Raw genomic sequence first — 461,373 nt, forward strand, 5'->3', positions numbered from 1 at the left:
CTAGCCGAGTAATCGACTAGCCTTTTAAACTATCTATTTTTGAGACAGCCTCTTTATTATTAGTCAAGTACGTCTGCGGTATCTACGGGAGCTTGGGACTGATTAAATTTTGCCCTGCTGATACTGTCGAGTTGTGCTCTGTCGTATTCTCCAGTATCAGGTTCTTCTACCTCAAAGTTTACATCTTCAGTATCCTCCTCCAGCTCAACTTCCTCTTTGCAAGTCAAGCATACTAATCCCTGCTCATTAAATGTCCAGATTGCATTTTGGGAAAGATCGTTTGAACTGTAGCCATTTCTATAAATGGTGTTTCTTAGGATTTCGAGAAGCGAGCGTTCCATGATAAATGGTTTATCATAAGGTATCTCCAGAAAGAGATTCAGTTTTTGATCTCTGAACTTATCCAAGTTGGAAACATCGTAACCTTCATCGAAAGTGATCATAGAATCCAATACATCATAATGGTAAGTGATCATTTTGGCATTGTTCATTGCCTCAGCTTTGGTTTTGCCTCTGGCAAAGAAATCCTCGCGAAGTGTGACTGTGCTATCAGAAGTCCCTTCGATTTTCAGGTTTACGTTATTGAATGTAGACTCTTCACCGATTGGGTTTAGTCGCAGAATCATGATTCCTTCAGTGACAGGCACTGTGTTTTCGATTTTATGCCAGTTCTCTTCTTTGAATTGTGCTACGATCAATGGGATTTGGAAAGCACAGATTCCTACACAAAGCAACCATAAGCCAAGTGCTACAAAGCCAAATCGTGAGCCAATTAGATTCTTTTGCATCAAAACGCTAAGTCCTAGCAGAATGATGATGATACCTGGGATGATCAACAGGAACGATGCTCCTACCACTAACCAAATTGGAATCAGATTGGAAAATAGCTCCACTGGGAAATTATCCATTAGTACTCGGTAGTCGTCGTTGGTAAATATGCCCAAGTAAACTGCCAAGCTAAATATAGGTGCGATGGTCAATCCTAATCCGATAAAGAATACAAACAAACCGAAGATCACCCGGATCACATTCAGGAAGAATCTTCCTAATGGTCCCAAAGCTGATCCAATAGCTTCGATGACCTGTCCTATTATTCTAAATGGAGTAAGGAGGATTTGTCTCGTTCTTGACTCTGGTGCTTTTGGGATAGGGTTGATGTTTTCCTTCAAGGTCGAATCAATATTATCCAACGTGATTTCACCACCCTTCATACGAATACGCTCAGTGATCGAACTGGCCACTGGTGTGATAATCCATAGAATCAGATAGATCAGGAATCCTGATCCGCCTGCCAAAATCAAAAAGGCCAATGCCAATCTTGTATAGACCACTTCCACACCGAAGTAAGCTGCCAATCCACTTGCCACACCACCGATTACCTTATCGTCAGGATTTCGGTAAAGTTTCTTGATGTTTTTATCCTCTTCTATTTCATAGGAAACTGGCAGGATAATCCAAAGTACGATGTAGGCGATGGCTGCAAAGATTCCAAAACTTAGGTTCAATCTGAAGTCATCAAATGGCCAGATGTCTAAGAATCCAAAGTTGAAACGCAGATTTCCAGAGAAAAGCAAAAGGATAGCGATCAGTCTCGTCCAAAGTGGATCTATGGTAAAGTAATGAGCCACTCCGGCGCATACACCTCCAAGGATTTTACGGTTTTCAAGGCGCATTAATTTTTTATACCCTTTTCTCTCAGAATCCGGAGGAGTGACATACTTATAGAAATCCTGGTCTTTGGAAGCATTTTCCTCTTCTTGATCAGCTTCTGCTTTTTCCTCATCTACAGAGGCAAAATCCGCTATAGTACCCATCTTCTCGATGAGTTTGTCAACGTTTTCCGCAGAGATTACCTGCTTATTGTTTTTCAGGTTACTGAGAAAGATCTCGGCAATTCGGTTTTCAATATCAGAGATGATCTCGTGATTGTCTTTATAGGAAGAAAAGTGCTGATTGATCGCATCCAGGTATTTTCGGAGCGTGTCGTAGCCGTCTTCCTCGATGTGGAAAAGAATCCCACTGATGTTTATACTTATAGTCTTTTTCATCTGTTTGTCATTAAATTTTTACGGTCAGATGGAATCTCGCCTGTTAGAGAGTTGCTCCACTTTGAGATAGTTGATGTAGGGATAGCTTTCATGATCAATTCTTTGAGGTGATAAGAAGGGTGGAATTGACTAGTGAATCCCAGGTGTTGGAGAGTGTGCCCAGAAAGGATTTTCCTTCTTCCGTGATGGAGTAGTATTTCCTCGGCGGACCGGATTCAGACTCTACCCAGCGATATTCGACCAATGAGGCTGACTTCAGACGATTGAGCAGCGGGTACAGCGTGCCTTCCACTACGATCATTTGAGCTTGGGTCAGCTCTTCGATCAAATCTGAAGTATAAACCTCGCCTCGAGAGATGATATGCAACACGCAAAACTCCAAGAGTCCTTTGCGCATTTGAATCTGTGTGTTGGCGACATTCATTTGTAAGGTGATTATGTGTCAATGTTTCGGGAAATACCTATTTCCGTCCCTTCTTGGTAAAGAAAAATTATACCAATCTTTCCCAAGCTACCTTGTATAACCTATTTCCTTGTGATAAACAGGTAGTAGGTATAGTGATATAGTCAAAAAACCACTCTTAATTCACTCAGATCGATGTTTTAGGTTTTTTGAACGTGGAGGAAAAAAAGTTTTCAAAAAAAATATTGGCTTTCCAACTTTAATAAAATGTTAAATTTCTGAACATATTTATGTACGGGGGCGGACAGGTGAGCTGGGATATGGGAGAAGTAAATTGATTACTGATCGTGCCTTTGGCACTCTTCGCTATTTTAATATGCTGCATTAACCCAGAATTGCATTCTGGGCTTTTACAGGTATTGCCTTTGGCAAACTGTTTATTCAATCTACTTTTTGTGCCCAAGGCACAAATGGTAATAGCTAAGAATACAGCGAAGCGAGATTCAGGGTAATGAGGTTCATTGAGGATACTAAGAGTGCCAACGGCACGATCCGAATTAATGCTTATTTCTGTTTTCCGTCAATCAAAGCCAAATCCAGTTTCCATGTTTTAGGTGTATTTCCGCAATTGTATCAGTAAATGATTAAAATCGACTTATCTATAGGTGAAAACTCGCATTGCGGTAATTTCGCTCACCGGTCTTCCTGCAAAGCAGGAAAAGAAAGTAAGTAAGGTTTCTGGCATTACAAGAGATAATAAAAGCGGCATTATTTCATTATTTTCCGCACCAGTTACAATTGGACTGATTATTTGGTTTATTTTGAAAGGTGAATTTTAGCAGAGCAACTACAGTTTTTTATTCCTTTCTCTTAATCCTCTTAGTGGGAGGGAGTACGCATGTTTTTTCCCAGGATTTAGCTCCCAAATATTCCAATGAATTTCTCAGCATAGGAGTAGGAGCCAGAGCACTTGGGATGGGTGGAGCACAGGTCTCAGCCGTTCGTGATGTGACGGCAGCCTATTGGAATCCCGCGGCCCTGATGGGAGTCCAGCATAAATATGAGTTCAGTCTGATGCACTCGGAATACTTTGCCGGAGTAGCCCAATACGATTACCTAAGTTTCACTACGCCGATCAAAGATCAAAGCCAAGTGGCAGTTTCGCTGATTCGCTTTGGAGTGGACGATATTCCCGATACCCGATTTCTCTATGATGCGAATGGCGCTTTGAATTACAATAATATCCAGTTTTTCAATGCGGCAGATTATGCCATGCTACTCTCCTATGCACGGGATCTATCAGACAAATTCAAAGTGGGAATGAACGCCAAAATTATCCATAGAAATGTAGGCAAATTCGCCCAAGCTTGGGGATTTGGATTGGATGTGGGCGGAATCTATGTGAAAGAGAAGCTGACTCTGGGATTGATGGTTCGTGATATCACGACCACTTTCAATGCCTGGTCGCACAATGCAGAATTGGTGCGGGAGATCTATTCCCAAACAGACAATGAGATTCCTGTTAATTCGGTAGAGCTAACCTTGCCAAGAGCGATTTCCTCTGTGGCTTACACTTTTCAGATTGGAAAGCAGTTCAGTTTGCTTACGACCCTGGACTTGGATATGACCTTTGATGGGGAAAGAAATACCGTGATTAGCACGCCTTTGCTAAGTATAGACCCAAGGTTTGGGCTGGAAGCAGGTTTTCAGAATATTGCTTTCCTACGTGCAGGTGTTGGGAATTTCCAGTACATCAAGGATTTTGACGGATCGGAAAGCTTGAATATGCAGCCGAGTATGGGCATTGGGGTTTTTATCAGTGAGCGATTTCAGATTGATTATGCGCTTTCTGATATTGGAAATGTGTCGGAGACACCCTATTCCCATGTGTTTAGTGTAAAAGTGAGTTTGGAGAAATTGGATCCTGATTTCAGGAAATATAAAAGCTGGACAGACAAATGATGAAAAAACTCACCCTTGTTTTTCTGGCATTGCTAATGCTTTCCAACCTAGCTCTAGCTCAGCAGGCCGTCTGGTATAATTATGACCAAACTTACTATAAAATCCCAACTGGTTCGGATGGAATTCATCGAATTTCCGCCACTTCACTAAACAACTCAGGGATAAACCTGACAGGCTTGGACCCTAGAACTATCCGCATTTATCATAGAGGAAAGGAAGTTGCGATTCATGTAGAAGGAGAAAATGACGGGAAGTTTGATGCGGGCGATTACATAGATTTCTTTGGGCAACGAAACGACGGGACGGTGGATAAGTTGCTTTACACGGACTTTGAAAAGATCCCAAATCCATATTTCAACACCAATTCTGATACCACTGCTTTTTTCCTCACAGTCACCACTGGGCAGAATGGAAAGCGGATGAATCTCCGATCTGCCCCAGAGGGATCCTTGCCAGTAGCGACAAGTTATGCATCAGAGAAATTATTGGCTCTTGGTGAGCAATATTCACTGGGTGTGGGTTATGCATTTGACTTTAGATTATCCAAATTTGATCAGGGGCAAGGGTGGATGTCAGCCGTCATCACAAAAGGAAATACCCGACAGCTAACCTTGAATCAACTCGGAGTAATGGGGACAGGCACCGCCAAGCTCGAAATCGGATTGGTAGGTAGGTCGTATAATCCTCACACCACAAGAATTTTGGCTGGACCTACTGCAGCAAATCAGCGGCTTATAGGCACTATTTCGAGTCTTCAATACGAGTATCCTCAGGTCACCTTAGACCTAGCTATGAGTGACTTCAATTCGGACGGAAGTATAGTCATTGGGGTGAATTCAGCTGGGTCGGAAGCTACCGATAATATATCTGTGGCTTACGCCAAAATCACTTATAGAAATAGTGTCAGTTCTGGTGATTTTGCTTCGAAGTTGTTCATTTCTCCTTCTGGAAATCAGAGAATCCAACTCTCAGGGATTTCAGGTAATTATTCTGCACTAGAAATCTCCGATCGGACTAATCCTCAGAAAGTTCAGCTTAGTAAATCTGGGCAAACCTTGTCTTTCAGGTCTTCTGTCTCAAGTGATTCCAGCAGAGTTTGGATTCAAAACGAGGAGAATATCATCCCGATTGCTACGCTAGAGCCGGTCAAATTCAGGAACTACCTAGCTCAGGCCGCAAATTATATTTTGGTAGGACATTCAGCTTTGGAGCAGCCCACCACCCAATTTGACAATCCCTTAAAATCCTATGCTGAACACAGAGCTTCGCCAGCTGGAGGTGGCTTCGATACGTTGACCCTAAAAATGGAGGATTTGTATAATCAATTTTCCTACGGAGAATATACTCCCGCAGCGATTTATGAGTTTTTGAGAGCGTATTTTCCAGTGCATAAACCTACACATATGCTGCTAGCGGGAAGGGCTTTGGCGATTTATTCTACAGCCAGAGCTGGAGGAGTAACTTATTTCTACCGAAACAACCCAGCCGCGTTTAGCTTTCGGGATCTTGTTCCTGCAGGTGGGTTTCCTTTTTCAGACAATGTCTACACGTTGGGACTTGATCCTTCTAAACCCGATGCTCCAGCATTAGCTGTAGGGAGAATTCCTGCCAGAAATGCCCAAAACCTAGCTGATTACCTAGGCAAAGTTATTGAAAAAGATGCTGTAGGGATTTCTGAGGCCTGGCAAAAGGAGTTGGTGCATCTCAGTGGAGGTGAATCAGAATTTGAGTTGGAGAGGTATTACAACTTTATGAATGGTTTTAAAACCATTGCCGAAGGGCCTTATCTAGGTGGAAATGTGACTACGTATCGAAAACGATCCAACTCTACCATCGAAGTGATCGACATCACGGGGGATCTGAATGAAGGTCGTTCCATGCTTACCTTTTTTGGGCATGGCGCCCCTACAGTGATTGACATTGAAATCGGGTTTGCCTCGGATCCTACCTTGAATTATCAGAACAAAGGCAAGTATCCAATTATGCTTTTTAATGGCTGCGATTACGGAGCTGCTTACGGCAACAGCTATACGCAAGGTGAGGACTGGGTGATCACGCCGGACAAAGGCGCCGTTTCCGTATTGGCGAACTCGGCTATTGGGGTGGATGTGTACCTGCGTCGCTATTCAGATATGTTTTACAGGAAAGCTTTTGCGGATAGCACCTTGATCTATCGCACGATGGGAGAGGTGAAGCGGGAGGCTGAGGAGGCATACATTGATAGCTATGGCACAAGTCCACTGTCCTACTCGCACATGGAGCAGATGATTAATTATGGTGATCCGGGACTCAGAATTTTCCCTGCGGACAAAGCTGATTATGCTGTGAAGGTGGAAGAAGTATCAATAGATAGTTTTGATGAGATTCCCGTATCTGTGCTTTCAGATAGTTTGAAATTAAGTTTTGTGTTGAGAAATATTGGTAGAGTTGATACAGATTCTATCGAATACAAAGTGACTAGAAGGCTACCAGATGGATCTATGGAGACTTTTGATCCGGTGAAAATCCCGTATATCCCCCGTGTTGACTCACTCTTTTTTACCATACCAAATACCGGCCGAAATTCAGCTGGAGAGAACACCTTTACCATTGAAGTGAATTCCGCCAGAGATGTGGATGAAATGACTTTTGTGAATAATACGGTCAACTACACGAAATTTATTTCACTCAGTGGCACACTGAATATTTACCCACTGGATTATGGCATTGTCACTAGTACCACGACTACGCTGGTAGCTCAGGCACCTGGGAAGGTTACGACTGATCGTACCATTATCATTCAACTGGATACCGCAGCTTCCTTTAATTCTGCGTACCGCAAAGAAGTTCGAGTGACCACGAGAGGTTTGGCAGAAATGCCTCTGCCGCTGACTGCTTTTTCGGATAGCACGACTTTCTATTGGAGATCAAAATTTCAGGAAGTCAACCCTGGAGAGACAGACGCCTGGACGAGTTCCAGTTTCTCCTTAATTCCAGCTGGCCCGGAAGGCTGGACTCAGCGAACAAGCTATCAGCTCGATGAGGATCAATTGACCAATCTGGAGATCAAGGAGACGGATAGAACCTGGAAGTACAAGGAGATTCAGGAGAAAATCGAAGTGTTCACTGTTGGAGCTGGAGTGGATACCCTTTCATTCAGAAACACCCAATTCTATCTGGATCAGATCCCGCAGATCATCGATAATGTGAACAATGCCAATAGTCGTCTCTGTCCAAACGGCTCCCTCGGTTTGGTGGCTTTTGAGCAAAAAAGTCTGATGCCATACCTCGCAATTCCTGTTCCGGGCTTTGATATTTTGGATTCTCGGGCTTGTGGTCGCGTGCCGCAAATGATCCAAAGTATCCAGAATTCCTGGATTACCACACCAGGTCAGCGAATGTTGATTGATTATGTGAACAACGTCAAGGTCGGGGATTATGTGGTGGTCTTCACTGTGGGCAATGTGACTTTTGAGGCTTGGCCAGATATTGCTTTTGAAAAACTGAAGGAATTCGGAGCAAGCGAGGCTACACTGAGAGCCTTGAAAACCGGTGAGCCTTATATTCTTTACGGGAGAAAAGGCATGCGTCCGGGCGAGGCGATTGAGATTGTGGGTGACAAAACCATGGAAGTTCCGGCTTCCCAGCAGACACTTTCCTTTGATACTGAGCTTTCGGGTTACATGACTTCTGGGATGATTTTGACCCCTAGAGTTGGTCCCGCGTCCACTTGGGAGCGTTTCTTCCAACACGTGAATGCGAGAAACTGGATCAATGAGGAGGAGAAAACTTACTTTGACATCATCGGAGTGAAGGAAAATGGGGAGGAAGACTTGCTGATTGGGAATACGTTCGATCAGGAAATGGATCTTTCCTTTATCAATTCGGAGACTTATCCTTACTTGAAACTTCGATATAGCATGAACGATGAGGAGTCCACCGCTCCGGCTCAGTTGGATAAGTGGCAGGTAAATTATACCGGAGTGCCAGAAGGTGTGTTGATTCTAAAATCCGCCAAAGAGCAAGTCAATCTTCGGGAAGGGGAGACGGGCTTGCTCGAACTGCAATTCAAGAATATCTCGAAGTACAACTTCCTGGATTCTATTCAGGTGGATTGGAAAATGACCAATCTATCGAGCAAGAAAGTAGAGGAGTTTTCGAAGAAATTCCCTGCGTTGAAGGCTGGAGAGGCTTTTGACTTTACGATTGAGTTTAATTCCATCGGGAAAACAGGGGAGAATAGGCTGGAGATTTTTGCCAATCCTAGAATTCAACGGGAACAAACTTTCCGTAACAATCAGGTGGATATGGGGCCGTACTTCATCGTTGAGGGAGATAATTCCACTGCTTTGCTGGATGTGAACTTTGATGGAATCTACATTATGGATGGGGATATCGTCTCGCCAAATGTGCTAATCACGGCTCTTCTGAAAAATGACCAGACCTTGATTTATAAAAAGGACACCGTCGGTCTGGATCTGTACCTCAAGCAAAACTGCGAATCCTGTGACTTCAAACGGGTAAGTTTCTCCAATCCAAACCTAACTTGGACACCGGCTTCCGAAGATGAGGACTTCAAAGTTTCCCTGATTCCTGGACCTCTGGAAGATGGAATTTATACCCTTCGGGTGGTCAATGAGGATTCCAGCGAACCTTATGAGATTACGTTTGAAGTGATCAATGAATCCCAGATCACGAACTTTTATCCGTATCCAAATCCATTCAGTACCTCGGTTCGCTTTGTCTTTACGGTGACGGGCATGGAAGTGCCCGATGAAATCAAGATTCAGATTATGACTGTGACCGGAAAGGTAGTCAGGGAGATCTTGCAGAATGAATTGGGTCCAATCCGAATCGGGAACAACCTGACCGAGTACGCTTGGGACGGCAAGGATGAGTTTGGAGATCAGCTTGCCAATGGTGTCTATATCTACCGCGTGCTGGTCCGCAAAAACGGGCAGTTTATGGAGCATAGACCTACTGCCGGAGACAAGGCATTTAAAAAGGGATATGGGAAGATGTATTTGTTGAGGTAGTGAGGTAGAGTGGGAAAAAGAATGTTTCGATTTTAGTGGAGACTGGTTCTTTCATTAGTTGTGAAAGAGTTAGAAAATGTTTAGTAGGTATAATTCAAAATCCCGAAAAATGGAAAATATTCTACAGAGTTTCAAAGATGAAATTGAAGAGTTGTTTAAAGCCTATAGAATGGCGCATTTCTCATTGTATAACATGAAAAGCACATATTACAATTTCAAGATTAGTAATCCTGAAATAGAAAATTTTGTTTTGGAAGATGAAGATTTTAATAATCTTGTTCGATTTAATGAAAAGGAAATAAATAAAAACTCTGAGGGAGGTTCATACCAAAGAATAATTGCCGGGAGTACTATTGCCATGTTTTTTAATATTTGGGAAGATAAATACCGGAAGATAATTGCTGAAAAAGTTGGTGTAAAAAAGGATGATATCAAAAGTGATTTTTTTGCCGAATTGCGATTAATAAGACAAAGTGTTACTCATAATAATTTTCAAGCTATAAGGGACTTGAAAAGACTAGATAAATTAAGTTTTGTTGGTGATCCAACTCATCTAAAATTGTCAAGTTTTGAAGTGCAAAAAATTTATGAGGAGCTTGTAAAAGAAATTGATCAGATAGCCTCCCTCTATTCTGCGCATTGAGGCTAGCAGTATTTCATACCCTGCTGAGCGCAGTCTAGGAGTTGCAGTAGATATGTGAGTTTGCAACTATACCTTTCTATCAATTAGAGATTGTAATTTGATTATATTCTAAAAATTAGTTGATCAGAATTAGCAAATTAGGAATTGCTACAAAAAGTAAAACACACCAATCAAATGAATAGAGGAATAAACGACAGAAGTTTGATAATTATTAATTTTATAATTGTGGCTTATTTCATTCTGATTTGGGTTGTCAATTACTTTGAATTAGAATTTGTGCTAATTGGAGTTTTTGTTGAGCTACTCACCATTCCATTTTTGCTTGCCCAACTTGTTTTTTTATTCCTCGGGATAAAATTTGTCTTCCAAAACGAAAAACGTCCTTTGATGATTTTTAGCCTTTTGGCTTTAGCCCTATGCACATTTTTTACAATTGGCAGTTTTTTTTAATCCACACTCCAAAGAAGAATTTGGCTTTAGGAGAAATCCAGATTAGTCAAAACATTTCCACCTCCAAACAGCTTTACAAGTAGTATAGATTGACAATCCATTTCTTAGGAAAAATGGGTTTTAGCAAAAGAATTATACTAATGACAGAGCGGGAAATTGATAGAATTATAGAAATGGCTTGGGAAGATAGAACTCCTTTTGAAGCGATAGAAACGCAATTTGGAGTTGCTGAGGTAGAAGTGATCAAATTGATGCGGAGGGAGTTGAAAGAGAGTTCTTTCAAAATGTGGAGAAAGCGCGTAAACTCTGGAGTAAGCCAGAAACACCTGAAAAAGAGGAGTTCTGATATCGAGCGATTCAAATGCAGCAGGCAAAGAAGTATCTCCAATAATAAGATAACCTAGTGCATACTTTTCCAACGGATTTACCTTCGATAGAAAGTCGGGTTCGAGCCATTGATCCTGTAAGCTATGCAGCGACCCGGAATTACAAAGACGGGGCAGTAACCCATCTGAGCCCATATATTTCCAGAGGTGTGATTTCTACCAAGCAAGTTTTTGAACACATCAAAACCTTGGGTTTGCCTTGGTATAAAGTTGAGAAACTCGTTCAGGAACTGGCCTGGAGAGATTACTGGCAGCAGGTATGGATTGCGAAAGGAGAGGGGATTGAGCGAGATCTCAAACAGGATCAAACCCCAATTTCAAATCATCAGATTCCGTCTGCAATAGTTAATGCTGAGACAGGAATTGAGGAAGTGGATAAGGCGATCATTGAGCTTTACGAGACTGGTTATATGCATAATCATATGCGTATGTACGTGGCATCTATCTGCTGCAATATTGCCAATTCCCATTGGCTTCAGCCTGCAAAATGGTTGTATGGGCACTTACTGGATGGAGATTTAGCGAGCAATCACCTAAGTTGGCAGTGGGTGGCCGGAGCTTTTTCCAGTAAGAAATATTATGCGAACCAATGGAACATCAATACCTACTTTAAGAGTGATCAAAAAGACACTTTTCTTGATTTGCAATACGAGGAGTTTGAGCATTTAGAGATACCGGGCAAATTACTTGATACTGTTCCTTTCGATTTGGAGACATTACTTCCAAGTCATTTACAACCAGAGCTTGTCAAGAATAAAACCACACTCATTTACAATTACTACAATCTCGATCCTTACTGGCATCAAGGAGAAAATGTGCAACGGGTTTTATTGCTGGAGCCATCCTTTTTTATGGAAAACCCAGTGAGCCAAAAATGTATTGACTTTGCATTGGATCTGGCAACTAATATTAAGGGTGTCCAGCTTTTCGTGGGTGAGCTTTCTGATTTGGAAGAGCTAGTCAACTCTGAACATTTTATTTTCAAAGAGCATCCAAAGAATACTCATTATAAAGGCAAAGAAGAGCCTCGGGAATGGATGAGTACTGTAAAAGGTTACTATCCATCTTTTTTCGCCTTTTGGAAAAAGTGTAAAAAGGAAATTCGATACGAATCGGACAAGGAGCAGGAAAAACAATAAATACCACTATGCATCTAAATAAAGAAGAAATAGAAGGACTTGAGCGAAGCTATAAATTGAATTTAATCAACTCGATTTCCGGGATTAAACCTGCAAATCTGATTGGGACTAGGTCATTAGATGGCAAGGATAATGTCGCAATTTTCTCTTCTGTGGTGCATTTGGGGTCAAGCCCTGCTCAACTGGCTTTCATTATGCGCCCGCAAACTGAGATTCCTCGGGATACATATCCCAATATTATGGAAACGGGATTTTACACTATCAATCATGTTTCAGAGGCATTTATAGAAAAAGCGCATTATACCTCAGCTAAATTGGAAAAAGGGGACTGTGAATTTGAAAGGATGAAGTTGAAGCCAGAGTATATTGGAGACTTCCATGCGCCTTTTGTGAAGGAAAGTCCTGTTAAAATAGGGATGAAGCATTCGGAAAGTATTCCCTTGCCTAATGGATGTATTTTCGTAATTGGTTCGGTGGAGATGATCATCTGTCCGGATGATATCATCAATGACCTAGGGCAAATGAATTTAGAAAGTTATGCTGGTATCGGGATTTCAGGTTTGAATACCTATTATGGCTTAACTAAACTGGACTCTTTTCCCTATGTACGGGAAAATGAAATTCCTGAATTCAAGTGAAGAAATCAGACCTGCCAGCAAAAAATTGCCTAGTGTGTAAAAGACCTTTTGCTTGGCGAAAAAAATGGGAAAAGAACTGGGAAGAGGTGAAGTATTGCAGTGAAAGATGTAGGAGGAATAGAGCAGAAAGACTTTGATGAAATCATCAAGCAACTACGAGAATTAAGAGTTGGGGTCTAACCTTGATCATTGACTAGTGCACATACTTCATTTTTTCTTTTTTCTCAGGTAATTATAAATCCCTGCAACGCCGATTACCAATAGAGCAAGTCCAATTCCCCACTGTAAAGGACTATTCATAGATTCTTTGGCAGCTATATAGGAATTGGCAATGACTCCGGCGGCGAAAGCGATGACGGTTCTAGTGAGCATACCAGGAATACCATAAACCAATACTTTCCAAATCTTGATATTCAACGAGGCAAAGAGAAAATTGGATACTGCAAAGGGTACAATCGGAGAGATTCTTACGAAAAAGACCAGGGATCCTTCCTTTTCTTTTCGGGATTCTACTTCTTTCCGGAATTTCGGGTTTTTCTTAAAAAGTAATTCGGTAAAACCCATGTTGGTGATTTTGCCTAACCCATATCCCAAAACCGAGGCCAGAGAATACCCCAAAATCAAGAAGGGTAAGGAAGCCCAACCGAAGTAGAATCCAGACGCTAGCGCGATGAGCGTAGTTGGCAGCAGAGCCAAGCCCATCAGAAGCGCTCCAATTGCTGTATATACGAAGAAATCCAAACCACTTTCAAGATGGTATGCTTCTAGGAGATTATACTTTGTGGCAAAAATCACACTTCCTATGAAGGGCATTGCAGTGACCCAAAGCCAGGCAAAAATTCCTGCAGGGTGACTGCCGAAGTACCTTCGGATAGTTTTGAATATCCTGCCCTTTTTTGTCATATTTGGTCTCTTAACTAGTGGATCTACTGGGAATGTCTGCAAGTTTAACATGCCCTGTTTAAAATAACCCTGAAAATCTTAACTGATTTTAATTTTCCAACGATCCAAAACAACCTAAACCAATTACGAATGAAATTTGGAACAAAAGCCATACATGCCGGAATAGAGCCAGATCCTGCTACTGGAGCGATCATGACTCCCATTTACCAGACTTCCACTTATGTGCAATCGTCGCCTGGGGATCACAAAGGTTATGAGTATTCCCGAACACATAATCCAACTCGAACTGCTTTGCAAAATAACCTTGCAGCGCTGGAAAATGGAAAACATGGAATTTGTTTTTCCTCTGGCTTAGGAGCTATCGATGCGGTAATCAAGTTATTTAATCCAGGTGATGAAATAATCAGCACCAATGATTTATATGGTGGAACTTATCGTCTATTCACCAAGGTCTATGAGCGATATGGCATCAAATTCAAGTTTGTGCCTATGTCAGATCCTACTTCAATAGCTGATCATATTACTGAAAAGACCAGGATGATCTGGGTAGAAACGCCTACTAATCCGATGATGAATATCATCGATATTGCTGCAGTAGCAAAGTTGGGTAAAGGCAATAAAATCATAGTGGCGGTAGATAATACATTTGCATCTCCCTACCTTCAAAATCCACTGGATCTCGGGGCAGATATTGTGATGCACTCTGTGACCAAATACCTAGGCGGGCACTCCGATGTGGTAATGGGAGCTTTAGTTGTGAATGATGATGAGTTAGCGGAAAAACTGGTTTTCATCCAAAATGCATCTGGCGCAACTCCAGGTCCACAGGACTGTTTCTTGGTAATTAGAGGAATCAAAACACTTCACCTAAGAATGGAGCGCCACTCTCAAAACGGGAAAACAATCGCTGCCTATCTTAAGAATCATCCAAAAGTAGATAAGGTTTATTGGCCGGGCTTCGAAGATCATCCAAACCATGCAATTGCCAAAAAGCAAATGCGTGATTACGGTGGAATGATTTCGTTCACTTTGGTTGGAAATAAAGAAGCTGATGCAAGAAAAGTAATGGAGAGCTTTCATTTATTTGCCTTGGCAGAATCTCTCGGTGGAGTAGAATCGCTTTGTGGACACCCAGCTTCTATGACTCATGCGAGTATCCCAAAAGAAGAGCGGGAAAAAGTAGGGTTGGTTGAATCCCTGATTCGATTGAGTGTAGGCGTGGAAGATGCCGAAGATTTGAAGAATGATTTGGCCAATGCATTGGAGAAGATTTAAAGAATAAGAATAGTAATACCGAAGCCGTTCGTTTTTAGCGAACGGCTTTTTGTTTTTTAATCGCAAGCTCCGCGGAGGTTTTCTCAGAGAATCAAATTCATGATATTACCGATCGTGCCGTTGGCACTCTTAGATTTTTCCATTTTGCATTTGAACCCCGAATTTCGCTGCGCTGTATTCGGGGCTGATACGGGTTGTGCCGTTGGCACAATGGTTAATTCAAGCTAAACAATAACCGAATACTTTCTTTTTATTGTGTTTATTTAATTCCTGAACCTTGTAAATCGTAATGTCTAAAAAAGAATCCTTGCCAACGGCAAGGCCTGTAAAAGCCCAGAATCCAATTCTGGGTCATATGGAATTCGATTTTTTAAATTGAGTGCCAACGGCACGATCAGTATTGAAAAGCCCCATCAATTTTTCTCCTTCGCAAATCACCTCCTCTTTGTCACTATTCCACCTCACCTAACTGCGAAATTCCTTAGATCTTTGACTGTCATTTAAAACGTAATAAGATGGATTCTACTAAAAGAGATAAAATCATTTTCTGGACAGCAACGAGCTTTATCTTTCTTTTTGAAGGCGTGATGCCTGCCCTCACTTCTCAGACAGATCTAGCGAAACAAGGTGTTCAACATTTAGGCTACCCCATGTATTTCGGGAATACTTTGGTTGTTTTTAAAGTATGTGGCACGCTCATTTTGATGATCCCTAAGTTTCCAAAACGAGTGAAAGAATGGGCTTATGCGGGATTTACATTCGACTTTATTTTTGCTTGTATTAGCCACTATGCGGTAGATGGATTTGGGTTTAATGCCATATTCCCACTTATCATTTTAGCAATTTTAATGGTCTCTTATGTTTATTTTCACAAATTGAACCCTGAACTCAAAACCTCCTGATTATGTCATTTCAAGCTTACTTGGACAATATTCAAACAAAGACAGGAAAAACTCCCACAGACTTTAAAGAACTAGCCTCTTCAAAGGGCTTTTATCTTGATGGAAAAATCGCTCCAGGGATCAAAGCAACCGAAATTACAAATTGGTTGAAGGAGGATTTTGATTTGGGACATGGTCACGCCATGGCAATTTATGCCTTACTTAAAGGGAAAAAGGAGTAGAAAGTAGTTTGTTTTTAAACTCCGCAAGAATCGGGTTTTGCAATTTCCTTATTCAGGGTACTTTTGAATAACCTAGTATTCAGAATATGAACGAAAGTCAATCCATCAATTTCCATCGTATCGCCGAAGCGATTGCTTATATACAGGCTAATTTCAAAAGCCAACCTTCTTTGGAGGAAATTGCAGAGCAAGTTCATCTGAGTCCGTTTCACTTCCAGCGCATGTTTAGTGAATGGGCAGGAGTGAGCCCAAAGAAATTTATGCAATTCCTGAGCGTGGAATATGCCAAGCAGCTTTTGAAAGGCAAAGAAGCCACGCTTTTTGAAGCTGCTCAGGAAACTGGGCTTTCAAGCACAGGCAGATTACATGATTTATTTGTCAAAATTGAGGGGATGACTCCGGGTGAATTCAAGAATGGAGGAGAAAATCTTCAGATCAATTATAGCTTTGCAGAAAGTCCTTTTGGAGAAATCATTGTGGCTTCCACTTCCAAAGGCATTTGTCACTTGGCCTTTTTCTCAGATCAGGAAGAAGGAGAATCTACGATGAAAGCCCGCTTTCCCAATGCGAATTATCATCAGTTGGTGGATAAAATTCAGCAAGAAGCTTTGTATATTTTTCAGCATGACTGGAACAAACTCAATCAGATCAAGTTGCATTTGCATGGTACTCCTTTTCAATTAAAGGTTTGGGATGCGTTGCTGAAGATTCCAATGGGAAATCTGACTACTTACGGTAGCATAGCTGAAGAAATAGAAAAACCAAAAGCTTCCCGCGCTATTGGAACTGCAATTGGGAGTAATCCTGTTGCTTTCCTGATCCCTTGCCATCGTGTGATTCAATCCAGCGGCAAAATCGGAGGTTATATGTGGGGGAATACAAGAAAGTCAGCAATTATTGGTTGGGAAGCAGCCCAGCTAAATGGAGAAGTTTAAAAAGCTCAAATGGATTTATTCAATCAGGATTCACTAGAAAATGTAAATCTTCTACCCAAAGACGGAGTAGTAAATTACTTTGGAAAGATTATGCCCACAGCCAGTGCTTTGGACTATATGGATTACCTGTTGAACGGGATTCAATGGAAGAATGATGTAGCAGTGATTTTTGGAAAGCGAATAGAAACCAAGCGTAAAGTGGCTTGGTATGCCGAAAAGCCTTTTGAATACACTTATTCTAACAACACAAAAACGGCATTGCCATGGACCAAGGAATTGTTGGAGTTAAAGGAGATTGTAGAAAAGAAATCTGGGGAAACTTTCAATTCCTGCTTGCTGAATTTGTATCATAATGGGAGTGAGGGAATGGCATGGCATAGTGATGGGGAAACGGACTTGAAAAAGGATGGTGCCATTGCTTCGGTAAGTTTTGGAGCCGAACGAAAATTTGCTTTCAAGCATAAGGCAACCAAAGAGACTGTTTCGCAGATTTTAGAAAATGGGAGTTTACTGGTGATGAAAGGAACTACTCAGACGCATTGGGTTCATAGACTACCGCCAACTAAGCTGGTTTCTAAACCTCGAGTCAATTTGACCTTCCGGACGATAGTGAGGTGTTAATGATAGCAGGGTTTTCAGTATTGGCTATATTTCAATAAAGTCACCCAATTTCCTTTCTTCAATTTTTAGAGTTTTTTCAATCAAAGGGTGAAAAAATCCAGATTTTGGAATTCCCAACAGGGATTTTTCAATTTGCACCCTGAATTTTTACCGAGTCTGTATTTTTATTTTTCTTAATCCAAGTATAACAGTACTTTGATAGAAGTATTAACCATTGTTTTAACCCTAAGAATATAAACCAAACACTTTAACCAGTAGATCAAATTGAAATCCAATATGAAAATATCCTACCAATCGTAGAATATGTTGCATAGGAGATTCAATGTGACCTACTACTTGTCAAATTTAAACCATGAAAAGAAGAGATTTTATCCACCTTTCCGGGATGGGGCTAGGAGCCCTCGCCACTTCCGGGTTAGTCATGATGGGAAATCCTGTATCGGCTGAGCAATTGCTTGAGCCAGGTATGGATCCAGCGGCTAAGAAAGTACTTGCAGACATAGCATTGAATGCCGCCAGAACCAAAGGCGCTACTTACACTGATGTTCGTATCGGAAGATACTTGCGTCAAAATGTAAGCACAAGAGAAAAAAACGTTCAAAATATCTCAAACTCTGAGACGTTTGGGGTTGGCATTCGAGTGATAGCAAACGGTACTTGGGGTTTTTCTGCTACTTCAGATGTGACACCAGATGGCATTAAGAGCTGTGCAGAAACCGCCGTGGCTATCGCAAAAGCGAATTCCAAATTGCAAAAGGAACCTGTAGTGCTTGCTCCAGTAAGTGGTCATGGGGAAGTGACTTGGAATACCCCTATTCAGAAGAATGCGATGGAAATCCCTGTTAAGGATAAAATTGACCTACTTCTAAACGTGAATAATTCTGCGATGGACAACGGCGCTGCTTTTGTCAACTCCGCTCTATTTGTAATCAATGAGCAGAAATATTTTGCTTCTACCGATGGTTCTTATATTGATCAGGATATCCATAGGATCTGGCCTACGTTTTCAGTCACCGCTGTGAACAAAGGAGCCGGGGGATTCCGAAGCAGGCAAGCACTAAGTGCTCCTATGGGAATGGGCTATGAATACATGGATGGCCTAGCTAAGGATAAAGTCATGAATCCTGCTGGCTTTAATAGCTATAAAAATTCGTATGACATGGTGGAAGATGCAGTCAACGCTGCGAAACATGCCACCGAGAAAATCTCCGCAAAATCTGTGATTCCGGGCAAATATGACCTAGTACTCGACCCTGATCACTTAGGACTGACGATTCACGAATCTGTAGGACACCCGCTTGAGTTGGACCGTGTACTGGGCTATGAGGCAAATTATGCCGGTACTAGCTTTGCTACACTGGACAAATGGAAATCTGGTGACTTTAAGTATGGTTCTGATAAAGTAAATATTGTTGCAGATAAGATTCAGCCTTATTCCCTGGGAAATACAGGCTATGACGATGAAGGCGTAAAGTGTAAGGAGTGGGATTTGATCAAGGATGGAATTCTTGTGAATTATCAGGCTATCCGTGATCAAGTTCAAATATTAGGAGAAAAGGAATCCAACGGTTGTGCTTTTGCAGATAATTGGAGTTCAGTTCAGTTCCAGCGTATGCCAAATGTTTCTTTGCGTCCTGGTAAAGAAAAGTTGAGTCCAGCTGATATGATTAAGAATGTCGAAAAAGGGATTTACATCCTTGGACGAGGTTCATATTCCATCGATCAGCAGCGTTACAACTTCCAGTTTGGAGGTCAGTTGTTCTACGAAATCAAGGATGGAAAAATCGCAGGAATGCTAGAAGATGTAGCTTATCAGTCCAACACGCAGGAGTTTTGGAATTCTTGCTCCCAGATATGTGATGAAGATGATTACAGGTTCTTTGGGTCATTCAATGACGGCAAAGGTCAACCTTCACAATCATCAGCAGTTTCTCATGGCAGTTCAACTACCCGTTTTGACGGTGTGAACGTGATCAATACGGGAAGAAATATTTAACCTCAACGCGGAAATTATGGCCATATTAACTAAAGAACAAGCAAAGCAAATTATAGATAAAGTACTTTCCTATTCCACAGCAGACGAGATGGAAGTTTCCATTTTCGGGGGAAGAACAGGCAATATTAGATATGCCAGAAACACTGTTAACACCAGTGGTGAGACCAATGAAATTAGACTAAGTGTCAATTCGGTATTTGGCAAAAAAGTAGGGTCATCTTCTACCAACGAGCTGGATGATGCATCGCTCAAAAAAGTAGTAGCGCGTGCAGAGGAAATCGCAAAGTTAGCTCCAGAAAACCCGGAGTATATGCCTATGCTCGGACCACAAACTTATCCAGAAGCTGCTACCTTCAGTTCGGCTACTGATAAAATTGATCCTGAGTTTCGTGCTAAACTTGCAGGAGATAGTATAGAGGTGAGTAGTGGAGGAGATCTGACGGCTGCAGGTTACTTGGAAGACTTCTCAGGATTCGTAGCTAGTGGAAACAGCAAAGGTCTATTCGGTTATAATACCAGCACCTCAGTTGATTTCTCCATTACTGTTAGAACAACAGATGGAACAGGGTCTGGATATGCTACACGTGATTTTAATGATGTAAACCTTCTGAATTCAAAAGAGGTAACAAGCATTGCTATGCAAAAGGCACAAGCATCTGCAAATGCACAAGCTATTGAGCCAGGCAAATACACAGTGATTTTAGAGCCTACAGCAGCCGGAGATTTGATGGGACTACTCACACGAGGTTTTGATGCCAGAAGCGCTGACGAGGGACGAAGCTTTATGAGCAAAAAAGGAGGTGGAACCCGACTTGGAGAAAAGTTATTTGACGAGCGCGTGACCATCACTTCTGATCCTACCAATACCGAAATCCCTATGGCTCCCTGGGATGGCGATGGATTGCCTATGCAAAAAACTACCTGGGTGGAAAACGGAGTGGTAAAAAACCTTGCTTATTCTCGCTTTTGGGCAGAAAAGCAGGGAGTGAAGCCTCTTTCAAGTCCTGGAAGAGGATTTGGAGGAGGTGGGTTTATTTTCGCTGGCGGAAATGAATCCATTGCTGATATGATCAAAAGTACTGAAAGAGGTGTTCTCGTGACTAGATTCTGGTACATCAGAGCTGTAGATCCTCAGACCTTACTTTTCACTGGCTTGACCAGAGATGGTACTTTCTACATCGAAAACGGTCAGATCAAATTCCCTGTGAAAAACTTCCGTTTCAATGAGAGCCCGATTATCATGTTGAATAATATTGAATCTATGGGTGTACCTCAGCGAGTAGGAGGAAGCTTGATTCCAGCCATGAAGATTCGTGACTTTACGTTCACTAGTTTGTCAGACGCAGTTTAAATCAGTTTACAGTGATCAGTTTGCAGTCTCAGTTCGGCTGCTTACTGATCACTAATTATTTATTGAAACTTGTTTTCTATAAACTGAAACAGCGACTGACTACTGTTAATCGTAGCTGCGATGATACTGAATACTATTCACTGAAATGCAACCTTTCTTCTTCACTAGAATAAAATACAATTCCGGCAATTGGGATACAGATCAGCGCATGCCGATCAACCTGCTCAACTCTCTGGTAGAATACACCACTATTCCGGTGGATGAGAAAGAGAAAGTTGTTGAGCTGAGCAGTAAGGAGATTTTCAAAAGTCCCTTCTGCTATATCAGTGGACATAAGTTGGTGGAGTTCTCCTCGGCAGAGCGGCAGAACTTCAAGACTTATGTAGAAAATGGAGGCTTTGTCTTTGCCGATGATTGCAATCACGACATCGATGGGCTTTTCGCAAAATCCTTCGAAGCCGAAATGGCTAAAACCTTTGGAGAAGATGCGCTCCAGAAAATCCCCAATAACCACCCAATTTATTCCTCCTTCTTTGAATTCGAAGATGGCCCTCCGGCTACTTCATTTGAACTCAATGGATGGGGAGATGACCTAATTCATGATTACTTGAAGGCAATTGTTATAAATGGCAGAATAGGAGTCCTTTATAGTAACAAAGATTATGGCTGCGAATGGGATTATGACTTTAGAAACAAGCGATTCCTGAAAGTCGATAACACTAAATTTGGTGTCAACATAGTGGTTTATGCATTAACACAATGAGTTTGGAAAACACAGAATTAACAGCATATAAAGAGTTGGTGGCTAAGATTCCCCAGCTCAAAAAAGAAATAGCTAAAGTCATCGTCGGTCAGGAATCTGTGATCGAAGAGATTATCATTACCCTGTTAGCAGGGGGGCATTGTTTGCTGGAAGGAGTGCCTGGCCTAGCAAAGACATTGATGGTGAATTCTCTTTCGCAAGGGATGGAGCTGAACTTCAAAAGAATTCAATTTACACCCGATTTGATGCCAGGGGATATTCTTGGAACTGAGATCTTGGAAGAAGACCATGAGACAGGGAAGAAGTTCTTTCAGTTCAATAGAGGTCCGATCTTCGCCAATATGGTGCTGGCTGATGAAATCAATAGAACTCCTCCTAAAACTCAGGCAGCGCTATTGGAAGCCATGCAGGAAAAGGTGGTGACCTACGGAGGGCAGCATCATCCGCTACCGGCTCCTTTTTTGATCATAGCGACGCAAAACCCGATTGAGCAAGCCGGAACCTATCCGTTACCAGAAGCGCAGCTAGATCGCTTTCTTTTATACATCAAATTAGGTTATCCTTCCGAGCAGGAGGAGCTGGATGTACTGGAAAAGACTACTGGGACTTACAAAGGCAAACCTGAAGTAGTCTTCACCGGTAGCGATATTCAAAACTTACAGAAGCTGACAAGAGAGGTTCATATAGATTCTCAGCTGTTGATTTACATCAATAAGTTAATTCGAGCTACAAGGCCTGATAATTCACAAATACAGTCAGTTATAGATTATGTAGAGTGGGGTGCAGGCACCCGTGCCGGACAGGCTTTGATCCTTTGTGCCAAAGCTAGAGCCTTGGTGAAAGGTCGCTATTCAGTCACTCCTGAGGATATCAAAACACTCGCATATCCTGTCTTGAGGCATAGGCTTTCCCTTCATTTCCGGGCAGAAGCTGAGAATATCCAGCCAGATGCGGTTATCTCCAAAATCCTCGAAGCGCTCCCGATACATGCAGGCAAGTAATCTGGAAATCATCAAACTAAATAACCTTAAGCTCGCCGCTAAGATCATCAGCGAGCAGCTGAAACATGGCGTACATCTCGGTAAGAGGGTTGGTGTGGGTTCTGAGTTTGAGCAGTACAGGTATTACGAACCAGGTGACGACCCTAAGAGGATCGATTGGAAGTACTTTTCCAGGTCTGGCAAGCATATGATCAAGGAATCCCAAACAGAGAGCCATTTACAGATCCGTATGATGCTTGATTTGTCCGGATCGATGAAATACGAGGAAAATGGGATTAAGCGCTTAGACTACGCTAAAAACCTCCTTGCTTCCCTAGCATACCTAGCACATCAGCAAGGCGATTCATTGAGTTACTTTACCTGTCAGGATGGTAGAGTGGAGCAGAAGGTCTCTGCCTCTCCCAAAGCGTTCCAACGCATGCTGTACTTTTTGGAAGAAGAGACAGCAGCTGGTTCTTGGCCAGTGTCAAAGCAGGTGTTCCCAGTCTTGAAAAGCAGGCAGAAGGAATTGATCATTCTGGTTTCTGATTTTTTGCAAAAGGATAATGAGTGGCTGGACATAGTGGAGCAAATGCGCCACCCCAAAAAAGAGATTGTGCTATTCCAGATTTTAGGAAATCAGGAAATGGCGTTTGATTTAAAGGGCAATTTCACACTTCAGGATTTGGAGTCAGATCGATCAATTATTCTAGATGGAAAGGCGATAGAAAAAACCTATAACGATTCTATAAATAACTATTTATCAGAATTTAAACAATCTTTACTTATACCTCAAGTTCATTTGTTTCAGGTGCGATTGACGGATTCTATCGCCGGTGTGATCAGTGAATTTTTATCACAAAGATCCCTATTCTGATGCAGTTGCTACAGCCCATATTGCTTTGGGGTTTGCTCGGAATTAGCATACCTTTTCTTATCCACCTGTGGCGTGGAAGAAAGGGAAAGGTAATGTCTTGGGCAGCGATGCATTGGCTCCCAACTCAAGAAAGTTCTGTTGCAAAAGGCATACGATTAGAAAATATTTTGGTGCTTTTGCTGCGGATTCTGATGCTTGTGATATTGGTGTTATTGCTCAGTAAGCTATTTGTTCCAAAGCTTAGTAAAGTCTCTGAAGAGCGGATTATTCACCTGGTGCAACCTAGTGAACAGATCACTGAGGAATATAAATTTGAGCTTCAGCAGGCGCTGGAAAAAGGTGAAGAAGTCTATTGGGCAGATGAAGCTTTGACCCCAATTGAATCCATAGAAGATTTGCTTTTTGAGGATATGACTTTAAATCTACAGGCAGCTCTGAATAAGCTTCCTTCTGAAGCTACTGACCTGAATCTGTATTTGAGCAATTCGGAAAACACGTTTGGTTCATCGTTCTTTTTAAGCAATATCGAACCAAACCTGTACTTAGGAAGTGCAGATATTACTACGCCTAAGCCTCAGACCGTTACTTTAGGTGGAGAAAAAACACTGGTAGTAAACGAGCAAGGGTTATTGGATTCTCTTCCAAAAGGGCAACAAGCCGAAGGGGAAAGAGTATTTGAGAAGGAACGATTTGGATACTTGTTAAATGAAGTGTCTTCTTCAGAGCGGACATTTATCCAAGCCGCTCTAGAGGCAATCAATGATGTTTACGGGTTTGAGTTTGAAGAAATGCAGCAGTTGGAAGAGGCAAAGTTGATTTTCGATAGCAAGCTGCCTGCAGAAAGGAAGAGTGATAAGCTTTACTTTGTCTCGGATAATTATTCCTATTCAGAGCAATCAAACTTGCTTACTTTCCCGGATCAGTTGGATTTTGAGGAATCTGAGTTGGTTCAGACAGGAAAGCTTCCGGAAGTGATTTTGGAGGCATTTCTCTCATTTTCTGGAATTGAGCGGCAAGACATAAAGTTGAGTCAGTCTCAGTTTGAGCGCAGGTTTATTGTTGGAGGGAGAAATACCCAGGAAAAGAAAGCCAACCTCGATTTGCTCCTTTTAGGGCTATTGCTGCTTTGTTTTGCAGCCGAGCGATACTTTGCAAACCAGCAAGGGATATGAGCAAAATCGAACGCTATATCGCCAATATTGAGCGTCAACTCTATCTTCAAGTTGGGTTGAAAGCATTGCTCTCAGGGTTTGCTCTGGCTGTATTTTCCATTATTTTCACTTCTTCTATCTTTGCGATTAGCGTAATAGGGTTGAGTGGATTCTTGGTTTTCGGGTATTTTTTGGGTTTGTTCCAACCTAAGCGAACACAGGCTTTACGGCTACTTCATGATAGTTTTCCTGACTTGGAGTTCAGTCTGGAACTCCTTTCCAAACCATCAAAAAACATCGCTGAGCAACTTCAGTGGGAGCGGGTGAATGCTACTTTTCAAGGTGGAGCAATTGAGATTTGGTATAAGAATACCTGGCCCTTCCTGAGTGCGGTACTTCTAATTTTCGCAGTCTATGGTCTATTGCTTTTGAGCTTACCGACGGAAAATTCATCCAAAACTCAGGTTAAGTCGGAAGATAAACTGGAGGTGAATTCAGTGGCAAATTTGCCAGTGGAAATGAGTTCTGTGGAAATTTCTATCGTCCCGCCAGCCTATACCGGCTTGCCAAATACTATTCAATCAGAACTTTCGGTAAAGACAATTATAAACTCTGATATTAAGTGGGTTGTGGAAATGGTGAATACCAAGGATATATCTTTAGAATTGATCAATTCGAATGGGAAAAGCCTGCCTTTTACCCAATCAGAAGAAAAATTTATTCTTCAGGATAAAATGATTGGATCTGGGATTTATGCCCTTCAGGCAAGGAGAGATGAAAAGGTGGTATACGAATCTGATTATTTTCCATTGGAGGCAATTGACGATTTTGCGCCTGTGATTCAGCCTAGTGAAAAGGAGCTTTACAAGTACCACTTCACCAAGGATCCACAGGTCATGCAAGTGAAAGCCAAAGTGTCTGATGATTTCAAAATAAAGGAAGTTTATCTGGTAGCAACATTAGCAAGAGGTTCTGGCGAGAATGTGAAGTTCAGAGAAAATCGAATTTCCATACCGAAACAGAATTTCAAATCTGAAGAGCTAGCAGTCACCCTGGATTTGAAATCATTTGATTTTCAGCCCGGGGATGAATTGTATTACTATTGGGCCGCTATGGATAATAGATTGCCCGAGTCTAATTTTTCCTGCTCTGACACCTACTTCCTCAATTATGTAGATTCCACAGGGGTGGAAGAACAGGACCTGATAGGCATGGCGATCCATGTGATGCCTGAGTATTTCCGTAGCCAGCGGCAAATTATTATTGATACTGAAAATCTAATAGCGACTCAGAAAAGTATGTCTGAGAAAGAATTTAATTCAGCCTCGAACCTAATTGGTAGCGATCAAAAGCTTCTTAGAATGCGCTACGGTCAGTACCTAGGTGAGGAAAATTCAGAAACTAATAATGGCTCTGAGCCTGTGGATTTCCTCGCTGGCCATGACCATGATCATCCTCACGAAGCTGGAGTTGTCAATTTGGTAGCTGAGCATGAAAAAGAAAAATCGGGTAGCGAACCTAAGGAAGTAGAGGCAAACGACCTTGAAGATGGAATGGGAGGGCTTATGAGTGCATTTCTGAATAAAACACAGTCCTCTACACAGGCTAACTTGGATGAAAATTCTTCGATGAGCCTTTTGAAAATGGCTTTAGAGGAGATGTGGGAGTCTGAGCTGCATCTTCGCCTATTTGAACCGGAAAAAGCCCTGCCATTTCAACAAAAAGCACTGGAATACCTGAAAAGCGTACAGCAAAAATCACGAGCTTATGTGAAGAGAACGGGTTTTGATCCGCCTCCAATCAAGGAAGAGGAAAAGCGACTGACAGGTGAATTGGAGGATTTGAAGGATCAAATTGAAATAGAGCAAATTGCTATGGAAAGCCGACTAGCACCTTTGGCGTCTAAGGTTCTAGGCTTGTTGCCAAAGCAGCAGCTTTCTGCCGTCGATAAGGCTTTGGTGCAGAAATTCGGAGAACTCTGGACAGCCCGTATGAACTATTCCGGTTTGCAAGATTGGTCGGTGTTATTGCAGCTTCAGGAATTGAATTCCGGCAAAATAAACGAGGAAGGAAAGAAGGAACTGTTTCAAAAATTATATCCTTTGATCGCCCGCAGAGAAGGTGTGAATGCATCTTTTCTCAAACAAAAAGAATTAGAAAAAGCCTTTTGGAGTAAGTTACAATGATTCAATTTGAACCTCTGATTTCCTGGACTTGGGCTTGGCTATTCGCTTCTGCGATTATCCTTATTTTGGGCGTTCAGCTTTTCTGGATATCTAAATCAGATCTGAATGCCTCCAGAAAGGCAATTAAAATAGCTCTGAACGGGTTGTTTTGTCTTGTACTGATTGCATATGTATTTCAACCGCTTTGGTCCTCACATCGAGCAGAAGAAGCGATTTTATTGCATTCGGCTGAAAGCGCTAAGGATAAAATACGCTATTGGAAGGATAGCCTGAGAGTCAAAAAATCGGTCGCTATCAATAACTACAAAGCAGAAGGGAATCCAGTTTATCTGCTTGGATCTGATTTCTCAGAGGCAGAGTTATTGAAAATTGCAGCCAAGGATATCCTTTGGATTCCTGATTTTGAAGACGGGTCAATTTCGTTTCTCGAATGGAAAGGGTTCCTTAGGGAAAGTGAAATGCAGGCTGTGAAGGGCAAAATAGTGACTCAGGAATCGATGAAGATATCAATTTCCAATCAGGGAGAAACGTTAGCAGAAACTGTCACTGATTCTCTTTCGGGAACTTTTAAGCTTGAATTTCCTGCAACTGTAGTAGGCAGAAATGAGCTTAAATTGATAGCTAATGATAGTTTGCTTGGCTATGTAAATTTCTTTACCCGAAAAGGGAGACCAATTAAATACCACTTGCAATTTGGGTTTCCGGATGCAGAAATCAGGACCTTGACTCAGTTTTTGATCAATTCGGGCAAACAGGTGACTGAGCAGATAGATATTTCGAGAAATTCTATCCTTAGTTCCGGAAATACAGGATCGGATTCCCTTGAGTTTCTAATCATAGATCCTGCACAGCTGTCTAAGAAATCAACGCTGGAAGCAATTGAAAGCGGAGCTTCGGTTCTGGTGATAAACCTGTATGAGGTAGCAAGTGATATTGCTGCGATAAACAAGACATTTGAAACCAATTTTAAGGCGAAGAGAGCTACGAGCGAAGAGCGGAGGGAAATAGCCAATGATTTGGATGCTGAACCGTACGAGTTTGAACCTGCCGTGGCGCAAAAGTTTCTTTTTGATCACGCAGTTGCAATGGAGCAAATCGGAAATGCTAAAGTAGGCGTGAGTTTGCTGGGTAAGACTTTCCCTATTAAACTGGCTGGAGATAGTCTGAGATATCAGGCTGTTTGGAAAGAAATACTTGGAGTGATGATTCCTTCAGAAACTGAAGCAATTGAACTAACTCAGCCCGTTTTTAATGGTTTGGAGTCTGAAATTCAGTTGAATAGAGAAAAGTTTCAAGTAGATTATATTACTATTGAATCCGATTCAGTTTTTTTACAACCATCTCTGGTAAATCCTTTTAGCAAGACTGGGCGCTTCGTCAGCTTGGACTCCGGTTGGGTTTCTCTGGGCGATAGTTTAGAATATTATAGTTATCTGTCAGAAGAGTGGCCAAGTTTGCAATCAGCTAAACTGAGGGCTGATTTCTTAACTATGCAATCGAAGAAGGATACTTCTTCGACAATTGCTAATTCGAAGGAGAAAATTTCTGATTGGCTTTGGTTTGGGATGTTTTTATTGGTTTTGACTTTGATTTGGCTTGAGCCTAAGGTTCTCAATTAAGAGTTCGTAGCGTACTCTTTGGATCGTGAGAATAGTGATCTAGTCTTTTTTGCTCCATTTGTTATTCCAATAGCCCGCTTATTTGCAGTTAACATTCTAAAAATTTGGAGTAACCAAATCAACACTTGACTATGTCAATAGCTTGAAATCAAGCCTTCATTGACATAGCCAAAGTCGATTCTTTTGGATAAGAAATTACATTCTTAAATTTTTCATTTTTAGTATTTGCGGCTGGAATGGTTGCTCATAAAGCCTTTTGCCAGTTGCCTTGTAAAGTGAATTTCCTAACGCTGCAAAAACAGGAGGGAAGAGTGGTTCGCCCAATCCGGTTGGTTCTTCCTTATTATCTACGAAGTGAACCTCAATTTTTTTAGGAGCTTCTGAGTGGCGGATCATTCTATAGGTGTCGAAGTTTCTTTTGGTAGGAGCTCCATTTTCAAATGCCATTTCACCATAGAATGCATTGCCTATCCCATCAATTATCGCTCCTTCACCCATGTTGGCCGCTGCGTCTGGATTTACTACGATTCCGCAATCCACCGCTGCATAGACATTTTCTACCACGGGTTGATTGTCCTTGATACTCACATCCACCACTTCGGCTACATAGGAGTTATGACAGAAATAGGCCGATACGCCTCGGGAAATTCCATTTGGAACATTGGACCAGTTGGACTTATCCCTCACTAATTCCAGCACTCCAGCATATCGCTTAGGATCATAGTCATTGTCTTTGCCCACGGGATTTGTTTCCGCTCTTTTCAGCAATTCCAGTCGGAATTCAATTGGGTCTTTGCCCATTTCCTCTGCCAATTCGTCCAGGAAGCTTTGCTCTGCTCCGGCGATAAAGTTGGATCTAGGCGCTCTGAAAGCACCAATAGTAATATTGGATTCAATTTGCCAGCCTTCTGCCAGGTAATTATCAATTGCTCCAGCAGGGAATCTATTCGCATGAATAGGAGATTCCGGAATCCCACCTGCTTTGACATGCAGCGCGAGTAAATTGTTGTTTTCATCCAAGGCAGCGCGGTAAGTGGCTGAATAGGTAGGTCTGTAAACACCGGCGCTCATATCATCCTCCCGGGTATAGACCATTTTCACTGGAGCCTGAATTTTCTGTGAAATCAAGGCGGCCTCAGTCAAATGATGGCTATAAGCCCTTCGCCCAAATCCACCGCCCATACGGGCAAGGTTGATTTGAATATTTTCTTTAGGTATTCCCAGACTGCTTGAAAGCGTTTGACTGATCTGTTCAGGAGCTTGGGTTGGTCCATAAATGACTGCTTTGTCTCCTTTCACATCCGCAAATGCATTCATAGGCTCCATGGTATTATGTGCCAAAAAAGGAGCTGTATAGGTTCTCTCGAGAACTCTTGCAGCTTTCTTGAAAGCAGCTTTAGGATCACCGTCTTTTCTAAGCACATTTCCAGGTTTAGTGATATACTCGGCCATCTTTTCCTTATGCGTATTGGAGTTCTCCAGCCCACTAGGAACTTTGACGTCAGATATATTTCCACCCCATCCAGCCATTTTGAAATTGCTTTCCGGTGCTTTCTCCCATTCTGCTTTGATGCTTTTCTTGGCCTGTAATACTTCCCAGGTGGAATTGCCGACTATGGCAATGATCTCCGGGAATGTCGTGGTGTCAAAGAAATTACGGCCATAATCATCTTTGAAAATCTTTACTTCAAATGCATCCTGAATTCCAGGCATAGAAGTCACAGAACTTTTATCAAAAGATTTGATTTTCATTCCAAATGCCGGCGGATGAACGATAGCCGCATACTTCATCCCTTCCACCTTATGATCCATAGCAAACATAGGTTTGCCTGTTACGATTTTGGATCCATCTACATTCTTTTTGGAATTGCCAATGATTTTGAAGTCAGAAATATCCTTCAATTTGACTGTCTCAGGATCTGGAGCTTCTAAGGTTCCCGCCAAAGAAGCCAGCTCACCGTACCCAGCTTTTTTGCCGGATCCTTTATGTTCTACCATTCCAGCATAGGTGGTGATTTCTCCTGCAGGCACATTCCAGGTTTGGGCTGCTGCGTTCACAATTAGTTGACGCGCTGTCGCGCCTGCTGTACGCAAAGGAGTCCAACCAGAACGGATTCCCTGGCTCCCTCCTGTAAACTGACGGTCGTAGCGCTCTGGATAAAAATCTGCCTGCTCTACAAATACATTTTTCCAATCCACATCCAGTTCTTCTGCTAGAAGCATAGGAAGGGAAGTCTTTACATTTGAACCAAATTCAGGATTTGGGTTAAAAAGCGTAACTGCCCCATTTTCACCGATTTTGATGTAGCTGTTTATTTCAAACCATTCTTTAGGCATGGTGAGAACCTGCTCAGGAGTAGGCTTGCATCCTGCCAGCCAACTAAAGCTCAGCATCATTCCGCCTCCAGCAAGTGTGGAGACTTTCAGAAAGGACCTTCTATTTAACTTTTTATCTAGTAATGTCATGATCTAGGGATTTAAGCTGATTTAGCGGCAGTTTTGATAGCTGCTTTGATTCTAGTGTAGGTTCCACAGCGGCAGATATTACCGTTCATCGCATTATCGATGTCCTCATCGCTAGGACTGGGATTACTTTTCAAAAGTGCAGTGGCTGACATAATCTGACCTGCTTGGCAGTAGCCACATTGAGGAACATCATGCTCCAGCCAGGCTTTCTGTACAGGATGATCACCTTTTTCGGAGATACCTTCTATGGTAGTTATTTCAGCGTTTTCTGCTGCCGAAACTGGCAATTGGCAAGATCTCACCGCATTGCCATCCAGGTGAATGGTACAGGCTCCGCATTGTGCGATGCCACAGCCAAATTTGGTACCGACCAGATCCAGATGATCTCTCAAAACCCAAAGCATAGGAGTGCTAGGATCTACGTCTACGTTGAGAGATTTACCATTGATAGTTAAGTTGTACTGTGCCATAAGTGTTGTATTTATCTCTAAATTAATTATTTACAAGGAGTGATGCTTACGAAATTCAAACGAAACGCATATTCTGCCACTGATTTGAGTTATTTAAAAAGGATCTAAATTTTTCTAACTATTTAACTGATTGATAAAAGGCTGATCATAGAACCTTTTTCCACTTCCTCTATATAAGGCATTTGCCAAAGCTGCAAAGACAGGAGGGTAGGCAGGTTCGCCGAGCCCAGATGGATCTTCCCCATTTTCCACAAAATAGGTTTCTATAGAATTTGGAGCTTCCTGCATTCTTATCATTCTATAGGTATCGAAATTGGATTTGCTCGCCACACCTTCTTCAAATGTCAGCTCCCCAAACATGGCGGTTCCTATTCCGTCAATGACTGCACCTTCGCAGAGGTTTTTGGCTGCATCCGGATTCACGACCAATCCGCAATCTATCGCATTAATCACCTTGTCGATTTTAACCTGGCCATCCACGATTTTCAAATCCAGGACCTGAGCCGCGTAACTGTTGTGACAGAAGTAAGCAGAAAATCCCCTTGAAATTCCTTCCGTATTTTGACCCCAATTGGATTTTTCTTTGGCGAGTTTAATTACTTCCGCAAATCGATCCGGGTCATAATCATTCCCTTCTCCTACTGGATTAGCTTTGGCTTTTGCCAGTAATTCCAGACGGAAATCAATAGGGTCTTTTCCAGCTGCCTCTGCTACTTCATCCAAAAAAGACTGCTCCACGCAAGCCATAAAATTAGATCTCGGTGCACGGAATGACCCCGTAGTGATATTGGAAGGAACTTCCCAGCCTTCTGCCAGATAATTAGTTACTGCACCTGCAGGAAAACGATCTGCATAAAGAGGGTTCTCAGGAAGTCCACCAGCGTTGACATGAAAAGCAGTCAATTCATTGTTTTCATCCAAAGCTGCTCTATAGGTCGCCTGATATCTCGAGCGGTAAATTCCACCGGTCATCTCATCTTCCCGGGTATAAATCAGCTTGATTGGCGCATTCATTTTTTGGGAAATTACTGCTGCTTCTATCAGCCAATGCGCATAAGATCTTCGCCCATAACCTCCTCCCAAACGCGTCATTTTGATCTCGATGTTTTCTAAAGGAATTTCCAATCGGGAAGAAAGTGCCTGCTCAGTCAACTCCGGTTTCTGCAAGGGGCCGGCACATTCCACTTTTTCCCCTTGTACATGGGCAAAAAAGTTCATTGGCTCCATACAGTTGTGGGCTAAAAATGGCCCTGTATAACTTCTTTCTATGATTTTTGCGGCTTTGGCAAAAGCAGCTTCCGGGTTTCCATCTTTCCGTTGAGTTTGCGGGTTTTTTGCAGCTTCTAACATCACCTGCTCCTGTGTGGCGGAACTTTCCAATCCTTTGGGAACTACTCTGATTCCCTCTCTGCCAAACATATCACGCTTTTCCTCATAGCCTTCCTCTATTTCCCATTCTGCCTCTATAGTTTTCTTTGCCTGCAAAACCTGCCAGGTACTTTCACCCACTATTGCTATTAAATCAGTGAATTGAGCGGTGTCGAAAAATGTCCTTTTGTAATCATCCTGCAAGGATTTGATCTTAAAAACATCCCTGATGCCAGGCATGTTTTTGGCTTTTGAGCCATCGAGAGATTTCAGTTTTTTACCGATTGCCGGTGGATGGACGAGCATGGCGATAAGCATTCCTTCCCGCTTTGTATCTATTCCAAAAAGTGGTTTGCCAGTCACAATATTTTTGGCTTCTACGTTTTTTTTGGAATTTCCGATAATGCCGAAATCCTTGCTGTCTTTCAGTTGCACCTCTTCCGGTACCGGCATCGTAGCAGCCAAGGAGGCAAACTCTCCAAAATGTGCTGATTTTCCAGATTGCTTATGAGTAATTGTTCCCGCTTTTATCGTGATCTCCGATGCGGGTACATTCCAACTTTGGGCTGCTGCTGCGGCCAGCATAGCACGGGCAGTAGCTCCTGCGGTTCTAAGATTAGTATATCCTGAGCGTATCGCCTGACTTCCACCAATGAATTGTCTGGTGAAATATTTAGTATCCAAATCAGCTTGCTCTACGATGACATTTTCCCAAGCCACATCGAGTTCCTCGGCAACAATCATAGGCATGGAAGTCTTCACATTTTGCCCGCCTTCTGGATTGGGGGACTTAATGGTGACCAATCCATTTTCACCGATTTTAATGAATCCATTGAACTGAAACCACTCCTTTGGCATCGCTAGAGTTTCTGCCTGCTTGGGATAGCATGCTGCCAGCCAATTGAGACTAAGCAGCATTCCGCCTCCGGAAAGTGCAGAGACTTTTAGAAATGATCGACGGTTGATTTTGGTGCTTGTAGTTTTCATGAATTGCGTTCAAAGAGTCTGATAACAACTACTTAGGCCTTTAAAATTTACTTTAATTGAGGTTTACAACAAAGGTTTTTTGAATAGAATAGGTCGTTTAGACCTTATTCTAAAGCCAGAAAAGCCAGACCCACATGGACCTGGACTTTCTCTTGTAACCCAATCAATCTATATTTTCAATCGTCGATCTTCGAAATTGTGAGGGATTCATGTCCATTTCCTTTTTAAAGAAGTTGTTGAAATGTGTCACTTCTGTAAAACCCAAGGCATAGGCTATTTCTGATACATTCCAGTCGCTTTGCTTTAGAAGACGCTTGGATTCTGCCAGAATTCTTTCCCTGATAATCACCGATGTTGCCTTATGGAAAATCGATTTGACACTCCTGTTAAGATGATTAACATGGATATTGAGCTTTTGGGCAAAGTCCGAAGCTGATCTTAGTTTAATTGTATTTCGCAGGTCTGTCACAGGAAATTGACTTTCCAACAGTTCCATAAAATCTGCACTGATCCTGTTTGCGGCAGTATTTCCTGACATATCAGTTTTTATTCTTATTGGTGATTTACTTGCTGTCCGAATCATCCTGTTTTTAGTTCTGATTAATTTTTTCTGGCATCAATTTGAGGTTTTAAAAACCCAAGCTGCTCAGCCAGTCATTGACTTCCTTTTTTACTTCAACTTCTTTGGTACCCTCCATGACGAACAGGGTACCATCCCGCTCTATGCCTCCTTTTGTGGAATAACCTTCCAGAACCTTACTATCAGGGCAGAGCTCTTCTACTTTATCAAAGCTGCTACCTAGTCCATAACCTGCATTGGTATTAAATGGAATGACAGTCTTTCCACTCAGGTAATTTTCACTTAGGAAGGTTTTCATAGGTGGTGGCAGTTGCATTCCCCATGTAGGAAAACCTAAAAAGACCACTTCATACTGAGTAAGATTAATTTTAGTCTTTAAGGGAGGCAGAATCCCAGTTTCATTTTCCTGAGCTACCTGTGCGACTATTGCTGCATAATCTTCCGGATAGGGAGTTTCTAATTCCAGACTAACCAACTTTCCACCGACCTTTTCGTGAATCATTTCCGCCACAGATTTCGTGTTTTTGGTGCGTGTGAGGTAAACAATAAGGATTTTTTCCGATGCTACTTCACCCAGCTGCACTTCAGGCTGGGTTTGACTGCTGCAGCTCAGCGAACTAATGAGTAAGATGAACAGGAAGAAATATTTCATGGTTAGTTTGAATAGTTGTGGCTAGTGCGACACTAAATGGGCTGTCGAGCCAAAGTGAGTGTCGCACTCACTTTAACTTACCGATCCCCAGGCCCCATTAGTTTGGTAAATGAGAGCGAGCCGAGTTTCCATCCCTCAGCCTTTTTAATGTATACTTCCGTGACTTCAAATGGATTGGTGACTTCATTACCACCGACTTCGGCGATCAGTGTAATGCGGTTGAGTAGGATGGCGGTATTGTCGATGATCTCTACAGAAACCTCATGGACATCGGTTTTTTTATACCAGATACCACCGCTCCGAATGATGTCAACTTCCCGGTCTTTGCCCCAGGCACCGCCCATGTGTACGAAAACCGATTTGTCATCAAATAGCTCCGCAAGTTTATCAGCATCCTTTTCTGCCATCCATTGCCACTTGGTCTTGGAGAGCTCAATGATTTCCTGTTTGGTAGCTTCCTCCTGCGCGTAGGTGAACTGGATTGCAAAAAGAAGAATTAATACTCCTAGGATTGTCTTTTTCATGGTTGCTTGGTTTTGGGATTAATGTTCTATCTCATGTGTATCACGCACACTACTGAAGGTCAGCGCGAGCATTTTCCATTCTTCGCCCTGCTTTTGATATACCTCTGTCACGGTAAATTCATTTTCCACATCATTTCCTCTCACGTGAGCAGTCAAGGTGATTCTATTCCAAACCAACGCAGTGTTTCCAGAGATCTCAATCGCCGTATCGTGTACATCCGCATTCTTGTACCAAATGCTTCCGGATTCGATGATTTCCAGTTCCCGGTCTTTTTTCCAGCTTCCACTCATGTGAACAAACTTTGCTTTATCATCGAATAACTTTTCCAGTTTGGCTACGTCCTTATCTGCCATCCATTGCCATTTGTCCATGGAAAGCTTTTCGATTTCCTGCTCCGTGGAAGATTGGGCAAAAGTGAAGGAAACGCTGAATAATAAGAGGGTAAAAATAAAGAAGTGTTTTTTCATGGTCATTTTGCTTTTGAAGTGCTAGTTTTCAATGGGTTGTAAATTGGATTAACCCAATTCATCAGTACTAATAGACGAAAAAAAATCCTAGGGTTTGGGGGGAATCAATAGACAGCAAGGTTCTCTCACCCAGTCAACTGATTTGATCTACGAATGAAAAAAGTGCCATTCTAAAAATTGCCTCAAAAGACAGCTTTTGCCATTGGTTGGAGAAATTCTGTCTTCTGTAGAGCGCAACAGTCAGTTGGATGATCGCTGAGATTTGGTGTTATTTAAAATTCTAAATTTCGAAAATGAAGAATACTGTCATATCGCGTCCGGCATTCTATGCGCTGCATGTACTTTTCTGGTTTTGCTATGGAGCCATATTATTTGCTTCACTTAGCAGCTGGATTGATTCTCCGTTGGAAATCTGGAAAATCGTCATTTCGGATGTGTTGACTTCCTCCGCCATCACGTATCTGAATTACTATTTGCTCCTGCCCAGGCTGTATGCTAAAGGCAAGCATCTTTCCTACGTTATCGCTTCACTTGCTTTGGTGATTGTCATTGTGCTTCTGAGGGTCAATATTCTTGGCATGTCACATCAATCTGTAGCTTATACTTATTTCATCAGATCAGTTCCGGCCATTGGTTTCTATTTGGTCACGACGGTTGTCTGGTTCTTTGCCAATCTGATCAAAGCTCAGCGAAATGAAATTGAACTTCGCAATAGTCAATTGGCCTCCGAACTGAAGTTTCTGAAGCTACAGCTCAGCCCACATTTCCTCTTTAATACCCTGAATAACATTTATTCCATGGCTTATTTCAAAGAGAATAATACCGCTCCGGCGATCATGAAACTCTCCGAAATGATGCGGCATATGCTCTATGAAGATCAGGGAAAGTTTGTATCCCTTTCCAGGGAAATCACCTTTATGGAGAATTTTATTGAGCTGTGGCGATTGAAATTGGATGAGAAGCCTAAGATATTTTTCACGTATGAAGGTGTGAAAGATCGGCACAGGATTGCCCATCTGATATTTCTGGTTTTTCTGGAAAATGCCTTTAAACATGGAAATACAATTGATGGTACGATTGATATCAAACTGACTATTGATGCAGATGATAGGTTACATTTCTACAGTAGAAATGATGTGATCGATGCGCGAAAGACAGCAGAGGAAGAAAGTGGAGTGGGGCTTTCTAATGTGAGAAAGAGATTGAATCTGATCTATCCTGGAAAGCATGAGTTGACCTTGGATCAGCATGCGACGTACTTTGAAGTGAAGTTAACCATTGAATTAGGATGAGCTACCATGTTTTAATTGTAGACGACGAGCCGCCAGCAAGGAAGTTGCTTTCCGACTATGTATCTAAAATGGCGAATTTGGAACTCGCTGGGGTGTGCAAAAACGGGGAGGAAGCCTTGGGATTTTTGAAAGAAAATCAGGTTGATATCCTATTGCTCGACATTCGCATGCCGCTGATGACGGGTATGGATTTGCTGAATGAATTGGAGGAAAAGCCACTCACTATTTTTGTGACTGCCTATGAGGAATATGCAGTCAAAGGCTATGAGCTGGATGTGATTGATTACCTGATGAAGCCGGTTTCCTTTGAGCGGTTTACAAAGGCAATCGAAAAGGCAACAGAATACCTTTCGGCGCAGGTGACTACAGAAGAAAACGCTGAGAAACCTGATTATTTTTTTATCAAGACCGATACCCGCATCGTGAAGTTTCTTTTTTCAGAAATCCAGGCGATTGAAGCCCAAAGAGAATATGTGAAATTTATAACACCAAGCCGAAAAGTAATGTCCCTGGTTTCCCTGACCGGGATTGCAAATGCTTTGCCCGGAGAATTTGTGCGTATCCATCGATCTTTTATCATCAATATGCGGCATATCGATGAAGTGCAGGCTAATGAGGTTTTGATAGGAAAGGAGCTTTATCCTATCAGCAGGAATTATCGGGAGGATTTTTTCAGAAAATTGGATGGGATGAAGTTGCTGTGAGACGAATTGAAATCTATTGAGTGTTTATATCTTCTGGAGAAAACATAATCGAACATTGTTTTTCCTGGAAAACAATCTTAAATATTTATCCCAAATCCATGCATCAATACAAGTCTTAGACCGACATAAATGACCAAAACAGCAGTCAGTCCACCAAGGATTCTCAGATTAAATTTTTTGCTAGATAGATAGGAACCTAGGCTTCCTCCCAGCACGACCGCGAGTACAAGTTTCCAGATCAAATCTGGATCAAGTTGAAAAGTGCCTGCAACGGTTAACCCTATTAGTCCGGAAATGGAATTCACAAGTATGAATACGGAAGCAAGTGCAGCTACAATCCTTGGGTTTGCCCAGTTCAATAGATTGAGCGTAGGACTAAGAAAAATTCCTCCTCCAATTCCGGAAACTCCGGCCAGTAACCCTACACTACCACCCAAACTCAATTTTTTGATCAGGCTAAATTCATGTGATTCTAGTTTAGCTTGAAGGTAGCGAAGCATCATTGCCACACCCGAAAGAATCAGGGCAGCCCCTAGAATTAGAAAAAATGCCTGCTGTGAAAGCTTCAGCTGCGCTCCCAAATAGGCCAATGGAATGCTGGAAATCAGAAATGGCCAAAAGAGCTTAAAGTCAAACACTTTGTTGCGCATGAAGATTATCGTCCCGATCGTAACGACGCAGATATTCAGGATCAGGGCGGTGGAGCGTATTTCATAGAAATCGGTAAGAAATAAACTCATGATAGCCAAATAACTAGATCCGCCTCCGAAGCCGACTGAACTGTAAAATAAGGCGATGATGAAAAAGATGAGGGGTAGGTATTCTATAGTGAGCATTTAGAAAGCTAGGTTAGACACAAGAAACTGTTCCTAAATTAATTTCTAAGTATCGAAATAGGTTTGAAAGCTATGAAATTGACGAATTTTTGTTGGTCTTCCAATGAAGTGTAAATTATCAAAGGGTAAGTCACAGAATCATCACAGGTAAAAGTGGCTGACTTTTCTGGGAGAAAAATACGTTTTCCAAACAATAGCATAAGCAAATCAAATTTATTCCCATGTGTTTTGGGGAGTAATTAGTTATTGAAAAATCGGGTTTTCAATCTTCCAGTCCTAAATTTGAAGACTAAACCTACCTATTCGTTTATGTCAATTTTTAATACCCAATTTGTGACGAAGCTGTGCTTTGCCACAGGACTCAGCCTAGTTTCCCAAATTTCTTTTGCCCAAAGCTACGATACTATTCCCGTGACTCAACTTGGTGAAGTGATGGTAACTGCGCAGAAAGAAACTGAAAACCTCCAGAAGGTTCCCATATCTGTGTCGGTAGTGGATGATCGGAAAGTGGAGGAAATGAACCTTTGGCAGACGAAGGATCTCCGTGGATATATTCCAAACTTGTATTCCTCCAATCCGGGAGACAACAGAAACGTGATTTCCATTCGTGGTATCACCACTACTTCCTACGAGCCAGCAGTGGCAACTTATGTGGATGGAGTGAATCAATTCGGGTTAGATACCTATTTTTTCTTACTCAATGACGTGGAGAGAATTGAGGTGCTTCGTGGTCCGCAGGGAACGCTTTATGGCAGAAATGCTATGGGTGGGGTGATGAATATTATCACCAAACCCAAGTCTGACGAGCTCTCCGGATTTATTCGTGCAGATGTAGGCAATTATGGTTTTTCTAGGATTGCTGCCGGTGTGAAGGCCATGGTGCTTCCGCAAAAATTGTATGCTGGCTTTTCTATTTTGTCTGATAAAATAGATGGGTACTACACTAACTTGTATAACGACAGCCATTTTGACAAGCAAAAGAATTTGCTGTTTGCGGGGAATTTGAATTACCTCTTTGCAAAAAACTGGGAAGCTATAGTGAATTTCAAGAGTAATTCAGGAAGAAATAATGGTCCGTTCTCTTTAGCTCCAGATCCTGATTCTGCTGTAGAGAATCCTTTTGAGGTCAATCAAAATGCAACCACTGAAATGGTGGATGACAGCCAAAATGTTTCCTTGGTGATCAAAAATACCGGACCGAAGTTCAACTTCTCTTCCCAGACTTCCTTCCAAAAGAACTACCGCTACTACAAGACTCCGATTGATGGGGATTTTTCACCTATTGATGGAGTATCCATTGTGAATGATTATGGAAAAGATTGGAATACTGTTTCCGTTTGGACTCAGGAATTCAGGTTGGCTTCCGTGAATGCAGGTCAGAAATTGAATTGGCAAGTTGGGTTTTTTGGATTCACCTCTGATGCTCCTACCAAGCAGGGGACTTATTTTGGTGATGATGCAGCGCTGGTAGGTTCTCCTATTTCCAATTTCACTACCATCAATACCAACATTGCTACGGGTTACGGTTACGCATTTTTCGGTCAGGCGACCTACAGCTTAACTGATAAATTGAAACTGACCGCAGGATTACGTTCTGATTATGAAAAGAAAGAGTTGACAGTTTCTCAGGAGTTGGACTTTGGACAAGATGATCCTATGGTCACGCAACCTGATACCACTGGAAAGGTGGACTACAATGCTATTTCTCCTAAAGTTGCTTTGGCATATCAGCTGGCTAATACAAACGAGGTATATGGAAGTTACAGCCGTGGCTTCAGGCCGGGCGGCTTGACACAGATAGGTTCTGATCCTAGCAATCCCCCGTTATTTGCCTATGATCCTGAATTCTCAAACAATTTCGAAATTGGAAGTAAGAATTACTTTTTCAATAGAAGAGTTCGGGCAAATGTCGCGCTATTCTATACCACAATTTCTGATGTACAAATTCCAGGTCTAGTATTGCCGGATGCGATCGTGGTGACCCAAAATGCCGGTGATCTGACCAGCAAGGGAATAGAGTGGGAGATCAACACCATTCCTACCAAAGACTTGAGCATTGATTGGAGCTTCGGATATACCCATGCGACATTTGATAATCTGATGCTTCCGGGAGAATTGGGAGAAGTGGATTACGCTGGAAACAGGCAGATTTTCACCCCGGATTTCACATCTATGGTTGCCGTGCAGTGGACACCTCAGTTTTTCAATTCCAGCACATTGGATTGGATGGTGAGAGGGGAGTGGTTGTATTTCGGCGAGCAGTTCTTCAATCTGGAAAATACCATCAGCCAAGATGCATATCAGATCGCCAATGCAAAGTTCGGGGTGGTTTCCGACATGATGGAACTGACCTTTTGGGCTAAAAATATCTTTGATGAAACCTATATTGACTATGCTTACAACTTTGGTCCTTCGCATTTGGGCAATCCAGCGACCTTTGGGGTTACAGCGATGTATAAGTTTTGAGTAGTTTGAATTTTCAGGTGTCATACTTTTCCAGAAGTTTGACTTGAATTGAAAATAGAAGCCTCTGAAATCATTTGATCTCAGAGGCTTTTTGTATTAAAAAATCATATAGTCTCATAGAAAGACAAAGTAACTTATGAAAACTATTCTTGAAGAAAGTAAAAGAGGTGGGGTGTAGGTCGATTTTGCAATAATTTAAGTACAAGCCTGAAGACTTGCACCATATGTGAATTGGTCCATGTCATGAGAACCAAGCATACTTCTGGATTAATTGACGAACACTAAACTGTGGCCTCTGCGTGTTCTCCGTGTGCTCTGCGGTTAAAAATTATGGTACTGCAAATTTATTAAACCTTCGAGGTCTTTTTTTTGACCTCGAAGATTCTGTAAAATTTTGAGGTAAAAACCTTCGAGGTCTTGAAGACCTCAAAGGTTATATGTTACCTGAAATTCATCGTGAATACGGTCCGCTCATTTGGGATGGAGGTTACCTCCAAACTGCCCTTGTGCAGGTTCATAATTTGCCTTGAAATAGCCAGGCCAATACCACTTCCTGTTTTTTTGGTGGTGTAGAAGGGAACAAAAATTCGCTCCAAGGCCTCAGGGATAATTCCAGGTCCGGAGTCTTCAACCTGAATCATCAATCCTAAATCTCCCTGTCCAATAGAAGATAGCCATATCGTACGGTCTGCTTGATTCTGAAGGGATTCAGATGCGTTTTTTAGTAAATTTATCAAGATCATGGTAATCTGATCGGGATCACAATGAATCTCCAGATCAACCGGGTGGATCTTTGTTTCTATTTTTACATGAGCAGATTTTAGCTCTTCCCGCATCAGATTATGCACATTTTCGAATAGTTCGCTAACGGGCATGGTAACTTTTTTCGGAGTTGGTATATTGGTGTAATCACGGTAGGCATTCACAAAAGTCACCAGCCCTCGGCTACGGTTGGCAATGGTATCCAGCCCTTCCTGCATGTCCATAAAGCCATCCCTTTTGATCAGAAAACCTTCTTGCTGCACGTAGCTGTCCTCATCGAGAATGGTACGAAGCGACTCTACCAAACTTGAAATCGGGGTAATGGAATTCATGATTTCATGTCGGAGTACCTTAGTTAAGTTTTGCCAGGCTTCCAGCTCATTGGACTGAAGTTCTGCGTTGATATTTTGCAGGGAAAGCAAAGTCCAGCTTTGGCCGCCCATCTTCAGGGAAGTTGATTGAATAATAAGGTGGAGTGAAAGATTCACTTTCTTTGAAATACGCTGACCTGGCTTCATTTCCATTACATCTTCCAGAAGTTTTGGAGAGAGTTTGCCCAAATCTGTGATATCCCGAAACTGCGGGATCTGTAGTAAATGCTTTGCAGCGTTATTGATCACGCCAATTTTTCCAGCATCATTGAAGGAAATAATTCCTGTATTGATGTGCTGAATGATGACCTGTAGAAACAACATCTGTTCTTCCTTTTCAGCTCGGGTTTGTTTAAAAACCTCCATTACCTCATTGAAAGAGGTGTTTACCTCCCTGAAGGAATTGCCCATTTTGCTGTCCGAAGTGAAGGAACTCGAAAAATCGGCATATCGTATGGAATCGAGAAATCTAGCGAGCTTATGGTTGATGGAATTGACATAATAAATCAGCTCACCGATCTGAAGTACCGCGATAAGTCCAAGAATTGCCGGAGCAAGCCATAGATCCTGGCTGTAGTATAGCCATAGTGCGAGGTAGATATTCAGGATGATGCCGGTTATCCGAAGTCCAACTCCAAAGGAAAACCGCTTATAAACCATATTTCTCCAGTCTTCGATAGAGTGATGAGCGGGTCAGTCCAAGTTCCTCTGCTGCTCTGGTGATATGTCCATTGTGCTTTTGCAGGGCCTTTCTGATCAAAATTCGCTCAACATCCTCGATGTTCAAATGCTCCAAACTCACGGATTCGTCCTGTCGCTCGGGTTGAGCCATTTTCTGCAAAAACAAATCCTCTGGCTGCAATACATTATGATTTGACATGATCACTGCACGCTCAATGCTGTGCTGAAGCTCACGGATATTACCCGGCCAGTGGTACTTGGTCATGCGCTTCACGAGCGGTTCGGAAGCTTTGCGGATGTCTTTGTTGTACTTTTTAGAATAAAAAGTAATGAAGTGATCTGCCAAAAGTGGAATGTCTTCCACACGCTCACGAAGTGGAGGAAGCTGGATTTCTATGGTATTGATCCTATAAAGCAAATCTTGGCGGAAGCCATTTTCATAAACCATATTATGGATCGGCATATTGGTAGCGGAAATCAAGCGAATATTCACATCCACGGGACGATTTGCGCCGACGCGTGTTACTTGACGGTTTTGAAGTGCTGCCAAAAGCTTGGACTGAAGTGCAAGGGGAAGATTTCCTATTTCATCCAGGAAAAGCGTGCCCTTGTGAGCCTGCTCAAATCTACCTGCCCGGTCTTCCTTGGCATCGGTAAAAGATCCTTTTTTATGTCCAAAAAGCTCTGATTCAAATAGAGTCTGTGTAATAGAACCCAAATCTACTCCTACAAAAGCTTCTCTATTTCTACGGGAATGTCGGTGAATCGCACGGGCTATCAATTCTTTCCCAGTTCCATTTTCTCCTAAAATCAAAACATTCGCATCGGTGACAGCCACGCGCTCTATAGTCTCAAAAACCTTTTGCATGGAATCACTTTGCCCGATGATATCCTTGAACTTATTGTCTATGTCCTGCTGCATGGTCTGCTTCTGATCCCGAAGAAGATCCACTTCCATCTTCTTTTTGCGCAGTTGCAAAGCAGAATTCAGCGTAGCCAGCAATCGCTCATTTTCCCAAGGCTTCAGCACAAAATCTGTTGCACCTTCTTTTATTGCTTTCACCGCAAGATTTACATCTCCATAAGCAGTGATCAAAACTACCACCGCGGATGGGTCAAGCTCGAGAATACGGTCCAGCCAATAGAATCCTTCCTGACCCGAACTCACATCTTTGGTGAAGTTCATGTCGAGAAGAATGACGTCGTAAGATTCGTTGTGCGTGAGGATGGGAAGTAGGTCAGGATTGGTCTCTGTATCCACCTGAGAAAAATGCCGCTTTAGAAAAATCTTTGCTGCCTTTAATAAGTCCTCGTTATCATCTACAATTAGAATTTTGCCTGTTCGTTGCTCGCTCATGGTTTAAAGAATTTGTTCAGAGGCGGAAAAATCTCCGTCGTGTTGCACCCACTTGTTCCAAAAGCATACCGAAAAACCAGTCGGGATAAAATTGCCGCAAAACGTTTGGTTTCGGACAATTTGAGCCTGTTTTTGGTAAATGGGACAGGATTATAAGTTAGGAAAAAAATAGTCGACTTTGAATTCTTTTGTTCGCTCGCGGACGAAAATGTTCGCGAGTCTCGCTCTGTATTTTCTTCAAATCAACGAAACAAGCTTGTAAGGGCGATTTATTGCATGGCATACCATTTGGCATACTGGGGATAGCCCGAAAATAGCATTTACACACAATGGATAGAAAAATAGCTAAGAAAACCTGGACCCCTAGAAGAATCGCCTGGATAGTAGGTGGAGTCGTTTTAGTCGCCGGAATTGTTTATCAAATCGGATTTGCAGATCATAGATCCACTATGAATGTGGAGAAGGATCGATTAAGTATTGCGACAGTTTCGAAAGGTGAGTTTACCGATTATATATTAGTATCTGGACAGATCGAGCCAGCACAGACATTTTTCCTAGATGCGGTCGAAGGAGGGATGGTAGCACAGATCGTTCGTGAATCAGGAGCGGTAGTGGAAGTGGGGGATACGATTTTGATTATGGCTAATTCCAATTTGCAATTGGATGTGATGCAGCGTGAGACCATGCTTTATGAGCAAATCAACAACTTACGTCAAACCCGTCTTTTTCTCGATCAAAACGATTTGAGTCAGCAAGGTCAATTAGCAGAGATAGATTATCAGATCAGCTTGCTGGAGCCTCAGTACAAAAGATTCAAGGAGCTTCATGAGAAGAAACTGGTTTCTGACCGGGAATTTGAAGAGGTAGCCGAGCAATATGAGTATAATCTGAAAAGAAAGGAATTGACTTATAAATCATATAAGAGTGACTCCATCGCCAGATCCTATCAGTTGGCGCAACTTCGTCAGTCTGAGAGTAGGATGAATGCTTCTCTGAATGGAGTAGGCCAGATCTTAGACGGCTTGGTGATTAAAGCACCGATTGCAGGTCAGCTGGCTATGGAGCAAATCGAAGTAGGTCAGGCGATCAACTCAGGTGAGCGATATGGTCAAATCGATGTGCAGGATGAATTCAAAGTTCGGGTGCCGATCGATGAATTGTACCTACCAAGAATCGGTCGTGGACTGAGAGGAAAGTTCACTCTCAGTGGTGTAGATCACGAATTGGAGATCACGAAGATCTACCCTACAATTACAAACGGGCGATTTGAAGTCGATATGAGATTTACCGGGGAAAGCCCACAAGGAATCCGAAGAGGGCAGAGTGTAAGAATCCGATTGCAGCTAAGCGACAGCGAGCAAAGTTTATTGCTACCTACAGGCGGATTCTTCAAGGATACTGGAGGGAACTGGGTGTTTGTGATCAATTCAGATGGAAATGCCGAAAAGCGAAATATCAGACTTGGAAACAAGAATCCTGAATATTACGAGGTACTGGAAGGATTAGTAGAAGGAGAGAAAGTGATTATTTCTGGGTATGAGAATTTTGGCAAGAATGAGATACTGGACCTAAAGTGATGTTGGGTGTCGGATGACCGATGTCGGGTGTTGGATGACCGATGCCGGATGACCGATGTGGGGTGCTTGATGACCAATGCTTGGTGTCCGATGACAGGTATTGAGGGTGGAATGACTAGTGATTTCTTGTTTTAAAATATAGAACTATGGAAGAATATGTGCCTCACTTTAAATTCGAAAAGCTTCAAATATGGCAAAAGGCCATGGATTTTGGAGAAGATATATTCCTTGTGTCCAAAGACTTTCATAAGGACGAGATATATAACTTGATTTCACAAATATGGCGTGCGGCGGATTCCATTGCTTTAAATATTGCTGAAGGATCGATTTCTCAATCTAACCCTGAATACAAGAAGTTCTTAGGCTATGCAATTCGATCTTTAGCTGAAGTTGTCACTTGCATACATAAAGCTGAAAGAAGAAAATATATTGATAAAGAACAGTTTACTAAACTATATGCGGAGTCTTTTCATCTAATGAACATGATGCAATCCTTCAAGTCAAAGATTAATTAGATAGAAATGAATTGCCTTGAAACACAGAGGTTAATAGATATCTTAAAAAAAATCATAAACAATGATTAAGGTTCCCAAAACATCGGGCATCCGACATCGGACATCTAACAATAATAAACATGAACGTAATCAAAACCGTCAATCTCAGAAAAATGTATGCTACCGAGGAGGTAGAGACAACTGCTTTGGATAGCATCCAGATCGAAATCAAAAAAGGGGAATTTGTGGCTATCATGGGCCCTTCAGGTTGTGGTAAATCCACACTCCTGAACATCCTTGGTTTGCTGGACAATCCTGATGATGGAGAGTATCACTTTCTTGAACATGAAGTGGCGAAATTCTCTGAAAGACAGCGCTCTTCATTGAGAAAAGGAAACATTGGATTTGTCTTCCAGAGCTTCAACCTGATCGATGAACTGACTGTATTCGAAAACGTAGAGCTACCATTGCTTTACCTTAAAATCGCAGCCGATGAACGCAAAAAAAGGGTTGAAGAAGTGCTTACCCGCATGAATATCATGCACAGAAGGAATCACTTCCCTCAGCAGCTTTCTGGTGGTCAGCAGCAGCGTGTGGCTATTGCCAGAGCAATTGTAGCTAAGCCTTCAGTGATCCTTGCCGATGAACCTACAGGTAACTTGGACTCTACCAATGGTGAAGAAGTAATGCGTCTTTTGGAAGAATTGAATAACGAGGGAACGACCATTGTCATGGTAACTCACTCTCCGCATGATGCAAACTACGCACACCGAACCATTAACCTATTCGATGGTAAAGTGGTGACTGAGAATATCAGGGAGCAGTTTCATGTTTGATATTGCCCGATGTTAGATGACTGGTGTCGGGTGTTTACATCGGGCACCGGACATCGGACATCAAGCAAATTTAAGCTCGTTTAACTTAAATTAAAACTCCCCCTCCCTATGCTCCGCCATCACTTAATCCTCGCTTTCCGAAGTTTCATGAAGTCCAAGCATATTTTTGCGATCAATCTATTTGGGTTGACTATTGGACTGTGCACTGTGATCCTGATCATGCTTTGGGTGAAGGATGAGCTAAGCATCAATCGCTATCATACGAAGGTAGATCAGATTTATCAGGTGATGACGAATCATGATAATTCCACTGGAATAGTTACGATTGCTTATACACCAGCCGAAATGGCGGAAGCGATGAGTGCTGAGCTCTCTCAAGTGGAAGCTGCAACGGCCTTCTCACCATTGGTGGAAGGAGTATCCTTTGAGCAGGGAGATACTAAAATGAACGGAGATGGCTACTTCGTCGGTCAGGAGTATTTTCAGATATTCGATGTGGATTTCATTGCGGGGAATTCGGAAAATGCCCTGAATGATATCAATGCAATAACCATTTCAGAGACGTTAGCTACCAAACTTTTTGGAAGCCCTCAATTGGCATTAGGAAAATCTTTGGACTGGCAAGTTTTTGATTTTCAGAATCAAGTGGAAGTGACGGGAGTTTACAAGGATTTTGGGAATCTCGATGTGGTGAAACCTGATTTCCTCCTTTCATTTCCATTTTTTAAACAAATGCTAGGCGATGGAGCCCATTGGGATAATTACAATGCTATGGCAACTGTCCTCCTGAAAGAAGGAACTGACGTAGCTGCCTTTAATTCACAGATTTCAGATTTTATTAAGAAAAAGGAGGAGTTCTCGAACGTTTCGGTTTTTGTTCAGCCTTTTGGAGATACCTATTTGTACGGTACTTATGAAGATGGAAAGGTAGCGGGTGGAAGGATCAGCTATGTGAAAATATTTTCTGCAATTGCGGTCTTCATCCTGATTATCGCCTGTATCAATTTCATGAATTTGACCACGGCCAAATCCATGAGCAGGCTGAAAGAAATCGGTGTAAAGAAAACCATGGGAGCAAGTCGTGGTAGGCTTTTCACGCAGTTTATTACCGAATCTCTGGTGCTGACCTTTTTTGCAATGGCGCTGGCAATCTTGGTTACATTCCTGCTGCAATCCTTTTTTAATCAGGTTACATCCAAGAGCTTATCGCTTAGTTTGCAGCCCGATATCGCATTGGTTTTATTCGGCATTTGGTTTTTCACAGGCCTATTCGCTGGAATTTACCCAGCAATCTACCTGTCCAAGTTTAAGCCAGTGGAAGTCATGAAATCCAATCTAAAAGGGAGTTTCGGAGAGCTTTTGGCGAGAAAAGGTCTGGTGGTATTTCAGTTTTCTATTTCGCTTTTATTGATTATTGGTATCACGGTTTTGAGCAAGCAGATGAACTATATCCAAAGCCAAAATCTTGGATATAATCAATCCCAATTACTGGAATTGAGTGCTTCCGGCATACAGCCAACTCAAATGGATGCATTTCTGGATCAGACCAAAAAGGTTCCGGGTGTTTCGAATGCTTCCAGCTTGTCCCACCCCTTGGTAGGATTGGCGAGTTCCACGATAGGCCTGGAATGGGAGGGAAAAAATCCTGAGGAAGAAGTGAAGTTTGAGAACATTTCTGTCAATATGGGATTGATCGAAACTATGGGTTTTGAAATGGTTGGCGGAAGAGCTTTCTCCCCTGAGTTTGGAGAGGAAGAGACTAAAATAATACTGAATGAAGCAGCTGTGCAAACCATCGGTTTCCAAGATGCTGTAGGACAGATTGTCAACCTTTGGGGAGAAGACCGAGAGGTAATCGGAGTGGTAAAAGATTTTCATTTTGAATCTTTGAAAGAAACAGTTAAGCCTGCATTCCTAAAATATAGCCCTGGATTTGCCCAGAAGATAATGGTGAGATTAGAATCAACTGATCAACAAGCCAGTATTGCCGGAATTTCAGATGTGTTTGAACAATTTACAGGTCAGCCATTAAGCTATTCATTTATGGATGAGGATTATCAGTCGCTGTATACTTCCGAGCAGAGAGCATCTGATTTGGCTAAATACTTTGGTACCACTGCTATATTCCTTTCCTGCCTGGGGTTATTCGGATTGGCGGCATTTACTGCCGAGAAGCGCAAGAAAGAAATCGGGGTAAGGAAGGTGATGGGTGCCTCTTTAGTCAGTATTCTGAGCTTAGTTTCCAAAGATTTTATTGCCTTGATTTTGGTGGCTATTCTGATCGCGGTACCGATAGCCTGGTATTTCGCAAATAGCTGGCTGCAATCCTACGCATTCCAAACAGATTTGAGCTGGTGGATATTTGCCGGCTCAGGAGTGCTATTGATTGTGATTTCATTGATTACTGTAGGGTACCAGGCATTTAAAGCAGCTTCGGCTAATCCGGTTGAGTCTCTTCGTTCAGAGTAGCTCGAATTCGGATTTCGGAGGTTTGATTTCGGATTTTGGTCGATACCACGTGAAGAGTACGTCATTGCGAGAAGGAGGTACGACGACGAAGCAATCTCGTTTTAAAAGTGCAGAATTTCTTCCTTCGCCTCAGGCCGTGTCTTTATGGGCCAGGGCAGAGAAGCGTCCTCGATCCCGATGGCTATGCGGGTCTCTCGGACTGAGGTTAGTTTAATCATGTCACAAATCGCCAGTAGATTTGCCCGAAAGCGAACGCTACTGTACGAACATAGATCGATAATAAATTGAAAATGAGCTTTCTGGTATTCAGGAAGGCTTTTTTTAAATGGCATAAATCCTGAATAGCTTTTATACAACTCTTCGCCTCTATACGTGTCTACACGGAATGAAATTGGATGGTTAGTGAAGACCTGCCTAACGGCAAGATATGCACAAACCACGGCAGTGAAAAACAGGGAAGAACGCGTCATTGCGAGGAGGAGGTACAACGACAAAGCAATCTCAATCTAATTGTATAGAGTCGGGATTGCTTCACTCGTTCCTCATTCGCATCCGATAGCTATCGGATGACGAAATACAATGAATCTTTCAATTTTAGAATCTTCCAATTTTTAATTATCAAACCATGCTTAAGAATTACCTCAAAATCGCCCTTAGAAACTTGAAGAAGCATAAGTTCTACACCTTCATCAACATCCTTGGGCTGTCGGTGGGAGTGGCGGTCTGCATGATTATCTCACTTTTTGTCATCAATGAGCTTTCATACGACAAGCACTTCAAAGATGCCGATCAGATCTATAGAATCCATGCAGATATCATTTTTGGAGGGAATCACTGGGATATGATCCAAGCTCCGGCCCCAATGGCTGAGGCACTTCCTGCGGAATTTCCGGAAGTAGAGTATGCTGTCAACTTTAGAACACGAGGATCTTACTTGGTAAAAGAAGTAGATGAAAACATTAAGGAAGATGGTGTAGTCTGGGCTAGCAAAGACTTCTTTCATGTTTTTGGAACACCGATTTTAGAAGGAAATCAGGATGGAGTTTTGGCTGAACCCAATACCATGGCTATAAGCAAAAGCATAGCTGAAAAATATTTTCCGGGAGAAAGTGCCATCGGCAAAACTCTGATTTTGGATAATAGAATGAATTTTAGGATTACGGGTGTCTACGAGGATATTCCCCAAAACAGCCATTTTCACTTTGACTTTTTACTTTCCATGGAAGGCTTGCCGGAGGCAAAATCAACTTCCTGGCTTAGCAATAATTTCCAGACCTATTTGAAAATCCGGGAGGATGCGGATCCTGAGGCCTTAAATCAAAAATTGATGTCTCTTATCGAAAAGAATGTAGAGCCGGAATTGGGGCGATTATTTGGTGAGGGAGCGACTTTGGATGCCATGATGGCTGATGGAGCCAAAATGGAATACGATCTTCAGCCGCTGCTGGACATTCACCTGAAGAGTGACCTGATGGGAGAGTTTGAGCCTAATTTCAACATCACTTATATCTATCTATTTGTAGCAGTGGCACTGTTTATTCTGGTCATTGCCTGTATCAATTTTATGAATTTGTCCACGGCCAGATCTGCCAATCGTGCCAAGGAAGTAGGCATCAGAAAGGTGATGGGTTCATTTCGGACGCATTTAATTCGCCAGTTTCTCATGGAGTCCATTTTGCTCAGTTGTATTTCCTTTGTGATCGCAGTGCCACTGGTTGCTCTGTTACTACCATTTTTCAATGACCTGGCAGGAAGAGAACTTGTCATGCCATTTTCCTATTTCAACTTCTATGGAATACTACTGATTGGAGCGATCGGAACAGGTCTTTTGGCAGGAGTTTATCCAGCATTTTTTCTGTCAGGCTTTAAGCCAATCAGCATTCTGAAAGGAAGTGTATCTATGGGAATGAAATCTGGCATGATTCGAAGTTCCTTGGTGGTGTTCCAATTTGCGATATCAATCATTTTGGTTATTGCTACGATAGCTGTTTTCAATCAGCTGAATTACATTCAGAATAAGAAGATCGGTTTCAATAAAGAGCAGATAATTACGGTGGAAGACGTCTATGCGCTGGGTGATCAGGCTGAGACCTTCAAGCGGGAGATTTTGTCAAATTCCATGATGGAGTCCGGGACGATTACGGGTTATTTACCAGTGTCAGGAACCTGGAGATCTGATACGCCCTGGTGGGTGGAAGGGAAGGATCCCAAGCAAACCGAGAATATGGTCAGCATTCAAAACTGGGAGGTGGACTACGATTATGTGAAGACCATGGGTATGGAAATCGCTGAAGGAAGGGATTTCTCGATGGATTTTCCTTCTGATTCTTCTGCGGTGATCATCAATGAAACGGCCGCTAAGCAATTTAACTTTATAGGCGATCCAATAGGTCAAAAAATCAATAGCATGGCTGGCGATAATGAGACTGCAAACTTGGATAACCTAAGGAGTAAGACGGTAGTAGGAGTGGTGAAAAACTTCAATTTTGAATCCTTGAAAGAGAATATAGGATCGGTAATGATTTTCTTAAGCGAAAGTCCTCAGGGAATTGCTTCGTTCAGGTTCAACTCAGAAAACACCGATGAAGTAGTGAGTTTCATAGAAGCAAAATGGAATGAAATGGCTCCGGGGCAACCTTTCACCTATTCATTTTTGGATGATAGATTTGGTCAGATGTATGCTTCCGAAACCCGTCTAGGTAAAGTATTTGGCATCTTTGCAAGCTTTGCGATAGTGATTGCTTGCTTAGGCTTATTTGCCTTGACGGCATTTACAGCGGAGCAAAGAACCAAGGAAATCGGTATCCGAAAAGTATTGGGCTCCAGCATAGGAAGCATCGTGGTATTACTCTCAAAAGAATTTGCGAAGCTAGTAGTAATTGCATTTTTAATTGCTTCTCCTATTGCTTGGTATGCCATGCAAAAGTGGCTGGAAGACTATCAGTACAAGCAGGAGCTAAGCTGGCAGGTATTTCTGGGAGCAGGGGTTTTTGCGATTGTTATTGCCTTACTTACCACCAGCTACCAGTCGATTAAAGCGGCAACAGCGAATCCAGTGAATTCGTTGAAGAGCGAGTAATTTGTCAGAGTAGCTAGTAGCAAGACATAAGATTCAAGACATAAGATTCAAGAGCCAAATCAGAAAGCTAAATTCAGAAGGCTGAAAAGGTAGGGTACGTCATTGCGAGCGAAGCGCGGCAATCTCAAATCTAAATGCTTAAAAAGCATTATTAACCTTTGAGGTTTTTAAAACCTCGTAGGTTTCCTTGTTTTTACATATCATAAATGTGATTGAATAATGGAGTTACCACAGACAGTTATTCAGATTCCACCCAGCAAAAGGCAGATACTTGAATACGGCATCTTAGATCGACCAACTATTTAACCTTTCGCTCTTGCAGGTTAAAAACTGTTCCTGCAGGATCTTGTATCCAATGCATATTTTCGGGAATTTCTTCTATCTCATCACAGGTTTCCACTCCTTTGGCAAGTAGGTAGTTGGTGGCTTCGGGTACATCAGGTACGGTTAACTGCAGCCAGGTTTCCGAGTGGGTGTAATTATCCACGCAATCCAGCCAGAGGACATTATTTCCGAATGATACTTGGTGTGTTCTGGATATGGTTGGATTTTTTATGTCTATTTCCTCAACTTTTAATCGCAAGATATCCCGATAAAAGGCAACAGTCTTTTCGTATTTACTCTTTGGAATTTTGATTGCAATGTTGATTCCAGCTTCGAAGTTAGGTTCCATGGTGGGTTGTTAGAATTACAAAAAAGCAGATTGACAAGTCTGCTAAGATACCGTGAAAGGAAGGTTTTTAAGTGTTAGACTTTGACTTTTTCTTCTTTACTTTCTTGAAATGAAGCACGGAACCATCTGAAAGGATGATTGTTTTGGTCCCCCGTTTTTTAAGGAAAAAGGGTTGGTATCCTGAATATGGATTAGCAACCTTTTGCTGGGAATTATCCTGAGAGAATAGGATGGAATGGGTTCCGTTTGGATTTACAATGATTTTTGAGTTTCCATTCCCAATAATCTGTGAATGAGTACCATCGGGATTTACTAAGATATTGCTGCTGCCCGAACCCAAATTCACTATTTGACTAGATCTATTATAGGCAATACTCTCAGAATATTTTTCTGCCTAAGATGAGAGAGTCATAAAGTTGAAGAAAAAAAGGAAATGTTAAGAATACAAACCAGATCATGGTATGCCTTGGAAGAACTTGAAACTTAGAATTTAATCCATAAATAGTTGTTGAGAATAAAATACAAAGCAAAGCATGACCAATGTGAATTTGGTCGGGTGAATATCGATCAATATGTTCTTTTTTAGCCTCCATTAATTCGCGGCGATAATTTCCTCCTTTACTTGGTAGAAATGATGAAAGGAGGATATAATTATACATAATATAGATTGCCGAGACACCTAGCAAAAAAAACTGGAGTCCGATATAAAGCCCATTAGAAAGGTATTTTGAACTTTCAATTCCTGGGTTGGAAAAGACTCTAATAATGTTATCTATGGCAAATGCGAATAGGATTAAGGTGCTCCATATGCTTAAGGTTAATCGAATAGATCTTGACAAATGAATATGTGTTAAGGCATTAACTATCGAAAATGCAGTAAGAAGAAATAACATTGTCAAAAGTGTTAATACAAACCAATGACGAATGTTTGTAAATCCATAATCAATAGTCCAATAGATTAATGAAATTGAGAGAAGGAGGGTAATTCCTTCAGTTAGTTTTGTAGTTACTTTATCCTTGAAAAAAATTGCAAAGCCCATTGTGAAAAGGAACAAGAAAGAGTAAGGCCAAGTCTCTATGTGGTTTTCAAAAATATAAATCTGTTCATTCTTGCCAGGTAAAAAATTAAATAAACTTAAAAAATATGATCCTGTAAAGACTAAGAACAGCTTTTTCAAGTTTCGACTAACCCTATAACTTTCGAATAGTAAGCCTCCAAATAATGCTACGAGACTAATTGAGAACAATTTCCTGTCACTTAATGAGGCTCTATAACCAATGTATATTGTAAACAGAAGTCCAATGACTCCCAGAACAATTGCAAAAGTGGTCAAATTTTCCCCTGACGACCTATTTGGTAATTTACTTTTTCTGTTAGATGCCAATGAATTTGTTTCTAGAAGTAGGTTTTATAAATCTCATCTAATTCCAAAAGCGACTGATTAAGCAGACATTAATTATTTACCCAATCCATGAATTTTTTAAATTCCTCCTCATGGTTGTTTAGCCAATCTTCTACTTCCGGACTGCTAGATTGTGAAATGTAATAACTAAAAGGTTTGGTAAGACCGGAATTTGCCAAATCACTGAAAAAAGTAACATAAAAGTCCCACCATAATCCAGTGTTTTCTTCTTTCAGCTCGCCGAGAATCTTGAAAATCAATTCATTTTGTTCACTAAATAATTCCAACTCTGATTTTTCTTCGTTTCCCTCAAGTGAGCCTGAAACAGCTGAAAGACTGACCATAAGTTCTGCTGCATCAAAATCAGAATCACCTCCTTCAGAAATGGCAATATTGATATCAAAATCATTAGAGGAACTTTTGGAAATTCCTTGACTTAGAAATTCCCTTAATTTTTGGTATTCCTTGACTGATCTGTTTGAATTAGGTTCTAGTAGTAAGAAAAAATACAATGGAATAATGGCTTGGATTCTAGATTCCTTCATGGCCATAATTTGACTTAAAAGCAGATGACTACTCCCATGTGAAGGGAAGATGGAGATTCCTGCAAGAAGAGCATCATAAGCTTTATTAATTTCATCAACGTTCATGCAGGTTACTGCATAATTGTAGTTTAATAGATGATTGTCAAATTCTTGCATGGCTATTTCATAGACCTTTATTGCTTTTTGAGGTTTGCCATCCATGTCAAGAGCATTTCCCCAAAGGACGTATGCTTCCATTAAATGGTCTTCATTAAGCTCAATTACTTTTCTGGAATGAGAAATTGAATTCTCATAATCGTTTGCGGCAATGTAAGACAAAGCGATTTCATAATTGGCTAAGCTGGAATTTTCATCAATCTTCAAGGCCTTCTTATAAGTTTCAATAGCCTTTTTGTATTCTCCATAGTCATGAAACTCTATGCCTTGCAAAATGAGTTTTTGGACTTTTTGATTTTGTGCAAAAGTGGAATTGAGGATAAAAATCAGAGAAATACTAAGTAATAATTTAGCGATATTCATCTTAGGTTGTGCATAGGGGAGAAAGTAGACTAAAGGATTATTTTTCATATTCCTTTTGCTAAAGAAAAACGAAAAATTCATTTAACACAATACCCCTTATTGGGTATTTTTTGGCATTTTGGATTATAATAGGCCTAACTCTTGTTTATTTTTGTTAAGGGGGCTAACAAAAGCCCTAATCCCTAGAATGATGAGTCAACGCCGAGACCGGGGAAGAGAACTCTCCGCAAACCAGCCTGTTCCCTAAACAACCCCCAAATAAACAGAATCCGATAAATCCCGCTTTTTTGTCCATGGGTTTTCCTGACTGAAAGCTATCCAGGCATGCCATTGAGTGGAATTATTTGGGGGTAGGAGGGTATGAGTTTCTTTTTCCCTTGTGTTCCCTAGAAATTCCCATTCTGAACCGGTACCATTTTCTTCTGCAGAAAGTAGGAAAACGAACACATTGTCTGTGGGCTTTGCTGCTGCTTGCCAGGAATTGTCTGTCCAAGTGAATTTTATCCCCTCGGGAACCCGCTCTACTGTAGGGTCTTGAGGTCCCAGAAGACTTCCCCGACTGACTTTAACCAAACTGATATCCAGCACTTTTGATGCTGACGTTCCTTCAAATTTGAAGGAGTTTTTCATCGTATAAGAAACTGCCGCATGATACGGCCTGCTAGCTCCATTTTCGAAGTTCTGATAGCCGAAACGTAATATATGTGTGATATTCTTTAGGAATTTTTGCGTCTGGGTGCTGACCGATTGGGAGTTGCGCTTTCTTTCAGATGTTTTCGACTTGGTAGTTTTACTTTGTTTACCGGGTTTCCTGCGTGAATAAGTTTTCCCACCCACTTTGTAGAAAACCAATTCTCCCACGCTTCCAGATAGCCCCTCTAATATTGAGTTAGTGATCCTTGCCATGTCCTTACTGTTTGATTTACAGATGAATATAGATTAAGCGCAGGAGAACTACCTAATAAATTGTAGTAAAAATTTATAAAAAGTAGTTTAAGATTATTAAAAGAGCAATCATATAATGTTCAATAATTGATTCTATATTGTTTTTGTATTGGTCATGGTATGGATTTCCTATAACTGATAATATTATAGTCCTGATTAATAGTGTGTAAGATCAATGGGGGATATGGCTTGCCAAGTGCAAGTAGCGTAAAGGAATGATCAGATCATTAATATTCTTCAAGCACCGACAGATCATCTGGTCGAATATTCTTTTCAAACCAGCGCTTGTACCAGTATTCCACGAACATGTGATTGTTTTTCCAGAATTGCTCCTTGTTTCCATCCTCCATAGCCTCGGTGGTATCACTGAGTTTTCGGAGGGATTTCAACTCGCTAAACATCTTCTTAATGTCTTCTTTAGCAAATGCAGGCTGTCCAAATCCGCTAGCTATAAAGAACTTTTTACCGGCTTTCCGCTGCTTTTCTGTGGCTCCTTCAATCACTGAATAGCTCAGCTTCCACATAAAATCCATCAGCACTCGTTCTGGTTTTATATTCAGAATAGCGCACAGCATACGGAAATTACTTGGGATCAATAGATCCAGCTTGCGCCATTTGGAACTGTACATAGAACCAATTTCGGCGTAATGTTTATAGGGATCTACGGGGATAGTTTTAGCTTTCTTCTTGTTCATAACAAACTTGGTTAGTGTTGCTATGAAGTTGCAGAAGAGATAAGGGATATGGTATTCTAGTGAGGGGTATTTTAGAAGGAGAAATAGTGATTTTACCTAAGAATAGAGGTTTGCTTACAAACTAGGTCTACCATATAGTGATCCTGCTACTCGGTTTCCAACTCAAATTCCTTTAAAAATGAAGTGATAGGAATAGCTGATATTTTCTTTCCATTAAGCAAAAATATGACATCCTTGGTCTTGCCTACAAGCAAGCCAGTTTTGGTTTCGTTATCCGCAAATCTGAGTAATATAGGATTGCTTTCTAACACCTGCTTTTTATAGTATCTTCCATAAGCCTGGGCAGAAAGAACCAGATAGAGAGCAAATAAGCACACAAAGGAGATGAATCTGTACTTGTTAAACCAAGTTTTCTTATCAATGCCAAAATTAAAGCGGGAATAGGCGCGGGGATAATTCCTTTTGGAATAAGTATCTCCAAGTATCAACAAACCCAGTAGGACAGAAGAACCTATGATAAAGTAAAGAATAGCAAAATCAGAGAAGGGGGCAATAAGAAAATCGAGGATATCAGCATAGTCAAAAATATTGATATTGAATTCTTTATACTTATGATAGGTGAAGAGCATCCCTATGGCCACAGAAAAAATGTAGGCAATGGTCAAGATAGTCTGTAATTCTTTGATCAGAGCTTCGTAGGCATCCTTGATTAGACCTTCCTTCATGTAGTATTATTTGTATTTAGAGCTTTCTGAATTTGGTTTGATAGGCTGTTGCAATTCAGGATAAAGGGATATTTTAGAAGTGAAGAATCACTTCCCTTTAATCAATTGCTCCAATCTCGCCATCATCTCATCTTTCTTCTTCAGCATACGCTCGTATAGGGCGATTTTCTCTTCGTGAAGTTTCTTGATTTCTTCTAAGGGATTGATGTTAAAAATTGGTTTTGAATTCCCAACATAGGCATCCTTTTCAATATTAAAAGTATTCGAAATAATATTTACTGCCTGCTCTTCGTCAAAATTCCGGAAGACTTCAACCGGTAGCTTGAGTGCCTCTGCGATCTGGAAAAGAAGGCTAGCTTCGATTTCTTCCTTCTGCTCCAGCAAGGAAATCTTTTTCTGGTTCCAGTCCTCTCCCAACTCATAAGCCAGGGCTTCCTGCTTGATACCTAGCATTTCCCTGAAGCGTTTTACGTTTCTGCCTTGGTGGATTTGTTTGGATGGAGATTCGTTCATGGTTTAAGGTAGTTTTCCGGTTTGTGAAGACCCGCCATAGCGGACAGGTACAAACCGGGGCAGTGGTATAAGACTTATTTCTGTAGTAGATCAAATTTAAGCCTTTTCCGCATTTGGTGCAGGAAATGCAAGGCTAATTCTAAGGTAAAATAGGTATTTGGCAGGGATAATCTATTCCTTTTACTTAAAACAGGGACAAGCTATGTCAGGAAGTTTTAAAATGGACTAAAGAGGCAAGGGTTTTCAAAGCAGCAAGTAGGAAGACACAAGTATCAAGTTAAAAATTGAAAAGTGATTAGCTCCACAGAATGTCTTTTTTGATGAGTCACTATAAAAATTGCCCGTCCCTATGGGACTTTGCTAGCTCATATTTCCATAATATATCCAGGGGTTAAAACCTCTGGCAATAAAATCTATCGTCCCTACGGGACTCGTGAGAAGTTGCATTGGTAGTATGTAATGCCGTAGGCATGCTTCATACTATAGGCAGCCATTGAAATGGCTGGTAAAAATGAGTGAGGAATTTTCAAAATGCCGTAGGCATGGCCGATTTTCGTTAACTCCATTCTTTTACTTCCTCTTTCTTTTTACCTTCTCAAAATGAATTACAGAGCCATCTGACAGGATCACTAGTTTGCCTCCGCGCTTTTTAATGATAATCGGTTGGTTTGCTGAATTTGGATTTGCAGCTGCTTGCTTGGAATTATTCTGTGAGAAAAGGATGGAATGTGTTCCGTTTGGATTTACAATGATTTTCGAGTTTCTATTCCCAATAATCTGTGAATGAGTACCATTTGGATTTATCAAGATATTGCTGGTGCCCAAACCCACGGCAACGGAGTGGGTTCCGTCAGGATTGACTATTACTTTATGGACACCATGATCAATAACCACCGAATGTGTTCCATCTGGATTTACGATTACCGACTGAGCATACAATCCAGAACTCAACATCGCGAAAAATAGGATTATCAAGATCTTCATGTTAGTTTTTACTGGACTGGTTAGAAAAGGTTTAGAAAATTTTGGTGAGGTTATTTACCAATTATAAATTGTTTGTGATATATGGGTGGAATTAGATGGGTGGAATTAGAAATCCCAACCAATCAAGTGTTATTGTTTAACTACAAAGAGAGGGTCAAACTCCCCTAGCTGAACGGTCTGACTACTCAAAGAGGGGGGCATATTTTGAAGTATTTGTATTAGGGCAACTTAGTTTCAGTATGTGCTATTAAGCATTGACTTCTTCATTCATTTACCTAATATTGAAACAGACTAACTTTATATTAAATAGTTTATAAATCAAGCGGAATTTGATTGCTAGGATTGTCTTTGCTTTTTAATTCTTTTAAATATTTAATAATTAAATTGTCATTTAATTCTTGGTATTTGATATATTTCCCTCTGGTTACTATTAACCTATCAAAAGCATTATCACTCTTTTTATCATCTAAGGATCCAACTTTCTTTAATAAATATTTGTATGTATTGATAGTGTATTTGCAATTATACCTATTTTTTATATAAAAAGCTCTAAGTATGTTTGCTTCAGTTGTGGGGTTTAAGTTTTTATATGTAGGGCTATTCTGAAGGATGTCTAATTTTTGTGAATTTATAAATTCATTATAATGTCTGAGGTTATATGAGAAGTTGTGTAAATTAATAACTAATGAGTCAAAGTTGTAAAAACATCCTTTTGCAATACTGTTTAATTTATCTTCTTCATTTAATTTAACTAAATTATTTTTAAATGCCCAGTTATCTTGAATGCTCCAAATATCAATTTGTATTGAAGCAAACTGAATTTTAATTCCTCCATGTCTATTTATTGAATAAGGGTTTCCACATTCGGCTACTATATTTAATAATTTTGAACTTGATATATCGACAATTACATCAACGTCTCTGCTTTTTCTATTATTAAGAAAATCACGAAAAAAACCTCCAACGATATATGCAGATCCGAAAACAAAAATTTCATAAAATAAAATCTTTAATTTTATATCGCTTTTTATCATTTGATTAAAGTGATGGTGGAATGATTTTTTTATATCAATTTTCTCCAATTTTACTATAGTTTAATCCCTTTAAGCTCTTGGTATAAATTAATTGCATAGGTATCTGTCATGCCACTAATAAAATCAACTATAAGTTGTAGTTTTTTATATCTGTCATTTTCATAGTTTTCAATAGTATTATATACAGTTCTGTAACTTGAAGATATTATTTTAAAAATTCTCGATTGGTATGTGTTTCCCTCTGGCTTAAAATTTACACTTTCTGAAGCAGTAACAAAAATTTTCAATAATCCATATATTGCTTCCCACCCTGCGATCTCCTTTTTGACGATGTTTTTTTCATCAAAAACCATGTGTTGCAAATTTTTGTATGCTTTTCTAATGTCTGAAGCGCTAGAGATATCTATAATCTCACTCTCTAAAGTTCCATTCATTATGTCATCATATCTCTCACTAAATGATTCCATTATTCCTTGAATCATAATCCTTTGCGTAAAAATTCTAAATTTTTGAATAATAACAGATTCATCAATTCCTTTGTCGAGATATTTTTCTTTTAAATCGTTTAGTTCGTCAAGTACGATTTTTTTATTCTTGTCAAGGTTTGATTCAAAAATTTTCTTAACATCATTTATATTAATTATACCAAGCTTTACGCCGTCTTCAATGTCAGCTGCACTATATGCTATGTCATCTGCGGCTTCAAGTAAATAAACAACAGGACTTCTTCTTCTATTTAATTCTAAATATTTGTTTATCTCTTCGTATTTATCTTTTTCGGTAACAAAATACCCAAATTTCTTATTTCTTATTTCTTTACTTAGTTTACCTTTGTTTCCTTCTATCGAATTTGAAGGGTATTTAATTATTGATGCTAAACTTGAGTAGGTAAGATTATAGCCAAATTTATCTCCGAAAAAGTATAGTTTCGATAGTATTCTTAAGGTTTGAACGTTACCATCGAAATTTTTGAAATCCTCTATTTCAATTTTACTTAGATCATTTCGATTGTATCCTTCAAAATATTCGTTGAAAAAGTGTTTGACAGCTTCTTCACCAAAATGACCAAATGGAGGATTACCTAAGTCATGTACTAGTCCAGAAACTCTTAGTAATGAACTTAGGAGCCCTTTTTGTTCAATGTTAAGTTCACCTTTTTCCAATAATGATTTCTCAATACTTTGACCAATTGTACTAGCGATATAGGAGACTTCTAATGAATGAGTTAACCGTGTTCTAATAAAATCACTCTGTTCTAATGGGAAAACTTGTGTTTTGTCTTGAAGCCGCCTGATAGGTGCACTAGAAATTAACCTTCCATAATCATTTTCAAATGGATTTCTTCCGTCAGAAGGTATTGAAGGTGTTTTCTCTCTGAACCTCATTTCCCCTAATAATAATTTCCATTTTTCTTTATGGCTCATGTCTGTTTGTTTAAGTGTTAATTATCTCGAATAATTCTATTTTGAGTTGGTTTTAAAGTTGATTCTATTCAAATTTAGTAAATATGGGCTTGTATTCCGTTTTAACTTCATAATTTCGTTATCACTTAACAATTATTAATTCTCAAATCAAAGATCTTAGAGAATATTGTTTTTAGAAATTTTGCTAGGAGGGTTTAAACAAAAGGTTTGGTAATAGTTATACTCACTTTTTTTTATTCTCTGATTACTCTGAATTACCTTTTTTATTTTAGTATAAATTTTAAGTTATAATTATAATTCTATCAAAGTTGTATTAGTAAGTGTTTTTATTTCTAGTTTTTAGTAATTAATAACCTTTTTTATTTTTATAATTATAATTATTTTTTTTATTCTATCCCTAACTCATATCTAACTTTTAGTTGTTTGATACAACCTGAACAAATTCCACATGCTAGATTGGAAATATGACAAGAATGTGCCATAGTAATTAATGTTATAGGGACATTATATTTAGTTACTAACTCGTGACTGTAATTTTCTAGTGTTGGGCAAATTACTTTGATTTCCCCTTCTTGATAGAATAATAAATTATTAAGTAAGTTATAAAATCTTTCAGTCCCATCTTTATGGAAGTTGTCCGATTTGACTGAAGCTAAATATATCTCATTTACGGAGTCTTTTAAAGACTGCATTGAAGCAAGAGTTACTAAAAGTTGATTTCGAAATGGCCACCATTCTTTAGATGGAGAAATATTTGAGCTTTTTGCATCTGCCAATGAGCCAGAACCTAGATGCTTACAATCAACTTTTATTACCTTATGCTCTATATTTAAAATACTGCAAATATATTTTGATACATATATTTCTCGCTCAGCTACAGTTTGGCCGTAATCTATCGTATAAGCAATTTCAGGCTTAATACCATATGCCAGACAAATCGAATCTACACCTCCAGATAACAAAATTGCTTTTTTCATAAACTCCAAATAGTTTGATATAAAGCAGTTGTCAAATTATTATATGAAGTGAAATCACCTGGTTTAAGCATTAATAAGTTTTTTTCGTCGCAAGTGCGATGGTATCCAATTATTGCTTTGCCGCTAGCCATTGAAAAGCCAGATTCTACTAGGGTTCCAGAATCAAGATTGTCGAGAACTGCAAAGATCACATCAGAATTATTAATACCTTCAATATCTTTTTTTGCAATTGCAATTTGTTCTCCTAAACCAATATCGTGGAATGGTGAAAAAACTTTTACCCCAAATGAAAGTAATGCCTTGCGAATTTTATCGACTAGAATTAATTCGGACAAGGCAAAAAATGGTGAGGCTATGTACACTTGTTTTTTCGATAAATCGTTTAATTTAAATTCTTTATATGTAAATGTAAAACTAGTAGTGAAATCAACGTAAGCTTTTTTATCACAGTAAATTGCGGTAGATTTTGATGCTAATAATGCTGATTCTTTAAGTGATAGATTTTTGCTCATCCAATAATATCCAAAACTTGCTGTAAATATATCACCAGAGCCAATTTTATATACATTTTGAGTTATATAACAAGGTATGTTTAGTTCTTCAGATTTAGTGTATAAAGTAGCTCCGTATGGACCGTTTTTAATAATAAAAGCTGTTACATTTTCATCATTAAAAAAATAATTTTTTATCTTTTCAATATCCTCACTTGAAGATATAGAATGAGCTTCAATTCGATTTACAATGTAGACCAGTTCTTCCGCTTTACCTATTTCACAAAATCTTGTTGGTTTTACAGATGTTTGAGGATCATAGACTGCTCTTTTACATTCTATTTTATATTCGGATTCTAGCATTCCGAAAGCAATCAAATCTTCACCCTTAAATTCCCAATTTTTTGTTTTTGAAATATTTAGAGGACTTGGATATATTGAAGGTTCATCTAATGCAAAACTATATTGAAATGTTATTATTTCGTCATATGAATTAACCTCAAAACTTAAATTTGGGTATACTTTCTGGTTTTCTTTAAGGAAATTACTTGCCTCCTTATTTCCACTTGTTATAAGGTTTACTTGACTTTTGTTTTCTAATAAGAATTTGGCGCATCTAAAGCCTGATCCAAAAATCTCCATTGTAACACTATCAAAATCAATTTCTCGATAAGTGCCTCCAATAACATTTATCATATTTATTTTCGAGTAATTTTAACTACACATGTTGGTGTATTTATTCTTTGTATTTCAGCTTCATATTGTGCACCATTTTTAATGCACTCAATTAAATCAGAAATATTAGAATGCAATACTGCACCTAATATTTCACCATCACCATCTTCTAAGAGTATTTGCTCATTTGGCCCAATTGTCACATTCAAAAAAACTCCGACAGTATGTTTTAGTAAAACAGTTAGATTAATAGATGAAACATTGGTGATTATAATACCTGTTTCACAATCAAAGTTATTTCGTTGTGGTGGTACATAGCCACCTCCTCCAGATCCGCTCATGATTTTTAGTTTTTATTGGTTTTAAAATAATTGTCAATCTGTGTAATGCAGCACTCTCAGAGTTAAAATCTCCTTTGTTCAATCAAATAGATATGCCTTACAGGTTGTTGGCATTCAAAAATCGCCTTTGATCCCCTCTAAAAAGCTCTTTAAATTACATTAGTAATTTTAGTTATGCAAGTGAATTAGGTCAAGTGGAGAATAATAGTTTCAACCCTTAAGAATCAAACCTTAAATCAGATGTGCAACCTCTGAAATATGAAAAGAGATTGCTTCTCTCGATTCTCGGGATCGTCTGCCTCCCGGAGAGCAGGAAATGACCTACACCACCTTACTCCCTTCGATTCCAATAAATCTTCAAATTGTTGGTGGCTCGGCCAGAAGCGATTATATCCAATTTTCCATCTCCATTAAGATCAGCGGCAGTCAGACTCTCGGTTGCCATGCCGTTTTGATCGATCCAATGGGCTTTGAATTCGGTGTAGTTCTCGTTTACTGGCTCGTATAGTTTGATTCCTATATCTCCAGCTTCATTTGGTGTACGCCATCCAGCCACGATTTGCACGGTGCCATTTCCCAAGAAATCCCCCGTTATAATCCCATGACCTTCCTTCAGGCTTTTATCCAAGACGACCCGCTGCGTCTGGTTAGATTCCTGTGTAGCTACGTATGCTGCCACTTGATTGCCATGCATGGGCTCCACTCCAGCCAGCAGCATTCCTCGGCCGGGGATCATTGCCAGTGCTAATTCTCCAAAGGATTGATGGCCAGGAGGTGATTCCTGGGTTGGTCCTGCAAACCAGTTGTTATCCTGAATTGAAAAGCTTTTTACTCCTTCTTTTCCCCCTATAAAAATCGTCTCACCTCCGCCCACACCTAGGTCTTTGGAGGTCATATTATGCGTCAGATGCATGGATTCATCGATCAAGGTTGTTTTCCAAGGATCTTTTGGGTTGACGGGTTTTTCATAGGCAATTACCTTTACTCCCGCACCTTCACCTGCTTTATTTCCACGTCCGTGAAGAGGAAGAACGATGAGTTGATAGGAAGCTCTCCCTGTTTTCACCCAATACATGCGATGCACTGTTGGCTCATGGGGAAGTTGCACCGGGGTCCAAAGCTGAGTTGGATCGTCTGGCCGGATCAGGTAATGTACAGAACCGGACTGGGCTTCATCGCTTGTTTCACCTGGATTCCACTGCGCTCCGACGGCTATCTCCACCATTCCATCTCCATCGATATCCCGCGCCGCTATGCAGACATTATCCCGCTCAGTCAGGTTTTCTGTAAGTACAAAGCGCTTCCAATCGCCGTTTCGGTACCACACAAATTGTTTTTTGTCTGCCAAAATCAAATCTGGCTTTCCGTCTCCATCCACATCACCTACGACGATGCCATATCCTATGGAGACATTGTCGTCAATAAGTTGGGATTCAAAGTTTGGGCTGCCTTGGGAAAATAAAAGTGCAAGCCATGGGAGAATAAGGAGGTTCATAGTTCAAAAATTTTGCTGTCTTCTAAAGTTATAAAAATTGAGGGTAATTTATTCGGTAGTTAATACTGGAGTGGCTATCTCTTTTCCTTTCACCTCCGTATGTGCCCTCCACCTCGGTCTGTGTCCCACAGACCGAAACGAGAATTAAAGTGGTCTTAGGGACACAGACCACGGGGACAAAAAAATGGCTTTTGGGACACAGGCGAAGTGTAAATGGAGGGATTAACTGCAACTTTGCCGTATTCAGTTCTGTTTACCTACCATGCATACGCTTGAGCCATATTTTAACTGGAGACATCTTTACATCGCTGCGGAGGATCCACTATCTCCCTTCTTTGAATATCAAAACAGCGAGATTCACTTTACCGATCAGATCTATAATTTTCTGATTCACCCACAGTGGGATAGCATGGAATCTGAAACGCTTTTCCTTAAAGTAATCTATGCAGACTATCACCTTGGTTTTGCTGTGATTGAATTTATTGGTGAGTGGAATGACCTGCTGAACAATGATATTATGACCTTGAAGCGGAATATCATCGAATTGATGATCGCAGAGGGCATCAACAAATACATACTGATTTGTGAGAATGTACTCAACTTCCACGGTGATTTGGAGGCTGATGATTACTACGACGAATGGCAGGATGAATTAGAGGACGGTTGGATAGTCATGCTAAACTTGCAAGATCATGTCTTGTCTGAAATGAGCAGGTTTGGTATAGACCGATACCTGGTCATGGGTGGGAAGTTAAACGATGTGAGTTGGCGAACCCGCCACCCCAAGCAACTTTTTGAAGCAATTGATAAAGTGGTAACCAGGAGGTTGGGGATTTGAAGAAAATTGTATATTTCTGAATTTAAAATTTAGAAAAACATAACTTGTATTGATATGGAGGAAGATATCAGATGGCAGCAGCGTTTTTCCAATTTCAATAAGGCCTTTTTGAAATTGTCCCAAGCTGTGGCTCAGGCAAAAGAGAAAAAACTGTCAGAGCTTGAGACGGAAGGCTTGATTCAGCGATTTGAATACACCTATGAGCTTGCTTGGAAAACACTACAGGACTACATCAAGGATATAGGAATACCCGACATCAATGGTCCGTCCAAAGTTTTGCAGGAAGCCCTCAAAATGAAGTTGATTACTGACTCATCAGGTTGGAGCCAATTGAAAAAAAGTAGAGAGAAAACTTCCCATACCTATGATCCTGAGACTGCTGAGGAAATTAAAGAGTTGATTTTAAACCTCTTCTTTAAGCCTTTTATTGACCTCCAAATCAAACTTGAATCCGAAAGATCAGGAAATCAAGAATTATTAGACTTATGAAATCTAGTATATCGAGGAATAACCAAAAGAGGGATGTATTTGATGCGAGATTCCATGTGACAAACTATAATAAAATAAACACATGAAGCAGACTGGAATAAGTGAAAGTATCCTATCAGAAATAACCTCTGTTTTCTCCAATTTCCCAGAAGTTGAAAAGGCAGTTCTTTTTGGTTCTAGGGCAAAAGGCAACTTTTATGAAGGTTCTGATATAGATATTGCTGTTTTTGGCGAAAAGCTGGATTTTGAAAAAATGTTGAATATTTCTATTGCAATGGATGAAATAGAGTTACTTCAAGCTATTGATCTGGTTCATTTTGAAAAAATTAAGGAACCCGAATTAAAAAAACATATCGAACGAGTTGGGATTCAGATTTATGATTTGGAGCTGTCTTCGAAAAGTTAGATTTTTTTCTTTGTGGAATGAGTTCAGTTAAGCTTAAATAGATTTGATTGTAGATAATCCTGCATATTTGCTACAGATCGTGCCGTTGCCACTCTTGGTTTCAACTATAATTTCACCTACCCTGAATTTCGCTTCGCTGTATTCAGGGCTTTTACTGGACGTGCCGTTGGCACAATAGTAGGTATTTAGACCTATAAAGCTCCTTTGGTTCAAGTTTTCAGATCTACCTGAAGCAGGCAGGCTTGGACCCAAAATATTGCAGTCTCTTGTCTGCTAATAATCCTGATAGCCATTTTCAATAACAGCTACATAAAATTTAAAGTCAAGTTTTGCATACCTTATATTTCTATGAGAAATTAAAATGCAGAGCAGTCTGAAGACTGCATTATAAAAGCACAAGTCATGAGACTTTGCGCCAACTGGGGTTCTTAAAGTCCGAAATACAAAGTGGTCTGTGGGACACAGATCATGGCGGAGGAATTTTATCTTGTTCTAGCCTAAAAATCCCCCTTGCCCCCTTTTGGAAAGGGGGAATTGCCAAATTTGAACCTCTAGCATTAATTCATAGCACATATGTACAGTTAAGTAGATACACATATGTTTTTATCAATAATATGAAAGTGGAGGGCTGAACCCGCCTTTGACTTCACTCTGCCTGACACATTATATAATCTGAATTGCCTAGTTCATCTCAATGACGTATTTTTAAAAATCCTGAAATAAACTTAACCAACCCATGAAATCGATCTCACTTTTTGCGCTGAGCATACTCCTTTGTTTTTGCACCACAAAACTTCCTGCAGAGCAAGCCAAAGGAACCGATCAAGAAATCAAAACCGGAGCGGATCAAACGGAATTGTACCTGCCGCTTTTGAAAGGCAAACGGGTAGCTGTACTGGCCAACCAAACCTCCATCATCGGCAAAACCCATTTGGTGGATAGTCTGCAAACTTTGGGGATTAACATTGTGAAAGTTTTTGGTCCGGAGCATGGATTCAGAGGAAATGCCAGTGCTGGCGCAAAAGTGAGTGATGAGAAAGATGAGCGAACAGGGATTCCTATAATTTCCCTATATGGTAGAAAGAGCAAACCTAGCAAGGAGGACTTGGCAGATGTGGATATACTGATCTATGATCTGCAGGATGTAGGGGTTCGATTTTATACCAATATCAATGCCTTGGCTCGTCTGATGGAGGCTTGTGAAGAAAATGGCAAACGCCTGATTATCCTGGACAGGCCAAATCCAAATGGGTATTTGATCGATGGTCCGGTGCTGGATATGAAGTATAAATCAGGAATCGGGATGTTTCCTATTCCTATGGCTCACGGCCTTACTGTAGGGGAGTTTGCGATGATGGCCAATGGGGAAGGTTGGTTGGCAAACAAGGTAAAAGCTGACATAGAAGTGATTCCTGTTGCAAATTATGCGCATGATATGCCCTACGTTTTGCCGGTTTCTCCTTCGCCAAACTTGAATACTCCGCAGTCGGTCTTGCTTTATCCTAGTCTTTGCATGTTTGAGGGGACGTACATCAATCTTGGACGCGGTACTTATTTTCCATTTACAGTGTTGGGAAGTCCTGCTTACAAAGGAATCTACGAGTTCAGTTTCACTCCAACAGGAATCAAAGGAATGGCAGAAACGCCACTTTTTATGGATCAGGTTTGCTATGGAATTGACCTTCGGGAATACGATACAGAAAAATTAAGAGCTAGTGGACAAATCAATTTTGACTGGATCCGTGAACTTTACAAAGCCAGCCCTGAGAAAGAGAAGTTTTTTGATTCTAAGCTCAGCAACCAGATGAATACCATCGAAATGCAGATAGGTAGGGGGGATTTCAGACAGCAAATCATTGATGGTGTTCCTATGGAAGAGATTAGAGCAGGTTGGGAGCCCGAGCTTTCTGCCTACAAGAAAATGCGAGAGAAGTATTTGCTTTATAAGTGAGAACCATCGCCTCGGTCTGTGTCTCACAGACCGAAATGAATTAAAAGTAAAGTGGTAAAGTGGTAAAGTGGTCTGTGGGACACAGACCACGGAAGGAAGAGCGAATGATTATTCGTTCTTTTATTAGTATTTTTTGACCGATTCCGAACAAAAATGTTCGATTGATTTTTAAGAATAATTACTTTTCCCATCGTAGCGCGTTGGTTTGAAGGTTTTTGGATGGCATAAAAGTGGAGTTAGGCTAGGGAATTAATCTTCCAATCTTCCAATTTTTAAATATTTCAATCCTTTCAAACCATGTGGAAAAACTACCTTAAAATCGGCTGGAGAGTACTGAAGAAAAACAGGCTTTACACCATACTCAACGTAGTCGGACTGACTATGGGTATTTCCGGATTTTTGATGATCATGCTTTTCATTCAGGATGAGGTGAATTACGATCGCTTTTATCCTGATTCCGAGTCAGTTTTCAGAATCACTTCCCACTGGGGAGATTATAGCACCTCCAGTTATGCCACTGCGCCTCCTTCCCTTGGACCAAGGATACAGTCGGATATTCCAGAAGTGGAGGCGGTCACTCGCTTACTGAAATGGAATGATTTCACCATACAGCCAGGCTCCGGACAAAATAAGGATCAGGTATTCCGGGAAGAAAATATCTTTTATGTTGAGCCAAATTTCTTTAAGGTTTTTGACCTGAATATGCTGGCTGGAATTAAGGAAACGGCACTTACGGATTCCAAAAACGTGGTGATTACCGAGAGTTTGGGGCATAAATACTTCGGAGACCTTTCCCCAAATGAGATGGTTGGCAAGACTGTGATGATAGGAAGCAACGATCCCAATCCGAGGCAAATCGCAGGGGTAGTCGAAGATCTGCCTTCCCAAACGCATTTTCAGTTTGACATGCTGGTGTATGAGCCATGGATGAACGCGGAGATTTTTGATATGGAAAGCTGGTCATGGCCTATACTTTATACCTATGCGAAATTTCCACAGGAAAAGCAGGATGTGGTGGCAACAAAGCTTGATAAGATCGTTGCCGATTATGCCATTCCCATGCTGGAGGCTGGCGATGAGAATTCGGATTACAATCTGAAAGTTATGCCCGTACAGGATATTCATCTGAACTCCCATTTGCTAAGGGAGCATGAGGCAAATGGGTACCAGAGCTACATTTACATTTTCTCTTTTGTAGCTGCATTTGTGCTGCTTTTGGCCTGTATCAATTTTATGAATCTGGCTACTGCCAAAGCTGGACTAAGATCCATGGAAGTGGGTGTGAGAAAGGTGATGGGCTCACAGAAATCCCAATTGATTTACCAATTTCTCACCGAAGCATGGATTCTTGTGCTGATTAGTGTGGTCATTTCCCTAGTTACAGTGACCCTTTGTAATGGGGTTTTCAATCAACTTACCGGTAAGGAACTTCAATTTGAGCTTTGGAAGAATCCGATGATCCTGTGGATGATACCATCTCTGGTAATTATCCTCACGCTTCTTTCGGGCTTTTATCCTGCATTTTATCTTTCCTCTTTTAAGCCACTTCAGATTATTAAGCGGCAATTGTCTTTTGGGAAAAACAGCAACAGTCTAAGACATGGGCTGGTAGTATTTCAGTTTGCTACTTCACTAACCCTGATCATTTGCACACTGTTGGTGCAGCGGCAGATGAGTTTTATCCAGAATTCTGATCCGGGATTTGAGCGGGATCAGCTGGTGATCATTCATAATGACGGAGAAATTCAAAACTCCCAGCGGGAGGATTTCAAAGGGAATTTTGCATCAAGTACGAATGTGCAATCACTGAGTTTCTCCACAGGAATTCCCATGTCCGGTCAGTTTCAGATGCGTTCATTTTCGCTTCCAACCAGTGATCAGGAGCAGGGTATGAATTGGTACGAAGCTGATGCGTCCTATCTGGATACTTATCAGTTTAAGCTGATCGAGGGGAGGAATTTTGCAGAGACTGCGGGAGCTGATATTAACAAAATCATCATCAATCAGACGGCAGCCAAGCAATTGGGAATTGAAGGTGATGCGATCGGTCAATTGATAGTAAAGAATGAAGGAGAAAATGACGAGGCTACACAGGAGGTGATCGGAATGGTGGAGGACTTTAATTTCGAATCTTTTCGAAATGAAATCAAACCGCTGGTGATCGAATACATGCACGATTATTACCTGCGGGATTACATTTCGGTGAAAGTCCAAGGTGGAAATATCACTGCAGGAATCGCAGAATTGGAAACTGCTTGGAAGAAGTATGAGCCAAGAGTTCCTATGAATTACAGTTTCCTGGATGAGGATTTCAACAGGGTTTATAGATCCGAATTGAAGATGGCGAATCTACTTCAGGTATTGACGGGCATTTCTATTTTGATAGCCTGTCTAGGTCTGTTTGGTCTGACTGCATATACTACGGAGCGGCGATTTAAAGAGATAGGAATACGCAAAGTCTTTGGAGCGACTATGTCAGAAATATTCCTGATGCTTTCTCTCTCTTACCTAAAATTAATCCTGATTTCCATGCTGATTGCGGTGCCGCTGGCCATGATGTTTATGAATAAGTGGCTGGAAGAATTTGCCTATAAAACAGGAATAGAGATTTGGGTGATCGGAGTGGCTATACTGGCATGCTTTGGACTTGCTTTAGTGACGATCTACTTCCAAACCTATAAGAGTATCCGTGCGAATCCGGTGAAATCGCTGAAGAGCGAGTGATTTAATTGCGGATTTCGGATGTATGATTTCGGATTTAAGCCAATGAGAAGAGGAGCGAATGATAAAGATTAACTATTGAATTCAAGTAGACAAGGAAACTTTACAACCTTCCAACCAATAAACTTTACAACCTTATGTGGAAAAACTATATAATAATCGCTTGGCGTAATATTCAAAGAAGCAAGGTTTTTTCATTTATCAATATTGGTGGACTGGCGCTGGGTCTGGCTTGCTGTATGATGATTTTATTATATGTGAAAGATGAAGCGAGCTTTGATAGATTTCATGAAAACGGGGATAATCTTTACCGGATAAAAGTTACCATGAGCAATGCCGAAGGTTCCAATACCATAGCGAGCACCAACGCTATCCATGGACCTACGTTTCAGGAGGAAATTCCTGAAATCACCAAGGTCATCCGAACCCAAAGTCAGCCCTTTGTGATGAGAAAGGGTGATAAACTTCTAAATACAGATGTTTTATTCGCTGATCCCGAGTTTTTTGAGGTTTTCACACTTCCTCTGCTGTCAGGGGAACCCACTAGTTTGCTTGCTGATATTGGATCTATCGTAATTACTGAGGAAGTAGCAAGAAATTATTTCAATACCACTGATGCGGTTGGAAAAGTAATTGAACTAAAGGTAAATAATGAATTTTTACCTTTCACTGTCTCTGGTGTGGCGAAATCCATTCCTCAAAATTCTTCCCTACAATTCGATTCAGTTATCTCTTTTGCTTTTCAGGAAGTAAATGGATGGACAGATAACGAGTGGCTGGGATTTTACATGAACACATTCGTGCAACTGGATGAGCAGGCAAATATTGAGGAGGTTGCTGGTAAAATGGATATGATCTTTGCTAGCAATGCAGCAAAGGAATTGGAAAACTCTCAAGGCTTTAACAATAAGATTTCTTTTGGTCTACAACCCTTTATGGAGATACATCTGGATACCGAAATCGGTAGTGGCAGAAATGGGATAGATAAGGCAAGCAGCCCTGTTTATTCATACATTCTATCCGGTATTGGACTGTTTTTGCTGATTATAGCCTGTATCAATTTTGTTAACCTGGCGGTAGCAAGGTCACTGAAGCGGGCAAAGGAAATCGGTATCAGAAAAGTAATAGGGGGACATAGAAAGCAATTGATATCCCAATTTCTAACAGAGTCTTATCTAATGACTTTCATCGCCTTTTTGCTGGCCCTTATCCTTACTCAGTTATGTCTTTCTGGATTCAATGAGTTGTCAGATAAGCAGTTGGCTCTTTCCTATTTGCTGGATTTTCAATTAGTATCCGTATTTATCGCCTTGCTACTTGTGACAGGTTTGGTGGCTGGATTTTATCCGGCTTTGGTGCTTTCCGGCTTCAGTCCTACGAAGAGCTTGTATAAGCGGGCGAAGCTTTTGCAGCAGAATTACCTGACCAAAGCTTTGGTAGTATTTCAGTTTACACTTTCTATTTGCTTGGTCGTTGGGACCATCGTAATCTTCAGCCAATTCAATTATCTGACGAAAGTAGATCTGGGATATAATGATGATAATCTGATGAAACTTGGTGGTTTCAGGGGAATAGAAGGTGGGGTTAGCGGAATCAAACAAGAAATTCTTGCGCTTCCAGGAGTAGAATCTGTGGGCGCATTTAATGGGAATTATAATGGAACCAGAGCAAAAGTCGAGGATGTGAGTATAGGTTTTGGTTATATAGGCGTGGACGATGATTTCCTCAGTACGATAGAGGTTGGGTTAGTAGAAGGACGGAATTTCTCTGTGGAGCATAGTACAGATCCCACGGATGCCATTTTGGTGAATGAGGCATTTCTAAGGGAACTGGGGTGGACTTCAGGAGTGGGTAAGGAAGTGGAGTTTGAATGGAAAAACAAAAAGATGAACATCATCGGCGTGGTAGAGAATTACCATTATGCTTCGCTGAAAGAAAAAATTGCACCGCTGGTAATGACACAGGACCCCCAATATGGTCTTCAATCCCTTTTCATCAAACTGAATCCAACTATGACGGTGCAGACGATCAAATCGATTGAGGAGATATTCAAAAAATTTGTTCCTTACATGCCCTTCAGTTACAGCTTTGAAGATCTGAATAATCTCAATCGCTACGAGCGGGAGCTTAAGTGGAAGCAGATCACTACTATTGCGGCCATGCTCTCCATTTTCGTGTCCTGCATAGGATTGTTTGGCTTGGCAGCATTCAATGCCGAATCCAGAGTCAAAGAGGTTGGGGTTAGAAAAGTGATGGGAGCTTCTGTTGGGAGCATAGTTGCTTTGCTATCCTCTGACTTTGTGAAACTCATCCTGATTGCCATAGTAATTGCTTTTCCTATTGCCTACTACGGATCACAAATTTGGCTGGAGGAATTTGCCTATCAAATTCAGCTCCAATGGTGGTTCTTTGCGCTTGCTGGTGTGATGGGAATTAGCATTGCTATGCTGACAGTAGGTATAGAATCCTTTAAAGCAGCATTGATGAATCCGGTGGATAGTTTAAAGAGTGAGTGATTCGATTTTAGATTTCGGATGTATGATTTAGGATTGAGAACTCCGAATTCATCTCTTTATAATATTTCAAAAGGGAGATTTACCTAGTTTCTTTTTAATACACAAATAGATGTATTTTTAAGACGTCAATCTCCCAACCTATGCGCATCAAAGCAATTAAGTTTCCACTGTTTATTACAGTCTTTTTCCTGTCTATTATTCATCTTTTTGGTCAGGAAAGTAACTGCTTTGAAAATGCCTCTGGTGCCTATTGGCCGGTTAGTGTCGGTTTGAAGAAAAACCTTAGCTATGGAAACAATTCCTATGTTTCGACTTTCGCTGGGGATAGCGTAGAGTTTGAGGGCAAATATTTTTTAGTGGAAACTCAATCCTATTCAAATGGTGATGTGAAAACTAAGTACTGGCGTACTGAGGATGAGGCCGTTTTTAGTTTGAATCAGGAGAAAAACAGGCAATCCATGGAGTTGCCTTCTAATCCGGAAGTTGGTACAAAATGGAAAAGCAGCGATCAGGTCTGGGGCTATGAAGTGGTGAGTTTAACTAGCACGTATTCGACTCCATTTTGTGAATTTTCAGACCTCTTGGAAGTGAAAACGGAAAGTTCAGAACGGGAAGGAACAGTCTATAATTTGTTTTACAAAAGAGGTGTAGGAATGATTGGGCTGAATGTGAATGGTCAGCCTTTTTCTTACATCAAACCTGACCGAAAGCCGAATGAACGAGGATTCATAGCATTTGGCTGTGAGGATTCGGGTACGTCTCAGGAGATTGAAAAATGCACCTACGCTAAAATTTCACAGCATATCAGTGAAAACCTCAAAGCTCCGAAGTCGGAGGTAAAAGGCCGGATACTTCTGAATGTGCGTATAGATGAAAATGGAGATGTGAGTAATGTGGAGGTTTTGGAAACGGTTGAAAATGGCGAAGCGCTGGAAGCAGAAGCCATACGGGTGATATGTTCCTTGCCGAAGTTTATCCCTGCCCAAGTTGACGACAATCAGCCGATTGCAACGAATCTAAAAGTTCCATTTAGGTTTTAATGGTGAGTTAGAAGAATCTTTGACCTCTCGTGATTTAGATAGGAATTAGAGACTGAAAAACTTAATGAAGGGAGTTTGGATTTAATCAATTCTCTCCAAAACCAACAACCTAACCTCAATAAATTCCGGGCCTTTTATTTCTGAAGCTTTCATGGTAATAGGATGATGGCCTTTATCCAATTGAATTACTCCGATTTCCAAAGGTTTGTAATCCTTCTCATAGGATTCATCCCGAGGAGAGCGATCATATTCCACGGCTAAATAGTCTGAGTCATGGGCTTCATTGATGGGAGTGCTGACTTCATTTGCTCCCTGTTTCAGTTTTAGCGTAGCACCTACTGCTGAAGGCTTACAGGTATAATAAACAGTTGCTTTGTACTTCCCTGTGGTCAGAATCTCAGTATCCCAAGTGAGGCTATCGGTACTGGATGTCCAATTGGTGAAAAAGGAGGAATTGGGATGAATGCTGGACCGTTCGATGCCTCCATGGGGCATCCCATCTCGGGCTGGTAGAAGTGTGTACTTGCTGTCTTTGTATCCAACTGGAAATATCTCCTGCCTGTCGCGATCAAGCTCTGATAATACAGAATTGATCCACTCTTCTTTTGCCTTGGATAATTCTGTAAAAGCAGCAGATGTAGCCTGAGCAATAGGCTGATTCTGTTCTGGATCTGCTTTTAAGTCATACAACTGATTATCGCTATCCAAGATAAAGTTTTGGTTTCGGACACTGACTCTTCCATTCCAATGGCTATACACATTTCGGGCCTTCCATTCTTCCTGAGACCCCGTTAGTAAAGGCTTCAAACTTACGCCATCAAGAGGCTTATCGAAGGGATTTGTGATTCCTGCCATGTCCATCAGTGAAGGCAAAATATCAATCGTGCTGGCAATCTGGGAGATGATTTGTGGTTTTAGAGTTTCCTTCCAATACATGATAAATGGAGAACGAACCCCTCCTTCGTCAGTGCTTCCTTTGATGCCTTTTAGTCCATCATTCCATCTCCAGCCATTTGGTCCATTGTCAGACATATAGATCACGATCGTGTTTTCCAAAAGCTTCAGACTATCGAGTTTGTCTACAACTCTGCCAACATTCCAATCAAGATTTTCACATAAAGCATAAGCAGCTCGTGTTTTATCCATCTTTTCTTTATCGGCATAGCGATGAGTAGTATCTATAGCTGCATCCTTGTATTTGTCCCACCAGACATCAGGAACCTGCATAGGACTATGTGGAGTATTGTATGCCAAGTAAACAAAGAAAGGTTGATCAGAATTTTTCCCAATGTAGTCCATCGCATGATCCGTGAGATCATCGATAATAAAGCCATTACCTTGGGTTACCTCACCATTGTTCTCAAGCATAGGGCTGAAATAGTTGCCCCAATGCCCGGAGGCAAATCCATAGTACTCTTCAAAGCCTCTGTTATTTGGGTGATAAGGAGGTTGGGAGCCATTGTGCCATTTGCCAAATACAGCTGTATTATACCCATTCGATTGGAAGATATCCGCAATGGTTTTTTCATCCAAATCCAATCGCTCACCACCTCTGGAGGTAGAATAAACTCCGCCACGAGGATGATATCTGCCGGTCAAAATCTCAGCTCGGGTAGGGGAGCAAACTGGGTTTACGTAGAATCTACTGAATTGCACGCCATTTTCAGCTAGCTTGTCAATATTGGGCGTATGTACGTATGGATTTCCATTGATTCCCAAGTCACCCCAACCTTGGTCATCTGACACGATGAGGACGATATTTGGCTTGGTGATTTCTTTGGTTTCTGGCTTGCAGGATTGTAAAAACAGAAGTCCAAATCCAAGGACCAGATGAAAAATAAGTTTTGGATTAAGTACCATGGATCTACGAAGGTTAAGTGGGCTGACTCTAATAAAATCCTACATGCAACTTAAGTAGAATTGTCTTAATCAAAAAAAGCCCGGAGTTGATCCGGGCCTTATAAAATTTGAAGTTTGTTGAAAGTTAGAAAACACCTTTGAATTGCTCTAGCTTCTGATCCACTTGGGTATCTACTTCAAACCATAACATTACATCTGCCCACATAAAGGTTACCGTTGCAACTTTATTGTCTTCAGCAGAGATAAAGTATGCCAGTCTTTCGAAGGTTTCAGGAGCTATAATCGGCGTCACCTTGATCGCAACCGCATCGTCTTTTGCCACGGCTTCCTCGTCGATTTTACCATCTTTCATGTAGGCAAAAACTGCATTGGCTTTTCCATTCAAGTGGACGGTCCAGTCACCAGAAGCTTGTGGTGTGATGAATAGCGAATATTTGCCTGCAGCTAGGTTTTTACCTGCAATGTTTACTCCGGTACTGAATTCAATGATTGTTGGGCCATTTGCGCCAGCTCTCCAGGTAACGCCATATTTTTCAAGCTCACCAAAAACTTTTCTGCCTTTCACAGCAGGAGAGGAGTAGTCAATGCTGATTTTGGTGAAACCAACATTTGCAGACACATAAGCAGCTGGACTAGGTGCTGGTGCTTGTAGCTGCGCAAAAGAGGTAGTTGAAACTGAGAAAAAGAGAATCAAGGCAAATGCCGATAAAAAGAATTTGTTGTTTTTCATAAGTGAGATAATTGGTATTGATTATAGAGCAATCTAAGAAGTATTTCCCATCTCTAAACAGTCATTTATTTTATCTTTGACCATTCATTAAATTTTGATCTTTTATGACGTGTTCTAGTCCTAAGTGTATTCTACTTCTTGTTTTGATTTTATTTGCAAGAAGCGGGGATTTACTTTTTTCACAGCAAGTAGCTACTAATTTTCACTACCGAGTATCAATAGATGATCCGCAGAATCAGAAAGTTCAGGTAAATCTGAATGTATGGGTGGGAGAGAATGACACAGTAACACTCAAAATGCCTAATTGGATGCCAGGCTATTATCAATTGATGAATTATTCTGAGCAGGTTTCCAATGTCATTGCAAAAGGGGAAGATGGTACTGAAATCCCGATTACCGAACTCAATTCCAATACTTGGCAATTGAAGTCAGGCAAAAATTCTGAGATTATGCTGAGCTATGAAGTGAAAGCGGATAAGAAGTTTGTTGCCAATAGTTTGGTTGATTCAACCCATGCGTATTTAATACCGGCAGGTTTGTTTATGTATTTGGAAGGAGAAATCAATAGACCAGTAAGCGTTACTGTTGATGTAGATCGATGGACCGATGTAGCCACTGGACTCAAGCAAATTTCTGATGATAAAAGGACCTATTTCGCTGAGGATTTTGATGTTTTATATGACAGTCCATTCTTGATCGGGGAGTTGGAAGAGTTGCCATCATTCGAAGTTAAAGGAGTGGAACATAGGTTTATTGGCTATGAAATGGGTGAATTTGATCGAGTGGCGTGTATGCAAAATCTCAAAAAGGTGGTAGAATCATCCGTGGAGATTATGCGTGACATACCTTTTGAGGAATATACGTTTATAGCAATAGGTCCAGGAAGAGGAGGTATTGAGCATCTAAATAATACTACAGTCAGCTTCGATGGCAAGCAGATGGAGGATAAGGAAGGTGTGCTCAGAATGATGAATTTTCTCGCACACGAGTATTTTCATCATTACAATGTTAAGCGTATCCGTCCTTTTGAATTGGGACCATTTGACTATGACAAAGGCACTAAGACAAACTTGCTGTGGGTGAGCGAAGGGCTATCTGTTTACTATGAGTATTTGGTGACACTTAGAGGTGGATTGATGAGTGAAAAAGAGCTTTTCGAAAACCTGGAAAGTAATATCAATGAATTTGAAAATGATCCCGGAAAAGTTCATCAATCATTAGTGGAAGCAAGTTTTGCTACTTGGGGCGATGGACCTTTTGGCACGATGGCTAAGGGTCCAGACCGTTCTATTTCTTATTATGCGAAAGGACCTGTGGTGGGTATGCTGCTTGATTTCGCAATCAGAAATGCCTCTGAAAATAAGCTTTCTTTGGATGATGTCATGCGAAGACTTTACACCCATTATTATCAAAATCTAGGCAGGGGATTTACAGATGCAGAGTTTCAGCAAACCTGTGAAGAAATGGCTGGAATTCCCTTGACTGAGATTTTTGAATATGTGTACACCACGAAGGAGCTGGATTACGATACTTTTTTAGGATATGCTGGCCTAGAAATTAAGGCAAATAAGAAAGGAACCGTAGCAGCTAAATTCACTATTTCCAGAATGAATAACCTTGATTCCCTGCAGAGTTCTATTCTAAATTCTTGGCTTGAAGGCAAATAGTAAGGTCGGGATTTTAACTTTTCTACTTCACTTAAAAAGGCCTCTTTGCGCTAATGGGTTTCTGATCTCTAGAATTTTATTTTTGATAGTCTTCATCAGATCTTTTGGATAAGTTCTGTTACCGATGTAGATGTCAGTCATGAAGTTGATGGCGTAATCTCCATATTTTCTCAAGAGCATATTTCGGATGATCCGGTAGCTATAGAACCATTTGGCTGCTGTTTGGGATGTTCTGATCTCAGGAAGCATCTCTTTTTCCAGTTTTTGCTCGTATATCGTGCCTGCTCTTTCTGGATTTAGCTCAGATTCTATAATTGCTTCAGCAGCCAATTCCCCACTCCAAAGCGCATTCGAGATTCCTTCTGCGGTCACTGGATCTGCGAAACCTGCAGCATCTCCAATCAGCAAGATATTTTTTCTGTAAAAACCATCTGTTCTGGGAGTAATTGGGATCTGAAACCCATGTGCTTTTTCGCTGATGACTTCCTTGATCTCCAACAGTTCCAGGTATTTCTTATAATACGCTTTGAGATCAATTCTCTTTCTTCTAGTGGAAGCGATTCCCAGTGAAAGATGATTTTCCTTCGGAAAGCTCCATGCGTATCCATGAGGAACGCTATCCATATCAAAGCGCACTTCTTTGGAGAGCCGCTCGAAATCTGCAGGACTTACTTCAACTTCATATTCTAGCGCAGGGATAAGTTTACGGGTTTCTTCCCAGCCGGCGAGTTTCGCAGTAGGACTGAGCGCTCCATCTGCCCCAATAATCAGCCTAACCTGAATATCACCTTGACTGGTGTGAAGGATGGGGTTTTCACCAAAAGTGATAGAAGTTAGCTTATGATCTTGCTTGAGTGTTGCCCCGGCTTCTTTCGCTTTTTCGATCAGGAAATTATCAAAATTGTCCCGCATCACCATGCTGATCACAGGAACGTCCCGCACTGTGCTAAGTACTTTTGATTCACCTGCCATGTAGACCTTCATTCGGTCATATTCTCGGTCCACCACAGATGAAATATCAAAGGGTAATTTGCGTCTACCTCTGAAAACCAATCCTCCACCACAGGTCTTATACCTGGGTAAGGTTTCTTTCTCTATGATAACTGTGGAAATACCTTTTTCTGCTAAATAATAGGCTGCCATAGCTCCCGAAGGCCCACTGCCTATGACCGCAACCTGATAATCATTCATGTGTGCAATTGAAATCAAAGTAAATTTTCAGCGTAAAGAAAACAGAAAATGAAAAGAAACCGCTGTTTTTTTTGCGTTAGTCTAGGCTCGCACACTTTTCACCTTTTACTTCTTACAAAACTTGCCACATTTTACGAGTTAATCACATTCTGACTAGTTGATGTATCCGCTCTCCCAGCGCTAGTTGCTTTTCTCCAGTTCTCTTTTGATAAAGGCTACACTTAAAGGTATTTGAGTGACTGATCTGGAGCTTTCATCTTCGATCGTTAAGTATTCGGTACCTTGTTTTTTAGCTTCCTTGATGATTCCGGCAATATCGATATCTCCGGTGCCCAAAATCACATTGGTTTCTACATCACCCTGCCCATTTTTGGAGCCAGGAGTTCCTTTTTTGCGATCTTTCAGATGTAGGATTGGGAATTTACCTGGATACTTTTTCATGATTTTCAGAGGATCCCCACCGCCCATTTTCACCCAAAACACGTCCATATTGAAGCCGAAGTTTTTAGCATTATCTAGCATGTAATTGAATCTTACTTTGTTGCGATCTTTAGCAAATTCATATCCATGTGGGTGGTATAGGAAAGTGATTCCTTCTTTTTTCAATTCTGCACCTACGGCATTGAAAAGGGCAGTTGCAATTTTAAGTTCTTCCATGGATATAGGTCCTTCAGCATGAGGGATCCAGTAGCAGGTAGCGTATTTTGCTCCATACTTTTTTGCCTGATCTATAATAGGCTGTATGTTTTTGGTGAGTTGAAGGTATTCAGCCCCCACATTGATGATGCGGAGATCGTTGTCAGCGAGAAGTTTGCCATATTCCTCATCAGACATCCCGTAGCCGCCACCACCTTCCAGTGCTGAGATTCCCCATTCAGAAATTAGTTCATGATACTTTACAGGGTCAATTTTCATCTCATTCCTCAGCGAATAGAGCTGAAGGGCAACCTCCTGAGCTTGAATTTGAACTAGAGGAAATAAAGCAATTAGAAAGAGAATTAATTGTCTATAGTATGTTTTCATCTTGTTTTTGGTTAGGGTTTGACCTAAACTATAGAATATTATTCACTTTTCGTAAGTAATCGTTAAATTCCAGTCATAACCCTTACGTATGAATTCAGATCGAAGAAAGTTTATCCAAAATACCTCCCTGATGGGAATTGCTATGTCTATTTCACCCTCTTTTTCCTTTGCTCAAAACCGTGATTTGGTAATCGGTCATGGCGATTTTAAATACCAAGTTGACACCAAATGGGGCCTTTTGGATCCTGCAAAAGTTCCAGTAAACAATTGTCATGAAATGGTGATGGACCGTAAAGGACGGATGATTATGGTCACTGATGAGCCTAAAAATAACGTCATTATTTACGATCAATCTGGTAAATTTATTAAAGATTGGACACTTGGAATGGATCGGGCACATGGCTTGACTTTGGTCGATGAAGGCGATGCGGAATACCTCTGGATATCTGATAACGCAGGAAGAGTAGTGAAAACTACGCTCGATGGTACCATAGTAGCAGAAATAGCAGCACCTGTAAGCGAAGGGATTTATACTGAGAAAATGTCTTTTGTACCCACAGAGACTACAGTTGCTCCGAACGGCGATCTGTATGTAGCAGATGGCTATGGTTCTCAGTTTTTTCTACACTACGATAAAAACGGAAAGTTCATCCGCAAATTCGGAGGAAGTGGTTCCGGTGATGCCCAGTTTAGTACGGCACATGGAATTACCGTAGATCAGCGTGGGGGCAAGGCACCAACCTTAATTTGTACTTCCCGTGGGCATAATTCCTTTAAACGATTCACCATGGATGGAAAGTATATGGAAACGATTTTCTTGCCGGGTGCTTTTGTTTGCAGACCTGTGATTCATGGGGAAAATCTCTATGCTGGAGTTTGTTGGTCTAGATTAAGATATTTGGAACAAACGCCAGATTCTGGTTTTGTGACTATTCTGGATAAGGACAATAAAGTGGTGTCAAATCCTGGCGGAACTGCCCCTGAGTACCGAAATGGAGAGCTTCAGCTGATGGTTCAGTCTGAGGCTATTTTCAAGCATTGTCACGATGTGTGTATAGATCAAGATGAAAATATCTACGTATGTCAGTGGAATGCTGGCAAAACCTATCCGATCAAGCTTTCACGAATTTAAATTATTGAAGTAACTTACAGCTGCTTTATAAATCTTTGGATTGCTTTCATCTTTAAATTTTAATTTTCTGAATCATGAATAAAGTAACTGTTGGCTGGTTTGAAATACCAGTGAAGGACATGGATCGTGCAATTGATTTTTACCAGAAAGTTTTTGACTGCTCCTTACAAAAAGTGGAAATGGGAGACTTCCAGATGGCAATGTTCCCCGGTGAAGGTGGGGGCAAAGGTGCTGAGGGAAGCTTGGTCATGCACAAGGAATTCTATGAGACAAGTAAGTTGGCTGGGGCTCTAATCTATTTTTCTTCCGATGACGTATCTATTGAGCTTGCAAAAGTAGAGCTGGCTGGAGGAACTGTCCAAATTCCAAAAAGAATGATATCACCTGATTATGGATATATGGGTGTTTTTCTAGATTCTGAAGGAAATAGAATAGCCCTGCATTCAATGAGTTAATTCGAGAAAAACACCTTTGGACTTTTGCCACTAGTTTAGATTAGTCTAGTAGCAGGTTCGAGTTTAAATTTTATAGTTCAAATTAGTTTAGTTTATTTTTATGCTGCTTACCAAAGGCTTAGTGCTTTCTGAGGAGAATGTTACAGATCTAGAGTACATCCAACGCGAAATAGCAAAAATCTTTGCGCTTTTGGCATTTGCCCTACTTCTTTTGCTGGGTGTTACTGATATGTTTCTGGGAATGTCTCCAGTGATAGTTTGGGTTAAAATCGGACTAGCGCTTCCTTTTTTGGCTGCGTATTTTATCATTTCTAAATATGGGAAAATAAAACTAGCGCTGAATGTTTTGCTTTTCCTTGCGCATGTGGTCATCTGTTTTAATTTTCTTTATAATGACGGAAATGACGGTCCCACGATCTATGCTTTTTTCCTGATGCTTGTTGTTTCCTCTCTCTTGATTCAGGGATGGGGCAAAATTGCTTGGTTTCTGGGGTCTCTTGCTATGTTCTTCGTATTGTTCTACGGGGAGTCGGAAGGCTTTATTCAGGTTGAGCATTTCTACGAAGGTGTGCAAAATCAGTTTGTCGACCACACAATCACCTTGCTTTGGATCAGTGCTTTTGTATTTACCGTTTTACACTTTTTTACCAAGAGTTATAGAAACCAATCTCAATTGCTTCATTCAATTAAGCTAAGACAGGATCAAACGCTCGATGAAGTAAGCATGCTAAATGACCAAAAGAACAGGCTAATAGCGATATTATCCCATGATCTGAAAAACCCCATAGGAATGCTACATATGACGCTGGACATGGTAGAAAAAGGGCTTTTTGAACCTGGGGAAATGGAGCAAATTCTCAAAAATCTGAAAGGACAGAGCTTTCATCTGAATAAAGTGCTAAATAATACGCTGGGTTGGGTGATGACAGAGCTGGAGGACAAGCCAATTGAGCTACATCGGATTAGTTTGCTGGAACTGACACAGGAAATGAGAGAGATGATGCTAGTGCAGGCTCAGGAGAAAAATCAACTTATTGAAGTGTCTATAGAGGGAGAGGATCAGTATATTTCTTTGGAAATCAATGAAATAAAGATAATTCTTAAAAATCTTCTCGATAATGCAATCAAGTTTGCTCCCTTGAACACCACTATTAATCTAGACTTGAAGATCAGCCAAGAAAAGTTAGTATGGAAAGTATGTAATCCAGGAGCTACTATTTCTCAAGCTGATCAAATGGAACTTTTTGACTTTCGCGCTAGAACTTCCTACGGTACCAAAAAAGAAAAAGGAACAGGTGTAGGCTTACCTCTCTGCAAAAGAATTGCTGATAAAATCAATTTTGAGTTGAAATATAACAGTTCTAGAGAGGGACACAATTGCTTTGCTCTCTCCAAAAAGCTGGGCTAGAGTATCACAACTCTGAGGCTCATGGCTCCATGTGCGCCTACCACCAGTGACTGCTCAATGTCTGCTGTTTTCGATGGGCCGGCAATAAATACTCCGAAGCCAGAATTGGTGGAACCAATGAGTTCATAGGCTTGGTGCATATTTCCCACTATATTTTCCTTCCTGACCACGATCACCAGATGCGCGGTGATGAATGGGAGTGCTCTGAGGTCTAGGTTACTTTCATCCAGCCAAATTGCGGCATTCTCGGCAGAAGCAAATTGTCCTTCAATAATTGCCAAATCCAAATCAGCGAACTTTGAGGGGTGATTAGGTAAGTCACAATTGGAATAAGATGCAAAGGTGGGTGAGGCGCTGTAGATTTTCGGGAAGCTAGTTTCTGCAAGTAACTGCTTCAGCTCTTCCTTAGTTACCACAGTTCCTTTATTGCCACTTAAAGACTCCGTATAGGTTGCTACTAGGTCGTCTGCTACATCGAAATCAGGGATTTCCGGAAGTGGCTTTTCTTCCATGTTCAATCCTTTGATCGATGCTAATATGGATGCTTTACTGCTCATTATCTATTCTTTTTGTACCAATCCTTGAAAGATTCCTCAGGTAAACCTGGTAGGTTTCTCCCTTTTCCCCAAGCATTCAGCGGATTGTAAATTACGCTATCAGGTAAGGTCTTCAGGGAAGCTCGCATCATTTTGCCGGAGATTTTATAGGCTAGCGGGCTTTTGAAAATACCATTAGCCAATTTCATGGAGAGTCCTTTGAGAGATGATCCCTGAGCCTTAGTGATCTCTTGCCGCCATTCGTAAAGTTGCTCGTGAATGTTGATTTTCACAGGGCACACATCTGAGCAGCTTCCGCAAAGTGTGGAAGCAAAAGGTAAGGTACTGTATTTCTTTAGGTCGATTCCTGGTGAAAGGATAGAACCTATTGGTCCAGGAACGGTACTTCCATAGCTAAAGCCACCACTACGGCGATAGATGGGACAGGTATTCATGCACGCGCCACAGCGTATGCATTTCAACGAATTTCTAAATTTTTCTCTTCCAAGTTGCTTTGTTCTGCCATTGTTCACCAAGATCAAATGGAGTTCCTTTCCAGGAGAAGGGCTTCTAAAATGCGAGTTGTAATTGGTGATAGACTGACCGGTGGCAGATCTTGCCAAGAGTCTAAGGAAAACCCCAAGGTCTTTTCTGCGGGGGATTAGCTTCTCTATGCCCATGCAGGCGATATGCGTATCTGCCAAATGAACACCCATGTCTGCATTCCCTTCATTTGTGCAGACTACGAATTCGCCTGTTTCTGCAACGGCAAAATTGACTCCTGTTATTGCGACTTTTGCCTGAAGAAATTTCTCTCTGAGATGTAATCTTGCAGCATGCGTGAGGTATACAGGATCTATATTTCCTTTTTCTGTTTGTAGCTTTTCGTGGAAAATATCCGAAATATCGGACTTTTTCAAATGAATAGCTGGCATCACGATGTGACTTGGTGGCTGCTTGAGAAACTGAATAATCCGCTCTCCCAAGTCTGTATCTACTACTTCCACTCCTCTTTCTTCCAGGTAAGGATTAAGATGGCATTCCTCCGTCAGAATAGATTTACTCTTGACGATAGCTTTGCAGTTTTTTTCCTCCAGGATTTTTCCAATGATCTGATTATGCTCATCAGCATTCTCAGCCCAGTGAACCTTTATGCCATTTGCGGTAGCATTTTTTTCCAATTCCTTTAGATAGTAGTCGAGTTTGGAAAGTGTGTGATCCTTAATTTGTGATGCGAGTTCTCTGAGTTTTTCCCACTCCGGGATTTGATGGATCGTAGCATCACGCTTTTGACGTACAATCCACAGCGTATCATCATGCCATTTGGCACGTGCTTTATCTTTCAGAAATACCGTGGCGTTCTCCGGATGACTCATGAGATGACTTGGTTTAAGACTTCTGCAAAGTGCATTAATTTAATAGTGTCTTTGTCCCGGGAGACGATTCCCTGCATATGCATGATGCAGGACATGTCTCCACCGACGATGATTTCCACGCCTTTGTCCACATGGTCTGCGATTCGGTCTTTTCCCATTTGGACTGAGATGGCTTCTTCACTTACAGCGAAAGTCCCACCGAATCCACAGCATTCATCTTTTCTGGTTAACTCCACTACCTCCAATCCTTCCAAATCCTTCATCAATTGAAGGGTTTTGTTGAATTTAGGTTCGTTTCGCTCCGAATCACTTGCTAGTCGAAGACCACGAAGCCCGTGACAGGAAGCATGAAAGCCAATTTTATGAGGGAAACTTCCCTTGATCGAATCTACTTTTAGCACGTCAGTGATAAATTCGCTGAGTTCGTAGATATTCGACTGTACGTGTTGTTGGTTTTTTTGAAGTTTATCTATTTTCGGAGAGTGCTCCTTTACGTGAAGGACACAGCTTCCTGAGGGGGCTACGATGTAGTCGAATTGTGCGAAATCACGAATGAACTTTGATGTAGTATCAGTTGTGTTTGCTTCGAAACCTGCATTAGACATGGGTTGTCCACAGCAGGTCTGGGCTAGTGGATACGTGACTTTGCAGCCTAGTTTTTCGAGCAATTCTAAAGTCGCAATTGCTACATTGGGATAAAACTGGTCGATATAGCAGGGGATAAACAGGCCAATATGTGGTGCGTCTTTTTTCATGGGGGATGTAAATTAAGCCATCTATTCCATTGATACCAACATAGCAGCCCCTAATGCGGACCCATTCGGGAAATCACTTGGGATGATGGTCAATTCCGGTAGTTTTTTGCGAAGCATCTCCACAAAGATATCGTTGGCATTGAAGCCGCCGTCGATGAAAAGTCGGCCTACTTGGGCATTGTCGATGACTAGTTTTATTGCGGCTGTTTGCAGCTCTGTGAGCTCATGGATAAAGGTGTAATACGCTTCATTGAACTCCTGAAAAGCTGCAAAATTACTTTCGTTGGCTTGATCTAAGCCATAGTCTTCCGGCTTGAGGTATTGAAAATGTATACGCTTTTCAGTAAAATCTCTAACTTTTTCAAAAAGCATTGCGTTGAATTTCAGTTTCTTATACGTGCCCTGAGGCATCTGAAAATATTCATAGAGCTTTTCTATTTGGTATTTGTGCTCTTCTCCTATGAACAATCGCGAGATTTTAATTGGCTCCCCTTTGATACTCAAAAACTGCAAGCAGTCACTCTTAAGCTCTTTTTTGGTGAGGGTAGTTTTGTTAAATGGATTGATGCAAATCGACCAAGTACCAGTCGAAAGTAAAGCAAAAGGTTTCTCTTCCTGCTTGATGTAAGGAAGTAGGGCCGATGAAGAATCATGGACACCGATGCCACAAGGGATATTTCCGAGTTCTGGTTTCGTCTTCAGAAGCGTGTTTCCAGGTACTATTGGAGGAAGTAGCTTCCTGATTTCTTCCTTGTCTACCCACTCATGGTAATCATTTGCTTCGTAGTCCCAAAGTCCTGTGTGACAGCCTATACTCGTGTAATCCGACACCATCTCTCCAGTAAAGAGGAAACTTAGGTATTGTGGGAAATGGAAGGAATGAGAGATTTTCCTGAAGAAATCCGGCTTGGCGTATTTGATAAAGTATAACTGCAGACCTGAGTTCAGCATCGCCAAAGGAGGCGAGGAAGTCGCTCTGCAGAAGGTCATTTTACCACCATTTTCAGCATAAAATCTTTTTAATAGATCTTCCGGAAATGGTTTCAGGTAATCGTAAAGTGGTGTAGCAGGAAGGCCATTTTCATCTGTATGCACGAATGATGCACCATGACAAGAGAAATTCAAGCGCTTGATCTGATAGTCCGGTGATTTCAATGCTTCCTTAAAGGTCTTCAGCATCCAATCTTCCAGTGGTGCCAGCGGTTCACTTGGGAAATTATCTTCATCAGGAATAGCATCTAGACGTATGTAGGAACTGTGTACTTCGGTTAAATTTTCGTCAAATAGAAAGAATTTCTTGTTCGTCCTGCCGATGTCAAAAACAGCCGTTACTGGAATTTTACTCATAGCTACGCTATCAAAGCGATTTTCGAATGATCATTTTGAATGGACTCTTTAGAGGCATCTTGTCCTCTTCTCCCAAGATTTGATTTGCAATGGTAGTTCCCATTTCGACGAAGTCAGTTGAAATAGTCGTGATACCTTCTGCCAGAATTTCCTTCAATGGAGTCTCGTTATACGAGATGATTCCTATGTCTTTTCCTAGTTGGAAGGCTTGCTCACGGGACTTTTTTACAATATTTGCGAGATCTGTTTCTGCCAATACGATGAAGGAATCTCCTTCGTAAAGTGGCTCATCATCAATACCATCAAGGATAAGGTTATTGAAATTGTGGAAGAAGCAAAAACGCTTAAAGCCATCAATGATCTCAACAGGATACATGTCTCCTTTTGGGAAAACAAGAATCAATCTGGAGTATTTTCTCAAATGTGTAATACCTGACTCCAATGCTTCGAGAATGTCTCTTGCAAAATCCTGATAAACTCCTGGGAATTCATTTTCATGACCTTTTACATCACGATCCATGATCAGGAGTTTATCTTTAGGAATTTGCTGGATGAGGTCGTAGCACGTTTCCGGATGATTCTGCTCATCAAAGAAATGTGGTGCCAAGACGTAGTAATTGTAGTTCCCCAAGTTGCGCTCCAGCAGGTTTTCGAAAATCGTGCGATTGTAATGGTGAATCTGCAGATCCACCGTCGCTTGGTCTCCTAATGTCTCCACTATTGAATAATAGATAATCTTCTTGTAGGAGCTCAGCTTATTGAATATCAATAACACCTTTAATTTGTTAGCCATGTTAGTAGAACTTACATAGAATCCCTTGCCTCTCACTGAAGTGATGATTCCACGATCGCGAAGCTCATTGTAGGCTTTTTCTACCGTGTCACGCGATAGGAGAAAGTCAAAGCTGGTTTCGTTGATAGAAGGTATTCTATCTCCGATTTTGAGCTTGCCACTGTCAAGATCGTCAAGAATAAGATTGACTACTTGCATATACTTAGGAGTTCTAGAATCCGTGTGGATTCTTTCAGATTTGTCAACTAACATAGCATTCTGGGTTATTGTGGGGGAACTAGAGGGAATCGAGGTTTATTAATACATAGGCTATCTTGGGAATGCAGCGGCCAATCCACCATCTACATTCAGCATATTACCTGTTGTTTTGCCAAGCTGACCACTTACGAAGACAAATGCTGCATCTGCAATGTCACTTGTTTTAACACTTTCTTTCAATAGGGTACGATTTGCATAGAATTGTGGCAAGTCTTTTACTTCAATTCCGTAGGCCTTCGCGCGGTTTTCACCCCATCCACCTTCCCAGATGTTTGAGTTTTCGATCACTGCATCTGGATTCACTACATTGACTTTGATTTTGTCTTCCGCCAATTCCGCCGCCATCAATCTTGACATATGTAATTGTGCTGCTTTGGCAGTGCCGTACGCCACATTTTTTGCACCGGCTACCAAGCCATTTTTACTTGCAATGTTTACAATGTCTCCACCATGACCTTGAAGCTTCATGATTTTCACTCCAGCTTTGGAGATATGATATTGACCCATCACCAAGATGTCATTCAGTCTGTCCCAGTCTTGATCTGTGTGATCTTCAAAAGACTTGCTTATAGAAATTCCAGCATTATTCACCATGATATCCACTCCTCCAAACTGAAGACAAGTCGCTTCTATCGCAGCCTCCAAGCTTTCACCATTAGTCACATCCAACTTTACAGTTAAAAACGCATCTCTCCCGTATTTTTTCAATAGGGCTTCACCAGTGGTTTGAAGTCTGTCTCCATCGATGTCAGTCACTACTACACAGGCGCCTTCTTGGATATATTTCTCTGCGATTGCCAAGCCAATTCCTCCTGCACTACCTGTGACCAAAGCCACTTTTCTAGATAGTGGTTGTTCTTTTGGCATTCTTTGAAGTTTTGCTTCTTCTAGCAACCAGTATTCAATATTGAATGCTTCTTGTAGTGGCAATGAAACGTATTCGGATACGGCCTCAGCACCACGCATTACATTGATAGCATTGATATAGAATTCGCTAGCTACACGGCTGGTTTGCTTATTTTTTGCGTAGCTGAACATTCCCACACCTGGCCAGATAAGTATTACCGGGTTAGGGTCACGCATAGCTGGGCTATTTGGATGTTTGTGGTTTTCGTAATAATCAGCATACATTTCGCGGTAAGCTTGAAAAGCTGCTTCCAATTGCTCTTTAATCGCCGCAAGATCAGATAGATCTGCATCTGCAGGGATATCCATTACTAAGGGAGAAATCTTTGTTCTTAAGAAGTGATCTGGACAGCTGGTTCCCATAGGAGCTAGCTTACTCAAATCATGGCTGTTGATGAACTGAAGTACTTCAGGAGCATCGGTAAAGGTTCCAACCATCAGATTCTCAGAGGATGCAAGACCTCTCAATAGAGGAGCAAGTTTTGCTGCTTGGCTTTTTCTCTGCTCAGGAGCAAGAGACTGTACTTTCTCACCTCCGAATACTGGTCGTTTCTTACCGTAATTCTGAGCTAAGTATTCAGAAGCTGTTTCAATCACTTCCAGGCTATTGATATAGCATTCGTAAGCGGTATCACCCCAAGTGAAAAGCCCATGTCCACCGAGCATAATGCCGCGGATTCCCGGGTTATCGTCCAGCGCTTGCTTCAGTTGAAGACCAAGATCGAAACCTGGTTTTTGCCATGGCACCCACGCGATTTGACCATTCCAAAGGTCCTGAGTGATTTGCTCTCCGTCTTTTGCGGCAGCAATAGCAATCGCAGCATCCGGATGTAAGTGATCTATGTGCTTAAAGGGTAAAAATGAGTGTAAAGGCGTGTCAATAGAAGGAGCTTTGGACTTTAAGTCATAGATGCAGTGGTTGAAAAGCTCAACCATTTCGTCCTCAAACTCCAAACCTCTGTAGATTCCTTTTAAGGCACGTAGCTTATCAACGTACAGACCAGCTAAACCAGCTTTAGTCAACGTTCCGATGTCTCCACCCGAACCTTTTACCCACATTACTTCAACCTGCTCATTAGTGAGTGGATCGGCTTCATAGGTTTTGCAGCTGGTATTCCCACCACCATAATTGGTGATTCTCAGATCTGCTCCGAGTATATTAGATCGGTAAATAAGAAGATCAACTTCTTTGCCCTCGAGCTTAGATGCTACGGCATCATTCCAGAGGTAACTTACGTGCTTAAAGTTTTGTGTTGTTATGCTCATTGCGTTTAGCAGATTGTTCTGATAGTGAATATGGGAGAAAAGATTACCTCAGGTATCCTGTGCTGTCTTGAATACTAAAGATTTTTCATCAATGTTAACGATTGATTTTAGTATTTATATTTTGCAAATGGTTACAATAAGGGTTTTTATGTAGTTTAATATCTTTAATTCAAAATATAATTTTGTCTAGAGGTAGCACCTTGGCTTTCTGAAAAAGATAAACTCTTACAAGTTAATTTCTTGAACTATTTCAGAGGAACTCAAATTAAATTTTGGATTCCCAATCTAAAAAGGAATTAGCATTATCCATAAAAATCAGTTAGGAACTGTCTTTACAAAGTATGACGTCGGTAATGCATGAAGTTTTGATTTAGACACTCCATTATTATAATATTAAACTAGCTGCTTTTCTACCAGTAAGGTGGCAAAAGCAATGTAAGATCTGTTAGACTTAAGATTTGAGGCCACTTCAGCCTGTCCCGCCAGTGCGGGAGTCATCCGTCTTTCTATCTGATAAGCAAAGAATTTATGGTGACTTGCGCCATTGTGAATACACATAATATAAAATTCGCTTTACCAATTTTTTAAAATTGAGGGCTTAAGTTGGTTGCCATTTTGTACAGAATTATGAAAAAGTACAGGGAACTGCTCAAGCTGCTTGATTCATAAATTTGGATTAGTCCTGTTTTTTGATAGGTTAAATTGAGGGAGTTTCGTCGGATAATTAAATTTTCTGTTCATGGAAATTCGACTTAGAAATGTGTTTAAGGGGTGTTTTCTGAGCAGTCGGCTAGAAATTAGAGAGTAAAGGGTAATAACAATTGTAATGTGGTCAAGCTGTTTACATCTCCTTTTCAAAGTTCAAAAATCAATCTAAAAAGCAAATTTTAGGCGTTCAAAGGGATCATGAGCTTTTTTGAATTGCCCCTAAATTGACCAAAAAGAGTATTCACACAACAATCGTATTAAGAATGAGAATTTCAGAGGACCAACTTGCATCATTTTCTTCAACTGACTTTCATGTTCGATCTCTAGATCTTTTGCGTGAGCGATTCTCTAAGCAGCCAATGGATTTTGAAGAGATCATACGCAATATTCAAGAATTTCAGATTGCTATTCCAAGTGCTGCTCTAGGCAACGGTCGCGCCAATGCCAAGCGATCTAGGACGGGCGGAGAGCCACGAAATCTAGCAGAGAAATTGGAGGATATTGGGCTTTTGCAGCAGCTCACCTGCAAGACTAACTCAGTGTCGGTTTATATCCCCTGGGATTTGCCAGATGATTTTCAGGAAGTGAAAGATTTGGCCAATGAATTATGTCTAAAATTCGACACTATGAATAGTACGAGTTCCCAAGATGAAAATCAAAAAGCTTATGCCAAATTAGGCTCGTTGGGTAATTCAAATAAAGCAATTAGAGATGAAGCGATTGCTCATAATGAGGATGTAATCTCTATTGGGAAAAAACTAGGGAGCAAGGGCTTGACTGTTTGGATGGCTGACGGGAGTAATTTTCCGGGTCAATCCAAATTCAGGAGCACACTCAGATGGACGGAAGAATCTCTTCGCGAAATCTATGAATTCATGCCATCGGACTGGGATTTGATGCTAGAATATAAGCCATACGAGCCCAATTGTTACCATACAGTAGTTCCGGACTGGGGTACCTCTTCTATGCTTGCCAAAAGATTGGGGTCAAGAGCCAAGGTTTTGGTAGATCTTGGTCAGCATTTACCTAAAACGAATGTAGAGCAGATCGTAGCAACCTTAATGCATCAAAATCTACTTGCTGGCTTTCACTTCAATGATAGCAAATATGGAGATGATGATCTCAATCCAAGTAGTATCAAGCCATATCAGTTATTCCTGATTTTTTGTGAATTGATAAGCGGAGATATGGATAAAGCCCAAGCTTGGGAAAGTATTTCATGGATGATAGATGCGAGTTACAATACGCAAGATCCCTTAGTCGATTTAATACAAGCCTTGGAAACGATCACTATTGCCTATGCGAAGGCGATGCTTGTGGATCGAGAAAGGCTGAATGAATGCCAGCTAAATGGGGAGTGTTCCCAGGCCCAAGAAATCCTTCAAATGGCCTATTTAACAGATGTGAGACCGTTGGTGTGTGAAGCTCGGGTGCGATCCGGCGGTGCTGCCGAACCATTGGAAGCATATAGAATCCTTATGATTCGCAATAAATTGGTTCAGGAAAGAGGGGTTAAATCCTATTCTTCCATTTTTTAGCCAGAAGAAAAACTTATTATCTTCGGCTATGAAACAACCCTATGCAGTACCAGTGAAGCTGATTTTTCTAGCTTTTTCCTTTGCTCTTTCTAGCTGTAGCACTAAAGAGAAAAAGGAAGTAGAACTAGAAAAGAAGACTAATATCGTTTTTATTCTTGCAGATGATCTAGGATATGGGGATCTGGGATTTCTGGGACAGGAATACATAGAAACGCCAAATATTGATCGCCTAGCAAAGGAAGGGATGTTTTTTACCAATCATTATTCTGGAGCTACAGTTTGTGCGCCATCCCGATCGTCTTTTCTGACAGGATTGCATACTGGTCATACGCCGATTAGAGGTAATAGAGAAGTCCAGCCTGAGGGGCAATATCCAATGCCGGATTCTGTTGCTACAGTTGCTAAAGTGCTGGAAAGTGCCGGATATAAAACAGGTGCCTTTGGGAAATGGGGGTTAGGATTTGTGGGGACCACTGGAGATCCAAATCAGCAAGGTTTCGAGCAGTTTTATGGGTACAACTGTCAGCGCTATGCACATCGATATTATCCTGCACACCTTTGGCGCAATAGCGAAAAGAAGGTGCTGGAAGGAAATGGTTGGGTAGAAAAAGCCATCTACGCACCAGATGTGATTCAAAAAGAGACCATCACGTTTATCGAAAACAATAAGGACAATCCATTCTTCTTGTTTATGCCTATTGTCATGCCGCACGCAGAATTGGCCGCGCCTGAAGATGAGCTTATTCAAAAGTACAGAGCTAAGTTTGGGAAAGAGAAGGCCTACCCTACGAGAGAAGGTTCTGAGTATGGTCCTGATTTGAACATCTCTGCTTACCAATCTCATCCTACTCCACATGCTGCCTTTGCAGCGATGGTAGAGAGAATGGACGTATATGTAGGAGAGGTGCTAGCCAAACTGGAGGAGTTAGGTTTATCTGAAAATACTCTAATCATTTTTGCTTCGGACAATGGCGCGCATCAGGAAGGTGGAGCTGATCCTGATTTTTTTGACAGCAATGGGCCATTTAGAGGGCACAAGAGAGATTTGTATGAAGGTGGAGTTCGTACTCCTATGATTGCATGGTGGCCAGGGAAAATCAAGGCGGGTTCTCAGAGTGATCATATTTCAGCATTCTGGGATTTGCTACCCACTTTTTCGGAAGTAGCAGGAGCTGAAGTTCCTAAAAACATCGATGGGATCTCCTTTTTACCTGCGATGCTCGAGCAAAAGAATCAGAAGGAGCATGAATACTTGTATTGGGAGTTTCATGAGCAAGGCGGAAAGCAAGCTGTACGTCAAGGGAAATGGAAAGCTGTGAAACTTCAGGTTTTTGGAAGTGAAAATCCTACCGTTGAATTATATGACCTAAGTGTTGATATAGGCGAAGAGAATAATGTTGCGGCAGAAAATCCTGAAAAAGTAAAGGAATTAGTAGAATTGATGGATTCTTCTCATTCCTCAAATCCAATTTTTGGTTTGCTGCCTGCAGAGAGAAAGTGAGGCAAAAACGTAGAAAGGCGGAAAATTATTTCCGCCTCTCAATACCCAATCTATTTACTGATATAACTATCTATATATTAAAAATAGCCAGACTAACCGATTAGAGTGTCCTTTTGTATCCTGTTTTGGTGAAATTGATTCATATTAGTAGTTACTTGAGTTCTTTTTAATGAAAGATAACATAATGAGAAATACACTAGGATTAGTTTTCATTAGCTCTTTGCTAGCCTGTTCAGCTCCGAAGACTGCTTCTGAAACCGAAGCAGTTACTGTGACTTATAAGACTGTAGGTTCTGTAGAGAGATTGAAATCCCAGCTAACCACGCTGATCCCCGAAGGAGCAGAAATTGAGGTAATTGCTTCTGGATTCGAGTGGTCGGAAGGTCCGCTTTGGTTAGAAGATCAACATGCCCTTATCTTCACCGATGTTCCAACCAATAAAATATGGAAGTGGACGGAGGCAGATAGTCTAAGCCTTTTCCTAGAGCCATCAGGGTATTTGGGGTCTGAGACTAATAAGAAAGAACCTGGAGCCAATGGTTTAGCTTTGGATCAAAATGGCTCTTTAATTCTCTGTCAACATGGTGAAAGAAGGCTTGCGCTGATGAATTCTCCAATTTCTACACCTACTCCGGAGTTTATTCATTTGGTAGGTGATTATGAAAAAAAGAAATTTAATAGTCCTAATGACCTCGTTTTAAATCAGACGGGTCAGATTTTTTTCACGGATCCTCCTTATGGATTGGATGATTGGGATCCCAAAGAGTTAGATTTTCAAGGGGTGTATAGACTGGACAAAGATGGGACACTGAATTTGCTTTTGGATACCCTTTCACGGCCAAATGGTATAGGTCTTAGTCCTGATCAAAAAACGCTTTACATTGCTCAATCTGATCCCCTTAAGGCCAGGTATTATGCTTATGAGCTCAGTGAGGATGCTACTATTGTAAGTGGAGAAGTTCTATTTGATGCTACTTCAGCAATTGGGGCTGAGCGACCTGGATTACCTGATGGAATGGCTATTCATAGTTCGGGAACACTCTTCGCGTCTGGACCTGGAGGGATTTTGGTTATCAGCCCTGAGGGTGAGCATTTGGGGACTATACTGACTGGTCAGGGCACGGCAAACTGTGCTTTCGATAGCGAAGAAAAGTATTTGTACATGACTGCAGATGCCTTCTTGATGCGAATAAAACTCAAGTAAGAAGTTCCTGCCTTTTGATTTTATGAAAAATTCTATTGAAATGTTAACAACAAGTTGACAGCCATGTGTTTAGGGTTGATAACGCTGTTGATTTAGAATATAATTTGGTGCAAAGATGGTGGGGAACTAAGAGGGCAAAAAGTTGTCTTTGGGCGAATTTAAGAAGATATTTATTAAACCAAGTAAGAGATAATAAGACCGGGAATACAATCTCGGATAAGGATTGAAAATTCAACTTGAACTATGAATGGTCAAGGTCCTACGGGACTTTGTCTGAAATGGGAAACCACAGAAGTGTTGATAGAAGCCTTCAAAGTTTAGAAGGGTTAGGTTTGAAAATCATTATTATGAATCCGGGTAACTGGAGGAAACGTCTTAAACAGTAGCTTGGCTCTATTCGATGACTATGGTCATCAATTAGAGAAGGGGAAACGTTCGTAAGAGGGTTTCCCTTTTTGCTTATTTAAGACTTTTTCACCAATCCCAAATCACAATATTCCATTCCTCCACACCATCGTGGAAGGTATGAACTCCTTCAAATCCCACGCGATGATGAGCTCTTAGAGATCGAAGATTAGATGTAGAAATCTCGGTGATGGCAAAATCATATTTTCCCGAGAAAACCTCCCGATAATACCCATAGCAGCTCTCAAAAAGTCCTTTGCCACGATATTCTTTACCTATGCACACTTGCCCTACTGCCAAGTAGTTGTATGAACTCACCTTTTTCCCATTATATACTACTTGGTCAAATTGATTGAACATTGGGATTAGCTGCGGGATATCGGATTTGGAGGCTTTCGTCATCGCTAAAATATAGGCAACGACTTTATCCCCATCTAAGGCTACTACTTGGCTTTCTATAGCATCAAGTTTCTGTAAATCCGCTAAGGAGTGTTGGACAAAAACGAAGCCTTGAGCGTCTTTCTCTTCTACAGTAATTAATGCTTTTAAATTTGCACGTTGGAGCGCTATGATCCCTTGCAAATCATCGGATGATTTGCTCTGAGTAAGAGTTAGCATGTGTGGCTAGGAGGGTAATTGGTCTTCGGATTTATCAGAATTATCATCGGTAGTGTTAGATGGGCTAATTTTTCCTTCTGGTAAATAAGTAGGAGGTATAGTAATCTGATTGCCGTCACGGGCTGCTCGGTAATGGGGAGACATTATCTCTACGCCAGCTTCATTGAACGCATCCTGGATGAAAGCGTGGAGGTCAGAGTAGATGACAGCTGCTTTTTCAGGATTGACAGTGTATGCGTTGATTTGATAGCTGACATAGAAATCATCCAAACTGGTTTGCAGTACAAATGGGGATGGGGCTTTCAAAATCAAGTTTGTATTCAACGCGGAACCTATCAAAAGTTCATGAACTTGTCTCCAAGGTACATCATACCCGATGGTGACAGTAGAATGAAGGATCAGACCAGGTCCATTGGCTTCGACTGAGTAGTTGATCGTTTTGCCAGCGAGGATAGAGGCATTAGGGATGGTTACCTCCTCATTTTTGATGGTTCGAAGTCTTGTGACAAGCATGGTTTTCTCGATCACATCACCTGTAGTATCGCCGATTTTGACCCTGTCACCGAGTTTAAATGCTCTCATGTAGATGATGACTAATCCTGCGATGATATTGCTAATAGCTGAAGATGAGCCCAAAGAAATCAATAATCCAAGAAACACACTTACTCCTTGGAAGGCTGGAGAGTCAGAAAAGGGCAGGTAATTGAAAATGACTATGAAAGAAAAGGCGATAACAATAATCTTAACCAGATTAAATGTTGGTTTTGCCCATTCAGGATAAAAGCCAGGAATAGATAAAGTACCTCTTTCGACTTCAGCAGAGATTAAGTTTATGGCTTTTACAATATAATAGGTAATGAATGTCACCACCAGTATCATGAAAAGCTCATCTAAATAGTCAATAAACCCAAATAATATCGCCTTGAGTGGAGAGGTGATATAGGCTAGTAATGTGGTGGCTATTCCTTTGGTAGCAGGAAAAATACTGAAGATGATCGGTAATGAGAGGTAAAGAAGGATGGTTATCAAAAGAATCTTAGTTCCTCTCATGATCAAAAAGAACAGCTTCTCTTCTCGATGAGCAGATAGAATTTCAAAATCCTTTATTTTGACTCCTTTGAAATAGTTGTGCCATTTCCGAAGGATGAAATCAATGAGGGTATTGAAGCCTTTGTTGATTAATTTCACCAAGAAAAACAGGACTATAAAAATTCCTATCAGGATCCCCGTTCTAATAAGGTTTTTAGTTAAGCTTTTTTCTCCATGATGGGTGTGATAACTTGCTTTGATAGCTTTTATATGCTCTTCGGCTAGCTTTTCCTTGTCCTTACCCGATAGTTTAGCATCAGCTTGGGTGATGGTAGAGATGATTAACTCTCCATGCATGATCTCAACTTCGATCGTGTCATTATACGACTTCAATAGTGTTGTGTCGAGCTCATCATTCTCTGACAGCATCGCCAATTTATTGCTTTGACTAGCAGCTCTTTCGGCAGCACTATACGGGCCAAGATTGGTGCTGATATAATATAGGGTGTCTGTAAATAAGACTACAGGAAACTTCTTCTCTACCACTTCCACCTTAGGGATAGTGTCTAGCTCTGTTTGCGCTGACGATAGAGTAGTGGTAAGAGCGTAAAAGAAACTCAGAAGGAGCAGGGCTTTCCAGGTAATTGCTCTAATTTGAAAGAATTTAAAAATCATACGTGCCCATCGTTTTAACGCTTACTCAAAGATATATAGGATATGATTATACGCAATGATGCCAATCACCTTAGATCCTTTGCTTAGCTGGTCGGAAGACCGATGACTCCCGCACTGGCGGGACAGGCTGAAATGGCCTCAATTTTTGAGATTAACCTATCCTAAATTGTTTTTGCCATCTTTCTGACAGAAAAGCAGATATACCTATAGAATAATTTATAGGATTGAAGTCTACTCAAAGTAAGTAATTTTCTTTGTTTTCTGTAGTTTTGGATAAACCCTTAACTAATATGAAGTTTAATAAAATCTTTTTTGGGCTATGGATATTCATCTTTGCCCTTTTTGCCTTTTGGCAGTTTAATGATCCAGATCCAGAGGTTTGGGTAAGTATTTATGGTGTTGCTATCATATTTTGCATTCTTGGTACACGAGGTATTTTTCCAAAAATCCCATTGACAATACTTGCTATTGCTTGTGTGTTAGGTGCTATTTATTATTGGCAAGGAGATGTGGGCGGATGGGTTTCTGAGGAAGTGCAGCAGCATAATCTTAGTATGAAGACTCAATCCATGGAAGAGTCCAGGGAGACCTTTGGGTTACTCATAATTCTTGTGGTGATGCTCCCTGCGCTTTGGAAAGCATGGAAGAAATAGGCTTTCTATACCGCCATTTGCTACAATTGTGATCAGATAATTACACTTCTCTATAAACTCAGTATCCATGAAAAAACTATTCTTAAGTATGCTTGCAGTACTTTTTGCCTACACTGGTTTTGCTCAGCAACTGAGCGGTAGCAGTTCGACGTATTTTGAAATCAGAAAGTACTATGCCAATGAAGGAAAATTGCCCGATTTGATCAAGAGGTTTGAAGATCACACATTGGCACTTTTTGAAAAGAGTGGAATGGAAAATATCGCTTATTTCTTACCGGTAGATAACACCGATAATTCCTTGACTTATATACTTGGCTACCCTGACGAAAAATCAAGAGATGTGATGTGGGGGAAGTTTATGAATGACCCAGAGTGGAAAAAAGTCTTCGAGGAATCACGCGTAGATGGCGCTTTGGTAAAAAGTGTGGATCAGACATTTATGAAATTGGCACAAGGGCTCAATGATACTCCAAAATCGCAGGCAAGTGGAGTTTTTCAGTTGAGAATTTATACCTGTTTCGATGGGCGATTAGATAATCTTATCAGGAGATTCAATGATCACACACAGGATTTGTTTGCAAAACAGGGCTTACGAAATTACCCATATTGGGTGACGGTGGAGAAGGATGGAAGCCAACCAAAACTGGTGTATTTATTAGCAGATTCGGATCAGGCTTCATTTGAACGGGATTTTCAGAATTTCGCTAAAGACCCTGCATGGGTAAAAGCTAAAGAAGCGTCTGAGGCTGACGGAAAAATCGTGGAGAAAGTAGATGCGGTGTTCTTTAAGACCTTGCCTTTTTCTCCGATGAAGTAGTAGAATAGGTATTGAAAATTCTTAACCTTTTTAGAGTGTATGTAAATCAAAACCCCCATTTTTCTAGTTTGAAAAATGGGGGTTTTAGATTATACATAGTTTTTAGCCCTTAGAATTGTATGGGAGTATATCGCTCAAATTCCTGAGATCCAATACAGTTTTCAAGTGGGCCACAAGGAGGATAAATCCAGATCATCTTGTCTTCAGAGAATTCCACTTTTACTTCCTGTAATTTCATTTCCTCTGTGAATTCATTATTAGTTAATACTAGCTGATTATTTGGCACATAAATCTCATCAGAATCTTGGGGAACTCCATAAATCAGATTATGCATAATAGAAAGTTGGTCGTCTAGCAAGGTGAATTCCCCACTTGATCTACCAGCATAACCCAATGGTTCATCTGTTTCTGCGTTAAAGTAGACGCTTGATGAATTGTATGTTCCATTATCGAAAAAGGTGAAATATTGGGTCAATATCATATTTTCACCGGAATTGATGCTTTTTTCCCAATAGCCTACTATTTGATCAGAGTTATCTATTGGTTTTTCATCTTCTTGGCAGGAGGTCAGTAAAAAGGCTCCAAAAAGGCTAAGTAACAGTAATCGTGGGAAGTTTCTCATCGTTTTTTAAAAGTATGGTTTCGAAGACATAACGGAAATTATAATTTGAGTGCTACAAGATATCCCATATTGTTGGGATTTATTTCTTTCAGATATTCAAAAAAAATCCAACCCCGAAATCGAGGTTGGATTTTCTGATTTATAGTGTTTGGTAGTCTATTTCGCGTTGAAGGTTAAGCCAGCAAGGACAAATGTTCCTGGTTCGCCTCCTTTAATAGTTTTGGAAGTGATATATAACTTGTGAATTTTTCCATCAGCTGTACCAGTCACTGGAATAGTAAATGCTTCATACCCTGGAGCTCCGTCAGGGCCAGTTCTAGTTCCTTGGATATATTCTTTGCTACCTACTACTTGGCCATCAGGACTATCCAGTCGGAGTTCGAATACAAAACCATCCGTCAACTTTGCCATAGCAGCAGTGTTGAAAGTCACAGATTCAATACCTGTTAAATCAACTTTGGAGATGGCGAATGAAGCTTGAGTAGCAGGAACCATTAATAGATTCTGGCCTCCATAAGCCATTTTACTGAAACCTCCCTCAAGTTCGCCGGCTGTTCCAAGATCGACAGTATTGCTCGATAAGAAGTAGGTATCATATCCTGTCAGTGGCTTAATGTTTTCTCCACCTTGATCTGTATAAGAAGCGCTAATCATCAAGATGCCGGCTGGTGTAGCAGCTTTACCCATCGTTGGATCCACTGTTCCTGCGCTAGGAAGACTGGCTTGAGTTTCTTGGTCAAGAGAAAGGATGTAACTAATAAGCGCATTCAATTCTGATTCAGGAAGATCTGGGTTCGCAGGCATGGCCGTTTCTCCCCATACGCCTCCTCCGCCTTTTCTGATTTTGTTTTTCAAGTAAGGGATATCTTTCTCACTGTACTTTTTGGCTACACTAGTATAGTCAGGACCTATGGAAGCTTCAGCCTCTTTATGACAAGTTTTACAAGTAAGTGAAGCGACCAAAGATTTGCCTACCATCGCGTCCGTCATGATCTTGTGACCTTGATTGGCTTCAGCTTGATCCAAACCTTCCAAATAGTCAGCACTCACGATCACATTACCTAAGTCACTTGAGGCATTTGGATGATCTTCATCTGCTACTGCCACGCTATAGGCTACTTTCTTTCCTGGGAAATAGAATGCTTTATTGCCTTCTATCGCTATGGAAACTTCTGGGGCTACGTTACCTGAATATACTGAAACTGGTATGCCTTGCCCTTTCAGCCCACTTGGATCACTTGCAGTGACATTTACTGCATATTCACCGACAGTATTAAATGTATGCGTAAGAGTCGGCTCTTCCGTAGTTGTTGTTTCACCATTTCCAAGATCCCAAGTGTATGTCATTGGATCTCCCTCAGGATCGGATGCTTCAGTTGTGAAAGTGGCAGTAAGTGGATTTGAACCAGAAGTCTTATCTACATTGATTTCACTTACCACAGGAGCTCTATTTCCACCATTGTAGTCGATGCGGAAAAGTCCAGAATCTGGATTTTTGGCAAACCAACCATTTCCATATTCCAATCCATAAATATGCCCGTCAGGTCCCATCTCCATGTCGATGAGCGCATTGAATTTAGTGTTTGGCATAAATGGATCCATCTTGTCATAATCGCCCGCATCAGTCATGCTCACTAATTTGATCCATCCTCTTACCCAGTCATAGATGATCAGTTTACCATCAAAGTAGTCAGGTAATTTATTTTCATCCGTGTACATTTCAGAATAGTAGATAGGACCCACCATGGCATTTCGACCACCTGTGCCTAAAGCTGGGAACTCTGCAGATTCTGCATAAGGATACCAGATAAATGCCGGTTGGGTAGGAGGCAATTGCTTCATTCCAGTGTTATTTGGAGAATCGTTCGTTGGACCGTTTATGTCGTACAATTCACCAGAGGAGCCGTTGGAGTAGTCATATTGGCGATAAGGGAAATTATTACCGATGACGTATGGCCATCCGAAATGACCTGCTTTACGAGCTTGGTTAATTTCATCATACCCACGAGGACCACGAGTCTCTGTGCTGTCATTATTTGCATCTGGCCCTACTTCTCCCCAATACAAGAAGCCAGTTTTCTGATCTACAGCAATTCTGTATGGATTTCTCAGTCCCTGAACATAGATTTCTGGTTTAGTTCCTTCAGTACCTGCAGCATATAAGTTGCCCTGAGGGACATCGTAAGTTCCGTCATCTTTTACTTGAATTCTAAGAATTTTACCTCTTAAGTCATTTGCGTTTCCAGAACTTCTTCTCGCATCAAACTGCTTGTTTCCATCCCTACTATCCAATGGAGCATATCCACTGTTGACGAAAGATGTATTTGATTGATTGAATGGTGTGGAGTTGTCACCTGTGGATAGAAATAAGTCTCCATCAGGTCCAAATGCGATTGAACCGCCCGTGTGGCAGCATATATCTCGTTGGGAATAAAGCTCAAGGATAATTTGCTCCGAAGCCATATCCCAAACCCCATCTTTAAAAGTAAACCTAGAAAGACGATTTACCTCTTTTTCTGTTGGTGCATAATACACATATACCCATTTGTTTTCAGCGTAATTTGGATCTTTCTGTATTCCTAGGACACCTTCTTCAGCATTCACACCACGTACAGAAGTTTTCCAATACACATCTAATTTTGCTACTTCTTCAATCTCTTTAGTTTGACTGTTGTAAAGTAAAATTTCACCTCTTCTTTGTGAAACCAATACATCGAGATTAGGAAGCACAGTTAACTCTGTAGGCTCAGTAAAATATCCAGTGGATAACATTGTCTTTTCAAACCTGTTTTCCTCCGGTACTCTTTTGCTTTTTGCTTTTGAATAATCCAGCTCTTTATTGCCGCCTATTGCATAGTTTATCCCTTCGGATAGATGCTTGAGGTATAATTCCTCAGAATAGGATTCATTGGTATGGCCTCCGCCAGTATACCATGCACGGCCGCCATCGTAGTCATGATACCATGCGATCGGATGCTCACCCATATCAAATCCACCTTTGTAAGAGTCCTCATCTAACGTCAATAATACCTTAACATCCGGATTCATCTTTTGGTAAGAATACCATTCGTCAGTTCTTTCCCATGGAGATGGTAGGAATGAAGTAGAGGCGTTTCCTTTATCTACCACATGTACTTGACCGGCTTGTACATTCGGATTGGGGTCATTGATGCCTGGATGATCTATGAAATATCCACCAACGAGTCTATTATACCAGCCCCAGTGATATTCAGTATCTGCCGCTGCGTGCACGCCTACGAATCCTCCTCCGGATTGAATATATCGCTCAAAATCAGCTTCTTCTATATGATTTAGTACATCTCCAGTGGTACTTAGGAAAATTACTGCAGCATATTGTTTAAGATTATCCTCGTTGAATTTAGAAGATTGAGTAGTGGTGTCTACATCGAAGCCATTTTCAGATCCTAGCTTTTGAATAGCAGCTATTCCAGTAGGTATGGATTCATGATGATACCCTGCTGTTTTGCTGAATACTAGCACTTTTGGTTTTCCAGAGCGGGAATTACAACTCCAGAAAGCTATGCTTGTAATCAGACCAAGTAGCATAAGGCTTCTTAGGTTTTTTAGGAAATTCATAGGTTTTCTGATTTTCGGGTATTTAGGTAAAAGAACTCAATAAAGAGATGAGTGTGCAAAATGAGGATTTTTTTGATAAATATAGTATCTATTGTCTTAATGAAACAATAGGAAGTGTAAATGGTTTGTTAAGCTAAAATTCTGGCACCTTGGGAAAGTGCGACTGGTATGAAATCGGCTTCTATTTGAAATTTAGATTTGAACTTAGTGTAAATCTCTGATTGGAATTTATCCAAGTGAGCATTGGAAATCAGATTGATAGTGCATCCGCCAAAACCTCCACCCATCATTCTGGAACCTAGTACTCCAGGCATTTCCCACGATTGCTCAGCCAGATAATCTAGCTCAACACAGCTTACTTCGAAGTCTTCACTCAAGCTTCTATGAGATTCTTTGAGCAAGGCTCCAAAGGCATTTAGATCATTATTCTTCAGCACATTTGAAGCTAATTTCACTCTGTTAATTTCAGTGATCACATGTTTAGCTTTTGGGAAAAGATCCTCAGGCAAGATTTGCTTCACTTTCTCAAGGTCTTTTACTGGGATGTCTCTAAGTGTAATTGCCTTCGGATAACTTTTCTGAATAAGTCTAACACTTTCTTCGCAAGCTTCCCTTCGTTTGTTATAAGCAGAATCGGCAAGATTGTGCTTTACTTTGGAGTTGACTAGAAGTAGGGAATGATTTGCAAACTCTGCGGCTATTTCTAGATGTGTATTCGAACGGCAATCAAGGAGCAAGGCACGGTTTTTTACACCAAAAGCAGATGCGTAAGGATCCATTATGCCGCATTTCACTCCTGCAAATAAATGTTCGGATTTTTGAGCGTAGAGTACAAGGGACTTTTTGGGAATATTGAGTTGAAACAATGCTGTCAAAGCAGTACCAATTGCCACTGAAAGAGCTGCTGATGAGGATAATCCAGATGCAGGTATGTTTCCACCAAAAGCCAAATCAAAATTTTTCAGGTTGTAACCGGCTTGCTGGAATTGTGAAACCATTCCCATGGTATAGTTTGCCCAGTGGCCTTTTTTGGGAGAGAATGAATTGATGTCAAAAACAAACTCTTCCTCGAAATCAGTTGAGTATAAACGACAGGAAGAAAGTTCGTTTTGCTGAATACCTACCCAGATCCCTTGCTCTATAGCTGCTGGAAATACTAATCCTTCCTGATAATCTGTGTGCTCTCCGATTAAATTGATTCTTCCTGGTGCAAATGCCACAATAGGCCTACTTCCAAAGAGATTGTCAAAGGTTTGGGCAATTTTATCTTTCATTAATTTGAAGTTCTTTGGTCGATTGGCGTGGAAGTAAGGTGGTCTCCAGCACGATGGAAATAGGGTCATCTGACGCTTGACCATCCAATTGGTCGAGAAGATGAGTAACTGCTAATTTGCCCATTTCATAGCCAGGCTGGGCAACTGTAGTAAGTGGGGGCTCTACTACTGCAGAGGACGGGTTGTTTGTAAAACCTGCCAAAGCCATATCCTGAGGAATTTTGATTCCGATAGATTTCCAATACGCTAGAATATCTAACGCTATAGGATCAATCATGCAGAATACGCCATCCGGCCGTGCTTTCATTTCTGCAATGTCCTTTCCTATTTGGATATTTCCCTCAGTAGTGAGATCAGAGATTTTTATCAATTCTGGTTCTGGTTTTATCCCAAATTCATTCAACGCGTGTAAGTATCCTTCTTTCCGCTTTTTGCTGATGTACAATTCTTCTGGACCAGATACATACATCACACGTTTGCAGCCGGTCTCCAGCAAGTGCTTGGTTACTTGATAAGCTCCTCCTTCATCATTAAAAGTGACTCTGGACACCGGGATGTCTTCATTCACGCGGTCAAAAAGTAAAAAAGGAATTTCTCTATTGTATAAATCAAGCAAGTGATCATACGTGTTTGTCTCACGGCTAAGGGAAATGAGTAAGCCATCCACCTGAGAGGCAACCAAGGTTCTGATATTTGTTTTTTCAAGCTCCAGCATTTCATTGGATTGGCAAATCATCACATTATAACCACGCTTATTGGCATAATCTTGAATCCCTGAAATACAAGAAGCAAAGAAGTGGGAAGTGATCTCAGGAACTATGACTCCCAAGGTATTGGTACGGCTTATTCTTAGGCTTTGCGCCAGGAGATTTGGTTGATAATTCATCTCCTTGGCCATTTCCACTATTCGCTTTTTAGTGTCAGGATGAAGCTCTGGAGAATCCTTCAATGCTCTGGAAATAGTCGATACAGAAACGCCTAATTTCTTGGCGATTTCTTTCATCGTAACCTGATGACCTTTCTTCATGGGGCAAAATCATTTAACTATCACTTCAAATCTTCCAAATTGGACGATTCTAAGATGGAAAGATAAGCTTTTACTCTTGGTAAACGGTAAATAAAACAGTTTCTCCTACCGCTTGTAAGGTTCTGCGGTCAATGATCTCCATTGTATCACTATGCTTATGGTGATATTGGGCAAAGCCAAAGTCAGGAGAAAATTCAATGATATCGATCATCGGGATTTTACCAAACTGATTTACAAAAGCATGATCATCCAAAATCTCAGGAGCATCTTTGTAGATGAAGAAATCACCTTGACCGATTCTTGCTGCATTATCCCATACTTTTTTAAGAATTCCTGAGGCGTATTGACGGGAATACCCTTCTCTGTAGAATCGAGCACCTTTTGCTCCGACCATATCTACCAAAATCCCATAATAGGCTGAATAATTCGCCTTATGCTTGTTTTTGGACCAGTGCTGGGATCCTAGACACCACCAGAAATCCTGCTCATTGTTCCTCTGTTCTATACCTTCTGGCTCTCCATCATCCTCACCGTCGAATAAAATAATGTCGATTCCTACATCTGGCTTTAACTCCTGAGTCCCAATCACACGGGCGATTTCAAGTAACAACCCAACACCGCTTGCCCCGTCATTGGCTCCATCGATAGGCTCATCGAGTCTGTCGGTATCCTTATCTGCGATTCTTCTAGTATCCCAGTGAGCTGCAAGAAGTATCCTTTTGGTAGCCTCTGGATTATACGATGCAATAATATTACTTAAGCCCCAAGTAAGAAAATCGTAAGTCTTCGCTTCGAAATCCTGTGTTTCCACTGTAAAGCCAAAACCTTCAAACTTGGTCAAAAGCCAGTTTTTAGTTGCTTCATGAGCTTCAGTTTCTGGAACTCTTGGCCCGAAATCCACTTGTTTTTGCACATAAGCATATGCCGAATCAGCTGAGAAAGTAGGGTAGGGCTTGGCCGGAACCTCTACTGCTGTCTCAGCTTTCTTTTCAGGACTAGAACATGCCCAAGCAAGTGCCATTAGGCTGATTAACCAAAATCTATTCTTCATATGCCCAGTCAATTTTATCTTTCATGTCTTTCACTACAAATCCCAGGGATTTCAGCCCAGCTCTGATTTCATCTACTTTTGCATAGTCTCTGGCGGTTTTTGCCTCAGTATACAAGTGTAAAAGTAAATTCAACATCTCGTTTTGGCTATCTGATTTTTCTTCGATCAGTCCCAAAATGTCTGAGACGAAAGTGCTGAAGGTTTCAATCAATTTATAGAATACTTCCTCTCCAAATACCCCTGGATTTAGTTGACCAGTGTACATGGAATTAATTTTCTTCAGCAAATTGAACAAGTGTCCAATCGCTTGTGCAGTGTTGAAATCATCGTCCATCGCCCGGTAAGCATTAGAGATGATTTGCTCTACTTGCTTGATTTGCTCCTCATCTTGTTCAGCCTCACCTGCCTCATATTTCAATAGCTTAGAAATTCTAAGACCATTGATCAGTTTTTTATAGCCTTTTTGCGCAGCTTGAAGTGCTTCATTGGAAAAATCCAAGGTAGATCGGTAGTGAGCCGTAAGTATGAAATATCGGATCGTCATTGGGCTATATGGCTGATCCAGAAGTTTGTGGTTTCCGGTAAAGAGCTCTTGTAGGTTGATGAAGTTACCCAAAGACTTACCCATCTTTTGTCCATTGATAGTGATCATGTTATTGTGCATCCAATACTTCGCTGGGTCTTTATGATTGCATGCGTTTCCCTGAGCTATTTCACATTCATGGTGAGGAAAAAGAAGATCCATCCCGCCACCATGTATATCGAATTGCTTTCCTAAATATTTGGAACTCATCGCAGTACATTCTAAGTGCCAACCAGGAAAACCAACACCCCAAGGAGAATCCCACTTCATGAGATGCTCAGGGGAAGCATTTTTCCATAATGCAAAATCAACCGAATTTCGCTTTTCATCCTGTCCGTCTAGCGTACGACTTCCGCTTAGCAGGTTTTCCAAGTCACGACCAGAAAGTTTGCCGTAGTTGCTTGTTTCGTTGTATTTCAACACATCGAAATACACAGAACCATTGACTTCATAGGCCAAGCCTTCCTTCAGAATAGCCTCAACCAAAGCGATTTGCTCAGGAATATGTCCTGTCGCACGAGGCTCAATGCTCGGCTTCCAGGTATTGAGAAGCGCCATGTCTCTATGGTAGCTGTCCGTATATTGCTGGGCAACCTCCATCGGCTCCAGCTGCTCTAGCTTAGCTTTCTTCGCGATTTTATCCTCACCTTCATCTGCATCACCTTGTAAGTGACCTACATCTGTGATGTTTCGCACGTATCGAACTCTAAAGCCGAGATGAGTCAGGTATCGATTGACTGTGTCAAAAGTGATAGCGGGCCGACCATGTCCAAGGTGAGCGTCTCCATAAACTGTTGGTCCACAGACGTACATGCCTACAAATGGCGGATTGATTGCTTCGAAGTTCTCTTTCTTGCGGGAAAGAGTGTTGTATAGCTTTAAATTATGCGATTTCATTTATAGAATCAGGATTCAAGGATCAAGAATCAAGAACGGGAAAAGCCCAAAATTGATTCAGGCTGCAAAATAGCAGTTTCAAATGGGGAAATGAAAGTTTGTGAAAAAATGAGATATGTATAAATAATCTCAGTTTATTTTATTGGTTTTAACCTTTTTACTTGAATTGTAAAATTAAGTACAGAAAATCAGTAAACTTTTTTTCTCTCAGGGTTTTGACGATTATCCCAAATCGAAACGATTTCTATTTGATGGTGATTTACTTCGTAAAAAAAATCAAGTAATATTTGAAAGGTAAAATCCTAGTAAACTTATTTGTAGCTAATCTACCCAGCTGCTCATTATCGATCAAAGCACTTACTACTTTTTCAATCTCATCTAAAAGTTTTAAACTATATCTATTGCTACCATTACGAACAGTATAAAAATCTAAAATGCTTGCTAGTTCAGTTGAAGCTAAGTCAGACCAAACTATTTGCTTTCTAGCCATTTTTTCATTTCAGATATTACCTGTTGATGAGGTTTGAATTGACCATTATTAATTTGTTTACGTCCGGTTTCAATAGCTCTCAATTGATCTTCAGTTAAATCTACCACCTCATCACTTTTAGAATCAAAAATAGATTCAATGTCTTTTAAGAGATCGATGTCCTGAGTTTCTTTAATTCTGGAAATCAGATTTTTCTTAATTCGTTCGGATACATCCATAGTAGTTCGATTAGATAGTACAAATTACATTTTAAACTTAAATCAAAACATAGAGGTTTTATAAATTCTCACAAAAACCAAGACTCACTAAGTTTTTGATTTTAAGGCTTAAGCAATACAAAAAGACCTTCTGAAAACTTAATCTCAGAAGGTCTTGAGAACCATCCTTTGAGGTTTATAAACCTCGAAGGATTAAATATGAAAGAAAAACCTTCGGGGTTGGAAAAACCCCAAAGGTTAATAAATCAATGCTTAAAGTGTCTCACTCCGGTCATCACCATTGCAATGCCATTTTCGTCACAATAATCGATGCTCAACTGATCTTTGATAGATCCGCCAGGCTGAACTACCGCTGTGATTCCAGCTTTTCCAGCGATCTCCACACAGTCTGGGAATGGGAAAAAGGCATCAGATGCCATCACTGCGCCATTCAGGTCAAAGCCGAATGCTTTTGCCTTGTCAATTGCCTGAAGTAAGGCATCAACTCTGGAAGTTTGACCCACACCGCTTGAGAACAATTGATCACTGTTAGAAAGGATGATCGTATTTGATTTGGTGTGCTTACAGATTTTTGCTGCGAATACTAAGGCATTTTGCTCAGCTTCTGTTGGAGCTTTTTTAGTAGCCACTGTGAAATCAGCTTTTGTTTCAGTTGCCAAATCTTTATCCTGCTCGATCACTCCGTTAAGAAGGGTTTTGATCATTTTAGTACCAGGAAGATCCATTTTCTGCTTAAGCAAAATTCTATTTTTCTTGCCGGTCAATACTTCCAGCGCTTCGTATGTGAAATCTGGAGCGATCAAGACTTCGAAGAATAAGGAATGCATTTCTTCTGCTGCATCCTTATCTACTGTTTGATTTGTGATCAACACACCGCCGAAAGCAGAAGTTGTGTCAGCCGCAAAAGCTTTCTGATACGCTTCTTTTACAGTTGGAGCTAAGGCAACTCCGCAAGCGTTAGTATGTTTCAAAATTGCAAAAGCTGTTTCCCCTTTGAATTCTGCGATCAAATTCACTGCTGCATCCACATCTACCAAGTTGTTGTAAGAAAGCTCTTTTCCGTTCAACTGATCGAAAAGTGCTTCCATATCTCCATAGAAATGGGCATTCTGATGTGGGTTTTCTCCGTAACGAAGTGCTTTTGCTTTAGTTTCTGACACTTTCAACGCTGGAATGTTTTCAGCTTGGTTGAAGTAATTGAAAATATGGGTGTCGTAGTTGGAAGAAACCTGGAATGCCTGAGCTGCGAAATAACGACGGTCAGCCAAAGTAGTTGCCCCGTCTTGGGTAGTTAGTCTTCCTTCCAGTTCTGTGTATTGATCTTTGGACGCAATGATGGTTACGTCCTTGAAATTCTTCGCTGCAGCACGGATCAAAGAAATACCACCAATATCGATTTTCTCAATAATATCTTGCTCAGAAGCTCCAGACGCCACAGTTTCCTCAAAAGGATACAAATCCACAATGACTAAATCTATTGCAGGAATATTATATTCTGCAGCTTGTGCTAAATCGCCATCATTTTCTCTTCTATATAGAATTCCTCCAAAAACTGTTGGGTGAAGGGTTTTCACTCTTCCTCCGAAGATAGAAGGATAACTTGTCAACTCTTCAACAGGAATTACTTCTGCTCCTTGCTCTTCTATAAATTTCTGAGTACCACCTGTAGAATAGATAGTTACGCCATGTTTTTTCAAAAGGGCGATAATAGGTTCGAGATTGTCTTTGTAAAAGACAGAGATTAGAGCAGATTGAATTTTTTTTGTAGCCATTGGGCAATGGATTTGTTTGATTTTTGGGAAAGGGCAAAGGTAGGAAAAAAGCCTGAAATGGGATTGTAATCCAGGCGTCAGATTTACAAAGTGGTTCTGAAGATTGAAATTATTCTTTCAGACAGGATTTTAACTTTTGTGAAGACCTAGTAAAGGGGTACAGGCCTCACAGTTCAATACTGAACGTAGTGCTTTTGCCAGGCTCGCTTTTAACGGTGATTTTTGCATTTATAGAGTCTGCAAAATCCTTGCATAGCATCAATCCTATTCCATTTCCCTGTTCTCCCTTGGTTCCTGAGGTGGAAGACAGCTTGTTATTGAATAAGCTGTCTTGCTGAGTTTGGGTCATTCCTATACCACTGTCCCTAATCGTAATAGTTGACTGGTGTAGCGGGTCAATTTCTACACTAATCTCTCCTCCATCAGGTGTGAATTTGATTGCATTGAAAAGGATGTTTCGAATAATGAAATTCAGCCTATCCCGATCTGTAGTAATTTTGAAATCAGATGGGATTGTATTATTCAGCTGCAGGTTTTTCTGCTCAAGCTGTTTAGCGAACAGGTTTTTGTTTTCACTGACTAATTCCGATAGCGTAATCGCAGTGTTTTTTACTTTATCCGAACTCATTTGCGTACGCGCCCAGGTGAGTAGATTCGAAAGGAGATTGGAGGCAGCATTTGCATCTAAGGCAATGGATGAAAGCACAAAATCCATTTCTTCCTTGCTGAGATCGCCTGAATCCCAAAGTTCCAGAGAGGTGCTAAGCGAAGAAAATGGTGTCCTTAAATCGTGCGAAATGATTGAGAAAAGTTTATCTCGGAAGTTATTGGCCTGTTTTAGTTCAAGGTTAGTACTATTCAATTCTTCGGATTGCTGTTGAATCTGCTGATACTGGGTTTGTACTTTTGAGTTTATTTCCTTGAGTTCTTTGTGGGCCGCGCGTAGTTTTTGGTTGGTTTTCATTTGGTACCAAGCTAGACCTATTAATAAAAGAGCTACGATGATAAAGATGATCAGTAGTTCATTTTTTCTGGTAATTGCCAATTCTGAAAGTTCCTGCTCTTTTATGAGCCGTTGATTCTCCAGCTCTTTTTTCTCACTCTCATATTGAATTTCAAGTTCAGAGCGGATTTTCTGTCGGGAATCGTTGAATATTGAATCATTGCTGGCTTCATTAATACGCTGAAATTCGTAGGCTTTTTCGAAGTCCTTGTTCAAGGCAGATAAGTGAGCCATTTTACTAGCAGCTATGCTTATCTGATAGTTAGATTTAGTTTGTTGTGCCAATTCATAGGCCTGGGCAGCATAATCCAATGCCTGAGGTAATGAGTTATTATCTCTATGGTAGTCAGAAAGTGTTCCAAGTGCCGAAAGTCTACCTTCTGTATTATTCATTTCTTCAGCGATCTCAAGTGCCTGGATTAGTAATCGAATTCCTTTTTGCTTTTCTCCTGACTCATAATATAATTCTCCCAGCTGAAGTAGGGTATTTGTCAGACTGCGCTTATCGTTTAGCTTTTCCTTGATAGCCTTTGATTTCTCCAGATATTCCTTGGTCTTATTGAAGTCTTCGGCTTCTTTGAAAGATAGCCACCTATCCAAATAAAAGCTTCCAATATTATTATAGAGCAAACTCATAGCCCGCTCATGGTTGATCATCTGTGCAAGTGTTAGAGATTTTTGGTATTGGACCACCGCTTTCTCAGGTTCATGAAGACGGTAGTAAATGTTACCCAGATTCATGGTAGACTCGATGATACCTGTGGTGTCCTGCAAAGTTTCCCGTATACCAAGCGCTTCCAAATGTGTGCTTAGGGAGCTTTCATAATCAGCTTGAATCAAATAGGATACCCCAATAATATTGAGTGCATTTGCTTCTATTTTCTTTAGACCATTTCGGTTTGCTATTGCTATAGCTTCCTTACCATACAGAATAGCTGAATCCTGATCATAAGTGTAATAGAGTTTGCTTAGATTAAATAAACTCGAAGCTTTGACAGAGTCGTCTTGAGTCGTTTCTACAATCTTTTTCAGACTGTCTGTTTGAGTTTGCTGAATCGGGAGGAAAAATGGCAAAATCCAAACCAGGAAGTGAGGAATCATAAATAGGTTTTAGATGCGAGAATTATCCGTGAAGGGAAACAGGATGATTAGGTAAATATGCATCTGCTTGCCTGAAAATCAAATGCCTAAAATAATAATATAGTTTTAATTTTTCGGGAAAAATCGATTTGAGCTCAACTTGTTTCTATTGGTTTTGAGGGATTTCTAAAAAAAGGTTAGTGTTTGATTTCCTGAATTTATCGTCCGTCTACGAACAAAACAGCACTGGCACGGACAGAAGTAAACTGTAAAATACTGTTAAATCGTGTTTATAGGCATTATTCGCCCTTGGCACAATCTCTGAAAAGTAAGTACAGGAATAAAACCACATCCATTATGAACTTATCAAAAATCACTTCACTTGTCCTCTTTCTATTTTTCTTAGGCTTCTCCGCTCAAGCCCAAACAGAAACCCGAACCCCTGGGAAATTTACGGGAGTAAGTTCCGAAGGATCATGGGATGTACTAATAACTATTGGTGATATTGATCAAGTTAAGCTAGTTTCAAAAGGGTTTGATTTGAGCGAGGTAATTACTGAAGTGGAAGACGGGAAACTTGAGATTGAGCTCAAAGACGATGATGATGACAATAGAGACTTTACAGTGTATGTTACCATCAAGAAACTAGAAAGTTTGGGATTGGCTGGCTCAGGAAATATCATGGTTCGATCTGATGTGTATTCTAAAGAATTCGGAATAGGCCAAGCAGGTTCTGGAACGATATCATTGGAATTTCTTGAAACCGACGATTTGAATATATGTATGAGCGGATCAGGTACTGTTTCCATTTCAAGTGGAAGAGCCGGTGATGTCAATATCGGCCAGGTAGGTTCTGGAGATTTCAAAGGTATTGACCTGATGGCTGGTGATGTGAAAATAGGCAAAACAGGTTCTGGAGATGTACATATAGGTGTAGATGGAGATCTTACCGTAGGTTCTATCGGTTCAGGAAATGTGTATTACCGCGGAAATCCAACGGATATTAGCAAAGGTAACTTAGGGTCTACAAAGGTGATAAAGAATTAAGCAGAAAAAAGTCGCAAGTATCTAGAAATTAGAAACAAGAGTCTAGAGCCAAGAATCAAGAGTAGATAAGAAAGACTTTTCAATTTCACTGCTATTCCTGATACGGATCTTACAATATTCCAATCCCATATAATCATGTTAAAAAACTATCTGAAAATTCTCATCCGTAATACCAAGAAAAATCCTTTATACATGTTTATCAATGTGTTTGGGCTTGCGGTAGGTATGGCTGTAAGTATTTTGATTTTTTTGTTTGTACAGCATGAATTGAGTTATGATAAGTATCATGCGAATGCAGACCGGATATACAGAGTTTCCAGAGCATGGTTCAATCCAGATGGAGCAATCAGTTTGCATTTGGGACATGCTGCGCCACCATTTGGTCCTTTGATCCAAGCTGACTACGACGATGAGGTAGAAGCTGTAGGAAGATTCTTCCAATACGATCCTTTGGTGAAATATGGAAACAACGCATTTGAAGAGGAGAATTTCTTTTTTGTTGATCCTGAGGTATTTGATATTTTCTCTTTTAAGATGGTTTCAGGTCAGTCCAAAGAAGCGCTGGCTAATTCTGACGGATTGATCATTACAGAATCCATATCTAAAAAGTACTTCGGCGAGGCTAATCCTATCGGCAAGGAATTGGAAATGAATATTGCAGGTCAAGAAGCGACTTTTCAGGTTCGTGGACTAATGGAGGACATGCCTGATAATTCGCAGTTCCATGCAGATTTTCTGGCCTCTATGGCTCCTGTTGTAGATTTCTACGGTGGCCAGGATGCTTTTATGAGCAACTACGGCGGGAATAATTTCTCTACCTATGTGCTATTGAACGAAGGAGTAGATTATAAATCTTTTGAGGCAAAACTTCCCAACTTGATAGATAAATACATGGGGGAATCCCAAGCTGGCGTGCCGATGTCTAAAGGAACAAAGCTATTCCTGTGGCCTCTGACTGACGTACATTTATATTCAAATCTCGACTCTGAGATGGAGCCAAATAGCAATATTGACTACGTCTACATTTACCTGGCGGTAGCATTATTTATCTTGTTGATCGCCTGTATCAATTTCATGAATCTTTCCACTGCCCGATCATCAATGAGATCTATGGAGGTAGGCTTGCGCAAAGTGATGGGAGCAGATAAAAGCCGTCTGATCAGGCAATTTATGGGAGAATCATTCATGATGACTACGGTTTCTATGGTAGTTGCGCTGGTTTTAGTGTATCTCTTTCTACCGACTTTTTCTAATTTCACTGGAAAAGTGTTGACACTGAATTTCCTGAAAAATCCTGAATATATCGTGGGGCTGGTTGGTTTGGTATTGCTTGTGAGTCTAGTTTCGGGCAGCTATCCTGCGTTATTTCTATCTGGTTTTTCTCCAGCGAAAGTTTTGAAAGGAGCTTTCAAAGCCGGAAAAGGTCATGAGCAATTCCGTTCAGTTCTAGTGGTGGGACAATTCGCAATTTCGGTAGTTTTGATAGTAGCTGTACTGGTGGTTGTTCGCCAGTTGGAATATATGCAAAGCAAGGATTTGGGTTTTGAAAAAGATGACATCATAGTTCTTCCTTCCAGCCCAGCGATTCAGGAAAATTACCTGATATTGAAGGACAGACTTGAAAGACATGCGGGAATCAAATCGGTAAGTATTTCTAGCCGTGTTCCGTCGGGAAGGCTTTTGGATAATCAAGGAAGTACTGCGGAGATTGACGGGGAATTGACGCAACTCAACCTGCGAATTGCAGATGTGCACGTAGCTCATAATTTTCTGGAAACCTATGGGATTCCAGTCGTGGCTGGAAGAGATTTTGATTTCAATCTGGCTTCTGATTCTACTGAAGCATTTATCCTAAACGAAGTTGCGATCAAAGAAATTGGTTGGTCGAGCCCAGAAGAAGCCATCGGACAGCAATTCCTATATGGAGGAAGACGTGGATTTGTGACTGGAGTCATGAAAAATTTCCACTTCGAGTCCTTGCATCAGCCTATTGTACCGATTGTTTTTATGATTTCTCAGGATAGAAATAATCAAGTAAGTCTGAAAATTGACGCTGAAAATCAGGAGCAAACTATGGCTTACATCAAGGAAGAATGGGCTGCCTTGAGACCTGATTTCCCTTTCGAACCAATATATGTGGATGAAGGATTCAATAGACAATACGAATCAGAGGAGCGGGTCAAAACCATTTTCACTTTCTTCTCAGGATTGGCTGTTATCATTTCTATTCTTGGCCTGTTGGGCCTGACCACCTTTGCTACGCAGCAGCGAACCCGCGAAATAGGAATTCGAAAAGTAATGGGGGCAGAGACGGCAAATATCTTGATCTTACTTGGCAAAGACTTTCTCAAACTGGTTTTGATTGGTTTTGTGATAGCCATTCCGGTCTCTTGGTTTGGAATGTCCAGCTGGCTGGAGGACTTTGCTTACAGCATAGGAATTAGCTGGACGGTATTTCTGTGGGCTGGCTTGATCGCTGGAGCTATTGCAGCAATTACAGTGATGTCACAGTCTTTGAAAGCCGCTTGGGCAGATCCGGTGAAAAGTATAAAAAGTGAATGATGAGTACTAAGTACAAAGTATCTAGAGCCAAGAATCTAGAGCCAAGAGTCAAGAGCCAAGAATTAAGAGTCAAGAGCCAAGATTTTACGATCTAGAGAAATGAATAAGATCTGCCGGTGCAACCTTTTCTGAAGCTAGTGCATCTTATAGATGTGAAAAGAATTTAAAACTTTACCACTTAACTACTTTTCAACTACAAAATTTTCCAATGTTTTAATTTTCCAATCTTACAATACAATTACCATGAAACTCTATTCTAAAATTTTAGCCTTTGCATTCACTGCATTCGTAATGGCATCTTGCGTACAGGCACAATCTACAGAAACAAGAACTCCAGGACACTTCACTAAAGTACATTCTGGCGGTAGCTGGGAGGTAATCCTAACTGAAGGGGATACTGAAGAAGTAAGAATCGAAGCGAAAGGTGTTGACTTAAGCAAAGTGAAAACTGAGGTAGACGGCGATGTGCTCAACGTAGGCTTGGTGAAAGGAAGTTATAACAACGTCAAATTGAAATTCTTCATTACCTATAAAGAACTTGAGGGAATTAAATGCTCTGGTTCAGGAAATATCGAAGTGAATTCGCCTGTGATGACGGATTCATTTTACGCTGCACTTTCAGGTTCAGGAGATATTACGATGAAAAGTCTGGAAGCCAAGAAATTGTCAGTTGGCATTTCTGGTTCTGCTGATTTACAAATCAATAATGGTTCTGCAGATCAAGCTGAAATTAAGCAATCTGGTTCGGGCGATTTTGATGCTGAGAAGTTTGCCATTGGTGAATTAGTCGTTGGTAAATCGGGCTCAGGAGACACCAATGTAGGTGACTTGGGTAAATTATCAGTGAGCTCTTCAGGCTCAGGAGATGTGACTTATACAGGTTCCCCACAGTTGGGAAATATTAGAACTTCAGGTTCAAGCAGTATTACAAAGAGATAATAAGGCCTTGCCCTTATTACAATCCCTCAGGCGAAAGTTTGAGGGATTTTTTTTTGCTGTAGATTTTTACCGCAGGGTACGCAGAATTTTTCGAAGTGACCTTATTACATCAAAAACCCATTTTCTGTCTGATATGGAGTTGGAATATTTTCTTCCTCGAGCATTTCCAAAAGATCGATCTCTATAGCTCGGCAAATGGATGAAATAGGCACATCATTGTACCCTCCTTCGAATGGATTCTCAGAGTAATCACCAATTCTATCCACCACGAAGAATGTCCAAATAATAATTGCAGAAAACGGGATGGTCAACCAATAATGTAAGGCAGTACTTTGAGCAAAAATATCCAGTAAACCAAAGGGGATCAATGCGCAAAAAATATAGGTAATCCATAGGCCGGTGGAAGCATATTGTCTGGGGAAAGGAAAGTTCTTGATCCGCTCCGACATGCCCTGATGGGTGTAGAAATTTGCTAGTATCTGATGCATCCAAACTTGTTTATAATCAGAGATAAATCCTCCTTCTTTTAATTTGGCGATTTCCTTGCTTTGGTTTTTTAGTAACTGTGTGGGAATGTTTGAATTGTTCCTCACGCTAGTTAGTTCTTCTTCAGAGAGGTATTTTTCTATTTCTGCAAAAATGCCGTCGTAGTATTCTTTGATAAATCCAGGTATAAAAACCAGTTTCTCCACAGGTAAATTATGCTCCCAGGTTTTTTCCTTACGCATGACATGCTTCAGGGCAAGAAGCCATGCCAGATGTCTGAAAATAATTTTCTTTTTTTCCTCCTGTGGCAAATCAGGATTGGGCAGACTGAGAATAGCCGTGGCAAAAGTTCTGCTTTCATTGACTATAGCACCCCAGATTTTTCTTGCTTCCCAAGTTCGGTCATAGGAGCTGTTATTTTTGAAGCCTAGGAAAAAAGCTACTGCGATACCAATAACTGATATCGGCTGCCAGGGGAGAGAAAATGGTATAGCAGTCAGCTCATATAATACGATGATGACTAAAGAATATAAGATACCATAAATCAAAGAAAATTTGGACCAGCGAATGGTCATCCAAAAACTATAATACCGTTTTACGTACATAAAAATTTTTATTTGGATTAAAATATCAAAAAGATCTCAAAAGTATGCAAAAGTCTACAAGAGATTTTATGTCAATGACTTAGCTATCTTATGAAATCTGGTAAATGAATATGAGAAGTTTACTAGCATCCTAGTATCCTTTTTTTATAAAATTAAGAGGGACTTTAACGAACTAAAAGGCGTGTATCTGCGTCAATGAGTAGAGAAGTTTACTCGTTTTTCATGGAGCTATTTCCTTCAAAAACTAACCGCTTGTTATCCAATGGATGATCTTTTTGCCGCTCGTTCTCAGATGGCTCTTTCTCTGGGATTCCATATCATTTTCGCTTGTATTGGTATGGTGATGCCTTTTTTTATGGCGACGTCCCATTACAAGTATTTGAAAACCAATAATCCACTTTACAAGGATTTGACCAAAGCCTGGAGCAAAGGAGTGGCTATTTTCTTTGTGACAGGCGCAGTATCAGGCACCATGCTTTCATTCGAATTGGGGTTATTGTGGCCAGAGTTTATGCTTCATGCAGGACCGATTTTCGGAATGCCGTTTTCTTTGGAAGGAACGGCGTTTTTCATAGAAGCGATTGCCTTAGGATTCTTTCTTTACGGATGGGATAAATTCAAACCTTGGTTCCACTGGTTTACAGGAGTAGTGGTGGGAGTGAGCGGACTCGCATCTGGGATATTGGTCGTGGCTGCGAATGGCTGGATGAATAGCCCAAGTGGTTTTGATTACGTGGACGGCAAGTTCCTCAATATCGATCCGATCGCTGCTATGTTCAATGATGCCTGGTTTACACAAGCATTACACATGACCTTGGCAGCCTTCACAGCGACAGGTTTTGCGGTTGCCGGAATTCATGCCTATATGATCCTGAAGGGACAGAATAGGGAGTTTCACCGGAAAGCTTTTAGTATCGCTCTAGTTTTTGGTGCTGTTGCGGCTTTGCTTCAGCCTATTTCAGGAGATATTTCTGCTAAGGATATCGCAGTTCGGCAGCCAGCGAAATTAGCGGCTATGGAAGCTCACTTTGAAACTAGCAAAGCCGCTCCTTTAATCATTGGAGGAATTCCTGATGAAGAGGCAAAGGAGGTGAATTTTGCAATTAAAATACCTGGAGCATTGAGTTTCTTGGCCCATGGGGATTTTGATGCGGAAGTGATCGGTTTGGATCAGTTTCCGGAGGAGCATCATCCGCCAGTTGCTGTGGTTCATTATGCTTTTCAAATCATGGTGGGACTAGGAATGCTATTGGTTGGCCTCAGTTTGCTTTATTTTATTTCCCTTTGGAAAAAGAAGGACTGGCAGGTTCAGCGTTGGTTTTTATGGCTTTTTGTGATAGCAACTCCTTTGGGATTTATTGCTTTGGAAGCTGGCTGGACAGTTACCGAAGTGGGACGTCAACCTTGGATTATCTATGAGATTATGCTGACAAAAGATGCTGTGACGCCAATTCCTGGTATTAGGTATTCCTTTTTAATATTTACGGCTATTTATGTCTCTCTCGCTGGGATTGTTTCATTTTTGCTTTATCGACAGATCAAAGCGGTACCTGAGACATTGAAGAATGATACTGAAAAACTGGCTGACTCTTAATCTGTACTTATGCTCTACGTAGTTATCATTTTTCTTCTTGTGTCTATTTTACTCTATGTGATTTTGGGTGGAGCGGATTTTGGGGCTGGGATTTTGGAGATTTTCACTCCTTCAAACTTGCGTGATGAGCTCAGGAATACGACATATAAGACGATAGGGCCGATTTGGGAGGCCAATCACATGTGGTTGATTATTGCAATAGTGATCCTTTTTGTGGGTTTTCCACCCATCTATACCATGCTTTCGGTGCATTTGCATATTCCCCTGGCACTCATGTTAATTGGGATTATTGGTCGGGGAACTGCCTTTGTCTTTAGACATTATGATGCGTATCAAGATGAAATGCAGAAGGTATATAATCTTATTTTTACCTATTCGAGCTTTATCACACCGCTTTTTCTAGGGCTTATCTTCGGGGCTGCTGTCGGTGGGCAAATAGATCCCGAAGCTGTTGGGTTTTACGAAGCTTACATTCATCCTTGGTTCAATTACTTCAGTCTAGCTGTCGGGTTTTTTACCGTGACTATTTGCGGATTTCTAGCTTCTGTTTTTTTAGTTGGAGAGGCCAAAAAGCCCGAAGTAAAGACTGTGGTTGTCGGAAAAGCAAAACTATTCATAGTATTCACAGTGCTGGCAGGCGGATTGGTTTTTGTTGCTTCAATTATTGATGATGTGCCTTTGGTTGGCTTAATTCTTACAGAATGGATTACTACCGGTACGTTGGTCTTGGCCACTTTGGCGATAGTTTTACTTTGGGTGAAACTTGGAGAAGGGAATAAAATTCTCGTTCGCTTTTTAAGTGGGTTTGTGGTGACAGCAATTTTGCTTGCTTTCGGCTATCACTATTTCCCAGACCTCATCATTACTAAATCAGGAGAGAATTTGTCCGTGTTTAATTCTGCCGCTATTGGAAAACCAATCGATGCCTTGGCTTGGGCTCTGCTGATCGGGAGCTTGTTTATTTTACCTTCACTTTTTTACCTGCTGTATAGTTTTCAGGGAAGTAAGGAAGGGGAAGATGTCAAGGAGGTAAGGTGATTTTTTAAACGAATTGATCTCAGATTTTTTCGCATGGAACACAGGTACAGAGTTAACTTCGTCATTAAGGGACAAAAGCTCTAACTTATCTAACTAGACCGGAATTGGTTTTTAATATGAAAATCAAACTAGGTGATCCAAATTAGGAAACATTAACTAATCGATTTTGTGTCCAACAGAATTTATTCCAACCTTATGAACTTAAGGAATAGTATATAAAAAAATTACATGAGGCACACTTTATACTTTTTGTTTGTATTAATTCTATTTGGCTGTCAAGATAAAACAATTAAAAATTTCAAAGTAAGCAGTGCAGAGGTTATTGATGTTAGTTCAAAAATAACTGATCTGGAAACTGAGAATATAATTGCAAACCCGTTGTTAACCATATCGGGAGATTTCCTGGTCGTGACTGATGCCAATGCAAGTTTTGAAAAGGGAATTCACCTGTTTGACAAAAATACGTTGGCTTATTTAGGTAGTACAGGAATAATGGGAGAAGGGCCTGGACAGATTTCAAGATATGGTGAGGTAGCAGTCACTCCAAATGGTAAGGAATTCTGGATGCCTGATTTTGAGAAATTAAAGCTATTTAAGTTTGATATTGATAAGGTACTGAAGGATGAAAATTATCTTCCAACGGTTTCAAAGCCATTTGCATACGATTTCTTTCTTTCAAGAATGAAGTTTATCTCAGACAGTGTCGCCCTTGGTACAGGATTAGAAGTGCTTTCACCCAGTACCTTTCGGACTAGCCTGGGAAGATGGAATATTAATGCGGGAACCATTGAAAAGTTTGGTGATGAGCATCCGCAGTTGATCAATGAAAGAACCAATGCGTTCTTTGATTACTCTTACAAACATAATTTAATGGCGCTCGCGCACATCAATCACGACATATTATCTATTTATAATGCCGATGGTAGCATCAAATTTCACCTTCTGGGTGAGAAGGAGTTTGAGAATGATAATCGGAAACTGAAGTTCTTTGGCGAAGTTCATATAGGAGATGAATGGATAGTTACATCCTATTTAGGGAGTGAAGGTTTTAAATTGGAAGAAAATCAGCAGCCTAAGAGTGTAGGAAGAAGTAAGTTGTTGCTATTTGACCTCGAAGGGAATTTGTCGAAAGTGATTGAAACAGGGTCTGAGATTCGGTATTTTGCAGTGGATGATGAGAATAATCGAGTACTATGTTATTTTCTGGATAGAGAAGTGCCCTTAGGATATTTTTCTTTGGAATAGGAAGAAATGGACTTGACTTTACAGGTGATGCTCTAATTTTTATAATATAATCAAAATTGATTTTTTTGAGGAAACTTGAGTTGGAAGTAATGAAGGCTTAATGCATGAAGAAAATGAGTATTGAAAAAGTAAGCTAGACTTTGTCCACGAGCGAACAAAACTGTCCGAGAAATAGCTGCTATAAATCTAAAAACGCCATTTTAAGCGGGGTTTCTCTATTTTTTTTCATGGCATACAAATGGGAATAAGAGACTTACAGTCAACACTGAATCTTAACCCCATACCCATGAAACTCTTAAAATTCTTCCCGGCATTCTTGTTTTTAGTACTAGTGACTTTGCAATTCTCTGCTTTTGCATCTGACTTCAAAGCAGATCCCTATCTCACCAAACAATTCACTTTAAATGGTACTGGTAATCTCAAAGTAGAAACTTCCGGGGCTTCTGTGGCTGTCACTGGCGCAAGTGGAAACCAGGTAATCGTGGATATGTATGTGAAGTTGAATGGGAAAGAAGTCGAAATGGAAGACGCTGAAGTAGAGAAGGAACTAGACAACTATAATCTGGATATCAGCCAAAGTGGAAATACTATTTCCGTGATCGTCAAAAAGCGAAACAACGGCGGTAGAAGCAAATTGAATATCTCATTCAAAGTTCAAGTACCGACAGAAATGTCATCTAAATTCCAATCCAGCGGAGGATCAATTTCTGTAGATGGATTGACTGGTGATCAGGAAATCGCTACCAGCGGTGGAAGTATCCAAGTGGTAAATAGTGCCGGCTATGTGAATACGCATAGCTCTGGAGGTTCTCTTAGAGTTGAGAATTTCGATGGAAATGTAGATGTACAAAGTAGTGGTGGTTCTGTGAAAGTCAACCAACTCACTGGTAATCTGAATGTAAATACATCTGGAGGTAGTGTAAATCTGGAAGAAATCAATGGAAGTATCTCAGCAAATACTAGTGGAGGTTCTATCAAAGCATTGCTTACAAATGTTGAGAAGGAATTGACGATGAAATCTAGCGGTGGGAGTATTACAGCAATAGTTCCTAATGGCTTGGGTTTAGACCTTGATCTCAGTGGAGGAAGAGTGAATTCAAAGCTTTCCAATTTCAGTGGAGAGGTTAAAAAGGACAGGATTCTAGGAAAAATAAATGGGGGAGGAGTTCCTGTGACTATGCAGAGCTCAGGCGGAAGTATCAATCTGGAGTTTAATTGAATAAGAGTACTTAGTAGTAAGTTATAAGTATCAAGATAACTGAACCAAGAATCAAGAGTCAAGACTTTACAACTTTACACCTTCCAACCTTTCAACTTTCATGTTCAAAAACTACTTTATAATCGCCTGGAGAAGCCTAAAGAAGAATAGGTTGGTTTCGTTTATCAATGTTTTGGGGCTAGCGTTGGGTGTTGCAACTTGTGTGGTGATTAGTCTCTACGTGACCGAGGAGTTTAGCTACGATCGTTTTTTTACTAATTCTGATCGAATCTACAGAGTAACCTTGGATGCCAAAATTGGAGAGCAGACACTTAGTGAAGCGAGTGTGATGGCACCCGTCGCAGAAACTTTTAAGGAGGAAATCCCAGATGTGGAAATTAGTACTCGGGTGTTGAATATTCATTCCAATACAAAAGTTAGGATAGGTGAAAAGGTGATTCGGAAAGGAAATACAGCCTTCGTGGATCCTAATTTCTTTGAGGTTTTTGACCTTCCCTTTATCAGTGGAGATCCTGCAACAGCACTTTCTAAGCCGAACACTGTTGTGCTCACCCAAGAACAGGCAACTGCTGTTTTTGGTAATGAAAACCCAATCAATCAGGCTATAAATCTGGAAGGGATAGGCTATTATACCAGTAAATACATAGACTTTTCTGGTGATTATACGGTAACGGGCGTGATTGAAAATATTCCGGAAAACTCCCATTTTGATTTTGCTATGCTTGCCTCTATGTTGGGTAATCCAGATGCCAAAAATCAAAGTTGGCTATCAGGAAATTACATAACCTATCTGCTGCTGAATGATGGCTCCACAGCTGATCAAGTGGAGGCTAAATTCCCTGCCATAACCAGAAAGTACATGGAGGATCAGATGAAGCAAGGTATGGGCATGGACTTCGATGAGTTTTTTGAAAAAGGAAACCATGTTTTCCTCAAACTTCAGTCACTTACAGATATTCATCTGAATAACCAATTTGCTGGCAAAGGAGATTTTAAAGCCGGTGGAGATTTTCAGACAGTGCTGATTTATTGCGCTATAGCAGTCTTTATGCTGCTGATTGCCTGCATCAATTTCATGAATCTTTCAACTGCCGGAGCTTCGCAGCGTGCTAAGGAAATAGGAGTTAGAAAGGTCATGGGTTCGGGAAGGCAGGATTTAGTATTTCAGTTTTTGTCAGAATCATTGATAGCAGTCTGTATTGCAATGGTTTTGGGTATTCTAATGGCAAAATTAGCGCTTCCATTTTTTAATAATTTTGCGGATAAATCTCTTTCACTTGTATACTTAATCCAGCCAGTAGTACTCATTTCTCTTTTAACACTCGTTGTTTTGGTCACCCTAATGGCGGGAGGTTATCCAGCATTTTTCCTTTCTGCATTTAGACCGATTGAATCCTTAAAGAAAAAGATCAGTAGGAGCAATAGAAGCGGATTTAGAAGTAGTTTGGTCGTATTCCAATTTGCTGTTTCTGTGGTCTTGATCATCGGGACGATCGTGGTTTCCCAGCAGATGAATTACATCCAGAATAAGGATCTTGGTTATGATAAAGAGCAATTGATTGTGCTACGTGATGCAGGACTTTTGGGAGAGCATCTGGATGTATTTAGGGATAAATTAAAGGCTGACCGGCGGATTAAAAATGTTACCAAATCCGCATATATACCATCAGGGCCTACGGATACGAACAGCCAAAACCTGGTCATGGATGAATCTTCTTCTGGAACATTGAGGATGATACAATTTGGAATTGATGAGGAATATATTCCCACCATGGGAATGGATCTAATAGCAGGCAGAAATTTCTCGTTGGATCTCGGCTCAGAAGAGAGTAACATTATCATCAATCAAACTGCCGCTAGAGCATTGGGGATCGAGGATGATCCTATTGGTCAGGTCTTTGAAAAAATGACTGACAATCAGGGGGGAAGGGAAGATGTGAAAGTTGTAGGTGTGGTAAAGGATTTTGTGGCCAGATCCTTAAGAGAGCCTATCAAACCACTGATGATGGTTTATAATCCGTATTACAGTTTGATTTTGAAAGCAGAAAAGTCCGAGTTGGATCCATTGCTCGCAGATATGGAATCTAGCTGGAATAGCTTTAACACAGGCGAGGCTTTTCATTATGCTTTTTTGGACGAATTATACAATGAGACTTACATACAGGAAGCGAAGATGGGGTCATTCCTAACAGTGCTTTCATTGATGACAATTTTTGTTGCTTGTCTCGGATTATTCGGTTTGGTGACTTTCACGGCAGAGCAGCGGATAAAAGAAATCGGAATCCGAAAAGTACTTGGCTCAAGTGTGAATCAAATTGTGGGAATGCTTGCCAAGGACTTTATTAAACTGGTTAGTATTTCCTTGATTATAGCCTTTCCAGCAGGTTATTTCTTTATGGATATGTGGCTTGAGAATTTCGCTTATCATATTGATATAGCATGGTGGATTTATGCCTTGGCTGCTGGAATGACACTTGTAATTGCTTTTGGGACCATCTGTCTTAGAAGTGTGAAAGCTGCTCTAATGAATCCGGTAGATAGTCTGAAAAGTGAGTAATAGAGCGTATTAAGATGTCAGTATCAAGATATATGATTCCAAAGGTTAGAACCAAGAACCAAGAGACAAGAACCAAGAGACAAGAGACAAGAGACAAGAACCAAAAGACAAGAGACAAGAGACAAGAGACAAGAATCAAGATAAGTATAACGCCAGATGGTCACTTGAATAGGAGTGCTTGAGTTTTTGATAATTGCCCACAGGCGAACAAAACTGTCCGAGGTTTAGAATTAGAAATTAACATATATGCCTTTTGTGTATGATTTAAGAGTGTTTTTAGTGGCATAAAAGTGGAAATAGGTAGCTCGTATCAAGTATCAAGAGTCAAGACGTGAGACTTAATATAAGACAAGAGAATAATGATAACGTGAGTATTTATAAAACCTTACAACCATGAAACCTTACCACCTTACAACTTTAACACCTTACCTCTTTCCAACTTTCTGAACCCGAAATCTTCCAATTTTAAAATATTCCAATCTTTCAATCCTGAAAAATGCTCAAAAATTACTTTAAAATCGCCTGGAGAAATATCGTTAGAAGTAAAGGTTACGCTTTCATCAATATCGGAGGATTGGGTGTTGGGATGGCGTCAGCTATTCTGATTTTGCTGTGGATACAGAATGAGGTGAGTATGGATCGGGAGCATCCCAAGTCGGACCGAATCTATCGAATGTATAACAGAGATACGTTTAGCGGCGAACTATGGGCATGGGGTACAACTCCCAAAATAATGGGGCCTACGCTAGAAAAGGACTATCCAGAAGTAGAGCAAGCGGTTCGGATCAATCATGCCAATTTCCTTTTCACAGTTGGAGATAAGAAAATGAACGAATCAGGTTCTTTCATCGATCCGGATTTTTTGGATGTGTTTGATTTTCCTATGCTGCAAGGCAATAGTTCTACTGCTTTGGAAGATCCGTATAACATGGTGGTCACTGAAGATTTTGCCAAAAAATTGTTTGGTTCTGAGATGGCTGTGGGGCAAACAGTCAAGATCGATAGTACAGATATTTTTACTGTGACGGGAGTTCTGGAGAATTTGCCAAATAATACGCGCTTCCAGTCGGATTACTTTCTATCGTGGGCTTACATGAAAAAACTGGGTTGGGATGACGAATGGTGGGGGAATAACTCCGTCGAGAACTATGTGTTGCTCTCAGAAAATGCTTCCCATGAGGCATTCAACGAGAAAGTAATAAACATTACCAAGGAACATACCAACGGGGAGAATACAGCAGATGTATTTAGCTATCCGCTTTCACAGATACACCTTTATGGAAAAAGCGAGAACGGGCAGCTCGTAGGAGGAAGGATTGTGACTGTCCGAATGTTTGGATTTATCGCATTGTTTATTCTGGTCATTGCCTGTATCAACTTTATGAATCTGAGCACTGCTCGAAGTGAAAAGAGAGCCAAGGAAGTAGGTTTGAGAAAAGTAGTAGGTGCTAGAAAAACTTCTCTTATCGCACAGTTTATTGGAGAAAGCACGCTGATCGCGTTGATCGCTGGGGTTTTGGCAATCCTTCTGGTGGAGCTGGCGCTTCCTTCCTTTAATACACTGATTGGTAAGCAGCTATTTCTTCCATACACGGAAGTGATTTTCTGGCTTCAGTTGATCAGCTTTATATTGCTTACTGGCCTTTTAGCAGGAAGTTATCCTGCATTTTTCCTCTCCTCGTTTAGTCCAGTGAATGTGCTTAAAGGAACTTTCCGTTCAGCTGCTTCGGCGGTTAATCCCCGAAAAATACTGGTTGTGATACAGTTTAGCTTTGCTATTATTCTAATCGTCTCTACGATCATTATTCAGCGTCAAATAAGTCACGCTCAAAACCGTGAGCTGGGTTATAATCAGGATAACCTGATTTTTATCAACATGCAGGGTGATATAGAGAAGCACTATAGTGCGATCAAACAAGCGCTTCTAAGCAGCGGATCAAGCCTAGCGATCACAAAATCAATGAGTCCGATTACCCAGCGCTACAGTGATGGCTGGGGGTATTCTTGGGAAGGTAGTACGCCAGAGGATGAAAAGCTTGATTTCATTCGGTTCAGTGCAGATGCCGATTTCATGAAAGTAATGGGCACCAAGTTGGTAGAAGGTAGAGACATAGATATCTATGAATTTGCTAGTGATTCTACAGCGATTTTATTGAATGAAACAGCGATAAGAAAAATGGGGTTGGAAAATCCTTTGGGGCAGATAGTTTCTGATGGAGAAGATAACTATACGGTAGTTGGCATCATTGAGGATTTTATTTTCGAATCCCCTTATGATCCAGTTAACCCCTTAATGGTATTTGGACCATCTTCCTGGTTCAGTTACCTACATATCCGTCTCAATCCCGATCAACCTGTAGCAGATAATCTCGCTAAAATTCAGAGCGTTTTTGAAGAGTTTAACCCAAATTTCCCTTTTGAATACCAATTTGCCGATGAGCAATATGCCAGGAAATTTGATGATACAGCTCGAACGGCAAAGCTTTCCATAGTCTTTACTATTCTGACTATTGTGATTTCATGTTTGGGGTTATTTGGACTTTCCACGTACATGGCTGCCAATCGTCTGAAGGAAATAGGAGTGAGAAAAGTGCTTGGAGCAAGTGTAGGTAGTATATCACTATTGCTTTCTAAGGACTTCCTAAAGCTAGTTGGGATCTCCTTTCTGCTTTCAGTTCCTATTGCCTGGTATATCATGGATCAATGGCTTCAGGATTATCAATACAGCGTGGGAGTAGAATGGTGGGTTTTTGTCGCCACTGGTATGGTCACGATGCTTATCGCATTGCTCACCGTTGGTTTTCAGTCTATCAAAGCAGCACTGACGAATCCAGCAAGGACGCTGAAGAGCGAGTAATGGGGAGTATCAAGTAGCAAGATGTTAGAATCAAGTATTAAGCATCAAGACATAAGATTTTAGAATCAAGAGGCTAGAGCCAAGACTTCGACTTCACGCCACGGCGATGCAAGCTGCTCAGTCTGACACCTATCACAACTTTATCACTTTCCACACCTGAACTCCTAATTTTCAAATCCGCCACGGCGGACAAGTTATTTCAATCTTCCAATTTTTGAATCTCGATAAAATGCTGAAAAACTATATCAAAATTGCGTGGAGAAACTTCATCAATCTAAAGTCCTTTGGGATTATAAATCTGATTGGGTTAACTGCAGGAACAGTCTGTAGTTTGGCGATTCTTCTTTATGTGCAGTCTCAATTCGGGTTTGAGGAGCAGTTTGAGAATTTCGAAAGCCTATATAAGGTCACCACTTTTATCAATAACCGCGGAGAGTTTCCAGATGCAGAATTGATTTCTGCAAGTCCTTCGATTGGTCCAGGTTTGGTTGAGGATTTTGATGAAGTCCTACGCCAGGCAAGGGTAGTTTCTGTGGGAGGCGAATTTCTATTTAAACCAGAGGGTTCTGACCAGTCTTTTTTTGAATCCAATAGTTACCTGGTGGATTCAACTTTTTTCGAATTATTCAATTTCTCTTTAATCGAAGGAAATCTGAAGACCGCTTTAAAAGAGCCACGAAGCTTAGTGCTTTCTTCGAAACTTGCCGAAAAGCTTTTTGGAAAAGGCAATTCTGCTTTGGGAAAACAAATCCAACTGACCAGTGGAGATGATGACCTGTTAGCGAAAGTAACGGCTGTTTTTGATGAAAATCTAGGAAGTACTCATTTGAATCCTAATTTCTTACTCAGCATGTCCAGCACTGGTTTAGGGACATTTGTATTGACAAATAATGGATGGGCAGGCAATAATTTTGTCCATACTTACCTTGAACTTCGACCGAAAACTAATCCAGATGACTTGGTGAAAAAGCTTCCTGATTTCTTGCAAAGACACGGAGCCGAGCAGCTTAAAGCTGGAAATATGGATAAAACATTGGGCCTGTTTCCCATTAAAGATATAAATCTGAAATCCGCAAATTTTAGTCCTGCACTCGGTAAAATCTCAGATATCAAATACCTCTATATTTTAATTGCAATTGGTCTTTTCATCCAGCTGATGGCTTGTATTAATTACATCAATCTGACGACTGCTCAAGGCATACGCAGAGCCAAAGAAATAGGAATTAGGAAGGTGAGCGGTGCATCGAGCAACTCCCTAATGTTTCAATTCATTACAGAATCAATCTTCTTTTCTTTGCTTGCAGTGCTGTTTGCTATTCCGATTTTGAATTTGGCACTTCCTTACTTGAATCAATTATTTGATAGTTCATTGGTTCTCCAGGATGTCCTATCATTTAAAATGCTGATTTCGACCTTTCTGGTGGGCTTAATGACAGGAATTATATCAGGAGCTTATCCGGCATTTTACCTAGGCATGATCAATGTGAATAAAATTTTTAAGGTCAAAAGTCAGTCATCTAGATCTTCCTTTTCTCTTAGGAATGGGCTCGTTGTTTTCCAGTTTGCGATGGTATTTCTGCTCATTTATGCCGTTTCGGTAGTTTCTGAACAGTTAACTCATTTAAGTGAAAAAGATACTGGATTCTCAAAGAATCAGAAATTGGTGATTCCGCTGAAGACCGCTACAGCCAATGCAAATTATGAAACTCTTAAAACTGAGTTTGAAGCATTATCTCAGGTGAATTCTGTTACCGCTTGTGAGTTCTATCCCTCTCAAAATATTTGGTATGACAATAAGATCTTCAAAAAAGGCACTTCGGTAAGTGAAGGGAAAGTAGTTCAATTGAATATGGCTAGAGAGAATTTCTTCGAAACCATGGGAATAGAACTTCTGGAGGGCAGATCAGTTGCTGAAAATGACAGTAATCAAATGGTGGTGAATGAGACTTTTTTGAAAACCTTTGGAATCGCCCAAGAAGAAGCGGTAGGAACTCTTTTTGACCAATGGAACTCGAATGGAGAAGTCAGTACTCCTTGGGAAATAGTGGGGGTGATCGAAGATTACAATTACTTGTCTTTGAAGAGTGAGATTCTTCCTGTAGCCACTTTTTATAACGTCCAACTTTCAAATGCTGTGGTAAGCTTCAATGCAGAGAATTCTATTGAATTGCTTGCAACAATTGAAGAAAACTGGCAGGCTATAAATCCAGGGGTACCTTTTGAATTCTCCTTTTTAGATGAGGAGATGGCCAAAGTGTATGCAGATGAAGTACGCCTTAAAAAGGTAGCCTACACTTTTACAGGCCTTGCAATTTTGATTAGTCTCCTGGGGATATGGGGTCTGGTTTCCTATAGTTTGGATCAGCGAACAAAAGAAATTGGAGTACGCAAGGTACTAGGGGCTTCGGTCTCTGAATTGACACAGTTGCTGTCCAAAGAGTTTATCGTTTTGGTCGGAATTTCAGTGTTGATAGGAGCTCCTTTGGCATATTTCGCCATGGATTCCTGGCTTTCTGGATTTGCCTATAAAATTGACAATACAAGCATCTTATTGATTACTTCGGCTTTGCTTACCCTTTTTGTAAGTCTAGTCACAGTCATCTACAAAACGATTAACGCCGCATATGCGAATCCTATAGATAGTATTATGAAAGAGTGATTTGTAAGACATTATTTCTGCAAAGGGTTCTATTGCCCACTAGCGAACAAAAACGTCCGTGGAATTGGAACTATGAAATAGGGAATAGGCCTTTTTGGGTGTTATGAGATGCTTTTTAATGGCATAAAAGTGGAAATGAGAATCAAGTAGATAGTACCAAGATAGTGAAGTCAAGAGGCTAGAACCGAGAGCTGGGAATCAAGACTTCGACTTCACGCCACGGCGATGCAAGCTGCTTAGTCTGACACCTATTACAACTTTATCACTTTCCACACCTGAACTCCTAATTTTCAAATCCGCCACGGCGGACAAGTTATTTTAATCTTCCAATCAAAAAATTCGGAAACCATGCTCAAAAACTACTTTAAAATCGCCTATAGGAATCTTCTCAAAAAGAAAGTTTATTCCTTTATCAATATTGTTGGTTTGGGGATTGGCATGGCCTGCTGTGTGCTCATTTTCATGTTTGTTCAGGATGAGCTTTCTTATGATAATTACCATGAGAAGGGAGATCATATCTACCGTGTACTTCATGGTGAGACTTCAACGGAAGGGGTTGAGGATGGAAATTCTACGGAGGATTATTGGGTTTGGGGAAATGCACCTATAGGACCAGCACTCCAACTTGATTTTCCTGAGATAGAAAAAGTGGTTCAGTTTTCTGGAAGAGCTGATATACTTTTCACGGTGGGAGATGAGACGCAGCAGGAGGATGGAGTCTTGTTTATGGACTCCACTGTGTTTGATGTGTTCAGCTGGGAATTGCTGGAGGGGAATCCCAAGACTGCTTTAGTCGCTCCCTACAGTGTGGTTCTTACCGAGTCAACAGCCAGGAAATACTTTGGTAGCGAAAGTGCACTAGGAAAAACCATGAAAGGCAGTGAGGCTGCCGGAAGATCAAACCCTGGAGATTATACAGTCACGGGTGTCATGCACGATTTACCCTCAAATTCTCATTTCAAATTCAACACGCTTTTATCGCTTAGCACTTTTAAGCAATCCAGACCCGAAGTGTTCAATGCCTGGGGATATGTGGATACTTATACCTATTTCCTGGCAAAAGAGGAATTTGATAAGGCAAATTTTGAAGCCAAAATACCTGATTTTATCAAAGAGAGGGCAGGAGAGAATAACGGTCCAAATTACACCATTGCAATAGAACCGCTGAAGGATGTGTATCTGAGAACGGAAGCGCAGCGTCAGCCGGGAGATACGGGGTCGCTTTCAAATATCTACGTATTTTCCGTCATAGGCCTGTTTATCTTGGCTATTGCAATGATCAACTTTATGAACCTATCTACGGCTAGATCTATGGAACGAGCCAAGGAAGTGGGAATTAGAAAATCTATTGGAGCTGATAGGAATAGCTTGGTTTTTCAGTTTTTAGGAGAATCGCTGATCATTGTACTTCTTGCTGCTGTTGTCGCTATCATTTTTATCACCTTGGCTTTGCCAATGATGAATGACCTAACAGGAAAAGTGTTGGAAGTCAGCCAAATTCTGAACTGGCAGACTATTCCATTCTTTTTGGGAATTATCTTATTAATTGGACTTTTAGCTGGTTCTTATCCAGCGTTGGTTTTGTCAAGTTTCCGCCCCGTGATGATCCTGAAAGGAATCAATAAATCTGATGCTAGAGGGGTCAATCTCAGAAAAGGGTTGGTTGTGTTCCAATTCAGCCTTTCCATTGCTCTGATCGCAGGGACGATCATCGTGTATTCACAGATGAGTCATTTGTTGGATAAGGACATGGGTTTTGATAAGGAGCAGATGGTTGTGGTGGATTATAATTATGATGAACAGGTGAATTTCGTCTCCTCATCTTTGGAAAGTGAGCTGGAGAAAAACCCTACTATTTTATCAGTTGCTTTTTCAAGAAGCGTCCCGGGAAGTCACTTTCCAAATGCTTACACCACACTGGAGACTTCCGACGGTGAAATGGTAGGGCAGGCACAGCCCATCTTTCAAGTAGGTTTGGATTTTATAGATCATTACGGATTGGAACTGATAGCAGGGAGATCCTATTCCAGAGATTTTCCTTCGGATTCGACTCAGGCATTGGTGATCAACGAGGCTGCAGCCAGGCAATATGGCTATGCAAATCCTGCTGATATAGTTGGGAAAAAGTTTGACCAGTGGGGCAGAGCAGGAAATGTGATTGGCGTAGTGAAAGACTTCAATTACGTCAGTCTACACAATACTGTGGAACCCTTGACTTTGCCTTTTGAAGCCTACGCCAGCCGTTATATGAGCCTCAAAGTGAAAGGTGAAAATTTACCAGCCACACTTGCTCAGATCGAGGGAGTTTGGAAAGAATTGGCTCCACACAGACCATTCATTTACAGCTTTCTCGATGAGGATTTTAATAAACAATACGAATCTGACTTCAGGTTCAGACAGATCTTCACTACGTTTTCTGTTTTGGCGATACTGATTGCCTGTTTGGGCTTGTTAGGCTTGGCAACTTACACCGCAGAGCAGCGAACCAAGGAAATCGGAATCAGAAAGGTATTAGGTGCTAACATCGGAAGTATAGTAGGATTACTATCCAAAGACTTTATCAAACTGGTTTTGATCGCGATAGTAGTCGCTACTCCAGTGGCTTGGTTTTCCATGAACAAGTGGTTGGAAGGCTTCGCTTACCAGGTGCCGGTTCATTGGTGGGTATTCTTGATTTCTGGGGTTCTGGCTGTTATTGTGGCTTTGGTGACGATAAGTTTCCAAGCTGTAAAAGCTGCTATGCTGAATCCTGTGAAGAGCTTGAAGAGCGAATAAAGTAGCTAGTAGTAAGGCATAAGTATCAAGATGTTAGAATCAAGAGTCTAGAGCCAAGATGAGGCAGCTATGACTTTGCAACCCTTCGACTTCACGCCACGGCGATGCAAGCTGCTCAGGGTAACACCTTCAAACTTTGCCACTTTACAACCTTAAAACTTTACAACATTATAACCCTACAACTTTCCAAGTCGAAAATTTTCCAATCCGCCACAGCGGACAAGTTATTTCAATCTTCCAATCTTTCAATCTCAAAAAAAATGTGGAAAAACTACCTTAAAATCGCCTTCAGAAATATCAGGAAGAACAAGCTTTTTTCCTTTCTGAATATTGCCGGACTGTCCATAGGAATGGCGGTTTGTATTCTGATCATGCTTTTTGTGAATTATGAGCGGAATTTTGATAGCATTCACACCAAGAATATCTATCGTTTGGACGAAGTGCAGAATTGGGAAGGTATGGTGGCACCACAGAAAGTAGCCTTGTCCATGTATCCCATGGGTCCGACTTTGCTGGAGGAATTTCCAGAAATCACGAATTTCACAAGAATCAGACGGGGTGGTGAGCTCAGGTTTAAGGTCCAAGGTAAGGAATCCATCCTCTCAGATACCTTTTGGGCTGATTCTTCCTTCTTTCAGATTTTCGATTTTAAACTGAAAGTAGGAAATCCAGCTACTGCATTGTCCGAGCCTTACAGCTTAGTGCTGACGGAGAAAAGTGCAGAGAAGATTTTTGGCGAAGAGTCCCCTGTAGGTAAAACCCTCACACTATCAGAACAAGATACAATCTCATATACTGTGACGGCTGTATTGGAAAATATTCCTGAAAACTCCCATCTCAAATTTGAAGGGTTGACTTCTTTCAGTAGTTATGTAGGTCCTCAGGCCATGGAAAATTGGGGGGGGAATTGGTTGACTACTTACTTGGAATTGAGTGAAGGAGCGGATATTGAAGGAATGGAATCGAAATTCCCTGCTTTTTTGGTTTCCCATATGGGGGAAGAAAGAGCAGGAGGGTACGAACTTTTCCTTCAGCCTCTAAGTGAAGTCCATGCTGGATCTACAGACATTACCCATGATTATATCAATTACCAAAAATTTGACGGAGCCTATACCCGTATATTTTTCTACATCGCATTGATCGTGCTATTTATTGCGGGGATCAATTTTGTCAATTTATCCTCAGCCAAATCAATAAGCCGTGCCATGGAGATCGGTGTGAGGAAAGCTTCAGGCGCATCGAAGTCCCAATTGTACTTACAGTTTATTGGAGAATCAATTATGATAAGTTTGATGGCGATGGTGCTGGCGGCGGTTTTCGTATTTCTGGCATTACCCTTATTAAACCAATTCAGTCAGCGCCAACTTGAATTTCCATTGTTTACTAATCCTTTATTCTTTGGATTTATGCTGCTGGGCGCTGTTTTGGTAGGAATTCTTTCCGGTTTGTATCCTGCGCTTTATTTATCCAGTTTTAACCCTGTAAAAGTATTGAAGGGCTCTCCAGTGACTGGAAAAAGGAAGGCTGATTTCAGAAATGTTTTGGTAGTCGTGCAGTTTAGCTGTGCTATTTTCCTGATTATTTCTACTTTGTTTGCCTCTCGGCAGGTAAGGTTCATGCAGGAAAAGGACCTTGGGTTTTCACATGAACAAGTAATAACAATTCCGTTTGGTCAGCGATACACTGAGCGGTATGAGACATTGAAACAGGCTTTGCTTGGAAGCTCGCAAGTGCAAGATGTCACTGCTTCCGGACAGCGACTTGGCAATAATCTTCACCAGACAGGAATTACATTTCACGGGACAGGACCTGCAGTAAACCTGGCTACGTCGCAGGTTGTAGTAGATCCCAATTTTTTGGATGTGTATGAAATTGAATTGATAGCGGGGAGAAATTTTAACGACAGTGAAGCAGACAATGGAAATACCTATCTGATCAATGAGTCCCTCGCCAAAGAGCTTATTCTGAAAGATGGGGAGGGTAGGGATATCGAGTCACTGATAGGTTCGCAATTTGGATTCAGCGGAATGGACTCGGCAGGTAGGATAGTGGGAGTGGTAAAGGATTTCAACTTTAATTCTCTCCATCATAAAATAGAAACCTTGACCATTTTTAATCAGCGCAATTGGGGTTTTGAGGAATTATCTGTGAAAATAAGCGGCGAGAATGTTCCTGAAGCTCTTGCCCAAATCGAATCCATCTGGAATAACCAGATTCCTGAGCGGGAATTTGAATACCAGTTTTTGGACGATCACTTTAAAGAATTGTATAGAGCTGACCAAACGGTAAATACCATCGTTGGCATGCTGACGGGGCTTTCCATTCTGATTTCCTGTTTGGGGCTTTTTGGACTAGTTTCATTCACTTTGGAGCAGCGCGTTAAGGAAATAGGAATCAGAAAAGTGCTGGGGGCATCAGTGACCACGGTGGTCGCTATACTTTCCAAGGACTTTATCAAACTGGTATTGGTTGCTATCGTCCTTGCTGTTCCGGTTTCCTGGTATGTAGTGAATCAGTGGATTCAGGATTTTGCCTATAGAATCGATATTGAGTGGTGGGTATTTGCAGTTTCAGGTTTGGTAGCGATACTAATAGCCTTAGCAACTGTGAGTTCCCAGGCGTTCAAAGCAGCCTTGATGAATCCAGTGAAGAGTTTGAAGAGTGAGTGAGCTTGGAGTATCAAGTATCTAGACATATGTATCAAGATAGTGGAGCCACGAGTCGAGAATCAAGATGTTAAAAACCAAGGATTAGAGTTAAGACTTTGCTACCATAGAAACTTGCAGCTTAACTTTCAAGCCGCCGTTCGTGTCATCACGAATGGCAAACTTTCCTAGGATTACTTCGGTTTGTGAAGATACAAACCAAGGTGAAGATTTCATTTTAAGCTTTCCTCAGTATCTTTTCCATTTTTCTCCCCTTCGCCAATTCATCTACGATCTTGTCAAGGTAGCGTACTTTCTGAGTAAGCGTATTTTCGATTTCCTGAACTTTATAGCCACAGATGGAGCCAGTGATTAGGCTGGCATTAGGGTTGAGTTTTGCTTCCGCAAAGAATTGCTCAAAAGTTGACTTTACTTCGATTTGGTTTTGAATGCCTTGTTCATCAAAACCAGTTAGCCAAGTTATGACCTCATGCAATTCGGCTTTGGTCCTTCCTTTTCGCTCCACTTTGGTGACATAATGTGGGTAGACCGAAGAGAAAGTCATTTTCGCAATTTTCTCATCGTGGTGACTGGTGCTGCTCATAATTGTTTCGAGTTGATCATGAAATAACAATATACTAGTGCTTAAAATACTTTTCCCAAATGCGGACAAAATTGTTCGGTGTTTACGCTTAAATATAGTGGCTTAATGCCAAATAGAGCCATATTAATGCTTTCTAGATGGCATGGAAGTGGAAGGGATTTGTCTATTGAGGTTGGAAGTTTGAAAAATCTAGAACCAAGAGTCAAGATGCCCAGTGGAGATTTTCAACCTTTCAACATTACAACTTTCTACCACTTTATCTCCAATTCATGAATTAATCCTTACCCAAAACACACAAACACATGAGTCACATCGCCATTCCAATCCCGAATCTACCTGGAAAACAGAATATTGATATTCAGGTAATCATCAACAATGAGGTAAAGTCACTTCACTACAAAGTAGAATTGTTTTACTGGGATGATTGTCTGAATCCTACTGCTCACAGAGCAGATTGTATCTCCGAAATGCTCACCAAACATGATCCAAACTGGACCGTTTATTTTATCGGTGCTCCTACGGATAAGTTTGTGCCGATCACGTTTGTGGATCGGGAAAGTAAAAAGTGGATGCAGGTCAGGTGATAGGTGAAAATATAAATTTGATTTTCGCTTTAATACCTCACTTCACTTGTTAATGATTTTGATGTGTTTATAAGTTGTTATATGTCACAATAACCCTTCAATCACCTCAGGGAAGTGCTTATGCTCCAATGCATGCACTTTTTCGGCGATGGAATCTGGTGTGTCCTCTGAAGTGAGTGGGGTAGAAGCCTGAAACACGATTCTTCCCTCGTCGTAGTTTTCATTGACAAGATGAATGGTGATGCCTGTTTCTGTATCTCCAGCAGCTTTTACAGCTTCGTGGACAAAACTTCCATACATGCCTTTTCCGCCGTATTTTGGCAAAAGAGCTGGATGAATGTTCACCATTCGATCAGGGAAAGCTCTGGTTAACTCAACCGGGATTTTCAGTAAAAAGCCTGCCAGAATCACCCAATCAATATTTTCTTCCTGTAATTTCTCAAGCAAAACACCAGCATCCATTTCTTTTCTGGAAAAAGTAAAAGTAGGAACGTCGAATTTCTTTGCCCGCTCCAACACAAAAGCATCTGACTTATTTGAAGCAACCAGTGCTATTTCTGCAATTTTTGAATTCTGGAAATGCTCCATGATTTTTTCAGCATTACTACCAGATCCTGAAGCTAAGATTGCGAGACGTTTCAAGGGAATATTTGATTTTGATGGGTTGATGCGAAATTAAGGGAAATCTACTGTAGCGCAGGGTAACCTTTGAGGTTTTTTTCTAACCTCGAAGGTTTTCGAGTAGAAGACCTTCGAGGAGATCCCAAACCCTCTGGCGTTTGGGATTACACCTCAAAGGTCATTTCCGGCCAATTTTTCAATCTTTCCATAAAGAAAAGGGAAGGGCTATAAACTCAAAACTGACCACTGAAAACTGCGAACTACTTTCTGACCTGTCCATTTCCTCTCACGATCCACTTATAGCTACAAAGCTCTTTCAGCGCCATAGGTCCACGGGCGTGGAGCTTTTGGGTACTTATGCCGATTTCTGCACCCAAACCAAATTGAGCTCCATCAGTGAAAGCTGTGGAGGCATTTGCATAAACTGCCGCTGCATCCACTTCCAGTAAAAAGCGATCAAGAGTCTCCTGGTTTTCAGCAACTATAGCTTCAGAATGCTTTGAAGAATAGATAGCAATATGATCTAAGGCTTCATCCAGATTTGCCACAGTTTTGATGGCTAATTTCAGCCCTAAGAATTCTGTTCCAAAGTGAGACTCAGTAGCTTTTGAAATCAATTCGTGGGAATCCAGAGCTGCATAAGCCTTTTCATCAGCAAAAACCTGAACCTTGCTTTCCAACATCGGCTGAATCAAATCATTTAAAACGGACAAGTGTGCTTCATGAATTATTAGACAATCCAGAGAATTACAAACGCTCGGTCTTCGGGTTTTGGAGTTGAATGCGATTTCTTTCGCTTTTTCTAAATCAGCAGATTCATCCACATAGGTATGCACGATTCCAGCTCCTGTTTCGATCACAGGCACTTTTGCATTATCTCTGACGAAATTGATCAAGCCCTGAGATCCTCGTGGAATGATCACATCCACAAAACCAACAGCTTCCAAAAGCGCTTTTGTGGCAGCTCGATCAGCAGGTAAAAGTTGAAAGGCCTCCTTCGGCAATTCATTATTTTCCAAGACCTGATGAATCAAACTCATGATTGCCCGGTTGGAGTGATCAGCGTCAGAACCACCTTTCAGTACCAAACCATTTCCTGATTTTAAGGCTAGCGTAAATACATCAAAAGTTACATTTGGCCTGGCTTCATATATGATCCCAACCACACCAAGCGGAACGGTTGTTTTCTCAAGCGAAAGTCCATTTTCAAGGGTTTTACTTTCCAAGATATGGTGTAAAGGACTTGGTAGGGCACTCACCTGAATGATCTCCCCAGCTATATTTTGAATTCGCTCTTCAGAAAGCAACAATCTATCATACATAGGGTTGTCCCGATCCATGAGATCCAGATCCTTTTGGTTTTCCTCCAGAAGAAAGTAAGTGTTTTCCACAGCCAAAATTGCCAGGTTGTGTAAAACTTGGTTAACCTTCTCATTGCTGAGGCCAGTCAGTTTTCTAGAACCTTTTTTTACTCCTTCAAATATATGTTGGTACTCAGTCATGATCGAAAATATAGAGGTAATCGTAATGTATTAGTGCTTTGTGATTCTTTTGGCCAATGCGTTCATTGGCGACTTTGGAAGAATATTCTGCGCGCCCCAAGCCTATTTTGTGACCTGTTTCATCGCGAATTAATAAGATGTCTCCTTTGGAAAACTCTCCTTCCAGTTTAATAATTCCAATTGGCAGGAGACTTCTGATCACCTCTGCTGTGAGTGAGGATTTTGCTCCTTCATTGATGGTAATCTCACCAACATAATAGTGCTCTCCATGGGCCAGCCATTTCTTTGCACCATGTTTTGCTTTTTGAGGTTCAAACCAAGTACATCGCAAGCTTTTGTCAGCAAATTCTCCCAATACATTCTCCCGCTTGCCATTAGCGATTATAACCTGAATGCCCAGATCTGCAGATTTCTTGGCCATGGCATACTTGGTAAGCATTCCACCCCGGCCAAAAGATGACTTGGAAGCTGAGATATAGTTAGAAACTTCAGGCATTTTAGAAGCTACTTTTTCTATGAGTTGAGAATCGGGATCTGAAGGGTTTCCAGTGAAAATCCCATCCACATTCGTAAGCAGCATCATGGTGTCTGCATTGATCATCGCAGCGGTGAGACTAGCCAGTTCATCGTTATCGGTGAACATCAGCTCGGTAATGGTAACCGTGTCATTTTCATTGATAATAGGCAAGATACCCTGTGAGAGCAAGGCTTGCACACAGTTTTTCATGTTCAAGAAATGCTTTCTATCCCGAAAATCCTCCTTGGTCACCAAGATCTGCGCAACGGGCTGCTTATGTTTTTCGAAGAAATTCTGGTATTGATTGATCAGGCGAATTTGACCGGTGGAAGCCCAGATTTGTTTTTTGAAAACTGGGTTGAGTTTCTCGGGAAGAGGAATTGCTTGTCTCCCAAAAGCCACTGCGCCCGAACTTACCAAGACGACTTTCTTACCGAGAGAGGTTAGCGCTTGGATTTGGGCGACAAGCTTTTCCATGCGATCTAAATCAGGAAGTCCGTTTTCCTGAGTCAGTACATTCGACCCGATCTTGATTACCAATAATTTGCTGTCTAGCATGATTGAAAAATTTGGGTGAAAATAGCTAACATGAGCTGGAATAGCTAAAATGAATCTGTGAAGTACCGTTGAGGATCCAAACTTCATCATTCATTATTTAGCATTCATCATTCTGAATTTAATTTTAATAATGAATATCGAATGCTGAATTTCGAATATTGAAGTATGTTACAAAAAGCTCATACTCAGCGTCCCAATCAGCATCAATACCTTAGCAATAGTACTTAATTGAGTAAAATGGTCCTTGCGGTCAGCCACATAGATTCGGTACATGAAATACATAAAAAAGATGCCCAGACCACCGAAATAGGCAAAAATAATGGGTCGGTCAAGTTTGAACATTACAATCAAAATCGCACAGATAAATACTGCCGCAATCAAGAAAATAACTGCTTTTGTTTTGCGAAAGCCAAGTACAATTGGCAATGTTCTGCATCCGTGTTTTCTATCTCCCTGTCTATCTTCTATGTCTTTAATAATCTCACGAATGAGATTAAGGAAGAAAGCGAATATGGCATAGGTCAGAACCAGTAACTCAGCTTTCTGGTAATGAATAGCAATGATATAAATAGAAAGTCCAGTGAGAAATGCAACGGTCACATTACCGATAAAAGGTTCTCTTTTAAGCTGATTGCTGTAAATCCAAAGTAAAAATGCCGCTACAAAATTGATGAAAGCAATTTTTGGACTGACGAGATAACCCAGCCCAATCGCAGTGAAATTTAGAAATGAGTGAAGCAGAATAATGACTCTTCTTTTGATTCCTTTCCCCACTACAACCTCATTTGGTCTATTGACGTAGTCGATTTTGACATCGTAATAGTCATTGATCATGTAGCCAGCAGCAGTGATCAATAAGGTGGAGAAAATGATCAAGTACAGTTTGTAATCCTGAAGAACAGGCAAGCCGGCATTGGTAGTGCCTACCAAAAAATAAGCGGTCATGAACTGTGCGAATCCCACCATCAACAGATTAATTGGTCTGCTGATCCGAAAAAGTCCCCGGATGGATATGGTTCTTTCTACAGTCATGGTATTCATCTGTTAATAATTACTTTTTTATGGTCAGATGGAATCTCGCATGGTTAGATCTTGCCAGTGTGTGACTTTTTTAGTCATACTCGATTTCATACGTCAAAAATAGATTCAATTCCCGTCACATCTAGGGAAATGTCTCGGTATGTGGAAATTAAAAGGTTTTTTAACCGCGGAGGACACTAAGGTTGTGCGGAGGGCACAAATAAGAAGTAATGATGAATAACTTAAAAGGGCTGGTAAAAGTAAAAGCTATAAAATAGGGGAAGAGGGTTTTTGTTAATTTGAATTATTTGAGCGATATGATTTTGCTATTTAATAATCTCATCAATTTGATTTATTGTAATTGCTTGTAATTCGCTAAATAGAAGCCCTTTTTTTCCTATTTGATCAATATCATTTTTCAAATTTTTTTCAGTTATAAAGATGTCAACGTATGGCAGTGCAGATACTATAGAAATATCAAAAACATCCGATTTTTTTGGTCTCCTATCTATCAATAGATAAAATTTCCAAAAGGTAATTAGCAATTGAGAATGTAGTGATTGAAATTTCGAAAAGTCGAAAGTTTTTATTTCAATATTTCTTTTTGCCCATTTAGGATTAAAAGAGACTAGTTGCTGGATTATTACTCTTTCGATAAACTCAATGATATTAGAATTGGAGTATTTACCATTTGAATTTGGAGGAAAATTTTGCTTAAGATTTAAGATTGAATGCAAAGTATTTTCTTTTTCGCTTTCTATGTATTTAACAGCATCTTGAAATCCTTTCGCATTGTCTAGGTGATCTAGAAGGTGGCGGTTGTTAAAAAGGAAGTAGAACAAGAATTTTTCTTTGTTAAAATTCGGATAGGAATTGACTTCATCCGTTAACAATAAATTGGCTGGTTTAATTAAAAAGGTAGGTAGTTTCGTGAATTCATTTTTAAACCATTCATATCTTTCAGTAAGTATTTTTAATTCTAATATTGTTGAGATAGAAATTGCAATCACAAAATTTCTCTTGATTTGTATTGCTAAAAAATTTTGAAATACTATTGGGTTTTCCAAAAAGTCACTAATTATACAAGTGTCTAATAGGCAAACTTCATAGTCTTGATTGTTTAATTTTAACATTTGAATTTTTGATCTATTGCGTTCTCTGCGGAAAACTCTGCGTCCTCCGCGGTTATACAAACTTCACACTCGTCTGCCTCTCTCTATTCACACTCAACTGAAGCACATCAGGTCTAGAGTAATGTCCAACGGGATCAAAGTTCTGGCGCTCTTCCAGAACCCGATTAAAATCCAAGGTCTCAATCAAAAGTCCTTCTTTGTTTGCCACAGGCTCCAAGATCCATTTGCCATCTGGACCTGCAATGCAGGACCCGCCATCCGCTAAAATTTCGGGAGCGTTTTCAAGAATCAAATCTAGGTGTGGTGTATCAGCTGGAAAGTCAGTTTTCCGCATCAGGCTGGAAACAGAAATAACGAAGGATCTACTTTCCTGAGCAATCAACCGGGTAATATTTTCTGTGTTTCTGACAGCTCCTGGCCAAACTGCGATATGGAGATTTTCTCCCAAACCATACAAGGCCGTTCTTGCCAAAGGCATCCAGTTTTCCCAGCAATTGAGCCCTCCGACAGTAAATTCCTTTAACGTATGAACTTGTAGCCCATTTCCATCGCCAGGAGCCCAAGTGAGCCGTTCTTCGTAGGTAGGTTGAAGTTTGCGATGAACGGATTTAATATCACCATCAGTGTTAATATACACCAGCGAGCAATAGATACTGTGGCCACCTCTATCTATGGGTCTTTCGATAATTCCCAAGTAAATGGCAATTTTCAAACTTTTAGCTAGCTCTTGAATCTCCAGCAAATCTCCTTTTTCAATCTGAACTGAATTTCTTAAATAATGTGCATGAATTTCCTTTTGCACTTTATCATCCCAAGCGGATCCATTGGTAATTGACAGCCAAAAAGGATAACCAGGTACCAGCCCCTCTCCAAATACAACTAACTCACAACCTTGAGCCGCAGCTTCTTTGATAGAAATTTTTACTTTCTCAAGTGTGGCAAATTTGTCTAGCCAAACGGGTGAAATTTGAGCTAGCGCTACTTTCAGAAGATTGGAGGATGTCATGATAGGGGATTTTGATCGGAAATTACAGGATTGTGATCTTCGATCAAAGTGAAGTGAGCCTGTAAAAAGTAATCCCCCTAGCCAACTATGGATAGGGGGATTAACTGATCGTAAAAGTATATCTACTTTTCTATTTAGCAATGTTTGGACCTTCAAAGCCCAGCTTTTTCAATCCTTCCTGAACTTCAGGTGCTCCCATAAATAATTTCCAGCCTAGTCCAGTTCTATAGTTTTCTATCATAGCGACCATCGGGCCCTGATCGATCGCAAGGTATCGCTCAGGATAATAATCATGCTCAGGACTCATAGCATCATAGAAACCATATCTTCCAAGCACCTTTTTACCATAATTGTAATAGAGGTTTTTGATCACTTTCATGGACTCTTCCGGAGTGTAAGGAATAGAAGATATCGCAGCAGTTGGCGAAATTACTCCTGTATCATTTCTAGGAAAATGCGCATTATAGCCGTTGATAGAGTAGGAAGCAGTCAGTCCCCAGAGATCTTCTCCGTAGCCGGCAAATCCATTTGGATTTTCAACTACGTGCGCTCGGTTGATAAGCGTATGGTTAGTATTTAGCTTTTGATAGTCTGCATATTTATCTTTCAATCCCATAGGATTTAAGCCCAAATAGGAATAATGGGCCCAGAAAAGGGGTCCGCCCTTTTCTTCAGCTCCATTATGCTTTAAAATCAATTCATAGCCAAAAGCTTCCTTATCGGATTTGATTCCTCCGCTTCTTGCCCATCCCTTGTGGTAAGCCGCTGGATCAATCGTGTGAGTAGGAGAGGAAGCTGCGAGTACATAGGTGATAAGACATTCGTTGTATCCTTCCAGAGGGAAGTTCATGTCCCAAGCATACTCCGGTGACCAGTGCCAATACAACACATCCTGCCCGTCTCGGGTATACCAAGTCCAGTCCATTTCTTTCCAAAGTGTATCTATTCTTTGGGCAACAGCCTTTTCTCTTTCATCTCCATCTTTGAAATATTCCCGAACGGCGATAAGGCTTTGCATCAGGAAGGCAGACTCTACCAAATCACCTCCATTGTCTTTTTGCCCGAAAGGCTGAACTTTTCCTGTTTGTCCATTTATCCAGTGCGGCCAAACTCCCTTGAATCGGTCGGCTTTTTCCAGAAACGCCACGATTTTTTCAAATCGAGCTACACCTTGTTCTTTTCTGATCCAGCCTCTTTCCATCCCTGCGATCAGACCGAAGATGCCCATTCCAGAACCTCCCGTTGTTACGACGTGGGCATCGTTTTGAGGATATTCTCCGTCAATGTGAATTCGCTCTGGAGCGAGACCGGAATTAGGTTCAGCTCCATCCCAGAAGTATCGGAAGGTGTAGAACTCCACCATATCCAGAAGTTCTTCATCCGTCATTTTATGAGTTTTGGTGGCTGCTCTTCCAACAATGGTAGAATCCTCACCGGAATAAGCTCTGACCTCGTAGTTCAGATCCAGTTCCATCCCCAGATCATTCACGAAATCCAAGTAAATCGTGTCCTCTAGCACAGCCCGTCTGGTATAGTGATCATCATCCATACTTACCCAAACCCCATAAGAATCTGCTTCAGGGGACTTTTCCCACGCAAGTTCTACATGGATGTCATAGGGGGTGGCCTGGATGGTACTGGTTTTTTCTTCTGCTTTTTGGCAGGCAAAAGAGAGTGCGGCTATCGCGATAAATTGGAGAGAGTAGTATTTCATAGCTTAAAAATTGGGTGAATATAGAAATAAAGAAGACTCCCGCCACAGCAAGTAAACGGGAGTCTGAGGGGATTAATACCCCGGGTTTTGGGTGATAGAACCTCCGCTGATGTCTATTTCTGATTGTGGAACAGGATAAACTTCATGTTTGCCGGGAGTCCAAGTGATACCCAGTTCTGCAAAAACTTCCTGAGCTCTTCCTTGTCTCACCAAATCAAAATATCTATGTTGTTCCATGGCAAGTTCTACTCTTCGTTCTTGATAGATGGCCATTCTCAGATCTGCCTGATCGGTAGTAGTCACATCCGGCAAAATATCTTCATTGCCTTGACGGGCACGCTCTCTTACCATATTTATATATTCAAGCGCTTGGCTAGGATTTCCGATTTCGTTAGCCGCCTCTGCTGCGATCAAAAGCAAATCAGCATATCTGAATAAGCGGATATTTGCCCCACTGTTACCAAAGCCAGAGGGTGGTCTTTCCGGCAACCAAGCTTTTCTACTAAAACGGGCATTAGCACCCATATTTGGATCTGGCATCACAATCTCGCCTGAAGGCAAAGTATCACCTTCGTTAATTATGGTCGCTGCAAGTCTTGGATCATTCTCTTCATAAGCAGCCATCAAATCATCCGATGGTCCATTGAAGCCCCAGCCGTTATTTGGATTGCCACGGATTCCCTGCACCTCGTTAAACTGAGATCCGCCTCCACCAGCTTCTAGCGCAACGGTGGACACTTCGAAAATACTTTCTGAAGAATGCTCACCTTCTCTACGGAAAATACCTTCATAATCGGGATAAAGCTCATATTCACCACTGGCGATCACTTCCTGAGCCATATCATAGGCTTCCTGAAATTCATTTTGAAAAAGGTGCACTTTAGCCAGAAATGACTTGGCTGCTCCAGCTGTAGCTCTACCTAGTTCGGATGCTGGATATTCAGACTTCTCTGGCAGATTTGCTGCCGCAAATGCCAAATCTTCCTCTATGAATGCATAAATCGTTTCTTTGGATACACGTGATTGTTGATACTCATCAGGGTTTAACGGGGTTTCGATCAAAGGCAGATCTCCATAAGTTCTCACTAAAAAGAAGTAGAAATAGGCTCTTAGGAACCTAGCTTCACCCACGAGGCGAGTTTTAAGTTCCTCGTCCATTTCGATCTCTGGCACATTCAAAATCACTTGGTTTGCCCTAAAAATGCCCTGAAAATAACCTGACCATATTCCGTTGACGGCAGAATTATTTGCGTCAAAGGTGAAGTCATTGATGTCCTGCAAGAATCCTGCATCGCCTGGAACAGAACCTTTGTCTGCATCATCTGAAGCGATGTCAGTAACACCTATATAGGAAAATACATGCACATTGAAACTTCTTAGGTGCGAGTAAATCGCATTTACCGCTTGAGTTGCCTGAGTTGCATCTTTGAAGAAATTCTCGGAAGTGAGTTGACCTAATGGTGCTTTCTCCAAGTAATCTTCGCAGGATACTATCCCAACACTCATCAGAATGCCGAGACCTAGCACTCCTATTTTATGATTTATCTTATTTTTCATTTGTTTTTGGGTTTAGAAGCTGGCTGAAACACCTACGTTAAACGTTCTTGCTACTGGGTATAGACCGCTGTCATATCCAGTTCCTAGTACATTTCCACCGCCGATTTCTGGCGTGTATCCTGAGTATTTTGTCCATGTCAAGACATTTGTACCGGATAGGTAAACTCGGAAGTTTTGAAGCTTTACCTTACTTAAAACAACCTCAGAGAAGTTGTAGCCAACTTGGATGTTTCTCAATCTCAAGAAAGAACCGTCTTCTACAAATCTGTCTGAGACTTCGTAGTTGTGTCCGCCATTTGTTACTCTAGGTTCAGAGTTGCTGGTTCCCTCACCAGTCCATCTGTCCAGGTAAGTTGTTTCAAAATTGTAGGTGTTGAAGCGGGTTTGCTTCTTCGCATTGTAGATTTCGTTTCCGAGTGTACCGTTGAAATCTGCACGTAGATCAAAGCCTTTGTAGTCAAAGCCGAAGTTGAAACCATAAACCAGGTCAGGAATAGGGCTTCCAAGAATTACACGGTCATTGTTGTTCACAACTCCGTCTCCATTGGTGTCTTCATAGATTAAGTCACCAGCTACTTCTGGTCCTCGCTTTGGAATGGAAGAAAGGTCAGCTTCGTTTTGGAAAACTCCTGCTGTCTTGTAGCCATAGTAATGACCGATTGATTCACCTACGATCGTTCTGGATCCTAGGTAGCCTGAGATTCCTACGGCTCCGCCGAAAATAGCCTCATTGCCATCTCCCAAATCCAATACTTCGTTATTTACAGTGGAAGCGACGATTCCAAAATTGTAGGAAAAGTCACCTTTTTGATCTCTCCAATTTAACGTAAGGTCAATCCCTGAATTCTTCACATTTGCTGCATTGACTACAGGATTGTTGGAAGCACCTACATAAGATGGAATCGGAACTGCTACCAGGATGTCGTTAGTGGTCCTAGTGTAATAGTCCAACTCACCTGTCAGTTTCTCATTAAAAAAGCCAAACTCGAAACCAATATTTGAGGTAACTGTTTCTTCCCATTGAATAAATGGATTAGAAAGTCTGGTTATTGTCGCACCGTAAACCAGCTCTTCATTTTCACCGAATACGGCGTTTTGATTTCCATTTACTACAGGACGGCCTTCATATACATAGATCTTGTCGTTACCGATTTTTCCCCAGCTACCGCGTATTTTCAGATTGGAAAGAAAATTTTGGTTTTGAAGAAATCCTTCTTCGATGATGTTATACCCAAGTGCAAGGGAAGGGAAATTTCCATATCTTCTCTCTTCCCCAAATCGGCTAGATCCATCTCTTCTAAATGTACCTGTAAAGAGAAACTTGTTTTTGAACGTATAATTTGCTCTGAAAAGGTAGGAAAGCATAGCCCAGGACTCTCCTGTATTTGAATTTGTTTGGGAGGTCAGTTCACCGGCATTCAAATACCAAAGTGAGGGATCTTCACCTGGAAGATTTCTTCTTCCTCCACCTAGGGATTCTGTATAGAAATCTTGTGTTGTAATACCGCCTAGTAAGTTAATTCGATGGTCTTCCCACTCTTTACTGTAGTTCAGCGTATTCTCCCAGAGAATATTTGTATTTCTCATATTGGAAACATTAACAGAATTCTCGGGATTCTGCTGGGTAGGAGAGACAAAGTAAACAGGAGTAAAGCTTTTAGAATCCTGAAAAGCTAGGTCCAAACCTACATTACTTCGGAAGGTGAAGTTCTTAAGGAATTTCACATCCATGAAGAAGTTACCCACTCCACGGTAGTTGTTGGTGCGGTTATTTGAGTTGTACTCAAACTGTGCAGCGGGATTTCCTACTGGAGCTGTGTTGGTATAGCTTCCATCAGGCTGAGTAGGATCGAAAATCGGATAGGCACGATACGCATTTCCAATTACTCCAGGCTCATTTTGCTGATTGTAATAGATGAAAGAAAGGTTGTGACCAAACGTCACTGCTTCGCTCATTTTGTACTGGTTGTTCAACCGTATGGTTAATCGCTCGTATTCTGATTCTTTGACTACACCTTGTTGATTGAAGTAGTTTGCACTTAGGTTGAAGTTTGTTTTCGCTGAACCTCCATTTGCGCCAATGCTAATGTTATTGATTGGAGCATTTCTGAAGATGTAATCTTGCCAATCTGTTCCTTCCTGGTAATCATTTACATTATAAATTGGCTGATTCCCTACATTTTGTTCGAGTTCATTTGCTAGCTGCGCAAATTCACGGGCGTTTACTAGGTTGATTTTATTAGCTACTTGCTGCACACCTGTGTAAGCATCCACAGTGACTCGCGTATCTGTGTCAAATGAACCTTGTTTGGTAGTGACGATGATTACCCCATTTGCACCTCTCGATCCGTAAATAGCCGTGGCAGAGGCATCTTTCAACACCTCCATGGATTCCACATCATTTGGGTTCAGGAAATTGATATCGTCTAGCAACATCCCATCGACTACATACAGAGGATTTGAATTGTTCAATGTGCCGACACCACGAATCCTAACTGTAGAGCCCGCTCCTGGAGCACCGGAATTTTGGGTAATCTGAACACCAGAGACTCTACCTTGAAGGGATTGGGTCACATCGGAAACAGGAAGTCTACTGATGTCTTCAGATTTGACACTGGATATCGCACCTGTCAGATCGCTTTTACGCTGAATACCATATCCGACAACTACAAATTCATCGAGATCAGCTAGATCTTCTCCAAGTGTTGCGTTTATGGTAGACCTTCCATTTACAGGCTCCTCTACCGTTTGAAATCCCACGAAGGTGAATACCAAAACTGCGTCTTCTGGGACTTCCAAAGAATAGTTACCATCAAGGTCTGTGACGGTTCCGTTGGTGGTTCCTTTGATGACCACATTTACTCCTGGAAGTGGGAATCCAGTGTCATCGACTACAGTGCCGCTGACCGGAACATTTTGTCCAAACGAATCATGGACAGTAAAGAATGAGAATAGGAGAAGGGTTAAAATTAAATACTTGTTCAGTTGCCAAGTATTTCCCCGCTCAGGTAGCAATTTTTCCATTTGGCGTATTGGGTTTGGTTTAGTTAATCGCTAGAGGAGGTTAGGCGCTCTAGTCGTAATTGAAACTAGCACCAGGGGAAGTTTTTAAGGAAAAATAACTTCAAAATCGAATGAAAAAGTGTTTAAAAACTAACGGTTTCTAGATGCCTATTCCTGCTTTGTTTTCATTGAAAAAACGTCTATTTAAGTAATTAAGGTACTTTTTTGAAATTCATTCACGCTTTATTATCAGGATTTGAATAAGCATGAAAAATACTTGAAATCAGTTGAGTTCATGCGATCTCTCCAGCACGATGTCCTCCCACTCAGGCTGATGAATTCCCTTCATTTCAAGTTGTAATTTGACCTTTACCCGGAAGCTACTGATGGCATTTACTCTGAGATCCAGCAACTGGGAAAGCTCTTCCAGCGTGAGTTTGCTATGCTCGGAAATGACAGTATAGGATAGGTAAAATGCTTTCTCGATAGGGAGTCTGATTCCATGGAAAATAGTCCCGGCAGTAGCTGATTCTATATGGCCACAGCGTGAGCATCGGCGGTGAAAAACCTTTGAGCTCTTCGAGAATTTAGTATGCTCACAAGCTTTGCATGAGAATCCATTGTCCCATTTGACTTGCTCCAAGTAGCGGAGGCAAGCGGTAGAATCTGGGAATATTTTGTTGAAATCTTCATAGCTCATCCGTTTATTGGTGATTCTCGCCTGTAGGTTCTCTTTGATCTGAGACTTGAGTTTCCAGATGTCCTTATCCAAAATGGAGTTAATACGCTTGATTTCCTCGTCCTTTTCTAAGATCTGCTGATTGTATTCCAGTAATAGTTGGTTCTTTTTGGCCAATTCCTGTGTTCTTTCAACTACTCTTTGTTCCAGTTCGCGATTGACTTTCTCTTTCAACTGGGCATTATCCTCTGCTTGTCTTAGGGACCTGAGCAAGGCACGATCACGGTTATCCTTTAGTATTTTTACACGATCTCCCAGTGCCAGTGTAAGCAGCAACATCTCCAGCAGGAAGGCGATATGCAAGCTGTAATAGAGCACGGTGCTGTGTGGAATAATGGCCGTATGAACCAAGGCTTTCAGTGCTACTCCCAGAAATAGAATTCCATAGGCAATCACAAATAGCCGTGCTACGCTGTAGCCTTTAATCAAAACATAAATACTGGAAAATAGAATGAGAAAGAAGGGAATGATATCGTAAATCTGAATTTCCAGCAGTGTTGGGAAAAATGCTATTCCAGCAGTAAATAGGATTGTTTTAGCCAGAAGCATGACCTGAAAACATCGATACATGCTGGGGAATCTTCGCTTCAAATTGAGGAAGTGAGTGGAGAAAAGCAACGCAAAAACTATAATCAAAAAGCTGGAGAGGCCCGATATAGGCTGGTTCCATTCGGGATGATTAGGCCATAAATACTGGAATGCGATCCCATCTACACACGCTGCAAATATGCCTACACTCAACAAATAAAAGACGTAATACAGGTATTTTACCTCTTTGATCGCTAGATATATCAGGCCGTTATAAAGGGATATAATCAGAATCATCCCATAGAAAATGCCATATAGGAAATACTCATTTAGTGCATAATAGATGAAGCGATTGTAGGATCTGAAGGCAATTCGGATGTCTGCTTTCTGCGAAGATTTGATTTTGAAATAATAGATGGCTATACCTGGAGATTCATTTGCTACTGGAATTTGAAAGTTTTTGTGAGCAAAGATCCTGTCTCCAAAAGCTGTTTTATCGCCGAGCTTTAATTCTTTGTATCCGCTTTCTGAGGGTATATAGGCCGTTATTTGATCTATTGTCTGGTCGTAAAACTCCAGCAGCCACTGCTTATTACTTTGAGGAGTCTTTTTGATAGCCACCTTCACCCAATAGGTGTTTTCTGTTAAAAATTTATTCTTGTTGAAGTCTGGATTGATCTTGAGTTTGCCGTTAACTGGACTGGAAAGTATATCGCTCAGCTCAAGCTCGTTGCTCTCGTCTTCATAGAATGTCAGTCGGTCTATCGCATAGATTCTTTCATCAAGCTGATCGTTGATTTGAAAAGTGTACTGGGATGATTGGCCAAGTGCGGATGAAGACAACAAACTGCCCACCGCACTGAGAAGTACAAATATTCTTCGATAAAACTTGTCCATAAAACATTGGGTCTATTCCTGTAGAAGGAACAAAAACGAGACCCTATGCTTTTGGTTTGTTAAATAGAAGGGTTTATTTGAAAATAGTCAGTAGTCGAAGCGCTGTGATTACTTCCTTTCCTCAATAAGTTTAAATAATAACTCAGGTTCATCGGTAGTGATGAAATCCGGATTCTGATCAAGAAACCAGTTCAAATCTTCCGCAGAATTCACTGTCCAAGCATTAACTGTAAGTCCCAGATCTTGGGCTTCTTTGATCCATTGTGGATTCTTTTTCAGCAGATTGATATTGTAATCAAAGCCGAAAAATCCAGCCTCTTTCAATTCTGCTGGAGTCTTGTCTCCCGTGAGGTAAGCCACATTTGCATTGGGATCCATTTCGATGGCTTTCAGTCCACCTTCGTAGCTGAATGTGATGTAGTCCACCCATTTTTGAGCGTTCATTTTCTTCACCGCTAGAACGGACTTTTCTGCCACTTCCACGCTTCGTTCTACAGAGATTTTGGATGGCTTGATTTCAAAAATCAACTTGGTGCCTTTCTGTTTTTTGCCAGCTATAAGGTATTCTTCTACTGTAGAAAGCTTCTCGCCATTTTCATGCTTTTTGGTCAAAAGTTCCTTGTAGGTGGAAGTTTCGATTTCCATTCCTTCGAAGTCCGCATCGTGATTTACTACCAAGACTCCATCTGCAGTCATCCACACATCAAACTCAGAACCTTCGCAACCCAATTTCACAGCTTCTTTAAGGGATGCTATTGAGTTTTGCGGATGGGATTGTGCTTTCCATGCTCCGCGATGAGCGATGACCATATTTTTGTGAAATGATTTCTGGGCAAAAGAAGCTGTGCTGGCTGCCAAAAAAGTGAGAAGAGTGAAAAGTGCGAAACGCATAGGTGTAAGGTTTTAGTAAATACGAACTCTTCAAAAGTAAAAAATCGGGTGATACTAATCGTTCCAGTTGTCAGAATTCACGAAAACTTAATCAGCTGGTATATTTTGACCACCAGGACTCCAAAAAAAACACAAAGGTCTCAGCAGATTCTATGAATGCTTTATCGTTGAATTTGATCTTTGAAAATTTATCATTAAACGCTATCCGAGGAGGATATCACATAGCTAGAGCAGAGCAGATTTAGTTCTATATATTCCAGCTCTTTTAAAAGGCTATTTAGCATATGGGTAAGTAACTAGTGTGGAATATTTCGGAAGTCTTGAAGCAATCTTTTTTTAATTCTTAGGGTAATATTGGACCACACTTTGGGATGTATAAGTTTTAAGCTTGGGGTACTCTACAAATTGATCAAAAATAAACTCATCATATGAATACGAGTTTTTATTTATCGCGATTGATTCCAACTGCATTTTATCAAGGTTAGAAAGAAGAGGATAGGTGTTTTTTATTTCTTCAGGCAGCTCCAAACTAAAGGTTGGTGAATTACCATATACGAACCATCTCACATTTTTAATAGGGTCTGGATATTCCCAAATATTTGGGTAATCGAAAGTCACCACATATTCCGTAGCCTCAGGGAAGAGCGTGAAATTGAAATCTGTGATCTGATTCTTTAGAACATTTATTTCAGGAATAGTAAGCAGAGTTATTTTTTCAGGGATTTCACCAAGCTGGTAGTAGAAAGATTGTGTCTTTGCTCCTGGAGGTGTTGATGCCGACACCAACGTGGAGTATGTTTTATATTCATTAAGGTAACCTAGCTCTACTGAAGATCTATTTGAGGTATTGCGACTCACTGCATACCCATAGTGATAAAATCCATTAAGCTCAGTCATTGCATTTACTGAATAGGTAATACTCGTGGCAGCAGGGTTTTCTATTTTCACCAACCTGTCATAGGACTTCAGCGATTCAAAATCAAAGCTGTAAGTTTTGTCATTTTCGGGATTTGAGATGTAAGTATATCCGATTCTTCCTTCATTATTTACTCCGGCGACAAGGTATTTTTTTTCATTAGGGTATATTGGAGTAGTCATGTGTAGGTCATAGTCAAGCCAATAGGATCCCGAGTTAGTGGTATTAAATGAGGAAGAGGTGTAGCCGAAATTTCCATAATCATTGAATTTGATTATCGCTTCAAAATTGCCGGTTGGTTCTGGGATATTTCGCCCTGTTCTTGATAAGCCAAAGGTTATATTCCGAGTAGCTTTTATGTTGGTATAAGTTTGGATCGTATTGATATCCATTCCTTGCAATGTGTTTCGATAGTACAAACTTAAATGGTATCTACCTGATCTATCCACATCAAATTCTGCTTTACCGCCTGTGCCAACTTCAGCGTAATCTATAGGTTTGCCATCCAGATCATGAAGTATTAGCCAAACTTCATCTATTCCATACGGGTAACCTTCTAAGAGATCCACTGTAAATACACCTTCTGATATAACTTCAGGTTCTTCTATAATTGGATCCGAATCATCTGTGTCACAGGAAACAAGGGATAAAAATAGAAGGGCAACTAGTAGCTCTTTTCTCATATAGGATAGATTGAATTTTGATTCAAATGTATGATTCAGTTTAAATAAAAAGTTAATTTGAATTGAAAAAATTATATTCTCTTTTACCCCTTAAAATGAGTTAGAAAATCAGTTTTCATTCCTGAAATTCTTTATAAAAGAATAATATGGATTCAAATTAATCTTTTGCCAAATCGTTGATTTTCGGGGTTTTAATTCATTCTGTTTTTCTACCTACTAATCGTTCCTACGCAACTGTAATGCTGTGATTATTCATCTGATTTATTGCCGGTTTTCAATGTCCTATCCCAGCTGTGTAGTAATCTGGATGATACACTGATGGAAGCAGGCTCGGAAATCATGATACCATCAACCGCCTATTCCAAGTCGGCGCAGATGGCGGTCAAGCTTGGAGTGCTAAGTGCCAAGCTTGTGGTGGCGGATTTGATGGTGCGCTGGGAGCGTAAACCAAAAAAATCTCCACCAAAAGAGTGAAGAACCTGATTAAGACTTAGTGAGGAGAAGTTGCTTATCACTTCTCCAGGCCGGATTCGAGAGGATCTGGCTTTTTTTGTTTGAGGAGTGACTCCTCAAGCTTCAGGTAAATTGCCTGAACATTCAGTATAAAAGGTTGAAGTTTTAGGTTAATTACCTGAAACTTCAGGATAATAGGGTGAACATTCAGGTAAATAGCTTAAAATTTCAGGATAATAGGTTGAAATTTTATACTCAGAACCTGAAGATTGAGGATAATAGGTTGAACGTTTATACTCAGAACCTGAACATTGAGGATATTAGGTTGAAAGTTTATACTCAGCCATTCAAACTTCGAGGTAAAAGGGTGAAGGTTGATGCTTTTATGTTCAACCCTTTCAGGGTTGCGATTTCAATTTATTATTTCACTTTACCACGGGTTGCACCCGCGGTTATTGAAAGGTTTGACCACTTTGTGGTCGATGTCAAGGTCTATTTGATAATGAAAAGATCCTGAAATGTCTGTCCCGATTTTTTTCGGGAGATCTAACTTTTCAATAGCCATGGGTGGAACCCATGGTTTGACGAGCAACCAAAAGAATGTACGACCCAGAGGGCCTGCTTAATGGGCAATTCCAGGGTACTGCAGTTAAATCAAAAAAAACACCTTGAAATCTTAAAATCCCAAGGTGTTTTGATATTCATATTGACACGCAACTACTTATTTCTGCTGCTGCAAATAAGTCACCAATGACGCTAATTCCTCATAAGAAAGTGAATTAGCAAGCCCTGGAGGCATCATGGAGGTTTCCATCACCTTACGGGTTTTGATAGTGCTTTTGTCAAGTTTGGTTGCTGTTCCAGTAATGTCCTGAATTACCACCTCGTCAGCTGTCTCTGCAGTCACAAAACCCATGTAGGATTTGTCATCGTTGGTATCGATCAGCACGGAGGCAAAACCTTGGGAGATGGAAGCATTTGGCTTCAGGATAGATTCCGTGATCTGAGAGCGGTTCATGATCGAGCCGATCTGCCCCATGAATGGACCTTTCAGCGGCTGCCCTTTCTCAATGCTATGGCAAGCCACGCAACCTTGGCTGGTGAAAAGCGCTTTTCCTTTGATAGGATCGCCTTTGAGATCTTGCACAGCGATCATCACATCTTCGATAGATGTGGCACCTACCTGACCTTTTTTACTTTTTATTTTTTCCAGATCCACTTCAGTTTCCTGGATCACCAAGTTGGATTGCTCTTCTCCAAATTCCTCGATATCCATTCTATTACGCTCGTTTAACTCAGCGAAGAATTGTCTTTTCGTTGGGTCATCTTGCGCATTGCGTTCACCTACCAAGAAGTCTTTGATTTTGTCTGAAGATTCCCAAGTGATGGCTTTGTAATACGGACCATGCGTGTCCGGACGCGTTCCCCACCACCATGAACCGTCATAAGGAGCTTCTTTTTTGTACAATCTAGAAAGTGTACCCAAGATCTCTGCTTTCAACTCCATGTCATCTGTATCACCATAGGCTTTGATCAAGCCATCCACAGCTTTTGGGTCATGCATGTAGCGCAAAGTCCAAAGTGCGATTTTTGAATTCTCCGTACCAATAGCATCTACTGCAGCATCAACTGCATTCAATTTAACTAGTGATTTTACTGCAATATGTGGAAGGATAATTGCAGAATTAGGAGTAGCGTGAGGGCCTTCAGTTCCTTTTTCAGGCTGCTTGAAAGAATCTGGAACTTGCACTTTTAATAATTCCTCAGCAGCTTCTGGATTGCCTATTCTTCCCAAAGCAACAATCGCTGCAGATTTCACCCGGTCGTTTGGATCAGTTACTCCTTCGATAAATGGATCAAGCGGAACTCCCTGAAGACAGGTTTTTCGATCTGCCAAAGCCCGAAGTGCGAATTCTCTAATTTTCTCTTCTTGGCTCAATTTTACCAATTCCCCATTTCCATTTTCACAAGTAGCCTGGGCATACGTGTAAATACCTGCAACTCTGGCTTCCAGCGGTAAAGTTTTGTCAGTGGCAATAGAAAGTGCAGCAGCGCCTGCTTCCTCAGGGAAGCGAGCGAGCATTTCACGCTGAGCATGAAAACGTGCAACGGAATTGCTTGCCTTAAGTAAAGAAGTTAATTCTTCAAGTGATGCGGCCTTCAAGTCTGGAAAGGCTTCGTAGGTCCAATCCTTTGGTACCAATCTTACTACATATCCTTTTTCTTCGCTTCCAAAATATCCTGCACCATCCCATGCAGCGAGAAACATACGTCCAGAAGCATCCACATCAAGATCTGAAATCTGAGGAAGTTTGATGAATTCTTCAGCCTGCTGAGTAAAGCCTGGGCCATCCATTGTCACACGATGAATGTACAATTGGCTTCTACCCCAATCCGCCATCATAGGGACATGATTGTATTTGGCTGGCCAGCGATCGTCATCCATAAAATAACTTCCGGTACCTGATCCACCACCTAGATCAACTAGTGCCGGGATAATTTCTTCAGTGAAATTCTTGAAAAAGTTAGGGTAGCCATACTCACCTGACTGCGTGTAATGAATGAAACGAATGTTCCAGCCACCGCCATCATTGGTATTGCCACGGGTATAGATATTCATAAATGGATCAATCGCCACATCGTAGATGTTTCTTGTTCCGTGGATATATTCTTCCATTTCGGTACCATCAGGACGAACGCGGACAATCCCTCCACCAAGCATGGTCATATGGGTGCCGTCTCTATCTACGGCATCAGGGAAACCGAAATCACCAACGGCGATGTAAATCCATCCATCGATACCCATTCGGATGCCATTTGTAGAGTGGTCAGTCCCACGAGAACGGATGGATTCAGGAGAAGAGATTCCTTCAATTAGCATTTTAGCTGCACCGTCAGCGACACCATCGTTATCCTTATCTTCGTAAACGACCAAGTTCATTCCGGTAGCTTTTCCAGTCTCTTCGGAAAACTGTGTATGGAGTACAAATACTTGATCTCTTACAGCAATAATTCCACGTGGATTATCCACTTTGACAAATTCAGTGTGTGAATCTAGCTCACCGTCATTGTTACTATCCACCAAGCGAACGATTGCTCCTTTTCCAGCTTCTTTGCCTAAAGAACCCATCATATCTACGCCAACAAACACTTTTCCGTCAGGAGATACTGCCAATGCTGCAGGTGAAGGAACGATATCCGGTCCAGCAAAATTGGTCATGATCAGCTCGGTACTGTCTGCACCATGCTTGGCTGTGTCTAGGGGGTACTGTGGGTAATAATTGGTGAGTTCTTCTAAGTCAGCTTTTCTGGTGTCGGGTTTGGAGCATCCGAAGGCTAGAAAGATGCCTATAATAGCAATTATAGGGAGGGAAATTTTAGACATGCTAAAAATATTATTAGAGGGTTATTATTTCGGAATATGCGATTTGCACCCTCAAATATATCAGGTTCGATGATAAAAGGTAAGCTATTATCAATAGAGGCTCAGTTCCAGTGAATTTTGGCGCAAAAGGTATACTTAGCGGTTAAATGTGTATTTGTAGGCACAGTTAAAGAATCCACTACGGTTACCAATTGAAGGTTAAACTGATTCCCTGTTTTACTTCAGTTGATTTTCAAACAGAAAAATCCCGTTCTTATTTGCAATAACGATGTCGGGTTTTCCATCCTTATTCATGTCTTCGACTGCAATATTTAGTCCGGCACCAGAATCATTATCGATGATGTGCTCACGGAAAAACGGGCCTATCATCGGGGTGAATTCGAAATATAGCAAGTAGGGGGTGTCATCGTCTCCTGCATCATTTCCATTATGTGCCAAGTACCTCTTTCCAGTGATCATTTCTAGCTCTCCGTCTCCGTTCAGATCAGCCATTAGTGTGGAATGGGTTTGGGCAGTTATGTTACTCATGAGGTGAGTTTTGAAAGTTGAATCATTCTTATACTCATGCCACCATATACCCATAGAATGCGCAGAGGAACTGACCACGTCATTATCCATGTCTCCGTTGACATCGAGAACCTGCATGTGGGAAGCTGGATCACTTATGAGCACCGGATGGAAAATCCAGTCTCCTGAGTTCAGATCGGCTTTACCTTCAAACCAACCTTCCGAGATGAGTACATCCTTGATCTTGTCCCCATTAATATCCCCAAAACCCAGCCCATGGGAGAAGCGATCAGTTCCTGGGACATTTTCCGCAGAAAGATTATGCCGTTTCCATTCTGTTTCTCCGGGTTTGGTAGGCGCCTGTAGCCAGATGATTTGTCGTTTGGCATAGTCACCACAAAGGATATCCAGTCGCCCATCCCCATCGATATCGATAAAGCCAGGAGATTCATTGGAGATGCCCACGGAGTCAGCGATGATATGCTTTTGCCAATTGTTACTTTCTGTTTTTGGGTTTTCAAACCAATATGCAGGAGTACCTGGATAATCAATAATCACTACATCATCCCAGCCATCGAGATTTACATCCATCCCTAGATTCAAGAAGGAATTGCTGTACTCTTTTCTAGGGTCAAATAGTTTAGAAGGTGAAATCTCGTGTCGGGTCCACTCAGGCGCTTCAAACCAATAGTATCCTGCGATTATATCCAGCTGACCATCTTTATTCATATCGCCCACAGCCGCTCCTTCGGAGAGAAAATCACGCGTGATCACAGTTTTGGTAAATTCAGGCTCAGCAGAATTTTGGCAAAATGCCGAGCTGGTGATTAATGAAAAAGCTAGAATTCCAGTGAATCCTAACACTATACTTTTAAAAAATCCATTTTTCATATTTCTTGATTTTAGGAGGATGGTTCTTAAGGCTCTAAGTTCAAGTTAGACAATTGCATGATCAATTCATGACTGCTATGAGTATTTGATTCTTCAAGAGAGTCTTTGAGTTTTAGTAAAGCTGTGACAGCTTCTGGGGTGTTTAGCTCTCCAAGTTTCTGAACGGTGTATTTTAAGATCATCGGATTCGAAGCTTTTTGGGACAAGGTCAAAGCTCTATCAGCATCCAGACTGGCCAAAGGTTCTATAGCATACCAAAGCATAAGGGGCATATTATGATCCTCCAGATCTTCTGTATGTTGTACCAACGCCTCCATGACCTCCCAACTTTTTTCCGGTTCTAATCGAAGCATGGCCGACACTAAATAAAGTCTAACCAATGCGGATGGATCGCTTTCAGCTATTCTAACAAATTGAGCTAACATCTCATCAGACACAGTTTTACCTTCAGCGGCAAGTTGAATCGCCCAACTTCTGATGTATTCATCTTCGTCTGACAACAACTTCATTAAATCAGCATCTTTCAATCCATTTGTTACCAGCAATGTCCAAAGAGCACGAAGTCTATTCGATGTTTCAGAATCATTAGCCAAGATTTCTTTGAGCACTTGTTTGGCTTCTGGCGTTGCTCCCCGTTCTTGTAGGATTGTCCTTGCTTGGCGAGCATACCATTCGTTTTTATGCGTCTGGTAGTTGGCAAGTGCTACGCTGCTTTCCTTGGACAAATCCACTTTTACCCAGATATCATTTTCATGGGAAATCTTAAAGATCCTTCCAAGCGACTTGTCATGTACGTCTGGATTGGGACTGTGACATTGGTTTTGATCGTACCAGTCGATTGCAAAGACGGAACCCTCAGGTCCATATTTGAAATTGAGCCATTGGGACCAAGAATCGTTCATGGCCATAAAGTCATTTTGATGCGTTGCAACATAACCTGAACCCGATCTATTCAATTGGTCAATATTCAAGCGTGAACCATTGATGTTATTCATAAATATGTTGTTTCGGTAGTTTTCTGGCCAGGTATCTCCACCCAGATAAATCATCGCCCCTGCATGTGCATGTCCACCCCCAGCGGAAGCCGAACGGAAGTTGCCAGCATGCGGTCCTCGATTCCCCACCCAATGCACATGATCCGCAATGGTCTTGATGTCATCGTAAGTATACGAATTGAAGTGGTTGCCTGCTTGTCTCTGGTAGCGCGCGCCTTGAATGACATGATACATATGAGGAATGACACAAACCGTAATGAATGGATGACCATAGCTATTGAAATCAATTCCCCAAGGATTGCTGCTGCCTTCGGCAAAAACTTCAAACTCATGTCTCGTAGGATGGTAGCGCCAAACTCCTGCATTGATTTTTGTGCGTTCCGCGTCTGAGGAACCAGGTTTGCCCACATTGGAATGGGTGAACACCCCATGCGTACCGTAAAGCCAGCCATCCGGGCCCCATCTTAGATTGTTCAGCACTTCGTGGGTATCATCTGTTCCCCAGCCATCCAAGAGTTTTACAGGAGGACCGGATGGTTTATCATTTTCAAAATCTGCAGGGATAAATAGGAGGTAAGGAGCCGCTCCCAGCCAAACTCCACCCATTCCGACTTCGATTCCACTGACCAAATTGAGTCCTTCGGTAAAGACTTTTCTGGAATCCAGCGTGCCATCTCCATCCGTATCTTCAAAAATTAGAATTCTGTCTTTTCCTTCACCTTCGGGCGCCGGAGTAGGGTAGGTGTGGCCTTCCACAACCCAAAGTCTTCCTTTTGGATCAAGGGTAAAACTAATCGGTCGGATAATGTCAGGCTCAGCTGCTGCAAGCGTAATTGTAAAACCATCAGGGGGAGTCATCGCATTGGCCGCATCAATACCCGAAAGTCCTGAATTTAAAACTGGATCAAGTGGAGGCAAGATGATGATATCTTCCTGCTTCAGTTCGTTTGGAAAGCTGGGACGACTAGCATAAAACTCGAAATCATCGAAATTGATATGTGCCCATTTGTCATCAGAGATGTAAGGGATTTGGGAGATGCCAGTTTCGTTGTCGAAGATGCGAATGAAAATTAGCCTTTCTAAGTATTCACTTAAATCCACTACCACGGGCTGTAGGGTTGCACGACCCTGACCGGTTGATGAAAATATGACCTGATCAGATTCTGCCAAAACCAACTCCACCCGCGTATCTGCCAATGCTCCACCAGAAACCAAAAAGCTCGCAAAAGGCTGAGTAACTTCAAATGGAACTGAGGTAAGTGTTCCTGTTAAGTTGTAGTTCTTAGTTCCTCCACTGCTTAGGAAATCTTTCCCCTCGAAGTTTATTTTATCTTCCTCACCATGAACTGGAGAGGGGTCAGCACTGAAAATTGGATTTGCAAATGCATCGCCAGAAGCTGTCCAATCTTTGAGCGTGCCGGTTTCGAAGTTTAGATTCAGCGGTTTTCCATCCTTCTTTGGGGTAATCCCGGTTATTTTGGTTTTGACTTCATCACCCTCAAGTAATTCAAATTTCCCAACCATTCCCGCCGCGCGATGACCAGGAATTGAGCAGTAATAGGTGTCATCGCTAACAGCTACGAAAGTGATGCTTGTGGTAGCCCCTTTGTCCAAAATTGTAGGGCTTTTGATCCCGAGCTTTTCCATGGCTACATCGTGCGTCATGATCTCGCCATTGGTGATGGTAATGGTGATTTGATCACCTTTCTTGGCTCTTAGAGTAGGGTTTCTCGTTCCGTCAGGAGCAAAATATCCAAGAATGGTTGCTTGCAGTTTGAACTCTATTTCATTTGGGAGATCGCTTGGATTTAGGGCTGAGCCGAAGGAAGAAAAAGAATTAGCGCAGAGCGTCAGGCAAAAAACGACTGCTATCCAGTTTTTGATCATGGCTTTTGGGTTGAGTGGTAATCTGTAGATACTGAATCAACCTATAATCTATTCTTTTTGAGGCAGTTCTTCAATAAAAATATCCTTAAATGCTACTTGAGCTTTTCCGCCCCCATGAATTTGTAATCCTATTAAACCTGACTGTGGAATAGTTTGGTCTGGTTCTGTATAATCAACTGTCTGATGACCATTTATGAATAGCTGGATTCGGCCATTTTCAGCGTGGACTTTATAGTCATTCCAATCATTGATGTTGATCCAAGACAGTACCTGGGCTGAATCTGGGGCGATCAGAGTTACATTTCTGCGAGATTCATCATACAAACTTGCCCAATAGCCATTTCCCCAATCAGCTTGATAGCCTTCCATTTCATAAGCTGGATTGCTCAGTCGCTTGCTGTGAAATTGGACTCCAGAATTGATAAACCCTTCCGTGCCTGTCAGTTTGATTTTTAGGGTCAGAATAAAATTCTCATAGTTTCGGTCAGTTACCAGGAACTCATTATTTGGGACAGTTTTTTCCAATGAACCTCCCACAATCATTCCATCTTCCACTCGCCAGGTATTCTCCCTATCTCCTTCCCAACCCGCTAAAGTCTCTCCGTCAAAGAGCGATTTTCTAGATTCACTGCAACTAATAAGGGCGATAAATAGAACCGAAAAAACTAAGAGAGTTGATTTCATGCAAAAACTGTTTCATAAAAAGACACTGATTAAAACAGTTATAATTTATTCCATTCAATCTAGAATTCCGAATGATGAATTATAAATGCTGAAGACTACAAACCAGCCATATCCCACTTGTTGATCACCTCCTGAATAAAGCCTGAAACCTTTGCATTTACTTTTTGGAAGTATTCATCTGCCTGAGCCTGATCAAAGTTCGGATATCCCTGCCCAGGCTTATATAATCCTATAGAGGATGGGAATGGAGTGGCGGACCAGGTTCCCGCTTCAGGATAGGCAGTTGCCAAATCGGCTCTGTATCTTTCTTTATGAACTAGGGTAGGGTCGATTGCCTGAATGTAGGCAGTCTCGTTCAGCCCGGCATGGCCGCCATCTTCTTTGAATACTTCCATAGTAACATCGGAAGCGAATGACCACCAATTGATCACCAAAGTTCTAATTCCGAGTTCGTTCGCTAGTTCTCCGGCTACCTCTTGCAAAACCTTGGTTTGCCCTCCGCCATGGCCATTCAAAATGATGATGTTTTTAAATCCGTTTTTGGAAAGACCTTTTAGTATATCTCTAATGAAAGGGCGATACGCTTCTTCAGTGATTTGAAAGGCTCCCGGGAATGCGGCCATGCTACCAGTAATCCCATAATTAAGAGTCGGTGCGATCAATGCATTGAGGTTGTCCGCTATGTCCATTGCCATCGCAAAGGGAGCTGTATTATCTGCTCCGTTATTGATCACACCATGAGGCTCAAGTGTTCCAGTTGGTAGAAGAACGGTGGTGATTTTCGTAGGAACAAACTCTGCAAATTCCATCCAGTTGATCCTATCCATTTCACGAGTTGAAGGAGAATTCTGGGCTAAAAGTGCACTTGAGATAAAGGTTAATAATAGAGTGGAAAGGTAATTTTTCATTGTAAAAAGTATTAGCTATTAAAGTACTTGTTCCGGTACAATTTAAAGCAAGATTGTCAAACACATCACTTTCTGCATGTCTTATTCGAAATATTCTGCTGCGGATTAATTGCAGAATCCTTAATTAGAATGAGGCGACGTCATTTTGCATAAACTATTCCAATCGCAAAGGCTTAAAGGACGCTCGCTCAATAGTTAGCCAAAAGACTAATTTGCTCCATTTTCATGCTAGTTCTGTGGCTTGGTTTATTTGAATTCCTTCGGCGAATTGTGGTGTATGCCTACAAGTTGGAGAATTAAGTGGGGTATTAATTGCCCGATATTTTTTCGAAGTGGAAATTAAATACTCGAAATTAAATTTCGGGAAATATTCAAAGATTAGATATTTTGTTCTGGATTTAATTTTTTTTCAAAAAAATTTTAGTGTTTTTCCTGTGTTTTTTTAATCCTAGATGAACGACGCTAATGTGTTGAAGTCTAGTTGATTGTGGGTGGTTGTTGTGTCTTGTATTTTGCTAGATAGCAGCTTTTTTTAAAGGGAGATCTTTGACAAATATCAAAAATCTTTCAAATCTGAGTGATCCAATTAGTTCTGGGGCTTCGTAATTGACACCAAACAACCAATCGATTTTATTCAATCTGTTGAAATTAAATCTTTTAGGAAACCATAACCATATTATTAACCTAAACACTCAGGAAATGAAAAATGAATTAATTAAGCCCCAAGGACTTGTCAAAAATGCAAACCGCCGACAGTTTCTTAAAGCGGGCTCACTATCAGTAGCCGCAGCAGGCTTGATCATGGTCGGCTGTGATGATGTAGGGGATGTAGACCCTATGCCAATGGGAGACGGAGTAAAGCTAGGCTCAGGCGATATTGGTATTTTGAATTATGCCTATGCGCTGGAGCAATTGGAAGCGGCATTTTATGCTGCTGTAATGCAAGGAGGATATTTCAATAATGCCAGTGCAGAGGAGAAGACTATCATGGGAGATCTAGAGAAGCATGAAAGAGCACACAAGCTGTTCTTCAAAGCTGCCTTGGGAGATGCTGCGATTGCGGATCTTGAGGTTGATTTTAGCTCAATTGATTTCAATAGTAGAACATCCGTTTTGGGAGCCGCTAAGACTTTTGAAGATCTGGGAGTTGCAGCTTATAATGGTGCTGGACAGTTTATCCAGAATGTTGATTACTTATTGATTGCAGGCAAAATAGTATCTGTAGAAGCAAGACATGCTGCTGCTATTAGAGATTTGATTAATCCTGGTTCTGCTGATTTTGCAGGAGATGATTTGATCGATGCAAATGGACTTGAGCGTACACTGAACTTCACGCAAGTTTTGACTGCTGCTAGCACTTATGTGACTACTCCGATTGACTTCAGCCAGTTACCAACATCCTAATCCACCACTTTAAAATAACAACGACATGAACTTATTGAATTTATTAGATAAAATGTGCCCGGATACGAATAGTAATTCGGAAGAAAAAGAAATATTCTTCTCACGAAGAGATGCTTTCCGCCAGTTCGGAGATATGAGTAAGAAAGTAGCTATGGCTGCTGTACCACTTGGAATTCTATCCGCTTTGCCAAAGGTAGCAAAGGCAGATACTGCAAGTTTGATCGGGGTGTTGAATTACGCCTTAACCTTGGAGCATTTGGAGTATAGATATTATCAAATGGGTATTGAGTCAGGAGTAATTGAAGGAGCTGATCTTGCGATTTTCACCAAAATCAGAGATCACGAATTGGCTCACGTAAACTTCCTTACAGAGGTGATCACAAATGTATTAAAAGGGGAGGCTGTGTCTGAACCAGGATTTGATTTCACAGCAGGTGGCAATTTCATGCCATTCTCAGATTATCCTACATTTTTGGCGCTTTCTCAAGCATTTGAAGATACAGGAGTAAGAGCTTACAAAGGACAAGCAGGTAATGTAATGGAAAATGACGTAGTCTTGACAGCGGCACTTTCTATACATTCTGTAGAGGCAAGACATGCATCTATGGTCAGAAGATTAAGAACCAAAAAAGGTCAGGATACAGTCAAAGGCTGGATAACTAACGATTCTAGAGGAAGTCTACCAGCTCCAACTCAAGCAATCTACGATGGAGAGAACAACGTCTCGCATGGGGGTGTAAACGTCGTTGATCTAACAGGAATAGATGCTGGAGCCGTATCCGAGGGATGGGACGAGCCACTTGGCAAAGATGCCGTGTTGGGAATCGCCTCCCTTTTCCTAGCCTCCTAAAATAATTAGTTGGGGTTAAGTGGTTAGATGTCACCTCCGTTTCGGGGTGGCATCTTTTTTTATCTTCCGTTCTTGATAGCTCCTGCAAAGTCACAGAATTATTTTTTTCATTCACTAGGTACCCAGGTGAAATCTAAGTTCAAGCCATTATAGTCTTGCTGTTATTGTTGTCCTGCTTCTCCTGAAGCTGGATTTAGTTTTAATCAAGAGTATTTTCTTTGAATTCGGTGAGATAAGTTTGTGTTTTGACTTTTCGTTAAGCCAATAAGGAATTGATTTAGGGACGCTAAAGCTCAATCCTATACAAACTACAAGGCTGCAATCTTGGGTATTTCAATAAGTCAGGGTGTTCAAAGTCATACTCATAGCTCATACCGATTTTTTGCATTACTCTAATGGAGGCTGAATTTTTCGAAGAGGCTAGGGAATAGACTTTCTTAATTCCTAATTCCTTTGCGAATTCAAGGCATCTTGCTGCACCTTCTGTGGCTAAACCCTGTTTCCAGAACTTTTTTCTGATCCGCCAGCCAATATCTATGCAAGGCGTGAAGGGAGCTTTGAAGGATTTGGTTCCCAAACCTATCATTCCTAAGAATTCACCACTATCTAGGAGGTCAACTGCAAAGTAACAATGACCGCGCTCGGTAAAGAGTTTTGTCATTCTATCCATCATAGCTTGTGATTCCTGCGCAGAGAGTGGGTGCTGAAAGAAATGCATAGTTTCTTCATCGGAATTCATTGCGGTAAAAGCTTCCAAGTCTGAACTCATCCACATACGAAACCCTATTCGCTTGCTTTGGAAGAGATATGGTTGAATAGATTCCGGAGCTTGTTTTTCCATTTCGTTGAGGGGAAGAAATCCATAATACTAGGAGGTAAATATATGGACTAACTAGTGAATTCTAAGTTGCGGGAGGTATTGCTCATTAGGCAGTTGGTTGAAATTTAATTAGTTATATGATACATGGATTTAATTAGATTTTATAGGTTTAGTACAGATTAAAAACCTATCCAATGTGAAAATTTTTATTGATTCTAATGATGGTTTGTGGTGCAGGGATGTATGCACAAGCCCAAGTGCTGAAGCCTGGGGTAGGTCTGAATTTTACAGACTTCACTACTTATTCTAGTGATGCCAGTGCGAAGGCCGGTTGGCAGATTGGTGCAAGTATGGAGTTTGGTGACAAGTTGTATTTTGAAACTGGACTGTACTACGGATGCAAATCATTGGAATACTCAGATCCAAACAATGCTACTCAGGATGATTTCAATTCATCATCTTATAGAGTATTTGCTGGAGCAGGTGTAGATTTCTCTATTCTTTTTGTGGAGGCAGCCTATGAATGGTCAGTTACTGATTTGTCGGACGTGAGTACTATTGATGTTGGGAAGACAAGAGGGCTATTTGCTACTGCTGGATTGAGATTTAGGCTTTAGAGAAATCTCGACAAATCTATAAATTCAGGAGGATGGAAACATGCTCCTCTTTTTTGGAGGAAAATTTTGCTGAATCGATTGTTTCTTATAAACTATGGAAATTGGATAATGTTACTGCTGAAATAGGGGGATTGACTTTACAAGTAGATTTTGATTATCAGCAATGATGTCAGTCTCATTAGATTCTTTTCTTATCTGGTCGTCAGACCTATGACCAAGAATCGAAGCGGCCTCAATTCTTAAGTTTAGAATTTCCTACATTGCCTTTGCTACCTTAAGGGAGGTAAAGCGGATAAACATATGGATTATTTAGACTTTACCAGCTTTTTCCTCACATACCTTTTATTTCGTATCAACTTTAGTGTTCTCCTAAACGGGCGTTGAGAAGGGTATTTTCGATACGAAGTAATATTGTTGAAAATCAGTGCCACTACGAGCAAAATCAAAGAACCTGTCAGCACGGGTGAGATGACATACATATATCCTAAGGCCTTCACTTTCTCAGATCCAATGACTGCGATCAAGGCCGTGGCGCCACCAGGAGGATGTAAGGTCAGTGTCATTTGCATTGCGACAATTGATAATGCCACTGCAAGTGGTGCTGCTATCCAGAGGGTAGTTGGGAAAATTAGATTCACCGTGACTCCAACTATGGCTGATACCACATGCCCTCCGACGAGATTTCTGGGTTGAGCCAGTGGACTTCCAATCAAACCATACACCAGCACGCTGGATGCTCCAAATGAGCCAATCAGGAAAAGGTTTTCATACTCATTTAGGGTATTACTATGAAAAAGTGTAATTAATCCAATTCCCACAAAAGCCCCTAAGAAAGACCAAAAATGCTCCTTGGCATCTATTAAGGTTTCTTTGTAAAAAACGTATCGGGAAACTCGGATTCCCCGCTGGATATGCTTCTTCATGTGGATGAATTTCTAAAAATTGGTTTTCGGTAAAATTCGCCAAATCCACGCCAAATATCTCATAATCGTAAGATTTTGATAGGATTTTTGGCGAAAGTACTGTGAAAATGCTTTTGAACTTGTAGTTTTTACGGAATTTTTGTCGATTCTTTGATTTTCAGAAATTTCTAATTTTGGGATAATGCTTCATATTAAGAGGTGAAAAGCACAGATAACTTTTTGAATCGATGAGTCCGAATAGTTTTTTCTTTTTAAATTTATGGACACCATTAATTTTTAGTATATGAAGATATTTAGAGTTTTTACCTTAGTCTTTATGTTAGCTGCATTCTTTGCCATCAATGATGCTGAAGCGCAGCGAAGAGTTGCACCAAGAGCAGGAAATGCAGGTTCTTGGAGATTGTTGGGTTCAAAATCAGCGTCGCATTCAGCAGATCATGATGTAATTGTAGTTTCAGGTCCTGCTGATTACTACCGGAAATTGAAGTTCAAAGTGACCAATTCTCCGGTAAATATGAGCAGAATAATTGTTCGTTACGATGACGGAGGAAGGCCAGAAGAATTGCAGACTCGCTATGAAATTCCTAAAGACGGGGAAAGTAGGGTGATAGATCTAAAAGGTGGAAAAAGAAAATTGAAATCAGTGGAATTTTGGTATGACACCAAAGGTATCTTAAATGGCAAAGCTGAAGTGACGCTATTTGGGATGAAATAAGACGCCATGGCGGGACAGGCTGAAGCGGGCTCAATTCTTAAGTTTAACATATCCTACATTGCTTCGCCGCCATACTGGTAGTAAAGCGGCTATACATATAAGTAAACTAGAACGGGAAAGAATAGACATCTTTCCCGTTTTAGTTTGTAAGATTATTTTTCAAGCTCCACAATCACCTCGATCTCTACAGCCATGTTATTTGGCAGGGCGGCGACACCTACTGCAGAGCGCGCATGTTTTCCTTTTTCTCCAAAGATCTCAACCATAAGATCAGAAAAGCCATTAATTACTGCCGGTTGTTTATCGAATTTTGGGTCGGAATTGACCATTCCCAGAACTTTCACTAGTTGCTTCACCTTACCTAAGTCCCCTGTTGCAGCTTTTATCATCGCTATCACTTCCAAGCCAGTTTCCCGGGCTGCTTGATACCCTTCTTCAGTAGTGAGCTCTGCGCCCACTTTGCCAAAGACATCCGGGCCTGTTCCTGACAGGTACAAGAGATTACCTACTTGTTTCCATTTTACATAGTTTGCAATCGGAACTCCTACTTCAGGTAAGGTTAACCCGAGTTTTTGCAGATTTTGTTCTGGAGTTTGCGCATTTGCAAAATAGGCAAGAAAAATCAGTGGGGAGGCGAGGATAAATTTTCTGGTAATCATATGCGTTAAGTGTGGTTTTTGTGTTTCTAAGCTAAGTGATTCTTTTTACTTTTGGCTCGGCCAGCAAAAGATATGTCCATGCAAAAGATTGAAATTTTACCCTTCTCAACAGATTTAAGTCCATTTTTCAAATCTATCAACCAAGTATGGGTTGAGGAACTTTTTTCTATTGAGGCCTTCGATCAGGCTCAATTTGATTCTCCTGAGGAGACGATCATCAAGCCAGGAGGAACGATAATTTATGCTAAGCTAGGTGAAGAAATTGTGGGTACGGTAGGCTTATATAAGATCTCTGACGAGGAATTTGAATTGGTTAAAATGGGAGTGACTGCTTCTTCTCAGGGCAAAGGAGTAGGAATGATCCTTGGGCAGGCTATTTTAGAAAAAGCCAGGGAAATGGGAGCAAATAAAGTGGTGCTTTATACCCATTCCAAGCTTGCCCCTGCTCTAAGAATTTACGAGAAATTGGGTTTTAAAGAAGCACAACTTGAGCCGGGTAAATACTGCCGCTGCAACCTCAAAATGGAATTGGATCTAGAAACATCAAATTCCTAATCTCAAATTTGAAATTCAGGATTACCAGAATCTGAAAGCTTTTTCATTCACTCTGTTTCTGAAAAACAAGTTGTCCCAGATATCAGGTGAAAGGTAGATTTCAAGGCCAACATTCACCATCATATAACCATCGTATCTGTGTGTAAGTCCTGATCCACGACGGATTCTTCCATTGTTTCGTAGGATTTTGTCCACATCCGGAAGCCCGTTATCATCTAGGAAACTTGGGTTTCGAACAGCTAGTCTCAATCGGTCAGGATTATTCCCTGTGACATAATCATCCACCAAATCCAAATAAAACTCACTGATATTATAGGCGGAAATATCGTCCATGTAATCAGTCAGGGTGAATCTATAATTTCCTTCAACTATCAAATCCACATACACATTGAGCTTGTACTTAAGACCCAGACCCATGGGGAAAACGATGACATTCTGGTTGTAAGGATTATTTTCTAGCTGAAGTGGTCTGAGGTCTATCCATTCTCCGTCAAGCTCAGCTTCCGGATTATTAGTTGACATGCCTACACCTGCAAAAATGTATGGATTCCATAGACTTCTATGGATGTTAGGCACTTTAACTGGAAATAAGTAGTATTCCAGAATTCCAGTCATTTCTAAATTTGTCGTACGGAAACTTAGGTTTCTGGGAGTTCTATAAGCTCGAGGATCAGAAGGTGGATCTGAACCAGACATCTTATAATAGGTGAATTCTCCTCTAGCTCTGAGGTTAGTACCAAAGGTATAATGAAAAGCAATGTTTGCATTCCAATCAGGTTGAACTCCTTCGTTATATTTCCAAAATGAGTACAACTCTCCGAAATACTGAGTTACACCAGCACTTGCAGAAATAGAAAAAGGCTCTTCAAAACGGAATCGATAAAAACTCTGGGAGTAGGCCAGTGATGAGGTAAGAAAAAGTAAGATGAATAGTAATTTTTTCATAGATGGCCTTCCATGATTTCGTTCAAAACGCTATCACCGGTGAAAATTAGCCTAATTTTCTAACTTATCAAATCCAGATTTGAGATGAAGATCACGCTGAGGGAAAGGGATCTCTACACCTTGCTCACCAAATTTTTTGAAGATCGCATAATATAATTGGCTTTTCAGAACTTTTGGGCGATTGATATATTCAGAAGACCATACGCGAAGTGTAAAGTTGATGCTATTATCTCCATAGCTGTCAAAAAGTACGTCAGGAGCAGGAGTATTTAGAACCCCAACATTTTCTTTAGCGGCTTCGATAAGGATGCTTTTTATTTTTTCAGGGTCTTCTTTATAAGACACACCTACAGGGAAGTTGAACCGAATATTTCGATCATTGTGCGACCAGTTAATAACTGGGCTGTCAATAAACTGACTGTTTGGGACAATGATCGTAATGTTGTCATTTGTCACAATGGTGGTGGATCGAGCAGAAATTCTAATTACATCTCCCGTCACATCACCTACCTCGATGCGATCTCCCACTTTTATGGGTTGTTCAAAAAGGATGATTAGTCCAGAGATAAAGTTGTTGGTGATGTTTTGCAGACCAAAACCAATACCCACACCAAGTGCACCAGCTAGGATTCCAAAAGCACTTAAATCTACGCCGTTGGTTTGAAGAATAGAAAACACGCCAGCTAGCACAAGTACATATTTGACTATCATTCCGATAGATGCGCGAGTGCCGGAGTCGATTTGGTATCTGGTTAAGATTTTGTTTACCAGAAGTCTACGTATCCATTCGGTGATTATGAATAAAACAATGAACGATACGATCAAGGTGAGGACTAACCCTACTGTGAGCTTAGAATCTCCAAGGTTTACTAAGCTGTAGCTGAAAATATCCTGTATCCACTCAATAAATCCCTGAGCCTTCTCTTCCGCTACTTGTTTTATTTCATGTTGCATTTAGTTCTTCTTACTTTTCTGAATTTCTGATGCTAAAACTATTAAGATTTCTCTTTTAAGGTAGTACAATTCTTTTAAAACAAGGTATTCTATGGATTGTTCGGTTTCTTTTTGCTAGGGCAAACTCTGTGGGAATTTTTAATTGATTTTGGCTAATTTTGGATCATGAGTAAACAAAAAGAAGAATTAGAGCACCGTCTCAAATTAAGAAACATAAAACTCTCGGACTATGAGGATATCCGGGAAATAATGGTTTCCATATATAAAAACCAGGGTGGCGCTTGGACAAAAGAAGAACTCAAGAACCAACTCAAAGCCTTCCCAGAAGGGCAGATTGCGATAGAAGATAATGGCAAAGTAGTAGCCGCAGCGATGAGTCTGGTGGTCGACTACAATAAATTTGGGGACAATCACACCTACGATCAAATCACAGGTTTTGGGAAATTCGATACGCATGACATGGATGGCGACACCCTTTACGGAACTGACGTGTTTGTACATACAGATTATAGAGGTATGCGCCTTGGACGCCGACTGTATGATGTGCGGAAGGAGCTTTGCGAAAATCTAAACCTTCGATCGATTATTGCGGGAGGAAGAATCCCAGGCTATACCAATTATGCCGAGGAAATGACGCCTAGGAAATACATAGATCTGGTGAAAAATAAGGAGATTTTTGACTCAGTCTTGTCTTTCCAGCTGGCTAATGAATTTCACGTAAGAAAAGTTATTACCAAATATTTACCATCAGACACTGATTCGAGAGCCTATGCCACGCTTCTTGAATGGATTAATATTTACTACGAAAAAGACGAGAAGTTAATTGGTAACAAGAAGTCAATTGTACGACTTGGTTTGGTTCAATGGAAGATGCGTCGCTTCTCCAATGTGGACGATTTGATGCAGCAAGTAGAGTTTTTTGTGGATACTGTATCTGGGTACAAGTCCGATTTCTGCTTACTTCCGGAATTTTTTAATGCACCGCTATTGGCAGAATTCAATGATATGGATGCTTCTGAAGCGATCCGTAATTTGGCTGACTATACAGATGAGATTGTAAGTCGAATGAGTGATTTAGCCGTTTCTTATAATGTGAATATCGTTGCGGGTTCCATGCCAGAGTACGATGGCAAAAAGCTAAGAAACGTAAGTTACCTCTGTCGTAGAGATGGTACGCAGGATAAGCAATACAAGCTGCACATTACGCCTGATGAGGCTTCCTACTGGGGTCTTCAAGGTGGGAACGGAATCAATGTTTTTGATACCGATGCAGGTAGAATCGGGATTTTGATCTGCTATGATGTGGAATTCCCAGAATTGGGAAGAATCCTCGCTGAACAGGAAATGGACATTATGTTTGTTCCTTTTTGGACAGATACCAAGAATGCTTTCCTTCGGGTAAATACCTGCGCGAAGTCACGAGCCATAGAAAATGAATGTTATGTTGCTATCACAGGATCTGTGGGGAATCTACCAAAAGTAGAAAACATGGATATTCAATATTCACAGGCTGCGATTTATTCTCCTTCAGACTTTTCCTTTCCTCATGATGCGGTAGTGGCTATGGCCTCCGAAAATGAGGAAACGATTATTGTGGCGGATGTGGATTTGGATTTATTGACAAAGCAGCGGAAAGCGGGAAGTGTACGAAACCTAGAGCAGAGAAGGCTCGATCTTTATTCAATTCAATGGAAACAGAAAAAATAGTAGCTGCATACTTCGCTCACATTTCTGATGAAGTGTGGGAGAGAGCAGCCAAAATAAAATTAATCATCACGGACATCGATGGAGTGATGACAGACGGCGGAATTATCTACGATGATAATAAGCTGGAGTTTAAAAAGTTCAATGTAAAGGATGGCTTGATCGTCTATCATCTGCGGAAAAGCGGCCTGATGGTAGGTGCTATCACGGGCAGAGAATCTTACGTAGTGCAAAACCGCTGTGAAGAGCTTAAGTTTGACTTTCACTACCACGGTGTCAAGAATAAGGGCAAGAAGTTCAACGAGGTCTTGGAAACACTTGAGCTGCAGGCTGAGGAAGTCGCTTTCATAGGTGACGACCTGATTGATTTACCAATTTTATCTCGTGTAGGCTTGGCGGTAGTTTCTAGCGATGCAATGGAATACGTGAAGCCTATTGCGCACTATGTTTCTAGATTTAAAGGAGGAGAGGGCGTTTTTAGAGAAGTAGGAGATTTGCTTCTTCATGCCAACGAGCAACTAGTTCCATTAATTGATACTTTATCCCAAACTGAAAATGATAAGAAATAACCAACCTATGCGCATCACTGATTCGGTGATATTAGGTGAAGAAAAACCTGTTTTATTTGCTGGGCCTTGTGCTGTAGAAAGCTTCGATATTTGTCTGGAAATAGGAACAAAAGTAAAAGAATGGGCCGAGCAGCACGGATTCTCTTATGTGTTTAAAGCTTCATTTGACAAAGCAAATAGAACTTCATCTGGATCATTTCGAAGTATAGGGATGGATAAGTCGCTGGAGGTTTTACAACGAGTTGGGAATGCCTTAAACGTCCCTTTGGTGACAGATATCCATGAAAGCTATCAGGTGAAGGATGTGGCTGAAGTAGTGGATGTGCTTCAGATTCCAGCATTTCTTTGTCGGCAGACAGATTTGCTTTTGGCCGCAGGCGAAAGTGGGAAAGCGGTCAAAATCAAGCGTGGCCAATTTATGGCTCCTGAGGATATGCAGTATGCGGTGACCAAAGTGCGGTCAACTGGAAACGAGAATGTATGCCTCACCGAGAGAGGTTTTTCCCTAGGCTACCATAATTTGGTTGTGGACATGCGCGGACTTCCGATCATGCGTCAGTTTGCTCCGGTGGTTTTTGACATCACGCATTCCGTACAGCAGCCTGGAGGGCAGGGCGGAAGTAGCGGAGGACAGCGGGAATTTGCGCCGATTTTGGCGCGGGCTGCAGCGGCGACGGGTATAGATGGGTTTTTTATAGAAACTCACCCTGATCCGTCCAAAGCACTCAGCGATGGGCCAAATTTGATTCCCCTTCACAAAATGGGAGGCTTTCTGGAAATGCTGAAGGAAGCATGGACACTTGGTCGAAAGTATCAGGATTTTGAAGTTGAATAATCTTTCAAGCTATATGATCAAGAGATTTATACTCTTTTTGCTCCTGAGTACTACTCTGGGGCTTTTTTGTTTTGGGCAAAGCACGGATCTGCAGGATAACATACGAATCCGACTGGAGCTAGATCAGCCCGACGTTCCGCTTAATGTTCGTCAGCATGAGCTTTTTGCCAAAGGCGAAATTTATCAGTTCTACACCAATCGGTTGTTTAACCCTGTTTGGACAGAAAAAGGGGTGCTTACAGAGTTGGCTTATGAACTGCGCTTTGAAATTAATCAAAGCAAGTTTGATGGACTGAATCCACAGGATTATCACTTGGATTTGATAAATCAATTCTTTTTTCAATTTGAGACCAACAAAAAACAAGCTATCTCTAATGCCTTGGATGACTTAGCAGATGTTGATTTGCTGCTTTCTGACGCTTTTTTCCATTTGGCAGCACATCTGGAAGTAGGGAAAGTAGATCCAAAGAAGTTAGCTGGTGATTGGGAAATCACCACAAAGACTTCAAAAGTATCCTATCCTGACTTGCTGAAAGTAGCTGTGGAAAAGAAGCAAATCCGACAAGCCTTAGAGACGCTATATCCTACGATCACGGTATATAAAAAGGGGAGGGAAGTGATCCGGGCGATGGATGAAATCCGAAAGCAAGATACACTGAACTGGAAGTCGGTGAAAGTATCAAAAACCATCAAGGTAGGTGAAACTAATGGAGGGATTCCAAATTTGAGAGAGCGGCTTGCCTTTTGGAAGTACCTTGGTGTCTATTCATTTGAAGACGAAAAAGAATATGATTCGACCATGTTTGTGGCGGTTCAAAAATTCCAACAGAGAAATGGATTAGAGCCTGATGGAGCCTTGGGTAAAAATACAATTAATGCTCTCAATCAATCTCCAGCAGATTTGATAGATAAAGCGGCTGTGAATATGGAGCGATTGCGCTGGTTGCCGGATACGCTGCGTGGTGCAGAGATGATCTTGGTGAATATTGCTAACTATCAGTTGGATTACCTGAGCAACCGGGATACGCTATTTTCTACACGGGTGATCGTAGGTAAAAAATACCATGAGTCTCCAATTTTTTCATCGGCGATGAGTTACATCGTGTTTAGTCCTTATTGGAATCTTCCAACTTCCATTGTGCGAAATGAAGTGATGCCTGCTGTGCGCAAAAACCCGAATTACCTTACTCAGAAAAATATGGAAGTAGTCACCTTTTCAGGCAAAGCTGTAGATCCTGCAACTGTGAATTGGAATGGGAAATCTATTCCTTACATGGTAAGGCAGAAGCCAGGTGCTACTAATTCCTTGGGACTAGTGAAATTTATGTTTCCAAATGAGCACAGTGTTTACATTCACGATACGCCTGCCAGAAGTCTTTTTACAAGAGAAGATCGCGCCCTAAGTCATGGTTGCATTCGATTACAAGATCCCGCATCTTTTGCGGCGTTATTGCTAAAAGGAGATAAGACGTGGACGCCAGAAAAGATCAATACAGCGATGCATCAAAATCACGAACAGATTGTTACTCTTGACAGAAAGATCCCTGTGGTTTTGCTTTACCTGACGTTCTGGGCTGATTCTAAGGGTCAAGGTCATTTCCGACAGGATATCTACGACCGGGATGCTGAGGTTTTGGAAGCACTTCGAAATTAATTCAGGTGATTTGCCCCAACTTGGGTAATAACAGTCTCAGTGATCAGTCTCCTTAGATTTGACTTCATAGTTTGAAATTTTCTTAAAGGTTTGAAAATGAATTAGAAAGGTTTAAATCTGGGGCTATTATCGGTTGAGATATTTAAGCGTACGAACTTTGACTAATAAGAGGCTGTACAATACGCCTTTTATGAACAAGAAAATATTTATCCCCATCGCTGCAGTTGTTTTCCTTGCTGTAGGTCTCGTCTGGTTTTTTAACCAAAGAAGATCTGATATCACTGACGAGCTTGAGCAGTATTTTACATCTGGAGAAGCTGGAGTTTTAGCTGAATCAGATTATGCGGTTTCCATTGAAGAGTTTTATACTGATCGAGAATATATGGAAGTATGGCTCTTCAACGGTTCCCTTTCAAAAAACGGAGAAGAGTTATTAGAGCAAATAGAGGATTCCAAGTACGATGGCTTGCAACCTGAAGATTACCATCTAGAACGGATTTATGCGTTATCATCCAATCCTGAAAAGGAGAATAAGAAATTCAGAAATTTATCTTCAGGTGAGAAAATTAGCCTTGAATTATTACTTACCGATGCCTTTTTTCGCCTAGCTCATGATTTGGAAAATGGGAAAGTAAATCCTTCCTCACTTGATCCAAACTGGAAGTTTGAGGAGAAGGAGACGGAAAATAGCTACTTAGAAATGCTTAAGGAAGTAGCTGGAGGAAGTTCTGTGGAGAAGACTTTTGAAAGACTTTACCCAAATTCAGAATTATATGCGCTGGGAAAGGAAGCAATCAAGGATCTTTATAAGATCAGAAATAATGATACTTTGGCTTGGGAGTTTCAACCTGTGGAGGGAGCTGTAGAAGTAGGGGAGCAGCATTCAGCTATTCCAACTCTGAGGAAAAGATTGATCTTTTGGGGTTTTTTGGAGCCATACGAAACAGAGGATGCTACCCTGTTTGACTCTACTATGTTTGCGGGTCTGCAGAAGTATCAGAAATCTAATGGGATGAATCCTGATGGTGTGATTGGTTCCCTAGTCGCAGAATCATTAAACAACAGTCCCCAAAATCTAATAGACATTGCTTCTATTAACATGGAGCGTCTGCGCTGGATGCCTAAAATGGATTGGGATCAGGAGATGGTACTAGTGAATATTGCCAACTATCAGTTGGACTATATGAAAAAACAGGATACGGCTTTTACGGCAAAAGTGATTGTTGGAAAAGAGTACAATGAGTCACCAACTTTCACAGCACCGATGAGTTACATCGTTTTTAGCCCATATTGGAATATCCCGGAGTCTATTACCAATGACGAGATTATACCGTCTGTAAAGAAGAATCCGAATTACCTATCTCAGAAAAATATGGAAGTAGTAGACGGAAATGGCGCTGTAGTGAAAGCTTCCCAAGTCAACTTGGCCAAAGAAACGGGATATAGAGTGAGACAAAAGCCAGGAGGAGACAATTCCTTAGGTTTGGTGAAATTTATGTTTCCTAACGATTACAATATTTACATCCACGATACGCCTGCGAGAAGCCTTTTTGAAAGAGAAACAAGAGCCTTAAGTCATGGATGTATTCGAATTCAGAATCCGGACCAATTCGCAAAAATCTTATTGAATGACAACTCTTGGGATGATGAAAAAATCCAAGCTGCCATGCATCAGGAAACGGAGGAAGTAGTGAAATTGGAAAGAGAAATCCCAGTCGTGCTAGTCTATATGACTTTCTGGGCGGATAAAGATGGGAAAGCTAATTTCAGATCTGACGTCTACGAAAGAGATCAGGCGCTTTTGAAAGCATTGAGGAATACGAAAAAATCAAGCCTTGATCAGGCTTGATTTTGATAAGTAATTGTCGTCTTTTCCGAAGATAAAAAGTAGAGAACCGTCTTTGATCAGATCAATTGCTTGTGTAGAAAGTTCGCTTGGAAGTGCTGGACAACCTAAACTTCTACCTAATCTACCGACAGATTTAGCGAATTCTTCTTTGGCATAATCAGCACCATGAATGACAATTGCGCGGTTCCGTGCTTGATCATTGAACCCTTTTTCCAAGCCATCCAAACGAAGTGAATAGCCATGTTTGCCAGAATAGGTTTCTGCAGTTTTATAAAAACCCAAACTGCTTTTGAATGATTCAGGCACATTTGAGAAGGTTTTTGCCATCAAGTCTCCAGAATTTCTTCCGTGAGAAACTACAGAATTCAGTAGAATTTCTCCGTTTTCAGGATCAATAATCCACATTCGCTTTTCGGTGGATGGAAGGCTAAAATCAATAACCGTAAGGACTTTTGACTTTAAATTGTCCTTCATTTTGTTCCAACCTTGGATAGCTAAATTGAAAACTTCTTTGGAAGGTAAAACTCCATTTTTTGCCTGTAGTGCATCGTAAGTCACAGAGACTGGATCGATGGAGGTTAGGATGTTTGATGAGTTTTCTTTGAAATCTGGATTGGGGAAAATTCCTATGAATAATAGGAAGGTAATCGCAAGAGTTTGTGAAAGCATAAGCATTTGGGTGATTTTGCAAATTTAGGAGGATATCCTGTGAGTTCAAACGAACTTGAAGTCAGTCTCTTATGATTTAGGTCATAAAAGTTGTGAAATTTCTCCGGGAACCACTGGGTGACTTTCTCGGTTCTTGGGGTGATGAGAAGGGAGTCTGATTTTGGTACAAATTATTATTCTGTAATTTTGCGTTCCCAAAATTATTTCACTGTCATTCAGGATACTCCAAGTATACTAACAGACATAACGAAAAATAATTCAAACAAAACCAGAAAAGCGGCTGTTTCAACATTCCATGAAAGTATCAGTATTTAGAAAAGAACATTTCAACGCGGCACATCGCCTTCACAATCCTGAGTGGTCAGATGAACAAAATCAAGCCGTGTTTGGAAAGTGTAATAATCCCCATTTTCATGGTCACAATTATGAATTGGTCGTAAAACTAAGAGGGGAAATCGACCCCAGAACTGGTTACGTATATGATATGAAAGTGCTTAGCGACCTGATAAAGGAGCATGTGCTGAGAAAATTAGATCACAAAAATTTAAATCTTGATACCGATGAATTCAAAGAACTTAACCCTACCGCTGAAAACATTGCAGTGGTTATTTGGAATATTTTAAGGGAAAAAATTGATCGAAAATTCGAGTTAACGATTCGACTTTATGAAACAGAAAGAAACTTTGTTGAATACGATGGGAATTAATATAACCCGTGCATCTGCTGAAGATATAGGAGATGAGCATGTAGGAACTTCCCTAGAAACTCCTCTTCGTGAGGATGCTTTCGAAATGGATGATGAGCTGAAAATTGAGTTGATTGAGAAACATTTCAGGGAGATTATGCATATCATGGGGCTTGACCTTACTGACGATAGCCTTAAGGGCACCCCGCATCGTGTGGCAAAAATGTATGTAAAGGAGGTATTCTCTGGGTTGAATCCTGCCAACAAGCCTGTCGCAAAGCTTTTTGAAAATAAATACAAGTACAATGAGATGTTGGTAGAAAAGAATATCACTTTCTTTTCTCACTGCGAACACCACTTTGTGCCGATCCATGGCAAAGCCCACGTCGCTTACATTTCTAATGGTTCAGTGATCGGATTATCAAAAATCAATCGAATAGTTCAATATTTCTCACAGCGCCCGCAGGTTCAGGAGCGCCTGACTATGCAGATTGGGAATGAGTTGGTAGAAGCTTTAGGGACGGACGATGTAGCGGTAATCATGGACGCAGATCACATGTGCGTAAGCTCAAGAGGGGTGAAAGACACAACAAGTTCTACACTTACCTCGTTCTACTCAGGTAAGTTTGAAAAAGACGAACAAACTCGAAATGAATTTCTGAAGTATATCAGTTTAGAGAGATAATTTTGAAATACTAAACCAACATTGAAACCGGGCTGAGAGGCTCGGTTTTTTTATGTCTCTTTTCGTGTCACAAGAATGGAGTTGAAGGATTTTAACTACTAAGGACACTCAGGGAGACGCAGAGATCGCGGAGTATGTTATTATACTTCTTTAAAAGGTGGATTGCGTTTGATTTAAATGGTGTTTTATGAGTGTTCCTCAGCAAACTTTGCTTGAAATATCCTGCTTTTATTGAGCCATCTCAAGATTTTGATGTCCGTGACTCACCCGTTTAAATGAGTTAATCAACATATAGTAGTAAATAATACTAGAGGCAACCATCAGAATCAAATCGAAAAGACCCTCAGAATAGGGGGTTGAGTTTGGGTTGAAGCCTAAAGCTCCAAAAGTGACGCCAATTGGAATTGCGATAATGAGGCAAAAAACAAATAGCCGAATACCTGTCACAAAGGACAGCGCGAGAAATCTTTTGAAAAAATCCTTACTATCTCCTGATTCATTCATATCAAAGGCTTTTTTAGAGCCAATCACCGTTATTGTGATCGTGAATAAAACCTGAAATAAAATCATCGCAATGGTTGAGGAATCATTGCCCGCCATAAAGGGTACGATTGAATACAGAACCAAGTTCCCAAGTAAATAATTGAAGATTACCTTATCTGAGATCTCCCCATTTCTAAGGCCTCGTTCTAATTCATGGATGTCAAACCAAATCATAACATAAAATTTAAAGTGATCATTTGTCTCTTTTAAAAAGCAGTAATAATCTGTGTGGCAGCTATTAACTTTCACTAAATTAATACTTTCGTCAAAATGAACTAGTGAATTGGGATGTTTTATTAGCCATTTCAATAAATTAAGGTTTCCAAATTCACTTTTCTACTTTGAACCTCCGGATCTCATACCTATCTTATTAGGAAATTGAAAATCATGAAGAACTTTAAATTCGCACTTCTTTTCGTTGGCTTGATAGCATGCGGTGAAAAAACGGATGAAACACAATCAGATGCCTATATTCCCGAGCTGGTGATTACCGATAGTTTGGTGATTGATAACCTCACCCAACTGGCTTTTATAGATGTCAAAGAGGATCATTCTGAATATTTATTCTATGATTTTAAGACTAGTGAGTTTTTTAGAATAGGAAAATCTGGAGAAATAATCCTTAAGGCTAATCGAAGTGAAGATGGAAAGGATAGTTTCAGGTCAAGGTATTTCACCACTGCTCATTATATGAAAAATAACCGAATTTTAGTGTTGACACACGCTCTGGCATCCATTTATGATCTTGATTTTAACCTGATAGAATCAAAAAAAGTTGATTTTGAACTAGTAACTAGAAATATTGGTGGAAGTCGAGCGGCCCTTACTTCCAATGAATATCTGTACACTTTCTCCCTTGATACCAATGGTGATGTTCAAGCAATATTTGGATCTGAAGAATTCAGTATTGCTTATCCTTTTATGACCGTTCGGGATATAAATTCACTGGATACACTACACAGCAGTTTTATACCAAAAGAAACTCAAATGGCAGCAAATCCTGGACTATACAATAATTTAGACCCTATAGTTAAAATAGTGGAGGACGAGATGTATGTTCTTTTCCCAAATTCACCTGAAATGTATGTGTATGATTTTCCTGAATTGCAGTTGAAAACTTCGTGGGATTTGAATCCTGGAGACTCTTACAAGCAAATAGTCCCCAACCATGATCCATCCTCTCTTGATGGGTTTTTTAACTCCCTAGGGAGTTCAGAATACAAAAGCTTTAGCTTTTCAAATGGCTACCTTTTAACAGTTTTTGAAGGAGCAGCCCCTCAGGATGAAATAGACGCACTGCCAAATAGGACCGTAGGAAGTCCTGAGTTCAATGAATTAAGTGATAAATACAAGTCAAAATACCATTACCAGATTTTCAAGGGTCAAGACAAGCTTTGGCAAGGAGACTTGAATGTCAACCTTTGGTCAGTTCGTGATGTGCTTTATTCCAGTGCCAAGCCTGGTGAAGATCCCGATGAAGTGGAAAAGGACGTACAGACCATTTATTTTTATGAGTTGAGATAAGTAGCTTTAAGAATGAAAAAGGTCTTAATCTACTCTTTGCTAATCATCTTTTCCAGTGTTTCTTGTTCTAGCCCTGAGTCAAAATCATTTTATATCAATTCCGTCTCTGGCTCAATTCCCATCGATTCCATGGGTTTGACTTTAATACATGAGCATATGCTGGTGGATTTTATAGGAGCTGATTCTGTGTCTAAGGAACGATATGATCAAGATGAGGTCATTGCCAAAGTTTTGCCATTTTTGATGGAGGTGAAAAAGTATGGAGTAAAAACGATTTTTGACTGTACGCCTTCCTATCTGGCCAAAGACCCAGTCTTACTGAAAAAGCTCAGTGAGCAATCTGGTATTCAACTCATCACAAATACTGGACTTTATGGAACACAAAAGGGAAAGTTTTTGCCTGATTATGCTTTCAAAGAAACAGCTGAAGAGTTGTCAGAGAGATGGATTACAGAATACGAGAATGGGATAGAAGGAACTGGCATCAAGCCTGGATTTATTAAAATCTCTGTTAACGAGGATAATCCTTTGGGTGAAATGGATGCAAAGCTGGTCAGAGCAGCTGGCCTGACTTATGAGAAAACCGGTTTGAAAATCTATTCCCACACTGGGACTTGGAAAACAGCAAAGCAGGAAGTTGAGATTCTTCAGAAAATGGCTGTTGAGCCTTCAGCTTTTGTTTGGGTACATGCGCAGGCGGAGCAGAATTTTCAGAACTATCTAGAAGCAGCCAAACTTGGAGTTTGGATCAGTTTGGATGGAATAGGTTGGAGTGTGGATGAATATGTGGATCGTTTATTTTTCGCAAAGGAAAATGGTTTTTTGGTAAATGTCCTGATTTCCCATGACGCAGGTTGGTACGATCCCGCCAAGCCAAATGGGGGAGATTTTGTGCCTTTTACTAATATCTTCGAAAAGCTAATGCCAGCGTTGAATGACAAAGGCTTCGATGAAACAGATTGGAAAATGCTTTTGGAAGAAAATCCGCAACGTGCCCTTGGAAATGGTCAATGATCAATGATCAATTGTCAAATTCAAGGATCAACAAACAAATCCATTAAACTAGAACAAAAGAGAGTCTAGTGCATTTAGAAGATGAAACAAGAAGCGTTGCGACGCTGCGTCGCCGCGTGCCTCTACTACAGCTGTGGAACATGCGCTTTGATTCCTTCTTTTGCCAGTACTATTCTTCTCAAAGTTTTTTCATCATCTGCAGGAACTAGGTCCTTGATAGAATCCAAAGCCTTCGCATAATAATCCGCCCAGGTGTCGAGGATTTTTTGTTCATCTTCTTTGGGCCCACCTTCAGCAATAGCTTTTTTGCTAAGCTGAACTTCTGTCATTATTCGTATTTGCGCTTTTGCTGCGATCATAGCTATCATATGATCTACAGTTTTCGCATCTGCATTCAATAAGGTATAAGCCGACACCAATGCCGCTGTACCTACATTGACCATGGTTTTTTGGGAGACTTTATCCAAGCGATCATTGTCTGTGTGGTAAAATTGATCTGTAAAATGCCAAAGCAACAGCCCAGGAATATCTGCCTGAAGGAAAGGAGTATGGTCAGATCCGCCTTCGAAAGGATTGGTTTTTACTACCCAATCAGCATATTCACCTTGAGCTTCGAAGTTGGTCAGGATAAAGTCATTCAAATAATGAGGTTTCATGTCTTCGACTTTCAATGGTCTGCCACCCCATTCGCTGTGTTTATCCTCTCCACGAGTCCAAATGGCACTTGGGTCAGGCATTTTCTCGATTAGGAAAGTTCCGCCAGTGACGTCTGTATTTTCTCCCACCATATCCAAGGAAATTCCCCAGTTGATCTCAGCATCCCTTTTATCTTTTTCTTCAATATATCTTCTCGTCGAAATTATCTCATCTCCCCACAGAAAAGTCAAGGTACGCTTCAGGTCAAGCTTTCCTTTTTGAATCAAATCTGCAGTAATTTTTGCCATTTCCAGTTGAGTTCCCACTCCGGTGGCATTATCATTTGCTCCAGGCTCTTGGATGTGTGCGGAGAAAACCAGGCTTTCTAAAGGGAATTCAGATCCTTTTACATTAGCCACAACGGTGAGTTCTTTCGATTCATAAATCTTCGTTTCTGCTTTCACCAGCACTTCGACTATGCCTTTTGCCAACTCAGATTTCAGTTTTTCTTTGGCTTCGAAAGAAAGTGCGATCGCCCAAGCGGGGTTTTTCTCATCGTATCTTAATCCTCGAAATTGGATGGAAGTAGTGTTTTTCTCAGGTTGCAAATAACCAGGCATATCATAAGTCAATACCCCTAGTGCTCCTTTCTCAGTCAGAGAAGACTGCATGGTTCTGTAGCTAACCTGATCTGAAAAGAGGATTTTTCCTTCTACTTCAAGAGTAGCAAGTGCTTCCTTGCTTTCAACATAAATCACTTCTCCGGTAATCCCTTCCACAGGAGTGGAGGAGGAGTACATATAAATCATGTTTCGGTTGGTCTCCGAGGAAAGTAAGGTTTCGTTGGAATCAACTATTTTCAAGGAAGCAGAAACTGGCTCCCAAGTTGGCTGACGCATCTCCCTGGTTTCTATTCTGTAGGTAAAACGATCTGAGTCCTTCGCTTTTTCCTCCAAAACATATCCAGACGCTTCGAGATTCTCAGCAATTCGATTTACCGTATTGTTAAAACCGGTATTTCCTGCTACTCTCCAATATTGCTCCACGAAGGCAACGGTCTCATAAGCTAAGTCGCCTTTGAATTCTGGTCTTACCAACTTAAAGTAAGGATCGGTAACTTTCTGAAGCGGAGCGTTTTGAGCAAAAGAACTTATGCTTAGAACGATGAGAAGAAGGGAAAAGGAAGTTTTTAGATACATATTGGAAAGTTGAATTCGATCGCTTGAAGGTCGCAAGATAGCCGTTTAGAGTTATTTCTTCCCGACTTTAAATCTCATTTTATATGTAGCATTAAGGTACCAGGGAATAGAGTTGTCCGCTCCAAACGCAGAGATGCTGACCGCATTTTTTCGGTTAGGGTTCTTAGAGTTCCACTCAGCTTCTAATTCTATTATTAAGCCAATTCTCTGGTATTTGTTGACTATGTAGTTTGAGACCGGTTGCCCCGAATAAAAAGAACGGATAAAGGATCCTCCTCCAAGCTGTAAGGAAGGGCCAGCTGAAAAAGCCAAATTGAATCCAGAAGGTCTTTGAATAATATCGTATTTGAGAGATGGGGTAATGAAAATTCCGGAAGATTGCTCATTGTTCTTGCCGTTTGAGTATTCAGGCAGTATTTTTTCATTGTAACTGCCCAGTGATTGATAAAATGAGAGACCAGCATTGAATGATGTTCTTTTGCCAAGCCTTACATTGAGTTCATTGGAGAAGTTAATCCCATAAAGATCATTCATCCCGTCAATGGATGAACCTAAACCAACTGTGTATTGAAGTTTGGGCTTAACCTGTGCATGAGAAATTATAGGTGCGAGAGCGAAGATTAAAAGGATCAGAAGCAGTCGATGTGTTTTCATGTGTTTAGAATTTATGTTTTAAAGGTTTTAATAGTTGATTTATCGAATTACTACTAATCTTTTTTAATACTAAACTTACTTTAGTTTAATTAACTAAAAGGTTGTTAAAAATCTATATATCAGTATTATGGAGGCTCAAAAACAATGAATGTCCAACCCTGAATTTTGAATAATGAAGTGGGTTCACTTTCCAACTTTCTAACCTTCCAACCTTACCACTTTCCAACATCTAACCCAAATCTTCCAATTTTCCAATTTTCAAATCCCTTCCAGCCAAACATTATTCTGTAAATTTTACAAGAACACTTCCTCAATTTAACTGACCTGCTTACCTTTGCGCATGGCAGAACAAATCTTGATCCTCGATTTCGGTTCTCAGTACACACAACTCATCGCCCGAAGAGTTAGAGAGCTGAATGTTTATTGCGAAATCCACCCTTATAACAATGTTCCAGAAATCACATCCGACATAAAGGGAGTGATACTTTCAGGTTCTCCTTGCTCGGTAAGAGATGAGGGATCTCCTGATTTGGACTTAGATATTTTGAGAGGCAAACTTCCTCTATTGGGCGTATGTTACGGTTCACAGCTTTTGGCTCAGAAATATGGGGGAGAAGTACTTCCATCTGAGATCAGAGAGTATGGCCGAGCAAACTTGAGTCACATCGATACGCATTATGACCTGCTCAAGGAAATGAGCCATGGATCGCAAGTTTGGATGTCTCATGGAGATACGATCAAGAATTTGCCTGATACTTTTGATGTAATCGCAAGCACAGATTCGGTTCGTGTGGCTGCATTCAAAATTCAAAATGAAGAAACTTACGGAATCCAGTTTCACCCTGAAGTAACTCATTCTACCGAAGGGAAGAATCTACTTAGAAATTTCGTTGTAGGAATTTGTGGATGTTCTCAGGACTGGACTTCTGATGTCTTTATCGATGCGAGCATTGCTGATTTGAAGGCAAAGATCGGTTCAGATAAAGTGGTAATGGGTCTTTCGGGAGGCGTTGATTCTTCTGTAGCTGCTACCTTGATTCACCGTGCGATTGGCGATCAGCTGATTTGCGTTTTTGTAGACAATGGCTTGCTTCGCAAAAATGAATTCGAAGAGGTTTTGGATTCATACAAGCACATGGGATTGAATGTGATTGGCGTAGATGCTAAGCAAAAGTTCTATGATGCACTTGCTGGCGTAACTGATCCAGAAGCAAAGAGAAAGGCGATCGGAAATGCATTCATCGAGGTTTTCGACGAAGAATCAAATAAATTGGAAGGCGTAAAATGGCTTGGGCAAGGAACGATCTATCCGGACGTGATAGAGTCGATTTCTGTCAAAGGACCTTCTGCTACTATCAAATCTCACCATAATGTGGGAGGTTTGCCGGATTTCATGAAGTTGTCCGTTGTTGAACCTTTAAATACACTTTTCAAAGATGAGGTTCGTGAAGTTGGACGTGCGCTGGAGATTGTGGAAACTATCATTGGGCGTCATCCTTTCCCGGGACCGGGGCTTGGAATCCGTATTTTGGGAGATGTGACTGCTGAGAAGGTAAAGACCCTTCAGGAAGTTGATCATATTTTTATCAAAGGATTGAAAGATCACGGGCTTTATGATAATGTTTGGCAGGCTGGCGCAATGTTGCTACCTATTCAGTCAGTGGGCGTGATGGGAGATGAGCGAACGTATGAGAAAGTTGTGGCGCTCAGAGCTGTGGGTTCTGTGGATGGCATGACCGCCGATTGGATCCATCTTCCTTACGAGTTTTTAGGCAAGATTTCCAATGACATCATCAATAAAGTTAAAGGTGTAAACAGAGTTGTTTACGATATATCTTCCAAGCCACCTGCAACTATTGAGTGGGAATAGGAGGTAGAAATTTAGATTTCAAATTTGAAATTGTAAAAACCCGGAGCATTGTCTTCGGGTTTTTACTTTTCAAGGCTTTTCGGCCTGAACTTTGGGTTTGAAAATAATGGGTTAAATTTGCAACCCATGTTTTGATGTTTGATTCACCTCAATAAAATGAAAAAATTTCTTTTAGTAATTCCGGTATTTTTCATCCTGAGCTTAGCATTTGCTCAAATCCCTACACCGGATGCTTATCGCAAGGCCCAGTCCGAACTTGCAGCCAAAAATTACTGGGAAGCTATCCCTCTTTTCAAACAGTTCACAGATCCCAAAGAATACGGAAATCTGGCAAATTATGCCGCATTTCACCTTGGCGAAGCGGCATTAGGAGCGAATCAACCTGCACAGGCAGTAGCAGCTCTGGAGCCTGTAGTGTCTGGAAATTGGGCAAAATCAGAAGAAGCAAAATACCTACTATCCGTAGCTTATTTTAAAAATCAGCAGAATATAGAGGCCTTGCAGCTGATCAAAAAGATCAAAGACGATCAGATCGTGAAGATGGCTGAGAATGCTACTTTTGAGAACCTCAAGCAAGTCAGTGCAAGTTTTATGATTGCACATCTTTCAGAATTTAAGGAGAATAAAGGCTATGGGGAAGCTCTCAAGCGGGTTTTGGAAAGTCAAAGCATTCTTTCAGCTACGGAGCGAAATGCTTATTATGAATTGCAGGGGAAAGCAAATGAGAGCACAAATGTGGTGAAGGATCAGGTATTGGATATTGTAGTGATATTACCTTTCACCAATTCTTCCCGCACCAATTTATCGAGCATTCCGCAAAACGATTTTGTTTTTGAATTATACCAAGGATTGGAATATGGAGTCGAGCAATTAAAGCTAAAGGGTACTCAGGTCAATATGTTGACTTTTGACTCAAAAAGGGATGTTGCTCATCTGCAAAACTTACTCGCTGATCCGGCTATTGCGTCAGCAGATATTATTATCGGTCCCATTTATCAGGAAGAAGCAGATTTGGTAAGCAGTTTTGCTGAAACTTCCAGGATACCTTTTGTTCATCCTTTGTCAAATCTGGGTGAGAGATTTGAAGAATTGAACTTCAGTTATTTATTCCGTCCTTCCGTGAGTTCCATCGCTGATGGGATTGTTGAAGGTTTGAGAAAGCAGAATTGGGGCAAAAGAGTTGCAGTGGGATACAGCGGTAGTTCCCGTGATGAGATGCTTGCGAAAATGTTGCAAAATCAACTAGGTAGAGCTGGCTTCCAATTGGTGAAATTTGAACAAATCAATTCAAGAAATACAAGTGATTTTTTGCAGTCACTGGGAATCCGTGGAGGGCAGTCGACAATGTCAGTGGATCAGGTGATTTTGCTTTCTGATGATCCTTCCATCGCTCAACCGGCATTTTCGTTGATGGAATCCATCACCGCATCTATCCCCACCTTGGTGATGGATTCCTGGTTGGGTTTCAACTTTGCAAATTACGAGATGTTGGAATTCCCAAATTTCTATTTCATAGGTAATAATACGCTGAATTTCTATAGTGAACCTATGCAGCAATTCCGCAATAAATTTTATAATAAGTACCTGAATTTCCCGAGTATGAACACCGCTATCGGCGCCGAGCTGATCAACTGGGTGTCATCCAATCTATCTGATAGCAAAGGTTTTGATTTGAGAAGAAATTTGGATCAGAATGCCTTCCAAGCTGGTAGGTTGACTTGGGGATATAATTTCCAGGGAAGTCATAATAATCAATATGTGCCTCTGTTTAAATTGGAAGCAGGCGAATTGAAACCTTTAGATTAAGCAATGAATATTTCTAAGAGTAAAGAGCTTTTTGCAAAAGCCCAAAATTTCATTCCAGGTGGTGTGAACTCACCAGTACGTGCATTTAGAGCTGTAGGTGGAGATCCACTTTTTATCAAAAAAGCTGATGGAGCGTACTTGTACGATGAGGATGGAAATAAATTTATAGAACTGATCAATAGCTGGGGGCCTATGCTCCTCGGGCATAATCATCCTAAGGTCAAAGACGCTGTAATCAGAGCAATGGAAGACGGTACCTCCTTCGGTGCTCCCACAGCTCGCGAAGTGGAGATTGCCGAGTTGATCGTAAGTATGGTTCCCTCCATCGAGAAAGTTCGCATGGTGAACTCCGGAACAGAAGCGACCATGTCCGCGATCCGAGTGGCTAGAGGTTTTACAGGTCGTGATAAGTTTATCAAAATGGAAGGGCACTACCATGGACATGGGGATTCATTTTTGATCGCAGCCGGCTCAGGGGCAATGACTATGGGCGATCCTGATTCTCCAGGAGTGACCAAAGGAACTGCCAAGGATACTTTAATTGCTCCTTATAATAATCTAGAAGCAATTGAAGAGTTGGTAGCTGCTAATCCAGGTGAAATTGCTGCCTTAATACTAGAACCTGTTCCTGGAAATATGGGCCTGTGTCTCCCGAAGGAAGGTTATCTGCAAGGTCTTCGAGATATCTGTACTAGAGAAGGAATAGTGTTGATTTTCGATGAGGTGATGACAGGATTTCGCTTAGCAAAAGGTGGGGCACAGGAAGTTTTTGGAGTAACTCCTGATATGACGACCTTGGGTAAAATCATCGGTGGAGGAATGCCAGTGGGAGCTTACGGAGGAAAGAGAGAAATCATGGAGTTTGTTTCTCCTGCTGGACCTGTTTACCAAGCTGGTACGCTTTCGGGTAATCCAATTGCCATGGCGGCAGGTTTGACGATGCTAAATCATCTGAATACAGATCCAACTGTCTATGCGGAGTTAACTCACATCGGAGAGAGATTGACCGCAGGCATTAAAAGTATCAATAATGAATTAGGCTTGAACTACACTGTGAACAGCTTTGGAAGTATGTATAGCTTGTTTTTCACAGATTCTCCAGTGGTTGACTTTGAAACGGCAAAGGCTTCTGATACGGCTTTATTCGGGAAATATTTCCAGGCTATGCTTAAGCGTGGAGTATATTTGGCACCAAGTCAATTTGAGAGTTTGTTCTTATCCACTGCTTTGAAAGATGATGTGATCGACCAGATCTTGAGTGCTCATAAGGAAGCAATGGTGGAGATATTGGGGTTATAGATTTTGTATTTATTCAGAGCAAAAGGGCAAGCTAAGCATATTGTAGCTTACCTTTTGGTTCTGGTATTTTCATCCCATCCTCTTTGGCAATTTTTAGCCAAAGTTCTATTGCTTGCTGAGCATTTTCCAATGCCTCTGTTTGATTGTCACCATGTGCTTTGATAGAGGGTAATTCTGGTACTTCAGATACAAAGCACTCGTCTTGATCACTCCAGTAAACGAAGATTCCGTATTTGCTCATTGTTTTGAAAGTTTAAATTGGATGATGATTTCTCTGATTTGTTTTACTTGATAGGGTTTTGCTTGGCCATCTTTGGTTGTTTGAATATTTATCATTTCAGGGATATCCTCTTTTTTATAAATCGTATGACTACCAGCACCGCCTCTTTCTTTAAAGCCTAGCTGAATAATTAACGTTTTCAAATCCGATATGGATAGATTTTTATCCGATTTACCAGAGAGAACCTTTAATAAAAGCTTTTCAAATTTACTCATTAGGTAGGATTGTTTTGAAATAACCTTCTAATTGCCTTTTCATAATTATGGATCTCCATCCAATATAATCACTAAGCTTTAAATTTCTTGATTGGATTGACGGCTATTTTTTAAAGGTTAAAAGTTGATTTTCGGACTATTTTGGATCAAATTCGTTTTAATAAAAGAACAAATAAAATATGTCCATCAAAGTTTACGGAATTAAGAATTGCAATACGATGAAGAAGACCTTCGATTTCTTGGCGGAAAAAGGAGTGGAGTATGACTTTATCGATTATAAAAAGCAGAAGCCAGATGCTGCGCTTTTAGAAGGTTTTTTGGAGAAAACGGATCTTGCTTCTCTTGTGAATAAGAAGGGGACCACTTACCGAAAAATGTCTGATGAGCAAAAATCAGCTTTAGAAAATGAGGAAACCGCGATCCCGATTCTAGAAGAAAATTCAAGTATGATCAAGCGTCCGGTGATTGTTTACAAAGATGGAAGCTTGAGTTTAGGGTTTGATGCGGAAGTGATTGAGGGGCATTTGAAATAGAGTTTCTCGCAACGGCGCGGCGGCGCGACGTAGAAAGTCGGCATAATTTCTAGGCTTCAAAACTTCGGTTGAATTCTTTCATTTACTTCTTTAGTGTTTTCTGGAAAATTGAAGACTTTAGGGAATGATTCTGGACCTACAATTCCAGAGTAGCTTTGATCAAAAACGTTGCGCCGCCGCGCCGCTGCGAGAAATAAATTAGTAAACGATTGTATCCGTCGGTATGGGCGGTAAGGTGAGATTGCCTGTTTCCAGGTGAAAACTGAATTGCGAATTATCCCCAGAACCTGCTGCCGGTGTATCGTAGACAAACACTTTTTCAAGCGCTGGATGACCCTGAAGTTTGTCTAGCTTGTCCATTGCTACTTTGGTCTCATTAAGATAGAGCAACTTTAGATTTTTGTTGCTGTTTAGCTTGTCTAGTTGCGTGCCGTCAATTGAAGTTTTATTTAGCTTCAAAACTGTCAAATTGGGAAGATTGGAAATTGACTCAAAAATCGCATCAGTTATGGCTGTACCGGTAAGGTCTAGATATACAATCTGCTCTTGGGCCGAGGTTAACAAATTCCAGTCTGTATCGGTAAATGCAGGAAAATTAATGCAGCTGATGTTTAGAAAGGAAGACCCTTCTTTAATTACCTCCGCAAAAAAACCTCGGTCTTTTAGTTTGGAAATGGAATCCTGAGGAACTTTCCCAACTTCCACCTCAGGATAGAAAGGATTTTCAATTTTCTTGAAAAACGGTTCTATCAATTCTTCCGAAATGTTGGATTCACCAAGTTTCCTGCTTTCAGATGCTCCTGATTCAATCCAGGCTTTGATCAATTCGATTTCTTCCTTTCTTGGCTGACGCTTGTCCTTTGGAGGCATGTGGTCGTCATGGTCCTCCGGCAAAATCATTCGCGTGAAAAGGGAACTCTCTTCAGCAACTTTTGAGGTAAGCACCGAACCATCTTCTCCACCTTTTTGAATTCCTTTGAAGGAACTGAGGTCTAATTCACCCTTTAGTTTTTTAGGATTATGGCAACTTTTACAATTTTGATCCAAAATCGGCTGGATGGCTCCCGTGAAAAACTCTACTTCTTCCCAATTATCCGAGGGCAGTTCAAGAGGTTCATTGTTACTCGTTTCACCGCCCAGTAGCGATTGCAACTCTGGAGGCAATACTTCTGTGAAGTAATCATCCCCATGCGTAATATTGCCTCCTAGGTGGCCGGTAAGTGTCAATATCACCATCAAACTTGCTCCTTTGATCTTCAGCTGCCTAGGTGTTGCCACTACCTTTTTCAAATGATACCACAAGCCAATAGAAAGAAGGGTCGTAAGTATGCCTAAGATGAGGTGAAACTTCACAGTGTCCCAGCCATATCCCTCATTCTGATATTGCAAAAATCCGCTGATACTAGCCAGACCAGCGGAAATCCCACCCAGTAAAAAAGCCAACTGGATAATAGGAGCATATAGAGCATACTTTTTCCCTGCCCAGAAAATCAAAATCACACCAAATACCAGAAAACCAATAGGCAAGTGAACCAAGATCGGGTGAAACCGCCCGAACAATGGCAAGATAAAATCAATCATTTGCGAAGCGTTCTTTAATGGCTTTCATGATAAACACATTGGCTTCCCATTGATCAGCGATAGGTACGTTAGAAAAGGGGACTGTAGGCAAGTAAGGCGGAGGACCGAATTCTGTCGTGATCGTATATACTTCCTGACCAGAATTACGGATGATATGCTCCCAAATATCCAAGTGGGTTTTAAGAGCAGACGCCCATTCTGGCGCGGCGGGATTGTTTACTTGCGGGCCTTCGGCAAAACCGACCCTAGCATGTATATGATCTACATACGGAAGGATTTGCTGTAGCAATGGATCATTCATACCGATTAATCGCTCATGAACAACCATCCAATGAGAGATGTCAAGGTTTAGTCGTAATTCCGGCGCTAGCTTGACCATTTCCACGGTAAGTGGGACATTGAAAGAAAATCTACTGCGGTGAGTTTCATGAACAATGCTAATACCAGAGGCTTTGCTTGCTTTGGTGGTTACATCGATAAAGGCTTTGTTTTCCTCCAAAGTCCAATAATCCGATCCTGTATGGGAGTTGATTTTTACTGGGTTCCATGCAATTATCTTTTGAAGATTTTCTTCATAGACTTTCAACGATTCGGCAAATGGAAGTCCCTTGTTTGTACCATGAAGGAAAATCACTTTTAGATCATGTTTTTCCAACCCGGCTTTTAACTCTTTTTGTTTAGCTTCATCATATGGAAACCATGTTTCAATCCCATCATATCCATCATTTTTTACACGTTCCAGAAACTCGTCAGTGGAAAATTGATTCCCCCAATCTGTCTGGAAGAATTGGATCTTTTGTTGGGAAAAAACTGGAGAAAGAAAAAAGATAAATAGTAAAGCAAGGAGGGTAATTCTTGTGCGCATGCAGGATTAAGCTAATATTTTATTAATTAATTCACCTTCAACGTCCGTTAGTCGGAAAGGGCGGCCTTGGAAATCATAAGTGAATTTCTCATGATCAAAACCCATCAAATGAAGGATTGTAGCGTGAATATCATGGACAGAAACCTTGTCTTCAACTCCAGAAAATCCAAAATCGTCAGTCTTACCATAAATTACGCCGGGTTTGATGCCACCACCTGCCATCCACATGGTAAAGGCATCTACGTGATGATCTCTACCCAAAAATCCCTGAGTTTTTCCACCACGATTTTCCTGCATAGGAGTTCTTCCAAATTCACCTCCCCAGACTACCAAGGTGTCTTCGAGCATCCCTCTTTGCTTCAAGTCAAGAAGTAAAGCTGAAATTGGTCTGTCTATTTCTCGGCATTTGTTGCGAAGCCCCATATCAATAGAACCATCGTGGTCTGTACCGTGAGTATCCCAACCCCAATCATAAAGCTGTACAAACCGCACACCTTTTTCTACCATTTTTCTAGCTAATAGGCAGTTGTTGGCGAAGGATTCAGCACCTGGCTTTGTCCCGTAGAGCTCATGTATGGACTCGGGTTCATCGTTGATGTCCATTACCTCCGGAACTTCTATTTGCATTCTGTAGGCCATCTCATACTGATTGATTCTAGCTAGAATCTCAGGGTCACCATAGGTGTTGAATTCCTCCTGATTTACCTTATTGATAGCATCAATGACGTTTTTCTTCAGATTTCTACTCATTCCCTCAGGATCATCCAGATATAATACTGGATCGCCTTTGGATCGACACTGCACACCCTGATAGACAGATGGCAAAAATCCTGAGCCCCAAACACTTTTGCCGGCATCAGGAGTTTTTCCCCCTGAAGTAAGCACGACAAACCCAGGTAGATTCTGGTTTTCTGTACCCAATCCATAAGTTACCCAGCTTCCCAAACTTGGTCTTCCAAGTCTAGCACTTCCCGTCTGCATAAAAAGCTGAGCAGGGCCATGGTTGAACTGATCGGTGTGTACTGCTTTTATGAATGAAACGTCATCAGCAAGTTTGGAAAAGTGAGGCAGGTAATCTGAGATCCAGGCGCCTGATTGTCCATGCTGGGAGAAATTGGCTTGGGGACCTAAGATGTTTGGTGTGCCTTGGATGAATGCGAATTTTCTGCCTTCCAGCAGTGACTGAGGGCAAGGCTGGTTATGATATTTTACTAATTCAGGTTTGAAATCAAATAGCTCCAACTGAGAAGGAGCGCCAGCCATATGAAGATAAATAATAGATTTTGCCTTAGCTCCATAAGGTGGAGGCAAAGGAGAAAGGGGATTCAGGTCTCTTTCACTAAGATTTAACCCCTTAGAAGAAGCAGAAGAACCTGTGTCACAGCCAAACATTAATGGCGCCATTGCCAGTCCACCAACTTTGGAGACACAGTCCATTAGGAAATGTCTTCTAGTTTGCTTTGCCAGCTTTTGCTGCGCAAACTCAACGAGCATTTTATCTAAGCTTTTCATTTTAAGGTTTGGTTATAAATTCATCCAAATTCAGCATGGCATTCGCCACAACTGTCATGGCGGCTTGCTCAGAGTTTACCTTTTGGTCTTTCCAGCCAAAGAAGGAATCAAGTTCTGATGGATTCTTTGAATACTGGGCTATTGCTTCTTCATGTAATTTTTCCAAGGCAGTTAGTTTCTGTTCCGAAATAGGAGTCAAAATCATTTTCTCATAACCATAGCTAATCGCTTTCTCAGGATCTGAATCGCCATGTGCCAGCATATCCTCAGAAAGATGGTAGGCTGCTTCCAAATAAACAGGATCGTTCAGCGTCACTAAGGCCTGCAATGGAGTGTTGGTTACTAATCGTCTACTCAAGCAGACTTCACGACTTCCTGCATCAAAGGACAGGAAAGACGGATAGGGACTTGTTCTTTTTAAGAAGGTATAAATACCCCGTCGGTGGGCATCTTCTCCTTTACTTTCTGTCCAGGTCCCTCCATTATAAACTGTTTGCCAGATGCCATCGGGCTGGGCAGGCATTACCCCAGGCCCATACATTTTTTTACTTAACAGACCGGAGACTGCAAGCGCCTGATCGCGTACTTGTTCTGCACTTAACCGGAACCGTGGTCCTCGTGCGTAATATTTGTTTTGAGGATCTTTAGTGAAAAGTTCTGGAGAAACTACTGAAGATTGCTTATAGGTTTTGGAGGTAACTATTTCACGAATAAGGCTTTTAATACTCCATTGGTAATCATTCATGGTTTTCCAAGCTAGATAATCCAATAACTCTGGATGTGAAGGTGGGTCTGATTGAGTTCCCATGTCTTCCAAAGTGCTGACGATTCCTCTTCCCATGATTTGATCCCACACGCGGTTTACCAGGGTTCTGGAGGTTAATGGATTTTCTTTATCCGTAAGCCAATAAGCAAATCCGAGTCGATTTGCAGGCCATTCTTCCTTCCAAGGATTTAACTCTTTAGGTGTTTCAGGTTTTACCTTGTCCCCCAAAATCATCCAGTTTCCCCGTTCAAAAACCCGGGTATCCCTGGCCATGTAGTCTGGGTTTTCGATCAAAATCGGGAGCTTGGTTCCATTGAAATTGAGAATATCTTCCCAACTTTTCTGCATAGCAGAATAGCCAGGTTTTTCTTCACCTTTCAATTTTGGCACAAAAGCAAACCAGATAAATCTAGCTGCAGTTTGGTCAGGTTTTGAATTAGGATTTTTGATTTCTAAAAATAAATCAATAGTTCCTTCAACTGACTTAAATGGAATAGGACGGATAATTTGCCCGGTTTTATTGATAGGGAATGAAGCTAAAAGCTCGCCCTCAGGTCCATCTTTTCTAATGTTCATTGTGCTACCATCCAGCCCTGCAGAATATTCCATCAGAAGTTGGTCTGATCCCTGTGTATTGATGTTTTTTAAATAAGCGGAACCGTTTCCCTCGATGCCTAACCACTTACTGTCCAGTAAAGTCGCATTTACAAAGTCAACTGCACTATGGGATGGGTATTTCGGCTCAAGATAGGTGAGGAACTCTTTCTTGGCTTCTGCAGCTTTTACGCCTTCGTTTTCCTTCACCCATTGGGTAATGCTTTCGATTTTAGTTTTTTCCTCGGGTGAATAGAACCTGAGTCTTGGTTCCTCGTCATGGGTGTCCTCATCACGGGTATTGTTGAAAAATGCAGCAGACTGATAAAACTCTTCATGCCTAATCGGGTCATAGGTATGGCTGTGACATTGCACACATGCCATCGTGGTGCTTTGCCATACTTCGTAGGTGGTGCTCACTCTATCCAACACGGCTGCAACCCTAAATTCCTCATCCTGTGTGCCTCCCTCATCATTGTTCATGGTATTACGGTGGAAAGCCGTGGCGGTCAGTTGATCTTCTGTTGGATTTGGAAGTAAATCTCCTGCTAATTGATTAATTGTGAATTCATCGTAAGGCATATCAGCATTGAATGCCCTGATTACCCAATCGCGATAAGGCCACATCGTTCGGTTTACATCGCGCTCATAGCCCTTAGTATCTGCATATCTGGCCATGTCAAGCCACCAGGTAGCCCATTTTTCCCCATAGCTTGTGCTAGCCAGCATTTGATCTACAGCCTCTACATAGGTGATTTTTTTAGAAGAAAAGGCTTCCTTGATCTCGGGAGTAGGAGGGAGCCCAGTAATATCCAATGCAGCTCTTCGGAGTAATTTCAAGTTGTTTTCCTCTGGAGAAAATTCAAGTTCCTGCTCCTCCAGCTTTTTGGCTATATAAAAATCAATGGAATTGGAAGATTCAGAGTTCTCGTCAGCGTAAAGACCGGCTGCAAGTTTGTTGTCTATTTCTTTAGGTTTTTGCACTGTTTGATATGCCCAGTGCTTACCCCATTTCGCTCCCTGCTTGATCCAGGTTTTGAGTAGTTCTATTTCATCTTTAGAAAGAGGTTCTTTTTCATAGGGCATTCTCAATTCAGGATCAGAAGAAGTAAGTCGTTTGATCAATTCACTCCCATTGGGATCTCCCGGGATAATTGCAGCATGGCCAGATTCCGTGATAGCGAAGGCTTCCTCTTCAAAAAGTACTGAGAAACCACCACTTTTCTTTACGCCTCCATGGCAGGTAATGCAATTTTTATTTAGGATGGGTTTGATCTCTGTGCTGTAGTCAATTTCTCTTTCCGTTCCAAAAAAGAAAAAGCCAGCAATTGCTACCAACACTGCAATTGTAAGAAATATTGTGATTTTGAGCTTATTCATTTAGACAGTAATGAAGCCTTAAAGTAAGGAATAATTGATTGTTTAAAAAGATACCAATAAGTTTTAGTGCGTGAGGACTAAATATGAATAAAAAAGTGTGTGTGGCTATGTATTAAAAAAAAGTTTTTCTCTATATGTTATGAATTTTCAGAGGTAGAAGGGGGGCATTATAGTGTGGCCTCTGAACCATCTAAACTCTGCACACAAAGTGGTTATAAAAAAATACCCTGCTTTTTGAGAAGCAGGGTGTTGATATTAAAATTTGAAGTTTGGAAGATTCTCCAAAATGTCCTTGGTCATAGCGTCCAGGTCATAGTCGTGTTGCCAGCCCCAATCTTTTCTGGCGCAGGAATCGTCAATACTATCCGGCCAGCTATCGGCGATTGCTTGACGGAAATCAGGGTTATATTCAATTTTGAAGTCTGGAATATGTTTAAGAATACTCTCGTAGCTCTCTTTAGGAGTAAAATTCATCGCAGCCAGGTTATAGCTAGAGCGGATTTTTACGGATTCACGGGGAGCATTCATTAGATCCAGTGTTGCCTTGATCGCATCTGGCATATACATCATCGGTAAAGAACTGTCTGCTCGCAGGAAGCAATCGAATTTCTCACCTGCCAAAGCTTTATGATAGATGTCAACTGCGTAATCCGTAGTACCACCTCCCGGAAGAGATTTATAGCCAATCAAACCTGGATAGCGTAGGCTGCGCACGTCCACATTAAACTTCTGAAAGTAGTATTCACACCATCTTTCCCCAGCTTGCTTAGAAATACCATACACAGTGTTTGGCTCTTTTACGCAGTATTGAGGCGTGTTGATTTTTGGAGTATTCGGTCCAAAGACTGCAATAGACGATGGCCAATAAACTTTATTAAGCTTGAATTCTTTGGCAAGTTCAAGAACATGTAGCAAACTTTCCATGTTCAGTTCCCAGGCGAAAAGGGGTTTTTTCTCACCAACGGCTGAAAGAACTGCTGCCAAATGATAAATCTGAGTAATTTTTTCATTCTTGACCAGATTTCTCAAACCTTCCTTGTCCATCACATCGAGAACCTGAAAGCGGCAAAAATCAAATTTAACTTTTGCTGATTCATTGAGGTCTGTAGCGATTACCTTTTCTGCACCAAACTGATCTGCCAGAGAACGAGTGAGTTCTGAACCCAACTGTCCTGCGGCGCCTATTACAAGGATTTTTTCCATTAATCTTTCTTTGAAAATCAACCTAAGAGGAGCTCTAGGTTTTTGTTTATATTTGGGTTTGCGACTGCAAAACTAAGAAAAAACTGCTTCCTGAGCAGGATTTTTGACCAAAGGAATCAGACGTTTTTGAATAACATAAAATCAACTAGCTATCATGTACGATCAGTTCAGACCCAAATTGCAAGAGGAACTTAAGGGATTAGAGGAAGCAGGTCTTTTCAAAAAAGAGCGTGTCATCACCTCTCCACAATCTGCAGAAATCACTATCGCTGGAGGTCAGAAAGTTTTGAACTTCTGTGCTAACAATTATCTGGGACTTTCTTCTCATCCCAAAGTGATCGAAGCGGCAAAGGCTGCGATTGATTCACACGGTTTTGGAATGTCATCCGTGCGATTCATTTGCGGTACACAGGATATTCACAAGGAGCTGGAAAAGAAGATTTCAGAATTCTTGGGCACGGAGGATACCATTCTGTATGCCGCTGCTTTTGATGCAAATGGGGGAGTATTCGAGCCGATATTGGGCCCTGAAGATGCAATTATTTCTGATGCTTTGAACCATGCTTCGATCATCGATGGGGTTCGTCTATGCAAGGCCATGCGATTCCGATATCAGCATAACGATATGGCGGATCTGGAAGCTCAGCTGAAGGACGCTGTTGCAAAGGGAGCTAAGCAGAAAATCATAGTTACTGATGGAGTTTTCTCTATGGATGGCACTATTGCCCAGTTGGACAAGATCGTGGAGTTGGCTGAAAAGTATGAGGCTTTGGTGATGACGGATGAATGTCATTCCACAGGTTTTATGGGTAAAACTGGCCGTGGTGTGCATGAGCATTGCGGAGTGATGGGCAAAATTGATATCATCACCGGTACGTTAGGAAAAGCTTTGGGTGGCGCTTCTGGAGGATTTACTTCAGGAAGGAAGGAGATTGTGGAACTGCTACGTCAGCGATCCAGACCATATTTGTTTTCCAATACCCTGGCGCCATCTATCACAGGTGCTTCAATAGCAGTTTTTGACCTACTTTCTGAGACCACTGAATTGAGAGATAAACTGGAAGAGAATACGAAGTACTTCCGTGAGAAAATGACTGCTGCTGGATTTGATATCAAACCAGGTGAGCATGCTATCGTGCCGATTATGCTTTACGATGCTGTTCTTTCGCAAAAAATGGCCGAAAAAGTCTTGGAGAAGGGGATTTATGTCATTGGTTTTTACTACCCGGTAGTTCCTAAGGGACAGGCTAGGATCCGTGTCCAAATATCTGCAGGACATGACAAAGCGCATTTGGATCAGGCGATTGCAGCATTTACGGAAGTTGGAAAAGAATTAGGTGTAATAGAGTAAGTTTTTGCCTGATAATGCAGGTAGGAGGTAAGTATACCTCAGAAATATCAAAGCCGGGATTCAATAGAGGTTCCCGGCTTTTTTGATGATTTTTTCTGACCAAAAGTAAAATTGGGTTTGGCCTTCCTTCTTTAGTCTAGAATCAGTTATCTCACGGTCACGTGGTAACAGCTCTGTTTTCTTTCTTTTATAAAAAGAATTTTGCCTGCGTCCTGAAATTCATTTAGGATCTTCTCAAGCTTTTTCTGTTTGCTTCTATTCCAATTTTTCTTTCCGTTAAATCTAATGTAGGAGATGTCAAAAGAGACTCCATAAGAATGAGAGCTCTCGCCGGAAGTTGCATTTGAATTTCTTCTTCTGAGGCTTTTTTGCTGTTCCGGAGTACGCGTTACCGATGTGAGTGTGAAGGTACTTTCCTTATCTGTCAATGTTTGAAAAGCTATTCCGAGTTCTTCCAGAACTACCTTTGAATATGGGGTAATGTAAGGATGGCTATGGGTAAGTTTCATTACTTCGTATCCATTCCCTTCATTTATTAGTATGAGTTTTCCCTCTTCGATGAGTTTATTGAAGTGACTTTCATTTTCTATTACACCAAAGCCATTGTTTTCTCCAGCGAAGAGATGTTTGTCATATTCCTTGGTGATAATGCCTTCTGGTATGGGAGGAATAATCCTTGGTAGAGGCAATTCAACTTCTATTGGCTCGGGATTTTCAGCCGGTTTTTTTGGTTTAGGAGTGCTAGTTAAGGTTGAATAGGTTTCTTTAAGTTGCTGTTTTAATTCTGGCATATAGGCTTGCGTTGCCCAAGCGCCTGCTGAAAAAAGTATAAATAAGGAAGCAATTTGGAAGAAAGGGATTTTTTTCATTGGTAAATGTGGTGCTTGATATTTTCAGATCTTGCTTATTAACTTAGTCTCGAGCGAAGCAAAGATTAATCCATAGTTAATTCGGGGTGAAAACTTATTTTGATATAGTTTTGAGAAAAGTGATTTTGACTCTCATTTATTAGAAACGATAACTTGACTTTTTTATGAAATAAATCCCAGAATTAATTTTTTTGAGGACTTTTGGATTTATGAACGGTAGCTTAAGAAGCTTCTAGGTGGTATGACACAAATGACGTAAGAATGACGTATCCTAGTCGCTAGTATTGTGAAGCCACAAAACTACATTTGAATTCTACTAAATGAACAAGAAAATGGATAGTAAAGCTCTTGGCGTAAAATTGAAAACTCTTCGGTTAAAGAATGGATATTCACAAGATGAACTGGCAGAATCTGCCGGAGTTAGTTTGCGAACAGTTCAAAGAATGGAGAATGCTGAGGCAGTACCTAGGATGGACACTGTGAAACGATTATTTCAAATTTTTGGATTGAGTCCTGATGAGGTAATGGATTGGACTCAGACAGAGGATAAGGGATATTTGCTAGGAATGAATTTGTCAGGTTTGATTTTTATAGTCCTACCACTTCTTGGTGTTGTTTTGCCACTAATACTCTGGATGAGTCGGAAGGATAAAATTGCTGGTGTCAGTGAATTGGGACGAAGCTTGGTGAATTTCCAGCTTACTTGGGCTTTAGTCTATTACTTATGGACTACCTTTTGTAGTTGGTTAATGGGGTTTTTTAACTTTTCTGGAAATGGTGATGTAAGCCCTGCTCTAGTCTATAATTATTTATATGTCAGAGTTGGCGGCATCTTTTTTATATACTTACTTGAAATCTTTATGATCTCTCTGAATACTTACAGAATCAACAAGGGTTTAAAAGTAAAGTATCTCCCCAAAATCAACTTCTTAAAATGAGAGAAGTTAGTTTTTGCTATGATGCTGATTTACTAGTCATTGCGAGCTTTCTTCGCTTTTTCAATTCATATTCCTCGATATCTTCAAAGCGGGAATCTACATCCAGATTATTCAGGTAATCATTGATTGTCTCCCTGATTTCCTGGAAAGACATGTTATGCAGGATTTTTCCATTTTTTGACATGGATAACTGACCAGTTTCTTCTGAGACAATTAAAACAATCGCATCAGTGGTCTCGGACATGCCTATAGCCGCGCGGTGGCGAAGCCCAAATTGTGCTGGAACTTCACGCTCTGTAACGGGCAGGATGCAGCGAGCGGCTTTGATTTTACCGTTGTGGATGATTACAGCCCCATCATGAAGAGGACTGTATTTGTTGAAAATTGAGATCAAAAGTCTTTTTGATAATTCTGCGTCTAGAATATCTCCACTTTCAGCGTAGAACTTCAGTTCAGTACTTTTCGAGATTACCATCAGTGCACCGGTATTGCTACCCGCAAGAGTTTTGGAAGCATCAATGATAGGACTGATATTAAATAGAGAATTGTCTTTTTTTCTCCAGAAAAAAAGCATTTCCTTCCAAACATTATCATCTGAGAGGAGTGAGGATCTACCAATCAACAAGAGAAATTTTCTGATTTCCGGAGCGAAAATAATGATAGCAGCGATTACACCAACTCCCATGAATTGCCCTAAAATGGCAGACAAGAGCTCCATTCTAAGCGCCCTGACCAAAAGGTAAATTAAATAGATAGATAGGAATCCTAGAAAAATCTTAATTGCAACACTTCCTTTAAGCAGTTTATACACTTGATACAATAGGGCGGCCACCAACGCAATATCAATGATATTAACGATGGAAATATCTAAAAATCCTATTTTGAAAAGTAAAGTCAAGGGTATAAAGTGTTGAATAATTTTAATGTTTCGTTAGCTTCTTTAACGTCATGTACTCTTAGTATGTTTGCGCCATGACATAACGCAAACATATTTAATGCGGTGGTACCATTCAATGCTTCATTTGGTTCTACACTCAAGGCTTTTGAAATCATCGATTTTCTCGAAATACCTACCAGTAGAGGTGAAGCAAGTGATTGAAACTGCTGAAGGTTACGCAGTAAGAAATAATTTTGATCGATGGTTTTAGCAAATCCAAACCCAGGATCAATTATTACATCTTTGATGCCAAACTTTCTGAATTGTTCCAGTTTTTCAGCGAAATAATACAATAATTCTCCTAAAATATCTGAATAATTCGTTTTTTTCTGCATGTTTTGAGGATTTCCTCGCATATGCATAGCGATGTAGGGTACTTGTAACTCTGCCACGGTTCGAATCATCTCCTCATCCAAGACACCTGCCGAAATATCATTTACGATATGAGCTCCTGACTTTATTGCCTTTTCAGCTACTTTTGCCCGAAAAGTATCAACTGAAATTAAAATGTCAGGATAATTGGATGAAATCCATTTTACCGCCGGAATCACTCTATCAAGTTCTTCCTGAAGGCTTACTTCCGCAGCGCCTGGTCTCGAGCTATAGCCCCCAAGATCCAGAATACTAGCGCCATAAGAAATATGTGATCTGACTAATTTAGCTACTTTATCGAGAGATTTTTCTGCTCTGCTTCCTTCAAAAAACGAATCAGGGGTCAGATTGACTATGCCCATCAGCTGTGGTCTTTCCCAACTGATTAGCCGACCATCTATTTGAAGGGTGTTTTTTTGGGGAAATGATTTATCTTCGATTTTGGAAGACTTGCCCGGTATAGGAAACATTAAACTAAGAGACTTTGGAGACGCAAACGAGTAACGAATATAAGGAAGTTATCAGCCGTTGTAAAGAACTATTTCGTAAGAAGACTATAGATTATGGTACAGCTTGGAGAATTTTTCGCTTATCATCTATCACAGATCAGATTTTTATAAAAGCTCAAAGAATTCGTTCAATTCAAGAAAAGGGAAGTCAAAAGGTAAATGATCCGATTGAAGATGATTTCGTAGGGATAATTAATTATTGCCTGATTGCCTTGCTTCAAATTAGCTACGTTAAAGACGAGCGAATGGAAATTCCTTTCGAGGAATTGGAGCCTGCCTACGACCATTGGGTAAGTGAAACACGTGGTCTTTTGGAGAATAAAAATCACGATTACGGTGAGGCTTGGCGCGAAATGCGTGTAAGTTCTATGACCGATATAATTTTAATGAAACTACTTCGAACCAAACAGATAGAGGATAATCAGGGTCAAACGTTGGTGTCTGAGGGTATTGAGGCTAACTATCAAGATATGATCAATTATGCTGTATTTTGTTTAATTAAATTGGACTATCATGTTTAAGCAAGGGTTTTTATGGGTGATTCGATTCATTGTCGGAAGCCTTTTCGTTTTTTCTGGGTTGATTAAAGTAAATGATCCTGTAGGTACCGCGATCAAATTGGAGGAGTATTTCGATGTATTTTCCAATGATATAGCAGGTTTTTTTGAATATCTAAAGCCTATTGCTTTGGAATTGGGGATTTTTTTAGTGGTGGTAGAAGTGGTTTTAGGAATCATGCTGATCCTTGGTGTTCGAAGCAAATTCACCGTTTGGGCCCTGACATTGATGATTTTATTTTTCACATTTCTTACGTTTTACTCCGCGTATTTCAATAGAGTAACTGACTGTGGGTGTTTTGGAGACGCAATCAAATTGACACCATGGCAATCATTTTACAAGGATTTAATTCTAGTTGTACTGATCGGGATTTTGTTTTTGTTCAAGGATGATTTGCCAAGAAACTCTCCAAAGTGGGCAAAAATAGTGGTGCAGGTCTCACTTATATTATCCTTTGTTCTAGCGATAGTAGCAGTTAGAAATCTCCCTTTCATTGATTTCAGAGCCTATAAAGTGGGAGTAAGTATCCCCACCAATATGCAACCATCTGCTCCATTGCAGTATACCTATGTCATGAAGAAGGATGGAGAATTGATGACTTTTGACCAATATCCTTCAGACGAAAGTTTGGAATTTGTAGAAATGAATTTGAAGAATCCAGATGCTCTTCCAAAAATTTCTGACTTCGCAGTCTGGAACGATGAAGGAGATTTCTCAGAAGAAGTTTTTACTGGAAATAAGGTATTAATTCTGGTTAGTAATATGGCTAAAATGAGTGATTCAAACCAAGATCAACTTGATCAATTAGTGAAATCACTTTCAGGATCACCGGTTCAGCCAGTTTTTGTAGCAGCAGCATCTCAAGAAGAAATTCAGAAATTCACACAGTCCAGAGGATGGGACGTCCTTTCATTGCAGGCAGATGCGACCGTGGTGAAAACTATGATTCGATCCAATCCAGGGATATTAGTGATAAAGGATGGAACTGTGCTTGCTAAATACCATCATAACAATACCCCAGAAGCTGTCGAAGTTTTGGATTTATTCATGAAATAGGAGATGGGGAAAGAATTGAAAATAGTGTTAGTAGGTTTGCCAGGTTCTGGAAAAAGCACCTTTGGAAGGCAGTTGGCCACTGTTCTTGAGTTCCCGTTCTACGACCTAGATCAGCTAATTGAAGAGCGCTTTCAATTGAAAATCCCTGCTATTTTCACAAAATATGGAGAAGGGAAATTTCGGGAATGGGAAACTGAAGTGTTACAAGATTTTTTAAACCGTAATGATTCTTTTGTCCTCGCCTCAGGTGGTGGTTGTCCCTGCTTCAATGATAATATGGATCTGATCAATGATAAGGCTGTTTCTGTATACCTTGATGTTCCTCTGGAAGAGATATCAATGAGATTGGGTTTGGCCAAAGTACATAATAGGCCGATGTTTTCAGGACTAGATCAAGGAGAAATTACCTTGAAATTAAAAAGCTTGCTGGTCGACAGGGATTACTTCTATCGACAGGCAAAAATAAAGCTCAGCGGAGAAGACTTCTCTGCTGAGCTTTTGGTTTCTGAATTGATACGTTTGATTAAAAGCTAAGGCCTAAAGTTAATACGCCATTGATCTGGTTGTTTTTTACTTCAGTGACAGGACCTACATTGTTATTTTGGTTATCCAGTACTTGATAGCTGCTGTAAAGTGTATTGAATTTTGAGTTTACCAGAGCAAAGTCCACAGATAATTTTTTGATTTTGACTCCTAGACCACCGCTGATTTGTTGTGTGCTTCTGTCAAAATCTGAATTCGCAATTGGGTCTCCATAATAGCCATATCCGCCTCTAATCCTGAACATGTTAAATTTATATTCAGCTCCAAAACGGAAGTTGATTGTACTTGTATAGAGATTTTTGATTTCCAAATTATCAGGTCCTTCATCAAAATCTCGCGATTTGATACTTGCTGCACTATAATCTAACCAATCTACATCAGCAGAAATAAATCCGTTTTTCCCTAAAAATACGGTTGCTCCACCGCCAATTTTTAATGGTGTGTTCAAGTTGTATGAACTCAGGAAAATATCTGTGAATTCTTGATATTCTCCCAAAACCTCTTCAATGTCATCTGTGGGGTTATAGACATATCCACTGTAATTAGCGTACATATCTGCAGAGTATTCGTCATTCAAGGTATACCAGGTAGGTGTCTCAAGCGTAAACCCTAGGTTTAAGTAATCTACTGGCTTATATATTAGACCTATGTTGAGGTTTACTCCTCCTCCATTTACCCGTAAAGTCTCTCCTAATGAAGAATTTTTTAAAGGAGCAGAGGTATTAAACTCTTCTTGATAAAGTTTGAATGAGGCGAAGTTCAATGTACGTACACCTACAGAACCTCCCACGAAAAACTTATAGTTGAAATTGGCTCCGTAAGCAAAGGTGATTTGGTTAGATGTACCTTCTTGAGTTATGTTTTCGTCTTGAAATGGCGCGTATTCTAAACCATTGATTGGTAAATACTGACCTTGGATTTCTTGTCCGTTAGAATTGTATGCGGGATTGATTTGATAAGTGTAATATGCAAGATTTGTAAGACCTGAAAGCTGTTCTATAGGGAAGCCAGTCGCATCTTGTACATAGAAATCCATAATGGATGTTTCTCCTTCTATATCAGAGAAATAACCATATTCAGTGTTGAAATTAGCAATTCTCTGAATACTAATACCAAATGATCCGCCCTTGAAAGCTCCCCTGTCAAATTCACTTTTTGGGTTTGCCATTACAAAGCTCGCGTTAGGTAAGGAGAAATTTGTGGTGTTATAACTTTTACTTTGCCCCAAATAACTTGTTTCTACTCCCCAATCTGTATAACCAATGGTTACACTAGCTTCTGAAGATCTAAAAAAGCCTAGGCCTGCAGGATTGCCAGCAATATTAGATACATCACCACCTAAAGACCATTGGGTCCCTCCGACGCCCATTATTCGAGCTGAGCCAGCTTGGCGAACTTGACTGAATCGGTAAGCATCTTCATAATATCCGCTCTGTGCAAATAGGGAGGATGCTGAAATTAAACATAGTGATAAAACCAGAATGGATATTCTCATTTAGATTTGATTTGAGTGTAGTTTATAAACGTGAAGTTGGGATAGAATTGTTACTAATTTTTGTTTTCTTCTACTAAAAATTCTCAATTAAAAGAATCTCTTAACCTAGCTACAGTAGTCAGAAATAAATAAGGCAGTGATTCCACTGCCTTATTTCTAAATATTTTGAATCAAAAATTAATTTCCTCTCCCGCCTCTTGATGAAGTACCCGAGCTAGTTCTTGTGGCTCCTCCAGTAGAACCACCAGAACTTCTACTCGGTGAGCTCATAGTCGGCATAGTGCTTCTAGTTGGTGTAGTAGTTCTAGTAGGTGCAACAGTCCTTGTATTTGTATTACTTCTGTTATAGGATGGAGAAGAAGTTCTTGAAGGAACATTACTTCTATTATAAGAAGGACTTGATGATCTTGTATTGGTTGGGTAAGATGATCTTACCGATCCACTTCGCCCTGTATTGATTGATCTTGTATTCGTAGAATTGACACTTGGTCTAGCTGATGGCATAGCACTTCTCGTTCTAGAAACAGGTCTATCCATGGCCGCAGAATTAACATTTCTAGCACTGCTTGTTCTACTTCTAGAATTATAATAGTCATTCTGTGAAGAACTAAAGTCTCTAGCTGAAACTCTAGAATTGTCAGAATTTGATATCGATCTCCTTGAAGGAGCTGAATTATTATTTAGTACATCTCTTCTAGCTTGTGCTCTAGCTGTACTTGGCTGAAGTGCTACGTTAGAAGCATTTCTACCCATAGTAGAAGCTGCAAGAGATGATCCTCTTGTTGGTCTTGCTCCTCTCACTACTCTACGATCTCCATATTCACCACCTGGAAGAATATATATTGGATTACTAGGGTATAATGGAGGATAATATCCAGGATATCCGTAGCCATAACCATATCCACCCATTCCATACATAGGTCTGAAAGGATCATAAAAACCTCCATATCCATACATTGGAGAATAGAAAGGATTTCCAAAACCGAAACCGAAGCCAATGCTTAGGTTAAAACCTGGTCTGAAGCCATATCCCATGCCCATGTAAGGATTATAAAATCCTCCCATACCCCATGGGCTCATTCCGTACATCATTCCCATATTGAAAGCCATGGAAGATGAAAAATTGGAGTTTATTCCTGAGTTCCCTACACTATAGTTATTGTATGCATCAATATCTACATTGCTTTCTTCTCCTGTAGCTTCATCAAAGTATACAATATCATCTTGTTCTGTGTTTTCTTCCGCCTGATATCTTGCGATGTAGTCAGGGTTTACGTTTCTAGAACTGAAACTTTCCTGAGGAACAGTTTCAGAAGTAGATAGTGTTTGGAATTGTCCTGAAGTATTGTTTTGCACAGCATATTCGGTTGCTACTTTAGCATCCGACGCCATGAAATACAAATTGTCTGAAGTATCTGTAGTAGCTAATTTGTTTGTGCTACAAGATGCCAGAACAGCTGCTCCGAGGATAAATGATGATGTTTTGATTAAGGAATTCTTCATAGTAGAAGTTTAATTGTTACTTTCTTATACGAGCACCTGGGTGAAGGGTTATACTTTTTACTTTATATTTGCCCCGCATAAGTTAAGCAAAATTAACTATAATCTGTATCTCAACCAACCACAATGAGTAAAGGACTACCTAAGAGAAGCGAGGATTATTCGCTTTGGTACAATGAATTAGTGAAAAAAGCCGATTTGGCGGAAAATTCAGCTGTAAGAGGCTGCATGGTGATCAAACCTTATGGCTATTCTATTTGGGAGAAAATGCAAGCTGAGCTTGATCGTATGTTCAAGGAAACTGGCCATTCAAACGCTTATTTCCCACTTTTTATCCCAAAATCTTACTTGAGCAAGGAAGCCAGCCATGTTGAAGGTTTTGCTAAGGAATGTGCTGTAGTTACGCATTATAGACTCAAAAATGCCGAGGATGGTAGTGGGGTAATTGTAGATCCTGAGGCTAAGTTGGAAGAAGAGTTAATCGTTCGTCCTACTTCAGAAACTGTCATATGGAGTACGTACAAAAACTGGATTCAATCTTACAGAGATCTTCCTCTTCTTGTGAATCAATGGGCTAATGTCGTTCGTTGGGAAATGAGAACAAGACTTTTTCTTCGCACTACAGAATTTCTTTGGCAGGAAGGGCATACTGCTCATGCTACCAAAAAGGAAGCTGAAGCAGAGACATTTCAAATGATGAACGTCTACGCTCAGTTTGCGGAAGACTTTATGGCGTTGCCAGTAGTGAGAGGGCGGAAAACTGAGAGTGAGCGTTTTGCAGGTGCAGATGATACCTTATGTATTGAAGCATTGATGCAGGACGGAAAGGCTCTTCAGGCAGGTACGTCTCATTTTCTAGGGCAAAATTTCGCCAAAGCTTTTGATGTCAAATTCGCTTCCAAAGAAGGCGGTCTGGAATATGTATGGGGTACTTCTTGGGGTGTCAGCACACGATTGATGGGAGCCTTGATCATGGCTCACTCAGATGATAATGGATTGGTGCTACCTCCAAAACTTGCTCCGATCCAAGTGGTAATTATTCCTATTTACAGAAAAGACGAAGAATTTGACGCGATTAGCGAGAAGGCAAATGATATCATGGCTGAGCTGCGCAAAGTTGGAGTTTCGGTGAAATATGATAAACGAGATACATATAAGCCAGGGTTCAAATTTGCAGAGCATGAATTGAAAGGTGTTCCTTTGAGAATTGCTATCGGTCCTAGAGATTTGGAAAATGGCACTATTGAAATTGCCAGAAGAGATACACTAACAAAAGAGCAATTTGAATTAGCATCTCAGCCAATCTCGGAAAAGGTCACATCCATGCTTGATGAAATTCAATCAAGTATTTATTCCAAAGCGTTTGAATTCAGAGCTCAGAAGACAACTGAAGTTAATTCATGGGAAGAATTCAAGGAAGTTTTAAATGGGAAAACAGGGTTCTTGTCTGCTCATTGGGACGGCACTGCTGAGACGGAAGAGAAAATCAAGGATCTCACTAAAGCAACTATCAGGTGTATTCCTTTGGATAGGCAAGAAGAGGAGGGAGTCTGTGTCTTTTCGGGCAAACCTTCCAAAGGAAGAGTCCTCTTTGCAAAAGCATATTGATTTACGAGCCCGGAATTATCCGGGCTTTTTTTGTTTTATTTAGTTAAGGGTAACAAGGAAACTTGTATTTTAGACATCTATTCTTTTCAATAAAGTTTATGACCGTACTAGTTCTTTCAAGTCTTTTAATTATTGGCCTTATACTTTTATTAGCTGAGGTGCTTTTTGTGCCTGGGACAACCGTGGTTGGGATTTTTGGACTTGCTGTTAGTTTGGCAGGAGTTGCCTATGCATTCTTGAGTTTTGAACCAGCTATTGCATGGTGGATTACTGCCGTCGCAGTTATTTTGAACCTTGTGGCCATCGTGTATGGTTTTAGTTCAGGAGTTTGGGATCGCTTTTCTCTTAAGTCTGCAATTACAGGAGGAGCATTTGACGGACGAACAGATAGCTTACAAGTAGGGATGCCAGGTAAAACCACTTCAGATCTAAAACCAATAGGGAAAGCTAGCTTTGGAGATGTGGTGTATGAGGTGAAGTCCGAAAATGGTTTTATTCCCGTGGAAACAACTGTGACAATTATGAAAATCGAAAACAATACAATTTTAGTTAAATAATATGGAGGCACTAGACCCATCAAGTTCAATGTTTATTCTTGTCGCTGCAGTGGCGGGAATCGTCTTACTTTTCATCTTCTTATATTTTGTACCTGTAAATCTTTGGATTACAGCTCAATTTTCGAATGTAAGAGTAGGAATAGGGGAGTTAATAGGGATGAGAATCCGAAAAGTACCACCTAGTATTATCGTAAATTCTCTGATCACCGCAACTAAAGCGGGGTTACAATTGACAACAAATGATCTGGAGACACACTACATGGCTGGAGGTAATATCCCTAATGTCATAAGAGCACTGATCTCAGCGGATAAAGCAAATATCAACTTGACTTTCAAACAAGCTACAGCGATTGATTTGGCAGGTAGAGATGTGTTTGAAGCAGTTCAAATTTCTGTTAATCCAAAAGTGATCAATACACCTAATGTTGCTGCTGTAGCTGCAGATGGTATTCAGTTGATCGCCAAAGCAAGAGTTACCGTACGTGCAAACATCGCGCAATTGGTCGGTGGTGCTGGAGAAGAAACTATTCTTGCTAGAGTAGGTGAGGGCATCGTTACTTCCATCGGTTCGGCTGCTACTCATAAGAGCGTACTGGAAAATCCTGATAAAATTTCTAAGCTAGTACTTCAAAGAGGTTTGGACGCTGGAACGGCATTTGAAATCCTGTCAATTGATATCGCAGATATCGACGTGGGAACAAACATCGGTGCGAAACTTCAAATCGATCAGGCTTCTGCTGATTTGAAAGTAGCTGAAGCAAGAGCAGAAGAAAGACGTGCGATGGCTGTAGCACTTGAACAAGAGATGAAAGCTAGAAATGTGGAAATGAGAGCGAAAGTAGTAGAAGCTGAAGCTGAAGTTCCGAAAGCCTTGGCAGAGGCGTTCCGATCTGGGAGACTTGGCGTGATGGATTACTACAAAATGGAAAATATACAATCAGATACCTCCATGCGGGAATCGATAGCTAATTCTGATACGGATTCAAAAGATTCTTCCAAAGGGAAAAATGAGAAAAAATAAAAAAAGGGGCTTAGGCCCCTTTTTTATTTTTCTTACTAGTCTCTTCAACGGTTTGAATCACCGTGGGAACAAATTTGCTTTTTGTGAAAATCTGCCCATTAGCAAAATCAACTAATATCTCTTCGTAAGCCAATGGCAGGATGATTTTACCAGCTTCATCTATGATACCCGTAAGTCCATCTTTTTGAGCTACAATGAAATTCTTTCGCTCTCTTCGTAGTGCTTCAAACTCTGCAGGAATGACAACTGTACCTTCGCTGTCGAGAAGCCCAGTTTTACCTGCCTGCTCTATCATGTAATATCCGTCATTCGTTCGGTAAATATCGTCAAAGCCATTAGTATTCACTGGAGAGCCGAAAGTGTTCAAAAGGAAATATTTGCTATTTGCTTTTGCTATCGCAAATCCTTTCTGAAAAGGCTTGATCTCTTCCCATGTCGGGTCGGATATTAGCTCGCCGGTGGAATTGATCAATCCCCAGTTTAAGCTTGATTTATATGCCGCAATATTCTCCGAGAATACTGTTGTTTCTACATACTGAGGTTTGATGACCCAAGTTCCGGTGGAATTCACGAAACCATATGCACCGTTAGATTTTGCCGCAAAGAGACCTTCATTGCCCAGCTTAATTTCTTCTACCTCAAGCATTGGCTGCACCAACCAGCCCTTTTTTCCAAGTAAACCCATTTTGTTGTCACGAAAATAGACGTTGTACAAGTCTTTGCCGATTTTCTCTACTTTCGTCATTCCCACATCATCAAGCAAAATCCCATCATCCTCCATCACTCGACGAAGTTTGCCATGAATGTATTCCAGCATGATGTCATTTTCGAATGTGATTTTGTGAAATGAATTGTATCGGATGTTGGACTTGATGTCATTTCCTTCGATTAACAAATACTGCGATTCATCAAAACCGTAATAAAAATTACCATGGGTGTGCTCTAGTGTGTCAATTACTGGATCTAATACATAATCACCTTCTCTATTGATCAAGCCAAACCCACTTTCCTCTTTAGCTAAAACAAATTCTCCATCATTTGCTTTGAGAAGTTCGAAGGCCTTGTCAGGGTTTGATGATAAGGGCAAAGAGTACTCGTTACCTTTGCGTGTGATAATTAAGCCGGTTTTGGTGATTATTGCCTCATCCAATTCCCCTAAATAAGTGGTTCTGTTGTTTCCTCGCTCAAACAACCAATACTCATTTCCTTTGCTTGCTAAAAGCATGTTGAAATAGGTCTGGATTTTTTCATACTCCAATGGCAAAACTTGCTGTCCATATTCATGGAATGCTCCGATTCCTTTTGGCCCTTTGACAAGAATCCAAGGCTCTAAATATTGATATACTTCAGTTCCTACTAAAGAAACGGCAGGCCTCAAATCATTGGAAAGCAAAGAAAGTTCGCTCCCTTTTTTGCCAATTTTCACAGTCTCACTTAGCAGTTCTATCTCATCATAAATCAAGCGTGACTGAAGTTGAATATTGGTGTTATAAACCTCCCAGGATTGAGAATGAGCTGCCTCAGAAATAAAAAATGTGGAAAGTAAACATACGAGTAGCGTAAAATTTTTATGCATTTAGGTATCGGTTATTCGGAATGGTCCTAAAGTTAAAATGACCAAAGGTTTGATTCAATCCTTTGGTCATTTTTATTAGTGATTGTAGTGCAAGCTACTCAGTTTTAATTTTTTCTAGATCAAACAGATCGGATAAGATTTGAATCATTTCCTCAGCTTGATCACGCTGGCAAGCTGCACGAAGTTGTACCACTGGCACTTTAAGGACCTTCTGCATCATGCTTTTTGTGATTTTGTCAATCACCGCATATTCCTTTTTATCCGCATTTTTCATAAATCTCGCCATTTCCTCCTGACGGATTTGCTCCAATGACTGCTTGAGCTTATTGATAGTAGGAGAAGCGATCATTTCTTTTTTCCAATCAAAAAACTCCTTAATTGTTTCTTCAATGATCTCTTCCACCTTAGGAACAGAGGCAAGTCGTTTCTCAAGTGTTTCCGAAGCTTTGCTTCTGATGTTATCTACATTATATAGTATTACGCCAGGAACGTCCTCAACGGATGTTTCTATACTTCTCGGTACAGATAGGTCTACGAATAATTTGTAGCTATTGATCTGGAATTTCTTCACCAATTCCTTAGTGATAAATGGCTCAGAACGTTGAATAGATGAAACGATCACGTCAGCTTCTTCCATTGCTTCCAAACAATTCTCAAAAGGAACGACTTCGAAGCCCATTTCTGCAGCAATAGGTTCTGCTTTGGATAAAGTCCTATTGGTAATTTTGATTTTTGCAGATGGGAGATGAACCATGTTTTTGGCTACATCTTCACCGATTTCGCCGACACCGATCAAAAGAATTCTTGGCTCGAAGGTATTTGAGGTCAAGCTTTCTATGAGTTCAATTGCAGCATAGGACAAAGAAGCAGCTCCATCTCTGAAGGCAGTTTCTTGGACGATTCGCTTATTGGTGAAAAAGACCGTATGCATCAACCTATGCAAGAAAGGACCAGTCATATTCAGATCAGCAGAAGCCTGATAAGCTCTTTTGACCTGGTTGGAAATCTGAATGTCACCTACTACCTGTGCCTCCAGACCCATTGAAACTCTAAACAAATGCCGGATAGCGGCTTTGTCATCATTGATGATCTCAAAGTACTCGAGGTAATTAACGATGTCAACTAGTCCTTTTTCCAGGCCAATCAATTTAATTATCTCGATGCTAATGTCTTGATCATGGGTGTAATAAACTTCTGTCCTATTGCAGGTAGAAAGTATCAATGCGTCATTTAGGTTGAAAAAGTCTTTGATTTTCAGTAAGATACCATGTACTGCCTTTTCGTCCAAAGAAATGATTTCTCTGATCTGAACAGGGGCATTTTTGTGGGATAAACTGAGTGCTCTAAAATTGACTTGCATCATTGGTAAGCTTGGACTGCAAATTTAACAGACAAAGCCACGAGAAGTGCCATTTTGGGCAAGGATCTCTTAATTTGGAATTTGTCTAAATAGTATTTTCAATCTGACAGTGCAATGGTAGCAGGTATTGATTTACTAATCAAATACTATTAACTTATGTCTTATTGATAGCGTCTATCATTTTTTTTGAAATACCTATGAGAGCTAGATTTTTTTATTGGCTGAAAATATACTTGGGCTTTTCCCGACAGGAATCCAAAGGTTTCGTTTTGCTCATCCCTTTTTTGCTTCTTTTGGTAGGGGCAAAAGTTGTAGTAAAAGAAGTAAGAAAATCAAAAGCCGAGAACTTTCATGTTCAGTATTTGGCGACTATTGATAGCCTCGAGAGTGCTGGAGTGTTCCTAGTTAGTTCGCATTTTGCTGTTTTCAATCCTCAGGATACAATTATTAAGAGGTCAAATGAGAAGCAGCTCGAAAACCTCAATCGTATCCCTTTTGCAGAAGCTGACTCGGTATTATTGCAGATAGTGCCAGGCATTGGGCAAAGCACAGCGAGTAGGATAGTGAAGTTCAGGGAAAATCTGGGTGGACTTCATAGTAAAAATCAGCTATTAGAAGTGTATGGACTAAAGCCAGAAACAATCGATGCCATCTGGGAATATTTTGATTTCACTCCTACTATTTTTAGAAAAGTCAAAATCAATCAAGTGGAAGTGGAGGAACTAGCAAAGCATCCGTATGTAAGCTATTCCGAAGCAAAGGTTTTGATAGCCTACAAAAAGCAACATGGAAGCTATCAAAGTTCTGATGATTTTTTGAAAATCAGAATTTTCAAGCAGGAATGGATAGATAAATTTTCTCCTTATCTGGATTTTGAATAGATCTTTAATTCTCCTTTTCCCAACTGAGCGATTTTCCCCATCTTTGATCCATGGATTCTAATCTGGATCAAGTCCAATTACCCCAACTAAATCTTCCCCATTTCGAACCCCAACTTCTAGAGAAGGAAGGTCGTCTTTGGATATTTGATTCGCTTCGCAAAAAGCATTTGGTATTGACTCCCGAAGAATGGGTTCGCCAGCATTGGATCAATTTCCTAATCAACCAATTGAAATTCCCCAAAGGGCTTTTGGCTCTTGAAAAAGGATTGCTTTACAATAAGCTAATCAAAAGAACTGATTTGGTCGTCTGGGATAAAAATGGGAATCCTTATTTGCTGATTGAGTGCAAAGCTCCTAAAGTGAAGTTGACTCAAAAAACGATAGAGCAGGCCTGCATGTATCATAAGGAATTGAAAACCCCTTTTTTGGTCATTACTAATGGGCTGCAACACATTTGTCTTAGCTTTGACTCGGTTCGGGAGAAGTTTACTCAGGAGAAAAGTTTTCCCGAACCTCCCGTTTAAATCGGATGTTGTAAATTTGACTCTGAGATTTTCTCGATTTCACAGGTTATCACCCTCATTCATTATGTCCAAGACTTCTTCCTCTCTTCCTTGTGATCTCTGTGCCAGCCGGAAATTCTCCATGTTTTCCGAACTAACGGAGGAGCAAGCCTGCACTATTTCTGACAATAAAAACATGATTTCTCATCGGAAGGGGCAAGTTCTTTATTACGAAGGAGCCAAGCCGCTTGGGGTTTATTGTGTGAATTCCGGCGTGATCAAGGTTTTTAAGACTGCTTCAAATGGAAAGGAACAGATTATTAGTTTGGTGAAGAAAGGCGGCCTTTTGGGCTACACGGCCTTGCTTGGGGAAGTAAATTACACGAATTCTGCGACTGTAATTGAAGATGCTAAAATCTGTTTTATCCCAAAGGAATCGTTTCTAAAAACCATTCTGAGCAGTGGGCCTTTTTTTAAAAGACTGACGAAAGCCCTCAGTCATGAGATTGGTGTGATGGAGGAGAAATTGGTGGATGCTTCGCAAAAGAGTATTCGTGAGCGACTGGCTTACCTGCTTTTACAACTTGCCAATTCCTATGGGTTGGATGGAGAAGAACATCAGAAAATAGATTTGGTGTTGAGCAGGGAGGAGATTGCGAGTTTAATTGGTACGGCGACAGAGTCTGTGATTAGATTGCTCTCCGAATTCAAGAAGGATAAACTTATTGAGTTGAAAGGAAAGAAGATCATTATTTTGGATAAGGATGGCTTGGTAAAGCTTTCGGATTTTTATGCTTAGGTTGAACATGTCAAGGGACTTTAGGGTTGAACAAGTATGAATCCCACTCTCTCTAGAAATGTATTTTCTCTGATCATTGCGTTGATGCTGGTGCATCTTTCGTCCGATGCAAATGCCCAATCAGTTGCTTATAAAACCCTTCTTTCTACACTTTATGATTCTGATTTTCCAGTTTTAAAACCAGATCAGGTAACTGACTTGACAAAGTATCAAGTCCTCGATACCCGAGAAAAGGTAGAATTTGCTGTTAGTCATCTGAAGGGTGCAAACTGGGTTGGGTATGATACTTTTACGATGAAAAATGTGGCCAAACTGGATAAAAATAAGCCGGTTTTGGTCTATTGCACGGTGGGTGCGCGATCACAGGAAATAGGTAAAAAGCTAAAAGAAGCAGGTTTTAAACAGGTTTATAATCTTTATGGAGGATTGATCGAATGGGCAAATGAAGAAAAACCAATTTTCCACGAAGGATCTCCGACAAATCAAGTGCATACCTATTCCAAATCCTGGGGAATCTGGCTGAATAAGGGTGAAAAGGTTTATTAATTACCATTTTTGGTCTTGTATACGACCAATTCCAAGTTCATTACATCTTTATTTTGACTAGGATCGTAAATCATCCTAAACACAACCCGATGAAAAATAGCAGACTAAATCTCATTCTTTTCCTTTCAATTTTCCTCCTAAGTTGCCAAAGTTCAGTTCCAGGAATGGCAGCAACCACACCTCCGAGCCACAAAACTTGGAATGAATTACTAAAGGCAAATGTCAGCGCTGATGGAACAGTAAATTACAAAGGGTTCATTAAAGAAAAAGCCAAGCTAGAGGCCTATTTGAAAAGCCTAAGTGAAAATGCTCCGGATCGTAAAACATGGTCAAAAAATGAGCAATTGGCTTATTGGATCAATGCATACAATGGCTTTACTGTGAAGTTGATCGTGGATAATTATCCTGTGGCAAGTATAAAAGACCTTGGTCCAGCATTGAAAATCCCGCTGATCAAAGATGTATGGCACTACAAGTTTTTCAAAATAGGAGGTCAGGAATCCAGCTTGGACGAGATTGAGCATTCTATTTTGAGAAAGGAATTTGAAGAACCTCGAATCCATTTTGCGATTAATTGCGCGTCAGTTTCCTGTCCGCCTTTGTTAAATGAAGCGTTCGAAGCCGAGACCATCGATGCCCAATTGGATAAGGTGGCAAAAGGTTTTATTAATGACTCCTCCAGAAATAAAATCACCCCAAATTCCATTCAGATTTCTTCAATTTTCTCTTGGTTCAAAGGCGATTTCACGAAGAATGGAAGCCTAATTGACTTTTTGAATAAGTATAGTAAAGTCAAAATTAAGCCAGATGCAAAAGTGTCACATTTGGATTATGATTGGAATCTGAACGAATAGAACCAAGTTTTTGGTAAATTTCAAATTGAGTCTTATTTCAACCCCCACCCAATGAGTTCAAATCGCCATGTGGTCATCATAGGCAATGGAATAGCAGGAATTACCTGTGCTCGCCAGCTAAGGAAGCTCGATGATTCGGTCAGGATTACCGTGATTTCAGGTGAATCGAAGTACTTTTTCTCAAGAACTGCCTTGATGTATGTGTATATGGGACACATGAAATTTGAGCACACTCAGCCATACGAGAATTGGTTTTGGGAGAAAAATAGGATTGAGCTAAAAGAAGCTTGGGTGAAATCAATAGACTTCTCTGCTAAGAATCTACATTTCAAATCTGGTGAAAACCTGAATTATGATGAGCTTGTGATTGCTACAGGTTCTAAACCTAACAAATTTGGCTGGCCGGGTGAGGATCTTCAGGGAGTGCAGGGTTTGTATTCCAAGCAGGATTTGGAGCTGATGGAAGAAAACACCCAATCTGGTGTTGAACGCGCGGTAATCGTAGGAGGTGGATTGATCGGTATTGAAATGGCAGAAATGCTGGCTTACAAGAAAATACCAGTGACTTTTCTGGTGCGAGAAGCTTCCTTTTGGAATAACATACTTCCAAAGGAGGAAGCTGAATTGGTTGGGCGGCATATTCGGGAGCATCATATTGATCTTAGACTAAATGAGGAATTAGACGAGATTATCTCTGATCCAAATGCCCGGGTGAAAGCAATCAGAACCAAATCAGGAGAAGAAATCCAATGTCAGTTTGTTGGATTGACTGCCGGTGTCACTCCAAGTATTGACTTTCTTAGAAATACAGAACTGGAAGTGAATCGAGGAGTGAAAGTCGATTTTGGCTTTCAAACCAACATTCCAAATGTGTATTCCATCGGTGATTGCGCAGAGTTCCATGAAGCTCCGGCTGCAGACCGCAAGCCTGTGGAGCAGGTTTGGTACACGGGCAGAATGCATGGAGAAACATTGGGCTACATTTTGGCAGGTGAAAAAGTCACATACCAGCCTGGAATTTGGTTTAATTCAGCCAAATTTCTGGATATAGAATACCAGACCTACGGCACAGTCCCTGCGAAATGGGATTCCGAAAATGTAAAATCTTTTTATTGGGAGCACGCAGGAGGGAAGGTTTCTTTCAGAATGCTAATGGATTTGGATGGGAAGATATTGGGAGTAAATAATTTCGGTTTTAGACTTAGACATGAGTTTTTTGATCAGGCTATTAGAGAAAAGTGGGATGGAGATAAGGTGATTTCCAAACTTGATAAAGCCAATTTCGATCCTGAGTTTTTCGCGCCTCATTATATAGAAATTCAAAAGGTTTTTAAAGACAAATTCGGAGGAAATGTCAAAGTTTCCAAAAAGTCATTTATTCAAAAACTATTCGGAGCAAGCGTATGAAGGTGATTCAAAGTTTAGGTGTTCTATTGTTTTTGGTAGGCTTGGCGTTCTTTACTGTGATGCCTTTTTTGGGAGATTACACACTCACTGAAGATCAAGTTTTAGGCAATACAAAGGATATTCATCAGAAGAAAATGGCTGAGATTCTTTCGCCTATGTATAGTGAGACTTATTCATCCAATTTCTCATTTCTTTCTGCCTACAATGAAAATTTTAATGAATATAATGAAGCTCTAAAAGCTGAATCCAAGTGGGATGAAGTGATCTGGGACGATTATAGTTTGCCTCTAGCGCAAAGTTCTTTAAGTAGCCCTGTGAGGGATAATCCATGGCTTTTCTTAGGATTATCAATCGGACTTGCGGTTTTAGGTGGCTTGATGTACAATTTACCAAAGTATCAAGGAGAACCATCAGGAATCAAAAACAACGGGATTTTCCATTCTTCCATGAAAAACCGTGGCTGGATGGGAAAGATTACTGGCGCTTATTTGATTCTTTTCTATATCATATTGTATTGGTTTCCAGCTTATATAGTAAACCAAGTTTGGATGGTAACCCCACTCAGCATGATCCTAAGTGGTAATCCCGCCAGCCAATGGTTTCTTTACGGCACGATTTATACGCTGGCAATCATTGTGATGGGAGTGCGGATGTTCCGCAAGTATCGAGGCAATAAATATCAACAACTACGCACTGCTTCAGTGATGTTCTTTCAGACTGCCTTTGCTTTTCTAATCCCAGAAATCCTCGTTTTACTCAATCAACCCTATTTCGATTTCAAAAATATCTGGCCGCTTGATTACGATTTTTTCTACGATTATCAGATTGATACTTTTTTGAGTTCTGGCGGAGTAGGGATGTTTATGTTGATTTGGGGAATTTTACTCATTGTAATTGGCGTACCAACTTTCACTTATTTCTTTGGTAAAAGATGGTATTGCTCCTGGGTTTGCGGCTGTGGAGGATTAGCAGAAACTGTGGGCGATCCTTATCGTCAGCTTTCCGATAAATCTCTAAAAGCATGGAAATATGAGCGGGTAATAATCCACAGTGTGTTGGTTTTGGCGGTGGTAATGACTGCTTTGACCATTGCTAATTACTTTTCTGGGTTTGCCCTATTGGGGAACGCTACGAACCAATTACATTCGTTTTATGGTTTCGCGATTGGTTCAGTCTTCGCCGGGGTAGTTGGTACAGGGTTTTATCCATTCATGGGTAACCGTGTTTGGTGTAGATTTGGATGTCCTCTGGCTGCCTATTTAGGCTTGGTTCAACGTTTCAAATCCAGATTCAGAATCACTACCAATGGTGGTCAGTGTATATCCTGCGGAAATTGCTCAACGCATTGCGAAATGGGAATTGATGTCCGCTGGTATGCGCAGCGTGGACAGGAAATCGTGAGATCCAGTTGTGTAGGATGCGGGGTTTGTTCTTCAGTTTGCCCGCGTGGAGTGCTGAAGTTAGAGAACGGTCCGGAAGAAAATAGAATCAACGAAATGCCAATAATCATTGGAAATGATTCCATCAAGATAAATGCGTAAATGATCTTCTTATATATTTTGATTGGGATTTATGCCCTGGGAATGCTGTTTGTTTTCCTTTACAGCCTTGCTCAAGGGCATTTGCTTTTGAGCTTCCTTCGCTCAAAAAAGTATATGGGGAACGTGTCTCATCCTGTCCCTGTATCTTGGCCAAAAGTCACCATCCAACTTCCTGTTTACAACGAATTATATGTTGTGGAACGTTTGATAGAGGCAGTTGCAAAAATGAATTACCCTTCAAAGTTGCTTGAGATTCAAGTGTTGGATGACAGCACGGATCAGACAGCAGAGTTAATTCAGAAGAAAATACTCGAGTTTCCAGAACTCGATTTCAAATACATCCATCGAACTGATCGAACCGGCTTTAAAGCGGGAGCTTTGAAGGAAGGTCTCGCCAAAGCAAGCGGTGAGTTTATCGCGATTTTTGATGCGGATTTCGTTCCTGACCCCGATTTTTTGTTGAAAACTATTCCTTATTTCTCTTCAGATAAAGTTGGTATGGTGCAGACGCGCTGGACACATTTGAATAAAAATTATTCTCTATTAACGCGCTTGCAGGCATTTGCTTTGGACGCTCATTTTCTAATTGAGCAGATAGGGAGAAATAGCCAACATGCCTTTATCAATTTTAATGGTACTGGAGGTGTTTGGCGGAAGTCCTGTATCATCGATGCAGGAGACTGGCAAGACGATACACTGACAGAAGATTTAGATTTGAGTTATCGCGCGCAGCGCAAAGGCTGGGAGTTTGTGTACCGACCAGAAATCGAATCTCCTGCCGAGCTTCCTCCGATTATGTCGGCCGTTAAGTCTCAGCAGTTCCGCTGGACCAAAGGAGGAGCTGAGTGTGCTTCAAAGCATGCAAAGGCAGTTTTGAGTCAAGATTTTCCAGTTGGAATCAAGATTCATGCAATGGCTCATTTGTTTAATAGCAGTATTTTCATTGCTATTCTTCTGGTCAGCTTGAGTAGTATTGGTGTGTGGTGGGCTGGAATGCTGGGAATGATTTCCGCCAATCTATTTAGACTTGCGGGTATATTCATGATAGGTTTTGTGATTATTGCTGGAGTTTATTTGGTTTCTTATTTCTATGAAAAACGTAGCTTTTGGAGAAGCCTGATTCAAGCCATTTACATGTTGCCATTATTTCTTTCAGTTTCTATGGGCTTGGCTTTGCACAATGCGCAGGCAGTTTGGGAAGGTCTTACCGGAAAAAAATCACCCTTTATCCGCACACCAAAATTCAATCTCGAAAGTGGTTCTGGCTTAGCAACTAATCGCTATATCAAGTTTAAAATTCCCGCAACTACCTGGATGGAAGGAATCTTAATGCTGGTCTTCTCAGTAATGGTTGGTCTCCATATTTATTGGGGCACGTTTGAGATGTTGCCTTTTCACCTGATGCTCTCGGTAGGCTATGGTCTAGTTTTCTTTTCTTCTTTCAAAGCCTACGGTTTTGGCAAATAATAGCTGATGCATAATCCTCCAATTATTGATGTAATCATTCCTGCCTACAATGAGGAAAAGTCTATTCCCAAGGTAATTGCTGAGATTCCATCCTTGGTGAGGAATATTGTAGTAGCAAATAATAACTCTACTGACAGAACTGGAGAAGTGGCTGAATCTGCTGGCGCAAAGGTGGTTTTCGAACCTCAGAAAGGCTATGGAAAAGCTTGTCTGACTGCGATGGATTGGATAAAAAAACAGGAGATTCAACCTGATATTGTCGTCTTTCTGGACGGGGATTACAGCGATTATCCCGAAGAGCTATTGGATTTGATTCAGCCGATTTTAGATCAAAAAGCAGATATGGTTATAGGTTCCAGAGCCCTAGGAGAGCGGGAATCAGGCTCAATGACTTTTCCGCAGGTATTTGGAAACTGGCTGGCTACGACAATGATGAAGTACATGCAAGGTGCAAAATTCTCGGATCTGGGGCCATTTCGGGCGATTGTTTGGTCCAAGTTACTGGACCTTAATATGATCGATCAAAACTTTGGTTGGACGATAGAAATGCAGATCAAAGCCCACAAAGCTGGGCTTCTTTACACAGAAGTGCCCGTAAATTACCGTAAGCGAATTGGGATATCTAAAGTTAGCGGAACGGTAAAAGGGGTGTTTGGAGCTGGGTATAAGATTATTTATACGATTTTTAAGTATTGGTGAGGTTAGACTATAGTAGCAAGACATAAGTATCAAGACTAGAGACTTGGTTATTAAGGCTTCAACTGGATTTTAGTAATTTTAGGAATATGAAAAATTTATTCATTCTTGGATTGGCTTTACTACTTTTCTCCTCCTGTAATTCCACAGGAAGAAAAGCGATAGATGAGGAGCAATTTGCTTCACATTGGTATCAGGGAAAGGCAGAGATAAATGTCTTTGACTTGACGCAAATGCGATATGGTGAAGAGCGGGATGGCAATGCGGTAATGATCTTTGTGACTGAGGACTTTTCCAAACGCAAGCAAGTGAAGGTGGATGATCCTTCTGCTGCAGGAAAGGGAGCTATAAAGGTGATGAAGCTAAATATGACCCGTGATTTTGTGACTGGAGTATATCCTTATCAAACCATGTTGTCCGTTTTTACGCCAGTTTATGATGATTTGAACTCTCCTAAAATAACGGCTTCCGTGACTGAATGGTGCGGACAGTCCTTTGCTCAGCTCAACTGGAAAAACAATAAGTATAACATAAATTTATTCTCCTACTTCGAATCAGAGGGAGATCAGGAATTATCAATCAGCGCGATGGCGGAGGATGAGATTTTTAATTTGATCAGACTAAATCCCGACTTGGTGCCTACAGGACATAGGAAATTAATCCCAAGTTTGATTTTTAACCGCTTTACGCATATTCCTCTTGATGCCGAAAGCGCCGTAATCTCTAAGAGAAAAACGGGTGAGAATCAAGCTGAGGTCGAAGTGATCTATGAGGAAATTGGAAGAAGATTGGTGATCAACTATGTGGATACTTTTCCATACGAAATCATGTCCTGGAAGGAAACTTACACTAAAAAAGATGGCACTGAAGAAGTAACTACCGCAGTTCGGAAAAGTGTGCAAATGCTTGACTATTGGCGTAAAAATGGTCTTCAGGATGAATCGCTTCGCAAAGGTTTAGGACTTTGAACAAGCAGCTTAACAAGCGATTAATCCCATCGATTTGGCTGTCAATTACAGTCGGGTTTTTCTATTTGGCTTACTACATTCCAAGAGAAAATTTCTGGTTGACTTTCTCTTTTTACAGCTTCCTTTTCGGAGGAATGCTTGTTCTCTATTTTTTGAGCGCACAGCTGAAGTGGCAATGGATTTTTGTAGGGGGATTACTCATTCGCCTTTCCTTACTACTTGCCATTCCCAAGTGGTCTGATGATTATCCAAGATTTCTTTGGGATGGGGAATTGGTGAAGACGAGTCAAAATCCCTATTTGGAAACTCCTGAAACCTGGCTTCAAAATCATACAGAAGGTGCAAATCCTTATTTGGCTGATCTTTTTGAAGCGATGAATTCACCACAGTATTTTTCGGTTTATCCGCCTTTGAATCAGGCTGTATTTTATATCGCTGCTTGGGGCGCAAATTTTGATACAAAAACAGGAATTCTGATTTTAAGGGTAATCCTGATTTTAGGCGAGATTGGAGTTTTCTTTGGTTTACTCAAGCTGTTCGATCATTTTCAGCTTGTAGGAAAAAGGTTGATTCTTTATTGGCTAAATCCTTTGGTGATTATGGAAATCACAGGAAATCTTCATTTTGAAGGCTTGGTTCTTCTTCTTTTATTGGCCTCTGTTTATATGCTTCGAAAGAATAGAAATGCGCTTTCTGGAGGATATTGGGGCCTTTCGATTGGAATGAAGTTACTCCCGTTTATGTTGGTTCCTACTTTTTTCTCTTTTGAGAAAACCAGAAAGTCCAAGGCTTTTTGGGTGGGTTCAGCTATTGCGATTGTAGCCAGCTTTGCATGGCTATTAATCGATAATTCCTGGGTCCATTTTCTGCAAAGCTTGAAACTTTATCAAGGTAAATTTGAATTCAATGCCTCGATCTACTACCTGCTCCGGGAAGTTGGCTATTGGGTGAAAGGGTATAATGTCATCGGGGAACTGACACCGATTCTAAGTGGGATTACCTTAGTCGGAATTCTATACTTTTCTTGGAAAAGGAGACCTCAAGACCTTTTACAGCTTGTGGACCTTTGGGTATTGATATATTTGTTCTACCTGATTCTTCAGCCCGTAGTTCACCCTTGGTATCTCATTCCAGCTTTTGGTTTGAGTTTATTTACTGGTAAAAAAGCCTTTATGATTTGGACTTTCGCTGTGATATTTTCATACCAAGCCTATGGCGATCCCAACTACTTAGAAAGCCCAGTTTTTCTTTTCATAGAATATTCAATGCTAGCTCTGGCTATTTATTGGGATTATTTCAAAACAAACTCAAAATCGCTTTTACCTACATGAACTATAAATCTCTTCTCTCTCTACTCTTCTCTCTCTTCTTTTTCTCCTGCACCCAAAGCCCTGAAAAGCAGGCTCAGGAACTGGTAGAAAAGTCAATCGCAGCCCACCAACTTTCAAAGAATTGGGAGAATATTTCAAGCATTAAGTTTAAAAAAATGACTCGCTTGCTGGATGAATCAGGAACTGTGGAAAGTGAATCTGAACAGTGGGTAGAATTTCGCTTGAAGCCTTATTTTGAAGCCAAACTGACGTGGACAAAAGATAGTATACTTCATGTAGTCAATTTCAATGGAAGTAAGACAAGCTATCAAATGGGAGAAAATACCATTGAAAATGAGGGGTTTTTGAAAGCGAAAAGAGCTGAAATAGATGCGGCTTATTTTGCTTTTGCGCAGCCATGGACGCTCCTAGAGGAGAATACTAACCTCAGCTATGAAGGCCGGAAGACGTTGAAAGGCGGCAATTCCGTAGAGTCAATTCGGATGTCTTTTATGTCTGGATTAGATGAAAACTGGATTTATATTGATTCAGTCTCTGCAAATGTTGTTGCTCTAGAACAGCACACTGCCGGTAAAAAGAGGCTAATAGAAACAATTTCTTACGACGAGTCAACAGGTTTGCTATTGGCTAAGCAACAAAAAAACTATATGATAGATGAAGAAGGGAAAACTCAGTTTTTAGAAGCGGAGTATTTATATTCCGACTATCAGGTAACTTTTGAATAATTAAATCTTGCCCTATAAAAACTTTAGAAATATGAAATTGCATCACCTCTTTTTATTCCTGTGTGGTTTGACTCTGTTCTCTGCATGTGACTCCAGAACCGAAGCTCAGAAAATCGTGGACAAAGCGATTGAAGCGCATGGTGGAGAGTCTTATTGGAATTCAAAAGTGGAATTTGATTTTCGTAACATTCATTACACTATCCTAAAAACTCCAGATCGATTTGAATACATCCGAGAATTTTCTGATTCTACTGGGAATGTCAAAGATCTCCTGAATAATGATGGTTTTGTGAGAACTGTGAATGGTGCCAAAATAGATACGCTTTCTGAGGAATGGATAGGAAAATATTCCCGCTCAGTTAACTCCGTGGCATACTTCGCATACTTACCTTATGGGTTAAATGATCCTTCTGTATTTAAAACCTCATTGGGAGAAACAGAAATAAATGGGGAAAAGTATAATCTAATCAAAGTGACTTTTGCCGAAGAAGGTGGCGGAGAGGATTTTGACGATGAATTTTTATATTGGATTGGTACTGAAGATTCCATTGTGGATTACATGGCTTATAGCTATCATACTGATGGAGGAGGGGTGAGAATGAGAGAAGTAAGTGGGGTAAATGAAGTAGGTGGAATCCGTTTTCAAAACTACCTTAATCTTAAGCCAGCGGATGAATCTGTATCTGTAGAAAAGATGCAGGAGCTTTACGAATCTGGAGATTTAGAGTTACTTTCAGAAATCAACCTTGAGAATATTAGCGTTGAACCGCTCGAGAATTAGACTAACATGAATCCAAAACGACTGACATTTACAAACAGAAAAGGCCTCCAGTTGGCAGCTCATTTGTATTTGCCCGTCAACCAAAAACCGAGATTTTTCGCGCTTTTCGCCCATTGCTTTACCTGCTCTAAAAACTTCTCAGCCGTTACCCGTATTTGTACCGCTTTGTCCCAAAATGGTATTGCCACATTGAGCTTTGATTTCACGGGACTGGGTATGAGTGAAGGTGAATTCGCTGAGTCTACTTTCAGTGGGAATGTGAGCGATTTGATGGATGCTGCAAAATTTCTTGCTAAAGAATATCAAGCTCCAAAAATGCTCATTGGCCATTCGCTTGGAGGAGCCGCGGTGTTATATGCTGCTTCAAATATAAACGAAGTAAAAGCCGTGGTCACAATTGGTGCCCCAGCTTTCCCCGGTCATGTGCGTAAGTTGTTTATAGATAGCATTGAGGAGATAGAAGAAAATGGAAGTGCTAAAGTTAATATCGGTGGACGCCCATTTAAGATCAACAAGAGTTTTGTTGATGATCTGGAGCAAAAACCACTTGCTACTTTTTTGAAAAAGCTTAAGAAATCGCTTTTAATAATGCATTCCCCTCAAGACGAAATAGTCGAAATCAGCAATGCGGCCGAGATTTATAATGCTGCTTTTCACCCTAAAAGCTTTATTTCCCTTGATGGTGCGACTCATTTGGTGTCCAATCCAAAAGATTCTGAATATATAGCCGATGTGATTGGGAGCTGGAGTCAGCGATATGTGATAGTTGAAGAGGTAAAGGAACCGAATGATACACGAGGAAATCAGGTTTTCGTGCGAATTTCAGGTGCGAAATATACGACCGAGGTGATGACGCCTAACCATCATTTGATAGCAGATGAGCCTATAGATGTGGGTGGATCGGATTTGGGTCCAAATCCTTACGACCTGCTGATGGCATCACTTGGAAGCTGTACTGCAATGACTTTGAAAATGTATGCCGAACGCAAAAAGTGGCCTTTGGAGCAAGTATCGGTTTTTCTAAATCATGAGAAAGTTCATCTTTCGGATGGACGTAATCCTGAGGAATCTTCTGCAAAAGTGAGTCAGTTTACGCGAATTATAGAAATAGAAGGTGATTTGGACTCAGAGCAGAGACAAAAATTGCTGGAAATTTCTAACAAGTGTCCAGTACATCGCACACTTCAAGAGGAGATTATCATCCAAACTATGTTGGCAAAATGAGGAAGGGCTGGTCAAGGAATTACTTAATGAGTTCGGTTCTGGTGGTTCTAGGTCTAGGCCTGTGGGCTATTTTCCCTCTTCAAGCAGATTTAATTACTGTTGCCGAAAAATGGAAGGGCGTATGTTGGGTAGGAAGTAGGTCACCGCTCCAAGGACCAGAATTGGAAGCCTTAAAATCAACCGGAGCGGATGCACTTTCCCAAACTCCGTTTGGTTGGCAAAGTGAAAAAAACACGCCGGAAATTCGCTGGGACACGCATAATGAGAACAAATGGTGGGGTGAATCTTCTAAAGGTATAAAAGCAACTTTTGACTCTTCTGCACGGCATGGAATCATGAATATGCTCAAGCCACACCTTTGGGTTCGCGGAAGCTGGCCGGGAGAGATTGAGATGAAGAATGAGGAGCATTGGAAGACTTGGTTTAACAATTATCAGGATTTTATTGTTGACTATGCGCTGATGGCTGAGGCACATGAAATCCCTATGCTTTGCGTAGGAACTGAGCTGGAAATAACTTCGGAGCGTGAGGCTGACTGGAGAAAGGTGATTGCGGAAGTCCGAAAAGTATATTCGGGAAAACTAATCTATGCAGCCAATTTTACTGAGTTCGAACATGTGAAGTTTTGGGATGCATTGGATTACATAGGCATTCAAGCCTATTTTCCACTTTCTACCAAAACAAATCCTGATTTATCCGATCTCAAATCAGGATGGAATAAGAGTTTACCTAAAATCGAGAAAGTCGTTCGGAAATACCAAAAGCCTGTCATGTTCACAGAGATTGGCTATTGCAATACTGTGGATGCGGCAAAAGAGCCTTGGGTTTGGCCAAATGAACGCAGGGAAACAGAGCTATCTGAAGAAATGCAAGCGCTTTGTTATGAAGCATTTTTCCAAACTGCCTGGAAAGAAAAATGGATGGCTGGAGTATTCTTTTGGAAATGGTATCCCGACGGGAGGCATCGTAACCCTGACTTTACGCCTCAAGGGAAATTGGCGGAGCAGGTTATGCAAAAATATTTTTTAGCTGACTGACCCTTAGTGTATTATTTGATCTATGTCATTTTTTATCAAAAGTGATACCTGTAATTTTGCACCCGAAGAATCCAAACAGTCCTTCTTTTAAAAGTTTGCTGAAAAGTGCAAATCACTCTTATTTTTTCAACTTACGCTTTCCTTAAAACCAGTAAATGGTCAGGTATCCCAAGATTGTTTTTTCATGTTAGCTCAGATTTCATCAGTTTTCGCTAAAAATGAAAAAACGATGGCGCCTCCTCTCGACTGTGGTTTTTCCGATCCTATTGTTTTTTAGTTAATTGGATCTATTTTGGGTCTACTTGTCAGGCCTTACTTAACGCGTATTAGGCTTGTTAAATAAAGTAAACTTGTGGTGACCTTCAGTCGGTCAATGGAGGCATCATCGCTTGTCAATGTTTATTAATCTTGAGATTTTATTTTACCACTTTCGTCAAAAATGATGGTTTTGGTAGTCTCATTCGGAAGTATAAAATCTACTTCATAATAAGTGATACTATTCTCAGTGAATTTCAGTGTGCTTTTGATATTATCTGCTGATAGCGCATCGTCATTTTCGATCACTTCAAGAACTTCTTCGGGAAGATTTACGGCATTATGCTGATCTATTGCGCCGTCCAGTAGCGTGCCATCGCGTTTGACCATATTGGTGTCATTCTCATGAATAGCACCACTCATTTCATTTTGAGCATCGATACTATCTTCGTAAGCAGAATCTTTTGATTCGCCACATGAAATGCACAGTAGCGCAATCATGGCAGGATATATTACAAATTGAGTTTTCATAGTTGTGTAGTTTTCAAATGATCCAAATAATAGAATCTTCAGAAACTCTCTTTCAAAATTTCGCCCAAATTGATTTTTTCTGATTTTTTAAGAGCCAAAGCATTTGCGTAACTCGATTGAATTAAAGAATAAAATTTCGACTTATTACTTTTTATAAATACCCGAGAGTGGGAATCTGAATTTTTATTGAAAATTCATTTAAAAAGTATTGTTCTTTCAGAAAACAAACCAATAATAATTTCACTCAGAATAGTGAATCCTGCTGATCTATTTGTATCTGTAAAGTACTCATTTTGATGGGTTTACTGCCCAATCTGTGGATCGTTTAAGTGTTGAGTTTCATTTCTCAATTCGAGGAAATTCTCACGCAAAATAGACCGCTAGATGATCTCATTTTTTACTAGTGTCTTATCAGAATTTTGTGAATTTAGTCTTTTTCAACCTCCATTGGGCCCAAGTCGCATTGACAGGTATTTAACACTACATATTTTTTTTCGGGGTATGGTCTTTGGCTTTTTTCTGTAAGAACTAAACCAGACTGTCATGAATACTAAGAATTCTGAAAAATTTAACGCTGAAAGATTAACTAGGGTGATAGGAGAGTATCCTACTGATGGGATGTATTCAAGGCCAGGACCGTTTTTATTAGCTAGTGCTGGTATTCATGGTAATGAGCCAAGTGGAATACTTGCACTTCGAAGGGTGTTTGAAAAGCTTATAACCAATAAACCTTTTTTAAAAGGGAAACTCATAGGAGTGACAGGCAATATGGCCGCTCTCAAGCAAGGGGTTAGATTGATTGATAAGGACTTGAATAGGGTGTGTACACCTGAGTTTGCTGATAGGTTAATTGCAGGAGAAATTGCAGGATTCCAGGAAGGCTCCGAATTTCATGATCTTGCGACGATCGTGGAATCACTTGAAAACAATAAGAAGCAAGAGGAATTCCTATTTATGGATTTGCATACTACCTCTTCGATGACGCCACCTTACATCAGTGTAAATAGGAAAAAAGAGAATTTTGATTTTGCCAAAAAAATGCCCTTGCCAGTGGTGAAGGGGATTGAAAAATTCATCCCTGGGCATTTTGATCATTTTTTGACTTTAAAGGGGCACACTGGATTTACGATGGAAGCCGGGCAACATGATGATCCCAAATCAGTGGATTTTCATGAAGCTGCTATTTGGGTGGTGTTAGTAGATAATGGCATGCTGGATAAGAGTGTGATCGACTATTCGTATTATTATAACCTGCTCAAAGATTCCTCGCCTACACAGGATAACTTTGAAGTCACGTATCGCTTAAATCTTGAGGAAGGTAGTGAGTTTGTGATGGAGGCTGGTTTTGAAAATTTCTCTGAAGTGAAAAAAGGCCAATTACTGGCAAAACTAGATGGTGAAAATATTCTCGCAGATTCAGACTCCAGAGTATTTTTGCCACTTTATCAAAAGCAGGGTTCCGATGGTTTCTTCATCGTTATGCCTGCAGATTGATTGGATTTCAAACGAAAAACAGGGAAAACTACTAAACGTTTTCCCTGTAATTTTACTTGAAGGAACTCTGATTTACAGATCCAAAGTTGCCAAGTAGGCATTGGGCAGATTGCCATCGTAATAGTTTTGATATTCTACTTTTCGCTCTAGCGCCGCAATCATTTCCGAACAGAAATCTACTCCTTCCAGCCTGTGCATGGCGTTTATTCCTCCAGGACTATCCAGATTAAGTTCCATGATTTTATCTCCGACGATATCGATGCCAGCCAGAAACATTCCATCCCGGACTAATTTTGGACCAACTATTTTACACAGTCTTCTGATATCGTCCGTGATCTCAGCATGAATCGCTTTCCCGCCTGTGTGCAGATTGCTTCGGATATCGTTGCTGTTGACTCGATTGATAGCAGCAACTTTTCCTTTTACCTGTAGGATTTTTCCATTCATCATGATCACTCTGATATCACCATTTTTTGCAGCAGGTAAATACTCCTGAGCGATCACAAAGCCATACCTATTAATAGTTTCCACGATCTGATTCATATTTTTGTCAGAGTCAACGAGAAACACATCTTTACCTCCTGAGCCTTGTAGCGGCTTTAATATGATCTTTTTCTTTTGCTTTTTATAAAATTCTTTAATCTCATCTGAATCCCGGCTGATGATCGTCTTCGGACGTACTTCCTCAGGGAAATGCTGAAAATACATTTTGTTGAACGAAGACATCAGAGAATAAGGGTCATTTACTACCAAAACCCCATTGGCCATTGCTATTTGACCGAAGATCATCCCGGCGGTCTGTGCCCAGGCTCGCTCGCCAAATTCCTCACAAGGATTGTTTCGAAGAAATAATACATCCAAATCGGCTGATGAAATAGTCACTTTTTCGGCTTCAGAACTATGGATAGCTTCCATGTATTTCTCCAGACTCCTAAATTTTGTTTTAGGAGCCTTAATAGCAATCGCACCCATATGACCATTTTCAAGATAGCTGAGCTGACCTACAGAGATAAGGTAAACTTCATGCTCGCGATGCACGGCTGCCGATGAGATCATGGTGGTGCTGTATGCAGCCGTTTCGGTCTCGATTTGATTTACTACGATTCCAATTTTCATATAATTATAGTTAGTGGTTTAGTTAATTGACAAGTTCAGGTAGGTCCATTCCAGCTTTGAGTTTTTCTAATCTTTCTTTAGCAAACTGTGTCTTCAAATAGGAGGGAAAAAGCGGGGAAGGCTTGATGATTCCTCTTATCCTCAATTCATTAATTAATGGGATGTGTTTGAAACCGATTTTGCCTACATAAAGGGGCTCGAGCTCTCCGTTATTTTGCAGGTAATCTAATAGCTTAATGAGACCTCTGAGGTAGATGATATCTTTGGTGCAACCACCGCCCTGATAGGTTCTTGCGGTAATCTGAAATGCTTGCTCAGGCGACATAGCATAATCTGCCGTCAGTGTTCTATAGGTTTCTTCGAAAGTCTGGCCTTCAGTTAAGGTTCTACCTGCAATAACGCGTGCTGCCAGAATCCTTAATCGATTGTTTGTCAGCCCTCCAACTAGGTATTCTGCCAATACAGCCAGACCTTCCTGAAGCTCGTCGTAGTCTGCAAATCCGCTACTCATCTGCCCAAATGGTTGCATTTTTCCATTATAGAAGGTGAGCACATGTGTACTTACTTCGTGATGTACTAGTGCCTGAACACGATGCTCAGGAACTTTAAAACTTTCGCCTATGTACAGTTGTCCTCTGGAAACTAGCATTCCGACTATGTCATGTTTCACCTCAACTTTAGCGTCTAGTTCGGGATATATTTTGCGGTATTTCTCGATTTCTTCTACACAGATTTTTGCGAGATCATAACAGTCTATCCATTTGACATCCTCGTAGCTATCTGGTGGAAGAGTCTTTAGAAGATATTTGGCTGTTTCATAAAGATCCACTCCAGGTGAACTGAAAAGCCGGATACTGCTGTATATGAAATTCTTTGTACCTCGCTCTTTCAGCATGGTGATTTGCTTTTCCAATTCTTCCCGCTTTTCTGTATATAAAAATGCAAGTGTAGGATCCTCTATATCTTTCAAATTGATAGAGAAAAGCTCTTCCTTCAGTCGGTCAGGGTCTACAGGGAGATTTCTGTAAAGGAATTTAGGGTTGATTTTATGTCGTTTAGCTATAAATTCTTCCTTAGCCTGAAGCGTATTTGTAGGAGAGATAAGCATGAGAAACTGATATTTTGCCTCAATTGCTGAAAGCTTATTATCCACTTCCCAAACAGCTTGATCAATGGCAGTGCTCCCTAGTTTCTGATAATTTTCTATGTCAAAGGAAGTTTGCACTCTGAGGAATTCGAAAATAGATTTTCTAAGAATTCCGGAAAAAGCCCTTTTAAAATCTTTAAAAACGAGGTAATAAAATTCATCTGAAAGTTCGTTTTGAAAAAAGGGAGGAATTTCCAGCCCCATGAGGTAGATGCCTGACTCCTGACATTGTTTAAGCGTTAGGAAATCAGAAATGCCTTCAGGATGTCTGATGGTGGTTTCTTCCACTTTCACATCCAGTTCAGGACGAAGCTCCGTGTATTTTATCAATCCATCCTGAAATGCTTTTACTGTATTAGGTGCCTTATCTTTCGCGGCTTTGATCACAAAGGATTTGCTGTTAGCTTTTCCAAGCCAAACTTCCAAAATCATCACGCTACCGTAATCGTCTGCTATTTCCTTTGCTAGGTCTTTCACCAAAATCGCAATTTCACTGTTATTGTCAGTGGAAGCGTCTGCAATAAGAAAGGAGCTTTCTGCAGACACCAAATCTGAAATAGGCGATTTCTCATTGTCTCTATACCTGTAAATCAATAAAAAAGGCAATCTCCGCTCTATTTTAAAACGGTTTTGCTTACCCAAACGCATGTTGAGTGTATTTCCCGTTTTTAGAGCTTTACCTATCGCCTCTTTAGTTTTTTTATTGATCATCTCTATTTCTCCTCATCTTCATTGCTCTGGCTATAAGAATTATTTTCTTCGTCCTCAGAACCTATTTTTTCCTGCTCATCATCTAGCTCACTTCCTGGCACATCCAAGCCTTCGCCAGCGAAGTCCACTTTTTCTTTTCTATGAAGCAACTGCTCATCGTCCCCTCCATCGTCACTAAGATTTGCACTTTTTGGCCCTAGGGCTTCCAGGTCGTCTTTGGTGACTCTGGCTTCTGCGGCGAGTTGTTCAGTTGTTTTTTCTGTGGTATTGTTCGGGTTTTTAGATTTATTCATGGTCGTAGTTTTTTGGTTTTAGTGTATAACTAAAAGAGGCAATCTGAATGCCTATAAACCCATGGTGTGTTTTAAAAAGTTAAATCAGGCTTTAAATGCTTATCAGCTGCTTTATTTACCTATTAGGAAACGTTTCGGGAAGTTGGAAAAGCATCTATTAAATCCTTCTGTGAATATTAATTCCCAGTTTGGGTACTCCTGAAGCGGCTTAAAGTCAGTGTATTTACTTTATTTTCTGCTCCAATTAAACCAGCCTCTGTTTCATTCTCAAGAGCTCAAGATTTTTAAGTTCGCGATGATTAATTAAAATATATGTATATCCGCTTTTCTGCCAGTAAAGAGACTTTAACATTATAGGATTTGGGCAACACTAGCATTTAGGCCACTTCGGTCATCTGTCATCGGTCATCTAGCCAGTAAAACAAGGGGAATATGGTTACTGGCATCTTTACGGATAATCATATTAAAATATACTTTAATGAAGGATTTTATCAATTTTTAAGAATCTTCAACTTATGCTGGGTCAAGGAGACTTTCACTTCCGGAATGCCTTCATATAAGGTGTTATGGTGGAAAAATTCATCGTCTACATGGAAAGGTAAATGCGACTGGATTTTGATTTTTTTTGATTTGATAGTTTTAAAAGGACTAGGAATTAAATCTTTTTTATGACTTTTCAAGAAACTTTTTAATTCAGATTTTTGGCTTTTATCTACGAGCATTACATCGAGGTACTCGTCACTGTGATCAGCGTCGGGAGCTAGTTCCAGCTGTGGGCCGAGTCTTCTTGTGTTCATAATTTCCACCCAGAGATATTCTCCGGAGTAGTCTTTATCGTCCAATTCAATTTTGTAGTCATTTATTGGAAGCTCATCTGGAAGCTTTCTTAGGTTTTTAATTCCAAATTCTACTTTTGATGAGGCATCATCTATTACTTTCTCTTTCCGTTCTATTTGAAGCAAAAGAGCAGTGAATATTCCCCAGCCGACCCCTTCGATAAACCAGCCTTTTTCTTCGGGGGTTTCGAATTTGCCAATACTTAGTTGATGAAATTTTTTGTCATTGAATATCTGTACAAGGTTTTTGTAGTCTGCTTTCAGACCTAAACTTCCAGCAATGTTGTTGGCGTTGCCATACGGGAGTATTGCGATGGGGATATCCGTGTCCCGCAATTCAAGCAATATCTTCTCTACGGTACCATCCCCACCTGCGATGATGATCAAATCGAAAATCAGATCGAATACCTTTTCGAATTTTTCTTCTTTTGTATTTTGGGCTAAGACACGTGCACCTTGCTCTTCAAGAGAGTTTACTATTTTTTCGAGCGGAAAATTTTCGTATCCCGCGGTTGGATTATAAAGTAGGATAATTTTCATAGGGTTATTGGTCTAAAAGTCCTGCGTGTTATTTGCATACAAAAAGATGACTAATCTGAAAGACTATGAAAATTTTAATCACTAACGACGATGGGGTATATAGCCCAGGGATTTTAGAATTGGCACAAGTGGCGTCTGAGTTTGGAGATGTTCGGATTGTGGCTCCTGATGTGGAACAGTCTTCTATGGGACATGCGGTGACTGCTACCAGACCTCTTTCCTATAAGAAAACCCAAATTGGTGAGTTCGATGCTTTTCGAGTAAATGGAACTCCGGCAGATTGTGTATCGCTGGGAAGCTTTCACTGGGACAAAGTAGATGTGGTACTCTCCGGAATCAACCTAGGGCCAAATCTTGGAAATTCCATGTGGCATTCTGGAACCCTTGCAGGCGCAAAACAGGCTGCTTTGCTCGGTATTAAAGGTATAGCCCTCAGTACTCCCACACAATCTGAGGAGTATGATTTCTCTAAAATGCGGCCTTATATCAGAGAAGTTTTAGAGTATTTGATCAGCGAGAAAGGGCCAAAACTAGTGAATGTGAATTTCCCTTATGCTCCGGTAGGTATTGCTTGGACAAGGCAGTCTGTCCGTCAATACGACGGACTGGTAAAACCTTCTGAAGATCCCATGGGTAGGAAGCATTACTGGTTTACCGTGGTGCCATTGGAGAATCCGGACAAAGGGACTGATAGGTATGCTATGGGTGAAAATTTAGTGTCTATGACTCCACTTAGATTAGATTTAACTGATGAGAAACAACTGAAAAATTTATCGGAAATGAATATTTTTGGCTAATGCGTTAAAAATTATTTAATACGTTTTGGGGTGGAAATTTCCTTCTTTATGGAAGAAGTGCTACAGGGTTTCGTGGTGTTTTTTTAATCGGGTTTGTAGATGTATAATAAATAGTAAAGGAAAAAGCTGACTTGCTTTTTCCTTTTTTAATGAGTTAAATTTTAAACTAATTATCCGCCTACGATTTCGCCACCATTCACGTGAATAAATTGTCCAGTAATGTACGAACTATCTTCGCTCGCAAGGAAGACATACGCTGGAGCTACTTCACTTGGCTGGCCCGCTCGTCCCAAAGCTGTGTCCTGCCCAAACTTTTTGACATCATCGAAAGTCGCTGGAATCAACGGCGTCCAAATCGGTCCAGGAGCGACTCCGTTTACCCTTATTTTATCCTTAGCCACCATTAGTGCGAGTGATCTGGTAAAACCGACTATTGCCCCTTTAGTGCTTGCGTAATCTACCAAATGTTCGCTTCCTCTGTAAGTCGTGACAGAGCTAGTATTGATGATCGTGTCTCCTGGAGAAAAATGATCTATAGCTAGTTTTGATAGGTAGAAAAAGGAATAGATGTTCGTTTCAAAGGTTTCCTTCAATTGATTGCTAGTGATCAGTTGAAGAGAATCCTGAGGAAATTGGATAGCAGCATTATTCACTAGGATATTCAATCCGCCAAGTTTTTTTACACAGGATTCAACTGCTTTTTTGCAGAAAGTTTCTGATTTAATGTCTCCTTGCAGAAGTAGACATTTTTGTCCTTCCTTCTCCACCATTTTCTTTGTCTCTTTCGCGTCTTTATCCTCACTGATATACACTATTGCTACGTCTGCTCCTTCTCTTGCGAAGTAAACGGCAACGCTTCTGCCGATACCGCTGTCTCCACCTGTGATTAATGCTACTTTACCTTTTAGCTTATCCGAGCCTTTATATCCTTTCCGTATCACTTCCGGTTTGGGGATCATTTTACTTTGCTGTCCTGGTAAGGATTGTTTCTGGTCTTTAAATTCCGTTGGTTTTGTCATGGGTTGAGTGGTTTAGTTTTAGTAGAAAGCCAGACACCGAATAAGTAGATGTCTGGCATTAATAGTTAAGAATTTCGCAATGCATTGATCAGTTCATCTTTGCTCATTTTGCTTCTGCCTTCGATTCCGACTTCTTTGGCTTTATTATATAGATCTTGCTTATTTCTGTCTTCGTATTTCTCCGCCTTGCCACCTTTTTTACCCGAGTTGGGGTCATTTGCTATTCGGGCAGCTTTCTGCTTACTCATTCCTTCTTTTCGTAGTGCCTCATACTTTTCATCGTTTTTGATGCTTGGGCCATGGTCCTTTGTCATGATAGATTGGTTTTAGGGTTAAATAATTGGTTTCTAGTTCCATCAATGAATTCATGAATTGCTTTATCCATTGGAAACAGGTATAGTAATTCCAAAAAAAGCACCGAGATTTATTTACTTACACTAGGAATAACATTTGAGTAAGCTATTAGCTAGCTAGAATTGTTATCAGGAAAAAATTGAAAGGGAGCATGAAAATCAAATTAATTCAAGAGTTTAAAGAGTTTGCTGTCAAAGGCAATATGATAGATATTGCAATAGGGGTGATCATCGGATCGGCATTCAATAATGTGGTGGATGTGTTGGTAAAAGAGATTTTTCTGCCACCACTATCATTTCTCACAAATGGAATTAATTGGGAAAATAAGAAGATAGTCCTACGCGAAGCTATTACCTTAGATGGAGTCACGCATCCTGAAGAAATAGCGATAGGTTATGGGAAGTTATTTGAAGCTTCAGTAGATTTTCTGATTATTGGATTTACCGTGTTCTTGGTGGTAAAGCTTATGAATTCCATACGTAAGAAAGCGGAAGATCCTAAAAATGAAACAGTCACTACTCCTAAAAATATCGAGTTGCTAAGCCAAATTACGGAACTGATGCAAAAGCAACTGGATATACTGGAGGGAAATCAAGCTAAGTGGAAAAATGACAGGAATAATCAGTAATTCTTCTTTTTAAAGTAGTTTGCTTTTGCCTTAATACTAGTGGTGTGTTAAGTTGTTATTTGGTTATGCACCTTTTCAGGTATCCATCTCTTGAGGGTTTTACTGAAGAAGTAATGGCATAGGATAGTAGTATCGGATAATCATTTTTATAAGTCGCTAATTAACGGATCGATTAAAAGCTTTCGTTTTTTTTATTTGTAAGGTGTCTATACTTCCTTTATTTTTTTATTAATTAGCCATTTCAATAGAGCATACCCTTTAAAAATCAAGCATGTTCCAATTTGCCCATGTTAGTATTGGGTAAGTGAGATTTCTCCAGTTATTATTGGGAAGACACGAGAATAACATTCTTTAGAATATGGAATCTAGCATCTAGAAAACAACACACAGAAGACTGATTATTCTCTATGCGAGATTCCTACGGGCTTTATATGTAAAATTAAAAAAATATGAAAAATAACCAGAGAAGAGAGTTTTTGAAGTCTACCGGTTTGGTTGGTTTAGGACTTTTTGGGGCAGGGACTACCCTTGCCAATGATTTTGAAGCCCTACCTACACAGGCTCAAAAGGGAGTAAATAGAATCCAATCATTCAATATGAGCGGTTTTGCTGCTCCAAAAATTGACACTGTCCGAATCGGTATTGTTGGACTTGGTATGAGAGGGCCTGGAGCTGTGGATAGATTGAGTAAAATCGAGAATGTAGAGATCAAAGCACTTTGTGATTTACTTCCAGAGCGGGTAGAAAAGGCGAAAGCTCAATTGAAAGATACTCCGCACAATCCCGAAGGATACTCTGGAAACGCTTATTCTTGGAAAGAAATGATGGATCGAGATGATCTGGATCTGATTTATATCGCTACTCCGTGGGAATGGCATACTCCAATGGCTGTTTATGCCATGGAGGCTGGAAAGCATGCTGCCTGTGAAGTGCCAATCGCAAGAACATTGGATGAGTGCTGGCAGTTAGTGGAAACCTCAGAGCGCACGAAAAAGCACTGTATGCAACTGGAGAATTGTTGCTATGATTTCTTCGAGTTGATGACATTGAAAATGAAACGCGAAGGGTATTTTGGAGATGTGTTGCACGTCGAAGGAGCATACATTCATGACTTACTTTCCTTGAATTTCAAGAAAGATGGTGGTTATCAGGACATGTGGAGGTTGAAAGAGAACTATCGCAATGGTAATCTTTATGCTACTCATGGTCTTGGCCCGATTTGCCAAATTTTGGATATCAACAGAGGAGATCAGATGGACTTTTTGACTTCGACTTCTTCTAATGATTTCTCCATGCATGCCGAAGCTGTGAAATTGGCGGAGCAGGATAATTTCTTCGCTTCTTACGCTGAGAAAAAATTCCGTGGAAATATGAATACTACCATGGTCAAAACTAAACACGGTAAAACGATCATGATTCAGCATGATGTGTCTTCTCCACGCCCTTATTCCAGACTTCATGTAGTGAGTGGAACTGAAGGATATGCTCAGAAATATCCTCAACCAAAAGTTGCAAAAGGACATGGTTGGTTAAAGGACGAAGAATTCAAAGATCTAGAAACCAAATACACGCCTGAGATCATCCAGAAAGTGGGAGAGTTGGCCAAGAAAGTTGGCGGTCACGGAGGAATGGACTTTATGATGGATTGGAGATTGATCGATTGTCTAAGAAACGGCCTTCCACTGGATCAGGATGTATATGATGCGGCACTTTGGAGTTCAGTATCGCCTTTGAGTGAGTGGTCAGTAGCCAATAGATCTAACTCTATTGATGTGCCTGACTTTACTGGCGGAAATTGGAAAACAAATGCGCCGGTGAATATTACGCTTGATGGTGGTGGGACTACCGGAGTGAGAGTTTAGTATGTAATAGGAAAGTGCCCCATGTAGCAAAGTAACAGCTATAAGTCAAATCCCAGAAAAAATAAAGCCCGCTAATCATCCGATTAGCGGGCTTTTGTATGGTTTAGGGTTTTGATTAGTTGTGCGTTGGCTTATCAGTTAGCCCTTCATTGACTACCTGATCCAATTTTTTCTGATCACCCAAATAAGCAGTTAGATCGATTAGACGTACGGTTCTGAAGTCAATTGGATGACTTTCACTTTGCAGGGAAATCCATCCGCCACTTAGCATCTGACCATCCACCTTTACTTTGGGATCGACAGGATTAACATTTCCTCCTCCGATTTGAGATTTGGTGTAGCTCAAGACAGTGTCCTGACCCACTAGATGGTGAACATCACCATTTCCTAACACAATAAAATTGGCAGTGACCCACTGGTCACCATGATATGTATCTGAAGTGGAGTTCACACAATGTGCGGTGATAAGTTTGTCTTCCATTACCACATTGGTGCCTGGAGTACACAGGTTACAGGTACTTCTTTTGTCTGTCCCGTTTCCTCCCAGAAATTGCGCCTCAATAGACATAGGGAAATCCTGATCTTTTAACATAGTTTTAGGATCCTGACAATGCAGCATGGCGCCGCTATTTCTGGTTGCCCAGCCTTCGCCACCAGTTGCCTGTTCTCCCACAAATCTATATTCCACTTGAAGTAGGTAATTGGAAAAGGGTTCATTGTAGAAAATATGTCCGTATTGCTGATCAAACTGATCATAGCCATCGTAGCGTACTTTCATCAGCCCATCTTCCACACGGAAGGTGTTGGCAAAATTATCGTTTAGCTCATGCGTTCGAATTTTGATTGACCAATCATCAATGTCTTTCCCGTTGAAAAGTGTTTGCCATTTTGGTTTTTTGGCTTCCTCAGTAAGAAGCTGAAAAGAAAAGAATCCTACTGAAAGTAGTAGAAGGAAAAGTAATGCTGATTTTTTCATTATTTATAGGGTTTAATTAGTCTAAGAGTCACCAACACTGGGTAGTGGTCAGAAAAAGGAACATCAATCACCTGATACTTTACGAGTTCAAAATGTTCAGAGTCAAACCAGACATAGTCAATACGTTTGCCTTCTGGTGAGTTGAAAGTGGGAGTATCATCGTTCGCTATATATCCCGCATCGCTCCATTTTGAATTGATACTTTGATATGCTTCAGAAGAAGGGTCAAAATTTAAATCTCCTACGAAAAATGCAGGATTTGGAAGTGAATCGGCATACTGTGTTATGGCTTCAATTTGAGCCAGCCGATTTTCCGGAAATTCATGGCAAAGATGAGTAGCGCCAAAATAAAGTTCTTTTCTACTTTTTAATTCAATTTTAACCCAAGCAGCGGCTCGAGATTCACCACCCGCAGGAGTCGGAAGCTGCTGAGTTTTGTAGCTTAACGATTTCTTCACCAAGACGCCCTCTCCGTATCCACCTTCTGCAAAATCCATTGCTTTGGCAAAGTAACTTCTGTATCCAGTCTTTTTTCCAAGCTCCGCTACCCAATCTATTTTTTTACCATAAATGCTTTCCAACCGAGTAGTCATGCTATCTACTTCCTGAAGAGCCACCACTTCTGGTTGTAGGAGAATTATCAGATTCGCAATGTTATCCAGATTTGGGACGCCGAGTGAATCTGGGTTTTCTCCATGGTAAATGTTATAAGTTAAAATCTTGAATTCGGAGAAAGTTTCCTGAGCCATAACGCTACAAGACAAGCCGAGCAAAAAAGATAAGATTACTAAAGCTGTTTTTTTCATATTGGATTTATTTCCTCGTACTTCCTTTTACTAAATCAAAATTAGCTCTTGAACACGGTAAAGATAAGTCAATGAGAATGGAAGATAATGATTTTCATGTTTCTTGAGAGTTAAAATGAGTTTGGTGCTTTCTCTTGTTATTTTTATGGTTGATTTATGCGATTGTTGGATTTGCGGGTTCCTGATAAATGAAAAATTATTTAGTTACGATTTATTTGTATCTTTTTGAGATTTTACTCCTTTACATCACCCTAAGGGAGTTGGAGCGTATTACTCAACAATTTTAATAATTACCTGTTTGAAAAAGATTCTCTGGGCTATAGGAATAGTTATTCTTTTGGGCTTTGTCGCGATATTTTTTGTTGAAAAATGGCTCGTAGATACTTTGCCAGCTCGAATAAATGCAAAAGAGGATAGGGCCTACGATATTCTGTTTGAAGAGGTAGATGTCCAGTTATTTAGGGGAAGTATTGAGTTGCGTGAAATATCCCTTCATCCGTTGAAGGATAGCATGGCTACTTCTATCACCGGGACAATGAACTCTGTGAGACTTGGAGGGATAAATATGCTGGGATTCATTTTTGGAGATGTTCTGGACATCGGGGAATTGAATTTGAATGTCCCCAAATTTATTTTGATCAGAAATGATTCTATTTCTCAAAAGCCTGCAGATGTTTCAATGGCATTTCAGGATTTTTTCGGGGATATAGTCTCTAGGGGTGTCATCCATAACTTTAATCTCCGTGAAGGTTCCGGGGAGTTTTACAACCAATCGGATTCTTTAAGAAAATTCGGGAGTTTCGATAGTTTTAATATTTCTGCTACTAATCTGGAAACTGATTCAGTTCGATTGAATTATGCCATTCCATTTAAACTGGAAAGCATAGAAACACGCCTGAAAAATTTGCAGATCAATATAAGTGAAGAACAGTCTTTTACGTTGGGCGAACTTAACTACGATTCCAGAGAAGATGCTCTCGATTTTTTTGATTTGAAATTGGCCTACGAAGATTCCAATCTAGAAGTAGCGAAAAGATCGTCCGTGCAAAAGGATTACATAGAGATCAGCTTAAAGCATCTTAAAATTGAGAAAATCAATGCGCGAAGCAGCATATACGGTAATTGGTCTATAGTAGCAGGCTTGATTACTGTGGATAGTCTTATTCTTCATGATCTGAGGAATAAAAATAAACCAAGACCCATCGACGAGCCTGAAAAACCTATGTTTGAAGGAATGGTAGAATTGATTCCGTTTCCTCTGGAAGTGGACACGGTGAAGGTCTTGAATTCCAAGATTACCTATTCGCAGATAAGTGAAGGAAAATCTGCTGTGGGAAGCCTTAATTTTGAGAAGCTTTCTGCACTGATCACGCATGTAGTTTCATTGGATTCACTCCAATCGGGTGAGATGAATATTCATGGTGAAGCTGTGCTCAATGGATTTGCTCCCATGCGAATGGACGTAACTGTGCCTTATGGATTAGATGGTGATGAGGAAAGTTTTCATCTTGAAGCTAGCGTAGATCCATTCAGTTTAGCGTCACTTAATGGCATTCTTGGTGATTTGGTATCTGTGAATATCAATTCTGGAACTTTGCAAAAGCTGGCAATAACCATGGAGGCAAATCCTAGATATGCTACCAATTACATGAAGTTTGACTACAAAGATTTGAAACTGGAATTGAGAGATGAGGAGCAACAAAAGAAAAAGTTGATGTCTACACTTGCAAATATTCTAATGTCGAGTAACAACCTTCCTGACAACAACAATTACAAAACTGCGAGCTTTCAAACTGAACGAAACAAATACCGGGGCACATTTAATCTTATCTGGGAATCGTTGAGAGAAGGAATGATGGAAATAGTCCCAGGTGATTTGGCACAATTACTATTAAAAGAACAAGATCCTTCCGACGGAGGAAAAAGAAGATAATATGATTGTCCGCAAAGATGCCAGTCAACTTAGAATCTTTACTTATCTGGTCGGGAGACCGATGACTCCCGCACTGGCGGGACAGGCTGAAGCGGCCTCAATTCTTAGGTTTAACATATCCTTTTTTGCTTTTGACTCCATACTGGCACAAAAGCGGATATATAAATAATTTTAAATGAAAAATCATCAGTTAAATTTGAAGAGACTGCAGGGTGCACTCTAAGCGACCTAGTGAAAACTTTTCAACTTATTCACGGTGTTTTTTGATATAAAAAAAGCTCTCCAACTAATGGAGAGCTATGCAGAATCAGAACGCCACGCCTATTCAATTAGCGCTCTTCTTCTGTCAAATCCATAATATGTATGGACATCATTGATGAATTCATGTTGAGGACCTACAGGCCAGTTGTCGTCATCAAACCCTGGCGCATTTTCCAACTTTTCCTTTTCGACATTCACTAGGATTACATCACGTTGGTGACCGTGAAAATCAAATGCTGCCCAAGGAAGAGCTAGAAGTTTGCTGCCAAGATTTAGAAATCCAGTATCAACTGAAAGGACTACATAGGCTACCTCACCGGTCTCGGTGTCCAGCATGATATCCTTAATAGTTCCTACGGATTCATCTCTTATTGTTTTTACAGTGCAATTTGCGGCTGTTGAACTGCTTATTGGAAAATGATATTGGGTATTCATGGTTAAGTTGGTTTAGTGAATATTACTGTTGTAATTACTATAAACCAACCTCATGCCATGCCGTAAAAATGCCCTTATGAGGGGGTTAGCTCATTTTTTTAAGAAATTTTATGTGTGGCTGAAGGGCGAATTGGGAAATGAAATTCGCAGATAGATTCATAGAAAATTACTGCCCCGGAATTAATGGTTTTCACTTTGGTTAAAAATAAGTGATCTTACAAATTCTCAATTCTCTGCCTTCTCATTTCCTCTGCCACTTCCTTATCCATAGGGTAATTACTCTCTTCCAAATTCTTCACAATATTCTGGTGATTAAATTCATCCCGGTTTTGGGAGAGTTTTCTACTTCCGTGTACTTCAGTAATTTCTATTTCAAATCCAACTAGTGCTTTTATCTGCTTTGCTACGAAATCAGGATTCATTGTCTCCACACTTACTCGATTTGGACGTCCTTCTTCAAAGGTGTCCACCAGTTTTGACAGATGATCCATTAGCTTTTCTCCCTGGATAAGCCGAATTTTTCCATATACATGAACGGCCAAGTAATTCCAGGTAGGTACGTTTTCGTGATTATACCAAGAAGAAGAAATATAGGCATGAGGTCCTTGGAAAATGACCAGTACATCTTGATCTTCAGTGAGGTTTTTCCATTGTGGATTTGCTTTGGCAATATGCCCAGTAAGGATCGCTTTTCCATTTTCGTTTTTATCTAAGACAAAAGGCAAATGCGTCGCCCATGACTTGCTGTCAATTTGGGAGACAAGCGTGGCAAACGCATTCTTTTTTATAAAAGCTAGCACTTCAGAATCGTCTTTCCAGCGGTTTAGAGGATGGATATACATGAGAATTAGTTTGAGAATTTTCAGTAAAAGATTGAAATTAGGAATTGGAATAGGAAGTTTAAGATTCCAAACTCCATTTTATTCATTTTTAAAAATAGTAGTTTCGCCAAATGGAAAATCAAAGTACTGACAAACTTGAGCTGGCTGCGAAGTTTGTTAACAATACCGGAGCACCGATTTTTTTGACTGGAAAAGCAGGAACTGGGAAGACGACTTTTCTGAAAAATCTAGCCTTGCAGACGCATAAAAACCATGTTATCGTTGCGCCTACGGGTATTGCTGCCCTGAATGCCGGAGGAGTGACCATACATTCTCAGTTTTTATTCCCACTTGGATTTTTCCTTCCTGTGAACGAACCTGAGGGGAATTTCTCAGAGCAATACGGTTGCTTTACTCAGCATACCTTGATCAGAAAACACCCGCTAAACGCTCTCCGGAAAAATGTACTGAAATCCATAGAACTGCTAGTTATAGATGAAGTCAGCATGCTTCGAGCTGATGTGCTGGATGCGATAGATTACAGGCTCAGAAGTGTCAAGCGTAATTACAATACACCTTTTGGCGGTGTTCAGATCTTGATGATTGGGGATCTATTTCAGCTTCCTCCCATTGTCCGGGATAATGAGTGGCAGGTGCTTAGCAAGTTTTACCCGAGCATGCATTTTTTCGAAGCCAGAGTTTTGCAGGATTCTGGTTTGGTTTACCTAGAGTTGGATAAGATTTTTCGGCAACAAGACGAAGACTTTATTCAAGTGCTCAATCATTTACGAGAGAATACGGTCACTGATCAGGATATCGCTCTTTTGAATAAGCATTATAAAACTCAGGATGAGATCGCTGAAGTAAAAGATTGCATCACCATCACTACGCATAACTATAAAGCTGACCAAATCAATCGTGATCGATTGATGGCGTTAAAAAGTGAATCAAAGTTTTATGAAGCTGATATCGAGAATGACTTCCCGGAGAACATTTACCCACTTCCAAAATCACTCGAACTTCGGGTAGGAGCACAGGTGATGTTTATCAAAAATGACTCCTCAGGAAATCAGGATTACTTCAATGGTAAGCTAGCCACCGTGGAGGAATTGGGAGATGATTCCATCAAAGTTATGCTGGAAGGAAAACGTATGGTGTACCAATTGCGGAAGGAAATCTGGGAAAATAAGAAGTATGTGATCAATCCGGATACCAAGGAATTGGAGGAGGAAGTGATTGGTACGTTTAGCCAATATCCTATTAAAACTGCATGGGCTGTCACAGTTCATAAAAGCCAAGGTTTGACCTTCGATCAGGCGATTATAGATGTGGGAAATGCATTTGCTCCAGGGCAAGTCTATGTAGCCTTGAGTCGCCTGAGGAGTTTGGAGGGTTTGATTCTTAGGACTAGGATTCAGAACAATGCATTGCAGTCAGATTCTCAGGTACAGACTTTTGTCGAAAGCGCTAAGAAAAATTCCAAACTTGATGAACTGTTGGGGGCTTATCAGCAGCGATATCTTTCGCTTTTGTCTGGGGATACCTTCGATTTGCAAGGGTTGATCCACGAAATTAACAGCTTTCAGCGCAAGAATGATAGCTCGCTTGAGTTTGAAGATCCTGAAATGCAAAAGGCAGTCAGTGAGATCGCTGCTTTAATTAAAAATGAGGTGGTGACTGCAGGGAAATTCAGTAATCAACTTCGCTTTCTTTTACAGCAAAATGAAAAGGAGAAGTTGATGGAACGGCTTGATAAGGGCTCCTCTTATTTCCAGGGTTTTTTGAAAACGGCTTTGGAGAAAATCCTCATTCACCGTGCTGAAGTGGAGCGATTTTCCAGAACCAAAACTTATGCGAATAGTTTGGAAGAGCTGGAAGTCAGTTTACTGAGAAAGTATGGAGAGATCAGCAAAGTGAGTCAGCTGATCTCCTCAATCATGGAAGGCAAGATTCCCGGAAAGATGAACGATCTGGAGCAGGATAAAATAAATTTGAGACTTCGATTGGCTGAGGCAGCCAAACAAGCTGCTGCTGACAATCCTAAATTTGCCAGTAACAAAACCGGTAGGAAAAAGACTGGGAAAGCAAACCTGAAAAGGAAAGTAGGAGAGACTTACGAGATTACTTTTGGGATGATCAATGACGGTAAAAGCATTGGAGATATCGTCGTAGCACGTGGTTTAGCCGAATCGACTATCAAAGGTCACTTGGCTAAAGGGATTCAAGAAGGAAGAGTGGAATTGGAAGATTGCTTGCCAATTGAAGTGATTTCTGAGATCAATTCTCAAGTTGAAAACATCAAAAATCTTCAGGCATTAAGACTTCATTTCGAAGGAAAATACGATTACAATACGATTAAAATGGTTGTAGCAGCTAGAGAGGATTAGATAGCTTTCTGCCGTCTGTTAATACGGAAAATAGATTGATAGGCACTACCTAGCAAAACTACCAAATTTCTAATTAATCAAAAAAAGAGAGACTATGTAGCCTCTCTTTTTTGTTTCGATTAGATAGATTGGGTTAGTTAATGTTTCCGTACGATTTGTCATGAAAGCGGTACCGTGCATCCTCGGTAGCTTTCACAAGCTTGCTTTCAGTATCGATCACCATTACTGACGGAGCTGTATCTGAGCCATTCATCGCATTCCAATCAGGTTGATCGTCTCCATTTGGATTCCCGGTTTTGATGAAATTTGCAAAGTAATTCATCATGGTTTTGGAGACTTTGTAATCTTCCGGAGTCCAAGCGAAAACATCTACTAAGGGTAGATTTCCCATGGCATATTCTATTTCACAGGCATGAGGAGCTCCGATGGCTTCAGGGGCCTTTGGACCACCTTCTACCACGCCGCCAGCAAGTCCAGTGGTCAGGTTTGCGTCTTTCAATGCTGGTCTCAGCTTACTGTATAAATACCTGTAAACGTGCTGATCGGAGTTTTTAGCATGGAGATCCAGCCACTTCCATGTGGAATAAGCTATAAATCTATCCGCTGCCAAATTAGTTGCAGAGCGCTCTACCTCCTTTGCGTCAGCATGTGGATGAAGGCTTAATACTTCTTCAAAATCATTCGGATAGGTTTCCTTTACCTTAGCAATGAAAGCTTCTGGAGTGTAAGGCTGACCTTGCATAAATGCCATCCCTGGGATTTCGGCTGAGTTCCAACCAGCTAGTAAAGGAACCATCGCTTGCTCCTTGGCTTCAAAGATTTCAGGAAGTGTTTTTGGAATAAAATACCCATCCAAGACTACAGGAAATCCAAAACGCTTAGATTCTGTGTAGATGTCATATAGATCCTTTGTGGCAAGTGCTCTAAGTTCTTTGATGCTAGGAAACCCAGCTTTGGAAGCGAATTCTGACCCTATTTTCTCAGCTTCACCTAGTGGTGTAGGTGCCAACGTTGGATTGATCCCCGCGCCGCTTTCACCGATTGCACCGGCTATCAGATCTTTGGAAAGGGGAGAAGCCATTTGGTAGCTTACTGAAATGGAACCGGCTGATTCCCCCGCGATCGTTACTTTCTTTGGATTCCCACCGAATGCTGCTATGTTTTCCTTCACCCATTTCAATGAAGCCATTTGATCCATTAGTCCGTAATTTCCAGAAGCTTTATAGGGAGCTTCAGCACTGAGTTCAGGATGAGCAAAAAAACCAAAAATATTTAATCTGTAATTCACCGTCACCACGACTATTCCTTTCTGTGCCATGGCTTCGCCGTTATATCTAGGCTCAGATCCGTCTCCAGCGACAAAACCTCCTCCATAGAAATAGACCAAAACTGGTAAATCTTTCATGTTCCTATCTGCCGGAGTCCACACATTCAAGTAAAGACAATCTTCACTGATACCGTCAGATTTAAAGTCCATATCTCCAAAAACGGGAGCCTGAACAGCTCTAGGGCCAAATTTCTTTGTGACTTTCACGCCAGTCCAGTTGTCCATTGGTTGTGGTGCTTTCCATCTCAAATCTCCCACAGGTGGCTTTGCAAAGGGAATTCCGAAAAACTTTTGAATACCAGTTTTGGTATCGTATGATCCAGCTATTATTCCATTTTTGATTTTAGTTTGCACTTCGATGGAATTGTTATTTTGGGCTTTTAGAGATGAACTTACACCGAATAAGATGATCAGTATAAGTATCTGAGCCGGTTTAAAACTTGCTTTCATGGGTAGGACTTTAATGTTTCTTTGCGAAACAATAGTAATTCCTTATTTTTGGATTTCCTAGTTCCTAAACTACTATTTCCTAGTTTTACACATGCCTCTACCAAAAGAAGAATATATCCCAAACCTGTCTTATGATTCAGTTATTTTTGGATTTTCTGGAGAAAAGCTTAAGATATTAGTTTTAGAATATCATAACATGAAAACCTTCGCTTTGCCTGGAGGATTTGTGAAGGTGGATGAACCATTAGATGATGCTGTAAAACGTGGTCTTTCGGAGCGAACTGGATTGGATGAGATTTACTTAGAGCAGTTTCATACGTTCGGGTCTATGGAGCGATTTAGCCCGGCAGTGATGAAGAAAATATTGGAAGAGCAGGGGGAATTTGAAGAGAACCACTGGATCTTGGGTAGATTCATTACTGTGGCTTATTATGCCTTGATTAATTACGATAACGTAATTCCTAAGCCTGATGATTTGTCAGATTCTATCGAATGGTATGACTATGAACAGCTTCCTAAAATGATGATGGATCACAATGAAATCGTCGAAAAGGCACTTGAGCATCTACGTACTAATTTGGATCAAAAACTTCTGAGTTTTAATCTTCTGCCTGAGCGTTTCACGATGAAAGACCTGAAAATGGTATATGATGCTATCCTAGGCGAAACTCAAAACCGTGCTAATTTTCAGCGTAAGATGCTCGGCCTTAATATTTTGGAACGACATGAGAAATTATATTCTGGTGGTTCTCACAAAGCCCCATTTTTATATAGCTTCAAAAAAAGAAACTGAAAATGAGGCTCCTAATTGGTATCAACCAACCTTGATTCCATAGTTACCCAGCAACCCAGGTAAGCCTTCAATGTCAAAACGCGCTCCTTTTATCCTATTTCTTTCGGGATCGATTATGTAATGGAGTGCATTCCTGAAATCAACTTTTTCTGCAGTAGTTTGGTCAAAGGTAGTTCCGCTTAAGTCAGAACCTTGAAAATCAGATCCAGTCAAATCTGCCTGTGTGAAGTCAGTTTCCAAGAGCCTACAATTGATGAATTTTGATTTTTTGATCTTCAGATTGTAAAAGCTACAATAGTCAAGTTGACATCCGTTGAAGATAAATTCCAATAGAAATGGATTGCTTGCATGAAAGTGAATGCCTAGCATTTTACAATGTTCGAATCTTACCTGCTGAAAAGACACATCTGGAACTTTTGTGTTGCTTAGGTCACAATTTTTGAAAGTACAGTTCTCAAAATTATTACCTCTCAAATCAAGCCCTGAAAAATTGCACTGTTCAAAAGTGCACTGTTCATATTCTGAAGGAGAAAGTGGTACTTGGGTGTAGTCCAGACTTTTAAAGGTCTGCTCTGCGAAAAGAGGCATTTAAGGGAAATTTATTTGTCGAGTATAAATCAAAAGTAAAATCATTCTTTTAATTAATTGCCCTTCAATCTGAGAACTTCACTTAATCCCTCGGAGGAGTGATCATGATATGTGCCCGGTGCGTACCCGGATCCATGATCCAAGGCATACCTGGTGCACTAGGTTTCAGTGGAAGACCAGTTGTCTCTGCAGTAGCCCAAGGCAGGTAAACAACATATCTTAAATAGGTATCAGACACTTCCCCAGAAGATGTGTTGTAATCTTCATCTTCGGCACTGAGTACGAAAAGAGTAGCGCCTTCGTTGGGCATTTTTAACTTACCACTTTTGGCTTCAACTTCTCTAGTGTCAAAGATTTCCTGAAATGACTTTCCTTCTTTTTTCAATTCTCGACCTCTGATCATGAATGGCTCCAAATCTGACGCATAGCAGGAAACACTAAATCCCTTGCCATTCGGGTCATCTGAGATGCAAATCATCTCATTAGTGCCTTTTTTCAATTCTACAAGTTCTCCATTTTCATGGTACCCCAATACGGTTGCATCTGCTTGTTTTTCTTCTGGAGCAGCCATTACTGCTGTTTTGATTTGAACTTCCTTAGAAGGGATCATAGCAGTTTGGGAAAAAGCCGGAAAAATAGCTAGGCATACTAGCGCGAGACTGAGAGATTTTTTCATCATTTTGGGGTTAAGTGATGTAGTAATTTACACTTTATCAGCTTGCGGGGCAACATCTACTGCTATTGATAATTGTTAGTTTCGACCTAGGAAAATTATGGCATTACGAATTTCTTCCAGTAAGCAAACTAAATTTCTTGGGCACTTCGACAAGCTAGGTATCCGAATAGCTATAATCCGAATTAAGCCAGAGGCCCGTCCTTTCGAGACTATTTGATGTAATAAATACTACTTGTATCCTCTGGAGTTAAAACTCCACTTCGAAGCTTTGTCCTCTTTCAAGATCTATATCCATTTCTGATCCGTCATAAAACACCAAAATTCTACCGCTCTTTCCGGCATGAATTCTACAGGTTTTTAGTTCTCCAGCCTCCCAAGTCATATCTATTGTATAATCGCCTCTGGTTTTTAGTCCATTCACACTGCCATTCTCCCAAGCTTTAGGGAGTGCCGGTAGCAAGCGGATGAGGCCTGTTTCATGGGACTGCACAAGCATCTCAGCGACTCCGGCGGTATAACCGAAATTCCCGTCGATCTGAAAGGGTGGGTGACCATCAAATAAATTAGGGTAGAGTGATTGTGAGAGCAGCTTTTGAATATGCTCATGAGCCATTTCTCCGTCTAATAATCTTGCAGAAAAATTAATCAACCAAGCGCGTGACCAACCTGTTCCAGCTCCACCATTAGCTAATCTATATTCTAGTGTTTTACGAACAGCGGCAAAAGCTTCAGGAGTTTCACTTGATGTGATGGCATCTCCAGGGTGGAAAGCATACAAATGTGACATATGTCTGTGCCCTTTTTCATTTTCTTCATAAGGCTGATCCCATTCCAAAATTCTTCCGTCCTCCGCTATTTGAACGCCAGGCCGAAGATTTGCCAGTTGATTTTTCACCTTTTCACGAAGTGGAGTCTCCTTTCCCAAGAGCTCTGATGCCTTCAAATAGTTGTTGAAAACATCTGCGATAATCTGCTGATCCATAGCTGCTCCCATGGTGGAAGCCACTACTTCTCCATTTGCATTGACAAACTGGTTCTCTGGAGACGTGGAAGGAGAGGAAACCAAAGTACCATCTGAAGGATAGGTTACCAGCCAGTCTGAATAGAAAGCTGAGATTGTCTCTAATGCTGGAAATGCCCGCTCTTCGAGAAATTTCTTGTCTTGAGTAAATAAATAATGATCCCAATAATGTCTTCCGATCCAACCTCCAGCACCGATCCAACTTCCCCAATAAGCTGTAGCAGCACGTAAAAAGGCCACTTGCCAAAGATCTGTCGTATGAGGAACCATCGATCCAGCCATATCGAAGTTTTCCCGGGCTGCCTTCTTTCCATTTTCTATTACACCGTCAATAAAATCAAAAAGTGGCTGGTTTAATGCACTCAGATTTGTGACATCGGCTGGCCAATAATTCATTTGCAAATTGATATTCACATGGTAATCTGCATTCCAAGGTGCAGCGATATGCTTGTTCCAGAGTCCTTGCAAGTTCGCCGGATTGGTTCCGGGTCTACTGGAAGAAATTAGGAGGTACCTACCATAGTCGAAAAGCAATTTTTCAAGATGTAAGTCCAACTCTCCATTTTTGACTCGCTCAATTCTTTGATCTGTGGCGATTTTATCCGGCTCTTCATTTCCAAGCTGCAGGCTCATGCGCTCAAACCAAGAAGCGTATTCTTTCTCATGTACATGAAGTAATTCCCCCCAGCTTTTTAACTGGATTTTTTCTAATTGGCGATCCGCTTCTGCTTCAAAATCTTCGTGGTAAAATGACGTCTCAGAAACCAATTTTAGCATAAATTCTTTGGCTCCAGATATGACTAAACTGGAATCGCTGCTTGATATTTCACCAGACTGATTTTGAGCGAAAAGTAGGGTACGGAATTTCACTCCATTCAAAATTTCTACTGGTTTGGAATCAAGCTGTCCACCGCGCTGAGTGATCATTCCAGATAGCTCAAGCTCCCTTTCATTTAGGGCTACTGTTGTAGCTGTCGCAAAGCCCTTGTCTTCTGGTCGACTCATGGTGATTTTGCCGTTGAAGCCTTTAGGATGATTGGTTTTGAATCTAATGACTAGCGCATCGTCCGGCGCAGAGGCAATAACTTCCTGGCTGAATTCAAAGCCCTCACTTATAAATTGAGTAAGTACAGTAGCAGTTTCTAGATTTAAGCTTCGACGGTAGTTTTCAGCTTCCACATAGCCAAAGTCAAACCATAAATCTCCCATTGTTTGATGAGAACGAGTCACTCCTTTTCTGGAAAACTTCAATACTAATAATGAGTCTGCTTTTTTGTTTTCCCCTGCAATTAGGTAGGCTCTAATTTGATCTAAATCAGCCCGTTTTCCTTCTGCCAATCCCCAGTCTTCATATCCTCCTGGCCAGAGAGAATCCTCGTTAAGCTGAAGGTGTTCTTGTCCAGGTAAACCCATAACTATTGCTCCAAGTCTGCCATTTCCAACTGGCAGCCCCTCTTCCCATTCTACAGCTGGCTGGTTGTACCAAAGAACCGAGGAAGTTTGGGCAAAATTGTAATTGTACAGGCAAAAGATGAGCACTGTGCTCAACAAGAACTTTATCATAGGTTATTGGGTCAGAAAATAAGAATACGATAATTCTTCGAAGTCGCCAACGATAACTTTTCAAAATTGACTTGAAGGAGGTTTTCTGTAGGTATAGGAACTGGTTTTTACGATTTGGAGTCCGGATTTTCGAGTACGCTAGGTGCTTTCCACTTTACGGATCCCACAGCTCTGCTATTCGCTTGATCGATTGCTTGCGACGATCTTTTCTTTTCATAGATCATCGCAAAAGTCATAATTAAGCTGGTGCCGATGATGACGAAAAGTAAAATTCCTGGCTCGAAACTATCCACCTGAGCTTCCTTCGGAATCCCATAGAAAAGCAAAACAGTGATCAATCCTCTAGGAGCTATGAATACTTGAGGAATAATGTCTTTGCCCTCAAAAATCAGTAATAGAACAATTCGAATTCCATAGATTGAGCCGATCAGGAGACAGCTGATTAAAGCTACTTGCAGATCAAAAAGTGAGGTAATGGTAATAGTTAATCCAAAAATCACAAAGAAAAGCGTTCGAACCACAAAGGCTGTTTCTGCAGTGATTGTGTGCAATTCATGATAAATCTGATGTGCTTTGGCATAGTCCAATAAACGGGAAAGTTTGCCTTTGAAAAATAGCTTCATGTTTGCGATCACCAACCCGAAAATCAGAATGATAATCAGAGAAGAAAGATGCATTTTTTTGCCTAATGCATAGAGAAGCAATAAAACAGCGATCAACAGGAAAAGCTTCACATTGCTTTTGATTTTCTGAAAAATCAAAATAATTGCATAGCTAGCTATCAACGAAATAGCGACAGTCAACAAGAAATTCCCTCCAAAACCTACCAAACCAGAATCCTCAGCAGGATTTAATTTTCCGGTGAGGAAGTAGAAAAGCATAATTCCCAGGATGTCTGAAAATGTACTTTCATAGATGTGGAATTCCCTTTTTTTGCTTTTCAACCCTGCCACGCTTGGGATAATAATAGCACTCGAAAGGATGGAAAGCGGTGTAGCATAAAGCCATGCGGACTGCATGGTCATCTCAGGTATGTAATAATATAGAATACTTGCTGCCGCCCAGGTCGAGAGCATCAGACCGATCAATGCTATTGCCAGAGATTTTAAAATAGGGATAAGTTTTTCACGCTTGAGCTCTAGCTCTAGTGCTGCTTCCAATACGATCATAATAAGGCCTACGATTCCTAGAACCTCCAAAATCGGGAAAAAGTCAATTGTGTCTGTGGTGAAATAGCCAAGGATGTATTGGAGTATCAGACCCAGAGCGATCAGCATCAACACGGCAGGAATGTTCGTTTTCTTTGATAGACCGTTGAATAGAAAGGATAAAATAATTATCACCGAAAACTCAATGATCAAGTTATAAGAGGATATAAGTTCCATTAGGAGTTGAATTTTTCAGTGGAATTTGTTTGGATATCGTGATCATTCAGGTAGTTGGTGAGATCTTCTTGCTGCGCACCTTTCACCAAAGTATAGTGGAGCAAGTACATGTTTTCAGCATTAAGTGATTTCAGATTGGATGGCTTACCCAAAGCCAAAATCGGATGATCGAAAATCAAATTCTGTAACTTTTCCTTCGAATGTTCTGATTTGAGATAAAGAGAGCGTTGTTGCTCATTTGTTTGGTTGGAAATCAAGGTGAAACCCGCTCGATCGAAGGAATTAAACCAGACCCATTGTTCGCCTTGATCAGTTCCAAGTACCATTCCTAAGCTTCCGATTTTATTCACTCTGCCACGGATTTTCCCAGCTTTCACCAGCGTATGAATAGCGAGCAGGGGACTAGATCTGAGGAAAAGTCCGCTGATATAATTTCCTAAATGTTTGTAGCCTACACCTAAGATTAACAAAATCATGAAACCATGAGTAATCGGGTCTAAAGCAATGAAACCACCAATAACCACTGCCCAAGCCGTTGGTTTATAAAAGAGCCGAAATTTATTAATCAGAATTAAATATTTTTCACTTATCCTCCTTTTTCGGACATAGCGGGTAAGGCCGAAGAAGCATAGCGATAGTACTAGGTAAATCGCTGATACGATGAGAATTAATACGAGGAGATCATTCCAATGATTCATAGTAAAATTGGTTGATTAGGCGAGTAATTCTCTGTATTTCAAAATAGAATAAAGGTCTTGTCTCACTGTGTTTTTCACGATTAAGTAGCCATTGGCATCCCGGTCTAAAACTCCAATATTCAGCAGTTTTCTTACGGCAGGTTTGTACTCACTTTCGTATCTATCGGTAAACAAGTTTTTGAGTTCCAGATCACTGGAATAGCCAAAAAGTAAGCAGTTTTTCAAAATGAGAAGCTCTGCAATGGATAAGAAATCATTGAGATGCGTCTCTTTTTCTGAAAAACGTATTGACCCATCTTCCTGAACATCTGTGCAAAAGATCCATGCTTGCAATACAGCGCCTATATTAAAGTCAAACTTTTTGGTAAGCCAGCCAATTTTCTTTTGAAGCTGGATTTCGTTCATTTTAACGCCTTCCTTTTCAAAGATCGATCGATGGGAAGCACCATGTCGAAGCATTACTGCCTTATAAATTTCATCTGAAGTGGAGGTATTTGCATCCAATAAATTAGTGAAACCCTGAGAGAATTTCATTCTGGTATCTAAGTGAACCCGAAGTGCATTCGTCATTCCTACTATGACCAATACTTTGGATGAAATTGAGCTGATGAAATCAATTAAAACTTCAGCATTTGAGAGTAAAGAAGAGTTTGAATCCCGCCAAAGATGCAAGTCATCAAGTACTACAAGAGGTTTAGAATTGCTAACTGACCTTTTAACAAAGTTCAATACCTCTTCCAAATTTTTTCCCACTTTGAGTTTTCTGCCTTCTATGCTGATATCCGCTCCAGGAGTGAGATGATGTACTTCGTTTGATTTGAATTGATGTGTCACATACTCCAAAATTGCTGATTTACCGCAGAGGGGATCTCCCAAAACTGCTAATGACCTGTTTTGACCTTTTTTCCAATAGCTTATAATTTTCTCAATCTCTTTTTCCTGTTCGCTTCGCCTGACCAAAAATAGGTCTCCGATAAAGTTTTTGTTTAGAAATAAAGAATGGTAATGGTCAGGTGTTTCCTTTTCATTTCTTGTTTCAAGAATTTGAAGTGCAATTTCCAAGCGTTGATGCGGCGTTTTTTCTTTGGCATCTTTCACTTGTTTACCAAGGTTTTTGAAAACATGAGCCATTTTTTGCCAGTAAGAATTGAAGGCTCCTTCTTTGTTGGAAGTTAACCTCGAGAAGTTAGTTTGGAAAGGGACTTTGAGGTATTCATCTGAGGTATAGAGCTCAGTCACTTTGTAGCTTTGAGAAAGAACGTCTTCAATATGCCTGATTAGATCCTTACTCTGTTTGATAGCATTTTTTTGTTGTTCGGTGATCGCATTTAGCGAGCTGATTTCAGCGTCAAAACTTGTAGTCTGTTGTGTTTTCTTTGCTACAAGCAAACTGCTTTTGATTTGCGTAGCAATATTAAGCAGCGGAGAAAAAGTAGCCTCTTGGAGATCCCAAAGATCAGTGAGGTAGGGAAGGATTTCGTAGTCAAGCCATTTCTCTGACGTTTTTCGGAAATCTATTTTTTTTACTACTAAATACCCGCCTTCAGAATCAACAGGCACTGAAAGCGCGGTAAGTTTATTTACTGAATCTTCCAGATTTCGTAAGGTGGTTTCCGACCGGATTTCCATTCCAACACCTAAATTAATCAGATCCTCTAAAGACTTTAATGTAGAGTTGAGTTGCTCAATTTCGCTGATTGTTTTAAGTTCTGTTAGGCAAGAAAGAGCCTTGTTTTCAAAAAGGGAATTTTTGTTGAGAACGTCTGTTCTCAATTGGAGAATCAACTCATGAATCAGACTGTATTGGTCAATGGTTTGATTTAGCCTGGTATCGTTAAGATTTATTTCATCAAACTGGCCAGAGATGGTCTGAAATTGGGAATGGAATGTTTTCCAAGGATTAGCGAAATGTTTGACTGATTCCAATTTTCTTCTGAGTACTTCAGGTTTACCCAAAATAGCTTTACGTTCAAGCTGAAAATAATGTAGGTATTTTTCTAATTCAGTAGTGAGCAGCGCTTGAGACTCCTCAAAATGCTCTTGAATCTTAGCTTCCGAGACCAAGCCTTCAGAACGCCGAAGTCGAGCGATGCTAAGCTGAAGAAGTACATCTCTTACTAGCAAAAAGCTGGATTTGATCCTGTCTGGATAAGAAAAGTGAATTAGGTAATGGTCAGGATCTGTGATTTCGACATTATCTTCTACAGAGTCTAGCCAAGCTTCGCCCGCTTCGCAATAGTGTGCTAGCAAGCTGCTTCCATTTTTGAATAGATAGGTGTAGAGTTCTTCTGAGTCAACTTGATCAGCAATACCCTTTGTGAACTTCTGAAATTCTTCCAATACAGCATCTATCAGCCTGCTTTTGTCTATTTCTGGCTCTTGCTGAGAAGTGATGGTTTCGTTCATAAATGCTGAAAATGGGAATCAAATAAACTCAAAATTGAGTTTACAAAAGCAACGTAACTCTAAAATTAATTCTTTTCAATAAAGTAAATTCCGTTCCAATTGTTCTGGGTAATTACACTAGGGAAATGGATAAATTATAAAAATCCTGATGGATAGTCCTTACTTTTCGCACAAATTCCTGCTTTTAATTACCCTAATGACGAGACTATTTTCCTTGAGGCTTAGTTTGTCCCAATAAAAAGTCACGAAATTCATCGGTGTTAAAATTGCTCATCCCTTCCTGATAAAAAACGATCTTTCCTGCTGGATTTACGACCAAAGTAGTTGGGATCGACTGGCTTTGTAAGCTTTGATTTAGCCCAAAGCTAGCATGAGCCGTTGGGAATGTCCAGCTTTTTCCATCTAAGAAATCACGGCTTTTCTCTATGTCGTTATCAATTCCTATCATAAGAAACTCCAAGCCGGGCTCTTGCTGAACTGATTTATATAATTCAGAAATATGGGGCATTTCTGCTCGACAAGGTCCACACCATGATGCCCAAAGATTTATGAATAAGGTTTTGCCTCGGTAGCTTTCCAAATCAATTTGCTGCCCATCAAACGTGAGGAATTTACCTCGATAGTCGAATTGCTTATCGGTGAGGTCTGGAATTTCCAGTTTTGGTTTGATCAAGCCTGTAGAAAGAATAACAGATTGAATTCCGCCTATTACTACTGGCAAAAGCCCCGTGAAATATAAAAATGCAATGAGGCTGAGCATAATCCCCCAGCTCTTGATTTCTTTTTTCCAATCCATTTTTTGAGTCCAAAGTCCAATGTACCAAGTCCAAAGAGGAGGCACATTTAACTCTTTTATGTTTTAATTAAGAATGATTTTGCGAAGTACGAAATACCATTTACGGTTGAACCACTTGATTTGACGAAATTTTTCAATTTTAAAATCTTCCAATTTTACAATCTTAAAATCAGACTCTTAGTGACAACCCTCACATTACACACTTTTTGTCTCCAAAAGGAGGCTTAACTTGCAGCACAAATTAAGATTAGAATTTCCATTCACATATGAATTACGAAGTACAGATTGCCGCAGAACTCCAAATCAAACCACATCAAGTAAATGCCACGGTGCAGTTACTGGACGAAGGCGGAACGGTTCCATTTATTTCCCGATATAGAAAAGAAGCAACTGGTGAGCTGGATGAGGTGCAAGTAGCTGCTATTCGTGACCGGGTATTACAGTTGAGAGAGCTGGCAAAGCGAAAAGAGGCTGTGCTCAAGTCGATTGAAGAGCAAGGAAAATTGACTGATGAGTTGAAATGTAAAGTGGAGGCAGCGGAGACTATGTCAAAGCTCGAAGACATTTATTTGCCATATAAGCCTAAGCGTAGAACAAAGGCAACCATTGCCAGAGAAAAGGGCTTGGAGCCACTTGCTGAGCAGATTTTTGAGCAAAAATCTATTGATCTGGATGCTGAAGCAGAGAAGTTTGTGGATGCAGCCAAAGAAGTGAATTCTACCGAAGAAGCCCTACAAGGTGCTCGGGATATTATAGCTGAATGGATTAATGAGAAGGCTGAATTGAGGGAGAGAATGCGTAAGCTGTTTTTGGAAGAGGGAGTTTTCTCTTCGAAGGTTTTGCCAGGAAAAGAGCAGGAAGCCATAAAATATAAGGACTACTTCGAATGGTCTGAACCTATCAAATCGGCTCCATCTCACCGCGTTTTGGCGATGAGAAGAGGAGAGAAAGAATTGTTTTTAATGTTGGATTCTGTTCCTGAAGAGGCTTCGGCTATCTATCAGATGGAAAAGATGATTTTGGAGGACGCTTCAAATTCTTCTGTGGATCAAGTAAAGCTAGCGATCAAAGATTGCTACAGAAGATTGCTTAAGCCAAGCATGGAAACTGAAGTTCGATTGCTTACCAAACGTAAAGCCGATGAGGAAGCAATCAAGGTATTTACTGAGAATCTTCGTCAGCTGCTTCTAGGAGCACCTTTGGGCGAAAAGTCAGTGATGGCAATTGACCCGGGTTTCCGAACAGGCTGCAAATTGGTATGCCTAGGACCACAAGGCCAATTCTTACACTATGAAGCTATTTTTCCTCATGAAGCTAATCGCAGAAGTCAGGAAGCTGCGATGAATGTAAAAGGTTTGGTGGAAAAATATGGGATAGAAGCAATTGCTATAGGTAATGGAACTGCTGGGCGCGAGACGGAAGCTTTTATAAAAGGGCTGGGTCTTCCAAAATCTGTGATCGTAACGATGGTGAACGAATCAGGAGCATCCATTTACTCTGCTTCAGATGTAGCGCGTGAGGAATTTCCAGATCTGGATTTGACTGTTAGAGGAGCAGTTTCAATCGGTAGGCGATTGATGGATCCGCTAGCTGAACTGGTGAAGATCGATCCGAAGTCAATTGGAGTAGGTCAATACCAGCATGATGTAGATCAGAATGCATTGAAGAATGCCTTGGATGATACTGTGATGTCTGCTGTAAACGGAGTAGGAGTGGAAGTGAATCTTGCTTCCAAACAACTCTTGACCTACGTTTCTGGCTTGGGGCCAACTTTGGCTCAGAATATTGTTGAATTCAGAAATGAGAATGGGCCATTCAAAAGTCGCGCACAACTGAAGAAAGTGCCAAGATTGGGAGAGAAAGCATTTGAGCAGGCAGCTGGATTCTTGAGAATTAGCAAGGCAAAGCATCCGCTGGATTCTTCCGCAGTACACCCAGAGCGCTATGCTTTGGTGGAGCAAATGGCTAAAGATGTGAATGCCTCAGTGTCAGATTTGATGAGTTCGGAGGATTTGAGAAATCGGATTTCCCTAAAGAATTATGTGTCTGAAACGGTTGGTCTGCCTACGCTTCAGGATATTTTGGAGGAACTTGCAAAGCCAGGAAGAGATCCTCGTGAGACCTTCGAAGTTTTTGCTTTTGAGGAATCAGTGAACAGCATGTCTGACCTGAAAGTAGGAATGAAGCTTCCAGGCGTGGTGACAAATATTACGGCTTTTGGGGCTTTTGTGGATGTGGGAGTTCATCAGGATGGATTGGTTCATTTGAGTCATCTGGCTGATCGCTTTGTGAAAGACCCGAATGAGATTGTTTCTGTGAATCAAAAAGTGCAGGTGACTGTGATGGAAGTTGATATACCTCGTAAGCGAGTTGCGCTGAGTATGAAGTCAGATCCATTTGCGGAGCGAGGTAAAAAGAAGGAGAAAAGACCAGTGTCTAAACCAGAGAGAAAAGAACCTGAAGGATCAATGGCTGATAAATTGGCTGCATTGAAAGGTAAGTTTGGAGGTTGATATTTTAATAGCCACGAAGAGAACTGAGGTAGCGCAGAGAAGGCGCTGAAGGATTTTTAAAACAAAACCCAAAGAGTTAATTCTTTGGGTTTTTTTCGAATATAGAAGGCAAAATCAGAAGATACCTGTCGATTCTGTTCGACAGTTTCTCTTACAATGTAGATTCACCTTCGCCCGAAAGCGAACAAAATTGTTCGGGTAAATACGCATGATATTTCAAAATCCTTGTTTGGAGCCTTTTGAGCTACTTTTTTTCTGATTTAATCTTCGCTCAAGGAATTCTAACTATTCTTATATGACGTGAGTGAGGACACTCACGTCGGCTGATGGGGAAACCAATCCTGCAACTGCAACTGTTCAATACATCATCCCAAAAAGCCACAGTGGTATTTTTTTGCCAAAGCCATGCTCAATTTCATCAGCGGAGATTAGGTAGGTTTGAAGGTGGCTGACTTGACTCGCGTCTTTGTTTTTACCGCCAACTTCTATTACCGTGTCATTGACCAAGAAGTCCCCTGATTTTGGAAGCCTGACTTCTAGTTGGAGATTTTTGAGTTGGTTTAGAAGGAAAGTCTCCCGTATAGAGCCAATGTCGGGAGTTGATTTTAAAGCATAAGAAAGATTTGTATTCTCCAAATAAACCTTGTCTGGCTTTTGTAAAAGAGAAACTCCCTTTCCCTCTGCGATCAGAAAATTAAGCAATCTGGCTTTTTCTAGTTGGGTAAGCCATTCATACACCGAATCCCGGCTGGTTTCTACTTTTCGGGCAATCGATGATACATTGGGCTTGAAGGGAACCGAATCTGCCAAAACGCCAAGAAGCTTTTTCACTTTATAGGCTGTTCCAGCATTGTAATCAGCGATAAATGCCAAATCAGATTCCACCACGGTATTAATAATCTGTTGTAGGAAAACCGGAATAGTTTCAGGGTTTGACTCTGTGATGATTGGGAGATATCCTCTTTTGAGATATTCCTTGAATGCCGGTAGAGGTTGGAGTTTGGAGGTAATCTCAGGCGTTATTTGTGAATGAACTGTTTGGATTTCTGCCAAAGAAACTGGATGAATATTGTGTTCCTGAGTCAAGTTCAGGTATTCCCGAAATGACATTCCTGGCAATTCATAAGTGATAACCCGTCGGCTCAAGTCGGATTCACCTCTATAAATATCAAGTGCAGAAGATGACGAGAATACCACTTTCAGATCAGGATATGAATCATAAATATTCTTGAGCTCCCGAGACCAATTTGGGTATTTGTGAACCTCATCTATAAACAAAAACCGCCCACCATTTTGATAAAAAGTATTGGCAGTCTCCACTAGATTGTGAGTGTAAAACCAGTAGTGATCGGCAGAAAAGTATAAAGATTCGTTAGCTTGAGGTTTTATTCCATACTTGATTCTTTGAAGCATCAAAGTAGTCTTTCCAGAACCCCGAGGCCCTTTTATGGCAATCATTCGCTGGTTCCAGTCTATTTTATCAAAGAGGTACCTGAAGAACTTATTTTCAGCTTGATTGAGTAGGTTTTGGGAATTAGAGAATAGTATTTCCATAATTTGTCGAATACATTCTACAAATATACAAGTTTATTGTAGATTTAAAACTACAATATTACTATTAAAGTGTCGTTTTTAATCGATATTTTTAGTCCAAAGAATTTCAATAAATTTTTTGATGTCCAATTTCATTAAACAAGTCTTCGCCCGAAAGCGAACAAAATTGTTCGGGGTATTTGGACGGGATATTTCAAAATCATTGTTTAGAGCCTTTTGAGCTACTTTTTTTCTGGTTTAATCTTCGCTCAAGGAATTCTAACTATTCTTATATGACGTGAGTGAGGACACTCACGTCGGCGGATAGTTGATTCTCCTGCTTTTTCAGAATTTATAACATTTAAACTATGTGGAAAATTTACTCTAAAATCGCTTGGCGTAATCTTGTAAAAGGTAAGCGTGTGACCTTGATCAATATCTTTGGACTGACGCTGGGAATTACAGCTGCTTTTTTGCTTTTCACTGTCGTTAGCTACGAACTCAGCTATGATGATTTCCAAACCAACTCGGATAGCATCTATAGAGTGGTGACTCAGGATGAATATTCGGATGGTATGAGCTATACTCCGGGAGTTTCGCCGCCAATGCCTGAGGCATTGAAAGCTGACTTGACAGGAGTTGAGGCGGTAGTTCCTGTTGTGAATTCATCGGTATTTGTAACCCTAGATGAAGCAGTGACTGGCTCAGGGGAAAACAATTTTTTAGTCGAAGATGCTTTCTTTACCACCGCTGATTATCCTTCATTATTTGATGTGGAGGTATTGGCAGGAAACCTAAATTCACTCAATGATCCTGGGCAGGTGGTACTTTCTAAGTCCGAAGCTATGAAGCTTTTTGGCACTTGGGAGAATGCGTTTGGGAAATCACTGTTGTTGTCTAAACGAATAGAAGCTTCTGTAGCAGCAATCGTTGAGGACGTTCCTGACAACAGTAATTTCAAGTTCGAAATGTTGGCCTCTTATAAAACGATGGAGAGCAATGAGGAAATCTTTGATACCTATTTTGACGAATGGGGGAGTTTTGGAAGTAATTTTCAGGTGTATTTGAAGCTCCCTGAAGTTGAAAATCCAGAACAGATCAACCAGCAATTAATAGCTTTCGCCGAAAAGAACTATAAAGATCGAGGAACTTCAAAGAAGCGCTTTTTTCTTCAGGCAATGCCTGATATTCACTTCGACAATCGCTTTGATCCAATTAGTGGAGACATGATCAGAAAGGCTACCATTTACACCTTAGCGTTGATTGGCGTTTTCATCCTTATTATGGCCTCAATCAACTTTGTCAACCTCTCTACCGCTCAGGCAATAGGGAAAAGTAAGGAGATTGGAATCAGAAAAGTGATGGGAGGAAGTCGACTTCAGGTGATTGGGCAATCGTTCGGAGAAACATTTATGGTGGTTTTTATCTCAGCGATTATTTCAACTCTGGCAGCTACTATTTTGCTTCCTTATCTGAGCAAAGTAGCTGAAGTCCCTGATTCTATTCAATTGATTACACCTACATTTCTAATGTTCTCCTCAGCAATAGTTCTAGGAGTGACTTTGCTGTCTGGCCTTTATCCTGCGATGATCCTTTCGGGCTTTCAGCCAATTCAAGCTTTGAAAAATAAGATTCAAGTAGCACAAATCGGTGGAGTTTCATTACGAAGAAGTTTGGTTGTGATGCAATTTGTGATCGCGCAAGTTCTGATGATTGCTACAGTAATTGCAGTCAAGCAAATGACAGAGATTCAGGAAGCAGATTTGGGTTTCTCCAAAGAAGCAGTTTACTACTTTGACCTCCCATCTGATGAGTCTAGAGACAGCAAATTGGATGTACTCAAGCAGCGTCTTGAATCAAATTCTCAGATCAAAAGTGTCAGCATTTCCAGCGATGTACCTTCTTCAGATAACAATTGGAGTTCGAATTTTTGGTTTGATGACAAAAGAGAAGATGTTCAATTCATGACATCATTGAAGTATGGAGATGCGGATTATTTTGAAATTTACGGTTTGGAGTTCGCCGCTGGAACTGGCTTTTCTGAAAGTGATACGCTCAAAGAAGCTGTGATAAATGAAACGATGGCTAAGAAGCTCAACCTAGCGAATCCTGAAGATGCAATTGGAAAGCATATCACTATTGGTGGCGGTGAACCGTGGATGACGATCACCGGCGTGGTGAAGGACTTTGCTCAAAACTCACTTAGAGAGGAAATAAAGCCTTTCATCATTGCTACTGAAAGAGAGTCTTACTATGTGGTAGGAATGAAATTGGATGCCTCTGCTGGTCAGCAAACACTGGCAAGTATAGAAGAAGAATTCAAAAATATCTATCCTGATGCCATTTATTCTGCACAGTTTATGGACGAGACGATAGCTAATTTCTACCGGAGAGAAAATCAGTTGGCGCTGGTTTATAAAATCTTTGCTGTGCTTTCGATAGTTATATCTTCGATCGGATTATATGGTTTGATTTCTTTTTTGGTTGGGCAAAAGCTCAAAGAAATAGGAATCCGAAAGGTACTTGGAGCATCAATACCACAGATCACTTTCTTGCTTTCTAAAGAATTTATCTATCTGGTCTTGATAGCATTCGTTATTGCTGTACCGCTCGGGTATTATCTCACGGATCAATGGCTGCAAAACTTCTCCTATAAGACTTCTGTGCCAATCGGTTTGTACGTTCTGGTGATTACTGTTTCACTTTTAATTACAGCAGCGACAGTAGGTTATAGGTCAGTGAAAGCGGCTTTGGGCAATCCTGTGGATAGCTTGGCGGATGAATAATAGAAGAGCTGAAAGACCGAAGACCGGTGACCGAAGTAGCCATGACCATTCAGAGTTGACATTTCATTACACTAGTGAAATCCAATTGGCGAAAAAATAAAATAAAAAGGACTGAGGATTAGTTCACTCCTCAGTCCTTTAGTTTAACCCAGCACCTCAGCTGTAATCTCCAGAGATCTCAGTCGTTTCTCTGGATCGTAGATATTTGTAGACACCATCAGTTCATCTACTTCTACCTGCTTGAAAAAGCTTTCAAATTGAGGTTTTAGTGACTCTTTTGTTCCAATGAACGTACAGGCCATCATATTCTGAATGGCAGCAGCTTCTGGCTCTGACCAGACTCCTTCCATGCTTTTTACGGGCTTTTTCATCGGATATGATTTTCCCCGAATAATTCCCAAAGCAGTTTGATAAAATGAAGTCGCTAAGTAGTGTGCTTCTTCGTCTGTATCAGCTGCGATGACATTCACACAAGAAATGAAATAGGGCTTTTGAGAATGCTCAGAGGGCTGGAAGTTTTCTCTATAGTATTTCGAAGCATTGATTAGGTAGCCTGGTGCGAAGTGGCTGGCAAATGCGTAGGGTAATCCTTTTTGCGAAGCTAATACTGCACTGCTCATACTTGAGCCCAAGAGATAAATTGGGACATCCAATCCTTCGGCTGGGAAAGCGCGAACTTTCGAATCGATATTTTCCTCGGAGAAATAACGCTGCAAATCATCCAGGTCGCTTGGAAATTCCTGTACAGACTCATGTCTTCCTCTTCGGAGTGCGGTAGCTGTAGTCTGGTCGGTTCCGGGAGCTCTTCCAAGCCCCAGATCAATACGGTTTGGATAAAGCGTCGCTAGCGTTCCAAATTGCTCGGCAATAATCAGAGGACTGTGGTTGGGAAGCATAATTCCTCCGGATCCTAGACGGATTTTGGAGGTTCCGTTGGCTAAGTAGCCAATTAAAATCTGAGGGGAAGAACTGCCGACGTTTGCCATGTTATGATGCTCGGCCAGCCAAAGTCTGGTAAAGCCAAGTTCCTCTGCTTTCTGAGCCACTTGTAAACTTCTTTCGTAGGCATCTTTGGCATCGTAATCCTCACGAATGATCGCCAGGTCAAGTATAGAATAGGGGAGGTTCATTTTCAAAATAGGTGATTGCTTGTAGTTAGTAAGCAAATTGAAAATCATTCAGGAAAGTTTCTTCTCGGGGTTAATAACTTGGGTTTTTATGTGCTAGCTATCCACAAGATGAGACAGAAATTACTCATATTTAATTGGAGGACAGGTGGTTTAGGTTTTCTAACTAGTGTTATTGGCCATTTGATGTAGTAATGGCTGGTGGCCTCGTTTTTGACAGTTATAAGAATGAAACTTAGAATTATTACCTAACGCTAAAGTTTAATTTGCTTCTATTTGATGATAGAAATGGAGGTATTCCACTAAATGAAATAACTATGAATACTGTAAACAAAATCACCAGCAGCCTTATCGAATCTTGCGAACTATGCATAGATGCATGTGTCAGATGTATTGATTCCTGTAAAGGCAAGCCAGGAATGGCTGATTGCATCAAGTACTGTGAGCGATGTGTAGATTCATGTAAAGACTGCATCGCTGCAAATGAAAGTAGTTCTTTGGATCGGGCAGTAGCTATGCAACACTGTGTGGATGCATGTTATAATTGTGCGAAAGAATGCGAAAAGCATGAGCACGATGCGTGTATTAAATGCGCAGAGGCTTGCAGAGCATGCATAGCAGAATGCGAAATGATGCTCGCTTAAGAGCAAACAAAAACGGCTGATTGTAAATCCATCAGCCGTTTTTGTTTAATTGTTATAAATTTCGTTGTAGTCATCCATATTCGTTCCTTTATTGAAATGACGGATATTGTACGAGAATGAAAGCATAAAGTATCGCTGCATTACATTGTTTTGACCATCTTCGACAAAGGCATCTGAGACGTTTCTATATACACTCCTATTTTGCCCTAGTAAATCGTACACATTCAATGAAATTTCTCCTCGTTGATTTCCGAAAACTTTTTTCCCTATACTCATATTCATCAGAACTACATTGGCATCGTATCCTTCCGAAAGTCCAGAGTTTAGCTGATGATTTACATCTAATCTGTAGATGAAACCTTCCCAAATAATCCAACTTAAATTCAGCCTTGAGCGCTGATTGAAATAGTTGTTGTTCAGGTTAGCGTTTAGTGTGTTTTCCACATCATTGAACGAAACACGAGTAGAGATATTAAAGTCTATCTGATCGGAAATATTACTCGTAAGCGAGATACCTGTGCTGACTCTTGTGGAATTATTGAAACTCAATTGATTATTTACCTGACCTGGTCTTTTGGTACTGCTAAATCCTCCATTCAAATTGAAGTTGGATCTCAGAAATTCAAGCGGAATACCATAACTCACCCATGATCTAAAGTCTTTGTAACCATCTAAATTAACAGGTCTGAAAAGTTGCGAACCTTTTTCCAATAGTATTCCACCAGGCAATTCTGTCGCTTCCTCTGCTGTGAAGGTACTGTTAGAAACAGCATCTTTCACGAGGTTATACTGCGCAAAAACAAACCAGGAACGGTCATTTTCAGGATTATTACTTCGAAAACGAAGTCTCAATCTATTGGAGTAGGACTGCTCTAGATTGGGATTACCAGTCTTCAGTTGCAGCGGATTAGAATTATCTATTACATTTTGTAGATCGCCGACTGAAGGCGCATCCACATCTGTATCATAATCAAACTCAAAATTAGTGTTGTCAGATAGGTCATAGTCAATTCGAACCGTAGGCATGAAACTTTTAAACGTCCGGTCAATACTTCCTTCTGCTGGGAAAAATTGTTCGTTTTTAAGCGTGGCATTTTGGTATTGAATTTCTGCCTGGAATTTCAATTTCTCCAGTTTGTATTGATAGCCAAGTTCCACTTCATTTCGCAGGTATTTGCTTTCAAAGGAATTACTAAGGGCGGTATCCAGCGAAAGTTCAGGATTATTGATATCCTCATTTAGTATATCAAAAGTCAACTGATCTGAGTCGTTATATCTATTTCCGATTTCATACTCCAGTTCTAATTGTCCATTTTTTCCTAGAGGCTCTGTATAGGAAATACCCGTCTCCCAATCATTCCCAGACCTGTCCCGAGTGATGTTCTGGTTGATTATTTCTGTTCGCTCGTCGGGTTGGTAGTATATATTCGTAGCAGTACGGTAAGCGTCATCTTTATTGCCATGACTTCCTGTATTTGCGCTGAGCGTTAGACTTCTGCCAGGTTTGCTGAATTTGTGACTATAAAATAAGCGATGGAACATGTCATAATCTTCGTTGTCAGCAGTCCTGATGTTCTCTGTTTGGTTCAGTGGCCCCAGATCATTTACACTTTGCCCAAAGAATCCTGAGTTTTCAGTTTCGAAACTGGCAGATACTCTTGGTCTATAGAGGATTCGATTGTTTTCGTTGATATTGTATTCCAATCTCATATCAAAACGATGATCCTGACTGGTGCGTGTTTCTCTACTGTCTTCTGTGTAGATTTGATCAGATTCCGAGCCCGTCACATACTCTCTGATTAGGCTGGATTGATTGGTGTTTTTACGCTGATTGTATTGGTAGCTTCCACTTATTTTTATTTTCTCTCCCCAATTATCAGAATAATTAATGCCTAGAATATTGGTGTTGACAATTCCGTTTTGAGGACGGTTATTACTTTGAGTGTTAGCTTCACTGGAATAATCCAACACGTTAATATTGTTGCTTAGGCCAGTGAAAGTTATACGCTGGTCTTCGTTGAATGCGTTGATACTCGCCCCGGCTAAGTAGCGATCATCGGTTCCATAGCCAGCAGTTGCTTTACCAAATTGTCCCTTCCTTTTATCTGGTTTAGTAATGATATTGATGGTTTTCATACGTTCACCATCATCAAATCCACTAAGGAGAGCTTTGTCACTTTTTTGATCAAAGATCTCAATTCCCTGAATTACTTCGGCAGGCAGATTCTGGAGAGCCGTATTGACATCTCCCCCAAAGAACGGCTTGCCATCTACCAAAACCTGTGTAATGGCTTCACCTTGTGCTTGTAATGAACCATCTTGCGATATTACTCCGGGAAGTTTTTGGATTAGAGTTTGCGCACTTGCATCTCTCATCGTCTTGAAAGCATCTGCATTGTAAAGTGTCGTGTCACCTTTCTGCTCACCTTGTGCCCTTCTAGCACTAATAGTCACCTCATCCAAATCGGTAGCGGACTCCTTGAGACTTAAAACTCCCAAATCAAGATCTTGGGTCACATTGATGGATTTATACAAATCTTCGTATCCTAGGTATTGAATTTTCAAAAGGTATTCTCCACTCTTAACATCAGTAATTTCAAATTCCCCGTCGAAATCAGAAATCATTCCATTTATTTGAATAGAATCGGGCAGATTCTGAAGCAAAACGGTAGCATTTGGAATTGTAACTTCCTTCCCAGCCTCTTTTACTCTTCCCTTAATAGAATGAGTTTGGGCAGACACTTCGGTGAGAGTGACTAATAAAAATAATACTAGGTAGAGGTAAGATTTCATTGGTATAGGTTAGTTGGATGCTTTATAAAAGCTGATCTCTCATTCATAGAGAGAATATTTTGGTGGTTTGGTTTTAGTCAACCATGAGGCAAAGGAAGGAAGTATTGTTCAGGATAGGGAGGTATAATTAGCTAAGCGGTCAAATGCTCTATTGAGTAGCAAATAAGGAGTTTACTTAACTAATTTTTTGAAGAAAGTATAGTGCTATATCAAGCTGGCACCACTCTTTCAACACACTTTATTCTTCTTTGACAGTTGGTGTCATGTAAAAATGTTTATTTTTTGATCATCTATATGTTTATAAAAGCAACATTTATATCTTAGCTGATGTTAAAAGAATCAGTTATGGAAAATCAAGAAAAGATCAGTATCACCACAAAGACGTTGGCTTCAGGAAATTGCCAAGTGAAATTTTTTATAGAAGACGAGGCTAAACCGCAATACGGCTACTTGCTTGTGAATGGTCCGAAGCCTGTCGGGGAAATCATCGATGAGATCAAACAGCGCATGGAACGCAGAAGAAGTGCCGCGATGAACATGAATCCATTTTTCCCGATTCCGGCAAGTCCAGAAGATCATAACTTTTATTTGTACTCAGCATGAAAAACCTTGCTTCCAACCTCAGGTTTTTGCGCAAGCAAAAAGGCATTACTCAAAATGATCTGGCAGATCAATTGGATGTGCAGCGTACTATGATCTCAGCCTATGAAGATGGGAGATCTGAACCAAAATTATTGACGCTTGGAAAGCTGTGTGACATCTTGGAGGTGGGAATGGAAGAGCTGCTAAGTCATGATATTGAGAGTCTGGGGAGAAAGGCAATACAGAAGCGAGGAATCAATATTTTGACGATAGCATGTGACGAAGACGAAAAAGAGAATATCACGCTGGTAGGGCAGAAGGCAACAGCTGGGTATCTAAATGGATTTGCCGATACGGAATACATGGAGAGTTTACCGCAGTTTCAGATTCCTACGCTATCTAAGCAGGCAACCTACCGTGCGTTTGAATTGGCTGGAGACTCGATGCTTCCTTTGACTTCAGGCACCATAGTTATCGGTGCTTATGTTGACCAGTTGAAAGAAATTAAAAGTGGCAAGACCTATGTGCTCGTGACAGATACCGAAGGTGTAGTCTATAAGCGTGTGTTCAATTACCTGAGCGATAATGGCAAACTGTTCTTGGTTTCTGACAATGAGCAGTACAAACCCTACGAAGTGAAAGGTGAGGATGTAGTTGAAGTTTGGGAAGCCAAAGCCTTTATCAGTACTGATTTTCCAAATCCTGGTGACAAGAAAAAGCCATTAAGTTTGGAAGACCTTGGAGAAATGATCTCAGATATTCGTGCAGACTTGAGGACTTTGAAAGGTTAGTCTTTTATCAACTCAGCCGAGGCTGGAGAGTTATTCTTGTAATTCTGCCCATACCAGCTGATTCCACCATTATTTGATCCAAATTTAAACCCATAACTATTGTTGTCTCCATATATTCTAAAGACCGTAGAATAAATGTAGGTACCATCGAATTCTCCGCTTCCTTCTCCAGTTTTTTGATCAAAATAATAATAGTCAAAAGTGAAGTAATAACCATTTTGTTTGATAAAAATGTAACCCATGCGCACGCCTTCTTGCCATACCCACCATTTTCCGGAATAGTCAAAAACTGCCGCCTCATATTGAGGAGAAGCGGGTTCGTCTTCTAGCTCTAAACTATTGTAAATTTCGTTTCCAGTAGGTTTTTCTTCTCTCAGCGTATTGATTTCATCCTTACTAAGTTGATCGTCGACTTGCACATCCTCAGCCTCATAACTATTTTCTGAATTTGTAAGTCCATCTTGATACCCTTGTTGAAACTCATCACTACTGATCATTACTATCATCAGCACTACAAAAATCCCAAGTACCCACAGGTAGTTTCTTCCCCACCAACTTTTCTGTGGCTTAGGAATAGGTACCGGCCTTGGGCGAGGACTAGGTTCTGGCTCGGTTTTCTTTTTTCTAGGGATAAGTTTCGCAAGTGCTTCCACTAGCACTCCCAGATCATATTTCCACCGGGTGATTGATATTTCAAAAGTTTGTAAGTCTGCAAGTTCTTTTAGTTCATCAGGCAACTGATCCGCAGTAGGCCTAGAAGCACCCTTCAGCAACAAAGGAATCACTCGGGTATCAGGTTTCGCAAGTGCAGCACTAACTTCTCTTCTGACCCAGTCTTTTTCTTGAAAAAGTCTGGTAACTCCATTTTCGTCAGGATCACCAAACCAGTCTGGGCCTATGGCCACCAAGACGACTTTGCTTTCCTTTAGTGCTTTATCTATCGCGTCGGCGAAGCGAATTCCAGGCTCAAGATTTTCTATATCTAAGAAAACAGCATCTTCACCAAATTCTTGTTCTAGCGTTTCTCTGATTCGATGACAATCACTTTGTGTGTCTGAATGTCTGTGGCTGAGAAAAATTTTATTCTTTTCCATAAAAAAACCTGATTCTGTTTAGCTAAAGTTAAACGAATCAGGCTTTTAAATGCAATTTGCAGAATGTTTTTATTCCTCTATCAGGTTTTCAAATCCATCTTTTATTCTTCCAACAGCATCAAATGAGTTGTCAATGTTGATAACCCCTTTTCCTAACTCATGCCAATAACCATCTCCGCATTCGATGTATTCACCTCGTTTTGTACCTGCAGTTTCTTTTGCTATCTCATAGTTGTAATCTGGAGAAAAAACCAGTTTCAGTAATTGAACTGCATATTCCCAGTTGATTGTTCTGGATTCATTTTTCAGCGTGAAAACTGCCTCACGAGTGGAGAAATTCATGGTAATTGAGCAATCATTACTTCCTTCGTTGGTCACTTGACGGTAATTCACTGTCAAAGGAGCTTCCTTCTTAGAAGTCTCGTAAATAGCCTGAATCACATCCTGAGCAAGCATTTGCCAGGCTTCCTGCTCAACAGGAGCTTTTGATGGGCCAGGTTTACCGTTTTCTAATGCTGAAAGAACGATCCCGCCTTCTTCTAGATGTCTTCCGCTCCACTTAGTTTTTTCGAATTCTATTGAAACTACTTTTTTCCAGACATAATCAAGTTTGCCCTTGAAGCTGAAATCATCGTTAGCAGTAAATCCTTCGTCTAAAATTTCATCTTCGGTCAGGTCTTCTCTATCAGTATAGTGTAGTTCTAATTCTGCGATCAGCTCAGCACTACTCCAGTCTAGAGAAAGTCTATATACATGACTGTACGGCGGTGGAATTACTCCTGAATCGAATTCAATTACGATTCCGCTAGTGTGGTCGATACTCTTTTTCATGTGTTTATAATTTGATTTTTACAGGCCATTTAGCCTGTCCCGACTTGTTTCGGGTGAATCTCGCAAGATTGTCAAGTCTACCTGACTGCGATGTTCTTCGTAATGCTCGATTTCATCACTGCAAAAGTAGGTCTTTTAGATTAAAAAAGATTTAGCGTAGATCAATTTCGAACCGGGTGGTTTTACTTGCCGTAACTTTCTGATTACATTTTTCAAAAGAAGGAACTCCAAAAAGCAAGCTTGGATTGTTCGAAAAGCCGAAAGGGTCTATGGGGTAGCCGATCTTGTTTTTCCTGATTTGCCCATCTTCGTCATGGTCATGAAAAACTGTTATCGCATAGTTTCCAGCGGGTACATTAGGGATAGTTTGCTTAGCTGTTCCGTTCTTGAGTTGAAGAGTCACTATTTTCCAGGCATCATCCAAAGACTCTGGCCAGCCTTTTTCTTTGTTAAAAATGAGTAGCTGAATAACGCCTTCGTCACTGGACGTTTCAGAGATTACCAACTCAATCGTACCATATTCTTCTTGGCTTGGATTGAAATTGAAAAGAAATAAAAGGCTTAGAATTGCCAGCTTCATAAATTTTCTATGGTTTTAGGTCTGTTTATTTTCCCTGTGTTCGTTCTAGAAAACGAGGAGATGACAAAAGTGTTTTTCGGGATTTCATATTTGTTCATGACTTTCTTTAGCGCTTTTAGAAGTTGCTGACTTACTTCCTTGTTGATATTAGTTGACTCTATTGCCAAACATAATTTTTCACCTAGTCTTGCATCTTTCATTCCAAAAAAGAAAAAAGAAACAGTTGGATAGAATTGAAGAATGGTACTTTCTGCTTTAGACTCCAATAGTTCTGGATGAAGCTTGACTCCGCCTGAGTTGATGACAAAGTCAGCTCTCCCTAGCCATTTAAAAGAGTTTTGGTGGATCAGTTCGACCAAATCATTTGTCTTGACTAATTCATTATTACTCGAAGCCGATTTTACCCATAGGGCATTTCTTTCATCTACTCCAAATTCAACTCCTGGAAGAACGCGATAAATCAAATCTACTTCTTCGATTTTCGCTACAGCGATGTGAGATACGGTTTCCGTCATACCATAGCTTTGGTAAGCTTCAATGCCGTTTTTAACCAGTTCATCTTTCAAAGAAAAACCAACAGGAGCGCCGCCAATTAGTAAGTTTTTTACAGCTCTAAGCTTCTCAAGCGAAGATTTTTCTCGAAGGCATGCTTCAACTTGAAGGGGAACCATCGCAACAAAATCTGGTATAGCTACAATTCCCGAAAGAGGATTTGACTTAGGTTCAGTTAACTCAATTTGACAACCCCAGACCATAGCACGAACGAGCATCATCTTACCAGCGATATAGGCTGAATCTAGGCAGCAAAGGAGTTTGGTGCTCTGATTTGTCTGAAAGAAAGCTTGCGTCCCTTTTGCACTTGCAATCATCTGAGCTCTTGTAATCTCAATTTTCTTTGGAATTCCAGTTGACCCTGAAGTCTGCTGTACAAAGCTTTCATTCTCCGAAAACCAGTCATTACAGAATTTCAATGCACCTATCGCAAAGTCAGGTAAATCAGTAAATTCTTGGTCGAAATCCTCTTTTTTCTGATAAGTATGACTGCCGAAAGTAAGTTGAAACATGTGAGATTATAGTGGTTTTTCCGAAGGTAGTAATCCTGGCTTCAAAATTCAGGGAAGCCTGTTATCTTGCAAAAGAATTAGATTTTTACCCAAATCGAAAGATATGAACTGGATCACAGCAAAAGAATACGAAGATATTACCTATAAAAAATGCGATGGCGTGGCCAGAATCGCTTTCAATCGCCCGGAAGTGAGAAATGCATTTCGCCCGAAAACTACTGCTGAATTATATGATGCATTTTACGATGCACAGGAAGACACCTCGATTGGAGTAGTTTTACTGAGTGGAGAAGGTCCTTCAGCAAAAGACGGAGGTTGGGCATTTTGCTCTGGCGGTGATCAGAAAGCTAGAGGAAAGCAAGGCTATGTCGGTGAAGATGGTTACCATCGATTGAATATTTTGGAGGTACAGCGTTTGATTCGTTTTATGCCGAAGGTTGTGATCGCCGTAGTTCCAGGATGGGCAGTAGGTGGTGGACATTCTCTCCATGTAGTTTGTGATCTAACTTTGGCAAGTAAGGAACATGCGATCTTTAAGCAAACTGATGCTGATGTGACCAGCTTTGATGGAGGCTATGGTTCGGCATATCTGGCAAAAATGGTGGGGCAGAAGAAAGCACGTGAGATCTTCTTTTTAGGTAGAAACTATTCTGCTCAGGAAGCCTACGAAATGGGCATGGTGAATGCCGTAATTCCTCACGCTGAACTAGAGTCAACGGCTTATGAATGGGCTCAGGAGATATTAGCGAAGTCACCAACTTCCATTAAGATGCTGAAGTTTGCGATGAACCTGACTGATGACGGAATGGTTGGTCAGCAGGTTTTTGCTGGAGAAGCGACACGTTTGGCCTACGGAACAGAGGAAGCTAAGGAAGGTAGAAATGCTTTTTTGGAGAAGAGAAAGCCTGATTTTGGGAAGAATAAGTGGATACCGTAAAAAGTCTAAAGTGAAAAATCTAAAGTCTAAAGTCGGAGAATCAAGACATGAGAGCCAAGAATCGAGACCTGATTGGTTTTGATTCTTGGCTTTTTTATATCTAGTAGAATTTTAGGAAATCAATTCACTTATCAATAAGTCTTCATCTAGATCTTCCCAGTGAATTCCCTCACCATCTCCGATAAACCGCCAGTTGTTGAGTTCAGAAATAGAGGCATTTCTAAGTGAAGGAAACCATTCTAGCGGAATACTGATCTCACGACCATCTTCCATTGAGATTTTCATTTTGTCATTAGAGAATGAAAGGTTGGAGGCCTGATTAGATTTGAATTTAGTTAAAGTACTCATCCCATTTTTCATCTAATAGTTGGACATTTAGTTCGATTAATGTACGGATTTCTGAAAACCTGACTTTTCCACATGAGTATGTTTCGGCAAATGTTCATTGCTGTAGAAGAAAAATCGATATCCATTTTCTCTAAGAACAGTAGGCATAGTGTGACAAATTACTTAATAATTGAATTCGTTACATATGAAATAGAATGAAAAAGCCCTTTCTGGATAATCCTGAAAGGGCTTATGATTTTTATGAGTAGTAAAGCATCGGACATCCGACACCAAACATATTATCAAATCTCAATCTTTGCACCCAATACTTTTAGGAACTCCCTAATCCAAGCTGGATGACCTGGCCAAGCTGGAGAAGTTACCAAGTTGCCATCTACGTAAGCATCTGTGGCTGGAATATCCTGAAACTCTCCACCAGCGATAGTTACCTCAGGACCTACAGCTGGATATGCAGTCAGCTTTCTACCTTTTACAACTCCCGCCGCAGTTAAAATCTGGATACCATGACAAACAGCTGCTACTGGTTTGTTGGTGTCAAAGAAGTGCTTCACGATCTCAAGAAGTTTCTTGTTCAATCTCAAGTATTCCGGTGCGCGTCCACCTGCGATTGCCAAGCCTACATAGTCATCTACGTCAACTTGATCAAAAGAATAGCTCAGCATAAAGTTGTGGCCTGGCTTTTCAGTATAAGTTAGATCTCCTTCAAAGTCATGAATCGCCGTTTTGATGGTTTCGCCTTTTTTCTTTCCGGGACAAACAGAATGAACTTCATAGCCTACCATTTCCAGCATTTGTACTGGAACCATAGTTTCATAATCTTCAGCAAAATCCCCAGTCAGGAATAATATCTTTTTCATCGTTTTGAAATTTTGTTGGTTTGAAAAATAGGTAGAGAATCTACCTTTTAATAGTTAGCTCAATTTAAGAAAATGATATTGCATTGAGATTAATCTTTAGTTAAGTTTTGCTAATCATATCCAGGGTTTTGGGACAGGAAATGAAAGCGATTTTTTAGCTCTCGATTTTCTGTGCAACTTATCAATCCAACCCTTATATTACTTTCATGAAACATCTCGAAACTACCTACAAAACCCATGATGGCATAGAACTTTATCTCCAGGCTTGGATGGTAGACGTTCCCAAGGCTTCCTTATTGCTAGTTCATGGTTTAGGAGAGCATAGTTCGAGGTATTTGCATCTAGTGGAAAAACTGAATGCGTCAGGTGTTTCGGTTTTTACTTTTGATGGAAGAGGGCATGGAAAATCTGTGAAAGGTGATCCCACAGCCTTTTTTGAATCTTATGAAGATTATTTGAAAGACATAGATTCCCTTTTTGGAAAGGTGAAAAGCTACGTACCTGGGGTTCCTGCCTTCATTTATGGGCATAGTATGGGCGGAGGATTGGTGGCAGCTTATGTCCTAAAATACAATCCAGATACAAAAGGAGTAATATTGAGTTCCCCTGCGATAAAAGTGGCAGAGGGCACCTCTAAAATCCTGATTGCTACGTCTAGTGTGATCAGCAAGTACTTTCCCAAATTGAAAGCGCTGAAACTCGACGCCCAAAAAATTTCCAGAATTCCTGCGGAAGTAGAAAAGTATTTGAACGATCCATTGGTTTACACAGATGCTGTACCAGCGAGAACTGGATATGAACTGCTTCAAATGATGCGTTTTATACAAGCAAACGCCTCAAAATTCAAATTGCCAGTTTTACTAATCCACGGTTCTGATGATGGGCTTACTAATCCAAAGGGATCAGAATTGCTCTATGAAAAAGCTACTTCAGCAGATAAAACGCTAAAAGTTTTTCCAGGAGGATTTCATGAATTGATTAATGATTTGGATAGGGAGGAAGTCATTAAGCTGATCGTAGCTTGGATTGGGAGTCGTTTTATTGACCCTTATTCAAAGGGTTAGATTTCGGCTAGTAATCCGTTAATATCCAATTGTCTGGTATACATCATGATACTTCCATCTGGATTCATTGGCCATTCTTCTTTTGGTCTGTCCCAATACAATTCCACACCATTTTCATCTGGATCATCCAGATATAAAGCTTCAGAAACTCCATGATCCGCAGCACCAGTAAGCGGGTAATTGGCATCCACTAGCCTTTTCAAAAGAACCGCAAGGTCGCGTCTGGTTGGTAAAACTATGGCAGTATGGAAAAGGCCAGCAGTGTTTTTTGGCGCTGGTTTTCCGCCCTTACTTTGCCAGGTATTCAGTCCAATATGATGATGATATCCTCCAGCAGAAATAAATGCTGCATCCTGTCCGTACATGGTGACCAATTCAAAGCCTAGCAAATCCTGATAGAAATCAAGAGAACGTTGAAGATCGGAAACCTTAAGATGAATATGACCTATGCGGGTGGCGGCGGGTATGGTGTAATCATTCATAAATTTGAAGTTTGAGATTTGAAATTAACCGAACTAGTTAACGATTAGTGCCTATTTCCAAGGAAATTTCAAATCTCAAATCAATAATCTCAAATTCTATATGCCTGGCGCATTTGGAAATTGAAGACTTTTGTAATACTCCAAATCTCCTTCTGGTTGCTCAATATCAGCCGGGAATGGTTTTTTAGAGAAAGTCTGAAAGTATAGTAAGCAGGCATTTCTCCACCATTCTGCCTCTTCCTCCTGAATTTCCAAAAGTTGGCGAACGTGATCAAACTCAGCAGGATCAATTTCCGATTCCAAACTCGCCCAAGTTTTTTGCATTTTCCTTACTTCTTTCACTCCTCTATCGTAGTGATAGGCTATTCCTTCCCAAAGGGTGTTTCCATCTTTTAGCTCAAAATCCCAAGGCACATGGTGGAACCACAGCAAGTATTTCTCAGGGATCTGATGCGGATCTGACCATGCTTTAGCGACTTCAGGAGCGTATTGTTCCAGAGCTCCACTTCCCTTGCTAGTTCTGTCAAAGCCGATTCCCAGACTATCCGCCTGATGGTAATAAGGTGCAGTCCAATCAGCTCTGCCGCCCATCACCCAAGGTCCAGGACCATAATGATGGCTTCTGCCCATAATATGGTGCAAACCAAGAGGAGTCATATAATCCACAGCTGCTTCATGCGAATCGAGCATGATTTCTTCGATTTTGCTCAGTACTTCAGGATTAGTTCCGAAAGTAAGTTTGATCCATTCATCTGCGATTTGCTTGGATTCCAGATTTGGATCCCACGCCTGTCGCCCAAAAGCAAACCAATTTGACTGTCCAAATAAATGACCAGTCCAGTTTCGATCTGTTCCAATATTTGAAACTCCAGCGATTAAGGTTAGTTTCTGACCACTTTCTTTTCCTTCCAATATACTTGCAATTGTCGAGTTAGGAGTTGGGCGAAAGGTTTTCGTTTTGAGCACTTCTTCCCACATAGGAGCGAGGTACACAAGATTGGTAGCTTGACCCAAGTATTCCTGAGTGATCTGGAATTCCATGCCTACATTGGTTTTGTTAATCGCACCATAAAGTGGGTGAACAGGCTCTCGCGGTTGGAAATCTATCGCTCCGTTTTTGATTTGAATGATCACATTGTCTTTGAATTTTCCATCCAAAGGCTCAAACTCATTATTTGCCTGCATGTGTCTGTCCACATCATCTTCGTGTGAATAGACAAAAGCTCTCCATATTAAAACTCCTCCGTGTGGCGCTAGTGCATCAGCCAGCATATTTGCTCCTTCGGCATGATTTCTTCCATATTCATGCGGACCGGGTTGTCCTTCGGAATTTGCTTTAACAAGAAATCCTCCGAAATCTGGAATAAAAGAATAGATCTCATCGGTCTTCTTTTTCCAGAAAGCAATCACTTCTGGATCCAATGGATCAGCTGTCTTCAGACCATCGAGTTGAATCGGTGCGGAGAATCGGGCGGTAAGAAAAACTTTGATGCCATATGGTCTGAAAATATCTGCCAACACCTTCACTTTTTTCATGAAATCGGTGGTCAAAATCAAGGCATTTGCATTCACATTGGTCAGCGAAACTGCATTGATTCCAATGGAAGCATTTGCCCGGGCGTAGTCAGTATAGCGTGGATCAACGTAGCCTGGAAGCTTATGCCAATCCCAAATAGAAAATCCTGCATAGCCTCTTTCTACGGTGCGATCCAAGTTGTCCCAATGGTTTAACATTCTAAGTTTAATCTTCGGACTGTCAGTTATTTCTATGGACTTATCGAAAGTTGTACTTTGAATAGAATTTAGCCAATTATAGACTCCGTAAAGTGCTCCGATAGGTTGGTTTCCCACGATGGCATAAAAGGATTTTCCATCTAGTTCTATTTGGCCTCTCCAGTATCCTTCGCTTCCTAATTCCTTGATTTGGGTTTGTTGATCAAGAGATAAGACCTGTGAAAGTTGCTCTCGTGTACCTATCCAAAGCTTTGTGTTTTGCAATCGCTCTTTAGTGTAAATCGGACTTTTGCCAAGCATACTTTTGGAAGCTAGATTCAGCTCATTTCGTATGGCTTCGTAGGTCGGATTTTCCCCGAAAAAGTAGACTCCAGAGAGCAAAGGTTCGACTTGAGATTTTAATTGGGAATCGCTGATAGGCTGATAATCTAGCCAGAGTTTGTAGCCGTCGTTGGCTAGGGAAGAAACTGTAAAGCAGATCCAAAGTATGGCTGACAGATAAATAGGTTTGTACATAGGTTTTGGGTTTGAGGCTAAAAGATCGAAAATTCATCGCTAAATCCAAGGGTTTGATTTTGAATGATGTACTTAACTACTTGATTTTTATCCTGACAATTTTCGTCAAATCCAATTTACAATTGCCTTTAAACTCACGCCTTTCCTTATCTTAGTTCCATTACTTTTTCCCTTATGGATCAAAAACCTTTCATCATTTACAAGTCCTCCGCCGGCTCGGGTAAAACCTACACGCTGACGCTGGAATATCTAAAACTTGCACTGCAAAGTCCTCATGCCTTTAAGCAAATCCTTGCGGTGACTTTTACAAATAAAGCTACGCAGGAGATGAAGGAGAGGATCGTTGAGGAACTAAAACGACTGCGGAATCATGTAAATCCTGATGAAAAGATGGATTCTGAATTGTTGAGCTCCTTGAAAGTTGATGAAGCCGGCCTAAAACTATTGGCTCAGCAGACGCTCACTGCGATTCTTCATGATTATGGAAGATTCTCTGTGAGTACCATCGATAGTTTCTTCCAAAAAGTGGTGCGAGCCTTTGCCCGGGAGATTGACCTAAATGCCAAATTTGATGTGGAATTGGATCAAACTGCAGTTTTGGAGCGCGTGGTGGATCGGGTAGTAATGCTTGTAATGGAGGATGAATTTCTGCACAAGTGGTTGGTGGACTATGCCTACGAGCAAATCCAAAATGGAAAATCCTGGGACATTAGACGAAATATCCGGGGCTTAGGTCAGCAGATTTTTCAGGAAGATTTTAAAAAATATGCTCCTGAAATCAAGGAGTTTCTGAAGGATAAAGAAAATATCACTTTACTACAGTCTTTTGTAAGGGAGCGTAAAAATGAGATTGTCAACTTATCAAAGGAGTTAGGCAAACAAGCAGAGGCTATTCGCATTACAAATGGATTGGAATGGACGGATTTTGCCGGAGGCTCTAGATCTTTTGCGAAACTGTTTGAGAAATTCGGAGATAGAAATCAGCCGCTACCAATTCTTTCGGATTCTCAACAAGGAAAAATTGATAACCCAGATTCTTGGTTTTCGAAGTCAAGTAAACAGATTGATGCTATTCTATCAGCCTACGATCAAGGCTTAAATCAGATTCTACATCAAATTTTGGTTCTTACAGGCAAGTGGAATACACTTCAGGCCATTGCAAAGAACAGCTATGTCTATGGGGTTTTTAGGAATCTTCTAGACGAACTTACGCTAATCAAAGACGAGGAAAATATTCTACTTATTTCCGATGCAAATGAATTTCTAAAGGAAATCACCAAAGGAAATGATACGCCTTTCATCTATGAGAAAGTCGGCAATCAGTACAAGAACTACCTGATTGATGAATTTCAGGATACCTCAGGTTTTCAATGGGATAGTTTCAAACCATTGTTAGAAAATTCCCTTGGGCAAGGCCACACCAATTTATTGGTAGGAGATGTAAAGCAATCGATCTATCGCTGGCGAGGTGGTGAGATGAAATTATTGCTTTCACAGGTGGAGGATGAAATTGGAAAGGAAAGCATACAATTGGAGAATCTGGACACGAATTTCCGCAGCCTTCCTAATATCATCAACTTCAATAATGCGGTTTTTAAGGCCTTGCCACAGGCAATGGAGCAGGTTTTGGGTTCAAGTTATGGAGTTGAAAATGCACAAATTCTTTCGCAAGCTTATGCCGATTCCTTTCAGAAAATTTCTCCTAAAAAAGAAAAGTCAGCTTTTAAGGGAAAGGTTAAACTGGAATTTATCGATCCCAAGGATGAAGAAGAGGTGGGTAAGTTCGATGAGATCGTTCTAGGAAAATTGCCTGAGCAGGTCATGGAGTTGCAGGATCATGGATATGAACTGGAGGATATCGCTTTTCTGGTGAGAACAAGATCAGAGGGTGAAGCCATCGCGGATTGCATGATGAACTATGCTGCGGAGCATCCAGACACCGCATACAGCTTCGATGTACTTTCCGATGAGTCTATGTATCTAAATAAGTCGGCTTCGGTGAAAGCACTTGTTTCTGGCTTCAATTACTTGCATAATCCTGCCGATAAAGTTCAGTACAAAACCATGTGGTATTATCTGGCGGTGCTAATGGACGCTCCCGTAGACCACGAATTGTTTGCTTTGGATAAGATGCCAGTCTTTCTGGAAAAGCAGGTTAAGCAATTCCAGGAAAAGGAAATTTTGATGCTTCAGCTGCCTCTAATGGAAGCTCTGGAGGAGTTGATCAAAGTGCTTGGATTGATGGAGTTGGGCCTGGAAAAGGCTTATATCTCAGGATTTAAAGAGGCTGTCTATGACTTCACAGCCAATAATAGGGCGGATTTGAGCGGTTTCTTGGAATGGTGGGAAATCAATCAGACTAAGCGCACCGTCAAAATCCCTGATGGTCATAATGCGATGCGAATTCTCACAATTCATAAGTCAAAGGGTCTTCAATTTAAGGTAGTCATGATGCCCTTCCTGAAGTGGACAATCTTTGATATTACGAAGGGCAATGTGGTGTGGTCACCATTTGAGGATAGAGAGAAAGGGCTCTCTGCTATTATTCCGTTGACATTAAGTGGGGATTTAGCGAATTCTGACTTCAGCGCTACTTACGCTGATGAAGCTACGATGGCCTATTTGGACAGCTTAAATATGCTATATGTGGCGCTGACACGAGCAGAGGATGTCTTTTTTGGTTTTATACCATACAAGGAGAAAATCGGTTCGCCGAATTCAATCGAAGTCCAGCTTCAGCAATTGGTTCAATCCCATACCGATCCAGAGTCTAATTTAAGTTTGATTTCTTATTATGACTCAGAGTCAAAAGTATTTGAGTTAGGCGAATGGCCTGTAAATCAAGTGAAATCAATACTTCCTGGAAAATCTCCAGAACTTCGCTGGGCCTATAAAAACTGGGCTGAAGTGCTTACGCTAAAGAAATATGCGGTTGACTTTTCGATGGAAGGAATTGAGCAGCGGAAGAAGCAGAAGTTTGGCTTAATAGTTCATGAAATCCTTGAATTATCTGCTGACAAGGCTTCAGCATTACAGAATTTGCAGTCATTCTATTTTGAAGGAAGATTGAACGAGGAGGAAAAACAGCTAGTCGAGCAGCAATTAGAGCATTTATTTATGGATTCACTTTTTGCTTCCTGGTTTGGCACCAAAGGTATTTTATTGGCAGAACAGGGGATTCTTTTACCAGGAGGAAAGCAGAAAAGGCCAGATCGAATTATCCTAAATGAAAATGAAGCTGTGATCGTGGATTTTAAAACGGGTGAGGCTCAAAGTCGCTATGCCAATCAAGTGAGAGAATACATGGAATTGGTGTCAAAGCTATCACAGAAGCCAACTAAGGGCTATTTATGTTATTTAGAAACAGGGGTAATCGAGGAAGTCAATGCATAGTTTTTTAAGAAATACCGCTAAAGAAATCCTCGAAAGTGGAGTTGATCTGCAAAAGCTCACCGTCGTACTGCCTAATAGGCGAGCAGGATTATTTTTCACTCAACACCTTGGGAGTTTGATCAGCGAACCTACTTGGATGCCTGAAGTGAAGACTATCGAAGAGATATTCTATGATCTGGCAGGAAACAGACCTGCTGATGATTTGACCTTGATATTTGAATTGTATCGAGTCTACCAGGATCTTAATCCAGAAGCCGAAACTTTCGATCGATTTTATTTCTGGGGAGAAATGATCCTTAAGGATTTCAATGATGTGGATCAGTTCATGGCGGATGCTGGTAAACTCTACCATCATTTGTCTGAAATCAAGGAATTAGAGTCGGATTTGAGTTTTCTGACCGAGAGTCAGCTTGCTTTGATTCGGCAATTTTGGGCATCATTTGTAAATCAGGATAGGGATCATCAAGAAAAGTTTTTGAAGTTCTGGCAATTGCTAAGTCCGCTTTACACTAGTTTTCAGGCTTCACTTGCAGTATCCGGTTTGGCTTATTCTGGGATGTTGTATAGAAAAGTTGCGGAGGGTTTGGAGAGCATTCCTCGACCTGAGAAAGTACATCATTTTGTGGGGTTTAATGCCTTCACAGGAACTGAAGAAGTCTTGATCAAACATTATATCACTGAATTTGAGGCAAAGATTTACTGGGATATTGATGCCTATTATTTAGAGGATAAAGTCCAAGAAGCAGGTTTGTTTTTCCGTGATTATCAAAAGGACAAGATCTTTGGCCCCACTTTTCCGGAACACATTCCTACTCAGATTGATGATAGGAAGGCAAGGATCAAGACCTACGCAACTCCTTTAAAGACCAATCAGGCGAATTTGGTTGGTGCAATCCTAGAGAAGATTCCAGCTGGGGAAGCATGGGAAGAAACCGTGGTAATTTTGCCAGACGAGCAAATGCTCTTTCCTGTATTGCATACACTTCCTGTGCAAGTCGATAAGGTGAACGTGACCATGGGGTATCCTGTGAAAAATGCGCCGGTTTATTCCTTTTTGGAGGCTGTGCTGGAGATGCAGCGTTTCATCAAAGAAGAGGATGGGAAAGTATTGTTTTATCATACTGCAGTAAAAAATCTTTTAAGCTCCATCTATCTCAAAAGTACCAATCCAGGATTTGCTGAGAACTTGATGGAAGAAATGCAGCTTCTAAACCAGATTCATGTTTCGGCAGAAAAGCTTCACAAAGGAGGAGAGTTATATCAGTTGATATTCCAAAAGTTGGAGAATGATTCTCTTTTTCCCTATCTAGCTAAGCTAATGGAAGCCTTGGCTGAGCGATTGAAAGATGAGCCTTTGCAGCGTTCTTATTTGTATCAATGCTTCAAGCAACTAACGAGATTACGAGAGATTTTTGCAGGACAGGATATTCTTTCCATTAATAGAGAATTCTTTATTCGCCTTTTTCGTCAGGTTTTTCGGGAGGTCAAATTGCCTTTTGAAGGTGAGCCACTTCAAGGTTTACAAATCATGGGCGTTTTGGAATCAAGAAATCTTGACTTCAAGCGAGTGATCATTTGCAATATGAATGAGGATAGCTTTCCGCCTTCTGCAGGTCTGAATTCCATGATTCCTTTTAATATTCGCAAAGCCTTTGGCTTGCCAGTGCAGGAGCAGAATGACTCGATTTATGCTTATACTTTCTATAGATTATTGCATAGTGCGGAGGAAGTTCATATGATTTATACTACAGCTTCGGATCAGGGAAAAGCAGGAGAAAAGAGCCGTTACATGCAGCAAATGGGAGTTGAGCTTGGAAGAGAGATGGAGGAAGAGGTTGTTTTCATACCCATCGATCAGAAATCTCCGGAAGCGATTACGATCCAAAAGGATTCAGAAGTTTTAAGCTTGTTGGACAAGTATCTGATCGATGAGTATGGGCAATCCAAGACTTCATTTTCACCATCTGCGCTAAGCGTATTTCTGGATTGTAGGCTGAAATTCTACCTTCAATATCTGGCAAATATTCAGGAAAAGCAGGAGGTAAGTGAGGAGATCGACGCTGCTGTTTTTGGAAATCTGGCTCACCTGAGCATGGAGATTTTGTATCAGGATTTTGCAAAGCGAAAGAATAGAACTTTGCTGGAAAAGACAGATTTCGATGAGCTGAATAAGAATTGGGTGTTTCCGGCAATTGAAAAAGCCATACGCCAATTCTACCATTTAGAAGATGAAGTAGATACAAAACTGAATGGGCAAATGGCAATTGCGCGTGATGTGCTGCAGAAATATTTGCATCAGATATTGAAAATCGATGAGGATTCTGCGCCATTTAGATTGATTTCTCTTGAGAAAGAGAAAAAATATACTGCAGGCCTGCCTATTGAAACCACAGCTGGAGCTCAAACTGTGTCTCTAAAAGGAATCATTGACCGCGTGGATGAGCATAATGGTTCTGTGAGGCTGATCGATTACAAATCTGGTCAGGACAATAAGACTTTCCCTGATGTGGAGTCACTTTTTGATCGTGAGCATAAGTCCCGAAATAAAGCAGCGATGCAAACGATGTTTTATGGATTGATTTATCAGGCTACAAATCCAAGCAATACCCTGCCTCTTAAACCTGCTATTTTCAATCTAAGGGAAATGTTTGGGGATGATTTCAATCCCTATTTACAGGTAAAATTGCCTAGAAAAGATGGAGTTGAAGTAAATGATTACAGGCAGTTTGAGGAGGAATATAAGACTGGATTGAAATCACTTTTGGAGGATATCTACAATCCTGAAGTTCCTTTTGACCAAACGGATGATTTGAAAAAATGTGGTTATTGTCCTTACAAGGAGATTTGTGGGAGGTGATTTTGAATAGTGATAATTTTCGCTCGAAAAAGAGAAGTAAATAGTTCAATACATAATCCCGATTCTGAAAACTATACTTCTATATAAATTTTCAGTTTGGTTCAAGGAGCTGAATCCAGGAGGTAGTTGATCCGATGCGATGGTCTGTGTACCTAAATTGGCTAAGCTTCCTTGGAAATAGGTAATGTCCTGCCGCTTATATGCCACGCTAAGTGAAAGGGCAGAATTGCCATTTCGGGCTGGAAAGCTGCATCCTACCGAAGGGCTAAACATTAATCCTCCTCTATACCAGCTTTTGCTCCACTCAGTTTCTTCCCTTTTTTCCAGCATAGCCGAACCATAACCCAAATCTAACCCTCCAAAAATTTTCGGTTTACCTTCTTTTCCCAAAAAACCACGATAACCAAAGGCAATTGGTATAATAGAAATATCCTCGTATTGATCTAAGCCAACTGAAAAACCTACCACATGATTTTTAAAGATTTGTGCGCCATGAAAGCTCATGAGCGTGAAATCTGTACGTCTTTCAGTATTTCCGTCCCATTGTTCTGGGCTGCGTCCGGTGAGCAACCCGATTTCAGTCTGGCCAAAATATACCTTATTCTGAGCCATCCCATCTAAATTGATCAATAGAAGACTCGCGAAGACAAGTGTTAAAGTTTTGCGCATTAGGATCAATAAAATTTGACTGGGTTTTTGACCTGGATACAGCTTAGTTTTTCGAGTTTACTTGGATTGCTATAATCAAACTGACATACTCCATCCGGACCTATCACGATAAGAGACTTTGGTCCAGGAATAAGATCAACTGACCTTTGACTAGTCAAAAACTCCAATTGATTTTGGTCAATTGCCATGACATCGTTGACTTTGAAGCTCTTTAAACCATGATTTCCTTCAGCAACATATAGAAAATCTTCTGCCAAACCCAGCCCATGTGGATTGAGCATGGGATAAGCCATTATAAGTTTTGGGCTGTACAAATTTTTGATGTCAATTACCTGAAGTTCATTGGATCCATTTCTGCACGTATTCCCATTTCTCAGTGTCACAAAAGCATAATCAGAATTTACTACAACAGGATCACAGGCCTGTAAGTGCTCATAAACGGCCATTCTGGTAGGTGATCTTGGAGTGCTGGCATCGTAGATGTGCATTCCACTATTTGACCCAATAAATAATTTATCCTCAAATGGGAAAATAGTTTCAATTCCCCAGCCTAGATCAATCGGCTTCACAAAAGTGGGATCAGACGGATTTTCTACATCAAATACGCGCATGGTAGATTCATCCACCGCATATAAGTGTTGATTTGAAAGAGTGAATCTTGCCATAGATCCACCAGTGCCATAGCTTTGAGAAGCTGCGGCAAAATTTGCTGTGAAACCCATTCTGGAATCCATCACCCAGCCACCTTCATACACCCCATTTTCAGTTGTGATTACGGTATCTCTGAAAGTGATAATCTGGCCCGTCTCATGAGTGTACATGTGGGTAAATACATCTTCTACGCGTTTGATGAGTTTGATATCATCTAAGTTGCTGATATCAAAAGCCAATAAATCCACATAATTATCAGCATATAAGATGTTATCATTTATAGCAAGATCTACATTTCCCTGAATAGGGATGAATTTTAGATTGATAGGATCGGAAGGATTGGTATTGTCCAGAATGTGAATCCCTTCAGTGGGTTCATTGATAAACAGATAATCTTCATAAATGTATATTTTACCTGGATTGTCCAAAGGTTGGGCAGGTTCGGTAGAAATCATTCTAGCCCTCACATCGCTCATTTCCAGGTAAACTGGCAACATAGTATGATAAGTATAGGATGTTGTGATTTCATCCTGACAAGAGGATAATATCAAAACTGAAAGAAAGAAAATCGTGGAGTAGTAGAAGGATTTCATTTGGCTTTAGTTTAGAGTTATAAAAGTATGTATCTGCTAGACGAAGCCAAAGAATAATATGCTACAGGAAGAGATGAGAAAATATGATATTTTTTAAATCCTTTTTTTCGGGAGCATAGTTTGAAATTCAATGAGTCTATTCCCTGTCCATATTCTACCAATATTTTTAAATAAACATTAGCACCTTAAATCGGTTTTTTTAAGGATGAAAGGCTCTCTTGTCTTCATTTCAAACCTTTAATCATATTCTTGTCGCGTGTTTTTCAGTTTTCTATACCTTCACGCCAAGATAAAATTTGAATAAGCCCTATGAGAAATTGTCTGCTTCTTTTTGCAGTTTGTAGTTTGAGTTTTTGGAGTTGTGACAAAAAGCAAGAAGATCCATTTGCCACCGTAAAACCTGATGAATCGAGGTTCACAAAAATCCCTTTAGCGGGTAATTTCAATGAACCAATGGAAATTGAAGTGCTGGACAATGGAGATGTGCTGATCATCGAAAGGCATGGCTTGCTTAAGCTTTATCAAGAAGAAACAGGAGAAACTAGTGTAGTTGGAGAATTGGATGTTTTTCCAGAGCGGGAAGATGGCTTGATGGGAATGGCAAAGGATCCGAATTTTGCAGAGAATCACTGGTTATATCTCTATTATGCTCCAGCAAATGAAGCTGCTTTGAATAGAATTTCTCGATTTGACTTTGTGGACAATAAGTTGGATTTGAGCTCTGAAGTGAAAATTTTAGATATAGATCTTTTCAGAGGATGCTGCCACTCCGGAGGAGGATTGGAATTTGATTCCAATGGAAATCTTTACTTGGGAATCGGAGATGATTCTACTCCTTTTGAATCCAGTAATTTCAATCCTATTGACGAGCGTCAAGATCAGCCAAAGAATGTAGATGCCCAGCGAAGTTCAGGAAATACGAATGATTTGCGTGGTGCGATCCTTCGAATCAAGCCAAACCCTGAGGGAGGTTATTCTATTCCGGAAGGAAATTTATTTCCGGTTGGAACACCTAAGACCCGCCCTGAAATCTATGTGAAAGGCAATAGAAACCCATTTAGATTTTCAATAGATAGTCATAACGGTAATTTGTTTTGGGGAGAAGTGGGTCCAGATGGCGCCGAAGACAAGGAAGGTCGAGGACCTAGAGGATACGATGAAATCAACATAGCGACTGGCCCAGGATATTACGGCTGGCCATATTTTGTAGGAAATAACTATGCCTATTGGAAATACGATTTTGCTACAGGAGAAAGCCTGTTTCAATTCGATCCGAAAGCTCCACAAAATACCTCTCCAAATAATACTGGAATGGAGATTTTACCAGCTGCCAAACCTGCATTGATTTATTACCCTTATGCTGAGTCTGAAGAATTTCCTATGCTTGGTCAAGGAGGTAGAAATGCCATGGCTGGTCAGGTATATTATCGAGAAGATTATGAAGATTCTGAAGTTAGATTTCCTGGATATTACAATGAAAAGTTGTTCATCTATGACTGGATGAGAAACTGGATTTTCACAGTTAGCTTGACGGAGAATTTTGAATACGATACCATGGAGCGTTTCATGCCAGAAACTCATTTTGAAAAGCCTATGGACATGCAGTTCGCCAAAGATGGTTCTCTGTATGTATTGGAATACGGGACTTTTTGGCGGGCAAATAATGATGATTCGGGTTTGTATAGAATCGTTTTTTCCGAAGGAAATAGAAAGCCAGAAGCAAAAATAGCCGCCGATAAAACCTCAGGATCAGCCCCATTAACAGTGAATTTTTCCTCTGCAGGAACTCAGGATCCTGATACGGACGACCAGGTGAGTTTGGAATGGATTTTTGGTGAAAGTGGAACTACTTCAACAGAAGAAAACCCAACACATACCTTCAGCGAGCCGGGAATTTATAAAGTGCAGTTAAAAGCAACTGATCTTAAAGGTGAGACTTCAAATACCTTTTTGGATATAAAAGTCGGTAATGAAGCACCCACTGTTTCCATAGATTGGGAAGCAAATCGGAGTTTCTATTTCGATAAAGAAGTTGTCAATTATGAAGTGACGGCAAATGATACCGAGGATGGGGAAATAGATCCATCACAAATCAATGTAACTGTTGACTACTTAGAAGGTGGCTACGACCTGATAGAAATGGGACATCAAGAAGAAGTGCTGAGCATAGGCGAGACGTACATCAATGAAGCTGGGTGCAAAGCTTGTCACGGAATAAACAATGAGTCTGTTGGCCCGGATTATACTTCTGTTTCTGAGAAATATAAAAATGACCCAGAAGCTAAATCATACCTAATTAATAAAGTTAGAAATGGCGGTTCTGGAGTATGGGGAGAGCAGATTATGCCTGCCCATAGTCATATCGATGAGAAGAGAGTTAGCCAGATGGTAGATTTTATATTGAGTATAGCTAATCCAAATGCATTGTCAGGTTTGCCTGCTTCTGGGAAGTATTCGATAGAAAATACGGATGATCCCGAAGGATTTTATCTTGTCCAGGCATCTTATGAAGACAGGGGCGCGAATGGAATTGAGCCTATTAAGACAACCAGTCAATTGAAATTGAGAAACACCAAAGTGTCTGCCTACAATGCCGATGGAATTGAAAATGTGGCTAGGGCAAATCCTGAGGATGAACATTATGTGCAATTCACAGCAAATAATTCCTGGTTGCTGTTTAGAGATATTGATCTCAATCAGATTAAGAAAATCACGCTTTCAATTATGCCAGGAAATACGGTAGGGAAACTTCAGGTAAGAGCAGGATCACCGGATGGAGAGCTTTTGGCAGAATCTGGAATGCTTACCAAAGACTCCCGACCTGCAACCGGTCCAAAAGAGGGATGGTTTGAAGTTCCTTTTAGCGTTCCAAATACCGATTATTATGGAGATCTGTATTTCGTTTATGTGACTGAATCGCCTATTTCCATTTGGGGTACATTCAATCTGAATACGTTGAAATTTGAGAAGTAAGAAAAGTTTAACCGATTAGTTTGAATGCTGATTTTTCAAACTAATCGGTTAAATTGTGTCAAACTTTTTAGTATATGGCACTAGAGAAAAAATACTGTTTAAACTGTAATGCGGTGATTCAAGGCAGAATCGATAAGAAGTTCTGTGATGATCAATGCCGTAATTCCTACAACAATCAGCAAAATGCCTTTTCGACCAATTACATCCGAAGAGTAAATCACAGCTTGAAAAAGAATCGGAATATTTTGGAATCAATCATTCCTGAAGGTGAGGAGATGGCAAAAACAACACGGGAAAGACTTCTACGTGATGGTTTTCAATTCAAATATTTCACACATCTCTACGAAACCAAAAAGGGTAATATCTATCATTATTGCTACGATTATGGCTTTCTGGCATTAGAAGGTGACTGGTATTTGGTCGTGAAAGGAAAGGAAGTTTAACGCCAAGGAAGTATTTGAACGCTTACCTCGCAGTAAATTGGTACTTTTGGGGGTGTCAGAAAAACAACAAGATTCCACCACCCAGTATCTCAATAGCCTTTCGATTGAAAGCCTCAACGAAATGCAAACTGAGTTCATCTCCAGAGCTGCCAAAAATCCCCATCTCGTACTTTTATCTCCAACTGGTTCTGGAAAGACAGTTGCCTTTCTAATTCCACTTTTGAATTCCCTGAAAGAAAATGTGCGTGAAGTACAGGCCTTGATTATCGTGCCTTCCAGGGAATTGGCGATCCAGATCGAGCAGGTTTTCAAAGGCATGAGAACTCCATTCAGAGTGAGTACCGTTTACGGAGGCCACTCATCCAAATTGGAATCAAATAGCTTGGCTGAATCACCGGATGTAATTATAGGTACGCCAGGAAGACTTGCTGACCATATAGAAAGAGAATCTTTTGATCCTAAAACCATCCAAACAGTGGTTTTGGATGAGTTTGATAAATCACTTCAAATGGGCTTTCATGAGCAACTGAAGGTAATTTTTGCAGCGCTAAATGGACAACAAAGACATTTACTTACTTCGGCAACTGTGTTGAAAAGACTTCCAGACTTTCTTCCATTCGTAGACCATCGCACAATTAATTTTTTAAAGGATGTGGTTGAGTCTAAGCTAGAGTTAAAAGTTGTCCATAGTTCAAGCAAGGAAAAAGGGGAAACGCTGATGCGTTTGGTAGCAGGATTTCAGAATGAATCCTGTATCGTTTTTTGTAATCACCGGGATGCAGTGGATAGACTTAGCACCCTGCTAAAGGATTACGACTACTACCACTCGGTTTTGCACGGTGGCTTGGACCAGATAGACAGAGAAAAGAATTTGATCAGATTTCGAAGCAAAGTCACCAATCTGTTGATTGCAACTGATTTGGCATCAAGGGGATTGGATATACCGGAGATCAAGCATGTGGTTCACTATCAATTGCCTCCTAAGGAAGATGCGTTTATTCACAGGAATGGAAGAACAGCGAGAATGCATGCAGAGGGTTTGTCTTATCTGATTTTGGCAAATGATGAGTCAAGACCAGATTATATAGATGAATTCATTGAGGAATTTAAAGTAGGGGAGAAGTTGGTGCCGCCAGTTACTCAGGAATGGACTTGTCTCTATGTGAGTGCCGGCAAAAAAGATAAAGTAAGCAAAGGAGATATCGTAGGAATGCTGACTAAAAAAGGTGGGCTGAGCAGTGCTGAGATCGGATTGATTACCATCATGGACTTTGCATCTTATGTTGCCGTGAAAAGTAACTTGGTGCAGAAACTTTTACCCAAACTGAAAAATGAGCGGGTCAAGAAGGTGAAGGTGAAGATTGAGGAGGCGAATTAGAATGCAGTGGGCAGTCTCAGAGATCAGTTTTCAGTACTAATATTTGCACATAGTTATTCTTGAACTTCCATTGCCTGTTTTTTGGATTGCGAATATCCTTATCTTGATAAATCAAAACAATCAAGAAATCAAATGAAAAAACGAGTCACAGGTATCGGTGGGATATTTTTCAAAGTAAAAGACCCTGCTAAAACTAAGGATTGGTATCAAGAGCATTTAGGCCTAAATACAGATGCCTATGGAGCTACTTTTGAATGGCGAAGTGCTGAAGATCCAAATCAAAAAGGTTTTACCCAATGGTCCCCGATGAAGGATGATACTACTTATTTCAAACCTTCAGAAAAGGAATTTATGATCAATTACCGTGTAGAAAATCTCGTGGAACTGGTGAAAGAATTAAAGGCAGAAGGAGTTACTATTTTGGATGAGATCGATGATACAGAATATGGGAAGTTTGTGCATGTACTAGATCCGGATGGACACAGCATTGAGCTATGGGAGGCAGTAGACGAAGTTTACGATGAAATGACTGAAGGAAAAACTACGAGCTAAACTATGAGTGAAATAAAAATCGAACATGAAACTGATGGGAGAAGAGGTTCTTTTTTCATCCAAGAAGGAGCTAAGCGATTTGCTGAAATGGTTTATGTGATGGCCGGTGCAAAAAAGATGATTATAGAGCACACCGAAGTAGATGATAGCCTTCAAGGTCAAGGAATAGGATTAAAACTTTTGAAGGAGCTGGTAGAATACGTTCGGAAAGAAGAGATCAAAGTCATTCCGCTTTGCCCATTTGCAAAGGCGATGTTTCAGAAAAAGGAAGAACTGAGAGATGTGCTTAGCTAGCGAGTTTAAAAAAAGGCAACCCAAATAATCCAGGCTAGTACTAAAATCACTATTGTGGTGAAAAAATAGCCACTTTTGGAGTTTGAAGAATATCTGTTGTTTCTGTATTTGATGCTTTCATCAATACTTTTAACATCAGCTTTATCCATGTTTTTTTCGCGCGAAACCCCATCAGAAACTGTTGATTTAGGTCTAATTTTACCCAGATTTCGATTCTCCTTAGAAGATTTGTTTGCTGAAGAAATAAAGCCGGCTCCTCCTGTCATTGTTCTCTGATTTTTCTCTAAGATACTGATTTTCTACGTAGCAGTAGAGACATGGGGTCTATTACCTGTGAGTAAGAGTCTGGTGAGGCCATTTGAATAAATATTTTCTACTGGCAAAGTAGCTTTTAATCACATTGTTTTAAACCATGATTCAATTCATCAATCTAAATTGTACTAAAATTTTCACCTTGATTTTTGGAATCGTATGCATTTTCAAGTAACTAGAATCACCTTAAGAGTACTTTTTATAGTGTACTTGACATGTTTGATTTATTCCTGTGCAGAGGCACAAAAACCTACTTCAACTCCTTCCAATCTTTATTTTCCTTCAACTGAATCTTCCATTTGGGAAAAACAGCCTATAGCAGAATTAGGCTGGGATGGGGTGAAATTTGCTGAATTCTTAGCCTGGCTCCCGACCCAAGATACTAGGGCATTTATCATCTTGAAAGATGGGAAGATTGTCGTGGAAGAATATTGGGGTGATAAGCTGACTGGGGTGGGGAAGATGGATGAAAATTCGTATTGGTATTGGGCTTCTGCTGGAAAAACCCTCACTGCTACATTGGTGGGTATTGCTGAGAATAAAAAGTTGCTCAAAACAAATGACCGAACTCAAAAATATCTTGGAGAAGGTTGGACTTCCTTACCTAATAATCAGGAACGTGATATTCGGTTAATTCATCAGCTTACCATGACAACTGGACTGGATGATGGAGTAGCAAATCCAGATGTAACCAAGCCTTCTTCACTAGTGTTTTTAGCTGAGCCGGGAAAAAGATGGGCATACCACAATGCTCCTTATACCTTGTTAGAGCAGGTTGTTCAAAATGCCTCTGGCCAAAGCTTTCAATATTTCTTCACTGAGAATTTGGGAGGAAAGATTGGTATGAAAGGTTTTTGGCAGAAAACAGGTGAAAATAATGTGTTCTACTCTGATGCCCGCTCATTTGCCAGATTTGGTCTTTTATTGCTAGCAAAGGGGAATTGGGATGGTACTCAGATTTGGTCAGGGGATTATTTTGATGAGTTATCTAAATCTTCTCAAAGCCTGAATCGAAGCTATGGATACCTCGTTTGGCTGAATGGGCAGAGTTCTTATATGATACCTCAGTCTCAAACAGTATTTCCCGGAATGCTGGTGCCAAATGCTCCGGCAGATATGTATCAAGCCATGGGCAAGAATGGACAATTTTTGATGGTAGTGCCATCAGAAGGATTGGTTATCGTAAGAATGGGCGGAGCTCCGGGAGATTTACCAGTTCCTTTTTTATTGATGAAGGATCTTTGGGATAGATTGAATCCTGTTATTGAATAGGATACGACTTATTCTTGCTCGTATTTCTCCATTTGAAGTTTTATTTTATCTAGGGTCAAGGGTTTCTCTAAAAACCCGGTCACAACCTTATACCCTTGAGCTTTGAATCGATCTTGATAGTCAATTGAGCTTGATAGAATGATTATTTTATCAGTCCTATTTGGGTGAAGAAGTTGGTATTTGTCCAGAAATTCCCAACCATTCAATACAGGCATATTAATATCCAGAAAAATTAATAGCCTGTGATGTTCATCAAAATCTTTGAGTTTGATTAGGGCCTCTTCTCCTTCGAGAAATTCTATAATGTTCTCAGCAATATTGACTTTTCCAAGTAGCCTTTTATTTATAAGGTTATTAATGGGGTCATCATCCACTAGAAAAATGGTGTCAAATTGGATCATTTATAGAATTACGATAGAAAAAGGTCTTTATGGTAAAGCCAAAATACAATTAATACTGATCCAAGAAAAAGGTTTAACTACCTTTTTTAATTTAATTCTTCTCATCTCCTAATATTCAGGCAATAAAAAAGGAGGTTCCAAGGAACCTCCTTTATAAGTATCCCAGGGGATGATTACATCATTCCACCCATTCCTCCGCCACCCATTGGAGGCATTGCAGGAGACTCTTCTTTCATATCAGCTACTACGCACTCTGTTGTCAAAAGAAGTGCTGCAATAGATGCTGCATTCTCAAGAGCTAAACGAGTTACTTTAGTAGGATCGATTACACCTGCTTTGAACAAGTCTTCGTAGACGTCAGTTCTTGCATTGTAGCCATAGTTACCTTTGTTTTCTCTGATCTTATTGATCACTACAGAAGGCTCACCACCCGCATTGGAAACGATAGTTCTCAATGGAGATTCGATAGCCTGTCTGATGATGTTGATACCAGTATCTTCATCTTCGTTAAGACCTTTTAGGTTGTTAAGTGCTTCAGCAGCTCTTACAAGCGCTACACCACCACCTACTACAACGCCTTCTTGTACGGCAGCTCTAGTTGCGTGAAGTGCATCATCAACACGGTCTTTCTTTTCTTTCATTTCTACTTCAGTAGCAGCACCGATGTAAAGGATAGCTACACCACCAGAAAGTTTAGCAAGTCTTTCCTGCAATTTCTCTCTGTCGTAATCAGAAGTAGTTTTGTCAATCTGTGCCTTGATTTCAGCGATTCTGCCTTTGATAGCAGCTGCATCACCAGCACCATTCACAAGAGTAGTATTGTCCTTGTCAATGTTGATTTTCTCAGCTCTACCAAGCATGTCGATAGTAGCATTTTCCAATTTGAAACCTCTTTCTTCAGAGATAACTGTTCCGCCAGTAAGGATAGCGATGTCTTCCAACATTGCTTTTCTTCTGTCACCGAAACCTGGAGCTTTCACAGCTGCAACTTTCAAGGCACCTCTGATTTTGTTTACTACAAGAGTAGCAAGAGCTTCTCCGTCTACATCTTCAGAGATGATTACTAGACCTTTTCCCGACTGAGCTACTGGCTCAAGTACTGGAAGCAATTCTTTCATCGAAGAGATCTTCTTGTCGTAGATCAAGATGTAAGGCTGCTCCAATTCAACTTCCATTTTCTCCGTGTTAGTCACGAAGTAAGGAGAAAGGTAACCTCTGTCAAACTGCATACCTTCTACAGTTTTCACTTCAGTTTCAGTACCTTTTGCTTCTTCTACAGTGATCACACCGTCTTTACCTACTTTGTCCATTGCGTTAGAAATCATTGTTCCGATTTCTTCGTCATTGTTAGCAGATACAGTCGCTACTTGAGCGATTTCTTTAGAAGTAGAGATTTGCTTAGAATCAGCCTGAAGTTGCTTAACAACAGCAGAAACTGCTTTGTCAATACCTCTTTTAAGATCCATTGGGTTAGCTCCGGCAGCTACGTTTTTGATACCTACACCGAAGATAGATTGAGCTAGTACAGTTGCAGTAGTAGTACCGTCACCTGCATTATCAGCAGTTTTGGAAGCTACTTCTTTTACCAACTGAGCGCCCATGTTTTCGATTGGCTCAGCCAATTCGATTTCTTTTGCTACAGACACACCATCTTTAGTGATAGTAGGTGCACCGAATTTTTTGTCAATAATCACATTACGACCTTTTGGTCCCAATGTCACTTTTACTGCGTCAGCAAGTGCATCAACGCCTTTCTTCAGTTGATCTCTTGCACTTGTGTTGAAAAATAATTGCTTAGACATATTGTTACTATTTTGAGTTAACGATTAAGGATGATTTATTAAAGGATTGCAAAGATGTCAGACTCTCTCATAATAAGATAATCGCTGCCTTCTACACTTAGCTCAGTACCGGAATATTTACCGTACAAAACAGTATCGCCAACTTTTACAGTTAAAGGCTCATCTTTTTTACCATTTCCTACTGCCACAACAGTACCTTTCTGTGGCTTTTCCTTAGCTGTATCTGGGATATAAAGACCAGAAGCTGTTTTCTCTTCAGCTGCAGCAGGTTGTACCAAAACTCTGTCTGCAAGAGGTTTGATGTTTACTTTTGACATAATATAAATTGTTTAAGGTTAGATTAAAATGTAACTCCCTAATAGCACTTCCTGTGCCAAGGAAGGATTAGGGAGAAAGGCTGACAAATAGGCTGTCATTCGTGGGGAATTAGGGCGCGGATTGGGATTTTTTTGGCAGAAAGGACTGCCATTTTTGCTAAAGACCTTTCAAACTTGTCAGAAATTTGTAATTTATTACCAAACCTATTTCCTATGACAACCCTGCCAAAAAATTGGATTACGGAAGGCTTGATTGATTTTGAGTATAAAAAGTACCAATTGCTAGCCTATCTGCAGGAAACAAACAAGCATTTCAATCAGATGAAAATTTATCCTGTTCTCAGCGACCTGATAGATCATTACCGTGATTTGAATGAATTGAAATCAAACAGTTCTGAGCTGAATGAGCTTTTTCCAAAGCGACTGGATTCCATAGATTTTATTGAAGGAAAACTGAATTACCAATCAAAAGTGGGAGAGGACGGAGTGATGAAGGAGCTATCGATGATTACTGAATTTGCTTTGCCAAAAATCGTATCACAGATCGAGGAAGGAAAGAAGATCTACGATTATGTGGAAGATCAACTGGAATTTGAGCCAGTTGGTATCGTCCCAATTTACAATAAAGAAGGTTACATTTTGATGTCCCGGGACAAAAAACAGGATATTCATGCATATCGCTACAAATCCAGTTTGCTGCATTTTGCCGGGGAAAAGTTCAGAAGTATCAGTATGTGGCTGATTGGCGTTTTTCAGCGAAGCTTGGTGAATACCCTTGAAAGGATTAAAATGGATTTGATCCGAGAGATCAAGGAGCTGCCCAATCCTGCGACTTGGAGGATACACAGCCAACAGGAATTTCCACTCGAAGAAACACTGGTGCCTATCAGCAAGCGGCTTTTACTCAAGTCTGTTTCAATGTAAATAGGCCGTAAACAAGAAAAGTCTGCCCTTGGAAGAGCAGACTTGAACTATCTTAGAACTTTACTTCTTAGTTTCCTGAAGTAGTATCAGGCTCAGTTGCAGTTTCTTCAGTAGCTGCAGGAAGTAAGCTTTGGTCTTCACCAAAAGTAGGAGCTACCACTTGCTGTTTAGCATTCTCAATGTTTGGAGAAGAGAATTGGTTAGATTGTGCTCCTGAGTAGAAAGCAGAAGATGCCAATGAAAGCACAAGAATGGAAACCGCTAATACCCAAGTTGCTTTTTCAAGCACATTTCCGGTACGGGTTACACCCATGATTTGAGAAGCACCGCCGCCGAAAGCCGCACCAACTCCACCTTTAGAATTCTGGCCAAGGATAACTAGGATTAGCAATACAGCTAGAATTAGGATAATAGTAATCAATAAAGTAAACATATAATGTGGGTGTTAATCTTTCAGTTTTTCAATCAAGTCCGCAAAGTAAGTCCTTTTATCCGGAAACTTCAATACCAACTTCTCATAAATTTCTATTGCCAATTGCTTCTTTCCTTGGTTCGCAAGAATCTTTGCATAAGACTCTGAGATCAAGTTGTCGTTGATCTTGGTGCTGGCAGCTGCCAGATTTTCCGTGTTTTGGTTTGCTTCGATCTCCTTGATAGTGGCCATTTTGATTGATTTTTTACTGAATGCTTTAATCAAATCAATCTGCTGCTTCTTTTTCTCATCAAGAATCTCCTTCTTCTCCTTTCTTTTAATCGTCTCCATCAGATCATCTTTTGGAGGCTTTCTTCTTCGAGGTTTTGGTTTGACTGGCTCAGGTGTGGCTATATCCTCCGAAGTATTTACTGGACTTTGGACTTCTTCTTTGATTGGAATAGGCGCCTCTTCTTTGGTTTTGACTTCCGGGGTCGATACAACTTCTTGCAATTCTTCCAGTGTTTCGCCAGGCTTTTCAACCAATGTTTTCAACCAAATTCTATCAGGACTAGTGATCGCGGCATATCCCATTGCTGGAGTTAATACTGTACCATCTTTTTGATATTCATAGCGTGCGATGAGTACATGAGGGATTTGAAAGTAAGGGAAATTCTCCTGCACTTTTTGTAGCTGAAGAATTTGACCTCGATCTAACGAATTTGAATTATGGAGTATTTCTAAAAATTGGGATGCGTTCACGTGATAGGTTCTTTTGGCTTGAATATAAGTAAAATCATTACTAGAGACAGTCGAAGTGAAAATATCTTGGATGATAATGGCGATCTCGGCTATCAACTTACTTTCCATATCAGAAAATGAAGTTGTTAGGGGATCGTAATCTTTGAAAAACGTATAAGGTCTTTTTAAAGTATCATTTGCATTGGAAGTATTGATATATTCTACCTCAATTACAATAGTTAAGCGCATGGTGGCAGCGCTTAAGTTGTAAATAATCGGCCTGCTACCTGCGCCTTGGTTTTTAATATTTTGGTTTGCTTCGATCTCTTTGATCGATTCCAGTTTGACTTCTTTTTTGCTAATAGCCTTTATGAGGTCTATTGCCTTGTTCCCTTGTGCAACTTCTTCCTTTTTCTCTTCCTCAGGCAAGATTTCTTTTGCTCTTTTCCTTTCGATCTGAGTTTTCATCCAAACTCTATCAGGACTTGTGATCGCTGCATAGGCTAGGGCGGATGATTTTTCGCTTATTTCATTCTGAAATTCATAGCGTGCTTCAAGGATATATGGAATCTGAAAATATGGAAAATTTTTCTGAACCTTCTGTACCTGTACTATCTCACTACCATCTAAAGAATTTGTTTTTTGGATGATTTCTAAAAACTGGGCAGCGTTCAAGTGTAAAGTTCTTTGGGCTTGAATATAGACAAATTACCAGTTTGCGACCGTCGCAGTGAAGATATCCTGAATAATATTCGTGAAAATTTCGTCTACAAGTTCATTCTCTACATCCAATAAAGTAGTAGTCCTTGGGTCGTAATCTTTGAAGAAGGAAAATGGTCTCTTGAGATTTTCCTCCTCATTGGTGGTGTTGATATATTCCACTTCTATGCTTATCGTCAGGCGCATGGTTCCAGCACGATCAGGAAGATTCGGGTCACTGCTAGATACTGCGGCCTGTGGAGTCGAAGTATATCGTGTAATTGCCCCCATAAACTGCAAGTTGCCATTTGATCTCACCAGCTCCAGTTGGGTGTTTCTTTGATAGTACTCCTTCAGTGCTTCGGTGAATTTTTGCTCTACGTTTGCAGGCCCTCCTCCTGAGTCGTTAAAGAAGTTTTCTACCGTAAATGTCTTTACCTGGTCATAATCTATATTTGTTCCCGTAAAGCTGTATTTGACGGAGCAGCTTTGGAATAAGAAAAAGACTAACCCAAAGGCAAATAGAGGGAGCTTATTGGTCAATTTCATATTGTTTTATCTTTCTATAAAGGGTGCGCTCGGATATTCCTAGATCACTTGCTGCGTATTTTCGCTTATTATTATGCTTACGCAAAGCTCTCAAAATCATCTCCTTTTCTTTTTTTTCAAGCGAAAGTGAGTTGTCATCTTCCTCATGGATAATGTCTTCAATGGCATCATCCTCATAGTCATCCTCATTGGACGAATTCGCCTTCTGGGAATCTATCACTAAAGGAACGAAACTGGAACTCGATTCTGTACTTTCCTTTGAGCCAAATCCGCTATCCATATCTTCAAAAAGTCCTTGATGCTTTTGAATGATAGTTTGGTTTAATCCACCATTTTGATACGACTCCAGGACGAGTTTCTTCAATTCATTCATATCCTTTTTCATATCAAAAAGCACCTTGTACAGTAAATCCCGCTCTGAGAAATCGGATGAATCACTGTTTTTTGACATGTTGGGAAGTGCCATCGGAAGACGAGAATTATCTGACGGGAGGTACTTCGCAAGTGTAGCTGCATCTACTTCCTTTTCGCTTTCCAGAAGAGAGATTTGCTCCGCAATGTTCTTTAACTGACGAATATTTCCCGGGAATGAATAACGCATCAAAGCAGCTTGAGCTTCTATATCCAGAGAAATTGGCTTTACATGATATTTCTCTGAAAAGTCCGAGGTGAATTTTCTGAAAAGTAAAACTACATCCTCCCCACGTTCTCTCAACGGTGGGACAAAAATCGGAACAGTGTTTAGTCTGTAATAAAGGTCCTCCCGGAACTTCCCTTTTTCTACTGCTTTCAAAAGTTTGACATTGGTAGCAGTGATCACTCGGACATTCGTTTTCAAGACTTTGGAAGAACCCACCTTGATGAATTCGCCATTTTCTAACACTCTCAGAAGCCTTGCCTGAGTTCCCAATGGCATTTCTCCAATTTCATCAAGGAATATAGAGCCGCCATCAGTGACCTCAAAGTATCCTTTTCTAGCTTCATGAGCTCCTGTGAAGGAGCCTTTTTCATGTCCAAAAAGTTCTGAGTCTATCGTTCCTTCTGGAATTGCACCACAGTTAATGGCAATGAATTTACCATGCTTTCTTACGCTTAGTGAGTGAATTATCTTCGAGAAACTTTCCTTTCCACTGCCACTTTCTCCTGTGATCAACACAGTCATATCGGTGGGAGCTGCTTGCATTGCTACCTGAATCGCGTGATTCAACAAAGGGCTATTTCCGATGATTCCGAAGCGTTGTTTTACACTTTGTATTTCCGGATTTGTAATCATTTAGTAGTCGGGTTTATTTCAATCACCTCACCAAAAAGCGTTGCAGGAGTGCAATCGGTGATTTTTACCTTTAAGTAATCGCCTTTGGAGAAGTTTCCAGCTGGGACGATTACGACTTTATTTGCGGAATTTCTTCCTTTGAATTCATCAGCTGATTTTTTAGATGCCCCTTCGACAAGTATTATTTGCTCTTTGCCTAAATCAAGCTTATTTCTTTCTAGGGAAGATGAACTTTGTTTTTTAATGACCTCAGATAAACGTCTCTTTTTTACTTCCATTGGAATATCATCGACATACTTCTTTGCTGCCAAAGTTCCTGGTCTTTCAGAATAAAAGAACATGTAGGAAAAATCGAATTTGACGATGTCCATCAAGGAAAGTGTATCCTGATGCTCTTCTTCAGTTTCTGTGCAAAACCCAGTGATCATATCGGATGAGATACCACATTCTTCTCCCAAGATCTCCTTGATTTTGGAAACTCGCTCCAAATACCATTCGCGATCGTAGGTTCTATTCATCATTTCCAATACGCGGGAATTCCCGCTTTGCGCTGGTAAATGGATGTATTTGCAGATGTTATCGTACTTCTTCATTGTGTATAAGACTTCATCTGTTATGTCCTTTGGATGAGAAGTGGAGAATCTAATTCTTAGAGATGGATCTACCAATGCTACCATTTCCAATAAATTGGCAAAATTGACAACGGTACTTACTTCTTCTTCTTTTTTGTTCAGTCTTGCCTTATTGTTCTCCTCAGGAGACCATTTGTAGCTATCGACATTTTGGCCAAGTAAGGTCACTTCCTTGTATCCTTTAGAGAAAAGGTCTAGAGCTTCAGCCACTATGGAATGTGGATCGCGACTTCTTTCTCTACCTCGAGTAAACGGTACTACGCAAAAGGAACACATATTATCACATCCACGCATAATAGATATGAATGCTGTGATTCCATTGGAATTCAGTCGAACAGGAGAGATGTCAGCGTAAGTTTCCTCACGAGAAAGAAATGTATTTACTGCTTTTTGACCCTCTTCAGCAACTGAAAGTAGGTTTGGTAAGTCGCGATAAGCATCAGGACCAACCACAATATCCACCAGTTTTTCTTCCTCAAGCAATTTTTCTTTTAATCGCTCAGCCATGCAGCCCAAAACTCCGATTGTGAGTGAAGGTTTAGCTCTTTTGGCTCTTTGAAAATCTGTGAGTCGCTTTCTTACGGTCTGCTCAGCTTTTTCACGGATGGAGCAAGTATTAAGGAAAATAGCATCGGCTTGATAAAAATCAGAAGTGGTGTCGAATCCTCCCTCTTTCATGATCGAAGCTACCACTTCGGAATCGGCGAAGTTCATCGCACATCCGTAGCTTTCAATGTAGAGTTTTTTGGTTTTTCCGGTGTTCTCATCTATAGTGGTTTTGAAGTCACATGCTTGTGCTTCTTCCCCTGAGATGATATCAATGTCTGCAATCAAATTATTCATGTACTTCTTCTTTCCTTCTTTGGGATGGCGAAATTACGAAAATGCGGACAAAATGGCAGGATGTCTGATTCTTTTATTTTGTTAATTCCTGTATCGGTAATAGCTAGCCTAGTTTGCTTGAATAAAGTTCTGGACTGAGTAGAAGCTTATCCTTCAAAAGGAATCCTCAACTGTTCACCAAAATGCTGGTGCTCTTCTATAATGTTGAGGTTGGATATGCCTAATCCGAGTAAGCGAATTGAATTGGTGAAAGGTTCTTGAATTAAAAGCTCCTGAGCGATTTCCCAGATATGATCTTCGTCAGGATATTGCTCCTGGGTTTTACTTCGGGTTTGTTGAGTGAAGTCGGAATATTTGATTTTTAAGGTGACCGTTCTCCCTTTAATCCCGGATTTTTTGATTCGTTTGATAAGCTCAGCGCAGATTTTTTTCAATTCTTCAGATAGTTCCTCTATATCTGAAAGATCCTTTTCAAAGGTGTTTTCTGCACTGAGTGATTTACGAATTCGATGTGGCTGAACTTCAGAAAGATGAATGCCCCGAACGATATTGAAATAGTGTATGCCTGATTTACCAAACTTCTTTGTGAGGTATTGAAGTGAAAATTGCTTGAGGTCTTTACCGTTGTGAATCCCAAATCCACTCATTTTCTCGGCTGTCACTTTTCCTATTCCAAAAAATTTCTTGATAGGGAGCTTTTCCAAAAAATCCTCGGCTTCCTCAGGAAGAATCACAGCTTGACCATTGGGTTTGTTTAGATCGGATGCAATCTTGGCCAAGAACTTATTGTAAGAAACACCAGCTGAGGCATTCAATCCTGTTCGTTCTTTGATCTTTTGCCTGATTTGCTTGGCAATTAAAATGGCAGATTTTAATCCCTTCTTATTTTCCGTGACGTCCATAAATACCTCATCCAGAGAAAGAGGCTCAACTAGGTCGGTGTATTCATAGAAAACTTCTCTAATCTGAATGGAAATCTCCTTATAGCGATCAAATCTCGCAGGAGCGAAAATAAGCTGTGGGCATTTTCGAGCGGCTAAAACCGAAGGCATGGCTGAATAAACGCCGTATTTCCGAGCTTCATAACTCGCGGCAGCGATTACGCCTCTAGCTGCATTTCCGCCTACGACAAGTGGCTTTCCGCGCCATTCAGGATGATCAAGTTGCTCTACCGACGCATAAAATGCATCCATGTCCACGTGGATTATTTTCCTGATCGGATTCGGATATATATCTTTTTCATTTTTCACGAAGCACCTCTAGAATTGCTTGAGCTTTGAGACTACATTCCTCATATTCTTGATTAGGATTGGCGTCATAAGTGATTGCACTGCCGACTCCAAAATAGAGTTTTTTCACTTCCAAATCGGCGATGATGCTGCGAATGACTACTGAAAAATCAAAATCTCCGTTTTCTTCAATCACTCCAAACGCACCGGAAAACCAACCTCTCTTAAAACTTTCAAGTTTTTCTATGATTTCCATCGTTCGGATCTTGGGTGCACCAGTCATACTTCCCATCGGGAAGGAGGCCTGAATGATATCGGAGAAGCGTATTTCACTTTGCAAATCAGATACTATTGTACTGATCATCTGAAACACCCTCGGCAAAGGATAGATGCCGAAAAGTTCTGTGACGGAAACAGATCCGGTCTTGGAAACCTTTGAAAGATCGTTTCGCATCAAGTCCGTGATCATCAAGTTTTCAGCTTGTTCCTTTTCACTGCCGGCTAATGTTTGTCTGTTGACCATGTCTTCTTTCTCTGATTTGCCTCGTTTGATCGTACCTTTTATGGGTTGAGCAATGATTTTACTTCCCGTTCTTTTCAGATATCGCTCTGGAGAAGCTGAAACGAGCCATTTTTCATTTGCCTTGAATAATGCTGAAAAAGGCATAGGGGAAAGTTCTTTCAACTCAAAGTAAGCTGCGATTGGGTCCCACTTTTCAAAATTACCAGAGAACGCTTGGCAAAAGTTGCACTCGTAGGTATTGCCTTCGACTATGTGGTTTTGAATCGTTTTTACCTTCTCCAGGTATTTTTCTTTAGAGATTTGTGGAGAAACTGAGCAAGCTGTATTGGATGAATATGGGACTTTTGTGTTTTCTATTTCTTCCCAGAATTCCTCTGTGAGTTCAATATCGGAATGAATAGTTTCAGATTGAAATTCAAGTGTAAAAGTAGGCTGGAAAAAGCAAATCTCCGGAAGATCGAAAAAGGATTCATTTTCACTTGAGAGTTTTTCTAATTGATTTTTATAATCATACCCTATGATCCCCACCCTTAAGAATGTGGAAGTATTGCTCCAGACTTCTTTTTCAGCTAGTTGATTATTTCCTGCAAAAAACCTCAAAGCAAAGGGGCCTTCAGGATAGTTATGCCCATTCCCATTTGTAAACGCAAAAAAGTCGAATTTAGAGTCTGCCCAACGACACAACTTTTCGATCAAATGTGGATCAGAGATAGGGTATATGAAGGAAGTGCTTTTCATTGATAGCACAAAAAAAGAGGAATCCTGTTAGAATTCCTCTTTCAAATGAGTTTGTTATGATTAATTGGCTTTTACATCCAAAACCACACCAACGTTGTTGTAAACGAATTTGTCTTTTGCCTTGTCAGCCACAGATGCTTCGTCACCGTAAGCAAGCCCCCAATCGGTTCTGTCTATGTTGAAACCAGCTTTAGCAGTCACAGTTCCATCAGTTACATTGATAGTTGCAGGGAATTTGATGTTTTTAGTCGTGCCTCTCATAGTCAAGTTACCGCTTACCCAATAATTTGGAGCTTCAGGAGCTAATTCGCTGTTTGCTTTAGGAGTATTGTCAGAAACAAACTGCTCTTCGTCAGTTACAACATCATCTGCTGAGAAAGGCTCAACAGCAGTTATCTCGAAAGTTGCAGTTGGGTGGTTAGCTGCATCGAAGAAATCGTCTGACTGTAAGTGCGTGCTTAGTTTGCCATGCATTTCAGTTCCTGCTTCCATGTCATGGATCTCAAGTGCAGTAATATCGAAAGTAAATGACCCGCCAGTTACTTCTGTTCCATCAACAGTTACTGTTCCTGAAGTAGCAGGAATGATTCCATTATGCTGGCCAGTTGGTTTGTAACCCATCCAAGCAATTTTAGATGCTTCTGGATTCAATGTAAGCGTAGTTCCTTCAGATTGTGCTACTTCCTGTGCTTCAGTTGCTTCTACCGTATCGGCAGGTTTGCTACAAGCGAATGTCATCAGTGCGGCCGCTAGAACAAGGCCAGTTTGTTTGATAGTTTTCATGGTAATAGTTTGGTTTCAAATTAAATGTATATACATGTAAACTCAAAATTTGCTAAAAAGTTCGATACAGAAAAGAAAAAGTGAAACTTTGTTTATGATATTTTAATAATCGAAACATTAGAGATAGCACAGATATGGCTTTAATTCTGGAAGTACAAGGGAAAACTCCTGCCTTTGGTGAGAATTGTTGGTTAGCTCCAAATTCTACCATTGTGGGTGACGTGGCAATGGGTGAAAATTGCACGGTTTGGTTTAATGCCGTCATCCGCGGTGATGTAAATGAGATTAAAATCGGTAACGATACAAATATCCAAGATGGGGCAGTAATTCACTGTACTTACCAAAAATCAGGAACTTATATAGGGAATCAGGTATCTATTGCTCATAATGCTGTTGTGCATGGATGCATTATTCATGACCGGGTTTTGATAGGAATGGGAGCTATCGTAATGGATGGAGCAGTAATTCATTCGGGTGCAGTGATCGCAGCCGGTGCTGTAGTTTTGGCGAATACAATTGTTGAGGCAAACAGTATTTATGCGGGAATGCCTGCCAAAAAAGTAAAAGATACTGGAGAAGCTATGGATGCAGTGATCACCAGAACTGCTAAGAACTACCCGATGTATGCAAGTTGGTTCCAAGGTAAAATATAAGGTACCAATAGGTTTAAGGGATCCTAATCTTTCACTAGTTAAATTGAAATAGTTTAACTTTGATCATATTCTTTTTTCAAAAATTATTTTTTCTAGACTCAATGGACTCTTTTTTCAAAAAACTCGGAAAGCAGAATTACCTTCTCGTATTATTCATCCTTTTTATTCTGTTCAACTTCCTTCTTAATCGATTTATGCCTCAGGGTTTGGCATTGGATATCCGCTTTGCCTATTCGGCAAGCGAAGCATATCATCTATTGGAAATGATGGGGGAGGAAACCCGAGAAAAATATTTGATGGTCATCTGGGCGTTGGACACTCCGTACATGATGATCTATTTTTTATTACTAGTTGGGCTTTTCAGCAAAACATGGAAGCGAAGAAAATTTCTCTTTTTACCAGTTGCCATTGTTGCATTGGATTTCCTTGAAAACGTCATTGTTTCCACCCTCATAGTGACATTCCCAACTGAGAATTACATACTAGGATATTTTGCCTCTTTTTTTACTACTGCAAAATGGGTTTGTGTTTTAGGTTGTGTATTGTTTCTAATTGTAGGTTTGGTTAGGAATTATGTTTTAAGAAATCAGCCTGATCTAGATGTCAAGGGTTGAAATGCAATAATTTTTTCTTGATAAGCTAATACCAGTTTCTTTTCTTTTTAGGAAATTTTGACTAGTATTTGAAAGGAAGAGAAAACCTCTACTTTTTGAATAACTATTGAAATTTTATCTATGAAGGAAGAATATTTGAAATGGTTTTCTCCGCATCTACATCGGGATGTAGAAATGTTGGTTTTTGGGCATGCTGGGTATCCAGTTGTTCTTTTCCCTACTTCAAAAGGCTCTTTTCATGAAAACCGGGACATGGGTTTAGTGAAATCGGCTCAGTGGTATATTGAGCAGGGACTTATCAAAATCTATTGTCCCATAAGTAATGATGCTGATAGTTTTTATAACAAGAATATTCATCCTCATCAACGGATCCAACACCATGTGGCCTATGACAAAATGATTTGTCATGAAATAGTAGAACGAATCCGACTGAATACATCAGTTGCCAAAGTGGTAATGGCAGGCTGTAGTTTTGGAGGCTATCATGCTGCCAATTTTGCTTTTAGACATCCAGGATATGTAAGTCACATGTTTAGCATGTCTGGGGCATTTGACATTCGCAGCTTTATGGATGGCTATCAACACGATGATATCTTTTACAATAATCCTCTGGAATATCTTCCAGGACTTCATGATCAGGAATTATGGAAAATGGATATTGTATTGGGAACGTCAAACTGGGATATCTGCTATGATGCTAACATCAAGCTACACCATACGCTGCAAGCAAAAAACGTAAACCATTGGTTCGATGTGCGTCAAAACCGTCAGCATGATTGGGATGTTTGGAAGGAAATGTTTCCTCATTACCTCAGCCGAATTAAGTTTAACTAGATCAGCTAATTATAAATCTTTGATATGAAAAAAATAGGAATACTTTTCGGAATGGAGGACACTTTTCCTCAAGCTTTTATTGATAGAGTAAATCAAAAAGCTGAAAAAGGAATCATTGCAGAAGCAGTGAAAATTGATAAAGTGATTCAGAATCACCTATCAGAATACGCTGTCATCATAGATAGAATCTCTCAGGATGTGCCATTCTACAGAGCATATTTGAAAAATGCCGCTTTGACTGGTACGGCTGTCATCAACAATCCATTTTGGTGGAGTGCGGATGATAAGTTTTTCAATAATGCGCTAGCAGATCAGCTGGGAGTGCCACTTCCAAAGACTGTAATTTTGCCTTCGGCAAAGCATCCCGATGATACTACAGGCAAATCATTTAGGAATCTGGTAGCTCCTTTAGATTGGGAAGGAATCTTTGACTATGTGGGTTTTCCAGCGTATATGAAGCCTTATGCAGGTGGTGGATGGAAGAATGTGTATCGCTTGGAGGATAAGGGAGAGTTTTTCAGAACTCACCCAGAAACGGGACAACTCGTCATGATGCTTCAAGAGGAAATAGTCTTTGAAGAATATTTCAGAGTCTATTGCTTGGGTGGAAAAGCAGTGAAAATCATGCCTTATGAGCCAAGAAATCCACATCATTTGCGCTATGTCGTAGATGGGCCACCCGCTTCAAAGAAATTATTGGCGACAGTGAAAGATTACACCATTCGTCTTTGCAAAGGACTTGGTTACGATTTCAATACCGTTGAATTCGCCGTGAAAGACGGAATTCCTTATGCAATAGACTTTGGAAACCCGGCTCCAGATGCAGATGTGAATTCTGTAGGTCAGGAGAATTTTGACTGGGTGGTAGAAGAAGCTGCAAAAATGGCAATTGCCTATGCTAAAGCACAAATGCCAGGCAAGATGAACCTGACTTGGGGCACATTCATGAAAGATGCTGTAGCAAGTAGTACACGGTTTTAATTTTTAGAATAACGACCCATCATGGCATTATCCCCAAAAAAGCTCCCAAAGTTCACCTTAGGAGTAGAAGAAGAATACCAAATCATCGATCCCGAAACCAGGGATCTGCGATCACACATGTCAAAAATAGTGGAGGGAGGAAAAATCACCCTCAAGGAGCAAGTGAAAGCGGAGATGCATCAATCTGTGGTGGAGGTTGGGACAAACGTCTGTGAGAATGTAGCTCAGGCTCGAGCTGAAGTTTCTTCTCTTCGAAATAAAATTTCCGAACTAGCATCAAATCAAGACTTGGTAGTTGGGGCCGCGAGTACGCATCCTTTTGCTAGATGGCAAGATCAGGAGATCACAGACGATCCTAGATATCACACCATCGTAGATGAGTTGAAAGATATCGCTAGGTCCAATCTGATCTTTGGACTTCATGTCCATGTGGGAATTGATAATCGGGAAATAGCGATTCAACTCATGAATCAAGCCTGCTATTTCCTTCCTCATATTTATGCTTTGACTACCAATTCTCCTTTTTGGGAAGGTAGAAATACAGGTTTTAAAGCGTTTAGAGCAAAGATTTTTGCCAAATTCCCTAGAACTGGATTGCCGGAGTATTTTGACTCAGTTCAGTCTTATGATAATTATCTAGAGACACTGGTGAAAACCAATTGTATAGATAATCCAAAGAAAATATGGTGGGATCTTAGAATCCATCCATTTTTCAGCACGATTGAATTCCGGATTTGCGACATGTGTCTCACAGTCGATGAGACGATTTGTATTGTCTCGATAATTCAAGCAGTAGTAGCCAAATTGTATAAGTTATTGCTGAGCAATACCAGTTTCAACATCTACCGAATTGCCCTGATTCGTGAAAATAAATTCAGAGCAGCCAGAAATGGGATAGAAGGTAAACTGATAGATTTCGGTAGGAAAATAGAGGTTCCAACTTCTGAATTGATCATGGAACTGCTTGATTTCATTGATGATGTCGTAGATGAGCTAGATAGCAGAGAAGAAATCAACTATGTGCACCAAATTCTCAAAAGTGGAACTGGAGCTGACCAGCAATTGGCTGTTTTTGACCAGACTCAAGATTTGAAGAAAGTTGTAGATATGATCACTTCAAAGTTTACAGAGGGGATTTAAGTGCTTTGATTACCTTTGCGGGCGAAAATTAATATAAAGGCAACGTGGGAAAGAAAAAATTGAACTTGGCGATCTTAGATATGTACGATGGCGAGCCAAATCAGGGGATGCGTTGTATCAAGGAGATCGTAGCTAGATTTGATAGCCAAGTCACTTGTAAAATATTTGATGTGAGAGGGAAGGCTGAGATTCCCGAGATAAGAGATTACGATCTCTTTATATCGACTGGCGGACCGGGAAATCCAATGGATGGAGATGGAAATTGGGATTTAAAGTACTTCGATTTCTTAGATCAGATTTGGATTTGGAATCAGAATCATAGCCATAAAAAGCACATTCTCTTCATTTGCCATTCTTTCCAAATGGCTTGTAGGCATTTTGGACTAGGTACAATTACAAAGAGAAGGTCCACTTCGTTTGGAGTGATGTCAGTGCACAAGACTGCTGATGGGCAGAAGGATTCTTTGCTGAATAATCTAAATAATCCATTCTGGGCTGTTGATTCGAGAGATTATCAAGTAGTACAACCAGACTTGAAGAAATTTAAATTACTTGGATCAAAGATTATCGCTCTGGAAAAAATCCGTGATCATGTCCAATATGAGAGAGCTATTATGGCAATTCGATTTTCAGATGAGATGGTAGGGACGCAATTTCACCCAGAGGCTGATCCAGTGAGTTTTTTAGCTCATTTGAAAAAAGCTGAAGTCAAAGAGAAAATCATTGCAACTATAGGTAAAATCAAGTTTAGAAAAATGCTTGAGCACATGATCGATGAGGATAAAATCTACAAGACCAATGAGACGCTGATCCCCAATTTTCTGGAATTGTCCATCAAAAAAGTAAGAGCTTCAAAATCGCTTACCTTAATTTAATGCACTATGATTGAATCCCGCAGAGATCAATTCAATAAGGAGTTTTCTAACGAAAAGTATCGAAAACTTCTTGATGACCTAGCTGAGGATTTCAATTATGCACCTACTTTCAGAATTGCGGAAACTCCTTTTTTTATCCCTAATGAAGTGAGGACTCAATTGGAGGAAGCCTGTAGAGAAGTTTGTGATTTTGTAAGAAGGCCAGATTTCAAAAAGATTACCCAGCGATCCATTGACTTGACTACCTCGGTGCCGAATGAAGATGCGCATACGCAGTTTATGGCGATAGATTTCGGGATATGTGAAGAAAACGGCAAGATCGTTCCAAAACTGATAGAGGTTCAGGGCTTTCCATCGGTTTTCAATTTTCAATTCAATCTATTTCGCAAGTTTCAGAATCATTACCCTTTCATTGCTGAATTGACTCCTTATCTGTCCGGCATGGATGAAGAGGCATATTTGAAAAAATTAAAAGAAGTTGTCCTGAGTGGTTACGACAAATCGGAGGTCGTACTTCTTGAAATTGAGCCCGAGAAACAGAACACAAAGATTGATTTCTACTATTGTCATAGAGATTTGGGGATTCCTATTATCTGTGTGACTGATGTGATAAAGGAAGGAAAGCAGCTTTTTTATAAAAATGAAGCTGATGAAAAAACGAAAATCAAACGGGTTTATAACCGCGTGATTTTTGACGAGCTGGACCTTCGAAAAGATTTAGTACTGCAATTTAGTTTTGAAGAGGAATTGGATGTGGAATGGGCTGGTCACCCGAATTGGTACACTAGAATTTCCAAGTTTATCCTCCCTTTTTTGAAGGGGAAATATTTTATAGAAACCAAGCTTCTGAGCGAACTGCAAGAAATTCCGGAGGATTTGGAAAATTATGTATTGAAGCCACTATTCTCGTTTTCAGGATCAGGCGTGGTTTTCAACGTTAAGAAATCTGATATCGAAAATGTGAAGGATAAGGATCTTTACATTTTGCAGAAAAAAGTCACTTATGCGGCGGTTATCCAAGCGCCAGAAGGGAAGGTGAAAGTGGAGGTCAGGATATTGGCACTGTGGCCGGAGGCTGACACCAAACCTACGCTAGTAGGTAATCTTTCAAGACTAAGTCGCGGAGAGATGATCGGTGTGAAATTCAATAAGGACAAAGATTGGGTAGGGGGATCGATCGGGCTTTTTGAGCGATAGTTCCTATTTGGATTAAACAAACAAAGGCAGTGATTTCTCACTGCCTTTGTTTGTTTTATTTTATTGTTTCCAGCTCGCTGGATCTTTTCTCCATTCCGAAAGAGATTCAAGCGTATCGTTTGCGATGTATTTTCTCTCTACAGCTCTCGGCAGCATTGCTTCGTAATGACTAAGGCATACAAGCTTTACACCAGCTTTTTCAAAGTTTTGCTTAGCAACTTCAAATCCATAACTGAAAATGGCAACCATGCCAAGTACTTCAAATCCAGCATCCAATAAATCTTGAGTAGCTTTCAATGAACTTCCGCCAGTAGAAACCAAGTCTTCTACGACGACTACTTTTTGACCTGGAACTACCTTTCCTTCGATCATATTTTCCATTCCATGCCCCTTAGCTTTTGATCGGACATAGATGAAAGGCAAGTCTAGGTCATTGGCTAATAAAGCTCCTTGAGGGATGCCAGCAGTTGCCACGCCTGCGATTGCTTCTACATTTGGAAAATAATGCTGAATACTTCTGACCAGTTGGTCTTTGATCATCTTTCTAACCTTTGGAAAAGAAAGAGAAAGTCTGTTGTCACAGTAAATTGGTGATTTCCAGCCAGAAGCCCAGGTAAAAGGCTTTTCGGGTTGAAGTCTAATCGCTTGAATTTCCAGTAATTTATCAGCTACTTCAGCAGCTACATTCTTGTCTAAAATTTCCATGGCTCAAAAATAAGAGATTAACTCTGGCTAAGGTTGTAGCAAGTCAAAAAAATATGCACTTTTGATTAATCCCAACTCTGCCAAACCCCTGATTCGACCATGAGAATCTTCGTGAATGACAAACCATTTGACCTGATTAGCTACGAGGAACTGAATCCTAATAAAACGTATGAATCAGTCTATCACCAGCAAGAGGACTTGCCTTCGCATTTACCTTGGAAAGATGACATCCTATTTCATGAGCCTTCTCATGACTTGATTATTAGATTGCTGTATACGTTAAGAACTAGGAAATTAAAGGATCTGGATTCTATTACGTTGGTTAGTAAGGATAAGGACGCTTTAAAGAAGTTCGTGAAAAGCCGATTTTCGATTATCAAAGCGGCTGGGGGTATTGTGTCCAAAAAGGACAAAATGCTCTTGATTTTTAGGCTAGGAAAATGGGATTTCCCGAAGGGGAAATTCGAGAAAGGAGAAACTCCTAAACAATGTGCTGTTCGTGAAGTAGAAGAGGAGTGCGCCGTAAAAGTGAAAGCAAGCAAACGTATCTGCAATACTTGGCATACCTATACGCAAGACCGGAAAAGTATTCTAAAGAAGACGTATTGGTATGAGATGGACTGCCTGAATGACGCACAGATGACGCCGCAAAAAGAAGAGGGAATAGATGATATTCGTTGGTTTTATGAAGGCGATGCAAAAATCGCTCTTATTAATTCATATCCTTCGATGCGCTACCTTTTCAAGCAATACATCAAGAATCATTTGAAGCCTCAGACGTTGTAAGGAAGAAACTCTGCGACATCTCCACCGAATCGATGTACTTCTCGAATGATAGTAGAGCTAATAGCTGCATATCGCGGTGAAGTAATTAGAAATACAGTCTCCAGATCGGCATTGAGGTATCTGTTCATCTGGCTGATTGTATTTTCATATTCAAAATCAGTAGTGTTTCTCAATCCACGAATAAGGAACTGCGCATTGTGAGTTTTAGCGAGGGTAGAAGTAAGTTCGTTGTACACGATGACTTTCACTCCAGGGATGTTTTCATACACGCTTTCCACTTTTTTCACCATGTCTTCGATCTCAAAGTACCTGGATTTCTTGGTAGAATTGTATCCGATTCCTATGATCACCTCGTCAAATAAATTAAGGCTTCTCATCACGATATCGTGATGTCCAAGTGTGTATGGGTCAAATGAGCCTGGGAAAATGGCAGTTTTTTTCATGCGCTTAATTTATTTTCTATGTCAGGTACCTTGGTGAAAAACAAAATCATGCTCTAGACTAAGGCATTCTTTAACTTTATTACCTCTATCTCGTGCTTTAATTAAATTGCCAATTCGTTTCAAACAAGTTGACTGATTTCAGGTGTTTGAAACCGTGAGTGAAGTTTTGGTTGGCATGCGGACTCAAAAGACGGAAATTGTAAAAGTACTGCTTCCCCCAATCTTCGGTGATTTCATTCTCGCTGGTAGCACCGAATAGGCTTACTCGTACGTGATTTCGATCAAATTTCAGTTGTTCTATAAGAATTAAGGCATATTTTAAAATATCCTCTTTTGAATCAATCGAGAAGATATTGAAAGCTGAAAGTTCCTGATTAGAAAATGCTGCAGCATAGATTTGATTTTCAAATACACTGATCAAAATCTCCTGACCGATCAGGTTGAATCTTTCTTTGAACAAATAGGAGAGGAATGAAACAGAACCATGATGAAAAGTCAATTCTGAAAATCTAGCCTCTAGCGTTTTCTTGAGCTTCGTAGACACTCCTGATACGACTTGAAGGTTATTGCTGTCGAGAGGTGTATTAAAATAGCTTGTATTACTTTTTAGATCTCCCGCAAACTCCATGTAAGTAGCTTCTTCGCCTGGCTGGAATAAAACTCCCGGTACGAGACTGAACGCTGGCTTATGGAGATATACCATTGCTGGAATATCGTTTTTAAGTAAGTGATCCGAAATCACCAATTGTTCCAATGAATTCCATTCGAAATTCATGTACTCATGGATGCAAATATTTGACTGGTTCTTATCCTTAGCAAAAATGAATAAGGAGTCAGGATACAAAAAAAGTGATAGGCTTGCTGCGTCTTCCACATCAAACCTATCACTTTTAAATACTTTAAGGTTACTTTCCAAAATAGGAGGTTTTATTTCCAGTTACCTTCAGTTGAGGCATCTGTTCTTGAACCTACTTTCAAGGCTTTTTCATTGTTGTTCATTCTTCTTTTTGGATTAATAGGAGCTGGATCTCTAATCTCAAAAACAGAGATTTCGTAAGAGTTTCTCTCTACTTTATCAGCGAAGAATTCAAATTGCTTTCCTCCAGATCCAGGAACTACTGCAAGAGTTTCAAGATTGAAATCAGGATATTTTCTTTCGTTGAACAAAGAATCAATTACTGGAACAGAACCTAGGGTGTCAAATTCAACAGTGATTTCTTCTTTTCCGTATTCAAGAAGTTTCGTGGTTTCAGTTCTTTGAATCAACCAAATCCGACCTGTTTGGATGAACATTTTAAGAGAATCCCAGCTGCTTGCGTATTTTCCGTTAGAAGCTTGGTAAGCTAATTCAGCATCTCTGAGCATTTGTAGTTTCTCAATGATTGCAGCCTCCGTTAGAGCTATTTTTTTCTCTTCTTCTACTACGTCATCAACACCTTTCCAGAGAAGGTAGCCAAGACCAATTGCCACTACTAAGAAGACCAAGGATAGTACTTTTGATAAATTCATTTGCTAAAATTTTAAGAATCTGGGTAAGGTTGAAGGTTATAAATCGTGCTATTTTAGAGAATTATTTCCAAAATTAAAATATCCTCGCAACAATACTAAGTCCTCGAGAGATTTAATTCCCCAAAAGATTTGATGAAGGGCTTGATTAGGCAATGATCGGATTTCATTTATACTCATCCATCGGACTTCTTCGATAATTTGAGAATCTGGATAGAGTTCAGGATCCGAACCAATTACTAATTTCCCCCCTTTTTTTTCCACATGAAAGAAATGTTCCATCGCGTGAAGTGGTGTTGCAAGGTATTCGTGAACGAAAAGATAGGCTTTTACTTCTACATTTAGGCCAGTTTCCTCATAAAACTCTCGTTTTAAATTTTCCGAAGCACTGCTTCCAAAATGCATTCCACCGCCAGGAACGGACCATAAAAACTTGCCATTTCCCATTAAATGTTTGATCATCAGGATTTTTTCATCGTCTATGAGAATGCCATTTACGCGTGATCTGAGATGATTTCCGAACTTTGATTCGATTTCCTTGCTGATTTTGTCTTTTGACATTTACATTCGTTTGTATGAGTAAAGATAATGAGTCACTGCTGAGGCCTTCAGCTTTGCTAAGAAAATATTTCCCTTTTGAGCCTACCTCTGGTCAGGGTTCATTTTTCTCAAAAATGGACCGCTTTCTACTAATGGAGCCTGAGAAAAAACCAACTTTTGTATTGCGTGGGTATGCAGGTACGGGGAAGACATCGGTGATATCGGCATTAGTCAAATCCTTACCCAAACTATCCATGCGCTCATTGCTACTCGCGCCAACTGGTAGAGCGGCTAAAGTAATGAGTAATTACAGTGGTCGAGCTGCTTATACTATTCACAAGATAATTTACAAGCCAAAAGCTGAAGATGGAAGTCTGGGGGGTGGCTTTATCCTTCAAAAGAATTATTATAAGGACACGGTTTTTATCATAGATGAGTCGTCCATGCTCGCTGATGATGGAGGGATGTCTGGGAATTTACTAGGAGACTTGATCAGTTTTGTTTTTCATGGACAAAACAACCGACTCATTTTAGTCGGAGATACCGCTCAGCTACCTCCGGTAGGGAGTGAGTTTAGTCCAGCATTGGAAGTAGATTACTTGTTAAGGCATTACCGGCTGGATGCTGACTTTATAGAACTTACAGAAGTGATGCGTCAGCGTCTGGAATCGGGTATTCTCTACAATGCGACCAATCTAAGGCATCAATTACTTCAGGAAAAGCAGGAGATCCAGATCAGTACTATTCAATTCAAAGACACTTTCAAAATGACTGGAGAGCGACTGGAGGATGGGTTGAGATATGCTTATGACAAGTTTGAGACGGAAAATACCACCATCATTACCCGCTCAAATAAGGCTGCGGTGCAGTACAATTTATACATCAGGCGTATTATACACTTTTTCGAGGATGAGATTAGCTCGGGTGATTTGCTGATGATAGTGAAGAATAATTATACGTATATGGCAGAGTCGGAAAAGGTCAATTTCCTGGCAAATGGGGATATGGCAGAAGTCATGAAGATTCGTTCTTTTGAGGAGTTTTACGGGCTTCGCTTTGCTACACTTGAACTTAGACTTCTGGATTATCCCGATGAGCCACACTTCGAGGCTAAAGTGATTCTTGATACACTTTATTCTCCCAGCCCATCCCTTACCAGAGATCAATATAGAAGTCTTTATCAGCAGGTTTCGGAAGATTATGCAGATGTGGCGAGCAAGGTGGAGCGAAAGGAACTGATCCGTAAAGATCCCTATTTAAATGCGCTGCAAATCAAGTTTGCGTATGCTTTGACATGCCATAAAGCTCAAGGGGGGCAATGGAAGGCTGTTTTTGTTGATCAAGGTTATCTACCCGAAAATCAGGTGGATAAGGATTTTACAAGATGGCTCTATACTGCGGTGACCCGAGCTACGGATGAATTGTACTTGGTAAACTTTGCACCTACTTTTTTTGTCAAACCAAAGGAGGTAGAAGACTCTGATTTTTAAAGGAAAACAAAAATTTGTCGTTCATTTAGCTTTTTTTGGCAAGGTATTTTCACTTTATGACATCCAAAAGCTACAAAATCCGTTATTTTGAAGTTGACGTGAAAAATTGAATATTTGACAATCAAATAAATAAAACCAAGCCATGAAAAAATTAGGATTACTATTTACCTTCTTTGCTTTGGTATTTGCATTTAATGCCAATGCTCAAGAACAAAGTGGTGCTGCAATCACATTCAAAGAGAAATCAATTGATTTCGGTGATATCACCCAAGGTGATAAAGTTGAACATACCTTCGAGTTGACTAATACTGGATCTGCTCCGCTGGTAATTTCCAATGTGGCTGTGACCTGTGGATGTACAGCTACTAGCTGGCCAAAGGAGCCAATCGCTCCGGGTAAATCTTCTGAGATCAAAGTTTCTTTTAATTCAGCCGGTAAAATGGGTAAGCAGAACTCAGTAGTGAGAATCTACTCCAATGCTTCTGAGCCAATCGAAAAAGTATCGTTGATATCTAACGTATTGCCGAAAACGAAATAAAAGTCAATTCTTATAAAAAGTGGAGCCTTCTGAATTATTCAGGAGGCTTTTTTATTATAATGCAACGGTCATGACCTTAAGTTAGTGTTTACAATTTTCAACTAAGTTTGATTCAATTTGACACTATTCATATCCGAGGTTGAGGTCTTTCTGATCTATTTTTTTCCATCGAATAACCGACAATATTTAGTGGGAAGCCTATAAATGCTAGCACACCAGCTATTAGATATGCTCTGTTAGAATCAGGATAACTTAGGATGAGCAGTATTGAAGCTGCAATTAGGAGTAACCCACACGCGTAAATTAAATTATTGATTTTCATAATTCCGTTATTTGAATGTTACTGTTAGTTTGATGGGTGTTTTTACCGAAAACCATCATGACCGTTTAGAAGAACCTATCTATAATCGGGTTCGGACAGATTTTAATATAATGACTTGAAACTCTTTCCTTAGTGTGGGAATATAGTTTAAAAAAACTACGGTTCCAATAAGTATAACTTCCTATCAGCTGGCAAATTACCCTATCGAAAAAGTATCGTTGACATCTATGAAATAGTCAAAGACAAAATAAGAGTCAGCAACATTAAAAACTGAAGCATTCTAAACATATCGGGAGGATTTTTTTAGTGTTCGTCCTCCCGTTTTTCTTTGCCCATCAAGCTGTATATTTCTTCCGCAACGAATTTGGCACCCTTAGGAGACCAATGCGTGTCGTCATAATAATAGACATCACGTTCTTCGGTGATTTTGCCTGATAGCACGCGATAGGTATCAACGTTCTTGTATTTTTTTTCAGCGTGTTCATAAGTAGAAAAGAAAGTGGGCTTCATGAAATTCGACTTTTCTTTTATGTAGGAATAATACAAATCGAACTTATCGGGGCTTATGAGTACAATTAATTCTATGTTTTTTTGAGAAAGTAAACTCGCTAATTCATTTAAGACTTTTATGCTATTAAGAGTCCTCAATGAATCGTTTTTGGCTTCTAATTTCCGAAGGTCATTTTTATAGAACAGTAGGTTTCCTGGATCATTTGTGAATAAATCCTTACGGGTAGCTTCTACCTTATAAGTATTGGAAGTTAGAGGTTTGTCCAAAAATAAATATTGCAAAAAATTCAATGGCATTTTCAATGTAGCATCTGAGAAAAATTGCAAATTAGTAGTTTGGATATTATTTTCATTAGCTGTGTCATCCACGGAAATTTCTTCTGAAGTAGTTGGCTTATAAAAATCAATGCTTTCTAATCTTGCATCAAAGTCAATACTTTGGGTCCGGGAATTAATATCTCTTTCTATGGATTGTACTACTACAAAATCAGGTTTTACAAACTCAAATAAATCGGAATTCATCAAGGATACCAGTGTCTGAATGGGGTTTCTTCCGGATATGGTCCTATCGACATGTATTACCGAGGGTCCCATATTCGCAAGGAAATTCTTATATCCTAAGCTCTCTTGCTCCGAAAAGGAGTCGCCTATAGTCATTACATCAACTTTTACCTTAGAAGACGGTTTGATTTCTGATAAGAGTGTATACTGTTTTGGTAGATTATATTGGTTATTAATTAAGCTTGACGGGGAAGGATTAGAGTAGAAATATCCCATGCGTGCTAAATCACCTTCTGCTCCTCTTTGATCAAAATTAAAGACATTGATCGTATATAAAATAAGAAAAGGGACAACGAAAATAGAGGTATTCAGAATGAACTTTTTCATATATTAAAATTGAAAGTAAATAAACTGCTGTTTATTTTGACCAAGCCAAAAGAGTAAAATAATAATTGAAAAATACATGCTATACCTTAAAGGTCGCTTCCATTTTAATCCCAGCTTTTCTATCGCAAATTGATTTCCTCGTCCTTGCCATTCTATAGTCATAAATGCAATAACAAGCAGAAATAACCTGAAAGCAGGGCCTATTCCGGGGAACTTGGGAACTGTAAAGAGGGATGCTGAGAATATTTCAGAAATGTAGCTTAAGGCATGATTTATACTCTCAGCCCTGAAAAATATCCACGCAAATACAGTAAGCATAAAAGTTACAAACATCGCACTGAACTCCTTGATGCTAGGCAAGCTTTTGCCTTTTGCAATTACCTCTAAATTGTTTCTATTCTTATTTGTAAGCAGGAGCGGTAAGAAATAAATTGCATTTAACGCTCCCCAAGCAATGAATGTCCAATTAGCTCCATGCCAAAATCCGCTGACAATAAAAATAATAAAGGTATTTCGGATTTTGGACCAAGTTCCACCACGACTTCCACCTAGGGGGATATATAGGTAATCTTTGAACCAGGTGGATAAGGAAATATGCCATCGGCGCCAAAATTCGGCTACATCTCGTGAGAAATAAGGGAAAGCAAAGTTTTGCTTCAAGTTAAATCCAAATAGGCGAGAGGTTCCTATCGCTATATCTGAGTAGCCGGTAAAGTCCCCGTAAATCTGGAAGGTGAAAAATATGGCCCCGAATATCAACGTGCTACCTGAATATTCGGATGAATTATTGAAAATCTGATTTGCAAATTCCGCGCAATTGTCAGCTATTACTATCTTCTTGAACAAGCCCCAAAGTATTTGACGCATTCCGTTGACGGCTTTTGAGTAGTCGAAGTCACGCTTTTTATAAAATTGCGGTAAAAGATTTGTAGCCCGTTCTATAGGTCCTGCTACCAGCTGAGGAAAGAAGCTTACAAAAGCTGAGAATGCTATTAAATCTTTGGTAGGTTCTAATTTTCTTTTGTACACATCTATCGTATAGCTCAATGTCTGAAATGTGTAGAAGCTGATCCCTACCGGTAGGATAATATTCAGGGAATTTGGTTTTATCTCTGTGCCGAAAAAGGAAAATGCAGCCGTGAAATTTTCAATAAAAAAGTTGTGATATTTGAAAAAGCCGAGAAAGCCTAGATTTACTAGAATACTGGTCCAGAGTAAAACCTTTCTTTTGGATAGACTATCTTCTGTGCTGAGTAGGCGACCGATGGTATAATCTACAAGTGTACTGAAAATGATTAGTGATAGAAATCGCCAATCCCACCATCCGTAAAATAATAAACTAGATGCTACCACTAGTAAATTTTGGGATTTTAAATTTCTATTAACGACAAACCAATAAAGTATAAAAACGATAGGTAAGAATATCGCAAAGTCTAATGAATTAAAAAGCATCTATTTTGTAATCATGAATTAAAGGATGTCGATTTTTGGTCATGGAATCTTGTGAGATTTAAAGTGGAAAGTATGTTATAAAAGTCCTTTTGATTAATTATTTAGTCAGGGTCGTCTGGTATTACGATGCTTTTGCAAATTTCACACGAACTTTGGTTTCAATTAATTGGCCGTTTCCAAAGTCAACAGCAAAATTAGTTATTTTCAGTATTATTCGCCACAATGGATTAATTATTTAGTCCCTACTTCGAACCCGCAAAGATCCAGATTATTTGCGAATTAACTTCAACCCCTTTTGGAACTGTGATGCCCATATTGGGGTTTTTCAGGCTTAACAAACTATTTCATGGCGAAGAAAGCAGAGCGCAAAGTGACCATGGGTCAGGTCTTTAAGACGATCATTTGGCCCAGAAGAAAGCATTTATTTTTAGGTCTATTTTTGATTATCATTTCCCGTCTGGCAAGCCTTGTTTTGCCTGGAGCGAGTAAAATCTTGATAGATGATGTGATTCCCTCCAATGATATGACCATGCTTAAGTGGTTGATCGGTGGTGTTGTTTTGGCGATAGTAGTACAGTCAACTACTTCCTATGCTTTGACACAAATACTAAGTGTCGAGGCCCAAAACCTTATTTCTAAACTCAGATCTCAGGTTCAAGCGCATATCATTAAACTTCCGATCCGATTTTTTGACAATGCGAAAACTGGTGAGCTGGTTTCCAGAATTATGACTGATGTGGAAGGAGTTCGAAACCTGGTCGGAACAGGCTTTGCTCAAATGATCGGAGGGATATTGACTGCAGTCATTTCACTTTTTCTATTGATTAGCATAAGCCCGATGATGACGCTTTACGTGTTGCTTCCCGTGGTGGTTTTTGGTTTGGTATCCCTCAAGGCTTTCGGCAGAATACGCCCTATTTTCCGCGAACGCGGCAAAATCAATGCGCAGGTGACTGGAAGGTTGACTGAAACTTTAGGGGGAATTCGTGTGATTAAAGGCTTTAATGCGGAGCAGCAGGAGATAAATACGTTTGCCAAAGGCGTGGATGAGCTCTTTCAAAATGTAAAGGCAAGTTTAACTGCGACGAGCTTTGTGACTTCTGCTGGCGCTCTGCTTTTGGGCTTAGCATCTGCAGGAATTATGGGAATGGGTGGCTATATGATCATGGAAGGGGATATGACCTTTGGTGACTTTTTAGCTTTCACACTTTATTTAGGCTTTATGATTGCTCCAATTGTTCAGATGTCAAATATAGGATCTCAACTTACAGAGGCTTTTGCGGGTCTTGATCGTACAGAAGAGATTATGAATACTCCACTCGAGGCTGATGACCGCACCAGAACTTTAGCATTGAAGGAGTTTAGAGGAGATATTAAGTTTGAAAATGTGTCCTTTGCCTATGAGGAAGATAAGGAAGTGATCAAGGGCGTAAGCTTCCATGCACCGGCAGGCTCAGTAACTGCTTTGGTGGGAACTTCCGGGTCTGGAAAAACTACTATTGCAGGTCTAGCTGCAACTTTTTTAAACCCAGATTCTGGTCAAATCACCTTGGATGGAAATGATCTGCAGACCGTGACTCTAGAGTCTTTTCGCTCCCGGCTAGGTGTCGTTTTGCAGGATGATTTTTTGTTTGAAGGTACCATCAGGGAAAACATACTTTTCCCTAGGCCAAATGCCAGTGAAGAGGACTTGCACAAAGCAGTGGTGGCTGCTCACGTGCAGGAGTTCACAGATCGTTTTGAGGATGGTTTAGATACTTTAATCGGAGAAAGAGGAGTAAAGCTCTCAGGTGGGCAAAGACAGCGTATAGCGATTGCCAGAGCGATTTTGGCCGATCCTAGGATTTTGATTCTTGATGAGGCTACCTCCAATTTGGATACAGAATCAGAAACGCTGATTCAGGCTAGTTTGAAGGAATTGATGAAAGGCAGGACGACTTTTGTGATTGCTCACCGATTGAGCACGATTCGTCAGGCCGATCAGATCTTGGTAGTAGAAAAAGGTAATATCGTGGAGCGAGGCAAGCATGATGAGCTGATTGCTTTGGAAGGAAGATATTATCAGCTTTATACGTATCAGTCGAGGATTTAGCAGGATTTCGGATGAGGGTAGCCTAAGACCCTAAACCCGAAATCAAAAATTCAAAATCCTCACATCCCTTTGATCATCTCCACCACCTGGGCGATATGCTCGGCTTGATAGAAATTGTCATGTTCGACTTCGTGCTCGATTCGCTCGTGCTCCCAAGTGATGTGATAGGGGATATGGATGGCATGTCCGCCAAGTTCCAATACCGGTAGGACATCGGATTTCAAGCTATTTCCCATCATCAGAAATTCCTCTGGATTTACATCGAGATGTCTTACCAGTTTTGCAAAATCAGCCACCTTCTTTTCGCTCATGATTTCAATATGATGGAAATAATGATCCAAGCCTGACTTCTTTAGCTTTTTCTCCTGATCCACCAGATCTCCTTTGGTTGCCATTACCAGACGATAGTCATCCTGCAATTCAGCTAAAACTTCCTCAACACCAGGAAGAATTTCAACTGGCTTTTGCATCATTTCATATCCGATCTCCAAGATTTTGTCAATGGCTTTAACTGGAATTTTGTGTTCTGAAATCCGTAATGCTGTTTGGATCATCGAAAGCATAAAACCTTTGATCCCGTAGCCGTAAAGACCTAGGTTTTTGATTTCTGTAAGGTAAAGCTCTTTGATACTGCTGTGCCTAGGCATAAACCCTTCCATCAAGCTGGCAAATTCCTCCTCAGCTTCACGGAAAAATGGCTCATTCACCCAAAGTGTATCATCAGCATCAAAGGCTATAACTTTTATCATTTATTCAGATTGTAAGATTAATGAACAGTAAGGTTCAGAAGTTAGAATGTGGTAAAGTGAAGTAGTTGGAAGTAGGATGTTGTCTTCCTGAGCGGAGTCGAAGGGTAATTAAGAAGCTATTTTGATAGGACTTAGACTCCACTCAGTCTGGACCAGACCAACTTTACAACTTTACCACTTTCCCACTATTTTATTTCAAATCCTTCATCCAATCCAACAACACATCTCTCCAGCCGTCAACAGGTCCTTTTCCTAAGCCAAACCCGAAACCGTGACCGCCTTTTGGATAGATATGCAGCGAAGCAGGTACTTTTTGAGCATGGAGAGCTTTGTAGTACAGAAAACTGTTTTCGATTGGTACTCCGCCATCGTCTTGCGCATGAACCAAGAAAGTTGGTGGTGTTTCAGCAGTTACATTCAATTCACCCGAAAAACGATCGATCAATTCTTGGCTTGCATTTTCCCCGATTAGATTTCTTCTGGAACCAGAATGAGCGCTTGCGTCACGGAATGATATTACTGGATACGCTAGGATAGAAAAGTCAGGGCGGGCAGAAAGTCCATCAATCGCATCTTTTGGTCTGTCTACTTCATGTTCATACTGAGTGCTAACGGTAGAAGCCAAGTGTCCACCAGCGGAAAATCCCATTACACCAACTTTGGCTGGATCGATCATCCATTCTTCGGCGTGATGTCTAGCTAAGCGAACTGCCCGCTGAGCATCAAGTAGCGGAACTTCTTTCGCATCTGTGAGAGATTTGGAGTCTGGAAGTCTGTATTTTACTACGATTCCTACAATTCCCTGCGTATTAAGCCACTTGGCAAAGTCTCTTCCTTCCCAATCGTAAGCCAAAATATGGTAGCCACCCCCAGGGAAAATGACCACAGCTTGGCCAGTTCGCATTTGCTTGCTCGGCAGGAAAACTTCGATCTGTGGGTTCTGCACATTTTCGATTCGGATGATTCCCTCTTCGACTGCTTTTTCTTCCAAGCCCATGTCATTTTGAAGAGGAGGAGTTCCTTCCCAAAGCGGAAGTATAATTTCTTGGGCATTTACGATCATGCTTATCATGATTAGGCTGAATACTAAAAAGGACTTTTGCATAGGTTTTATTTTAGGCGTGAAAATCAAAAACTTTATCCATGGGTGCCCATCTCCAGTTCTCTGGTGTTCCAGGCAAATTGGTTTGGTAGTTACTTAGGAACTTTTCCCATTCCTGCACATGTGGGTTGGCCAAATCCATTTTCGCCTTCTTTTCAAATGAGAATTCCTCATCTGCCACTAATATCATCGTAAGTCTGTTCTCCCAGCGATAAATGGTCATTTGTAATACTCCGGCCTCCCGGATACTTTCAATGATTTCAGGTGCGACAGCCTTGTGGCATTCGTCATAGCCTAACTTAGCTTCCTCAGTGTCTTTGAGATCACAGATTAAAATATAGGTTTGGGTTTTCATGTTTACTATAGATTTACTCAGAATAATTAACCGTTATATTTTGTCGATGGATTACAGGTTACTGCCGATATTTACCAAGACAAGATTCTTTAATACAGACAGGATAATCTTCAAATTTTCTAATTTTAGAATCCTTCAATTACTACAACTTTACCACCTTTTTTACCCGAATACTAAATAGCAACACCATTACAAAGCAGGCAAGAGGAAGGATGAAGGAGAAATTAACTTCTGGGACGCCCAGAATCAATGTATCGTCATATCCAACTCCACCAATATCCATAATCATTCCTTGCAGTGTAGGCATAATCGCACCACCCACGATAGCCATCACAAGATATGCGGCCGCAAATTTGGAGTCTTCACCCAAACCATCCAATGCAATCCCGTAGATAGTAGGAAACATCAGGGACATGGCAAAAGAAATGGCTACCAAGGAATAAAGCCCAGGCATTCCAGGAAGGAAAATCGCTCCAGCAGTGAATATAATTGCCAGCACAGAAAAGATGCTGAGCAACTTAGTAGGAGAGATGTAGCGAAGCAAAAAGGTACAAACCCAACGTCCTACCAAGAAGATCACTAACGCAGCATAACCATAATTTACAGCATCGGCATTCGATATTCCCAGGACTTCTGCGTATTGGTAGATGTAAGTCCAAACCATGATTTGAGCTCCTACATAGAACATTTGAGCGAGTGTACCTTCTACGAAGTTTCTGTTTTTCAGCAAGCGACCCATTGTAGCTTTGAATTCAACTTTGCCTGTCTCTTTGCTTTCTGGCATTTTGACCATCGCAATGATCACTAAAATGGCGATAACCACTAAGCCCAGCATCACATATGGATTTCTAATCACCATTAGATCGGCGGTTCGAATTACTGCTTTGGATGCTTCATCAAGCGAGGAAAATATGATGTTGCCGTCCGCATCAGTTGCATTCGATTGAAGTGCATTCAATATAAATTGCTTCGCAACAAACAAACCAGCTAAAGCTCCCATCGGGTTAAATGCCTGAGCTAAATTTAATCGCTGAGTTGCAGTCGCCTCAGGTCCCATTGATAAGATATAGGGGTTGGCAGTGGTTTCGAGAAAAGCTAAGCCAAAGGTCAAAATGTACAGGGAAGCAAGGAAAAAGCCATAACTCTCCCAAGCTGCTGCTGGATAAAATAGCAATGCTCCAAAGCCGTAAAGGCCTAGACCGAGTAAGATTCCAGTTTTATAAGAATACTTTTTGATAAAGAAGGCAGCTGGCAAAGCCATAGTGAAATAGCCTCCATAAAAAGCCATTTGCACCCAAGAAGCTTGGGTGTTATTCAGTTCGAGTACTCGCTTGAATGCCGCCACCATCGGATTGGTGATGTCATTTGCGAAGCCCCAAAGGGCAAAAAGAGATGTGATTAAGATAAAGGGTAGGATAAGCTCCTTTGGGACTAATGCAGGTTTTTGGGTCATGGGTAGGATTATAAAGAACGGTCAAGATGGGTGTAGCCACCATCCACAAAGAGATGCTGGCCAGTGATATGTCTGGCTTTGTCGGAGAATAAGAAAATCGCCATGTCAGCAATTTCCTCAGGAGTTGTCATGCGTTTTCCCAAAGGAATTTTTGCGGTGATCTCAGCTAGTCTTTCTTTTGGGTTTGGGAATGAATTGATCCAGTTTTCATAAAGGGGTGTGAAAACCTCTGCTGGGATGATGGCATTTACTGTGATTTCATACGGAAGAAGTTCCACTGCCCATTCCCGAGTCAGGGATAATTGAGCTCCTTTGGCAGCTGTATAGCCAGAAGTTCCTCCTTGGCCAGTTACAGCTGTTTTACTACTGATGTTCACGATGCTTCCCTTTGCTTTTTTCAAATGAGGAAGTGCAAAATGAGCCAAATGATAGTAGTGATTAAGGTTTTTCGCCACTGATTTTTCAAATGCTTCAGGGCTTCCGTTTTCTAAACCAACACTGTCATTTGCTCCTGCATTATTCACAAGTCCATCAATTCTACCATATTTCTCTAGCGTAAGGTTGACAGCTTTTTCGGCATCAGCAGCTTCTAAAAGTCGGATTGGAATCTGAAGCGCTTCTCCCAAGGCGAGGATTTCTGCACCTTCTTTTTCCGAAGGATCAATCATCACGGGAATTGCACCTTCGGCGATCAATCCTCTAGATATAGCCCCGCCAATTCCTTTGGCTCCGCCAGAAATCAGGATGACTTTATTGGTTAGGTTTAGGTTCATTTTATAATAATTTCTTATGTTCTATTCTTGCTTTGGCTTCTATTAATACTTGATGCAATTTTGCTTCTAGTTCACTTTTAGGCGGTAATTCTGTCCAGTATTCGGCTACCATTATTCCGTCTTTTCCCATTTCAAGCAATTCTATTTGCTCATTACTTTTTTCGGCACATAGTATCAATCCTATCGGAGGGTTTTCACCTTCTTGTTTTTCGTATTTATTGAGCCATTTTAGATAGAGCTCCATTTGTCCTTTGTAGGCAGGCTTAAATTTGTTGAGTTTTAACTCAATAGCTACGAGACGCTTCAGTTTTCTATGAAAAAATAACAAGTCAATATAAAAATCTACACCATCCAGTATAATTCGTTTTTGTCTTTCTACAAAAGCAAACCCCTTACCTAGCTCTAATATGAAATGCTCTAATTCCTTCAGAATTGCTCCTTCTAAATCATTCTCCAAATAACCTTCTTTTAAGCCTAGAAAATCCAAAAAATAGGGGTCTTTAAAACTTGTTTGTATTTCTAAATCAGTCTCCGAAAATTGGATTTGTGCGATTTCTTTTCGCTCAAAGGCCTTTCTTTCTATTTGATTTCTTAATTGTCTAATGCTCCACTTTTCTTCTGATATTTTTTTTATATAAAAATCTATAGCCGATGGGCTTTTTAAGGGAATTAGTGCTATAAAATGTGACCAGCTCAATTGTCGTGACACTGTCACGACAATCTGAAAATTCGGAAAGGTTTCCGCAAACTGCATCATTCTGCGAAGGTTTTTTTCCTGAAAAGACTTCCCGTATGCATTTGCTAATTGACCAGCTACTTTAAGGATCATCTCCTTGCCATATTCTGCTCGCTTATTTTCTAGAATATAGGTGTTTATTTTAAATCCAACTTGCCAGTAAACAAGGGTAAGTGTGCTGTTAACTTGAGCAGTGATTTCTCTTTTACCATTTTCAATAATGTCTGCCAAATCCTGAAACAGCAGCATTTCCTTGTCTTTCATAATATAGCTTCAGACTGTGTATAACTAGATTAGCATAATAAATATGGTCAAACATTAGTAGAACCAGTGTCACGAAAATTTGATAATTTGAAAAAAACTACGGCAAAACGAATCAGAATGTGAAGCTATTTCTTTTTCAAATAATTAAAATTACTCTTCCGGCTTTGGCATAGCAGAAATCCCATAAAACTCAGCAGCAGTATTTCCCATAATTGCTTCTTTCTCGGTCTTGTAAAGTTTATCGGTGAATCTCTCGATGACTTCCAGAACCTGCTCATATTCTCCTGCAATCTTACAAACTGGCCAATCACTTCCAAACATCAGGCGCTTTGGACCAAATAGTTCGAGGACTACATCCAGATAAACTTGAAGTTCAGAAGCTGTCCACTTTTTCCAATCAGCTTCGGTGACCATGCCAGATACTTTACAGAAAATATAATCCCGCTCCGCAAGTGGAGTCATTTCCTTTTTCCACTCTCTCCAAATACCCAATTTGATATTTGGCTTGGCGATGTGGTCGATAACGAAAGGCTGTTCCGGCGCTTTTTTCACAAACTGCAATGCAGCTTCCAATTGATTGTGAAAAATCAGGATATCGTAAGTATAACCCCGCTTTCCAATTTTTTCAATACCACGGATAAACTCCTTTCGAAGCATGTATTCCACTGGTTTTGACTGGAGGACTTCCCGGTAGCCCTTTAGCTTTTTTTGCGAAGCAAACTGATCCAAATCCTTATCTACATCATCAGAACCCAAGTCTACCCACCCCACGACAGCTTTGATTTGTTCATATTCTTCTGCCAAATCACATAGAAAGGCAGTTTCTCTGAAACTTTCATCTGCCTGTACAGCGACGCAACCGTCAATCTTATGCTCTGCTAAAATCGGGAATAGGTCATTAGGAAGAAAGTCACGCTGGATCACCTTCATGTCGTCGGTGATCCAGGAGTGCTTTTGGGGATTGTATTTCCAGAAATGCTGGTGGGAATCCAGTCTCATGCTTCTGGGTCGTTGATTGCTATTTGCTTGGCTTCACCAAGCCCTTCGATGCCTAGTTCTACTACATCACCTTCTTTCAGGTAAGTAGGAGGGGTCAATCCAAGGCCAACGCCAGCTGGAGTTCCTGTAGAAATCACGTCTCCAGGTAATAATGTCATGTACTGACTCAGGTGCTCGATCAATTCAGGAATATCAAAAACCAAATCTGACGTGTTGCTGTCCTGAAGCATTTTCCCGTTCAGTTTCAACCAAAGTCTCAAGTTATGCGGATCTTCAATCTCAGTTTTGGTGACCAAAACTGGCCCAAGAGGAGCGAAGTTATCAGCACTCTTTCCTTTCACCCACTGTCCTCCATGATGTAATTGGAAATCACGCTCTGAGACATCATTGTGAACACAGTATCCTGCCACGTATTCCATTGCATTTTCTTTGCTTACATATTTCGCCCGCTTGCCGATCACCACAGCCAATTCCACTTCCCAGTCAGTTTTTACCGAATTCTTCGGAATCAAAATATTATCAAAAGGACCACAAAGTGAAGAAGTAGCTTTCATAAAAATGATAGGAACTTCAGGAACTGCCATGCCAGATTCGATTGCATGCTTACGATAGTTTAGGCCTATGCAAATAATTTTAGAAGGTCTGGCGATTGGCGAGCCTAAGCGGGAACCAGCAGGGATTTCATTTAAATTCTTCTGATTCGCGTCCAACCATTCTTCAAGTCTTGCAATTCCGTTGTTCGTGAAAAAATCTTCGTTCCAGTCTTCATTGAACCCTGAGCAGTCCAAATATTTACCATTTTCGTCTTGTATGCCTGGTTGTTCTTTGCCGGCTTCGCCGAATCGTATAAGTTTCATATTAGTATCAAGTATTTAGATTTTAGTATTAAGTATTTAGATTCAAGATGCTAGAGTCAAGAATCAAGAAATTAAAGTATAGGATCGAAATGAGGTATTAAGATAGCTTTTTAGTTTTATCTCTACTCGTCAATTGAATTCCGATCAAGCATCCGACATCCAGCATCGGACATCGGGCTTTTTACATTTTCAATCCTAAGAAACCTCCATCAATTGGAATATTTGTTCCTGTGATGAAGCTTCCAGTTTCTGAACTCACAAAATAGGCAAGTTCTGCGATTTCTGAAGGTGTAGCCATTCTTCCTATCGGCTGAGTAGCTGCAAGTTTTTCAAACATTTCCTTCTCCTGACCTGGATAGTTTTTTGCCAAAAATCCATCCACAAACGGCGTATGTACACGTCCCGGAGAAAGACAATTGCAACGAATCCCATCAGCAACGTAGTCTCTTGCCACACTTAATGTCATGGAAAGTGCCGCGCCTTTGGTCATGCTATATGCAAAACGATCAGGAATACCTATCGTAGCAGCCACTGAAGCCATGTTCAAAATTGATCCACCGCCGTTTTCTTTAAGCTTTGGAAGAGCTGCCTTGATGCAGTTAAACATGCCTTTCACATTTACCTGAAAAACTCTGTCGAAGTCTTCAGGAGATGTGGTCTCTACTTTGCCAATGTGCGATACACCAGCATTATTAATCAAGGTATCAATCTTACCTGGAATTGATTGAATTAGATTTTCAGTTTCTGCAGGATCTGCTACGCTGCCGCACAGAAAGGTGACATCAAGACCCTTTTCTCGCTCTTCCTGAGCTACTTTTTCTCCGATCTCCGGATTAATGTCTATAAAGTAAACTTTGGTTTTTTTGGCTGCAAAAAGCTGAACCATGGCGAGTCCGATTCCGGATGCACCGCCTGTAATAAGTACTGTTTTATTTTCCATAATTAAAGCAAAACGGAAATTAGGGTCTTTGACCTAGACTCCCAAAATATTTTCCATAGATTATAATTTAACTGTTTCGCCGGTTTTGACTGATTCATCGCAGGCGAACGCTATTTTTAGACTGTTGAGTGCATCTTCCAAGTGATCATCTAAAGAATTGTTTTCCAGAATTGCTTTGAGGAAAAAGCGCTGCTCTCGGTTGCAGAGTTCTTGATGATCTGGTTCATCTTTCATGTCTATCCACTCATCTGGCCTAATAAATTTATTTTCAGAATCAATTGCCGCATGATGAACCCGGATAGATTCTGTTTTAGTGTGGGAATCTACATTGTCTGATTGACCACTAGCTCCGGCATCTTTTGCAGTAATGGAGACAGCGCCATTTGGACCAAAAACGTCCTTCACAAAGAAGGCTGTCTCGCTCACCATCGGTCCCCAGCCAGCTTCGTACCAACCTACAGAACCATCTTCGAAGCGAATCTGGAGTTGGCCGTAGTTGTAATTATCTTTCGAAATGTCGTCTGTGAGTCTTGCGCCGATGGCGGATACAGATATGGGTTTTGATCGAGTCATCTGACACATCACATCGATGTAGTGCACTCCGCAATCCACGATAGGACTGAGGCTTTTCATTAGATTTCGATGCACATCCCACATGTAGCCTTGACTTTGCTGATTGAGATTCATCCGGATTACAAGCGGCTTTCCAAGCATTTTAGCTTCGTCAATGAACCTAATCCAAGATGGGTGATGTCTCAAAATATAACCCACGACTACTTTTTTGTCCACTTCCTTAGCTTTTGCAATAATCCGCTCGCAGCCTTCGATAGTATCAGCAAGTGGTTTTTCAATGAAAACATGACATCCAGCTTCCAAAGATTTTATAGCAAAGTCTTCATGCGTATCGGGATAAGTAGAAATGCAAACTGCATCAGGTTTGGACTGTGATAGGGCTTCGTCGAAATCTGGAAAAAGTGGGTAATTAGCTTGAAGTTTCTCGTTGAGTTTGTTTTTGGAACTGCCGCGGGAAACAAGACCGCAAATTTCGAATTCAGAAAAATTGTGGTATGCAGAAGCGTGAGCTATCCCCATATTTCCGCAGCCAACTACTAGTATTCGTAATGGTGTTTTTGTACTCATTTATTTTGGGTCTTACTTTTATTATTGATTTACTTTTTCGTCTATAACCTCTTCCAATTCATCTTCTTTGGAAACTTTTCCCACCTGCATGTTATAGTCCTCAGCATTTCCGGTGATTTTGATTGGTATTCCAAAAATCCCAAGAGGAGGTAATCCGAGCCGGAATCCTATACTCATGTCGCCATCCAAACTAACTTGCCCTTCAAACCGAGGACGGAACCCGGCGATTCTCATTTTGGTGCGAGGAATTGTCATTAAGTTATTAGCAATACTTGTATAGATTTCAACATCATTCAGGTCAGGATCTTCGAGCTCATTATTTTCAGTTTCTTTGGCTATAGAATTCATAAGCTTGAACCCCTTCAGTTTGATGGCTTTCAGCCCTAAAGTCCCCTCTCCTGTAATCGAAGGAAGCACGGGTTCCATATTTGCATCAAGCCTGCCAGCCAACTCATAATTCAGAGAAGCCTGGCCACTGGCATATTCTGCGAAAGAAGCCATTTCTCTGAAAAGTGGAATTTCCTCATATGCGCGATGGATATCAAATTCTTTTGCATTAATCTGATAATCAAAATTTGCGGAATAGGGAGTGGAGGCCATATATGTTCCTGTCATTTCCACTGTAGCACCAATGATCTCAAATCTAGTTTTGTTTAAGGTGAGCTGACCTGGTTTTGTATTTATTTCTCCATCAAAATTGTGAAGCCTAAGCTCTCCAAATTTCATAGAATCTACTTTTGCTTTTACGGTGACATCCATATTCAAAGGAGGGACGATGACTCCGGAAACTTCCCCAAGGCTGTCAATTTCCACTTCATTACTTTCCCCGAAAAAAGCGAAATCGTCCAGGTTGATAAATGAAGAAGTGAATTCAAGATTTCCTTTTAAAAGCTGATCAGGACTAGTCAGATAACCCATATAATTACTCAAGTATCCGTCAGCTTTTATTTCATTTTTTTCATAGCCAAAAAGGAAATTCTCAAAGCTTATTTTGTCTTGGTTAAATTCTAGATTTCCCTTTTCCAATCGTAATGGCTGAGGAAGGAGTTGGGTACGGACTGAGATTTTTTCTACTTCTATAGTCCCTTGATTTTGAAGGTTTTGTATTCTTCCATTCATCGCATCGCTTTGTAATCCTTTGAGAGTCACATCAGTAATCAAATACCCATCAACAGACATGTCTGTAGGTCCGAACACTTGATATAATTCCCCTAATTCAAGCCGTCCTTTTGAATTTAAATCATATCGGATATCGTCAAGATTTTCAAGATTTGCAGTGAGCGTAAATGGATTGTTTGCAAAGTTGAATTGAATGGGTTCCACCTCAAATTTCAGATCAGAGTAAGAAGTGCTACTGCTTTTCATGGTCAGAACCATTGAAAGATCTTTGATAGCTTCGGGGTGATATGGAGTTTGAATGTAGCCATCCTTTAGACTGAAATTAGCGTCAATAATCGGTATGGTTTTTTGGCTTTCATCAAAGTTTCCTTTCGCCATAAGATCCATGTTGATGATCCCTCTAAGTTGATAGCCTGAGTCAAGGGGATAGAATTTAGGGATATCGGCAAGGTTGAAGGCGCTTTTGATTTTGCCGTCAACTGCTTGGTCGAGATTTAAATTATAGGCTAAATAGCCATCTGTCACCTGATCCAAAACCTGAAAATGAATCTTTTTGAAATCAACTCCTATATGCTCTGGCAAACTGTCGGGAGTTGAAATTGAGAGGTCAATCGAGATGTCCTTAATGGCTTCAGGAAGTTCTGCCCATTTGAAATATCCATCAGAAAGTCCTGCTGATAAAGAAAAAACCGGGATGCTACTCGTGATGTATTTAGGTTCTCGTAGACTTTTTGGGTCTTTCGAAGTAATATAGAAACCTCTTGATTTCAGATTGAGGTCTAGAATTCCGCGGAAGTCAACCGACGCTGTCCCTAGCGCTTCGTTCAATAATCCTAGATCCAATTTGGCTTCTAGGTCAGAATTCAACTTCATTCGATTGAATTCTGCTAGGTGCATATTTCCTTTTAAAAAGCCTTCCCCAAGTGAAAATCCTATGCTGTCAACGTCAATTCGTGTGAGATCAGGATCCAGTTTTGGTACCATCACATTCAGGCTCAGACGCAGGTTTTCGATGGGAGTGGAGGCAGACTTATGTTCCAAATATCCATCTCGAACCTGCAGATTCATAACGAGCGCCGGCATTTGCTTTTCATCAGGTAGATAGAGACCTTGAAATGAGCCGACAATATCTCCTTTCCCTCGGATCTCAGTTTTCCCATAGTCGGGCATCAGATCTGGCGGAATCACCGAAAGCATGTCTTTCAAATTGGCATCGAATGATTCCAACACAAAATTCATGTCATAACCACCTTCCAGAAATTCAAGTTTTCCTACGAAATTAACGGGTAATTCATTGATTTTTAGTTCGTTTCTGACGAAAGTTAATTCTGTAGATTCTGTGTTGATTAGTGTCTGAAGACTGGCTGATACCCGATTTCTATCAAAAATTGCGAAGTGTTCATAGATTAATCTGAACTCTTGAATTTCTAAATCACTGCCTAGTGAAAGAATATCATCAGCAAGGTCACCACCGCCTTTATAGTCAATACCCCTAGCTTCACAGATCATGTCCAGCGACGTGTCTTGATAGAGGAAATGACTGTTTTTCAGGAAGAAACCTTCTATCTCCAACTCCAGATTACCGGAAGAAGTGTCTGCCGCTGTACTGTCCGAAGATGGGGTTAGGATATCAAAATTGGATAAACCTTTATTATCTCTCAAAATCTTAATAACAGCCTCATTTAAGTATAGCTCGTCAACTTTATAATTGTCCGAAAAAAGCGAGGGAATATTCACACCAAGGTCTAGCTGCTTGGTATAGAGCAACGTGTCCTGCTCAAAAGGTGCCGATCCTGCTATGAATAGTTCATCCATAGTGATCGTCAATGAGGGGAAATGACTAAAGAACGTTACACCAACTTCAGAGAAATGAACCTCAGTTTGCAACTGCTCATCCAGCAATTTCTGAAGTTCCAGCTGAAGCTTATCTTTGAAAAGTAGGGGAAAAGTGAGTAGAAAAATGAGTAGCAACCCTAGAAAACCTAAGATGAACTTGACTGCTTTCCTTTTATAAAAAGGCTCTTTCATTTAAAATCTAAGGATTAGGTGGCAGGTTTAGAAACTAATTTACTTGATGCCTTTCAATTTTTTTCAACTTCAGCTCTACCCAATTCGATAATTTTCACAGATAAGGTTACATGGTTGATCGGCTCGTCAGTACTATCCCGCTTGACACGGACGATTTGTTCAATCACACTCATCCCCTTGATCACATGTCCAAAAATAGTGTAGTCTCCATCCAATCTATGTAGTCCTTCGGGATTTTGGACTATATAGAATTGACACCTTGCCGATAATTTCCCGGGATTATCATCCCGTCCAGCACCTACAGCTCCATAAACATGGGTTAGTTCTGGGACAAACTCAGGCTCTAAAAGATATTCGGGATCCGTAAATCCTTCCTCGGTATCTGGGCATCCTCCTTGAGCTACAAAATTCGGAATGACACGATTAAAAGTTAGAGAATCCCAGTAGCCTGCATTCGCCAACTCAATGAAGCTTTCCTTGTGATTTGGTGTGCGGTCATCAAGCCGAATTAAGATCTCTCCATAAGGTGTAAGTATTTGGCCGATAGGTACAGTTTCTGTATTTTCTTGTGCAAAAGTCTGAATGGATGGGATTATAAAAAGACTGATTGATAGAAAGATAAGTGCTGTGAGAGATCTCGATTTTGAGTTTTCGCGTATGTAGGTCAAAATTTTAAAAGTAATTGCCATTTCGTTTGGATAGGAAAATGAAATAAGGATTTTTTGTATCAGGAGAATTAAAACTAGTGAAATGAATCAAATATCCTCAGTACATGAGAATGAATTAGATAGATTATTGGCATTAAGCAATCTTGGGATTGACTATTATCAGCCTAAGCAAGGCTTGGATTTTCTCACTGAACTTGCTGCCAAAATTTCAGGTACTGAGATATCTCTTGTTAACTTAATAGACTCTTTTACTCAGTGGAGTGTATCTTCCTATGGCATAGAAATTACTCAAATGCCTCGTGAAGATTCTGTTTGTCAATTTACTATCAGTTCTAATCCCGATACAGGGTTTGAAGTAGAGGATTTGACCTTAGATGATAGATTTAAGAATAAATTCTACGTAAAAGGCTCGCCCAATTTACGATACTATATGGGAGTGCCACTTACTTCTCCTGAAGGCTATAATCTTGGTGCGCTGTGTGTGATGGATAGCCAATTGAAGCATCTTTCTGCTGATGCCAAAGAAGTGCTGAAATTGATAGCTAGGCAGATTGTAGATAGGTTGAGAGTTAATAATCTAGTATCGAACCTGAAAAACAAACTTAAAGAATCAGAATTGAGTCAAAAGAAATTGGCACATGATATTCGTGGCCCAATTGGAGGAATAATTGGGCTTTCAGAATTAATTTTGGATGATGAAAATGAAGTCACTCGAGAAGAAGTTTTAGAATACACTGAAATGATCAAGCATAGTAGCGAATCCTTGCTTGATCTTTCAAAAGACATTCTAACCAATGATTTTGATGCCAATTCTAATCGAACTCGAGAATTGAAAGAAGGAGAAACTAATCTTGTTAAACTAAAAGAAACCATCGAGCGACTTCTTGCTCCTCAGGTGAAAGTAAAGCAAATTGGTCTTCAAGTCAGAGTTGATAAGACAAATCAATTTGAGTCTTTTTCAAAGCTATATGTGTTGCAGATTTTAGGGAATTTACTTTCCAATTCAATCAAATTCACAAAATCGGGAGGAGAAATTTTGGTAATTATGAGGTTGAAAAGAAATGAGTTGGATCTAGTGCTGGAGTTGATAGTAGAGGATAATGGCATGGGGATGACAGCTTCCAAAGTCTCTGAAATCCTAGAAGATGGGACATCTACTAATCATGGGACCAGAGGGGAGATTGGATATGGATTAGGGCTAAACCTCGTGAAGCAGCTCGTAAATCAACAGGATGGATCCATGGACATTGACTCTGAATTGGGTCAAGGAACTAAATTTAAGATTTCGATGAAGGTGAATTGACAGTTAAGGCTGCCTTCTGATTGTTGACAGGATTGGCATACATTGCCAAAAAGCTTTTTACGAGAAACTCATTCTTCATATTCACTTTTTCATTCATTCGCCTTTCAAAGGAACTTTTCTCCTCTTTAGAGTAGAAATCCACATATTCATTGTCACCATAAAGTAAATCATGGGCGATATAATTGCTAGGCCAAAGCTTATATCCTGCCCAGATTTTTTGATCTACAGTTTCAGCCAGTCTACTGAGTTTGTCAGGCTGACTAATTTCCATTTTCGCGATTTCCTGAATTTCCTTATCCAGAAGGCCATTCACTTGAAGATGGATGCGTTTTTTGGTACCCATGATTCCACGAAGCAAGTTCATGAAATCCTCATTCGCACTTTTGATGTATTTTTCATCTCGGGATTTGGCAAGCCATTCTGGCATTTTCAGGACATCGGTAGGATCGTACTCGTATGAAATAGAAATTGGTACCACCTTGATTTTCTCAAAATACCCAAAAGGATTTGCACCTTCTTCTGAAAGTGTTAGCATTTTCAGAACCCCACGATGTGTCGCATCATTGCCATCTTTCGTTCTTCCTTCCCGCTGAGCAGTCCAGACTGATCTATTTTCAGTCAATAAAGATTTTTTTATGTAGGCAGAGGCCATTTGCGAACTTTCAAGCAACGCTCTTCCTTGGAGCCCGCGCTTGATAGCAAAGTTTCTGTTTAGTCTAGAAAGTGTATGTAAAAAGGGCTTTTGGATCAAATTATCACCAATGGCAGAAGTCGTGAGAATTAGACTGTTTTCGTAGAGACAGGAGTTTAAAAGTGAAGTATCTAAAATGATGTCTCTGTGATTAGAGATAAACAGGTAAGCGGTATTAGGTTGCAATTGCTCAAAACCGCCCGTACTTAACCCGTCAGAGCTTTTCTCTATAACTTTTTGAACCCCAGGGTAAATAAAATTCACCTGAAAGTCACGTAAGGAATGGGTATGCACCATTAAGTCTTTCCAATGTTCTTTTGTATCATTTGGAAAAGTGAAACTCATCATGGCTTCCAGCATAGGATCGTCTACAATCTTGCGGATTGCAGCATTGGCTTCTACGTCATAAAATGGCCTGATCGAATCAAATTGAGACATAATTATCGTTTGGGTGGTCTGCAAAGAGCAAATTTTAGCTCAGAATTCTAAGCTAATTTACATAGATCAACGTTAATAAATGCTTAAACTAACGAACGAGATGCTTATCTACAAAGAGTAAATGGAAGGGTAGAGCATCTGTCCAATACTCCCAAGTATGTGCTCCAGGTCTCTCAGTATAGTCATGAGGTGTTCCGTTTTCTAAGAGTAATTGGTGCATTTGTCTGTTGGTTTCCAGTAAGAAATCATCCACTCCAGTATCGATTAATAGTGCGATTCCATTTGCTTTCATCTTATCTACCAAACCTACCGCTGTGTATGTACTAAAAGGCGAATCATAGCTTAAATCTTGCCCCAACATTTCCTTTTGCTGACCCTCTCGAAGTTTGCTGAATTCGGCAGGAACTTTCCATAAGCGGGTATCGATGTTCATCACTCCACTCATGCTTGTAGCTGCGATGAACAATTCTGGGTGCTTTGCGCTAAGCATAATTGCGCCATGTCCACCCATCGAAAGACCAGTGATGGCTCTTGATTCTTTCTTGGCCAAAGTCAGGTAGGTTTTGTCGATATGAGGGATTAATTCAGCCGTGATGTAAGTCTCGTATTGGACTGAATCCATTATCGGACTATCGAAGTAATAGCTAGAAGGCCCGACTCCTGGTGTGACTATTATCACGTTATACTGTTCTGCCATACGATTGACCAGTCCTGGCTCAGTTACCTTCTGATGCCAATCACTGAAAGCTCCACTTCCCCCATGCAATAAATACAAAGTAGGAAATCGACTGCTACCATCATAAGTAGATGGTGTCGTTACCGCAGCTTTAAGCATTTTGTCCATGACTTTGCTGTGGACTTCGATGGTATCTACCTTAGCTTGAGCAAATGCAAAGCATGGTAATAGGCATAATAGGATAAGAAATTTTCTCATAAGAAAAGGTGATTTGGGTGTTGCGAGATCACAAAATAGGAATTCTTGTATAGAATATCATTGCAATTAGCAAAGGGTAAAAATTAAAAAACCTCCCAGATAATTCTGAGAGGTTTTAGTGCGGATAGAGGGACTCGAACCCCCATGCCTCGCGGCGCTAGATCCTAAGTCTAGTGCGTCTACCAATTTCGCCACATCCGCAGCTGTTTGCTATTGGGATGCAATGTTAGTGAATCTTGGATTAAATAAGGACTTCTCAAGTAACAAAAAGTAGAAAAGTGATAGAAAGCATTCATTTTCAATGGATTTAATTTCGAGGAACTTCAAGAATTGTAGCCTTTCTTAAAATTTCTAAATTTTTTTCATGAAGGCTGGAACTTTTGAATCAGCTTTGTGATTGAACGTTCATTCAGTCCGAAGATCCATGCATAGTTTATTAGATAAAAAGAAATGTATTATTCAAAGTGCCCTCGATTTGATCCAAGAACACGGCTTCCATGGTTGCCCTGTGAGTATGGTCGCTAAGAATGCGGGAGTAGCTGCTGGCACGATCTATACTTATTTTGAAAATAAGGATTCACTGATAATTGGAATATACGAGTACGTAGCCGAAGAGATCAAAAAATATGTGGCGGAGCGTGATGATGCTTCTCTGACATTTAAAGACAGATTTTATAATTATTGGAAAAATTTAACCGATTTTTATGAGCTAAACCCTTCTGCTTATGGATTTTATGATCAGTTTTTAAATTCTCCATTCAATTCAGAAGAGATACAACATAAACCCAATGCATGGCTTGATTTCGCTTATGCTTTTTTCGAAGAAGGAATAAAGCTGGGAGAAATTAAGGAATTAAACCCTATCGTACTTTCTATTTTGGTGAATACAAACGTGAATTCTATAGTACGTATCAAGAAGAATTTTAAAAAGAAGCTTGCCAGAAACAACATGGAGCTGGATGAAATATCCCACTTAATCTGGGATGGTATCAAGACTTAGTAACCCAAAGACCTTTTTTCAATCTAAACCAATTAATTTATTACACACATGTTCAAAAAACGTTTACTGTTGGTCGGACTGAGTATTTTACTCTTGTCAAAATCCGCCTTCAGTCAGGAAGAAAGTGAAGTGCCTCAAGGTACGTTGACTTTGGATCAAGTGGTCGAATATGCCCTTGTTCAGAGTCCGATTATCCGACAGGCACAGATTGATCAGGAAATAGGAGATCAGGATATCAAGACAAATTTGGCAAATTGGTATCCTCAGATCACTGCCTCTGCGGCCGGTGCTTATAATATTAAGCTTCAGCAGCAAATTATCGGTGATCAGTTGATCACTTTTGGTCAGAAGTATAACTCGAATGTTTTGCTTCAGGCAGATCAGACGCTGTTCAATAGAGACCAGTTATTCGCTTCCAAATCATCAAAATACTACCGCCAGCAACTTGCTCAAGTCATAGAAGATGCCAAGATCAATACGGTAGTGGACGTAAGTAAAGCTTTTTATTCTATTCTTCTATCTGAGGAGCAGATTAAAATCCTGGATCAAAACCTAGACCGTCTGGAGAAGCAATACAAAGATGCCTATAGCAGATTTGACGCTGGTTTGGTGGATAAGACAGATTACCAGCGAGCTTCAATCGCTTTGACAAACGTGAAAAGCGATCGAAATAGAGTGGCGAATTCATTTGAAGCCAAGTACGATTACTTGAAGCAATTGATGGGCTATCCGGATAGCTTAGAATTCACCATTGAATTTGATATGCAGAATGCTGCAGGCTCCATAGTCGAAGAAGCAGCTGATCCACTCATCCTTGAGAATCGAATAGAGTATCAACTTTTGCAGACTCAGCAGACGCTGAATGAGATTCAGACGAGCTATGAAAAGTGGAATTACCTACCTGAATTGTCCGCGTACTATAGATACAACTGGAATTATTTCAATTCGAATTTCTCAGACCTGTATGCTGCTGCTTACCCGATTTCATCTGTAGGAGTGAATTTGGCAATTCCTATTTTCCAAGGAGGCAAAAGACGTCATCAAGTAAAGTCCGCTGAACTTCAGGTTGAGCGTGGAATTGTTGAAATAGAAAATCTTAGCAATCAGATCAAGACAGAGTATTCCACAGCGCTGGCTGATTATAACAGTAGTGTCTACGAATGGCAGTTGATTCGGGAAAATATGGTGATGGCAGAGGAAGTTTATGACATCATCAAAATGCAATACGATGAAGGTATCAAAGCTTACGTCGAACTAGTCGTGGCAGAAACCGATCTTCAAACAGCCCAGATTAATCACATCAATGCATTTTATCAGGTTTTAGAAGACAAGCTTGATCTGGAAAAAGCATTAGGAACTCTCAACTAATTAGAATCCCCTTTAAAATTTTATATCAAATGAACTTATCATACAAACTTGTAGCTTTTTCGGCCTTGATTTTAGCAGGATTCTCTTGCGGTCAAAAGCAACAGCAGGCGGCACAGCAAGCTCCACCTCCGACTGCAGTCACTACTTATACTTTGGTGAAAAAGTCCGTGACAGGACTGGATGAATATCCATCCACACTTGTACCCCTGAACGAAGTGGAGATCCGTCCGCAAATCGGTGGGTATATCACGAACATCTACGTGCAGGATGGACAAGAAGTGAAAAAGGGTCAGAGACTATACGAAATCGATCGAAGCAAATACGCAGCTTCAAGACAACAGGCACAGGCATTAGTAGAAAGCGCTGAAGCAAATCTGGCTAGATTGGAAAAAGATTATGATCGATACAAAAGACTGGATGAGCAGGATGCTATCGCAAAGCAAACATTGGATCATGCTCAAACTGAAGTCCTAAATGGCAAGGCCCAATTGAGTTCTGCTAAAGCTCAGCTGGAATCGGCCTCGACAGATTTTGGATATTCTGTATTGACAGCCCCATTTGACGGTACGGTTGGGATTTCCCAAGTGAGATTGGGTACACAGGTTTCCCCAGGAGCACCTTTGCTCAATACCCTTTCTTCCAATGATCCTATGTCTTTGAATTTTGTAATAAACGAACGTGAGATTCCAAGATTCAATAAAATGTTAAAGGCAGAAGAAAAACCTGATTCTTTATTTAGAATTAAGTTCTCTGATGGATCTATTTACCCATATAATGGCAAGTTTACTACCATTGACAGAGCAGTAGGAAGACAGTCTGGTACGATCAATCTACGTGTACAATTCCCAAATCCTGACCGTGATCTGATCGCTGGGATGACGGTGAATTTGATGGTGCTCAATGAAGATATCGGAGAGCAAGTTGTGATTCCTTACAAAGCTGTCACTGAGCAGATGGGTGAGTACTTTGTCTATGTAGTCCAGCCTGATAATACGGTGAAGCAGCAAAATGTACAGTTAGGGTCACAAATAGGAGAGAGTGTCGTGGTGAGAAGCGGTGTGCAGGAAGGTGCCAAAATCGTGGTTACTGGCATTCAAAAACTTCGTGAAGGAGCTCAGGTCACCGAACAAACTGCAGCCCAATAAATCGTTTTTTAATAAGACTTGATTAATTACTAATGATATCAGACGTATTTATAAAACGGCCAGTAACCGCAATGGTGATTTCGATCGTCATCGTGCTGGTCGGTGTTTTAGCTATATTAAATCTCCCCGTTACACAGTATCCTGACATAACGCCTCCGGTAGTATCGGTGTCAGCCAACTACACGGGTGCAGATGCAAAGACGGTGGAGCAGACTGTAGCTACTCCCATAGAAACCCAAGTGAATGGTACTCCTGGGATGGCTTATATTTCCTCGAATAACACCAGTACGGGACAGATGCAGATGAACGTCACCTTTGAAGTAGGGACAGACATTAACATCGCGACACTGGATGTACAGAATAGAGTGTCCATCGCCGAACCCTCTCTTCCGGAGGCTGTGCGTCGATTGGGGGTAACGGTTAGAAAGAGGAATCCATCCATTATGATGGTATTGAGTATTACTTCACCAGAAGGAACTCATGATTCTAAGTTTCTCTCCAATTACGCTAACATCTTTATCAAAGATGCACTTCTTCGTGTAAACGGTGTAGGTGATATTACAGCGATCGGTCAGGATTTCAGTATGCGTGTTTGGCTGAAGCCTGATAAACTCGCTCAATACGGAATCACTGCTCGCGAGGTGACTGCAGCCATTCAAGAACAAAACTTACAAGTAGCAGCAGGTACAGTGGGAAGTATGCCTCAATACGATACACAGGCATTTGAATATCCGATTACTGTAAATGGTCGTCTGGAAAGAGCTGAGGAATTTGACGACATCGTATTAAGAACTAATCCTCAGGACGGTTCTTTGGTGTATTTGAAAGATGTAGCTAGAATCGAACTGGGACAGTTTGACTACGGTAGATATTCTACCCTGGATGGGGAAGAAGCAGCGATTTTGCTTGTTTATCAGGCTCCGGGAAGTAACGCCTTAGAAACGGCTGAAGGTGTATACGCAGCATTGGATGAGTTGCAAAAGAGTTTCCCTACAGATATGAAGTACACAGTTCCGTTTGAATCGGTATCTGTAGTGGAAGTGTCTATCAATGAGGTGATGCACACGTTTGTGGAGGCATTGATTCTCGTGATTATTGTAGTGTTCCTTTTCTTGCAGAGTTGGAGAGCTACTTTGGTTCCGGTATTGGCAATTCCTGTTTCCATCATTGGTACGTTTATTTTCTTCCCTTTGCTCGGATTTACGATCAATACGCTGACGCTATTTGGTTTCGTATTGGCAATCGGTATTGTGGTGGATGATGCTATTGTGGTTGTGGAGGCTGTGCAGCATTACATAGATTCTAAGAAGATTTCTGCGAAAGAAGCTACACGTCTTGCAATGAAAGATATCACAGCTCCGGTTATTGCGATTGCATTGATTTTGGCGGCTGTATTTATTCCGGTAGGTTTTATCCCAGGTATTGTAGGTAGAATGTACCAGCAGTTTGCTATCACAATTGCGATCTCTGTTTTGCTATCAGCATTTGTAGCCTTGAGTTTGACTCCAGCTTTATGTGTTCTCCTCCTTAAACCTTCTGAAGTTAATGAAAATGGTAAAGGACTAAATAAGTTCTTCTACAAGTTCAACTTGTGGTTTGAGCGTACGACTGGAAGCTATACCAATGGGGTGAGAGCTAGTATCAAAAGAGCTCCGCTGGTATTAATTTTACTCGTTTGTATTTTCGCTGGTACTTTTGGGCTTTTCCAAACCAAACCAACCGGTTTCTTGCCTACTGAGGATGAAGGAAGACTTTATGTGACTCTTCAGCTTCCTGAAGGTGCTGCGAGTAACAGAACTCAGGCAGTTATGCAAAAAATGAATGCCATTCTGGAGGAAACTGAGGGTATCAACCACGTGACAGGTATAGGTGGGTTGAACGTGATTAACTTCTCATTCAAGCCAAATGCCGCAACTTTCTTTGTGCAGATGGATCCTTGGGATGATAGAAAAGATCCTTCCCTACAGCTTGGAGGGATGTTGGCAACCTTGAACAAAAAGTTTGCTGCTATTACCGAAGGAAGCATTGTGGTAGTTCCGCCACCCGCGATTCCAGGTTTGGGTAGTACAGGTGGTTTTAGCTTTATGCTGGAGCAGCGTTCTGCTATTGGAGATATCAAGGAGTTTGAAGGAGCACTTGGGCAGTTCCTTGCAGCAGCCAATCAGCGTCCGGAAATTGCAATGGCATATAGCTTCTTTACCGCAAAGACTCCTGGATACCATGTGACTGTGGATAGAGAGAAAGCTAAGAAATTGGGCGTTCCACTTACAGAGATCTTTACGACTATGTCGAATTACATGGGAAGTTCCTATGTGAATGACTTCACCAGATACGGGCGTAATTTCCGGGTGGTGGCTCAGGCAGATACTGCTTATAGAGCTGGAATAAACAATTTAGAACAGTATTATGTAAAAAGTGCTGGAGGAGAATCGGTGCCATTGAGTGCGTTGATTAGCTATGAGGTGGTGGAAAATGCTCCGGTGATTTCTCACTACAACTTATTCCGCTCTGCAGAAGTCAATGGTAATGCAGCACCTGGCTATAGTTCAGGACAAGCACTGGCAGCTTTGGAAGAAGTGGCAGCGCAAACCTTGCCTGCAGGTTATGGCTATGATTTCTCTGGATTAAGTAGAGAGGAACTTTCCTCTGGAAGTAGTACTATTCTGATTTTTGCCTTGGCGATTGTGTTGGTTTCCTTGCTATTGGCAGCCTTGTATGAAAGCTGGTCCGTACCATTCTCAGTTCTATTGGCTTTGCCACTGGGTGCTTTTGGTGCGATCATCGCCCTTCACTTCTTGCCGAAGTTGGATAATAATATTTATGCACAGATTGGTTTGATTACACTGATTGGTTTGGCGGCGAAAAATGCCATCTTGATTGTGGAGTTTGCCAAGGAACGTGTTGACGTAGGAATGCCACTACTCCAGGCAACTTTGGAAGCGGTGAAATTGAGACTTCGTCCGATTATTATGACTTCCTTAGCTTTTATTTTGGGGGTTGTTCCTTTGGCTATTTCCAATGGAGCAGGTGCTGTGGCAAGACAGACAATTGGTTTTACAGTGATCGGAGGGATGCTTGCAGCTACCTTCTTGGCGATCTTCTTTGTGCCAGTCCTGTATGTGGTTATTACTAAAATTGCTTACGGTAAAAAAGGCTTGGCAGAGCTTGAGGCTAATTATGATCCAAGCAAACATGAGCATCATTAAGTAGTACGGTAGGTTTCTTAATTCAAATGCCCCCAGAAAGTGATGAGCTTGATGGGGGCATTTTTCTTGATTAACCGCAGAGAGAACGGAGGTTTTCGTGGAGAGCGCAAATTTGGTTATCCTGCTTCTCCAAAAGCTGGATATTTAAGTATTATTTTTTAATGCCGAATCCAAATGGAGCTTTTAATAAACCTGAATCATACATGTTTATGTAGATGGACACTGTATCTTTTGAATTCGCCCAAGTGACTCTATAATTGTCCAACATCGCGGTTCCCATTAGGCCGTTTTCACTTTTAACAGGGCAGCAACTTCCTTGTCGATAATAGTAGATTTTTTCTCCATTTGGGCCTGTCAATGCATTTAAGTAACGTCTCTCGTTTAAAGGGCCTTCAGAGTCTTTAGCTCCTCCCACTTCTACAGGATTTTTAGGAGAAAGTCCATAGGATTTGTCGGTCGAAATTTCATTCACAACAAATGTATCATTATCCTTTAGCTGTTGCTTTACGTTCTTGGAGAGTGGCTGAGTGGATGAGCATGAGATTAGGAAAAATATGGCCCCAATAAAAGTTAATTGTCTCTTCATTTTAAGTGATTAGTTAATTTATAAACGTATGGAAAAGTTGATTCTAAATTAAGAATTTCGTCATGTTTACCTAGATTTAATTGCAATAAATAAAATGAAATTTTCAGCTTTCCAGAATTCCCTTTATTGAGTCAGCACATCCAAATAATTTTCTCGATTAACAACTCGAAACTCAGTTTCTGGATATGCCTCTTCAAAACCCAGAGGCAATTTGGCCCTTCGCTCTGGATTCCATTTCGCCTCAAAAGCAAATAACTTGCCTTCACGCTCTTCCAGCCAGTCCAGTTCTTTTCCTGTCGTTGTCCTCCAAAAATAAACGTTAGAATGAATGCGATTGTAGCTCAGGTATTTCATTCGCTCACTGATTATGAAATTCTCCCAAAGCGCTCCTTTGTCATTTCGTAAATCCAGGGAGTTGAAATTATTGATAATGGCATTTCGCACGCCATTGTCCCAAAAGTAGATCTTTCTGCTTTTTTTGAGCTCTCGACGCATATTCCTGCTAAACGAGTTCAGACGAAAAATCACAAATGCCTTTTCTAGCAAGTCTAGATACTTTTCTGCTGTTTCCTTATCTATCCCAATTGTATTTCCCAGGTCATTGAATGTAACCTCTGAACCGACCTGAAGTGCCAAAGCCAGTAATAACTTCTGTAAAACTGTAGGCATACGAACATCTGCCAAACTCAAAATATCTTTGTAGAGATAGCTGCTGGTAATTTCCTGAAGTGCTTCTTGTGCTTCGCTTGGATGGTTGATTACTTCAGGATAAAAGCCAAAGATCATCCGCCGCTCCAAAAGCCGTTTCTCTTCCCTAGGAGAAGTATGCAAGCAAAGTTCTTCTATAGAAATTGGGTGAAGTTGAAACTCTCGTATGCGACCTGTCAAAGGCTCTTTAATTGAGTTGGCTAAGTCTAATGCTGATGAACCTGATGCTATGACTTGAACTTCGGGAAATTCGTCTGCCAATATTTTCAACGTAAGACCAATATTTGGTACACGTTGAGCTTCGTCAATTACTACCAATTTATAACCTCCGATAAGGGACTTTAGGGCTGAAGTTGTAACTTCAAAAAGGCTCTGGCGATCATCTGGGTTATCACAATTCAGCCATAAAACTTTCTCATTAGGAAAATCCAAGACCTGCTTCATGAGCGTAGTTTTCCCTACCTGTCTAGGCCCGATGATTACCAAAAGCTTTCCTTGATGAATCCTTTTTCGCAGCTCAGATTCTTTTTGACGAGTTATCATGAGTTGAAAATATGTAAATTCTCGATCGTAACCGAAAATTAACATGTGAATTCTCGGTTACGATCGAAAGATTTCATGTTTTCGCTTGTTTGTAGGCTGGAGATTGCAAATCCAGAGGGGCTAATTTTACTTTCGCTAGTCTCTAAAGTAAAAATGGCTCTTGCTAAAAGGCAGATAGGCCAGTCCTTTTAAATAGTTGGATTTATTTACTTTTCTGATTTCTATCAGGTTTTCAAAAGCAACCAGTCTTTTTTTTGTGTTCAGTCTAAATAAAGGATTTCGTTAAGAGCAGCTACAGGAGAGGAGGGAGTAGTTTCATACTTAAAAAAACAATTTGTGTTGCCTGGCTTTTCCAGATGTAGGATGAAGGTTGATTTTGTTATGGTTATTCTAGAATTCTTGTCTTCCTATTATTCGGATTATTTCCGGTATTTCATCGGTAGTTAGTTTGAAATAGATTGTATCTGATCCACAAACACAATAATGATAAGATTTTCGAATATGTGATGCTTGCGGGAATTGATATGGATTTTCACCAATTCGTTCAAAACAGTTGAAAAGTGCCTCGAAATATTTATCAGCCTGCGCTTCCCCAAAGTTCATAAAGCCGAATCTGTATATTCGAACAATGTCATCTTCTGCTTCTTGACTGAGCAGGTAAGTCATTTCAGACCGTTTTTTGCTAAGGCTAAAATCTCGTCTTTAGTTTTCTTGGAGTAGCCACTTTCTTCACCTTTTATCAATTCTAGTCGAAGCAAGGCTATACTTTCCTGCCGTTTTCGTTCTTGTCGAATCAGGTCATTTACCAACTCACTTTTGCTAGCATATTCCTTAGCAGCTACTTTCTCTTGTAGCCAATTGTCATTTGGATCGGTTAATGAAATGCTCTGTCTTCCCATGATTAACTAGTTTGGTGTAAATATACACCAATTATGCAAATGTTTACTAGAGAGGTATTGCTGAGTAAGAATTAGACATTCAACGGATAAGCTTCGAGATTACAAATCTCGAAGAGCTGGAAGAGCTGGTTGTTCGTGCTTTGCACGCAACGAAAACCTAGTTTTTAGCTGCATCACTTCAGTGCACGGTAGCCACAATACTTTTCTCTGGGTCGTCCAAGTCGAAATGTATTTCGAAAGTGTCGGTCGTTTTTCTTTCCAGTATCCTCGTTAATAAATTCTCATTCTTGGGAATAAGTTGAATAAAGTCTGTTTTTTCAAAACTTTGTCCATTGACAGTATAAGTGTATCGGATCTTATAACTGTCGGTATAAATCTCGGTCCCTTTCCACTTTGTTTGTTTATTCCTTACAATTGGTTCAATTGAAATAATTTCTCCTGTAGTGTGTCCTTTGAAAGTTTCTAAGTCCGTCTGTCGGAATCGATCTCGGATGTCAGAAAAGTAGTAAAGTCCGTAAAGGCAAATTGAAATAAAAATCACTGTCCCGAAGAATGATTTTAAGTCCCAGTAGTCCAGTCGTTCTTTAATCCACTTTTTCATGTCCGTGTATTGCATCTAACGCCTGTTGTAGCACGTTTTTATTCGCAGTTTTTGTAAAATGTTTGAGGGTCAATTTCTGGTACTTTCGGCATTTTATCCAGCAAGTCTTTTTCCAATTTTGCTTTTAGTTGCTCAAATGTAAATCCATAAACTTCCTTAAATTTTCCAAATCCGCCTTTCCAAACTCGCTCAAATTGTTCAATACTATAATTTTTCAAAAGATACTCGACAATGTAACCTGATTGGTGGTAAGCGAAAATTTCAGGTTGCTTGTAAAAATCCTCTGTAAGTAAGTCAATTGAAATCAGTTGGTCTGTTTCGAGAAAATATCTGTAAATCTGTGCAACATTCCAACCGCTACAGTTGTTTTCTGCAAATGTGCCAAGTCCTTCGTTCATCCAATTTGAAGATGGTGGTGGTTGATTCCATTCCAGCATTGAAATCAGATGCATAAGTTCGTGTTTGATTGGTGGTCGCGTGTTGTCATTTGCAACAACGTAAAGGGTATTAATATGCGGATAAGCACTTCCACTTGGCGTGTGTCCAGTTAGTGGTATCATTGCTTTTCTGCTTGGTAAAACCCTTATGAAAATCGTATCGTTGAATTCTTCAAACTCTATTAGTTCGCTATTATATTTCATCGCCTCGAAACATTCGCTTACGAGTTTTTCTTTGTTGTCGTGTGCAAATCCATTTTCTGGAAACGTGAATATGACGTTATCGATTTGTTTTTCGATTTGGCTTACTTTTTTCCATTCGTCATTTTCATTCGGTTGTTCATTTACTATTGATTCGTTGCAACCATTTATAATCAGCAAAAGGCTTAAAAAGGGCGAAAATTTCAAAACATTTCCCATAGTTTTTTGGTTTGAACTAAATGTGTTACAACACCCCTATTCACTCCCTCTTATTGTGTCTATTTCCTAATTCCCCCAACCCTCAGGAGATCTCTAATACTAACTTACTAATTACGCTTTAATGAAGGTGTGCTAAACTCAATTTTTATCTTTTACAAAAGGGACGATCTCGGAGCCAATAAGCTCGATTGCTTTCATCAATTTTTGATGGTCTTTAACGGCATCCATTTGGAAGGTTAATCTTACCAGTCCGCCTAAGGATTCACTGTGTCTCAAGATTTTATCCACGATCTCTTTTGGTTCTCCTACTAGTAAAGCGCCGGTTTCGGTATTCTGAGCATCAAATCCAGCTTTTGTTACCGGACCAAATCCTCTTTCCCTTCCTATTTTATCAAACATTTCCTTATAGCTAGGATAGAAGTCTGCGATGGCTTCCTGTCTGGTTTTGCCAACAAATCCTATAGAATGCAATCCTACTTTTAGGTCACTTTCGGCAAATCCTGATCTTTCTCCTGCTCTTCGGTATAAGTCTACCAAAGGCGCAAAACGATGAGTCTCTCCACCAATTACCGCCACCATCAAAGGCAAGCCTAGTTTGCCGGCTCTTTCAAAAGAGGAGGGCGTACCACCCACCCCAATCCAGATAGGCAACTTTTCCTGTTTAGGACGAGGATAGATCGCTTGGTTCCGAAGTGCCGGTCTAAATTTCCCAGACCAGGTGATAACCTCATTATCTCTGATTTTTAAAAGCAGATTCAGTTTCTCTTCGAATAGCTCATTATAGTCCTGAAGATTTAAACCAAATAGGGGGAATGCATCGGTAAAAGAACCTCTCCCGGCTACTATTTCTGCACGTCCTTCGGAAATTAGGTCTAGCGTAGCATAGTTTTGAAATACACGAACGGGATCGGAAGCACTCAGAACCGTGACAGCACTTCCAAGTCGGATGTTTTTGGTTCTGGCAGCAGCTGCGGCCAAAATCATAGAGGGAGCGGAGTCCAAAAAGTCCTTGCGATGATGCTCTCCAATGCCGAAATAACTCAAACCCGCTTGGTCTGCCAATTCTATTCTCTCCAACAGCTCCCTTAGTGATTTAGAACCATCCAACTGATTGTCGGGAGAAGCTGCGAAACTATCAATTCCTATTTCCATATAGCTGTATTATCTTGTTAAACTCAGTTGATTTCTCTAACTGATGTTTGGGCCGAAAAGGTTCTTTTTAGGACTTGATCAAGCTATGGATATAGAACTTTTACCTAAAGAAATATTCTAGATTAAGGTTTCGATCTTCATTCTGGCGTGTTCATTATCAGGATTGAGTTCCAGAGATTTTGTATAGTTTTCGATTGCTTTTTCATTTTCCCCTATAGATTCATAACCCTCACCTAAGCTATCAAAGGCATTAAATGAATTGGGATAGTTTTCTGTATTCAGAATAAAAAAATCCAATGCCTTAGCTTTATCAGCTTCATTTTTACTTTGCATCATCTGGTAGGCAAGTTGGTTTACCAGATACTCAGGAGGGCTAAAATCATAGGATAGTCGATTGGAAATAGTTTGGAAATGTTCATTCAATTGTTCTATGCTTTCTACTTCCCGGTAAGTAATGCCATACCCTTCAAAAATTGCCGAAATGCCATTGTGAAATGCGATAGGAGGTACTGAGCCATGGTTTTCATTCTCGAAATATTCAAGTTTTGCCCGAAACTCGCCTTCACTTTTGCTATGCATGGCTTCGTAAAACCGTACATGGCGATCCCGATTGGTGAAGTTTCTTTTGCCCCAATTCGCTGTGGCTAGGTAGATATATCTATCAAAAGACTTTTTGGAAACTGCTTCTAGTTTTTTGTCCATGGTTTCAGCATCCCAAGTCCCAAAACTTGGGTCAACTGCTATGAATGAGTTAAAAAGCGTGTTCTCTTTCATATAGGCATGGGTGGCAAGTAATCCGCCCAAGGAGTGGCCAAAAAGAATTCTATAGGGTTCTGTTCTAAAGTTTTGATCAATGACAGGTATTAATTCCTCTTCGAGAAAGCTTAAAAAACGCTCGCCACCACCGGAATTATTTTCTCTGACGGTAATGATTTTGTCTGGAGTAAAGTCTCGTCTTCTATCCACATTTTGAATGGCGACTACAATCATTTCGGGGATTTTCCTGTTGCCGCTGGCTCCAGAACTCATGTAATTGACCATCCCTGTGATGTGTCTGAAATGTGCACTTCCATCCAAAATAAAAAGCACTGGATATTTTTTATATGCAGTCCCATCTTCGCTGTATGAATCTGGAAGACTTACCCAGTATTCCCGGTCTTCATTTAAAATGTTGGAGTGAATATGATGTGTTGAGCCGATAGCAATTTGTTCGACATCTTGTGATTTTACTTGGGAAAACCCGAAAAAAAGAAATAGTACTACGATGATTTTTTTACTCATTCTGCATTTGATTTGTAATAGGCAATACCCCTCAACCTTCGCATCCCAAAGTAATAATTTCATCTAAGAGGCATGATATTGTTTGAGTTTTTTAACTCTAGTGTATTACTATGAGATTGCAAATTCCTCAATACACAATCGGATTTCTGTTCGAGATCTTGTTCTGGATTAGTAGAAATGAAAGTAAGATCCCCTTATTTCCTCCTCAAATTGTATCTCACATGTGTAGTCAAGTCAGAAGGCATTACCTCTGCAATTTGAAAATCGTATTTGTCCTTGTCCATTCCATCAAACAATCGGACGCCAGTTCCTAAAAAAACAGGGGCGATATGAATGAAAAATTCGTCAATAAGCCCTGCGTTGAGGTATTGCTGTATAGTATTAGCTCCACCCTGAATTCTGATGTCTTTTCCTTTGGCCGATTCTCTTGCTTTTTCTAAGGCGCTTTGTAATCCGTCGTTGATGAAATAGAAGGTGGTTGATCCTTTTTGAATCCAAGGATCCCTCTTTTCATGTGTCATAACAAATACATCTGCCTTGAATAAATCTTCAGGCCAAAGCGCTTCCCCTTCTTCAAACATTCGTTTTCCCATGATGTAGGCACCGGTTCTTGCAATGGTCTCTCTAATGTATTTGCCATCAGGTCCATCTTCCTTGCCTCCATCTATCCCCAAGTGCTCCCAAAATGCTTTTTGCACAAACATCCATTGATGGATTAGTCCTGAAACTCCACCCATTGGATTGCTTGGACTTCTGTTATCTCCTGCGAAATAGCCATCTAAGGAGATTGCACAATCAAAAATAATTTTGCTCATTTTATTCTAAGATTGAATATTTAATATGTGAAGTCAGACTATGCGTAAGCCTATGACCCCTAATTTATAACAGGAAATAAACAGCTACTGAATTGTATTCTAAATTAAGAATTATGTCTAGGTAGTGTTTGGTTGATAAGATTTTAATTCTCAGGGGTATTGAGTGATTTTTTATTCTAGGATAGAGCTTTAGTTATGCATTTAGCAAATTATCTTAACTCGAAGAATAAAGGATTAAAAATTAACACTCCCAATAAGATTAGGCTTATTGAGAGCATACTATTGGTACTGATTTAGGTGATTACAACTTAGACTTTTCCTTTGTGTCTTGGGTCAAAATCCACCATCCATTCAATCCCGTATTTGTCACGGAACATCCCAAAATAAGAGCCCCAAGGACTTTCATCTAGAGGGACTTCGATAGTGCCTCCGACAGTAAGTTCATTAAAAATGCGTTCAGCTTCTTCCTTGCTTTCTGCGGCAATGGATATTTTAGACCTGTGTTCATTTTCATTTACCTTACCCATTCTTTCAGGGACGTCGTTGCCCATCAGGATATTTGGACCGATGGGCAAGGCAATGTGCATGATCTTTTCTTTTTCATACTCTGCTATTGGATTTCCAGGGATATCCATGTCTTTGAAGCGTGTGATATTTGCGAATTCTCCGCCAAAGACAGATTTGTAAAAATTGAATGCTTCCTCTGCATTCCCGTTAAAGTTGATGTATGGATTAATCAGTGCCATAGTTATTTTGAATTTGTAGTGTCTTTGATTTTTATCTATTCAAATCTACTGATTAGGTACAAAATAGGTGAGGTCTAAAAACGTCAAAGACTGGGAGGTATGCGTCAGTAAAATTGGGTAACACCTGTAAATTCGCTAACCTTTTTATTCTGGTTTTGGACCTTTTGAAACAATTGTTCTCGCCAAGCTAGGAAACCAACCTTGCAGCCATACCAAAATCCTTCCGTGGGCTGTGAAAATATAATTTCGCTTCCGCTTAATAATAGCCTTTACCATAACTTTCGCGGCTTTATCTGTAGGCCACATTAAATTTGAAGGACGCGGGTCGTTTCGTTCAGGATGCCAAACTCCATCATTATCAATTCTCGCAATTTCCGATTCCACAAAGCCTGGATGAATGGTTGTACAACTCACACCGGTACCCATTAATTCTACCTGCAGGGTCAGACCAATGGAATGAACTGCTGCTTTTGATGCGCCATAAGCCCCGACATTCGGATTAGGAAGATAGGCTCCAACACTACCTACCAATCCAATGCGACCTTGGTTTTGCTTCAAATGTGGCAGCGCATATTTTACAGTCAGGGCTAAACCTGTGACATTTCCGTTCAATTGCCTATTCCAATCTTTTGCAGTCAACTTATCTATGCTTCCGAAAACACCAAACCCAGCATTGGCAACAGCAACATCTAATCGTCCCCAGGTGTCAATAATGCTTTGAACGGCATTTTCTATGGATTTCTCTTCCAAAATATCAACAGGAACAACCAATGTTTCGCCACCGGAATTCTTAATCTCAAGAGCAATCTCTTCTAAAAGTTCTTTGCGTCTTGCTGATAGCACCACTTTGTATCCTAAGCTTGCCCATTCAAAAGCCATAGCTTTGCCAATCCCGGACGAAGCACCTGTTATCCAGACTACCTTTTCTTTTGCGTTTGCCATTTTAAGTCATGTTAAAAAAACAATTAGATATTCGAGCTCAAGCACAACGACCAGTATAAACGCAATTCGCAACTTTCTTTTTTGCAGTTGCTTACATCAGGTATTTGAGGTTTCTCTTAGACTAAAATAAGGATTTCATTCAGATAAATTAGTCTGAATTGAGGTAGGATTAGAAATCAGAAATAAGGCATAGGCTTCCATGGTATTTATGAGTTTACGCAGAGGAAGTATTCAAAAAATAGAAGGCTTTAAACTCTCAATTTGTAGAGTTTAAAGGCATTAATCCCAAAGCCCATTTGCCACAGTCAAAATAATTGGAGCCTCATCAGTGATTAAAATAGTCTGTTCGTGTTGCGTGACAAATCCGCCTCTATTCCCTACGAGTGTCCAGCCGTCATTCTGCTCTACGGCATAGGTAGAATTGGTGGAGATGAAAGTTTCAATTGCGACAGTAGTGTTTTTCTTAAACCGCTCCCTGTTGCTTTTGACTCTATAGTTCAAAATATCGGAAGGCTCCTCATGTAAACTTCTCCCTACGCCGTGACCAGCTAAGTTCTTAATCACTTTGAAGCCTGATTTTCTTGCTTCAGTTTCTATCAAATGCCCGATGTCGGCGATTTTTACTCCACCCTTTATGGCATTTATTGCTTTGTGAAGAATGTTTTTAGAAGCATCCACTAGAGGCTGATGATTATAAATGTCTTCCCCAAGGACAAACGAACCTCCATTGTCAGACCAAAAACCATTGAGTTCGGCAGAGACGTCAATATTAATCAGGTCACCTTCTTTTAATATGATTTTTTCCGAAGGAATGCCGTGGGCAGCAACTTGATTTACGCTGATACAGGTGTATCCGGGGAATTTATAGGTTTCATATGGCGCAGATTTGGCACCGTAGCTTTTCAAGATTCCCCCTCCGTATTCGTCAAGTTCCTTAGTGGACATGCCAACTTTGGCGAATTCTGTCATAAGTCTGAGCGTGGTTCCCACTACTTCAGAGATTTTTTTCATTCCGATAAGTTCGGATTCTTTAGTGATTGACATGTAGATCTTATTTTAGTTCATATAACAGGTTTTCCAAAGAATGGTGCCTCAATTGGCTAATTAATTTTGTTCCACTTTCTTTTTCCAATCTGGATATTCTTTCAAAAGTTTTTCCGGTGCATTGGTGTACCAGCTGTAGCCATTGCGACGTTCGTAACCGATTTCAGCAAGGGAGTTTTTCTTGATTCCATCTCGGTCGCAGAAGAAAGGTTTTCCAGTTTCCAGATCATAGAATCGAGCCCACAGCGCTTCTGCATTCGGATCAGAAACTACAATTCTATTCTTTTTGCCTTCTGTATTAATTTCCGTCTCTAGCTTGATGTCCTCTATTTTGTGGTTTTCAAACCAGTTAATTGCTCCATCTACTGCGTTGATTACTTCCTGTGAAGGATTTTCGAGTTCCATTAGCAGTTGTACGATCCGGACGGATTCAGAACCGCTAAAGGAGGGAAGTTCGTAGGAGCGGGCCTTTGCTGGAGCTAGCGTTTTTTCATCATGTTGAGCACACCAGACAGTAGGGGATCCTTTCACGAGGATTTGAGTTTTGAGAATGCAATCAATCCCAGAATTAAATGATTTCTGAGCTTGAGCTATCAAGTTCTGATCTAGTTTCAACGCAGAATAGGCTTGGTTTCCTGAGTAAATCTCTCTGAGAAACTTCAGCGTATTTACCATTGCATCATCGTTGTAGGTGATTCGCATAGAATAATCTCCTTTTCCACCTCGAATGGGAAAAAACTGAGGCCAACCGCCATTGTCATATTGGGAAACGAAGATGTAATTCAAGCCCTTTTCAAAAGCCTCTTTGTAGCGAGAATCTGGATTATGTCCATAAACTTTCGCTAAAAACCTTAATTCGGTAATCGTTGCTCCATTGTCGAAAGTTGCTCCGACGGCTGCTTTATTGGATTTGATTTCAGCTTTTTCTGAGTCGGATAAGGGTTGGTGATATTCTTTGTTTTTCTCCCAGCCTCCAATTTCCTTCTGATTTAACAATACATTCTCGCCAACAGCTTTTGCTTCCTCTGTACCGTACCAAGCTTCAGGCATTTTGGTAGCCACATCTTTCCATCGCATACTGAGATATTTTGTGCTTTGCGCATGAGAGATGCTAAACACAAGTGCAAAAATGAAGGTGAACAAGAGGTTAGTTTTCATGGGATTAAATTGTCGATAATCTATTGATTATTTCACCTCAACGATGATTCTTCTATAGCTGGTCAGATTAGGTGAACTATTATCAGTCACTTCGCAGATGATATGAATGGTCTTGCCGGAGGAATCGCTAGGCAGAGTTAATTTGATGCTGTCCGATTCGCTGTTTGGTATGTTGACTTCGCCTGAATAAGTGCCTGCTTCAGGGACAATCCACCAGTTGAAGCTCAGTTCATCGTCTTCAAGATCGTAAGACTTCGAAGCATCAAGAAGGATGTTTTCTCGCTTTTTTGCCTTCACGCGAAGTAGCTCTATTCCTTCGTTTTTATTGATTACTACAATAGGGTTGCGATTACCTTTTCCTTCATTTGCCCAATCCATTCTGGCAGCGAAATTATTGTAGGTGGCAGGGTAGAAGTAGGCTGAATATTCTCTTGACTTATCATAGACAGGCGCTTCGAAGTTCGTGAATGATTCTGTTTCCTGATCTTCACTTATCCCTTTTTCGAAATATCCTCCCCAACCCACTTGGGAAGGAACCATCGGGTCATTTAGACCATTTGGCATCAGGTGAAAAAAAGCAGGCGTATCGCCTTCTACACCGTATTTATATTTGGGATAGACTTTGCCTAGATTGCCATGAGTCTGGATATCGGCAGCATATTTTTCCCAATTACTTTTCCCAGTTCCATTCTGATATTTCCAGGCCGATTCATCCCAGATAAAGAGTAAATCATCGGAAAACTCCCTTCTCATCCATTGGTGTGAGCTGATAGCAAAATCAGTTTTTTGATCTCTATCCTGATCGGTGATTGTATAGGTTGGGATTTTGTGAAGAAATGTCTTCAAATCTGCTTCAGATCTTGTTTGTTGAACTTGCCAAATTGCCTGTGCTAAGGTATTTCCGCCTCCCCAAACGGTAATCCAAAGCGGTCGCTTGTCCGCTTCATCTGCCAGTTTGATAATTAATTCACTTCCTGCGGAATTATTGTCCGCTCCAATAAATTGCTGTCCTCGGTTTTTGCTACCAAATACAGTGATGCTTCGCAAATAATCCGGGCTTGGCCAGTAACCTATGCTTTGATTGGATTCATCGGACAAAAATCCTTGCTGATTGGATCGCTTCATTAAGTTTGGAAGGTCCTTCTCATAAGCGTCTATTGCATCATGAATCAAGTCCATGAAATCATCCCGGGTTTTATCCAGACTCCAACCTGTGGTGAAAATCAAGCCTTCGATTTCATACAAATCTGCATGTACAAGGAGCCTGACCAATGATTCACTATCATCGGTTTCCCAAGTGGAAACGTCTGTTAAGACTACGATTCGAGGTTTTGGAGTAGCTTTCTTTTGATTTTGCTGCGCAAAAAGGGTAGTGGATGCGACGAAAAGTAAAATTGTGAGCCAAGTTTTCATAGAGGGTTTCTAGGTCAAATAAGGGTTTACTTCAATTAAACGTAAATCTATTCTCGTATTAGCGGAAAAACTACTTGCATTTTTAGATAAACCTATCAAAATCCCAGAAGTAAATAGTTTTTGATGAAAGTCATAACTAGTTTAAATCTTAAAGCTTGTCTTGCGAAATTTGGTCTCCTTAGCGAAAGTTGATTAACTGTGGATTCAATGCTATCAGTCGCTTTAATGCAGCTTTCCTAAAAATAAATGGCTGTACGCCTAGAGAGTATAGGAAGAGGTATCAGTAGATCGGAAGGGTTATTTCCGAGCTGCTCTTGATGTTTGAATAGGTAACCTGAAGTTTGATTAGGAGTCAGGAGAATTAATGCCAGCGATATTCAGTTTTCGCTAAAGGATCAATTTCTTTAAACATATCAAAGTCTTTGTTCTTGTTGCTTTCCCACCAGTCAGAGTAGGATTCAGCTACAGCTGCATGAACCGCATCACTTTGTTCTATCCATTCAAAATCAACTTTATTTTCTACCACTGGATTTTGCGATGGGAAGGTGCGAAACAGGTATTTGGAGTTTATCGCACGTGCTCGAATAGATTCTATAGTCCATAGAACAAACATTCCTAATCGGCATTCCGAAGTCAAAGAGGATGAAAGTGTATTAACAGGAAAGTCTTTAATTGACTGATTTTCATTGCTATAAGCTAATAGTGCAGGTATGTCATGAGAAGAAAACTCTGGCAACTGGTCAGCATCATATTCCCCTTTTTTTAATAACTCCACGTACCTTTCCACAGTGATAGTTGAGGGGTCAGAATCATCCTGGCATCCTAATAAACAGATTAGGAAAAAGTAGGCGATAATTCTCACTTGTCTTTTAGTGTTAATATTCATATCTGTTAAATGTATAGTGTCCAATATTTTGCCTAAGCAATTCTATTACAAAATACCAATTCTGTTACTAATAGCTCAAAAAAAGCCGACAATTTAGTTTGTCGGCTTTAAAATTTGGTTTACCCAGCCCCTTTAGTGTGAGCTTTGATATCTAGGGCTTTAAGCCGTATTTAAAATTTATCAATACAAATTTGCGGGAAAGTAAAGTATAGCACTGCGCCCTCTGCGTTGTCCTTTGTGGTCTCCGCGGTAAAACTATTTTAAGTAAACACTCGCTATTTAAAACTACTTCCAGAAATCTGCATTATCAATCCCCGCATCCTTCGCAATGAATACAGGATCTTTGCCTTCTTTCTTCTGACGCTGATAATCTTTCAATGCTTTGAAAGCTGGCTTACGAAGTAGGATAATTGCTATGATATTCAACCATGCCATCAGTCCTACGCCGATATCTCCCATAGTCCAGGCCATCTCAGCAGTTTTGATCGTTCCGTAGAAAGTAGCACCCAAAATAGCAAGTCTCAATACCCATATACCCCATTTGTTGTGTGTCTTTCTGATTAGATAACTCAAGTTGGTCTCTGCGATATAGTAATAGGCCATGATGGTAGTAAAGGCAAAAAACAACAACGATACTGCTACAAATCCAGCACCAAGTGAAGGGAATTGGGATGCTACGGCAAACTGGGTGTACTCAGGGCCAAATGCTACTCCAGGAAGGTTCTCTACGATAAAACCTCCGTCTGGATTGACTACATTGAATTGGCCAGTAAAGAGAATCATCAAGGCTGTCGCCGTACAAACGAAAAGTGTATCTACATAAACTGAAAAAGACTGTACCAAGCCTTGTTTTACCGGGTGACTTACTTCTGCTGCAGCTGCTGCATGAGGAGCAGTTCCTTGCCCGGCTTCATTGGAATAAATCCCTCGTTTCACACCCCAAGCGATGGCCATACCAAATACACCACTAAATGCAGCTTCTATGTTGAATGCAGACTTGAAGATCAATGCGAATACTGCAGGAACTTCTGTGATATTGATTGAAATGATGACTACAGCCATCAGAATATAGGCTCCCGCCATAAATGGAATAACCACTTCAGCTACTTTACTGATTCTTTTTACTCCTCCCAAAATGATCAAAGCCATCAATGCAGTGATTATAATTCCTGTCCACATCACAGGAATATCAAATGCATTGTTCATACTTAGGGCTATACTATTACTTTGTACGCCTGGCATAAAGACAGCTGTAGCCAAAATAGTAGCGAAAGCAAAGAGCATTGCATACCATCTTTTACCTATTCCTTTTTCTATATAATAGGCAGGTCCACCACGGTATTCGCCATTATTGACTTCTTTATAGATTTGACCAAGAGTAGATTCTACGAAAGCCGAAGAAGCTCCCAGAAATGCAATCACCCACATCCAAAAGATAGCGCCAGGTCCTCCCATGGCTATTGCGGTTGCTACACCGGCGATATTTCCTGTTCCTACTCTTCCTGATATGGCTATTGCAAATGCCTGAAAGGATGAAACCCCTTCTTTTGATGACTCTCCTTTAAATAAGAGCTGAACCATTTCTTTCAGGTAAGTGACCTGAAGAAATTTGGTGGCAAAGGAGAAATAAACTCCGGCTGCCAAGCAAAGAAAAATCAGCGCATTACTCCAAACAACTGCATTAATAGCTTCTACTATCTCTTTCATATATGATTTTAAAACTTAGAATTCCTGTAATTAAGTATGATTCGGGTTTATTTAGAACTCGAATAAAGGAAAAAATCAGCGATTATAGCAGAAGAATCATTTTAAATGGGCTTAATTCCTGATCGATTGCCTTTGAAAATTAGGCAATATTGGATAAAGCTTACTTTTTGTTCAGATTATTAAATTCCTGATTTTGGGATTATATCTACAGTTGCTTCTAATAATGTGAATTTTCAGGAAATATATTCAATTAACTCAAATCTATTTCCCCAGGGGTCTCTGAAGAAGCAACGATCACGGCCCTTTATAACCGATGAGTAGCTGATTTCAACATTGTTTTGGATCAGAAAGTCTTTGGCTGCTTTGAGATTCTTTACGACAAAGGCTGCATGTCGTGCTGAATTTCTTTGATGCCCTTCTTCTTCTCGAATATGTAGTTCAATATTTCCCAATTTGATCCAAATAGCACCATGAGGATGATCTCCTGGTATTTCATTCAGGCGCAAAGTTTCTGCGTAAAATCTTCGTGCATCCTCAATAGTACCTGTTGGAATGGTGATAAGGAAATGGTCAAGGTGTTTAATTTCAAGCATTAGAATTCATTTAAAAACACAAAATCACCCTTACGTTTGTAAAGGTGATTTAAGTATTGTTTGTTGATACTACTTATTGAACTGTCAGAGGAACAGCTACAAACTCTGGTAGCTTGGCTTCAAAAAGCGCTGTAAATTCTTCGCTGGTAAGAATTTTACCTTGTTTTTTGGCCGAATTCGCAATTTCATAACCCCATTCTGCAGCAGCCATTCTTTGTAGAGGTGTACCATGGTGACCATTGCTTGCAAATCCACAATCTCCAATATTAAAGAAGACTTCTAAGAATTTCTGAACTCTTTTCCATTGCATAGTCGCTCCACGGGAATGAGAAAGATAATAAGCCGAATAAGCATCTGCCATTAACTCTGTTCGTCGAGTGCCTTCTGGAGTACGGACTGCAGGAAATAATCCAAGCTGGAATTGAATGTGATGCCCAAATTCATGAGCAAGAATAGCCTGTGGAGCCACATCTTCAAAACCTAAAGCACTGTAAGCTTCCAATATTCCATCCCCCATGATTATTTTAGAAGGAATTACACCTACAGGTGGAAAAAAGAAACTACTCTGTGCAAAGGCATTAAAAGTGAAGAGAGGATGATCTCCATTTCTATATTCCGGAAAAGCCTCTAAAAGAAGCTGTACTAAGTCAGCATAATCTTCAGCATCTGCTTGGGGAATATTATATACCGCAGATGTATATAACCTGATTATTTTATCTCGGTCTAATAACATGTCCCCGTGCATCGCTGCTAGAACAATATTAGTTGATTCAATATTCCAGAAGCGTTTTAGATCTTTGAAAGCTTTGGTTAAACTTTGTGTGTACTCACCATTTTTGCCAAACTGCTGGTTATCAGAGCTGTTTTCGAAGATTAAAGCATCATATGTAGGAAGATTTAACATGTCTACGAAATCAGCATAGAAAAATGAATTAGAAGTCCAGTCTGAAAGTTCGCTATCAATCCAATAGTCTATTTCAGTATTGGAGCATTCTGAAGCTTCCACTGCATTAATTGCTCTTCGCACCAACTCTTTATACTCAGATTCTGTACGCAATTCTAATTCGATTTGCCTTCCTGTTTCTGATTTGAAGTTAAAGTCTGGTACTAATTTATCTCCAAGATCCTGTTGATTTGGTAATTGACTAGAAAGCAACTCTGATTCATTGGGAGTAATAGAATCATCAGGTTGAACCTCACAGGCTGTGAGAAGCAAGAATGGAATAGCAAAAAGTGCTAATAACTGTTGGTTGATTTTTTTAGTGTTTGTCATACTTTTTAAATAATGTGGTAACAATGTGAAAAATGAGACTGCAATAAAAAATGCTGAGAATTAAGATTTGAACATATTAAACGCAACTCATTTTTCAAGATAAAAAATAAAATAAAACGTCCCAATAAATGTATTTGATTAATACGCTTTCACTTTTTTAGTAGTAAGAAAAATTACGATTGATGTTGTTTTTTATAAGCAAAAGGAGTCATTCCAGTTACCTTATTGAAGTGCCTATAAAAGTTGGAAAGTGTGTTGAATCCACACTCATAGCAAATCATCTGTGTGGACTGCTTGTTTTCTTTCAAGGCTCTACAGGCATTTGAAATCCTTATTTCAATTACAAATTCAAAAAATGTTTTATTAGTCATGGTTTTGAAATAGCGACAAAAAGCAGATGGACTGAGGTTCGCTAGATCGGCGATATCCGCAAGATTGATCTCGCTCCCATAGTTTGCCAAGACATAGGAGTAAATTTTTTCCAGTCTGTGCATTTCTGACAAATTGGACAAATGGCTATATGCATATCCTGGTGAAATAGTGTCATAGTCTTCAGTTTCTGATAGAGTTTTAATTATCTCAAGAAGGAGGATTAGCCGTTTTATACTGACTGCTTGTTCCAATTCTTGAAGCAGTTCGGCGATTTTTGATTTAGTATCTCCATTGATTACCAAGCCTTGTTTTGCTTTTTCAAATAAAGCGGGGATACTATGCGCCTCTGGGAGATTTAAGAATTCCGGACCAAAACATGTTGGGTGGAATTGAAGGACATAGGTTGCCGTTTGCAAGGTGGAGTCTTTATCAAAATACTCTTCCTTACAACGCCATGCGTGAGGGAGATTTTGACCTAAGAAAACCATTTGGCCATCAGAAAAATTGCTCACATTGTCTCCTATGTATTGAGTGCCTTCGCCTTTAATGATGTAGTGTAGTTCCAGCTCAGGATGATAATGCCATAAGTCCCCCGTAAGTGGTTTGGGATCGAAGCGAATAATGAAGGATTTTGCTGGTTCGATTGGTACTTTATGGAAATGGGCTTTCATAGTGGGCTATAAAAAGAGCGTGATTTTTCACTTGCCAATTTGACTGGTTAAATTGAAATGTGAAGGATTTCAAATCTACTCAATAATATGATTTTGATATACATCCTAGGGATACATCCTATAGTTATGTTAATATAATGGAATATATGAGTAAGAATGAATAGAGAACGTATGGGATTTCAAGTGATCTTTATCAACGTAAAACCCAAAATAAATTAAAGCATGAGTCCACTTTTGCAAATGAATAGCTTGGTGAGATTTTTCGTCATTTTTTGTCTGACAATTACCTCTTTTCTCAAGGTAAGTTGCGCTCAGCAAGTTGCCCATGACTTTGAAATTGTTAAATACAACAACCCCGGCACTACATCATACCTTGGAGTTGGACTTTGGGCTTGGCCTCTTCCAATGGACTACGATGGAGATGGTGATATGGACATGCTTGTTTCTTGTCCAGATAAGCCATTTAATGGTCTTTATTTTTTTGAAAATACTTCTGGAGATGTTTTTCCTGATTTTGCTGCGCCAGTACGATTAGGCGATGCGATCAAGAACGTTCAAATCTCCCATATTTCTGAAGGTGTAAAAATCAATGTGCCAGGAGCTGAATTGCTTGATTTTAGGACAAAATTGGCTAGTGAAGAACGCACATTATTTGATGCTGAGGTTCTAAAGGAGGGATTTGAAAAAGTGAGATTCAATCAGTGGAAAATGGTGGATTATGAGGGCGATGGAGACCTGGATGTAGTCGTTGGAATAGATGATTGGGCAGATTATGGCTGGGACAATGCCTTCAATGATCAAGGAGAATGGACAAATGGCCCACTTCATGGCTTTGTTTTTTTACTTGAAAATAAGGATGGAACCTATGTGAATCAGGGCAGGATAGAAGCTGGAGGAAAGATACTTGACGTTTATGGAGCTCCCTCTCCAAATTTTGCTGATTTCGATGGAGATGGTGATCTGGATTTGATTTGTGGAGAGTTTCTGGATCGAATGACTTACTTCGAAAATATTGGCAGCAGACAAGAGCCAACTTATAAAGAAGGAGTGTTTCTTAGTAATCAAACCGGACTCATCAAAATGGACTTAGAGATGATCATTCCTGTAGCAGTTGATTGGGATCAAGATGGCCGCATAGACTTGGTGGTGGGAGATGAGGATGGGAGAGTCGCCTTAGTAAGCAACACTGGAATCTTAATAAACAACGTACCTCAGTTTGAATCGCCCAAGTATTTCCGTCAGCAATCGGACAACTTGAAGTTTGGTGCTTTAGCAACACCTGTCAGCGTGGATTGGGACAATGACGGAGACGAGGATATCATTACAGGAAATTCCGCAGGTTATTTTGCTTTTATAGAGAATTTGAGTGGCGGAGAAAACCCGGTCTGGAAAGAACCAAAATTACTGGAAGTGGAAGGAGAACCCATCCGGATTCAAGCGGGTGAAAATGGATCGATTCAAGGTCCTGCTGAAGCAAAATGGGGCTACACCACCTTATCTGTCGCCGACTGGGATGGCAACGGAACTAAGGATATTATTTTTAACTCTATCTGGGGAAAGGTGGAATGGATTAAAAATACAGGCACAAAATTACTAGCTCCAGAACCTATCTCCGTTATTCGGGGCGATGAACTTGCGACTTCTCCTGCTTGGAACTGGTGGAAATCTGCTCAAGATGAATTGGTCACAGAGTGGCGAACTACCCCTTTTGCTATAGATTGGGATAAAGATGGCCTGACGGATTTAGTGATGTTAGATTATGAAGGATATCTCTCCTTTTTCAAAGGAGTTAGCGAAAATGGTCGACCCGCTATTCTTCCTGGAAAGCGAATTTTTTACGGAGATAAAGCTTCAGTTTATACCAACCGTGATAAAGCAGAAAATGATGTAGCTGGACCGCTTCGTCTGAATAATGCCGAGGCTGGAGGAAGTGGAAGGAGAAAGATAAGTTTGGTGGATTGGGATAATGACGGTGATTTAGATCTTCTTGTCAACAGCGTAAACGTCACTTTATTTGAAAACATCAGCCAAAATCCAGACAAAGTGATTTTCAGTTGGAAAGGGCCTCTTTCAGAAAAAATATTGGCTGGGCATACTACCAGTCCCACGTTTGTGGATTGGAATAAAGACGGTGAATGGGAAATACTAGTCGGTGCTGAGGATGGTCATTTCTATCATTTCAGTAGATGAGAATTTTTTGCAAGAGACACTTTTCAAACCCTTCTGCCTTTGGCAGAATTCTACTAATACCACTACTTTTCACTTTGGTAAAATGCAAAGACAAAAATGAAACAATGAATCAAACTACTTCCGAAGCGCAGGAAATTCAAATAACCACAGGCCCATCTGGTCATATGCTAAATCAGCGGCAGGCTTTCTCTCCCGATGATCGTTTGTTGGCATTTGATGGTAGAAACGATGACACAAAAATCGGAGAAAACGCTTCGATAGGAGTAGTGAATATTGCTACTCAGGAAATTCAGACTATTTACCAGCTTGATAACCAAACTGTGTTTGGACCGGGAACTGGAGCGGTAAGCTTTCATCCTTCTCGAAACGAAGTTGTATTTATTCATGGGTTGAAGAATGCTTCGGAAGAGGTTCCTTATGGCTTTAACAGAAGATTTGCCATGCAAGTTGATTTGGAAAATGACAATCAATCAGAGCCCATGGAAGCTCGGGATGTGCAATTTCCCTTTAGCATAGGGGCTTTGCGTGGAGGTTCACATGCTTATTTATACAGTGCAGATGGTCAATTGGTTAGCTTTACGTATAATGACGAAATTCTAGAACAAACTTCCATAGAAAACCCAACTGTTTCAGACCTCAGAACTGTGGGCGCTTTTCTGGTAGGGGAGAAAGTGGAAGTTGCTGATGAGAAGAGTGATCAGAATTTTGATGGGACTAGTTTTGCAATTTTACTTGCCGAAGTGACTAGCAATCCAGCCCCAGGTTCGGATCAAGTCAGCAAAGCTTACGAAGAATGTTGGGTAGGAAATGAGGGGTATTTCAAGTCTGAAGGCACTAGACAAAAGCGCGCTTTGGCATTTTTAGGAGATGTGGTTTCCGGTTCTGGCGATAAAGTAACAGAGGTTTTTATCGCGGATATTCCTGATGATAATTCAATTCTCATGAGTTCAGTGAATGCGGGGAGTTTGACAAAGCTGCCTTCTATTCCTGAAGGGTTCAGTCAACGTAGATTAACCTTTACTACTGGAAATGTAAATCCAGGAGTCCAGGGACCTCGACAATGGTTGAGAAGTTCACCAGATGGCAATGCCATCTATTTCTATCAAAAGGACGATTCAGGTATTGCTCAGATTTATGCAGTCTCTCCTAATAGAGGTTCGATCAAGGCAATCACTGCAAATGACTTTTCTCCAGATACTTCGTTCGCGCTAAGTGCCGATGGAAAATACCTAGCGTATGGAGCAAATGAGGCCATTTATGTCACCACCGTCGAAACTGGAGAGACCGTTCTGGCTTTGCCTGCGCCTGAAAAAGCATTCACTCATCTCAGCAATATCAACTGGTCAAACAAAGGCCATACTATCGCTTACAATAGGAAGGTGACTCTCAATGGAGAAGCCTTTTACCAGATTTTTATCTTAGACCTCAACACCTTTTTATAAAAAAACTATGTCACGTTTAACTATAATAAATTCCCCACTGAGAGGGATTGTCCCGCCGATGATTACACCACTGAATTCAGATGGGTCGCTTGATGCGGTAAGTGTTCAGAAATTGATTGAGCACCTGATAGACGGGGGAGTTCACGGTATTTTCATCCATGGGACTACGGGAGAATTTTCCGGTTTGAGCTATTCTATTCGAAGAGAATTGATCAGTCTAACCTGTGAGCAGGTAGCTGGAAGAGTGCCTGTTTTGGTAGGGATAACGGATGTTTCGATTGAGGAAAGTATCGCTTTGGCAGACTATGCCAAAGAAGCTGGAGCAGATGCTGTGGTGGCTGCACCGCCTTTTTACATTACTATTGATCAATCAGAAATGTATTCTTATTTCAAGCAATTGGCGGACGGAATCTCTATTCCAATGTTTCTTTACAATATGCCCTCTCATACCAAACTCATCATCGAGATGGATACGGTAGTCAAACTTTCCTCACATGAGCGGATTATTGGCTTGAAGGACAGCTCTGCACATGGTGTGTATTTTCAGTCGCTATGCCATGCCTTTAGAGATCAGCCTGATTTTGTGCTGATGGTAGGACCGGAAGAAATGATGGCCGAAACGGTATTGATGGGAAGTCATGGTGGAGTTTGTGGAGGAGCAAATCTATTTCCAGAAGTGTATGTCGCGCTTTATAAAGCTGCTGTGAAAAGGGATTTTGATAAAATAAAAGAATACCAAGCTGTGGTGATGGAAATCAGTACTAAGATTTATCAAGTGGGAGGCTATAAGTCAAGCTATATGAAAGGACTGAAAACTGCGATGTCATTTAAAGGACTTTGCCAAGCACAATTTGCCTCACCATTGTATCCATTCTCAGAAGAAGAAGTAGAAGAACTCCGAAAAAGATTAATTGAGATTTCTAATCAGCTAGAACTCAAGAAAGTTTGACTGGTTTGAATCCTATAATTAGCGTTACTTAATTTTCTCTTCCCAAAAAGCCCCAGAACATATGGATTTACCTTTAATAGATTTACTAGTTTTTCTTGTTTACATGGCTGCTATTGTTGGGTTTGGAATCTCCTTTTCATTTCGTAAACGGACGGCTTTGGAATACACAACTGGCGGTGGCCGGCTTCCAAGTTGGGCGATTGGAATGTCAATATTCGCCACGTTTGTGAGCAGTATAAGTTTCTTGGCACTTCCCGGGAATGCTTTTTTATCCAATTGGAATGGCTTTGTATTTAGCCTTTCTATTCCTTTCGCAGCTTGGATAGCGGTCAAGTATTTTGTCCCCCTTTATAGAAATCTCCAAAGCGAATCCGCTTATTATTACCTAGAAACGCGTTTTGGTTCCTGGGCTAGAGTTTATGCTTCCATTTGTTACTTATTGACTCAGCTGGCAAGAATGGGAGCAATCATGTACTTGCTGGCTTTGCCGATGAATGCTTTATTCGGATGGAGCATCCCTATTATTATCATCTGTACAGGAATTAGCGTGATGGTTTATGCCATGCTAGGTGGGATCGAAGCAGTGATCTGGACAGATGCTATTCAAGGGATAGTCTTGATTGGAGGCGCTTTGCTGTGTCTTGTAGTGATCTTGTTTTCTATGCCAAATGGACCTGGAGAAGTGATTACTATCGCTGCCGAAGCAAATAAATTCAGTTTGGGAAGCTTCAAATTCAATTTCGTAGAATCAACGTTTTGGATGATTTTGATCTATGGGCTCTTTATTAACCTGCAGAATTTTGGGATAGATCAAAGTTACATTCAGCGCTATATCAGCGCCAAATCAGAGAAGGAAGCAGTGAAATCCACTTGGTTGGGAAGCTTACTTTATGTGCCAGTTTCCTTGTTGTTTTTCTTTATTGGAACTGCTCTTTTTTCCTATTACCAAGCTTTTCCAGAGCTTCTGCCAGCGGAGTTGAAGCTGGCTGAGAATGCCGATAAGGTATTTCCATATTTCATTGTATCGGGGCTTCCGACGGGGGTGACAGGCATATTGATTGCTTCGATTTTTGCAGCAGGTATGAGCACTGTTTCTACGAGTATCAATAGCTCAGCGACGGTCTTTCTTTCAGATCATTATCGCAAATACATTTACAAAAACGCCACTGAGAAGCAATCCATGCGCGTGCTTTTAGTCAGCTCATTCGTGATGGGTGGTCTCAGTATCGTGGTTGCTTTAGCGTTTAATGGAGTGACAAGTGCCTTAGAAGCTTGGTGGGCGCTTTCGTCGATTTTTAGTGGTGGGATTTTAGGCTTGTTTTTACTGGGTTTTGTAGTAAAAAAGGCCTCTAGCAAAGCAGCAGCAATCGGCGTGTTGTGCGGTGTTTTGGTTATTGGATGGATGAGTCTTTCAGGGATTTTATTCAAAGGAACTAGTTTGGAAGGCTTTGAAAATACCCTTCATACTAATCTGACAATTGTAATGGGGACACTAACTATTTTTATTCTTGGATTTCTGCTTACTGGTTTTTTTGCAAAACAAGAAGATAGTTTATGATGGGTTTGCCTATTGAAAGCACATGCAATTTCTCCACAAATTGAGTAAAATTAGTCACTGATTTTTGCAGTGAGATTTATGTGAAGCCATTTCCTGACGTAGAAGGTAGCTTTTTGATTTGGTAACTTTTTTGAATAAGTAATTAGTAGGAGCAGTCCTTTCTATGGTCAGCTCTGAAAATTCTTAATCCCAAAATTTTGCTCCAATGAAAATCAATTCAATTCCAAAACAAGATGGTTATTATCTAGAGCCTGTAGCTAATGAGATCATTTGGTTCACTGCAAGAAATAGAAGAGAAGTAAATCTCGAAATAGAGAAGCTGAAGTCTTACGGGTTTGAGACTTTAAGAATAGGGATAGACTGTGCAGAATTTAACACAAAAAAGGGGAGTAAATGGTACGATTGGCTAATCCCTACTTTAGCACAAAGTTTTGAACTTGAGCTTTGTTTTGACAACTTTTCAAAAACCGACGGAATGTCTATCTGCCCGAAACAGGCCTTGCCCGAAATAGTTGAGCATTTTATCCTGAAGCATGGCAAGTACTTCTCAGTGGTTGAATTATGGAGAAACCCTTCCGATCGTAAAAAACAAGATTCTGTAGAGAATATATTTTCCGACGATGTGGTTTTTACAACTACCTGGGCAAAATACTTAGGCAAAAAGGTAAAACTGGGAAAGATTAGACCGATAGATTTTGAATGGATTACTAAACTGATTTCCTCCCAGTTTCTTAAGAATATTGAGTGCTTAGAGATCGATAAGGAAGAAGGGAATTTGTGGGAAACAAATACCAAATTTTATGAAAGAACTTTGAGAAGTCTCTTTCATGCAAAAGGTGTGAGTGCCGAGATTTTTCCTAATGAAAACTCAACTACTTTAAATCAATTGTCAAAGGGAATTGCCTGATTAGAAGTAGCTTTATCAGTTCTTCAATGTGTTGAATTTCAAAGAAGAACTGAATGTTTTTAACTTGAAAAAAAAGGATGTTATGAAATATGAAATAAACACAGTTGCAACAGGACTTAGAAGAATTACTCATTTTTCTGAAGGTTTAACCTCATTTATTGCAGGTTCCTATGTTCTGTCACTTGCACTGACAAATCGAAATGTGGCGCTTAGGGTAGCTCTAGGAATAACTGGAGGTTACCTGATATTGAGAAGTGGCAGCAAGTTCAACGCTGGGAGCTTTGATGATGAGGTGGTGGTTGAAAAGCGATTGGCAAAACCTAAGATTTGATTTATTAAGCAGGTTTTTTGATTCAAAACCAATTGTCTACAGAAAAAATTGGATTAAGAGAGTTCTGTAAAAATGCAAAGTAATGTAACTACGGACAATCTCACTTTTTTATCCTAATAGACTTTTTGAATTGTAGTAGATCATTTGTGTCTAATTTTATAATCGACAAAAAAGGCTAGATTGAGTTAATTCAGTCTAGCCTTTTTTACTATTTGCAGGTTTAGTTTCTTTTTACTTCTCCCACCAAACTTTACTATTGATGTTATCTCCCCCCATTCTGCTGGCGGCATCTTGGTAGTTGGAGTTATTGACTGCCTGCTCTGATTCTGGATACAAATACCTTACAGGGTACTTGTCATCATTTAGATTGTCTGGACCTGGAGTCAAAGCCGGGATCCCCGTTCTTCTGATGTTGAACCAAGCTTCATGACCATTATTGATCAGTGAAAGCCATTTTTGAGTGAGAATCTTAGTCAGGTCATCCGATCCGTCCAAAACAATAGTTGGTCTGCTGAAATAGTCTGCCGGGAGGGAAGTCTTAAAATACTCAAAACTGGCACTGATTCCTTTTTTGTAATAAGCGGAAGCTTCTCCAGAAATATATCCTCGGCTGGCCGCTTCTGCCAAAGCAAACTGGAGCTCCGCATATTGCATAAACTGACCGTCAACACCATTTGGTACATCTCGGAATATTGACCCGAACAGAGAAATATCATTCAGATTGATGCCTTGCTCATTGATAGTTTCCCTGTTCAATCCATTTTGTAAGCCTTTGAATTGCGGGTTTCCAGCAGTGACGCTTTGTTGAGTTGGTTTGTAGAGTGTCATTTGGCGCGGATCATTCCAAGCCTTCAACACGGAGTCCACCGTATACGTCATTCTATGCTCTTGATATAAGCCTAAGGCCGCCTGCGACATGGGCCACTGATTAGGAGCTGAAGCCAAATAAGTCACTACTGCATTGTCCAAATTACTTAGCATCAAGTCATTTTCGGATACCAGAGCCTGCAGTTCTGAGAAGTCAGTGATTCTTTTTGAGATTCTGAGGATGTATCGTACCCGCAAGGAATTCGCAAACCTTCGCCATTTCTCCAAGTTGTTGCCAAACATCATGTCGCCTTGGATACTGGAACTGGTGTTTTTAAGCGTAGCAGATGATTTTCTAAGCAAAGCCAAAATTCCAATTTCAGGATCTAGATAAATCTTTTCCTGAGTATCATAGGCGGGATTATATACTCCAGCTTTGGCTCCTAAAGCTTCAGAATAGGGCACATCTCCCCACATATCTGTCAGCTGCGAAAAAAGATAGGCTTTCATAATATCCGCAACTGCATTGTAGGCTTCGTTGCTAGCAGCATTGGTTTGGATAGATTCTATATCATTCAAGAGTCTGTAGGTTCCATTCCAATATTGTGCGTTGCTACCCATTTCGTAGCGATCAATTCGCTCAAATTCCACACTTGCTGCAAACTGGGTGAGGTAATTTGATAGCCTAAATCCCTGCGTGTAGGTGTTTTCATTCGCAGCCACTGAGATCACATTGGACAAAAGAAACTGCGGTCCAATGGATTCTGGGGAATTAGGATTTGTATTGATTTCCTCAAAACCTTCAGTACATCCAAAAGTAAAAAGTAGCGTTAGGACAGCCGCAGCGGTATATAATTTAGTTAGCTTCCTCATGATTAAAATTCTGTTTTGATGCTAAAGCCAAAGCTTCTGGTAGATGGATAGGACATATCTTCAACACCATAAGTGATGTTTCTGCCTTGCAAGGCATTTAATTCTGGATCGAAATGAGGATTTTCTGTGAAGAGTAAAAGGTTGGATCCTACAAATCCGATTCGTGCGTTTTGGAAGCCAATTTGATTCACCCACTGAAATGGCAAATCATAATAAATACTCAGCTGCCTTAATTTTAAGTATGAAGCATCATATAAAGCACTTGCCTCATTTCCTCTGTCGTAGAAGTTGTTGTAGAAAGTGCTGGCGGGTACCGAAGTGGTGTTGGTGACATACTGAGGATTTTCAGCAGTTCCTACATTCATAAGTCCTTCACCGACCACACCATTTTCTCGTCCGTTCAAGGTCTCTTTCAGCACACCGGAAGTACTTCCCAAAGCTTTTGTTCTCGAAACTACTGTTCCGCCTTGTCTCCAGTCAAATACAAAACTCAGTTCTACACCTTTATATCTAAACTGATTGCTCAATCCCATGAAAAAATCAGGATTATAGTTTCCCAATAATCTCAACTGCCCATCTTGGATAGGTAAACCATTTGCACCATAAATGATTTGACCTTCAAATTCCTTAAATCCAGAGCCATACATGTCTCCAATTCTTCCGCCTTTTTTCGCGATGTAAAAAACAGAATTGGAACCACCCGAACCTGCAAAAACGCTAGCTTCACCAGTTACGTATTGATCTACTCCCTCAGGAAGTTGGGTTACTTTGGAGATATATTTTGTAAAATTCAATCCTATGTTCCAGCTAAAATTTCCTTTTTGAATCATCAGAGATTTCAGACTTGCTTCCAATCCTCTTGTTTGAACTTCACCACCGTTCTCGATGATATTGCTAAATCCTGAAGAAGTAGAAATCGGTCTTCCGATGATCTGGTCAATGCTAGTGTTTTGATAAACTGAAACATCTGCAAGTACTCTGTCTTTCCATAATCCAATCTCAAATCCGGCTTCCAATGAGGTAAGCCTTTCGGGTTTGAGGTCCGGGTTATTCAATACCGTTCCATTGGTCACGCGGGTAAATGATCCATAGTTTTGGTTAAACTGAAAACTGTTGTTCAGCTGATATGGATCAGTGTCATTCCCCACGCTGGCGACGTTGAATCGAAGAATTGCGCTGGATATTGTTTCTGAGAGTTTGAGACTATTTGAGAAAGCATAACTGAAACCAGCTGAATAGTATGCAAAGGAATTATTGCCTTCTGGTAAGGTGCTGCTCCAGTCATTTCTCAGCGTCAAATCCAAAAATAGGGAGGAGTTCAAACTGATATTTCCAAAAGCATAAACTGAATTGATTCGCTTTTCGAAGATCTGGCTGCTTCCTCGTAACGGCACTCTGGAGTTTTCAAGTGTATAGATTCCTGGGAGGGCCAGTTGATAAGCTTCTGTGTAGGAGTAATTTATTTTTTGGTCCAAACGATTTGCGCCAGCTGAAACAGAGTAGGAAACTCTTGAATTCACTGCGTCAGCATAGGTCAAAAGGATGTCAGTATTCCGCTCGGAGAATTTCACCTGATCTTCTCTATATCCTCCATAGACTCTTCTATTGGTACTAAATGCGCGCTTAAACTTCCTAAGATCGCCGTAAGTATCCATCCCAGATCGTACTCTCAAACTCAACTTGTCTGTAAAATCATAAGTCAGTGCGAGATTCCCCAAAACCCTATTTTTGTTGAAACTATTAGTGTTTTCAAAGAGCGTCAGGTAAGGATTGGTCAGCCAGAGGTAATTGAAATCATAATGCTGGATGCCTTTTTGACCAGCTTGCCAATAGTCCCTAAGGGAGGCTATGTTGGTTTGTCTTCCAGTCCAGTTGAAACCATATTGTACGTTTTCATAACCGTATCCCAGATTTGGGCGGTTATTACTTCTTGAGTTCACATAGTTTGCAAAGAGGTCAACCCGTAGTTTGTCAACCAACTGCTGATTCAGACTGATCGCAAGACCATCCCGCTTCAAATCTGTATTGGGAAGAATACCTTCATTTCTCAGATTGCTGTAGGAAAGTCTAGCTCCACCTTTTTCATTTCCCGCATTGATGGAAATGTTGTTTTGAGAAGTGACGCCTGTTCGGTAGAAATCACGCACATTATCTGGGTTTGAAACCCAAGGAGTAGGGGTGATCTCAGTGAAAGTTCCGTTTGGAAAAGTTCTGCTAATCACGTCTCCACCACGTACTGGATTGCCATTGATATCCACAGAAGGAGAGTCAAACTGGGCAATCAATTCTCCCTGGTCCAATTTGGGACCATAGCTGGAAATCCCGCCATCATTCACACCCGCACCGATTCCATTTTGGAAACTGTATTTTCCATTTGATCCCCCGCCATAAACATTTTGATAATCAGGAAGCGTAAGCAATCCATCAAAAGTCAATAAGCTACTGGTAGATACTCCAATCCCCGGTTTCATTGTTCCTTTTTTAGTAGTGATAAGCACCACCCCATTTGCTGCTCTAGCTCCATAAAGTGCTGCTGAACCGGGTCCTTTCAAAATGGTCACAGACTCAATGTCATCTGGATTGAGATCTGCAGCGCCATTTCCAAAATCAACTTCCTGAATATTCGCTCCATCGTTGAACAAGGCTGATGTGATTTGCTCATTGCTGATAGGAACGCCATCGACTACAACCAAAGCTTGGTTATTTCCAGAGATTGAATTCTCTCCACGGATCACAATTCTAGATGAAGAGCCAACACCAGAGGATCCATTTGTGACTTGAACACCTGCGATTTGACCCGAAAGGGCATTGATTAAATTAGTCTGAGGCACGTCGCTTAATTCTCTGCTGCCAATTGTGGTGACGGCAGAAGAAAGGGATTGCTTTTCACGACTGATTCCCAAAGCAGTAACTACAAATTCACTCAGGTCTTCTGTGGAATCTTCGAGGATGATCTTGCTGTTGAACTGACCATTGATGATCTCGACAGTTGTGGTTTGAAAGCCTACAAAACTAATTCTCAGGCTTAGATTTTTGGCCTCAGAACTGATCCTGAACTTGCCATCTACATCAGAGATAGCTACGTTTTTGGTTCCGAGTTCTGCGATAGTTGCACCGGGAATTGCCAATCCATTTTGATCTTGGATGGTTCCTTGGTAGACATTGTTCTGCCCGTAAGAGAGAAAGCAGACAAAGAGTAATAGTGTGGTATAGATGAATTTCATTTAATGATTGTTCAAAATAAATCCGCTCGACAAGCATTTATCCGATGAAAAACATCGGTGTGCTGTCGATAAAAGAAAAGTAAAAGCAGAAAGTAGAGCTAGGTGATTAGCTGAGAAAAGCGGGCGGTGCCCTCAGTGGGTTGTCTTTTGAGATGAAAACCTCTTTGAAAAATGTCTTTTTAGCTTGTGAATAAGCTAAAATAGATCTGATAAGCTGAAGTATAAATTGAGTGAAATCTGTGGATTCCGAATATTCTTTGAACCTAGCAAGCGAATCAAAATCATCGATATCAATCAGGTATTCTAATTGGGAAACATGGTCATTTTTAGCGCAAGACCAAGATTTCAGGGCATGATGTAAGCTGTCACTATTCCAAGGTAGATCGGCAAATGAATTCTTGTCAAAGCCTTTTCGTGAAAGTGCAATCAAATAATTGCCTCCATCTTCTGCAGGTCCTAGAATAGTTTCAGAATTTAGGAATTCTTCCTTCGCTCGTAAAATGTGCGAAGAATCCAATCCTGGGATATCATTTCCTATTGAAATTACTTGATCAAATCCTTCTTTGAAAAGCGAATCAAATGCTTTTGCATAGCGCTCACCAAACGTCTTTCCCTCTTGCTCATGATCGAAAATCCAGAAAGTAGGCAATCCGGACTGAGCTGCAATTTCTTCGGTGTTCTCCTGGAGTCTTGCAAAAAGTTCCAGTGATTTTCTGAAATGAGCTTTTCCAAATACAGCTTTTTTTCCTGCCTGAATTTTCGGACAGATGGCATAAACCATCAGGGCTGTTTTGGATGAGTGTTGCATCTGTTCTTAATTAACTATTACTCTTTGAAGACTAATATCTGCTAAAATGGTTTTGATGGTTTTCTAACTTATTCGACAAAGCTTGCAATCAATTTCTGATGGAATTCAGGTACTACTTGATAACAGTATTTGATAGGATATCCCTCTCCCTTATCACAAATAAGGTATTGCTTGAAAGTATCTTTTTCGTTTCCCTTAATGGTGTCATCAATGTGAATTTCTAGTCTGGCATTCAAAGGTTCGGAAATGATGTCTTCTGGACTGATCATATAATGACTCGCCAAAACATCGAAAGGATTGAATCCATCTGCACCCTGACTAATCCACTGCGCTAACCATGGACGGGAATTTTCAGCGAGCCACTGAGATCCTTTATCTGCTTTAGCCAGTGCATTTAAGTCCTGTTCCTTTACCCAAACTAGATTTGAGATTTCAAAAGGACAAAGCGTAACCGGAACCTTATTTTCAAACATGATTCGAAATGCATCATTGTCCAAATCAAAATTCAGATCCTTTGCCTGATTCCCTTGGTTTCCTATAGAGAAGTAGTCTGTGTGCTTTCTTCTACCAGCTACCAGCACAACTTCCTCGATTTGGGAGCTAAGTTCTGGATAAAGCAAAAGTAAAAGTCCCACATTTGTTGCAGGACCTACAGCCATAATCCTCATTTTTTGCTTTCTGAGTGCAACTGCCAAAGCTTCTACCGCTTCGTTCGTTTCAATTTTGCTTAGGTTAATAGCTTCTCCAGCGCCTTTATATACCGGGATTTTGCTTGAAGCAAATTCCTCATTCATGTAATTACTAATTCGATAGGCATCATCGATTCGTGTATTTCCAAAAACAGCGCTGATCCCTACGATTTCTACTTTGTCGGATTTCATCAGTTGCAAGACAGCATATCCATCGTCCACATCAGAGAACCCCGGTCGGGAATACCTTTTCATTCCCACTGCCAAATCAGTATCTATCCAGATAGGTCGTTTGACAGCTTCCTCAACTTCAGTAGCACTCGTTGTTGCAGAGACTGATTCAAGTGGAGTTTTTTCTCTTGTCTCAGTCATCTTAGTCAATGAACTGAGGATCAGAAATATAAAAAGGAGGGAATAACTGAAGGTTAATCGCATGATGTGTAATTCAAGGTGGGGTCAGGTATAAAAGCTGTGAAACAAATATTCTATGAGCTTATTTATCCTGATTTACGAGTTTAGAAATACTTTGGATTAGTAAGTGAAATTAAAATTGCTTTCTGTCTTTGAGATGACATTTAGAACTGGGTGAGAAAAGCTTTTACGAAGCTACTCATAGAACTTGATGCATCAATGGTGTTTTAATTTAAATGATTTCTGTAGCGAAGAATGTAAAGAATCTAGTGAGTTTTAAGATTTTCTTTAAATAATAGTTGTAAATCTTTTATCTCCGCTATTTTTATAAGTATGCTATAATTTACTCTACTAAAGCTACTTTTTTAATGGCAAAGATTGTTTTCGGGTGTTTCCTTTCATTTGTTTTTTCTATCAATTTTGCGAATGCCCAATATTCTCGATTGCTTCATAAATCACACTGGGAGCAGACAGAAGCTTTAAGTGATCTTTACGATGATATCATAGAGGCAAAAGTAGCCAGGCCAATCTTTGAGGATACACTGGCAGGAATGAAAAAGCTTGCTATTCTGGAAAAGGATGAGGTTCTGCAGATGGAAGCGGACTTTTTGGAGCTGAGCTATGAGCTATTGGTGGAATATCGAAATGCGGACCGCATGATTGCTTTTCAAAAGGAACAGGAGAAAAATGGCAATATCTACTTCGCCTGTAGGGCTGCCGAAGCTATTTCCAAATCCTATTGGTATGCCAAAGACTATGAAAAGACGCTTTTCTGGCACCTTCATTTGGATGAATTGATGAAGGAAGTGTCCATTGACGAGTTTCCCGAGAAAGCGATTTTTCTTACAGGAATAGGAAGTGATTACCGTTATTTTGGAGATTATAAGAAAGCAATTTCCTATTTCAAGCGTGTCACTGATTTCCCGGTAAAGGATATTTATATTAATGCATGGCGACATTCCATGAATAATATGGGGTATAGCTACAGGCAGCTCGGTCAGTTGGATAGCTCCGATATTGCATTCAATAGATTATTGGTTCATGCTGCGGAAACTTCCGAACAATGGGTTGGAATAGCTTCGGGAAATATTGGCTATAATCATTACCTGAAAGGGGAGTTTGATGAGGCCATACCTTTTTTGATGAGCGATGTAGAGATTGCTGAAACCTACAAAGATTTTGGTTTGGCTGCCCAATCCTGCATTCCTCTAGCTGACATTTATATACAAAAAGACCAACTTAAATTGGCTAAGGAGTTTATAGACAAGTCTACTGACTATATAGAACTAACTGGCCAGACAGATAGATTTCGACACTTATACCCCGTGATGAGCAAATGGGAAACGGCGATGAGTAACGCTCAAAAAGCTCAGGAATATCTGGATTCTTCGCTTGTTTTCAATAAAAGATACAATGAGAAATTCAGTGCTCTCCAATTGATGCGAGCAGATCAAACTATCAAAGCGAGTCAAAAGGAGCAGGCAATACAGAAATTAAGTGATGAAGCTAGAAGAAACAGGATCGTAAGAAATTCTATCATTGGAGGTTTGCTGCTGGTGGTGATAGCTGGCTTAATCATCAATCATTCTCAGCAACAAAAGAACCAGGTGCAGAGGAATCTGAATGAAATGAAGCTGAAGCAGGCCCAACAGGATTTGGATAATGCCAAAAATCTCCTGAAAAGCTATACCAATAAGATTCATAGCAATTCCAAAATAATTAGCTCGATAGAAGACTCGGAGCCTTCTGATGAGCAAACGGAAATTCTTTTAAATCTGAAAGCAAGTACGATCCTAACCGAAGAGGATTGGGGAAATTTCCAGATTCAATTCAATAAAATTTTCCCTGGCTTGATTGAAAATTTGCAATCCTTAAGTTTCAACATTTCTCCTGCAGAAATGAGATACCTGCTTTTGCTCAAATTAAAATTGCAGAACATTGAGATAGCTCATGCCTTGGGCATTTCACCTTCTTCACTTAGAGTGACCTGGCATAGGTTGCGCAAGAAGCTGGAATTGGACAAAGATTTTCAACCAAGTCAAATTCATAATGAGCTCTTTTCAGAGCTGTAAGACCACTTTTTGGACGATGTAACGCTTTTGTAACGCTTTACAACCCCCTTTTTAGCAGCCTCAAGCTATGTTTGACATAGATTTTTCACTATGAGGCAAATTTCGAAACGTACCATTTTCTTTTGGGGAGCAATTTTTTTATTGCTGTCTGCCGTGGCTTTGGTCTTTCGTTTTTATGAGCTGAAAGAGGAGAAAATTCAAGAAGAAATACAAACACTTGAATCGCAACATAGATAAAGATCATGAAATCGAGGATGTCGGAGGAGACATACAGAGGGATGATTATTCACGCTGCGAGATTTCATGTGACCACTAAAAAACAATCTAAACACATGAAACAATTCAATTTTTTTCTAGCTGCTTTTTTACTGATTCTGTCAAATTCCTTCCTGACAATCGCTCAGGATTATCAGCCATCTCATTCCAATAAATCAGTTTCGGAGGTTGAATTATCTGGGCAAAAGGAAAAGATTTTAGAAACTGATAATTACGCGATCGGTTCTAAGCTTTCCTATATCATTAATCAGGGGCAGTGGGATGGGGAAGTGCTTTTCATGGCAAATGGTGCGGGATTCCGACTTTGGGTAACTCAGAAGTCATTGGTGTATGAATTTATGGCTTCCAGTGCAAGTGATAGTACGATGTTAGGACATGTAGTCAAAATGAATTTTGACCTAGCCCAAGCAGGTTACATTTCTGCAGGTAAGGAAAGCTCAGGTGTAGTAAATTTTTTTAATGGCAGCGATCGTAGTAAATGGATTGAAAAGGTGCCCCAGTTTGGAGAAATCACGCTCTCAGAGTTGTACGACGGTATTTCCCTGCGATTGTATGGGGAAAATGGTATGCCTAGATATGACCTCATCGTGGAGCCTGGAGCAGATTTATCACAGATTAAATTCTCGCTGGACGGAGCGGAAAATGTTTTGCTAAATCAAGCAGGAGATTTGAGTTATTTGACTTCACTCGGAGAAATAAGGCAAACGGATTTATTCACCTATCAGGTGGTAGATGGGGTGAAGCAGGAAGTTGCTTCTGCTTTTTCCGTCAAGGAAAATGGTCAGGTGGGCTTTGAAATAGGAAGTTATGATAACCAATTGCCGCTGATTATTGATCCGTTGATTTACAGTACGTTCATCGGGACTCCTTCAACAACGATTCCGGGTGCTTCAAGTGGAGTTTTGAAAGTGGAAGATGGTTTCGTTTACTTATCAGGTATTACTTCCTCTACTACTTATCCTACCACAGCGGGGGCTTATCGTACCGATTTGTCGGAAGGCAGCTCTGCTCTTTATGTTACCAAGTTGAATAAAACTGGTACTGATTTAATCTACTCCACTTTTTTGGGAGAAGGGGCGGTTTTTATGTTGGGGGATATGGCCGTGGAAAATGGGTTTGTTTACTTATCCGGTACAGCGTATGATGAATTCCCAACCACTGCCAATGCCTATCAGGAGAGTTTTTCAGATGGAGGTAAAATTTTTCTATTCAATGATCCAGAAACTGACGAGCCATTTGAGGATTTTGATCCACCTATTTTAAGTGATTTAAGTAACCCCACAGATGCATTTGTGACCAAGTTGGCACTGGATGGAGGAAGTTTAGTGTATAGTACCTATTTGGGGGGTGCAGGCGTAGATTATGGCAATGCGATCACAGTTGAAAATGGGGTTGTTTTTGTGACAGGTGGATCAGGACCGCAGAAGGAAACACAAGTTCCATTTCCAACTACTGCCAATGTTTATCAGCGTGAAAATGGTTTTGGGTTTTTAAGGTCGGGCAGTGAAGTTGAGGATTACTTTTTCAACCTAACCGCCCAATATTTTACTGATGTTTTTGTCAGTAAGTTGTCGCAGGATGGTTCCCAACTTCTGTACAGCACATTGATCGGTAACGAAGGAGCAGAAATGGCGTATGACCTAACTGTCAAAGATGGAAGTCCCATTTTATCAGGTACTTCAAATTTAAATTTCCCCACTACTCCGGATGCTTTTATGCCAGATTCCCGGGGAGGAAATGATCTTTTTCTACTCCGAATGAATGAATCTGCTACCGAATTGGAGTATAGCACCCTCATAGGGACTTCAGGTGAGGAGATGCTGACTAAAATGGAACGGGATGAAGATGATTTATACTTGTTGGGCACAACAGATCTAGCTGCAGATTTTCCCAATACGCCCGGATCTTACCAAGATTCCAAAGCCGACTTCAGAGTGCCTTATTTGATGAAATTTTCTAATCTGGGCGAAAATTTGGTCTTCAGCACCTTTGTGGGATCCTTGGTGAATGGGGCAGATGAGTTTACAGATCTAAAGGTAGAAAATAGAATTCCTTATTTGGCAGGGCAAACTACCCATCCTGGCTTTTTTACCACACCCGGAGCCTACCAAGAGACCTATATTGAGGGAGCACTTTCCCAAGCATTTGTGATGCAGGTCAATCCTACGGGGGAAAATTTAACTTATAGCACACTGTTTGGTGGAGGCGCTACTTATGCCAATTCGGTTGGAGTAGAAAACGGTATCATTTATTTAAAAGGGTATTCGCTTACGTTGGGTTTTCCTGTTACAGATGGGGCATACAACGAAGCCTTGGATGTTCCTGTGGGTACCTTTGCGATATTGGACTATGTTACTGCCTTTGATTTTGGTATTGGGCAACATGAACTTGGCGCTCCTTCCTTAATTTCTCCGGCCAATCTAGCGTCTAAAATCCCTATTAGGCCTTCTTTCAGTTGGGAGCCAGCGAGCAATGCTACTAGTTCTGCCACTCCAGATTACCATGATTTTCAAGTTTCGACTACGGAAGATTTCTCTTCAGAGGTAATTCCGAGAATAGCTTCTGCTGAAGGGACACTTAATTTGAACGTTGATCTGGGTTTTGGTACTAAATATTATTGGAGAGTCCGGGGAGTAAGTGCCCTAAGTACAAGCGAATGGTCTGAGACATTTTCATTTGTTACCGCTCCTTCCAAAGTTGGAGACGGTACCGAAGCAAACCCATGGGAGATTGCAACTCCAGAGCAGTTGCATGCAGTGAGAAGTTACCTGTCAGACCATTTCAAAGTCGTCGCAGATATTGACTTGTCGGAAGTTACCCGGGAAGGGGGAAAGTATTGGAACGACGGAGTAGGTTGGTCGCCTATAGGAGATGGAAGTGCTCCGTTTACTGGCAGTATCTCTGGCGGAGGATTCGCTTTGGATGGAGCATATATCAATAATTCAACAGCTAATAATGTCGGGATTTTTGGAGTGATTAAAAATGGTTCTGTCAACAGACTTGCAATCCTGAATCCTGAGATTAGCGGAGGAACTGTCGTTGGAGCTTTGGCGGGATTAGTGGTTGGAGGAACAATTCAGGAGTGCTACGCTTTTGAAGGATCTATGTCTGGAGACTTTTTCGTAGGTGGTTTGATTGGGGTTTTGCAGAACTCGGCTTCCCTTCTGGAGAATTCCTACAGCTACCTTGAAGTGAGACAGAAAATTGACCCGATCCCATCTGGAGGCGGTTTGGTAGGAAACACTCAAGCAGGCATTATCAGAAATGTTTACTCTTTATCAACAGTTGCTGGAGAACCTGTAAACAATGGGGCGGTTTTAGGTACAGGAAGCCCAGCTGTTGTTCAATCGTATTTCAACTCAGAGCTAGCTGGTCCGGATAATGAAAAGGGTATAGGGCTTACTTCTGCTGCCATGAGAGAGCAATCTTCCTTTGAAAACTGGGATTTTGCGGACGTCTGGAAGATTGAAGAGGATCGCTCTTTCCCTGTATTGATCCATAACGAACAAATTCCTGCGCCAGGTCTTTTGGATGGAATGCCTGATCTCAACAACATACTCTATGTGGATCAGTCGGTAGTCGGTGGCCTAGAGAATGGAAATTCTTGGGAGAATGCTTTCCTCAATCTTCAATCGGCGTTGAATTATGCAGCCATTTTTTGGGAGGGAAAAGAAGAAGTGTTGAAAATTTATGTGGCGAAGGGAGCCTATTTCCCGACTGATGATTCGGATGCTTCTATTACTTTTCAGTTGATCAATAATGTCTCCGTCTATGGAGGGTTTCCCTCTGGAGGAGGGAATTTCGAAGCTCGGGATTGGGAGGCGAATCAGACTATTCTTAGTGGTGATATTATCAATAGGACCACTATAATTAGTGATAATGCTTATACTATTCCAACTGGAAATTCTCTCCACGTAGTGACTGGGTCAGGCACAGATCAAACAGCTAGTTTGGATGGTTTCTTTATCACTGCTGGCTATGCGATTGGAGATGGAAGCTTGAGCGATGGAGCTGGGATGCTCAATGAAAACGGAAGTCCAAGTCTATCTAATCTGATTTTCATCGGCAACCGATCCAGCAGATATGGTGGAGGGATGGCAAATTTGGAAAACAGTTCGCCGGCGCTTACCAATGTAATATTCGAGTCCAATGTAGCCACTAACGCTGGTGGAGCAGTTTACAACAATTTGAGCAGTCCGGATTTTACTCAGGTAAGGTTTATCAAAAATCTGTCTTCCATCAATGGGGGTGGAATGTACAATCAAAGTTCCAGTGCACCGCGAATGACAAACGTGGATTTTATAGGCAATGAAGCAAGAGGAGGAGTGGGTACAGGCATCGTTGGTGGTGGAGCCCTTTACAATTCTTCGGATGGCGTCATGATTTTGACGAATGTAAGATTCAGTGGAAACAAAGCAACCAACAGCAACGGCAGAGGGGGAGCTATCCTAAACAATGGAGCAAGTCCGATTTTGACCAATGTCTCCATCAGCGGAAATGCTGCTTATTCTGGAGGAGGTGTCTATAATACTTCGCTGGCTTCGCAACCAAAAATCAGGAACTCGATCATTTGGAACAACAAAACAAATGCAGGTGTAGAAACGGCAACTTCGAGTTTGTATGATTTCAATAACTCAAGTTCTGAAGTGAGCTATAGCTTGATTCAGGGGGTAAACCCAGCGGGAGAAGGCAATCTAGATGGGACGGATGCTGCAAATGATCCCTTGTTCATAGAGGCAATTACGGATTTTAATACGCTGACCTCGGTTACTGGAGACTTCAGAGTGGAAACCAATTCTCCAATTAAGAATAAAGGGAGTAATCAATATTTTGATGCCAGTCAATCGCCGGATTTAAGTGAGGTGACTACCGATCTGGATCTTGGAAAAAGAATTATAGGCAACGTGGACTTGGGCGCTTATGAGTTTCAAGAAGAGCTGATTGAATTGACAATCACAGTTGCCTCAGGTCAATCCAAAACGTTTGGCGAGGCTGATCCTGATTTCTTATATGAATCAAGCTTACCAGAAGTTTTACTAACTGGAAATCTCGATAGAGTTCCCGGTGAAGCTCCTGGTGCCTATCAAGTTACACAGGGAAGTCTTAGAGCTCCGGATGCTTATCAAGTGGTTTTTGTGGGTGCAGAGTTTGAGATATCAAAAATGGTTTTGATAGGAATTGAATTGAATGACCAGAGTTTTGCATTTGATGGCTCAGAGAAATCTTTGACAGTTGGAGGTTTATTGCCAGAGGGAGCTATTATTGATTTTATTAACAACTCTCGGACAATTGTGGGAATTCAGGAAGTGACTGCTACGATCAGTGGTGATAGCTTCATTACCTTAGTGTTGAAAGCGAATCTTGAAATTTCTCCTGGAGAAATCGAAGGTATCACTTTGGACAATAAGAGTTTTCCATTCGATGGTTCTCCAAAATCACTGGAATTAACAGGCGCTCTTCCTGAAGGCACCTCTGTTGAATTCACTAATAACTCAAGAACAGAAGAAGGAACGCAAGAAGTCACTGCTACCATCACTGGAAGTAATTATATCACCAAGGTTTTAAGGGCAGATTTGACAATTTCAGAATCGAGAGCCCTGGAAGTTACAGTAGAAAAAGAGAATCCTTCTGCATACGGAGCGATGGATGGAGCAATCACATTACTTATTGAAGGAGGTGTGCAGCCTTATACTGTTACATGGATTCAACCTGTCGGACCTGGACCAGTTTTAACTGGCCTTGGTGCAGGGCTCTATGAATATTTGGTGGTGGATATACAGGGATTGGAATTCAGATCTTCAGTAGAGTTAATCCATCCTAAATCCACAACTATGCAAAGTGAATTTATTGCGGACCCTTCTACCAATTCATGCGAACTTCCTTTTACAGTCAATTTTACAGACCGTTCTAGTCTGCCTGAATGGTGGAAATGGGACTTTGGTGATGGTACAATACTAGGATCCGGTGATGATCCTTATCTAAAAAATCCAACCCACACCTACACTGATTTTGGGGATTATACTGTCAAATTAGCGATCCAAGACACTAATAGTGGTGAATGGTTTATCAGTAGTAAAATCATACGAGTTCTAGGGGTTGCGGCGGAATTTAATTCTGATATTGATCATGGCTGCGGGCCTCTTTCTGTGCAGTTTACCGATCAGTCCAAGGGTGCAGTTAGTTGGCTTTGGGATTTTGGTGATGGAAATACATCCTCCGACCAAAACCCTGCGCATACCTATGACCTTCCAGGGAGATATTCGGTCAAATTAACAACTACCTCCGAAAATGGTTGCATTGATACGGAGATTAAGTCAGACTTTATTCAAGTAATTGGGCCAAAAGTTGATTTCTTGAGCAATGTGACAGCTGGTTGCGGACCTCTTACTGTTGCATTTACCGATAACACATACAGTGGCTCACCAATTGTAAGCTATTTATGGAATTTTGGTGACGGGACTTCTTCAAGGTCTGCAAACCCTTCTCACACCTATACTCAGGTAGGTAGCTATACTGTTTCTTTACAAGTTTCTGTTCTTGATGGTTGTTCCAATACACTCATAAAAAGTGAATTGGTTAGAGTGGGAGGTCCTAAAATCTCCATAGCTAAAACTGATGTGTCTTGTAATGAAGGTGCTGATGGAACTGCAACTGTTTCAATAGAGGAAGGAACTGGGCCGTTTACTTATGAATGGACTCCTTATGGTGGTTCCGAAGCAAGTGCTACTGGACTCAGCGCAGGAAATTATGAAGTACAGGTTACCGATGGAAATGGATGTGTTTCTATTGAAAATGTTACTATTGACCAACCTGATCCATCAGAAGTGACAACGGTTTCGGCTTCAGCAGTTACGTTCTCTAGTGCGATTCTTGGTGGTTCGATAATTAGTTATGGAGTCGATTGTGAATCGGAAATAGGTGTGGTTTATTCTATGGATAAATTGCCGGAATTGACAGATTCGAAGGTCCTGATGTCGGTGAATTCCGGAGCATTCAGTGCAGAAATCACGGGCTTGAGTATTAATACTACGTATTACGTCAGAGCTTTTTTTACTAATGTAAATGGTGAAGCGACTTATGGTAACGAGATAGAATTCACTACTGCGAAGAAGGAACTTGTAATTACACCGGATGAAAATCAGAGTAAAAGTTTTGGCGACGCCGATCCGGAGTTCACCTATTCTGCAACAGGATTTGCCGGGGACGATGAGGCAGAAGATGTAATGGAAGGTTCTCTTTCTAGAGCCACTGGAGAATCGGTTGGAACTTATGAAATCGAACCTGGATCGCTGAACGCTGGAGCCAATTACACGATATCTTTTGGATCAGGAACTCTGTTTACTATAACTCCAGCCAAAATTGAAGAGATAACATTCTCGGAAGCCAGCTTCACTTACGACGGCACAGAACAAAGCCTTGAGATCACAGGCGACTTGCCAGACGGAACCTCGGTAGAATACACCAACAACGGCAGAACAGGTGCCGGAACCCATGAAGTAACAGCGACGATCACAGGATCGAACTTCACCACGCTAGAACTGAAAGCAGACCTGACGATCACTCCGGCGACGGTGACAGTAAGGGTAGATTCTGGTCAAAGCAAAGTCTTTGGCGAAGCTGATCCGGAATTGACTTACACGAATTCCACGTTGGTGGAAGGGAATACAATTGAAGGTTCTCTTTCTAGAGCCGCAGGAGAATCGGTTGGAACTTATGAAATCGAACTTGGATCGCTGACTGCAGGAGCCAATTACACGATATCTTTTGCATCAGAAACTCTGTTTACTATAACTCCAGCCGAAGTTGAGGAGATCACATTCTCGGCAGCCAGCTTCACCTACGACGGCACAGAACAAAGCCTTGAGATCACAGGCGACTTGCCAGACGGAACATCGGTGGAATACACCAACAACGGCAGAACAGGTGCTGGAACCCAGGAAGTAACGGCGACCATCACAGGATCGAACTTCACGACGCTAGAACTGAAAGCAGATCTGACGATCACTCCGGCGACGGTGACAGTAAGGGTAGATTCTGGTCAAAGCAAAGTCTTTGGCGAAGCTGATCCGGAATTGACTTACACGAATTCCACGTTGGTGGAAGGGAATACAATTGAAGGTTCTCTTTCTAGAGCCGCAGGAGAATCGGTTGGAACTTATGAAATCGAACTTGGATCGCTGACTGCAGGAGCCAATTACACGATATCTTTTGCATCAGAAACTCTGTTTACTATAACTCCAGCCGAAGTTGAGGAGATCACATTCTCGGCAGCCAGCTTCACTTACGATGGCACAGAACAAAGCATTGAGATCACAGGCGATCTGCCAGACGGAACCTCGGTGGAATACACGGGCAATGGCCGAACCAATGCCGGAACGCAGGAAGTAACGGCGACGATCACAGGATCGAACTTCACGACGCTGGAACTGAAAGCAGAACTGACGATCACTCCGGCGACGGTGACAGTAACGGTAGATTCTGGTCAAAGCAAGGTCTTTGGCGGAGCTGATCCGGAATTGACTTACACGAATTCCACATTGGTGGAAGGGAATACAATTGAAGGTTCTCTTTCTAGAGCCGCAGGAGAATCGGTTGGAACCTATGAAGTCGAACTTGGATCACTCAACGCTGGAGCCAATTACACGATCTCTTTTGCGTCAGGAACTCTGTTTACTATAACTCCAGCCGAAGTTGAGGAAATCACATTCTCGGCAGCCAGCTTCACTTACGACGGCACAGAACAAAGCATTGAGATCACAGGCGATCTGCCAGACGGAACCTCGGTGGAATACACGGGCAATGGCCGAACCAATGCCGGAACGCAGGAAGTAACAGCGACGATCACAGGATCGAACTTCACGACACTAGAACTGAAAGCAGACCTGACGATCACTCCGGCGACGGTGACAGTAACAGCAGATTCTGGTCAAAGCAAAGTCTTTGGCGAAGCTGATCCGGAATTGACTTACACGAATTCCACGTTGGTAGAAGGGAATACAATTGAAGGTTCTCTTTCAAGAGCCACTGGAGAATCGGTTGGAACCTATGAAATCGAACTTGGATCGCTGACTGCGGGAGATAACTACACGATCAACTATATCGGAGCTGATTTTGAGATCACGAAAGCGACGCTAAATATCACAGCAGATGCAGGTCAGACGAAGATCTATGGAGAAGCGGATCCTACCTTCACATATTCAGCTATCGGATTCCAAAACGAAGATGATGAGTTTACCTTGACAGGAGGGTTGAGTAGAGTTATGGGTGAAAATGTAGGTGATTATGCCATAAACCTAGGTACAATGAATGCCGGTGGAAACTATTTGATCAACTTTACTTCAGCGGAATTTGTGATTACACCTCGAACACTCAATGTAATGGCAAGTCCAAATCAGGCTAAAGTTTATGGCTTTTCTGATCCCGAACTTGCGTACACAGCCAGTAATTTTGGTGCCGGAGATACTGCAGCAACACTGACAGGTGTTCTTTCCAGAAATTCCGGCGAAAACGTTGGACTGTATCCAATCAATTTAGGGAGTTTAAGTGCAGGACTAAACTACACCATCGACTTTACTTCTGCTGAATTTGAAATTGCCACCAAAGTATTGAACGTAACTGCTGAAGCGGGCCAGAGTAAGGTGTTTGGGACTTCAGATCCTGACTTTACGTACAGGGTGAATGGTTTTGAAAATAGAGATAATAATTCGATACTCACTGGGACACTAGCGAGAGCCGCAGGTGAAAATGTAGGAAGCTTTGCAATCAACCTGGGTACATTGAGTGCTGGTGCAAACTATGCCATCAATTACCTTGGTGCTGACTTTATGATCACTAAGGCAAAGATCTCAGGTATTATCTTCGAAGATCAAACGTTCACTTACGATGGTACTTCCAAGTCACTTGCGATCTCAGGAACGCTTCCTACAGGAACTAGTGTGGCGTACAGCAACAACGGCAGAACGGATGTTGGCACACAGGAAGTTATGGCTACGATCAGTGGATCGAACTATACTACATTGGTATTGACTGCAGACCTGACTGTAATTCCTGCAGCAATCGGAGGAGGTATTACCTTTGAAGATCAAACCTTCACTTACGATGGTACTTCCAAATCACTTGCGATCTCCGGAACGCTTCCGTTAGGAACTAGTGTGGCGTACAGCAACAACGGCAGACCCGATGTTGGCACACAGGAAGTTACGGCTACGATCAGTGGATCGAACTATACTACATTGGTATTGACAGCAGACCTGACTGTGATTCCTGCAGCAATCGGAGGTATTACCTTTGAAGATCAAACCTTCATTTACGATGGTACTTCCAAGTCTCTTGCGATCTCCGGAACGCTTCCGTCAGGGGCAAGTGTAGCGTACAGCAACAACAGCAGAACTGAAGTTGGTACACAGGAAGTCACTGCGATGATCAGTGGAGCGAACTTCACCGAAGTAACCTTAATTGCTGATCTGACTATCAATCCGGCCACTTTGATGGTGATGGCGGACGAAGGACAAGGCAAAGAGTTCGGAATGGAAGATCCAGCATTGACTTATCAGGTTTCAGGACTTCAAGGTGCTGATATCGAATCAATCGTGACCGGAACCTTGTCCAGAGCATCCGGCGAGGAAGTTGGTAGCTATGCGATCATCATTGGGACTTTAGATGCAGGAGCCAATTACACGATTGACTTTATCGGAGCTGACTTTGTAATTACAGAGGAGCCAAATGTCGATAGCGACGGCGATGGAGTTCCTGACAAAGTGGAAGAAGAGCAAGGTACAGACCCTCATGACCCGACGGATTACCCGGATGCCGATAATGACGGAGTCCCGGACTATGTGGAAGAGCAACATGGTACCGATCCGACTAACCCTTCAGACTACCTCGACACTGACGAAGATGGAGTGCCTGACTACGTGGAAACTCAACAAGGAACCGATCCAACAGACGTCTCGGACTTCGAAGATGAAGATGACGACGGAATCCCGGATTATGTCCATCAAAGATCCATTTCTGAGTTTGTAGGTGAAAGCATCGAAGTACGTTGGCGTACGGAAGCTGAGGAACTGAAAGTTCCTACCCAAGTGGTGGCAATGACTCAAATGGGAGCCTTCATCAACGTGCCGGTGATCTGGGATCTGGAAGGTTATGATCCGCTGATGTCAGGTGTTACCCAGTACTTGGGCAGCATTGAACTTCCTGCCGGACTGTTCAATCCACAGGGATTACAGCCTAAACTGGAAATCACGGTACTGGCCAAGCCGGCACCGCAGGATGTGACGCTGAGTGCAAACAGTTTCATCGGTATCCCGGACCAGTACTTCCAGGAAATCGGGGCCTTCACAGTGATCGATCCTACGGATAATATCCATACGCTAAGTCTACCAGAAGGAACACAAGACAATAACTACTTCGAAGTACTTGACGGCATTCTATTCTGGAGCACAGCAGAGCAGGCTGGAGGCAGAACGGAATTCACAATCCTACTTAGCGTGTCAGACCGGGCCGGTAATGTACTGGAGAAGAGCTTCCAGATCACACGTCAGCGCACGCCGCTGGAACAGCTGGGTGTACCGAACACCTTCACACCGAATGCTGATGGAGTGAACGATACCTGGGGAGTTTTGGCACTGAGATACTATACAGGAGTGAAAATCTCGGTGATGGATCTTGGTGGAGACAGAGTCTTCTACACCGAAAACCCGGATGTGCAGTGGGACGGAACGTTCAACGGCAAGGAGATGCCGGTAGGTTCTTACCTGTTTGTGATCGAAGTACGGGAAACAGGCGAGATAAGAAGAGGTATGTTGAATCTGTTGAGGCAGTAAGTTAGACTCAAGACTTTAGATTCAAGACTTTAGACTTTAGACATAAGACTTTAGAATCAAGAGCCAAGAGCCAAGAGCCAAGAGACTAGACTTAAGACTTTAGAATCAAGAGCCAAGAGACTGGATAAAAGAATCAGGACACTTGAAGCTAGAATAGGAATAAGAATAAAGGAGGCTGAATCTACTTGTTAACTCAGCCTCCAAATTTTCCAATATTGATATGAAATCGAGCAGGACTAAAAAGTCACACACTGGGATGATTAGAGTGTATGCGAGATTCCATATGACCATAGAAAACAATTATAAACAGATGAAACATCACATTAAATACCTAGGCGCATTTATTTTTATCGTTGTATTTGTGGTGGACAGCAATGCCCAATCCCGCAAATACATCTCCAGCTTTGATTTTTTTCAGAGCTATTACAATCCAGGCTTGACAGGCTACGAAGGCTCGACGCTGAGGGGTTTTGTCCGCAACCAATGGTCAGGGGTTGACGGAGCACCGAAGACCTATTTCTTCAGTACCGAACTGGACTTTGGAGAACTTGCCGGCGAAGAGGACCCGGCATTGATGGGTAAAAACGCAGTTTCAGTAAACCTACTCTATGATACCTACGGAGCTTTTCGCGAGACTGAACTGACGGTAGGCTATGCGAGTAGGATCAGGCTTTCGGAGAAACTGAATCTGCGGCTGGGTGCTGGACTGAACTACCAGAGCATCCGGCTGGATGGCAATGCGCTGACTACCGAGGAGCAAAATGACCCAACCCTTGGGCAATACATTGGTCAGTTTTCAAATATGAATGTGGTGGACTTTAACCTGGGGATGGCATTGACGCATGCAAACTACTACCTGTCCTACGGGATCCACCGGGTGAATGGGGGCAAGATCACGAGTGGTGATGAATTTATGGATACCTATCCTGCAAGTTCCATTTTTCAGGCAGGCTACCGCAATGCGGTGAGTGATAAGTTGGCGGTGATTGTAAACGGGATGTACAGCATTCAGAAAAATCAGGATGACAACATCGAGTTCAACTTCAAGGCACTGCTGATGGACAGACTTTGGCTGGGGCTAGGTCATCGGATCGACTATGCTACCAACGCCCAGCTGGGCGTGATCACCAACAGACTTCGAATAGGATATGTTTATGAATTCCCGAATGCAACCAGCTACAACCTGCCAGGCAATACCCATGAGTTTACTGCAGTTTTCAACCTGTTTCGGGATAATGTGAGAACGGACTCCCGGCAGGTGGTGATGTGGTAAGGGAAAAGTAAGCGTGTTGGTTTAAATAATTTCATCAAGGTGAAGGATTGTTGATTTATAGGATTGAGAGTTTTGTTTATCCGCTTTTGTGCTAGTATGGAGTCAAAAGCAAAAAAGGATATGTTAAACTTAAGAATTGAGGCCGCTTCAGCCTGTCCCGCCAAGGCAGGAGTCTCCTGTCTCCCGAGCTAATAGGAGGTCTTCAGATCAGGTTAGTAGATCTAAGGTTACTGGCATCCTTGAGGATAATTATAAAACCCTTTCATCCTTCTTCCTAAAACCCTATTTTAAACCCATGAACCGCAGACCTTTCCTTCAAAAAATCAGCCTTATCGGCACATCCTTCCTAACCATGCCTTTTATGCTTTATGGGAAAATGGATTTCCCTAAATCAACCCGACTCAAATTCATCACCGCTTCAGATGGGCACTGGGGACAGCCTGATACAGATTACGAAACTTCCCATGGCAACTTGATCGAGGCCATCCACAGGGAAAAGGATGTGGATTTTGTGGTTTTTAATGGGGATCTGATTCACGATTACCCCACACTTTTACCACAGGTCAAGGAAGTGTATAACCGCCTGCAAGTACCTCACTATGTCACCCGAGGCAACCACGATAGGGTAAGTGTGGCGGACTTTGAGAAAATCATGGGACAGACGACCAACTTTTCCTTCCAAGCCAAGGACTCCGGCATCCTGCTGCTTGACTGTTCCAATGAAAAAGGAGAATACCTCTGCGCCAACCTAGACTTCGCCAACAGCATTTTGGATCAATTCGCCTCCCTTCCTCAGGTTTTTGTCTTTGTTCACATCTCCCAAAACGACTGGACCCGGCATGGAGTACCTTGCACGGACTTCCTAAACCTGATCACTTCCTACCCAAATGTGCGGGCAACTTTCCATGGACATGATCATGACGTAGATGGACAGATGATTTACCGTAATAAACCCTTTCTATGGTCAGGACACTTCGGCGGAAGCTGGGGTAATCCATTTCCTTCCTATCGGGTATGCGAAGTGGGGGAAGACGGTAAGGTCATCAGCTACCTAAAGACCGTAAAAGATGGAACTATCCTGAATGGACATACGCTCTAAAAATCTCAGAACTATCATCCTAAAAATAAATTCCAACCCATGCTCAAAACCCTCTGACGAAATCCTTATTTTGTACTCAGCAGAACCCCTAAGACCTGTGGACATTAGCGATATAGAGGTGATAGGGAAGGGGAGTTGCGTATATAAAACCGTTGTAGGGAATTAAAAGAATAAGCCATGGAGCTAATAACTATAAAGACATTTGATAACTCGATTCAGGCTCACTTGATGAAATCTAAGCTCGAAAGCGAGAATATAATGTGCTTTTTATTTGACGAAAATATAGTTGGACTTAATCCTCTTTATAACATAACTGTTGGAGGAATAAAATTGAAGATTGGTGAATCAGACATCGATAAGGCCATATTAATAATTGAGGATACCGAAAAAGCCACCTTAACTAATGAACATGGAGAAGTTATCAAATGCCCAAGTTGCCAATCAGAACAAGTTTACAGCGGATTCAAATCAATGGCAGGAACGAAAGGGATAATTTCAGCAATTACCTCAATCTTATTTATGGTTTATCCGATTTATTATAAGACAGTTTACAAATGCAAAAAATGCGGAAATGAATTTAAATATAAACACACAACAACGGCGATTAAAGTACCTGATTAAGACTTAGCGCAGAGTTGTTACTTATCACTTCTCCAGGCCGGATTCGAGAGGATCCGGCTTTTTTGTTTGAGGAGTTACTACTCAAGCTTCAGGTAAAAAGCCTGAAGATTCAGTATAAAAGAGTGAGCATTCAGGATAATAGCTTAAAACTTCAGGATAATAGGGTGAACATTAAGGTTAATAGCTTAAAATTTCAGGATAATAGGTTGAAATTTTACACTCAGAACCTGAACATTGAGGATAATAGGTTGAAAATTCATACTCAGAACCTGAACATTCAGGATAAAAGGCTGAAAGGACATAATACTATCCTGAATTCTCTTCCAATCCTTTTAAATGCATTACCCATAAAAAAAAATCAGCTCCTGCACAATTCCCCTCGACGAAATCCTTAATTTGGAGGCAGCAGAATCCCAAAGACCTGTGGGAAATCACGATATTGACGAAGTGTGGAAGCTGAGCATATTAAGCGTTGTGCACAATAAGACTAAATGAAAAGAATATTATTTATAGTTATTTTTTTATTGAACCTCAATTTTGCCTTTAGTCAAAAGGTGCTGAACGACATTGTCATTTCAAAAATAGATTCAATATCAGCACAATTTGACTCAATTGCTAAAACTTTGAATTCTTTGCAACACGAACAACTTAGCAATAGAGATGATTTTGGGAAGTTAAAGGACAAATTGTCAAATATTGAGAAATCCATAACTGATGTAAAGCAGGAAATAGAGGAATCAAAGCGTGGGGTTTTTCAAGAGTTTATTTACCCAATCATTCTCTCAATAATTGCAGCTATTATCTTTTGGATTGCTTTTTCATATTTACCCGAACGAAGTAGAAAAAGAAAAATTAGATATAAAATTGAGCATGAAATCTATCAAGTATATACAAAATTGTTTTCCCTATTCGATACGATAATGAGTTTTAATAATCATTCACCTTCAGACTATCAGTCAGAGATAAGAGGGAATAAATTAAAACCAAGAGATATTGAAATCGGCCTACAAAATAAATGCCTGAATGAACATTATTTCTATGATAAAGCTATCAAAGGAAAACTTTTGCCAATTGGAAAAACACTAGCAAATAATACTAAGAAAATTGACGATTCAATTGGTAGAATTTTTGATTTTAATATTTATCTAACTTCTGATGAAATTCTTCATTTGGAGGAAATTAGAAAAAAGCTACATGTTTATGATTTAGAAAACTACAATAAGGAAGCAGTATCTAAGATTGGTTCGGTTGAATTCTATCCTGTAAATCCAAGCATTTCTTACATGAAGATTAATTTTTGGGAAATATATGAACTCTACAAAACGCTACAAGATACAGTATTCAAGTATTCGCTTGAGAATAGAGAAATTCAAATCTATTTGATACAACATTTTTACTATACAGGAGAGTATGAGAAAGCTATTAAGGCAATTGAAGTCGTAAGATCGAAATATCCTAAGGACAAAAATCTATTTACTTCCTATGAGATTAACGCCCTATTCAAATTGAACAAAAAGGAATCTGCATATAATAAGATTGAAAAAATGTTTGAAACTAAACCGCATTTGGTATCTAATCGAACTTTTATAAGTGAGTTGCTTACAGATAGAGAAATATTAGAATTATTAAATAAATACTTTTTGGATAGTGAAATTCAAGAATTACAAGCTGTACTTAAAAGAGAAAAATTACAGAAAGAAGCATTTGTAAAAAACGCTAAGGAATTAGAAAATTACTACAAAAAGAAATCAAAAAGTGTGCATAACATTGGCTAAGAAATTAAAGCTGCCTTGCGGGCAAGTAAAGTGAATTTTGCAAGCCAATCTTGAAGTTTAACTCATTAGTAAACCGAATTCAAAAAAACGAACGAATAATAATATGAACGAATTGATTTCACCAAAATATCAAATGAAACTTGCTGCAGATGTTGAAAAAGCAGTTTGGGATGAATTTGGTTCATATAAGAATGTTAGAAATTATATTGAAAAATGGTACGAACATGATGAGCAAAATTATAATTGGGAGAACTTTAGAGTAGTAATAAGGGATGACAAGAATATTGACTTAAATGCCACAATTCACTCCATGCCGGGAGAGATTTTACTAAAAGTCGCGATTGATTTAGGAGTTGACACTCCTGACTTTATTCCTTCAATCCCAACATTCAAAAATGAGATAAAGTCAGAATACAAAACAGCTTATGACACTTTTACTAAAGCATACAAGCAAATAGAATCTGATCCAAGTACAGCTATTGGACTAGCAAATTCTGCGCTTGAAAGTATAATTAAGGAAATACTGAAGGACAAAAGATTAAAATCGAAAATAAAAGGAAATGAAACTCTTTATCAACTTAGTAGTGCAATACTTAAAGAATTTAACTTTTCAAGTACTGAACATCCAAAGGAAATTAAAACAATTGGGAATTCCCTTCTGACGGCAAATCAAGCCATAGAGAAATTAAGAAGTGAAAAGACTAATTTTCATGGTAAAACAAACGAAGATTTTTTAATTGAAGATGCACTTTACGCCCACTTTATAGTTAATTCAGTCGCCACAGTAGGATTATTTTTGAATAAGTTTTATAAAACTAAATACCCGAAATCTGAACCAGAAATTGAAGAAGATGATATATTACCATTCTGAGTAGGAAGGTGAACAGATTAAAAAAACAAAATAGTGGTAAATTCTAGGCTTTTGGCTGCTATCAAACTTTATGCTTAAACAAAGTTTTTGCATTGAAATCGCTTATCTTTCTTATACTTACCTTACCTTTTACCCCTTCCCACCCCATTTCTCAATTCCCAACCCCATTAATCCTCACCTCTCCAGCCCCTTACAAGACCCCCTAATAACTAACCTAGTTTCCAGATTTTTAATCTCTAATCCGATTTCAGGATTATTGATTTTATTCAATAGGTAATTGGCTCCAAATGCACCCATTTCAAATGGCTGCTGATTTACGGTACTTAGGGTAGGGTTGATGTAGGTGGAGATAGGTTCATCTGCATAGCCTATTACTGACAATTGCTCAGGAATCGGGATATTAAGTTCGCTTGCTACTTTATAAATTTCAAATGCCAGGTAATCACTGTAAGTAAATGCGCCATCCACTTGATGATTTGTCAGGCAAAACCTGATTTTTTCCAGCAGATTGGTATCAGAACTTTCCAATACTAACTCCTCATTCAAGTCGATTTCATGCTTTCGAAGCGCTTCTTTGTAACCCATAAAGCGATTGAAAGTAGTAGAGAGGTTATCAGGTCCTTTGATATGCAGGATATTTCTGCATCCGATTTGGCATAAGTAATCCACCGCAGAAAATGCGCCCTTGAAATCATCCGAGATCACGTAGGGAGTTTCAATTTCCTCAGAAAAACGATCCACCAGCACCAGTGGTGTCCCGCTGTCCATTACCTCCTGTATATGCTCAAACTTGTCATTCATTTTGGAGATCGTGGCTAGAATCCCATCTACACGGGCATCCAAAAGAGTTTGTGTGGATTTTATTTCCTGGGCCTGGTTTTCATTGGAGGTGCAAATCAGGAGTTGGTAACCTGCCTCTGAGGTGACGCTCTCTATGCCGGCAAGCATGCGGCTGTAAAAATGATGCGTGAATTCCGGGATAATCAGCCCAATGGTATTTGTCCTGTTTTCCAGAAGACTTTTAGCAATGGGATTGGGTCTATAGCCAAGTTCCTTTGCCAAAGCCAAAATCTCATTTCTTTTTTTCTCAGAAACTTTTCCACCTCCATTCAGCGCTCGGGAAACCGTGGACGGGGTTACATTGAGTGCATTGGCTATATCGGTGATGTTGATTCTCTTCTTTTTCATTCTGGGCTGCTTGGCACACCTAATTTAGAACAAAAGCTCGAAAGCTGAATGGGTTTTAGTGGGAGCTTCAGGATATTAGGTCAAACGTTTGACCAATATACTATTGGTCATTTTTATCATATTGGTTTATTGTTTTGATAAACTTGATTTGTGCCGAACAAAAGTTTGAATCGTTTACTGGCAGAATCATTACTAAATAGAATGGAATTAGGAAAAACAGGCATACAAGTACCTTCAATGATCTTCGGGACGAGTTCTCTAGGCAATCTCTATGAAGCTTATTCCTATGAACAAAAACTGGAATTGATAGCTGCAGCCTTGGAGCGTTTTCCAGAAGGAATAGTGTTCGATTCGGCAGGGAAATATGGAGCAGGTTTGGCGTTGGAAACTTTGGGACATGCCCTGAATGACCTCCAAGTGCCAAAAGACAAAGTTTTGATCAGCAATAAGCTGGGATGGCAGCGCACACATTTACATGGAGAGCCTACTTTCGAGAAAGATGTCTGGAAGAATCTTAGTCATGATGCTATTCAGAACATCAGTTATGAAGGAGTCATCAATTGTTTTGATGAGGGAAATTCCTTGCTCAAGGGATATGAAAGTCTCTTGGTTTCCATCCACGATCCCGATGAATATTTGGATATGGCATTTTCGCCAGAAGATTATGAAGAGCGATTTGCACATATTCTGGAAGGCTATGCAGCTTTGGAAGAGCTAAAACAAGCCGGAAGAGTGAAAGCAATAGGCGTGGGGTCTAAAAACTGGAAAGTAATCCAAAAGATTTACGCTGAGGTTAAACTCGATTGGGTGATGATAGCTAATAGCATGACTATATATAATCATCCGGAGGCCCTTTTTCACTTTATGAGGCAACTGGAAAAAGAAGGGGTGGGTATCATTAATTCGGCAGTTTTTCAGTCTGGGTTTCTGGTGGGAGGCGATCATTATGATTACAAAATAATGGAGGAATCCGATCCAAACTATCAGCCAAGGCATACTTGGAGAGATCAGTTTTTCCAGCTTTGCAAAGCTCAGGAAATTGATCCAGCCCATGCATGCATACAATTTGGACTTCAGCTGCCGGGAGTTAATTCCATAGCACTGAATTCTACTTCTCCGGCTAGGATTCATGCAAATGCTGAGTTTTGCGCTACTAAACTTCCGGATTCTTTCTGGGAAGTAATGAAGGAAAAGGGGTTGATCGCTGACTATTTATCAGAATTTAATTTGAATCAATCATTATGAATCTATTATCCTGCATATCGCCGGGAGAATTTGAATATAAAGAGGGCGTAATGCCCGTGCTTTCTGAAGGAAGGGCCATCGTCAAAATCAAGAGAATTGGCATCTGCGGAACGGATCTTCATGCATTTGAAGGTACTCAGCCCTTTTTCTCTTACCCTAGAATTTTGGGGCATGAGCTTGCTGGTGAAGTGGTGGAAATTGGAGCTAATGAGGAAATCAAGAAAGGTGATCTAGTCACAGTGATTCCCTATTTCAATTGCGGGACTTGTGTAGCCTGTAGAAATGGCAAACCCAATTGCTGTCAGAAAATCAGCGTATTTGGGGTTCACGAGGATGGCGGAATGCAGGAATATGTCTCCTTGCCGATTACTTCTTTGGTCAAAAAAGAAGGGCTGAGCTTGGAGCAGCTTGCATTGGCCGAGCCATTCGCCATCGGCGCTCATGGCGTGCGCAGGGCAGGAGTGAAGCCCGGGCAATTTGTCTTGGTGATCGGAGCTGGTCCCATTGGATTGGGAGTGATGGAATTCGCTAGGATTGCTGGAGCTACTGTGATCGCGATGGATATCAACGAGAAGCGACTTGAGTTTTGTAAGGATGAGTGGAATATACCACATGAAGTGAAAGCTGGCGCATCTGCTTATGAAGTGATTCAGGAAATCACCGATGGGGATTTCTGTGATGTTGTGATCGATGCCACTGGGAGTTTGGCTGCGATCAACTCAGGTTTTCAATATATCGCCCATGGAGGATCCTATGTCTTAGTTGGATTACAAAAAGGTGAAATTGCTATTTCCCATCCTGAGTTTCATAAGCGGGAAGCGACGCTGATGAGTAGTAGAAATGCAACCAGGGAAGACTTCGATCAGGTCTTGGAAGCGATGGCATCTGGAAAACTTTCAGTTGAAAAGTACATTACTCATAAAGTGAAATTTGATCAGGTGAAGAATGATTTTCAGTCTTGGTTGAATCCAGAAACGGGAGTGATCAAAGCGGTGGTGGAAATGTAGGGAAGACAGAAGACGGAAGACAGAAGACGGGAGACGGGAGACGGAAGACGGGAGACGGAAGATGGAAGACGGGAGACGGAAGACAGAAGATTGGAGATTTGAGACCGAAGAAGGTGGAGAGAAATGAAATTTTAGTATCTGGAAAGATTGCGGAAAATTATATGAATAGTAATAAAATACCCAAAATGCATACGAGTAAATATTGTTTAAGAACTTTTTTTGCCGTGCTTTTTCTGGCTTTTTCCCTACAGGTAAAAGCTCAGGAAAGCTCTGATCTCACGCTTTGGTACAAGCAACCAGCTGCTGATGTATGGACGGATGCCTTGCCGATAGGAAATGGCAGGTTGGGAGCAATGATCTATGGAAATGTAGAAAAGGAGCTGATTCAGCTTAACGAGCATACCGTTTGGTCCGGTGGTCCAAATAGAAATGATAACCCGGATGCTTTGGCATCTCTGCCTGAAGTCAGAAGATTGATTTTTGAAGGGAAACAAAAAGAAGCGGAGCAGTTGGCTGCCAAAACCATCCAAAGCAAGAAGTCACATGGGCAAAAGTTTCAGCCTGTGGGAGACCTGAACATTGCTTTTGAAGGACATTCTACTTTTACAGATTATAGAAGGGAATTGGATATTTCTCAGGCGATTTCCAAAGTAAGTTATGTGGTGGATGGTGTGACCTATACTCGTGAAGCCATTGCTTCCTTCGCTGAAAATGTCATTGCAATTCACCTGACAGCCAGTAAGCCCGGTAAAATCTCTTTCACCGCTTCCATGGCTACCCCTCAGCCAAATGCAACGGTTGCCCTCAATTCAGAGAAGGAATTAACTATTTCCGGTACCACAACGGATCATGAAGGTGTGGAAGGCAAGGTGAAATTTAAAAGCCTAACTAAAATCAAAAATCAAGGTGGAACGCTTTCTTCCACTGACAATTCCATCACGGTAAAAAATGCAGATGAAGCGACGATTTATATTGCAATTGCTACCAATTTCAACAATTACTTAGATCTCAGTGGAGATGAAAATGGCAGAGCAGCCGCATTTATGGCAAAAGCTGCTACCAAATCTTTTGATGATTTACTGAAGACGAATTTGGTGGATTATCAAAAGTACTTCAATCGTGTAAGCCTGAATTTGGGTGAGACAGAAGCCTCCAAACTCCCAACGGATGAGCGTATCAAAGGCTTTAAAGAAGGAGATGATCCGCAGCTGGTTACGCTGTATTATCAGTATGGGAGGTATTTGTTGATTTCTTCTTCTCAGCCGGGAGGGCAACCAGCAAACCTGCAGGGAATTTGGAACAAAGAAATGTCTCCGCCATGGGACAGTAAATACACCATCAATATCAATGCGCAGATGAACTATTGGCCGGCTGAGAAAACCAACTTGGCAGAGCTTCATGAGCCTTTCCTGAAAATGGTTTCCGAGATGGCTGAAGCAGGTGAGGAAACGGCAAAAGTAATGTACGGCGCGCGAGGTTGGATGGTACATCATAATACGGACATCTGGAGAATTACCGGCCCGGTCGATGCGATATTCTGGGGGATTTGGAGTGGTGGTGGAGCATGGACGAGTCAGCATCTTTGGGATCACTTCCAATACAATGGAGATATGGATTATCTGAAATCTATCTATCCTATTCTAAAAGGTGCAGCGATGTTCTATGTGGACTTCTTGGTGGAGCATCCTGAAAATAAGTGGCTGGTTGTCAATCCGGGAACATCTCCCGAAAATGCACCTGCTGCACACGAAGGATCCTCTTTGGATGCTGGAACTACGATGGATAATCAACTGGTTTTTGATGCCTTCAGCGCAGTGATTCAAGCTTCGGAGATGCTTGGTAAAGATCAAGCTTTTGCAGATTCACTGAAAGCCATGAGAGATCGATTACCTCCTATGCACATAGGAAAACACGGTCAATTGCAGGAATGGCTGGATGATATTGACGATCCTAATGATCATCACCGTCATATTTCCCATTTGTACGGACTTTTTCCTTCAAATCAGATTTCCCCGCTGCGTACCCCAGAACTGTATTCTGCTTCCAAAAACACATTAATCCAGCGAGGAGATGTATCCACTGGTTGGAGTATGGGTTGGAAAGTGAACTGGTGGGCAAGAATGCTGGACGGCAATCATGCTTACAAACTCATCCAGAATCAGCTTTCTCCTGTCGGCGCTAAGCGTGGCGAAGGAGGTGGGTCTTACAACAACCTTTTTGATGCGCATCCACCTTTCCAGATTGATGGCAACTTCGGTTGTACGTCGGGAATCACAGAAATGCTAGTACAAAGTGCCAATGGTGAAATCCATCTATTACCAGCCTTGCCGGATGTTTGGCAAGAGGGAAGCATCACCGGAATCAGAGCTAAAGGTGGCTTTGAAATAGTGGAATTGAAATGGAAAGATGGAAAGATTGAAAAAGCAGTGATTAAATCGACAATTGGAGGAAATCTAAGATTGAGAGTACCAAACACTTTGGATCTGGAAAAGGGTAAGGATCTTATGAAAGCGAGTGGTGAAAACCCGAATCCCTTCTATCAAGTACCAGTCACTGCCGATCCAATTGTTTCTCCAGCTGCTCAAATCGACTTTCCTGATCTTGGTGAAACCAGTGTTTATGATTTAAAAACAGAAGCTGGAGCTACTTATGAATTGAAATCTAAAAACCTATAAAACCTGAATACCTAGTAAGCTCTCAAACCTAACCTATACCCAAAATGAAAAAACCTTTACTCTCTTTAACACTTCTGGTACTGATGTATTTTACATCAATGAGTGTTTTTGCCCAAGACCCTAATTTTTACATTTTCCTCAGCTTTGGACAGTCCAATATGGAAGGTCATTCCAAGCCTGAGCCTCAGGACACCGTGGCAAACGATCGATTTAAGGTGTTGCAGGCAGTGGATTGTCCGGATTTAAACCGGAAAAGAGGTAATTGGTATACAGCTGTTCCACCATTAAGTAGATGCAATACCGGACTTACGCCAGGAGATTATTTTGGAAAAACTTTGGCTGAAAGCCTGCCTGATAGCATCAAAATAGGCATTATCAATGTATCTGTGGGAGGCTGCAAAATCGAGCTTTTCGAGAAAGATACTTATGAATCCTATGTGGAAACGGCTCCAGGATGGATGAAAGGTATGATCGCTCAATACGATGGAAATCCTTATGGAAGATTATTGGAGTTAGCAAAGATTGCCCAAAAGGATGGGGTGATCAAAGGAATATTACTGCATCAAGGAGAGTCCAACACAGGGGACAAATCTTGGCCAGATAAAGTGGAAGGAGTGTATGATAATTTGTTAGTGGATCTTGGTTTGGCGCCTGATTCTGTACCGCTTTTGGCGGGGGAATTGGTGAGTGCCGAGCAGGGAGGCAAGTGCGCAAGTATGAACCCAATCATTGCGACGCTGCCTTCTGTAGTTCCCAATTCCTACGTAATCTCTTCAGCTGATTGCGAAGCTATTGCAGATGGTCTACACTTCTCCGCTTCTGGCTATAGATTATTAGGATCCCGATATGGTGAGAAAATGGCCGAGATTCTAAGAAATGAATGATAGAGAGCTTTTTGACCCAACTAATTTACCCTAAGAATTAACCTATAAACCTATATGAACCGCTCGAAAAACCTATTACTCCTATTGTTTCTATTTGTTGGGCAACTTCACGCCCAGCAGCTAGAAAAAGAAGCTCCACCAGGATTTGATCAGGCTAGAGATGGGATTTCCCACGGGAAAATTGACACCATCACCTATACTTCAAAAACTGTTGGCAATGACCGAAAGGCCCTAGTTTATACTCCTCCGGGCTTTTCCAAAAATGAAACATATCCAGTGCTCTACCTGCTTCACGGAATAGGCGGAGATGAAAAGGAATGGCTGAAGGGAGGGCATCCTGAGATAATTTTGGATAATCTCTATGCTGATGGAAAGCTAGCGCCTATGATAGTTGTGATGCCAAATGGCAGAGCTATGAAAGATGATAGTGCTAGTGGAAATGTGATGGCTCCTGATAAAGTTGCAGCCTTTGCTACGTTTGAGCAGGATTTGCTAAATGACTTGATTCCCCATATTGAAAAAAACTATCCAGTTCTTACCGATAGAGAAAACCGTGCAATTGCTGGTCTATCAATGGGAGGGGGACAATCACTGAATTTTGGCTTAGGCAATTTGGATAAGTTTGCTTGGGTAGGAGGTTTTTCCTCTGCTCCAAATACTAAGGAGCCACAAGTCTTGGTTCCAGACCCTGAGAAAGCCAAGGAAATGTTAAAAGTGCTTTGGATATCCTGTGGAGATGCAGATGGATTGCTGAGATTCAGTTCTCGAACTCATGAGTATTTAGCAGAAAATGAGGTGCCTCATATCTATTACTTGGAGACTGGCGGGCATGATTTCAAGGTTTGGAAAAATGGACTTTACATGTTCTCGCAGTTGCTGTTTAAACCTGTCGATGAATCTAAATTCGATCAATATAGTCCACTCGATATCACAGCGGTTAAATAAATTAACTCATTTTAAACCAGTTTATAAGGGGGACTAATCATTGGAGAAATTGATTTAAAACTAAATCCGCGTTTCAACTTGTAAAGAGATTAAAGAATCCTAGGATTTGGTTAATACTAGTATTTAGGCCACTCCCGTCTCCTGTCTTCGGTCTTCTGACCTGATGAGAAAAGAAATTACTATTACTGGCAAGATTAAGGATGGTCATATAAATTCCTTTTCTCCACCTAATTGCAATTAACAAAACCCATAATACCATGAACCTATTAAAAACCTCAATTCTGGCGTCATGCCTCTTAATCGCTTCCTCTGCTATTGCACAGGATGGCACCATTTATCCACTGGAAACACCAGCTGAACCTAATGCAATTTTGCTGGGAACAGGTGGAGTTGAAAACCAACCTGCTTCCGAAACTTGGTTTAAGCAATGGGGAGATCCCATGGCTCGAAATATCACCACTGCTACACTTACTCCATTTTTACCTGAACCAGGCAAGGCTACAGGAGCAGCGGTGCTCGTCGCTCCAGGTGGCGGCTTCAGATGGCTTTCTTTGAAAAATGAAGGATGGGAAGTTGCACAGGCACTTGCTGATCAGGGTATAGCTGCGTTCGTTCTGAAATACAGACTTCGTCCAACCCCTGAGTCTTTGGATGGCTTCAAAGAGTCTATGAACCAGACTTTATCACCGCCACCTGCCCCGTCGGAATCCTCAGCTCCAGCACGTCCAGCTCCAGCACCCTTTGATCTTTCGGATCAATTGGAAGATGCAGAGGCTGCCTATGCGATGATTAAGGATAGAGCAGAAGAGTGGGGTGTTGATATGGATAGGTTAGGAATGATCGGCTTTTCTGCCGGTGCAGGATTGACCATGCACAGTACGTTGAATTCCAAGACAATGAAATTGGCCTTTATCGGTCCGATCTATGGCGGCATGGGACCAGTTAAAGTTCCTGAAGATGCACCTCCTATGTTCAATGTCATTGCCACAGATGATTTTCTTTTTAGAGGACAGTTCGGTGTAATCGATTCCTGGTACAAAGCAGGCATTCCTGTTGAGTTTCACTTGTATCAAAATGGCGGTCATGGCTTTGGCCTTGGTAATCCGGGAAGAACCAGTAACCGCTGGTTTGATGCCTTCATTCACTGGTTGGATGTCAATGAGTTTCTTAAGTCAAATTAAACCTGATCTGGGATTGTCCCATTTATTGACCAGCTAGAGTTGGACAGGAGCTTTTAATCTAGAGGCCTTCGATTCCTTTGCAGGTGCCGTCCTCTAACGTTTGATGAAGGTTCCTCATACTCTTTGATAAAAACTTGGTCTACTATAAAAGGAACAGGATAGAGGTGAAAGGAGAGCAACTGTAAAGTTGGCCTTTCCTTTCTCCTTATCTCGTCATGCTTATTGACTAGAATATTTCTCATCATTTAATCTAAGGAATAATGGAATGGACATTTGAAAACACAATTAGTTCGGAAAATGAACTACGTGAACTAATAGGGTATCCTAGTGAGATAGTTTCTAAGAAAACAATTGATCATATTGATCACCACAGCAGAAGTTTTATAGAACAATCTCCCTTTATAACAATTGCCACCTCAGACTCCCAAGGGAATTTTGATGTTTCCCCGAAAGGCGATCCGGCGGGTTTTGTAAAAATTTTGAATGAAAAGTTGCTTGCTATTCCTGATAGGCCAGGAAATCGTAAAGCAGATACGCTAAGAAATATCATTCAAAACCCGAATTTAGGTTTGATCTTTTTAATTCCGGGCATCAAGGAAACCTTACGAGTGAACGGAACAGCTAGAATAGTCACTGATCCAAAAGTATTGGAATTACTTTCCTGTGAGGGTAAAATTCCTTCTTTAGCCATTATCGTCTACGTCAAGGAGGTTTTTATGCATTGTGCAAAATGTATAATTCGATCAAAACTCTGGTCTGTTGCTGATAATTCTACGCAGGCTAGTATTCCATCCTTAGGAAAAGTATTAGTAGATCATGGGAAACTAGATATTTCATTTGAGGAATTAGATGAAAGTATCAAGAACGATGAGCAAACTAATTTGTACTAAACCACCGCATTCCTTCAGGTCACTTCAGCTAGTAATTGCTTAGAATCAAGCAGTTGATTCTGCTTTTGTCAAGTGTAAAAACTAGTAGAAAGTTTACTGTTAATCCATAGAATTAGGTTCAGAATATTATTCTGTAAACTAGTTCAATTGTGTGTATTAATTAGTGTATTGCGTGTTCAGATAGTCTTTTATGGCTATGAATAAAAATAAAATAAAATTTTGAGGTTGTTTGACCTCTAAAAACACTCTTTATAAGTGAAGAGTGGAGATACCTTCCTGTTCAAATGAAAAAAACCCAGAATAAACCTATTGAAACCTCAGAAACATCCGCTATGCTATATATGCAGCATAGTCAAGTGATGGTGGTATATACTGAAAAATCAGACCGTGAGGTCTGGACATCTTTCAAAAGTGGAGATGAAGCCGCCTTTAACTATATCTATCGAAAGCATGTAGCAGACCTATTTAATTATGGGATGCAGATCTGCAAGCAAGAAGAATTAATCAGGGATTGTCTTCAGAAAATGTTTGTAGATCTACGGAAGAACCAAGCTAAATTAGGTGATGTACAGCGAATTAAAGGTTATCTGTTTACCGTTTTTCACAGAGAACTTTTCAAGTTTCTCAAAAAAGAGAGAAAGCTAAATGCTGATTTGACATCTCTTGAAAATGAGGAAAATATTTTTCACATCGAGACCTCGCATGAGACCAAATTGATAGATGAAGAATTTGCCTTGGAGCAGAAGTTGGAAATCGCCAATGCGCTGAACAAACTGCCTACCAGACAAAGACAAGCGATTATCATGCTCTATCAAGAAGAGCTATCCTATAAAGAAATAGCTGAAGTGATGAATTTCAGTGAAGTCAAAACAGCCAGAACCTTGGTCTATCGAGCCATGGAGAAGCTTAAAGAAATATTTGAAGTTAAGAAAGCCTAACCAGCGCACTTCCTGCCACTACAATGGACGAAAAAATAAAATACATAGATTTTGAGATCGAGGACTTTTTGAACGATGAATTTTTTATTCAGTGGGTGAAAAATCCTGGAGAAGAAACTAATCACTTTTGGCTGAAGTGGATTGAGAATAATCCTGATAGACGGCCTATTCTTCAAAAGGCCAGAGAAATCATAGCTATGATTGATTACAAGGAGCGTTATGTATTATCTGATCAGGTTTACATGGATCTCTACGAAAATATTGTAGAGAAGAGCCACCAGACAAGACCAGATGGAAGATACTTCCAATGGAGTGGTTGGCATAAAGCTGCAGCCATCTTGTTCTTAGTTTTTTCTACTGTTTACGGAATAGATGTTCTCAATAAAAGGAATAAGGAGGAATCCGAAAATCAGCAAGTAACTACTTGGTTGACCGTAGACAATCCTGCAGGTCAGAAATATAAATTTCAATTGCCGGATGGAACACGTGTTCACCTCAATGCAGCTAGTAGCATAGCGTATCCCCAGAATTTCGATGGGGAAAAAAGAACCGTCCGGATGCAGGGAGAAGCATTTTTTGATGTGACGAAAGATCCTAATCGTCCATTTGTAATCCAAATAGACAACAATCAGGTGACCGTTTTAGGTACTTCATTTAACTTAAAAAACGGAGAAGACTTTGAACTGGCGCTGGTAGAAGGCAAGGTAGAAGTTGCTGATTCCACTGGTGGAGTAATCACTCTCCTTCCCAATGAAATGCTAATCAAACGGAAGAATGGTGAAGTGACTAAAACCGAATTTGATCCCCTTGAAATATTTGGCTGGAAAGATCAATACCTCATTTTTAAGGACGACAGCTACCCTGAAGTTATCCGAAAAATGGAAACTTGGTTTGGAGTCACAATCAATAGCACGTTGAAGGTAGATAAAGGATGGGCATACTCTGGCAGCTACCATAATAAACCACTGAACCAAGTCTTAGATGGTATCAGTATTTCCTCTGAATTTGACTATAAAATCAAAGATAAAACAGTAACAATTTCAAACCCATAACCTACTAACCTATGAAAGCCCCCTTCACAAACACCAGCTGAAAATGAAAAAAGCAGGAAAACCGAAGCTTTCCTGCCCATAGCCTTTGCCTCAATCGTCAAATTAATCAAAGGCTAAAATTTCAAGTAATACACACTTAAAATCATATCAAAAGTATGGAAAAATCAATACTTAGGAAAATCATTATGCTTTCCAAATATTTTGTGTGTGCTTTCATCTTTCAGCTGTTTTTCACAGCAGTCCTTATGGCAAGTAGTGGACATGCTCAGTTAAAAGGACTTGATGATATTACCGTAACGGTCAATTTCAATGAAAGTACACTAAACAAAGTTATCCCTGAACTAGAGAAACAGAGCGGATTTATGTTCACTTATAATAAAGTGAAGGTTCCAGTTGATGAGCTAACCGTAAATCTGGCTATGAACAAAGTACCGCTCTCCGAGGTGCTTTATGAGATTTCCAGTCAGACAAATCTAAAATTTGTGCAGCTGGATGATAATATTCACATCACAAGAGGACCGAAAAAGGAAGTATCTCAGCCAAAGGAAATAATCCCTGCAGTAGTAGAGATCACAGGTCAAGTGCTTGATCCTACAGGCTTGGCTCTTCCAGGTGTTACAGTTCGTATTAAAAACACGACCAAAGGAACTACTACAGATCTGGATGGTAATTACTCCATTTCCGTGAATGAGGGAGAGACATTGGTCTTTTCCTTTATGGGATTCAATGAAAAAGAAGTTACCATAGGTAATCAAGCGGTAGTCAATATAATTCTCGAAGAGAACCTACAATCGCTGGAAGAGGTGATCGTGGTAGGCTACGCAGAGCAAAAGAAAGAGACCATTGTGGGTGCAGTAGCTCAGACCAATGGCGAAGTTCTAAAACGTACAGGTGGTGTTTCGAACGTCGGATCAGCTCTAACGGGGAATCTACCTGGTGTAATCACCTCAGCAAGTACAGGCGTGCCAGGTGGGGAAAGTCCTCAGATCGTTATTCGTGGCCAAAATAGCTGGAATGGTAATTCTCCGCTCATTCTTGTAGATGGAGTAGAACGGCCTGAGTTTTTCAACACGATGGACATTGCTTCTGTAGAAACGATCTCAGTTTTGAAAGATGCGTCTGCCACGGCAGTTTTCGGATCCAGAGGTGCAAATGGCGTAATCATCGTGACTACCAAAAGAGGTAGAGAAGGAAAGGCTCAAATCACAGCCAACTTCAGCTCTACCATGAAGGTAGTATCTAAGCTGCCTGGGAAATACGATGCTTACGATGCAATAGGAGTTAGGAACAGTGCTATAGAAAACGAACTTTCTGCGAATGGTGCAGGCTGGGCAGATTACATTCCGTATTCGATTCGAGATAAATATAGAAATCCTGCCAATCTGGAAGAGTCAGAACGCTATCCAAATATTGACTGGCAGGAAACGCTTTTCAAAGACTATGCAATGGCTTACAATGCCAATGTGGGAATTAGAGGCGGTACGAAGTTTACCCAGTATTTTGCAAGTATAGATTTTCAGAATGAAGGTGATCTTTTTAGGGATTTCGACAACAATCGCGGCTACGATCCAGGATACAATTACAACCGATTAAACTTTCGTAGTAATCTTGATTTTCAGTTGACCTCCAGTACCCAATTACAAGTGAATCTTGGTGGCTCATATGGTACAAGAAAAACGCCTTGGGGTGGTGGAAACTCAAGCAGTTTTTGGAGTGCAGCATATGGCAATCCGCCTGATGCTTTCTTGCCAGTCTATTCAGATGGAGCTTGGGGAGTCTATACGCCTGATGACGTGGCGGCAGAAAACTCAGTGCGAATCCTGGCAGTAAGTGGACTTCAATACTTAACTACCACGCAGCTTTCTACCAATTTTGTATTGAACCAAGATCTGGGAATGATCATCAAGGGATTGAATTTCCGTGGTACTCTTGCTATTGATAATTCTTTCACTGAAATAAACAGAGGGGTAAATGACCTTTACAATACCCCGTTTCAAAAATGGATTGATCCTGCTACAGGCTTACATCTTTACGATGATGTAGTAGACGCCAACAGTAGATTTGACTTTAGAGAAGCGGTGACTTGGGGAACTGCTAGCGGCACTGTGAATGGTGCTCAACGCAGACTATACTATCAAGGTCAGTTGAATTATTCAACCAAAATAGGCACAAATCATAATTTGACTCTGATGGGCTTGATGAGCCGTCAGCAGGATGCGACAGGTAGTATGATTCCTTCCTATCGTGAAGATTGGGTTTTCCGTGCAAACTACGACTACAAGAACAAGTATCTACTGGATTATAGTGGAGCTTATAATGGCTCAGAGAAATTTGCTCCAGAATACCGCTATGCATTTTTCTCCTCCGGAGGAATCGGATGGGTAATCTCGGAAGAGAGTTTTATGAAATCTATTTCTGTCATTGACTTCCTAAAAATAAGAGCCAGCTACGGTGAAGTAGGGGATGATAACATCGGTGGACGATTCCTATTCATGGATCAGTGGAGCTATGGCAACAGCTCTCAGTTGGGCATAGTGGGTGAAGGAGGAGAGTATAGCCCTTATACGTGGTACCGCCAATCTTCCGTGGGTAACCCTGAGGTGCATTGGGAAACTGTTTACAAAACTAACATTGGTCTTGAATTCGATATTCTCAACGGAATGATCAACGGTAATTTTGAATATTTCAAAGATGACCGTAAGGATATTCTGATGTCAGGAGACCGATCAATCCCTAGTTATTATGGTACTACGGCCCCTGCAGCAAACCTGGGTCGAGTGATCACAAATGGGTTTGAATTTACGCTGGGTTTAAATCACACCTTCGAAAATCAAATCCGAGTATGGGCTGACTTTACCATGACTCATGCCGAAAATGTGGTCAAGGAAAGAGATGATCCAGAATTGCAAGTAGCTTATCAGAAGGATCAAGGATATCAGCTCGGACAATACCGTACCCACATTAGCAATGGCTACTACAGTTCATGGGATGAAGTCTATGGCAGCACGCAGAACAACTCCAATGATCAATTCAAACTTCCTGGTGGAATGCAAATCCTTGATTTCAACGGTGACGGTATAATTGATTCCTTCGATGCTGCTCCTTATGGATTTGCCAGCGTACCTGAAAATACTTACAGCACAAACATAGGAGTGGAATGGAAGGGGCTCAGTCTCTACGTTCAGTTCTACGGTGTAAACAACGTCACAAGAGATGTTCCATTGAGCAGTTTGAACAACCGACTGAACAGAGTATATGAGGAAGGAAGCTATTGGTCTGAAGATAATATGGATCCGGATTCTCCAATGCCACGATGGGGCGCATTGATGCCAGGCTATAGCAATGGTGAGCGCTACCTCTACGATGGCTCCTATTTACGTCTGAAAAATGCAGAAATCGCCTACCTCTTCAATTCCAATTGGGTGAGAAATTTAGGTGTTGAGACATTTAGAATATATCTGAATGGAAACAACCTGCTGCTTTGGACGGACATGCCAGATGACCGGGAATCTAACTTCTCCTCTGCAGGCTATGCTGGAGCTTACCCGACGGTAAGAAGAATCAATCTGGGTGTAAATGTTTCATTCTAAATCAGTCATTCAAATGAACAACTATATAAAGAATTTTATAAAAGGAGGTTTTATGATGGCTATTTTGCTATCTGCTAGCTCCTGTGAAGATTACTTAGAGCGCTCTCCAGATTCAATTATTTCGGAAGAAACTGCTTTCCAGAATTTCACCAATTTTCAGGGATTCACTGAAGAGCTTTACCACTCGGTACCAAATTTCACACTTGCATATTGGGTGAGTGCATGGAACTTCGGAGAAGATGAGATAGAATCCACTGCAGGCACTTTCACAGTGTCCTATAATTTCGATAGAGGGAATTTCTGGGCCTGGCAAGCTGAACTAGGTGGCGGTGTAGGGTGGTTTGACAAAGGAAACGCATCCACTACTGGTGGTCATCATCAAAAAGCCCTTTGGCCTTTAGCTTGGCAAGGAATCCGTAAAGCAAATTTAGGACTTGAAAACCTAGATAGACTTACAGATGCGACAGACGAAGAAAGAAGATTGATTGAAGGTCAGCTCTTATTTTTCAGAGGATGGTTTCACTTTCAGTTGATTCAGTATTTCGGCGGAATGCCGTACATAGATACCGTATTACCAAGTGATGAAAAGCTTAGACTTCCAAGATTGACTTATCGTCAAAGTGCGGATAGAGTGGCTGAGGATCTTCGTAGAGCTGCTGACTTGCTTCCATTAAATTGGGATAATACCACTGCAGGGAAAAGAACGCTGGGAAAAAACACCATGCGGATCAACAAGGCGATGGCTTTAGGGTATCTGGGTAAGAATTTGCTTTGGGCAGCTAGTCCATTGATGAACTACACAGACAACGGAAGTAAATCCTACGATGCTGCCTACAGCAAAAAGGCTGCGGATGTATTCGGAGAGCTTCTCACGCTGATAGAAGCAGGCGAGACCTTGTATTCCTTGATACCTTTTGCGCAGAAGTCCAATCTCTTCTATACCACGGGTCAAAACTGGGCTATGCCTGGAGGATCTGAGGCAATGTTCAGAGCTCCTACTACAGGTGCCAACGGAAGTAATTATCAGATTTCAAAGCAATTCATGCCTTTGCTGATCAGTCAGGGAGATGCGACGATGTTTATGCCAACTGCTAATTATGTCCATGAAAATTATGGAATGGCTAATGGTCTCCCTCTTCCAGACGATATCTCCAAAGCTGATCCGGAATCAGGCTATGATCCTAATTATCCATGGAAAGACCGTGACCCAAGATTTTACAGTGACATCACTTATGATGGTGTCAAGGTGATCCAGGGGTCTATACCTGATCAAAGTCAGGAGGTAAATCGATATGCAAATCTATTCAGTGGAGGAAGCTATAGAAACTTGAGCAACGGAAGCCGCACAGGTTACATGAGCAGAAAGTTTGTGCCGCTTAAAGCCAATAAATATGATAACGCATACGATTGGGGAACTTCACTCCACATCAATGTGCCTTACATGAGAGTGGCGGACATTTATCTGATGTACGCTGAGGCTACTTTGATGGGGTACAATTCACCTAGTACGCCTAGTGCTACTTTTGGTAAGTCTGCTGTAGATGCATTAAATGTGCTTAGAGACCGTGCTGGAATGGCTTCGATCCATTCCAAGTTTGTGGGATCTGTGGATGCATTGTTGCCTGAATTGCGAAGAGAGCGAGCGGTAGAGCTAGCATTCGAAAGGCACCGTTTTACAGACCTTCGCCGCTGGATGCTACTGATCGAAGAACCATACACCATCAAATCATCAGTGGAGATGGACCGAGCGGGTGATTTTAATGCAGATGATCCTACACAAAACCGTGTGGTAAACATCCGAGAGGAAGTGATACTGGAGCGTCCGTTTACGGAAAAGCACTACTGGCTACCTCTGAAAGTATCTGATGTGTCTTTGTACCCAGAGATGACGCAGAACCCTGGCTGGTAAGAGAAGCGATGTTAAACTTTTCAGTTCTAAACGGAAAATCATAATGAAATATATAAAAATAGTGATGGTATGGTGTGTCGCTGCGGTCGTGTTTCCGTATCAGCTGCTGGCACAAAGTACCCTAAAAATAACAATTAACCCTGTGGTAACAACCAGTGCCGGTAACCCGATACAAGGCGCTATTATTACCAGCGAAGATGATGACTACTCTGCTGTCTCAGATAGTTTAGGAGTAGTGAAACTGGTCGTTTCGTCCAACGCTTATCTTGCAGTAGAAGCTCCAGGATATGAGACTAAGCTAATTGTAGCTTCAACAGACTTAGAAAAAATCATGTTGTTTGAATATCTGGAAGGTCAAGATGTAAAAGTCGCTTTCCAGACTAAGGACAAAAGAGACCTGATGGGTGGGATTTCTTATGTCAACATGCCCGAAATTCTGAAGGATAACTACATCACCTATCCGCTGGATCGCATGGAAGCATACGTAGGCGGTTTCAACGGCAACATGTGGGGAAACTCAAGCTCACTTGTTTTAGTGGACGGAGTTCCTCGTGATGTGGACAGTGTTCACCCGACTGAGATTGCACAGATTAGTTTTCTGAAAGGAGTCACAGCAGTAGCGCTTTACGGAAGTAGAGCGGCCAAAGGCGTTATCATGATCACCACCAAAAGAGGTGTGGCTAATGATCAAAATATTACTTTACGAACAAATGCCGGGGTAAATACGCCAAAAAGTTATCCTGAATATTTGGGGTCAGGCGAATACATGACATTGTATAATGAGGCAAGAACCAATGATGGGCTTTCTCCACTTTATTCTGAAAATGACATCTATAACCACGCTTCAGGATCCAATATCTACCGATATCCAAATGTCGATTATTACTCTCCTGAATACCTTCAGAAAGCTTATGCCAAATACGACGGTAATCTAGAGATATCCGGTGGAAATGAAACAGCAAGGTATTATACCAACGTGGGTTTCATGACCGAAGGAACAGTGATGGACTTTGGTCAGGCAGCAGAAAATGCAAACGAAAGATTCAATGTGCGAGGTAATATAGACCTTAACCTGAACGATTACATATCTGCCAAAGTAGATGCTTCAGCTATATTTTATAATAGCAATGGTGTGAATACAGATTATTGGGCTAATTCAACAACCTTAAGGCCTAATCGCTTTTCTCCACTTATTCCTATAGAATATATTGAGGCAGGTGATGAAGCTTCGGCCGAATTGGTAGAAACAAGTGATCACGTGATAGACGGGAAATACCTGCTCGGCGGTACTCAGCTCGATCAGACCAATCCTATTGCAGGCGTTTACGCTGGTGGTTCAAATCAATATACAAGCCGTCAGTTTCAATTCAATGCGGGTGTGGATGCAGATCTAAGAAATGTAATTGAAGGTTTATCCTTCAGTTCTTTGTTTGGTTTGAATTACAACACCTCATACACCTTGTCATTTAATAACGAGTATGCAGTTTACGAGCCTAAATGGACGAATTATAATGGGGTAGACCAAATTCAGAGTTTGACAAAGTACGGCCAAGATGCGAGTTCGAGAACTCAAAACATCAACGACAACTGGTTCCGTCAAACGGTATCTTTTTCAGCACAATTAAACTACAAGCGAACATTTCAGGAGAAACACAATTTCTCAGCAATGCTCATTGGGAATGGATACCAGATCGCTGAATCAGCCATTTATCACAAAGTCAGCAATGCGAATTTAGGTTTGTATTTAGCATACAACTTTAAGCAGAAATACTACGCTGAGTTCAGTGGAGCGATGGTGCACTCTGCAAAGCTTCCTGAGAATGGAAGAAATGCATTTTCGCCTACGATGTCTTTGGGATGGAGAATGAGTGAAGAGGGATTCATGTCTTCTTCATCAGTAATTGATGATTTGAGACTATCAGTTTCTGCAGGTATTCTAAACACAGATCTAGACATAGAAAACTTCTACTTATACGAAGCCATCTATACAGATGAAGGCTCTTGGTACGAGTGGAAAGATGGACTCAACAACACAGGAACTGATGTAAGACGTGGTGAAAACATGAACCTTACCTTCCCTAAAAGAGAAGAGATAAGTTTGGAATTGGATGCTTCTTTATTTGATCAATTACTGACATTCAACGGATCTGTTTTTACCAGTAAAATGACTGGGTTGTTCGTTCAGAACAGTATTCTATATCCAAGTTATTTCGTCACAGGATGGCCACAATCTTCTTGGATTCCCTATGTAAACTATAATGGAGATACTAGAAATGGAGTTGATTTCCAGCTTAACCTGAATAAGAAAATCGGGGAGACTGTCTGGACGCTAGGTGTTTCAGGTCTTTACTATGACACCAAAGCTTCCAAGAGATCTGAGAATTATGAAGATAGCTACCAAAATAGACAAGGAATGCCGCTAGATGCAATCTGGGGACTGGAAAGTATGGGCTTCTTCAGCGGTATGGATGATATAGAAAACTCTCCTAGTCAGGCTTTCGGTGAAGTCAAGCCCGGCGATATCAAATACAAAGACCAGAACAACGATGGAATTGTGAATGCTCAGGATGAAGTTTATCTGGGTAGAGGAGGATGGTCAGGAGCACCATTGACGATGGGTTTCAATCTTTCTGCTAAGTACAGAAACTTTACATTCTTCGCTTTGGGAACGATGAGAAGTGGTGCGTATGCCATGAAGAACAGCAATTACTTCTGGGTGAATGCGGACGATAAATATTCTGCGGTAGTAAGAGACAGATGGACGGAAGAAACGCAAAATACAGCGACTTTCCCACGATTGACCACGCTTAATGGGGCTAATAACTTCAGAAATTCAGATTTCTGGTTGTATAGCACAAACAGGTTTGATCTTGCCAAAGTGCAGGTTTCCTACTCTTTTCCAAGGTCCATCTTAGGAAATGGTTTTATCAAAGAGCTCGGCACATATGTGAGTGGGGCAAATCTCCTGACAGTAGGTCCGAATAGCGATATTCTGGAACTGAATATCGGAAGCACTCCACAGACGCGTTTCTACAACTTCGGTATCCGAGCTAAGTTTTAACTAGACCCAAAATTGAAAAACATGAATACTAAAATATTATATTTCTTTGGTGTCCTCTTATTCCTTTCCAGCTGTCAGGATTTGATCGATCCGGCGATTGAGAATATCCAAGGTCGGGAAGACATGCTAGAGAGACCGAGATTAGCGCAGGGCTTATTGATCAATGCCTACCTGAGAATCCCTACCAACGGCTGGACATTCAGCGAGATGGCCACAGATGATGCTGTGAGTAGCAATCCAACCAATGGATTTCTAAACATAGCTACAGGCCAATGGGCATCAAATAATAATCCAGTCAACCAATGGTCAGGTGCGCAGTCTGCAATTCAATACCTGAACGTGATGTTGGAGGATGTGGATAGTGTGAATTTCGCCGTAGATCCTATCGTAAATCAGATGTTTGTAGATCGTCTCAAAGGAGAGTCTTACGGTCTGAGAGCATTATTTATGTACTACTTGCTACAAGCGCATGGTGGGATGGCTGACGGGCAATTGCTCGGAGCTCCAATTCTTACAGCTTCTCAGAATGTAGAATCAGAGTTCAATATTCCTAGAAATACATTTGAAGAATGTATGAATCAGTTGTACGCTGATGCAGACAAGGCATTGGCTTTACTTCCAATGGACTTAGGGAATATTACAGACCCCTACTTAATTCCTAGCAAATATGAAGGAGCAGAGACTGGGCAATACAACAGGGTGTTTGGTGATGACGCCATTCAGTTGGTTTCTGGTAGAATTGTTCGTGCGGTGATGGCTCAGGCTGCATTGCTAGCTGCTAGCCCTGCTTTCAATCCTGGGGGCGATGTAGAGAAGTGGAAAACTGCAGCGTCAAATGCAGCAGAAATTCTCAATACAATCGGAGGTGTCAGCGGTTTGTCTCCAACTGGTGGAACTTGGTTTGCCAATAACGAAGAGCTTAACGCTATCGGTGGAGGTATGAACCCTGCTGAGATTTTGTGGAGAACATCCATCGGTCCGAGCAATAACTTAGAAGCGGATAATTACCCGCCAACACTATACGGAAGAGGACTGATCAATCCTACACAAAACTTCGTGGATGCCTTTCCTATGGCAAATGGCTACCCTATCAGTGCAGCAAATAGCGGATATGATGCTCAAAATCCTTATTCTGCCCGTGACCCTAGATTAAATCAATCTGTGGTATTGAATGGCAGTGCTTCAGGGCCAAGTAATACTACTATTATTACTGCAGCTGATGGAGAAACTAATGATGCGCTAAATCGGGTAGAGACTTCTACACGTACTGGCTATTACCTGAGAAAACTGTTGCGTCAGGATGTAAATCTAAATCCTAATTCGACTAATCAGCAGGTTCATATGAAGCCCCGCATCAGGTACACAGAGATATTCCTAATCTATGCTGAAGCTGCAAATGAAGCTTATGGTCCTACAGGAATGGGTAGTGCTAGCTATTCAGCTTATGATGTAATAAAAGCAATCCGCCAGAGAGCAGGAATTGGAACTGAAAATGGCGATGAATACCTAGAGTCTATCAAGGGTGATCAAGCTGCAATGCGTCAGTTAATTCGTAATGAGCGAAGATTGGAGCTAAGTTTTGAAGGCTTCAGATTTTGGGATTTGCGCAGATGGAATGTCAATCTCAATGAAACTGCCAAAGGAATGACCATAGAGGATGACAGCTATGAGGTCATGAATGTAGAAAACAGGGTATTCAGTGATTACATGATTTATGGTCCAGTGCCATATAGTGAAACGCTGAAGTTTACAGAGCTAAAGCAAAACACAGGATGGTAATATTCACAAGAACACAACCTAACGTGAATCCAATAGACCATAAACTCACTGAAAAATGAAAAATACAGTTTATATACTAGTTGCACTTTCTCTGGTCCTCACTTCATGTAAGAATGATGATTGGGAATTCCCTGACTTCGACTACCAGACAGTTTATTTTGCTTATCAATATCCGGTAAGAACGATCACTTTGGGAGATGACATCTTCGATACATCCATGGATAATGAGGGTAAATTCAAAATCATCGCCACCACTGGAGGCGTCTATTCATCTCCGCAGGATGTGTTGGTAAATGTGGCAGTGGATAATTCACTGGCCGAGGATCTTCTATTTGAAGCCGATGGAGATGAAGTAATGGTACTTCCTTCAGAATATTACCAGCTTTCTGCACAATCCATTATGATCCCGAAAGGTGAAGTGACCGGCGGTGTGGAGATCCAACTTAATAGTGGGTTCTTTAATGATCCTCAAGCTATTAAAAACACCTATGTGTTGCCGTTGAGGATCACTGAAATAGCTAATGCTGACTCAGTCCTATCCGGTGTGGGTTTGGTGGCAAATCCGCAGAGAAATAACCCTGCGGATTGGTCGGTGATCCCAAAAGACTTCGTCTTATATGCATTGAAATATGTGAATCCTTGGCATGGAAACTACTTAAGAAGAGGGCAGGATGTCATCAAAGGAACCAACGGAAACACTGCTTTGGATGAGACGGTGATCAGGCATGCAGAGTTTGTGGTAAAAGATGAGGTGAACTTTTTGGAAACAAGGTCATTGAATCAAGTCGAGTTTCCATTATCCTACCCTGGAGAGGATGGGACTAATATCCCAGCAGACATTGTATTGACTTTTGACGAAAGTGGAAACTGTACAGTTTCAGCATTGGGAGACGGATATACGGCTAGTGGAGCTGGGAAATTTGTATCGAAGGGGGAGGTGAAAAGCTGGGGCGATAAGGACAGAGATGTGATTTACCTACAGTATGAAATCAATCTTCCCGAAATGACAATTTCAGCTACTGACACGCTTGTGGTTCGCGACAGAGCGGTTGGCATGGAGACATTTTCTCCTGTAGTGAAAAACAACAATTAACTAGACCCAAGAAAACATGAAGCAATTATATATTAAATGTTTTGGTATTCTGGCTGTTGCTATCGGAACTTCCTCATGTGCTGACTATATCGCAAATGATGAGTTTCAGGTAGAAAAGCCGATGAATATTGCCGAACAAGAGGTACTCAATGGCTACGGGGTACTTAGGAGTTACATAGACACCGTAGCCTATCCTGATTTTAAGCTAGGTGGTGCTGTTACCATGTCCCAATACGATGACAGAGGAGTAATGTATCGTCTGATCAATAGTAATTTCGATGAAATCACTGCTGGATATGGCATGAAGCACGGAGCTATAGTTCAGGCAAATGGAAATCTGAATTTTGATGGGGTTAACGCAACTTTGGAAGCTGCATCAGCTGCAGGAACATCTGTCTTTGGTCATACACTGGCATGGCATGCAAATCAAAATGCTACTTACCTAAATAGCCTGCTTGAACCTCTAGTAGTGAATTCACCTGCATTTGCCAATGAATTGGATCTTTCCTCACCGATGGAAGGAACTATGGATGGCTGGTCAAAAAATGGGGATGTTATGATCGCTGGAGACAAAGGAATGGGAGAAGGAACTTCTGCTTTTGTTTTAAAATCAGGCTCAGGAACTGATCCTGAGAGCGTGCAACTTACTACTCCAGCTATTCCGGTAATTCAGGGAAAAGAATATGAAGTAGTCGTCTATATCAAATCCGATCAACCTGGTCAAGGAGGAATTACTTTTGAAGGTCTTTCTGAGAACATGCCAGCAATAGATTGGATGGGCACTGGTGTTGATAGCACTGCATTTGAGACAAGTATTTCATGGCAAGAGATCCGATTCCAAATCAGTGATTTTGAAGGAGATTCTTTCAAAATGAATTTTAACATGGGCTACATGCCTGGCGTTTCTTATTCCATCGACATCAGCAATCTTTATGTATATGATCCTGATGGAGAACCTGCTATTAATAACCTAATTGCCGATGGTGATTTCGAAAATGGAAATGGCTGGGGAGGCTGGGGAAATGGCTCTTCTCGTGGTGTTACAGCGGATGGAATGGGCTTCGGCGGTTCTGGCAAAGCTTTTTACGTCACTAACCCTTCTACCACAGGTGGTTTTTGGGAAGTACAGACTTCTTATGAATTAGCTGAACCACTTAAAAATGGAGAAGAGTACAAGCTTACTTTCTGGGTGAAAGGAGACGCTGAAGGAATTATAAGACCAGAACTTCAAAGTCCAAACTACTCATCCAATGGCTTTGGCCAGGTAGGTGTCACTAAAGAATGGAAGCAAGTTTCACTGACTACAGTCGCTAGCGCAGATGATCGTATTCGATTTGTGATCAGTTATGGGGAATTCGCAGGAACAGTCTATCTGGATAATGTAGTCTTGAGCAGTGCTTCACTTTCAGGAGGGAGCACTACACTGGTGAAGAAGACCGAGGAAGAGAAGTTATCAATCATTTCGGGAGAGTTTGAAAGATGGATCGCTGGAATGGTTACTAATTCTAAAGAGCATATCAAGGCCTGGGATGTAGTAAATGAACCTATGGACGATGCGAATCCTTCAGAATTGAAAACCGGAGTTGGCCGGCCAAGTATCGCTGCTGACGAATTCTTCTGGCAAGATTACTTAGGTAAAGACTACGCTGTAAAAGCTTTTGAACTTACTGAGCAATACGGGAATCCGGACGACATTCTTTTCATCAATGACTATAATCTCGAATATAGCCTGGAGAAAACCCAGGGTCTGATCGATTATGTAGCATATATAGAAAGCAAAGGAGTAACGGTGGATGGAATCGGTACTCAGATGCACATTGCTATAGATTCAGACAAGGATAAAATTGTCTCTATGTTCAAAATGCTAGCTGCTACGGGCAAACTTGTCAAGGTTTCAGAGCTGGATGTACGTGTAAATTCTACCAATCCTACTCCTGAAATGATGCAGCTGCAGCGTGAGATGTATAAGTTCGTAGCAGAGATGTATATGGAGCATGTGCCTGCTACACAGCGCTACGGTATCACCATTTGGGGTGTGACTGATAGTGCTGAGAATTCCAATTGGCTTCCAGGAGAAAAGCAGGGACTTTGGGATCTTAATCTGAATCGTAAACCTGCTTATGCTGGGTTCGCTGAAGGATTAGAAGGAATGTAAAAAACTATCCACTAACCTAAGTCATAGTTCTTTTCTGGAAGCATGGCTTAGGTTAGTTTTTTTTGACCCAATAAACAGGTTTATTATAGGATGTTTTTCAATCACCATAACCTGTTTTTTATAACGAAACTAATAGAAATCCAGCGCTTTGGGATGTGTTCAATTATCTGAAAATCTTGCGAAAACCAATCGAAACCTATGAAAAATAACTTGGAGAATCTCGAAAGATTAGGTACTTTATTACAAAGCGGTGTGATCACTGAGGAAGAGTTCAATAGCCAGAAAAGTAAACTTTTAAGAACTTCCTCCATGAGCCTATCCAACAATCTTTTTGGCCTAAATGAAAACACCTATTGCTTTCTGATTCATAGTTCAGTGCTGTTGGGATTTGTACATGTATTACTTGGATTGATAGTGCCTATCATACTTTGGACGTTGAATAGGGAAAATAACCCAAGCATAGATCAGCATGGAAGAAATGTGCTAAACTGGATTTTGAGTTTTGCCATCTATCTTCTGCTCAGCCTCATCATTGTTTTCCCGATGAACAACTTCATGCAATTTCCCTTGAGTCAATCATTTAATTTGAATGTGCTACCATCCTTGTTTACCGGGTTTTTCCCTATTACAATTCTGATGATCCTGAATATTATTTTCATACTCATAGGTGCGTTGAAAGCCAGCACTGGTCAGCTATGGAAATATCCACTCAGCATCCGGTTTTTCAAAAAAACTAGCTCGATCGAAGCCATGCCTAAGAACTAAGATCGAAAAGGTTTTCGTAATCTTTGACCGACGTTAATACGCAATAGACTTATAGAATGTAGCATTTGTAACCCAGCATATCAACCAGTAATTTATTCGTATTTTCAATAACCATAAACCTAAAAAACCATGAAGCAGTATTCACTTATTTTTGTATTCCTTTGGACATTCAGCAGCACATTCTGCTTTTCTCAGACCGAAAGTTCTTCAATCAAAGAAGATTTTAAACCTTCAATTACAAATCAGCCGGGCAAGGAATTTCCCCAAGTCAATTCTCAAGGCTATGCCAGATTTCGTATAGAAGCCCCGCAAGCAGACAGCGTGAGAGTAAGTCTTGGTCTTGGAGGCAGAGGAGGTACCAAACTCACCAAAAACGAAGATGGAGTTTGGACTGGTACCACGGAAGGCCCGATGGATGAAGGCTTTCATTACTATCACCTGACAGTAGATGGTGGCACATTCAACGATCCAGGTTCCAAAAATTATTATGGTTCTACCCGTTGGGAAAGTGGCATAGAGATTCCAGCTCACGATCAGGATTTCTATGCGTTGAAGAACGTACCTCATGGTCATGTGCAGCAGGTTCTTTTTCCTTCTCCAAGTACAGGTACCTCCCGGAGAGCTTTCGTCTATACTCCTCCTGGATATGGAAAAGATGCTTCCAAGCGATATCCTGTTCTTTATCTTCAACATGGTTGGGGAGAAGATGAGACAGCTTGGAGCAATCAGGGCCATGCAAATTTGATCATGGACAACTTGATCGCTGAAGGGAAAGTTGAGCCCTTTATTATCGTGATGACTTATGGAATGACTAATGAAGTGAAATTTGGAGGTTTACGGGATTTTAAGGTAGATGCTTTCCAGACAGTTTTGGTAGATGAGCTGGTGCCTTATGTAGATGAAAATTTCAGGACTTTGGCAGATCAAAAACACCGGGCGATGGGCGGACTTTCCATGGGAGGAATGGAAACACATTCCATTACACTCAATAAACCTGAAGTGTTCTCTCGCTATGCACTTTTAAGTGGAGGAATCTATACTCCGGAGGAGCTGAAGGATTCTACCAAGCCAGATCTGATTTTCATCAGTGCAGGAAGCAAGGAGAATCCTGATCGGGTGACAAAAGCGGTGTCAGCATTGAAAGAGGCAGGGTTTAATGCGGTTTCTTACGTTTCAGAAGGGACAGCACATGAGTTTCAGACTTGGAGAAGAAGCTTGTATGAACTTGCCCCGATTTTGTTTTCAAACAAATAGGGTGGAAACGACTTCGTTAATTCATTTTTCCCCAATTACAGAAAAAGATATTGCGTATTAACCTACAATTAACCTATTAATTACCTATTCTATGATATTCAAAAAAGCCTTAACCTTTGCTTCATTGACTCTGCTGTTTTCAGCCCAAAGTCCGGATAGTGAGCGTCTCAAAGATATTTTTGCAGATAGTTACCACATTGGAGTTGCCGTCAATGCTTGGCAAGTAAACAGCTCTGATGAGAAAGTAAGCTCTCTGATTGCAAACCAGTTCAACAGTCTTAGTCCGGAAAACGGTCTTAAATGGGAGCGGGTGCATCCTGAACTTGATCGCTATGATTTCAAATTTGGAGACGAGTATGTCGCTCTGGGTGAAAAAATAGGAGCTTTTACGATAGGCCATTGCCTAGTTTGGCACCAGCAAGTTCCGCGTTGGGTCTTTCAGGATGAAAACAATGAGCCTCTGGATAAAGATGCCTTAATAGCAAGAATGGAGGACCACATCGAGACCGTTGCTGGACGGTACAAAGGAAAAATCCATGGATGGGATGTGGTCAATGAAGCATTCAACGAAGATGGCTCGTTTCGCGAATCCACCTGGTATAAAGTCACCGGAACTGAGTTTATGAAAGCTGCTTTTCGCAAAGCTCATGAAGTAGATCCTGAGGCAGAATTGTATTACAATGACTACAATGTCTGGAATGCAGCTAAGCGTAAAGGTATTCTTGATTTTGCAAAGGAAATGGTGTCTGAAGGAATCAAAGTGGATGCAATAGGTATGCAAGGGCATTATCAGCTTGATACGCCTACACTGGAGCAGATCGAGCAGGGAATTATTGATATCCACGAAGCTGGATTTAAAGTAATGGTGACCGAGCTTGATGTAGATGTGTTGCCTAGACCGCGTCGTGCTGTCGGAGCTGATTTGAATATGAACTTTGCCAATTCAGATGAATATAATCCTTATAAAGATGGCATTACGCCTGAAGGAGAAGAAAAGCTAGCTCAGCGATATGCTGATATTTTTAAGATATATGAAAAGCATAAAGACAAAATTACCCGAGTGACATTTTGGGGTTTGGGTGATGGTACGAGTTGGTTGAATAACTTTCCCGTGAGAGGCAGAACAAACTATCCTTTGCTATTCGACAGAGATCTGCAACCAAAGACAGAGGTAATCGATAAAATTGCCAGCGTGGTGAAATAACCAAAAGTCAAACAGTAGAAAAAGGGCAAATTCAACTAGATGAATTTGCCCTTTTTTTAATTACATTTTATTCTTTAAAAAGGGGTGGCAGAACTTTCTGCCACCTTTTTTAATCTTGTAACCCAATCTATTTTACTGTTTTTGATGTTTATAAAATTATTAGTTATCCAAGCAACTGTTGTGTAAGTAAAGCGTTGGCTGAATAGATAACAGATCGAACTCTTTACTTTAAACCCAAAATATAACTTACCATATCCTTTGCGTCTTCTTCACTCAATGTGGTATGCGGTGGCATGACTGTTTCACCCCATATACCAGATCCACCTTTTATAACTTTCTCAGCAAGCATGGCGATGTTTTCTTCATTATTAGCATACTCTGCAGCTATGTCAAGGAAAGCAGGTCCAACTATTTGTTTGTCCATATAATGGCAAGACAAGCAGTCTGAGTTAGCCACTTTGTCTTCACCTGACATTTTTTTTGAAGCACTTCCATTTACTACTTCTTCCTCAGGCTCAGTTTCCTTTTGAGGAGCTGATTCCACTGGAGGTGTAGGTTCAGGAGTTTTGGCGACGGCCACAGTTTCCTCTTTGGCTGATTTCTCAGCGGTACTTTCTCCTCCTCCGCATGCGAAAAAAAGAACAGCTATAAGGACCGTAGCTGACTTTGATAGAATTGTAATTTTCATTCGTTTATACTAGTTGTATTCAAGGTCTAAATTTGAATAAATGCTTTTCCTATTACGGATTAGATTTTGGTTTAGTTAAATCAGAGTTAAATCAGGAGGTTGGGTATTTAACCCAACTTCCTTCTTCGAATTGAACTTAGCTGTTCAGCGTGAATTCAGGCAAGTGCTTTATTTTGCCACCCTCCATTGCTGATTCGTGAGCTAAAATACCTACACAGGTAATGTTTGCAGATTCCTTGGCATTTGGATAAGGAGCTCGTTCTTCACTTAGTGCATTCAAGAATTCATTTACCAAGTGTGGATGAGATCCACCATGGCCTGAACCTTGAATGAATGACAAGTGCTGGTTGTCATCACCGTCATATACTCCGGCAGTGGTGAAAGGGGCAATTTCCTCAGGAAGTAAATGTCCATAATCAGGAATTTTCACTTTCTCTGGGCTTTCGCCTGTATGAATCACTGAGTCTTCATGCTCAATCAAAGTCCACTCAAATGATTTCTTAGAACCATATACGTCAAAGCTCTCACGGTATTGTCTTGCTGTATTGAACAGTGACCTAGTCACCTCTGCCGCCAAATCTGAATCCTTGAATTTGATATGACAAGTTTCAATAGCGAAAGGTGATCCGTATTTTGGAATCAACTCCTCATCAATTCGTCCTGAACCTAGGCACGAGACATATTCAGCCTGAGCCTTTGGCAATGCCAATACAGGTCCCACGCAATGGGTAGCATAATGCATAGGAGGTAGGCCTTCCCAATAGCCAGGCCAGCCCGCCATTTCTTGTTGGTGGGATGCACGTAGGAACTGGATTTTACCTAGCTCGCCTTTCTCGTACATTTCCTTTACGAAAAGAAATTCACGGCTATAGATCACAGTCTCCATCATCATATAGGTCAATCCAGTTCGCTGAACTTCCTCTACGATTTTCTTACAATCTTCTACAGAGGTTGCCATGGGAACGGTGCATGCGACATGCTTTCCAGCTCTTAAAGCTTTCAGCGATTGCTCAGCATGATTTTGAATTGGCGTATTGATATGAACAGCATCTATGTTTGGATCTTTCAGCATCTCGTCGTAATCCGTATAGACATTATCAATTCCGAATGCTTTACCGATTTCGGTTGCCTTTTCTTTACTTCTCTGGCAGATAGCATACATATTTGCCAGTGTATGTTTCTGATAAATTGGAATGAATTCAGCGCCAAAACCAAGTCCGACGATCGCGATATTAAAGGGTCTTTTACTCATTGTTTTTTTAATAGGTTACAGATAAGGTAACAAGTGGTTTAAGGTTAATAGGTAATAGGTTTGAGAGTAATGGGTTCTAATTTTATAACTAACTAGATGAAATAGGTTTTAGGTATTCTGATATTTTACTAGTGATCTGAATGTGTAATTCAGAATTTTCAATCAGGTATCACTTTGCCGCCCAGCTTTTAAGAAACTGTAGTCCTTCTTTGGCAAAGCCATCCTGAGAAGGTACCAAAGGCTTCCATATACAAACAGCGCCAGCTAGCTCTTTCACATCGGGAGTGAAGCTTTCGATCGAGACGACACCTGTGTAATTAATCGCCTCCAATCCCCGCTTATAGGCATCCCATGGCGTAATACCTGTGCCAGGGGTGCCTCGGTAATTCTCTGAAACCTGGAAGTGAATCAATTTATCCCCAGCCAGTTTGATGGCTGCTTCGGGGTTTGGTTCCTCGATGTTCATATGAAACCCATCCAAAATCACCTTTGCTTCAGGTTCATTGATGTCCGTGATCAGGCGCATCAGTTCTTCGCAGGTATTGATCAAATCAGTTTCGAAGCGATTGAGGGTTTCCAATGCGATATCCAATCCGAATTTTCTTGCGCTTTCACACACAATTCGAAGATTGGTCACGGCGCGATCCCATTCGATTTTCTTCTGCTCAGGAGATACCAATCTTGCTTTTCCCACAGCTGAATACATGGGGCCGGCTACGAATTTTGAGCCAAGTCCAGCAGCGATTTCGAAGCAATCATTCAGATAATCAAAACTGGTTTGGTGAAAGCTGGGATCTTCATTGGTGAAGTCCCGGCTAGTCCCAAACGCTCCGCAGATGACAGCTTCTAAGCCGTTGTCTGCAAGAGCCTGTTTTACTTCTTTGATATCAATCAAGGCAGGATCCTCCACAGGAATCTCCACTACATCGTATCCGAATGCCTTGATTTTTGGGAAAAGACTAAGTGTTTCTTTCGAAAAAGGAGAAGTCCATAACCAGGTGCTAACTCCGAATTTTACTTCTAATGCCATCCTTAAATTACTTTCATTATGCCGTTCATTTGCTTCCAATGATTTGGAAGCGTGCAAACGAATGGATAATCACCTTTTTGAGAAGGCACTGTCATGAGGATGGATTCTGTAGAATTAGGGAATACTAGCAGCGTAGAAGCTAGGACCTCGGGAATGCTAGGAACGAAGCTTTTATCCATTCCAGTCAGATCCTGAGCCATTTGGTCCGCAGTCTGACCGATTTTTTCCAAAGATCCAATTGTACCTATTACCAAATTGTGCTGTACAAAGTCAGGGTTATTGAAGTCTAATACCAGCTTGGTTCCTGCGTTTACTATGATCGTAGATATGTCAAATTTCATTTCGTGAGGGACAGCAGTTAAAGTAAACTGCCCATCCTTCACTACCTTGATTGAGGCCACTCCTTTATTGGCGTCTCCCGAAGCTGGCTTTTTCAAATCCAAGTTTGAATCATTACCGATCCTTCCTGAGAATCTCCAGTTTCCTTCGTAATCGCCTGGATTATTGTTAGAGTCAAACTGACCTACCCGCACATTCTCTGGTGACAAAGGAGCAGTAAATAATCCTTTTGCTTTTCCTTTATCTACTTCATTGCCGTCAATTTTCAGACTCATGCTTCCATCTTCTTTCAAAGAAGCGGTGACCACAAATTTTTCAGATGGCAAATTCTTACGAGACTTAATGATTTTCATATCACCATCTTGTACGATAGCAAAATTCATTGCGTCCTTATAGACATATAAACTATACCCGTTCGTGCTGTTTCCTTGAGATACTAAAATACCGTCTAATGCCTCTCTGCCTGGCGAAACTTCCATTTCTATGGTCATTTCCTTTCCAGTAAGATCAGGTGGGAAGAGGAGTGCATTTCGTTGACTAAGTGTGTATACTTCTGAAACCAAACTTTTGGAGATTCTGTCTGCAACTCCCATTAAGGAATCTGGTTGGGAAGCAGGTGCTGCTTCTCTGTTTTCAAACGCAGATGGGTGAGTCAATGCGGCTGCGAAAATCGCTTGTGGCAAGTACTCATCTTTTGCATTATCCTGATTTTCAGAAATGGCCAACAATTTTTTGGAAACATCAGCAGAAGCTGGCAATTCAGACACAACCAATATAGCCTGCTTTCTGGTTTGAAGATTGGCATCATCCATCAAATTAGCCGCTAGGATAGCATCCAGCGCTGCTTGATTTCTAGGGATAACTCTTACTGCGTTCTTTCTCACACCAGCAGAAGGATGACTCAAAGCCTTCTCAACTACCTCTTGAGCTTTTGCATTATTGCCTTCCAATTCTCCCAAACCTTTCAAAGTCCAAAGTGCATTGACAGCCGGACCATTAAGCCCTGCCTCATCCACTTCAGTAGAATTGATTATTTCATACAAACCATCCACAACTTCTTTATTCTGAGTTTCCACGATCAATCGCTGAGCAGTAAGTCTCCAGAACATGTTGTCGCTTTTCATAGCATCAAGCAATTCGCTCGCACTAGCATCTTTCAGATCGAAGGTTTTAGAAGATTCGTTTCCTTTGTAAGTAAGACGATAGATTCTACCATGCTGTCTATCGCGCAATGGGTTGATGTATGCATTACCTTCACCATTGTCAAAACCACGAGGAGTAGGGTTGTGTTGGATAATGAAGTTGTACCAATCAGCTACCCAAAGTGATCCATCAGGACCAACTTCTGCATGTACTGGGCTAAACCATTCGTCCGAACTAGCCAAAATATTAAATGCATTTTTCTCTCTATATCCAGATCCTTCTTCAATCAATCGAGCATTGTGAAGCACTCGTCCAGTTGGCTCCGCTACGAAAGCCATTTTGTTCCAATACTCTTGAGGGAAATTTCTAGCTGTATACAAGTTGTGTCCAGCAGCAGCTGTATAGCTTCCAAACCAATCCACCTGTCTCAGAAACGGTGTGAGGTGTGGCATGTCGTAGTGCGAGTCAATTCCTGTAGCAGTATTTGGAGTTCCTTTATAAACAGTTCTTTTAGCATATTTCGTATCCATTGCTAGATATACGGAGTGCTGACCGTTTGCTGTAGAAATAAACGTTTCGAAGTCTTCTGAGAAGCCTAGTCCCCATGTATTGTTACTGGTACGGCCTAGGAATTCCAAATTCTCCCAATTCGGATCAAATCTATAGGCTCCTTGGCTGAAATTGAAAGACTTGCCGCTTACAGTACCATTGAAGCCTGAGTAACCTAAAACTCCCCAGATTTTATTGTCGAAACCGTATTTCAAATTTGATGGACCGGCATGCGTATCGTACTTACCCCATCCTGTCATTACCACTTCTTTCACATCGGCTACATCATCACCGTCTGTATCTTTTAAGAACACAAAATCAGGTGCCATGGAAATCAACATCCCTCCATTGACAGCCATGATAGAAGTAGGGATATTTAGGCCTTCGGCAAAAACAGTTACTTTATCTGCTTTGCCGTCACCATCTGTATCTTCTAGAATCTTGATTTTATCGTCACCGCCTTCTTTGCGAATTTCGTTAGGGTAATCGGTTGTTTCTATTACAAATAATCTTCCTCTTTCATCCCAGGCAAAAGCGATAGGGTTGATAATCATAGGCTCTGAAGCAAAAAGTTCTAGTTCGAAACCTACAGGAACCTGAACCAATTTCATTGATTCTTCCGGAGATAGAGGCAACTGATAACGCGGTGCTGGATCTCTTTTTTCGTAGTTTGGTATATCTGCTTCTTCGAATTGTGGGGTAGGAATATTGTATTCTGTCAAAAGTTTGTTGACATCATCGCCTACAGCCCATAGGATACCATTTGCTACGAGGTTTTGGAAATCTTTTTTCTCCCAAGTCTTCTCATTGTGGCCGTAAGCGGTGTAGAAAACTCTGCCTTTTCCTTCTTCAAGAGTCCAGGTGTATGGCTCGCTACCTGTGTCGTCCTTGCGCTCCATTAATACATGCATGTCAGGATTGAGTTGACTGTGAACGTAAGTTTCATCCCAAGTTTCGAACTCACTGATTCCATTCATAATAGGAGAATCCTTATCCACAATAGTGGCTGTGAAGTCGCCTGTACCATGTGATTTGAACTGACCGCCTACTGTTTCTATGTACCAAGGAGAGTTTTGAAAGCAAAATGAAGCCGAGTGAATCGGAATCAGTGCTTTCCCGCCTTGAATATATGATTTCAAGGCTTCCTCTTGTTCTGGGCTGATCTTGTCATGGTTTGCATAGATCATCAAGCCATCGTAGTTGTTCAGCTTGGTTGAATTTAGATCATTTGGATCAGTGGTGTAGGTTAGATTGATTCCTTTTTGAAATAAAGGAGTCTCTAGGTACATCATCAGCTTTTCAGAGTTGTGATGCTCACTTTCATGTCCTAAAACCAGAATTTCCACTCGTCTGGGTTCGGTAGATGAAAGGAAGTTTTTGTTGCCATTTCCTCCGCATCCCGTGAGAAAAGCAATCATTAAAATCACCAAACCAAAATAAGGTGAATTAGGTACTTTTGGGGTTTTGAAAATCATATCAGTTTTATAAGTATTTATAGCCTACTAAATTCATGTATTAATTTGAGTGGTTCTCCCTGTTTAAGCCTAAAAAATGACTGAATTATGATTAATTATTACTTCTAACTCAAGAATTACTAGAAAAAACAGATATTAGTAGCCGCTAGTTTACCTATATAGGCTTTTGCAAAATGAGGTAAGATTTTTAACGTCAGCGAATTAGATGAGCGCATTCTTGATGTTTAGCTAGATTTGTACTGATTCACTCTCTAAATTGACTTTTTAATGACTTGAAATCTTGCCAAACTTGTTGATTTTCGCGGTTATTTAGAGATGCTTTGATTGATTTGCCCTGATAGTCATCAGGAGTGACTTCTGGTAGTTTGGCAGGTGTTATTTTAATTTAAAAAGGGAGATTTCCCTAAAAAACCTGCTTTAATTATACTTTAGGCTTTGCTGGGAGGCGTTAGTTGATTGATCCAACTTCAAAAAAAATCGCAATTGATTTAAAAGTAAATCCAAAATCAGTAGTGGATAATATCTTCATACTGAGTTTATTCATTCGCAGATTTTGTGGGATTTTGATGCTCTTTTCTAAATCGCTCTGTGAAAAGTGGTTGTTATTCTGGAGGAGACTTGCTGCTACATATGAAATTTGCCAAAGTGGTTTCTTTCTACCTACTTAAGAAAAGGAGAGCATTAGGAAAAAGATCGGAGAAAGCTTATGGCACATTCTCCGATCTTTTCTTTTAACTCTTATTTTTTTATCCCTGGGTACAGTGTGCTTTCAGGAAGCTCGATGGACAAATCCAGTAAGTATTTAATTACCGAAGCCACATCCACTAATCCCATTTCCTGTATTTCTACATTTTCACGAATTCCAGCTCCCCAGGCAATAAAGCCCGTTTCGATTTCGTCGAATTCAGGAAAATAGCCATGTGTACCACCTTTAGCAGGTTTTAAAATAGCTCCATTGCTGGATCCAGAAATTGATATTCCCTGGATAGGAGCAAGGGCCAATACTGCATTGGGATCTGCGCCGATTTTATCCAACTCTTCTCTATCCACTACTCTGAATAGTTTTTTGATAGAATCAGGTAGTTCAGCGAGAATTTCTTTTACTTTTTCTGCTGACTCCTGATCATTTTTGTCTTTCAGATGAAGGAATGCCGAAGCACCACTGGAATGAAAAGTAGCCTTCCAGTTTCCTCTATCCGGTTTATCTTCCATTAGCCCAGCTTTGACCAGCCAAACGTTAGGACTCAATGCGCTGTGAATATTCACAAAACCATGATCTCCTGTGATTATAAAGGTTGTTTTATCCAATATTCCAGCTCGTTCTGCCGCTTCTATGATTTTACCGATTGCTCGATCTGTGGCAGCTACAGCTTTACTAACCATAGGTCCGTTTCTTCCTTCACTGTGCTGAAAATGATCTGTTGCTATTAAATGAAGGGTGATCAGGTTTGGCTTGTAGGTTTCCAGTACATACCCTGCCATGTCTCCGATTCTGTCTTCCCGGTTTAAATAGTCCCCGTTAAACGTTTTTTCATTTAGTTTTCCTAGAACATTTAGCTCCATCTCTGCCATTAGACCCTTTGGAGTCTCCATAGCTCTCATAGGTTCTATTCTGCCTCCATTTTCCAGACTCCAAAATTCAGGAATGTTATAATCGATAGGTGCGTTGACAGAAACTGGCCAAAGAAAACTAGCGCTAGTCATACCATCCTTGCGGACTGCGTGCCATAGGGTAGGTACTTGAATTAATTCATTCTCCCAGTACCATCTTCCCGTCTGGCCAGTTGGTTCAAAGGGTGCATTGTAATACACGCCATGTTTAGCAGGAGGAAACCCTGTGATGACAGTGGTATGGGAAGGGTAGGTAACGGAAGGGAAAACGCCAGTCACACCCAATGAACGGGCTCCTTCTTTTGCCATAGTTTGAAGATTAGGTGCAGGCCATTTTTCCTCCAAATAAAAGTTTGGGCGGAAACCATCTATAGAAATCAAAACTACGTGGTCTGAAGGTCTTGGGGATTGTGCCGAAGCGAAGTACTGTATTCCTGCAGTGAACAACAGGATTAGAGTTATCTTCATCTTGGATAAGCTGGTGATTTTTATCATTTTGTTTTTGATATAAGCAGTCCGCTGCCTATAATTTTTGACAGCGGACTTTTAGATGATTTAGAAAAATATTTTACCGGAAATCTGCATCTGATATGGAGTTCCTCCGGGAGTAGTAACCCCTACATTTGGATTTACTTCATATACATAAGCTTTCTCAACTGGATCAAAATTCCTGATGGTAAGCAGGTTTTGGTTCCCTAAAGTCTTGGAGGTTCCCCAATCTTTATTTAGCAAATTGGCTACGTTGAAAATATCAAGCCCCAGTTCGATTCCTGATTTTTTCTCTCCAGAAAAATAGATTTTCTTGGCAGCACGGATATCCCAGTTGCCAAAATATCCATTCTCACCACCATTTCTGACGGCGACTTTTCCTAGGCTTTGGCGGATGTAGTCTTTGGCTAGATTTTCCGAATTTGCTAGGACAGTATTCATCCCATTGATAATACTTTCTGAGAGGCCAGGAGTCGATGGATCAAAAACGAAAGCAAGATCATTGGAATTGACAAAGTCACCATTCACGTTTCCGTTTACACGTAGCGAATATCGAGTTCCGCCTATACCTGAATATCGAACACCAACGACAAAGCCTTTCCAAGTAGGTAGAGTGCCATAAAGTACTACCTTGGTTCTATACTGTCCATTGGAATAGCTCATCCTAGAAAGATCTCTGGGATCGTCCACTACCATCTGGCTGAGTGTTGCACTGTTTGCAACATTTCCATTGTAGGAAGTATTGTCTTTGCTGTCATTCCAAGTGTAACTGGCAGTGATTTGGCCGTCTTTGAAATAGCGGTATGTACCATCAATAACAAAGGTATAGGTATTGTTTCTCCCTTCGCTATTCAGTTCCAAAACCCGACCGATTTGCTCAGTTTTTCTGCCTTTAGTCCAGTCTGCATTTCCATTGGAAGTACTTATTGTTTCTGCAGGTACATATACTCCGCGACCTGCTTCGTCATCTAAGGTGAAATAAGGCTGATCTACCATATTTCTATCTACATACATGTAGTTATTTCTGGCGATAGAAGCGATAAAGTTAACTCCCAGTCTTAATCTATTGTTGAAAACGCGATTATACATCACATTACCTTTGTAAACAGTAGGTACCTTAAGATCCTCGCTGTTCATATTGATGGTGGTGACAGGTGTAATGCCCGGTTGATTGAGTAGATCCACGCCTGGAGCAGTTGTAGGGTCGTTTCTATAGGATACAAAATCCGGTGTTGGAACATTTTCTCCTGTGATATCCACTGCGAAGATCTTTGTACCGTCAAACTGTAAGTTGTTTACATCTGAGTAGTTGTTTAAAGCAGAGCCAAAAATACCTCCTCCAATTCTCAGAACATCCTGTTGCTTTTCATTGATGTCCCATGTGAACTGTATTCTTGGCTGGATCTGAAAGCCACCAGTTTTGACATTGGTTCTCAATCCTAATTCATCATAGACCGTTTGATTGAACGTAGGGCTGTTTTTATATCCAGTGTAATCCCCTCTCAATCCCAATGTTAGGTTCATTCCTCTGCCTAGTTCTGTTTCGGATTGAGCGTAGATACCTCCTCCGAAAATGCTCTGCTCTACAGTTGGGTCTTCTGTTGCTACTTCACGAGCATAGCGGTATGGTTTCTTGTTTTCAAAATTGTCCAATCCTGTAAAATAGAATCTTCCGTTAAATTCACTGGTAGCAAGAGAGGTGAGGTCGTTAAGGAGTAAATCCATACCAAAGGTGAAATTGGTTTTTCCTTTGTTGTAGTACAGGTTATTGACCAATTGATATACATTGGATTCAAATCGCTCCGGAAGATAGCGCTGGCCACCCAGTTGAATAGTTGTATTCACATTGCTTCCGTCTACCGTAGACTCCACACGTTGCACAATTGCCCTAGGGATGTTGCTACTGGGTAGTTGCTCATTTGGCCTTCCGTCATCTAATGTGTAGAGGTATTGAAGCTTAAGCTCATTGGTCAATCGGTTGTTTATTTCTGTTCTTAATGATGCCATCAAGCTGTTTGCTGTAGAAAGATGATCTCCATATACTTCATACAGGTTAATTGAACTATTGTCAGAAACACCTTGACTGTTTAGGTCACGGGAAAAGTTGTTTCGAATAGTAAGCAAATTGGACTTGTTAATTTGGTAATCAATCCTTGCAAAGGCAGTATGCGAGTATCTTTTTTTATCAAAACTTCCTGTCTGGGGAGTTGATGCTACACCATATTCCCCGCGTGCGATCTGTAGGTAACGATCCAAAGATTCCTGGGATAGATTATATCTGTTTTCATCAGCTGGTGTTCTAATATCCGCGATGTAAAGAGGCCTTGCATCGTGCTGACCATCATAGGCTAGAAAGAAATGAAGTTTATCCTTGATTATCGGGCCTCCAAGCGTAAACCCATACTGTTGGATTGCAAATTCATCTTCTCGCTTATTTCCACGCGTGTCGTATTTACTGGATAACCAATCTGCTCTGTTATAAAGGAAAGCTGATCCGTGTACAGTGTTTGTACCTGTTTTAGTCACCGCACTGATAATTCCTCCCCCACTTCTTCCGTTAGTTACATCGTAATCGTTGGTTGACACTTCAAATTCCCGAATAGCCTCCATTGAAATAGAGAAAGGTCCTCGATTGGTGGCGCCACTGGACAACGGACTTTTATTTGTCATCCCATCGATGGTATAATTTGTAGAGGAGTAAAGTTGACCTAATAGATTACTTCCATTGGAAACAGGCGAGAGATCAACCAGGGAGTTGAAATTCCTGCCATTTACAGGCAAAGTTGCCATATCCTTTGCAGTGACAGCAGTAGAACTTCCGAAGCGGTCTATGCTATTGCTCAGCGAATTGGCAACTACACTGACTTCATTAAGTGCTTGTGCTTCTTCACTCAGTTCGATGTCAAGCTTGATGTGATCGCCTTGACTGACATCGTAGCCAGTGAAGACTTTTGTGCCGTAGCCCATATAGGTACAGGTAACCGAATAGTCAGTTGCCAGCGGAAGTTGGTTTACTGTGAAGTTACCTGTGAGATTTGTGATAGCTGAAGCTGTAAACCCTGTCAATTCATTTTTGATAAGCAAGGCAGCGCCGATGAGGGGCTCTCCATTTTTATCAGTTACCTTACCTGAAATAGAGGCATTGGTAGCTTGTGAAAAGGCTTGAACTTCAAGCCCCAGAAACAGGAAAAGGAGAAGGATTCCTGTTCGGAATTGGGTAGAATTTCTTGAACTCATAGTGTTTGGATAATGGTTTAATTTTATCCAAAACTAGATTTGGGCAGCCTCCTTAAATGTTAAAAATTAACAAAGGGTAAAGCTTTAACAATAATATAAAACAGGAAATATTGGGCTAATATTAAATCCCTAGATACCGTTAGTGGGAGTTTACTTTGGTTTGGGTCTTGAGGTATTGGCTACTGTTTGTCTGGTCACTCCGATTAAATCACCAAGGTCTTTTTGAGTGAGTAGCTCTATAATGGCAAATTCTGCCCCATGAGCGTCCGATACTTTGTGGTCGAAGAACGAACTGAGAAATGCCAGCTTTCCCTGTGCTTTTTTCTCATGAAGTTTTTTGAGTTTCTTCTCAGCACTGCACCAACGTTTGACTAGGTAGGAGATAAACCATTCGGATACTTCAGGACTCTGAACTACCATTTGTTTAAAAAAATCCCGGCTGTAAACCCTTAATTTTGTATCAATTAGAGCCTTTGAGAACTCAAAAAACTGATTATTTAGGTATTTTAGATCGCCAAAAAAGTCATCTTTAATAAGAACATCAAAGGTGAACTCCTCTCCATCTTCGGTATAACTGCCAAGTTTCACCGCTCCTTCGATTATCTCATACATGTAGAGGTGGTCAGAAGAAGGGTTGTATATGTATTCATTCTTTTTCACAATAATCTCCCTGACGTTGCCAAAGGATCGATTGGGATTTAACGAGGTGATGTGTTCGAAGAAATTAAAGCTACGATAAGACTCATTGTTAGGACGTACAGGTATAGCCATGCGATTCTTGAATTATTGACTTTCAAAGATACCTCTACACTGTTAGTACAACATTAATCCTGAATTAAGTTTGTGAGCTTAAACTGGTTCTTTACATGGCCTTGATCAATTATTATTTCAAAATTCTAATTGTATAAGTCCTCATTTATAAGCTGATAAATTTCCTAAATCAACGGGGTTTTTTGATTTAGGAACTCCTATTTTTAGTGACTAGTTGACTGATAGTTTCCAGTGTATTGGTTTTAGATCCATTCTTCAAAATCGATAAAAATAGATGATTATATCAGTGCGTTTTACTTAGAAGGATTTTTTTGATGTCCGTAACTTTTTAAACCAATCTTAAAAATATGACCAGTGAATTTATTGATTGTTACTTGCTGTAGTTTGTATAAAAATAGTCGCCCAATAAGACACATTTTCTTTGCTATCTATGGATATAAACTAAACGCTAAAAAACAGAAAAAACAGAAAATCTTGTAAATCTACTGATATATAAGCTTTTGATTTTCCTTGAAACTGGTTTCATCGGGCTGGTAGTCCCGATGCTTATCGGGAGAATTTACGACTTTAAGTTTGATTTTAGAATTGAATATAAAAAAGCTCTTAGAACTAAATCTAGGAGCTTTTAAGTCCGGGTGGCAGGATTCGAAGCATGGCTTGTAATCTTATGAAATACATTGTCTTATGTATTATTTTATTCTCTAGGTCACCGAATAGGGCAAAATTATTTTTAAGTAATGTAACTAGTTAATAATTATAAAGTTAGTGAAATATTTATTTTCTTTCAATAGTATACTAGAAATTAGTTTACATAAGAGTATTAGTTGTTTTATTGATTGATTTTGAAATTTATATTTCAAATATCTTTAAGTTTTGTTTTATGATACCCTGTTGTTTCATTTGATGACGCAGTTGTAGAAAATTGAGAGATTCTAATTTTACTCGTAAAATATTTTATTTCATAAGTGTTTGAGTGGCTTTATATATCTACTAGGCGATTTATGCATTGAGCTTTTTGTCTTTGTTCCGACTGTCATTTTTAGGTGCCCTATCTTTTTTTAACAATTATGGATGCTGTCGAGGTTTAACTATGTCAAAAAATATTACTACAAAAATCAACAATTAATCCATAAGAGAGGCAAGATCTTTATTGGTATCACTCCATAGCGTTTCAAATATATTACTGCGCCTTGGGGTTTTTCCATCACTGCTTTTTCAGTTGGACTTGCTGCCAAATTCTCCTTGGTATGGTTTTTTTTCTTCACCCTATTTCCTAAATACAAGAATTGCTGCAATGATCACTATTTTTTTTCCTTTCATAGACACCCAGGAAGAAAAAACCACAAAATAGAGTTGTTAATAAGAATAGTCCGCTACCGCTCATTTTTATCCATTTGCGAACGCGATGTTTCCATATAATGCTCTTCAAATAGTTAGAAACACTGTTTCAGAAGTGGCACGACTATTATTCCTACATTTAGATAATATGTAATTATCGATGAAGGCAGGTCTTCCACGAGTTGTTACCAGCGGAATGAAAATGTAGATGTAAGGTTCCTTCTATCCAAAAAACAATATTAAATAGATGAAAGACTATCAACTGGGGGAGTTTGAAGAGATCGTAATCTTGACGGTGGGGATCTTAAATAATGCTGCCTATAGTGTGGCAATTAAGGATGAGATTGAGTCCCGATTAAAAAGGACTGTCAGTATGGGAGCATTGCATACCGCATTGAATAGGATGGAGGATAAGGGGTATCTGAAATCATTTTCCGGTGAAGCGACAGAAGAACGTGCAGGGCGACCAAGGCGATATTTTGAAATGACTGCTCTTGGTAAGAAAGCCATACAATATGCCAAAGATACTCGGGATGAACTGTGGGCAGCCATTCCAAAGACCATTTGGCAGTCAAATCTTTCAGGAATTTAAGCGATGAAAAAGCAACATCCTTTTCCTCCAAAATATTTCCTCAGGTTCTTTCGCTGGTTCTGCCATCCTAGGATGCTTGACTATATCGAGGGTGACTTAATAGAAGTGTATGACAGGAATTTCAAAAAATTGGGCAAGCGCAAAGCTGACTGGAAATTTATTCTCGATGTACTGTTGCTCTTCCGCCCAGGCATTATTCGGCCCAGAAAACCAATTCCAAACTTAACCACTTATGGTATGTATAAAAGTTATTTTAAAATCGGCTGGAGAACTCTAATCCGTAACAAGGAATATGCACTAATCAATATTGCTGGACTGGCATTGAGTGTGACATGTTGTATTTTAATTTTTGTGTTGGTAAAGCATCACCTGAGTTTTGACGATTTCCATCAAAACAAAGATAGAATCTATCGAGTAGTCACTGAGCAACACAGGGAATCGGTCTCTTATGTGAACAGTGTTCCTTCGCCATTAGGTCTGGTTTTGAGGGAGAATCATACCTATGGAGAAAAGGTGGCAAGAATGTTTCATGACAGTAACTCTGTTATCACTTTTGAGCGCAATGGAGAAATGCAGATGATTAAGGAACCTGATGGTTTTGCTTTTACGGAGCCTGAATTTTTCGAGATATTTGATTTTCCCCTCGTACAGGGATCAATTGTAACAGCCCTGAATGAACCAAATTCAGCTATCCTTACCGAAAGACTAGCCAAGAAATATTTTGCTGAACAAAATCCAATTGGTCAGGTGATTACCTATGATAATCAGGTATCTTTTACCATCACTGGAATCTTGAAGGATCTTCCAATTACCACCGATATCCGCCCAGAGATATTTGTATCCTATTCTAGCCTTAAGGAATACAATCCTTGGCTAGCCTCGGACAATGCCTGGGGAGGAATCAGCTCAGGAATGTATTGCTACACGTTGCTCCGGGCAGGAGTAAGTCCGGAAGAGGTGGAGGAAGCATTGAAGCCTTATGTAAAGCAGAATAGGCCTGAAAGTAAGAATGTTCACCATTATAAATTGCAACCTCTTTCAGATATTCACCTGAATGGGAGGTATGGAGGAGTTTTGGAGATGTCAGACATAGGAATTCTCATAGCGATCGGGATCTTTTTGCTGCTTACTGCATGTGTGAACTTTGTGAATCTAGCGACTGCCCAAGCTTTGAAAAGATCCAAGGAAGTGGGGGTTAGGAAAGTTTTGGGAAGTTTCCGAGCTCAGCTCTTCTGGCAGTTTATTTTCGAAACAGCCATCATTGCTACGATTAGTATTCTGATAGCAATCGCGGCAGCTTTTGCCTTAGTTCCTTATGTGAATGACTTTTTCCAAACCCAGATTCCAGTGAATTTTCTTTCTGATGGCATCTTAGTTTTGTTTATCGTAGGGCTGGATGTATTGGTCACGCTTTTAGCAGGATGCTACCCAGCTTTTATTCTGACAGATTTCAAACCCGTAGCTGCACTTAAAGGAAAGCTCTCTATGCAGCAGCTGGGAGGTTTCAATACTAGACGCTCTCTGATTGTCATGCAGTTTGTTATTTCCCAGGTACTGATCATCGGCGTCATCGTGATCATGAATCAGATGCGTTTTGCCAAGGAAGCAGATCTAGGCTTTGATAAGGAATCAATTGTAATGGTGAAGTTGGGAACTGATTCGGTTAATTCTATGCATGTCCTGAAAAATGAGTTTTTACGTCTTCCAGGAGTAAATAAAGTTTCCCTTTGCTACGCAGCACCAGCTTCATCCGACAGTTGGGGTAATTCTATCCGATTTGGCAATGACAGTGAGGAGGTAAACTTCCGGACTAATATGAAATTGGCCGATGCAGACTACATTTCCACTTTTGATTTGGAGTTATTAATTGGTAGGAACATTACACCAGCAGATACTGTGAGGGAAATGCTGGTGAATGAGGCTCTGCTCCAGCATCTCGGAATAACTAACTATGAAGATGCTATAGGACAAGTAATCTATGCAAACGGCGGGTCGATGAAAGGTCCAATAGTGGGAGTAGTTCGTGATTTCCATGACAACTCATTTCATGCCGGGATATCTCCTGCATTGATCGCCAGTGCCAGTAGTATGTATTCCAATTATGCCATAAAAATCAATGGGAACTCTGTGAAAGAAACTTTGGAAGAAATTCAGCAATTGTGGGAAGAGCAATACACAGGTAAAATGTTCGAATATTCATTTGTGGATGAGGATATAGCTCAATTTTACGAATCTGAGGATACGTTGCTAAAGGGGATTCAGTTTTTTTCATTTATCGCTATTTTCATTGGCTGCTTGGGACTATATGGTTTGATTTCATTTATGATTTCGCAGAAGACCAAAGAAGTTGGCATACGAAAAGTGATGGGAGGGGGAGTAGCTCATATCATCTGGCTATTCGGTCAGGAGTTTGTAAGACTGATTTTAATTGCCTTTCTGATAGCTGCCCCGATCGGCTGGTGGTTTATGAATCAATGGCTCCAGGATTTTGAATTTAAAATTAAGCTAGATGTGTGGACCTTTGTCTTGGCGGCGGGCAGTACATTGGTTATTGCTGCCTTTACAGTTGGATATCAGGTACTAAGAGTTGCTTATGTCAATCCTGTATTGAGCTTGAAATCTGAATAAGGAGGGTGTGTGGCTGCTTGATTGGAGGATAGAAGTATTAAAGAGTTAACTCCTTATTGGTTTTTTCGAAGAAACTTTGAAAATCAATAAAATCATTAGATTTGGGATTCAATGAACCCAATAAAATTAAGACACCTACTTTCTCGAATAGTTGAGAAAAATGACGAAAAAGCATTTTCGGAATTTTTTGACCATTATCATACAAGGCTAATAAATCTCTCTTTGCTCTTTTTGCCAAGGTATGATCTGGCTGAAGACGTGGTTTCGGAAGTGCTACTGAAGCTTCTTCAGAAAAAAGAAAGCCTGCTTGAAATCAGAAATTTTGAGGGTTACCTTTTTAAGATGGTTAAGAACAAATCTCTTAATCATTTAAAATCCAAAGCTGAGGAGCTTGGGAATATTCAAATTGATGACATCAATGATTACTTGCTTCCTGAACGGAATGATCCGGAAAAAACTTTAATCAATACCAATTTGGGTCAATTGCTTGACCGTGTCATTCAGGCTTTACCTCCTAAGAGGAGACTTGTGTTCAAGATGGTTAAGGATGAGAATATGTCCCATAAAGAGGTTGCTGAGATTCTAGAAATTTCTGAACGCACCGTTGAAGTTCATTTGAAACTTGCTATTAAAGACCTTCGGGTTTCTTTGAAGGAATACTATGAGGAACACAGGGATTATATCTCTATATCCAAACAAAGGTTCTTATCTATTTTTATATAAATCCTATATTTTAGAAATGTATTTTTGAATTTATTGATCTGACTATCAATGAAATGAGTTGTTCCCCTTAATTTTTTTTAAAAACTCCAGAAATCCATTACGGGATTTTTTTGATTCTACTGTCTTTACTTCTACAAGCATGACACATTTCCTTCATGGACGAAGAATTAGACATAAATCAACTTATTACCCGCTACCTAAACGGACAAGCTAGCCTTTCTGAGAAAAAGCAGGTTTTTGCCTGGGTGAAAGAATCTCCTTTAAATCAATATCAATTTGATAAGTTGAAAGACTATTGGGAGAAAGATACTGCAGATCCTAAGCTGATCAATCATGAGTTTCAGAAGCAGAAGTTATGGAAGCAATACCTTGATTCTTCGGATTCAGCGTCGGAACTGCTTTCAGCCAAACAAAAATCCGGTAGAATAAGATGGATAAGCATTGCGGCTTCCATTTCCTTGCTACTTACTGTCACTGCAATATTTAGTATAAGAGAAAGGTTATCAGCTCCTCAGACCATAGAAATAGAAGTAGCGACAATAGAAAAACATAACCCTATTGGTCAGAAATCCCAAGCTCAACTTCCAGATGGTTCCAAAGTCTGGCTAAATGCCGATAGTAAAATATCCTATCCGGAGAAGTTTTCTGATTCTGTTCGTCTTGTCCAGTTGGAGGGAGAGGCATTTTTTGATGTGCAGCATGACAGTGATCGACCATTTATTGTCATCGCAGATAATGTGAGTGTGCGTGTACTTGGTACCAAATTCAATGTAAACGCCTTTCCAAATCAACAGGATATAAATATTTCACTTTTGGAAGGTTCGATCAATGTCACTGCAGATTCGAACATGGATGGCTTGCTTGTAGAGCCTTCCAATGGAGTTTCCTACTCAAAACAACTTGCTGTATTCCGTGAATTTTCGAAGGAAAGTAATCCGGCAATGTTCGACAAGGCCATTTCTTGGAAGAATGGAAAATTAATATTCGACGGTGACGATCTGGAGGATTTTGTAACAGAAATAAACCGCTGGTATGGAGTCACGGTGAAAATAGTTGGGGTGCCTCAAAACGATTGGAGATTGATGGGAACTTTTGAAAATGAGTACCTCACAAATGTGTTGGATGCTATTGCTTACAACAAGGGATTCACATACGATTTAAAGGAAAAAGAATTGACACTAATATTTAACTAAAACCCCTAAAAAATAATGACAAAAAAAACCGTACTGATCTGCCAATCAATACGGTCTACTACGATTCATTGCGCTAATAAGTAAACAATAAACCTACCGAAATTATGAAAAAACGAGTACTAAAACTACTACTCATGGGATTAACCTACTCAATATGTGGGCTGATTTTGCAAATTTTCTTTATAAATGTTCTTGCTGCATCGGAGATAAATGCCCAGAATATAAAAAGTGTGAAAGATGTAAAGGTCAGCGTCGGCTTTGCTAATGAAAAGCTTAGTCAACTATTTAGCAAACTGGAGGAGGAAACTCCCTTTGTGTTTGTTTACGACAACAAAGATTCCTTTTTGGAACAACGGTTTTCTTTGAACAAACAAAGCCTTACACTGGAAGATCTTTTGCTGAGAATAGCGAGAGAAAACAAAGTCAAATTCAAACAGATTAATAATACAATCAGTGTCAGCTCAACTTCTACATTGGGCAATTCTGTTGAAGTTTCGATCCGGGAAATGACAATTTCCGGAGTTGTAACTTCCGCCACAGATGGGGTGACAATTCCTGGTGCTACAGTAATCCTTAAGGGAACTACAGTAGGTACTGTTACAAATATAGATGGTGAATTTACACTGGAAGTACCTGAGCAGGGAGCTGTTTTGATAGTTTCATTCATCGGCTATGAAAACCAGGAAGTGCCTGTAACTAATAGCACCCGTCTCGAAATCCGGATGCAGGAAGACCTCAAAAGTTTAGATGAGGTAGTCGTAGTAGGGTATGGTGTGGTGAAAAAAGAGGATCTCACGGGATCAGTAGCTCAGGTGGAAATGGAAGAAGTTCAGGATATTCCTGCCAATTCCGTGGAAAGAGTCCTACAGGGTAGAGCGGCCGGCTTGCAAATCATCAATCCATCCCAGGATCCTGGTGCGGGTTCTACAGTAAGGATTCGTGGCGGAAGCTCCTTAAGAGGATCGAATTCCCCTTTAGTTGTTGTGAATGGTTTTCCATTAGGCGATGCGGGCGAATTGAAACAGATCAATCCAGCTGATATTGAATCGGTCGAAGTGTTGAAGGATGCTTCTGCTTCTGCGATATACGGCTCAAGAGGTGCGAATGGTGTAATTATGATCACCACCAAAAAGGCTAAGCAGGGTCAAACCAATTTCAGTGTTCGTCAGCAGCTTACTATTTCAGAATTTACCTCTGAACTTAATCTCTGGAGAGACCCCGCTTTGATGGCTCAGCTGAATAATGAAAGTAGGGTAAATGGTGGATTTGAACCGGTTTTTATCGGGGAGGTTTCTCCATCAGGGATTTACTATCCTTCAGTGGAAGAACTTTCTAATGGAGACTGGCCCAACAATACACGATGGGATCAGATAGTTTTTAGAGATGCACCCATTTCAAACAACACAACCTTAACCATCGCAAGCAGCAACGAAAAGACGAGTTTTAACCTTAGCGCTGCATATTTTACTGACAAAGGGATACAGATTGAAGATGATTACTCGAAAATCAACACAAATTTCAGTATCAGTCATCGGGTTCTTGATAATCTTAAAATCACTTTTTCAAATATTCTTACAAAAGGGAAGCGGAATGCCAATGGTGGTTTAGCCTACTGGAGAAGTCCTGTCTGGCCTGTATATGATGAGTCTGGAGATTACTATATGCTGAACAGCAATGATTTCAGTCATCCAGTAGCAATAACTGAGAATCGTAAGAATGAGTCCAAAACGCTCGATTTACTGTCCTTTTTGGACGTAGAGTGGGAGGTAATTCCTTCACTTACAATTAATTCTAGATTGAACTTCAAGTTTGGTACCAGTATCAATGATGTGTATCAGCCAAAGCGCTATACAGAAGCTGGACAGTTTAATAATGGCGCGGCATATATCAACAATTGGCAGGGAAGTACAGTCGTGAGTGAGACTTTTGCCAACTATAGAAAGGTATTTGGAAAGCATGACTTTGGAGCTACCCTTGGCTATTCATATCAAAATGATGAATCGAGAACTTCTAACCTAGGTGCATTTGATTTTGTGAATGAAACGCTAAACAATGAGAATTTGGGAGCTGGGAATTTGGAACTTAACAGAGTAAGTAATGGATTGGTAGCTTCTGAATTGGTTTCTGGGATCTTTAGATTCAATTATACTTTTGACGAGAAGTACCTTTTCACCTTCACTTCCAGAGCAGATGGTTCTTCCAAATTTGGGGAGAACAATAAGTGGGCATTTTTCCCTTCAGGAGCATTGAGCTGGAAAGCTCATGAAGAAGAATTCATAAAACAAATGAATGTTTTCGACCAGCTGAAGTTTAGGTTAAGTTATGGTATTTCGGGAAATCAAGGAATCTCACCATATCAAACACTCAGCAGATATGGAGTGAGTAATTACTTCAATAACGGGAACTGGATAACTGCAATCGGTCCTGGTATCGAAGTTGGAAGAACTGGACAATCAGGAATAGAAGTGCTATGGGGAGGGATACCAAATCCGGATCTGAAATGGGAGACTACAGCCCAGTTTGATGCGGGAGTTGACTTCTCTCTTTTTGACAGTAAGTTGAACGTGACTTTTGATTACTATCAGAAGAATACGGACAACCTTCTTCAGGAGAGAATTTTGCCACTTTCATCAGGGTATGATCGAATGTGGATCAATAACGGTTCTATCACTAACAGAGGAATTGAACTTACGGTAGGTGGTGATTTGATCCAAACTAAGGATTTGAATCTGAATGCTACTCTGATCTATTTCCAAAACAGAAATGAGGTTACCAGTCTAGGAGATCCGGAGGAATCCGGTTTGATCACCGATCCAAATACAGGTATGCAGTTCCAGTATTCGGGCAACAGTATTGAGCAGTTCAGGGGATTTCCTAATCTCCTTGCAGTAGGCCAGCCGGTAAATGTCTTTTATGGTTACAAAGCAGATGGTATCGTTCAGACATTGGAAGAAGGAGTGCTCGCAGGTCTGGAAGGCGACCTTGCTCAGCCAGGTGAATATAAATACGTGGATATCAATGGAGATGGCAGTGTGGATGAAAATGACCGTACTATCATCGGAAATCCAAACCCTGATTTCCTAGCTAGTTTAAACCTTGCACTGACCTATAAGAAGTTTGATATAAGCATTTTTCTAAATGGGGTGTTTGGTAACGATGTGCTAAATACTCAGGCATTTAACCAGCCAAGCATGACTCCATTCCGCTGGACTCCTGATAATCCTACGAATGAATATCCAAGTCTAAAAGACGGCAGACAGGTTAAGTTTTCTGACTGGTGGATTGAAGACGGATCTTTTGTAAGAATTCAAAACCTGAACATGGGTTACAATTTTGATTTGCCAAAGGCGATGCGTTTACGCTTGTCTATGAATGCTGCCAATCTGTTCACGTTTTCCAAATTCAACGGATATGATCCTGAAGTTGGGACAGATGGTAGATACTGGGGTGGATATCCGCGATTGAGACAATGGACTGCTGGTTTGAATCTGACATTTTAACTGAACACAAACATGAAATTTCAAAAATATATACTGATAATAGTTGGTCTGTTTACGATTAACGCGTGTGACCTAAGTGAGGAGCCATATGGTTTCTATTCAGAAGATAATTTCTACAATTCGGTAGCCGATGCCGAAGCAGCAATTAGTTATGCCTATGATGCGTTAACTTTTTTGGAATATTCCAGAACGGTATTTATGCTAGGGGATATGCCCTCGGATGAGTGCAACCCAAAAGCTGATGAAGGGGCAGACGCTCAGGATCTGAATAACTGGAAAGTAGCTAATTTTTCAACTAACGGGAGTTTGGTTAATTTCTTCAAGTATGCCTACATCGCTATCAATAGAACAAATGCAATTCTTGATGTGATTCCAAATTCAGCCATTGAAGAATCAGCCAAAGCCAAATACCTGGGTGAAGCACATTTCTTGAGAGCTTGGAGTTATTTCAATTTGGCTAGGAACTTTGGCAGAGTGCCTATGCATAGATCTTTTGTAGGAACTCTGGACCAGACTTCATCTCCGCTAGCTACCGATTTGGATGAAGTTTATGATCTGATCCTAGCGGACTGTAAGCAAGCTATCGAACTTCTGGATATCAATAGAGCCACTGGAAGGGCAGATAAAGTTGCTGCTCAAGCTTTGGCAGCAAAGGTTTACCTGCATATAGCTTCTTCAAAAGATCACAACGTGCCACAATACACAAGCAGTAGAAGAGAGGTGTCATCC

365 protein-coding genes, 1 tRNA gene and 1 pseudogene (1 of these 367 only partly in view) are annotated in these 461,373 nt (G+C 40.7%); 177 read left to right on the plus strand and 190 right to left on the minus strand.

Features of this window, described 5'->3' with window-relative positions; genetic code table 11:
- Positions 1–59: 59 nt before the first annotated feature.
- Complete coding sequence (locus AACZ87_RS00005) at positions 60–2,048, minus strand: PspC domain-containing protein (protein ID WP_339863642.1); 1,989 nt, start codon at positions 2,046–2,048, stop codon at positions 60–62.
- A gap of 94 nt (positions 2,049–2,142) precedes the next feature.
- A complete protein-coding gene (locus tag AACZ87_RS00010; protein ID WP_339863644.1) occupies positions 2,143–2,472 on the minus strand; it encodes a PadR family transcriptional regulator in 330 nt (109 codons plus the stop codon).
- A 644-nt stretch (positions 2,473–3,116) separates the two neighbouring features.
- Here AACZ87_RS00010 and AACZ87_RS00015 point away from each other — a divergent pair.
- From AACZ87_RS00015 to AACZ87_RS00055, 9 genes are all read left to right on the plus strand, one after another.
- A complete protein-coding gene (locus tag AACZ87_RS00015) occupies positions 3,117–3,290 on the plus strand; it encodes a hypothetical protein (protein ID WP_339863646.1) in 174 nt (57 codons plus the stop codon).
- A 43-nt stretch (positions 3,291–3,333) separates the two neighbouring features.
- On the plus strand, positions 3,334–4,413 hold the full coding sequence (locus AACZ87_RS00020; RefSeq protein ID WP_339864515.1) for a PorV/PorQ family protein: 1,080 nt from the start codon (positions 3,334–3,336) through the stop codon (positions 4,411–4,413).
- The gene (locus tag AACZ87_RS00025) at positions 4,410–9,428 is read left to right on the plus strand and encodes a C25 family cysteine peptidase (RefSeq protein WP_339863648.1); all 5,019 of its coding nucleotides are present in this window, start codon (positions 4,410–4,412) and stop codon (positions 9,426–9,428) included. The genes AACZ87_RS00020 and AACZ87_RS00025 overlap by 4 nt, the downstream gene beginning before the upstream one ends.
- Positions 9,429–9,537: 109 nt before the next feature.
- A complete protein-coding gene (locus AACZ87_RS00030) occupies positions 9,538–10,071 on the plus strand; it encodes a hypothetical protein (protein ID WP_339863650.1) in 534 nt (177 codons plus the stop codon).
- Between the two features lie 174 nt (positions 10,072–10,245).
- A complete protein-coding gene (locus AACZ87_RS00035; protein ID WP_339863652.1) occupies positions 10,246–10,521 on the plus strand; it encodes a hypothetical protein in 276 nt (91 codons plus the stop codon).
- A gap of 140 nt (positions 10,522–10,661) precedes the next feature.
- Positions 10,662–10,925, plus strand: a complete 264-nt coding sequence (locus tag AACZ87_RS00040; protein ID WP_339863654.1) for a TIGR03643 family protein — start codon at positions 10,662–10,664, stop codon at positions 10,923–10,925.
- Positions 10,925–12,046: an FAD-binding domain-containing protein gene (locus AACZ87_RS00045; protein ID WP_339863656.1), complete on the plus strand. Its 1,122-nt coding sequence runs from the start codon at positions 10,925–10,927 to the stop codon at positions 12,044–12,046. The genes AACZ87_RS00040 and AACZ87_RS00045 overlap by 1 nt, the downstream gene beginning before the upstream one ends.
- 8 nt (positions 12,047–12,054) lie before the next feature.
- A complete protein-coding gene (locus tag AACZ87_RS00050; RefSeq protein WP_339863658.1) occupies positions 12,055–12,684 on the plus strand; it encodes a flavin reductase in 630 nt (209 codons plus the stop codon).
- Entirely contained in the window at positions 12,681–12,821 is a 141-nt protein-coding gene (locus AACZ87_RS00055) for a DUF2256 domain-containing protein (RefSeq protein ID WP_339863659.1), read from the plus strand. Before AACZ87_RS00050 ends, AACZ87_RS00055 begins: the two co-directional genes overlap by 4 nt.
- Before the next feature lie 70 nt (positions 12,822–12,891).
- Here the strand turns inward: AACZ87_RS00055 and AACZ87_RS00060 are convergent, their stop codons facing one another.
- Positions 12,892–13,587: a VTT domain-containing protein gene (locus AACZ87_RS00060; RefSeq protein WP_339863660.1), complete on the minus strand. Its 696-nt coding sequence runs from the start codon at positions 13,585–13,587 to the stop codon at positions 12,892–12,894.
- A 102-nt stretch (positions 13,588–13,689) separates the two neighbouring features.
- Here AACZ87_RS00060 and AACZ87_RS00065 point away from each other — a divergent pair, with 102 nt between their 5' ends.
- The 13 genes from AACZ87_RS00065 to AACZ87_RS00125 all read left to right on the plus strand — a co-directional run bounded on the left by AACZ87_RS00065 (position 13,690) and on the right by AACZ87_RS00125 (position 28,464).
- Entirely contained in the window at positions 13,690–14,862 is a 1,173-nt protein-coding gene (locus AACZ87_RS00065; RefSeq protein WP_339864517.1) for a cystathionine gamma-synthase, read from the plus strand.
- 515 nt (positions 14,863–15,377) lie between these two features.
- On the plus strand, positions 15,378–15,764 hold the full coding sequence (locus AACZ87_RS00070) for a DoxX family protein (RefSeq protein ID WP_339863661.1): 387 nt from the start codon (positions 15,378–15,380) through the stop codon (positions 15,762–15,764).
- Between the two features lie 2 nt (positions 15,765–15,766).
- Positions 15,767–15,985 carry a DUF4287 domain-containing protein gene (locus AACZ87_RS00075; RefSeq protein ID WP_339863663.1) on the plus strand — a complete coding sequence of 73 codons (219 nt, stop codon included), beginning with the start codon at positions 15,767–15,769 and terminating at the stop codon, positions 15,983–15,985.
- 86 nt (positions 15,986–16,071) lie between these two features.
- On the plus strand, positions 16,072–16,920 hold the full coding sequence (locus AACZ87_RS00080; protein ID WP_339863665.1) for a methylated-DNA--[protein]-cysteine S-methyltransferase: 849 nt from the start codon (positions 16,072–16,074) through the stop codon (positions 16,918–16,920).
- Positions 16,921–16,929: 9 nt separating this feature from the next.
- Positions 16,930–17,541: an alpha-ketoglutarate-dependent dioxygenase AlkB gene (locus AACZ87_RS00085; RefSeq protein ID WP_339863667.1), complete on the plus strand. Its 612-nt coding sequence runs from the start codon at positions 16,930–16,932 to the stop codon at positions 17,539–17,541.
- 352 nt (positions 17,542–17,893) lie between these two features.
- The gene (locus AACZ87_RS00090) at positions 17,894–19,537 is read left to right on the plus strand and encodes a TldD/PmbA family protein (RefSeq protein WP_339863669.1); all 1,644 of its coding nucleotides are present in this window, start codon (positions 17,894–17,896) and stop codon (positions 19,535–19,537) included.
- Between the two features lie 16 nt (positions 19,538–19,553).
- Positions 19,554–20,888, plus strand: coding sequence for a TldD/PmbA family protein (locus tag AACZ87_RS00095; protein ID WP_339863671.1), 1,335 nt, complete (start codon positions 19,554–19,556; stop codon positions 20,886–20,888).
- A gap of 145 nt (positions 20,889–21,033) precedes the next feature.
- Entirely contained in the window at positions 21,034–21,651 is a 618-nt protein-coding gene (locus tag AACZ87_RS00100) for a DUF4159 domain-containing protein (protein WP_339863673.1), read from the plus strand.
- Positions 21,652–21,653: 2 nt separating this feature from the next.
- On the plus strand, positions 21,654–22,652 hold the full coding sequence (locus tag AACZ87_RS00105) for a MoxR family ATPase (RefSeq protein WP_339864519.1): 999 nt from the start codon (positions 21,654–21,656) through the stop codon (positions 22,650–22,652).
- The gene (locus AACZ87_RS00110; RefSeq protein WP_339863675.1) at positions 22,639–23,508 is read left to right on the plus strand and encodes a DUF58 domain-containing protein; all 870 of its coding nucleotides are present in this window, start codon (positions 22,639–22,641) and stop codon (positions 23,506–23,508) included. Before AACZ87_RS00105 ends, AACZ87_RS00110 begins: the two co-directional genes overlap by 14 nt.
- Positions 23,508–24,680 (plus strand): BatA domain-containing protein, encoded by a 1,173-nt coding sequence (locus AACZ87_RS00115; protein ID WP_339863676.1) that lies wholly within the window; start codon positions 23,508–23,510, stop codon positions 24,678–24,680. The genes AACZ87_RS00110 and AACZ87_RS00115 overlap by 1 nt, the downstream gene beginning before the upstream one ends.
- Positions 24,677–26,845: a hypothetical protein gene (locus AACZ87_RS00120; protein ID WP_339863677.1), complete on the plus strand. Its 2,169-nt coding sequence runs from the start codon at positions 24,677–24,679 to the stop codon at positions 26,843–26,845. The genes AACZ87_RS00115 and AACZ87_RS00120 overlap by 4 nt, the downstream gene beginning before the upstream one ends.
- Positions 26,842–28,464 (plus strand): hypothetical protein, encoded by a 1,623-nt coding sequence (locus AACZ87_RS00125; protein ID WP_339863678.1) that lies wholly within the window; start codon positions 26,842–26,844, stop codon positions 28,462–28,464. Before AACZ87_RS00120 ends, AACZ87_RS00125 begins: the two co-directional genes overlap by 4 nt.
- Positions 28,465–28,659: 195 nt before the next feature.
- On the opposite strand, the gene AACZ87_RS00130 is transcribed toward AACZ87_RS00125, so the two are convergent.
- The 7 genes from AACZ87_RS00130 to AACZ87_RS00160 all read right to left on the minus strand — a co-directional run bounded on the left by AACZ87_RS00130 (position 28,660) and on the right by AACZ87_RS00160 (position 35,979).
- The gene (locus AACZ87_RS00130; RefSeq protein ID WP_339863680.1) at positions 28,660–30,930 is read right to left on the minus strand and encodes a molybdopterin cofactor-binding domain-containing protein; all 2,271 of its coding nucleotides are present in this window, start codon (positions 30,928–30,930) and stop codon (positions 28,660–28,662) included.
- An 11-nt stretch (positions 30,931–30,941) separates the two neighbouring features.
- On the minus strand, positions 30,942–31,400 hold the full coding sequence (locus tag AACZ87_RS00135; protein WP_092895145.1) for a (2Fe-2S)-binding protein: 459 nt from the start codon (positions 31,398–31,400) through the stop codon (positions 30,942–30,944).
- Between the two features lie 114 nt (positions 31,401–31,514).
- Positions 31,515–33,755 carry a molybdopterin cofactor-binding domain-containing protein gene (locus tag AACZ87_RS00140; protein WP_339863682.1) on the minus strand — a complete coding sequence of 747 codons (2,241 nt, stop codon included), beginning with the start codon at positions 33,753–33,755 and terminating at the stop codon, positions 31,515–31,517.
- A 163-nt stretch (positions 33,756–33,918) separates the two neighbouring features.
- Positions 33,919–34,293, minus strand: a complete 375-nt coding sequence (locus AACZ87_RS00145) for a helix-turn-helix domain-containing protein (protein ID WP_283411593.1) — start codon at positions 34,291–34,293, stop codon at positions 33,919–33,921.
- Positions 34,294–34,384: 91 nt separating this feature from the next.
- A complete protein-coding gene (locus AACZ87_RS00150; RefSeq protein ID WP_339863686.1) occupies positions 34,385–34,987 on the minus strand; it encodes a flavodoxin in 603 nt (200 codons plus the stop codon).
- 77 nt (positions 34,988–35,064) lie between these two features.
- Complete coding sequence (locus AACZ87_RS00155; RefSeq protein ID WP_283411591.1) at positions 35,065–35,511, minus strand: nuclear transport factor 2 family protein; 447 nt, start codon at positions 35,509–35,511, stop codon at positions 35,065–35,067.
- Between the two features lie 18 nt (positions 35,512–35,529).
- The gene (locus tag AACZ87_RS00160; protein WP_339863688.1) at positions 35,530–35,979 is read right to left on the minus strand and encodes a nuclear transport factor 2 family protein; all 450 of its coding nucleotides are present in this window, start codon (positions 35,977–35,979) and stop codon (positions 35,530–35,532) included.
- A 293-nt stretch (positions 35,980–36,272) separates the two neighbouring features.
- Here AACZ87_RS00160 and AACZ87_RS00165 point away from each other — a divergent pair, with 293 nt between their 5' ends.
- Both AACZ87_RS00165 and AACZ87_RS00170 read left to right on the plus strand, forming a co-directional pair.
- Positions 36,273–37,271 (plus strand): sensor histidine kinase, encoded by a 999-nt coding sequence (locus tag AACZ87_RS00165; RefSeq protein WP_339863690.1) that lies wholly within the window; start codon positions 36,273–36,275, stop codon positions 37,269–37,271.
- On the plus strand, positions 37,268–37,975 hold the full coding sequence (locus tag AACZ87_RS00170) for a response regulator transcription factor (protein WP_339863692.1): 708 nt from the start codon (positions 37,268–37,270) through the stop codon (positions 37,973–37,975). The genes AACZ87_RS00165 and AACZ87_RS00170 overlap by 4 nt, the downstream gene beginning before the upstream one ends.
- Before the next feature lie 77 nt (positions 37,976–38,052).
- Here the strand turns inward: AACZ87_RS00170 and AACZ87_RS00175 are convergent, their stop codons facing one another.
- A complete protein-coding gene (locus AACZ87_RS00175; protein ID WP_339863694.1) occupies positions 38,053–38,811 on the minus strand; it encodes a sulfite exporter TauE/SafE family protein in 759 nt (252 codons plus the stop codon).
- Between the two features lie 309 nt (positions 38,812–39,120).
- Between AACZ87_RS00175 and AACZ87_RS00180 the strand changes: the two genes are divergently transcribed.
- Positions 39,121–41,277 carry a TonB-dependent receptor gene (locus AACZ87_RS00180; protein ID WP_339863696.1) on the plus strand — a complete coding sequence of 719 codons (2,157 nt, stop codon included), beginning with the start codon at positions 39,121–39,123 and terminating at the stop codon, positions 41,275–41,277.
- Positions 41,278–41,717: 440 nt separating this feature from the next.
- On the opposite strand, the gene AACZ87_RS00185 is transcribed toward AACZ87_RS00180, so the two are convergent.
- Together AACZ87_RS00185 and AACZ87_RS00190 are read right to left on the minus strand one after the other, a co-directional pair.
- Entirely contained in the window at positions 41,718–43,070 is a 1,353-nt protein-coding gene (locus AACZ87_RS00185) for an ATP-binding protein (RefSeq protein ID WP_339863698.1), read from the minus strand.
- Positions 43,060–44,448, minus strand: a complete 1,389-nt coding sequence (locus tag AACZ87_RS00190; protein WP_339863700.1) for a sigma-54 dependent transcriptional regulator — start codon at positions 44,446–44,448, stop codon at positions 43,060–43,062. The genes AACZ87_RS00185 and AACZ87_RS00190 overlap by 11 nt, the downstream gene beginning before the upstream one ends.
- Before the next feature lie 329 nt (positions 44,449–44,777).
- Between AACZ87_RS00190 and AACZ87_RS00195 the strand changes: the two genes are divergently transcribed.
- The 4 genes from AACZ87_RS00195 (at position 44,778) to AACZ87_RS00210 (ending at position 49,824) form a co-directional block, all read left to right on the plus strand.
- A complete protein-coding gene (locus tag AACZ87_RS00195) occupies positions 44,778–46,025 on the plus strand; it encodes an efflux RND transporter periplasmic adaptor subunit (protein WP_339863702.1) in 1,248 nt (415 codons plus the stop codon).
- 146 nt (positions 46,026–46,171) lie between these two features.
- Entirely contained in the window at positions 46,172–46,540 is a 369-nt protein-coding gene (locus AACZ87_RS00200; protein ID WP_339863704.1) for a four helix bundle protein, read from the plus strand.
- Between the two features lie 119 nt (positions 46,541–46,659).
- The gene (locus AACZ87_RS00205; protein WP_339863706.1) at positions 46,660–47,355 is read left to right on the plus strand and encodes an ABC transporter ATP-binding protein; all 696 of its coding nucleotides are present in this window, start codon (positions 46,660–46,662) and stop codon (positions 47,353–47,355) included.
- A 108-nt stretch (positions 47,356–47,463) separates the two neighbouring features.
- Positions 47,464–49,824 (plus strand): FtsX-like permease family protein, encoded by a 2,361-nt coding sequence (locus AACZ87_RS00210; protein WP_339863708.1) that lies wholly within the window; start codon positions 47,464–47,466, stop codon positions 49,822–49,824.
- Between the two features lie 101 nt (positions 49,825–49,925).
- Here the strand turns inward: AACZ87_RS00210 and AACZ87_RS00215 are convergent, their stop codons facing one another.
- On the minus strand, positions 49,926–50,294 hold the full coding sequence (locus AACZ87_RS00215) for a hypothetical protein (protein ID WP_339863710.1): 369 nt from the start codon (positions 50,292–50,294) through the stop codon (positions 49,926–49,928).
- Between the two features lie 155 nt (positions 50,295–50,449).
- Between AACZ87_RS00215 and AACZ87_RS00220 the strand changes: the two genes are divergently transcribed.
- On the plus strand, positions 50,450–52,903 hold the full coding sequence (locus AACZ87_RS00220) for an ABC transporter permease (protein ID WP_339863712.1): 2,454 nt from the start codon (positions 50,450–50,452) through the stop codon (positions 52,901–52,903).
- A 298-nt stretch (positions 52,904–53,201) separates the two neighbouring features.
- Here the strand turns inward: AACZ87_RS00220 and AACZ87_RS00225 are convergent, their stop codons facing one another.
- The 14 genes from AACZ87_RS00225 to AACZ87_RS00290 all read right to left on the minus strand — a co-directional run bounded on the left by AACZ87_RS00225 (position 53,202) and on the right by AACZ87_RS00290 (position 66,342).
- Positions 53,202–53,576: a hypothetical protein gene (locus AACZ87_RS00225; protein WP_339863714.1), complete on the minus strand. Its 375-nt coding sequence runs from the start codon at positions 53,574–53,576 to the stop codon at positions 53,202–53,204.
- 377 nt (positions 53,577–53,953) lie between these two features.
- Complete coding sequence (locus AACZ87_RS00230) at positions 53,954–54,754, minus strand: hypothetical protein (protein ID WP_339863716.1); 801 nt, start codon at positions 54,752–54,754, stop codon at positions 53,954–53,956.
- A 275-nt stretch (positions 54,755–55,029) separates the two neighbouring features.
- Positions 55,030–56,091 carry a tetratricopeptide repeat protein gene (locus tag AACZ87_RS00235; protein WP_339863718.1) on the minus strand — a complete coding sequence of 354 codons (1,062 nt, stop codon included), beginning with the start codon at positions 56,089–56,091 and terminating at the stop codon, positions 55,030–55,032.
- Positions 56,092–56,286: 195 nt separating this feature from the next.
- Entirely contained in the window at positions 56,287–56,949 is a 663-nt protein-coding gene (locus AACZ87_RS00240; RefSeq protein ID WP_339863720.1) for a DUF6266 family protein, read from the minus strand.
- Between the two features lie 266 nt (positions 56,950–57,215).
- Positions 57,216–57,683 carry a hypothetical protein gene (locus AACZ87_RS00245; protein ID WP_339863722.1) on the minus strand — a complete coding sequence of 156 codons (468 nt, stop codon included), beginning with the start codon at positions 57,681–57,683 and terminating at the stop codon, positions 57,216–57,218.
- A 146-nt stretch (positions 57,684–57,829) separates the two neighbouring features.
- Positions 57,830–58,408: a hypothetical protein gene (locus AACZ87_RS00250; RefSeq protein WP_339863724.1), complete on the minus strand. Its 579-nt coding sequence runs from the start codon at positions 58,406–58,408 to the stop codon at positions 57,830–57,832.
- Positions 58,409–58,495: 87 nt separating this feature from the next.
- Positions 58,496–58,921 (minus strand): helix-turn-helix transcriptional regulator, encoded by a 426-nt coding sequence (locus AACZ87_RS00255; RefSeq protein ID WP_339863725.1) that lies wholly within the window; start codon positions 58,919–58,921, stop codon positions 58,496–58,498.
- A 570-nt stretch (positions 58,922–59,491) separates the two neighbouring features.
- A complete protein-coding gene (locus AACZ87_RS00260; protein WP_339863727.1) occupies positions 59,492–59,905 on the minus strand; it encodes a hypothetical protein in 414 nt (137 codons plus the stop codon).
- Between the two features lie 311 nt (positions 59,906–60,216).
- On the minus strand, positions 60,217–60,987 hold the full coding sequence (locus AACZ87_RS00265) for a hypothetical protein (RefSeq protein WP_339863729.1): 771 nt from the start codon (positions 60,985–60,987) through the stop codon (positions 60,217–60,219).
- A gap of 5 nt (positions 60,988–60,992) precedes the next feature.
- A complete protein-coding gene (gene dgt / locus AACZ87_RS00270) occupies positions 60,993–62,363 on the minus strand; it encodes a dGTP triphosphohydrolase (protein ID WP_339863731.1) in 1,371 nt (456 codons plus the stop codon).
- A gap of 386 nt (positions 62,364–62,749) precedes the next feature.
- A complete protein-coding gene (locus AACZ87_RS00275) occupies positions 62,750–63,340 on the minus strand; it encodes a 7-cyano-7-deazaguanine synthase (RefSeq protein ID WP_339863734.1) in 591 nt (196 codons plus the stop codon).
- A complete protein-coding gene (locus tag AACZ87_RS00280; protein ID WP_339863736.1) occupies positions 63,337–64,527 on the minus strand; it encodes a PfkB family carbohydrate kinase in 1,191 nt (396 codons plus the stop codon). Before AACZ87_RS00280 ends, AACZ87_RS00275 begins: the two co-directional genes overlap by 4 nt.
- 2 nt (positions 64,528–64,529) lie before the next feature.
- Positions 64,530–64,847: a hypothetical protein gene (locus tag AACZ87_RS00285; RefSeq protein ID WP_339863738.1), complete on the minus strand. Its 318-nt coding sequence runs from the start codon at positions 64,845–64,847 to the stop codon at positions 64,530–64,532.
- Positions 64,848–65,178: 331 nt separating this feature from the next.
- Positions 65,179–66,342 (minus strand): VCBS repeat-containing protein, encoded by a 1,164-nt coding sequence (locus tag AACZ87_RS00290; protein WP_339863739.1) that lies wholly within the window; start codon positions 66,340–66,342, stop codon positions 65,179–65,181.
- A gap of 262 nt (positions 66,343–66,604) precedes the next feature.
- Between AACZ87_RS00290 and AACZ87_RS00295 the strand changes: the two genes are divergently transcribed.
- From AACZ87_RS00295 to AACZ87_RS00325, 7 genes are all read left to right on the plus strand, one after another.
- A complete protein-coding gene (locus AACZ87_RS00295) occupies positions 66,605–67,180 on the plus strand; it encodes a hypothetical protein (protein ID WP_339863741.1) in 576 nt (191 codons plus the stop codon).
- Between the two features lie 54 nt (positions 67,181–67,234).
- Positions 67,235–67,669 (plus strand): nucleotidyltransferase substrate binding protein, encoded by a 435-nt coding sequence (locus AACZ87_RS00300; RefSeq protein WP_339863743.1) that lies wholly within the window; start codon positions 67,235–67,237, stop codon positions 67,667–67,669.
- Between the two features lie 82 nt (positions 67,670–67,751).
- The gene (locus tag AACZ87_RS00305; RefSeq protein WP_339863745.1) at positions 67,752–68,075 is read left to right on the plus strand and encodes a nucleotidyltransferase domain-containing protein; all 324 of its coding nucleotides are present in this window, start codon (positions 67,752–67,754) and stop codon (positions 68,073–68,075) included.
- A 736-nt stretch (positions 68,076–68,811) separates the two neighbouring features.
- The gene (locus AACZ87_RS00310) at positions 68,812–70,026 is read left to right on the plus strand and encodes a DUF1343 domain-containing protein (protein ID WP_339863747.1); all 1,215 of its coding nucleotides are present in this window, start codon (positions 68,812–68,814) and stop codon (positions 70,024–70,026) included.
- 297 nt (positions 70,027–70,323) lie between these two features.
- The gene (locus AACZ87_RS00315) at positions 70,324–72,750 is read left to right on the plus strand and encodes an ABC transporter permease (protein WP_339863749.1); all 2,427 of its coding nucleotides are present in this window, start codon (positions 70,324–70,326) and stop codon (positions 72,748–72,750) included.
- A 134-nt stretch (positions 72,751–72,884) separates the two neighbouring features.
- Positions 72,885–75,263, plus strand: coding sequence for an ABC transporter permease (locus AACZ87_RS00320; protein ID WP_339863750.1), 2,379 nt, complete (start codon positions 72,885–72,887; stop codon positions 75,261–75,263).
- A 140-nt stretch (positions 75,264–75,403) separates the two neighbouring features.
- Positions 75,404–76,303, plus strand: coding sequence for an energy transducer TonB (locus tag AACZ87_RS00325; RefSeq protein ID WP_339863751.1), 900 nt, complete (start codon positions 75,404–75,406; stop codon positions 76,301–76,303).
- An 81-nt stretch (positions 76,304–76,384) separates the two neighbouring features.
- Here the strand turns inward: AACZ87_RS00325 and AACZ87_RS00330 are convergent, their stop codons facing one another.
- Positions 76,385–78,163, minus strand: coding sequence for an arylsulfatase (locus tag AACZ87_RS00330; protein WP_339863752.1), 1,779 nt, complete (start codon positions 78,161–78,163; stop codon positions 76,385–76,387).
- Positions 78,164–78,287: 124 nt separating this feature from the next.
- The gene (locus AACZ87_RS00335; RefSeq protein ID WP_339863753.1) at positions 78,288–78,893 is read right to left on the minus strand and encodes a DUF2911 domain-containing protein; all 606 of its coding nucleotides are present in this window, start codon (positions 78,891–78,893) and stop codon (positions 78,288–78,290) included.
- Positions 78,894–78,997: 104 nt separating this feature from the next.
- Here AACZ87_RS00335 and AACZ87_RS00340 point away from each other — a divergent pair, with 104 nt between their 5' ends.
- Positions 78,998–80,560, plus strand: coding sequence for a M61 family peptidase (locus AACZ87_RS00340; RefSeq protein ID WP_339863754.1), 1,563 nt, complete (start codon positions 78,998–79,000; stop codon positions 80,558–80,560).
- A 27-nt stretch (positions 80,561–80,587) separates the two neighbouring features.
- Here the strand turns inward: AACZ87_RS00340 and AACZ87_RS00345 are convergent, their stop codons facing one another.
- Both AACZ87_RS00345 and AACZ87_RS00350 read right to left on the minus strand, forming a co-directional pair.
- Positions 80,588–81,751, minus strand: a complete 1,164-nt coding sequence (locus AACZ87_RS00345) for a geranylgeranyl reductase family protein (protein ID WP_339863755.1) — start codon at positions 81,749–81,751, stop codon at positions 80,588–80,590.
- A 180-nt stretch (positions 81,752–81,931) separates the two neighbouring features.
- Entirely contained in the window at positions 81,932–82,774 is an 843-nt protein-coding gene (locus AACZ87_RS00350; protein ID WP_339863756.1) for a sugar phosphate isomerase/epimerase, read from the minus strand.
- Between the two features lie 88 nt (positions 82,775–82,862).
- Here AACZ87_RS00350 and AACZ87_RS00355 point away from each other — a divergent pair, with 88 nt between their 5' ends.
- From AACZ87_RS00355 to AACZ87_RS00365, 3 genes are all read left to right on the plus strand, one after another.
- A complete protein-coding gene (locus AACZ87_RS00355) occupies positions 82,863–83,906 on the plus strand; it encodes a 6-bladed beta-propeller (RefSeq protein ID WP_339863757.1) in 1,044 nt (347 codons plus the stop codon).
- A 74-nt stretch (positions 83,907–83,980) separates the two neighbouring features.
- Positions 83,981–84,361 carry a VOC family protein gene (locus AACZ87_RS00360; RefSeq protein WP_339863758.1) on the plus strand — a complete coding sequence of 127 codons (381 nt, stop codon included), beginning with the start codon at positions 83,981–83,983 and terminating at the stop codon, positions 84,359–84,361.
- Between the two features lie 100 nt (positions 84,362–84,461).
- On the plus strand, positions 84,462–85,769 hold the full coding sequence (locus AACZ87_RS00365; RefSeq protein WP_339863759.1) for a HAMP domain-containing sensor histidine kinase: 1,308 nt from the start codon (positions 84,462–84,464) through the stop codon (positions 85,767–85,769).
- Here the strand turns inward: AACZ87_RS00365 and AACZ87_RS00370 are convergent.
- The 7 genes from AACZ87_RS00370 to AACZ87_RS00400 form a co-directional block, all read right to left on the minus strand.
- Entirely contained in the window at positions 85,766–86,326 is a 561-nt protein-coding gene (locus AACZ87_RS00370) for an LUD domain-containing protein (RefSeq protein WP_339863760.1), read from the minus strand. The two genes, AACZ87_RS00365 and AACZ87_RS00370, sit on opposite strands and share 4 nt — an antisense overlap.
- Positions 86,326–87,681: a lactate utilization protein B gene (locus AACZ87_RS00375; RefSeq protein WP_339863761.1), complete on the minus strand. Its 1,356-nt coding sequence runs from the start codon at positions 87,679–87,681 to the stop codon at positions 86,326–86,328. The genes AACZ87_RS00370 and AACZ87_RS00375 overlap by 1 nt, the downstream gene beginning before the upstream one ends.
- Positions 87,678–88,436, minus strand: coding sequence for a (Fe-S)-binding protein (locus AACZ87_RS00380; protein WP_339863762.1), 759 nt, complete (start codon positions 88,434–88,436; stop codon positions 87,678–87,680). The genes AACZ87_RS00375 and AACZ87_RS00380 overlap by 4 nt, the downstream gene beginning before the upstream one ends.
- A 21-nt stretch (positions 88,437–88,457) precedes the next feature.
- Positions 88,458–89,783: an FGGY family carbohydrate kinase gene (locus tag AACZ87_RS00385; RefSeq protein ID WP_339863763.1), complete on the minus strand. Its 1,326-nt coding sequence runs from the start codon at positions 89,781–89,783 to the stop codon at positions 88,458–88,460.
- Positions 89,784–89,793: 10 nt separating this feature from the next.
- A complete protein-coding gene (locus AACZ87_RS00390; RefSeq protein WP_339863765.1) occupies positions 89,794–90,828 on the minus strand; it encodes a GntR family transcriptional regulator in 1,035 nt (344 codons plus the stop codon).
- 57 nt (positions 90,829–90,885) lie between these two features.
- On the minus strand, positions 90,886–93,006 hold the full coding sequence (locus tag AACZ87_RS00395) for a bifunctional aldolase/short-chain dehydrogenase (protein WP_339863767.1): 2,121 nt from the start codon (positions 93,004–93,006) through the stop codon (positions 90,886–90,888).
- A 393-nt stretch (positions 93,007–93,399) separates the two neighbouring features.
- Positions 93,400–93,564, minus strand: a complete 165-nt coding sequence (locus AACZ87_RS00400) for a hypothetical protein (RefSeq protein WP_339863768.1) — start codon at positions 93,562–93,564, stop codon at positions 93,400–93,402.
- A gap of 413 nt (positions 93,565–93,977) precedes the next feature.
- Here AACZ87_RS00400 and AACZ87_RS00405 point away from each other — a divergent pair, with 413 nt between their 5' ends.
- From AACZ87_RS00405 to AACZ87_RS00415, 3 genes are all read left to right on the plus strand, one after another.
- On the plus strand, positions 93,978–95,252 hold the full coding sequence (locus AACZ87_RS00405; protein WP_339863769.1) for a sugar isomerase: 1,275 nt from the start codon (positions 93,978–93,980) through the stop codon (positions 95,250–95,252).
- 28 nt (positions 95,253–95,280) lie between these two features.
- Complete coding sequence (locus tag AACZ87_RS00410) at positions 95,281–96,753, plus strand: arylsulfatase (RefSeq protein ID WP_339863771.1); 1,473 nt, start codon at positions 95,281–95,283, stop codon at positions 96,751–96,753.
- A 184-nt stretch (positions 96,754–96,937) separates the two neighbouring features.
- Positions 96,938–97,957, plus strand: coding sequence for an SMP-30/gluconolactonase/LRE family protein (locus AACZ87_RS00415; protein ID WP_339863772.1), 1,020 nt, complete (start codon positions 96,938–96,940; stop codon positions 97,955–97,957).
- Between the two features lie 474 nt (positions 97,958–98,431).
- On the opposite strand, the gene AACZ87_RS00420 is transcribed toward AACZ87_RS00415, so the two are convergent.
- On the minus strand, positions 98,432–98,980 hold the full coding sequence (locus tag AACZ87_RS00420) for a GNAT family N-acetyltransferase (protein ID WP_339863774.1): 549 nt from the start codon (positions 98,978–98,980) through the stop codon (positions 98,432–98,434).
- 6 nt (positions 98,981–98,986) lie between these two features.
- Positions 98,987–100,684 (minus strand): mechanosensitive ion channel family protein, encoded by a 1,698-nt coding sequence (locus tag AACZ87_RS00425; protein ID WP_339863776.1) that lies wholly within the window; start codon positions 100,682–100,684, stop codon positions 98,987–98,989.
- Positions 100,685–100,974: 290 nt separating this feature from the next.
- Here AACZ87_RS00425 and AACZ87_RS00430 point away from each other — a divergent pair, with 290 nt between their 5' ends.
- Positions 100,975–101,337, plus strand: a complete 363-nt coding sequence (locus AACZ87_RS00430) for a transmembrane 220 family protein (RefSeq protein ID WP_339863777.1) — start codon at positions 100,975–100,977, stop codon at positions 101,335–101,337.
- A gap of 67 nt (positions 101,338–101,404) precedes the next feature.
- A complete protein-coding gene (locus tag AACZ87_RS00435; protein ID WP_339863779.1) occupies positions 101,405–102,154 on the plus strand; it encodes an NIPSNAP family protein in 750 nt (249 codons plus the stop codon).
- Positions 102,155–102,263: 109 nt separating this feature from the next.
- On the opposite strand, the gene AACZ87_RS00440 is transcribed toward AACZ87_RS00435, so the two are convergent.
- The 9 genes from AACZ87_RS00440 to AACZ87_RS00480 all read right to left on the minus strand — a co-directional run bounded on the left by AACZ87_RS00440 (position 102,264) and on the right by AACZ87_RS00480 (position 115,789).
- Complete coding sequence (locus tag AACZ87_RS00440) at positions 102,264–102,776, minus strand: hypothetical protein (protein ID WP_339863781.1); 513 nt, start codon at positions 102,774–102,776, stop codon at positions 102,264–102,266.
- A 156-nt stretch (positions 102,777–102,932) separates the two neighbouring features.
- Entirely contained in the window at positions 102,933–106,373 is a 3,441-nt protein-coding gene (locus AACZ87_RS00445) for a ThuA domain-containing protein (protein ID WP_339863783.1), read from the minus strand.
- Positions 106,374–106,501: 128 nt separating this feature from the next.
- Positions 106,502–107,647, minus strand: a complete 1,146-nt coding sequence (gene galK, locus AACZ87_RS00450; RefSeq protein WP_339863785.1) for a galactokinase — start codon at positions 107,645–107,647, stop codon at positions 106,502–106,504.
- Entirely contained in the window at positions 107,637–108,674 is a 1,038-nt protein-coding gene (locus tag AACZ87_RS00455) for a LacI family DNA-binding transcriptional regulator (protein ID WP_339863786.1), read from the minus strand. The genes galK and AACZ87_RS00455 overlap by 11 nt, the downstream gene beginning before the upstream one ends.
- A 70-nt stretch (positions 108,675–108,744) precedes the next feature.
- A complete protein-coding gene (locus AACZ87_RS00460) occupies positions 108,745–109,725 on the minus strand; it encodes a M28 family peptidase (protein WP_339863788.1) in 981 nt (326 codons plus the stop codon).
- Positions 109,715–111,205 carry a cysteine--tRNA ligase gene (gene cysS, locus AACZ87_RS00465; RefSeq protein WP_339863790.1) on the minus strand — a complete coding sequence of 497 codons (1,491 nt, stop codon included), beginning with the start codon at positions 111,203–111,205 and terminating at the stop codon, positions 109,715–109,717. Before cysS ends, AACZ87_RS00460 begins: the two co-directional genes overlap by 11 nt.
- Before the next feature lie 471 nt (positions 111,206–111,676).
- Positions 111,677–111,913: a hypothetical protein gene (locus tag AACZ87_RS00470; RefSeq protein WP_339863792.1), complete on the minus strand. Its 237-nt coding sequence runs from the start codon at positions 111,911–111,913 to the stop codon at positions 111,677–111,679.
- Positions 111,914–112,158: 245 nt separating this feature from the next.
- On the minus strand, positions 112,159–113,685 hold the full coding sequence (gene purH, locus AACZ87_RS00475; protein ID WP_339863794.1) for a bifunctional phosphoribosylaminoimidazolecarboxamide formyltransferase/IMP cyclohydrolase: 1,527 nt from the start codon (positions 113,683–113,685) through the stop codon (positions 112,159–112,161).
- Between the two features lie 166 nt (positions 113,686–113,851).
- Entirely contained in the window at positions 113,852–115,789 is a 1,938-nt protein-coding gene (locus AACZ87_RS00480; protein WP_339863796.1) for a tetratricopeptide repeat-containing sensor histidine kinase, read from the minus strand.
- Between the two features lie 336 nt (positions 115,790–116,125).
- Between AACZ87_RS00480 and AACZ87_RS00485 the strand changes: the two genes are divergently transcribed.
- The 3 genes from AACZ87_RS00485 (at position 116,126) to AACZ87_RS00495 (ending at position 120,316) form a co-directional block, all read left to right on the plus strand.
- Complete coding sequence (locus AACZ87_RS00485; protein WP_339863798.1) at positions 116,126–116,815, plus strand: head GIN domain-containing protein; 690 nt, start codon at positions 116,126–116,128, stop codon at positions 116,813–116,815.
- A 135-nt stretch (positions 116,816–116,950) separates the two neighbouring features.
- Entirely contained in the window at positions 116,951–119,377 is a 2,427-nt protein-coding gene (locus AACZ87_RS00490) for an ABC transporter permease (protein WP_339863800.1), read from the plus strand.
- A 243-nt stretch (positions 119,378–119,620) separates the two neighbouring features.
- A complete protein-coding gene (locus AACZ87_RS00495; protein ID WP_339863802.1) occupies positions 119,621–120,316 on the plus strand; it encodes a head GIN domain-containing protein in 696 nt (231 codons plus the stop codon).
- Positions 120,317–120,420: 104 nt separating this feature from the next.
- Here AACZ87_RS00495 and AACZ87_RS00500 read toward each other — a convergent pair whose 3' ends face one another.
- Positions 120,421–121,407 (minus strand): bestrophin family ion channel, encoded by a 987-nt coding sequence (locus AACZ87_RS00500; RefSeq protein ID WP_339863804.1) that lies wholly within the window; start codon positions 121,405–121,407, stop codon positions 120,421–120,423.
- Positions 121,408–121,669: 262 nt separating this feature from the next.
- Here AACZ87_RS00500 and AACZ87_RS00505 point away from each other — a divergent pair, with 262 nt between their 5' ends.
- The 9 genes from AACZ87_RS00505 to AACZ87_RS00545 all read left to right on the plus strand — a co-directional run bounded on the left by AACZ87_RS00505 (position 121,670) and on the right by AACZ87_RS00545 (position 140,020).
- The gene (locus tag AACZ87_RS00505; protein ID WP_339863806.1) at positions 121,670–123,001 is read left to right on the plus strand and encodes a cytochrome ubiquinol oxidase subunit I; all 1,332 of its coding nucleotides are present in this window, start codon (positions 121,670–121,672) and stop codon (positions 122,999–123,001) included.
- 9 nt (positions 123,002–123,010) lie between these two features.
- The gene (locus AACZ87_RS00510; protein ID WP_339863808.1) at positions 123,011–124,039 is read left to right on the plus strand and encodes a cytochrome d ubiquinol oxidase subunit II; all 1,029 of its coding nucleotides are present in this window, start codon (positions 123,011–123,013) and stop codon (positions 124,037–124,039) included.
- Positions 124,040–124,267: 228 nt separating this feature from the next.
- Entirely contained in the window at positions 124,268–125,284 is a 1,017-nt protein-coding gene (locus tag AACZ87_RS00515; protein ID WP_339863810.1) for a BF3164 family lipoprotein, read from the plus strand.
- 286 nt (positions 125,285–125,570) lie between these two features.
- Positions 125,571–126,503: a hypothetical protein gene (locus AACZ87_RS00520; RefSeq protein ID WP_339863812.1), complete on the plus strand. Its 933-nt coding sequence runs from the start codon at positions 125,571–125,573 to the stop codon at positions 126,501–126,503.
- 100 nt (positions 126,504–126,603) lie between these two features.
- The gene (locus AACZ87_RS00525) at positions 126,604–129,060 is read left to right on the plus strand and encodes an ABC transporter permease (RefSeq protein ID WP_339863814.1); all 2,457 of its coding nucleotides are present in this window, start codon (positions 126,604–126,606) and stop codon (positions 129,058–129,060) included.
- 496 nt (positions 129,061–129,556) lie between these two features.
- On the plus strand, positions 129,557–131,917 hold the full coding sequence (locus AACZ87_RS00530) for an ABC transporter permease (RefSeq protein ID WP_339863816.1): 2,361 nt from the start codon (positions 129,557–129,559) through the stop codon (positions 131,915–131,917).
- 214 nt (positions 131,918–132,131) lie between these two features.
- Positions 132,132–134,576: an FtsX-like permease family protein gene (locus AACZ87_RS00535; RefSeq protein ID WP_339863818.1), complete on the plus strand. Its 2,445-nt coding sequence runs from the start codon at positions 132,132–132,134 to the stop codon at positions 134,574–134,576.
- Between the two features lie 348 nt (positions 134,577–134,924).
- Positions 134,925–137,351, plus strand: a complete 2,427-nt coding sequence (locus AACZ87_RS00540) for an ABC transporter permease (RefSeq protein WP_339863820.1) — start codon at positions 134,925–134,927, stop codon at positions 137,349–137,351.
- A 260-nt stretch (positions 137,352–137,611) separates the two neighbouring features.
- The gene (locus AACZ87_RS00545) at positions 137,612–140,020 is read left to right on the plus strand and encodes an ABC transporter permease (RefSeq protein WP_339863822.1); all 2,409 of its coding nucleotides are present in this window, start codon (positions 137,612–137,614) and stop codon (positions 140,018–140,020) included.
- A gap of 214 nt (positions 140,021–140,234) precedes the next feature.
- On the opposite strand, the gene AACZ87_RS00550 is transcribed toward AACZ87_RS00545, so the two are convergent.
- Complete coding sequence (locus AACZ87_RS00550; protein ID WP_283411529.1) at positions 140,235–140,600, minus strand: DUF2200 domain-containing protein; 366 nt, start codon at positions 140,598–140,600, stop codon at positions 140,235–140,237.
- A 302-nt stretch (positions 140,601–140,902) separates the two neighbouring features.
- Between AACZ87_RS00550 and AACZ87_RS00555 the strand changes: the two genes are divergently transcribed.
- Complete coding sequence (locus AACZ87_RS00555) at positions 140,903–141,184, plus strand: hypothetical protein (protein ID WP_283411525.1); 282 nt, start codon at positions 140,903–140,905, stop codon at positions 141,182–141,184.
- Between the two features lie 84 nt (positions 141,185–141,268).
- On the opposite strand, the gene purN is transcribed toward AACZ87_RS00555, so the two are convergent.
- The 12 genes from purN to AACZ87_RS00615 all read right to left on the minus strand — a co-directional run bounded on the left by purN (position 141,269) and on the right by AACZ87_RS00615 (position 158,469).
- On the minus strand, positions 141,269–141,826 hold the full coding sequence (gene purN, locus AACZ87_RS00560) for a phosphoribosylglycinamide formyltransferase (protein ID WP_339863824.1): 558 nt from the start codon (positions 141,824–141,826) through the stop codon (positions 141,269–141,271).
- 239 nt (positions 141,827–142,065) lie between these two features.
- A complete protein-coding gene (locus tag AACZ87_RS00565) occupies positions 142,066–143,307 on the minus strand; it encodes a glutamate-5-semialdehyde dehydrogenase (RefSeq protein WP_339863826.1) in 1,242 nt (413 codons plus the stop codon).
- The gene (gene proB, locus AACZ87_RS00570; RefSeq protein ID WP_339863828.1) at positions 143,300–144,382 is read right to left on the minus strand and encodes a glutamate 5-kinase; all 1,083 of its coding nucleotides are present in this window, start codon (positions 144,380–144,382) and stop codon (positions 143,300–143,302) included. Before proB ends, AACZ87_RS00565 begins: the two co-directional genes overlap by 8 nt.
- Before the next feature lie 168 nt (positions 144,383–144,550).
- Complete coding sequence (locus AACZ87_RS00575) at positions 144,551–145,423, minus strand: geranylgeranylglycerol-phosphate geranylgeranyltransferase (protein WP_339863830.1); 873 nt, start codon at positions 145,421–145,423, stop codon at positions 144,551–144,553.
- A gap of 305 nt (positions 145,424–145,728) precedes the next feature.
- On the minus strand, positions 145,729–146,535 hold the full coding sequence (locus AACZ87_RS00580; protein WP_339863832.1) for a hypothetical protein: 807 nt from the start codon (positions 146,533–146,535) through the stop codon (positions 145,729–145,731).
- 52 nt (positions 146,536–146,587) lie between these two features.
- On the minus strand, positions 146,588–147,541 hold the full coding sequence (locus AACZ87_RS00585; protein ID WP_339863834.1) for a carbon-nitrogen hydrolase family protein: 954 nt from the start codon (positions 147,539–147,541) through the stop codon (positions 146,588–146,590).
- Between the two features lie 130 nt (positions 147,542–147,671).
- A complete protein-coding gene (locus AACZ87_RS00590; protein ID WP_339863836.1) occupies positions 147,672–149,255 on the minus strand; it encodes a glucoamylase family protein in 1,584 nt (527 codons plus the stop codon).
- A gap of 72 nt (positions 149,256–149,327) precedes the next feature.
- A complete protein-coding gene (locus AACZ87_RS00595; protein WP_339863838.1) occupies positions 149,328–150,812 on the minus strand; it encodes a RagB/SusD family nutrient uptake outer membrane protein in 1,485 nt (494 codons plus the stop codon).
- 12 nt (positions 150,813–150,824) lie between these two features.
- Positions 150,825–153,836, minus strand: coding sequence for a TonB-dependent receptor (locus tag AACZ87_RS00600; RefSeq protein WP_339863840.1), 3,012 nt, complete (start codon positions 153,834–153,836; stop codon positions 150,825–150,827).
- A 262-nt stretch (positions 153,837–154,098) separates the two neighbouring features.
- Entirely contained in the window at positions 154,099–155,979 is a 1,881-nt protein-coding gene (locus AACZ87_RS00605; protein WP_339863842.1) for a 7TM diverse intracellular signaling domain-containing protein, read from the minus strand.
- Positions 155,980–156,087: 108 nt separating this feature from the next.
- Positions 156,088–156,870, minus strand: coding sequence for a glycerophosphodiester phosphodiesterase family protein (locus tag AACZ87_RS00610; protein ID WP_339863844.1), 783 nt, complete (start codon positions 156,868–156,870; stop codon positions 156,088–156,090).
- A 336-nt stretch (positions 156,871–157,206) separates the two neighbouring features.
- A complete protein-coding gene (locus AACZ87_RS00615; RefSeq protein ID WP_339863846.1) occupies positions 157,207–158,469 on the minus strand; it encodes a hypothetical protein in 1,263 nt (420 codons plus the stop codon).
- A 318-nt stretch (positions 158,470–158,787) separates the two neighbouring features.
- Between AACZ87_RS00615 and AACZ87_RS00620 the strand changes: the two genes are divergently transcribed.
- Positions 158,788–158,943 (plus strand): hypothetical protein, encoded by a 156-nt coding sequence (locus tag AACZ87_RS00620; protein ID WP_339863848.1) that lies wholly within the window; start codon positions 158,788–158,790, stop codon positions 158,941–158,943.
- Positions 158,944–159,643: 700 nt separating this feature from the next.
- Here the strand turns inward: AACZ87_RS00620 and AACZ87_RS00625 are convergent.
- From AACZ87_RS00625 to AACZ87_RS00645, 5 genes are all read right to left on the minus strand, one after another.
- Positions 159,644–162,307, minus strand: a complete 2,664-nt coding sequence (locus AACZ87_RS00625) for a HEAT repeat domain-containing protein (protein WP_339863850.1) — start codon at positions 162,305–162,307, stop codon at positions 159,644–159,646.
- A gap of 216 nt (positions 162,308–162,523) precedes the next feature.
- Positions 162,524–163,705, minus strand: a complete 1,182-nt coding sequence (locus AACZ87_RS00630) for a VCBS repeat-containing protein (RefSeq protein ID WP_339863852.1) — start codon at positions 163,703–163,705, stop codon at positions 162,524–162,526.
- Between the two features lie 26 nt (positions 163,706–163,731).
- Positions 163,732–166,587: a PVC-type heme-binding CxxCH protein gene (locus AACZ87_RS00635; RefSeq protein WP_339863854.1), complete on the minus strand. Its 2,856-nt coding sequence runs from the start codon at positions 166,585–166,587 to the stop codon at positions 163,732–163,734.
- A 48-nt stretch (positions 166,588–166,635) separates the two neighbouring features.
- Positions 166,636–167,271 carry a DUF1080 domain-containing protein gene (locus AACZ87_RS00640; RefSeq protein ID WP_339863856.1) on the minus strand — a complete coding sequence of 212 codons (636 nt, stop codon included), beginning with the start codon at positions 167,269–167,271 and terminating at the stop codon, positions 166,636–166,638.
- A 95-nt stretch (positions 167,272–167,366) separates the two neighbouring features.
- Positions 167,367–168,179, minus strand: coding sequence for a creatininase family protein (locus tag AACZ87_RS00645; RefSeq protein WP_339863858.1), 813 nt, complete (start codon positions 168,177–168,179; stop codon positions 167,367–167,369).
- A 699-nt stretch (positions 168,180–168,878) separates the two neighbouring features.
- On the opposite strand from AACZ87_RS00645, the gene AACZ87_RS00650 reads away from it, so the two are divergent.
- A complete protein-coding gene (locus AACZ87_RS00650) occupies positions 168,879–169,583 on the plus strand; it encodes a ferritin-like domain-containing protein (RefSeq protein ID WP_339863860.1) in 705 nt (234 codons plus the stop codon).
- A 25-nt stretch (positions 169,584–169,608) separates the two neighbouring features.
- Positions 169,609–170,433: a ferritin-like domain-containing protein gene (locus AACZ87_RS00655; RefSeq protein WP_339863862.1), complete on the plus strand. Its 825-nt coding sequence runs from the start codon at positions 169,609–169,611 to the stop codon at positions 170,431–170,433.
- A gap of 286 nt (positions 170,434–170,719) precedes the next feature.
- Here AACZ87_RS00655 and AACZ87_RS00660 read toward each other — a convergent pair whose 3' ends face one another.
- Positions 170,720–171,274 (minus strand): GNAT family N-acetyltransferase, encoded by a 555-nt coding sequence (locus tag AACZ87_RS00660; RefSeq protein WP_339863864.1) that lies wholly within the window; start codon positions 171,272–171,274, stop codon positions 170,720–170,722.
- A 188-nt stretch (positions 171,275–171,462) separates the two neighbouring features.
- Here AACZ87_RS00660 and AACZ87_RS00665 point away from each other — a divergent pair, with 188 nt between their 5' ends.
- A complete protein-coding gene (locus AACZ87_RS00665) occupies positions 171,463–171,870 on the plus strand; it encodes a hypothetical protein (protein ID WP_339863866.1) in 408 nt (135 codons plus the stop codon).
- A 305-nt stretch (positions 171,871–172,175) separates the two neighbouring features.
- On the opposite strand, the gene AACZ87_RS00670 is transcribed toward AACZ87_RS00665, so the two are convergent.
- A complete protein-coding gene (locus AACZ87_RS00670) occupies positions 172,176–172,793 on the minus strand; it encodes an HPP family protein (protein WP_339863868.1) in 618 nt (205 codons plus the stop codon).
- Between the two features lie 283 nt (positions 172,794–173,076).
- Between AACZ87_RS00670 and AACZ87_RS00675 the strand changes: the two genes are divergently transcribed.
- Positions 173,077–173,508: a hypothetical protein gene (locus AACZ87_RS00675; protein WP_339863870.1), complete on the plus strand. Its 432-nt coding sequence runs from the start codon at positions 173,077–173,079 to the stop codon at positions 173,506–173,508.
- A 152-nt stretch (positions 173,509–173,660) separates the two neighbouring features.
- On the opposite strand, the gene AACZ87_RS00680 is transcribed toward AACZ87_RS00675, so the two are convergent.
- Positions 173,661–174,167 (minus strand): RidA family protein, encoded by a 507-nt coding sequence (locus tag AACZ87_RS00680; RefSeq protein WP_339863871.1) that lies wholly within the window; start codon positions 174,165–174,167, stop codon positions 173,661–173,663.
- Between the two features lie 78 nt (positions 174,168–174,245).
- On the opposite strand from AACZ87_RS00680, the gene AACZ87_RS00685 reads away from it, so the two are divergent.
- Positions 174,246–174,722: a GNAT family N-acetyltransferase gene (locus AACZ87_RS00685; protein WP_339863873.1), complete on the plus strand. Its 477-nt coding sequence runs from the start codon at positions 174,246–174,248 to the stop codon at positions 174,720–174,722.
- Positions 174,723–174,743: 21 nt separating this feature from the next.
- Here AACZ87_RS00685 and AACZ87_RS00690 read toward each other — a convergent pair whose 3' ends face one another.
- Together AACZ87_RS00690 and AACZ87_RS00695 are read right to left on the minus strand one after the other, a co-directional pair.
- Positions 174,744–175,667, minus strand: a complete 924-nt coding sequence (locus AACZ87_RS00690; RefSeq protein WP_339863875.1) for a DUF6089 family protein — start codon at positions 175,665–175,667, stop codon at positions 174,744–174,746.
- A gap of 51 nt (positions 175,668–175,718) precedes the next feature.
- Positions 175,719–176,621, minus strand: a complete 903-nt coding sequence (locus AACZ87_RS00695) for a mechanosensitive ion channel domain-containing protein (RefSeq protein ID WP_339863877.1) — start codon at positions 176,619–176,621, stop codon at positions 175,719–175,721.
- Positions 176,622–176,786: 165 nt separating this feature from the next.
- On the opposite strand from AACZ87_RS00695, the gene AACZ87_RS00700 reads away from it, so the two are divergent.
- The 5 genes from AACZ87_RS00700 (at position 176,787) to AACZ87_RS00720 (ending at position 183,232) form a co-directional block, all read left to right on the plus strand.
- A complete protein-coding gene (locus AACZ87_RS00700; RefSeq protein ID WP_339863879.1) occupies positions 176,787–178,328 on the plus strand; it encodes a bifunctional GNAT family N-acetyltransferase/carbon-nitrogen hydrolase family protein in 1,542 nt (513 codons plus the stop codon).
- Positions 178,310–178,894, plus strand: a complete 585-nt coding sequence (locus tag AACZ87_RS00705; protein WP_339863881.1) for an HAD-IIIA family hydrolase — start codon at positions 178,310–178,312, stop codon at positions 178,892–178,894. Before AACZ87_RS00700 ends, AACZ87_RS00705 begins: the two co-directional genes overlap by 19 nt.
- On the plus strand, positions 178,881–179,729 hold the full coding sequence (gene kdsA / locus AACZ87_RS00710) for a 3-deoxy-8-phosphooctulonate synthase (RefSeq protein ID WP_339863882.1): 849 nt from the start codon (positions 178,881–178,883) through the stop codon (positions 179,727–179,729). The genes AACZ87_RS00705 and kdsA overlap by 14 nt, the downstream gene beginning before the upstream one ends.
- A gap of 13 nt (positions 179,730–179,742) precedes the next feature.
- Positions 179,743–181,383 (plus strand): L,D-transpeptidase family protein, encoded by a 1,641-nt coding sequence (locus AACZ87_RS00715; protein ID WP_339863884.1) that lies wholly within the window; start codon positions 179,743–179,745, stop codon positions 181,381–181,383.
- Positions 181,384–181,573: 190 nt separating this feature from the next.
- Positions 181,574–183,232 (plus strand): L,D-transpeptidase family protein, encoded by a 1,659-nt coding sequence (locus AACZ87_RS00720; RefSeq protein ID WP_339863886.1) that lies wholly within the window; start codon positions 181,574–181,576, stop codon positions 183,230–183,232.
- Here AACZ87_RS00720 and AACZ87_RS00725 read toward each other — a convergent pair.
- Positions 183,212–183,901 (minus strand): murein L,D-transpeptidase catalytic domain family protein, encoded by a 690-nt coding sequence (locus AACZ87_RS00725; protein ID WP_339863887.1) that lies wholly within the window; start codon positions 183,899–183,901, stop codon positions 183,212–183,214. The two genes, AACZ87_RS00720 and AACZ87_RS00725, sit on opposite strands and share 21 nt — an antisense overlap.
- Positions 183,902–184,196: 295 nt before the next feature.
- On the opposite strand from AACZ87_RS00725, the gene AACZ87_RS00730 reads away from it, so the two are divergent.
- Together AACZ87_RS00730 and folE are read left to right on the plus strand one after the other, a co-directional pair.
- The gene (locus AACZ87_RS00730) at positions 184,197–184,607 is read left to right on the plus strand and encodes a 6-carboxytetrahydropterin synthase (RefSeq protein ID WP_339863888.1); all 411 of its coding nucleotides are present in this window, start codon (positions 184,197–184,199) and stop codon (positions 184,605–184,607) included.
- Complete coding sequence (folE, locus tag AACZ87_RS00735; RefSeq protein ID WP_339863890.1) at positions 184,567–185,271, plus strand: GTP cyclohydrolase I FolE; 705 nt, start codon at positions 184,567–184,569, stop codon at positions 185,269–185,271. The genes AACZ87_RS00730 and folE overlap by 41 nt, the downstream gene beginning before the upstream one ends.
- 228 nt (positions 185,272–185,499) lie before the next feature.
- Here folE and AACZ87_RS00740 read toward each other — a convergent pair whose 3' ends face one another.
- The gene (locus tag AACZ87_RS00740; RefSeq protein WP_339863892.1) at positions 185,500–185,988 is read right to left on the minus strand and encodes a hypothetical protein; all 489 of its coding nucleotides are present in this window, start codon (positions 185,986–185,988) and stop codon (positions 185,500–185,502) included.
- A 213-nt stretch (positions 185,989–186,201) separates the two neighbouring features.
- Here AACZ87_RS00740 and AACZ87_RS00745 point away from each other — a divergent pair, with 213 nt between their 5' ends.
- On the plus strand, positions 186,202–187,338 hold the full coding sequence (locus AACZ87_RS00745) for a hypothetical protein (protein ID WP_339863894.1): 1,137 nt from the start codon (positions 186,202–186,204) through the stop codon (positions 187,336–187,338).
- Positions 187,339–187,350: 12 nt separating this feature from the next.
- Entirely contained in the window at positions 187,351–188,352 is a 1,002-nt protein-coding gene (locus AACZ87_RS00750) for a phosphotriesterase (protein ID WP_339863896.1), read from the plus strand.
- A 125-nt stretch (positions 188,353–188,477) separates the two neighbouring features.
- Here AACZ87_RS00750 and AACZ87_RS00755 read toward each other — a convergent pair whose 3' ends face one another.
- Both AACZ87_RS00755 and AACZ87_RS00760 read right to left on the minus strand, forming a co-directional pair.
- The gene (locus AACZ87_RS00755) at positions 188,478–190,187 is read right to left on the minus strand and encodes a M28 family peptidase (RefSeq protein ID WP_339863898.1); all 1,710 of its coding nucleotides are present in this window, start codon (positions 190,185–190,187) and stop codon (positions 188,478–188,480) included.
- Positions 190,188–190,238: 51 nt separating this feature from the next.
- The gene (locus tag AACZ87_RS00760; RefSeq protein ID WP_339863900.1) at positions 190,239–190,841 is read right to left on the minus strand and encodes a hypothetical protein; all 603 of its coding nucleotides are present in this window, start codon (positions 190,839–190,841) and stop codon (positions 190,239–190,241) included.
- A 340-nt stretch (positions 190,842–191,181) separates the two neighbouring features.
- On the opposite strand from AACZ87_RS00760, the gene guaA reads away from it, so the two are divergent.
- The 3 genes from guaA (at position 191,182) to hemL (ending at position 195,816) form a co-directional block, all read left to right on the plus strand.
- Positions 191,182–192,711 carry a glutamine-hydrolyzing GMP synthase gene (gene guaA / locus AACZ87_RS00765; RefSeq protein ID WP_339863902.1) on the plus strand — a complete coding sequence of 510 codons (1,530 nt, stop codon included), beginning with the start codon at positions 191,182–191,184 and terminating at the stop codon, positions 192,709–192,711.
- A gap of 156 nt (positions 192,712–192,867) precedes the next feature.
- Entirely contained in the window at positions 192,868–194,517 is a 1,650-nt protein-coding gene (locus AACZ87_RS00770) for an amino acid ABC transporter substrate-binding protein (protein WP_339863904.1), read from the plus strand.
- A gap of 3 nt (positions 194,518–194,520) precedes the next feature.
- Positions 194,521–195,816 carry a glutamate-1-semialdehyde 2,1-aminomutase gene (hemL, locus tag AACZ87_RS00775; RefSeq protein WP_339863905.1) on the plus strand — a complete coding sequence of 432 codons (1,296 nt, stop codon included), beginning with the start codon at positions 194,521–194,523 and terminating at the stop codon, positions 195,814–195,816.
- Positions 195,817–195,847: 31 nt separating this feature from the next.
- On the opposite strand, the gene AACZ87_RS00780 is transcribed toward hemL, so the two are convergent.
- Entirely contained in the window at positions 195,848–196,057 is a 210-nt protein-coding gene (locus AACZ87_RS00780; protein WP_339863907.1) for a type II toxin-antitoxin system HicB family antitoxin, read from the minus strand.
- Positions 196,054–196,311 carry a type II toxin-antitoxin system HicA family toxin gene (locus tag AACZ87_RS00785; RefSeq protein ID WP_339863909.1) on the minus strand — a complete coding sequence of 86 codons (258 nt, stop codon included), beginning with the start codon at positions 196,309–196,311 and terminating at the stop codon, positions 196,054–196,056. The genes AACZ87_RS00780 and AACZ87_RS00785 overlap by 4 nt, the downstream gene beginning before the upstream one ends.
- Positions 196,312–196,490: 179 nt before the next feature.
- Between AACZ87_RS00785 and AACZ87_RS00790 the strand changes: the two genes are divergently transcribed.
- Positions 196,491–196,844, plus strand: a complete 354-nt coding sequence (locus tag AACZ87_RS00790; RefSeq protein ID WP_339863910.1) for a Spx/MgsR family RNA polymerase-binding regulatory protein — start codon at positions 196,491–196,493, stop codon at positions 196,842–196,844.
- A 198-nt stretch (positions 196,845–197,042) separates the two neighbouring features.
- Here AACZ87_RS00790 and AACZ87_RS00795 read toward each other — a convergent pair whose 3' ends face one another.
- From AACZ87_RS00795 to AACZ87_RS00815, 5 genes are all read right to left on the minus strand, one after another.
- On the minus strand, positions 197,043–198,425 hold the full coding sequence (locus AACZ87_RS00795; protein WP_339863912.1) for a c-type cytochrome domain-containing protein: 1,383 nt from the start codon (positions 198,423–198,425) through the stop codon (positions 197,043–197,045).
- A complete protein-coding gene (locus tag AACZ87_RS00800) occupies positions 198,418–199,290 on the minus strand; it encodes a TIM barrel protein (RefSeq protein WP_339863914.1) in 873 nt (290 codons plus the stop codon). The genes AACZ87_RS00795 and AACZ87_RS00800 overlap by 8 nt, the downstream gene beginning before the upstream one ends.
- 6 nt (positions 199,291–199,296) lie before the next feature.
- Positions 199,297–200,802 carry a DUF1501 domain-containing protein gene (locus tag AACZ87_RS00805; protein ID WP_339863916.1) on the minus strand — a complete coding sequence of 502 codons (1,506 nt, stop codon included), beginning with the start codon at positions 200,800–200,802 and terminating at the stop codon, positions 199,297–199,299.
- A 1-nt stretch (position 200,803) separates the two neighbouring features.
- Entirely contained in the window at positions 200,804–203,542 is a 2,739-nt protein-coding gene (locus AACZ87_RS00810) for a DUF1553 domain-containing protein (RefSeq protein ID WP_339863917.1), read from the minus strand.
- Positions 203,543–203,797: 255 nt separating this feature from the next.
- Positions 203,798–204,745, minus strand: coding sequence for an NAD-dependent epimerase/dehydratase family protein (locus AACZ87_RS00815; RefSeq protein ID WP_339863919.1), 948 nt, complete (start codon positions 204,743–204,745; stop codon positions 203,798–203,800).
- Between the two features lie 154 nt (positions 204,746–204,899).
- Here AACZ87_RS00815 and kbl point away from each other — a divergent pair, with 154 nt between their 5' ends.
- Positions 204,900–206,096: a glycine C-acetyltransferase gene (gene kbl, locus AACZ87_RS00820; protein WP_339863921.1), complete on the plus strand. Its 1,197-nt coding sequence runs from the start codon at positions 204,900–204,902 to the stop codon at positions 206,094–206,096.
- 146 nt (positions 206,097–206,242) lie between these two features.
- Here the strand turns inward: kbl and AACZ87_RS00825 are convergent, their stop codons facing one another.
- On the minus strand, positions 206,243–206,965 hold the full coding sequence (locus tag AACZ87_RS00825; protein ID WP_339863923.1) for a DUF5715 family protein: 723 nt from the start codon (positions 206,963–206,965) through the stop codon (positions 206,243–206,245).
- Between the two features lie 332 nt (positions 206,966–207,297).
- Here AACZ87_RS00825 and AACZ87_RS00830 point away from each other — a divergent pair, with 332 nt between their 5' ends.
- Complete coding sequence (locus AACZ87_RS00830; RefSeq protein ID WP_339863924.1) at positions 207,298–207,903, plus strand: helix-turn-helix domain-containing protein; 606 nt, start codon at positions 207,298–207,300, stop codon at positions 207,901–207,903.
- 16 nt (positions 207,904–207,919) lie between these two features.
- Here the strand turns inward: AACZ87_RS00830 and cdaA are convergent, their stop codons facing one another.
- Positions 207,920–208,801, minus strand: coding sequence for a diadenylate cyclase CdaA (gene cdaA, locus AACZ87_RS00835; protein ID WP_339863926.1), 882 nt, complete (start codon positions 208,799–208,801; stop codon positions 207,920–207,922).
- Positions 208,798–209,682 carry a dihydropteroate synthase gene (gene folP, locus AACZ87_RS00840; RefSeq protein WP_339863928.1) on the minus strand — a complete coding sequence of 295 codons (885 nt, stop codon included), beginning with the start codon at positions 209,680–209,682 and terminating at the stop codon, positions 208,798–208,800. The genes cdaA and folP overlap by 4 nt, the downstream gene beginning before the upstream one ends.
- Positions 209,683–209,696: 14 nt before the next feature.
- On the opposite strand from folP, the gene AACZ87_RS00845 reads away from it, so the two are divergent.
- From AACZ87_RS00845 to AACZ87_RS00855, 3 genes are read left to right on the plus strand one after another with little or no spacing between them, the layout of a single operon-like run.
- Positions 209,697–210,242 (plus strand): DUF1599 domain-containing protein, encoded by a 546-nt coding sequence (locus AACZ87_RS00845; RefSeq protein WP_339863930.1) that lies wholly within the window; start codon positions 209,697–209,699, stop codon positions 210,240–210,242.
- The gene (locus AACZ87_RS00850; RefSeq protein ID WP_339863932.1) at positions 210,235–211,335 is read left to right on the plus strand and encodes a BT_3928 family protein; all 1,101 of its coding nucleotides are present in this window, start codon (positions 210,235–210,237) and stop codon (positions 211,333–211,335) included. The genes AACZ87_RS00845 and AACZ87_RS00850 overlap by 8 nt, the downstream gene beginning before the upstream one ends.
- 3 nt (positions 211,336–211,338) lie before the next feature.
- A complete protein-coding gene (locus AACZ87_RS00855) occupies positions 211,339–211,869 on the plus strand; it encodes a shikimate kinase (protein ID WP_339863934.1) in 531 nt (176 codons plus the stop codon).
- On the opposite strand, the gene AACZ87_RS00860 is transcribed toward AACZ87_RS00855, so the two are convergent.
- Together AACZ87_RS00860 and AACZ87_RS00865 are read right to left on the minus strand one after the other, a co-directional pair.
- Positions 211,859–213,373, minus strand: coding sequence for a long-chain fatty acid transporter (locus AACZ87_RS00860; RefSeq protein WP_339863936.1), 1,515 nt, complete (start codon positions 213,371–213,373; stop codon positions 211,859–211,861). The genes AACZ87_RS00855 and AACZ87_RS00860 overlap by 11 nt on opposite strands.
- Before the next feature lie 177 nt (positions 213,374–213,550).
- A complete protein-coding gene (locus tag AACZ87_RS00865) occupies positions 213,551–214,876 on the minus strand; it encodes a hypothetical protein (protein WP_339863938.1) in 1,326 nt (441 codons plus the stop codon).
- 123 nt (positions 214,877–214,999) lie between these two features.
- Here AACZ87_RS00865 and proS point away from each other — a divergent pair, with 123 nt between their 5' ends.
- The 3 genes from proS (at position 215,000) to floA (ending at position 218,059) form a co-directional block, all read left to right on the plus strand.
- Positions 215,000–216,481, plus strand: coding sequence for a proline--tRNA ligase (proS, locus tag AACZ87_RS00870; RefSeq protein WP_339863940.1), 1,482 nt, complete (start codon positions 215,000–215,002; stop codon positions 216,479–216,481).
- A gap of 98 nt (positions 216,482–216,579) precedes the next feature.
- Complete coding sequence (locus AACZ87_RS00875; protein WP_339863942.1) at positions 216,580–217,038, plus strand: NfeD family protein; 459 nt, start codon at positions 216,580–216,582, stop codon at positions 217,036–217,038.
- A 1-nt stretch (position 217,039) separates the two neighbouring features.
- On the plus strand, positions 217,040–218,059 hold the full coding sequence (gene floA, locus AACZ87_RS00880; RefSeq protein WP_339863944.1) for a flotillin-like protein FloA: 1,020 nt from the start codon (positions 217,040–217,042) through the stop codon (positions 218,057–218,059).
- Positions 218,060–218,069: 10 nt separating this feature from the next.
- Here the strand turns inward: floA and AACZ87_RS00885 are convergent, their stop codons facing one another.
- Both AACZ87_RS00885 and hemA read right to left on the minus strand, forming a co-directional pair.
- Entirely contained in the window at positions 218,070–219,635 is a 1,566-nt protein-coding gene (locus AACZ87_RS00885) for a WG repeat-containing protein (protein ID WP_339863946.1), read from the minus strand.
- A 94-nt stretch (positions 219,636–219,729) separates the two neighbouring features.
- The gene (hemA, locus tag AACZ87_RS00890) at positions 219,730–220,995 is read right to left on the minus strand and encodes a glutamyl-tRNA reductase (RefSeq protein ID WP_339864521.1); all 1,266 of its coding nucleotides are present in this window, start codon (positions 220,993–220,995) and stop codon (positions 219,730–219,732) included.
- 197 nt (positions 220,996–221,192) lie between these two features.
- Here hemA and AACZ87_RS00895 point away from each other — a divergent pair, with 197 nt between their 5' ends.
- From AACZ87_RS00895 to AACZ87_RS00965, 15 genes are all read left to right on the plus strand, one after another.
- Positions 221,193–221,876 carry a helix-hairpin-helix domain-containing protein gene (locus AACZ87_RS00895; RefSeq protein WP_339863948.1) on the plus strand — a complete coding sequence of 228 codons (684 nt, stop codon included), beginning with the start codon at positions 221,193–221,195 and terminating at the stop codon, positions 221,874–221,876.
- A 50-nt stretch (positions 221,877–221,926) separates the two neighbouring features.
- A complete protein-coding gene (locus AACZ87_RS00900) occupies positions 221,927–222,400 on the plus strand; it encodes a type I restriction enzyme HsdR N-terminal domain-containing protein (protein WP_339863950.1) in 474 nt (157 codons plus the stop codon).
- A 64-nt stretch (positions 222,401–222,464) separates the two neighbouring features.
- The gene (locus tag AACZ87_RS00905; RefSeq protein WP_339863952.1) at positions 222,465–223,178 is read left to right on the plus strand and encodes a Crp/Fnr family transcriptional regulator; all 714 of its coding nucleotides are present in this window, start codon (positions 222,465–222,467) and stop codon (positions 223,176–223,178) included.
- 36 nt (positions 223,179–223,214) lie between these two features.
- Positions 223,215–223,724 (plus strand): rhodanese-like domain-containing protein, encoded by a 510-nt coding sequence (locus AACZ87_RS00910; protein ID WP_339863954.1) that lies wholly within the window; start codon positions 223,215–223,217, stop codon positions 223,722–223,724.
- 89 nt (positions 223,725–223,813) lie between these two features.
- Positions 223,814–224,578, plus strand: a complete 765-nt coding sequence (locus AACZ87_RS00915; RefSeq protein WP_339863956.1) for a DUF547 domain-containing protein — start codon at positions 223,814–223,816, stop codon at positions 224,576–224,578.
- A gap of 51 nt (positions 224,579–224,629) precedes the next feature.
- Complete coding sequence (locus AACZ87_RS00920) at positions 224,630–225,985, plus strand: FAD/NAD(P)-binding oxidoreductase (protein WP_339863957.1); 1,356 nt, start codon at positions 224,630–224,632, stop codon at positions 225,983–225,985.
- Entirely contained in the window at positions 225,982–227,526 is a 1,545-nt protein-coding gene (locus AACZ87_RS00925) for a 4Fe-4S binding protein (protein WP_339863959.1), read from the plus strand. Before AACZ87_RS00920 ends, AACZ87_RS00925 begins: the two co-directional genes overlap by 4 nt.
- Positions 227,527–228,993 (plus strand): cellulose synthase family protein, encoded by a 1,467-nt coding sequence (locus AACZ87_RS00930; protein WP_339863961.1) that lies wholly within the window; start codon positions 227,527–227,529, stop codon positions 228,991–228,993.
- A 6-nt stretch (positions 228,994–228,999) separates the two neighbouring features.
- A complete protein-coding gene (locus AACZ87_RS00935; RefSeq protein WP_339863963.1) occupies positions 229,000–229,692 on the plus strand; it encodes a glycosyltransferase family 2 protein in 693 nt (230 codons plus the stop codon).
- 86 nt (positions 229,693–229,778) lie between these two features.
- A complete protein-coding gene (locus tag AACZ87_RS00940; protein ID WP_339863965.1) occupies positions 229,779–230,657 on the plus strand; it encodes a hypothetical protein in 879 nt (292 codons plus the stop codon).
- Positions 230,654–231,988: a glycosyltransferase 87 family protein gene (locus AACZ87_RS00945; protein WP_339863967.1), complete on the plus strand. Its 1,335-nt coding sequence runs from the start codon at positions 230,654–230,656 to the stop codon at positions 231,986–231,988. The genes AACZ87_RS00940 and AACZ87_RS00945 overlap by 4 nt, the downstream gene beginning before the upstream one ends.
- Positions 231,985–232,713 (plus strand): hypothetical protein, encoded by a 729-nt coding sequence (locus AACZ87_RS00950; protein ID WP_339863969.1) that lies wholly within the window; start codon positions 231,985–231,987, stop codon positions 232,711–232,713. The genes AACZ87_RS00945 and AACZ87_RS00950 overlap by 4 nt, the downstream gene beginning before the upstream one ends.
- 31 nt (positions 232,714–232,744) lie before the next feature.
- Complete coding sequence (locus AACZ87_RS00955) at positions 232,745–233,494, plus strand: DUF6503 family protein (RefSeq protein ID WP_339863971.1); 750 nt, start codon at positions 232,745–232,747, stop codon at positions 233,492–233,494.
- Between the two features lie 6 nt (positions 233,495–233,500).
- A complete protein-coding gene (locus tag AACZ87_RS00960; protein WP_339863973.1) occupies positions 233,501–234,718 on the plus strand; it encodes an alpha/beta fold hydrolase in 1,218 nt (405 codons plus the stop codon).
- Positions 234,715–235,755 (plus strand): hypothetical protein, encoded by a 1,041-nt coding sequence (locus AACZ87_RS00965; RefSeq protein ID WP_339863975.1) that lies wholly within the window; start codon positions 234,715–234,717, stop codon positions 235,753–235,755. The genes AACZ87_RS00960 and AACZ87_RS00965 overlap by 4 nt, the downstream gene beginning before the upstream one ends.
- A gap of 402 nt (positions 235,756–236,157) precedes the next feature.
- Here the strand turns inward: AACZ87_RS00965 and AACZ87_RS00970 are convergent, their stop codons facing one another.
- Positions 236,158–236,541 (minus strand): hypothetical protein, encoded by a 384-nt coding sequence (locus tag AACZ87_RS00970; protein ID WP_339863977.1) that lies wholly within the window; start codon positions 236,539–236,541, stop codon positions 236,158–236,160.
- Between the two features lie 543 nt (positions 236,542–237,084).
- Here AACZ87_RS00970 and AACZ87_RS00975 point away from each other — a divergent pair.
- Complete coding sequence (locus tag AACZ87_RS00975; RefSeq protein WP_339863978.1) at positions 237,085–238,035, plus strand: succinylglutamate desuccinylase/aspartoacylase family protein; 951 nt, start codon at positions 237,085–237,087, stop codon at positions 238,033–238,035.
- Positions 238,036–238,107: 72 nt separating this feature from the next.
- Here AACZ87_RS00975 and AACZ87_RS00980 read toward each other — a convergent pair whose 3' ends face one another.
- The 4 genes from AACZ87_RS00980 to AACZ87_RS00995 form a co-directional block, all read right to left on the minus strand.
- On the minus strand, positions 238,108–239,151 hold the full coding sequence (locus tag AACZ87_RS00980) for a glutathione synthetase (RefSeq protein ID WP_339863980.1): 1,044 nt from the start codon (positions 239,149–239,151) through the stop codon (positions 238,108–238,110).
- Between the two features lie 22 nt (positions 239,152–239,173).
- Positions 239,174–241,009 carry a tyrosine/phenylalanine carboxypeptidase domain-containing protein gene (locus tag AACZ87_RS00985; protein ID WP_339863981.1) on the minus strand — a complete coding sequence of 612 codons (1,836 nt, stop codon included), beginning with the start codon at positions 241,007–241,009 and terminating at the stop codon, positions 239,174–239,176.
- Between the two features lie 2 nt (positions 241,010–241,011).
- Positions 241,012–241,302, minus strand: coding sequence for a hypothetical protein (locus tag AACZ87_RS00990; RefSeq protein ID WP_339863983.1), 291 nt, complete (start codon positions 241,300–241,302; stop codon positions 241,012–241,014).
- A gap of 491 nt (positions 241,303–241,793) precedes the next feature.
- Positions 241,794–242,678, minus strand: a complete 885-nt coding sequence (locus tag AACZ87_RS00995; RefSeq protein ID WP_339863984.1) for a diacylglycerol kinase family protein — start codon at positions 242,676–242,678, stop codon at positions 241,794–241,796.
- 65 nt (positions 242,679–242,743) lie between these two features.
- On the opposite strand from AACZ87_RS00995, the gene surE reads away from it, so the two are divergent.
- Positions 242,744–243,475 carry a 5'/3'-nucleotidase SurE gene (gene surE, locus AACZ87_RS01000; protein WP_339863985.1) on the plus strand — a complete coding sequence of 244 codons (732 nt, stop codon included), beginning with the start codon at positions 242,744–242,746 and terminating at the stop codon, positions 243,473–243,475.
- 170 nt (positions 243,476–243,645) lie between these two features.
- Here surE and AACZ87_RS01005 read toward each other — a convergent pair whose 3' ends face one another.
- Both AACZ87_RS01005 and AACZ87_RS01010 read right to left on the minus strand, forming a co-directional pair.
- Positions 243,646–244,494, minus strand: a complete 849-nt coding sequence (locus tag AACZ87_RS01005) for an SDR family oxidoreductase (protein ID WP_339863986.1) — start codon at positions 244,492–244,494, stop codon at positions 243,646–243,648.
- A 65-nt stretch (positions 244,495–244,559) separates the two neighbouring features.
- Positions 244,560–244,808, minus strand: a complete 249-nt coding sequence (locus AACZ87_RS01010; RefSeq protein WP_339863987.1) for a Rho termination factor N-terminal domain-containing protein — start codon at positions 244,806–244,808, stop codon at positions 244,560–244,562.
- Between the two features lie 191 nt (positions 244,809–244,999).
- On the opposite strand from AACZ87_RS01010, the gene mscL reads away from it, so the two are divergent.
- Together mscL and AACZ87_RS01020 are read left to right on the plus strand one after the other, a co-directional pair.
- The gene (gene mscL / locus AACZ87_RS01015) at positions 245,000–245,476 is read left to right on the plus strand and encodes a large conductance mechanosensitive channel protein MscL (RefSeq protein WP_339863988.1); all 477 of its coding nucleotides are present in this window, start codon (positions 245,000–245,002) and stop codon (positions 245,474–245,476) included.
- A 449-nt stretch (positions 245,477–245,925) separates the two neighbouring features.
- Positions 245,926–247,338: a Gfo/Idh/MocA family oxidoreductase gene (locus AACZ87_RS01020; protein WP_339863989.1), complete on the plus strand. Its 1,413-nt coding sequence runs from the start codon at positions 245,926–245,928 to the stop codon at positions 247,336–247,338.
- Positions 247,339–247,453: 115 nt separating this feature from the next.
- On the opposite strand, the gene AACZ87_RS01025 is transcribed toward AACZ87_RS01020, so the two are convergent.
- Positions 247,454–248,314, minus strand: coding sequence for a DUF1080 domain-containing protein (locus tag AACZ87_RS01025; protein WP_339863991.1), 861 nt, complete (start codon positions 248,312–248,314; stop codon positions 247,454–247,456).
- Positions 248,314–249,120, minus strand: coding sequence for an endonuclease/exonuclease/phosphatase family protein (locus AACZ87_RS01030; protein ID WP_339863993.1), 807 nt, complete (start codon positions 249,118–249,120; stop codon positions 248,314–248,316). Before AACZ87_RS01030 ends, AACZ87_RS01025 begins: the two co-directional genes overlap by 1 nt.
- A gap of 298 nt (positions 249,121–249,418) precedes the next feature.
- Here AACZ87_RS01030 and AACZ87_RS01035 point away from each other — a divergent pair, with 298 nt between their 5' ends.
- Entirely contained in the window at positions 249,419–251,053 is a 1,635-nt protein-coding gene (locus AACZ87_RS01035) for a hypothetical protein (protein WP_339863995.1), read from the plus strand.
- 321 nt (positions 251,054–251,374) lie between these two features.
- On the opposite strand, the gene AACZ87_RS01040 is transcribed toward AACZ87_RS01035, so the two are convergent.
- Together AACZ87_RS01040 and AACZ87_RS01045 are read right to left on the minus strand one after the other, a co-directional pair.
- On the minus strand, positions 251,375–251,749 hold the full coding sequence (locus AACZ87_RS01040; RefSeq protein ID WP_339863996.1) for a PRC-barrel domain-containing protein: 375 nt from the start codon (positions 251,747–251,749) through the stop codon (positions 251,375–251,377).
- Positions 251,750–251,964: 215 nt separating this feature from the next.
- The gene (locus AACZ87_RS01045; protein WP_339863998.1) at positions 251,965–252,591 is read right to left on the minus strand and encodes an FMN-binding negative transcriptional regulator; all 627 of its coding nucleotides are present in this window, start codon (positions 252,589–252,591) and stop codon (positions 251,965–251,967) included.
- Between the two features lie 110 nt (positions 252,592–252,701).
- On the opposite strand from AACZ87_RS01045, the gene AACZ87_RS01050 reads away from it, so the two are divergent.
- Positions 252,702–254,957: a helix-turn-helix domain-containing protein gene (locus AACZ87_RS01050; RefSeq protein ID WP_339864000.1), complete on the plus strand. Its 2,256-nt coding sequence runs from the start codon at positions 252,702–252,704 to the stop codon at positions 254,955–254,957.
- Positions 254,958–255,090: 133 nt separating this feature from the next.
- Here the strand turns inward: AACZ87_RS01050 and AACZ87_RS01055 are convergent, their stop codons facing one another.
- Complete coding sequence (locus AACZ87_RS01055) at positions 255,091–256,734, minus strand: carboxylesterase family protein (RefSeq protein ID WP_339864002.1); 1,644 nt, start codon at positions 256,732–256,734, stop codon at positions 255,091–255,093.
- A 91-nt stretch (positions 256,735–256,825) separates the two neighbouring features.
- On the opposite strand from AACZ87_RS01055, the gene AACZ87_RS01060 reads away from it, so the two are divergent.
- Entirely contained in the window at positions 256,826–257,527 is a 702-nt protein-coding gene (locus tag AACZ87_RS01060; protein ID WP_339864004.1) for an NUDIX domain-containing protein, read from the plus strand.
- Positions 257,528–257,548: 21 nt separating this feature from the next.
- Here AACZ87_RS01060 and AACZ87_RS01065 read toward each other — a convergent pair whose 3' ends face one another.
- The 7 genes from AACZ87_RS01065 to AACZ87_RS01095 form a co-directional block, all read right to left on the minus strand.
- The gene (locus AACZ87_RS01065) at positions 257,549–258,115 is read right to left on the minus strand and encodes a pentapeptide repeat-containing protein (RefSeq protein ID WP_339864006.1); all 567 of its coding nucleotides are present in this window, start codon (positions 258,113–258,115) and stop codon (positions 257,549–257,551) included.
- Between the two features lie 82 nt (positions 258,116–258,197).
- Positions 258,198–258,791 carry a hypothetical protein gene (locus AACZ87_RS01070; protein WP_339864008.1) on the minus strand — a complete coding sequence of 198 codons (594 nt, stop codon included), beginning with the start codon at positions 258,789–258,791 and terminating at the stop codon, positions 258,198–258,200.
- A gap of 247 nt (positions 258,792–259,038) precedes the next feature.
- The gene (locus AACZ87_RS01075) at positions 259,039–261,375 is read right to left on the minus strand and encodes a glycoside hydrolase family 95 protein (RefSeq protein ID WP_339864009.1); all 2,337 of its coding nucleotides are present in this window, start codon (positions 261,373–261,375) and stop codon (positions 259,039–259,041) included.
- A 107-nt stretch (positions 261,376–261,482) separates the two neighbouring features.
- Complete coding sequence (locus tag AACZ87_RS01080; protein WP_339864010.1) at positions 261,483–262,760, minus strand: cation:proton antiporter; 1,278 nt, start codon at positions 262,758–262,760, stop codon at positions 261,483–261,485.
- Positions 262,760–263,458 carry a hypothetical protein gene (locus tag AACZ87_RS01085; protein WP_339864012.1) on the minus strand — a complete coding sequence of 233 codons (699 nt, stop codon included), beginning with the start codon at positions 263,456–263,458 and terminating at the stop codon, positions 262,760–262,762. Before AACZ87_RS01085 ends, AACZ87_RS01080 begins: the two co-directional genes overlap by 1 nt.
- A 15-nt stretch (positions 263,459–263,473) precedes the next feature.
- A complete protein-coding gene (locus tag AACZ87_RS01090; RefSeq protein ID WP_339864014.1) occupies positions 263,474–265,864 on the minus strand; it encodes a hypothetical protein in 2,391 nt (796 codons plus the stop codon).
- Between the two features lie 205 nt (positions 265,865–266,069).
- Entirely contained in the window at positions 266,070–266,660 is a 591-nt protein-coding gene (locus AACZ87_RS01095) for a TlpA disulfide reductase family protein (RefSeq protein ID WP_339864015.1), read from the minus strand.
- 266 nt (positions 266,661–266,926) lie between these two features.
- On the opposite strand from AACZ87_RS01095, the gene AACZ87_RS01100 reads away from it, so the two are divergent.
- Positions 266,927–269,173 carry a Tex family protein gene (locus tag AACZ87_RS01100; protein ID WP_339864017.1) on the plus strand — a complete coding sequence of 749 codons (2,247 nt, stop codon included), beginning with the start codon at positions 266,927–266,929 and terminating at the stop codon, positions 269,171–269,173.
- Between the two features lie 357 nt (positions 269,174–269,530).
- Here AACZ87_RS01100 and AACZ87_RS01105 read toward each other — a convergent pair whose 3' ends face one another.
- On the minus strand, positions 269,531–270,727 hold the full coding sequence (locus tag AACZ87_RS01105) for an AAA family ATPase (protein WP_339864019.1): 1,197 nt from the start codon (positions 270,725–270,727) through the stop codon (positions 269,531–269,533).
- A gap of 347 nt (positions 270,728–271,074) precedes the next feature.
- Between AACZ87_RS01105 and AACZ87_RS01110 the strand changes: the two genes are divergently transcribed.
- Positions 271,075–273,492, plus strand: coding sequence for an ABC transporter permease (locus AACZ87_RS01110; protein WP_339864020.1), 2,418 nt, complete (start codon positions 271,075–271,077; stop codon positions 273,490–273,492).
- A gap of 143 nt (positions 273,493–273,635) precedes the next feature.
- On the opposite strand, the gene AACZ87_RS01115 is transcribed toward AACZ87_RS01110, so the two are convergent.
- Positions 273,636–274,622, minus strand: a complete 987-nt coding sequence (locus AACZ87_RS01115) for an LLM class flavin-dependent oxidoreductase (RefSeq protein WP_339864523.1) — start codon at positions 274,620–274,622, stop codon at positions 273,636–273,638.
- 314 nt (positions 274,623–274,936) lie between these two features.
- Here AACZ87_RS01115 and AACZ87_RS01120 point away from each other — a divergent pair, with 314 nt between their 5' ends.
- A complete protein-coding gene (locus AACZ87_RS01120; RefSeq protein WP_339864022.1) occupies positions 274,937–275,263 on the plus strand; it encodes a four-helix bundle copper-binding protein in 327 nt (108 codons plus the stop codon).
- Between the two features lie 45 nt (positions 275,264–275,308).
- Here AACZ87_RS01120 and AACZ87_RS01125 read toward each other — a convergent pair whose 3' ends face one another.
- Positions 275,309–278,056: an outer membrane beta-barrel protein gene (locus tag AACZ87_RS01125; RefSeq protein WP_339864024.1), complete on the minus strand. Its 2,748-nt coding sequence runs from the start codon at positions 278,054–278,056 to the stop codon at positions 275,309–275,311.
- 345 nt (positions 278,057–278,401) lie between these two features.
- Here AACZ87_RS01125 and AACZ87_RS01130 point away from each other — a divergent pair, with 345 nt between their 5' ends.
- Both AACZ87_RS01130 and AACZ87_RS01135 read left to right on the plus strand, forming a co-directional pair.
- Positions 278,402–278,659, plus strand: coding sequence for a hypothetical protein (locus AACZ87_RS01130; RefSeq protein WP_339864026.1), 258 nt, complete (start codon positions 278,402–278,404; stop codon positions 278,657–278,659).
- Positions 278,656–279,429, plus strand: a complete 774-nt coding sequence (locus AACZ87_RS01135; protein ID WP_339864028.1) for a LexA family transcriptional regulator — start codon at positions 278,656–278,658, stop codon at positions 279,427–279,429. Before AACZ87_RS01130 ends, AACZ87_RS01135 begins: the two co-directional genes overlap by 4 nt.
- Here the strand turns inward: AACZ87_RS01135 and AACZ87_RS01140 are convergent.
- The 4 genes from AACZ87_RS01140 to AACZ87_RS01155 form a co-directional block, all read right to left on the minus strand.
- Positions 279,426–280,523, minus strand: a complete 1,098-nt coding sequence (locus AACZ87_RS01140; RefSeq protein ID WP_339864030.1) for a toll/interleukin-1 receptor domain-containing protein — start codon at positions 280,521–280,523, stop codon at positions 279,426–279,428. The genes AACZ87_RS01135 and AACZ87_RS01140 overlap by 4 nt on opposite strands.
- Positions 280,524–280,592: 69 nt before the next feature.
- Positions 280,593–281,354 carry a hypothetical protein gene (locus tag AACZ87_RS01145; protein WP_339864032.1) on the minus strand — a complete coding sequence of 254 codons (762 nt, stop codon included), beginning with the start codon at positions 281,352–281,354 and terminating at the stop codon, positions 280,593–280,595.
- A 151-nt stretch (positions 281,355–281,505) separates the two neighbouring features.
- Positions 281,506–281,934, minus strand: coding sequence for a DUF2141 domain-containing protein (locus tag AACZ87_RS01150; RefSeq protein WP_339864034.1), 429 nt, complete (start codon positions 281,932–281,934; stop codon positions 281,506–281,508).
- A complete protein-coding gene (locus AACZ87_RS01155) occupies positions 281,931–282,998 on the minus strand; it encodes an AMP-binding protein (RefSeq protein ID WP_339864036.1) in 1,068 nt (355 codons plus the stop codon). Before AACZ87_RS01155 ends, AACZ87_RS01150 begins: the two co-directional genes overlap by 4 nt.
- Positions 282,999–283,101: 103 nt before the next feature.
- Between AACZ87_RS01155 and AACZ87_RS01160 the strand changes: the two genes are divergently transcribed.
- Positions 283,102–283,935, plus strand: a complete 834-nt coding sequence (locus tag AACZ87_RS01160; RefSeq protein WP_339864038.1) for a 1,4-dihydroxy-2-naphthoyl-CoA synthase — start codon at positions 283,102–283,104, stop codon at positions 283,933–283,935.
- Between the two features lie 111 nt (positions 283,936–284,046).
- Here the strand turns inward: AACZ87_RS01160 and AACZ87_RS01165 are convergent, their stop codons facing one another.
- From AACZ87_RS01165 to AACZ87_RS01175, 3 genes are all read right to left on the minus strand, one after another.
- Positions 284,047–284,283: a DUF2442 domain-containing protein gene (locus AACZ87_RS01165; protein WP_339864040.1), complete on the minus strand. Its 237-nt coding sequence runs from the start codon at positions 284,281–284,283 to the stop codon at positions 284,047–284,049.
- A 36-nt stretch (positions 284,284–284,319) separates the two neighbouring features.
- Positions 284,320–284,430: a DUF4160 domain-containing protein gene (locus tag AACZ87_RS01170; protein WP_339864042.1), complete on the minus strand. Its 111-nt coding sequence runs from the start codon at positions 284,428–284,430 to the stop codon at positions 284,320–284,322.
- Positions 284,431–284,564: 134 nt separating this feature from the next.
- Positions 284,565–285,140 carry a DJ-1/PfpI family protein gene (locus AACZ87_RS01175; protein ID WP_283411403.1) on the minus strand — a complete coding sequence of 192 codons (576 nt, stop codon included), beginning with the start codon at positions 285,138–285,140 and terminating at the stop codon, positions 284,565–284,567.
- Between the two features lie 206 nt (positions 285,141–285,346).
- Here AACZ87_RS01175 and AACZ87_RS01180 point away from each other — a divergent pair, with 206 nt between their 5' ends.
- Positions 285,347–286,204: a lysophospholipase gene (locus AACZ87_RS01180; protein WP_339864045.1), complete on the plus strand. Its 858-nt coding sequence runs from the start codon at positions 285,347–285,349 to the stop codon at positions 286,202–286,204.
- Here the strand turns inward: AACZ87_RS01180 and AACZ87_RS01185 are convergent.
- Positions 286,201–286,686 carry a VOC family protein gene (locus AACZ87_RS01185; protein WP_339864047.1) on the minus strand — a complete coding sequence of 162 codons (486 nt, stop codon included), beginning with the start codon at positions 286,684–286,686 and terminating at the stop codon, positions 286,201–286,203. The two genes, AACZ87_RS01180 and AACZ87_RS01185, sit on opposite strands and share 4 nt — an antisense overlap.
- A 96-nt stretch (positions 286,687–286,782) precedes the next feature.
- Entirely contained in the window at positions 286,783–288,936 is a 2,154-nt protein-coding gene (locus tag AACZ87_RS01190; protein WP_339864049.1) for an alpha-glucuronidase family glycosyl hydrolase, read from the minus strand.
- A 174-nt stretch (positions 288,937–289,110) separates the two neighbouring features.
- Here AACZ87_RS01190 and AACZ87_RS01195 point away from each other — a divergent pair, with 174 nt between their 5' ends.
- Together AACZ87_RS01195 and AACZ87_RS01200 are read left to right on the plus strand one after the other, a co-directional pair.
- Positions 289,111–292,329, plus strand: coding sequence for a UvrD-helicase domain-containing protein (locus AACZ87_RS01195; protein WP_339864051.1), 3,219 nt, complete (start codon positions 289,111–289,113; stop codon positions 292,327–292,329).
- Positions 292,322–295,186, plus strand: coding sequence for a PD-(D/E)XK nuclease family protein (locus tag AACZ87_RS01200; protein WP_339864053.1), 2,865 nt, complete (start codon positions 292,322–292,324; stop codon positions 295,184–295,186). The genes AACZ87_RS01195 and AACZ87_RS01200 overlap by 8 nt, the downstream gene beginning before the upstream one ends.
- Positions 295,187–295,231: 45 nt before the next feature.
- Here the strand turns inward: AACZ87_RS01200 and AACZ87_RS01205 are convergent, their stop codons facing one another.
- Complete coding sequence (locus AACZ87_RS01205; protein ID WP_339864055.1) at positions 295,232–295,855, minus strand: hypothetical protein; 624 nt, start codon at positions 295,853–295,855, stop codon at positions 295,232–295,234.
- 5 nt (positions 295,856–295,860) lie between these two features.
- Positions 295,861–297,099, minus strand: coding sequence for a hypothetical protein (locus AACZ87_RS01210; protein WP_339864057.1), 1,239 nt, complete (start codon positions 297,097–297,099; stop codon positions 295,861–295,863).
- 309 nt (positions 297,100–297,408) lie between these two features.
- Between AACZ87_RS01210 and AACZ87_RS01215 the strand changes: the two genes are divergently transcribed.
- From AACZ87_RS01215 to AACZ87_RS01235, 5 genes are all read left to right on the plus strand, one after another.
- Positions 297,409–300,072 carry a PQQ-dependent sugar dehydrogenase gene (locus AACZ87_RS01215; RefSeq protein WP_339864059.1) on the plus strand — a complete coding sequence of 888 codons (2,664 nt, stop codon included), beginning with the start codon at positions 297,409–297,411 and terminating at the stop codon, positions 300,070–300,072.
- A gap of 74 nt (positions 300,073–300,146) precedes the next feature.
- Positions 300,147–300,515, plus strand: a complete 369-nt coding sequence (locus AACZ87_RS01220) for a hypothetical protein (RefSeq protein ID WP_339864061.1) — start codon at positions 300,147–300,149, stop codon at positions 300,513–300,515.
- A gap of 121 nt (positions 300,516–300,636) precedes the next feature.
- Entirely contained in the window at positions 300,637–301,893 is a 1,257-nt protein-coding gene (locus tag AACZ87_RS01225; RefSeq protein ID WP_339864063.1) for a DEAD/DEAH box helicase, read from the plus strand.
- A 132-nt stretch (positions 301,894–302,025) separates the two neighbouring features.
- Positions 302,026–302,445, plus strand: a complete 420-nt coding sequence (locus tag AACZ87_RS01230; protein WP_339864064.1) for a VOC family protein — start codon at positions 302,026–302,028, stop codon at positions 302,443–302,445.
- A 3-nt stretch (positions 302,446–302,448) separates the two neighbouring features.
- Complete coding sequence (locus AACZ87_RS01235; protein WP_339864066.1) at positions 302,449–302,739, plus strand: GNAT family N-acetyltransferase; 291 nt, start codon at positions 302,449–302,451, stop codon at positions 302,737–302,739.
- Between the two features lie 5 nt (positions 302,740–302,744).
- Here AACZ87_RS01235 and AACZ87_RS01240 read toward each other — a convergent pair whose 3' ends face one another.
- Positions 302,745–303,005, minus strand: coding sequence for a hypothetical protein (locus AACZ87_RS01240; RefSeq protein WP_339864068.1), 261 nt, complete (start codon positions 303,003–303,005; stop codon positions 302,745–302,747).
- A gap of 205 nt (positions 303,006–303,210) precedes the next feature.
- Between AACZ87_RS01240 and AACZ87_RS01245 the strand changes: the two genes are divergently transcribed.
- Positions 303,211–304,323, plus strand: coding sequence for a serine hydrolase domain-containing protein (locus AACZ87_RS01245; protein ID WP_339864070.1), 1,113 nt, complete (start codon positions 303,211–303,213; stop codon positions 304,321–304,323).
- Between the two features lie 8 nt (positions 304,324–304,331).
- Here the strand turns inward: AACZ87_RS01245 and AACZ87_RS01250 are convergent, their stop codons facing one another.
- The 3 genes from AACZ87_RS01250 to AACZ87_RS01260 form a co-directional block, all read right to left on the minus strand.
- Positions 304,332–304,724 (minus strand): response regulator, encoded by a 393-nt coding sequence (locus tag AACZ87_RS01250; RefSeq protein ID WP_339864072.1) that lies wholly within the window; start codon positions 304,722–304,724, stop codon positions 304,332–304,334.
- A 173-nt stretch (positions 304,725–304,897) separates the two neighbouring features.
- Entirely contained in the window at positions 304,898–306,526 is a 1,629-nt protein-coding gene (gene groL, locus AACZ87_RS01255; RefSeq protein WP_111613493.1) for a chaperonin GroEL, read from the minus strand.
- A 38-nt stretch (positions 306,527–306,564) separates the two neighbouring features.
- Positions 306,565–306,843 (minus strand): co-chaperone GroES, encoded by a 279-nt coding sequence (locus AACZ87_RS01260; RefSeq protein ID WP_111613494.1) that lies wholly within the window; start codon positions 306,841–306,843, stop codon positions 306,565–306,567.
- 213 nt (positions 306,844–307,056) lie between these two features.
- On the opposite strand from AACZ87_RS01260, the gene AACZ87_RS01265 reads away from it, so the two are divergent.
- Entirely contained in the window at positions 307,057–307,767 is a 711-nt protein-coding gene (locus AACZ87_RS01265) for a hypothetical protein (RefSeq protein WP_339864077.1), read from the plus strand.
- A 67-nt stretch (positions 307,768–307,834) separates the two neighbouring features.
- Here the strand turns inward: AACZ87_RS01265 and secG are convergent, their stop codons facing one another.
- The 8 genes from secG to AACZ87_RS01305 all read right to left on the minus strand — a co-directional run bounded on the left by secG (position 307,835) and on the right by AACZ87_RS01305 (position 316,189).
- Positions 307,835–308,200, minus strand: a complete 366-nt coding sequence (secG, locus tag AACZ87_RS01270; RefSeq protein WP_339864078.1) for a preprotein translocase subunit SecG — start codon at positions 308,198–308,200, stop codon at positions 307,835–307,837.
- 12 nt (positions 308,201–308,212) lie between these two features.
- Positions 308,213–309,595, minus strand: coding sequence for a hypothetical protein (locus AACZ87_RS01275; RefSeq protein ID WP_339864080.1), 1,383 nt, complete (start codon positions 309,593–309,595; stop codon positions 308,213–308,215).
- A 33-nt stretch (positions 309,596–309,628) separates the two neighbouring features.
- On the minus strand, positions 309,629–310,168 hold the full coding sequence (locus tag AACZ87_RS01280; RefSeq protein WP_339864082.1) for an LptE family protein: 540 nt from the start codon (positions 310,166–310,168) through the stop codon (positions 309,629–309,631).
- Positions 310,152–311,441, minus strand: a complete 1,290-nt coding sequence (locus AACZ87_RS01285; protein ID WP_339864084.1) for a sigma-54 dependent transcriptional regulator — start codon at positions 311,439–311,441, stop codon at positions 310,152–310,154. Before AACZ87_RS01285 ends, AACZ87_RS01280 begins: the two co-directional genes overlap by 17 nt.
- Positions 311,438–312,916 (minus strand): tRNA (N6-isopentenyl adenosine(37)-C2)-methylthiotransferase MiaB, encoded by a 1,479-nt coding sequence (miaB, locus tag AACZ87_RS01290; RefSeq protein WP_339864086.1) that lies wholly within the window; start codon positions 312,914–312,916, stop codon positions 311,438–311,440. Before miaB ends, AACZ87_RS01285 begins: the two co-directional genes overlap by 4 nt.
- Before the next feature lie 146 nt (positions 312,917–313,062).
- Positions 313,063–314,166, minus strand: a complete 1,104-nt coding sequence (dinB, locus tag AACZ87_RS01295; protein ID WP_339864088.1) for a DNA polymerase IV — start codon at positions 314,164–314,166, stop codon at positions 313,063–313,065.
- Positions 314,156–315,406, minus strand: coding sequence for an anthranilate synthase component I family protein (locus tag AACZ87_RS01300; protein ID WP_339864090.1), 1,251 nt, complete (start codon positions 315,404–315,406; stop codon positions 314,156–314,158). Before AACZ87_RS01300 ends, dinB begins: the two co-directional genes overlap by 11 nt.
- Positions 315,407–315,466: 60 nt before the next feature.
- On the minus strand, positions 315,467–316,189 hold the full coding sequence (locus tag AACZ87_RS01305; protein WP_339864092.1) for a YceI family protein: 723 nt from the start codon (positions 316,187–316,189) through the stop codon (positions 315,467–315,469).
- A 134-nt stretch (positions 316,190–316,323) separates the two neighbouring features.
- Between AACZ87_RS01305 and AACZ87_RS01310 the strand changes: the two genes are divergently transcribed.
- The 7 genes from AACZ87_RS01310 to AACZ87_RS01340 all read left to right on the plus strand — a co-directional run bounded on the left by AACZ87_RS01310 (position 316,324) and on the right by AACZ87_RS01340 (position 322,483).
- Positions 316,324–316,842: a gamma carbonic anhydrase family protein gene (locus tag AACZ87_RS01310; RefSeq protein ID WP_339864094.1), complete on the plus strand. Its 519-nt coding sequence runs from the start codon at positions 316,324–316,326 to the stop codon at positions 316,840–316,842.
- 101 nt (positions 316,843–316,943) lie between these two features.
- Positions 316,944–317,456, plus strand: coding sequence for a hypothetical protein (locus AACZ87_RS01315; protein WP_339864096.1), 513 nt, complete (start codon positions 316,944–316,946; stop codon positions 317,454–317,456).
- Positions 317,457–317,576: 120 nt separating this feature from the next.
- Positions 317,577–318,290, plus strand: a complete 714-nt coding sequence (locus tag AACZ87_RS01320) for an alpha/beta hydrolase-fold protein (protein ID WP_339864098.1) — start codon at positions 317,577–317,579, stop codon at positions 318,288–318,290.
- Positions 318,291–318,314: 24 nt separating this feature from the next.
- Positions 318,315–319,271: a hypothetical protein gene (locus tag AACZ87_RS01325; protein ID WP_339864100.1), complete on the plus strand. Its 957-nt coding sequence runs from the start codon at positions 318,315–318,317 to the stop codon at positions 319,269–319,271.
- A 21-nt stretch (positions 319,272–319,292) separates the two neighbouring features.
- A complete protein-coding gene (locus AACZ87_RS01330; protein ID WP_339864102.1) occupies positions 319,293–320,411 on the plus strand; it encodes a carboxylate-amine ligase in 1,119 nt (372 codons plus the stop codon).
- Between the two features lie 44 nt (positions 320,412–320,455).
- The gene (locus tag AACZ87_RS01335) at positions 320,456–321,286 is read left to right on the plus strand and encodes a GMP synthase (protein WP_339864104.1); all 831 of its coding nucleotides are present in this window, start codon (positions 320,456–320,458) and stop codon (positions 321,284–321,286) included.
- A gap of 6 nt (positions 321,287–321,292) precedes the next feature.
- Positions 321,293–322,483: a hypothetical protein gene (locus AACZ87_RS01340; protein WP_339864106.1), complete on the plus strand. Its 1,191-nt coding sequence runs from the start codon at positions 321,293–321,295 to the stop codon at positions 322,481–322,483.
- Between the two features lie 60 nt (positions 322,484–322,543).
- On the opposite strand, the gene pyrE is transcribed toward AACZ87_RS01340, so the two are convergent.
- A complete protein-coding gene (gene pyrE, locus AACZ87_RS01345) occupies positions 322,544–323,188 on the minus strand; it encodes an orotate phosphoribosyltransferase (protein WP_339864108.1) in 645 nt (214 codons plus the stop codon).
- Between the two features lie 99 nt (positions 323,189–323,287).
- Between pyrE and AACZ87_RS01350 the strand changes: the two genes are divergently transcribed.
- The gene (locus AACZ87_RS01350) at positions 323,288–323,974 is read left to right on the plus strand and encodes an NUDIX domain-containing protein (RefSeq protein WP_339864109.1); all 687 of its coding nucleotides are present in this window, start codon (positions 323,288–323,290) and stop codon (positions 323,972–323,974) included.
- Here the strand turns inward: AACZ87_RS01350 and coaD are convergent.
- The 4 genes from coaD to AACZ87_RS01370 all read right to left on the minus strand — a co-directional run bounded on the left by coaD (position 323,962) and on the right by AACZ87_RS01370 (position 326,484).
- Positions 323,962–324,417, minus strand: coding sequence for a pantetheine-phosphate adenylyltransferase (gene coaD, locus AACZ87_RS01355; RefSeq protein WP_339864111.1), 456 nt, complete (start codon positions 324,415–324,417; stop codon positions 323,962–323,964). The two genes, AACZ87_RS01350 and coaD, sit on opposite strands and share 13 nt — an antisense overlap.
- A gap of 97 nt (positions 324,418–324,514) precedes the next feature.
- A complete protein-coding gene (locus AACZ87_RS01360; protein ID WP_339864113.1) occupies positions 324,515–325,333 on the minus strand; it encodes a DUF3822 family protein in 819 nt (272 codons plus the stop codon).
- Positions 325,334–325,344: 11 nt separating this feature from the next.
- Positions 325,345–325,926, minus strand: a complete 582-nt coding sequence (locus AACZ87_RS01365) for a hypothetical protein (RefSeq protein WP_339864115.1) — start codon at positions 325,924–325,926, stop codon at positions 325,345–325,347.
- A 48-nt stretch (positions 325,927–325,974) separates the two neighbouring features.
- A complete protein-coding gene (locus tag AACZ87_RS01370) occupies positions 325,975–326,484 on the minus strand; it encodes an NUDIX hydrolase (protein ID WP_339864117.1) in 510 nt (169 codons plus the stop codon).
- Positions 326,485–326,498: 14 nt separating this feature from the next.
- On the opposite strand from AACZ87_RS01370, the gene AACZ87_RS01375 reads away from it, so the two are divergent.
- Together AACZ87_RS01375 and AACZ87_RS01380 are read left to right on the plus strand one after the other, a co-directional pair.
- Positions 326,499–327,953, plus strand: coding sequence for an AAA family ATPase (locus AACZ87_RS01375; RefSeq protein ID WP_339864119.1), 1,455 nt, complete (start codon positions 326,499–326,501; stop codon positions 327,951–327,953).
- A gap of 142 nt (positions 327,954–328,095) precedes the next feature.
- Positions 328,096–328,491 carry a DUF1573 domain-containing protein gene (locus tag AACZ87_RS01380; RefSeq protein WP_339864121.1) on the plus strand — a complete coding sequence of 132 codons (396 nt, stop codon included), beginning with the start codon at positions 328,096–328,098 and terminating at the stop codon, positions 328,489–328,491.
- A 625-nt stretch (positions 328,492–329,116) separates the two neighbouring features.
- Here the strand turns inward: AACZ87_RS01380 and AACZ87_RS01385 are convergent.
- Together AACZ87_RS01385 and AACZ87_RS01390 are read right to left on the minus strand one after the other, a co-directional pair.
- Complete coding sequence (locus AACZ87_RS01385; protein ID WP_339864122.1) at positions 329,117–330,211, minus strand: hypothetical protein; 1,095 nt, start codon at positions 330,209–330,211, stop codon at positions 329,117–329,119.
- Between the two features lie 3 nt (positions 330,212–330,214).
- The gene (locus AACZ87_RS01390) at positions 330,215–331,663 is read right to left on the minus strand and encodes an MBOAT family O-acyltransferase (protein ID WP_339864123.1); all 1,449 of its coding nucleotides are present in this window, start codon (positions 331,661–331,663) and stop codon (positions 330,215–330,217) included.
- 346 nt (positions 331,664–332,009) lie between these two features.
- Between AACZ87_RS01390 and AACZ87_RS01395 the strand changes: the two genes are divergently transcribed.
- The gene (locus AACZ87_RS01395; RefSeq protein ID WP_339864125.1) at positions 332,010–333,755 is read left to right on the plus strand and encodes an ABC transporter ATP-binding protein; all 1,746 of its coding nucleotides are present in this window, start codon (positions 332,010–332,012) and stop codon (positions 333,753–333,755) included.
- A 59-nt stretch (positions 333,756–333,814) separates the two neighbouring features.
- On the opposite strand, the gene AACZ87_RS01400 is transcribed toward AACZ87_RS01395, so the two are convergent.
- The 12 genes from AACZ87_RS01400 to AACZ87_RS01455 all read right to left on the minus strand — a co-directional run bounded on the left by AACZ87_RS01400 (position 333,815) and on the right by AACZ87_RS01455 (position 346,959).
- Entirely contained in the window at positions 333,815–334,504 is a 690-nt protein-coding gene (locus tag AACZ87_RS01400) for an HAD family hydrolase (RefSeq protein WP_339864127.1), read from the minus strand.
- 190 nt (positions 334,505–334,694) lie between these two features.
- Complete coding sequence (locus AACZ87_RS01405; protein ID WP_339864129.1) at positions 334,695–335,609, minus strand: alpha/beta hydrolase; 915 nt, start codon at positions 335,607–335,609, stop codon at positions 334,695–334,697.
- A gap of 10 nt (positions 335,610–335,619) precedes the next feature.
- Complete coding sequence (locus AACZ87_RS01410; protein WP_283411354.1) at positions 335,620–335,961, minus strand: L-rhamnose mutarotase; 342 nt, start codon at positions 335,959–335,961, stop codon at positions 335,620–335,622.
- Positions 335,962–336,103: 142 nt separating this feature from the next.
- Positions 336,104–337,414 (minus strand): L-fucose:H+ symporter permease, encoded by a 1,311-nt coding sequence (gene fucP / locus AACZ87_RS01415; RefSeq protein WP_339864132.1) that lies wholly within the window; start codon positions 337,412–337,414, stop codon positions 336,104–336,106.
- A gap of 8 nt (positions 337,415–337,422) precedes the next feature.
- On the minus strand, positions 337,423–338,187 hold the full coding sequence (locus AACZ87_RS01420) for an SDR family oxidoreductase (RefSeq protein WP_339864133.1): 765 nt from the start codon (positions 338,185–338,187) through the stop codon (positions 337,423–337,425).
- A gap of 1 nt (position 338,188) precedes the next feature.
- The gene (locus AACZ87_RS01425; RefSeq protein WP_339864135.1) at positions 338,189–339,187 is read right to left on the minus strand and encodes a PDDEXK nuclease domain-containing protein; all 999 of its coding nucleotides are present in this window, start codon (positions 339,185–339,187) and stop codon (positions 338,189–338,191) included.
- A 150-nt stretch (positions 339,188–339,337) separates the two neighbouring features.
- Positions 339,338–340,186: an amidohydrolase family protein gene (locus tag AACZ87_RS01430; RefSeq protein ID WP_339864137.1), complete on the minus strand. Its 849-nt coding sequence runs from the start codon at positions 340,184–340,186 to the stop codon at positions 339,338–339,340.
- Positions 340,183–341,043 carry a fumarylacetoacetate hydrolase family protein gene (locus AACZ87_RS01435; protein WP_339864139.1) on the minus strand — a complete coding sequence of 287 codons (861 nt, stop codon included), beginning with the start codon at positions 341,041–341,043 and terminating at the stop codon, positions 340,183–340,185. Before AACZ87_RS01435 ends, AACZ87_RS01430 begins: the two co-directional genes overlap by 4 nt.
- A 181-nt stretch (positions 341,044–341,224) precedes the next feature.
- Positions 341,225–341,983, minus strand: a complete 759-nt coding sequence (locus tag AACZ87_RS01440) for an SDR family oxidoreductase (protein WP_339864141.1) — start codon at positions 341,981–341,983, stop codon at positions 341,225–341,227.
- Positions 341,984–342,043: 60 nt separating this feature from the next.
- Positions 342,044–343,123 carry a Gfo/Idh/MocA family oxidoreductase gene (locus AACZ87_RS01445; RefSeq protein WP_339864143.1) on the minus strand — a complete coding sequence of 360 codons (1,080 nt, stop codon included), beginning with the start codon at positions 343,121–343,123 and terminating at the stop codon, positions 342,044–342,046.
- Between the two features lie 21 nt (positions 343,124–343,144).
- Positions 343,145–346,270, minus strand: a complete 3,126-nt coding sequence (locus AACZ87_RS01450) for an AsmA-like C-terminal region-containing protein (protein ID WP_339864145.1) — start codon at positions 346,268–346,270, stop codon at positions 343,145–343,147.
- Between the two features lie 53 nt (positions 346,271–346,323).
- A complete protein-coding gene (locus AACZ87_RS01455; RefSeq protein ID WP_339864147.1) occupies positions 346,324–346,959 on the minus strand; it encodes a peptidylprolyl isomerase in 636 nt (211 codons plus the stop codon).
- Between the two features lie 61 nt (positions 346,960–347,020).
- Between AACZ87_RS01455 and AACZ87_RS01460 the strand changes: the two genes are divergently transcribed.
- A complete protein-coding gene (locus AACZ87_RS01460) occupies positions 347,021–348,241 on the plus strand; it encodes an ATP-binding protein (RefSeq protein WP_339864148.1) in 1,221 nt (406 codons plus the stop codon).
- Here AACZ87_RS01460 and AACZ87_RS01465 read toward each other — a convergent pair.
- From AACZ87_RS01465 to AACZ87_RS01475, 3 genes are all read right to left on the minus strand, one after another.
- Positions 348,216–349,370, minus strand: coding sequence for a 1-acyl-sn-glycerol-3-phosphate acyltransferase (locus AACZ87_RS01465; RefSeq protein WP_339864150.1), 1,155 nt, complete (start codon positions 349,368–349,370; stop codon positions 348,216–348,218). The genes AACZ87_RS01460 and AACZ87_RS01465 overlap by 26 nt on opposite strands.
- An 88-nt stretch (positions 349,371–349,458) precedes the next feature.
- Positions 349,459–350,304, minus strand: coding sequence for an alpha/beta hydrolase family protein (locus AACZ87_RS01470; protein WP_339864152.1), 846 nt, complete (start codon positions 350,302–350,304; stop codon positions 349,459–349,461).
- A 119-nt stretch (positions 350,305–350,423) separates the two neighbouring features.
- A tRNA-Leu gene (locus AACZ87_RS01475) sits at positions 350,424–350,505 on the minus strand.
- Positions 350,506–350,728: 223 nt separating this feature from the next.
- Between AACZ87_RS01475 and AACZ87_RS01480 the strand changes: the two genes are divergently transcribed.
- The 4 genes from AACZ87_RS01480 to AACZ87_RS01495 are packed head-to-tail and all read left to right on the plus strand — an operon-like array spanning position 350,729 to position 357,023.
- The gene (locus tag AACZ87_RS01480; RefSeq protein ID WP_339864154.1) at positions 350,729–351,304 is read left to right on the plus strand and encodes a TetR/AcrR family transcriptional regulator; all 576 of its coding nucleotides are present in this window, start codon (positions 350,729–350,731) and stop codon (positions 351,302–351,304) included.
- Positions 351,305–351,352: 48 nt separating this feature from the next.
- Positions 351,353–352,672 carry a TolC family protein gene (locus AACZ87_RS01485; protein WP_339864156.1) on the plus strand — a complete coding sequence of 440 codons (1,320 nt, stop codon included), beginning with the start codon at positions 351,353–351,355 and terminating at the stop codon, positions 352,670–352,672.
- 29 nt (positions 352,673–352,701) lie between these two features.
- Positions 352,702–353,817, plus strand: coding sequence for an efflux RND transporter periplasmic adaptor subunit (locus AACZ87_RS01490; protein ID WP_339864158.1), 1,116 nt, complete (start codon positions 352,702–352,704; stop codon positions 353,815–353,817).
- A 32-nt stretch (positions 353,818–353,849) separates the two neighbouring features.
- Entirely contained in the window at positions 353,850–357,023 is a 3,174-nt protein-coding gene (locus AACZ87_RS01495) for a multidrug efflux RND transporter permease subunit (protein ID WP_339864160.1), read from the plus strand.
- Between the two features lie 151 nt (positions 357,024–357,174).
- Here the strand turns inward: AACZ87_RS01495 and AACZ87_RS01500 are convergent, their stop codons facing one another.
- From AACZ87_RS01500 to AACZ87_RS01590, 19 genes are all read right to left on the minus strand, one after another.
- Positions 357,175–357,609 (minus strand): hypothetical protein, encoded by a 435-nt coding sequence (locus AACZ87_RS01500; protein ID WP_283411338.1) that lies wholly within the window; start codon positions 357,607–357,609, stop codon positions 357,175–357,177.
- Positions 357,610–357,732: 123 nt separating this feature from the next.
- Positions 357,733–358,860, minus strand: a complete 1,128-nt coding sequence (locus tag AACZ87_RS01505) for an ATP-binding protein (RefSeq protein ID WP_339864162.1) — start codon at positions 358,858–358,860, stop codon at positions 357,733–357,735.
- Positions 358,861–359,250: 390 nt separating this feature from the next.
- Positions 359,251–359,526 (minus strand): type II toxin-antitoxin system RelE/ParE family toxin, encoded by a 276-nt coding sequence (locus AACZ87_RS01510; RefSeq protein ID WP_339864163.1) that lies wholly within the window; start codon positions 359,524–359,526, stop codon positions 359,251–359,253.
- Complete coding sequence (locus tag AACZ87_RS01515; protein ID WP_339864164.1) at positions 359,523–359,759, minus strand: CopG family transcriptional regulator; 237 nt, start codon at positions 359,757–359,759, stop codon at positions 359,523–359,525. Before AACZ87_RS01515 ends, AACZ87_RS01510 begins: the two co-directional genes overlap by 4 nt.
- Positions 359,760–359,937: 178 nt before the next feature.
- Positions 359,938–360,360: a hypothetical protein gene (locus AACZ87_RS01520; RefSeq protein ID WP_339864165.1), complete on the minus strand. Its 423-nt coding sequence runs from the start codon at positions 360,358–360,360 to the stop codon at positions 359,938–359,940.
- A gap of 38 nt (positions 360,361–360,398) precedes the next feature.
- Positions 360,399–361,217: a hypothetical protein gene (locus AACZ87_RS01525; RefSeq protein WP_339864166.1), complete on the minus strand. Its 819-nt coding sequence runs from the start codon at positions 361,215–361,217 to the stop codon at positions 360,399–360,401.
- A 138-nt stretch (positions 361,218–361,355) separates the two neighbouring features.
- A complete protein-coding gene (locus AACZ87_RS01530; RefSeq protein WP_339864168.1) occupies positions 361,356–362,369 on the minus strand; it encodes an LLM class flavin-dependent oxidoreductase in 1,014 nt (337 codons plus the stop codon).
- A gap of 117 nt (positions 362,370–362,486) precedes the next feature.
- The gene (locus tag AACZ87_RS01535) at positions 362,487–363,650 is read right to left on the minus strand and encodes an alpha/beta hydrolase-fold protein (RefSeq protein ID WP_339864170.1); all 1,164 of its coding nucleotides are present in this window, start codon (positions 363,648–363,650) and stop codon (positions 362,487–362,489) included.
- A 194-nt stretch (positions 363,651–363,844) separates the two neighbouring features.
- On the minus strand, positions 363,845–364,465 hold the full coding sequence (locus tag AACZ87_RS01540; RefSeq protein ID WP_339864172.1) for a dihydrofolate reductase family protein: 621 nt from the start codon (positions 364,463–364,465) through the stop codon (positions 363,845–363,847).
- Positions 364,466–364,773: 308 nt separating this feature from the next.
- A complete protein-coding gene (locus AACZ87_RS01545) occupies positions 364,774–365,211 on the minus strand; it encodes a VOC family protein (RefSeq protein WP_339864174.1) in 438 nt (145 codons plus the stop codon).
- Between the two features lie 144 nt (positions 365,212–365,355).
- Complete coding sequence (locus AACZ87_RS01550; RefSeq protein WP_339864176.1) at positions 365,356–366,153, minus strand: SDR family NAD(P)-dependent oxidoreductase; 798 nt, start codon at positions 366,151–366,153, stop codon at positions 365,356–365,358.
- A 279-nt stretch (positions 366,154–366,432) separates the two neighbouring features.
- The gene (gene map / locus AACZ87_RS01555) at positions 366,433–367,197 is read right to left on the minus strand and encodes a type I methionyl aminopeptidase (RefSeq protein ID WP_339864177.1); all 765 of its coding nucleotides are present in this window, start codon (positions 367,195–367,197) and stop codon (positions 366,433–366,435) included.
- A gap of 60 nt (positions 367,198–367,257) precedes the next feature.
- Positions 367,258–368,355, minus strand: a complete 1,098-nt coding sequence (gene pelA, locus AACZ87_RS01560; protein ID WP_339864179.1) for a pectate lyase — start codon at positions 368,353–368,355, stop codon at positions 367,258–367,260.
- Between the two features lie 27 nt (positions 368,356–368,382).
- On the minus strand, positions 368,383–369,768 hold the full coding sequence (locus AACZ87_RS01565) for a DUF1593 domain-containing protein (RefSeq protein ID WP_339864181.1): 1,386 nt from the start codon (positions 369,766–369,768) through the stop codon (positions 368,383–368,385).
- A gap of 361 nt (positions 369,769–370,129) precedes the next feature.
- On the minus strand, positions 370,130–370,654 hold the full coding sequence (locus AACZ87_RS01570) for a DUF4943 family protein (protein ID WP_339864183.1): 525 nt from the start codon (positions 370,652–370,654) through the stop codon (positions 370,130–370,132).
- Positions 370,655–370,939: 285 nt separating this feature from the next.
- Positions 370,940–372,361 (minus strand): alanine/glycine:cation symporter family protein, encoded by a 1,422-nt coding sequence (locus tag AACZ87_RS01575; protein ID WP_339864185.1) that lies wholly within the window; start codon positions 372,359–372,361, stop codon positions 370,940–370,942.
- 233 nt (positions 372,362–372,594) lie between these two features.
- Positions 372,595–372,954 (minus strand): VOC family protein, encoded by a 360-nt coding sequence (locus AACZ87_RS01580; RefSeq protein ID WP_339864187.1) that lies wholly within the window; start codon positions 372,952–372,954, stop codon positions 372,595–372,597.
- Between the two features lie 73 nt (positions 372,955–373,027).
- Entirely contained in the window at positions 373,028–374,227 is a 1,200-nt protein-coding gene (locus tag AACZ87_RS01585; protein WP_339864188.1) for a hypothetical protein, read from the minus strand.
- 173 nt (positions 374,228–374,400) lie between these two features.
- Positions 374,401–375,270 (minus strand): AraC family transcriptional regulator, encoded by an 870-nt coding sequence (locus tag AACZ87_RS01590; protein ID WP_339864190.1) that lies wholly within the window; start codon positions 375,268–375,270, stop codon positions 374,401–374,403.
- 222 nt (positions 375,271–375,492) lie between these two features.
- Between AACZ87_RS01590 and AACZ87_RS01595 the strand changes: the two genes are divergently transcribed.
- The 6 genes from AACZ87_RS01595 to AACZ87_RS01620 all read left to right on the plus strand — a co-directional run bounded on the left by AACZ87_RS01595 (position 375,493) and on the right by AACZ87_RS01620 (position 382,647).
- Complete coding sequence (locus tag AACZ87_RS01595; RefSeq protein WP_339864192.1) at positions 375,493–377,460, plus strand: VCBS repeat-containing protein; 1,968 nt, start codon at positions 375,493–375,495, stop codon at positions 377,458–377,460.
- Positions 377,461–377,564: 104 nt separating this feature from the next.
- On the plus strand, positions 377,565–378,902 hold the full coding sequence (locus AACZ87_RS01600; RefSeq protein WP_339864194.1) for a DUF3748 domain-containing protein: 1,338 nt from the start codon (positions 377,565–377,567) through the stop codon (positions 378,900–378,902).
- A 7-nt stretch (positions 378,903–378,909) separates the two neighbouring features.
- The gene (locus AACZ87_RS01605; RefSeq protein WP_339864196.1) at positions 378,910–379,851 is read left to right on the plus strand and encodes a dihydrodipicolinate synthase family protein; all 942 of its coding nucleotides are present in this window, start codon (positions 378,910–378,912) and stop codon (positions 379,849–379,851) included.
- A gap of 61 nt (positions 379,852–379,912) precedes the next feature.
- Entirely contained in the window at positions 379,913–381,409 is a 1,497-nt protein-coding gene (locus AACZ87_RS01610) for a sodium:solute symporter (protein ID WP_339864198.1), read from the plus strand.
- A gap of 205 nt (positions 381,410–381,614) precedes the next feature.
- Positions 381,615–382,316: a hypothetical protein gene (locus AACZ87_RS01615; protein WP_339864200.1), complete on the plus strand. Its 702-nt coding sequence runs from the start codon at positions 381,615–381,617 to the stop codon at positions 382,314–382,316.
- Positions 382,317–382,347: 31 nt separating this feature from the next.
- The gene (locus tag AACZ87_RS01620; protein WP_339864202.1) at positions 382,348–382,647 is read left to right on the plus strand and encodes a hypothetical protein; all 300 of its coding nucleotides are present in this window, start codon (positions 382,348–382,350) and stop codon (positions 382,645–382,647) included.
- A gap of 231 nt (positions 382,648–382,878) precedes the next feature.
- Here AACZ87_RS01620 and AACZ87_RS01625 read toward each other — a convergent pair whose 3' ends face one another.
- The 4 genes from AACZ87_RS01625 to AACZ87_RS01640 all read right to left on the minus strand — a co-directional run bounded on the left by AACZ87_RS01625 (position 382,879) and on the right by AACZ87_RS01640 (position 389,420).
- Positions 382,879–384,327: a SusD/RagB family nutrient-binding outer membrane lipoprotein gene (locus AACZ87_RS01625; protein ID WP_339864204.1), complete on the minus strand. Its 1,449-nt coding sequence runs from the start codon at positions 384,325–384,327 to the stop codon at positions 382,879–382,881.
- Positions 384,328–384,329: 2 nt separating this feature from the next.
- Positions 384,330–387,551 carry a SusC/RagA family TonB-linked outer membrane protein gene (locus tag AACZ87_RS01630; protein WP_339864206.1) on the minus strand — a complete coding sequence of 1,074 codons (3,222 nt, stop codon included), beginning with the start codon at positions 387,549–387,551 and terminating at the stop codon, positions 384,330–384,332.
- A 106-nt stretch (positions 387,552–387,657) separates the two neighbouring features.
- The gene (locus tag AACZ87_RS01635; RefSeq protein WP_339864208.1) at positions 387,658–388,359 is read right to left on the minus strand and encodes a DUF2064 domain-containing protein; all 702 of its coding nucleotides are present in this window, start codon (positions 388,357–388,359) and stop codon (positions 387,658–387,660) included.
- A 68-nt stretch (positions 388,360–388,427) separates the two neighbouring features.
- A complete protein-coding gene (locus AACZ87_RS01640; protein ID WP_339864210.1) occupies positions 388,428–389,420 on the minus strand; it encodes a nucleoside hydrolase in 993 nt (330 codons plus the stop codon).
- Between the two features lie 407 nt (positions 389,421–389,827).
- On the opposite strand from AACZ87_RS01640, the gene AACZ87_RS01645 reads away from it, so the two are divergent.
- From AACZ87_RS01645 to AACZ87_RS01675, 7 genes are all read left to right on the plus strand, one after another.
- Positions 389,828–391,531, plus strand: coding sequence for a tetratricopeptide repeat protein (locus AACZ87_RS01645; protein WP_339864212.1), 1,704 nt, complete (start codon positions 389,828–389,830; stop codon positions 391,529–391,531).
- 332 nt (positions 391,532–391,863) lie between these two features.
- Complete coding sequence (locus AACZ87_RS01650) at positions 391,864–403,632, plus strand: MBG domain-containing protein (RefSeq protein ID WP_339864214.1); 11,769 nt, start codon at positions 391,864–391,866, stop codon at positions 403,630–403,632.
- A 310-nt stretch (positions 403,633–403,942) separates the two neighbouring features.
- Positions 403,943–404,905 (plus strand): type IX secretion system membrane protein PorP/SprF, encoded by a 963-nt coding sequence (locus tag AACZ87_RS01655; RefSeq protein ID WP_339864216.1) that lies wholly within the window; start codon positions 403,943–403,945, stop codon positions 404,903–404,905.
- A 295-nt stretch (positions 404,906–405,200) separates the two neighbouring features.
- On the plus strand, positions 405,201–406,004 hold the full coding sequence (locus tag AACZ87_RS01660; protein ID WP_339864218.1) for a metallophosphoesterase: 804 nt from the start codon (positions 405,201–405,203) through the stop codon (positions 406,002–406,004).
- Positions 406,005–406,181: 177 nt separating this feature from the next.
- Positions 406,182–406,625: a DUF2007 domain-containing protein gene (locus AACZ87_RS01665; RefSeq protein ID WP_339864220.1), complete on the plus strand. Its 444-nt coding sequence runs from the start codon at positions 406,182–406,184 to the stop codon at positions 406,623–406,625.
- A 491-nt stretch (positions 406,626–407,116) separates the two neighbouring features.
- Positions 407,117–408,400, plus strand: coding sequence for a hypothetical protein (locus AACZ87_RS01670; RefSeq protein ID WP_339864221.1), 1,284 nt, complete (start codon positions 407,117–407,119; stop codon positions 408,398–408,400).
- A 103-nt stretch (positions 408,401–408,503) separates the two neighbouring features.
- Complete coding sequence (locus AACZ87_RS01675) at positions 408,504–409,271, plus strand: abortive infection family protein (protein WP_339864222.1); 768 nt, start codon at positions 408,504–408,506, stop codon at positions 409,269–409,271.
- Between the two features lie 174 nt (positions 409,272–409,445).
- Here AACZ87_RS01675 and AACZ87_RS01680 read toward each other — a convergent pair whose 3' ends face one another.
- Positions 409,446–410,459 (minus strand): LacI family DNA-binding transcriptional regulator, encoded by a 1,014-nt coding sequence (locus AACZ87_RS01680; RefSeq protein WP_339864224.1) that lies wholly within the window; start codon positions 410,457–410,459, stop codon positions 409,446–409,448.
- A 201-nt stretch (positions 410,460–410,660) separates the two neighbouring features.
- Between AACZ87_RS01680 and AACZ87_RS01685 the strand changes: the two genes are divergently transcribed.
- From AACZ87_RS01685 to AACZ87_RS01770, 18 genes and pseudogenes are all read left to right on the plus strand, one after another.
- The gene (locus AACZ87_RS01685; RefSeq protein ID WP_339864226.1) at positions 410,661–411,704 is read left to right on the plus strand and encodes an aldo/keto reductase; all 1,044 of its coding nucleotides are present in this window, start codon (positions 410,661–410,663) and stop codon (positions 411,702–411,704) included.
- The gene (locus AACZ87_RS01690) at positions 411,701–412,711 is read left to right on the plus strand and encodes a zinc-binding alcohol dehydrogenase family protein (protein ID WP_339864228.1); all 1,011 of its coding nucleotides are present in this window, start codon (positions 411,701–411,703) and stop codon (positions 412,709–412,711) included. Before AACZ87_RS01685 ends, AACZ87_RS01690 begins: the two co-directional genes overlap by 4 nt.
- Before the next feature lie 185 nt (positions 412,712–412,896).
- On the plus strand, positions 412,897–415,386 hold the full coding sequence (locus AACZ87_RS01695) for a glycoside hydrolase family 95 protein (protein ID WP_339864525.1): 2,490 nt from the start codon (positions 412,897–412,899) through the stop codon (positions 415,384–415,386).
- Positions 415,387–415,430: 44 nt separating this feature from the next.
- Positions 415,431–416,270, plus strand: a complete 840-nt coding sequence (locus AACZ87_RS01700) for a sialate O-acetylesterase (RefSeq protein WP_339864230.1) — start codon at positions 415,431–415,433, stop codon at positions 416,268–416,270.
- A gap of 54 nt (positions 416,271–416,324) precedes the next feature.
- Positions 416,325–417,194 (plus strand): annotated as a pseudogene (locus tag AACZ87_RS01705) (alpha/beta hydrolase-fold protein); the annotation flags it as partial.
- A 278-nt stretch (positions 417,195–417,472) separates the two neighbouring features.
- Positions 417,473–418,396 carry an alpha/beta hydrolase gene (locus AACZ87_RS01710; protein ID WP_339864232.1) on the plus strand — a complete coding sequence of 308 codons (924 nt, stop codon included), beginning with the start codon at positions 417,473–417,475 and terminating at the stop codon, positions 418,394–418,396.
- A gap of 260 nt (positions 418,397–418,656) precedes the next feature.
- Positions 418,657–419,286, plus strand: a complete 630-nt coding sequence (locus AACZ87_RS01715; protein ID WP_339864234.1) for a pyridoxamine 5'-phosphate oxidase family protein — start codon at positions 418,657–418,659, stop codon at positions 419,284–419,286.
- Between the two features lie 284 nt (positions 419,287–419,570).
- Complete coding sequence (locus AACZ87_RS01720; protein ID WP_339864236.1) at positions 419,571–420,224, plus strand: RNA polymerase sigma factor; 654 nt, start codon at positions 419,571–419,573, stop codon at positions 420,222–420,224.
- Positions 420,225–420,247: 23 nt separating this feature from the next.
- Positions 420,248–421,276 carry a FecR domain-containing protein gene (locus AACZ87_RS01725; protein ID WP_339864238.1) on the plus strand — a complete coding sequence of 343 codons (1,029 nt, stop codon included), beginning with the start codon at positions 420,248–420,250 and terminating at the stop codon, positions 421,274–421,276.
- A gap of 155 nt (positions 421,277–421,431) precedes the next feature.
- A complete protein-coding gene (locus tag AACZ87_RS01730; protein WP_339864240.1) occupies positions 421,432–424,866 on the plus strand; it encodes a TonB-dependent receptor in 3,435 nt (1,144 codons plus the stop codon).
- A 13-nt stretch (positions 424,867–424,879) separates the two neighbouring features.
- Complete coding sequence (locus AACZ87_RS01735) at positions 424,880–426,775, plus strand: RagB/SusD family nutrient uptake outer membrane protein (RefSeq protein WP_339864242.1); 1,896 nt, start codon at positions 424,880–424,882, stop codon at positions 426,773–426,775.
- 43 nt (positions 426,776–426,818) lie between these two features.
- Positions 426,819–429,836 carry a SusC/RagA family TonB-linked outer membrane protein gene (locus AACZ87_RS01740; protein WP_339864244.1) on the plus strand — a complete coding sequence of 1,006 codons (3,018 nt, stop codon included), beginning with the start codon at positions 426,819–426,821 and terminating at the stop codon, positions 429,834–429,836.
- A 21-nt stretch (positions 429,837–429,857) separates the two neighbouring features.
- Positions 429,858–431,615, plus strand: coding sequence for a RagB/SusD family nutrient uptake outer membrane protein (locus AACZ87_RS01745; RefSeq protein WP_339864246.1), 1,758 nt, complete (start codon positions 429,858–429,860; stop codon positions 431,613–431,615).
- Between the two features lie 55 nt (positions 431,616–431,670).
- Positions 431,671–432,708 (plus strand): DUF5627 domain-containing protein, encoded by a 1,038-nt coding sequence (locus tag AACZ87_RS01750; protein ID WP_339864248.1) that lies wholly within the window; start codon positions 431,671–431,673, stop codon positions 432,706–432,708.
- Positions 432,709–432,724: 16 nt separating this feature from the next.
- Positions 432,725–434,863, plus strand: coding sequence for an endo-1,4-beta-xylanase (locus tag AACZ87_RS01755; RefSeq protein WP_339864250.1), 2,139 nt, complete (start codon positions 432,725–432,727; stop codon positions 434,861–434,863).
- 198 nt (positions 434,864–435,061) lie between these two features.
- Complete coding sequence (locus AACZ87_RS01760; protein ID WP_339864252.1) at positions 435,062–435,628, plus strand: DUF4870 domain-containing protein; 567 nt, start codon at positions 435,062–435,064, stop codon at positions 435,626–435,628.
- A 129-nt stretch (positions 435,629–435,757) separates the two neighbouring features.
- On the plus strand, positions 435,758–436,882 hold the full coding sequence (locus AACZ87_RS01765) for an alpha/beta hydrolase-fold protein (protein ID WP_339864254.1): 1,125 nt from the start codon (positions 435,758–435,760) through the stop codon (positions 436,880–436,882).
- A gap of 91 nt (positions 436,883–436,973) precedes the next feature.
- Positions 436,974–438,086, plus strand: coding sequence for an endo-1,4-beta-xylanase (locus AACZ87_RS01770; protein ID WP_339864256.1), 1,113 nt, complete (start codon positions 436,974–436,976; stop codon positions 438,084–438,086).
- A gap of 223 nt (positions 438,087–438,309) precedes the next feature.
- Here AACZ87_RS01770 and AACZ87_RS01775 read toward each other — a convergent pair whose 3' ends face one another.
- The 7 genes from AACZ87_RS01775 to AACZ87_RS01805 form a co-directional block, all read right to left on the minus strand.
- Positions 438,310–438,774 carry a c-type cytochrome gene (locus tag AACZ87_RS01775; protein ID WP_339864257.1) on the minus strand — a complete coding sequence of 155 codons (465 nt, stop codon included), beginning with the start codon at positions 438,772–438,774 and terminating at the stop codon, positions 438,310–438,312.
- Positions 438,775–438,910: 136 nt separating this feature from the next.
- Positions 438,911–440,026 (minus strand): Gfo/Idh/MocA family oxidoreductase, encoded by a 1,116-nt coding sequence (locus AACZ87_RS01780; RefSeq protein ID WP_339864259.1) that lies wholly within the window; start codon positions 440,024–440,026, stop codon positions 438,911–438,913.
- A gap of 169 nt (positions 440,027–440,195) precedes the next feature.
- Positions 440,196–441,056 carry a sugar phosphate isomerase/epimerase family protein gene (locus AACZ87_RS01785; protein WP_339864261.1) on the minus strand — a complete coding sequence of 287 codons (861 nt, stop codon included), beginning with the start codon at positions 441,054–441,056 and terminating at the stop codon, positions 440,196–440,198.
- 2 nt (positions 441,057–441,058) lie between these two features.
- Entirely contained in the window at positions 441,059–444,562 is a 3,504-nt protein-coding gene (locus AACZ87_RS01790; RefSeq protein WP_339864263.1) for a PVC-type heme-binding CxxCH protein, read from the minus strand.
- A gap of 738 nt (positions 444,563–445,300) precedes the next feature.
- A complete protein-coding gene (locus tag AACZ87_RS01795; protein WP_339864265.1) occupies positions 445,301–446,641 on the minus strand; it encodes an ectonucleotide pyrophosphatase/phosphodiesterase in 1,341 nt (446 codons plus the stop codon).
- Between the two features lie 87 nt (positions 446,642–446,728).
- Positions 446,729–449,899, minus strand: coding sequence for a carboxypeptidase regulatory-like domain-containing protein (locus AACZ87_RS01800; protein WP_339864267.1), 3,171 nt, complete (start codon positions 449,897–449,899; stop codon positions 446,729–446,731).
- Positions 449,900–450,049: 150 nt separating this feature from the next.
- The gene (locus AACZ87_RS01805; protein WP_339864269.1) at positions 450,050–450,670 is read right to left on the minus strand and encodes a Crp/Fnr family transcriptional regulator; all 621 of its coding nucleotides are present in this window, start codon (positions 450,668–450,670) and stop codon (positions 450,050–450,052) included.
- A gap of 1,585 nt (positions 450,671–452,255) precedes the next feature.
- Between AACZ87_RS01805 and AACZ87_RS01810 the strand changes: the two genes are divergently transcribed.
- From AACZ87_RS01810 to AACZ87_RS01835, 6 genes are all read left to right on the plus strand, one after another.
- The gene (locus AACZ87_RS01810) at positions 452,256–452,600 is read left to right on the plus strand and encodes a helix-turn-helix transcriptional regulator (protein ID WP_339864270.1); all 345 of its coding nucleotides are present in this window, start codon (positions 452,256–452,258) and stop codon (positions 452,598–452,600) included.
- 3 nt (positions 452,601–452,603) lie between these two features.
- Positions 452,604–455,228, plus strand: a complete 2,625-nt coding sequence (locus AACZ87_RS01815) for an ABC transporter permease (protein ID WP_339864271.1) — start codon at positions 452,604–452,606, stop codon at positions 455,226–455,228.
- Positions 455,229–455,339: 111 nt separating this feature from the next.
- The gene (locus tag AACZ87_RS01820; RefSeq protein ID WP_339864273.1) at positions 455,340–455,951 is read left to right on the plus strand and encodes an RNA polymerase sigma-70 factor; all 612 of its coding nucleotides are present in this window, start codon (positions 455,340–455,342) and stop codon (positions 455,949–455,951) included.
- A gap of 155 nt (positions 455,952–456,106) precedes the next feature.
- Entirely contained in the window at positions 456,107–457,144 is a 1,038-nt protein-coding gene (locus AACZ87_RS01825) for a FecR domain-containing protein (RefSeq protein WP_339864275.1), read from the plus strand.
- A gap of 104 nt (positions 457,145–457,248) precedes the next feature.
- Entirely contained in the window at positions 457,249–460,644 is a 3,396-nt protein-coding gene (locus AACZ87_RS01830; RefSeq protein WP_339864276.1) for a TonB-dependent receptor, read from the plus strand.
- 12 nt (positions 460,645–460,656) lie between these two features.
- Positions 460,657–461,373: the 5' portion of a RagB/SusD family nutrient uptake outer membrane protein gene (locus AACZ87_RS01835; protein WP_339864278.1), read on the plus strand. It continues 777 nt past the right edge of the window; the window shows 717 of its 1,494 coding nt (coding positions 1–717); the start codon lies at positions 460,657–460,659; the stop codon falls past the right edge of the window.

Origin of the sequence: uncultured Algoriphagus sp. (assembly GCF_963974365.1) — a bacterium.
Classification (GTDB): domain Bacteria; phylum Bacteroidota; class Bacteroidia; order Cytophagales; family Cyclobacteriaceae; genus Algoriphagus.

Excerpts from the sequence above, each read along its gene's own strand:
- AACZ87_RS00005 (WP_339863642.1), bottom strand. The coding sequence starts at position 2,048 with ATGAAAAAGACTATAAGTATAAACATCAGTGGGATTCTTTTCCACATC.
- AACZ87_RS00010 (WP_339863644.1), bottom strand. The coding sequence starts at position 2,472 with ATGAATGTCGCCAACACACAGATTCAAATGCGCAAAGGACTCTTGGAG.
- AACZ87_RS00025 (WP_339863648.1), top strand. The coding sequence starts at position 4,410 with ATGATGAAAAAACTCACCCTTGTTTTTCTGGCATTGCTAATGCTTTCC.
- AACZ87_RS00030 (WP_339863650.1), top strand. The coding sequence starts at position 9,538 with ATGGAAAATATTCTACAGAGTTTCAAAGATGAAATTGAAGAGTTGTTT.
- AACZ87_RS00035 (WP_339863652.1), top strand. The coding sequence starts at position 10,246 with ATGAATAGAGGAATAAACGACAGAAGTTTGATAATTATTAATTTTATA.
- AACZ87_RS00040 (WP_339863654.1), top strand. The coding sequence starts at position 10,662 with ATGACAGAGCGGGAAATTGATAGAATTATAGAAATGGCTTGGGAAGAT.
- AACZ87_RS00050 (WP_339863658.1), top strand. The coding sequence starts at position 12,055 with ATGCATCTAAATAAAGAAGAAATAGAAGGACTTGAGCGAAGCTATAAA.
- AACZ87_RS00060 (WP_339863660.1), bottom strand. The coding sequence starts at position 13,587 with ATGACAAAAAAGGGCAGGATATTCAAAACTATCCGAAGGTACTTCGGC.
- AACZ87_RS00070 (WP_339863661.1), top strand. The coding sequence starts at position 15,378 with ATGGATTCTACTAAAAGAGATAAAATCATTTTCTGGACAGCAACGAGC.
- AACZ87_RS00075 (WP_339863663.1), top strand. The coding sequence starts at position 15,767 with ATGTCATTTCAAGCTTACTTGGACAATATTCAAACAAAGACAGGAAAA.
- AACZ87_RS00080 (WP_339863665.1), top strand. The coding sequence starts at position 16,072 with ATGAACGAAAGTCAATCCATCAATTTCCATCGTATCGCCGAAGCGATT.
- AACZ87_RS00085 (WP_339863667.1), top strand. The coding sequence starts at position 16,930 with ATGGATTTATTCAATCAGGATTCACTAGAAAATGTAAATCTTCTACCC.
- AACZ87_RS00090 (WP_339863669.1), top strand. The coding sequence starts at position 17,894 with ATGAAAAGAAGAGATTTTATCCACCTTTCCGGGATGGGGCTAGGAGCC.
- AACZ87_RS00095 (WP_339863671.1), top strand. The coding sequence starts at position 19,554 with ATGGCCATATTAACTAAAGAACAAGCAAAGCAAATTATAGATAAAGTA.
- AACZ87_RS00100 (WP_339863673.1), top strand. The coding sequence starts at position 21,034 with ATGCAACCTTTCTTCTTCACTAGAATAAAATACAATTCCGGCAATTGG.
- AACZ87_RS00110 (WP_339863675.1), top strand. The coding sequence starts at position 22,639 with ATGCAGGCAAGTAATCTGGAAATCATCAAACTAAATAACCTTAAGCTC.
- AACZ87_RS00115 (WP_339863676.1), top strand. The coding sequence starts at position 23,508 with ATGCAGTTGCTACAGCCCATATTGCTTTGGGGTTTGCTCGGAATTAGC.
- AACZ87_RS00120 (WP_339863677.1), top strand. The coding sequence starts at position 24,677 with ATGAGCAAAATCGAACGCTATATCGCCAATATTGAGCGTCAACTCTAT.
- AACZ87_RS00125 (WP_339863678.1), top strand. The coding sequence starts at position 26,842 with ATGATTCAATTTGAACCTCTGATTTCCTGGACTTGGGCTTGGCTATTC.
- AACZ87_RS00130 (WP_339863680.1), bottom strand. The coding sequence starts at position 30,930 with ATGACATTACTAGATAAAAAGTTAAATAGAAGGTCCTTTCTGAAAGTC.
- AACZ87_RS00135 (WP_092895145.1), bottom strand. The coding sequence starts at position 31,400 with ATGGCACAGTACAACTTAACTATCAATGGTAAATCTCTCAACGTAGAC.
- AACZ87_RS00140 (WP_339863682.1), bottom strand. The coding sequence starts at position 33,755 with ATGAAAACTACAAGCACCAAAATCAACCGTCGATCATTTCTAAAAGTC.
- AACZ87_RS00145 (WP_283411593.1), bottom strand. The coding sequence starts at position 34,293 with ATGTCAGGAAATACTGCCGCAAACAGGATCAGTGCAGATTTTATGGAA.
- AACZ87_RS00150 (WP_339863686.1), bottom strand. The coding sequence starts at position 34,987 with ATGAAATATTTCTTCCTGTTCATCTTACTCATTAGTTCGCTGAGCTGC.
- AACZ87_RS00155 (WP_283411591.1), bottom strand. The coding sequence starts at position 35,511 with ATGAAAAAGACAATCCTAGGAGTATTAATTCTTCTTTTTGCAATCCAG.
- AACZ87_RS00160 (WP_339863688.1), bottom strand. The coding sequence starts at position 35,979 with ATGAAAAAACACTTCTTTATTTTTACCCTCTTATTATTCAGCGTTTCC.
- AACZ87_RS00165 (WP_339863690.1), top strand. The coding sequence starts at position 36,273 with ATGAAGAATACTGTCATATCGCGTCCGGCATTCTATGCGCTGCATGTA.
- AACZ87_RS00170 (WP_339863692.1), top strand. The coding sequence starts at position 37,268 with ATGAGCTACCATGTTTTAATTGTAGACGACGAGCCGCCAGCAAGGAAG.
- AACZ87_RS00175 (WP_339863694.1), bottom strand. The coding sequence starts at position 38,811 with ATGCTCACTATAGAATACCTACCCCTCATCTTTTTCATCATCGCCTTA.
- AACZ87_RS00180 (WP_339863696.1), top strand. The coding sequence starts at position 39,121 with ATGTCAATTTTTAATACCCAATTTGTGACGAAGCTGTGCTTTGCCACA.
- AACZ87_RS00185 (WP_339863698.1), bottom strand. The coding sequence starts at position 43,070 with ATGGTTTATAAGCGGTTTTCCTTTGGAGTTGGACTTCGGATAACCGGC.
- AACZ87_RS00190 (WP_339863700.1), bottom strand. The coding sequence starts at position 44,448 with ATGAGCGAGCAACGAACAGGCAAAATTCTAATTGTAGATGATAACGAG.
- AACZ87_RS00195 (WP_339863702.1), top strand. The coding sequence starts at position 44,778 with ATGGATAGAAAAATAGCTAAGAAAACCTGGACCCCTAGAAGAATCGCC.
- AACZ87_RS00200 (WP_339863704.1), top strand. The coding sequence starts at position 46,172 with ATGGAAGAATATGTGCCTCACTTTAAATTCGAAAAGCTTCAAATATGG.
- AACZ87_RS00205 (WP_339863706.1), top strand. The coding sequence starts at position 46,660 with ATGAACGTAATCAAAACCGTCAATCTCAGAAAAATGTATGCTACCGAG.
- AACZ87_RS00210 (WP_339863708.1), top strand. The coding sequence starts at position 47,464 with ATGCTCCGCCATCACTTAATCCTCGCTTTCCGAAGTTTCATGAAGTCC.
- AACZ87_RS00215 (WP_339863710.1), bottom strand. The coding sequence starts at position 50,294 with ATGACGCGTTCTTCCCTGTTTTTCACTGCCGTGGTTTGTGCATATCTT.
- AACZ87_RS00220 (WP_339863712.1), top strand. The coding sequence starts at position 50,450 with ATGCTTAAGAATTACCTCAAAATCGCCCTTAGAAACTTGAAGAAGCAT.
- AACZ87_RS00225 (WP_339863714.1), bottom strand. The coding sequence starts at position 53,576 with ATGGAACCTAACTTCGAAGCTGGAATCAACATTGCAATCAAAATTCCA.
- AACZ87_RS00235 (WP_339863718.1), bottom strand. The coding sequence starts at position 56,091 with ATGAAAAATAATCCTTTAGTCTACTTTCTCCCCTATGCACAACCTAAG.
- AACZ87_RS00240 (WP_339863720.1), bottom strand. The coding sequence starts at position 56,949 with ATGGCAAGGATCACTAACTCAATATTAGAGGGGCTATCTGGAAGCGTG.
- AACZ87_RS00245 (WP_339863722.1), bottom strand. The coding sequence starts at position 57,683 with ATGAACAAGAAGAAAGCTAAAACTATCCCCGTAGATCCCTATAAACAT.
- AACZ87_RS00250 (WP_339863724.1), bottom strand. The coding sequence starts at position 58,408 with ATGAAGGAAGGTCTAATCAAGGATGCCTACGAAGCTCTGATCAAAGAA.
- AACZ87_RS00255 (WP_339863725.1), bottom strand. The coding sequence starts at position 58,921 with ATGAACGAATCTCCATCCAAACAAATCCACCAAGGCAGAAACGTAAAA.
- AACZ87_RS00260 (WP_339863727.1), bottom strand. The coding sequence starts at position 59,905 with ATGAAGATCTTGATAATCCTATTTTTCGCGATGTTGAGTTCTGGATTG.
- dgt (WP_339863731.1), bottom strand. The coding sequence starts at position 62,363 with ATGAGCCATAAAGAAAAATGGAAATTATTATTAGGGGAAATGAGGTTC.
- AACZ87_RS00275 (WP_339863734.1), bottom strand. The coding sequence starts at position 63,340 with ATGAAAAAAGCAATTTTGTTATCTGGAGGTGTAGATTCGATTTGTCTG.
- AACZ87_RS00280 (WP_339863736.1), bottom strand. The coding sequence starts at position 64,527 with ATGATAAATGTTATTGGAGGCACTTATCGAGAAATTGATTTTGATAGT.
- AACZ87_RS00285 (WP_339863738.1), bottom strand. The coding sequence starts at position 64,847 with ATGAGCGGATCTGGAGGAGGTGGCTATGTACCACCACAACGAAATAAC.
- AACZ87_RS00290 (WP_339863739.1), bottom strand. The coding sequence starts at position 66,342 with ATGAACCTCCTTATTCTCCCATGGCTTGCACTTTTATTTTCCCAAGGC.
- AACZ87_RS00295 (WP_339863741.1), top strand. The coding sequence starts at position 66,605 with ATGCATACGCTTGAGCCATATTTTAACTGGAGACATCTTTACATCGCT.
- AACZ87_RS00300 (WP_339863743.1), top strand. The coding sequence starts at position 67,235 with ATGGAGGAAGATATCAGATGGCAGCAGCGTTTTTCCAATTTCAATAAG.
- AACZ87_RS00305 (WP_339863745.1), top strand. The coding sequence starts at position 67,752 with ATGAAGCAGACTGGAATAAGTGAAAGTATCCTATCAGAAATAACCTCT.
- AACZ87_RS00310 (WP_339863747.1), top strand. The coding sequence starts at position 68,812 with ATGAAATCGATCTCACTTTTTGCGCTGAGCATACTCCTTTGTTTTTGC.
- AACZ87_RS00315 (WP_339863749.1), top strand. The coding sequence starts at position 70,324 with ATGTGGAAAAACTACCTTAAAATCGGCTGGAGAGTACTGAAGAAAAAC.
- AACZ87_RS00320 (WP_339863750.1), top strand. The coding sequence starts at position 72,885 with ATGTGGAAAAACTATATAATAATCGCTTGGCGTAATATTCAAAGAAGC.
- AACZ87_RS00325 (WP_339863751.1), top strand. The coding sequence starts at position 75,404 with ATGCGCATCAAAGCAATTAAGTTTCCACTGTTTATTACAGTCTTTTTC.
- AACZ87_RS00330 (WP_339863752.1), bottom strand. The coding sequence starts at position 78,163 with ATGGTACTTAATCCAAAACTTATTTTTCATCTGGTCCTTGGATTTGGA.
- AACZ87_RS00335 (WP_339863753.1), bottom strand. The coding sequence starts at position 78,893 with ATGAAAAACAACAAATTCTTTTTATCGGCATTTGCCTTGATTCTCTTT.
- AACZ87_RS00340 (WP_339863754.1), top strand. The coding sequence starts at position 78,998 with ATGACGTGTTCTAGTCCTAAGTGTATTCTACTTCTTGTTTTGATTTTA.
- AACZ87_RS00345 (WP_339863755.1), bottom strand. The coding sequence starts at position 81,751 with ATGAATGATTATCAGGTTGCGGTCATAGGCAGTGGGCCTTCGGGAGCT.
- AACZ87_RS00350 (WP_339863756.1), bottom strand. The coding sequence starts at position 82,774 with ATGAAAACATACTATAGACAATTAATTCTCTTTCTAATTGCTTTATTT.
- AACZ87_RS00355 (WP_339863757.1), top strand. The coding sequence starts at position 82,863 with ATGAATTCAGATCGAAGAAAGTTTATCCAAAATACCTCCCTGATGGGA.
- AACZ87_RS00360 (WP_339863758.1), top strand. The coding sequence starts at position 83,981 with ATGAATAAAGTAACTGTTGGCTGGTTTGAAATACCAGTGAAGGACATG.
- AACZ87_RS00365 (WP_339863759.1), top strand. The coding sequence starts at position 84,462 with ATGCTGCTTACCAAAGGCTTAGTGCTTTCTGAGGAGAATGTTACAGAT.
- AACZ87_RS00370 (WP_339863760.1), bottom strand. The coding sequence starts at position 86,326 with ATGAGCAGTAAAGCATCCATATTAGCATCGATCAAAGGATTGAACATG.
- AACZ87_RS00375 (WP_339863761.1), bottom strand. The coding sequence starts at position 87,681 with ATGAGTCATCCGGAGAACGCCACGGTATTTCTGAAAGATAAAGCACGT.
- AACZ87_RS00380 (WP_339863762.1), bottom strand. The coding sequence starts at position 88,436 with ATGAAAAAAGACGCACCACATATTGGCCTGTTTATCCCCTGCTATATC.
- AACZ87_RS00385 (WP_339863763.1), bottom strand. The coding sequence starts at position 89,783 with ATGAGTAAAATTCCAGTAACGGCTGTTTTTGACATCGGCAGGACGAAC.
- AACZ87_RS00390 (WP_339863765.1), bottom strand. The coding sequence starts at position 90,828 with ATGTTAGTTGACAAATCTGAAAGAATCCACACGGATTCTAGAACTCCT.
- AACZ87_RS00395 (WP_339863767.1), bottom strand. The coding sequence starts at position 93,006 with ATGAGCATAACAACACAAAACTTTAAGCACGTAAGTTACCTCTGGAAT.
- AACZ87_RS00400 (WP_339863768.1), bottom strand. The coding sequence starts at position 93,564 with ATGTGTATTCACAATGGCGCAAGTCACCATAAATTCTTTGCTTATCAG.
- AACZ87_RS00405 (WP_339863769.1), top strand. The coding sequence starts at position 93,978 with ATGAGAATTTCAGAGGACCAACTTGCATCATTTTCTTCAACTGACTTT.
- AACZ87_RS00410 (WP_339863771.1), top strand. The coding sequence starts at position 95,281 with ATGAAACAACCCTATGCAGTACCAGTGAAGCTGATTTTTCTAGCTTTT.
- AACZ87_RS00415 (WP_339863772.1), top strand. The coding sequence starts at position 96,938 with ATGAGAAATACACTAGGATTAGTTTTCATTAGCTCTTTGCTAGCCTGT.
- AACZ87_RS00420 (WP_339863774.1), bottom strand. The coding sequence starts at position 98,980 with ATGCTAACTCTTACTCAGAGCAAATCATCCGATGATTTGCAAGGGATC.
- AACZ87_RS00425 (WP_339863776.1), bottom strand. The coding sequence starts at position 100,684 with ATGATTTTTAAATTCTTTCAAATTAGAGCAATTACCTGGAAAGCCCTG.
- AACZ87_RS00430 (WP_339863777.1), top strand. The coding sequence starts at position 100,975 with ATGAAGTTTAATAAAATCTTTTTTGGGCTATGGATATTCATCTTTGCC.
- AACZ87_RS00435 (WP_339863779.1), top strand. The coding sequence starts at position 101,405 with ATGAAAAAACTATTCTTAAGTATGCTTGCAGTACTTTTTGCCTACACT.
- AACZ87_RS00440 (WP_339863781.1), bottom strand. The coding sequence starts at position 102,776 with ATGAGAAACTTCCCACGATTACTGTTACTTAGCCTTTTTGGAGCCTTT.
- AACZ87_RS00445 (WP_339863783.1), bottom strand. The coding sequence starts at position 106,373 with ATGAATTTCCTAAAAAACCTAAGAAGCCTTATGCTACTTGGTCTGATT.
- galK (WP_339863785.1), bottom strand. The coding sequence starts at position 107,647 with ATGAAAGATAAAATTGCCCAAACCTTTGACAATCTCTTTGGAAGTAGG.
- AACZ87_RS00455 (WP_339863786.1), bottom strand. The coding sequence starts at position 108,674 with ATGAAGAAAGGTCATCAGGTTACGATGAAAGAAATCGCCAAGAAATTA.
- AACZ87_RS00460 (WP_339863788.1), bottom strand. The coding sequence starts at position 109,725 with ATGAAGAATAGATTTTGGTTAATCAGCCTAATGGCACTTGCTTGGGCA.
- cysS (WP_339863790.1), bottom strand. The coding sequence starts at position 111,205 with ATGAAATCGCATAATTTAAAGCTATACAACACTCTTTCCCGCAAGAAA.
- AACZ87_RS00470 (WP_339863792.1), bottom strand. The coding sequence starts at position 111,913 with ATGGATGTATCCGAACGAATTAAGAAAAATCTGATTTCCAGAATTAAA.
- purH (WP_339863794.1), bottom strand. The coding sequence starts at position 113,685 with ATGGCTACAAAAAAAATTCAATCTGCTCTAATCTCTGTCTTTTACAAA.
- AACZ87_RS00480 (WP_339863796.1), bottom strand. The coding sequence starts at position 115,789 with ATGATTCCTCACTTCCTGGTTTGGATTTTGCCATTTTTCCTCCCGATT.
- AACZ87_RS00485 (WP_339863798.1), top strand. The coding sequence starts at position 116,126 with ATGAACTTATCAAAAATCACTTCACTTGTCCTCTTTCTATTTTTCTTA.
- AACZ87_RS00490 (WP_339863800.1), top strand. The coding sequence starts at position 116,951 with ATGTTAAAAAACTATCTGAAAATTCTCATCCGTAATACCAAGAAAAAT.
- AACZ87_RS00495 (WP_339863802.1), top strand. The coding sequence starts at position 119,621 with ATGAAACTCTATTCTAAAATTTTAGCCTTTGCATTCACTGCATTCGTA.
- AACZ87_RS00500 (WP_339863804.1), bottom strand. The coding sequence starts at position 121,407 with ATGTACGTAAAACGGTATTATAGTTTTTGGATGACCATTCGCTGGTCC.
- AACZ87_RS00505 (WP_339863806.1), top strand. The coding sequence starts at position 121,670 with ATGGATGATCTTTTTGCCGCTCGTTCTCAGATGGCTCTTTCTCTGGGA.
- AACZ87_RS00510 (WP_339863808.1), top strand. The coding sequence starts at position 123,011 with ATGCTCTACGTAGTTATCATTTTTCTTCTTGTGTCTATTTTACTCTAT.
- AACZ87_RS00515 (WP_339863810.1), top strand. The coding sequence starts at position 124,268 with ATGAGGCACACTTTATACTTTTTGTTTGTATTAATTCTATTTGGCTGT.
- AACZ87_RS00520 (WP_339863812.1), top strand. The coding sequence starts at position 125,571 with ATGAAACTCTTAAAATTCTTCCCGGCATTCTTGTTTTTAGTACTAGTG.
- AACZ87_RS00525 (WP_339863814.1), top strand. The coding sequence starts at position 126,604 with ATGTTCAAAAACTACTTTATAATCGCCTGGAGAAGCCTAAAGAAGAAT.
- AACZ87_RS00530 (WP_339863816.1), top strand. The coding sequence starts at position 129,557 with ATGCTCAAAAATTACTTTAAAATCGCCTGGAGAAATATCGTTAGAAGT.
- AACZ87_RS00540 (WP_339863820.1), top strand. The coding sequence starts at position 134,925 with ATGCTCAAAAACTACTTTAAAATCGCCTATAGGAATCTTCTCAAAAAG.
- AACZ87_RS00545 (WP_339863822.1), top strand. The coding sequence starts at position 137,612 with ATGTGGAAAAACTACCTTAAAATCGCCTTCAGAAATATCAGGAAGAAC.
- AACZ87_RS00550 (WP_283411529.1), bottom strand. The coding sequence starts at position 140,600 with ATGAGCAGCACCAGTCACCACGATGAGAAAATTGCGAAAATGACTTTC.
- AACZ87_RS00555 (WP_283411525.1), top strand. The coding sequence starts at position 140,903 with ATGAGTCACATCGCCATTCCAATCCCGAATCTACCTGGAAAACAGAAT.
- AACZ87_RS00565 (WP_339863826.1), bottom strand. The coding sequence starts at position 143,307 with ATGACTGAGTACCAACATATATTTGAAGGAGTAAAAAAAGGTTCTAGA.
- proB (WP_339863828.1), bottom strand. The coding sequence starts at position 144,382 with ATGCTAGACAGCAAATTATTGGTAATCAAGATCGGGTCGAATGTACTG.
- AACZ87_RS00575 (WP_339863830.1), bottom strand. The coding sequence starts at position 145,423 with ATGAATACCATGACTGTAGAAAGAACCATATCCATCCGGGGACTTTTT.
- AACZ87_RS00580 (WP_339863832.1), bottom strand. The coding sequence starts at position 146,535 with ATGTTAAAATTAAACAATCAAGACTATGAAGTTTGCCTATTAGACACT.
- AACZ87_RS00585 (WP_339863834.1), bottom strand. The coding sequence starts at position 147,541 with ATGACATCCTCCAATCTTCTGAAAGTAGCGCTAGCTCAAATTTCACCC.
- AACZ87_RS00590 (WP_339863836.1), bottom strand. The coding sequence starts at position 149,255 with ATGAAATACTACTCTCTCCAATTTATCGCGATAGCCGCACTCTCTTTT.
- AACZ87_RS00595 (WP_339863838.1), bottom strand. The coding sequence starts at position 150,812 with ATGAAAAATAAGATAAATCATAAAATAGGAGTGCTAGGTCTCGGCATT.
- AACZ87_RS00600 (WP_339863840.1), bottom strand. The coding sequence starts at position 153,836 with ATGGAAAAATTGCTACCTGAGCGGGGAAATACTTGGCAACTGAACAAG.
- AACZ87_RS00605 (WP_339863842.1), bottom strand. The coding sequence starts at position 155,979 with ATGGACAAGTTTTATCGAAGAATATTTGTACTTCTCAGTGCGGTGGGC.
- AACZ87_RS00610 (WP_339863844.1), bottom strand. The coding sequence starts at position 156,870 with ATGCGTTTCGCACTTTTCACTCTTCTCACTTTTTTGGCAGCCAGCACA.
- AACZ87_RS00615 (WP_339863846.1), bottom strand. The coding sequence starts at position 158,469 with ATGAGAAAAGAGCTACTAGTTGCCCTTCTATTTTTATCCCTTGTTTCC.
- AACZ87_RS00620 (WP_339863848.1), top strand. The coding sequence starts at position 158,788 with ATGGAAGCAGGCTCGGAAATCATGATACCATCAACCGCCTATTCCAAG.
- AACZ87_RS00625 (WP_339863850.1), bottom strand. The coding sequence starts at position 162,307 with ATGTCTAAAATTTCCCTCCCTATAATTGCTATTATAGGCATCTTTCTA.
- AACZ87_RS00630 (WP_339863852.1), bottom strand. The coding sequence starts at position 163,705 with ATGAAAAATGGATTTTTTAAAAGTATAGTGTTAGGATTCACTGGAATT.
- AACZ87_RS00635 (WP_339863854.1), bottom strand. The coding sequence starts at position 166,587 with ATGATCAAAAACTGGATAGCAGTCGTTTTTTGCCTGACGCTCTGCGCT.
- AACZ87_RS00640 (WP_339863856.1), bottom strand. The coding sequence starts at position 167,271 with ATGAAATCAACTCTCTTAGTTTTTTCGGTTCTATTTATCGCCCTTATT.
- AACZ87_RS00645 (WP_339863858.1), bottom strand. The coding sequence starts at position 168,179 with ATGAAAAATTACCTTTCCACTCTATTATTAACCTTTATCTCAAGTGCA.
- AACZ87_RS00650 (WP_339863860.1), top strand. The coding sequence starts at position 168,879 with ATGAAAAATGAATTAATTAAGCCCCAAGGACTTGTCAAAAATGCAAAC.
- AACZ87_RS00655 (WP_339863862.1), top strand. The coding sequence starts at position 169,609 with ATGAACTTATTGAATTTATTAGATAAAATGTGCCCGGATACGAATAGT.
- AACZ87_RS00660 (WP_339863864.1), bottom strand. The coding sequence starts at position 171,274 with ATGGAAAAACAAGCTCCGGAATCTATTCAACCATATCTCTTCCAAAGC.
- AACZ87_RS00670 (WP_339863868.1), bottom strand. The coding sequence starts at position 172,793 with ATGAAGAAGCATATCCAGCGGGGAATCCGAGTTTCCCGATACGTTTTT.
- AACZ87_RS00675 (WP_339863870.1), top strand. The coding sequence starts at position 173,077 with ATGAAGATATTTAGAGTTTTTACCTTAGTCTTTATGTTAGCTGCATTC.
- AACZ87_RS00680 (WP_339863871.1), bottom strand. The coding sequence starts at position 174,167 with ATGATTACCAGAAAATTTATCCTCGCCTCCCCACTGATTTTTCTTGCC.
- AACZ87_RS00685 (WP_339863873.1), top strand. The coding sequence starts at position 174,246 with ATGCAAAAGATTGAAATTTTACCCTTCTCAACAGATTTAAGTCCATTT.
- AACZ87_RS00690 (WP_339863875.1), bottom strand. The coding sequence starts at position 175,667 with ATGAAAAAATTACTATTCATCTTACTTTTTCTTACCTCATCACTGGCC.
- AACZ87_RS00695 (WP_339863877.1), bottom strand. The coding sequence starts at position 176,621 with ATGCAACATGAAATAAAACAAGTAGCGGAAGAGAAGGCTCAGGGATTT.
- AACZ87_RS00700 (WP_339863879.1), top strand. The coding sequence starts at position 176,787 with ATGAGTAAACAAAAAGAAGAATTAGAGCACCGTCTCAAATTAAGAAAC.
- AACZ87_RS00705 (WP_339863881.1), top strand. The coding sequence starts at position 178,310 with ATGGAAACAGAAAAAATAGTAGCTGCATACTTCGCTCACATTTCTGAT.
- kdsA (WP_339863882.1), top strand. The coding sequence starts at position 178,881 with ATGATAAGAAATAACCAACCTATGCGCATCACTGATTCGGTGATATTA.
- AACZ87_RS00715 (WP_339863884.1), top strand. The coding sequence starts at position 179,743 with ATGATCAAGAGATTTATACTCTTTTTGCTCCTGAGTACTACTCTGGGG.
- AACZ87_RS00720 (WP_339863886.1), top strand. The coding sequence starts at position 181,574 with ATGAACAAGAAAATATTTATCCCCATCGCTGCAGTTGTTTTCCTTGCT.
- AACZ87_RS00725 (WP_339863887.1), bottom strand. The coding sequence starts at position 183,901 with ATGCTTTCACAAACTCTTGCGATTACCTTCCTATTATTCATAGGAATT.
- AACZ87_RS00730 (WP_339863888.1), top strand. The coding sequence starts at position 184,197 with ATGAAAGTATCAGTATTTAGAAAAGAACATTTCAACGCGGCACATCGC.
- folE (WP_339863890.1), top strand. The coding sequence starts at position 184,567 with ATGAAACAGAAAGAAACTTTGTTGAATACGATGGGAATTAATATAACC.
- AACZ87_RS00740 (WP_339863892.1), bottom strand. The coding sequence starts at position 185,988 with ATGATTTGGTTTGACATCCATGAATTAGAACGAGGCCTTAGAAATGGG.
- AACZ87_RS00745 (WP_339863894.1), top strand. The coding sequence starts at position 186,202 with ATGAAGAACTTTAAATTCGCACTTCTTTTCGTTGGCTTGATAGCATGC.
- AACZ87_RS00750 (WP_339863896.1), top strand. The coding sequence starts at position 187,351 with ATGAAAAAGGTCTTAATCTACTCTTTGCTAATCATCTTTTCCAGTGTT.
- AACZ87_RS00755 (WP_339863898.1), bottom strand. The coding sequence starts at position 190,187 with ATGTATCTAAAAACTTCCTTTTCCCTTCTTCTCATCGTTCTAAGCATA.
- AACZ87_RS00760 (WP_339863900.1), bottom strand. The coding sequence starts at position 190,841 with ATGAAAACACATCGACTGCTTCTGATCCTTTTAATCTTCGCTCTCGCA.
- guaA (WP_339863902.1), top strand. The coding sequence starts at position 191,182 with ATGGCAGAACAAATCTTGATCCTCGATTTCGGTTCTCAGTACACACAA.
- AACZ87_RS00770 (WP_339863904.1), top strand. The coding sequence starts at position 192,868 with ATGAAAAAATTTCTTTTAGTAATTCCGGTATTTTTCATCCTGAGCTTA.
- hemL (WP_339863905.1), top strand. The coding sequence starts at position 194,521 with ATGAATATTTCTAAGAGTAAAGAGCTTTTTGCAAAAGCCCAAAATTTC.
- AACZ87_RS00780 (WP_339863907.1), bottom strand. The coding sequence starts at position 196,057 with ATGAGCAAATACGGAATCTTCGTTTACTGGAGTGATCAAGACGAGTGC.
- AACZ87_RS00785 (WP_339863909.1), bottom strand. The coding sequence starts at position 196,311 with ATGAGTAAATTTGAAAAGCTTTTATTAAAGGTTCTCTCTGGTAAATCG.
- AACZ87_RS00790 (WP_339863910.1), top strand. The coding sequence starts at position 196,491 with ATGTCCATCAAAGTTTACGGAATTAAGAATTGCAATACGATGAAGAAG.
- AACZ87_RS00795 (WP_339863912.1), bottom strand. The coding sequence starts at position 198,425 with ATGATTGATTTTATCTTGCCATTGTTCGGGCGGTTTCACCCGATCTTG.
- AACZ87_RS00800 (WP_339863914.1), bottom strand. The coding sequence starts at position 199,290 with ATGCGCACAAGAATTACCCTCCTTGCTTTACTATTTATCTTTTTTCTT.
- AACZ87_RS00805 (WP_339863916.1), bottom strand. The coding sequence starts at position 200,802 with ATGAAAAGCTTAGATAAAATGCTCGTTGAGTTTGCGCAGCAAAAGCTG.
- AACZ87_RS00810 (WP_339863917.1), bottom strand. The coding sequence starts at position 203,542 with ATGAATAAGCTCAAAATCACAATATTTCTTACAATTGCAGTGTTGGTA.
- AACZ87_RS00815 (WP_339863919.1), bottom strand. The coding sequence starts at position 204,745 with ATGGAAAAAATCCTTGTAATAGGCGCCGCAGGACAGTTGGGTTCAGAA.
- kbl (WP_339863921.1), top strand. The coding sequence starts at position 204,900 with ATGTACGATCAGTTCAGACCCAAATTGCAAGAGGAACTTAAGGGATTA.
- AACZ87_RS00825 (WP_339863923.1), bottom strand. The coding sequence starts at position 206,965 with ATGAAAAAAATCCCTTTCTTCCAAATTGCTTCCTTATTTATACTTTTT.
- AACZ87_RS00830 (WP_339863924.1), top strand. The coding sequence starts at position 207,298 with ATGGATAGTAAAGCTCTTGGCGTAAAATTGAAAACTCTTCGGTTAAAG.
- folP (WP_339863928.1), bottom strand. The coding sequence starts at position 209,682 with ATGTTTCCTATACCGGGCAAGTCTTCCAAAATCGAAGATAAATCATTT.
- AACZ87_RS00850 (WP_339863932.1), top strand. The coding sequence starts at position 210,235 with ATGTTTAAGCAAGGGTTTTTATGGGTGATTCGATTCATTGTCGGAAGC.
- AACZ87_RS00855 (WP_339863934.1), top strand. The coding sequence starts at position 211,339 with ATGGGGAAAGAATTGAAAATAGTGTTAGTAGGTTTGCCAGGTTCTGGA.
- AACZ87_RS00860 (WP_339863936.1), bottom strand. The coding sequence starts at position 213,373 with ATGAGAATATCCATTCTGGTTTTATCACTATGTTTAATTTCAGCATCC.
- AACZ87_RS00865 (WP_339863938.1), bottom strand. The coding sequence starts at position 214,876 with ATGAAGAATTCCTTAATCAAAACATCATCATTTATCCTCGGAGCAGCT.
- proS (WP_339863940.1), top strand. The coding sequence starts at position 215,000 with ATGAGTAAAGGACTACCTAAGAGAAGCGAGGATTATTCGCTTTGGTAC.
- AACZ87_RS00875 (WP_339863942.1), top strand. The coding sequence starts at position 216,580 with ATGACCGTACTAGTTCTTTCAAGTCTTTTAATTATTGGCCTTATACTT.
- floA (WP_339863944.1), top strand. The coding sequence starts at position 217,040 with ATGGAGGCACTAGACCCATCAAGTTCAATGTTTATTCTTGTCGCTGCA.
- AACZ87_RS00885 (WP_339863946.1), bottom strand. The coding sequence starts at position 219,635 with ATGCATAAAAATTTTACGCTACTCGTATGTTTACTTTCCACATTTTTT.
- hemA (WP_339864521.1), bottom strand. The coding sequence starts at position 220,995 with ATGCAAGTCAATTTTAGAGCACTCAGTTTATCCCACAAAAATGCCCCT.
- AACZ87_RS00895 (WP_339863948.1), top strand. The coding sequence starts at position 221,193 with ATGAGAGCTAGATTTTTTTATTGGCTGAAAATATACTTGGGCTTTTCC.
- AACZ87_RS00900 (WP_339863950.1), top strand. The coding sequence starts at position 221,927 with ATGGATTCTAATCTGGATCAAGTCCAATTACCCCAACTAAATCTTCCC.
- AACZ87_RS00905 (WP_339863952.1), top strand. The coding sequence starts at position 222,465 with ATGTCCAAGACTTCTTCCTCTCTTCCTTGTGATCTCTGTGCCAGCCGG.
- AACZ87_RS00910 (WP_339863954.1), top strand. The coding sequence starts at position 223,215 with ATGAATCCCACTCTCTCTAGAAATGTATTTTCTCTGATCATTGCGTTG.
- AACZ87_RS00915 (WP_339863956.1), top strand. The coding sequence starts at position 223,814 with ATGAAAAATAGCAGACTAAATCTCATTCTTTTCCTTTCAATTTTCCTC.
- AACZ87_RS00920 (WP_339863957.1), top strand. The coding sequence starts at position 224,630 with ATGAGTTCAAATCGCCATGTGGTCATCATAGGCAATGGAATAGCAGGA.
- AACZ87_RS00925 (WP_339863959.1), top strand. The coding sequence starts at position 225,982 with ATGAAGGTGATTCAAAGTTTAGGTGTTCTATTGTTTTTGGTAGGCTTG.
- AACZ87_RS00930 (WP_339863961.1), top strand. The coding sequence starts at position 227,527 with ATGATCTTCTTATATATTTTGATTGGGATTTATGCCCTGGGAATGCTG.
- AACZ87_RS00935 (WP_339863963.1), top strand. The coding sequence starts at position 229,000 with ATGCATAATCCTCCAATTATTGATGTAATCATTCCTGCCTACAATGAG.
- AACZ87_RS00940 (WP_339863965.1), top strand. The coding sequence starts at position 229,779 with ATGAAAAATTTATTCATTCTTGGATTGGCTTTACTACTTTTCTCCTCC.
- AACZ87_RS00950 (WP_339863969.1), top strand. The coding sequence starts at position 231,985 with ATGAACTATAAATCTCTTCTCTCTCTACTCTTCTCTCTCTTCTTTTTC.
- AACZ87_RS00955 (WP_339863971.1), top strand. The coding sequence starts at position 232,745 with ATGAAATTGCATCACCTCTTTTTATTCCTGTGTGGTTTGACTCTGTTC.
- AACZ87_RS00960 (WP_339863973.1), top strand. The coding sequence starts at position 233,501 with ATGAATCCAAAACGACTGACATTTACAAACAGAAAAGGCCTCCAGTTG.
- AACZ87_RS00965 (WP_339863975.1), top strand. The coding sequence starts at position 234,715 with ATGAGGAAGGGCTGGTCAAGGAATTACTTAATGAGTTCGGTTCTGGTG.
- AACZ87_RS00970 (WP_339863977.1), bottom strand. The coding sequence starts at position 236,541 with ATGAAAACTCAATTTGTAATATATCCTGCCATGATTGCGCTACTGTGC.
- AACZ87_RS00975 (WP_339863978.1), top strand. The coding sequence starts at position 237,085 with ATGAATACTAAGAATTCTGAAAAATTTAACGCTGAAAGATTAACTAGG.
- AACZ87_RS00980 (WP_339863980.1), bottom strand. The coding sequence starts at position 239,151 with ATGAAAATTGGAATCGTAGTAAATCAAATCGAGACCGAAACGGCTGCA.
- AACZ87_RS00985 (WP_339863981.1), bottom strand. The coding sequence starts at position 241,009 with ATGATCAATAAAAAAACTAAAGAGGCGATAGGTAAAGCTCTAAAAACG.
- AACZ87_RS00990 (WP_339863983.1), bottom strand. The coding sequence starts at position 241,302 with ATGAATAAATCTAAAAACCCGAACAATACCACAGAAAAAACAACTGAA.
- AACZ87_RS00995 (WP_339863984.1), bottom strand. The coding sequence starts at position 242,678 with ATGAAAATTATCCTACTTTATAATCCAACCGCGGGATACGAAAATTTT.
- surE (WP_339863985.1), top strand. The coding sequence starts at position 242,744 with ATGAAAATTTTAATCACTAACGACGATGGGGTATATAGCCCAGGGATT.
- AACZ87_RS01005 (WP_339863986.1), bottom strand. The coding sequence starts at position 244,494 with ATGACAAAACCAACGGAATTTAAAGACCAGAAACAATCCTTACCAGGA.
- AACZ87_RS01010 (WP_339863987.1), bottom strand. The coding sequence starts at position 244,808 with ATGACAAAGGACCATGGCCCAAGCATCAAAAACGATGAAAAGTATGAG.
- mscL (WP_339863988.1), top strand. The coding sequence starts at position 245,000 with ATGAAAATCAAATTAATTCAAGAGTTTAAAGAGTTTGCTGTCAAAGGC.
- AACZ87_RS01020 (WP_339863989.1), top strand. The coding sequence starts at position 245,926 with ATGAAAAATAACCAGAGAAGAGAGTTTTTGAAGTCTACCGGTTTGGTT.
- AACZ87_RS01025 (WP_339863991.1), bottom strand. The coding sequence starts at position 248,314 with ATGAAAAAATCAGCATTACTTTTCCTTCTACTACTTTCAGTAGGATTC.
- AACZ87_RS01030 (WP_339863993.1), bottom strand. The coding sequence starts at position 249,120 with ATGAAAAAAACAGCTTTAGTAATCTTATCTTTTTTGCTCGGCTTGTCT.
- AACZ87_RS01040 (WP_339863996.1), bottom strand. The coding sequence starts at position 251,749 with ATGAATACCCAATATCATTTTCCAATAAGCAGTTCAACAGCCGCAAAT.
- AACZ87_RS01045 (WP_339863998.1), bottom strand. The coding sequence starts at position 252,591 with ATGTATATCCATCCTCTAAACCGCTGGAAAGACGATTCTGAAGTGCTA.
- AACZ87_RS01050 (WP_339864000.1), top strand. The coding sequence starts at position 252,702 with ATGGAAAATCAAAGTACTGACAAACTTGAGCTGGCTGCGAAGTTTGTT.
- AACZ87_RS01055 (WP_339864002.1), bottom strand. The coding sequence starts at position 256,734 with ATGAAAGCAAGTTTTAAACCGGCTCAGATACTTATACTGATCATCTTA.
- AACZ87_RS01060 (WP_339864004.1), top strand. The coding sequence starts at position 256,826 with ATGCCTCTACCAAAAGAAGAATATATCCCAAACCTGTCTTATGATTCA.
- AACZ87_RS01065 (WP_339864006.1), bottom strand. The coding sequence starts at position 258,115 with ATGCCTCTTTTCGCAGAGCAGACCTTTAAAAGTCTGGACTACACCCAA.
- AACZ87_RS01070 (WP_339864008.1), bottom strand. The coding sequence starts at position 258,791 with ATGAAAAAATCTCTCAGTCTCGCGCTAGTATGCCTAGCTATTTTTCCG.
- AACZ87_RS01075 (WP_339864009.1), bottom strand. The coding sequence starts at position 261,375 with ATGATAAAGTTCTTGTTGAGCACAGTGCTCATCTTTTGCCTGTACAAT.
- AACZ87_RS01080 (WP_339864010.1), bottom strand. The coding sequence starts at position 262,760 with ATGGAACTTATATCCTCTTATAACTTGATCATTGAGTTTTCGGTGATA.
- AACZ87_RS01085 (WP_339864012.1), bottom strand. The coding sequence starts at position 263,458 with ATGAATCATTGGAATGATCTCCTCGTATTAATTCTCATCGTATCAGCG.
- AACZ87_RS01090 (WP_339864014.1), bottom strand. The coding sequence starts at position 265,864 with ATGAACGAAACCATCACTTCTCAGCAAGAGCCAGAAATAGACAAAAGC.
- AACZ87_RS01095 (WP_339864015.1), bottom strand. The coding sequence starts at position 266,660 with ATGGATTGGAAAAAAGAAATCAAGAGCTGGGGGATTATGCTCAGCCTC.
- AACZ87_RS01100 (WP_339864017.1), top strand. The coding sequence starts at position 266,927 with ATGAATTACGAAGTACAGATTGCCGCAGAACTCCAAATCAAACCACAT.
- AACZ87_RS01105 (WP_339864019.1), bottom strand. The coding sequence starts at position 270,727 with ATGGAAATACTATTCTCTAATTCCCAAAACCTACTCAATCAAGCTGAA.
- AACZ87_RS01110 (WP_339864020.1), top strand. The coding sequence starts at position 271,075 with ATGTGGAAAATTTACTCTAAAATCGCTTGGCGTAATCTTGTAAAAGGT.
- AACZ87_RS01115 (WP_339864523.1), bottom strand. The coding sequence starts at position 274,622 with ATGAACCTCCCCTATTCTATACTTGACCTGGCGATCATTCGTGAGGAT.
- AACZ87_RS01120 (WP_339864022.1), top strand. The coding sequence starts at position 274,937 with ATGAATACTGTAAACAAAATCACCAGCAGCCTTATCGAATCTTGCGAA.
- AACZ87_RS01125 (WP_339864024.1), bottom strand. The coding sequence starts at position 278,056 with ATGAAATCTTACCTCTACCTAGTATTATTTTTATTAGTCACTCTCACC.
- AACZ87_RS01130 (WP_339864026.1), top strand. The coding sequence starts at position 278,402 with ATGGAAAATCAAGAAAAGATCAGTATCACCACAAAGACGTTGGCTTCA.
- AACZ87_RS01135 (WP_339864028.1), top strand. The coding sequence starts at position 278,656 with ATGAAAAACCTTGCTTCCAACCTCAGGTTTTTGCGCAAGCAAAAAGGC.
- AACZ87_RS01140 (WP_339864030.1), bottom strand. The coding sequence starts at position 280,523 with ATGGAAAAGAATAAAATTTTTCTCAGCCACAGACATTCAGACACACAA.
- AACZ87_RS01145 (WP_339864032.1), bottom strand. The coding sequence starts at position 281,354 with ATGAAAAAGAGTATCGACCACACTAGCGGAATCGTAATTGAATTCGAT.
- AACZ87_RS01150 (WP_339864034.1), bottom strand. The coding sequence starts at position 281,934 with ATGAAGCTGGCAATTCTAAGCCTTTTATTTCTTTTCAATTTCAATCCA.
- AACZ87_RS01155 (WP_339864036.1), bottom strand. The coding sequence starts at position 282,998 with ATGTTTCAACTTACTTTCGGCAGTCATACTTATCAGAAAAAAGAGGAT.
- AACZ87_RS01160 (WP_339864038.1), top strand. The coding sequence starts at position 283,102 with ATGAACTGGATCACAGCAAAAGAATACGAAGATATTACCTATAAAAAA.
- AACZ87_RS01165 (WP_339864040.1), bottom strand. The coding sequence starts at position 284,283 with ATGAGTACTTTAACTAAATTCAAATCTAATCAGGCCTCCAACCTTTCA.
- AACZ87_RS01170 (WP_339864042.1), bottom strand. The coding sequence starts at position 284,430 with ATGCCTACTGTTCTTAGAGAAAATGGATATCGATTTTTCTTCTACAGC.
- AACZ87_RS01175 (WP_283411403.1), bottom strand. The coding sequence starts at position 285,140 with ATGAAAAAGATATTATTCCTGACTGGGGATTTTGCTGAAGATTATGAA.
- AACZ87_RS01180 (WP_339864045.1), top strand. The coding sequence starts at position 285,347 with ATGAAACATCTCGAAACTACCTACAAAACCCATGATGGCATAGAACTT.
- AACZ87_RS01185 (WP_339864047.1), bottom strand. The coding sequence starts at position 286,686 with ATGAATGATTACACCATACCCGCCGCCACCCGCATAGGTCATATTCAT.
- AACZ87_RS01190 (WP_339864049.1), bottom strand. The coding sequence starts at position 288,936 with ATGTACAAACCTATTTATCTGTCAGCCATACTTTGGATCTGCTTTACA.
- AACZ87_RS01195 (WP_339864051.1), top strand. The coding sequence starts at position 289,111 with ATGGATCAAAAACCTTTCATCATTTACAAGTCCTCCGCCGGCTCGGGT.
- AACZ87_RS01200 (WP_339864053.1), top strand. The coding sequence starts at position 292,322 with ATGCATAGTTTTTTAAGAAATACCGCTAAAGAAATCCTCGAAAGTGGA.
- AACZ87_RS01205 (WP_339864055.1), bottom strand. The coding sequence starts at position 295,855 with ATGCGCAAAACTTTAACACTTGTCTTCGCGAGTCTTCTATTGATCAAT.
- AACZ87_RS01210 (WP_339864057.1), bottom strand. The coding sequence starts at position 297,099 with ATGAAATCCTTCTACTACTCCACGATTTTCTTTCTTTCAGTTTTGATA.
- AACZ87_RS01215 (WP_339864059.1), top strand. The coding sequence starts at position 297,409 with ATGAGAAATTGTCTGCTTCTTTTTGCAGTTTGTAGTTTGAGTTTTTGG.
- AACZ87_RS01220 (WP_339864061.1), top strand. The coding sequence starts at position 300,147 with ATGGCACTAGAGAAAAAATACTGTTTAAACTGTAATGCGGTGATTCAA.
- AACZ87_RS01225 (WP_339864063.1), top strand. The coding sequence starts at position 300,637 with ATGCAAACTGAGTTCATCTCCAGAGCTGCCAAAAATCCCCATCTCGTA.
- AACZ87_RS01230 (WP_339864064.1), top strand. The coding sequence starts at position 302,026 with ATGAAAAAACGAGTCACAGGTATCGGTGGGATATTTTTCAAAGTAAAA.
- AACZ87_RS01235 (WP_339864066.1), top strand. The coding sequence starts at position 302,449 with ATGAGTGAAATAAAAATCGAACATGAAACTGATGGGAGAAGAGGTTCT.
- AACZ87_RS01240 (WP_339864068.1), bottom strand. The coding sequence starts at position 303,005 with ATGACAGGAGGAGCCGGCTTTATTTCTTCAGCAAACAAATCTTCTAAG.
- AACZ87_RS01245 (WP_339864070.1), top strand. The coding sequence starts at position 303,211 with ATGCATTTTCAAGTAACTAGAATCACCTTAAGAGTACTTTTTATAGTG.
- AACZ87_RS01250 (WP_339864072.1), bottom strand. The coding sequence starts at position 304,724 with ATGATCCAATTTGACACCATTTTTCTAGTGGATGATGACCCCATTAAT.
- groL (WP_111613493.1), bottom strand. The coding sequence starts at position 306,526 with ATGTCTAAGCAATTATTTTTCAACACAAGTGCAAGAGATCAACTGAAG.
- AACZ87_RS01260 (WP_111613494.1), bottom strand. The coding sequence starts at position 306,843 with ATGTCAAAAGTAAACATCAAACCTCTTGCAGACAGAGTTTTGGTACAA.
- AACZ87_RS01265 (WP_339864077.1), top strand. The coding sequence starts at position 307,057 with ATGACAACCCTGCCAAAAAATTGGATTACGGAAGGCTTGATTGATTTT.
- secG (WP_339864078.1), bottom strand. The coding sequence starts at position 308,200 with ATGTTTACTTTATTGATTACTATTATCCTAATTCTAGCTGTATTGCTA.
- AACZ87_RS01280 (WP_339864082.1), bottom strand. The coding sequence starts at position 310,168 with ATGAAATTGACCAATAAGCTCCCTCTATTTGCCTTTGGGTTAGTCTTT.
- AACZ87_RS01285 (WP_339864084.1), bottom strand. The coding sequence starts at position 311,441 with ATGATTACAAATCCGGAAATACAAAGTGTAAAACAACGCTTCGGAATC.
- miaB (WP_339864086.1), bottom strand. The coding sequence starts at position 312,916 with ATGAATAATTTGATTGCAGACATTGATATCATCTCAGGGGAAGAAGCA.
- AACZ87_RS01300 (WP_339864090.1), bottom strand. The coding sequence starts at position 315,406 with ATGAAAAGCACTTCCTTCATATACCCTATCTCTGATCCACATTTGATC.
- AACZ87_RS01305 (WP_339864092.1), bottom strand. The coding sequence starts at position 316,189 with ATGAAAACTATCAAACAAACTGGCCTTGTTCTAGCGGCCGCACTGATG.
- AACZ87_RS01310 (WP_339864094.1), top strand. The coding sequence starts at position 316,324 with ATGGCTTTAATTCTGGAAGTACAAGGGAAAACTCCTGCCTTTGGTGAG.
- AACZ87_RS01315 (WP_339864096.1), top strand. The coding sequence starts at position 316,944 with ATGGACTCTTTTTTCAAAAAACTCGGAAAGCAGAATTACCTTCTCGTA.
- AACZ87_RS01320 (WP_339864098.1), top strand. The coding sequence starts at position 317,577 with ATGAAGGAAGAATATTTGAAATGGTTTTCTCCGCATCTACATCGGGAT.
- AACZ87_RS01325 (WP_339864100.1), top strand. The coding sequence starts at position 318,315 with ATGAAAAAAATAGGAATACTTTTCGGAATGGAGGACACTTTTCCTCAA.
- AACZ87_RS01330 (WP_339864102.1), top strand. The coding sequence starts at position 319,293 with ATGGCATTATCCCCAAAAAAGCTCCCAAAGTTCACCTTAGGAGTAGAA.
- AACZ87_RS01340 (WP_339864106.1), top strand. The coding sequence starts at position 321,293 with ATGATTGAATCCCGCAGAGATCAATTCAATAAGGAGTTTTCTAACGAA.
- pyrE (WP_339864108.1), bottom strand. The coding sequence starts at position 323,188 with ATGGAAATTTTAGACAAGAATGTAGCTGCTGAAGTAGCTGATAAATTA.
- AACZ87_RS01350 (WP_339864109.1), top strand. The coding sequence starts at position 323,288 with ATGAGAATCTTCGTGAATGACAAACCATTTGACCTGATTAGCTACGAG.
- coaD (WP_339864111.1), bottom strand. The coding sequence starts at position 324,417 with ATGAAAAAAACTGCCATTTTCCCAGGCTCATTTGACCCATACACACTT.
- AACZ87_RS01365 (WP_339864115.1), bottom strand. The coding sequence starts at position 325,926 with ATGAATTTATCAAAAGTACTATCCTTGGTCTTCTTAGTAGTGGCAATT.
- AACZ87_RS01370 (WP_339864117.1), bottom strand. The coding sequence starts at position 326,484 with ATGTCAAAAGACAAAATCAGCAAGGAAATCGAATCAAAGTTCGGAAAT.
- AACZ87_RS01375 (WP_339864119.1), top strand. The coding sequence starts at position 326,499 with ATGAGTAAAGATAATGAGTCACTGCTGAGGCCTTCAGCTTTGCTAAGA.
- AACZ87_RS01380 (WP_339864121.1), top strand. The coding sequence starts at position 328,096 with ATGAAAAAATTAGGATTACTATTTACCTTCTTTGCTTTGGTATTTGCA.
- AACZ87_RS01385 (WP_339864122.1), bottom strand. The coding sequence starts at position 330,211 with ATGAAAAAGTTCATTCTGAATACCTCTATTTTCGTTGTCCCTTTTCTT.
- AACZ87_RS01390 (WP_339864123.1), bottom strand. The coding sequence starts at position 331,663 with ATGCTTTTTAATTCATTAGACTTTGCGATATTCTTACCTATCGTTTTT.
- AACZ87_RS01395 (WP_339864125.1), top strand. The coding sequence starts at position 332,010 with ATGGCGAAGAAAGCAGAGCGCAAAGTGACCATGGGTCAGGTCTTTAAG.
- AACZ87_RS01400 (WP_339864127.1), bottom strand. The coding sequence starts at position 334,504 with ATGATAAAAGTTATAGCCTTTGATGCTGATGATACACTTTGGGTGAAT.
- AACZ87_RS01405 (WP_339864129.1), bottom strand. The coding sequence starts at position 335,609 with ATGCAAAAGTCCTTTTTAGTATTCAGCCTAATCATGATAAGCATGATC.
- AACZ87_RS01410 (WP_283411354.1), bottom strand. The coding sequence starts at position 335,961 with ATGAAAACCCAAACCTATATTTTAATCTGTGATCTCAAAGACACTGAG.
- fucP (WP_339864132.1), bottom strand. The coding sequence starts at position 337,414 with ATGACCCAAAAACCTGCATTAGTCCCAAAGGAGCTTATCCTACCCTTT.
- AACZ87_RS01420 (WP_339864133.1), bottom strand. The coding sequence starts at position 338,187 with ATGAACCTAAACCTAACCAATAAAGTCATCCTGATTTCTGGCGGAGCC.
- AACZ87_RS01425 (WP_339864135.1), bottom strand. The coding sequence starts at position 339,187 with ATGAAAGACAAGGAAATGCTGCTGTTTCAGGATTTGGCAGACATTATT.
- AACZ87_RS01430 (WP_339864137.1), bottom strand. The coding sequence starts at position 340,186 with ATGAGACTGGATTCCCACCAGCATTTCTGGAAATACAATCCCCAAAAG.
- AACZ87_RS01435 (WP_339864139.1), bottom strand. The coding sequence starts at position 341,043 with ATGAAACTTATACGATTCGGCGAAGCCGGCAAAGAACAACCAGGCATA.
- AACZ87_RS01440 (WP_339864141.1), bottom strand. The coding sequence starts at position 341,983 with ATGGAAAATAAAACAGTACTTATTACAGGCGGTGCATCCGGAATCGGA.
- AACZ87_RS01445 (WP_339864143.1), bottom strand. The coding sequence starts at position 343,123 with ATGAGTACAAAAACACCATTACGAATACTAGTAGTTGGCTGCGGAAAT.
- AACZ87_RS01450 (WP_339864145.1), bottom strand. The coding sequence starts at position 346,270 with ATGAAAGAGCCTTTTTATAAAAGGAAAGCAGTCAAGTTCATCTTAGGT.
- AACZ87_RS01455 (WP_339864147.1), bottom strand. The coding sequence starts at position 346,959 with ATGGCAATTACTTTTAAAATTTTGACCTACATACGCGAAAACTCAAAA.
- AACZ87_RS01460 (WP_339864148.1), top strand. The coding sequence starts at position 347,021 with ATGAATCAAATATCCTCAGTACATGAGAATGAATTAGATAGATTATTG.
- AACZ87_RS01465 (WP_339864150.1), bottom strand. The coding sequence starts at position 349,370 with ATGTCTCAATTTGATTCGATCAGGCCATTTTATGACGTAGAAGCCAAT.
- AACZ87_RS01470 (WP_339864152.1), bottom strand. The coding sequence starts at position 350,304 with ATGAGAAAATTTCTTATCCTATTATGCCTATTACCATGCTTTGCATTT.
- AACZ87_RS01480 (WP_339864154.1), top strand. The coding sequence starts at position 350,729 with ATGCATAGTTTATTAGATAAAAAGAAATGTATTATTCAAAGTGCCCTC.
- AACZ87_RS01485 (WP_339864156.1), top strand. The coding sequence starts at position 351,353 with ATGTTCAAAAAACGTTTACTGTTGGTCGGACTGAGTATTTTACTCTTG.
- AACZ87_RS01490 (WP_339864158.1), top strand. The coding sequence starts at position 352,702 with ATGAACTTATCATACAAACTTGTAGCTTTTTCGGCCTTGATTTTAGCA.
- AACZ87_RS01495 (WP_339864160.1), top strand. The coding sequence starts at position 353,850 with ATGATATCAGACGTATTTATAAAACGGCCAGTAACCGCAATGGTGATT.
- AACZ87_RS01500 (WP_283411338.1), bottom strand. The coding sequence starts at position 357,609 with ATGAAGAGACAATTAACTTTTATTGGGGCCATATTTTTCCTAATCTCA.
- AACZ87_RS01505 (WP_339864162.1), bottom strand. The coding sequence starts at position 358,860 with ATGATAACTCGTCAAAAAGAATCTGAGCTGCGAAAAAGGATTCATCAA.
- AACZ87_RS01510 (WP_339864163.1), bottom strand. The coding sequence starts at position 359,526 with ATGACTTACCTGCTCAGTCAAGAAGCAGAAGATGACATTGTTCGAATA.
- AACZ87_RS01515 (WP_339864164.1), bottom strand. The coding sequence starts at position 359,759 with ATGGGAAGACAGAGCATTTCATTAACCGATCCAAATGACAATTGGCTA.
- AACZ87_RS01520 (WP_339864165.1), bottom strand. The coding sequence starts at position 360,360 with ATGAAAAAGTGGATTAAAGAACGACTGGACTACTGGGACTTAAAATCA.
- AACZ87_RS01525 (WP_339864166.1), bottom strand. The coding sequence starts at position 361,217 with ATGGGAAATGTTTTGAAATTTTCGCCCTTTTTAAGCCTTTTGCTGATT.
- AACZ87_RS01530 (WP_339864168.1), bottom strand. The coding sequence starts at position 362,369 with ATGGAAATAGGAATTGATAGTTTCGCAGCTTCTCCCGACAATCAGTTG.
- AACZ87_RS01535 (WP_339864170.1), bottom strand. The coding sequence starts at position 363,650 with ATGAGTAAAAAAATCATCGTAGTACTATTTCTTTTTTTCGGGTTTTCC.
- AACZ87_RS01540 (WP_339864172.1), bottom strand. The coding sequence starts at position 364,465 with ATGAGCAAAATTATTTTTGATTGTGCAATCTCCTTAGATGGCTATTTC.
- AACZ87_RS01545 (WP_339864174.1), bottom strand. The coding sequence starts at position 365,211 with ATGGCACTGATTAATCCATACATCAACTTTAACGGGAATGCAGAGGAA.
- AACZ87_RS01550 (WP_339864176.1), bottom strand. The coding sequence starts at position 366,153 with ATGGCAAACGCAAAAGAAAAGGTAGTCTGGATAACAGGTGCTTCGTCC.
- map (WP_339864177.1), bottom strand. The coding sequence starts at position 367,197 with ATGTCAATCACTAAAGAATCCGAACTTATCGGAATGAAAAAAATCTCT.
- pelA (WP_339864179.1), bottom strand. The coding sequence starts at position 368,355 with ATGAAAACTAACCTCTTGTTCACCTTCATTTTTGCACTTGTGTTTAGC.
- AACZ87_RS01565 (WP_339864181.1), bottom strand. The coding sequence starts at position 369,768 with ATGAAAACTTGGCTCACAATTTTACTTTTCGTCGCATCCACTACCCTT.
- AACZ87_RS01570 (WP_339864183.1), bottom strand. The coding sequence starts at position 370,654 with ATGAATATTAACACTAAAAGACAAGTGAGAATTATCGCCTACTTTTTC.
- AACZ87_RS01575 (WP_339864185.1), bottom strand. The coding sequence starts at position 372,361 with ATGAAAGAGATAGTAGAAGCTATTAATGCAGTTGTTTGGAGTAATGCG.
- AACZ87_RS01580 (WP_339864187.1), bottom strand. The coding sequence starts at position 372,954 with ATGCTTGAAATTAAACACCTTGACCATTTCCTTATCACCATTCCAACA.
- AACZ87_RS01585 (WP_339864188.1), bottom strand. The coding sequence starts at position 374,227 with ATGACAAACACTAAAAAAATCAACCAACAGTTATTAGCACTTTTTGCT.
- AACZ87_RS01590 (WP_339864190.1), bottom strand. The coding sequence starts at position 375,270 with ATGAAAGCCCATTTCCATAAAGTACCAATCGAACCAGCAAAATCCTTC.
- AACZ87_RS01595 (WP_339864192.1), top strand. The coding sequence starts at position 375,493 with ATGAGTCCACTTTTGCAAATGAATAGCTTGGTGAGATTTTTCGTCATT.
- AACZ87_RS01600 (WP_339864194.1), top strand. The coding sequence starts at position 377,565 with ATGAATCAAACTACTTCCGAAGCGCAGGAAATTCAAATAACCACAGGC.
- AACZ87_RS01605 (WP_339864196.1), top strand. The coding sequence starts at position 378,910 with ATGTCACGTTTAACTATAATAAATTCCCCACTGAGAGGGATTGTCCCG.
- AACZ87_RS01610 (WP_339864198.1), top strand. The coding sequence starts at position 379,913 with ATGGATTTACCTTTAATAGATTTACTAGTTTTTCTTGTTTACATGGCT.
- AACZ87_RS01615 (WP_339864200.1), top strand. The coding sequence starts at position 381,615 with ATGAAAATCAATTCAATTCCAAAACAAGATGGTTATTATCTAGAGCCT.
- AACZ87_RS01625 (WP_339864204.1), bottom strand. The coding sequence starts at position 384,327 with ATGAGGAAGCTAACTAAATTATATACCGCTGCGGCTGTCCTAACGCTA.
- AACZ87_RS01630 (WP_339864206.1), bottom strand. The coding sequence starts at position 387,551 with ATGAAATTCATCTATACCACACTATTACTCTTTGTCTGCTTTCTCTCT.
- AACZ87_RS01635 (WP_339864208.1), bottom strand. The coding sequence starts at position 388,359 with ATGCAACACTCATCCAAAACAGCCCTGATGGTTTATGCCATCTGTCCG.
- AACZ87_RS01640 (WP_339864210.1), bottom strand. The coding sequence starts at position 389,420 with ATGACTGAGACAAGAGAAAAAACTCCACTTGAATCAGTCTCTGCAACA.
- AACZ87_RS01645 (WP_339864212.1), top strand. The coding sequence starts at position 389,828 with ATGGCAAAGATTGTTTTCGGGTGTTTCCTTTCATTTGTTTTTTCTATC.
- AACZ87_RS01650 (WP_339864214.1), top strand. The coding sequence starts at position 391,864 with ATGAAACAATTCAATTTTTTTCTAGCTGCTTTTTTACTGATTCTGTCA.
- AACZ87_RS01655 (WP_339864216.1), top strand. The coding sequence starts at position 403,943 with ATGAAACATCACATTAAATACCTAGGCGCATTTATTTTTATCGTTGTA.
- AACZ87_RS01660 (WP_339864218.1), top strand. The coding sequence starts at position 405,201 with ATGAACCGCAGACCTTTCCTTCAAAAAATCAGCCTTATCGGCACATCC.
- AACZ87_RS01665 (WP_339864220.1), top strand. The coding sequence starts at position 406,182 with ATGGAGCTAATAACTATAAAGACATTTGATAACTCGATTCAGGCTCAC.
- AACZ87_RS01670 (WP_339864221.1), top strand. The coding sequence starts at position 407,117 with ATGAAAAGAATATTATTTATAGTTATTTTTTTATTGAACCTCAATTTT.
- AACZ87_RS01675 (WP_339864222.1), top strand. The coding sequence starts at position 408,504 with ATGAACGAATTGATTTCACCAAAATATCAAATGAAACTTGCTGCAGAT.
- AACZ87_RS01680 (WP_339864224.1), bottom strand. The coding sequence starts at position 410,459 with ATGAAAAAGAAGAGAATCAACATCACCGATATAGCCAATGCACTCAAT.
- AACZ87_RS01685 (WP_339864226.1), top strand. The coding sequence starts at position 410,661 with ATGGAATTAGGAAAAACAGGCATACAAGTACCTTCAATGATCTTCGGG.
- AACZ87_RS01690 (WP_339864228.1), top strand. The coding sequence starts at position 411,701 with ATGAATCTATTATCCTGCATATCGCCGGGAGAATTTGAATATAAAGAG.
- AACZ87_RS01695 (WP_339864525.1), top strand. The coding sequence starts at position 412,897 with ATGCATACGAGTAAATATTGTTTAAGAACTTTTTTTGCCGTGCTTTTT.
- AACZ87_RS01700 (WP_339864230.1), top strand. The coding sequence starts at position 415,431 with ATGAAAAAACCTTTACTCTCTTTAACACTTCTGGTACTGATGTATTTT.
- AACZ87_RS01710 (WP_339864232.1), top strand. The coding sequence starts at position 417,473 with ATGAACCTATTAAAAACCTCAATTCTGGCGTCATGCCTCTTAATCGCT.
- AACZ87_RS01715 (WP_339864234.1), top strand. The coding sequence starts at position 418,657 with ATGGAATGGACATTTGAAAACACAATTAGTTCGGAAAATGAACTACGT.
- AACZ87_RS01720 (WP_339864236.1), top strand. The coding sequence starts at position 419,571 with ATGAAAAAAACCCAGAATAAACCTATTGAAACCTCAGAAACATCCGCT.
- AACZ87_RS01725 (WP_339864238.1), top strand. The coding sequence starts at position 420,248 with ATGGACGAAAAAATAAAATACATAGATTTTGAGATCGAGGACTTTTTG.
- AACZ87_RS01730 (WP_339864240.1), top strand. The coding sequence starts at position 421,432 with ATGGAAAAATCAATACTTAGGAAAATCATTATGCTTTCCAAATATTTT.
- AACZ87_RS01735 (WP_339864242.1), top strand. The coding sequence starts at position 424,880 with ATGAACAACTATATAAAGAATTTTATAAAAGGAGGTTTTATGATGGCT.
- AACZ87_RS01740 (WP_339864244.1), top strand. The coding sequence starts at position 426,819 with ATGAAATATATAAAAATAGTGATGGTATGGTGTGTCGCTGCGGTCGTG.
- AACZ87_RS01745 (WP_339864246.1), top strand. The coding sequence starts at position 429,858 with ATGAATACTAAAATATTATATTTCTTTGGTGTCCTCTTATTCCTTTCC.
- AACZ87_RS01750 (WP_339864248.1), top strand. The coding sequence starts at position 431,671 with ATGAAAAATACAGTTTATATACTAGTTGCACTTTCTCTGGTCCTCACT.
- AACZ87_RS01755 (WP_339864250.1), top strand. The coding sequence starts at position 432,725 with ATGAAGCAATTATATATTAAATGTTTTGGTATTCTGGCTGTTGCTATC.
- AACZ87_RS01760 (WP_339864252.1), top strand. The coding sequence starts at position 435,062 with ATGAAAAATAACTTGGAGAATCTCGAAAGATTAGGTACTTTATTACAA.
- AACZ87_RS01765 (WP_339864254.1), top strand. The coding sequence starts at position 435,758 with ATGAAGCAGTATTCACTTATTTTTGTATTCCTTTGGACATTCAGCAGC.
- AACZ87_RS01770 (WP_339864256.1), top strand. The coding sequence starts at position 436,974 with ATGATATTCAAAAAAGCCTTAACCTTTGCTTCATTGACTCTGCTGTTT.
- AACZ87_RS01775 (WP_339864257.1), bottom strand. The coding sequence starts at position 438,774 with ATGAAAATTACAATTCTATCAAAGTCAGCTACGGTCCTTATAGCTGTT.
- AACZ87_RS01780 (WP_339864259.1), bottom strand. The coding sequence starts at position 440,026 with ATGAGTAAAAGACCCTTTAATATCGCGATCGTCGGACTTGGTTTTGGC.
- AACZ87_RS01785 (WP_339864261.1), bottom strand. The coding sequence starts at position 441,056 with ATGGCATTAGAAGTAAAATTCGGAGTTAGCACCTGGTTATGGACTTCT.
- AACZ87_RS01790 (WP_339864263.1), bottom strand. The coding sequence starts at position 444,562 with ATGATTTTCAAAACCCCAAAAGTACCTAATTCACCTTATTTTGGTTTG.
- AACZ87_RS01795 (WP_339864265.1), bottom strand. The coding sequence starts at position 446,641 with ATGAAGATAACTCTAATCCTGTTGTTCACTGCAGGAATACAGTACTTC.
- AACZ87_RS01800 (WP_339864267.1), bottom strand. The coding sequence starts at position 449,899 with ATGAGTTCAAGAAATTCTACCCAATTCCGAACAGGAATCCTTCTCCTT.
- AACZ87_RS01805 (WP_339864269.1), bottom strand. The coding sequence starts at position 450,670 with ATGGCTATACCTGTACGTCCTAACAATGAGTCTTATCGTAGCTTTAAT.
- AACZ87_RS01810 (WP_339864270.1), top strand. The coding sequence starts at position 452,256 with ATGAAAGACTATCAACTGGGGGAGTTTGAAGAGATCGTAATCTTGACG.
- AACZ87_RS01815 (WP_339864271.1), top strand. The coding sequence starts at position 452,604 with ATGAAAAAGCAACATCCTTTTCCTCCAAAATATTTCCTCAGGTTCTTT.
- AACZ87_RS01820 (WP_339864273.1), top strand. The coding sequence starts at position 455,340 with ATGAACCCAATAAAATTAAGACACCTACTTTCTCGAATAGTTGAGAAA.
- AACZ87_RS01825 (WP_339864275.1), top strand. The coding sequence starts at position 456,107 with ATGGACGAAGAATTAGACATAAATCAACTTATTACCCGCTACCTAAAC.
- AACZ87_RS01830 (WP_339864276.1), top strand. The coding sequence starts at position 457,249 with ATGAAAAAACGAGTACTAAAACTACTACTCATGGGATTAACCTACTCA.